The organism is Salmonella sp. SAL04214 (assembly GCF_046550615.1).
Lineage (GTDB): Bacteria > Pseudomonadota > Gammaproteobacteria > Enterobacterales > Enterobacteriaceae > Salmonella > Salmonella enterica.
This window is the reverse complement of record NZ_JBGDXT010000004.1, coordinates 57,672-391,808: the sequence shown is the minus strand read 5'-3', so window position 1 is coordinate 391,808 and position 334,137 is coordinate 57,672. Positions and strand designations below refer to the sequence as shown.

Here is a 334,137-nt window from a genome sequence, read left to right as displayed (position 1 = left end):
GCCGGAGGAATATCGGCAACACAATCATTTGGCCGGGATCTCAAAAAATGCCTGGAACTAAAACGGGTCTATTTACACATCCGCCGGCACTTCCGCGTGAATCCTCGCCGCCAACGACAGCGCATTGACCATCACGCCTTTCGCCGTACCGGGATGCACGTTATTGCCGACGATTTTGATATTCACCGAGGCGGCATTGAAGTTTTCAAACTCCAGTTCGCCCACGCCGCCGCCGTCGACCGTATAGGCCCACTGCGCGCCAAACTCCTCAACATCGAAGTGCTTCGCGCCTTTCCCTACCTCTTCGTCAGGCGTAAACGCCACTTTAATATCGCCGTGGGGAATAGGATTACCTTTCAGCACCGCCAGCGCGGTCATGATCTCCGCAACACCGGCTTTATCGTCCGCGCCCAGCAATGTCTTACCATCGGTAGTAATCAGCGTCTGTCCCAGTAATTGATGCAGTACCGGGAACATCACGGGTGACAACACCTCATCGCCAATCCCTAATGCTATATCGCCGCCGCGATAATTCTCGACAATCTGCGGGTTAACGTTTTTACCGCTGAAATCCGGAGAGGTATCCACATGGGAGATAAAACCAATGGCGGGAATATCCCCCTCAACATTGGCCGGGAGCGTCGCCATCAACGTCCCTTTTTCACTTAATGTAATGTTAACCAGCCCCATCTCTTCGAGCTGCTGTTTGAGCAAACGTAGTAACTTCCACTGCCCCTCAGTGCTGGGAACCTGCCGAACACCCGACTTTGATTGGGTATCCAGCGATACGTAGTGTAAAAAACGCTCAAGTAGTTTATCCATGCAGTCACCCTCACTTTTCGTGACAACATTATTAATAAGCAAGAAAAGACAAATATTGCGTCAGGTCACTTTTATCCCTGCAAACAAGAATATTTCACTTTGACACGCTTTCTGACTATAAAGCTAAGTCAGTAATTCGCAACAAGGATTGGCGATCACAGTGGTTTGCCGTAGAATGACCGCCCTCATTAAGAGTGATTAAGGTGGTTAACCACAAACCCCGCAGCGGTCAGCCATCCGTTGCGTTTACATGGGACAGAGTAAGAAATTGAATAATCAACCGCGTTCGCTTTCACCGCTGGTGCTTTTGTCTGGAATTAGCAAAAGTTTCGATGGCAAAGAGGTCATTTCACAGCTGGATTTGACCATTAACAATGGCGAATTCCTCACGCTGCTTGGCCCTTCCGGCTGCGGTAAAACAACCGTTCTTCGCCTGATTGCCGGCCTGGAAACCGTTGATGCCGGGCATATCATGTTGGATAACCAGGATATCACCCACGTTCCCGCCGAAAATCGTTATGTAAATACCGTATTTCAAAGCTACGCTTTATTTCCGCATATGACGGTGTTTGAAAATGTCGCGTTTGGCTTACGGATGCAAAAAACGCCAGCCGCCGAGATAGCGCCTCGCGTGACCGATGCGCTGCGTATGGTGCAGCTTGAAGAGTTTGCACAACGTAAACCGCACCAGCTTTCCGGCGGACAGCAGCAGCGTGTGGCTATCGCTCGCGCGGTGGTGAATAAACCTCGCCTGTTATTACTGGATGAATCGCTCTCCGCGCTGGACTATAAATTGCGCAAACAAATGCAGAACGAGCTTAAAGCATTACAGCGTAAACTCGGTATCACGTTTGTTTTTGTCACTCACGATCAGGAAGAAGCGCTCACCATGTCCGATCGTATCGTGGTAATGCGTAATGGCGTGATTGAGCAAGACGGCACGCCGCGTGAAATCTATGAAGAGCCAAAAAACCTGTTTGTCGCCGGTTTTATCGGCGAAATTAACCGCTTTGACGCAACCGTCATTGAACGGCTTGATGAACAGCGCGTCCGCGCCAGCGTAGAAGGTCGGGAGTGCAATATATACGTCAATTTCGCTGTCGAACCAGGCCAAAAACTGAACGTCCTGCTGCGACCGGAAGATCTACGCGTCGAAGAGATCAACGATGATAACCACATCGAAGGGCTTATCGGCTACGTGCGCGAGCGCAATTATAAAGGTATGACGCTGGAGTCGGTGGTTGAACTGGAAAATGGCAAAATGGTGATGGTCAGCGAATTCTTCAACGAAGACGATCCTGACTTCGACCATTCACTTGACCAAAAAATGGCCATTAGTTGGGTAGAAAGCTGGGAGGTCGTACTGGCTGATGAAGAACACAAGTAAATTCCAGAATGTAGTGATTGTCACTATCGTCGGTTGGCTTGTGTTATTTGTTTTTCTGCCCAACCTGATGATCATTGGCACCAGCTTTCTGACCCGTGACGACGCCAGTTTCGTCAAGATGGTCTTTACGCTGGATAATTACGCACGCCTGCTCGATCCGCTCTATTTTGAAGTGCTCCTGCACTCTCTGAATATGGCGCTGATCGCCACCCTCTCCTGCCTGGTGCTGGGCTATCCTTTTGCCTGGTTCCTGGCGAAGTTACCGGAAAAGATACGTCCGTTATTGCTGTTTTTGCTGATCGTTCCTTTCTGGACCAACTCACTGATCCGCATCTATGGGCTGAAAATATTCCTGAGCACTAAAGGTTATCTCAATGAATTCCTGCTGTGGCTGGGCGTGATTGATACGCCGATTCGCATCATGTTCACCCCGAGCGCCGTTATTATCGGCCTGGTTTACATTTTGCTGCCGTTTATGGTCATGCCGCTCTACTCCAGCATTGAGAAGCTCGACAAACCGCTACTGGAGGCCGCACGCGATCTCGGCGCCAGTAAAATACAAACGTTCATCCGCATCATTATTCCATTAACCATGCCGGGCATTGTCGCCGGTTGCCTGCTCGTGATGCTACCGGCAATGGGCCTGTTCTACGTCTCCGATTTAATGGGTGGCGCGAAAAACCTGCTGATTGGTAACGTCATTAAGGTACAGTTCCTGAATATTCGCGACTGGCCGTTTGGCGCGGCGACCAGCATTACGCTGACCATTGTGATGGGACTCATGCTGTTGATTTACTGGCGGGCTTCCCGCTTGTTGAATAAAAAGGTGAGTGATATAAGCGATTAATTGCGCAACGCTAACAAATCCACGCGCATTCAGGCATGAAGTTTATTCAAGGGTAAACTTCATGCCTCCGGCATAAAAAACGCATGAAAGCAGTTGCCGCCAGTATTGCAAATCTACAACATCATCCGCGCCAGGCCTTCTTTTATTTTTACCTGTAGCGACGCTATCACAGACAGTAATGCGTTTATACGCGAAGCTCTCAGGTTTTATACTGATTGCCAGTCTCTTTTAAATATTATATTACATCTGATGCGCCCGCAGTTGAGATAAAAAGGGTCGATTTAATCAATTATGTAGTCATTTTTACTCCAGTTTAAGTGAGATTATTATGCCGATTACAATAGGGAATGGTTTTTTAAAAAGCGAAATACTTATCAATCCCCCAGGGAATACGAAAGAAACATGTTGCAAAGTTTTATGGGAAAAAATTAAAGACCTCTTTTTTTCTACTGGCAAAGCAAAAGCGGACCGTTGTCTACATGAGATGTTGTTTGCCGATTGCACCCCCACACGAGAGCGGCTTACAGAGATTTTTTTTGAGTTGAAGGCATTAGCCTGCGCATCGCAAAGAGATAGATTTCAGGTTCATAATCCTCATGAAAATGATGCCATCATGATTCTTCGTATCATGGATCAAAACGAAGAGAACGAATTGTTACGTATCACTCAAAATACCGATACCTTTAGCTGTGAAGTCATGGGGAAGGTCTATTTTTTAATGAAAGATCGCCCGGATATTTTAAAATCGCATCCACAAATGACGGCCATGATTAATAGAAGATATAGCGACATCGCAGATTACCCCCTCCCTTCGACATTATGTCTCAATCTTGCTGGCGCGCCGACATTATCGGTTTCATTAGACAACATAGAGGGGTATTTATATTCTGAATTGAGAAAAGGACATTTAGATGAGTGGAAAACGCAAGAAAAGGTAACCTACCTGGCAGCGAAAATTCAGTCTGGGATTGAAAAGACAACGCGCATTTTACAGCATGCGAATATATCCGAAAGTACTCAGCAAAACGCATTTTTAGAAACAATGGCGATGTGTGGATTAAAACAGCTTGAAATACCACCACCGCATACCCACATACCTATTGAAAAAATGGTAAAAGAGGTTTTACTGGCGGATAAGACGTTTCAGGCGTTCCTCGTAACGGATCCCAGCACCAGCCAAAGTATGTTAGCTGAGATAATCGAAGCCATCTCTGATAAGGTTTTTCACGCCATTTTTAGAATAGACCCCCAGGCTATACAAAAAATGGCGGAAGAACAGTTAACCACGCTACACGTTCGCTCAGAACAACAAAGCGGCTGCTTATGTTGTTTTTTATAAAATCAGACGACGCTTTCTCAGACGTCACGTTCAGGGTTTACTCACGTACTTCCTGTTTGCCTACAGAGTAACCTCTTGCCTGGCGCAATAATGCCGCATATGACCGGATCGGATGAGAATAGTCATTTAAATGGCCTTTTTTTCCCGCTCGTCTGGCAATTTGTTGTAAAATTCGCGGCTTCAAGCGGCAGCTTGCTTCTTCCTTGCTGCTGATAACCGCGAGACGTTTTGGAGAGATTTTGGAGAAGAGAAAAAATTGATCATTTTCAATACTCTAAAAGCACCCCATCCTCTGAATAAGAAGGTGGAACTTGAATGATCGGTCGGCTGCTCCGTGGCGGTTTCATGACTGCCATCTATGCGTATCTGTATATTCCCATCATTATTCTGATCGTGAACTCCTTCAACAGTTCGCGGTTCGGCATTAACTGGCAGGGCTTTACCACTAAATGGTACGAACTCCTGGTCAATAACGACAGTCTGTTGCAGGCCGCTCAACATTCACTGACGATGGCGATTTTTTCAGCGACCTTTGCCACGTTGATTGGCTCGTTAACCGCGGTGGCGCTTTATCGCTACCGCTTTCGCGGGAAGCCATTCGTCAGCGGGATGCTGTTTGTAGTAATGATGTCGCCGGATATCGTGATGGCGATCTCCCTGCTGGTGCTGTTTATGTTACTCGGCATTCAACTGGGCTTTTGGTCGTTGCTGTTCTCGCACATCACCTTTAGCCTGCCGTTTGTGGTCGTCACGGTCTATTCGCGCCTGAAAGGCTTTGATGTCAGAATGCTGGAAGCCGCAAAAGACCTGGGGGCCAGTGAGGTAACGATTTTACGCAAAATCATTCTGCCGCTGGCGATGCCGGCGGTGGCGGCGGGCTGGTTGCTGAGCTTTACGTTGTCGATGGACGATGTAGTAGTCTCGTCGTTTGTCACCGGGCCGGGCTATGAAATTTTACCCTTAAAGATTTATTCCATGGTAAAAGTCGGCGTTTCACCAGAAGTGAACGCGCTGGCGACCGTTTTATTGGTGCTGTCTCTGGTAATGGTCATTGCCAGCCAGCTTATTGCTCGTGATAAAACCAAGGGCCGATAAGGCCCGTAATTCAGGGGACGTTAAATGAAAAAATGGTCACGCCACCTGCTCGCGGCGGGCGCCCTGGCGCTGGGTATGAGTGCCGCTCATGCCTCCGACAACGACACGCTCTATTTCTATAACTGGACTGAGTATGTACCGCCGGGCCTGCTGGAACAGTTCACTAAAGAGACAGGCATTAAGGTGATTTATTCGACCTACGAGTCGAACGAAACCATGTATGCCAAACTCAAAACCTATAAAGATGGCGCGTATGACCTGGTTGTTCCTTCTACATACTATGTCGACAAAATGCGCAAAGAAGGCATGATCCAGAAGATCGATAAGTCGAAATTAACCAATTTCCACAACCTCGATCCGGAAATGCTCAACAAACCGTTTGACCCCAACAACGATTATTCTGTCCCGTATATCTGGGGCGCAACGGCGATTGGCGTGAACAGCGATGCTATCGATCCCAAAACCATTACCAGCTGGGCTGACTTGTGGAAACCGGAATATAAAAACAGCCTGCTTTTAACCGACGATGCGCGAGAAGTCTTCCAGATGGCGCTGCGCAAGCTAGGTTATTCCGGTAACACTACCGATCCGAAAGAGATTGAAGCGGCATATGAAGAGTTGAAAAAACTGATGCCGAACGTAGCGGCCTTCAACTCCGATAATCCGGCGAATCCGTATATGGAAGGGGAAGTCAACCTGGGGATGGTGTGGAACGGTTCGGCCTTCGTTGCTCGTCAGGCTGGCACGCCGCTGGAGGTCGTCTGGCCGAAGGAAGGCGGTATTTTCTGGATGGACAGCCTGGCTATTCCGGCGAACGCGAAAAATAAAGAGGGCGCGCTGAAGCTAATCAACTTCCTGCTGCGTCCTGACGTCGCGAAAGAGGTGGCAGAAACCATCGGCTACCCTACCCCCAACCTGGCGGCGCGTAAGCTGTTAAGCCCGGAGGTCGCCAATGATAAGTCGCTCTATCCGGATGCGCAAACCATCAGCAAAGGCGAGTGGCAAAACGATGTCGGCGACGCCAGCGCCATTTATGAAGAGTATTATCAGAAGCTAAAAGCAGGACGCTAATTCAGCCAAAGCGCCTGTCGGGCCTACAGATGAACGTAACGTGAAATGTAGGCCGGATAAGGCGTTACCGGGCAAACAGCACTACAGCCCTTTCAGGAATTTATCAACAAATTCCGGCACAACCTGGCTTGCCGGGCCGTAGTGCTTCTCTTCAAACTCGCTGCCGACCTGGCTTGGCTCAAGATTTAGTTCCACCGTATGTGCGCCGTGCAGTTTTGCTTCATGCACAAAACCCGCAGCCGGATAGACATGACCGGATGTGCCAATGGCGATAAAAATATCCGCCATCGACAGCGCCATATAAATTTCATCCATGCCAAGCGGCATCTCGCCAAACCACACCACGTGCGGACGTAGCGGCGCCGGGAACTGACAGCAGTGACATTTATCTTCCGGCATCACATCGCCGTTCCATTCCAGAATCTGGCCGCTTTGCGAACAGCGCACCTTCAACAGCTCGCCATGCATATGAATGATGTTGCGATTGCCCGCGCGTTCATGCAAATTGTCGATGTTTTGCGTCACCAGCAAAAAGCGATCGCCAAGCGCTTCTTCAAGCTTCGCTAACGCCAGATGCGCCGCATTGGGTTGTATTTCCGGCTGTTGAAGCTGCTGACGGCGGGCATTATAAAATGTCTGCACCAGCCCCGGATTACGGGCGAATCCTTCCGGCGTTGCCACGTCTTCAACCCGATGCTCTTCCCAAAGGCCATCCGCCGCGCGAAACGTACGAATACCAGACTCTGCAGAAATTCCTGCACCTGTAAGGACTAATACTCTTGGGTTTTCCATCATTTCCGGCACCACTCTGTCTCTGAAAAAGATCCGCTGGCGCAGACGTTCACGCAACAGACGTTTATTTTTACGAAAGCGGCTTAATCGATGAAACCGACGCGACTGCATAACAACCTCTTTTTTTGATTAGTCGGTAAGATGTAAAAAAGCAGCACCGCGCATCCCACCTGCATCCCCATGCCGCGCACGCTCAATGCGCGGCGCGCGGGCAACAGGGAGTAGATGGCGCGGCAGTCTTTCCGCCAGTTGCGTTGTTATTGCCGTAAAGTTCGATAGTCCGCCGCCGATCACCAATAAATCGGGATCGACAATCGTCAGTATATTCCCCAGACAAACCGCCAGTAAATCCAGATAGCGCTCAACATGCGCGTGTGCCCGCTCATCGCCCTGCTCCCACAACGCGATAATCTCCGGCGCCTGCAGCGATTGATCATAATAATGCTGATATAGCCACGCAAACCCGCGCCCGGACAGATAATTCTCAATGCAGCCCATCTGACCGCATCCACAACGGCGGAGAGGAAAATCAAACCCCATCAACGTTAGCGCGTCAACCGGCAAACGCATATGACCAAACTCGCCGGTGATATAGCTCTGACCGGTAATCGGCTTCCCATTTAGCACCAGGCCTCCGCCGACGCCGGTGCCGAGGATAAGCCCCATAACCAAAGGATATTGCGTGAATTCATCATCCCAGGCTTCGGACAAGGCAAAACAGTTAGCGTCATTGTCCAGACGCACATCGCGATCCAGTCGGGCGCTGAGATCGGCGCGCAACGGCTTACCGCTGGCTGCCGGGACATTCGCGGCGTACAGCGTGCCGTCTTCGGTTTCCGGCATACCGGGTATGCCAATCCCTACCGACCCTTTTACGTCAAATCGCTGGTCGGCTTCCGCGACCAGTTCGCACACGGCGTCTAAAAAGGCGCTATAGCTGGTATGGGGCGTGGGAACCCGTTTTTCCCACTGCAGCCGCCGCGTTGAGTCAAATACGCCTAACGCAATCTTTGTTCCGCCAATGTCAAACCCGTAATACATCACCGCTCCTTGTTTTTATATTCCGCGATTACTGGCCGCTCAATACTCGCGCAGGGTCAATGTTGCTCGCCCGCCGCGCCGGATACCAGCTCGCCAGTAAGCTTAACAACAACGCCGTGACCAGTACGTAAACAACGTCCAGCCAATGTAATTCGGATGGCAGGAAGTCGATAAAATAGATATCGCCGGACAAAAACTGATGCCCGATCGCCTTTTCAATCCCATTAATAATGGCGGTAAGCTGAAGCGAAACGACAACGCCGATCGCCACGCCAATCAAACTGCCCAGCAAGCCCGCCAGTAGCCCGTACCAGACGAAAATGGCACGAATCAAACCATCTTTCGCCCCCAGCGTTCTTAATACCGCAATGTCGCCGCTTTTGTCTTTTACCGCCATCACTAAGGTGGAAACGATATTAAAACAGGCCACGCCGATCACCAGAATCATCGCCAGATACATAATGGCGCGAATCATCTGGATATCGCGATACATATAGCCGTAGGTGCCGATCCAGCTCTTAATGTAGACATAGCTGTTAGTCACTTCACCCGCGTCACGCACCAGTTTGTTCGCATTAAACACGTCGTGGACTTTAAGCGCGATACCGGAAACGCTGGACCCCATATCCAGATACTGCTGCGCATCCTCAAGCGGGATCATGGCGAAGCTGTGATCGAGCTGGCCGCTCAGTTGCAGAATCCCGATGACATGCAAACGCACGCGTTTGGGCTGGAGCAGCTTATGGTCGGCATTCGCATTGGGGATCATGATGGACACCCAGTCGCCCTGTTTCACGTTCAGCGCATCGGCGACGCCTTTACCGATAATGATCTGCTGCTCGCCCGCTTTGAAATGATCCCAGGCGTGATTTTGCACAAATGACGGTAACGCGCTAAGCTGCTGCTCTTGCTTAGGGTCGACGCCTTTAACCTGAATGGCGCGCAAATTCGCCCCGCTCTCTACCAGGCCGGTAAAATTGATATACGGCGCGGCGGCGGCAATGCCCGGCACCTTCTGCACTTTTGCCAGCGCTTCACGCCAGTTGGTCCACGGCTGATTGACCGCTTCAATCTCCCCGTGCGGAACCACCGCCAGAATACGGTTATTCAACTCGCGTTCGAAACCGTTCATCGCGCTTAAACCGACAATCAACACCGCCACGCCCAGCGCGATACCGATGGTAGAAATGACGGAAATGAGCGAAACCATACCGCCGCGCCGCCGTCCACGGCTGAAACGCAAGCCAATTAACAATGATAAAGGCGACGCCATTACTCCGCCCCCATCAGGCTCAGTTCCGCCGTCAGGCGGCCATCGCGCATCTCAAGCTGGCGGCTCATACGTTTCGCCAGTTGCAAATCGTGAGTCACCACCAGAAACGCGGTTCCCTGCAGACGATTTAACTCGCCCAGAAGCTCAAAAATACTGTCGGCATTACGCGCATCCAGATTACCGGTCGGCTCATCCGCCAGTACCAGACGCGGGTTATTCACCAACGCGCGCGCTATCGCGACACGCTGGCGCTCACCGCCGGAAAGTTCCGAAGGTCGATGGGTTGCGCGATGCTCCAGCCCTACAGCATGCAACATTTCTCGCGCCCGAGCGTCAATCTCCGCCGGTTTCTTTTTGCCAATCAATAATGGCATCGCCACGTTTTCCAGCGCCGTAAAATCCGGCAGGAGATGATGAAACTGATAGATAAACCCCAGTTTCTGGTTACGTAATTCCGCTTTTGCCGCAGAAGAGAGTTTGCTCATCGGCTGGCCGCTAAAAATCACATCGCCAGAGGTAGGCGTATCCAGCCCGCCTAACAGATGCAGCAACGTACTTTTACCCGAACCGGAACTGCCGACGATCGCCATCATTTCGCCTTCGCCGATACTGAAGCTGACATCGTGCAACACGTCGGTTTGTACGGTGCCTTCCTGATAGCGTTTGCACAGGTTGTCGCATTGCAACAGGATCTTATTCATAACGTAAAGCCTCAGCGGGTTGAGTGGCGGCAGCGCGCCAGGAAGGATAAAGCGTAGAAAGCAGCGCGATGGCCATTGCCACCAGCGCGATAACGATCACCTGTAACGGCTCTATCGCCACGGGCAACGCAGCGCCATCCAGAAACGCGCCGATGATCGGCATCAGGTTATTCAGTTGGCTGGCAAGCAATGCGCCCAGCGCGGCGCCCAACAGCGCGCCGATAATCCCGGCGCTGGCCCCCTGCACCATAAAGACCATCATAATTTGTCGCGGCGTCAGCCCTTGAGTTTGTAAAATCGCCACTTCGCCCTGCTTCTCCATGACCATCAGGCCCAACGAAGTAATAATGTTAAAAGCCGCGACCGCCACGATGAGACTCAGCAACAATCCCATCATGTTCTTTTCCATGCGCACAGCCTGGAACAACTCGCCTTTGCGTTCGCGCCAGTCCTGCCACTTCGTGCCTTGCGGCAGCGTCTGTTGGCTGAGGGTATCGACTTGCAGCGGTTCATCCAGCCACAGACGCCAGCCGGTAATATTGCCTGCCGGATAGCGCATTAAACGCGACGCGTCCTGAATATTGACCAGCATTTCATAGCCATCGACCTCGCTATTGGCGGCAAATGTGCCAATCACCGTAAACAGACGCTGGCTGGGCAGACGTCCCATTGGCGTAAACTGGCTGGCAGATGGCACCATTAGCCGAATCTGATCGCCGCGGTTGACCCCTAACTGTCCGGCGAGCTGCTCGCCGAGGATGACATTATACTTACCCGGCTGTAATTCGCTTTGCTTCACATTGACCAGATACGGCGTTAACGGATCTTTTTGCGCCGGATCGATACCCAACATCACGCCAACCGCAACGCTACGCGCGCTTTGCAGTACGACATCGCCCGTCGTCAGCGGCGCAATACGGTTAACGCCTTGCAGATTCACCGCTTTTTCCGGCATCTGATTCGGGTTAAGAGAGCCATGTTCAGCAGAGAGGATGGCCTGAGGCATCAAACCAAGAATGTTATTTTGCAGTTCGCGCTCAAAACCGTTCATCACCGACAATACCGTGACCAGCGCCATCACCCCCAGGGTAATGCCGATAGTGGAAAGCCAGGAAACGAAGCGACCGAAGCGATCTGCTGCACGCCCGCGCATGTAACGCAGGCCAATGAATAGAGCGACAGGTTGATACATGTAATCCGTCTGGTTGCTGTTAGCAAAGTCCCGAGTATATAAGCGAAAGCGGAATGCGTAAATGTCTGAACCGTAAGAGTTCGTCAGCGTTATTCTGAAAAAGGCCGACAAATCAAGTCACTTACATGTTCATACTTTACCTGTTCGGCGTGTTATCCGGCGGATTCAATTTGCTAATAAACAACGATCGCGGATAATAAAGAACATTGCTTATCAGTCATATGCCCCTGAATACCTGAGTCCTTCATGCTGTCCTGGCGTGCAGCCAACCATGAAGCAGCCTGAAGGGTGACGCGTAGAGTGCGGCGTAAAACAAAAAGAGATACTGACAACCGTTATGCCTGAAAAACAACGTTACACGCTGCCGACAAAAGCGGGCGATCAGCGCCAGTTGGGCGAACTTACCGGTGCCGCCTGCGCTACGCTGGTGGCGGAGATAGCTGAACGCCATGCCGGTCCGGTGGTACTCATAGCGCCTGACATGCAAAATGCTCTGCGATTGCATGATGAAATCCGCCAGTTTACCGATCAGATGGTGATGAACCTGGCGGACTGGGAAACGCTACCGTATGACAGCTTCTCCCCGCATCAGGAAATTATCTCTTCGCGCCTGTCCACGCTCTACCAGTTGCCGTCAATGCAGCGCGGCGTCTTGATTGTACCGGTAAACACCCTGATGCAGCGCGTTTGTCCGCATAGCTATCTGCATGGTCATGCGCTGGTGATGAAAAAAGGCCAGCGGCTGTCCCGCGACGCTCTGCGCGCGCAGCTTGACAGCGCCGGTTATCGGCATGTCGATCAGGTGATGGAGCATGGCGAATACGCGACGCGCGGCGCGCTGTTGGATCTCTTTCCGATGGGCAGCGAACAGCCTTATCGCCTCGACTTTTTTGATGATGAAATCGACAGCCTGCGTCTGTTTGACGCGGATACCCAGCGTACGCTGGAGGAGGTCGAGGCCATCAATTTGTTGCCCGCGCACGAATTTCCTACCGACAAAGCCGCTATTGAGCTTTTCCGTAGCCAGTGGCGCGATACCTTTGAGGTAAAACGCGACGCCGAGCACATCTATCAGCAGGTCAGCAAAGGCACCCTGCCCGCCGGGATCGAATACTGGCAGCCGCTCTTTTTCAGCGAACCGTTACCGCCATTATTTAGCTACTTCCCCGCCAATACTCTGGTGGTGAATACCGGCTCGCTGGAAACCAGCGCCGAACGCTTTCAGGCCGATACGCTGGCGCGTTTTGAAAATCGCGGCGTCGATCCTATGCGCCCGCTTTTGCCGCCGGAAGCCCTCTGGCTACGGGTAGATGAGCTCTTTTCCGAGCTTAAACGCTGGCCTCGCCTCCAGCTTAAAACCGACCATCTGCCGGAAAAAGCCGCCAATACCAATCTCGGTTTCCAGAAATTACCGGATTTGGCTATCCAGGCACAGCAGAAAGCGCCGCTGGACGCGCTGCGTAAATTCCTCGAATCTTTCAGCGGTCCGGTGATTTTTTCGGTGGAAAGCGAAGGACGCCGCGAAGCGCTGGGAGAGCTCCTGGCTCGCATAAAAATCGCGCCGAAGCGAATATTACGCCTGGACGAGGCGCAGGATGCGGGACGCTATCTGATGATTGGCGCCGCAGAACATGGCTTTATCGACACCCAACGCAATCTGGCGCTGATTTGTGAAAGCGATCTCCTGGGTGAGCGGGTGGCGCGTCGCCGCCTGGATTCCCGTCGTACGATCAACCCGGATACGTTGATTCGTAACCTGGCGGAGCTCCACATCGGTCAACCGGTAGTGCATCTGGAGCACGGCGTCGGACGCTATGCCGGCATGACCACTCTGGAGGCTGGCGGCATCAAGGGTGAGTATCTGATGCTCACCTACGCCAATGACGCCAAACTGTATGTGCCGGTCTCCTCATTGCATCTGATTAGCCGCTATGCCGGCGGCGCGGAAGAAAGTGCGCCGCTGCATAAACTGGGCGGCGACGCCTGGTCGCGCGCCCGGCAGAAAGCGGCGGAAAAAGTGCGCGATGTCGCAGCGGAACTGTTGGATATTTATGCGCAACGGGCGGCAAAAGAGGGTTTTGCCTTTAAGCATGATCGTGAGCAGTATCAGTTATTCTGCGACAGCTTCCCGTTTGAAACGACGCCCGATCAGGCACAGGCGATTAACGCCGTATTGAGCGATATGTGCCAACCGCTGGCGATGGACAGGCTGGTGTGCGGCGACGTCGGCTTCGGCAAAACCGAAGTGGCGATGCGCGCCGCGTTCCTGGCGGTGGAAAACCATAAACAGGTGGCGGTACTGGTGCCGACTACGCTGCTGGCGCAGCAACACTATGACAACTTCCGCGACCGTTTCGCCAACTGGCCGGTACGCATTGAGATGCTGTCCCGCTTTCGCAGCGCCAAAGAGCAGACGCAAATCCTGGCGGAAGCCGCCGAGGGTAAGATCGATATTCTGATCGGTACGCATAAACTGCTACAAAGCGATGTGAAGCTGCGCGACCTCGGCCTGCTGATTGTCGATGAAGAGCACCGTTTCGGCGTGCGCCACAAAGAGCGAATTAAGGCGATGCGCGCCGATGTCGATATTCTGACGCTCACGGCGACGCCGATCCCGCGGACGCTGAATATGGCGATGAGCGGTATGCGCGATCTCTCCATTATCGCCACCCCCCCTGCCCGTCGTCTGGCGGTAAAAACCTTTGTCCGCGAGTATGATAGCCTGGTAGTAAGGGAAGCGATTCTGCGTGAAATCCTGCGCGGCGGTCAGGTTTACTATTTGTACAATGACGTCGAAAATATTCAGAAAGCCGCAGAGCGGCTGGCGGAACTGGTGCCGGAAGCGCGAATCGCTATAGGCCACGGGCAGATGCGCGAACGTGAGCTGGAACGGGTCATGAACGATTTCCACCATCAACGTTTTAACGTGCTGGTGTGTACTACCATTATCGAAACGGGGATTGATATCCCTACCGCTAACACGATCATCATTGAACGCGCGGATCATTTCGGCCTCGCGCAGTTGCACCAGCTGCGTGGCCGCGTTGGGCGCTCGCACCACCAGGCCTACGCCTGGCTGTTGACGCCACATCCTAAGGCCATGACCACCGATGCGCAAAAACGGCTGGAGGCGATTGCGTCGCTGGAGGATTTAGGCGCCGGGTTTGCGCTGGCGACCCACGATCTGGAGATCCGCGGCGCGGGCGAACTGCTTGGCGAAGAGCAAAGCGGCTCAATGGAAACCATTGGCTTCTCACTCTACATGGAACTGCTGGAAAACGCCGTTGATGCGCTGAAAGCAGGCCGCGAACCCTCGCTGGAAGATCTCACCAGTCAGCAAACGGAAGTCGAGCTGCGAATGCCGTCGTTACTGCCGGATGATTTTATTCCGGATGTTAATACCCGGCTGTCATTCTATAAACGCATTGCCAGCGCGAAGAACGAAAACGAGCTGGAGGAGATCAAAGTGGAATTGATCGACCGCTTCGGCCTGCTGCCCGATCCGGCGCGTAATCTGCTGGATATCGCCCGCCTGCGCCAACAGGCGCAAAAGCTCGGCATCCGAAAACTGGAGGGTAACGAGAAAGGCGGAACGATTGAGTTCGCCGACAAAAACCACGTTGACCCCGCCTGGCTTATCGGGTTGCTGCAAAAACAGCCGCAGCATTTCCGTCTGGATGGTCCGACGCGCCTCAAGTTTATTCAGGATTTAAGCGAACGTAAAACGCGTATAGACTGGGTACGCCAGTTTATGCAGCAACTGGAAGAAAACGCTATTGCATAAGCGTCAGGCCGGGCGTCATTACTCTGCGTCCGGCCTAATCTTTACAAATTCTTTGCACTTCCCTGCAGTTCCAGACACAGCCAGCCGCCATAATTCTTATTTCCTCTTTTATAAAAATAACCACATAATAATCATGGGTTTATTATAATGTTCAACAATACGCGACTCTCTCGCTGGTGGGCGTTGTTTGCGCTTACCGCGACCATCATGCTTGCCCTTCCCGCGCAGGCGAATACGTGGCCTCTTCCACCCCCCGGCAGTAGACTGGTGGGAGAAAATAAATTCCATGTCGTTGAAGACGACGGCGGCTCGCTGGAGGCGATCGCCAAAAAATATAACGTGGGCTTTTTAGCCCTGTTACAGGCCAACCCCGGCATTGATCCTTACGTGCCACGCGCAGGCAGCGTGCTGACGATTCCGCTGCAAACGCTGCTACCGGACGCGCCACGTGAAGGTATCGTCATTAACCTCGCGGAATTACGGCTTTACTATTATCAACCGGGGAAAAATACGGTCACGGTCTACCCTATCGGGATTGGCCAACTGGGCGGCGATACCCTGACGCCAACGATGGTGACGACCATTTCTGATAAACGCGCCAATCCAACCTGGACGCCGACCGCCAATATTCGCGCCCGTTATAAAGCGCAAGGCATCGATCTCCCCGCCGTGGTGCCTGCCGGTCCCGATAACCCAATGGGGCATCACGCGATTCGTTTAGCGGCCTACGGCGGCGTCTATCTGTTACATGGCACGAATGCCGATTTTGGCATTGGTATGCGCGTCAGTTCCGGCTGTATCCGTCTGCGCGACGGTGATATAGAGACATTGTTCCGTCAGGTCACGCCGGGAACCAAAGTGAATATTATCAATACGCCGATTAAAGCCTCGGTGGAGCCAGGCGGCGTGCGACTGGTGGAAGTTCATCAGCCGCTGTCTAAAAATATAGGCGACGATCCGCAGGTGCTGCCGATTGTTCTGAATGGCCCGATGCAGACCTTTAAGGACGCACCGCAGACCGATGCCGCGGTGATGGAACATGTTATGGAAGTGCGTTCCGGAATGCCGGTGGATGTAACCCGTCAATCAGAGGCGAAACCGCAGTCGCTGTAAGCGTGAATAGCTGACTGACAAAAAAGCCTCGCGATGCATCGCGAGGCTTTCTCTTTTTATTGTGGCAATCGCAGCGGCATTAATGAGGGTTAATGCTTACTTATAGATTACCGCCGTACCGTGGAGGGTATTCGGGCCGGTAACAGAGGTAATACGGAAAGACTTCGCCCCCATCTCCTGCGCTTTTTGCGCCAGCTGATCTTCCAGCGAGCCCAGATTCGTGCCGCCATTCGCGGAAATGGTGCCGAACTTCTGTTGACCTTCTGGCGTTGCCTGAACTTCAACGGCGGCGAAGCTGGCGAATGAGAGCGAACTCAGTACGGCAGCAGCGATGAGGGTTTTTACGTTTTTCATAGTGATGACCTTTAGCAGATGAATGGGTGTCGTAAGCATTAACTTAACGATCGATAAGTTAATCATAGATGTGATCTACATCACACGTCAACTTCTTTTTATAATGATCGTTATATAATTTATAAAGATGTTATTTTTCATGTGAATAGAATTGATTTATTTTTCTAATGAATACTCTGGAGCCAGAAGTGGTTTGTTTTTATAATAGAGAGACCGCTCTTTAAACAGGTACAACGGCATCATGACAACGGATACCACGAGTTGCGCGAAGAAAAGCCGTGGCCGACCAAAAGTGTTCGACAGGGAAGCCGCGCTTGATAAGGCCATGACTCTCTTCTGGCAGCACGGCTATGAAGCAACTTCGCTTGCCGATCTCGTAGAGGCTACCGGGGCGAAAGCGCCTACTCTCTATGCGGAATTCACTAACAAAGAAGGATTATTTCGCGCTGTCCTGGATCGCTACATCACTCGCTTTGCCTCAAAACACGAAGCCCAGCTCTTTTGTGAAGAGAAAAGCGTAGAATCGGCGCTGGAAGATTACTTCACAGAAATTGCCGCCTGCTTTACCAGTACAGACACGCCGGCTGGCTGCTTTATGATTAATACGTCCGCCACCCTGGCCGCCTCCTCGCGCGATATCGCCCGCACGGTAAAATCACGCCACGCCATGCAGGAACAGACGCTCATCCAGTTTCTGCGCCAACGTCAGGAGCGCGGTGAAATTCCGGCGCACTGTAACCCGCAGGCGCTCGCAGAATATATAAACTGTATTTTACAGGGAATGTCGATCAGCGCCCGTGAAGGTGCCACCTTCGAACAACTGATGCAAATTACGCGTACGACTCTGCGCATCTGGCCTGAACTGCTCAAGTCCTGAACGACGCGGCTTCGGATAAAAAAAAGCCCCTCAGCCTGAGCGAATGAGGGGCTAACTTGCAGAGTACAGCTTTTTTATGCTTTGTTATTCAGAACCAGTTGGCCATTGCCGTCGAGGGGAATTTGCGTTCCGGGGTCTTTATCCATGCGGATTTTGCCCTGCTGATCGCCAATTTTGTAGGTCACGTCGTAGCCAAGCATCTTTTCAGATTTGTCATACACCGTCTTACAGCGTTGCTGCGTGGTAGTGTAGGTATCACTTTCTTGCATTGATCCCTGGATTTGATTGCCAGCATAACCGCCGCCCAGCGCCCCGACGACCGTCGCCACATCTTTACCACGACCGCCGCCAAATTGATGTCCAATCACGCCGCCTGCTACTGCGCCAAGCACCGAGCCGGCAATACGGTTTTCGTCCTGAACCGGTCTGCGATGCGTGACCGTGACATTACGGCACTCCTGACGCGGCGTTTTTACCGTCTCTTTAATCGGTTTAGCCGATATCACCTGCGCATACTGCGGACCACGATCAAATACGTTGAGACTGGCCACTGCCGCCACACCCAGCGCAGCCGCTACGCCAATCCCTATACCCGCCAACATTGATTTATTCACGGGAGTTCCTCCTTCGTTGCTATTGGTAACAATTTTGCAACCAGTATGCGAACAAAGCCAATCGGAATGAGGATGAAAAATGCGGGATGAGGCGGTAAAGCTGAAGGATTCGGACAACTCCGAAGCGAGTGATGGAGAAGCGCTCACCGGCGCGAGCAGCCGGTGAGACGCAGAGAAATTAATGCAGTTTCAGGCGCGGACGAATGACGCGGTTAATACTGCCCACCAGCATCATCAGGCCGGTTTTAAAGTATCCATGCAGCGCTATCTGGTGCATACGGTATAGCGAGATATACACGAAGCGGGCGATACGTCCTTCAATCATCATTGAACCGCGGGTCAGGTTCCCCATCAGACTACCCACGGTAGAGAAGTTGGACAGAGAGACCAGCGAACCATGATCTTTATACTGGTAAGCTTTCAGCGGTTTGCCATTCATCTGCGCCAGAATGTTATTCATCGCGCAGGTAGCCATCTGATGCGCCGCCTGAGCGCGAGGCGGCACAAAACCTCCCTCCGGACGTGCGCAGGAAGCGCAGTCGCCAATCGCATAAATATCAGGATCGCGCGTGGTTTGCAGCGTCGGTTCCACCACCAGTTGGTTAATGCGGTTCGTTTCCAGACCACCAATCTCTTTCATAAAATCTGGCGCTTTGATACCCGCCGCCCACACCATCAGATCGGCCTGAATATATTCACCTTCTTTCGTATGCAGACCGCCTTCGTCGGCGCTGGTGACCATAGTTTGCGTCAGTACGCGAACGCCCAGTTTGGTCAGTTCATTATGCGCGGCGCTGGAGATACGCGGCGGCAACGCAGGCAGAATACGCTCGCCAGCCTCAACCAACGTCACGTTCAGCGCGTCGTTGGTCAGCCCCTTATAACCATAGCTATGCAGCTGTTTTACCGCGTTATGCAGTTCAGCCGACAGCTCAACCCCCGTCGCACCGCCGCCAACGATGGCGATATTGACCTTACCGTTCGCGCCCAGATTAGCCGAATACTTGAGGAACAGGTTCAGCATCTCCTGGTGAAAACGGCGCGCCTGATGCGGGTTATCGAGGAAGATACAGTGCTCTTTCACGCCCGGCGTGTTGAAATCATTAGAGGTGCTGCCCAGCGCCATCACCAGCGTGTCATACGCGATTTTGCGCTCCGGCACCAGCAGTTCGCCCTTTTCATCACGCAACTCGGCAATAGTGATGGTTTTCGCTTCGCGATCGATATCCATCACCGACCCCAGCTGGAACTGGAAACCATGATTGCGCGCATGGGCCAGATAGCTCAGCGCATCCACGCCTTCGTCCAGAGAGCCAGTCGCCACTTCGTGCAGCAATGGTTTCCACAGATGGCTGTGATTTCTGTCTACCAGCGTGATTTTCGCTTTTTTCTTGCGCCCCAGTTTATGGCCTAACTGCGTTGCCATTTCCAGCCCGCCAGCGCCGCCGCCGACAATCACGATCTTTTTTAATGGTGTAGTCAACGTGACCCCCTTAAATTTATTAACCAATTGTTAATTAAAAGTTATTAGTATAGCCTTTAATTAACAACAAGTTACGTTAATGAGAATAAGCTTCTGATATGAGAATAGCATGAACGGTGCATTGGTCATACCAAAATTGATGTGCATCAAGTTTTCATGCTGAAAAGATAGACAGTTTGCGAGAATTGAGCATAAAAAAACCAGCCGCAAGGCTGGTTATCCGGTCACTGATAACGCCATATTGCCGGGGGCGTTACCCCAGCGTTTTAAACGCTTTGATACGTTGCAAGTGCGGCGAAATATTTTTGAATTTGTGAGTCTGTTCCTCATCCCACACAATTTCATAATACGGGTGAAGCGCTTGCGCTGAGCGTTGGCTGTCCAGCGCTTCGTCATGACGCGAGAGGATCACCAGACAACGATCGCGATTTTTTTCGCGAAAGTTGGTCACGCACTTTGTAGCGATGTCCGCATATTCTTCCGGGCGATCGATTTTCCCCTCCATGTTTTCATAGGGGAACAGGTTCGGGTTAAAAACCACCTGACGGATATCGCACAAAAAGCCAATCCGCTCCGCCCAGTAACCGCCCAGCCCCACGCCACAGATTAAAGGGCGCTCGTCCACATTCAACTGCAACATTTTGTCCACTTCTTTCAGCAGATGCTGCATATCGTGCTTAGGATGCCGCGTACTGTAGCTTACCAGCCGAACATCCGGGTCGATAAACTGTAATTGCAACACTTTTTCATGGTTGCCCGGACTATTTGAATCAAAACCGTGTAAATAAATAATCATCTGGCACCCTCACGAAAACTCGAGTTAATGACCTGCTTTTTCTTCCTGCCAGCGTTCATGTAACTGGTTGAGCTGGGCGCTGGCTGTTTTCCAGCGTGCTGAGTCCATGAGCTCCCGGCGTGAAAATGAACCTTTATGATACAAACGTGTAACACGTTCTGCTTTGATCGGCGACAGATTATCCAGCACGCTGACTGCGCCTTTACGATTATTGCAGACCAGAATCATATCGCAACCCGCATCCAGCGACGCCTGAGCGCGCTCAGCATAGCTGCCCATAATCGCCGCGCCCTCCATAGACAGATCGTCGGAGAAAATGACGCCGTCAAAGCCTAGCTCCTGACGCAGCACCGTTTTCAGCCAGTACGGCGAACCGCTTGCCGGACGCGGATCGATAGCGCGGTAGATCACGTGGGCAGGCATAATCGCATCCAGTTTATTCTCGCTAATCAGCGTGCGGAACACCGACATATCTTTGCCACGGATGTCCGTTTCAGGACGTGGATCGCACGGCGTCTCTTTGTGGGAGTCCGCCGTGACCGCGCCGTGGCCGGGGAAATGCTTACCGGTCGTTTTCATCCCGGCGTCATGCATGCCGTCAATAAAGCGCGTTGCCATTGCCAACGCTTTTGCGGGATCGGCATGATAGGAGCGCTCGCCAATTGCCGCGCTGATATGCCCGACGTCCAGCACTGGCGCAAAACTGATATCAATATCCATCGCGATCATTTCGCTGGCCATCAGCCACCCTGCCTCCTGCGCCAGTCGCCCCCCCTCTTCCAGCCCATGCAGCGCAAAAAAAGATTGCGCCGCGGGCAGGCGGGTAAACCCTTCACGGAAACGCTGTACGCGCCCGCCTTCCTGATCGACGGCCACCACCAGATGGTTACGCGATGCCGCCCGAATCTGGCGCACTAATTCGCGCAGCTGTTCCGGGTCATGGTAATTACGCGTGAACAGAATAAGCCCGCCAACCAGCGGATGCGCCAGTATCTCGCGCTCCTCCGCATCCAGCTCACATCCTTCGACATTCAACATTACTGGGCCCACACTGCTCTCCTTATCCTTTCATACGTAGCTGGCGCCAGGTTTCATCGGCCAGCCTGATAAATTGTTGCTCGCCGGTTTGTCGCCAGCGGTATTCGAACCACCCTGCTTTTAGCATAATGACCCAGGGGTGCCATAATCGTATCTGTCGCCATAGCTGCCGGGCGTCGATTCGCGCGCGCGCTGCATAAGCGTCTGCCAGTTGTCGGTGCTGGCGTTCATCCTCAACCCATACTGCCGCCAGCTCCAACGCAATATCGCCGTCGCCGGCATACTCCCAGTCAATCAGTCTCAACCCGGCGGACGTTAATACTATATTGTCGCCATGGACATCCATATGCAAAGGCGCGAGCCGCAGCGGGCGAGGTTCACCGTTTTTTTGCAACTGTTTGAGCCGCCGCAACCAAAACGGCGTACGCCTTGCCGGATCGCAACACGACCAGTACTGCGCCAATAGTGGCGATAGCGCGATACGCCAGCCAAAACGCGGCTGTTGATGCAAATGATACAGTAAGGCCGCCAGTTCGTCGGCATCTGGCAGAGCGGAATTTACCACACCATGCAGATATTCTACCGCCATCCAGCCCGGCGTATAAAAAAGCGCTCGCGGCGCAAGACTGGCCGGCAATTGGGATAAGGCGCGGTAATGACGTAAAAAATGGGCTGGTGGAGCGTCAGGGTCGTGATGACGGCGCAGCACGATACGGTGAGTATCGTGGGCAATAATACAGCTCCCGCCGCTTAGCCCCTGCGATGCGGCGACGGCGGGACGATACTGGGGAAAATAGCGCGACAGGATCTCGTCGCGCGTTAAGGGATTATTGTTGTTGGACCGCACCTTTACCTGACCAGATTATCTCGCCAGTTTGCACCAGCATTAACTGCATCTGTAATGCAGGCGCGTTAACGTTACCGGATGCGCTGGAGTAAAGTACATATTGCGCCCCGACATTGCGCGCAATGCCAATAGCTTTACTGCGCGTTCCCAGACTATCCTGCGGAGACAACCCTAACTGCTGTTTTGCCATCGAGAGTTGCTGTACAGAGACCAGCGTAAATTTACCGTTGTTCGCCAGCGCATTACGTAACGTTTCCGTTGCCTCGTTCGCATTTAACGACCCATTCGTCCGGTTATTCACGCTGTCGACAAGCAATACGCTTCCGGCCGTCACGCCATCAGCCTGCAACATTTTGCTGACCAGCGGTTGCATCGCGCCGTTCCAGTCATAGTGGCGCACCTTAGGCGCTGGCTGGCCCGTTTGATCTTCATGTTCGATCGGCCCCGGTTGCTGTGGAATGGTTGGCACAGACGGCACAACAGGAGGCTGCGGCGGCTGCGCGGGTTGTTCTGGCGCTGGTTTTACCTCTTCAACTGGCGCAGGTTGACGTTGCGCCATACACCCGGAGAGAAATATCGCCAGCGCAGCAATGGCAGCGTAGCGATGCATTTTTGTCATCAAAATTCACTCCTCACAAATAAAGATAAAGCCTGACCTTATGCGCCCCCAGATAATTGGCGCTGCCAAATAGCGTTACCGACGAACGCGCGGGTATGGTTACGCTACGCGGCGCCTCCAGCGGATGCATCTCCAGCCCCCGCGCGTCATACCAGTAAAACCGATAATGAACGGTTATGGGCTCTTGCCTTTCGTTATAGACGCGGGAAGAGGCTGATGGCTGGATATCAGACGCCGTCAGCTCAGGCGGCTCTGCGGTGACGCCCGCCGCCAGAACCGTGGACTCCATCACCAGCGACTGCGCGTCGCTTACCGGAATTTCAGGATGTGACCGGCAGCCGGTAAGCAGCAGCAAGCCCAGAGAAACCGCGATGCATCCTTTGATCATACTTACAAGCCTTTATGCGCCAGCATCGGGCCTAGCGGGCGGCCGCCCAGTAGGTGCATATGGATATGATAAACCTCCTGGCCCCCATGACGGTTGGTATTCATGATTAAACGATACCCATCTTCGGCAATGCCTTCCTGTTCGGCGATTTTCGCCGCCACGGTGATCATCCGACCTAACGCCTGTTCATGTTCCGCCGTCACGTCATTGACGGTTGGGATCAGGATATTGGGAATAATCAAGATATGCGTCGGCGCCTGCGGTGAAATATCACGAAAGGCGGTGACCAGCTCATCCTGATAAACGATATCCGAAGGGATTTCACGACGAATAATTTTGCTGAATATAGTTTCTTCTGCCACGACGTTTTCCTTTTTCATAATAGCCCTTGCAGCGCACATGCTACGCCGAGCCATACTGCGAGTATAGAGTATGAGCGAGTTACCGACGCTCTTTCAACTTTAACCCACGATTTATTAAGCGAAAAATGACTACATGCTGGACTTACCGCCATATCCCCCTGCCATAACGCCTTTGTACGCTTAAAAAATATTTCTAGTTTCCCTGGTTATACCGTTTTACACATTTAATACAAATGCGTATATTTCTCATTTGCATTTTTATGCGCATTAACTAGCAAAGAATGAAAAGGTTCAACGTCATACGTCCTGAACTTACCCCAATAACAAGCAAGGATTTTCAGATGTCTTTCATTCAATACCGCCGGGACAAACACCTTCCGTCCACCGCCGCACCGTCGCTGTTAGCTATGGGTATGGCGATGGCATTTATGCCTGCCGCCTTCGCGGCTGAGGATACCGTTATTGTCGAAGGCGCGACGACCGCTGACGCCGTAAACCGCGAAGAACAGGATTACAGCGTGAAAACGACCGCAGCGGGCACCAAAATGCCGATGACTCAGCGCGATATCCCGCAGTCGGTCAGTATTGTCAGCCAACAGCGTATGGAAGACCAGCAGTTGCAAACCCTGGGCGAGGTGATGACCAATACGCTGGGAATCAGTGGAAGCCAGGCTGACTCCGATCGCATCAGCTATTACTCGCGCGGGTTTGAAATTGACAACTATATGGTTGACGGTATTCCAACGTATTTTGAGTCCCGCTGGAATCTGGGCGATGCGCTAACGGATACCGCGCTGTATGAGCGCGTGGAGGTGGTTCGCGGCGCGAATGGGCTGATGACCGGAACCGGCAATCCTTCTGCCTCAATTAATATGATCCGTAAACACGCCACCAGTCGGGAGTTCAAAGGTAACGTCTCCACAGAATACGGTAGCTGGAATAAGCAGCGTTACGTCATGGATCTGCAAAGTCCGCTCACCGCAGACGGTAATGTCCGTGGGCGCATCGTGGCGGGTTATCAGAATAATGATTCCTGGCTGGACCGCTATAACAGTGAGAAAGCGTTCTTTTCCGGAATTATCGATGCCGATCTGGGTGCAACTACCAGCCTTTCAGCCGGTTATGAATATCAAAAAATTGATGTCAACAGCCCGACCTGGGGCGGTCTGCCGCGCTGGAACACCGATGGCAGCAAAAATAGCTATGACCGCGCGCGTAGTACCGCCCCGGACTGGGCTTATAACAACAAAGAGATAAATAAATTCTTCGTCACGCTTAAGCAGCGTTTTGCCGAAAGCTGGCAGGCGACCCTGAATGCGACCCATACTGAGGTCAAATTCGACAGTAAAATGATGTATATCGATGCTTTAGTCGATAAAGAGACAGGTACGCTGGTGAGTCCTTATGGCGCAAGCTACCCCGTGGTCGGCGGTACGGGCTGGAACAGCGGCAAGCGCAAAGTAGATGCCATAGATCTCTTTGCCGATGGCGCTTATGAGCTGTTTGGCCGTCAGCACAATATGATGTTTGGCGGCAGTTATAGTAAACAGAATAACCGCTATTTTAGCGCCTGGGCGAACGTCTTTCCGAACGACATTGGCAACTTCAGCGCCTTTAACGGTAATTTCCCCCAAACCCACTGGGCGCCACAAAATCTGGCGCAGGACGATACCACGCATATGAAATCGCTGTATGCCGCTACGCGCATTTCGCTGGCCGACCCGCTGCATCTGATTCTTGGCGCTCGTTATACCAACTGGCGTGTTGATACACTGACCTACAGCATGGAGAAAAACCATACCACGCCGTATGCCGGGCTGATTTATGATATCAACGACAACTGGTCCGCTTATGCCAGTTATACCTCTATCTTTCAGCCGCAGAATAAACGCGACAAAGCGGGTCAATATCTGGCTCCGATTACCGGTAATAACTATGAAGCGGGCCTGAAGTCCGACTGGATGAACAGCCGCCTCACCACCACGTTGTCCGTGTTCCGCATTGAGCAGAATAACGTCGCTCAGGCAACCACTATTCCCATCCCTGGCAGTAATGGGGAGTTTGCCTGGAAGTCTACTGACGGAACGGTGAGCAAAGGCGTCGAATTTGAAGTAAACGGCGCAATTACCGATAACTGGCAGATGACTTTCGGGGCTACCCGGTATGTTGCCGAGGACAATGAAGGTAACGCCGTGAACCCTAATCTTCCGCGCACCAGCGTGAAGTTATTCACCCGCTATCGTCTGCCGGCGATACCGGAGCTGACGGTCGGCGGCGGCGTGAACTGGCAGAATCGGGTTTACAAAGATACCACGACGCCGTACGGCACTTTCCGCGCCGAACAGGGCAGCTATGCGCTGGTCGATCTGTTTACCCGCTATCAGGTGACGAAAAATTTCTCCGTACAGGGAAACATCAACAACCTGTTTGATAAAACCTACGACACCAATATTGATGGTTCCATTGTTTACGGCGCGCCGCGTAACGTCAGCCTCACCGCCAATTATCAGTTCTGACAGACTGTCGGAGAGCGGCATGTAAAGCGCCATTAAAAAAGGCAGCCGAATGGCTGCCTTAATTCTCCCCAACATCATTACTGCTTAGCTGTTACGGATGTACTCATCCATTTCCGTTTTCAGGTTATCGGATTTCGTACCGAAAATAGCCTGAACGCCGGAACCCGCGACGACAACGCCTGCCGCACCCAGTTTCTTCAGGCCAGCCTGATCCACTTTCGCTACATCGGCTACGCTCACGCGCAGACGCGTGATACAGGCATCCAGGTTAGTGATGTTCTCTTTACCGCCAAACGCCGCAACCAAAGCCGGCGCCATTTCGCTGGTCGCGCCCGCTTTTGCGTCATCAGTAGTGTCTTCACGACCCGGCGTTTTCAGATCCAGCGCTTTGATCAGCACGCGGAACACGGTGTAGTACACAATCGCATAACCGGCGCCAACAATCGGGAACAGCCACAATTTGCTGCTGTTACCGGACAGCACGATAAAGTCGATCAGACCGTGGGAGAACGACGTACCGTCACGCATCCCCAGCAGGATACAGATCGGGAATGCCAGACCTGCCAGAATTGCGTGAATAATGTACAGGATCGGCGCCACGAACATGAAGGAGAACTCGATAGGCTCGGTAATACCCGTCAAAAACGAGGTCAGCGCGGCGGAAATCATGATACCGCCCACTTTTGCGCGGTTTTCCGGTTTAGCAGAGTGCCAGATAGCAATGGCCGCAGCCGGCAGACCGTACATTTTGAACAGGAAGCCGCCAGACAACATACCCGCCGTCGGGTCGCCCGCCATATAGCGCGGAATGTCGCCGTGGAATACCTGACCCGCTGCGTTGGTGTATTCGCCGATCTGCATCTGGAAAGGAACGTTCCAGATATGATGCAGACCAAACGGCACCAGGCAACGCTCGATAAAACCGTAAATACCAAACGCGACAACCGGATTCTGATAAGCCGCCCACTGCGAGAACGCCTGGATAGCCGTACCGATTGGCGGCCATACGAAAGACAGCACCACACCGGTAAAAATAGCGGCCAGACCCGAAATGATCGGCACGAAGCGTTTGCCCGCAAAGAAGCCCAGATACTCAGGCAGTTTGATACGGTAGAAGCGGTTAAACATATACGCTGCGATCGCACCGGAGATAATCCCCCCGAGAACACCCGTATCAGCAAGGTGTTTAGCGGCGATCTCTTCAGCAGGTAAATGCAGAACCAGCGGCGCAACCACAGCCATGGTTTTCACCATGATGCCATACGCTACTACCGCCGCCAGAGCCGAAACGCCGTCGTTGTTGGTGAAGCCCAACGCCACGCCGATAGCGAAAATCAGCGGCATATTGGCAAAAACAGATCCGCCCGCTTCTGCCATAACGTGCGATACAACGGCTGGCAGCCAGCTGAAGTTAGCGGAACCGACACCCAGCAGGATACCTGCGATAGGGAGTACGGATACCGGCAGCATCAGCGATTTACCGACCTTTTGCAGGTTAGCAAATGCATTCTTAAACATAATTGAGAGTGCTCCTGAGTATTTGTGCTTTTCTACGTTCTCACGCATTGGCGAGGGGGGAGAACCCCGCCGTGGACAGGACATCTAAGTGCCCTTTTATTTATTACACAGAGTAAAATAAATACGTCTGATTTTGTTTGACGGCTATCACGTTTCAGCGCCAGATAGCCTAAAAAGTATCATATTCTGCCAAAATGAGTTTCCGAATGTTTCCATAAGCTCGCTCACCGCCCCTTTTGTGGCGGTGAACTTTACGCGCTTTGCTTATTAATTACGAGCTTTAAAAAAACTCGTTTAACGGATTGATGACAGGCGAGACGCGTCAATATGGAACAGGCGAGCAAAGTTATCGGTGGTGATCTGCGCCAGTTCTTCAACGGCAACCCCTTTCAATACCGCCATATATTCTGCGACGTCGCGTACCATCGCAGGCTGGTTCTCTTTACCGCGATGCGGCACCGGCGCCAGATAAGGAGAATCGGTCTCGACTAACAACCGATCCAGCGGCACATAGCGCGCCGCATCACGCAACTGTTCAGCGTTACGGAACGTTACGATGCCGGAAAAAGAGATATAAAACCCCAGATCCAGCAATTTGCCGGCCGTTTCTCTGTCTTCTGTAAAACAGTGTAGTACGCCGCCGCAATCCGTCACTTTTTCTTCGCGCAGAATAGCCAGCGTATCGGCACGCGCGTCGCGAGTATGGACAATCACCGGTTTATGCAATTCGCGGCCAATCTGGATATGATGAATAAAAGACGCCTGCTGGCGGATTTTGGTCTCAGGCGTGTAAAAGTAATCAAGCCCGGTCTCGCCCATCGCCACCACATCGTCTTCTGCAGCAAGGAGGCGCAGTTCTTCTACGTCATATGCTTCATCCTGATTTAACGGATGCACGCCGCAGGAAAAGACCACATTATCGCGCTTGCCTACCAGCTCGCGCATATGGCGATACCCCGGCAGCGTCGTCGCCACCGCTAAACAGAACTTCACATCGCGCGCGGCGGCTTTTGCCAGCACATCGTCCACGTCCTTATGCAAAGATTGATAATCCAGACCATCAAGATGGCAGTGTGAGTCGACTAAAAACATAATGTCTCTCTCAAAGATGAGGAACAGGCAACAAGGTGCCTGGTTGCAGGTAATGCTCGATGCGGAGAATGAGATCGGTTAATACCAGTTCGCGGTTTAATCCGGTCACATGAAGTAATTGATCACGACAATGGCAAACATCGTTCAGGATTGCCTGAATACGCGCCGGGGATAGCGGCCCCGCCAGCGCGGCAACAACCGCGTCCGCATCAACGTTTGTCAGGTACGACGCGCCGTGCTGACGTTTCAGCGCGTCTACCAGCAGCGTCGCCAGCCAGTGCAGGCGCGCCGGGGCTTGCTCATGATTGAGCGCCGTTAATAACGCATACCAGTCGCCCGTATGCAAACTGTCCATTAACGCCTGACACAGCGCCTCACGCTGCGCCCAGCGTTCAGACTGCAACAGCGCCAGCGCGGCGCCGGGCGACCCCGCGTTCAGGCGTAGCGCCGTGAGCAATGCTTCTTGTGACGCCGTCACTTCTCGCGATAGCCATGACATCGCATACGATTCGGACGGCGGCGCCAGATGATGCAGCCGGCAGCGGCTGCGTAATGTCGCCAACAGACGAGCAGGCTCCGGGCTGGCAAGGAAAAACCAGGTTTGCTCCGGCGGCTCTTCCAGCGTTTTGAGCAACGCATTGGCGGCGGCGTCGGTTAATAGCGCCGCATCCGCAATCCACACCACCTTCGCGCCGCCCAGACGGGAGTGCTCGTACAATTTCTCGCTGACCTCGCGTACCGCATCTACGCCGAGGCTACTTTTGCCTTTATCCGGCGTCAGCGTGTAATAGTCCGGATGCGTGCCAGCCTGCATAAGCTGACAGCCACGGCAATGCCCACAGCTTTTGTGGCCCTCAGGCTGCTGGCATAACAGATAACGGCTCAGCGCATAGCACAGCGCCTCGTCGCCCATGCCAGGTAAGGCCTGAATCAGTAGCGCATGGTGCCCACGTCCCGCCTGGTAACTTTCTACCAGTTTTTCATAGGCGGGCCGTAACCATGGATACCATTTCATGCCGCTTGCTCCTGCACCCACTTCGTCACCGTGGCGCGAATGTCGCGCATGACGGCATCCAGCGGCTGGGTCGCGTCAATGGTGCGGATACGCGAGTCTTGCGCCGCCAGTTCCAGATAGCGCGCGCGAGTCCGGTTAAAGAAATCAAAAGATTCCTGCTCAATGCGATCCAAATCGCCGCGCGCTCTGGCGCGTTTTAGCCCGACTTCCGGCGTGACATCCAGATACAGCGTCAGGTCAGGGCGAAAATCGCCCAGCACGGCATCGCGTAGTGTCGCCAGCATGGTTTGATCAATGCCGCGCCCTCCCCCCTGATACGCCTGGGTCGAGAGATCGTGGCGATCGCCGATCACCCATATACCTTGCGCCAGCGCGGGTTTGATTACCGTTTCGACGAGCTGTACGCGAGCGGCATAAAACATCAGCACTTCCGCTTTATCGGTAATCACTTCGTCGCCTACCGATCGGATATCCAGCACCAGACTTCGTAGTTTTTCGGCAAGTTGCGTACCGCCCGGCTCACGGGTAAAAATCATGTTACGAATACCCAGTTGCTCAAGGGTCTCCACCACCACGTCGCGCGCAGTGGTTTTTCCGGCGCCTTCCAGGCCCTCGATGACGATATAATTACTGCCCATTTTTTTCCTTAAGCACTTTCAGGTACTCCTGCACTGACCGATTATGGCTGGCAAGATTGGTGTTAAATGTGTGACCGCCTTTACCGTCGGCCACAAAATAGAGATACGGCGTTTTCGCCGGATGCGCCGCCGCCTGCAATGACGCTTCGCTGGGCGATGCGATCGGTCCTGGCGGCAGCCCGGTTATGGTATACGTGTTATAAGCCGTCGGCTTTTCCAGATCCGCACGCGACAAGTTACCATTATAACTCGTCCCCATCCCGTAAATCACGGTGGGATCGGTCTGAAGGCGCATACCGATTCTCAGGCGATTAATAAAGACTGAGGCCACCTGATCGCGTTCGCTGGCGACAGCCGTCTCTTTTTCAATAATCGAGGCCATTGTCACCAGTTGGTTCTGATCTTTATAAGGCAGCCCCTCGGCCCGGCCTTTCCAGACAGTATCGACAGCTTTCACCATCTTTTGGTGCGCTCGCTTGAGAATAGCGACATCGCTGGTGTTGGCGGTATACATCCAGGTATCGGGCCAGAACCACCCTTCTACCCATTCCGGGTGCGCAAGCTTTAATGCCTGAGCGACAGTGGCGTAGTCATCATCCGGCAATGTATGGCGAATATACGGCGCCTCTCGTAGCTGTTTCAGGTAATCGCTAAGGCGCATCCCTTCCACAAACCGCAACGGGAATTGCGCTTCTTTGCCGCTCTCCAGCAACTCAAGCATCTCCCGTACGGTCATCCCCGGCGTAAAACGGTAAGTTCCCGCTTTAAAGTGCGATAACTCAGGCTCCACGCGCAGCAGCCACTGAAATACCCGGGGGCGATTAATGATTTTTTCATCATAAAGCTGGTCGCCAAGCGCCAGCCGCCCCGTTCCCGCCTTGAGCGTAAAGATAGTCTCGTTTTTAATAAGTAATGTACTGTTCGCCAGATGGCGAACTTTCCACATCCCCACGCCCGCGGCAATACCCAGCACAACCAACAGCAGAAGGAAAACGCCTGACAATTTTTTCATAACTAATTCGGATGCTCACAAAATGGGGCTAAAAATTGAAACAGTGTTCGCGAAGAATACGACGTCCCGTGATAGGCGCGTATGGGAATAATCGGCATTAGCGCGTTGCAAATGATAATCTCATCCGCCTGCCTGACTGCCTCCTCTCTCGCCTGTACTTCAAGAACCTGGAAAGGAGATTGCGCCAGTTGGCGTAAACAAAATTGTCGCATAATGCCGTTCACCCCAGCCTGATCCAGACGCGGCGTAAAAACAATGTCGCCTGTACGCCAGAACAAATTAGCCGCACAGCATTCCGTAACCCATCCCTCGCTGTCAAGAACCAGCGCCTCATCGGCGTCCGTCTGCTCAAGATGAGAGCGAATCAACACCTGTTCGAGGCGGTTCAGATGTTTTAATCCGGCAAGATAAGGATTGCGCCCAAGCGGTATGGGACTAAGGGTAAGAGTGATGCCTTGCTTACGCCACTGAGAATAATAAGCGGGATAAGCAGAAACGGAGAGGATTCGGGTAGCTGCCTGACAATTCATGGCGCTGTATCCCCGGCCGCCGCTACCACGGCTAATGATCACTTTCAACACGCCTGAATCATGCCCTGTGGCCAACATTGTCATCTCTTGCCGAAGGGTCGACCAATGGCTAAAAGCGATCCGTAATTTTTCACAGGCAACCTGCAAGCGCTGAAGATGCGCTTCCAGATGGCAAATGTTGCCATCAACAATACGTGCGGTCGTAAAACTGCCATCGCCGAACTGCGTCGCCCGGTCGCTTGCAGCAAGTTGATCCTGCGCATGGCCATTAATTAAAAACATAGTGGCTCCTTATCCGTCGCCTGCTAGTGTGGCAGGATGAATAACGCAGAACAAGAGGTGATATGCCTGATAAAAAAGGCCCGACAAGCGGACCTTTTTATTAATGTTTGTCTCTGGCTTAACTTAGATCTTTTTAAAAATCAAGGAACCGTTAGTTCCGCCAAAGCCAAAGGAGTTACACAGAGCGTACTCCAGATCGCTGACCTGGCGCGCTTCATGCGGCACGAAGTCCAGATCGCAACCTTCATCCGGGTTATCCAGATTAATGGTTGGCGGAATGGCCTGATCGCGTAGCGCCAGAATAGAGAAAATAGACTCTACTGCGCCTGCGGCGCCCAACAGATGGCCGGTCATCGATTTGGTCGAGCTCACCATCACTCGGCTTGCGGCATCGCCAAAGACTGACTTAACCGCCTGCGTCTCAGCTTTGTCGCCGGCAGGCGTCGACGTGCCGTGCGCGTTGACGTAGCCAATCTGAGCAGGCTCAATCGCGGCATCACGCAACGCGTTAACCATCGCCAGCGCAGCGCCTGCGCCATTTTCCGGCGGCGACGTCATATGGTAAGCATCGCTGCTCATACCAAAGCCGACGATTTCAGCATAGATTTTCGCACCACGCGCTTTTGCATGTTCGTACTCTTCAAGCACCAACATACCGGCACCGTCGCCCAGTACAAAACCATCGCGTTCTTTATCCCACGGACGGCTCGCCGCCTGTGGGTTATCGTTGCGGGTCGACAGCGCGCGCGCTGCGCCAAAACCACCTACGCCCAGCGGCGTACTGGCTTTTTCTGCGCCACCTGCCACCATCGCGTCCGCATCGCCATAGGCGATGATACGCGCGGCATGGCCGATGTTATGCACGCCTGAAGTACAGGCAGTCGCAATAGAGATGCTTGGCCCACGCAGGCCATACATGATAGTCAGATGGCCTGCTACCATGTTAACAATCGTCGACGGGACAAAGAACGGGCTAATCTTACGCGGTCCGCCTTTTACCAGCGAACTGTGGTTTTCTTCGATCAGACCGAGACCACCGATACCGGAGCCGATAGCGGCGCCAATACGGCTTGCGTTCTCTTCCGTCACTTCAAGGCCAGAATCCTGCATGGCCTGTACGCCAGCGACAATTCCATATTGAATGAAGGCATCCATCTTGCGCTGTTCTTTGCGCGAGATAATGTCATCACAGTTAAAATCCTTTACTAAGCCAGCAAATTTCGTTGCATAGGCGCTAGTATCGAAATGGTCGATCAGGCTGATGCCACTCTGACCGGCAAGGAGAGCTTTCCAGGTAGACTCTACGGTATTGCCGACAGGAGACAACATGCCCAGTCCGGTCACAACTACACGACGCTTAGACACGGTTGTCCTCCAGGGAGGGAAAATGATTCTAGTGGGACAAAAAGATAAAACTCAGGCGGTCGAACGACCGCCTGGAGATGTTCACTTACGCCTGGTGGCCGTTGATGTAATCAATGGCAGCCTGAACGGTGGTGATTTTCTCAGCTTCTTCGTCCGGAATCTCAGTATCAAACTCTTCTTCCAGAGCCATTACCAGCTCAACGGTGTCAAGAGAATCTGCGCCCAGGTCTTCAACGAAAGAAGCATTGTTGGTTACTTCTTCCTGCTTAACGCCCAGCTGTTCGCCGATAATTTTCTTAACGCGTTCTTCGATAGTGCTCATACTCTTAAATTTCCTATCAAAACTCGCTTTCGCGATGGTTTTCGTAGTGTATAAAATGTTGAAAAATTTGCAACTAAATCCCGGCAGGTCTTACCACGATTTTACGTTATTTTGCGGCCTTTCGCCCTAATAACGCAAATATTTTTCAATCGTGATTAAACCATGTACATTCCGCCGTTGACGTGCAGAGTCTCACCAGTGATGTAACTCGCTTCGTCAGAGGCTAAAAATGCAACCGCACTGGCGATTTCCTGAGCGCCGCCGAGGCGACCCGCAGGCACCTGCGCCAGGATACCCGCACGCTGATCGTCAGACAGCGCACGCGTCATGTCCGTTTCAATAAAACCCGGAGCCACAACATTGACAGTAATACCACGGGACGCAACTTCACGCGCCAGTGATTTACTGAAACCGATCAGGCCCGCTTTCGCCGCAGCGTAGTTTGCCTGACCTGCATTTCCCATGGTACCAACCACAGAACCAATAGTGATAATGCGACCACAACGCTTTTTCATCATAGCGCGCATTACCGCTTTTGACAGGCGGAAAACGGATGATAAGTTGGTTTCGATAATATCGTTCCACTCATCATCTTTCATTCGCATCAACAGATTATCACGAGTGATACCGGCATTATTAACCAGGATATCCACTTCACCAAATTCTGCGCGAATATTTTCCAGAACAGATTCAATAGATGCAGGATCGGTCACATTCAACATCAAACCTTTCCCGTTAGCACCTAAATAGTCGCTAATGTTCTTCGCACCATTTTCACTGGTCGCAGTCCCGATAACTTTCGCGCCGCGGGCAACGAGAGTCTCTGCAATTGCGCGGCCTATGCCACGGCTTGCACCAGTCACCAGCGCAATCTTTCCTTCAAAGCTCATGGTTTTCCTCTTTTATTGCGTAAGTGCCGCAGACAGCGCCGCCGGCTCGTTCAGCGCCGACGCTGTCAGGGTGTCGACAATACGTTTCGTCAGACCAGTGAGGACTTTACCTGGACCCACTTCATAAAGATGTTCAACGCCCTGCGCCGCGATAAATTCCACGCTCTTCGTCCACTGTACCGGATTGTACAACTGGCGAACCAGCGCATCGCGGATAGCGGCGGCATCGGTTTCACATTTCACGTCAACGTTGTTTACTACCGGCACCGTTGGCGCGCTAAAGGTAATTTTGGCTAATTCAACCGCCAGCTTATCTGCCGCTGGTTTCATCAGCGCGCAGTGCGACGGTACGCTCACCGGCAGCGGCAGCGCGCGTTTCGCGCCAGCGGCTTTACAGGCTGCGCCCGCGCGTTCTACCGCCTCTTTATGCCCGGCGATAACCACCTGTCCCGGCGAGTTAAAGTTAACCGGCGAAACAACCTGCCCTTCGGCAGATTCTTCACAGGCTTTAGCAATAGAGGCATCATCCAGCCCGATGATCGCAGACATGCCGCCAGTGCCTTCCGGAACCGCTTCCTGCATGAATTTACCACGCATTTCCACCAGACGAACGGCATCAGCAAAGTTGATGACGCCAGCGCAAACCAGCGCGGAGTATTCGCCCAGGCTGTGACCCGCCATTAACGCAGGCATTTTACCGCCCTGCTGCTGCCAAACGCGCCAAAGCGCGACGGAAGCGGTTAATAACGCCGGCTGCGTCTGCCAGGTTTTATTCAATTCTTCCGCTGGACCTTGCTGGGTGAGCGCCCACAGATCATATCCCAGAGCCGCAGAAGCTTCAGCAAACGTTTCTTCTACGATAGGGTAATTTGCCGCCATTTCGGCCAACATCCCAACGCTCTGAGAACCCTGACCGGGGAACACAAATGCAAATTGCGTCATGTTTAAATCCTTATACTAGAAACGAATCAGCGCGGAGCCCCAGGTGAATCCACCCCCGAAGGCTTCAAGCAATACCAGCTGACCGGCTTTAATTCGCCCGTCACGCACGGCTTCATCCAGCGCGCACGGCACAGAAGCCGCGGAGGTATTACCGTGCCTGTCCAGCGTGACGACGACATTGTCCATCGACATGCCGAGTTTTTTCGCTGTCGCGCTAATGATACGCAGGTTAGCCTGATGCGGCACCAGCCAATCGAGTTCTGAGCGATCCAGGTTATTAGCCGCCAGCGTCTCATCGACAATATGCGCCAGTTCAGTGACCGCCACTTTAAAGACTTCATTGCCCGCCATTGTCAGGTAAATCGGGTTATCCGGATTTACGCGATCGGCATTCGGCAGGGTCAGTAATTCACCGTAACGGCCATCGGCATGAAGATGAGTGGAGATAATACCCGGTTCTTCAGAAGCGCTCAGTACGGCCGCGCCTGCGCCATCGCCGAAAATAATGATCGTACCGCGATCGCCAGGATCGCAAGTGCGGGCTAATACATCGGAACCGACCACCAGCGCGTGTTTAACCGCGCCGGATTTAACGTACTGGTCGGCGATGCTTAACGCGTAGGTGAAACCTGCGCACGCTGCAGCGACATCAAACGCCGGGCAACCTTTAATACCGAGCATACTTTGAATCTGACATGCCGCGCTTGGAAATGCATGCGTTGCTGATGTGGTAGCCACCACAATCAAGCCAATTTGGTCTTTATCGATCCCCGCCATCTCAATCGCGCGATTCGCAGCGGTAAAGCCCATCGTCGCGACAGTTTCATTCGGCGCGGCGATATGGCGTTCACGAATACCTGTACGAGTGACAATCCACTCGTCAGAGGTCTCAACCATTTTTTCCAGATCGGCGTTAGTCCGCACTTGTTCAGGCAGATAGCTGCCAGTACCAATAATCTTCGTATACATGTACGCTCAGTCACTTTTCGGTTATATACCGTTACCTGTAAACGTCTGGCACGCTGGCGGCGCCGGGGAGACAGCGATATTATCTGTGCGCCCGCAGGTTTACGCCTTTGCCATCGTCCAGCGGTTCAAATCCGGCTGGGTATACAGATTCCAGGCGAGCGGCAATTCGCTGAGGAACTTGTCGCTGCACCGCCTGCACTGCCTGTTCAATCGCGACTGCAAATGCTCGCTGATTGGCCGCACCATGACTTTTTATCACCGTGCCGCGCAATCCTAACAGACAGGCGCCATTATACTGGTCGGGGTTGAGGTGACTGAATCGCCTCGTCAGGCTTTTTTGTAACCAACGTTTTAATAACAGCAGCCACCACGACCGTTTTTTCCCCTCGCCCTGTGATTTCAGCAGTGAAAGGAACATTCTGACAACCCCCTCCATCGTTTTAAGTGTGACATTGCCTGTAAAGCCGTCACACACCAGTACATCGGTTTTTCCCGTCAGTAACTCATTCGCCTCAAGGTAGCCGATGTAATTGATGGTTGGGACTGTTTTTAACATTAAAGAGGCTTCGCGAATACTGTCGAGGCCTTTGGTTTCTTCTTCCCCGATATTGAGTAGCGCCACGCGGGGATTTTTGATCCCGACGACCTCTTCCGCCAAAACGGCGCCCATCACGGCAAACTGCACCAGCATGGTACTGTCGCAATCGACGTTGGCACCCAAATCAAGCACTACCGTTTTGCCCTTTTGCTGGTGCGGTAATACCGTCACCAACGCCGGACGCTCAATCCCCTCAAGAGGCTTGAGCAATAATTTCGCCAGCCCCATCAACGCCCCGGTATTACCGGCGCTAACGCAAGCTTCGGCTCGGCCTTCTTTCACAAGCTCCAGGGCCACACGCATGGATGTCCCGCGACTGGCGCGGATCGCCTGCGAAGGCCGGGCATCACTGGCAATAACTGACTGTGCAGGGATAATCTGCAGACGCGAACGTTGTTCAAAGTCAGCTTTGGCAAGTAATGGCGTGATAATATCGGGATTCCCGACTAAAAGAAGAGTGAGCTGCGAATTAGCGTTCAGTGCCTGCAATGCTGCAGGCACCGTCACGGAAGGACCAAAATCGCCCCCCATGACATCTAACGCCAGGGTTAGACGTGTCAAGGTATCGTCGCTGCCTGGTTCGGTGTTCTCCGCTTACGCGGAGAAATCCTCACTAAGCTTTATCACGCTTGTACTCTTCGGCTTTTACACCACAGGCACGCCTGTGATGCAAAAGGCATCGAGTATCGCGCGATTACTTAGCGATGACCTTACGGCCGCGGTAGTAACCGTCGGCAGTGATGTGGTGACGCAGGTGTTTTTCACCAGAAGTTTTGTCTACAGACAGGCTGGTGACTGCGGTCAGAGCGTCATGGGAACGACGCATGCCACGTTTGGAACGGGTTGGTTTATTCTGTTGTACGGCCATGGACCTTACTCCTCAATTACGGTTTATCCCTGCGTCCGCGGGGAAGACCTATTACTTACGCTTTAAGCTGGCTAATACGGCAAATGGGTTTGGCTTTTGCGCTTCATCAGGCAGTTCGCCAAAGACCATGTCCGCCTCGGACACTTCACAGTGTTCAGAATCATGCACCGGAACTACCGGCAAGGCGAGGATGATTTCATCTTCAACCGTCGCCAGCAGATCGATTTCGCCGAATTCGTTTACCTCAATCGGCTCATACGCTTCCGGCAGTGCTTCAGCCTGCTCGTCGGAACGGACAGGGCTAAAACAATACGTTGTGTGAACCTGATGGGTAAACGGTTTCCCGCAACGCTGGCATTCGAGCGACACCGTAACGACCGCATCGCCAGTCAAAACGGCGAGACGCTGGTTATCGATAGCGAACGACATGGAGCATTCCACATCACTGTCCACACTGACTACAGATTCGGCAACGCGCTCAACCTGATCGGGGGTATAGATACCCTGGTAATCAAGGCGTTTTTGAGCGGTACGAACCGGATCAAGAGTCAGGGGTAATTTTACCTTTTGCATAGGGCGCGCATATTAACTTCGTAACGTCATATAGTCAAAGAAAAAGGCAGCCTGCGGTTGCCTTTTGCCAATAATTCGCACACATTGCGGGTTACAGACTTATTTTCGCTCAAGACGAGTCAGTATGACAGGCTTGAAGACCGAAGAGCATAGTTTAAGATGGCTCTCATCATTACGCTATATCTGAGGGAAAAAATATGCCCCGTCTCATCCTTGCGTCTACCTCTCCCTGGCGTCGCGCGCTGCTGGAAAAGCTGACGATTCCTTTCGAATGCGCCGCGCCGGATGTTGATGAAACCCCCATGCCGGGCGAAGCGCCGCGTCAGTTGGTGCTGCGGCTGGCGCAGGCGAAGGCGCAATCGCTCGCCGCGCGTTTCCCGAATCATTTGATTATTGGCTCCGACCAAATTTGTGTTCTGGACGGCGAAATCACCGGCAAACCGCTGACGGAAGAAAAAGCGCGTCAGCAATTAGCCAAAGCCAGCGGAAATATTGTGACGTTTTATACCGGACTGGCACTGTATAACTCCGCCTCCGGGCACTTACAAACCGAAGTGGAGCCTTTTGACGTTCATTTTCGCCATTTAAGCGAAGCGGAAATAGACGACTATGTCCGTAAAGAGCATCCGCTGCACTGCGCGGGAAGTTTTAAAAGCGAAGGTTTAGGCATTGCATTATTTGAGCGCCTGGAGGGGCGCGATCCGAACACGCTGATCGGCTTGCCGCTTATTGCTCTGTGCCAGATGCTGCGACGGGAAGGCTTCAACCCGCTACTGCAGTAAACGGATATTCTGTAGGTTTTTCAAATACCGCTAAAAGCCGTTTCTGCACGTGTTGGTAGTTATCTCCCGTTTATTGGGGAGCAGTTTCGACCGCTTCCAGTTCTAACCAACTGGAAAGCGCTTGTTGTGAACAATTTAGCGCCTGCCGATCTTCACTCTCTTCGTGCGGGCCCGTTTCCTGGTCAATCCATTCACCGACCAGAAAAAAAGCATTGGTATTACGAACCGATGTACGGTGCGTTTTATCCCATAGGGTATCAACAGCGGTATACGTGCGCGTTAATGAATTCCCCATCTCAGTTCAGTTTTGTAAAAACACATGTTCTCAATACTCGCCTGACGCGCTCTACGGCGTCAAAAGCGGCTTACGAACTTCTTCTCGCGAGCAACTCTCAGGACGTTTACTGTCCTGAAACCTTCCCCTTGCGACTCGTTAAATTCCATCTCGCGATGAGTTTACGCCCCCCTAACATTGCTTCACCTCACGACACATTCCTTTAATTAACGCCGCCAGCATCAGCCGCATCTTGTTGACTATTTATAAATTCAACCATCTGCTGAGTAAGATGGTTTATATCATTCTGCGTAATGAAAAAATTAAATTGTTGATCCTGAAAGTGTTCTTTTGCTGCCAGGTCGGCAAAAACCGCTTTTCCATTCGTTTCAAAGCGGACTTTATTTCCCTGTTTTTGCAGAAACTCGCCCATTGCGACCAGTTGGTCGAGCCGCTTTCCGCGCAGAAAATAATAGCGAGTCATCGTCTCATCCAGCGGTGTTACGGTTTTATTCCACGCAGCGTCAAAGACAGGCTTCACATCAGAGGGGAGCTTTAAAGCAGAATATTTTTTTCTGTTTTCACTACTCACATTTTTCAACCGAAGGATAAATCGATTGTTTACGTCACGAGCCACACGTAGCTCGTTCAGGAAAACCAGATTATCACGCTCAGACTGGATAACACCAGTGATCTTATCCTCCTGGCCGGTCTCATACACCACAGCAAAGATTTGCCCGTAGGCAGTTAATAGTACATCGTAGTCATCGGCGTAATGACCAAAAGCCTGACGTTGGGCTGGCGTCAACTCACAGACGCCCACCACGGGAGACGTAATGATTTGCGTATTCAAATACTCAACGAAAGCCCGTCGTGAACTATCGCCCTTCCCTTCGCAACCGGCCAACATCGCGATAACAAACGGCACGATAACGTATTTTCCCCAACGCTGAGTAAATGAGCGCATCCAGCTAGTATTGGCCATCTGTTCGTCCTTAAACACGCCGAAATCCGGATCGCAAGAATAAACAGTACACAACGGTAAAAATGCGTCGGATACAGCAAAACAAAAATATTATGAGAAAAGTGAGATTCGGGCAGATAACCTGCCCGAGAGAGGAACTATTTTGCGTTACGCAGCACCTGCAGACAGCGCTTCAGGGCGTTATCCATTGGCGCTTCAATGCGCATGACTTCGCCCGTTCCCGGATGCGTGAACTTCAACGCCGCGGCGTGCAGAAAGAGACGTTTAAGACCGGTTCCCGCTTCGGTAAGCTGTTGATCAAACTCACGGTCGCCGTAGCGATCGTCGAACGCAATAGGGTGACCGGCATATTGGGTATGGACGCGAATCTGATGCGTACGGCCCGTGACCGGGCTACAGCGCACCAGCGTGGCGAAGGCATAGCGCTCTTCCACCTTGAAGCGCGTTTCTGACGGTTTACCTTCCTGGCTCACGCGGACAATGCGTTCGCCGCTTTGCAGAATGTTCTTTAATAATGGCGCCTGTACGGTTTTAACGTGCGATTGCCACTGGCCTCGCACCAGCGCCAGATAATCTTTCTGCATTCCCTTTTCGCGCAGTTGCTCATGCAGCGAACGCAGCGCGGAGCGTTTTTTCGCCACCAACAGCACGCCGGAGGTATCGCGGTCAAGACGATGCACCAGTTCCAGGAATCGCGCTTCCGGGCGCAATGCCCGCAGCCCTTCGATGACGCCGAAACTTAACCCGCTCCCGCCGTGTACGGCGGTGCCGGAAGGCTTATTCAGCACCAGAATATGGTCGTCTTCATACAAAATGACGTCCGCCAACGCCGCCACTTTTTGCAAATGCGGCGACACGGCCTCTTCTTCGCGTTCAGCAACGCGAACCGGCGGAATGCGGACTTCATCGCCCGCTTCCAGTTTGTATTCCGGTTTAATGCGTTTTTTGTTCACCCGCACCTCGCCTTTACGCAAGATGCGATAAATCATACTTTTTGGCACCCCTTTCAATTGAGTGCGCAAAAAGTTATCAATGCGTTGCCCCGCTTCGTCAGCGGCGATAGCAACAATTTTTACGGATGGCGTTTCTGTTTTCATGGGGGGCGATTCTAAATAGCCTGTGAGATTCGCGCCACACATTTTTCTATGCTTATAGAGACGTCTACGCCAGCGGATGAACATTTTTCACTACGGTTTTGCTGGTTATTAAAGCGATTGGCTCACGCTGGTGAAAAAACTGTGAGTAAGCGGGTGATAAATGGTAAAAGTCATCTTGCTATAACAAGGTTAGCAGTGGAATAATGATGCGGTTTCCGCACCGAAACTTGTTAAAACAAAAAGTTTAGCGGAATAACCCATTTTGTCTGACCGATCATCAACGCAGCAATGGCGTAAGACGTATTGATTTTTCAGACAGTTAGCGGGCTGCGGGTTGCAGTCCTTACCGGTAGATAGGATCTTCTCTGGAGAGTAATGCCCAGGCTGCTTCCCTGATAATTGCGCTGTGTTTCCGTATGAAATACAGGCAACCGACACTCTGCGCCTCTTTGAGCTGACGATAACCGTGAGGTTGGCGACGCGAAATAGTCACGAGGCCATCGGTTCATGCCCGGTAAGGCGTCACCATGCCCGCAGCTTAGTCGTCAACGTAAGAATAATGAGTAAGTTACGATGAAAAGAATGTTAATCAACGCGACTCAGCAGGAAGAGTTGCGCGTCGCCCTTGTAGATGGGCAGCGTCTGTACGATCTGGATATAGAAAGCCCCGGACACGAGCAGAAAAAAGCGAACATCTATAAAGGCAAAATTACCCGTATTGAACCGAGCCTGGAAGCGGCTTTTGTTGATTACGGCGCAGAACGCCATGGTTTCCTCCCGTTAAAAGAAATTGCCCGCGAATATTTCCCCGCTAACTACAGCGCTCATGGTCGCCCGAACATTAAAGACGTGTTACGCGAAGGCCAGGAAGTCATTGTTCAAATCGATAAAGAAGAGCGCGGCAACAAAGGCGCGGCGTTAACCACCTTTATCAGTCTGGCGGGCAGCTACCTGGTGCTGATGCCGAATAACCCGCGCGCGGGTGGTATTTCCCGTCGCATTGAAGGCGACGATCGTACCGAGTTAAAAGAAGCGTTGGCCAGCCTGGAACTTCCTGAAGGGATGGGGCTTATCGTGCGTACCGCAGGCGTGGGTAAATCCGCCGAAGCGTTGCAGTGGGATTTAAGCTTCCGCCTGAAACACTGGGAGGCCATTCAGAAAGCCGCTGAAAGCCGTCCCGCGCCGTTCCTGATCCATCAGGAAAGCAACGTCATCGTACGCGCGTTTCGCGACTATCTGCGTCAGGATATCGGTGAAATCCTGATCGACAATCCAAAAGTGATGGAAATGGCGCGTCAGCATATCGCCGCGTTGGGCCGCCCGGATTTTAGCAGCAAAATTAAGCTGTACACCGGTGAAATCCCGTTGTTCAGCCATTACCAGATCGAATCGCAGATCGAGTCAGCGTTCCAGCGTGAAGTGCGCCTGCCCTCCGGCGGTTCCATCGTCATTGACAGTACCGAAGCGTTAACCGCCATCGATATCAACTCCGCCCGCGCGACTCGCGGCGGCGATATCGAAGAAACGGCGTTTAATACCAACCTGGAAGCGGCCGATGAGATTGCCCGCCAGTTGCGTCTGCGCGACCTGGGCGGCCTGATCGTTATCGACTTTATCGATATGACGCCGGTACGTCACCAGCGCGCGGTAGAAAACCGTCTGCGTGAAGCGGTGCGTCAGGACCGGGCGCGTATTCAGATTAGCCATATTTCCCGCTTCGGCCTGCTCGAAATGTCGCGTCAGCGCCTGAGCCCGTCGCTGGGCGAATCCAGCCATCACGTGTGTCCGCGCTGTAGCGGTACCGGCACCGTGCGCGATAACGAATCTCTGTCGCTGTCCATTCTGCGCCTGATTGAAGAAGAAGCGCTGAAAGAGAATACGCAGGAAGTCCATGCCATTGTTCCGGTGCCGATCGCCTCTTATCTGCTTAACGAAAAACGGACGGCAGTTAACGCTATTGAGACGCGTCAGGATGGCGTCCGCTGTGTCATCGTCCCGAACGATCAGATGGAAACGCCGCACTATTCCGTGCTGCGCGTACGCAAAGGGGAAGAAACGCCGACCCTGAGCTACATGCTGCCGAAGCTGCACGAAGAAGCGATGGCGCTGCCTTCTGAAGAAGAGTACGCCGAGCGTAAACGCCCGGAACAGCCTGCGCTGGCGACATTCGCTATGCCAGATGTGCCTCCGGCGCCGACGCCTGTCGAACCGGCGGTTAGCGTCGCCACGGCGAAAAAGGATAATGTTGCCGCCGCGCAGCCTGCCCAGCCGGGTCTGTTTAGCCGCTTCCTTAACGCGCTGAAACAACTGTTCAGCGGTGAAGAAACGAAAACCGTCGAAACAGCCGCGCCGAAAGCGGAAGAAAAAGCGGAGCGTCAGCAGGATCGTCGCAAGCCACGGCAGAACAACCGTCGCGATCGTAACGAACGCCGCGACACCCGTGATAACCGTGCCGGACGTGACGGCGGCGAGAGCCGCGACGATAATCGTCGTAACCGTCGCCAGGCGCAGCAGCAAAATGCGGAAACGCGCGATACCCGCCAGCAGGAAACGGCGGAAAAAGTGAAAACCGGCGATGAGCAGCAACAGACGCCGCGTCGCGAACGCAGCCGCCGTCGCAATGATGACAAGCGCCAGGCGCAGCAGGAAGTAAAAGCGCTTAACCGCGAAGAACAGCCTGTCCAGGAGACCGAGCAGGAAGAACGCGTTCAGCAGGTTCAGCCGCGCCGCAAGCAGCGTCAGCTTAATCAGAAAGTCCGCTTTACCAACAGCGCAGTGGTTGAAACGGTTGATACGCCGGTCGTCGTCGACGAACCACGCCCGGTTGAAAACGTTGAACAGCCCGTTCCTGCGCCGCGTACCGAGCTGGCGAAAGTTGATTTACCTGTCGTTGCCGATATCACGCCGGAGCAGGATGATAGCGTAGAACCTCGCGATAATACCGGTATGCCGCGTCGCTCCCGCCGTTCTCCGCGCCACCTGCGCGTAAGCGGTCAGCGTCGCCGTCGCTATCGTGACGAGCGCTACCCGACACAATCGCCGATGCCGTTAACCGTCGCCTGCGCGTCGCCGGAAATGGCGTCCGGTAAAGTCTGGATCCGCTACCCGATTGTCCGTCCTCAGGAAACGCAGGTTGTTGACGAGCAGCGTGAAGCAGATCTGGCGCTGCCACAACCGGTTGTCGCTGAACCGCAGGTTATCGCTGCGACCGTAGCGCTCGAACCACAAGCGTCGGTACAGGCGGTAGAAAACGTTGCCGTTGAGCCGCAGACCGTCGCCGAACCACAGGCGCCGGAAGTCGTCAAGGTCGAGACAACGCATCCGGAAGTGATTGCCGCGCCGGTTGATGAACAGCCGCAACTGATTGCCGAAAGCGATACGCCGGTGGCGCAAGAGGTTATTGCTGACGCCGAACCGGTAGCAGAAACCGCCGACGCGTCCATTACGGTGGCTGAAAACGTGGCTGATGTTGTCGTTGTCGAGCCAGAAGAAGAGACAAAAGCGGAAGCGGCTGTTGTGGAGCACACGGCAGAAGAAACCGTTATCGCACCGGCCCAGGTGGTGGAAAAGCCGCAGGACGTTGTCTGCGTTGACGACGATCATAACCACGCCAGCGCGCCGATGACGCGTGCGCCAGCGCCGGAATATGTGCCGGAACCCCCGCACCATAGCGACTGGCAGCGCCCTTCCTTCCACTTTGAAGGTAAAGGCGCAGCAGGCGGACACAGCGCCACACGTCACGCCAGCGCCCCGGCGACACGCCCACAGCCGGTAGAATGATGTAAATACCGATACAAAGCCGACCGCCAGGTCGGCTTTTTTATGCCCCTTACAGGGCGATGCCTCACCCCATGGCGTCTTTTAGTCACTCCAGGCGTTTATGAGATTGGGCGGGATAATACGTACGGATGGCGTCGCTACGGGCGCGACAATATGACCACTAACTCAATGACGACTAAAAAAATGCCCGCGCCGGGGTGGATGGCGCGGGCAGACAAAACATATCCAGTTTCGTGATATGTTTCAAAAAGAGGCGTTACCGGTTCAACTGGAAAAGCGACATTCCCTGCATGTCGGTAAACGTTTTATAGGACGCCTGTAATGCCGCCTGTTGCATGACGTAGGAGGAAATGACCGAGTTCCAGTCCACATCTACCAGGTTGCTCATCTGCAGCTTCTGTCCCAGCGCACGGTCGCTTCCCAGTGAATCCAGCGTACTGAGTTCGCTCAGTTGCGTTCCCAGTTCCGCACGAACGGTCAGGACGTTATTAAGCGAATTTTTTAAGCCGCGATTGGTTTTATCAATGGCGGCAGCGGCCTTTTCTTTTTCCACGTCATTGCCTTCCACCGGGGTCTTGAGCGCGGCAATTGCCGTATCGAGCATGACAAACAGATTCTTTTCGGAGTCCGAGCCATCCGGTTCCGGCACCGCATTGCTGGTGATGCTATTAAAAATTTGCGCTCCCGTATGGCCAATTACCATCGTGCGTGCGGAATCCACCTGCTGGGTAACACTTTTCTCGCCGCCATGATAACCACCTGTCGCCTGGTCGAATGGCGCCGCTTCCGTTTTATACCCGGCAAAGATATAGCGACCATTGCCGTCAGTGCTGTTTGCCAGGTTCATCAGCTGATCGCGGATCCCCTGTAAATCCGTCGCCAGCGACGCGCGGTCATCGTCGCTTAACGTGCCGTTTCCGGCATAGACGATTTTTTCCTGCGCGGTTTGAATCGCCGTCGTCACCTGACTGAGTACGCTTTCTTCCAGCGACACTTTTTGGGTGGCAAACGTACGCGCCAGGGCGTACTGGCTATTCTGCGCCTGCGCCTGAGAGAGTACTACCGCCTGCGACGCGGCGATCGGATCGTCAGATGGGTTGGTAACGCGCTTACCGGTAGACATCTGCTCGCCCAGCTTCATCCATTCGGCCTGAGAATTAGTGATGCCGCTCATATTTTGTTCGTACATCATCTGGGTACTGATACGCATGTCATCCTTCTCCTTTAGCGAATATTCAGTAACGCATCAAACAGCGCATTCGCGGTCTGCAATACTTGCGCATTCGCCAGATAATACTGCTGATAACGCTGCAAATTGCCGTACTCTTCGTCGAGGTTAACGCCGGAAACCGACTGTTGCTGTTTATAAAGCTGTTTAACCACATTCGCTTGCGTGGTGCTGCTGGTTTTCAGCGTTGACGTTTTGTTACCCACATCGCTGACCAACGTGGCGTAAGCATCGTTAAAGGTTTTGTTGCCGCCCACTACATTGCTGTTTTGTAAGTCCAGCAATGCCTGACCATTGCGGTTATCGCTGTCGCCGGTATCCACATCAGGATCGAGTTTTGACTCAGACGCCATCGCAATCTCGGCTTCATTTGTCACTTTAACGTTCATGTCGACGATAGCATTGCTGACCGGCTTGAGAAGAAAACTGTCGTTTTTCTGTGCGCCGGTCCCTACCGTCACTTTCAAACCGTCAATCTCCAGTTTTCCGTCAGCATCTTTTGTCGCCGTGAAGGTGGTGTTATCCGCAGTGCGAGTAACCTGCCAGTCTGTACCGTCAAAAACAATCTTATAATCCGTTGCCTGAACCTTCGTGCTGTCGACCACCTTAGCGGTTAGCGATACCGTTTTATCGGCATTATTACTGTTGCTATATACCACCGGCGAGCCAATGCTAAAGAAGTCTTTCCCTTTATTGCCGTCGGCGTCATAACCTTTGGTATGCTGCGCGTTAAACGCATCGGCAAACGCCAACGCCAACTGGCCCAGCGTATTACGAGTCTGATCCAGATCCTGAGAACGGAACGTCAGTAATCCACCGAGCGAACCGGTGTTCAGCAACTTTTCCGGAATTTCGATGTTACCGGCGGCCTCATCGACATAAGCGACAGTCGTTCGCGTCGGGTCGGCGCTGGAGGGAACCGCCGCCAACTGACGCGCCGTCGACCCCTGCACCAGCGTATAGCCATTGGCCATCGTCAGGTTATAGGTGCCGCCGTCCTGTACACTCACCTCGACGCCAACGATCTTGTTAAGCTCGCTGACCAACTGATCACGCTGATCGAGCAGGTCGTTCGGCGATGCGCCCGCGCCTACGCCCGTCATACGGGAGATTTGATCGTTCAGGTTAGCTATCTGCTTCGCGTAATTGTTGATTTGCGCCACGCTGGAGCCAATCGCGATATTGACCTGTTTATCCTGATCGCGCAGATACTGATCGGTGGTTTTGAACTGGTTTACCAGCCCTTCCGCTTTACCAATCAGCGCCTGACGCGCCGCAGGATCTTCCGCATTACTGACTAACGTTTGCAGGCTGGTAAAAAAACTCTGCAGCGAGCCAGACAGTGAGCTGGATTTATCGGCCAGCAGGTTGTCGATTTTCGACATTTGTTCATAGCGCGTGGTCAAGCCGCTGCTCTGGTTTTGCGCGCCGCGTAGCTGATTAGTGATAAACGCATCATATTCGCGCTGTACGCCTGAAACGTAAACGCCATTACCTATCCAGCCGCCAGCCCCTAACGTACTGTTTGCCTGCGCCAGAATAGTTGTCTGCCGGGTATAACCCGCAACGTTATAATTGTTGATGTTATTACTGACCGTATTTAACGCGGCCTGCGCGGCGTTAAGTCCGCTCATGGCGTGATTAATCAAGCTGGACATGATGGTTCCTTTTAATCCTTCAATACTCGTTGTTATCGGCAGCGACTACGTGGACTTGAGCAATTTAAAAGAGATTGTCGAGATTCGCGCTGTAGGTTTTGCTGACCTTTTCACTCATCGCTTTCAACTGCTGAATCATGCTGGTCAATTTACGCGCGTAATTCGGGTCAGTGGCGTATCCGGCGTTTTGCAGAGCCACTGCGCCCTGCTCTGCCGTGGCGGCAGTGGTCACGGCAGCGTAGCGTGGGTTACGCGTTAACAGCGCGACATAATCCGATAACGCCTCCAGATACGAGCTATAGACGCGGAATTTCGCTTTCACTTTTTTCGCTTCGCCATTTTCGTATTCAGTGGTGGTGATTTCCGTCACCGGCCCTTTCCAACTGGCGGTCGCTTTCACGCCAAATACGTTATAGCTGGGTTCGCCATTCTCCCGCAGGATTTGCCGCTGCCCCCAGCCGGACTCCAGCGCCGCCTGCGCCAGAATCAGATGATGCGGCACCCCGCTTTGTTCGCTGGCCAGTCTCGCCGGGAGCGAAAGCCGGGCCAGAAAGTCTTTACTGTCGCCGGAGAGCGGCGCATCGCTGCTGTCCGGCGTTTTCGGTATCGCTTTGCGCACCAGTTGGGTCAGCGCCTGATTTTGATAGCTGTTTACCGTCTCCAGGGAGAATTTAAGCGGTACTTGCGGCGCATCATCTGCAGGCATCGTCTGCCCGCCCGTCATCTGTTTAACCATCATATCCGCCAGCCCCAGTCCCTTACCGGCGGTCATCTGCTGGGCGATCTGCTGGTCATACATGCTGGTATACAGACGCGTCTGATCGCTGCTGAATAAACCATCTTTGGGTAAAGCCTCGCGCATACTTTTCAGCATCATCTGCACAAACATCCCTTCCACCTGACGGGCCACAGGACGGATATTCGCCGCCGGGTCCTGGCCCGCTTTCGCTTTCAGTTCGTTCAGAGATTGCGCATCCCAGGCCGCGCTGGCCAGCAATTTACCGTCTCCGATCATCAGATGATTTCCAGTTTGGCGCGTAGACAGCCCGCGCTCTGCATGGACTGCAAAATCGACATCAGGTCCATCGGCGTCGCGCCAAGCGCATTCAGCGCACGCACTACGCTGTTCAGATTGGCGCTGGAACGCACGCTCTGTAGCGATCCGCCGCTCTGACGCAAATCTATTTGAGTTTGTGGCGTCACCACGGTCTGCCCGCCGCCAAATGGCGTATTCGGCTGGTTGACGTTGAGCTGGCGATTGACTGTCACTGACAAATTGCCCTGCGCCACAGCGCAGCTATCCAGCGTGACTTCCCGATTCATGACCACCGAACCGGTACGCGAGTTGATCACGACTTTTGCATCCTGCGGCGTCACGTTGACTTCCATATTTTGAATGTCCGCCAGAAAACGCACCTGCGAGCTGTTGCCGCTGGGCACGCGTACCTGTACCGTTCGCGCATCAAGCGCAGTGGCGCTGCCGTAACCGCGGGCGCGGTTAATGGCGTCGGTAATTTGCTGCGCCATCGTAAAATCTTCGTCGTTCAATTGCAGATTAATGGTGTTGCCAGCGCCGAACTGAGTCGGCAACTCGCGTTCGATAATCGCGCCGTTAGTGATGCGCCCGCCATTAAGCTGGTTAACCTGCACGCTACTGCCGCCTGCGGAAGCGCCCGCGCCGCCGACCAGAATATTGCCCTGCGCCAGAGCATACACCTGGCTGTCCACCCCTTTTAACGGCGTCATTAATAACGTCCCGCCACGCAGACTTTTAGCGTTCCCCATTGAGGAAACGACGACATCGATCGTTTGTCCCTGTCGCGCAAAAGGCGGATACGACGCCGTCACCATCACCGCCGCCACGTTTTTCAACTGCATGTTGGTGCCGGTGGGGACCGTAATCCCCAGTTGTGACAGCATGTTATTCAGCGTCTGGGTGGTAAATGGCGTCTGGGTCGTCTGGTCGCCCGTACCGTCCAGCCCGACCACCAGCCCGTAGCCGATCAGCGAGTTTTCCCGTACTCCCTGGACACTGGTCAGATCCCGGATACGCTCGGCGTGCGCCAGAGTGGCAACCAGTGCCAGAACGATTCCTGCAAGAGCTTTAAACACATACACCTCGCTTACATCGGCGACAAATTAAGGAAGAAACGTTGCAGCCAGCCCATATTTTGCGCTTCGTTAATATAGCCGTTCCCGACATATTCAATCCGCGCATCCGCCACCTGTGTCGAGGGAACAGAGTTGCTGCCGCTGATGGTGCGTGGATTTACCACGCCGGAGAAGCGGATGAATTCCGTTCCCTGATTAATCGCGATCTGTTTTTCCCCCACGACGTGTAAATTGCCATTGGCCAGAACCTGATCGACGGTCACGGTCAGCGTGCCGCTAAAGGTATTGCTGGCATTCGCGCCGCCTTTGCCGTTAAAAGAGTTGCCGCCGGAGGCCTCCATATCCGCGCGGGAATTACCGAATAATCCCTGCAGATAACGCGGTACCGTATCAAAACCAAAACTGGTTTTGCCGTCGCGACTGGCATTTGCCGACGAGCTTTTACTGGCGCTGACGTTTTCCTGTAACACAATCGTGAGCGTATCGCCGATATTACGCGGTCGACGATCTTCAAAAAGCGGCTGATAGCCATAATTAATCGGCTGCGCAGACTGAAATATGGAGCCATTCGCCACCGGTACCGGGCCAGGTATCGGCTGCGCCGTGGTCGCCCCCTGCACGAGCGGTTTAGCGGGTATCCAGGCGCATCCTGTCAGCGTCGCGACCATCAGGGCCATAACTGGGTAAGCGTGAAGCGCGTATTTTTGCATTACCTTCATCTTCAAAATCAGGGAGCCGGTGGCGTATCCCCACCGGCGGCCCCTTAGAGTTGCGTCAGTTTCTGCAGCATCTGATCGGTCGTCGATACTGCTTTACTGTTAATTTCATAGGCGCGTTGAACCTGAATCATGTTCACCAGCTCTTCCGCCACGTTAACGTTCGACGTTTCGACATACCCTTGATACAACAACCCCGCGCCGTTGAGCCCCGGCGTGCTTTCGTTCGGCGCGCCGGACGATTGCGTTTCGATATAGAGGTTCTCGCCAATGCTTTCCAGCCCGGTGTCGTTCATAAAGGTGGTCAGGTTAAGCTGCCCGACCTGAACCGGCGCGGCCTGCCCCTGCTGGGTAACGCTGACCACGCCGTCGCGGCCAATCGTGATGCTTAACGCGTTGGCCGGAATAGTGATTGCCGGCTGCACCTGAAAACCGCCCGCCGTCACCAGTTGACCATTCTGATCCACCTGGAAAGAGCCGTCGCGGGTATAGGCAGACGTACCGTCCGGCAGCATGACCTGGAAAAAGCCCTGCCCTTTAATCGCCACATCTTTACTGTTGTTGGTCTGCGACAGGTTCCCCTGACTGTGCAGGCGCTCCGTGGCGACCGGACGCACGCCGGTACCGATTTGCAGCCCGGAAGGCAGCGTCGTCTGCTCGGACGACTGCGCGCCCGGCTGGCGGATGGTCTGATACAACAGATCTTCAAATACCGCGCGCTGACGCTTAAAACCATTGGTGCTGACGTTTGCCAGGTTATTGGCAATCACATCCATATTGGTTTGCTGCGCGTCCAGACCGGTTTTGGCGATCCATAATGAACTGATCATAAAATGTCCTGTATTAACTCATCGATAGCAGTTGGTTAGCTCGCCCTTCGTTCTCATCTACGCTGGTGATAACCTTCATCTGCATTTCAAAACGACGTGCGTTGGCGATCATGTCGGTCATCGCTTCAACCGGCTTGACGTTACTGCCCTCCAGCACGCCCGACATAATGCGAATTGACGGGTCGGCGGCCAGTACCGCCCCGCGTTCAGCCTGTGCCTCGGCGGTAAGGCGGAATAAACCGTCATCGCTCCGCTGCACCTCATTGCCTTCCGCTTTGACCAGCTTCAGTCGCCCAACGGGCGCCACCGTGTTTGGCGGGTCGCCGGGATTGAGCGCGGAGATCGTGCCGTCTGCCGCAATGGTGATTTCCGACCCTTCAGGAACGGTGATCGGGCCGCCTTCGCCGATAACCGGATGTCCCTGAATGGTTAACTGCCCGGTCGGGCCCACCTGGATATTCCCGTTACGGGTATATCCTTCAGCGCCATCCGCCGCTTGCACCACCAGCCAGCCGTCCTGCTGCAACGCAACATCCAGCGGGCGGGAAGTGTAGTCCAACTGACCCGGGGTCATATCCGCCCCGGGCGTCGACGCCGTAACCAGCGTGCGCGTTGCTAAAGAGAGGCCATCAACAGGCACCGCGCGTAACGCGTTAAGCTGTGCGCGAAAGCCCGGCGTCGAGGCATTAGCCAGGTTGCTGGCCGTTACCGCCTGCTGGTTAAGCGTCTGGCTGGCCGCCCCCATAGCGGTATAAATTGCGTGATCCATTAAGCTATCCCGTCAGGCGCTTAGCGCAGGTTAACCAGCGTATTGAGGATCTGGTCCTGGGTTTTGATGGTCTGCGCATTCGACTGGTAGTTACGCTGCGCGACGATCATATTCACCAGCTCTTTACTCAAATCCACGTTAGAGGCTTCCAGCGCGCCGTTCGTCAGCTTACCGAAGTTGCCGGAACCGGCAGTCCCCAGCAGCGCTACCCCAGAAGCCTGCGTTGCCGCCCAGACGTTATCGCCCTGAGATGCCAGACCTTCGTTGTTGGCGAAGTTAGCCAGCACTATCTGCCCCAGCACCTGCTCCTGCTCGTTGGAGTAGTTGCCAACTACGGTGCCGTCGTTGTTAATCTGGTAGCTCACCAGGTCGCCAGGCTTATAGCCGTTCTGATTGGTGGCGACGATGTTGTTAGCCCCGGTGTTCTGCTGCATGGAGTTAAGGAAGCTGAGGGAGAAGTTCGCAGGCGTGGCGCCATTAATCTCACCGGTGGTGATCCTAACCGTACCACCAGATTGCAGTATTCCGCTTTTATCGAACTCCAGCGTTGTAGATGGCGTCGTTGGCGCAGTGGCTGCAGGATCGCTACTGTCATGGGTGTACACGGCCCATTCATTATCTTTGGTAGAGCTTTTAACGAAATAGACGTTCATGTCATGGGCATTACCCTGGCTGTCATAAACGGTGACGGTGCCTTTTTTGTTATACGAGTCCGCATCACTCACGCTAAAGGGCGTTTTAGACGGCGCAGGGTCCGTTGAGTTCAGATTCACCTGCATTGACGCGGTGGTGGTCGATTTCGCCGCCATCAGCGTGTTCGGAATGGTGATCGGTGCAGGATTCGCCCCCTGCTGAATGGTCGGCGGCGTACCGGTGGCCGGATAGCCGGTCAACTGCATCCCCTGCATATTGACCAGGTTACGGTTCTCGTCCAGTTTGAACTGGCCGTTGCGGCTATAGAACACGGAACCGTTGCTGTCTACCAGGCGGAAAAAACCGTTCTGGCTAATCGCGACATCCAGCCCGCGCCCGGTGTTCGTTGTCGTACCGTCGGTAAAATCCTGGGTAATCCCCGCCACTTTTACGCCCAGCCCCACTTTGGAACCGGCGAACATATCGGCAAATGATGCCGTACCGGACTTAAAGCCATAGGTGGCGGAGTTGGCGATGTTATTACCGATAACATCAAGGTTGGTGGCCGCAGCGTTCAGGCCGCTAACCGCTTGAGAAAAAGACATGACTGACTCCTGATAAGTGTAAGGGCTTAGATTATTTGCCGAACTTCGTCGAGTGTGGTGGTGCCGTAGGTACCCAGATCCAACAGGTTGCCGTTACTGCCCTTCGTCACGCCCTGTACCAGAGCGAATTGCAGCGGCTGCGCCACCAGTTGCGTCCCGCCATTGCTGGCGGTAATCGCAATGTTGTAAGAACCATTCGGTACCGTTGTTCCGTCCGTTTGCTTACCATCCCAGGTAAAGGTGTGTACCCCGGCTCGCAACTCACCGATCTCCAGCGTCCGTACCACCCGGCCATCTTTATCGGTAATGGTTGCCGTCACTTTGTCCGCAGGCTGTTGCAATTCCACGCCAAACGGCGTCGTGGACGTCACGGCCCCTTCTTCCGCGCCTTTACCCGCCAGAATTGTGGTGCCAGGTACCATAACGCCATGTCCAATCAGCGTGGTCGCCTGTAGGGACTGACTATTATCGATTTGCCCGGAAATAGCCCCCAGCGTCGTATTCAGTTTTTCAATGCCGCTCACGGTACTGATTTGCGCCAACTGCGTCGTTAACTCATTATTTTGTAATGGGTTAGTCGGGTCCTGGTTCTTCAATTGCGCGACCAGTAAGGTCAGGAAACTGCTTTGCAGATCGGCAGCGTTGCTTCCGGTCATCGACCCGCTGCCGGTCGTCGTTTTGACGCCCGTGTTGGTCGGGTCATTCATATTTACGGCAATAGACATACGCGCCTCCTTTACTGGCCTAATGTCAGCGTTTTAAGCATCATGCTTTTTACGGTATTCAGGACTTCGATATTTGCCTGATAGCTGCGCGAGGCTGACATCGTGTTAACCATTTCGCCGACCACATCGACGTTGGGCATTTTGACGTAACCATTAGCGTCCGCCAGCGGATTGCCTGGCTCATAAACCAGCTTTTCCGGTGCCTGACTTTCAATCACGCTGGCGACCTTTACCCCGCCAGTGGCTTGACCCGGCGCGGCATCCACCTGAAAAACCACTTGTTTGGCGCGATAAGGCTGTCCGTCCGGGCCGGTGACGCTATCCGCATTCGCCAGGTTACTGGCCGCAACGTTCAACCGCTTGGACTGTGCGGCAAGCGCCGATCCGGCAATATCAAAAATGTTTAACAGCGCCACGAATTAATTTCCTCCCTGTAGCACATTCATCATGCCTTTGAGTTGGCTACCCAGAACGGTAAGCCCCATCTGATATTTGAGACTGTTATCCGCAAACTGCGTACGTTCCCTGTCCATATCTACGGTGTTGCCATCCAAAGAAGGCTGATCGGGTACGCGGTAAAGCAGATCCACTGCGGGAGAAGAGACCGCCTGGGCGGGAATATGGTGAGAGGAAGTCAACGTTAACGCGACGCCGCCGGTTTCTTCCCGTCCACGCACCATCACCTTTTTTAACTCACTGGCAAAATCAATATCGCGCGCCTGATACCCCGGCGTATCGGCATTGGCGATATTCGCCGCTAATATTTCCTGACGTTGCGCGCGCAGATTTAGCGCTTCCTGCTGAAATCGTAAGGCGGCATCGAGCCTGTCGAGCATATCTCCTCCGCAAATGGCAAAATTCAGCCGACAGCTTAAATGCCTTCACGCGCGCGTTATCGCCGGAATAAACGCAAAATGCGTCGCTATTTATTGCGTTGATGCTTGCTTCACACGGGTAGAATCCTGTCATGACATCAACCAGGGGGAAGTACCATGCAAACGTTAAAACGAGGATTCGCCGTGGCGGCTTTGCTGTTCAGCCCCCTGACAATGGCGCAGGACATCAACGCCCAGCTGACCACGTGGTTTTCCCAGCGTCTGGCTGGCTTCAGCGACGAGGTGGTAGTCACGCTCCGTTCACCGCCCAATCTGCTGCCGAGCTGCGAGCAGCCAGCCTTCAGCATGACGGGCAGCGCGAAGCTGTGGGGCAACGTCAATGTGGTGGCGCGCTGCGCCAATGAAAAACGTTATTTGCAGGTGAATGTGCAAGCGACCGGCAATTATGTCGCCGTTGCCGCGCCCGTCGCGCGCGGCGGAAAATTGACGCTGGCCAACGTCACGTTAAAACGTGGCAGGCTGGATCAGTTACCGCCGCGAACGGTACTGGATATCCGTCAGATTCAGGATGCCGTCAGTTTGCGCGATCTCGCTCCCGGGCAGCCGGTACAGCTTACGATGATACGTCAGGCCTGGCGCGTCAAAGCGGGTCAACGAGTACAGGTCATCGCCAATGGCGAGGGGTTTAGCGTCAATGCGGAAGGTCAGGCGATGAATAATGCCGCCGTCGCGCAAAATGCGCGCGTGCGCATGACATCGGGTCAAATCGTGAGTGGAACCGTCGATTCTGATGGGAATATTCTTATTAACCTATAATTGTGTAAAGATTTTGTCGCGGCTGCCGATGAGATATTCAACCATGATGGTAGCTGGCCGCTACAACGTAACCCTCGATGAGGATAAATAAATGAGCATTGACCGTACCTCACCTTTGAAACCCGTTAGCACTGTCCAGACGCGCGAAACCAGCGACACGCCGGTACAAAAAACGCGTCAGGAAAAAACGTCCGCCGCGACGAGCGCCAGCGTAACGTTAAGCGACGCGCAAGCGAAGCTCATGCAGCCAGGCGTCAGCGACATTAATATGGAACGCGTCGAAGCATTAAAAACGGCTATCCGTAACGGTGAGTTAAAAATGGATACGGGAAAAATAGCAGACTCGCTCATTCGCGAGGCGCAGAGCTACTTACAGAGTAAATAAGCGTATGACTCGTTTGTCAGAAATACTTGACCAGATGACCACCGTCCTGAATGACCTGAAGACGGTGATGGACGCCGAGCAACAACAGCTTTCCGTAGGCCAGATTAACGGCAGCCAGCTACAGCGTATTACAGAAGAAAAAAGCTCGTTGCTGGCGACGCTGGATTATCTGGAACAACAGCGCCGTCTGGAGCAGAACGCGCAGCGTAGCGCAAACGATGACATTGCAGAGCGCTGGCAGGCGATTACCGAAAAAACGCAGCATCTTCGCGACCTCAACCAGCACAACGGCTGGCTGCTGGAAGGGCAAATCGAGCGTAATCAACAGGCGCTGGAGGTGCTGAAACCTCACCAGGAGCCGACCTTGTACGGGGCTGACGGTCAGACTTCCGTCTCTCACCGCGGCGGTAAAAAAATTTCTATCTAATCATTGCCGGATGGCGACGTTGCGCCTTTCCGGCCTGAATGCCTTGTAGGCCTGATAGCACAGCGCTATCAGGCACTGAATTTACGCCGTCCGGCGAACAAACTCTTTCACTTTAAAGCCCAGCACGGCAAGCGCGGCGAAATAGGCCGCGATACCCGCGATCACTACCGCCATCAAACGTAGCAAACGCCATAACATCGACCCTTGCGACCACTCCGGCATAATATGCAACACGCCGAACAATACGGCAGCCATCACCAGTACGGAAATGATCAGACGCATCAGGAACCACATCCAACCCGGTTGTGGCGTAAAGATATTCTGTTTGCGCAGTTGCCAGTACAGCAGCGACGCATTGAGACATGCCGCCAGACCAATAGAGAGCGACAGCCCGGCGTGTTTCAGCGGTCCAATAAACGCCAGGTTCATTAACTGCGTCATGATTAACGTCACTATGGCGATTTTCACCGGCGTTTTAATATCCTGGCGAGAATAGAAGCCCGGGGCCAACACTTTTACGACGATCAAGCCAATCAGCCCCACCGAATAGGCGATTAACGCCCGCTGCGTCATCGCCGCATCAAAGGCGGTGAATTTACCATACTGAAACAGCGAGACCGTCAGCGGCTTCGCCAGAATGCCTAACGCTACCGCGCTCGGCAACGCCAGTAAAAAGCACAAACGCAGCCCCCAGTCCATCAGGCGGCAGTACTCATCATGATTGCCGCTGGCAAAACTTTTCGACAATGACGGCAACAGGATGGTCCCCAACGCCACGCCCAGCACGCCGGACGGGAACTCCATCAACCGATCGGCATAGTACATCCATGAGACCGAGCCGGAGGCCAGAAACGAGGCGAAAATGGTATTGATGATAAGGGAGATCTGACTGACGGAAACGCCCAAAATCGCCGGCCCCATCTGTTTGACCACCCGCATCGCCCCGGTGTCGCGAAAGTTAATGCGCGGCAGCACCAGCATACCGATCTTTTTCAAATACGGAAGTTGATACACCAGTTGCAGCACGCCGCCGACGGTGACTGCCCAGGCTAACGCCAGCACCGGCGGATTAAAGTATGGCGCGGCGAATAATGCAAAACCGATCATGCTGATATTAAGAAATGTCGGCGCAAAAGCGGGAATAGAGAAGCGATTCCAGGTGTTGAGAATGGCGCCAACCAGTGAAGCCAGCGAGATCAGCAGAATATAGGGAAACGTAATCCGCAGCAGTTGCGTCGTCAGCGCGAATTTATCCGCAGTATCGGCAAAACCCGGCGCGGTTACCATAATCACCCACGGGGCGGCCAGCATACCGGCCACCGTCACGACGGCCAATGCCAGCGTCAACAGGCCGGAAACGTAAGCGACAAAGATCCGCGTCGCTTCTTCACCCTGCTTGCTCTTATATTCCGCCAGGATAGGCACAAAGGCCTGAGAAAAAGCGCCTTCGGCAAAGATCCGGCGTAGTAGATTGGGGAGTTTAAACGCCACAAAAAAGGCGTCGGTCGCCATCCCTGCGCCAAAAATTCTGGCGACAATCGCATCACGGGCAAAGCCCAACACGCGTGAAAACATAGTCATCGAGCTGACGGCAGCCAGCGATTTCAATAAATTCATTTCTTTTGTATTCCAGACCCTGGCGTAAAACTCCTGCATGGCTGATCCATCGACCGGATAACGCAACTTCTGCCGTATCCGGCTGTATCACCGCGCCTGACGGCGACGTTAAAACGTCTTATCAGGCCTTACAGACTCCCCACGGTTTGCCATTATTCACTGTGAAAAGAGGTATTATGTAGAGTGGGCATATATACCCGCCATACTTCGAGCTGCATGTGCGTTAGCTTTTCTGCAACTCGAATTATTGAGGGTATAGTACCTGGATTACGATGAATTACTACCGCCAGATGTTACAGAGGGTTATTCGCTGATGGCGTCCCGCCACAGTGCCTCCACGACGCGCTGGGCCAAAATCGCCTGCTCCCCCGCCGTTTCCGGAACCGTCTGATTTTGTACGCAGTCAATGAAATGCCGCGCGCATCCGACAAAACCACGCTGTTCAAGCGTCGTTTGCCAACCCGGAATGGGTTTGATGAGAATACCCTGCCCGCGCTCTTCGCGCCATTCACGCATATCCGTCACGTCATACAGCCCGCCGTCGGTGACGGCCTGGACCGATTCACGCTGACTTCCGGCGCGCCGGTGCATACTGGTGGTAATTTGTAGTTTGTCGGCGGAAAAATGATGTTCCGCATAGCACATTTCGCCGGACTCGCTGGTGAGCAACGTGCCGCTGGCAAGGCGCGCCTCGCCGCCCGCCAGCCACAGAGCGGTATCCACGACATGCAGATAGTCATCGAGCAAAGTAAAACGTAAGTCGTGCGGCCCGATGCTATCGGTACGATGTTTATCCATACGCAGTGACGCCGCAGTGCCGAGGCGCGTCTTCAGCTCGCGGTACAGCGGCGCGAAACGGCGATTAAAGCCAACCATCAGCGTCAATTTTTTTTGCGCCGCCAGCGCCACCAGCCGTTCGGCATCACGTAGATTTTCCGCCAGCGGTTTATCCACGCAGACATGGACGCCGGCATTGAGAAGTTCGCTGACCACGGCATAATGGCTTGCGGTACTGGAGTGGACAAAGACCGCATCGCAGCCGGACGCTAAATTCGCCAGCGAATCCACATACGGTATGCGCCAGCTTTCGCAAATACGTAAGGCTTTATCCCGCGAAGGAGACCAGGCGCCCTGTAACGTCCATCCGGCGGTGTTGGTTAATACCGGCAGCCAGGCCTTCTGCGCAATACCGCCTAACCCGACAATGCCAATCCGTAATGTTCTCACATTACTCTCCCAGGTGAGCTAACAAAGAATCCAGCCGCTGCTTTAACTCCGCCACTTCGCTTTCCAGCGCTTCGACGCGCGACTGAAGATCGCCCGACGCACTTTCCGGCGCAGACGTCTGGAGAGACAGTTCATCGACGTCGCCGCAAAAAAGATGCATATAACGGCTTTCGCGCTTACCCGGTTCACGCGCCAGACGGACGACATACGGGCCGTCCTCACGACTGGCAAGCCGTTCCAGCGTGGATTCAACTTCCGCCATATCGCTGAATTCATGCATCCGCGACGCCCGACTACGCAACTCGCCGGGCGTTTGCGCGCCGCGCAGCAGCAGCGTAGTGACGAGCGCCACTTCCGCCGCGCTAAGTTTCAGATCGCCAAATTCGGAATTACAGAAACGCTGTTCATATTTGGTGACGCGGTTGCCAAACCCGCTGACCGTACGCAAAAAGTGGCGTTTCACCAGGTTATCGAGCTGTTCTTGTACCTCTTGTTCCGTCAGGTTCATCACCGGTTCACGGTTGGTTTTCTGATTACAGGCTGTCACCACCCCGTTGACGGAAAGCGGATACTGTTCCGGCGTTGTCACCTGCTTTTCCAGCAGACAGCCAATCACTCGCGCTTCAGTGGCGGTTAATTCATATTTCATCGTTTTCTCCCTTTGCCTCTCATTCCGTAAGCCGCTCAACGCCCCGGCGTCCATAACGGCGTGGTTAACGCCGTCAGGACATGGTCGCGCCATTGTCCATCAATCAACAGGTAATCTTTCGCATAGCCTTCTTTCTCAAAGCCAAGCCGCGCCAGCAACGCGCCGCTACGTTTGTTGTGCGGCATATAGTTCGCCATGATGCGGTGGATATGCTGAGTGCGCTGCATATAGCGAATCGCAGCGGTTAAGGCTTCAAACATCAGCCCCTGCCCCTGCCACTTCTGCGCAATGGAATAGCCCAGATAACAGGCATGAAAAGAACCGCGCACCACATTGGAAAAATTCGCCACGCCGATAATTTCTTTTTCTTCCTGATCAAGTAGCGCGAAATAGAAGGCGGAGCCCTGTTTGTGAAATTCACCGATCATTCCCAGACGCGCTTGCCATCCTGAAGGATAACAATGACTTTCATCACGGACCGGTTCCCAGGGTTTTAAAAAATGACGATTTTCCGCGTAATAATCGGCCAGACGCCAGGCATCACGCTCATGCACTAAACGTACCACCAGACGATCGGTGGTTAAGCGCACTTTTGGCACGTTACTACGATAGCCAAACATTCTATACCTACTCCTTCCTGTAACGTCTTCAGCACGCCAGTAACATTACTATACCTGCGCAACCAGGCTCTGTGAAAAGCGCAAATCGTCATTTTTTGAATTGCTGCCACATTTTGATGAAAACTCTCGATTAAAAAGGACTTTTGATAAAAAAATATTGTCCCGCTAACGGTAGGAAAAAACGAAACGCCGCCGCAGAATAGAAGACGCTCATCTTTTATTTCCCGGGAGGGGAAATGTCGCGCGTCTCGCAGGCGAGGAACCTGGGTAAATATTTTCTTCTCATCGATAACATGTTGGTGGTGCTGGGTTTTTTCGTCGTCTTCCCGCTCATCTCTATTCGCTTTGTCGATCAAATGGGGTGGGCTGCCGTAATGGTAGGGATCGCGCTCGGTCTGCGCCAGTTTATTCAACAAGGTCTGGGCATTTTTGGCGGCGCCATCGCCGATCGCTTTGGCGCGAAACCGATGATTGTCACCGGTATGCTGATGCGCGCCGCAGGCTTTGCCACCATGGGTATCGCGCATGACCCCTGGCTCTTGTGGTTTTCCTGCTTTCTTTCCGGTCTCGGCGGTACGCTTTTTGACCCGCCGCGTTCAGCGCTGGTGGTCAAATTAATTCGTCCGGAGCAACGGGGCCGCTTCTTCTCTCTGTTGATGATGCAGGACAGCGCGGGCGCGGTGATTGGCGCGCTGCTGGGAAGCTGGTTGCTACAATACGATTTTCGCCTGGTCTGCGCGACGGGCGCTATTTTGTTCATATTATGCGCCCTTTTCAACGCATGGCTGCTTCCGGCCTGGAAGCTATCAACGGTCAGAACGCCGGTGCGTGAAGGAATGCGCCGCGTCATGAGCGATAAAAGGTTTGTCACCTACGTGCTGACGCTGGCGGGCTACTATATGCTGGCGGTACAGGTCATGTTAATGCTGCCGATTATGGTAAACGATATCGCCGGTTCGCCTGCTGCCGTGAAATGGATGTACGCTATTGAGGCGTGTCTCTCGCTGACGTTGCTCTACCCGATTGCCCGCTGGAGCGAAAAGCGTTTTCGGCTGGAGCATCGGCTGATGGCCGGTTTGCTCGTCATGTCGCTGAGCATGCTCCCCATCGGGATGGTGGGCAATTTACAGCAGCTTTTTACGCTTATTTGCGCTTTCTACATCGGCTCGGTTATCGCCGAACCGGCGCGCGAAACGCTCAGCGCGTCGCTCGCGGACGCGAGGGCGCGGGGAAGCTATATGGGCTTTAGCCGTCTGGGATTAGCCATTGGCGGCGCGATTGGTTATATCGGCGGCGGCTGGTTGTTTGATATGGGTAAAGCGCTTGCGCAGCCTGAACTACCGTGGATGATGCTCGGTATTATCGGCTTCATCACCTTTTTGGCTTTAGGCTGGCAATTTAGTCATAAGCGCACGCCGCGCCGGATGCTGGAACCCGGCGCCTGATTTGATACCTGTCGCTATCTCCTCCATACTGGTCAGATACCGACAGTCAAATGGAGGAGAAACGTGAAGCTTTATATTTACGATCATTGCCCTTTCTGCGTTAAAGCCCGCATGATTTTCGGCCTGAAGAACATCCCCGTTGAACTTAACGTGTTACAAAATGACGACGAGGCGACGCCCACCCGGATGATTGGTCAAAAGATGGTGCCCATCCTGCAAAAAGATGATAGTCGCTACCTTCCTGAAAGTATGGATATTGTACATTATGTCGACAACCTCGACGGCAAACCGCTGTTAACCGGGAAACGCAATCCAGCCATTGAAGAGTGGTTGCGCAAAGTTAACGGTTACGTTAATCAGCTACTGCTGCCGCGATTTGCAAAATCCGCTTTCGATGAATTTTCTACCCCTGCGGCGCGCCAGTATTTTATCCGCAAAAAAGAAGCCTCATCTGGCAGTTTTGACAACCATCTTGCGCACTCTGCCGGACTGATTAAAAAGATCGGCGATGATTTACGTTTGCTGGATAAACTCATCGTACAGCCTAACGCCGTTAACGGTGAATTATCGGAAGATGATATTCATCTGTTTCCGCTTCTGCGTAATCTGACGCTGGTCGCCGGTATCCACTGGCCGACAAAAGTCGCGGACTATCGCGATAATATGGCGAAGCAGACGCAAATTAATTTACTCTCCTCAATGGCTATCTAACTCCCGCCAGGCGGCAACCCTTTCTTGCCGCCTTTTTCAGCTTTTTCTAGTGGCGCCATGTCCGCTGGCGCGACATGCTGCTTTGTGTCAAGATTAGGGCACAGGCAACATGCTAAGGAACGCCATGAAAAAGTTTTTTTTTGCCGCTGCGCTGGTAGTTAGCGGCCTGTTAGTGGGTTGTAATCAACTTACGCAATACACCATTAGCGAACAAGAAATCAATCAAGCGCTTGAAAAACGGAATAATTTCTCAAAAGATATTGGTCTGCCCGGCATTGCCGACGCGCATATCGTATTGACTAACCTTGCCAGCCAGATTGGTCGGGAAGAGCCTAATAAAGTCACCCTTACTGGCGATGCCAGGCTGGATATGAATTCCCTGTTTGGCAGTCAAAAAGCGACGATGAAACTCAAGCTAAAAGCCCTGCCGGTCTTTGATAAAGAAAAAGGCGCCATCTATCTTCAGGAGATGGAAGTAGTAGACGCCACCGTGACGCCGGAGAAAATGCAATCGGTGCTACAAACGCTCCTGCCCTATTTAAATCAGTCTTTACGTAGCTACTTTAACCAGCGGCCCGCTTACGTGTTGCGTGAGGACAGCAGTAAAGGCGAAGCGTTAGCGAAGAAACTCGCGAAAGGCATTGAAGTTAAACCTGGTGAAATCGTTATTCCTTTCACCAATTGATATCGGAGGGCGCGCTCGCGCCCTTTTTTTACGTGCAAACGAAAACGTTTCCGCTTATCCTTTGTTTCCGGCAAAAAGACTATTCCTCAGCCGGAGCTTATTAATGACTGCACCATCCCAGGTTTTAAAGATCCGCCGCCCGGACGACTGGCACGTTCACCTTCGCGATGGCGACATGTTAAAAACGGTCGTACCCTATACCAGCGAAATTTATGGTCGCGCTATCGTGATGCCGAACCTGGCGTCCCCCATCACGACCGTTGATGCAGCGATCGCCTACCGCCAGCGTATTCTCGATGCGGTGCCCGCCGGGCATGATTTCACGCCGTTAATGACCTGCTATTTAACGGATTCGCTCGATGCCGATGAACTGGAGCGTGGTTTCCATGAAGGCGTGTTTACTGCGGCTAAGCTTTACCCGGCCAATGCCACCACTAACTCCAGTCATGGCGTAACGTCAGTCGACGCTATCATGCCGGTACTGGAGCGGATGGAAAAACTCGGAATGCCATTGCTGGTCCACGGTGAGGTGACCCATGCGGAGGTTGATATCTTCGATCGCGAAGCGCGTTTTATCGACACCGTAATGGAACCGCTACGCCAGCGTCTGACCGCGCTTAAAGTGGTCTTTGAGCACATCACGACCAAAGATGCCGCGCAGTATGTACGTGATGGCAACGACTACCTGGCGGCTACCATTACGCCTCAACATTTAATGTTTAACCGTAATGATATGCTGGTCGGCGGCATTCGTCCTCACCTGTACTGTCTGCCGATTCTGAAACGCAATATTCACCAACAGGCGTTACGCGAACTGGTTGCCAGTGGTTTTACGCGCGCCTTCCTGGGGACGGATTCAGCGCCGCATTCACGTCATCGTAAAGAGACCTGTTGCGGCTGCGCCGGTTGTTTCAACGCCCCCTCCGCCCTTGGCAGTTATGCCGCCGTGTTTGAGGAAATGAACGCGCTGGCGCACTTTGAAGCGTTCTGTTCACTGAATGGCCCGCAATTCTATGGCCTGCCGGTGAATACGGGGTGGGTGGAACTGGTTCGCGATGAACAACAGGTACCGGAAAATATCGCGCTGGCTGATGATTCGCTGGTGCCTTTTTTAGCGGGTGAAACAGTACGCTGGTCAGTAAAAAAATAAAAAATGCGCTTACCTGTTGCTATATATTGGATTTAACTGTATATATATCCAGTATATTAAACAGGGGGCCATTATGCGTATTGAAGTCACTATAGCCAAAACGTCACCTCTGCCTGCCGGTGCGATTGATGCGCTGGCGGGCGAACTCTCCCGCCGTATTAGCCATCATTTTCCTGAGAATTTGGGTAACGTCACCGTGCGTTACGCTACCGCCAACAACTTGTCCGTCATTGGCGCATCAAAAGAGGACAAAGAACGCATTAGCGAGATTCTCCAGGAGACCTGGGAGAGCGCTGATGACTGGTTCATCAATGAATAAAAAATGATATGCAGTGATGTATGTTTGCCGGGTCGCCCCGGCTTTTTTATTTGCGCAACTGATGAATATTTCGCCTGACCGTCAAAATAATTGCACAACATCCTAAAAAAATATGAATAAACTGCCGCTTTATTGTTCATATAATTCTTAAAAAGAGAAATTTATCCTCCGGTCTCTTTAAAAACGCAGTGAATAGCCTTATTAATTGGTATACTGAAGTTGCTTCAGAAGAAAAACACGCATTGAACCTCGAGAACCGTTGTCTTATAACACGTACCAGGGGGGCATGATGGAAAAGAATAATGAAGTCATTCAGACCCATCCGCTTGTAGGATGGGACATCAGCACCGTCGATAGCTATGATGCGCTGATGCTGCGTTTACACTACCAGACCCCAAATCGTCCGGAACCGGAAGGGACTGAAGTTGGTCAAACGCTCTGGTTAACGACAGATGTAGCCAGGCAATTTATTTCAATATTAGAAGCCGGCATCGCCAAAATAGAATCAGGTGATTACCAGGAAAACGAGTATCGTCGCCATTAGCGTGACGCGCTCCCCCTCTCTCAGGCACCGTAAGGTGCCTCACTTATTTCTGGCTTGTATATCTCAGCGCAGTTATTTACCCTGAAATCATCGCGATAGCAGAGAGAAGCTGATGAAATACGACCTTATTATTATCGGCAGCGGTTCGGTTGGCGCCGCCGCTGGTTATTACGCCACCCGCGCCGGGCTAAAGGTCCTGATGACCGATGCGCATATGCCGCCTCATCAACAGGGCAGCCACCACGGCGATACCCGACTTATCCGCCACGCTTATGGTGAAGGCGAAAAATATGTCCCGCTGGTGCTTCGCGCCCAGACGCTTTGGGATGAACTCTCCACACACAATGAAGAGCCTATTTTTGTCCGCTCCGGCGTCGTTAACCTCGGCCCGGCCGATTCCGCTTTCTTAGCCAACGTCGCACGAAGCGCGCAACAGTGGCAATTGAACGTCGAGCGCCTGGACGCGACGGCCCTCATGACGCGCTGGCCGGAAATTCGCGTGCCCGAAAATTATATCGGGCTGTTTGAAGCTGACTCCGGTTTCCTGCGCAGCGAATTAGCCATTACCACATGGCTTCGTCTGGCCCGAGAAGCAGGCTGCGCACAGCTATTTAACAGCCCGGTAAGCCATATTCACCATGATGATAACGGTGTGACGATAGAGACGAGTGAAGGCTGCTACCACGCCAGCAAGGCGCTGATTAGCGCGGGCACCTGGGTCAAAACGCTGGTACCGGAGCTGCCCGTTCAGCCCGTACGTAAAGTTTTTGCCTGGTTTAAGGCGGATGGACGTTACAGCACTAAAAACCGCTTTCCGGCCTTTACCGGCGAAATGCCCAATGGCGATCAATATTACGGCTTCCCGGCGGAGAACGACGAGTTAAAAATCGGCAAACACAATGGCGGACAGCGAATACAGGCTCAGGAAGAGCGCAAGCCCTTTGCCGCCGTTGCCAGCGATGGCGCGGAAGCATTTCCTTTCCTGCGTAACGTACTGCCGGGTATCGGCGGTTGTTTACATGGGGCGGCATGTACCTATGATAATTCGCCGGACGAGGATTTTATTATCGATACGCTGCCTGGCCATGAGAACACGCTTGTCATCACTGGACTCAGCGGACATGGTTTTAAATTCGCCCCGGTGTTAGGAGAAATCGCTACGGATTTTACGTTAGGAAAAACGCCCTCCTTTGATCTGACGCCGTTCCGGCTTTCCCGTTTTAGCCAATAATTTGTCGGCCCCGTAAAGGGGCTGTTTATTAAGGTAAGCTATGCGTCGTCTCTTTCATTTTCTGATGAATAATATTCGCGAACATTTCATGCTTTACGTTATTCTTTGGTCGCTGCTGGCGGTGATGGATATTGTTTATCTCCTTTTCTTCTGATTGCTTTTCATTGACGTTAACTGACACTTCCTGAAAGTTCCTCACTTTTTATTTCATAACGTTGAAGCACGGCAATAATGCCAGTTCCTGCCGTTGCGCGGTTATCAGGGGGAAATATCTCGAAACTTCTGAAGCTGAACCGCAAACAACATCAAAATTATTGAAATAAAAATAAATATCATTCAAATTCTTATTTATAAGTTGCATTCGGCGCTTTTCCACGCCATTTTCATTCTCTCGTGAAATATTCGTTGGTGTGTTTATGCAATTTAAAAATACTCCACAACTTTATGGCGTGGTTTCCGCCTCGCTCCACTGGCTGACCGCCCTGGTGGTCTATGGCATGTTTGCGTTGGGCTTATGGATGGTCACGCTCAGTTATTACGACGGCTGGTATCACCAGGCACCGGAAATACATAAAAGTATTGGCATATTACTGATGATGGCGCTGATCGTGCGTATTATCTGGCGGCTTTATTCTCCGCCGCCCGTTGCGTTGACCAGCTATTCCCGTTTAACGCGCGCTGGCGCCGCCGCGGGTCATCTCCTCCTGTATCTCCTGCTCTTTGCGATAATCATTAGCGGCTACCTGATTTCCACCGCCGATGGTAAACCGATTAGCGTCTTTGGCTGGTTTGAGATTCCGGCCACGCTTACGGACGCGGGCGCGCAGGCTGACATCGCCGGAACGCTGCATCTGTGGTTTGCCTGGTCGCTGGTCATTATCTCGCTCTCGCATGGGGTTATGGCGCTAAAACACCATTTCATCGATAAAGACGACACACTGAAACGTATGACAGGAATGTCGTCATCTGACTATGGAGCTCAAAAATGAAAAAAAACCTGCTGGGATTCACCCTCGCATCTTTGTTATTCACGACCGGTTCCGCCGTGGCGGCGGAGTATAAAATTGATAAAGAAGGCCAACATGCGTTCGTCAATTTCCGTATCCAGCATCTGGGCTACAGCTGGCTATACGGCACCTTTAAAGATTTCGACGGCACGTTTACTTTTGACGAAAAAAATCCGTCGGCAGACAAAGTGAACGTGACCATTAACACCAATAGCGTCGACACTAACCATGCCGAACGTGACAAACACCTGCGTAGCGCGGAATTTCTTAATGTTGCGAAATTCCCGCAGGCAACCTTCACCTCTACCAGCGTGAAAAAAGAGGGCGATGAACTGGATATTACCGGCAATCTGACGCTCAATGGCGTGACTAAACCGGTGACGCTGGAAGCGAAGCTGATGGGCCAGGGCGACGATCCGTGGGGCGGTAAGCGCGCGGGCTTTGAGGCCGAAGGAAAAATTAAGCTGAAGGATTTCAATATAACTACCGATCTCGGCCCGGCCTCACAAGAGGTTGAGCTTATCATCTCAGTAGAAGGCGTTCAGCAGAAGTAACGCCTGGCGAAATGCCGGATAGCGGCCTTTACGCCGCTATCCGGCAAAATATTACTCAGCCGGATCGGGAATGCTCAGTTTGCTATTAAGCCGACCACGCGATTTATTAAAAATTTTGTTGCCGTTCTCGCGACCCGCACGACGTCGGCGCTGTTCTTCCTCCGGCAAGGCCAACTCTTCACAGCATTGTTCACTACAGCAGCCGTTAAATTTACTGGCGCACTGCGGACACTGGATAAACAGCAGATGGCAACCGTCATTTTTGCAGTTGGTATGGCTATCGCAGGGCGCGCCGCACTGATGGCAATGCGCGATAACCTCATCCGAGATTCGTTCACCCATTCGCTCATCAAATACAAAGTTTTTGCCGATAAAGCGAACGGGAAGCCCCTGCTCGCGCGCGCGACGGGCGTACTCAATGATGCCACCCTCAATATGCCAGACTTTATTGAAACCGTTGTGTTTCATCCAGGCGCTGGCTTTCTCACAACGAATACCGCCGGTACAGTACATCACTATCTTTTTATCTGCATGTTCCCACAGCATTTCAACCGCTTTTGGCAACTGTTCACGAAACGTATCCGCCGGGATTTCCAGAGCATTTTCGAAATGGCCAACTTCATACTCATAGTGGTTGCGCATATCAATAAAGACCGCGTCAGGATCGTCCAGCATCACATTCACATCTGCCGCCTTCAGATAATCGCCGACATTACTGGCGTCAAAACTCGGATCGCCAATTCCGTCAGCGACGATACGGTCGCGAACTTTCATACGCAGCACCCAAAATGACTTTCCGTCATCCTCCAGCGCGATATTTAAACGCAGCCCGTCCAGCGCGGGATCGAACGTATAAAGCTGTTGACGAAACGTCTCGAGCTTGCTTTGCGGCACGCTGATTTGCGCATTGATGCCTTCATGCGCCAGGTAAACGCGACCAAAAACGTCCAACGCCGTAAACACCTGATACAACGCGTCCCGCGTCTGTTGCGGCGAGGCGATAGTGAAATATTTATAAAAAGAAATTGTCGTACGCGGCTCACTTTCCGCCAGCATTTTGGCTTTCAGCTCGTCATTAGAGATGCGGTTGTGTAACACTGGCATGGTGTACGTATCCTGCAATCAGCAAAAAATAAAGTGGGCAGGCATGATAAGGCAAGTCTCGCCAATTTACATCCACACATTTTGCGCTACATTTCCTGCTTTACACTAAATAATTAACAACAATTGTCGATTTAATCGCCACTCTCCTGCTACATATTTTTGCTCAACGCAAAAAGATGCGAGAATACGGGGAATTGTTCGTTGAAAGACAGGATAGAAATGACGAAGTTGCCTAAGTTCTCCGTGGCCTTACTGCACCCGCGCTATTGGTTAACCTGGTTGGGTATAGGCGCGCTTTGGTTGGTCGTGCAACTCCCCTACCCGGTCATCTATAAATTGGGTTGCGCATTGGGCCACCTGGCGCGACGCGTAATGAAACGCCGCGCGAAAATCGCCTATCGCAACCTTGAATTATGCTTTCCGGAAATGAGCGCGCAGGAACGCCACACCATGGTGGTCAAAAACTTTGAATCCGTCGGTATGGGCGTGATGGAAACCGGCATGGCCTGGTTCTGGCCCGATCGGCGAGTGAACCGCTGGATGGAAGCGAGCGGTCTGGAGCATATCCGTGAAGTTAAGGCGCAGGGGCTGGGGTTCATTCTGGTAGGAATACATTTTCTTACCCTTGAGTTTGGCGCCCGCATGTTTGGTATGCATAACCCGGGTATCGGAGTTTATCGCCCGAATGATAATCCGTTGCTCGACTGGTTACAGACCTGGGGACGCTTACGCTCCAATAAATCGATGTTGGATCGCAAAGATCTGAAAGGCATGATTAAGGCATTGAAAAGCGGCGAATTGATCTGGTATGCGCCGGATCACGATTATGGCCCGCGCGCCAGCGTTTTTGTACCATTATTTGCCGTCGACCAGGCCGCCACGACCTCCGGTACCTGGATGCTGGCGCGCATGTCTAAAGCCTGTATTATCCCCTTCGTGCCTCGCCGTAAACCCGATGGAAAAGGCTACGAACTGATCATTCTTCCTGCGGAATATTCGCCTCCGCTGGAGAGCGCAGAAGCGACTGCCGCGTGGATGAATAAGATTGTCGAGCAGTGCATTATGATGGCGCCAGAGCAGTATATGTGGTTGCATCGCCGCTTTAAAACTCGCCCTGAAGGCGTACCGTCGCGCTATTGACAGGATTGCAGCCGTCAGGCTGCAATTTTTCCCCTCTTTTAGCTTTAAAAGCTCCCCACATTGCGAGGCTGGTAAGGTCGGCGCATAATTATAATTAGTACGCTCATAATTAAATTGATGATAGCGCAAACCGCGCATCATACTGTGGAACGCTATGTCACCCTCTGATGTCCCCATAAACTGGAAACGCAATCTAACCGTTACCTGGCTGGGCTGTTTTTTAACCGGCGCGGCATTCAGCCTGGTCATGCCTTTTCTCCCTCTCTACGTTGAGCAACTCGGCGTAACAGGCCATAGCGCGCTCAACATGTGGTCCGGGCTGGTCTTTAGTATTACGTTCCTCTTTTCAGCTATCGCTTCCCCTTTTTGGGGCGGTCTGGCGGATCGTAAAGGGCGTAAGATCATGCTGTTGCGTTCCGCTCTCGGCATGGCCATTGTGATGCTGTTAATGGGCATGGCGCAAAATATCTGGCAATTTATGATCCTCCGCGCGTTATTAGGCCTGTTGGGCGGATTTATTCCCAACGCCAATGCGCTCATCGCCACTCAGGTGCCGCGCCACAAAAGCGGCTGGGCGCTAGGGACGCTCTCTACTGGCGGCGTCAGCGGCGCTCTGCTTGGCCCACTTGCGGGTGGTCTGCTCGCCGACCATTACGGCCTTCGCCCGGTCTTTTTTATTACCGCCAGCGTTTTGTTTATCTGTTTTCTGCTCACCTTCTTTTTTATTCGCGAGAATTTCCTGCCGGTGAGCAAAAAAGAGATGCTTCACGTTCGGGAAGTGGTCGCCTCGTTAAAAAATCCCCGCCTGGTGTTAAGCCTGTTTGTCACCACGCTGATTATTCAGGTGGCGACGGGGTCTATTGCGCCCATCCTGACGCTCTATGTGCGCGAACTCGCGGGAAATGTCAGTAATATTGCGTTCATTAGCGGGATGATAGCGTCCGTTCCCGGCGTGGCGGCATTACTTAGCGCCCCCCGGCTCGGCAAGCTCGGCGACAGAATTGGCCCGGAAAAGATCCTTATCGTCGCGCTGATTATTTCCGTACTGCTGCTGATTCCAATGTCTTTTGTGCAAACGCCGTGGCAACTCGCGCTATTGCGGTTTCTGCTTGGCGCGGCGGATGGCGCGCTGCTGCCAGCCGTTCAAACTCTGCTGGTTTACAACTCTACCAACCAGATAGCCGGGCGCATATTCAGTTACAACCAATCTTTCCGCGATATCGGCAACGTCACCGGCCCTCTCATGGGCGCCGCAATTTCCGCGAGCTATGGCTTCCGCGCCGTATTCTGCGTCACGGCAGGCGTGGTGTTGTTCAATGCTATTTATTCATGGAACAGCTTACGACGGCGCAGACTGGCAATAGAATGATTTTTGCGCTTTCATACTTGCAATATCACAGAATCAGCTATTCTTTCCCTAAATACCTCGTCAAATCAAAGGGAGACACTGATGACCATGTATGCCACGCTGGAAGAAGCTATCGATGCAGCCCGGGAAGAATTTCTGGCTGACCATCCAGGCCTCGAACAAGATGAAGCGAATGTGCAGCAGTTCAACGTTCAGAAATATGTACTGCAGGATGGGGACATCATGTGGCAGGTCGAATTTTTCGCCGATGAAGGTGAAGATGGCGAATGTCTGCCGATGCTGAGTGGTGAAGCCGCGCAGAGCGTGTTTGACGGCGATTATGATGAGATAGAGATCCGCCAGGAATGGCAGGAAGAGAATACTTTGCATGAATGGGATGAAGGGGAATTCCAGCTTGAACCCCCGCTTGATACCGAGGAAGGCCGTACTGCGGCAGACGAATGGGATGAGCGTTAATTACTCATAAGGCCCGTGGTGAATATCGAGCGGCAGTAGCAGTGTATCGAAGATCAGTGAGAATGGCAGATCGAGGATAGTGATATAGCGCCATGCGGAATCACGCATATCCCACTGCACGCCAGGGTAATACTGGTTGCCGTGTCCTTGTCCTGGGATCGTTCTGCTGATAATACTACCGCAGCCGCTCAGGGTAATCACCATTATGCTCACCGCGAATATACGCACCTGATACCTCACTTCACTATAAAAATACCGGCATCACGCCGGTATTTTTCACCTCACTCCAGACCTGAAGACCTTATCCCGCTGACGATGCTCGTCCCTGCAACGCCTGCGGATTCAGGACGAGAGACTGATAATGGTTTACCCAGGAAGAGTATCTCTCTGGCGCATTCCAGACCCGATAGTGTAAACGCGCCATCGTCACCGGATCGCTGAGCAAAACCAGACGCCGATCGCGGTTCAGTTTCTCCGGCGTTTCGTTTAGCGCCTGCTCCACATGACGATCGCGGGCTATTTCCAGCACCTTACTGGCGCGGTGACGCGCGGTGGCCATCGCGGTCGCCAGCGCATTAAGCGACGGGTTAAATACCGCATGCATAAAGCCATCGTCCAGAATACGGCGGCGATTCATCTCCAGATATTTATCGGTATCGACCAACACCTGAGGCGGCGAATACTCTTCCGGGATCAGGAACAGCTTCCAGCGTTTGGTGCGTAATCCTACCGTTGAACGACTGGAGATCACCGAAACAAATGGCGACAGAATCAGCGAAAAGACAATCGGCGCCAGCCAGAACAGAAAGCGTAAATCCAGCCACGCCATACCCACCGCCCAGACCAGCCCCAGCAGCAGTTGAGAACCGTGACGCATAAAGGCTTCTCCCCACGGCGTAGAATCATCGTCGCGTTGCGGTGAGTTCCAGACCACTTCCCAGCCGAGGAACGCGCTGACCACAAACACGGTATGAAACAGCATACGCACCGGCGCCAGCAACACGGAGAACAGCACTTCCAGCAACAGCGACAGCGTAACGCGCCAGAAACCGCCATACTCTTTGGTGCCTTTACACCAGATCAGCATAATACTGAGCAGCTTCGGCAGGAACAGCAGCACCATCGTTGATGCAAACAGCGCGATTGCCAGTTCCGGACGCCACTGCGGCCAGACCGGAAAAAGCTGGCGCGGCTGAAGGAAATATTGCGGCTCCGTTAACGCATGAACGACCTGCAGCGCGGTAGAAAGCGCGAGGAACATGAACCATAACGGCGCGGACAGATATGACATTACCCCGGTCAGGAACACGGCGCGATGCACCGGGTGCATTCCTTTCACCAGGAACAGACGAAAGTTCATCAGGTTGCCGTGACACCAGCGGCGGTCGCGTTTAAGCTCATCCAGCAGGTTTGGCGGCAGCTCTTCATAGGAGCCGGGGAGATCGTAGGCAATCCAGACGCCCCACCCTGCCCGACGCATTAGCGCCGCCTCCACAAAGTCGTGGGAAAGAATCGATCCGGCGAACGAACCTTCTCCCGGCAGCGGCGCCAGAGCGCAGTGCTCGATAAACGGCTTCACGCGGATAATGGCATTGTGCCCCCAGTAGTGCGACTCCCCCAACTGCCAGAAGTGCAGCCCGGCGGTAAACAGCGGCCCATAAACACGGGTCGCGAACTGTTGGCAGCGGGCATACAGAGTATCCATCCCCGACGCTTTCGGCGAAGACTGGATAATCCCGGCGTTTGGATTCGCTTCCATCAGGCGCACCAGCCCGCTCAGACACTCGCCGCTCATCACTGAGTCCGCGTCCAGCACCACCATATAGCTGTACTGATTGCCCCAGCGGCGGCAAAAATCGTCAATATTGCCGCTTTTGCGTTTCATACGGCGGCGGCGGCGACGGTAAAAAATTTGGCCTTCGCCCTGCACTTCCGCGATAAGCTCCATCCACGCCTTTTGCTCCGCCACGCAGATATCCGGGTTATAACTGTCGCTAAGGATATAGACGTCGAAATGCGCGGCGTTGCCTGTGGCTTTAACGGACTCCCAGGTCGCGCGCAGACCGGCGAAAACGCGGCTAACGTCTTCATTACAGATAGGCATGATCAGCGCCGTCCGGTGTTCCGGATTGAGGGGCTCATCGCCAACCGTAGACGCGGAGATGCTGTACTTATCGCGCCCGATAAGCAGTTGCAGGAAGCCCATCAGCGCCGTCCAGAATCCGGCTGACACCCAGCAGAACAGCACGGCAAACAGAATCAGGATACCGGTTTGCAGCATGTAGGGCAGGAGCTGCATAAAGGAGACCCAAATATCCTGCCCCACCATATCCATAGGATTGATGAGCGCCCATCCCTGATAAGGCAGAATGGTCTTCATATACCAGGTCGCGACGACGGTTTGCGCCAGAGTCAAAATTAACAAAATATAGCGGCGTATAGTGCCGACGGTACGCCATTTTTGCTCGCTCGCCTGCTCTTCTTTTGTCAGACGAGAAACATAGCGCGGCGTCACATCCCGCCCACGCAGACGATCCCAGAAACGGCCAACCGGGTTGGTTCGCCAGGGATCGGGAAACATCGAAGAGCGCGTCGCTTTTGGCATAGCCTGCAACTGATCGCGCCCTTCATCATCTTTAATTAACTGCCCCTTCGCCAATGAATCCGGCCAGGCGTGTTCAAGGCGGGCTTTTACGGAACCCTGCGGTGAATCGTCTTCTCGCGAGTAAGTCCGATGCTCGGCATCCAGCGCCTGATGCACGGCGCGGATGTCAGTTTTCGGCAATGCCGCTTTCTCACGTTCAGAAAGCAGCAGTGCGTCAATATACTCAGTTGTTTTATTCATTGGCAGGTAACTGGTAGCTCCAGGTTTCACTTAGCGTCTGATCGGCATTCACCAATGCGGCACGCATTTCCGTGGTTTTCTTCGCGTCTTTGACTTTCACGCGCAGCATTAAACGCCAGCCTTTAGTGACTGGGTTATAGCGTACATTACTGTCAACGATTTCACCGTTATCGCCAATGCTGGTTTGCGCAGCGACAGGCGTTTCCGGCGGCAGTTTTTTCATGTCGGCGCCAACGAAATCCACCACAAAGGCAATAGTGCCGTCGGGCTGGCGAATCAGATTCGACTGTTTAACGTCGCCCGTTGAGCGGCGTGTTTGCAGCACCCAGGCATTATCCGGCGCATGAAGTTTATCTTCATCGCGGCTGAAGGTCAGAGTGTACTTGAAGTTCATCTCTTTACCCGGTTCCGGCAGTTGATCCGGAGTCCAGTAAGCGACGATGTTATCGTTGGTTTCATCATTGGTCGGAATTTCAACCAGTTCAACCTTACCTTTGCCCCAGTCGCCTTTCGGGGTAATCCAGGCGCTTGGACGCAGGTCGTAGCGATCGTCTAAATCTTCAAAGCGCGAGAACTCGCGGCCACGCTGTAACAGGCCGAATCCCTGAGGGTTTTCCATTGCATAGCTGCTCACAGCGAGGTGTTTTGGATTGTTCAGCGGACGCCAAATCCACTCGCCATTACCCGCATGAATGGATAAGCCGTTCGAGTCATGCAGTTCCGGACGATAGTTGGTCGTCGGCGACGGCTGGTTTGGCCCAAACAGGAACATACTGGTTAATGGCGCAACGCCCAGCTTGCCCACTTTATCGCGCAGATAGACTTTTGACTGCACGTCCACCACGGTATCGCGGCCAGGAATGATCACAAAACGGTAAGCGCCGGTCGCGCGCGGAGAATCGAGTAATGCATAGACGGTCAAACGCTTATCGGTGGGTTTTGGACGCTCAATCCAGAACTCGCGAAAGCGGGGAAACTCTTCACCAGATGGTAAGGCGGTATCAATCGCCAGGCCGCGCGCAGATAAACCATATACCTGGCCTGCGCCGATAACGCGGAAATAGCTGGCGCCAAGCATACTGACGATTTCGTCGTTCTTATCTTTACTGTTAATGGGGTACAGGACTTTGAACCCGGCGAAGCCTAAATCTTTTACCGTGTCTTTATCGTGCTGAACATTGCCAAAATTGAAGTAATCCGGGCTGTATTTGATTCTTTTGACCGTCGTCGCCGTCACTTCGTTAATCTTGACCGGCGTATCGAAGTACATCCCCTGATGGTAAAATTCGAGCTTAAAAGGGGTCTTTAAGTTGTTCCAGTAGGCTTTATCGCTGTTAAACTGGATCTGCTGATAATCCGCATATTTCATGTCGCGGAAAACGGAGGGCAAGTTGCTTTTAGGCGCCTCATAGCCTTTCCCGGCTAAAGATTGAGCTTGTTTTGCCACGTCATCAATACTGAACGCCCAGCTCGATGATGCGTAAAGCGTTAACATAATAGCTGCGCCCAACCAACGCATTTTCATCATTTGTCGTTTATGTTTCATAATAAGTAAGCACTTCCCCCTTTGTGTGCTTATATCGATCCGATCCATTTTAATGGATAATCAGGCATTACGACAACTGAATCCAGGCTTTGTTCAGCGCGCTGGCTCATGGATTAAGCACCTCCCGCGCCTGTTTTCACTTTGCGTGCTTATCCTGGAGACAGGTTGTCGGAGTTGGTGTAGGGTTGCTACCGAATGTAACTATAATTCGCCTTATGGATAAGGTGAAAAATCTGAGAATACGTGACCTTATATGAGCTCTGTACCCGCGCCGCGTGAATATTTTCTTGACTCTATCCGCGCATGGTTGATGTTGTTAGGGATTCCCTTTCATATCTCGTTGATCTATTCCACTCACAGTTGGCATGTCAATAGCGCCACGCCATCGTGGTGGCTAACCCTGTTTAACGATTTTATCCACGCTTTTCGTATGCAGGTATTTTTTGTTATTTCTGGTTATTTTTCGTACATGTTGTTTTTACGTTATCCGTTAAAACGCTGGTGGAAAGTACGGGTAGAACGTGTGGGTATTCCCATGCTTACCGCAATCCCTTTGCTTACCTTGCCGCAATTTATCCTGTTGCAATATGTCAAAGAGAAAACAGAGAACTGGCCTACACTCTCTGCCTATGAAAAATATAATACGTTAGCGTGGGAACTCATTTCACATCTGTGGTTTTTACTGGTGCTGGTGATATTGACCACAGTCAGCATCGGGATTTTTACCTGGTTCCAAAAAAGGCAGGAAACAAGCAAGCCTCGTCCCGCCGCTATTTCACTGGCCAGGCTTTCGCTTATTTTTTTCCTGCTGGGGATGGCTTACGCCGCTATCAGGCGCATTATTTTCATCGTATATCCAGCAATCCTCAGTGACGGCATGTTCAATTTTATTGTGATGCAAACGCTATTTTATGTGCCGTTTTTTATTCTCGGCGCGTTGGCCTTCATTCACCCCGAGCTGAAAGCGCGCTTCACCACACCCTCACGCGGATGCACTTTAGGCGCTGCCGTTGCTTTTATCGCGTATCTGCTGAATCAACGTTATGGGAGCGGCGACGCCTGGATGTACGAAACCGAATCCGTGATTACGATGGTAATGGGGCTATGGATGGTGAACGTGGTATTTTCACTGGGGCATCGCTTGTTAAACTTCCAGTCCACGCGTGTCACCTATTTCGTGAATGCTTCGCTGTTTATCTATCTGGTGCATCATCCCTTAACGCTTTTCTTTGGCGCGTATATTACGCCGCATATCTCCTCCAACCTGATCGGGTTCTTGTGCGGGCTGATATTTGTTATGGGTATTGCGTTAATTCTGTATGAAATTCATTTACGCATCCCGCTCCTGAAATTTCTCTTTTCAGGTAAACCGCCGGTAAAACAAGAAAGCCGCGCCGCGATCGGGTAGTTTTCCGCGCGCGGGTTCACAGCAACCATTCCACAGGTAAAATTGCCGCCAACCGTACCAGAACTCGCTGCCAGAAACGCGTAGCGGGTTCCTTCTTTAACACCTTTTCCTCTTCTTGCTGACGATCGATCCAGTTAATTCGTCCCCAGCGATCCAGCCGCAGTTGCCAGGCCGCATCGCGTTGGCTCTGCGTAAAACGCTTATGAATAAGCGTCGCCAGCGTTTCACTTTCAATGACAAAGCCCATTTCGGTATTTAAAAGCGTTGAACGGGGATCAAAATTAAGCGACCCGATAAACACCTTACTACCATCAATACTGAACGTTTTAGCATGTAAGCTGGAACCTGAGTTCCCGGTGAGTCCGCGATCATGTACGGCGGTTTCATGTTCGCGGGTCGGTTTCAGTTCGTAGAGCTCCACGCCATAGCGCAGTAATTTCTTGCGCCAGCGCGCGTACCCTGCGTGAACGACCGCCACATCGTTGGCCGCCAGAGAGTTAGTTAAGATGGCGATCTTCACGCCTTTCCTGACCAGATTAAGCAACTGCGCCACGCCTGCGCGCGTAGGGACAAAGTAAGCGGAAATAATGTCGATACGCTCCGTCGGCGACCCCATCACGTCAAATAATCGCTGCGGAAGAAGCGAATGGCGCTGCGCCTTCCCCTCGCCTTTAGAAGGGTCATCGCTAAGCAAGCGTGTTTTTGCCCAAATCAGCGGCAACGTTCCGCGATCGAGATCCGCCATAAACTGGCTGGTTTCCAGCTTATGCAGATAACGGCGGGTGATCTCATCGTTATACCAGGATTCGGGAAGTTCGATACGCTGCGTCAGTTCCTGCTCAGAAAGGGATAATACTTGCTGCAATGTCGACACTGAACTACAGCGCCAGTAACGTTCAAAATCATTGGCGACATCATTGACCACCGGGCCAATGGCCATCACGTCCAGATCGGAAAATAGCGGCTCCTCGCCAGCGCCGAAATAGGCATCGCCGATGTTGCGCCCACCGACCAGCGTCACTACGCCGTCGGCAGTGTAACTTTTATTGTGCATCCGCCGATTCAGCCGCGCAAAATCCGTCAAATATCCCAGCGCGCGTAGCGTACGAAAAGAGAAAGGATTAAACAGACGAACTTCGATATTAGGATGGCTATCCAGCAAGCGCAACGTATCATCCAGACCAGGCGTATTGTTATCATCCAGCAGCAGACGAACATGAACGCCGCGCTTCGCCGCCGACAGCAGAACCGAAAAGAGCAGCCGCCCGGACATATCGTCTTCCCAAATATAATACTGCACATCCAGCGTCCGCGCCGCCATTTCGGTCAGGCGGTAGCGGGCGGCAAAAGCGTCCAGACTGTTATCCAGCGCGAGAATGCCGCACTCTCCGGGATGGCGCGCGCATAGCGGTTCAACGGCACGCTCCAGGCGTGTTTTATCAGGCAGGGTCGTCGCCTTGCTGAGTAAGTAATCTTGCGTAAAGCCGGGCAGTTTCTTCATCATAACAGACAAAGTATACCTGTTCAGGCAGAGCGTAACGGGTAATAAAATCTGAAACCGTCCTGACGGCGATCTCAGCGGCCTGGGCGCGTGGATAGCCATAAACGCCGGTACTGATTGCCGGAAAAGCGATGGAACGAAAGTGATTCGCCTCGGCAAGCAGCAAACAATTCCGGTATGCCTCTTCGAGTAGCTCAGCTTCCTGGTGTTCGCCGCCTCGCCAGACGGGCCCCACTGTGTGAATAACCGCCTTTGCCGAAAGCTTGCCAGCAGGCGTGATAACCGCATGTCCCGTCTGACATTCGCCCTGTTGCTGACGGATGAGTTTACAGGCGTCCAGCAATGCCGGCCCCGCCGCGCGATGAATCGCGCCGTCTACGCCACCGCCGCCCATTAATGATGCGTTAGCGGCATTCACAATCGCATCGACGCTAAGTTGAGTGATATCACCCTGTATGACCTGAAGACGTGATGTCATAACCCCCCCCCTTTGTCTCACCTTATCTGCAAAGTGTACAGCAGGGCTTTCAACAGAGTCGCTCTTTTTATATCTATGACACCGCCGTTAACGGTACTCAATATTCATCACCGCCAGGCTTTTTTGCGCATCGAGATAATGCAGCCGTACCGTCGCAATGGACTGAATATCCTGCGGTAATCCAGATGCCTGCCGAAGGTCAATCCGGTGCATTTGCTTTTTACCTTCGCGTAGGCAGGTTAAATCAATATTTTCGGCATGAGTAGAAATATCGCACAGTGGCTCAACAATCGCGCCGCGAAAATGGATAACGCCGCCCTGTACCGTTTGTTGCCCTACCGCAGAATGGATAAAAAAAGCGCAGATACACAGGCCTATGGCAGGGATATTTTTCTTGATTACGGACATGTTAACTCCTCAATGATTAGTCATCCTCGAGGGTTCGGCGTTACCTTATAGCGACATGCCGAGACGATGAGACGCTTTTATCGCCTCTTTATACCCAGGTCAGCCAATCCATTTCCGCCACCATCAAAAACTACTGTGCAGAAGGCGGCCATTGTTGTGATAAATGCAGTGATTGTCCGTCCGAAACAGTAACAATAATTTTAACCGAGTCCTCTGAAGATATATTTACACTAAGACGAGACAACTCAATCGGTTGATTAGCAGGTAAAGATAGCGTTTGTTTTTGCTGTGTATGGCTTTGTCCCCCGACGCCGTCGCGCACAGAGAGAATTTGCACCTGACAGACGCAGGGTTCGTTTAATGTGACCTGAGGGATCACCGTGTAAATATCGCCTTGCTGAGTCGTGGTAAACGTAATCTGATTTGAAAGTGCGGCAAGGAGCAATAAAGTATGCATAATTTCCTCCCGAAAAAAAACAGGGCTTATGCCCTGTTTTTTTATTAGCGCAGACGCTAAATTAATACTGGTTAGCCGTGGCGTTGTTGCCAAAACCAACCTGACGCACCATTACGCTGGAATCAGATGCGGTCTGATTAACCAGCGCGGCGTTATTACCGCCGTATTGGCCGACAGTAATATCGGAGTTTTTAGCGTTCCACTGGTCGATGGTGGCATTGTTTCTGAAACCATTCTGAGTCAGTTCAATAGTACTATTATCCGCACCCTGGCCTACATCGGCGCCGTTACCATAACCGCTCTGGGTAATGGTCGTTTCAGATTTACGGGCATCGCTTTGCAGAGCAAGCGCAGCGTTAGCGGAACCGTACTGATAAATGCTCAACGTGGAATCCGGGCCGGAACTATTGCCGCCGCCGTTATGATTACCGCCGCCGCCCCATTGTGGAACAACGCCTGCCAGAGCACTGCCAGAAACTACGATTGCTGCGAATGCTGCCACTTTTAAAAGTTTCATGGTAAAACCCCCATCGGATTGATTTAAAAGTCGTAACGGTATTAGCGTTGGGTGACGCGAATAGCCATCTGCGACTGTTTCTGCACTACAACTGCTGTTTTCTGCGTACCGTACTGGGTAATATTGGCCTTATTTCCAGAACCTTTCTGGATAATAGCCGCACTATTACCGTAAGCGCTTTGCGATATACTGGCATCGTTGGCATTGCCCGTTTGCTCAATATACGCAAAGTTATAATTCCCTGCCTGGTCGACTTTCGCCCGATTATTTCCTCCTTCTTGTGAAATAACGGACAATAGTTTTGATCCTTCCTGGCGTACTCTGGCACTATTATCCGTGCCGACTTGACCAATAATGGCCGCCTGATTAAATGAAGACTTGCTTAATTCATTTACCGCAAAATTATACTCTGAACGAGCCAGATCATAATTTGTCGCGGTTGCAATCCCAGGCGCACCCAGTATTGTCAACATCATAAATAACAATTTGTTTTTCATGCTGTCACCCTGGACCTGGTCGTACATAGCGAAAATTATCTATTACTTTGTTAGCGACATGCGTTTTTTGTTAACGCGTCGTTACGATGAAGAGTATGTCCGTGGAAACATTTTTAATAACTCACCCACGCGTGGTATTTTGTTATTTAAGCTCATACCAAAGTACTAATAAAACGATAGCCATGTGATTTTTTATAATTGATTTTTGGCCACAGAAGAGAGTGTATCGCGAACCCAAAAAATGAAGTGTTGGTGTGTGTTATGCCTCCATGGGGATGTTCTTATGCTTCCCATGGGGGGGCAATACGCACAAGACGTGACACACTTCGTTTTTTTTGTCTTTGTGCTGTCCAGGTTAATGCCACGTCTCAAATTTCAAGAAAAAATAAAATCAAAACATGACATACAATAATTAAAATGATTAAAAATCAATTAATTATTATAATTTGTATGATTTTTTAAATCTATGCAATAACAGCGAAATGTACAACTTTACTATCAAATCTAAACTTCAAAAAAACCCAAAAACAACATTTTAATATATATTTTTACATCTTGTTACAAGTTTAACACTTGCTTTAAGATTTGTAATGGCTAGATTGAAAACAGTTAAAAGTATTTTCGTAAATATTTTTCTCTTTCTGGATAATGGGCTATTTCAACCCACAGCAGTGCAACATCTGTCAGTACTTCTGGTGCCTTTATTTTATGGGGGCAGCTGTCAGATGTGCGATTAAAAAAAGTGGAGTTTCATCATGTTTAATGAAGTCCATAGTAGTCATGGTCACACACTATTGTTGATCACAAAGCCATCTCTGCAAGCTACGGCATTATTGCAACATTTAAAGCAATCGCTGGCCATAACCGGAAAACTGCATAATATTCAACGTTCTCTGGAAGATATCTCAGCCGGTTGCATTGTTTTAATGGATATGATGGAAGCGGATAAGAAGCTTATCCACTATTGGCAGGATAATTTAAGCCGCAAAAACAATAATATAAAAACATTATTGTTAAATACCCCTGACGATTATCCCTACCGTGAAATTGAAAACTGGCCTCATATTAACGGCGTGTTTTACGCCACTGAAGACCAGGAACACGTGGTCAGCGGATTACAGGGTATTCTGCGGGGCGAATGCTATTTTTCACAAAAATTAGCCAGTTACCTGATTACACACTCAGGAAATTACCGCTACAACAGCACCGAGTCCGCATTACTCACTCATCGCGAAAAAGAGATCCTCAATAAGTTACGTATTGGTGCCTCTAATAATGAAATCGCCAGGTCGCTATTTATCAGCGAGAATACGGTTAAGACACATCTTTATAATCTTTTCAAAAAGATAGCTGTCAAAAATCGCACCCAGGCAGTTTCATGGGCAAACGATAATCTCAGGCGGTAAGGCCATGAAACGCTATCTGACCTGGATTGTAGCAGCAGAGTTACTGTTCGCTACCGGAAACCTGCATGCCAATGAAGTTGAAGTCGAGGTTCCCGGATTGTTAACCGACCATACCGTCTCTTCGATAGGACATGAATTCTATCGTGCATTCAGCGACAAATGGGAAAGCGAATACACCGGCAATCTGACCATTAATGAAAGACCCAGTGCGCGTTGGGGAAGCTGGATCACCATAACGGTAAATCAGGACGTTATTTTCCAGACCTTTTTATTTCCAATGAAAAGAGACTTCGAGAAAACCGTCGTCTTCGCATTAGCGCAAACAGAGGAAGCATTAAATCGCCGACAAATAGATCAAACGCTATTAAGTACGAGTGATTTAGCGCGTGATGAATTCTAAAACATGATTTTTATCCGGAGGCTGTCATGCGTGTTAAACATGCAGTAGTGCTGCTCATGCTTTTTTCGCCATTAACCTGGGCTGGAAATATGACGTTCCAGTTCCGTAATCCTAACTTTGGTGGAAACCCCAATAACGGTTCCTTTTTATTGAATAGCGCCCAGGCGCAAAATTCATATAAAGACCCCGCTTATGATAACGATTTTGGTATCGAAACCCCCTCAGCGTTGGATAACTTTACACAGGCTATTCAATCGCAAATTCTGGGCGGCTTGTTGACCAATATTAATACCGGGAAACCAGGACGTATGGTGACCAACGATTTTATTATCGATATCGCTAATCGCGACGGACAGCTCCAGCTCAACGTCACGGACAGAAAAACGGGAAGAACCTCGACCATCGAAGTGTCAGGTTTACAAACTCAGTCAACCGATTTTTAAGCTACAGTCACTAAAGGATATAAATCATGCCGCGCTTACTTATTTTGGTTGCCGTTTTATTGTTGAGCGGATGCTTAACTGCCCCGCCGAAACAAGCTGCGAAACCGACATTAATGCCCCGCGCACAAAGTTACAAAGATTTGACGCACTTACCTGCTCCCACCGGTAAGATCTTTGTTTCGGTATATAACATTCAGGATGAAACGGGCCAATTTAAACCTTACCCGGCAAGTAACTTTTCTACGGCTGTGCCGCAGAGCGCCACCGCTATGTTGGTCACTGCGCTGAAAGATTCGCGCTGGTTTATCCCGCTGGAACGACAAGGCTTACAGAATCTTTTGAATGAACGGAAAATTATTCGCGCAGCCCAGGAAAACGGCACCGTGGCGATGAATAACCGTATCCCGCTTCAGTCGCTGACGGCGGCAAATATTATGGTGGAAGGTTCTATTATTGGTTATGAAAGTAACGTCAAATCCGGCGGGGTCGGCGCAAGATATTTCGGTATTGGCGCCGATACGCAGTATCAGCTGGATCAGATTGCTGTCAACCTGCGCGTGGTTAACGTCAGTACGGGCGAGATCCTTTCTTCGGTGAACACCAGTAAAACAATCCTTTCCTATGAAGTACAGGCAGGCGTGTTCCGTTTTATTGATTACCAGCGTTTACTGGAAGGCGAAATCGGCTATACCTCGAACGAACCGGTGATGCTGTGTCTGATGTCAGCCATTGAAACCGGCGTTATCTTCCTCATTAATGATGGTATCGATCGCGGCCTGTGGGATTTGCAGAATAAAGCGGACAGGCAAAATGATATTCTGGTGAAATACCGTGAGCTGTCAGTACCGCCAGAATCCTGATGAATACGACAAAGCGTGGGGAAGAACCCCACGCTTTTTTATTTTGTGACCGCCGTATTCGCTGAATGTTGCTCGCGGCGTGATGCCAGCCATAGCCCACTATTTTTCATGGCATAGCCAAAGATTAGCCCCAGCGCCAGCGACGGTAATACCAACCGCCAGTCACCCTGCCCTGCAAATGTCGCACAGGCGCCGATAAATGTTCCCGGGACAAAAGAAAGCAATAGCTGCTTTGCCTGGATACACATCAGGAATGCCACGATCCCCGTCAACACGTAACTGACAATTTCCAGATGCGGCGCCAACGCGCTACCGTGAATAATGACCAGCGCCCACACCATACCGCTTAACAGCGTACAGGCGGAAATCAACAATCCCTTAAAGCCGCCCTGCGGACAGGCGAAATAAGCCGTACAACCTAAAAAACCGGCCCAGCTTAGTAACCCCAGGGAGACGGCCACCCATCCCCATATTCCAGAAAGGATGCCCGTCGTGATAGCAATAGAAAGAAGTATGTTCATGGCGCGCATCATAACAGAAAAGCGGCACATTAATGAGATCACGCACACATTTTATGCAATGATGTAAAACCAGTTGCAGTTAAGGGTGATTTACATCACATTATTCTTCATCTTCTTCCTGAAGTTCATCCCACATGGCCCCTATCGCATCACGCGTTAGCGGCGCCAGAGTGCGCCAGAATGGCGTAACGGCATGGGCTTCAACTTTACCGAGGAAGGTATTGCACCAGGGAAGCAGATAATCGGCAAATAAGGTTTCCAGCGCTTCACTTTCATCTTCGGCAGACTGATCTTCCAGCCAGGAGGCCGCGAGCAATAAAGTGCCAATGTGATCGGCAGGCGTATCGGCCAGCGGCATCCCTCGCGACGTTAAAAAAGCGCGCACCTCAGACTCTTCCGCGCCTTCGACCCACGCACTGCGGTATGGCGCTACCGCGCACTCTTCCCCAACAAATAACGCATTGTAATCAGTGGAAATCTGCGTGATATCGCAGCTTTTCTGTAAACGCGCCAGCATGTCATCCTGCTCCAGCGGCCAGTTTGCCGCCAGTTTACCTTCACGGATTAACGTAAACAGCGGAACCAGTAAAGGATCTTGCGGTTGGCGGTAAAACAACGATCCCAGCACACGGCACAGGATTGAAAACTCATTCATTGATATCTTCCCGTAAATAACGATTATAGTTCGGCAAATTCCGGTACAGGCGCCATACCGCGTGATTCGAGGAAGGCCAGTAAGCGCTGCGGCGAGACGTTCAGGATTCGATCTTCCGGAAAATTCACCGCATCCAGAATTTTCCGGCATTCGGTGAAATCGCCAAGCGTAAAGGCCGTATGGGAATCAGATCCTAACGCTACCCAGCCTCCCGCATCGCGTACGGCGGCAGCGACCGCGCGGCAATTATCTTCGCTTCCTTTACGCGAATGCAGAAAAGAAGAGTTGTTGATTTCCAGCGCTACATGGTGTTTCGCCGCCGCCTGCGCGATGGCTTTAACCTCCACTGGATACTTTGGATTTCCGGGGTGACTAATTATATGCACCTTGCCGCTGGCGATGGTCGCGATCATCGCCTGGGTATTGGTTTCTTTATCATGCGGCGCAAAAACGGGCTCATGAAAGCCTGCGATAATCAGATCCAGCGAGTCGAACATCTTTCCGGAACAATCAATTTCACCGTTAATGTTCTTGATATTCGCCTCAATGCCACGCAGTATCCCCACGCCGTCAACCAGACGCGGCCAGATGCGCATGTTAATAAAATGCCAGTGATGCGGCGCATCTTCCATGTCCGGACCATGATCGGTAATCGCAAAAAGTTTAATGCCTTTGCGTTTGGCTTCCGCGATATAATCGCTCAGAGTACTGTAGGCATGAGTGCTGGCGACGGTATGCATATGCAGGTCAACGGGATACATTGCTCTCTCCTGTAGTCATTTCCGACAAGGATAGCAGGTATCGCCAGCGTTTTTTAGCGAAACCCGGCCCGCGCCGGGTTGATGTCAATATCCTCTCGCCCGATCCACCTGCCCCGTCACCGGCTCTCCCTTCTCCAGTTGGGTAATGGTGCGGCTAATATAATCGATGGCTTCCGCCGGACGGGTGACTGCCGCAATGTGCGGCGTCATGGCAACTCGCGGATGGCGCCATAATGGACTTTCCTGCGGTAACGGTTCCTGGCTAAAGACATCCAACATCGCGCCTTTCAGCTTACCGCTATCAAGCGCAGCCAGCAGATCCGCCTCCTGAACATGCACGCCGCGCGCGAGATTCAACACGTAAGCGCCATCCGGCAATTGATCCAACAATTCGCTATTAATAATTCCTACCGTTTGGGCCGTATTCGGCAGCAGATTAATCAGCACCCGCGTCTGGTTCAGGAAAGCGCGCAGCTCTTCACGCCCTACATAACTTTCCACGCCAGGCCAGGATTTGCGGCTACGACTCCAGCAACGTAACGGGAACCCCCACGCCTGTAGACTTTCTGCCACTTTTGCGCCCAGTACCCCTGCGCCCATGATACCGACGCTAAACTCTTCGCGGGTATATTCCGGCAACGGTTTCCATAGCGCCTGATTTTTCAGCGCCTGATAATCATCGAAACGACGGAACCAGTGTAATACCTGGCTGACGGCATACTCCTGCATTTGCAGGCCCATTCCGGTATCTTCCAGACGGAATAGAGGAATGGAGGCGTCCAGCATTTCCGGATGCGCATTTAATTTACTCAGAATTGCATCCACCCCCGCGCCCAGAGCAAAGACGGCTTTTAAGCGTCTTCCGGCCAGCATTTCAACCGGGGGCTGCCATACAAGCGCATAGTCTGCGGGGTTGTTATCACCGACCTTCCATTCACGAACGCGCGCATGTGGGAGAGCCTTCTCCAGCGCATTTACCCACCAGGCGGCGTTAAATGTCGGGTGATAAAAAATTATCTCCATGTTATCTCCTGAGCAGTATTGTGCGGAATGTGATTGCGCCTGTTATCAGCGTTTTCAACGGGATGTGCAGCATAGCAAATTTCCCGGCGCGGGCAAAAAAAGCAGTTTTCGCCTATTAAAGCCACAGATTGGTGGAAGTTTGTATAAACGCGCTTTTTTTTAAAAAAGTTGATTGACGTAGAAAAGATATTTCCCTACATTAGCGCCCGTTCCAGTAATGCTGGGGCGACAATTTGGTGAGGTGTCCGAGTGGCTGAAGGAGCACGCCTGGAAAGTGTGTATACGGCAACGTATCGGGGGTTCGAATCCCCCCCTCACCGCCATATTTAAGTTGAGAGCCTGTACAGAAGTACGGGCTTTTTTCATATATTTGACCCGTCCATTGCCGGATGGCGGCACAGTTCACAGGCGCCTTATCCGGTCTACATAAGCGCAGCGCCACCGGGTAATAACACCACCATCCGGCTTTCAATTTTAGCCAAGAATTTCAGTGAGTTTTACTTTGCGCCCCTCGTTTGAGGAAAGCGTCGCAGCATCAGCGGTAGCAATGGCATTTGTCGCCGCTTCTCCCGTTAGCAATTTAGCAAACTCCTCGCCTGGCTCCAGACCGTTTATCACATCATGCAAGTACTGCATCTCCAGTTTCATAATTGATGAGAGCCACATCGGCGTACGTTTACCGGGTTTACCATAAGCGATTGCGCCATCCATCTCGCTGGATATGTTACCGTTGCGACGATCATCATCCTCCGCCTGGCTTTCATGCACAAGAAAGTGTGTTTTTTTGCCCGCTTTTATTAGATAACCCGCCGTGTTTTGCATATCAATGAGAATTGCACCTGTCGTGCCCTCAATTAATACATAGTGCTCAGGGTAGTGGAACGATGATCCCCACTGAAGTGTCGCGAAACGACCGCTTTCAAACTCAAGGGTGATTAGGACAACATCATCTTCATCACCAAATTTTTCACCTTTGTGCGCAACATTCCCCGCCGCCATTGAAACCAGGGATGGGGTTTCATCCATGATGAACAGTGTACAATCTAGCTCGTGAATGTGATGGTACAGATGCCCACCTGACTTTGCGCGAATCTTCTTCCATGAGATCTCATCCTGCACGTCTTCAAAACCATTACGTTTAGTGTGAACTTGTGTAACTTCACCAATTTCACCAGCTTTGATGAGCGCTTTAGCGTGGCGAACCCCGTGAAAAAAGTTCATAACGTGACCCGCCATAAAGGTAACACCAGCTTCTTTGCAGGCATCAACCATATCCTTACAATCCTGGTAATTTAAGGCGATAGGTTTTTCACAAAACACGTGTTTTCCCGCTTTAGCCGCCGCAATGACTGGCGCTTTATGTAAGTAATTTGGTGAAGCAATAATTACGCAATCCACATCAGGATGGGTACAAAGCGCCTCCATCGTTGCAGTGGCGACACAGTTCAACTCTTTCGCTATCGGAGCCGCATTTACCGGATCGTAAATCGCAGTGATTTTCGCCCCTTCAACCTTAGACATAAATCGCGCCAGTTCAGCGCCAAAATAACCTGTACCTACAACACCGTATTTCGTCATCATTTATCCTCTATTAAAATTCTTTTGTTGATTGAAAACTTTCACGACGTGCTTTTAGTCTATCCGGAATGGATAGGCCAATAATGAGTAGAATTGTTGCGGTCCAGAAAGCAACAATGAACGTTAGCGCAGCGCCTAGCCCCATTGTTATTCCAAGCCAGGTCGCCGCCATTGAATTGAATGTGCCTGATGTCGCAGCAAGATTATAAATCAGCCCGGTACCCAAACCACGAACCTCAAGAGGAAAGTAGTCGTAGAGAAATTTGGGAACCAACCCGCCAACACCTACGTTAGTCGCCATTAAACCGAATAAACATGCGCCCAGCAGTAAATAATTATCTTGCGGAATTCTGAATAACGGGAAAATGAATAAAAAGGACATGAGAAGACCAATGCTGAACGTTTTCTTCAAACCAATTCTATCTGCGAACAGACCCCAAACGATATTTCCCAATACAGTGCCGAATGCCGCCGCCGTCATTAAATTAGAGACCACGCCCGTATCAAAGCCCTCTCCCGCCAAATATGTAGGCAGTAGACCAAAGATCGGCCAGTTTGCGCCGAAAATAGAGAACAGAACAATAAATACACATAATGTCAGTGGAAATTGAGCTCGATTAAATAGCCCTTTCATTGACAAAGAGAAAACTGACCAGGCACTTTGTGAATGCTTTCCGGGACCACTGAGTTTGGCTTCTTCCCACTCTTTAGATTCAGGAGCCCTGGCCCGGATGTAGATTACTAAAAGAACGGGTAGCAAACCGACAAAAAAAGCAGCACGCCAACCATACGCTTCGGCAAATGACGGCATAAAATAGGCTGCTATGATGTTACCAATACCGAAACCTGAAACCAGAAATGCGCTCGCTTTAGATTTTAAATGCTTTGGCCAACTTTCCACGGCATAAGTAGAAGCGCAAGCATACTCCCCCGCCATCCCCATACCGACAATGAAGCGACTAAGCGTCAGCATAATTACACCGGAAGCCAGGCCACTTAACCCTGTACCTACAGAATAGGCAACTATCGACCACATCATCAACGGCTTACGGCCAAATTTGTCTGCCAGCAGACCAAATAGCGCCCCGCCAAATGGTCGCCCAATAAAGGCCGCTGTGGCAAGGAATGCGCCCTCCATATCTGTCAATCCTAAGTCAGCCTTGATCAGATACATAATGTAGAAAATCAGCATAAAGTCGAAGCCATCAAAAACGTAACCCAGCCATGCTGAAAATAAAGCATTTTTTTGTGGACGAGTTATCTCGCTATACCACGGGAAGAATTTTGCTATCACAATAAAACCCTTATTTGCTGTTACCGTCTGAAATGCTTACGGAATTAATTTTTAAGTTATATCAATTGCCGAATAAGACACAATCAACCGGCACTTTCCGACAACCGCCTGAGATCGTAGCTATGTAAGACGTATATTCATTGTTTATCATCCTTATTCGTAGCTACGTTAAGGACGTGAATACTCAAGACAAAGTCTAACGTTCTGTAACGTAGCCACGGGCTATAAGATTATCGATATGAATACTAAGCAAAGATTAGTACAGTAACTCTTTAACCTTTCTCAAAAGTGGTATTGTAATCCAACGCGATAACGGGTCTGTCTCTCATCGGTATTATTTCTCACCGCTACATTTCCGACCTCAACGTATGGTGTAAATGACTTATTCAGTTTCCAGGCTAAAGCCACATTATGTTCATAGTTTGTTTTTTTGTTATCAAATTTAATTTGATCGCTATCCATCCAGGTAAAGTTATATTCTAATTTCAACTCATCAAAAACATAACCTATATAAGTATCAAATCTATTCGTTTTCTCATCATCACTATAGTTAGCTGTCTTCCTTGCATAGTCATAACGGTAACGACCAGCCATATAAACACCAGAATCAAAATTATATTGCCCCCTTAAATAAGGCTTATAAATTGAAGTGTCTGGACCGCTTTCAAATATAAATCCAGGCTGCAAAACAAAATTGTCCGTAACTTTATAATTATAACTTACGCCCAGTTCTATAGCGTTTGCGACGAGATCGCTTAAATGCTTATCCTGCTCACCATCTACTCCTCCCGATTTAACGCTGGCATCGACATAAAAACCAATGCCGTTAGGAAGCTTTTCAATTATAGCAATACGATCTTTATTAATTCTGGTTCTATCAGCATATTCATGCCGGTAATCAAGGGTTGCCGCTTGTAGATATGATGAAAAAGCTATAAACGAAACCATACCCAGAAGATATTTGTTGATTTTCATAAAATACTCCGCTCATCAATTAACTTTATTTTTGTATTTAAAAAATTATTTTATTAATAAATTACCATCACGCATGGTAAAGGAGGTTACAGACGAAACAGGTTTCCCTTTAGAATTTTCACCACCAATAAGGAAAACTTCATCACCATAACTTACTGATACACCATAGCCGAGAGGTTGTTTCATTTTACCCATATATTGCCAATGGCCATTAACCAAACCATAGACTTCATCTCGCCATTTTTTATTTATTCCTTCGTGGGAATAAAACTTTCCATTGGTATAATTTTGTTTTGCTCCCGGAAAATTCGCGCCACCACCGACAAGCAGGACACCGTGACTATAGCCCGAAAATGCTCCGGCCAACCCTTCTTGCTGTTGTTCTCCAGGCGATGGCGGTAACTGGCTGTTCTTCAACCATGTTAGCTTGTCGTTATCCCACATGGCGCGGTAAATCACATCGGTACGTAAACCCGGTTTGAGCTCACCATTAATCAGCATCAGGAAATTATTTTCCATTACCGATGACGATCCTGCCGTCCCCGCGTCTGGCAGCTCACCGGCATTCTTCCATGTGTTCTCTTTAGCATTGTAGATAAATACGATTTTATTAAAAAAATAATCTTTGGCAGGTTTATTAAAATAATTATAGATGACTTTATTTTTTTCACTTTCATCCGCAGCCGCAGCCGCTATATCAATAAAATACTTATCAAAGATATGCTCATTAACCCCTCCGGTAATAAGTACCATCGTTTCGTTTAATTTTACTCCCGTATGCCCTGTTAATCCAACTGGAGATATAGTGTCAACTTTTTGCCATGTATTTTTCACCGGTGAGTATTTGTACACATCGCTATAAACCTGCAACGGTGATTCACTGTTTTTTTTCCCTACGCCACCAAAAACATAAAGCTCATCATTTAAAAATACCGACACGGATTGCTCACGAGCTCCACCAGGAAACGACTTTATACGCTCCCAGTCTTTATGTTGCTTTTTAAGATCAATTTTATACCAGGATGTCCCTGCGGTACCTAAGCCGACATAAATCACGCCATTATTATCAATAGCGCCAGTACCATTTTTCAGTGGTTCTGGTATATCAGGAAACGTCGTTGCATATCCTGATGTGGTGATAGCGACTGATAAACATAGCGCCATTAGCGTCATCATTTTCTTAAAATTTTTCATCTGCATCCCCATGCGAAGAAATACAATTGGAGTAAAGCTTCATCATTAGTGATCTTATGGTGCACAATTTCAACAATGATAATGACAAAATGTGACCAAGCGCTAAAAATAATTACATGGGGTTATCATGTGCGAGGTAAAAGCACACCATGGTGATGTTAGAAGTGATTATGGGTGACCTGTTATGGTCAAACTCATTAGTGATAGCATTCGAATAAATACAACAAGAATTATGTGATGCATTTCATACTGGCTATCCAGTGGCGTATAAGCTCCTTCTGAGCATTTTATCTTTATGCCGGAAGCAGTTAATAAAATACAGCATGCTGCCGTCAGAGTGAATTGTATTTGTCTTGTAGCTTCAGGTTATAGCCTCAAATCCGCTGGCGCAGTAATTGAATAACAAACATACCTTATGACTGTGTTCACATTTTTCTATCTTTTTGCTTGATGCAGCAACACTCCACAACATAACATAAAACGGAGCAAAACTTCAAAATATATAAGGCGGAACTGGATGTCACTATTAGCCAGGCTGGAACAAAGTGTACACGAAAACGGTGGGCTGATTGTCTCATGCCAACCGGTACCAGGCAGCCCTATGGATAAACCTGAAATTGTGGCTGCAATGGCACAGGCAGCGGCTTCGGCGGGTGCGGTCGCTGTGCGCATTGAAGGCATTGAGAATCTGCGGACTGTTCGTCCCCATCTTTCTGTTCCTATTATTGGGATAATTAAACGTGACCTTACAGGGTCGCCAGTCCGTATCACTCCCTATTTACAGGATGTTGACGCCCTGGCGCAGGCAGGTGCCGATATTATCGCTTTTGATGCCTCATTCCGCTCTCGCCCGGTTGATATTGATAGTTTACTGACACGTATTCGCCTGCATGGATTACTGGCGATGGCAGACTGTTCAACCGTGAATGAAGGCATAAGTTGCCATCAGAAAGGAATCGAATTCATTGGTACAACACTGTCTGGCTATACCGGCCCCATCACGCCGGTTGAGCCAGATTTGGCAATGGTGACACAACTGAGCCATGCAGGTTGTCGTGTTATTGCCGAGGGGCGCTATAACACGCCTGCACTGGCGGCCAATGCTATTGAGCATGGTGCCTGGGCAGTTACCGTTGGTTCCGCTATCACCCGTATCGAGCATATCTGTCAGTGGTTCAGTCACGCAGTAAAACGCTGAACAGGAAAAGAAAATGAACACGCTTACTATTGATATGTATGTCTCAGAGAATAATCCGACGTTAATAATGCTATCGGCAAATACGATACCCAGGCCTGAAGCCTGTTTGAACGCAATATCGGATAGCTGCTATTTCAGGTATCCGGCAGGACATACGTCCTGGCATCAGGAGCATAAATGCTCTGCCTTTTACATCTCATGATTAGCGTCATTGAGATTAACAAAAACTATTACTTGATCTGAATATCGTATCGTCTGAATGATGGGAAGATAAAAATACACAGACGATGACCGCAACTCTACTCAAAACCATAAGCAGGAAAGAACTATGATTACACATTCTTTCGGCATCGTTAATTATCTTGTATTATTTGGCTACCTCCTGGCCATGATGTTAGTCGGTGTCTATTTTTCCAGACGGCAAAAAACAGCAGACGATTATTTTCGCGGTGGTGGCCGGGTTCCTGGTTGGGCGGCTGGGGTCAGTGTATTTGCTACTACGTTAAGCTCAATTACATTTATGTCAATTCCTGCCAAAGCGTTTACTTCCGACTGGACGTTTATCATTGGTCAGTATCTGGCTATCGCAATTTTACCGCTGGTTTTTTATTTCTATATTCCGTTTTTTCGGAAATTGAAAGTCACATCAGCCTATGAATATCTCGAAGCACGGTTCGATGTGCGCTGCCGTCTATTCGCCAGCATGTCATTTATGTTGTTTCATATCGGACGTATCGCCATTATCACTTTCCTCACCGTGCTGGCCTTGCGCCCCTTCATCGCTATAGACCCGGTGATTTTGGTACTGTTGATTAGCGTGATGTGTATCATTTATACCTGGATGGGGGGAATTGAAGGAGTAATATGGACTGATGTTATTCAAGGTCTCTTACTTTCTGGCAGCGCGATACTGATTTTTATAGTGATATGTCTCAAAGTCCAGGGCGGCATTGGTGAAATTTTTACGGTGACGCAGCAGGCGGATAAATTCTTTCCGGCTACGCAGTTCCACTGGAGCTGGACGGAAAGCACAGTACCTGTATTGATGATTGGTTTTCTGTTTGCCAATATTCAGCAATTTACTGCCAGTCAGGATGTGGTCCAACGCTATATCGTGACTGACTCCATAGAGGAAACGAAGAAAACATTACTTACAAATGCCAAACTGGTTGCTGTGATCCCTGTTTTCTTTTTTGCTATCGGCTCGGCATTGTTTGTCTACTATCAGCAACATCCACAATTATTACCGGCGGGATTCAACACTGGCGGCATTTTACCCTTATTCGTGGTCACCGAAATGCCAGTCGGCATTGCAGGGTTGATAATCGCCGCTATTTTCGCTGCCGCGCAGTCCAGCATCTCCAGCAGCTTAAACAGCATTTCCAGTTGTTTTAATTCCGATATCTATCAGCGTTTGAGTCATAAAAAAAGAACGCCAGAAAACCGTATGAAAATAGCTAAGTTAGTTATTCTGGTCGCGGGCCTGATAAGTAGCGCGGCCTCGGTATGGCTGGTCATGGCCGATGAATCAGAAATCTGGGATGCATTTAATAGTCTGATAGGTCTGATGGGAGGGCCAATGACCGGTCTGTTCATGCTGGGCATTTTCTTTAAACGAGCAAATGCCGGGAGTGCGGTTTTAGGAATTATTATCAGCGTCATTACCGTGCTGGGCGCACGCTATGCCACTGACCTTAACTTCTTCTTTTATGGGGTCATTGGCTCGCTAAGCGTGGTGATCAGCGGCGTTATTTTCGCCCCGTTATTTGCCCCGGCACCGCCATTGACGCTGGATGAAAAACCTGAACCAAAGGTGACATTATGATTTCATGATACCACGCTATACCGACACAGCACACGGTGACGCCAACGCCCGGGGCGACAATACCGGGCCAGATATAAACCATCCGTCAGATGGCGCGCTATAAACACCGTAAGAGCAAACAGATTACTCTCCAGTGATGTTCTGTCATAAGTTGGCAACGCGATGTAAATATTCCCCCTCCTTTACTTACATCGCGCTTTTTTTCATGCCGCAGACTTGATAGGCTCTGCTCTGTTCAATATTGCAGGCTTTGTGCCGCAATCAGCCCTCAAGAGCAGGAACTATATGGAGCCTCAACCCCCACGTCTTAAACCCGGAAAAATCCTTGACACTCTGGGTGCTATGCAAAAAAGCCTGACACGTGCCTCCCAGCGTATTGCGCAATATATTTTAGCCTTCCCCAGACAGGTGACACAGTCATCTATTGCCGATTTGTCGCGCGACACACAGGCCGGAGAAGCCACGGTTATTCGCTTTTGTCGCACCCTGGGCTATAAAGGTTTTCAGGATTTTAAAATGGACCTGGCCATTGAACTTGCCACTACCGAGTCTGATGACAGTAGTCCTCTACTGGATGCCGAAGTTAGCGAATCCGACGATGCCCACGCCATTGGTTTAAAATTGCAGAACACCATTAGTAATGTATTATCTGAAACGCTAAATCTGCTTGATATGCAACAGGTTCTCGGTGTCGTGGACGCCCTACGTCACTGTCACTCAGTTTATATCTTTGGTGTGGGCTCATCGGGGATCACGGCGCTGGATATGAAACACAAGCTAATGCGTATTGGTTTACGGGGCGATGCGGTAAGCAATAACCATTTTATGTACATGCAGGCTACGCTATTAAAAGCAGGCGATGTCGCGATGGGTGTCAGTCACTCGGGCACATCGCCAGAAACAGTGCATTCACTCCGATTGGCCCGACAGGCTGGCGCCACCACAGTCGCCATTACCCATAATCTGGGTTCTCCATTATGTGAAGAGGCCGATTTTTGCCTGATCAATGGTAATCGGCAAGGAATGTTGCAGGGTGACTCGATCGGTACGAAAGCCGCGCAGCTTTTCGTCTTTGACCTGCTCTATACCCTTCTTGTACAGTCCTCGCCGGAACAGGCCCGAGAAAGCAAATTACGGACAATGAATGCCCTGGACATGACAAAATAATTCCCTTCACGTACAGGCGTCATTTTCCTTTTTTGTTCATGAGTCTGCTGGACGCTTTATAGACAACAAAGCCCGGTCTCCCGGGCTCTGAAAGTCAATGCTATATTAGCTGTATGCGTGAAGCGTTCGCTGACAAAGCGCCGAGCGCACGCAGTCGTCTTTGTTGAAATGCACAATCCCTACCATTTCATCTTCTTCAAAGCGTTCCAACGCATCGCTCAACCCGGAACGCACGCCGCGCGGCAGGTCGCATTGCGTAATATCGCCATTGACAATGACCGTGACATTTTCGCCTAGTCGCGTCAAAAACATTTTCATTTGCGCCGCAGTCACATTTTGCGCCTCGTCGAGGATCACGACCGCATTTTCAAAAGTACGCCCACGCATATAGGCGAACGGGGCAATTTCTACCTTACCGATTTCCGGGCGCAAACAATATTGCATAAAGGACGCGCCCAACCGTTTAAGCAGGACATCGTAGACGGGCCGAAAATAAGGCGCGAATTTTTCAGCGATATCACCGGGCAAAAAACCAAGATCTTCATCAGCCTGCAATACCGGACGCGTCACAATGATCCTCTCGACGTCCTTATGAATCAATGCTTCTGCCGCCTTTGCCGCACTGATCCATGTTTTTCCGCAGCCGGCTTCGCCGGTCGCAAAAATAAGCTGTTTACTGTCGATAGCGTTCAGATAATGCGCCTGTGCTTCATTTCGCGCCTTAACAGGAGAGGTATCGCGACTATCGCGCGCCATGCCAATGGCTTCTACTCCGCCCATCTGTACCAGTGACGTGACCGATTCTTCTTCACGTTGCTTATGACTACGCGAATCTCGTCTCAACACACGCTTTGCTTCACGACGAGCTTTGATCACTGCTTTTTGTCTTCCCATGGATAGCACCTTGAGTTGTAGGTATACATCACCCGCGTTCTCTTGAACGCGATTATGCGCACACACATCTGAGGGTTGGCTTCCTTGTAAGCCTTAGCTTGCTTTTTGAAACGACGCCACACACGGCTACGCGCACCACATATGACGTCATGGGTATGGACAGTAAGAGAAATGATGAGAGCTTTTAAGGTGACAAGACCACCACCGGAGAGAGAATGTCCGTACAGGGTGTTGTAACTACTGTAAACAATGTGTCCTGGTGCGGACATTACCATTCGCGATCTCCATAGTGAGTGACCATCACTGCCGGGGAACTACCGCTATTACTACTAAGTACAACACAAAACACCAATAATGCAACAATATATTCACCAAGTATTAACCAAACATTATTGCGTCATTGTCAGTCTCTTACAGAAAGATTACACGATTATTTCATCGGCAGGAGACTAAAAAAGATAATCATTAGCTACTGCGGGAATTAATGGTGAAACTACCCATAAGTCATTGAATATTCAACATATAAAAGGTTAAAATGGAGTAATTAACGTATCCTCTCTCCCATCACTAAAACGGCATTATTTATGCAAAATTTTGTGCGGCATACTTACGCGAGTAACGCTGACTCGTTTTAATTTTTGTCATTACCCTATTGCGTCAAGGCTATTGGTACCATTAACAGGCGATTTCATATATGGCCAGTTAGTGATTACTAGAGACGTATTACGCCCGCGTTAACGGCGCTCAAGGGCTAAAAATAGTTTGAGAGTGCGTCCTCATTTACCTGAACATCTTCAGTCAATCGGTCCGGGACTTATCAGAGAACCAGGCGGGCGTATAACGCCGCCTGGTAAAATATGTCCGATGGCAATAATGCTATCGGACATGTCGGTTATTCCGCCTGTAGCTTCGACGGCGGCGCGGAATGATAATGCGCGTCCGCTTTTGCAAAGCGTTCCTGCATCGCTGCTGTCGGCGCTTTGCCAAGCAGGCTAAAGATTACGATCCCCAGGCTGCCGAAAATGAAGCCAGGGATGATCTCATACAGATCCAGCCAGCCATATTGTTTCCAGACGATAACCGTCACCGCGCCAATAATCATTCCCGCCAGCGCGCCGTTACGTGTCATACGCGACCACATCACAGAAAACAGGACAACAGGTCCAAATGCCGCGCCGAATCCAGCCCAGGCGTAGCTCACCAGCCCCAGCACACGGTTATCGGGGTTCGCCGCCAGCGCAATGGCGATCAGCGCTACCACCAGCACCATCACTCGCCCTACCCATACCAGCTCTTGCTGGCTGGCGCTTTTACGCAGAAAAGCCTTATATAAATCTTCCGTAATCGCGCTGGAGCATACCAGCAACTGACAGCTCAACGTCGACATCACCGCCGCCAGGATAGCAGACAGCAGAACACCGGCAATCCACGGGTTAAACAGGATCTGCGCCAGTTCTATAAATACGCGTTCTGAGTTTTGGTTCACCGCCCCGGCCAGCGCGGGGTTATTGTTAAAGTACGCAATGCCAAAGAAGCCCACCGCCACCGCGCCCGCCAGACACAGAATCATCCAGGTCATACTGATACGACGCGCATGAACAATACTGTGATGGGAATCCGCCGCCATAAAGCGCGCCAGGATATGCGGCTGACCGAAGTAACCCAGTCCCCAGCCCATCAGAGAAATAATAGCGACAAAATTCAGCCCCTTGAGCATGTCGACATTCTCGATGCTCTTTTGCTTGATCACCTCCAGCGACTCGCTAAAACCGCCTACGCCGACAATAACCATCACCGGCGTCAGGATTAACGCAAAAATCATCAGGCTGGCCTGAACGGTATCCGTCCAGCTAACGGCAAGAAACCCGCCTATAAACGTATAAATAATGGTTGCCGCGGCCCCCGCCCACAGTGCGGTTTCATAGCTCATACCGAAGGTGCTTTCGAACAGTCGTGCCCCAGCGACAATACCTGACGCGCAATAGATAGTGAAAAACAGCAGAATGACCAGCGCGGAAATAATACGCAGGACTCGGCTCTTATCTTCAAACCGACCGGTAAAATAGTCCGGCAGCGTGAGCGCGTTATTGTTAAATTCGGTATGCACGCGCAGGCGCCCGGCCACCAGCTTCCAGTTAATCCATGCGCCTAACGTCAGACCAATGGCGATCCAGCTTTCAGAGATCCCCGACAGAAAGATAGCGCCAGGCAGCCCCATTAACAGCCAGCCGCTCATATCCGACGCGCCGGCTGATAAAGCCGTAACAAACGGCCCCAGACTGCGACCGCCAAGAATATAGTCATCAAAGTTTTTGGTTGAGCGCCAGGCGATAAACCCAATCAATATCATGCCAAAAATATAGACACAGAATGTCACCAACATCGGTGTGCTAATAGCCATCAAGGTTCTCCAAATTTATTTATTGGCACTACCGTAGCGTGCCGTTTTGTACCCTGCCGGAACGTGGCAAGGGTGTTATGTTTACCAGGGCGACCGTATCCTGCCGGAAGCGGTGGTTATTCACAATCGATTTAACACACCATTTACATCAAATTTGATTGCAGAGGGATACTATTTTTCTCCAGGTTGCACTCTCTCACATTTTTTACGGTTGCACCTTTTAAAAGTGTTAACTACCGCAGAGAAAATAAATCCAGATGGTTTTCCCCGTCAGACTCCCTCTTTCTTTTTTTAACAATTTATTCATTTTTAAGCTTGCAACGCAGGTCACATTTAACGCGGTTGCACAAAGTTGCAACATAGTGGATATTTTCCGCTAACTATTGGTTAGCAGATAGAGCGAATAACAGGAGTAGAGGGTATGGGAACCACCACGATGGGGGTTAAGCTGGACGACGCCACGCGCGAACGGATCAAAATGGCCGCGTCGCGTATCGATCGCACGCCGCACTGGTTAATAAAACAGGCAATCTTTAGCTATCTGGACAAGCTGGAAAATAGCGATACGCTACCGGAGCTACCTGCGCTGTTTGCCGGCGCGGCAAATGAAAGCGAGGAGCCGGTCGCGCCGCAGGATGAGCCGCATCAGCCCTTTCTGGAGTTTGCCGAACAAATTCTTCCCCAATCCGTCTCTCGCGCCGCCATCACCGCCGCCTGGCGCCGCCCGGAAACCGATGCAGTGTCAATGCTAATGGAACAGGCGCGCCTGTCGCCGCCTGTCGCTGAGCAGGCGCATAAACTGGCGTATCAACTGGCGGAGAAATTGCGCAATCAAAAATCCGCCAGCGGTCGCGCGGGTATGGTGCAAGGCCTGTTGCAGGAGTTTTCCCTCTCTTCGCAAGAAGGCGTTGCGCTGATGTGTCTGGCGGAAGCGCTGCTGCGTATTCCCGACAAAGCTACGCGCGATGCGTTAATTCGCGACAAAATCAGTAATGGCAACTGGCAGTCGCATATTGGCCGTAGCCCGTCGCTGTTTGTAAACGCCGCCACCTGGGGGCTGCTCTTTACCGGCCGACTGGTCTCAACGCATAACGAAGCCAATCTTTCGCGCTCGCTGAACCGCATTATCGGCAAGAGCGGCGAGCCGTTAATCCGCAAAGGCGTCGACATGGCGATGCGTTTAATGGGCGAGCAGTTCGTGACTGGCGAAACCATTGCTCAGGCGCTGGCGAATGCCCGAAAACTGGAAGAGAAAGGGTTCCGCTATTCTTACGATATGCTGGGCGAAGCCGCGTTAACCGCCGCCGATGCGCAGGCCTATATGGTCTCTTACCAGCAAGCGATTCATGCCATCGGCAAAGCGTCTAACGGTCGCGGTATTTACGAAGGGCCAGGCATCTCGATTAAGCTGTCCGCCCTGCATCCACGCTATAGTCGTGCACAATACGATCGGGTAATGGAGGAGCTTTATCCGCGCCTGAAATCACTGACGCTGCTGGCGCGCCAGTACGACATTGGTCTCAATATCGACGCCGAAGAGGCGGATCGTCTGGAGATCTCGCTCGATCTGCTGGAAAAACTCTGCTTCGAACCCGAACTCGCAGGCTGGAACGGCATTGGCTTTGTGATCCAGGCTTACCAAAAACGCTGCCCGCTGGTCATTGATTATTTAGTCGATCTGGCCTCCCGTAGCCGCCGTCGGCTGATGATTCGTCTGGTGAAAGGCGCCTACTGGGATAGCGAGATCAAACGCGCGCAAATGGAAGGGCTGGAGGGTTATCCGGTTTATACCCGCAAAGTGTATACCGATGTCTCTTATCTGGCCTGCGCGAAAAAACTGCTCGCCGTTCCTAATCTGATCTACCCGCAGTTCGCGACCCATAACGCTCACACACTGGCGGCGATTTATCATCTGGCCGGGCAAAATTACTATCCGGGTCAGTACGAATTCCAGTGCCTGCACGGCATGGGCGAACCGCTGTATGAACAGGTCACCGGTAAAGTAGCGGACGGAAAACTTAACCGTCCCTGCCGTATTTACGCGCCGGTGGGAACACACGAAACCCTGCTGGCCTATCTGGTACGACGCCTGCTGGAAAACGGCGCCAACACCTCTTTTGTCAACCGCATCGCCGATGCCACCCTACCGCTCGATGAACTGGTGGCCGACCCGGTCGAGGCCGTGGAAAAACTGGCGCAGCAGGAAGGTCAGGCTGGCATACCGCATCCGAAAATTCCGCTGCCGCGCGATCTGTACGGCGAAGGTCGGATAAACTCCGCCGGACTTGATTTAGCGAATGAACATCGCCTCGCCTCGCTTTCTTCTGCCCTGTTAAGCAACGCCATGCAGAAATGGCAGACAAAACCTGTGCTGGAACAACCGGTGGCCGACGGTGAGATGACGCCGGTTATCAACCCGGCGGAACCGAAAGATATTGTCGGCTGGGGACGCGAAGCGACAGAAAGCGAGGTTGAACAGGCATTGCAAAACGCGGTCAATCAGGCGCCGGTTTGGTTTGCGACGCCGCCGCAAGAACGCGCCGCCATTTTGCAGCGGGCGGCGGTATTAATGGAAGACCAAATGCAGCAGTTGATTGGCCTGTTGGTGCGCGAAGCGGGGAAAACGTTCAGCAACGCCATTGCCGAAGTGCGCGAAGCGGTAGACTTCCTCCATTATTATGCCGGTCAAGTGCGTGACGATTTCGATAACGAAACGCATCGCCCGTTAGGGCCGGTAGTCTGCATCAGTCCGTGGAACTTCCCGCTGGCCATTTTCACCGGCCAAATCGCCGCCGCGCTGGCGGCAGGTAACAGCGTTCTGGCGAAACCGGCAGAGCAGACATCGCTGATTGCCGCCCAGGGCATTGCTATTTTGCTGGAAGCGGGCGTACCACCGGGCGTCGTGCAACTGTTACCAGGACGGGGAGAAACCGTCGGCGCCCAGCTTACCGCCGATGCGCGTGTACGCGGCGTGATGTTTACCGGTTCCACGGGGGTCGCGACGTTGTTGCAGCGCAACATCGCCACGCGTCTTGACGCCCAGGGCCGCCCTATTCCGTTGATTGCGGAAACCGGCGGTATGAACGCTATGATTGTCGACTCTTCCGCGCTCACCGAGCAGGTGGTCGTGGATGTGCTGGCTTCCGCTTTCGACAGCGCCGGACAACGCTGTTCCGCGCTCCGCGTACTGTGTTTGCAGGACGATATCGCCGAACATACGCTGAAAATGTTACGCGGCGCGATGGCGGAGTGTCGGATGGGGAATCCAGGCCGTCTGACGACCGATATCGGGCCGGTGATCGATAGCGAGGCCAAAGCCAACATTGAACGTCACATCCAGACAATGCGCGCCAAAGGCCGCCCGGTTTTCCAGGCCGCGCGTGAAAACAGCGATGACGCGCAGGAATGGCAGACCGGTACGTTTGTTATGCCCACGCTTATTGAGCTGGAAAACTTCGCAGAACTGGAAAAAGAGGTCTTCGGGCCCGTGCTGCACGTCGTGCGTTATAACCGTAACCAACTGGCGGAGCTTATCGAACAGATTAACGCTTCCGGCTACGGGCTAACGCTGGGCGTACATACCCGTATTGATGAAACCATTGCGCAAGTCACCGGTTCCGCCCATGTCGGCAACCTGTACGTTAACCGTAATATGGTGGGCGCGGTCGTCGGCGTCCAGCCGTTTGGCGGCGAAGGACTGTCCGGCACCGGGCCAAAAGCGGGAGGGCCGCTCTATCTCTACCGCCTGCTGGCACACCGCCCGCCCAATGCGCTCAATACGACGCTGACTCGTCAGGATGCGCGTTACCCGGTAGATGCGCAGCTTAAAACCACGCTACTCGCGCCGTTGACCGCCCTGACGCAATGGGCGGCGGATCGTCCGGCGCTACAGACGCTCTGCCGACAATTCGCCGATCTGGCGCAGGCCGGCACGCAGCGCCTGCTACCGGGGCCGACCGGCGAGCGCAATACCTGGACGCTGTTGCCGCGTGAACGGGTATTATGCCTGGCTGATGACGAACAGGACGCGTTGACGCAGCTTGCCGCCGTTCTCGCCGTCGGCAGTCAGGCGCTATGGTCAGACGACGCCTTCCACCGCGATCTGGCGAAACGTCTCCCCGCCGCCGTTGCGGCGCGTGTCCAGTTTGCGAAAGCGGAAACGCTGATGGCGCAGCCGTTTGACGCGGTGATTTTCCACGGCGACTCCGACAAGCTGCGAACCGTTTGCGAAGCCGTCGCCGCCCGCGAAGGCGCGATAGTGTCGGTGCAGGGTTTCGCCCGCGGCGAAAGCAATATACTGCTGGAACGGCTCTATATTGAACGTTCGCTGAGCGTAAACACTGCCGCCGCTGGCGGTAATGCCAGCCTGATGACAATTGGCTAATACTGTGGTTAATTAAGGCTCCGTCAATGGAGCCTTTTTACTCGCGTCAGAGGACCGTATGAAACGAATTTTCCTTACCTGCGCGGCGTTGTTGTTCAGCAGTCAGGCGTTGGCCGATGAGTGTGCCAGCGCCAGTACGCAGCTGGAAATGAATCGCTGCGCCGCCGCGCAATACCAGGCGGCAGATAAAAAGCTGAACGAAACCTATCAAAGCGCGATTAAGCGTGCGCAACCGCCGCAGCGCGAGCTGTTACAAAAAGCGCAGGTGGCCTGGATTGCCCTGCGCGACGCCGATTGCGCTCTGATTCGTTCAGGTACGGAGGGCGGCAGCGTGCAACCCATGATCGCCAGCCAGTGCCTGACCGATAAAACGAACGAACGCGAAGCGTTTTTAGCCTCGCTGCTGCAATGTGAAGAGGGTGATTTGAGCTGCCCACTGCCGCCAGCCGGTTAACGCACGCGAATCCCTTCAATAATAATGCGCTGAACGCTTTCGACCGTTTGGTTAAAAAAGGCTTCATCGCGAAGCGTCGCGCCGGTTACCGCCTCAACCTGAGGGGCAAAATCGGCGTAATGTTGCGTGGCGGCCCAAATCATGAAGATCAAATGGTGCGGGGAAATGGGCGCCAGTTTCCCGCTGTGCACCCATCCGGCAATCAGCGCGGATTTTTCATCTATCAACGCTTTTAGATCGCCGGTCAGTTCCTTCATTAAGAGCGGCGCGCCCGCCAGCATCTCCATGCAGAAGAGCCGCGACGCCTGCGGATAATCACGCGAAACCTCCAGCTTGAGACGGATATACTCTTTGATGGCCTCCAGAGGGGAAAATTCTGCGCGAAACGCCTTGAGCGGCGCCAGCCAGACATCTAGGATCTGTCGCATTACCGCGACATACAGCGCCTCTTTCGAGGGATAATAATAAAGCAGATTGGTTTTGGAGACGCCTGCCCGCTCGGCGACCTGCTCAAGACGCGCGCCATGGATGCCATACTGGGAAAAAACGGCAAGCGCGGCGGTTAAGATAAGCTGCCGTTTTGCACCGGTGGCCTGCGAGCGTTTCCCGATTTTTTTCTCTGTGCGTTGCGACATGCGCCCTCTCCTTTTCGTCAGGACGCAAGCATACCAAATCCGGCTTATAAACAAAAAAACCGCCGGAAATCCGGCGGCGGTGGCGCATGACGCTTTTTAGCGTGAAACGCTCAGCGTCTTGCTGTTGTGACGCAGGCTAGCTATTACGGTTACTGCTTTTGCCCCCTTTTTTGCCTGCTTCGGATGCACGCTGCGGGTCATTCTTAAAATTGCCCCCGCTGTGCTGACCACCTTTACGACCTGCTTCTGATGCTCTTTCGCGGTCTTCCGCAAAATTACCGGAACCGCCACGATGGTTTGCCATTACTGACCTCCGTCATAGATTAGACATCATATTGCATAGGTAATGAGGAGTATCTTCTCGCGCAGCGTATGAACGATATCATCAGTAACGCCGCGTAACATTAAGCATAGTGAAAAACGCCGTGGTAGGCCGCTTACCGAAATATTCTGCAACATCAGAAGCCGAATACGCAGAATAATAACCATAAGAAATAAATAAGTTATTCTTATATTTAGAAAAATCAAAGCGCTTAAAAATGTATCATTTTGCAACAAAGGTCGCCAAATTAATTATTGTTATAAATCAAAGAAATGGCGCTGAAATTTGCACTCTTCACAGGAGGGCATATCTTTAAATAGACGTAGCGAATCGCTACACACCTGATTAATCTGAGGAGTAGTACAAATGGCAAAGATTCTGGTGCTCTATTATTCCATGTACGGACACATTGAAACCATGGCGCATGCGGTGGCGGAAGGGGCAAAGAAAGTCGACGGCGCAGAGGTCATTATAAAGCGTGTGCCAGAAACAATGCCGCCTGAAATCTTCGCAAAAGCTGGCGGTAAAACACAAAACGCACCGGTTGCCACCCCACAGGAGCTGGCGGATTACGATGCCATTATTTTTGGTACGCCAACCCGGTTTGGCAATATGTCAGGCCAGATGCGTACCTTCCTGGACCAAACCGGCGGACTGTGGGCATCCGGCGCGCTATACGGCAAGCTCGGCAGCGTGTTCAGTTCTACCGGAACGGGCGGCGGCCAGGAGCAGACCATCACCTCGACCTGGACTACGCTTGCCCATCATGGGATGGTGATTGTCCCGATAGGCTATGCCGCACAGGAACTGTTTGACGTCTCCCAGGTTCGCGGCGGCACGCCTTACGGCGCAACGACTATCGCCGGAGGCGACGGTTCACGTCAACCAAGCCAGGAGGAACTCTCTATCGCTCGCTATCAGGGGGAATACGTCGCCGGTCTGGCAGTCAAACTCAACGGCTAATCTTCAACAGGAGGATTCGAATGCCAACTCAAGAAGCAAAAGCGCACCGCGTCGGCGAATGGGCAAGCCTGCGTAATACGTCGCCGGAAATTGCCGAAGCCATTTTTGAAGTCGCTCACTATGACGAGAAACTGGCAGAAAAAATATGGGAAGAAGGTAGCGATGAGGTGCTGATCAAAGCCTTTGAGAAAACGGACAAAGACTCGCTCTTCTGGGGCGAACAAATCATCGAACGTAAGAACGTATAACACAAACGCCCCCGCCTGCGCGGGGGCATACGGCTATTTTGCAGCAGTGTTCATGACGTTATCGAACTTATCCAGCGGACAGAAGCCGTTCGCATCCACCGGACATCCTTTCAGTTCCAGGGTTACCCTTTGCGCGGGCGATTTGAGCGTTAACGCTTCCGCATTGCGTAACTGCCGGGCGCTCTGGTAGACATACTCGATTTTCATCAAATCCCGGTTAGCGTTGCCGTCATGCCAGCGTTGGAAGACAAGCTGACCGCCAATCGGCGTTCTCTCATACTGGTCATGGAGCTGATAGGGTTTAAAATCCAGGGCCGTCAGCAGCGACGCGATATTGGAATCATGCCCCACCAGCACGGTAACCTTCGGCGCGCTAACGCGATCGGCAACCAGCACCTTATCGATATATTTCACCAGCGGCGCAGCGACATTGCGCGCCACCGTGGGTGAGGTAAACAGGCTGTCCTGATAGCCGTTTTTCAGTTTTGACAGCACCTTCCACTGCCGATCGGTGTGGATCCCGCCCCAGGCGACCTGATCCATCGGAAACCCTTCGTAATATTGCAGGGTAAACGCATCCACCAGCGAGTTCCCTACTTTAAGCGGCCCCTGCACGCCAGGCTCTTGCTGATAGTTCGCGCTGAAGGTATCTTTCGCGTCGATTAGCGAACACTGATGCTTCTCTTTGCAGGACGGCGAGTCCTGATAATGCGTTATCTGCTCAAGCAGTTTATAACTCTCATCAAGATGTAGCTGACTACGCGCCTTTTCCATCGCCTGTACGGCCTGTTGCCGGAACGCGGCGGAATCATCGGTAATTACCGGATTGAAGGTAGGGTCCATAGTGCCCATTTTTTCCTGATGATGAACAGGAATATCACAGCCGGGGAAAGCGCCAGTAATGAAAAATTGCGCGGTGGCGACGGTGCGCTGCAAACTATTCGCATAGGCATATACCGTGTCGGGCGCCGGACATTCTCCCGACGGTATCAGCCGCTGCGCGACCAGCCATTCACGTGTGTAGTGTCCCATATAGACTTCCAGCACGCCGCCTTTCGTCGTCAGTTGCCCGCCGGGAACGTCCCACGCCGGCCAGGCGTTCGGCGTCGACTGCGCCAGTACGCTGCCATTATTCGCCAGCGGCGCCCGCAGATTATGGCGGCTCATCATCAGCACCTGTTGTAATTGATAACCCTCCGGCGTTGTCTGCGCCTGTACGGCGGATGACAACAAAACAGCCCCTGCCACAGCAACAGCGAGTAATGATTTTTTCATCCCTATGACCTCTTGTTGTTATCAAATCGTTCTGAGTGTGACAGAAATGGATCATTTTTCCGGGAACGATTTCGCAAAACGGGGGTTTTTCTTACAGTAAACGCGTTAGCGCCGGGAAACCCCGGCGCATATTCAGAACGTTTTTGCCCACCACAGCCGAAGCTTCATGCCCCAATAGCTGGTCCAGCCGCTGGTGGTGAACACAACCCGACCTTGTGAAACCACCACCAGCGTTGGCGTCACGCTGATTTCCCAGCCAGCGGATAAGGCGCCGTTAGCATCATTGACGACCGGGAAGTCAACGCCCTTGCGCGCCAGCCAGCGGGCAACCTCAGCGTCATCGCCGGAGCGGAGCGCAACGGTCATGACGTTTTCCCCTTCCGCCGCCAGGCGAGCGACCGCAGGCGTAGTAAAGCGGCATACCCCGCACCAGCTGGCCCAAAAATAGAGCAGTACGGGGCGTTCCTCGCTCAAGGCCGCCAGAGTTGTCGACTCTCCCGTCAGCGTACGTAATGGTGTCGCGGCAAACGCCGGAGGTGCCTGCGGCGCGCGCCAGACGTCCATGACCACCATTATCGCGATGAGGAGCGCCAGAAAAACCGCGGCTTCACGCAGCCAACGCCGCAGTTTACCCGGCATTGGCAGCCGCCAGTTTTTCTTTCACCACCGCTTCCAGCGTATCCCAGGGCACTGCGCCCGGAATCAGCTCGTCGCCAATGATCGTCGCTGGCGTTCCTTGCACGCCGACCAGCCTTGCCAACTGCAAATTAGTGCGTATCGTTTCCATGCTTTTTTCATCCAGCGTCACTGGCGTAGCCCCTGCTTTCTGCTGGGCCTGTTTAATACTGTCATCCGTATGGTAACCGCGCTTTTGCATGAGTTTTTCATGTAGCGCGAGGAACTGTTGCGGATGCTCGCGCCAGGTGGTCAGCGCAATACGCGCCGCCAGTATGGAACTCTCTCCTTTGAATGGCAGCGGTTTAATAATGACCGCAACGTCAGGATATTTCTGCACAATCTTTTCCAGCATCGGATCGAGCTGTTTGCAGTACGGGCAGTTGTAATCCGTAAAGTTCACCAGCGTCAGCTTAGGGTGTTTAGCTCCTATCCGCGGGCTGGCAGGATCGTTAAACAACGCCGCATGGATCAGATTTTCAATCTGCTTTTCCTGATCCGGCGTAAAAGGAGCGGTTTCTTGCGCGATGCTCAGCGTCGAAAACAGCGCCAGCAGCAAAACAATCATGTATTTCATTGGGTTATTCCTTTCGCTTTTTTCAACGTTTGTAATACCGCATCGCGGGTCAGCAAAGTGGGCAATGCCTCCCCTTCCGGCAAGCCGGGGCCATATACCTGATTAAACGGCACGGCGACCTGGCCACGCGTTTTCAGAAAATCTGTAATGGCATCGGACGGCAGCGTCCAGTCTCCCCGCAGCGCCACAACATCCGGCTGTTGCAAGGCGGCCTGCACATCCTCTTTTTGCAGGACGTTGTATTTATTCACTTTACAGGTAATACACCAGTCCGCAGTGACATCGACAAATACCCGCTTATGCTGCGCCAGCGCCGACTGGATTGCCTGTTCACTCAAGGGTTGCCACTGAACCGTGTCTTGCGCGCTCTTTGACGCAGTGAAGCCGAAATGCGGCAGGAGTAACGTCGCCAGCCAGATAGCCGATCCCAGCATCATCAGACCGAGGATCCTGCGCAGGACATTCATCCAACGCCCGGGGCGCGGTAAACGTAGCGCAAGCCCTGGTCGTAGCGCGACCAGTAGCCACGGCGCGCTCATTCCCAGGCCTAGCGCAAGGAACAGCCCCCACAGCGTCGGCAACGACGCCGTGAGCGCCACGGCGACCGCCGTGCCCAGAAACGGCGCGCTACAAGGCGTCGCCAGCAGCGTGGCGAATGCCCCCTGCCAGAAATGTCCCGACATACCGTTACCGCCGTAAGTGGCCAGTTTCGTGGTCATAGATGAGGGAAGCCTGAACTCAAAAAGCCCGAACAGGCTGGCGCTAAACAACAACATCACCAGCGCCATAAAACCAATAAACCATGCATTCTGGAACTGGACTCCCCAGGCCAGCGCATGGTTTGACAGGCGAAGGAGGGTCATAAACGCCGCCAGCGCCATAAATGACGCAATGATACCGGCGACCGAAGCCAAAAATTGTCGCCTGATGTGAGAGCGGCTTTTTTCCTCTACCAATAAAATAGAGCCAAGTTTCATGCCCAGAACCGGCAGTACGCAGGGCATTAAATTAAGAATCAGTCCGCCGATCAGCGCCATCATTACAACTTGCCAGAAAGGTAGCGCCGCATTGTCCGGCGTTTGCGCTGGCGCAGCGCCAATGGTTTGCGTGCTCTCCTGGGCGATAGCGCCATCGGCTAACACGAGGGTCAGCGATTTGTTGCGCAAATCGGGCGCCTTTTCGCCCCAACTGTCCGTCACCGGCACCGTCGCCTGTAACCTGTCGCCCTCTACGCGCAGGCGAGGCTTCGCAAAATCGACGTCATCTATGGTGTCAAGATAGAGCCCGGGCGATGACCAGCCCGCCGCTCGCGTAGCAGTGACCACCAGTTCTCCCGGGCGATAGCCGACGTCAAGCGAGTCCGTTAGTCCACTGCGGAGCGGAATTTTACCCATCGCCCGCGCATAGTCATGGGCAAAATCGGCATTCTGCACAGTGGGCGTCACGGAAAAGGGGTAATCGGTCAACAGACAAACATTGCTGCAGGTTGATAACGTCAACACGCCGCTCAAGGTCGCGGGCGGCGTACCGCGCACGATCATCGGAAAGGTCACCTCGTCGTGATATCCCTGGGTGGTGATATTCGCCACATCAAAGCGCGAGGGGGTTGGCCAGAACCAACTTACCTCAGGCATGTCGCCTTTCCAGGCGATAGAGGGCGCCACGCCCCCTTCCCCCGGAGCACGCCAGTAGGTTTTCCAGCCGTTTTCCAGTTTGACATCCAGCAACAGCCGGGTCTCACCATTAGCGGACGTATCGGCACGTAGCCGTATGCTGGCATGGTCGTTATCGGGCGAACGCAGCCAGCCGCTTTCCGCCGCCCAGGAGACGGGCAGCCAAAGCCATAACAGGCAGAACAGTATCCGCCTGAACAAAATCATCATATTTTTTCTCCGTGAATGAGTAATTAACCGTTAGCAATAACCGGTCTGTCATTCACGGAAGACACAAAATCGTAGATGTACCCGTAATGTGGGCGGCGAAATAGCCCGGGGAGGCGAAAACGGCAGGCGCATGACCCGGACAGGCGCCAGTAAGGAAAGCAGTAGACAAAGCGCAAGGATAGCGCCTTCAAAGAGTACCGGAGGCGCCGCCAGCAGCGACTTGGCGCTTAATTCGCAGGGAGTGACCGGCGAGCCGTCATCTGTCGAGGAGGGAGCGCTGACCACCGCAGCAGAGGCCGTCGCCTGCATCTGCAAGGCGTGCAGGCCCGCCATGCGTTGCGCGGTACAAACCATTACCACGACACATGCAAGGCAAAGAAACCACCAGCCCATCCGTTGTTGTTTCGCCATTGCGCCCTCACTGTTTAACGCGAGTTATCTTAGCCACTGGCGCGGTTTTGGCAACCTTTCCCCTGTAAAGTTATGTCGGCGCGCTGCGCAACCTTCTGATAGTCGAACAACGTAATTTATTCTTACTAATGATATAACTGGTGTTTTCATACGCACTTTTCAGGTTTACCCTACACTTAGTGGAGAAACCTTTTTGGGGTCCCTTCTGTATGTATTGATTTAGCGAGATGATGCTATGGAACTTAAGGATTATTACGCCATTATGGGCGTGAAACCGACGGACGATCTCAAGACGATTAAGACCGCCTATCGCCGACTGGCCCGCAAGTACCATCCAGATGTCAGCAAAGAACCCGATGCCGAAGCCCGTTTCAAAGAGGTTGCTGAAGCATGGGAAGTGCTGAGTGATGAGCAACGGCGCGCCGAGTATGACCAGTTATGGCAACACCGTAACGATCCACAATTTAATCGCCAGTTCCAGCAACACGAAGGCCAGCCGTATAACGCCGAAGATTTTGATGATATTTTCTCGTCTATTTTTGGTCAGCACGGTCGCCATTCGCACCACCGCCACGCCGCACGCGGTCATGATATCGAAATTGAAGTGGCGGTATTCCTGGAAGAAACGCTGGAAGAGCACCAGCGTACGATTAGCTATTCCGTCCCCGTTTATAACGCGTTCGGCCTGGTGGAGCGGGAAATTCCCAAAACATTGAATGTGAAAATCCCGGCTGGCGTCAGCAACGGGCAACGAATCAGACTGAAAGGCCAGGGCACGCCGGGGGAAAACGGCGGACCTAATGGCGATTTATGGCTCGTTATCCATATTGCCCCGCATCCGCTCTTTGATATCGTCAATCAGGATCTGGAAGTCGTCCTTCCGCTTGCCCCATGGGAGGCGGCGCTCGGCGCTAAGGTGTCTGTGCCAACGCTTAAAGAGCGTATTTTGCTGACCATTCCCCCCGGCAGCCAGGCTGGTCAGCGGCTGCGTATCAAAGGAAAAGGATTAGCCAGTAAAAAGCACACTGGCGATCTCTATGCCATCATCAAAATCGTTATGCCGCCGAAACCTGACGAGAAAACAGCTGCCCTGTGGCAACAACTGGCGGACGCGCAGTCGTCCTTTGACCCACGCCAGCAATGGGGGAAAGCATAATGGCTAACATCACTGTCACCTTTACCATCACCGAATTTTGTTTGCACACCGGCGTGACGGAAGAGGAGCTAAACGAAATCGTCGGACTTGGCGTAATTGAGCCTTACGAAGACGATAACGCCGACTGGCAATTCGACGATCGCGCAGCGAGCGTGGTACAACGCGCGCTACGCTTACGCGAGGAGCTGGCGCTCGACTGGCCTGGGATCGCGGTCGCGTTAACGCTGCTGGAAGAGAATTCACGGCTGCGCGAAGAAAACCGGTTACTGCTGCAACGCCTTTCTCGCTTTATCTCGCATCCCTAATCCACGATAAAGGCAATAAACCGAGGGTGGGCTTTCTGCCCACCCCGGATTTACATGCACCCGGTATAATACCAGAATGCCTCTGACATACTTCCCCCAACGGAAGAAATATAGCCTTTCACCGCGCACAACCCGATCAACGAACCGCCAATGTCAGCCATTAATGCGCCATTGCGAAGATCATCGTTTAAATAAAGACCAGCCACACGTTCACATTTTTTAGATACGTCGGTTATTTTTACACGTTAGCGATCATTTATTGCCTGAAGAATATATTCTTTCACTGTTTTGTACTCTCTGGTTGATACGTACCTTCTCCCTGTCAATGCCGGGTAAAATGTACCGCTGCGCTTACAGGTTGCGGTATTTATAAATAAGAAATACAACAGTCACTTACAGTTTAATAATTGAGCGTTATAACATCCACTACCGCCCAATATTTACACCACGCCTAAAATACAAAAATGTAATAGAATGTAAACAAAATAAGAGCATAAAATAAATAACTTATTAAAAAATCAATATAAATAGAGTGGTCAATAAAAAACGATCGTTTTCAACGAGTTATGTTTCTCAGATTTTCATCTATCCTGAATAGGCTTGCGGAAAATGTAATTTACACCATTGACTATTTCACTTAAAAGGTTTCTGTAATGGAATGGAAGGTCGTTGATACAGTTATAAGTCCCTCTACCGGAGTGTCGTTCTCATGCATACATAGCCTAAAAAATCTTAGATTGACCTTATGGTATCAGGCAGATGTTTACATGCCTCCAGGTAGCATTATCATCCCCTTTAATAAGGGGGTCTTAATAAACGATAAACTTTATCCCGTTACTGTTTACAACGTTACCAGGTTTAATCCTGTTCTATGGAAATCGCTTAAAGAAAATAGCCACTGTCCTGGTAACTGCAATCCTAAACCAGAAGCCTGCAGTTATCCTTTCGAGTGTCTGGTATCCGTTTGTCCATTTGGTTTAACCAGAAATATTCAAATAGATAATAAGAAAGTTTAGGAAATAAAGTATGCATTAGCCATACTACTGATTAAGTGTATTCGCGCACGTTTGCAGTATTTTGCAGTTAAATATGTTTGATATAAAAATTGTACAGTTCGGATATTTTTTGATTCGTTTAATCTAACCTTCACTTTGGCAACGAGGAGCCGGTACAGAGGATATTACTGATGGCCGGCAGACAAAGAAACGCATTGCTTTTAACACTGTATAAATTCCATCCGTGACATTCTTATTTAGTGATATTTCACCAGAGCAATCATCTTACCTTTATTGTGCATAAAAATCAGCAAGTAGTGTTTAGAAAAAATAATGTTTTAGACAAAAGCTCTGCGCGTCATGCTGATTGCCAAAAGCATAACGGGCTGACATGATGTCAGCCCGTGGGTTTACCCCTGCCCTGATACTTACGGTACGCTTATCGTCATATTGTCATGACCGACAATGACAGGGCCCGGGTAATTTTTCATGGCTTCCTGTTGCCAGACGTCATCCGCAACCGTCGCAGGCACCAGATGACTTAACACCAGTTTTTTCACGTGGGCCTCGCGAGCAATCTTACCGACATCTTCAATCGTGGTGTGATGCGACGCAATCGCTTCAGCCAGCGTTTTTCCGTTGCCAATACTATTAGCCAGTTTTGCTACCGAAGGGACATGTACCGCCTCATGTACCAGGATATCCGCCCCTTGGGCAAACGTTGCAAGCGGCGGAAACCAGGACGTATCGCCAGAGAAGACGATTCGCTTACCCTGGGTATCAAAACGGTAAGCAAACGCTTCACCGTCCGGGAAAGGGGAATGAGGCACTTTTAGCGCGCTTATTGTGACCAGTTCATCTTTATAGATGACGCCCTGGCCAATATCGGTCGCCTTAACCAGGTTGCGCGGATCGGGTTTCCCCTCTTCTTCCATGCGTAACGTGATATCCCTGTCAAAGACCTTCCAGCTAGCCTTCGTCATCGCCTGGGTTCCCGGCGGGCCATAAACCTGTATGGTATGGTCTTTCAGACCACTTGCCCAGGCATTCATCAGCAAGGAAGGATAATCCAGTATGTGGTCGCTGTGCAGATGGGTGAGCAAAATAGTATTGATGTTGCGCAGTGGAATGCCGTTTTTCACCAGTTGCAGACTGGCGCCGTAGCCGGCATCTATCAGCCATATTTTATCGCCGATAGTGAGCGCCGTCGCTTGCGGTAGTCTGGCTGTATTGAGCAAAGAAGGCCCGCCTTTGGTGCCCAGTAAAACAATGTTGATCTCTTGAGGCGCAGGAGTACCGGCAGCAATGGCAAGGTGGCTTTGCGCCAGCATACAAACCGCCAGCATAGCGACGCTTTTTTTCATCATGTTTTTACTCTTCTTAGTTGAGAAAAGAGGGAACTTCACGTTGGCGAAACTGCGAAGGAGAACAGCCAGCAAGGCGATTAAAGAAACGGGCGAAATAAGCCGGATCTTTAAAACCTAATTGCCAGGCGATCTCGTTGACAGCATTGTCGGAAAAAAGCAGCAGTCGTTTCGCCTCGCGTAATTGCCGATCAAAAATCAGGCGTTTAGGCGGGCGATTAGCAAAACGTCGGCAAATATCGGTCAAACGAGATTCGGTAATATGCAGCTCGCAGGCATAATCGGGCACCGTCCAGTGCTGATGGAAGTGGTTGTCAATTAACAGGGTAAAGCGCTGAAAAAGTTTCAGTTCACCGCGCATCCCGGTTGCGGCGTGATCGTCCAGCTTCGCATTACGCAACAGCAAGGTAAATACCGCCTGCGCCAGTAGCACCAGGGTATGTTCGCAGCCAGCCAGTTGTTCCGTGGACTCCCGCTCAATTAGCTGCCAGTAATGTTTGAGCGCCGCCAGCTCGTTGGGTTTATCCGCCAGCGACAGACAGATTCCCGGCAGGCCGAAGGCCTCTCTGGTGCCGGGATAAAGCACCTCCAGCAGCGGCCAAACCAGCTCTTCGCGTACCGTCAGAACATGACCATCGCTATCCGATTCGGTAATAAAAGCATGTGGCACCGAGGGCGGCGTAAGCACAAATAGCGGCGCCTGCACCGAATAGCGATGATCGTCGAGCTGTAGCTCAATCTGCCCGGTATCAAGAAAGTGCATTTGAAAAAACTGGTCGTGGCGATGCGCCTGCATATCACGGCCAAAGAAATCCGCCATACGAGCAAACGACTGATAATGCACATCGTTACTGCCCATGCTTTCGTCATACTCTTTGCTGATATCAATATTGGCGATCGCACGTTGGCACATAGTTTCTCCTCAAGGGGTGGCGCGCGGACGCGATGCTTTCATGGGAATGAGCCAGATAATGGCGGCGCCGACGACTAACAGAGAAGCGACAAACCAGAGTCCGCTATTGAAGCTACCGGTGATATCTTTTAGCCAGCCAATCATAAACGGGCTAAGCGCGGAGCCAATATTGCCGGTGGCATTGATGACCGCAATGCCTATCGCCCTGGCGCGTAAACTGATCGACTGATCCGGCGTGGTCCAGAAGATCGCCATCGCGCTAAAGGAACCCGTGGATGCCATCACGATCCCCAGGAGCTGGATCAGGTTATGGTCGGTCGCCGACGCCAGCAGCCAGCCCGCGGCGGCAAACAGGAACGGCAACGCCGTGTGATGTTTACGTTCCTGATGTTTATCCGAATGGCGGCTCCAGTAAATCATGCCCAGAATAGTACAAATCTGCGGGATCGCCGCCAGCAGGCCGATGGTGATATTGCTGCTGCCTTCATTAAAACTTTTCAGGATTTGCGGCGTCCAGATACTAATGGCGCTAAGCGTATTGGTAAGGCAAAAATAGGCCAGCGTATACATCAGTACAATTGGCGTGAATACTTCGCGCCACAGACTACGCTGCTGCATGGCGTTATGGCTGATGGCCCCCTCCGGCTGAACCAGCGTCAGGCGGTCATTATCCATCATCTCCTGCAAACATTTTTTATCCTCTGCCGTCAGCCATTTGGCTTTTGCCGGGGTATCATCCAGGTAAAACCAGACCATAATGCCTAACAAAACTGACGGAAATCCTTCCAGCAGGAATAACCACTGCCATCCATGCAGATTGAATATGCCGTCCAGCGATAAAATATAGCCGGAGACAATCGACCCCAACGCGGTAGTGGCCGGCATGGCAATCATAAATAATGCGTTGGCGCGGGCGCGGAAAAATGCCGGGAACCAGTAGGTTAAATAGAGCAATATTCCTGGCAAAAAGCCCGCTTCGGTAATGCCCACCAGCATTCGCAGCACATACAGGCTTTTCGGTCCCACCGCGAACATCGTGGCGGTAGATGCAATGCCCCATAGCACCATAATGGTCGCAATCCAGCGGCGGGCGCCGACGATGCTCAACATCACGTTGCTGGGAATGCCGAAAATGACGTAGGTGGCGTAAAACAGCGTCGTGGCAAGGCCAAACATGGTGGCGCTTAACCCCAGATCCTGCCCCATCGTCAACCCGGCAAAACCGATGTTGATACGGTCTAAAAACGAGAAGATAAACAACACGAATAAAAATACGATCAGTCGGCGGAACAGTTTATTTATGACGGTTTGTTGACCCGTGCTGAGCGCGTTGTGCGAACCGACAGACTCGGGGCTTTCCGGAAGTGCAGATGATGTGTCGCTCATTTTTTTTCCTCTGATGGGAATTTTGTAGGGTACTACGGTTGCCCGGTAGCGCTGCGCTTACCGGGCCAGGCTTAATAGACGCCGGACGCACCGGACAGCTTTTTTTCTGCGCCAAAGCGCGCCGCCAGCGCCTCCGCTCCGCGCGCCAGCAGCGTGGTGTCAACGCCGACGGCGACAAATAGCGCCCCCAGTTCCAGATAACGTTTCGCCAGTGCTTCATTGGCCATCAGAATCCCCGGCGCTTTCCCCGCCGCGCGTATCTGCACGATGGCGTTCTCAATCGCCGCCTGCACTTCCGGGTGCTGCGGATTGCCGGCAAAGCCCATATCGGCGCTGAGGTCCGCCGGGCCGATAAACACGCCGTCAATGCCATCCACGTCGAGAATTGACGCCAGATTGCTCATCGCCTCACGCGTTTCAATCTGCACCAGTACGCACATGGCGTCGTTGGCCTGGTGGAGATAGTCCGGAATGCGATTCCAGCGCGATGCCCGCGCCAGCGCGCTGCCCACGCCGCGAATACCAGCAGGCGGATAACGCGTAGCCGCCACGGCGTTTCGCGCTTCATCGGCATTCTGCACCATCGGTATCAGCAGCGTTTGCGCGCCGACGTCGAGCAGTTGCTTAATCTGTACCGGATCGTTCCATGACGGACGCACCACCGGCTGGCTGGGATAAGGCGCAATCGCCTGCAACTGGGTCAACACCGTCTGCACGTTGTTTGGCGCGTGTTCACCGTCGATCAGTAGCCAGTCGAAGCCGGCGCCCGCTAACAGTTCAGCGCTGTAACTGTTGGCAAGCCCCAGCCACAAACCGATTTGCGGACGCCCCGCTTTTAACGCGTCTTTGAAAGCATTTTTCATCGTTTTTTCCTTACACAAACCGGCAACTGATCGCGCCCATGTTGCCGTAGTCGACATGGAAAGTGTCGCCCTTGCGCGCCGGCACCGGGCGGGTGAACGAGCCGCCGAGGATGATCTGCCCGGCTTCAAGCTGGACATCGTAGGGGGCAAGCTTGTTCGCCAGCCACGCCACGCCGTTGGCCGGATGATTCAGCACGCCTGCGGCGACGCCGGTTTCTTCGATCACGCCGTTGCGATAGAGCAGCGCGGAGATCCAGCGCAGATCCAGCTCGTCTGGTTTGATGGGACGACCACCGAGGATCACCCCGGCGTTGGCGGCGTTGTCGGAAATGGTGTCGAACACTTTGCGCGGGCGCTGGGTTTCCGGGTCGATGTTGTGGCTGCGGGCGTCAATCAGTTCCAGCGCCGGAATCACATAATCCGTGGCGTTGTAGACGTCGAACAGCGTGCAGTGAGGGCCGCGCAGCGGTTTCGCCAGCACAAACGCCAGCTCCACTTCAATACGCGGGACGATAAAACGGTCGGTGGGGATATCGCCGCCGTCATGGAAGAACATATCGTCAAGCAGCGCGCCGTAATCCGGTTCGCTGATTTGCGAGCTGGCCTGCATCGCTTTTGAGGTCAGGCCGATTTTGTGGCCTTTGAGCGTGCGCCCTTCGGCAATTTTGATATTGACCCATTCGCGCTGTACGGCATAGGCATCTTCAATAGTGATGTTGGGATAATCCAGCGACACTGCGCGAATCTGTTCACGCTGTTTTTCAGCCTGATTAAGTCGCTGGGCGATCAGGGTATGGGTCTGTTTATCGAGCATAGTTGCTTCCTGTTACCTCATTCGGTGCTGCTGTGCCGGGTGGCGACGCGGGTGCGTCTTACCCGGCCTACGGTTCGGTATTGCTTCGTGCATCGTTTTTTTGTAGGCCCGGTCAGCGCAACGCCACCGGGCGAAAGAGTGTGCTATTTAAATAACGCGTGTACGTTGTTTTGTTTGTAATTGAGCGTTGGATGTAACTCGGCAATCTCAAACGACAGCGCCAGATAGCGGTTCTCCATCAGGTCGGCGAAGTGGGCTTTAATCAGCCCAAACAGCATTTCGCCGACTTCCTGACGGCTCTCCAGGCTGCGCCCGGCGCCGATTTTCAGCGTCATATGCACAAACGCGTAATCATGCTTACCGTCAGCCATCTGCCAGGTATCCAGCCAGTGGGCGCGACTGCGGATACCGCCAATGGGGAAAATCCCGCTGGCGGCCAGCGCCTCGTTTACCTTGCTGAACAGGCCGGGTAAATCAGCCTGCTCGCGAATATTTTCAGTACATTCAGCAATAAAGTGCGGCATAAACACCCCTTACGCAGGCAGCGGGAAAACAGCGTTCACCTGGCCGGTACCGGAGCTGGCGAACAGGTCGGTGATGAACTCCACCTTGCCGTCGTATTTGTCCCAACCCAGCATTCCCAGCAGCATGACCGTGTCGTGCATGTTGCCTTCGCCGTAGCAGTAGTCGGCGTACTCCGGCAACATGGTGCAAAACTCCTTGAATTTGCCTTCGCGCCACAGCTTGACCACGCGCTCGTCCATCTGGTGATCGAACTCGCGGGTGTAGCTGTTCATCCCCTCTTCCGCCCGTTGGTCGTCAATAAAACGGTGCGACAGAGAACCACTGGCGAATACCGCTACGGTACCGTCATATTTCTCAATCGCCTTGAGAATGGCTTCGCCCAGTCTGCGGCTGTCGGCAAAATCATGCACAGTGCAGAACGCCGAGATGGAGACCACTTTGAAGTGCTTGTCGCTGTTCATGTAGCGCATCGGCACCAGCGTGCCATACTCCAGCTTCAGGCTCGGGATGTTATGCGCTTTGGCGCGCACGCCCAGTTTGACCGCCTCGTCGGCGATCAGATGGCCGAGCGCCGGATTACCGTCATAGTCATAGGTCATGTCGCGAATAAAGTGCGGCAATTCGTTGCTGGTATAGACGCCCTGGAAATGGTCGGCACAATTAATGTGGTAAGCGCTATTCACCAGCCAGTGGGTGTCGAATACGATAATGGTGTCAACGCCCATTTCGCGGCAACGCTTGCCAATTTCAATATGCCCATCAATGGCTGCCTGACGACAACCGTGATTTTTTCCTGGCAGTTCAGAAAGATACATCGACGGCACGTGGGTAATTTTTGCTGCTAACGCTAACTTGCCCATATCAAACTCCCCATTTTGGGATAGGATGGTCGCCCATTGAGATGCAGACGTTTTTCATTTCCGCAAACACTTCGAAGCTATATTCGCCGCCTTCGCGCCCGGTACCGGAGGCTTTCACGCCGCCGAACGGCTGGCGCAGGTCACGGACGTTCTGGGTGTTGACGAAGACCATGCCGGCTTCAATCCCACGCGCCAGGCGCAACACTTTGCTCACGTCCTGGGTCCAGATATAAGAGGCCAGACCGTATTCCACGTCGTTCGCCAAACGTAACCCTTCCGCCTCGTCTTTGAATGGCAGCAGGCAGGCGACCGGCCCAAAGATCTCTTCCTGCGCAACGCGCATACGGTTGTCGACATCGGCCAGCACGGTTGGGCGCAGGAAGTTACCGCCTTTCAGATGCGCAGGCAGGTCAGTGGGTTTTTCCGCACCGCCCGCCAGCAGCGTTGCGCCCTCTTCAATGCCGAGGCGGATATAACCGGAGACTTTTTCCCAGTGCTGTTGGCTAATCAGCGCGCCGACCTGGGTGTTCGGGTCGGTCGGATCGCCGACACGCAGGCGATTCGCGCGTTCGGCAAAGCGCTTCACGAACTCAGGGTAAATGCTCTGCTGGATAAAGATGCGCGACCCGGCGGTGCAGCGTTCGCCGTTGATCGAGAAGATGGTGAACAGCGCGGCGTCCAGCGCGCGCTCAATGTCGGCATCTTCAAAAATCAGCACCGGCGATTTACCGCCCAGCTCCATCGAGTATTTTTTCAGGCCGGCATTTTTCATGATATTGCGACCGGTGGCGGTACCGCCGGTAAACGACACCGCACGCACGTCATGGTGGCGTACCAGCGCATCGCCCGCCGTCGCGCCATAGCCCTGCACCACGTTCAGCACGCCTGCCGGAATTCCTGCCTCCAGCGCCAGCTCGCCCAGCCTGTCGGCAGTCAACGGCGACAGCTCGGACATTTTGAGCACCGCGGTGTTGCCCAGCGCCAGGCACGGCGCGACTTTCCAGGTCGCGGTCATAAACGGCACGTTCCACGGCGACACCAGCGCGCAGACGCCGACGGGCTGCACCAGCGTATAATTGAGCATTTTATCGTCAACCGGATAGGTCTTGCCGTTCATCTGCTGGCACACTTCGGCGAAGAATTCGAAGTTATGCGAGGCGCGCGGGATCAGCACGTTTTTAGTCTGGTGAATAGGCAGGCCGGTGTCGGCGGTTTCCATCGCCGCGATTTCCGGCACATGCTGGTCAATCAGGTCGCCAAGGCGGCGCATCAGGCGCGCGCGCTCTTTCATCGGCAGGTTGGCCCATTTCGGGAACGCCTCTTTTGCCGCCGCGACAGCCTGGTTCACCTCTGCTTCACCGCCGGAGGCCACTTCCGCCAGCACGTCACCGGTCGCCGGGTTAGTGGTCTGGAAGTAGTCGTTACCTGCAACATTTTTGCCGTTAATCCAATGATTTATTTTCTTCATTTTGCACTCTCCTCACTGACGATTCGGTTAACCAGGCGACCCACGCCTTCTACTTCCACGACAACTTCATCCCCCGGCACCACATCGGACAACCCTTTCGGCGTACCGGTGGCAATCATGTCGCCCGGTTGCAACGTCATAAATTCGCTCAGATAAGAAATCAGGAACGGGATGCTGAAGATCAGATCGGCGGTCGTCCCTTCCTGGCGCAGCTCACCGTTGACAAAGGTGCGTAACGTCAGGTTGTGCGGATCAGAAACCGCCTCTTTATCCACAATCCACGGGCCTATCGGCGTCAGGCCGTCGCGGCTTTTTACCCGCAGATTCGGACGGTAGTAGTTTTCCAGATAGTCGCGGATCGCGTAGTCGTTACAGACGGTGTAACCGGCCACATACTCCATGGCTTCGGCTTCGCTCACCTTACGCGCCGTTTTGCCAATCACCACGACCAGTTCGGCTTCATAGTGCATATATTCGACGTTGTTCGGGCGCACCGACGTTTGGTGATGTTCGGTAAAGGTGTTTGGCGCTTTGATAAATACCAGCGGCTCTTTCGGCGGCGTAAATGCCAGCTCGCTGGCGTGATCGGCGTAGTTCAACCCCAGCGCAAATAACGTTCCCGTCGCTGACAGCGGCCACGTAAACGTCTGGTGGCGGGCGAATTCATCTTCTGCGACAACCGGATTTTCCAGAGCGGGTAAACCTTTCGCCAGAATACGCACCCGATCGCCGGGACGCAGCGCAACGCGATTCTGCGGTGTACCGAGTAAGATCGCATCGCCAGGGTTAAGCGTAGCGAACTCACTTAACGCGCTAAGCAGCTGTGCGGCGCTACGCTGTAAATCGGCAGTATTCCAGTGGTCCGCTTCTCGTCCGTTGATTTCCGTGATAATGGTGAGGTTATCCACATCACTCAGCGGTGCCATTTCACCCAGCGGGCAAAAGCCATCGCGACATTTCGCTTTAATCGCCGGGCGATAAAAGCTCTCTTCCGGCAGGCTGACCTCGTTAGCCAGCGCATACCCGGCGATATAGTCCGCCGCCGCTTCAGGGCGTATCCGGCTGGCGGTTTTCCCCACAATGAGCGCCACTGTCGCGCCGCTCAGTACCTTTTCTCCCTGCGGATAAGGAATGGGTTCGCCGTGACGAATCACCGTATTACTCGGCTTGATGAACCACACTGCGGTTTTAGGCGGCGCATTATAGGGAGGCTGAGAGAAAGCCTCTTGCCAGGCATCAAGCTGGCTGCGATGGTTTAACGCAACGGCGAAAACAGTACCCTTCATACATAAACTCCTCAGGCCGATTTAACGGGCTGTGATTTCATTAATATATTAATGATTAGATTTATGCTTTCGCTGTACATTTAGCAAGCTGAAGTAAAGTATTTGTGATGTGATTAACAATATTTTCACAAAATAATAATTAAATACATATATATCAAATAGTTAAATAAAACACCTTGTTTCTGTTAAACTTTGGACATAAAACAGATGTCATAGCTCACATCGGTAAACACGATTATTCAGGTATTAATAATTCTGCAAAAGAGAAACGCTTATGCATGATTCATTAACCATCGCATTGCTTCAGGCGCGCGAAGCGGCAATGGCCTATTTCCGCCCCATCGTTAAAAGCCACAATCTGACCGACCAGCAATGGCGCATTGTGCGAATCCTGGCCGATAGCCCCTCTATGGATTTTCACGAGCTGGCCTTTCGTACCTGCATTTTGCGTCCAAGTCTGACCGGAATATTGACGCGCATGGAGCGAGACGGACTGGTGTTGCGACTCAAGCCGGTTAACGATCAGCGTAAGTTATATGTCATGTTGACGGAGCAGGGACAAACGCTGTACGCCCGTGCCCGGAGCCAGGTAGAAGAGGCTTATCGAAAAATTGAGGCCGATTTCACGCCCGAAAAAACACAGCAATTGATGCTGCTGCTGGACGATCTTATTGCTCTGGGGCGCCAGCATCCTGATAGCGAAGCGGAAGCATAGTATTCTTTCCTTCCCTCGCCGCCGACACGGGAATCCCCTCCCGCTTACAACGTTGACGGCGATCGCATTTTACTCTTCTTCTTCGACGTTCATCTGAAAAGTACCCGCCGTTGTCCTGAAAGTCTCTTCACAGTTTACGCTTCTGCCTATTCAATTAAACAACAAATAAGAAACATATTATTAACAAAACATTCCGATTAACGAGGAAGAAGCCGCAATGAAACCTGAAGATTTTCGTACTGATAACAAGCGTCCGTTAACGGGCGAAGAGTATTTAAAAAGCCTGCAGGACGGGCGGGAAATTTATATTTACGGTGAACGCGTTAAAGATGTTACGACACATCCGGCATTCCGCAATGCCGCAGCCTCTGTCGCACAACTGTATGACGCATTACATAAACCGTCGATGCAAGATACCCTGTGCTGGAATACCGATACCGGCAGCGGCGGTTATACGCATAAATTTTTCCGCGTGGCGAAAAGCGCAGATGATCTGCGCCAACAGCGTGATGCTATCGCCGAGTGGTCACGCCTGAGTTACGGCTGGATGGGACGCACACCGGATTACAAAGCCGCCTTTGGCTGCGCTCTGGGCGCTAACCCAGCTTTCTACGGCCAGTTTGAGCAGAACGCCCGTAACTGGTACACCCGTATTCAGGAGACCGGCCTGTACTTTAACCATGCTATCGTCAACCCGCCCATTGACCGCCACAAACCTGCCGACGAAGTGAAAGACGTCTATATCAAGCTGGAGAAAGAGACGGACGCCGGGATTATTGTCAGCGGGGCGAAAGTTGTCGCCACTAACTCCGCCCTGACTCACTACAACATGATTGGTTTCGGCTCAGCCCAGGTGATGGGCGAAAACCCGGATTTTGCTCTGATGTTTGTCGCGCCAATGGATGCCGAAGGCGTAAAACTTATTTCGCGCGCCTCGTATGAAATGGTCGCGGGCGCGACGGGCTCGCCGTTTGATTATCCACTCTCCAGCCGCTTTGATGAAAACGATGCCATTCTGGTGATGGACAAGGTGCTGATCCCGTGGGAAAACGTGTTGATTTACCGTGATTTCGATCGTTGCCGTCGCTGGACGATGGAAGGCGGCTTTGCCCGTATGTATCCACTGCAAGCCTGTGTTCGTCTGGCGGTTAAACTTGATTTCATTACCGCGCTGCTGAAAAAATCGCTCGAATGTACGGGTACCGTAGAGTTCCGTGGCGTGCAGGCCGATCTCGGCGAAGTCGTGGCCTGGCGCAATATGTTCTGGGCATTGAGCGATTCTATGTGTTCTGAAGCAACCCCGTGGGTAAACGGCGCCTGGCTACCGGACCACGCCGCGCTGCAAACCTATCGTGTGATGGCCCCAATGGCCTACGCGAAAATTAAAAATATTATTGAACGTAACGTTACCAGCGGCCTGATTTACCTGCCTTCCAGCGTCCGCGATCTGAATAATCCGCAAATCGACCAGTACCTGGCGAAATACGTACGCGGCTCTAACGGAATGGACCATGTTGAACGTATCAAAATTCTTAAATTGATGTGGGATGCCATCGGCAGCGAGTTCGGCGGTCGCCATGAGCTGTACGAGATTAACTACTCGGGCAGCCAGGATGAAATTCGTCTGCAGTGCCTGCGTCAGGCCCAGAGCTCCGGCAATATGGATAAGATGATGGCAATGGTCGATCGCTGCCTCTCCGAATACGATCAGAATGGCTGGACGGTTTCGCATTTGCACAATAACGACGACATCAATCAACTGGATAAGCTGCTGAAATAACGCGGCAGGAGGTTCTCATGCAAGTAGATGAACAACGTCTGCGTTTTCGCGATGCGATGGCAAGTCTGGCGGCAGCGGTCAACATCGTAACCACGGCGGGTCACGCCGGACGCTGCGGTATCACCGCAACAGCGGTCTGTTCCGTCACCGATACGCCGCCCTCCGTAATGGTATGTATTAATGCCAATAGCGCCATGAACCCCGTTTTTCAGGGCAACGGCAGGCTGTGCATTAATGTACTTAACCATGAGCAGGAGCTGATGGCGCGCCACTTTGCCGGTATGACGGGGATGGCGATGGAGGAGCGTTTTCACCAGCCATGTTGGCAAAACGGACCGCTGGGCCAGCCGGTACTTAACGGCGCGCTGGCCGGTCTTGAAGGCGAGATCAGCGAGGTACAAACCATTGGCACGCATCTGGTGTATCTGGTGGCGATCAAAAATATTATTCTTAGCCAGGATGGGCATGGCCTGATTTATTTCAAACGCCGTTTTCATCCGGTCAGACTTGAGATGGAAGCGCCTGTTTAACCGTCACTCATGCCCACAAGCGGGATAACCACCGCTTGTGGGAGAAGAGTCGATACGCTGAAGATTTTTATTCCCGCCGCGATGTTTGCTCGCCATAAATCGCGGCGATTAATACAATCTAAGAGCCTATCCCACCTGGCGTTATTGGCGCAGCCAGTTTGGACACGGACAGCGCGCAAAAACCGGAGCGTACACGTAGTACGTGAGGTTTGACTCGCTACGCTCGCCCTTCGGGCCGCCGCTAGCGGCGTTCAAAACGCTAACGCGTTTTGGCGAGCACTGCCCAGGTCCAAAATGGCAAGTAAAATAGCCCTAATGGGATAGGCTCTAAATTAGCTCCCGCGATAGGTTGAATAACCATACTGACTTAATAACAGCGGCACATGATAGTGCTCATTCGTTTTGCTGATATGAAACTCGACGGGAATCTCCGGGAAAAACGTATCCAGTTTTTTACTTTCAAAATACTGGCCGGTTTTAAAAATAACGCGATAATCCCCCGGCGCGGCAGCTTTTTCGGGCCACAGTGCTTTAATACGTCCATCCTGGTCGGTATGCCCGGTGTTTAATTGCGTCCATCCGTTATCCTTTTTCTGCTCCAGTACCACCTCCACGCCGGGCGCCGGTTTGCCTGTTTGCTGATCGAGAATATGTACGCTGAGAATATTGTTGCCAGCGGCCAGCGCCATTGCCGGGGCTGCAACAAAAGATGCTATCACGGTAGCCAGTATATATCGTTTCATGCTTCACTCCTTTACGGTATTGATGCAGGAAAATATATCTGGCGCGTCCAGGATTAACCTTACACGGACATGACAATTATGTCATCTTGTTGGAGATTTACGGATTCGCTAACAAGCCTATGGCATACTGCGTCGATGAAGATTTTATTGATTGAAGATAACCAGAAAACCATTGAGTGGGTACGTCAGGGACTCACGGAAGCAGGCTATGTGGTTGATTATGCCTGTGATGGACGAGACGGATTGCACCTGGCGCTTCAGGAACATTATTCATTGATTATTCTTGATATTATGCTGCCGGGGCTTGATGGATGGCAGGTTTTACGCGCGTTACGCACTGCGCATCAGTCCCCTGTCATTTGCCTGACGGCGCGCGACTCGGTTGAGGATCGCGTCAAAGGTCTTGAGGCGGGCGCTAATGATTACCTTGTTAAGCCTTTTTCCTTCGCCGAACTGCTGGCCCGGGTGAGAGCTCAACTCAGACAGCATGTCCCGGTCTTTACCCGACTGACGATCAATGGTCTGGACATGGATGCCACAAAGCAATCGGTGTCACGAAATGGCAAACCGATTTCCCTGACCCGCAAAGAATTCCTGCTCCTCTGGTTACTGGCGTCCCGGGCAGGAGAAATCGTGCCCCGAACCGCGATCGCCAGCGAAGTTTGGGGAATTAACTTTGATAGTGAAACCAACACCGTTGATGTCGCGATTCGTCGGCTGCGCGCCAAAGTAGACGATCCATTTGAAAAGAAGCTCATTATGACCGTCCGGGGGATGGGTTATCGATTACAGGCGGAAGCGTCGCAGAATGGTTAAGTTATCAATGACGCTGCGCCTGACAATTTCTTTTATCGCCATCCTTATCCTCGCCTGTACCGGCATTAGCTGGACGCTCTATAACGCGCTGAGCAAAGAATTAACGTATCGTGATGATATGACGCTAATAAATCGGGCGGCGCAAATGCAGCAACTGTTACTGGATGGCGCCAGGCCGGAAAATCTGCCGCTCTATTTCAATCGGATGGTGGATACGAAGCAGGATATCTTATTGATCCATTCAGCAACAGGCCACAATGTTGCGATTAATCATAGCGGCATCCCCGACCAACGCTTTAACGAGATTCCGCTGGCTAAAAACATCACCCGCGAAACCTTATTTCGCCAGGCGGTACAAGGCACAGAACTTACCGCGGTACGAGTAAACGCCAGAAGCGGCGATGACCCGCTGACCCTTACTATTGCCAGGCTGGCGACGGAAAGGCGGCAAATGCTGGCGCAATATCGCCGTAACAGTTTGCTGATTAGCCTTATCGCGATCCTCGTCTGTTCGGCACTCAGTCCATTAGTCATCAGAAACGGGCTGCGGGCCATTACGTCGCTCAGCCGACTCACCGCGGCGACAGATAGCGGCACACTTCGCCAGCCGCTGGCGGAACAGGCGTTACCCGTCGAGCTCAGGCCGCTTGGACAAGCGCTAAATACCATGCGCCAGAAGCTTTCCGACGATTTTGAACGCCTGAACCAATTTGCCGACGATCTGGCGCATGAGCTGCGCACGCCGGTTAATATTTTACTGGGGAAAAACCAGGTGATGCTGAGTCAGGAACGCTGCGTCGAAGAGTATCAACAAGCCCTTGTCGATAATATTGAAGAGCTGGAGGGACTGTCGCGACTGACAGAAAATATTCTCTTTCTGGCACGCGCGGAGCACCAGAATATAGCGGTAAAAAAACAGCCTGTTTCGCTCAATGCGCTGGTCGAAAATATGCTGGATTATCTTAGCCCCCTTGCCGAGGAAAAGCGCATCTGTTTTATAAATCAATGTCAGGGAACGGTATGGGCTGACGAAATATTATTACAAAGAGTGCTCTCAAACCTGCTGACGAATGCCATCCGTTATTCTGATGAAAACGCCGTGATACGTATTGAAAGCGCTTATGATGATAACGTTGCAGAAATTCGGGTCGCTAATCCGGGCAGCCACCCCGCCGATGCGGATAAGCTTTTCCGGCGTTTTTGGCGAGGAGATAATGCCCGCCATACTGCCGGTTTCGGCCTGGGGTTATCGTTAGTTAACGCGATTGCTCTATTACACGATGGTTCGGCATCTTACCGCTATGCCGATGAACATAATATCTTTTCGGTTCGTCTGCCTGATAGCGCTGATAGCTAAGGTCAGTACAGGTTCTGTTCCCCTTCCCTGCCACAGGGCTGTGGTTATCAATACAACCTCAATAAAGAGAAAATAAAGGATGCCGGCAAAGAATATTGCTGGCTCGATCACTTTCTCGGTTTCCAATCCAGGGTCAATTCATCCCATAACGCGTTATTCAGTGGGAACCTTTATGAAAAAGTATCTTGCATTCGCCGTTACGCTGCTGGGTATGGGTAAAGTCATCGCCTGTACTACCCTTTTGGTAGGCAATCAGGCTTCGGCTGACGGCTCCTTCATTATCGCGCGCAACGAAGATGGCTCGGCAAATAACGCCAAGCATAAGGTTATTCACCCCGTCGCGTTTCATCAACAAGGCGAGTATAAAGCACATCGGAACAATTTTAGCTGGCCGCTTCCGGAGACAGCGATGCGCTATACGGCGATTCATGACTTTGATACTAACGATAACGCCATGGGTGAAGCCGGTTTCAATTCGGCGGGCGTCGGAATGAGCGCAACGGAAACCATTTATAACGGCAGAGCGGCGCTGGCTGCCGATCCTTACGTGACAAAAACGGGAATCACGGAAGACGCCATTGAGTCCGTGATCCTGCCAGTGGCGCAATCGGCGCGTCAGGGCGCCAAATTACTGGGAGACATTATTGAACAAAAAGGCGCTGGCGAAGGTTTCGGCGTCGCGTTTATTGATAGCAAAGAGATATGGTATCTGGAGACGGGAAGCGGTCATCAATGGCTGGCAGTACGACTTCCGGCAGATAGCTATTTCGTTTCCGCCAATCAGGGACGTTTACGCCATTACGATCCGAATGATAACGCGAATTATATGGCGTCACCAACGTTAGTAAGCTTTGCGAAAAAGCAGGAATTATATGATCCGGCCCGCGGCGAATTCGACTTTCATCAAGCCTATTCGCAGGATAACAAAAACGATACCACCTATAATTATCCGCGCGTCTGGACGCTACAACATCAGTTTAATCCGCATCTGGATACGGTCGTTAGCGAAGGGGAAACATTTCCTGTTTTTTTAACGCCAATAACAAAAATTAGCGTGGCGGCAGTAAAAAACGCGTTACGCAATCACTATCAGGGAACGTCGCACGACCCTTATGCCAGTCATAATCCACAAGAACCATGGCGACCTATATCCGTTTTTCGTACCCAGGAGTCGCATATTTTACAGGTCAGACCGAAATTACCGCAGGCTATCGGTAACGTAGAATACATCGCCTATGGAATGCCATCTCTTAGCGTCTATCTCCCCTATTATCAGGGAATGCGTCATTATCAACCCGGAGATGATAAAGGAACCGATCGGGCGAGCAACGACTCTACCTACTGGACATTCCGCACGCTGCAAACGCTGGTTATGCAGGACTACAATGCGTTTGCGCCAGATGTGCAACACGCCTGGAAAACATTTGAACAGCAAACAGCTAAGCAGCAGTATAAGATGGAACAGAGCTATCTGAGATTATATGCATCGCATCCGAAAGAAGCGCAACGCTTACTGCAAAATTTTGAAGATAAAACGATGCAAAATGCGCAGACGCTCGCCCGTCGCCTGACCAATAATATTATTACGACAATGACTTACCGCACAGATATGAAATATCACTTTTCAAGTACGCAACCATAAATTTAATGACAATCTATTAGCCACTCATACACAATAAGATAAAGCGGCACCAGAATTAGCCAGATATAAAAGACAATAATTATTATGGATTCATAGAGAGGATAGTTTATGACACTCCAGACAAATATCAGCAGAGAGACAAAAGCGGCAAAGACCCAGGAGGTATATAAGCACGTTGTTCTTTTCAAAATGGCCGCCTCCTCTCACATAAAACGACAACTACAGCTTATGTCCCGTGTTACATAACTTTTCCCGACAGGCCTCTTTTACCCATGCTGAAAAATTCCGCGTCTTTTCAGATTTCAACGCGAATTCTATCTGTTCAAGCATGGAATAGGAAAAACGAATATTCTTCGTCACGGTCTTACTTGTTCGGGGCTTTGCTGGCATACACACACCTGTATAACATTTGATGTAACGCCGTTACTTTACGCAGGAGTAAATCGGTGAATTTGATCTGAGTCAAGAAGGTGGGTTTTCAATAAAAGTTGTGCCATAAATTGTGAAGTTTGTAGATTTTATGAACATTTGATGTACCGATCTCCCCCATGATCGCCACTACGTATGGACGTCAGGATGCCTTCCCGCCTGATCAGAAGCGTTTCCTCATTAAAAAGGACATTTTTTTAAAGTTCCTGGCGCATAAAAGTCACATCCTTTTAAAGGGTTGTTAACCCTGTTGAATGTTCCCACTCCCCTATTCAGGAATATTAAAAACGCTATGCAAATACAGAGCTTCTATCACTCAGCTTCACTAAAAACCCAGGAGGCTTTTAAAAGCCTACAAAAAACCTTATACAATGGAATGCAGATTCTATCAGGCCAGGGCAAAGCGCCGGCTAAAGCACCCGACGCTCGCCCGGAAATTATTGTCCTGCGAGAACCTGGCGCGACATGGGGGAATTATCTACAGCATCAGAAGACGTCTAACCACTCTCTGCATGACCTCTATAACTTACAGCGCGATCTTCTCAACGTCGCGGCAACCGTTCTGGGTAAACAAGACCCAGTCCTGGCGTCAATGGCAAACCAAATGGAGTTAGCCAAAGTTAAAGCGGACCGGCCAGCAACAAAACAAGAAGAAGCCGCGGCAAAAGCATTGAAGAAAAATCTTATCGAACTTATTGCAGCACGCACTCAGCAGCAGGATGGCTTACCTGCAAAAGAAGCTCATCGCTTTGCGGCAGTAGCGTTTAGAGACGCTCAGGTCAAGCAGCTTAATAACCAGCCCTGGCAAACCATAAAACATACACTCACGCATAACGGGCATCACTATACCAACACGCAGCTCCCTGCCGCAGAGATGAAAATCGGCGCAAAAGATATCTTTCCCAGTGCTTATCAGGGAAAGGGCGTATGCAGTTGGGATACCAAGAATATTCATCACGCCAATAATTTGTGGATGTCCACGGTGAGTGTGCATGAGGACGGTAAAGATAAAACGCTTTTTTGCGGGATACGTCATGGCGTGCTTTCCCCCTATCATGAAAAAGATCCGCTTCTGCGTCAGGTCGGCGCTGAAAACAAAGCCAAAGAAGTATTAACTGCGGCACTTTTTAGTAAACCTGAGTTGCTTAACAGAGCCTTAGCGGGCGAAGCGGTAAGCCTGAAACTGGTATCCGTCGGGTTACTCACCGCGTCGAATATTTTCGGCAAAGAGGGAACGATGGTCGAGGATCAAATGCGCGCATGGCAATCGTTGACCCAGCCGGGAAAAATGATTCATTTAAAAATCCGCAATAAAGATGGCGATCTACAGACGGTAAAAATAAAACCGGACGTCGCCGCATTTAATATGGGTGTTAATGAGCTGACGCTCAAGCTCGGCTTTGGCCTTAAGGCATCTGATAGATATAATGCCGAAGCGCTACATCAGTTATTAGGCAATGATTTACGCCCTGAAGCCAGACCAGGTGGCTGGGTTGGCGAATGGCTGGCGCAATACCCGGATAATTATGAGGTCGTCAATACATTAGCACGCCAGATTAAGGATATCTGGAAAAATAACCAACATCATAAAGATGGCGGCGAACCCTATAAACTCGCACAACGCCTTGCCATGTTAGCCCATGAAATTGACGCGGTGCCCGCCTGGAATTGTAAAAGCGGCAAAGATCGTACAGGGATGATGGATTCAGAAATCAAGCGAGAGATCATTTCTTTCCATCAGACCCATATGTTAAATGCGCCTGGCAGTCTTCCGGATAGCGGTGGACAGAAAATTTTCCAAAAAGTATTACTGAATAGTGGCAACCTGGAGATTCAGAAACAAAATACGGGCGGGGCGGGAAACAAAGTACTGAAAAATTTATCGCCAGAGGTGCTCAATCTTTCCTATCAAAAACGAATTGGGGATGAAAATATTTGGCAGTCAGTAAAAGGCATTTCTTCATTAATCACATCTTGAGTCTTGAGGTAACTATATGGAAAGTCTATTAAATCGTTTATATGCCGCGTTAGGCCTGGATGCGCCAGAAGATGAGCCACTGCTCATCATTGATGATGGGATACAGGTTTATTTTAATGAATCCGATCATACACTGGAAATGTGCTGTCCCTTTATGCCATTGCCTGACGACACTCTGACTTTGCAGCATTTTTTACGTCTTAACTACGCCAGCGCCGTCACTATCGGCGCTGACGCAGACAATACTGCTTTAGTGGCGCTTTATCGCTTGCCGCAAACCAGTACCGAAGAAGAGGCGCTCACTGGTTTTGAATTATTCATTTCTAACGTGAAGCAATTGAAAGAGCGTTATGCATAATTTAATACATCAACATGCTTTCTTAATGAGATAAAGCGCGATACGTATGCCCTTTACAAGAGACAAGACCAGAATCTTTGGTGGAAATGTAAGGGGCAAACGTTCCTCTCTCTCATTTCGCTCTGTTTGCGGGAGCATTTTTAGTGTGTAAGTATTCCTGATCATCAGGTTTTTACGCCATCTACGCGCATTTATTCTGCTATAAGTTGAAATACTGCAAAAAATATTAGTGCTTATTATTTTTTCTTTAAGTAAATTTTCGCTCAACAAACTTAATTGTTTATTCAATGATGATGAAGCGTGAGTTATGCTGGAAATGAAGGAAGTCAATAGCAAGGATAATCTGATTATTCATGGGTGATATTATGAGACATCGTATATTTTTACCATTGCTTCTGGTGTTGTCGGCTACAGCCTTTTCGGCATCGGCGATGGCTGCCAGTGATTCCCCTCCACCACCAGATAATACAAAACACGCCTCCCGTGACTGGCCACCAGACCCCGAAGCATTGATTCGCCCACGCTGGTGTGACAACTGGCCATCAGATATAGAGATACCAGATTTTTGGTGTCAAGTATGTGGTTGTTAATTTTTTACAGAAAACTATAACAACCATATCAGAACTGAGGGTATATCTGGTCATGTATGTTTCATCAGTTCCTGGTGAACTGAATATGACTTCAGGCTGGCGTGTTTTATTAACGTCAGCCTGATTTTTTACAACATCATATTACTGACTTACAGGCGCAGCCAGCGCGTTCTATATCTAAGCTGGTGATTGTAACGACCCCAACAGTACTTCTGCTTCACCGTTATGGCAGATATCATCGCCTCTTGTCAGATGCCAGACACCTACTCATCCCCAACTAAAGCTCTAAATACAAAAATCACCTTATATCTTTTTTTATTATTCCTTGTATAAATGTGACTTGTCTCACACCTATAAGGAATCGACTCACTTCCATAAGAAGGAATCAAAATGCCAATAACTAACGCGTCCCCAGAAAATATATTAAGATATTTGCATGCGGCCGGTGCCGGTACGAAAGAAGCAATGAAAAGTGCAACTTCACCACGCGGTATACTGGAGTGGCTTGTCAATTTTTTTACCTGTGGTGGAATAAGAAGAAGCAATGAAAGATGCTTTCGGGAGGTAATTGGAAAACTGACCACATCATTATTATATGTAAATAAAGATGCTTTCTTCGATGGTAATAAAATATTTCTGGAGGATGTCAACGGGTGTACTATATGTCTGTCATGTGGAGCAGCATCCGAAAATACGGATCCCATGGTCATTATTGAAGTGAACAAAAATGGAAAAACTGTAATGGATAAAGTTGATAGCGAGAGATTTTGGAATGTATGTCGAATGTTAAAGCTGATGAGTAAACATAATATACAACAGCCTGATTCACTTATAACCGAGGATGGTTTTCTGAACCTGCGCGGAGTAAACCTGGCTTATAAAGATTTCCAGGGGGAAGATTTGTCAGAAATAGATGCTTCTGATGCAGATTTCCGTGAAACAAATCTTTCTAATGTAAATTTAGTCGGTGCAATTTTGTGTTGTGCAAATCTACACGCTGTAAATCTAATGGGTTCAAACATGACTAAAGCAAACCTGACTCACGCAGACCTGACTTGCGCTAACATGTCCGGTGTAAACTTAACCGCTGCAATTCTATTCGGCTCAGACTTAACTGACACCAAACTAAATGGTGCAAAATTAGATAAGATAGCTCTAACTTTAGCGAAAGCATTAACAGGAGCCGATCTGACAGGTAGTCAACATACCCCTACTCCACTCCCGGATTACAATGATAGAACTCTTTTCCCCCATCCGATATTTTAGTCGAGATAAAGGGATTTTATAAACAAGAAGTATTCAAACAGAGGCCCCCTTGTTTTATTAAATAAACCCCGCCCCTAAGTTTCATTATAAATAACATTTTCAGCGTATTACTTGTTGGCTTTGTCTGAATCATAGCGTTATCTGTATGTGGCACATTAACTAAAAACACTATTATTGCTTAATTTAAATAATTCATAATTGTAGTCAGGAAATAAGAAGTTATGCTTCCGGTCACCTACAGATTAATACCTCAAAGCGGAGTATCCACATATGGATTAAATACCGCAGATACACCTGTTTTCCCCGATATTCCCGAACATGCACCAAACCCCTCACGGCTACGCCTTGCTCATGACAGCCTTGCCATAAACAGTGAATTCCGTCTGGAGCCAGAGTGTGTGGTGGAGTACCTTATCTCAGGCGCGGGTGGAATAGACCCTGATACAGAAATTGATGACGACACTTATGACGAATGCTACGATGAACTATCCTCCGTACTTCAAAATGCGTATACCCAAAGCGAAACATTCCGCAGACTGATGAATTACGCATATGAAAAAGAACTACATGATGTGGAGCAGCGCTGGCTACTGGGGGCAGGCGAAGCCTTTGAAACTACCGTGGCTCAGGAACACTTCAAACTTTCAGAAGGCAGGAAAGTTATTTGTCTCAATCTGGACGATTCTGATGGTTCATATACCGAACATTATGAAAGTAACGAAGGACCACAACTTTTTGACACAAAACGTTCATTTATTCATGAAGTTGTACATGCACTGACCCATCTTCAGGATAAAGAAGAAAATCATCCAAGAGGCCCTGTTGTCGAATATACCAACATTATTCTGAAAGAGATGGGGCATCCTTCACCTCCCAGAGTGGTCTACATCTTCAATAAATAGACACATCGGGAAACGAAAAGAAACTAAAAACCCACGTAGTCCGTTTTTTCGGGAAATATTCTAACAGTATTTTCTAACTATATTCTAAGCGCCTAAAAAACAAAGGGGCTACCTTTCGGTAACCCCTTGTTTAATCTGGCGGAAGCGCAGAGATTCGAACTCTGGAACCCTTTCGGGTCGCCGGTTTTCAAGACCGGTGCCTTCAACCGCTCGGCCACACTTCCGGAATGAGGCGCACTATAAACATCCCGGTGCGTCATGTAAAGACCGAATGTGTTCGTTTGCGTGAAAAACAGGCAAATTTTCGTTAATTGCCTGAAATAGCGGCACATTGACCATTTCTTCAACACAAAAACGGGCTTAATACGTGTTGATCGTCCCCACTGTTTTACCGCTGTGATTATCAATTTTTTATCGGTAACGCGTGGTTGGCGCTGTCGCCTGTTTTATGGCGTAGCGCCAGGCATGAGAAGACCGTTTTAACGACGGTAATCACCTGAAATCTCTTAAGGAAACTAAACGTAAACGAATGCGTAAAGATGGGTAAAACCACTGGGTGACAGTGACTGTTTTTATTATTCTCCTTTATTAATTACATCTGTCATAAGAGAGTGACTAATGGATCGTATCATTACATCATCGCGTGATCGTAGCTCGCTACTGAGTACGCACAAAGTACTGCGCAACACCTATTTTCTGTTGAGCCTGACGCTGGCTTTCTCCGCAATTACCGCGACAGCCAGTACGGTACTGATGCTGCCCTCCCCCGGCCTGATTCTGACGCTGGTTGGTATGTATGGGCTGATGTTCCTGACCTATAAAACCGCCAATAAGCCGGTCGGTATCCTGTCTGCTTTTGCGTTTACCGGCTTCCTCGGCTATATCCTGGGCCCGATTCTTAACGCCTATCTGTCAGCAGGCATGGGCGATGTCATTGGCCTGGCGCTGGGTGGGACCGCGTTAGTATTTTTCTGCTGCTCCGCTTACGTTCTGACCACCCGTAAGGATATGTCTTTCCTGGGCGGTATGTTAATGGCCGGGATCGTCGTCGTGCTGATTGGTATGGTGGCGAATATTTTCCTGCAACTGCCTGCATTGCACCTGGCGATTAGCGCGGTGTTTATCCTGATTTCCTCGGGCGCTATCCTGTATGAAACCAGTAACATCATTCACGGCGGTGAAACCAACTATATTCGTGCGACCGTCAGCCTGTACGTTTCGCTGTACAACATCTTTGTCAGCCTGCTCAGCATTCTGGGCTTCGCCAGCCGCGACTAATCGACATTCCCCTCTTCCAGCCCTGCTTATGCAGGGCTTTATTTTTTGCTACACTGCCGTCCGTGTTGATTACGCAGTGAAACGTTATGTTGATCTTTGAAGGTAAAGAAATCAGTACTGATAGCGAAGGCTATCTGAAAGAGACGGCGCAGTGGAGTGAAACGCTGGCAGTCGCTATCGCCGCCAATGAAGGCATTGAGCTCTCTGCGGAACACTGGGAAGTCGTGCGCTTCGTGCGCGAATTTTACCTGGAGTTTAATACCTCTCCCGCCATCCGAATGCTGGTAAAAGCGATGGCGAATAAGTTCGGCGAAGAAAAAGGCAACAGCCGCTATCTGTATCGTCTGTTCCCGAAAGGCCCGGCAAAGCAAGCGACCAAAATCGCCGGTCTGCCCAAGCCGGTAAAGTGTATTTAATACCGAATACTGAAGCCTGTTAACGTCTCGCGAGGGCTGTGCGGTTCAGTGAGGATTTTGTCCACACGAGCAGAGCGCGGCCCGCCCTCTTTCAGCCACTTGATGAGTTTTTCCACCTGCGCCGCGTCGCCACAGGCCACCACCTCTACGCTTCCGTCATCCATATTCTTCGCATAGCCGGTTAACCCCAGCCGCTGCGCCTCATGCTGCGTGGTATAGCGAAACCCGACTCCCTGAACTCGACCATAAACCCAGGCGATAATGCAGACGTTCGACATGATGGTTCTCCTTTCATAATCAGTGGTGGAGGCTCATACAGGACATACTTAACGTACCTGACTGGGCAGACACCCATAATGTTGGCGGAATCTGGCCGTAAATCTCGACCCCGACAGGTAGCCGCACCGTAGCGCTATTTCGCCGATCGGCAGCGTCGTCGATTGCAGTTGAGAAAGCGCGCAGGACATGCGCACCTCTTCAACAATTTGTCGATAACTCTGCGATTCACGCTGCAAACGCCGACGCAGCGTCGATGTTCCTATAGCAAGACGGCGGGCTATCTCCTGGGCTGTCCATAGCTTAGCAGGCGAGAGCATAATCAGTTGCCGCACCTGCTCCGTGAGGGTGTAACGCCGTTCAATAAGCAGCGGTCCCGCCGCGCCATCATGTAAAAGCGCTAACAGTAACCCCATCGCCTGATGTTCCTGTAGCCCAACGGGTAAACCCTGGCGCACAGCATCCAACACGTTCTCCCACATAAATGTCAGGCTACGGCTCATCGGCGTACACAGCGATGTCAGGTTTGCCGGTGGATAATCCTGAACGTACATCGTTTTAAAGCGAGCAATAATCTCCGGTGAAAGTAACAACAGGTCGGAGCGAAAACCGTTCTGCGCAGGCTGATTAATAATCTCCAGCGGCGTGTTCGCCGGAATAATAATCAACTCGCCCGGCCCGGCGACAAGGCGGCTATCATCCTGAATGATGACTTTACTGCCCTGCGTAATATGGCAGATAGCGGCGGAAAAAAGCGTAACACGATGCAAACGGTGCAGATGACTGGAACGCACCTCTGCCGTCGTAAGATCCTGATGTCGAATATGCATCTCCTGCACCGTGCCGTCCTCTGTTTTATCTTCCGTATGTGGCCGTGAATTGTGCTTTCGCAATCACATGCGCGTTAAGCATAAACCCTACCAACGCGCCACTCGACTCACTGTCGAGCGGCAGTGTTGCCGTATTCAGCGCCCACACAGTAAACTGATAGCGATGAGGCTTATCGCCCGGCGGCGGACAGGCGCCGCCAAAGCCAGCATAACCGAAATCATTACGTCCCTGCACCACTCCAGCGGGTAACGTTTTTTTATCAGCCCCCGTCGGCAGGTCGTGAATCTGCGCAGGAATATTCACCATCGTCCAGTGCCACCAGCCGCTTCCGGTGGGCGCATCAGGATCGAAGACGGTAATAGCGTAGCTTTTGGTTCCGGCAGGCGGATTGCGCCAGCTCAGCTGCGGCGAAATATTTTCTCCGCTACAACCAAATCCTTTAAAGACGTGCTGTTGCGTTAAACGAAAATCCGCCGGAATATCCGCGCTACTGAGGCTAAACGCCGACGCGGCAGATACGCCGCCACTCAATGCCATCATTGCGGCTGCGGTCAAAGAGAAGACTGTTTTCATTGTATTTCCTTCTTCATATAAAGAAATAACACTATAAAAAGCGTCCGCTGAAGAAACTGTGCCTTTACGATTCTATTTTGTGCAGAAACGCTCACCGCCATACGCTGGTGATTGCCTCTCTCATCTGTGCTACCCTACGCGCCATTTCGTTTTCACGGTCCCTGGCTGGAGCTATTATCCGGCTCGCGTCACTGTTTGTGAGAGGTTACTCCGCATGACTGAATCTACATTTCCGCAATATCCCCGTTTAGTCCTCAGCAAAGGGCGAGAAAAATCTTTACTCCGCCGCCACCCATGGGTCTTTTCCGGCGCCGTCTCCCGCCTGGAAGGCAAAGCCAACCTCGGTGAAACTATCGATATCGTCGACCATCAGGGAAGGTGGTTAGCACGCGGCGCCTGGTCGCCAGCATCCCAGATCCGCGCGCGCGTCTGGACATTTGATAAAGCAGAATCCATTGATATTGCGTTTTTCACCCGCCGCCTGCGCCAGGCGCAGCAGTGGCGCGACTGGCTGGCGAAAAAAGACGGCCTGGATAGCTATCGTCTGATCGCCGGTGAATCCGATGGCCTGCCTGGCGTCACTATCGATCGTTTTGGTCATTTTTTGGTGCTGCAACTGCTCAGCGCCGGGGCCGAATATCAACGCGCCGCATTAATTAGCGCTCTGCAAACATGCTATCCGGATTGCGCTATTTACGATCGCAGCGACGTCGCCGTGCGGAAAAAAGAAGGGATGGCGCTGACGCAAGGTCCGGTCACTGGCGAACTGCCGCCTGCGCTTCTGCCAATTGAAGAACACGGTATGAAATTACTGGTCGATATCCAGGGCGGCCACAAAACCGGTTATTATCTTGATCAGCGCGACAGTCGTCTGGCGACGCGCCGCTACGTGGAAAATCAGCGGGTACTGAACTGCTTCTCTTATACCGGCGGTTTTGCCGTGTCGGCGTTAATGGGCGGTTGTCGCCAGGTTGTCAGCGTGGATACCTCACAGGATGCGCTGGATATCGCCAGGCAAAACGTTGAACTGAACCAACTGGACTTGAGCAAAGCCGAATTCGTGCGCGATGACGTGTTTAAGTTGCTGCGCGCTTACCGTGAACACGGCGAAAAATTCGACGTCATCATCATGGACCCGCCCAAATTCGTCGAAAATAAAAGCCAGTTAATGGGTGCCTGCCGGGGCTATAAAGACATTAACATGTTAGCGATTCAACTGCTCAATCCGGGCGGCATACTGCTGACATTCTCTTGCTCCGGACTGATGACCAGCGATTTATTTCAGAAAATCATTGCCGATGCCGCAATAGATGCCGGTCGTGATGTACAATTTATAGAGCAGTTCCGTCAGGCCGCCGATCACCCGGTGATCGCCACCTACCCGGAAGGGCTGTATCTGAAAGGGTTTGCCTGTCGCGTCATGTAACTTGAAAAGTGGAATAGTATCCTCATATAAAGGGTATCTATTTCCCGGGAGGTGACTATGATAGCCAGCAAATTCGGTATCGGCCAACAGGTCCGCCATTCCCTGTTAGGTTACCTCGGAGTGGTCGTCGATATCGACCCGGAATATTCGCTTGATGAACCGTCGCCTGATGAACTGGCGGTTAACGACGAACTTCGCGCCGCTCCGTGGTACCACGTGGTAATGGAAGATGATGATGGTCAGCCAGTGCATACTTATCTGGCCGAGGCCCAGTTGCGAAGCGAAATGCGGGACGAGCATCCAGAACAGCCATCGATGGATGAACTGGCGCGTACCATTCGCAAGCAGCTTCAGGCGCCGCGACTACGTAACTGATTGTATGTAAAAGGCCGGAGAGCGATATCCGGCCATTTTAAACTTTTATTTCGCCAGCCCCAGGCGAGGGATCTCAATCGCCGGGCAGCGATCCATCACCACGGTCATGCCTGCATCCCGCGCCAGTACCGCCGCCTGCTCGTTGATCACGCCAAGCTGTAGCCACAGCGTTTTTGCGCCGATGGCGATAGCTTCCTGTGCGACGCCCCATGCAGCTTCAGAGTTGCGAAAAACATCCACCATATCGACTTTTTCGGGAATGTCCGCCAGCGTGGCATACCCCTGTTGCCCCAGCAATGACTTACCCGCGACTTTTGGCGCAACCGGAATCACATGGTAGCCCTGTTCAAGCAGGTATTTCATTACCCGATAACTTGGACGATCGGGTTTATCGCTCGCACCTACCAGCGCGATAGTGCGAGTGGACGTCAATACATCAGCAATATCGGTCTCTTTCATCATCTTTCTCCTGGCTGTTTTGCAAAGTGTACGACAAACCTGACATAGCAACCATTCATCCCATACCGATGTATGAGAGCAAAACGCCAAAATATGTCTATATGTTAGTAAACATGATCTAAGAAAAATTTCGATACATTATTAGCCAGACGGCCTTTGGACAGGAGAACCTTATGAAAACCGGCGCGCTAACCACCTTCCTTGCTCTCTGTTTGCCGGTGACTGTTTTTGCCACAACGCTCCGTCTGTCGAATGAGGTTGATCTGCTGGTGCTGGACGGCAAAAAGGTGTCCAGCTCTTTATTACGCGGCGCAGAGAGCATCGAACTGGAAAACGGGCCGCATCAACTCGTTTTCCGGGTGGAAAAAACCATCCGCCTGCCCGGTAATGAAGAGCGGCTTTATATTTCTCCGCCGCTGGTGATAAGTTTCGATACCCAACTGATAAATCAGGTCAATTTCCAGCTCCCACGGCTGGAAAACGAGCGCGAAGCCTCGCATTTTAACGCGGCGCCGCGTCTGGCGCTTTTGGACGGCGACGCCATGCCCATTCCGGTAAAACTCGATATTCTGGCCATTACTTCTACGGCTAAAGTGGTCGATTATGAAATAGAGACCGAGCGTTATAATAAATCGGCGAAACGCGCCTCGCTTCCTCAGTTCGCCACGATGATGGCAGACGACAGCACATTACTTTCCGACGTCTCAGAGCTTGATACCGTACCGCCGCAATCACAAACTCTGACAGAACAGCGGCTGAAATATTGGTTCCGACTGGCCGACCCGCAGACACGCCATCATTTTCTGCAATGGGCGGAAAAACAGCCGCCCTCTTGATATGAGTTGTCCCAGCGCGCAATTTTTTTGTCTTTCTCTTGCAGCATCAAGCGCTTCCAGTAATCTGTAGACAGGTTAACTACGGAATCGAATTATGGAACTGACGACTCGCACCTTGCCGACGCGCAAACATATCGCGTTGGTTGCTCACGACCACTGCAAACAGATGTTAATGAACTGGGTGGAACGCCATCAGCCGTTGCTGGAAAAACACGTTCTTTATGCAACCGGCACCACGGGGAATCTGATCCAGCGCGCAACCGGTATGGACGTTAATGCGATGCTGAGCGGCCCGATGGGCGGCGACCAGCAGGTTGGCGCGCTCATTTCAGAAGGGAAAATCGACGTGTTGATTTTCTTCTGGGACCCGCTTAACGCGGTACCGCACGACCCCGATGTCAAAGCGCTACTGCGTCTGGCCACCGTATGGAATATCCCTGTCGCCACTAACGTCTCAACGGCGGACTTTATCATCCAGTCCCCGCATTTTAATGACGCTGTAGATATTCTTATTCCGGATTATGCGCGTTATCTGGCCGAGCGCCTGAAATAACCGCTACGCGGGCGGGATGCTGTACCGCCCGCGCTTTAGGGCTTCCTCGCCACCGGCACATCCAGCTGTTTAAGCGCCTCCACAAAGCGCGAGGGATTATCTTTATTGAAAAGCAGCCAGACCCGCGCGCGCGCGCGCGTCAACGCCACATATAACAAACGCCGCTCTTCAGCGTCCGGAAAATCCTCAACCTGAGGAAGAAGCGCACTTTCCATAATGGATTCTCGCGCCGGGGCGGGGAAACCGTCGTTACCCTCCTGCAATCCGACAAGAATCACGTAATCGGCCTGTTGGCCTTTGCTGGCATGGATAGTCATGAAGTCTATCTGTAACTTCGGCCAGCGAGTCGCCGCTTTTTGTAGACTCGCGGGTTTCAGATGGTGATAGCGCGCCAGCACCAGGATACGTTCATCTACCTTCGCATAGCCGGATAATTTATCCAGTAACGCGTCCAACTGGCTTTCATCCAATAACGTCACCGCTTTTTTATCGCCTGGGGTCAGACTATTTAACGGTTTTTTAAGTTGGTGCGGATTCTGCTGTACAAAGCGATTGGCAATATCGCCAATCCGACTGTTAAAACGGTACGTGGTGTCCAGGTGGCAATGCTCGCCCTCGCCGAACGTCTGATGAAACGCCGTCGTTAAGGAGAGCTGCGCCCCGCTAAAACGGTAAATCGCCTGCCAGTCATCGCCAACGGCAAACAGCGTAGTCTGGCTATTCTGCTTGCGCAGCGCCTCTAACAGCGCCGCCCGTTGCGGGGAAATATCCTGAAATTCATCGACCAGAATATGCTTCCACGGGCTGATAAAACGCCCTTTTTCGAGGATCACCATTGCCTGATGGATCAGCCCGGAGAAATCAACGGCATTTTCCGCTTTCAACGCGCTTTTCCAGGCCTTTAGCAGCGGCGCCATCAGCTTAATGCGTTTGCCAAACAGCTCGCGGCACTCCTCTGGCGCGCCAGCGATCATTTCTGCCTGCGCGCCGCCGTGCATACGCATCAAACTGACCCAACGATCCAGGCGAGGGGCCAGACGCCGCTGCAATGTCTCATCGTCCCAGAAATTACCTTCCGGCACTACCCACTGCATCTCCTCTTCCAGCCACTGACGCCAGCCTTTGGCCTGCGCTTTTTTCTCGCTACACTGCTGACGCCAGGTGCGCAGAAATAGCTGATGCCGCGCGGTGGCGTCACTTTCCAGCTTACTGACAACCGGCGCTTTTTTACTGCCTTGCTGAATAATATACAGCGCCAGCGAATGGAACGTACGAGCAGTAATCTCTTCCGTATGTAAGCGCTCGCGGATACGCTCATCCATCTCTTCTGCCGCCTTGCGACCAAACGCCAGTAAAAGAATTTGCCCCGCATCGGCTTGTCCGCGCGCCAACAGCCAACCCGCGCGCGCCACCAGCACCGAGGTCTTACCGCTTCCCGCGCCCGCCAGTACCAGTAACGATGATTCGCCGTTAACCACCGCCCTGGCCTGGGAAGGATTAAGCGGAGAAGATTCTATCTGCGTAAAAAAGTCGGCATGCGCTTCCAGCATGGCATCAGCATACGCCTGATTATGCTGCTGCCGACTTCCCTTGCTATCCTGTAACCAGGCCAGACACTTACGCCATATCTCGCGACAGTGAGCAAACTCCTCCAGACGTGAGACCGGCAGCGGCAAGGCGGCAAACGTCTGGCGAATTTCCTGTTCCAGCCCCCGAACGCGTTCACGGGTAAGCCATTGGTTTTCGCCCGTTCGCTCACTAATACGCGCCCATTGCTCCTGTAATGCCTGCGCGGCGACATCACTCATCTCCTGGCTCCAGCGACGCCAGTGCGCGTCCAGATAGCGATGGAATTGCTGGGTTTCCGACCACTCGGTACCGTGCAAACGCACGACTTTATCCTCCGGGAGGACAAACTCCAGCTCGCCCCATACCAGCCCACGCTTACAGTGAATCGCCAATAACTGATTGAATGGAATAAGATATTCATGCCTGTCGCCAGACACTTTCACCCCAGCGTTGAGGATCACGGCACGATCATACGGGTGTTGCGCCAGACGTTTTCCAAGAGAAGTTGCTTTCAGTTCCATGACTCAGCGAATCCAGACGTAAAGATGTGCTTATCAGTGTAACCGCCAGAGAAAACGTGCTCCAGTCTAAAAAAACGTTACAATTGCCCGCAGTGATAGAAAACCGGAATGAACTGAGGGTTTATGCGTACCGTTCTGAATATTTTAAACTTTGTACTGGGCGGCTTTGCCACTACGCTGGCCTGGCTGCTGTCGACGCTTGTCAGTATTGTGCTTATTTTTACCCTGCCGTTGACCCGCTCCTGCTGGGAGATAACCAAACTGTCCCTGTTCCCTTACGGTAATGAAGCCATTCACGTTGACGAACTTAATCCGGCGGCGAAAAGCGTATTAATGAATACTGGCGGTACCTTGCTGAATATTTTCTGGTTACTTTTTTTCGGCTGGTGGCTATGCCTGATGCACATTGCCTCCGGTATCGCGCAGTGTGTCACTATCATCGGGATACCTGTCGGTATTGCGAACTTTAAAATTGCCGCGATTGCGCTTTGGCCTGTCGGTCGCCGCGTCGTCTCTGTAGAAACCGCTCGCGCCGCGCGAGAAGCTAACGCGCGCCGCCGTTTTGAATGATCGGGACAAATAGCCTTTATGTTAAGTCCGTTGATTCGCCGTTATACCTGGAACAGTACCTGGCTGTATTACATCCGCATTTTTATCGCTCTGTGCGGCACCACCGCCCTGCCCTGGTGGCTGGGCGACGTCAAACTGACCATCCCGCTCACGCTCGGTATGGTTGCCGCGGCGCTAACCGATCTCGACGATCGCCTTGCCGGACGCTTGCGTAATTTAATCATTACCTTAATTTGCTTTTTTATCGCGTCGGCTTCTGTGGAGCTGCTCTTTCCCTGGCCGTGGCTATTTGCGTTGGGCTTAACGTTATCCACCAGCGGGTTTATTCTGTTGGGAGGACTGGGGCAACGCTATGCCACCATCGCGTTCGGCGCGTTACTCATTGCCATCTATACGATGCTGGGTACCTCTTTATACGATCACTGGTATCAGCAACCACTGCTCCTGCTGGCAGGCGCAGTATGGTATAACCTACTGACGCTAACCGGGCATCTGCTATTTCCGATCCGTCCGTTGCAGGATAATCTGGCACGCAGTTACGAACAGTTAGCGCACTATCTGGAACTGAAATCACGTCTGTTTGATCCTGATATTGAAGATGAAAGCCAGGCGCCGCTCTATGATTTAGCGTTAGCGAACGGGCAGTTAATGGCGACGCTGAACCAAACGAAAGTGTCGTTATTGACTCGCCTGCGCGGCGATCGCGGTCAACGCGGTACGCGCCGCACCCTCCATTACTATTTTGTGGCACAGGATATTCATGAACGCGCCAGTTCTTCGCATATTCAATATCAGACGCTGCGCGATTATTTTCGCCATAGCGACGTCATGTTCCGCTTTCAACGTCTGATGTCGATGCAGGCGCAGGCCTGTACGCAGCTGGCGCGCTGTATCTTACTGCGTACGCCGTACCAGCATGATCCGCGCTTTGAACGCGTCTTTACCCACATTGACGCCGCGCTTGAACGTATGCGCGCCAGCGGCGCTTCTTTAGAGCTGCTGAATACGCTTGGATTCTTATTAACCAACCTACGCGCCATTGATGCGCAACTGGCGACGATCGAGTCGGAGCAGGCCCAGGCAATGCCGCGCAATGAGTCAGAAAACCAGTTGGCTGATGATAGCCTGCACGGGTTTAGCGACATCTGGCTGCGTCTGAGCCGTAATTTTACCCCGGAGTCCGCTCTCTTTCGCCATGCGGTACGCATGTCACTGGTATTGTGCATCGGTTATGCTCTCATCCAAATTACCGGGATGCGCCACGGGTACTGGATATTGCTCACCAGCCTGTTCGTTTGTCAGCCTAACTATAACGCAACCCGCCATCGCCTTGCGCTCAGGATTATCGGTACGTTGGTAGGCGTTGCGATCGGCCTGCCGATTTTATGGTTTGTCCCTTCGCTTGAAGGACAGTTAGTTCTGCTGGTGATTACCGGCGTGCTTTTCTTCGCATTCCGTAATGTGCAGTATGCCCATGCGACGATGTTCATCACCCTGCTGGTATTACTCTGCTTTAACCTCCTGGGCGAAGGCTTTGAGGTAGCGTTACCGCGCGTCGTCGACACGTTAATTGGCTGCGCTATCGCCTGGGCTGCGGTCAGCTTTATTTGGCCGGACTGGCGCTTTCGCAACCTTCCCCGGGTACTCCAGCGCGCCACCGATGCTAATTGCCGCTACCTTGATGCGATCCTTGAGCAATATCACCAGGGACGGGATAACCGCCTGGCCTATCGCATTGCCAGACGCGACGCGCACAACCGCGATGCAGAACTGGCATCCGTGGTTTCTAATATGTCGAGCGAACCCGACGTCACGGCTGAAACCCGGGAGGCGGCGTTCAGGCTGCTTTGCCTCAATCACACTTTTACCAGCTATATCTCCGCCCTCGGCGCGCACCGCGAAAAGCTCAGTAATCCGGACGTGTTGGGGCTTCTGGATGACGCGGTCTGCTACGTTGATGATGCGCTTCATCATCAACCTGAAGACGAACAGCGCGTACACCAGGCGCTGGAGGGTTTAAAGCAGCGAGTTCAGTCACTGGAAACACGTCCGGACAGCAAAGAACCTCTGGTTGTTCAACAAATTGGTTTGCTCATTGCCTTACTGCCCGAGATTGGACGCTTGCAACGGCAAATTTCACCGCCGACTTCTACATTAATTACCCAGCCGTAAGCGAATGAGCCCAGTCGGCAAGCTCCTGGCGACGACTCGCCGGGAGCGCCGCTTCATGTACGCCGACAATTGCGCCTTCCAGGGCATACAAAACTTTCACCGTCAGCAAGGGATTGCTTTGTCGCAACCTTAGCCAGCACATTTTCGCGCCCAGTATGCGTAACATATTTTCGTCCTTTATCCCTGACTCATTGAGCAATGTTTCCAGATGGAAGGTCATATTGGGGAGATCTTTGAGTCTGTGCTGTAAAATACGGCTGTGTTTTTCCTTCATTGCCGCGTCAAGAGAATACTTCGATAAACGCACCAGCTGCTGCTGATCGCGCCACAGGCTTTCATCCACCCGGTAATAGTTGAGCATAACGGGACGTCCACATTTCATAAACATGAGCCAGGCGGGAGGATGCTTCACACAGTAGGGTACGCTTTCTTCACAGGCGCGGAGATAAAGCTCGCCATTAGCCACCATCGCAAAGACGGTATCCTCCACGGTCAGACTATAGCTACCGAATAAAGATCGATACTGGATCGTCCCCAAAGAGGCCAAATATTCTTGCGATTTATAGATCCTGTCATAAGAGAGTGCTCTCATAAAATTCCTTTTAAATCATAAAGTAAAAGAATGATTAGCAGTAACGGATCCGTTAATGACGAAAATAGGCAACTTATACTCCGCGAGCAAGATGATTTTTATTTTTGACGCCACTAAGAATAAAAATTGCGAGACAGTTTCCGAAAATAGAGTTGATCTTTCATCGCCACAGGGGTACTGTATGAATATACAGTAACTCACAGGGCTGGATTGATTATGTACACTTCAGGTTATGCAAATCGTTCTTCGTCATTTCCTACCACTACCCACAACGCTGCGCGCACCGCTACGGAAAATGCCGCGGCAGGACTGGTCAGTGAAGTTGTCTACCACGAAGACCAGCCCATGATGGCGCAACTCCTGCTTTTGCCTTTACTCCGTCAGTTAGGCCAACAATCACGCTGGCAGCTCTGGCTCACGCCGCAGCAAAAGCTCAGCCGTGAATGGGTACAGTCTTCAGGTTTGCCATTAACGAAAGTGATGCAAATTAGCCAGCTTGCGCCTCGTCATACGCTGGAGTCGATGATCCGCGCTTTGCGTACAGGAAATTACAGCGTGGTAATTGGTTGGATGACTGAAGAACTGACAGAAGAAGAACATGCCAGCCTGGTTGAAGCAGCGAAGGTAGGTAATGCGGTAGGGTTTATCATGCGCCCTGTACGTGCGCACGCTTTACCCAGGAGACAGCATTCCGGGCTAAAAATTCACTCTAATTTGTATCATTAAGTAAAATTAGGATTTATCCTGGACTTTTTTTTACGCGAACGTATCTCCTTTGAGTGCTAACGTTTTTTTTGCGAGAACGCTTGCCAGAAGCGGTTTCCGCAATTTTTGCTGTACGATTTATCATCTGAAACTGTTAAATGATGTGTATATCCGTCATGTTTTTTTCACATGTCTGACGGAGTTCACACTTGTAAGTTTCCAACTACGTTGTAGACTTTACATCGCCAGGGGTGCTCAGCATAAGCCGTAGATATCGGTAGAGTAACTATTGAGCAGATCCCCCGGTGAAGGATTTAACCGTGTTATCTCGTTGGAGATATTCATGGCGTATTTTGGATGATAACGAGGCGCAAAAAATGAAAAAGACAGCTATCGCGATTGCAGTGGCACTGGCTGGTTTCGCTACCGTAGCGCAGGCCGCTCCGAAAGATAACACCTGGTACGCTGGTGCTAAACTGGGCTGGTCTCAGTACCATGACACCGGCTTCATTAACAATGATGGCCCGACTCATGAAAACCAACTGGGCGCAGGTGCTTTTGGTGGTTACCAGGTTAACCCGTACGTTGGCTTTGAAATGGGCTACGACTGGTTAGGCCGTATGCCGTACAAAGGCGACAACATCAATGGCGCTTATAAAGCTCAGGGCGTTCAGTTGACCGCTAAACTGGGTTATCCAATCACTGACGATCTGGACGTTTATACCCGTCTGGGTGGTATGGTATGGCGTGCAGACACCAAGTCTAACGTCCCTGGCGGCCCGTCTACTAAAGACCACGACACCGGCGTTTCCCCGGTATTCGCGGGCGGTATCGAGTATGCTATCACCCCTGAAATCGCAACCCGTCTGGAATACCAGTGGACTAACAACATCGGTGATGCCAACACCATCGGCACCCGTCCGGACAACGGCCTGCTGAGCGTAGGTGTTTCCTACCGTTTCGGCCAGCAAGAAGCTGCTCCGGTAGTCGCTCCGGCACCAGCTCCGGCTCCGGAAGTACAGACCAAGCACTTCACTCTGAAGTCTGACGTACTGTTCAACTTCAACAAATCTACCCTGAAGCCGGAAGGCCAGCAGGCTCTGGATCAGCTGTACAGCCAGCTGAGCAACCTGGATCCGAAAGACGGTTCCGTTGTCGTTCTGGGCTTCACTGACCGTATCGGTTCTGACGCTTACAACCAGGGTCTGTCCGAGAAACGTGCTCAGTCTGTTGTTGATTACCTGATCTCCAAAGGTATTCCGTCTGACAAAATCTCCGCACGTGGTATGGGCGAATCTAACCCGGTTACCGGCAACACCTGTGACAACGTGAAACCTCGCGCTGCCCTGATCGATTGCCTGGCTCCGGATCGCCGCGTAGAGATCGAAGTTAAAGGCGTTAAAGACGTGGTAACTCAGCCGCAGGCTTAAGTTTCCGTCTGATAAAAAACCCCGCGTCGCGGGGTTTTTTGCTCTGGTCTGGGTGACAACGCCTTTCAGCGTTACTTCTTGCCTAATAACGCCTGTAAATCCTGCTTTAACGTGGTCATTTGCGTGGCATATTTCTCTTTATGCTCCGCGTCTTCTATCAGTTGCACTATCGTTTCGGATAATGTTTTACCGCGTCGCTGCGCAAGGCCCGCCAGACGCTGCCAGACCATAAACTCTAAATCGATAGATTTTTTGCGCGTATGCTGATGTTCCGCATTGAAGTGTCGTTTGCGTCTTGCCCGAATGGTTTGTTTCATCCGATTAAGCAAGGCAGGATTCATATGCCTGTCTATCCAGACATTTACCCGCACCGGTTCATTTTCGAGGGCCAACAACAAATTGACGGCTTCCTGGGCAGCACTGGCTTCCACGTAGCGGGTGATCAACTCCCCTTCGCGGTGCTTTTTCACCAGATATTTCCATTTCCAACCGCTTTCAAGATTTTCAAGTTGTTGATATTTCATTGTGATCCCAATGTTACCGTGTAACTGTTATCAGAATATCAGTTTTTTAGCCATCTGAAGAAAAGAATCTCGAACCTGTGAATGGTTACACGTCTTCATATTACTTTGCATTCGCTTTCCGCGTGTGCAGCGTGACGGGTTAGGCTATAATCCCCCCTTTTACAACAGACTAAAAAACCTCAACTTTGACCATTACGAAACTTGCATGGCGTGATCTGGTTCCGGATAGCGAAAGCTATCAGGAGATATTTGCACAGCCACACGCGACTGACGAAAACGACACCTTACTCAGTGATACTCAGCCACGACTGCAATTTGCGCTTGAGCAACTTATACAGCCGTGGGCATCATCCTCTTTTATGCTGACTAAAGCGCCTGAAGAGCAAGAGTATCTCACTTTACTTTCAGATGCCGTCCGCGCTCTGCAAACCGATGCCGGACAATTAACCGGCGGACATTATGACGTTTCCGGGCATACTGTTCATTACCGCGCCGCGCAGAATGCGCAAGACAACTTTGCCACCGTCACACAAGTCGTCAGCGCGGACTGGGTCGAAGCCGAACAGCTCTTTGGTTGCCTGCGGCAGTATAACGGCGACATTATCCTGCAGCCGGGACTGGTTCATCAGGCGAACGGCGGCGTGCTGATTATTTCCTTACGAACCCTTCTGGCGCAGCCGTTACTGTGGATGCGTCTGAAAGCCATCGTTAGCCGCGAGCGTTTTGACTGGGTGGCCTTTGACGAGTCGCGTCCATTACCGGTCTCCGTGCCATCCATGCCGCTCAAACTGAAGGTGATTCTGGTTGGCGAACGTGAATCACTGGCTGATTTTCAGGAGATGGAACCGGAGCTCGCGGAACAGGCTATCTATAGTGAATTTGAAGACAATTTACAGATAGCGGACGCAGAAGCTATGACCCTGTGGTGTCAATGGGTGACGCGTATCGCTTTACGCGATAATTTGCCCCCTCCGGCACCGGACGCCTGGCCCGTCCTGATACGCGAGGCTGTGCGCTATACCGGCGAACAGGATACGCTGCCTCTTTGCCCACTGTGGATAGCCCGCCAGTTTAAGGAGGCTTCGCCTTTATGCGAAGGCGATACCTGCGGCGCAGAAGCGCTCAGCCTGATGCTTGCCCGACGCGAATGGCGAGAAGGCTTTCTGGCGGAGCGGATGCAGGATGAGATTCTGCAAGAGCAGATCCTGATTGAAACCGAAGGCGAACGCGTTGGACAAATCAATGCGCTTTCCGTCATTGAGTTTCCCGGGCATCCGCGCGCCTTTGGCGAACCGTCGCGAATTAGCTGTGTTGTGCATATCGGCGATGGCGAATTTAACGATATTGAGCGCAAGGCCGAACTTGGCGGGAATATCCACGCCAAGGGAATGATGATTATGCAGGCCTTCCTGATGTCGGAGTTGCAGCTGGAGCAACAAATTCCCTTCTCTGCCTCGTTAACCTTTGAGCAGTCCTACAGCGAAGTGGATGGCGATAGCGCCTCAATGGCGGAATTATGTGCGCTCATCAGCGCGCTGGCCAATGTGCCAGTGAATCAAAACATTGCGATTACCGGCTCGGTCGATCAGTTTGGTCGCGCGCAACCGGTGGGCGGGCTAAACGAAAAAATTGAAGGTTTCTTCGCCATCTGCGAGCAGCGGGAATTAAACGGTAAACAGGGCGTGATTATCCCTGCCGCCAATGTCCGCCATCTCAGTCTTAAATCTGAACTGCTGCAAGCGGTTAAAGAAGAGAAGTTCACTATCTGGGCGGTAGACGACGTGACCGACGCCTTACCGCTACTGTTAAATCTGGTGTGGGATGGCGAAGGTCAAACGACGTTGATGCAGACTATCCAGGAGCGTATCGCGCAGGCGACGCAACAGGAAGGCCGTCATCGTTTCCCGTGGCCATTACGTTGGCTGAACGCTTTTATTCCGAACTGATCGGACTTGTTCAGCGTACACGTGTTAGCTATCCTGCGTGCTTCAATAAAATAAGGTTTACATAAAACATGGTAGATAAACGCGAATCCTATACAAAAGAAGACCTTCTTGCCTCTGGTCGTGGTGAACTGTTTGGCGCTAAAGGGCCGCAACTCCCTGCGCCGAACATGCTGATGATGGACCGCGTCGTTAAGATGACCGAAACGGGCGGCAATTTCGACAAAGGCTATGTCGAAGCCGAGCTGGATATCAATCCGGATCTATGGTTCTTCGGATGCCACTTTATCGGCGATCCGGTGATGCCCGGTTGTCTGGGTCTGGATGCTATGTGGCAATTGGTGGGATTCTACCTGGGCTGGTTGGGCGGCGAAGGCAAAGGCCGCGCTCTGGGCGTGGGCGAAGTGAAATTTACCGGCCAGGTTCTGCCGACAGCCAGGAAAGTCACCTATCGTATTCATTTCAAACGTATCGTAAACCGTCGCCTGATCATGGGCCTGGCGGACGGTGAGGTTCTGGTGGATGGTCGTCTGATCTATACCGCACACGATTTGAAAGTCGGTTTGTTCCAGGATACTTCCGCGTTCTAAGTGTTGAATTGATATTCCGCGCTATCGGTATCATGCTTGCAAAGCCCATAAAGGCGAAACCTCCGCACTGCGGAGGTTTCTTTTTCTAAAGAGACAGAATCAGGCCATTACCGCCCTGTCCTCCATGGCTTGTCGCCAACCTCCCAACCAGTATGACCGTTGATTCAGCGTCTGATAGGGACACATTTCTTTTGATCGTCCGGCGATGCCGGCCTGATATCCACGTTGATGTGCCCGTTCCAGGCGATCTCGTTTTTGTCTCTTCATGCCTCGTTTCCCTCATATTTGTATCTGGTGGAAAAGAAAACAATGATTACAAAATGTGCAATCACACTACACGAATACCTCTAAATGGATCGCCCGTCAATGCGCAAAATTCACACCAATGTCATATTTGTGAGCTATACGGTAAATCATTTGTACAAAAAATGTGAGCCATAACAACTATTTTTCCGGCGTCAAAAATAAAAAAACCGCCTCAGGCGCACGACCTGAAGCGGTTAAATTTACATTACTTTTATCTCAGGGAAGGCGCTTTATCTCATCTGCGATAGCGGCTGCTTCCTGACTCCATGCGCTTGCCAGTACTTTGACCATCTCATCATAGCCATCTTTCTGCTGACTGGCTTCGATATGGAAAGGCCGCTTAATCAGCTGTCCATTGTGGTTTAATAACCACTCCCCGCTGACGATAACCTTACCATCGTAGCGTCCATGGAATCCGGTTACGGTAACGTTTAACGTATCCTGGGTGGTTCCCAACGGCTGGGAAGCGACGACCCAGCCAGGAAGCCGGGCGCTAAGATTCGCCACCAGCGTGTTACGTAATTGCTGGTCCAGCGGGCTGGCCCACAGATTGTTATTGGCAATCACATACTGAACATCACTGGTTTGATACACCACGCCGTTACCTGCCAGATAGTCAGGTACGGAAACCTGCTCTACCCATAAGAGACGGTTGCCCTGGCTTGCGGTGCTTTGCACACCGCTTTGCGCTATCGGGAGCTGATAATAGCTTTTATTCTCTCCGCCGGAGCTACATGACGCTAGCCAGAACGCCATTATCACGACTAGCCATTTTTTCATTGTTTCGCCCTCTTAGGCTCAGGATCTTTTTTATCCTTCGCTTCAAATACCAGCGCGTTGCTCTTCTCGTTCAGAGTTTTCAACACCGGTTGTAACTCACGAAGCACCTGATCGAGACGCTGCATATCCGCCACCATTTTGTTATACGCCGCCGATCCAGGCTGGAAGCCCTGCATACTGCGGTTAAGTTCGCGTAACGTCGTTTGCATATCCGCCGGAAGCTGCTGCATCGACTGACTGGAGGTAATCTTGTTCATATTATCCAGCGTGGTTTGCAGCCGACGCATAGTACGCTGGCTTTCAGACAGCGTATTGGTCGCTTGTTCAATCATCGGATTCAGCGGCAGGTTGTTGATCTTATCCAACGTTTCCACCAGTCGCTGTTGAATTTGCGCCAGGCCGCTGCTGACGGTGGGAATAATTTCATAACCATCAAATTCGCGTAGCCCGGTAATCGGCGGCTCCTTAGGATAAAAGTCCAGATCGACATACAGCGCCCCGGTCACCAGGTTACCGGTTTTAAGCGAAGCGCGTAAACCGCGCTTAAGCAGTTCCGTCAAATGCGCGCCAACATCCGCATTTTCTCCCAATTGCGCTTTCAGACGCTCCGGTTCAATGCGCACCAGCACAGGAATACGGTAATCGTCGTTAAATACCTGGCGCATTTTAGACGCAAAGAAAGGCACTTTGCTTACCGTCCCCAGACGAATACCGCGGAACTCCAGCGGCGCGCCGGGTTGTAATCCGCGCACCGAATCTTTAAAGAACATCAGGTAATCGATATGATCGGTATACAGCGAATCCTGAATACTTTTTTGATCGTCGTAGAGATTAAACGCCGTTTTTTCGGCGACGGGTTGCCCCTGCTCAAGTCCTTCCGGCACATCAAAACTCACGCCGCCGCCAAACAACGTCGTCAACGATCCCATTTCCACGCGCATTCCCGCCGATGTCAGATCCACAGCGATACCGCTATCTTTCCAGAATCGGACATTACTGGTGACCAATCGATCGTTTGGCGCCTTAATGAACAACTGATAACTCATTGTCCGTTTTTGCGGATCGAAAGAGCTGGTTTCAACGGATCCTACCCGATAGCCCCGGAACAGAACGGGATCGCCAGGACTGAGCTGACCGGCCTTTTTGCTGTCCAGAATCACACGAATACCTTTGGCATCGGGCGGCGCCAACGGCGGTGAGTCAAGAAGCTGATAGCTTTCCGGCTGGCTGCCCTTACTTCCTGGTTGTAGTTCAATATACGCGCCTGATAGCAGCGTCCCAAGCCCGCTGATGCCTTCACGCCCCACCTGCGGTTTTACGACCCAAAATACCGAGTCTTTATGCAGCAACTTTTCCATACCGGAATGAAGCCGCGCTTTGATTTGTACATGGGTCAGATCGTCAGTCAGCGTCGCGCTTTCAACCACGCCGACATCCACGCTGCGACTTTTGATCGTCGTTTTTCCGCCTTCAATGCCTTCCGCATTGGTGGTAATTAAGGTAACTTCCGGTCCCTGGTGGCTGTAGTGATAAAACAGAATCCAGGCTCCGATAAGCGCAGTAACAATCGGGAATATCCAGACAGGCGACCAATTTTTCACCTTTTGTACTTTGGCTTCCCCTTTTTTAGGTTCCATGCTATCAGGACTCCTCATGGCCTGGTTCGTATTCACGATCCCACGACAGACGCGGATCAAAGGTCATCGCAGAAAACATTGTCATTATGACGACTAAAGCAAACATCAACGCACCCATCGCAGGATAAATATTCATTAACCCTCCCATACGCACCAGCGCAGAGAGTACGGCAATGACAAAGACATCAATCATTGACCAGCGCCCCACAAACTCCACTACTTCATAAATAAAATGCATCCGTTCACTGTCGCGCTTACCGTGGCCTTTCGCATCCCAACAAAGCCAGGCAATGGCGATCATTTTTAGAGTCGGCACCATAATACTGGCGAGAAAGATAACCGCCGCCACCGGATAAGACCCCTCGCTCCACAGCAAAATCACGCCAGCCAGAATGGTCGACGGCATTTTCGAGCCCAGTAAGTCGGTAATCATAATCGGCAAAATATTGGCGGGCAGATAAAGCATGATCGAGGTAAATAATAACGCCAGCGTCCACTGCAAACTGTTTTTACGCCGGACATAGCCTTTCGTATGGCAACGCGGACAGACGAGACTCTCCGCAGGCAGGATCGCCGTGCAGCAGGCGCAAGAACGCAAAGACTGCCGGATACCGGTAATCCCCGGCGTTAACGGCTGCGCCAGTGCAGGCTGCGGGGCGATATCATCCCACAACCAGTGGCGATCGACACACTGGAACGCCCGCAGTTGAACGAGACAAAATAAGCACCAGGGAATAAAACTGCTGCCGATGCCGATATCGCCGTAGGCCATCAGCTTAACAAAACTGACCAACACCCCGGCGAGAAATATTTCCGCCATTCCCCACGATTTGAGGAGGAAAAAGATCCTTGCCAGCGTTTTTTTTACCGACAACGGCAGACTGGCGCGGTTGACAAGTAATAGAATGGTCACCAGGCAAAATGCCGGCACCAGTTGGACAAATAACAAAAAGAACGTGCCGAGGCTGGCGTAATCTTCAGAAAACATGACGCCGGGGATTTCCAGAAGCGTGACTTCGCTGGTGACGCCCGCGACATTCATATTCACGAAGGGAAAAAGGTTAGAAAGCAGCAACATAAATAGTGCCGCTAACGCATAGGCGGTAGGACGCTGCCGGGGCGCGTCCCACTCGGTCGTTAACGTTGCGCCGCATCGTGGACATGCTGCTTTTTGCCCATGCGAGAGGCGGGGTAAAGCCACCAGCATGTCGCATTGCGGGCACAATATGTGCTTCGCAGCATGGTGATGTTCACACATAGGCGCTCCTTTCGTTATGCCCCGTTTTTCAGGCCTTCAAGATACTCCCAACGTTCGAAGGCTTGCTCAAGTTCTTGCTCCGCCTGACTTAAATCGGCCAGAACTTTTTGCGTTTGCTCATGGGGTTGGCTAAAAAAGGCCGCATCCGCAACCTGCGCCTGTAGCGCTTCCAGCTTCGCTTCCAGGTCTTCAAGCTGACCGGGTAACTGCTCCAGCTCGCGCTGCAGTTTATAGCTTAGTTTGCTACTGCCACGTTTTACAATTTCTGCTTTAGGGGCAATAACTTCCTCATTTTTTTTCGCCATCGGCTGTTTCGTCGCCAGATGCTGCTCTTGCTGCGCACGCGCATCATGGTAGCCGCCGATATAACGTCCGATTTTGCCGCCGCCCTCGAAAATCCAGCATTCCGTCACGGTATTATCGACAAATTGCCGATCGTGGCTGACCAGTAGTACCGTGCCCTGATAGCCATCAATTAATTCTTCTAATAGTTCCAGCGTTTCGACGTCAAGATCGTTCGTTGGTTCATCGAGAATTAAAAGATTGCTCGGCTTGAGGAACAGTCGTGCCAGCAGCAGACGGTTACGTTCGCCGCCGGAAAGCGCGCGGACGGGCGTCATCGCCCGTTTGGGGTGAAACAGGAAGTCCTGCAAATAACCCAGTACATGGCGCGGCTTACCGTTTACCATCACCTCTTGCTTGCCTTCCGCAAGGTTATCCATCACGGTTTTTTCCGGATCCAGTTCGGCGCGATGCTGATCGAAGTAGGCGACTTCCAGCTTCGTTCCTACGTGGATGCGCCCGCTGTCAGCCTGAAGCTGTCCCAGCATCAGTTTCAGTAGCGTGGTTTTACCGCAGCCGTTCGGGCCAATTAACGCAATCTTGTCGCCGCGCTGTACCTGAGCGGAGAAATCTTTTACCAGTTGTTTTCCTTCTACCTGGTAATCGACGTTTTCCATCTCAAAAACGATTTTACCGGAGCGCGTCGCCTCCTCGACCTGCATCTTCGCCGTGCCCATCACTTCCCGACGCTCGCTGCGTTCACGACGCATCGCTTTTAACGCCCGCACGCGCCCTTCATTACGGGTGCGGCGCGCCTTGATACCCTGGCGAATCCAGACTTCTTCCTGCGCCAGTTTGCGATCAAATTCCGCGTTTTGTAATTCTTCTACGCGCAGCGCTTCTTCTTTCTCCAGCAGGTATTGATCGTAATTTCCCGGATAGGTGACCAGTTTGCCACGATCGAGATCGACAATGCGGGTTGCCATATTGCGAATAAACGAACGATCGTGAGAGATAAAAATAATCGTTCCGTTAAAGGTTTTCAGAAACCCTTCCAGCCAGTCGATAGTTTCGATATCCAGATGGTTAGTCGGTTCATCCAGTAACAATACGCGCGGATTGCTGACCAGCGCCCGACCCAGCGCGGCTTTACGCAGCCAGCCGCCGGAGAGCGACGACAGCGCGGCGTTAGGATCGAGTCCAAGCTGCTCCAGCACTTCATTAATACGGTTTTCCAGCTGCCACAGATTATGATGATCGAGCTGTTCCTGTACGCGCGCCATTTCATTGAGGTTTTTCTCGCTGGGATCGGTCATCACCAGACGGGAAATCTCATGATAGCGCTTGAGGTATTCCGCTTGTTCTTCGATACCTTCGGCGACAAAGTCATAGACGCTGCCCGCAATATTACGGGGCGGATCCTGTTGCAGACGCGCGACGATCAGATCCTGCTCATAAATAATACGCCCATCGTCCAGACCCTGTTCGCGGTTGAGGATCTTCATCAAGGTGGATTTCCCGGCGCCGTTACGCCCCACCAGACAGACGCGTTCGTTATCTTCGATATGCAACTCTGCGTTATCGAGAAGCGGCGCGTCGCTGAACGACAGCCATGCGCCATGCATACTGATTAATGACATTTACTTTTCCTTTCAGGCGGCGCGGATCAGCCAGCAGTTATGAATCTGACGGTTACGGGCAAAATCCGGGGAGAGCGTTTTTTGCGTAATTTCTTGTGCGGTAAGCCCCAGTTCCGCCAGCCCTTCCAGATCCATACGGAATCCGCGCTTATTATTTGAGAACATGATGGTGCCGCCTTTACGCAGCAGGCGTTTTAAATCTTTCATTAACGCGACATGATCGCGCTGAACATCAAACGACTCTTCCATACGTTTTGAGTTAGAGAACGTCGGCGGATCGATAAAGATCAAATCGAACTGTTCATTCGCCTCGCGCAGCCAGCCCAGGCAGTCGGCCTGAATCAGGCGATGCGCGCGGCCGCTCAGTCCGTTCAGACGCAAATTACGTTCGGCCCACTCCAGATAGGTGCGGGACATATCCACCGTTGTGGTGCTGCGCGCGCCGCCCAGACCCGCATGTACGCTGGCGCTGCCGGTATAAGAAAAGAGATTCAGGAAATCTTTGCCTTTGCTCATTTCTCCCAGCATTCTGCGGGCAATACGGTGATCGAGGAACAGACCGGTGTCGAGATAATCCGTCAGATTTACCCATAAGCGCGCATTATATTCGCTGACCTCAAGGAACTCGCCCTTCTCGCTCATTTTCTGATACTGGTTTTTTCCTTTTTGCCGTTCACGGGTTTTTAACACCAGTTTATTCGGCGGAATACCGAGCACTGACAAGGTTGCCGCAATAATATCGAACAGACGTTGCCGCGCTTTTTGCGCATCCACCGTTTTCGGCGGCGCATATTCCTGAATCACCGCCCAGTCGCCGTAACGGTCTACCGCCACGTTATATTCCGGCAGGTCGGCATCATACAAGCGATAGCATTCAATCCCTTCCTGGCGCGCCCATTTCTCCAGCTTTTTAAGATTTTTACGCAGGCGATTAGCGTAATCTTCCGCCACCGTCGCCGGTTTACTGTCCGCCGTGGTTTCCGCAATATGATAGTTTTTCTGCACACAGTCCAGCGGGCCATTCTTGGCTTTAAACTGTTTGTCGGCACGTAATTGCAGGCTGCCCAGCAGATCGGGCGAAGCGCTGAACAGCGACAGGTTCCAGCCGCCAAACTGATTTTTCATGGTACGACCTAGCAGGCTGTGCAACGCAATCAGCGCCGGTTCGCTGTCCAGACGTTCGCCGTAAGGCGGGTTACTGATCACCGTACCATACGGGCCTTTCGGCAATGGATTACTCAGTTGCGCCACATCTTTCACTTCAAAGGTGATAAGCTCGCCGATACCGGCGCGACGGGCGTTGCTGCGCGCCCGCTCAATGACGCGCGCATCGCTGTCGGAACCGTAGAAATGAGAGGAATACTCCGCCAGTCCCTTACGCGCCCGGGTCTGCGCTTCGGCTTTCACTTCCTGCCAGATAGTTTCGTCATGCTGCGCCCAGCCGCTAAATCCCCAGTGACCACGGTGCAGTCCCGGCGCGCGATCGGTCGCCCACATCGCGGCCTCAATCAACAGTGTCCCCGAACCACACATAGGGTCGAGCAGCGGCGTACCTGGTTGCCAGCCGGAACGCATAACAATCGCTGCCGCCAGCGTCTCTTTAATTGGCGCCAGCCCGGTGCGATCGCGATAACCGCGCAGGTGCAGGCCATCACCACTGAGATCCAGCGCAATGCTGGCAGTTTCTTTATTCAGCCAGACATTAATACGGAGGTCCGGCGATTCGCGGTCCACATTTGGACGCGGAAGATTTTTCCGCGTAAACGCATCGACAATCGCGTCTTTAACTTTCATCGCGCCATACTGACTATTACGGATGGTGTCGTTCAGGCCGCTGAAATGCACCGCAAACGTCGCGCTAGGATTAAAAATCTCTGTCCAGTTTATCGCCTGAACGCCGAGGTAAAGATCGAGATCGCTGTAGACCTTGCACTCACCCATCGGCAGGATAATACGCGAGGCCAGGCGGCTCCACATCAGGCTCTGGTAAATAAGCCGCGTGTCGCCCTGAAAATGGACCCCACCCTGAACAACCTGACACCCTACGGCGCCCAGTTTTTCCAGTTCAGTTTTTAACAGCTCTTCCAGCCCGCGGGCCGTACTGGCAAACAGAGAATTCATATTGTCACTTTTACGCTAAGAAAATTGTTGCGCATTATAGCTAATCTCACGCCCATGTCATAAAGTTGAAGGCTTATTTTCATTTGAGGGACTGTACGGTGGCGACGTTATCACGGCTCTTTATTCATCCGGTCAAATCCATGCGCGGCATTGGCCTGACTCATGCGCTGGCAGATATCAGCGGTCTGGCTTTTGATCGCATCTTCATGATAACCGAGCCTGACGGCACATTTATTACCGCCCGCCAGTTTCCACAAATGGTACGTTTTACCCCTTCTCCCTTACACGACGGCCTCCATTTGACCGCGCCAGACGGCAGTAGCGCGCTGGTTCGCTTTACGGATTTCACCCCGCAGGATGCGCCGACCGAGGTCTGGGGAAACCATTTTACCGCTCGCGTCGCCCCGACGGCGATTAATCAATGGTTGAGCGGCTTTTTCTCCCGCGATGTCCAGTTGCGCTGGGTTGGGCCGCAGTTGACGCGCCGGGTTAAACGGCATAACGCGGTGCCGCTGGGATTTGCCGATGGCTACCCGTATTTATTGACCAACGAAGCCTCGCTGCGCGATCTGCAACAGCGTTGTCCGGCAGGCGTACAAATGGAACAATTTCGCCCAAACTTAGTGGTTTCCGGCGTAGCGGCCTGGGAGGAAGATAGCTGGAAAGTGCTTCGCATTGGCGATGTGATTTTTGACGTCGTGAAGCCCTGTAGCCGCTGTATTTTTACGACCGTCAGCCCTGAAAAGGGGCAAAAACATCCTTCCGGAGAACCGCTGGCGACACTGCAAGCTTTTCGTACCGCTCAGGACAATGGCGATGTGGATTTCGGTCAGAATCTGATTGCCCGCAATAGCGGCGTTATTCGCGTCGGCGATGAAGTGGAGATTCTGGCGACAGCCCCGGCAAAAGCTTATGGCGCCACAACGGTCGACGACAGCGTTACGCCAGAGAAACACCCGGACGCGAGTGTAACCATCGACTGGCAGGGGCAAACCTTCTGCGGGAATAATCAACAGGTACTACTGGAACAGTTGGAGAATCAGGGAATTCGTATTCCGTATTCTTGCCGGGCTGGTATCTGTGGTTGCTGCCGGATACGTTTGCTGGAAGGCGAAGTAAGTCCGCTGAAAAAATCGGCTATGGGTGACGATGGTACGATTCTGAGCTGTAGCTGCGTGCCTAAGACCGCGTTACGACTGGAAAATTAAACCGCTTGTTCAAGGCTGAAACTGTGACAGTGAACCTGCGGTTTCAGCCTGTCGTTCATAATTTTAATCGCATCGCCAAGCTGCATGGTTCGGCCTGCTATCACCACGCCCGGCTGTGCCAGCAGACACAACGCGGCATTTTCTCCCGGCTCAACGACCAGCAAATTAACCTGTTCCGCCGTATCGCTTAACCAGACGCTTGCGGCATCGCCCGTTCCCGGGGTCCACATTTCGCCATGCGCTACAAAATGCCAGCTTTTTGGCATCTGCGGTTTGAGATAGCGAATCGCCACCAGCGCATTCAACACCAGCTCCGCGCGTTGCTCTTTGGTTAATTCGAAATCCCGGCATTTTTCTTCAAAGGAAAAATAGAGCGCGGCATCATCCACACAAAAACCGGTCGGGCAAAACGCGTCCGGCGTAAGCATTTTACGAGAGAAGCGCGAGCGAAAAAGCATACCATTGGCGAGATCGAGCATCATACGATCGTGCTCTTCATCATAATACCAGCGCCAGTTATCGTCAGGTTTAATTCGCATTACCTCTCTCCCGCTTTTAAGCAACTCGTAACAGCATTGTCCTTTTGCCGCTTCGTTTATTACCCCAATAATAAAAGCCTAAAATGTCTAAATAAGCAACAGTGGAGAAATATAAAACAACCAGCGCCGGAAATAAAGCCCTGGTTGTCTGATAAAGGCTAAAGTTTAGATGTGCGTTACGATTTCTTTAATCAATGGCGGGCCTTTAAAAATAAAGCCGGAATAAATTTGTACCAGCGTAGCTCCTGCCGCTATCTTCTCGCGCGCGGCGATAACTGAGTCAATGCCGCCGACGCCGATAATAGGCAATTGTCCCTTTAACTCCTGGGATAAACGGCGAATAATTTCTGTGCTTTTTAATTGTAATGGCCGGCCACTTAATCCCCCCGTTTGCTGGCAATTTTTCATTCCTTGTACCAGAGAACGATCGAGGGTGGTATTTGTCGCAATCACCCCATCAATATTATGACGAAGCAGGCTATCGGCAACCTGGATCAATTCCTCTTCACAAAGATCCGGCGCGATCTTTACTGCTACCGGCACATATTTATGATGGATCGCCTGAAGATCGTTTTGCTTATTTTTAATGGCAGTTAACAGATCGTCCAGCGCATCGCCATACTGGAGCGTACGTAGCCCTGGCGTATTCGGCGAAGAAATATTAATGGCGATATAACCCGCATAAGCATAGACTTTTTCCATACAAATCAGGTAGTCATCTTTGCCATTTTCGACAGGTGTATCTTTATTTTTACCGATGTTAATTCCCAGAATACCATCAAAATGGGCTTTTTTAACATTCTCGACCAGGTTATCGACGCCCAGATTATTAAAGCCCATCCGATTGATCAGACCTTCAGCATCCACCAGACGAAAAAGACGCGGCTTATCGTTACCCGGCTGTGGGCGCGGCGTCACGGTGCCGATTTCCAGGGAGCCAAACCCCATCGCGCCTAACGCGTCGATGCACTCCCCGTCTTTATCCAGACCGGCAGCCAACCCCAGTGGATTTTTAAAGGTAAGTCCCATGCAGGTAACCGGCTTTGTCGGTACTTTCTGGCGCACCAGCGCTTCCAGCGGCGTACCTGTAATGCGGCGTAATTGTTGAAATGTAAATTCATGAGCGCGCTCTGGATCGAGCTGGAAAAGGGCTTTACGAACGAAGGGATAGTACATGAACTCTCCTGGATTCCCGGTGTGCAAACCGGGGGCGTATTATGGGCGATAACAAAGCAAAAGGGAATTGACCTACGGCAATAAATAGCAATCGTTTTCCTTCATTCTCACTTCACGTTTCGCCAGCGAGCGTCATCGTCCGGCAAAAAAATGCCCGGCAGCGCTAACGCTTACCGGGCATGTCTTACCTCTTTATAACGGATACTGTCAGGCTAACGCTTTAGTTATCTTCTCGTACAGATCGCCGGAAAGATTCTCTAGTCCTTTTAACTGCTCCAGCGCCGAGCGCATTTTCTCCTGACGCTTATCATCATAACGTTTCAGACGAATCAGCGGTTCAATGAGGCGAGATGCTACCTGCGGGTTACGGCTATTCAGATCGGTCAGCATCTCGACCAGGAACTGGTATCCGCTACCGTCTTGCGCATGGAACGCCGCCGGGTTGCTGCCAGCAAACGCGCCAATTAATGAACGGATGCGGTTCGGGTTGCTCATACTGAAAGAACGGTGTTTGAGCAGGCCGCGTACGGTTTCCAGTACATTTTCCGCCGGACTTGTGGATTGCAGGATAAACCATTTATCCATCACCAGGCCGTCCTGATGCCACTTATCGTCATACTCCTGCATCAGCGTATCGCGGCACGGCAACTGCGCCGCCACCGCAGCAGACAGGGCCGCCAGCGCATCGGTCATATTATTGGCGTCGCGATACTGTTTGCTGACCAGCGTATTAGCCAGCTCCGTCTCGCCAAACGCCAGGAAGCGCAGGCAAGCATTGCGCAGCGTGCGCTTACCGATATCGCCGTGATCAACACGATACTCATCCAGATGATTGGCGTTATAGATAGCCAGGAACTCATCCGCCAGTTCTGCCGCCAGCGTACGCGTTAGCGCTTCACGAACTTGCGCAATGGCGATCGGGTCAATGACCTCAAACAGCTCCGCAATTTCATTGGCCGAAGGCAGCGTTAAAATTTCTGCGGCCAACGCCGGATCGATTTTCTCATCCAACAGTACTGCGCGGAACGCATCAGCGACATGCACCGGAAGCGATAGCGGTTGCCCCTGCTGATGACGCGCCACATTCAGTTTAATGTATGTGGCCAGCAGGCTTTGTGCCGCATCCCAACGGGAGAAATCATTGCGCGCATGGCGCATCAGGAACGTCAACTGCTGATCGCTCCATTTATATTCCAGCTTCACCGGCGCTGAAAACTCGCACAGCAAGGCCGGAACAGGCTGGAAGTAGACATTATCGAAGGTAAATGTCTGCTCCGCCTGCGTGACGTTCAGCACGGCATTGACCGGATGACCACCTTTTTGCAACGGAATGACGTTGCCTTCGTTATCGTACAGTTCGATGGCGAATGGAATATGCAGCGGCTGCTTCTCCGCCTGATCCGCCGTCGCCGGAGTGCGCTGGCTGATGGTCAACGTGTACTGCTCGGTTTCCGGATTATAATCATCTTTTACCGTTACAATCGGCGTGCCGGACTGACTGTACCAGCGGCGGAAATGGGACAAATCGACATTAGAAGCATCTTCCATCGCCTGTACGAAGTCATCACACGTCGCGGCGCTGCCGTCATGGCGCTCAAAATAAAGCTGCATCCCCTTCTGGAAATTTTCCTCACCCAGCAACGTGTGGATCATGCGAATGACTTCCGCACCCTTTTCATAAACGGTGAGGGTGTAGAAGTTATTCATTTCGATTACTTTATCCGGGCGGATAGGATGCGCCATCGGGCTGGCGTCTTCCGCGAATTGTAAACCGCGCATGGTACGCACGTTACTGATGCGGTTCACCGCGCGTGACCCCAAATCAGAGCTAAACTCCTGATCGCGGAACACGGTTAGCCCCTCTTTCAGGCTCAACTGGAACCAGTCGCGGCAGGTGACGCGGTTGCCGGTCCAGTTGTGGAAATACTCATGGCCTATCACGCGCTCAATATCGAGATAATCTTTATCCGTCGCGGTATCGGTTCGCGCCAGCACGTATTTGGAGTTAAAGATATTGAGACCTTTATTCTCCATCGCGCCCATATTAAAGAAATCCACCGCGACAATCATATAGATGTCGAGGTCATATTCGAGCCCAAAACGCGTTTCATCCCATTTCATGGAATTTTTCAGCGAGGTCATTGCCCACGGCGCGCGATCCAGATTGCCGCGGTCAACGTACAGTTCTAATGCGACTTCACGCCCGGAGCGGGTGGTAAAGGTATCGCGCAGCACGTCAAAATCACCGGCCACCAGCGCAAACAGATAACACGGTTTCGGGAACGGATCTTGCCACTGAACCCAGTGACGGCCATTCTCCAGTTCACCCTGCGCAACACGGTTGCCATTGGAAAGCAGGAACGGATATTTGCTTTTATCGGCAATAATTTTGGTGGTAAATCGCGCCAGTACGTCCGGGCGGTCAAGATACCAGGTAATATGGCGGAAGCCCTCCGCTTCACACTGGGTACAGAGCGCATCGCCGGACTGGTACAATCCTTCCAGCGCCGTATTCGCCGCCGGACTTATCTCGTTGACAATGCGTAACGTAAAACGCTCTGGCAGGTCGCTGATGATAAGCGCGCCCTCTTCTTCCTTATATGCTGTCCACGGCGCATCGTTGACGTGGATAGATACCAGCGTTAAATCTTCCCCATCAAGGCGAAGAGGCGCATCAGGCGCGCCATGACGAACAGCCTGGCTTATTGCGGTGACCACGGTTTTTTCGGCATCGAGGTCAAAGGTCAAGTCAATATCAGTAATCTGGTAATCCGGCGCGCGATAGTCATGGCGGTATTTGGCTTGTGGCTGTTGTGTCATAAAAAACCTTTCGCATCTTTGTGTAGAGTGTCGACTCCAGTCTATTCCTGTTGCGCAAATCGCGCTACGCAGAATGTTCATCTTTTCAGGCACAAACGACCTATTTGCTACATTTTTATAACATGGGGCACGAAATGCGCTCGACCCTAAAGACAGCTTATGGTGTGATCGGGGTTCAATAAATCGCTAAACAAGGTATACTCCAGCGGTTTTCTTAGTTGTTTATTGTACTAAACGCTCCCGTGAGAGGACGCAACAGCGCACCTATGACACAATTCGCTTCTCCTGTTCTGCACTCGTTGCTGGATACAGATGCTTATAAGTTGCATATGCAGCAAGCCGTTTTTCACCACTACTATGATGTGCAGGTAGCGGCTGAGTTTCGTTGCCGTGGCGACGACCTGCTGGGTATTTATGCCGATGCTATTCGCGAGCAGGTGGACGCGATGCAGCACCTGCGCCTCCAGGAGGACGAGTTCCAGTGGCTCTCCGGCCTGCCCTTTTTTAAACCGGATTATCTGAACTGGTTACGCGAGTTTCGCTATAACCCGGCTCAAGTCTGTGTCACCAACGATAACGGCAAGCTGAATATTCGCTTAACCGGCCCGTGGCGTGAAGTCATTATGTGGGAAGTGCCGCTGCTGGCCGTGATCAGTGAGCTGGTTCATCACTACCGCTCGCCAAACGCAGGCGTTGATCAGGCGCTCGACGAGCTGGAAAGTAAGCTGGTTGATTTCACTGCGTTAACCGCCAATCTCGATATGTCCCGCTTCCACCTGATGGACTTCGGTACCCGCCGCCGTTTCTCTCGTGAAGTGCAGCAGGCGATAGTTAAACGTCTCCAGCAGGAGTCATGGTTCGTCGGCACCAGCAACTATGATCTCGCGCGTCGCCTGGCGCTGACGCCGATGGGCACTCAGGCGCACGAATGGTTCCAGGCGCATCAACAAATCAGTCCGGACCTGGCGACCAGTCAGCGTGCCGCGTTGGCCGCCTGGCTTAACGAATATCCGGACCAGCTTGGTATCGCATTGACAGATTGCATTACAATGGATGCGTTTTTACGCGATTTCGGCATTGAATTCGCCAGCCGTTATCAGGGGTTACGCCACGACTCAGGAGACCCTGTCGCATGGGGCGAAAAGGCGATTGCCCATTATGAAAAGCTGGGGATTGATCCGCTGACAAAAACGCTGGTCTTTTCAGATAACCTTGATCTGCCAAAGGCGGTCGAGCTCTATCGCCATTTCGCCTCTCGCGTGCAGTTAAGCTTCGGCATCGGTACCCGCCTGACCTGCGATATCCCTCAGGTAAAACCGCTCAATATCGTGATTAAGCTCGTGGAATGTAACGGAAAGCCGGTGGCTAAACTTTCCGACAGCCCCGGTAAAACGATCTGTCATGATAAAGCGTTTGTGCGCGCGCTGCGTAAAGCGTTCGATCTCCCGCAGGTGCGTAAAGCAAGTTAACCATGCCTGTGCGAAGCGCCCGGAAAGTGGGCGCTTTGTTACTCTCCTGACCATCTTACCTGTTCCGGCCGCGATGTTGACTATTCTTTCCCTTCACTCTTCGACATATTTACGTGCGTAATTTGCGTTGTTTTTTCAGAATTAGTGTCCCGCTGTGTACGCGTTCTGAATAAATTGAATTCGCTAATAAATTCTTTACGCAGCAAGAACAGAGCAATTACGTTGGGGATAACCAGAAAACCGACAGCAATATCAGCCATTAACCAGATTACCGGGATTTCCATATTAACGGCAATCAGTGGCGGTAAAAAATATAGCCATTTAATGATGCGTTCTAGCTTATCGCCAAAGATATAGTTTATCGAAGTGCGAAATTTAATATATGAACCAAGATAAGAAGTAAACAGAATCAACGCCACACCGAGACAGAGAACCTGAACAATAATCGGATGCCATGTTTCTTTTAAGGCGGCAAAGATAATCTGAATACCTTGATAACTGGCGTCTGTCCACATACCAGAAGCAAGTACAGCAAATGCGGTAAAGTTACAGGTAATCATTGAGACAAAAAATACTTCCACTGCCCCCCACATTCCCTGACGGAAAGCGTAATCCACATTGGCAGTAGCATGTACTGTGGCCGAGGTACCCATGCCGGCTTCGTTAGTGAATATTCCGCGACTGGCTCCTTTACTGATGGCCATCATGATGGTTGACCCGACAAAGCCACCGGCTGCTGGCGCAGGGGCAAAGGCATAATAGAAAATACTTTTTATAACCTGTGGGATAGCCTCGATATTCAATACCACTACACCAGCGGCACCAATGAAATAGGCAATGGTGATCGGTGGAAGTGCAATCGTACAGAATTTACCAAGACTGGCGAGTCCTTTTAAAATAACCAACGCGCCTACGATGACAATAAATCCCCCAATGACGCTTGTTGGGATGTCAAACGTATAGTGAATGACCGCCGCCATCGTATTAGTTTGCACAAAACAGGCATCCGTAATAACCAGAATCATTAATGCAAACGCATACAATCCTGCCAGGGGATGCCATTTTTTATTGAGCCCTTTCTTAATATAATGCATTGGGCCGCCATAATATTCGCCATTCTCACCTTTACTTCGGTATTTCACCGCCAGCGTCACTTCAACCATTTTGGTCATCATACCCACGACCGCAATGATCCACATCCAGAAAATTGCCCCAGGTCCGCCAACCGCAATAGCCGCAGCAACACCTGCGATCGTTCCCGCACCTAATGAGCCGGATAGCACAGTGGCAGCCACCTCTATTGATTTTAGGGATTTTTTAGACGCTGCCTCGCCAGTAGTGTTTTGTTTATTTTTTCCGGCAAGTGTACCAATTGTATTACGGTAAATTTCTTTTAAATTGATAATCTGGAAAAATTTGAGGCGTACTGTAAAATAAAAACCAATGCCGATGACACACAAAAATAATGGGCAACCCCATAGAAATTCAAAGAGTTGTGAAAGTTGCTCTAACATAATGACCTCGGATTTAAATTAATTCGTTCAGTCTCAGAAATAATCTTTCCAGTTCAGCGTAATCCTGAATTTTGCCAACAACACTAAACTGGAAAGTCAGCAGGTAGTAGCATCCCTTACTCACTAAATGCCGTTTTAATGGTATATTGTTATGAAGTTTTGCTTCCTGCATTAGGTTTATTATGCGTATAAAAAACGCGTTTTTTACATGCTGCCTTTGTTATCTAATTTTTTAGTCGTAATGTTTAAGCACTGCGTCCGTTCCAGACTATATCTTCATAAATATCTGGGGACGTATCGCCTTCGGTGCTAATAAGCAGAACATGAGCATTGGCATCAAGCTGTAAGCGATTAGCAAGATCCTGATAATGCATATTGTTCATCAACTCATAAAGTAACCCTACGCCAATAGCTCCGGACTCGCCGGAAATAAAAGGCGTATCCGTACCTGGACGTGGCGCGGCAGAAATGCGCATACCTTTAGCCGCCAGACAGTCATCAGCGGAAATAAAACAACTGGTGTTGTCCCGAATAATAGGCCAACTGATAATATTCGGCTCCCCACACGCAAGCCCGGCCATTATCGTCGCCATATCGCCAGTGACGCAGTGAGGTTGACCATCATCCATAACTGCGGATTGATAAAGACAGTTGGCCTGATGCGGCTCAACCACAATAATATTAGGGATATTTTCCTGCATTTTTTCAACAAAATAACCCATAACACTGCCAGCAAACGATCCCACCCCCGCTTGCAAAATAAGATGGGTTGGCAACGGACTGTTTGTTTCTGCGAGCTGCTCATAAGCTTCAACCGCTAGTGTCATATAGCCTTGCATAATCCACGTTGGGATCTCTTCATACCCTGTCCAGGCTGTATCCTGCAAAAGCACCCAGCCTTTTGTTTGCGCCATTCTATGGGCCAGTCGCACTGCATCATCGTAGTTCAGATCGGTGATGGTGCATTCAGCTCCATGATGGCGAATATTCTCTGCCCGGATTAACGATGATCCTTTAGGCATATAAACGACGGCTTTTAGACCTAATTGCTCCGCTGCCCACGCCACACCACGGCCATGATTGCCATCCGTCGCGGTAACAAAAACACAATCTTTAATTTTTTCTTTAATCTCAGGAGTGTTAAGGGCAGCAAAACTTAACGAGTTAATATCACATTGCAATTTATCAGCGAGATATTTTCCTACAGCATAAGAGCCGCCCAGACCTTTAAAAGCATTCAGGCCAAAACGCCAGGACTCATCTTTAATATGGATGGACCCTAGTCCAAGCCGCCGGCTTAGATGCGCCAGATTATGTAACGGCGTAACGGCATAATTGGGTAATTTTTTATGAAATGCTAACACCTCACGCCCAACATTTCCGTTAAGCAAACTTAAGGCCGCTCCTGTACCATATTTTTTCCGACGTGTATTAAACTGGTATTTAATAAGCTCATGCATAATGATACCTTTTGTTAAAGTTTATTTATTGAAATAATATGTTTTTGGCAATTATTGAGTAGAAACAAGTAAAGAACTCGCGTTTTGTGGCTGTAGTAGTGGTTATCCTCACTTTAATAAACCGTACTGATAAAAGAGTCGCACAATATCTATTACGTCCTTTTCTTTATTCCGCTGATTATGATAGTACTATGCTTATTGCTGTTAAATGGCGCGAAAATGCCCATCGTCGTGCAATTTTCACCTTTTTTTAACGGCCTTGACGCGGCAAAATTGCGCACAGTGATAGTCATCACATTAAAGAGGTTATTTGCGATATGAAGCTTGACGCCTGGGATAAAAACATTCTGACATTATTGCAGCGCGATAATCGTCTTTCTCAGCGGGAAATCGCCGAACAGGTCAATCTTTCCCCTTCGGCAGTGAATCGTCGTATCGCGGCACTGGAGGAGGCGGGCATAATTAAAGGCAATGTCAGCCTTATTGATGCTGGCAAAGTGGGACGCCCGGTCACGATTGTGGTGCAGGTGGTGATCGAAAACGAGCGATTCAATTTACTGGAAGAGGCTCGTCAACGGTTTGTCAGTTGCCCGCAGGTGCAGCAGGTCTACTACGTAACGGGCGATTTCGACTTTTTACTGGTGCTCAATGTTCGTGACATGGCGGAATATGAAGCGCTTACCCGTGAGCTTTTCTTTTCCTCAGGCAATATTAAGTCTTTTAAAACGATTGTCGTGATGCAAAACGCCAAGCAAGAGATGCGCGTCCTGATCGAGTAACGTGCGCAAAGCTTGCAAAACCAGCCTAAATTCTCAATGGTTCGCGAGCAGGTGCGAACTTTTTACAGGTTTCTTTCTGAAAACCTGCTTCCAGATGCGATTTCTGCTTGTCTGATTGCAGATGCCAGGTAACATAGGAATACCCCCATTTCGGGTGGACAAGTGTTTATTTTTTCCGACTATTAACTAGAGAGAATATTATGAGCGTTGTGCCTGTAGCCGACGTACTCCAGGGCCGCGTAGCCGTTGACCAAGAAGTCACCGTGCGCGGATGGGTGCGTACCCGCCGAGATTCAAAAGCTGGCATCTCCTTCCTCGCCGTTTATGACGGCTCCTGCTTTGATCCTGTACAGGCTGTCATTAATAATTCTCTGCCCAATTATAATGAAGAAGTATTACACCTGACGACAGGCTGCTCCGTAGTAGTAACAGGTAAGGTTGTCGCGTCGCCGGGACAGGGGCAAAGTTTCGAAATCCAGGCCACGAAAGTAGAAGTCGCAGGCTGGGTGGAAGATCCGGATACCTACCCGATGGCGGCAAAACGCCATAGCATTGAGTATCTGCGTGAGGTCGCGCATCTGCGCCCGCGCACCAACCTGATTGGCGCGGTAGCGCGCGTCCGCCATACTCTGGCGCAGGCGCTGCATCGCTTCTTCGATGAGCAGGGTTTCTTTTGGGTCTCTACCCCGCTGATTACCGCTTCCGATACCGAAGGCGCTGGCGAAATGTTCCGCGTCTCAACGTTGGATCTGGAAAACCTGCCGCGTAACGACCAGGGCAGAGTAGATTTTGACAAAGACTTTTTTGGCAAAGAATCATTCCTGACCGTCTCCGGCCAGCTCAACGGTGAAACGTATGCCTGCGCGCTGTCCAAAATCTATACTTTTGGGCCGACCTTCCGCGCGGAAAATTCCAACACCAGCCGCCACCTGGCGGAGTTCTGGATGCTGGAGCCGGAAGTGGCGTTCGCCGATCTGGAAGACAACGCCCGTCTGGCGGAAGCCATGCTGAAATATGTCTTCAAGGCGGTTCTGGAAGAGCGTGCGGATGATATGAAGTTCTTTGCCGAACGCGTAGATAAAGACGCTATCGCTCGTCTGGAGCGTTTTGTCTCTACCGACTTCGCTCAGGTGGATTACACCGATGCGGTCGCCATTCTGGAACGCTGTGGTAAGACATTTGAAAACCCGGTGTTCTGGGGCGTCGACCTCTCTTCCGAACACGAACGCTATCTGGCGGAAGAGCATTTCAAAGCGCCGGTAGTGGTGAAAAACTATCCGAAGGAAATTAAAGCGTTTTACATGCGCCTTAACGAAGATGGCAAAACCGTGGCGGCTATGGATGTGCTGGCACCGGGAATCGGCGAAATCATCGGTGGTTCCCAGCGTGAAGAGCGTCTGGATGTGCTGGATGCCCGTATGGCCGAAATGGGGCTGAATAAAGAGGATTACTGGTGGTATCGCGACTTGCGTCGCTACGGTACTGTACCGCATTCCGGCTTTGGCCTGGGCTTTGAACGCCTTATCGCTTACGTCACGGGTGTGCAAAACGTGCGCGACGTTATTCCGTTCCCACGGACCCCACGCAACGCCAGCTTCTGATTTTTACGTCACACTCAAGGCCAGCTATGCTGGCCTTTTTTTCGCCTGAATGTCAGTTTTATTATCAATAAGTAAATAAATTTAATTACAACCCTCTGAATTACCACATCTTGTTACTGTATATTTCACGAAAATATTTACACATAAAAATTAATCCTTAATTTTATTGCGGATTAGATTTTTCTGCTCTAATAGCACAATTTTTCACCACAATTTCGGACATCAAGACTTCTAAATGGCTATTTTTATGAAATAGCTCGTCTGCTGCTTTTTCAGGCACAACGGTTCTACAAGCCAATAATTACAATAAAATCATAGTGATAAAAGAAAAGCGATCAAATCAAAGCGAGAACTCAGGGGAAGTTTGACGTTGTTCACAAAGTTCCTCAAAAATAACATTTGTTTACATATTTTTTCCTTTTGAAACAAAATCTTTATATTTGTAGCACTTTCACGGTAGCGAAACGTTAGTTTGAATGGAAAGATGCCTGTCAGACACATAAAGACACCAAACTCTCATCAATATTTCTGTAAAGTTTTATTGACGGAATTTATTGACGGCAGTGGCAGGTGTCATATAAAAAAACCAATGAGGGTAATAAATAATGATGAAGCGCAAAATCCTGGCAGCGGTGATCCCTGCCCTGCTGGCTGCTGCAACCGCAAACGCAGCAGAAATTTATAATAAAGATGGTAATAAGCTGGATCTGTACGGTAAAGCCGTGGGTCGTCACGTATGGACAACGACCGGCGATAGCAAAAATGCCGACCAGACTTATGCCCAGATTGGTTTTAAAGGGGAAACGCAGATTAACACCGATCTGACCGGTTTCGGTCAGTGGGAATACCGTACTAAAGCAGACCGCGCTGAAGGCGAACAGCAGAACTCGAATCTGGTCCGTCTGGCTTTCGCGGGTTTGAAATACGCGGAAGTGGGTTCAATCGATTATGGTCGTAACTACGGTATCGTTTACGATGTTGAATCCTATACCGATATGGCCCCCTACTTCTCCGGCGAAACCTGGGGCGGCGCCTATACCGATAACTACATGACCAGCCGTGCTGGCGGTTTGTTGACCTACCGTAACTCTGACTTCTTTGGTCTGGTGGACGGTCTCTCTTTCGGTATCCAGTATCAGGGTAAAAATCAGGACAACCACAGCATTAACTCTCAGAATGGCGATGGCGTAGGTTACACCATGGCATATGAGTTCGACGGCTTTGGCGTCACCGCAGCGTACAGCAACAGCAAGCGTACTAACGATCAGCAGGATCGCGATGGTAATGGCGATCGCGCAGAGTCATGGGCCGTTGGCGCGAAATATGATGCAAACAACGTCTACCTGGCTGCCGTATATGCTGAAACCCGCAATATGAGCATTGTTGAAAATACGGTTACCGATACCGTGGAAATGGCAAACAAAACGCAGAACCTGGAAGTGGTCGCTCAGTACCAGTTTGACTTCGGCCTGCGTCCGGCAATCTCGTATGTGCAGAGTAAAGGTAAGCAGTTGAACGGCGCCGACGGCTCGGCCGATCTGGCGAAATATATTCAGGCGGGCGCGACTTACTACTTCAACAAAAACATGAACGTATGGGTTGACTACCGTTTCAACCTGCTGGACGAAAACGACTACAGCTCCAGCTACGTTGGCACCGACGATCAGGCGGCTGTCGGTATTACTTACCAGTTCTGATCAGCAGACCCCTTTGTTTTATGCCTCAAAAACAGGACTTCGGTCCTGTTTTTTTATCTCTCTTAGAGAAAATGTGCGTCTTTCAAAAACAGGCGGGCTTTTTAGCGCTAACGGTTGGCATTTTGTAAATCTGCCGTTAACCTGATAGCGGATTTCCCTTCTGTAACTATAATGGAACCTCGTCATGTTTGAGAACATAACCGCCGCTCCTGCCGACCCGATTTTGGGCCTGGCCGATCTGTTTCGCGCCGATGACCGTCCAGGGAAAATTAACCTTGGCATTGGCGTATATAAAGATGAAACCGGCAAAACACCGGTGCTCACCAGCGTTAAAAAAGCCGAGCAGTATTTACTGGAAAATGAAACGACGAAAAACTATCTCGGCATTGACGGGATTCCGGAATTTGCTCGCTGCACTCAGGAACTGCTGTTCGGCAAAGGCAGCGCGCTGATTAACGATAAGCGCGCACGCACGGCGCAAACGCCGGGCGGTACCGGCGCGTTACGCATTGCCGCCGACTTTTTGGCAAAAAATACTCCGGTAAAACGGGTGTGGGTGAGCAACCCCAGCTGGCCGAACCACAAAAGCGTGTTTAACGCTGCCGGTCTGGAAGTTCGGGAGTACGCTTACTACGATGCGGAAAATCACACGCTGGATTTTGAAGCGCTACAAGCCAGCCTGAGCGAAGCACAGGCCGGCGATGTGGTTCTGTTCCACGGTTGCTGTCATAACCCAACCGGCATTGACCCTACTCTGGAACAGTGGCAGGTTCTGGCTGAGCTTTCCGTTGAAAAAGGGTGGCTGCCGCTATTCGATTTCGCTTACCAGGGCTTTGCCCGCGGCCTGGAAGAAGATGCGGAAGGTCTGCGCGCCTTTGCCGCGCTGCATAAAGAGCTCATTGTCGCCAGCTCCTACTCCAAAAACTTCGGCTTATATAATGAGCGCGTCGGCGCCTGCACCCTCGTGGCTGCCGATGCGGAAACCGTGGATCGCGCTTTTAGCCAGATGAAATCCGCCATTCGCGCTAACTACTCCAACCCGCCAGCGCACGGCGCGTCCATCGTCGCGACTATCCTGAGTAATGACGCCCTGCGCGCTATCTGGGAACAGGAACTGACGGACATGCGCCAGCGTATTCAGCGTATGCGTCAACTGTTCGTGAATACCTTGCAGGAAAAAGGCGCGAACCGTGACTTCAGCTTTATTATCAAGCAGAACGGGATGTTCTCATTCAGCGGTCTGACCAAAGATCAGGTGCTGCGTCTGCGTGAAGAGTTTGGCGTTTATGCCGTGGCTTCTGGTCGCGTGAACGTGGCGGGCATGACCCCGGATAATATGGCGCCGCTATGCGAAGCCATTGTTGCGGTACTGTAAAAAACTGTCGACTGGCGTGACCGATAAAAAAGCCTGCACATTGCAGGCTTTTTCATTCTGCTTACCAGACCGGCATCTCATCTTGCAGGAAGGGATTATGCAGACGCTCGTACCCGAGCGTAGAGAGCGGGCCGTGGCCAGGAATAAAGGTCACATCATCGCCAAGCGGCAATAATTTACGCTTAATAGCGTCAATCAACTGGGTGTGATCGCCGCGAGGAAAATCGCTGCGCCCGACGCCACCTTTGAAAATCACATCGCCGGAGATCAGCAGTTGCGACTGTTCATCAAAGAAAACCACGTGTCCCGGCGTGTGTCCCGGACAATGTAACACCTGTAACGTCACATTCCCTACGCTGACGCGATCGCCGTCGTTCAGCCAGCGATCAGGCGTCAGCGGCTGACACTCATCCAGACCGAACATGCGGCTTTGCGCCGGCAGTCCTTGCAGCCAGAACTCATCTTCTTTTTCCGGACCGATAACAGGAACGCCGTAATGCTGCGCCAGTTCACTCGCCGCGCCGACATGATCGAGATGCCCATGCGTGAGTAAAATTTGCATCAACGTCACGCCGCTGGCGTCCACTTCCTGTTTAATTTTTTCCGCGTCGCCGCCCGGATCGACCAGCGCCGCCAGCCGGGTTTGTTCGCACCAGATTAATGAACAGTTCTGGGAGAACGCGGTGACCGGAATAATACGATAGTTCATACTGCTCCTTTGATTAAGCCTCGCTGATTACCAGTGCCGCGCCGGCCCGGTATCAATATGCACAAAGTTACTACGTGGGTAATATCCTACACCACCTGCGCGCATAGATAACGCCGCTTTGCGAATATTGCTCAGCGCCACGCCTTCAATATGAAAATCCATCGCCTGCCCTTTTGTATGGTAGCTTTTTTTCGCTACGCCGCTGCTACGGGCGCGTAATTCATTATTGGTATCAAGAGAACGGTAGCCTGAGATGAGCTGCACAGGTTTACGCGTCCCTAACAGCCCCTGAAGTCGGTAAAGTTGGTCAAACAGGCGGGGATCGATTGATCGGACTTTATTCGCGCGATAGTCACGGAAAAAATGGTTTAACTTTGCTAATTCATCCTGAATGTAGGCTCTTCCATCGAAAAACTCCGCCTTGATTGACTCTCCGGTATGGAGATTGTTTAACGTCAAAATGCGCGGGCGTGGGGTCGAGAGTGTGGCAAACGCTGGCGCGGGCAGGATGGCGGCACCGAGAGCGACACCACCAAGCGCCAGCAGCTTGCGGCGATTAGCGTCAAATTTGTCCATGATAATCAGGTCTACAGGTCAATGTTATCGTTAATACACTTCTACCTTTAAGCAGACATGATCGGCTGGCACAGACTTCTGAACGGCCCGGTCGACTTAAAGGTTGTTGTATATGCACTTCTGGCGCACGAAAGGCACCTTAACTGCCGATAAAGCCCGCGTCAAGATGGCCCTCCCCCAGCCACAACGGGGGTCTACAGCGAAACGCCCCGTTGAAGCCAAACATTAGGACAACATATTTACCAGAACTTCTTCATTTACCTGATTAATTGTTCAACCTTTGGCACAATTTGTGCGCTGGATCGCGCTGTGAGATCGTAATTGTAAATATCTGTACGATATTGCATACGTCCATCTGCGCCGACAAACGCGGTCAGATAGTAAAGATTTACTGGAATGTTCTGCCGGATATTGACATACCGCGTGTCGCCTTGCTTCAGGGCGCCAGAGATCCGCGCATCGTTCCAGCCAGCATCCTGCAAGAGCATATTCGCCAGTTCAGAGGCCTTATTGACCCGCACGCAGCCGGAACTTAACGCCCTGGCGTCACGCTGAAAGAGAGTATGGTTAGGCGTATCGTGCAGATAGATCGCATCTGAACTCGGCATATTAAATTTATAACGCCCCAGCGAATTGTGCGCGCCTGGCGCCTGCTGGAAACGGAACGGAAGATTCGATGGCGTAATGGTGGCCCAGTCAACCTGCCACGGATCGATCGCTTCTTTGCTGTTCCAGCCGCGCATCACGGTGTAGCCATGGCGCTCCAGATAGCCTGGGTCATTCCACACCTTAGGTAAAATGTCTTTACGCGCAAGCGTGGGCGGAACGTTCCACGGCGGGTTCACCACCACATTATTCAGCGCGCTGCTCATCATCGGCGTTTTACGATCGGGACGCCCGACGATCACCCTCGAAGCCAGCACCTGGTTGCCATTCTGATAGTAGACCAGCGAATAAGCGGGAATGTTTACCATAATACCGGTAGAGAGTTCCGCCGGCAGCAGGCGTAAACGTTGGATATTCAGTGCCAGTACGCCTGCGCGTTGCGCGGGGGTCATATTAAGCCAGTTACGCGTCGCCGGGCCAATGACGCCATCCGCCCCCAGCCCTTGCCATGCCTGAAAACGCTTTACCGCCTCGACCAGTTCACGATCGTAGGCGCGTGCCGCCGGAGCCGGCTTACTACGGCGGGCCGTTGGTTCGTCGACCGGCTGCGCCACCGATGTTTCGTCGACCACGGCGGAGGGGCTGACGACGGCGCTATCAGCAGTGTTATCGCCGGGTAAGGCTATCTTTGGACCGCCATCCAGCATCCCCGTACGCTGTAATATTTCGCGCAGCGCAGGCACATCGTTACTCCATTGCCCCGGGCGCAGCGTCGCGGTATTGGTCAACTGCGGCCACGGGCGAGAGTCCGCCACCAGCTTCAGCAACGCGTCATGCATGGGCGCATACTGTGGATGCTGCGGCGCCAGGCTGGCGACAAACATCGGCAACTGGCCCTCTTCCAGCGCGATTTGCCACTGGTTAATCACCGAGACTGGCGGCGTCGCCAATGCGTAAGGTTTGTTGCTATATAACCAGCGCTGGCCTTTGACGGGGATATTCGCAATGAAATGGAGATAGCCCATCATGGCGTCTGACAACACAACATCGCGCGCCATACCGTTTACGGCGGGATCGGTCAACAATGCCACCCAGGCGGTAAACTGCGGCTGGAATCCGGCAATCGCCACCTCCGCCAACTGTTGCTGGAAGGCTTTCACCGCATCGCGATTATCCCACATGGGCTTCATGTCGCGCGCGGCATACAGCAATGTCAGCTGGCTCATATAGACCGGCGTATAGCCGGAAGGAAGCTGCGACTGTAAATCAGCCCGGACTTTCTCGGCTGAAACGCCCTCCGGCAGCGGCTGAATCCCGGCCATAATCGCCGTCGCGGCGGATTGCTTCTGCGGCCCAGCCTGATCCGTCGCGGCAACGGCGCTATCGCCAGGTATCATTTCAGGCTCATCGGCCTGCGCATTGAACAGTGGAGCGAATGTTACGGCCAGGCATAAACTGATTGCCGACAGACAACGACCACACATCTTGTTAAGCAACATCCCTTGCCCCCTGTTTTCGTTATCATACTCCGCATGACTGTGCTGCCCGCAGCGCGGGTCAACCGCAACCAATGCTTTTGTTTAGTATGACGAGTCAGCCTGCTCACTCGTCAGGCTTAACTCCAGTATATAAAGTTCGTTACGTTTTTGCCTAACCTAATGTAAAGAAGTTTAAAGAAAATGCACTACCCGGAGAGATTTTTCAGATAAAGAAAAAGGCGGCTTTCGCCGCCCCAGGCTAATGATAAAACAGAACTTGTTGTGCCGGATGGCGGCGTAACCGACTTATCCGGCCTTGCCTGATAAGCGAGGCGCCATCAGGCACGTCATCGTTTCTGCCGTGTTTAACTCGCTTCTGAAGGCGTATCTTCCGTTTGCGTACCGGGAAGCGTTTCCGGAAGCTGCGGCGCAAAGCCACGCAGCCCGACAACATGAACATGCTCAGTATTCTGAAACACTTTACGCACCAGTTTATAGGTCGTGCCCTTCTCCGGACTGATGTTTTCCGGCGCGGCGATGATGAGCTGCATCTGCAAACGTTCGCATAGTTCAAACAGCGTGGCGATAGAGCGCGCATCCAGACGCGCCGCTTCATCGAGGAACAGCAGGCGACATGGCGAAATATCTTTCCCGCGCAGTCTGCGCGCTTCGTCTTCCCAGCTTTGCACCACCATCACCAGAATTGACATCCCGGTCCCGATAGCTTCCCCCGTTGATAGCGCGCCGGATTCCGCACGCAGCCAGCCGTCGGACCCACGGTTAACTTCAACTTCCATTTCCAGATAGTTACGGTAGTCCAGCAGCTCCTCGCCAATGGTCTGCGGCGTGCGTTGCCCCATATCGATCTGCGGATTCAGACGCTGGTACAGTTTCGCCAGCGCTTCGGAGAAGGTCAGACGATTGCTGTTAAACAGATCCTGATGCTGCTCCTGCTGTTCTGAAAGCACATCCAGCAAGGTGGCATGCGTTTCACGCACGTTGACGTTTAACCGCACGCTATTCACCTGGCCAAACGAGACGCTTTGCAACCCCTGGTTCAGCATGCGAATACGGTTCTGCTCACGCTGGATAGTCTTGCGGATAATGTTTGCCACGCTGCGGGAACTGATCGCCAGCTTTTGCTCACGCGATGTCAGCTCTTCCGTCAGACGGCTCAGCTCAATCTCCATTTGTTCAATGGCTTCAACCGGATCGTCGGTACGAATAATATCCTGACGAATACGTTCGCGCAGATGCTGGTAAACGGCCACAAAGAACTGGATTTTACGTTCCGGGCGTTTCGGATCTTCCGACAGACGCAATACGTCGCGCAGATGTTCGTTATCCGCGACGGCCAGGCGCAGCGCGCCCAACGCCTTATCCGACATGGAGCGCAGTTCATCCGCCGACAGATAAGCCAGCTCACGACGGTGCAGACGGCGTTCCACGCCATTGTCTTTCACCATCCGCATGACTGCGCACCAGCCGGCTTTCGCGGTCACGACCTGCTCGCGCATTTCATGATAATCACGCTCCAGCTTGCGCAGCTTACGGGTCAGGTTCTCCATCTCCGCTTCGCAGAAGGTGAGCGCTTTCTCAAGCTGATTACGACGCGAACGGTTATTGCTCAACTGAGCGTGCAGTTCATCGCGACGCTGGCGGGCGCGTTCTTCCGCCCCGCTGTCGGCGCGAACGCCAATATCCTGTAATTCGCGCTGCAAATCGTTAAGCAGCTCTTTTTTCGTGTCGTAAGAGCTTTTTAGCGAGGCCAGGACCTGGCTGTACTGACTTAACTGCGCGGCATGGCTGCGCAGCGCTTCGCGGGCGCGGGTACGCTCGGCTTCCGCCTGCTCCAGCCGCTGGCGCAGCTTTTCGTTGAGATCGCTGTTGCCGCTCAGCATTTCCGCCGAGTCGGAATAGCTGAAATGCGCCCGACGTTCGACGACTTCAGCCAGCGCAAAAGCCTGCTGGCGCGCGTCGCGCTGCATTTGCTGCGACCAGGCATAGTCTTCTTTTAACTGCTCAAACTGTTCCGGATCGCTTTGCAGAACGGAAACCACCGGCTCCAGTTTGGCTAACTGGTTGCCATATTGCTGCACAAATCGCGCCGCTTCCTGCGCCTCATCCAACCGTTCCTGAATTTCATCGACCCGATCGGCCAGCGTTTCATCGGCCAATAAATTCAGCCGCGGCAGCAAACGGTTAAGCGCGGAAACGCCCTCTTTCGCCTGCTCAAACTGAAGGCGCTGCTGCTGGTTGTCGTTTTCATGCGTCGCCAGCGCGCGCTCCAGCTCGACGCGACGCCCGTTCAGTCGGCGAATTTCCGCTTCCGGATCGTCCTCAAAGGCAACGGAAAGGTGGCTGCCGATAAAACGGCTGAACGCCTGGTGCAAACGCTGGGTTTTCTGCACGTCAAACGAGAGCGTGGCAAAACGCTCGGAAAGCACTTCCCGTTCCGCATGGAGACTTTCAATACGGTTCTCGCGCGCCGCACGGCCAAAAATAGGCAGCGACGGGAAACGCGAATAACGCCACTGACGGTCGGCAATTTTCACGACCACCGCCTTTTCCAGCTCGTCAACGCTGAATACGCTGTCATCAAAAGACTGCGGATCGCCTTCGATCAGGTACAGATCTTCCGGGCAGTCGGTCAGACCTTCAAGCTGTTCGGCTATTTGCGATAAATCCGGTACGACGATCGCATGGCGCGACGGGCCATACAGTGCGGAAAAGTACGGCGCATCTTCAAGGCTGACATCATCGTAGATTTCCGACAGCAGTACCCCGCCAAAACGCTCCGCCAGCGCATTCAAACGCTGGTCTTCCGCGCCGCCCGGCTGGCTTAAACGTTCGATCTCTTCATCAACCGCATTTTTACGCGCGCCCACTTCGTCGCGTTCGACAATGGCTTCGCGCTCACGCTCCAGTAGCTGTTGCAGGTATTCGGTCACTTCCTGGCTGGACGTAAACTCCTCGCCGCACTGTTCGCTAAGCTGGTTCAGGCTATTCTGCGCCGCCAGCCAGACAGGAGCGCGTTGCATCAGATGCTGGATACGGGATTGCAGCTGTTCCTGTTCCTGACGCAAGGCCATACGCTGTTCGCTGGCTGACGACACGCTCTCAGACAAGGACGCGATGCGGGCTTCCAGCTCCTGATGCAGCGCTTCCAGTTCGTCAATATCAAAATTTTTGCCCTGTCGCTTACAGAACTCAGCCAGCAGACGTTCCGCCTCTTGCTGCTCACGCAGCCGCTGTTCCAGTTCGCTCAGGCGCATCCGCAGCGGCTGTACCTGTTCCGCCAGATGACGCTGGTTCACGCCGTCCCGTAACAGCTCGCGCGCCACGTCCCAGGCTTCGCTACGCGCCAGCGGGCCGTTGATCGCCGCTACTAGCTGGTAAGCCTGCTCAAACTGGCTGTGCGCGGTTTGCGCCACGCTCATTTTTTGTTCCAACGACAGCAGTTTTTCCGTAGCTTCCTGCTCTTTTGCCTGGAAAGTATCCAGCCATTCGGCGGCGCTTTCCGGCGTTAGATCCGGCAGATGGCAAAGTTCTTTAGCGCGGGCGAGCGCTGATATCGCCTGGTTATACTGAATCGCGCGCGTTTGCTGTACATCCAGCGCCTGCTGGTAATCCGCAAGCTGGCTTTTGAGTTCATCGACTTCCAGCTCGGCGGCTTCGGCACGCGCTTCATTTTCGTCCTGCATTTCGGCGGCTTCCGCCACCACTTCGTTTTGCTCTTCGAGTCGAATCTGCAGCTCTTCAAGATCCGCTTCGTAGCGTTCAATTTTTTCCTGCTGACGCAGCGCGGTTTGCACCAGATTCAGGTGATCGCTCGCCGCCTGGTAATCCGCCTCAAGAGAACCTTCGGCACCGTTATGTTCGCCCAACTCACGGGCCATATCGACGTGCTTGTACTGCTCCGCCGCCAGCTGCTTGCGCGATGTGTACAGTTCGCGTCGAAACGCCAACGCCTGATCAAGGTGAACCCGACGCTCATTGGCGTGGCGCATATAATCCGCCGCCACATAATCGGTGGCTTCGCTGATCAAATGCTTAAACAGATCGCGATCGGATTGGGTAACACGAATCGCTTCCAGCGTGAGTCGGTTCTCGCGCAGCGCCGCTTCCATATCCTGGAACGCCTTGCGCACGCCGCTGTTTTCCGGCAATAAATAATCGCGTAGCGATCGGGTAATGGCGCTGGAGATCCCGCCGTACAGCGAGGCCTCTATCAAACGATAGAATTTACTACGATCGGAAGCGGAACGCAGACGACGGGCGATAATCCCTAAGTCAAACATCAGCGAATGATAATCGGTGATGGAGTTAAACTGCTTAAACTGCACGCCTTCCATCTCGTCAAGCTTGTCTTTCAGCTCAGCAAGCGACAGTACGCGCGCCTGACGTTCGTTTAATGTCTCCGTCACCAGTTGTGTCGGCTGTACCGACATCGGCAGCCCCTGGATAGCGAACGGTTTGATGTCCACTTTGCGATCGCGCCCAGCGACCTGCTGCAGACGCACGCCGACCACCACCCGCTGATGGCGGGAATTAATGGTGTCGAGCATGGAGTAACAGACGCCCGCCTTCAGCTTACCGTGCAGACCTTTATCGCGCGAACCGCTGGTGGCGCCGGCTTCCGTGGTGTTACGGAAGTGCAGTAATGTAAGATCCGGGATCAGCGCCGTGACGAACGCCGCCATCGTCGTGGACTTCCCGGCTCCGTTGCCCCCGGATAACGTCGTGACCAGTTCATCCAGGTCAAAAGTGCGAGCAAAAAAACCGTTCCAGTTAATCAGCGTTAGCGAGCGAAATTTACCGCGTTCAATCATTATTCTTCCTCTCCACTGTCCGGCTGACTCTCTTCGGTCTCATCATTAAGTTGCAGATGGTTTTCAATGGGCATCGCTTCCCCGTCGCGGATGAGACGACGCTGCGCCTCGCGAGGATCGTCGCCAGCGCGGACATCCGCGCCAAAGCGGAAGACCGATTCGGTAATGCGGAATTTGCTGCTGTCGTGGCCCATAAACCATACCATGCCCAAACGACGCAGGCGGTTTAAAGAAGAACGCACCTTTTCCTGCAGTTTCTGACGATCAACGTCAGATCCCGTCGAGCGGTTATTCACCAGCTTTAGCAGTTTGGCTTCGTCCGCAAGGGTAAGCAGCTCGTCGTACAACTCTTGCTGAGTAAAGATCCCTTCGTTGGCCAGACGCTCCGGGCTAAGATAGAGGTAGCAGAGAATTTTACCGACCATCATATCCAGTTCGGATAACACCGAGCGCGGGATAAGCGTGGTAGAACGCGGACGCAGGTAGAAGAATCCCTCCGGCGCGCGGATCAGTTCCACGTTATAACGCGCGTAAAACTCTTCCAGGTATTCCTGAAAATCCATCAGAAAGGCATGATTATCCAGTTCGTCCAGCCCGATGTGGCGGCCCGAACGTAATGCGCTATCCAGCGCCGGAAATAACGGATTCGCCAGCGCCTGCGCCAGCTTAACCGGCATCACTTGTTCAATATTTGTCAATGACATGCGCCTGTACCTTGGCTCCGTAATCATTAATCGGCTGCCATTTGGCTGGCAGTCCGGTGAAATCTGCTTGCGCTACGCCAAGACGTACCGCTTGATCGATAACAATACGCGCCACGTCGAAATGACGCGCGCGCGGGTATTGCGCCAGATACTCGCGCACCACCAGCCCAAGATCCAGTGGCGTTTGTCTGGTTTTATAGATAGCCAGCTGTTCTTCAATGATGGCCGCTAACTGCTCGCGGATCTCGTTAAACTCTTCATATTCCAGATCCGGCGGCAACTCCCCGGTGACTTCATCGTCACGCAACGCCATCTCTTCATCGCGCATATCCAGCAGACGATCGGCATTCGCGTAGGTTAGCGCCCACGGATCGTCAAAATAAGTCTGCACGGACTGGCGCAACCGCTGGGCGAAGACACGGTTTTTATCCATATCGATCGCGGTACGGATAAATTTATGCACGTGACGATCGTAACCGATCCATAAATCAATAGACTGCTGACCCCAACTGATAATGCGGTCGAGTTTACTTTGTAAGTCAAACACCAGCCTGTCGACAAAATGCAGATCGTCGTGCGTCATCGTGGCATCCTGAATGCGCAGCAGGTTAGCCTGCAGCTTATCGCCCGCCGCCTCCAGCGTATCCTGCAACTCGCGCAGCGTACCGGACGTTTCGGAAAGCAGCAGTTCACAGCTGGAAATCGCCGCCCGCCAGTCTTTATTCAGCAGTTGTGCGATATCGTCTTTCACCTGCTGCTGCTGTTCATCCATGATGCGCTGGGTGAGATCGATACTGTCGAAAATCTCCGCCACCGAATATTTCAATGGCGCGTAAACGTTGCGATGCCAGTGGAACTCATCGCCACCCTCCGCTGCCGCATCCGCCGCGCGCTTCAATTCACCGGCCACAATCGACAACTGCATAGAAAGACGCAGCGTAGAGAATTCGCGTTGACGAATGTAGTAATCGGTGATGCCAATCCCGAGCGGGGTTAATCGGTAAATCGCATTGCCTTCCGCCTGCTCGCTGGTAAAGCGGTTCAGCAGACGTTGACGCACCATATCGTTAATCGCGTTGTTCGCGCGCACGCCGATGGTTTCGCTGGTTTGCTCAAACGCATCACTCACATGGCGGAATGCATCCACCAGCTCGCCTTCACTCATCTCGCCGTCAAGGCGTTCGCCGTTCAACGTGGCGACCGCCAGCAGAAAGGAAAGTCTGTCTACCGGCAGCGAGATGGAAAAGTCGTTTTTTCTGGCCCAGGCAACCAGTTCGGGGACTGTCTGGGAAAATTCACTCATAGGTTATCCTTGCATCTGCGGCTAGCGCCGGGCTTTTAATCGCGGTGACATGAATGTAGCGCCCAAGGCTAATATACGGCTCCTGGCGGCAATAACGCGTTTCCAGTTCGACCAGGGTCTCATAACAGTCACGCTGCTGGTGTTTTTCACGCAGATAATCATGAAACACACGCACGCCGGTTTTACCGGTAATCTGCCAGCCAATCGCCTCCAGCCACTGGTACACCTGCGCGGGGTCGCGCGGGTAGTCAGGCGACAGCGTGCGCTTCTTGCGTTTAGGCATCCCCGCCTGCACGTAGTCAAAATTACCCGCCACCATATTGTGCATCAGCAAACCGTTAGCGTTATAGAACATCAACGACAGCGCGCCGCCAGGGCGCAATACTGACCAGAGCGTTTCTAATACGCCGACAGGATCGGCTACCCACTCCAGCACAGCATGAAACAATATCAGATCAACCGGGCTTTCCAAATGCGAAGCGACGTCCTGAGCCGGGCATTGTATAAAATGCATGTCTTTGCTCACACCTTTTGCCTCGGCCGCCTGCCGCGCGCGGGCGATCATTTCGCCAGACAGATCGCATAACGTCACCTGATGGCCGCGTTCCGCCATCTTAATCGCCGTTTGCCCTTCGCCGCCGCCGGCATCCAGTACCCGCAGTTTTCGCCCGCCAATCTCCTCCAGCACACGGTCCAGGTCTTGCCACAGAATGGCTTGCCGCAGTTGTCCTTTGGTCGTGCCGTAAATGTTACGGGAAAACTTTTCAGCAATGTCATCAAAATTGCGATCCTGCATCGGACTCTCCACAGGCTGGCTCAGGCGTTATCTGATAAAACCGCTATTTTGTCACAGCCGCGGCGAGAATGAACCTGTCTGGTGTAATATCACCGTTAATCCTCCGCTATATGGTTAAAAAAGGAACCAAAAGGGATGCTTTTTACGCTAAAGAAAGTGATTGGCGGTATGTTATTGCCGCTTCCGCTGATGTTGCTGATCATTGGCGTCGGCCTGGCGCTGCTCTGGTTTAGCCGCTTTCAGAAAACCGGAAAAGTATTTATCAGCGTAGGTTGGCTGGCGCTATTGCTATTAAGCCTGCAACCCGTCTCCGACCATCTGCTGCGTCCGATAGAAAACCGCTACCCTACCTGGCAGGGTCCGCAAAAGGTGGAATATATTGTGGTTCTCGGCGGCGGCTATACCTGGAACCCGCAGTGGGCGCCGAGCTCTAATTTAATTAACAACAGCTTGCCGCGGCTGGCGGAAGGCATCCGGCTGTGGCGCGCGAATCCGGGAGCCAGGCTGATTTTTACCGGCGGCGTAGCAAAAACCAATACGGTAAGCACGGCGGAAGTCGGTGCGCGGGTGGCGCAGTCGCTGGGCGTACCGCGTAGCGATATTATTACGCTGGATAAACCAAAAGATACGGAAGAAGAAGCCGCCGCCGTTAAGCAGGCCATCGGCGACGCGCCTTTCCTGCTGGTAACCTCCGCCTCGCATTTGCCGCGCGCGATGATTTTCTTTCAGCATGCCGGGCTGAATCCGCTTCCCGCGCCGGCGAATCAGTTGGCGATCGATTCGCCGCTCAATCCCTGGGAGCGGGCAATTCCGTCCCCGGTCTGGCTGATGCACAGCGATCGCGCTGGGTATGAAACATTAGGGCGACTTTGGCAATGGCTGAAAGGCATATCAGGCAAGCCAGGGGAGTAATGATTTCGCCGCCAGATCAAAATTGGTACGGTTAAAACGTCCGGTATTGACCAATTGCGCAACCTCGTCCCACAGCACATAGAGCCAACGCCGCCAGATGAAGGACTCCGCCACTGGCGCGCGTTGCAGATAATGCCAAAGCAATCCCTCCGCCAATGGATTATCCATCAGGCGAAACAGTTCGAACTCTCTCGGCGCCCACAGCATCAGCCCGGGGCCGACCATCGCCAGAAGCTGATCGCTACGGGCGTCTTTAAGCATACTGCGCAGGCAGAAGTTGCCATGCACCAGTACGCAGTTGTCGTTAAACCCTTCAAATAACGAAGGAAGACATTCTCTGGTACGAAACAGAATGCGTCTGTCCTGCATCGTCAGACCGGTATTGCTGAACTGATTTAGCGTCGTCCACAGTACCTCCACCCGCTGACGATACCAGGAAGGCCAGATATTCTCCTGAGTATGGTCTACGGCGCCAACGCAACCGCGGCTATCCTGCCGATGCCAGGCTAACAATCCTTCGACAATCTGATCTTTTAGCTGTTCCCAGCGTTCCGGAGTGCGCGCCGGCGCCTCGACCGGCACACCGCGCAGTCGTTCCAGCAGTAGCACATCCGGACCAGGATGCTCTTCATGCGTCAATACGCCATAGATTACCGGCATCCTCACCGTACCGCTACGCGCCAGCATTGAGGTTTTCCATGCCAGTTGCTGCGCAACGCCGGGAGTGGTAAAGCTTCGCGCCATCAGCGGCATCGGATTTCCCTGGCTGTCATATAATGACCACAATGCGGAATCCGCTTTCTCATTCACGCACTCTATACGGCTAAGTTTTTCACCCAACAAATGACTGAGTTCGGCCCGCAACTGTTCCATTCCAGATTACCCCCATTAGTGCTACTGCTTTAATAATGAGCGTCGTATGGACAGATGTCACCCGTATCAGATCAAGGGAAGAAAAGAAAAATGAGGAAAATCGTAACGGTACGAGAAAGCCGCCACTGATGAGCAGACGTGAGTATTCATCTTTGCGCTATCATACCGCGCTGTTCATGACCGTCTAAGACGATCATGAACAGGATCATGTTAACGCATTTCAGCGCGTACGCGCTCCAGGTCGTCGGCGGTGTCTACGCCCGTGCCGGGCACCGCTTTGGCGACGGCGACATGAATTTTTTCGCCGTACCACAGCACACGGAGTTGCTCCAGCATTTCAATATGTTCCAGCGGGCTGGGTTGCCAGCTCACGTAACGGCGGATAAATCCCGCGCGATAGCCATAAATGCCCAGGTGACGAAGGCAAGTATCCCCTACCGTTTCCAGACTTTTTGCAAAGCGGTCGCGATCCCAGGGAATCGTCGCCCGGGAAAAGTAAAGCGCATAGCCTTCAGCATCCAGCACGACTTTTACCGCATTCGGGTTAAACGCTTCTTCGGCGCTGTGAATCGGCACCGCCAGCGTCGCCATGCCAACCTGGCGCTGCGCCAGATTTTCCGCGACCTGGCGAATAATAACCGTCGGGATCATCGGCTCATCGCCCTGAACGTTCACAATAACGGTATCGTCGCTGAATCCGCACTTCTCTACCACTTCCGCCAACCGTTCGGTGCCGGACTGGTGATCGGCGCGCGTCATGCACACTTCGCCGCCAGCCGCTTCTACCGCACGAGCCACGTCTTCATGATCGGTGGCAACAATAATGCGTTCCGCGCCAGATTCGCGCGCCCGCTCCAGGACATGAACAATCATGGGCTTACCATTAATATCCACTAATGGTTTTCCTGGCAGTCGGGTAGATGAAAAACGGGCCGGAATGATGACGACGAAACTCATGATTTACTCTCATCAGATGTCAGGGCGCGAGCTTCATTTTCCAGCAATACAGGAATGCCGTCGCGTAACGGGAAAGCGAGATTATCCAGTTTGCAAATTAATTCTTGCTGTTCCTGGTTATACCAGAGTTTGCCGTTACATACCGGGCAGGCGATGATTTCAAGCAGACGATGATCCATAGTTCCTCCAGATGGACCGGATTGTGAATCCTTCAATATTAACATAATCGGTTAGGGTGCAGGGTCTATTTCCCAGCCATGACGCATGGCGCTAAACAGGCCTGGCGGACATTGTCCCAGCGTCACGCGCGATGCCCGTTGCCAGGCAGCAAACGCGCTAATGGCCTGCCAGATTCCTTTTTGCAGACTAACGCCAGGGCGAATATCGTCCTCCAGATACAGCGAGATAACCTCAAGCACCCCCGTTTTACGGTGCATTTTGGCATCCATTCGCCCGACTAAACGGCCCTGGTATAATAGCGGCAGCACAAAATAACCGTACTGGCGCTTCGCTGCGGGCGTGTAACACTCCAGCCGATAGTTAAATCCGAAAAGCTGCGCTGCCCGCTTGCGATCCCATACCACAGGATCGAAAGGCGACAGTACTGCGCTATGGGTCGCCTTTAAGGCGTTATTCAGCGCCGGTTCCAGCTGCGAAAGAAGATCGACATGAAGCCACATCCGCCCCAACGTTTCCACCTCGACCGGAATAATCTGCTGCTGTTCCGCCCGGCTCTCCCGCCATCCCTTCAGGTCAGGACGTTTCAGGCGGTAGTAATCCGCCAGCCACTGTTCACGGAAAATCCCCAGACTGCGCGCGCTATTATCCAGCATCAGGTTTTCCGCCTGCGACTGTGACAGTCCATCGCGTTCATCATCCCAGTGCGGCATCACACGGGGCGTTAAATCATATACACGTTGAAAATTACGCCGCTCAACAACCATGACTTTTCCGGCGGTAAATAAACCCTCAAGGTGGCGTTTATGTGGTTTCCATTCCCACCAGCCGCTGACGCCTTTCTGCGCATGTTCAAAATCGGCAGAACGCACCGGACCGTGCTCCTGAATATGCCGCACTAGCTGTTCTATTTCTTCCGCGTGCTCATGCATCCATGCCGCGCGATATTTCCAGCCCATCTTTTCCGGCGACAGCATACGATGGCGGATAAGTTTAAAGTCGCGGCGTGGCAAGAAACAGGCCTCATGCGCCCAATATTCCATTAACTCGCCGCGTCGCAGCGCCTCATCCAGCCAGGCCTGCGGGTACGAACCGAGACGGCTAAACAGCACCAGATAGGGGCTACGTGCGACAACATTGATGGTATCAATTTGCAGCAACGCCATGCGTGAGATGGCGGCAAGAACATCGCCAGGCATCGCGTTACGGCGCGGCTTTTTCAATAGCCCCTGCGCAGCAAGGTGAAGACAACGGGCCTGGGAAAGAGAAAGGTACGGCAATGACATTCATGACTCCATAAATTCATCACTGCCGCTGCATTGGGGGACGCTAGCGAACCAGCGAGGTGATATGTTCAAGCAACTTATCAGGCTGCTCACCGGACAAACGCGCATCAACCGGTAAGAACCACCAGTTATCTTCGGCAAAAGCACGGCATTTCACCGCGTCTTTTTCCGTCATTACCAGGGTCTGCCCTTCACCGACCAACGCCTGAACGTCAGCAGGGGCGAGCGTTTGATGATCGGCCAGCGGAACGCACTTTTGCGGATGCGCGCCACAGGCTTCCAGCGTGGCGAAAAAGCGCGGCGGATGACCGATGCCCGCCATCGCCACAATATTGCTCAGTTGCGCCACATCGCAACGCGCTCCCGTACGTAAGTTCACCGCCAGTCCAGGCGCTAGCTGCATGGGTATTTCGCCTGCCCGGGCGACGCCGCCATTCACGATAGCGGCGTCTACGGTTTTCAGGCGACTGGCGCGTTCACGCATAGGACCGGCAGGAAGCCACCAGCCGTTGCCAAAACGGCGCACGCCGTCAATCACCACAATTTCAATATCTCGCGCGAGCCGGTAATGCTGCAACCCATCGTCGGTGATAATAATCTGCACATTATGCGCCGCCAGAATCGCTTTCACCGCCGCGGCGCGTTCAGGCGCTACCGCGACAGGCGCGCCGGTCCGTTGATAAATCAATACCGGTTCATCTCCCGCTTCTGCGGTTGTCGTCTCCGGCGTCAGAAGTAGCGGATAAGCGGCAGCTTTCCCGCCGTAGCCGCGGGAAACGACCCCCACGCGCACGCCACGCTGTTGCAGCTTTTCCACCAGCCAAATGACTACGGGGGTTTTACCGTTACCGCCAGCCGTAAGATTCCCTACCACAACCACCGGTACCGGCGCTCGCCAGGCGCGTTTCAAACCAAGCTTATAGCTCAGACGAATCGCCCCGCTCACCAGGCCATACAGCCAGGAGAGCGGCAGCAGTAACCGCCATAGCGGGGATTCACCCGACCAGATACGCGCAATCATTGGCCAAATTGCATCTTATGTAGCTGGGCGTAAACGCCGTGTTGCGCCAGCAGCTCGCTATGAGTGCCGCGCTCAACGATAATGCCGTCTTCGACTACAACGATCTCATCCGCCTGTTCGATGGTGGAGAGACGGTGCGCAATCACCAGAGAGGTACGGTTTTTCTGCAGCTCATCCAACGCTGCCTGAATCGCACGTTCAGATTCGGTATCCAGCGCGGACGTAGCTTCATCAAGGATCAGAATCGGGCTGTCGCGCAGTAAGGCGCGGGCGATCGCGATACGCTGGCGTTGACCGCCGGAAAGCAGTACGCCGTTTTCGCCGATGATGGTATCCAGGCCATTATCCATCTTGTTGATAAAGTCCATGGCATAGGCCATGCGCGCCGCCTCTTCAATCTGCTCGCGGCTATATTCTTCCGTCCGGGCATAAGCAATGTTATTGGCGACCGTGTCGTTAAACAGATGCACGTTTTGCGAAACGAGCGCCACCTGATTACGTAGAGAGGCCAGAGTGTATTCGCGTAGATCGTGACCATCCATCAGGATGTGTCCTTCATCAATATCGTAGAAACGGGTGATCAGACTGGCGATAGTTGATTTACCCGATCCGGAACGCCCCACCAGCGCCACGGTTTTCCCGGCAGGAATTTTCAAATTGATGTTACGCAATGCCGGCACTTCACGGCCCGGGTAAGTAAACGTCACATTGCGGAATTCGAGATCGCCGGTCGCGCGGTCAATGACACGTTTACCTTCATCTTTCTCCTGTTCGCTGTCCAGAATCGCAAACAACGTCTGACAAGCCGCCATCCCACGCTGGAACTGCGCGTTAACGTTTGTCAGCGATTTTAATGGACGCATCAGCGCGATCATGGAGGAGAACACCACGGTGATGGTCCCAGCCGTCAGGCTATCCATTACGCTTGGGAAGCTCGCAGCATAGAGGACAAACGCCAGCGCCAACGAGGCAATGAGCTGAATGATAGGATCGGAAATTGACGAGGCAGAGACCATTTTCATGCCTTGCAGTCGCATCTTATTGCTGACTTTATCAAAGCGTTTAGTTTCGACTTCCTGACCGCCAAAAATCAGTACCTCTTTGTGTCCTTTCAGCATTTGTTCAGCGCTGGTAGTCACTTGTCCCATCGTGTTCTGCATATTTTTACTGATGCTGCGGAACCGCTTTGAGACAACGCGAATCGCAATCGACACAATCGGCGCTAAAACAACCAGGATGATCGACAGCTGCCAGCTGTAATAGAACATCATGATAAACAATCCGATGATCGATGCCCCTTCACGCACCACGGTAATCAGCGCGCCAGATGAAGAAGAGGCAACCTGTTCTGAATCGTAAGTAATACGCGACAGCAGCGTACCGGTAGACTGTTTATCAAAGAAGGCGACGGGCATTCCCATCATATGGCCAAACAGGCGACGGCGCATGGTCATTACCACCTTGCCTGACACCCATGAAATACAGTAGCTGGAGATATAGCTAGTGATGCCTCGTAATATCATCAGCCCAATAACCACCAGCGGCATCCACAGCAACACTGAGCGATCCGTTTTACCGAAACCATCATCCAGTAATGGCTTGAGGAGCGATAGCATGAAGGTATCGCTGGCTGCGTTGAGAATTAACGCTATGCCCGCCACGATCAGACCTGCTTTAAAAGGCGCTATGGTTGGCCACAGTCGGCGGAAGGTCTGCCACGTAGAGAGATCTTTATCGTTATGCATTCAAAAAACCAGCATTTGTTGAAATAGCCGCATATTCTACCCGTTATCCTCGGACACGCCAAACCACTGATGATACCAGCGAGGTAAAATTTGATCCCGTAAGCCTTGTATGCGCCAGCCCTGCGGAGAAAACAGCAGCGAAATTTGCCCCTGGTGGGGTGTATCAAACCACTGATACGCCTGCTGTCGGTAGCGCTGTTTTACCTTGCGGGACGGCAGCCGCCATGCGTTATAGCGCGATGCGGACGCCAGCGCCGCTTCACCATGTACGCGCTGAATAAATGGTAACGACGACGACGTATTACTACCATGATGCGGCACCTGGATAAACGTCGCCGCAAGATGTCGCCAGTAACGACTTAGCATTTTTTGTTCAGCGCCCGCTTCGATATCGCCCGTGAGCAGGATGCTATGTACACCGTCATCCACTTTGACCACACAAGAACGGTTATTTCCTCGATCGGCACTTTCGCGTAACGGCCAGTGTGCCTGAAACGTTAGCCCCTGCCATTGCCACTGCTCGCCGCGAAAACAGGGCAAATGTCCCTGCCAGCCTAACGGGCTGCGAATCCACATTGACGGCCAGACCTGCTGTAGCGAACGCAGCCCGCCCCGATGATCCAGATGCTCATGACTCAAAATAACGCCCTCCGGCGTCAGATTATGCCAGCGCAACCAGGGAATAATAACCTGTTGCCCGCTGTCGCCCTCCGGCCATGCCCGACCGGTATCGTAGAGTATTACTTTATCGCCCCTGACGATCGCTATCGCCAGCCCCTGACCGACATCCAGCATATGCACCTGCCATCCGCTGGCGTTTATCGGCCGCCAGAGTGGCCAGCTCATCAACAATAACCCGCATAAACAGACCGCCGGCCAGGTACGCCAGACGTTTAATCGCCACGCGATAAGCGTTAGCCAGGGTAAAAGCGTCAGCCACTGCCAACGGTTATCAATATTCACCCAGCCCTGCGGTAAAGCATTCAACAGGTAAAATAGCGCGGCTAACGCGCGATCGGTCAGGTACCATACCCACTCTTCAAGAAAAAACGGCCCGGTTAAATGCAGAATCATTCCCGCCAGGATGAGTGGAACCGTCACAAATGTGACCCAGGGTACGGCAAAAAGATTCGCCAGCATTGCGGTAACGCTTATGCCATGAAAAAGCGCCACCTGGAGAGGCAAAAGCAGAAGTGTAATGCCTGCCTGTAGGTGAAGCAGGTTAAGCAACCAACGTAAGCCCCGTGGAAAATTTCCGTTTGGCGCAGGAAACCACTGATACCAGAATAACAGGCCGGCAACCGCAAATGCTGACAGCCAAAGACTTTGTGATATAACCGCCACAGGATCGGCGAAAATAATCGCGGCCAGACAGCAGCACCAGACTTGCCAGCCGCTCCACTGTCGTCCGCTTAATTTTAATCCTCCCCAGACGCTCAGTGCCGCCACCGTGCGCAGCGCAGGCGGTTGTAAGCCGGTAAGCCAGGCATAACATATCGCGCAAAGAATGCCGCCCAGCAATGGCGTCTGCCAACGAATCCATCTGACCGGCAAAAAGAATTGTCCGCCACGGATTAATCCGGCAGCCAATAACGCGGCAAAAGCGATATGCAGGCCGGAAATCGCCATCAAATGGGCAGTCCCCGTATCGCGCATAACGGCCTTCACCTCCTGCGACACCGCTCCCCGCTCCCCCATTCCCAACGCCAGAATAACCTGCTGCCACGGATAAGGCGCAAGCGTAGCGCGAAGCGAAGCAAGATAGCGCCCTCGCAAGCTACACTCAGGGTTAATCGCTTTAGCCTGTAGAAAACGCCCGGTCAACGGTTGATGCTGCGCCAGCGCGTAACGTTGGCTATCAAAACCGCCTTCGTTAAGCTGTCCGTGTACCGCTCTGACCTTCAGCGTCATCGCCCACTGTTGTCCGGCACACACTTCCGTGGGTAAGTACTGGCCATGCAGGACAATCCCTACAGCAGGAAAGAGCGGCTTTCCGCGCAAATGGGTGATTCGCCCATAATGAGTGGTCATATGATCGGTGGCAGTAATGACGACTGTCGCCTCCTGCGTCGCGGCGGGCAGGACGTTTCCCGCCCAGATGGCCTGCCTGGCGGCAAATATCCCCCACATGAAAAAGAGCAAAGTTAACGCCGCGTAGCGCGCATAGTGATGGGGTATGAGGCAAAGCAAACATGCCAGACAAAACAGCACCGCGAGAATCCACGTGTCAGGTAATACTGGCAATATCATGAGCGGAAGTATTCCGCATACTACGCATACGCTGACCGTCGTTATCTTCATAGACACCTCCCTGTGCGGGAAAGTGTGCAGGTTCAGGACGCCATTGTCTGGAGGGGATTTTGTGCTATACGGCGCGGATTCCAGGTTTTTTACCTGATAAATGTAAGACGCAGCAAAAAATGCGAAACGTTTTCCAGTTTTCGGTCGAATAGCGTTTGCGCCTGACGGCGTATAAATGAAAAAAGCACCCTGACGGTGCTTTTTTCGGGTTCAAGTTTTGCGTTAAAACTTAACCGTAAATATTGGCGCGATCGCGCAGTTCTTTACCCGGTTTAAAGTGAGGAACGTATTTTCCTTCCAGTTCCACTTTATCGCCGGTCTTGGGGTTACGTCCGGTACGAGGCGCGCGGTAATGCAAAGAAAAACTGCCGAAACCGCGGATTTCAATACGCTCGCCCTGCGCAAGAGTCGAGGCCATATGCTCCAGCATCTCTTTTACCGCGTCTTCAACCGCCTTAGCGGGAATGTGAGATTGCTGGGTTGCAAGTCTTTCAATCAATTCTGACTTGGTCATGATTCCTCCGGTTCCTTAAAGGCAAATTGGCTGCAGCCGTGAGATTGATTAAGGGCGGCCGTAGCCGCCCTTAGTGCTTGATTACAGGCCGAAACCTGCAATCTGTCAAGTAATCTCGTTATACTTCGGACTAAAAGGCCCGAAGTTTCAGAGGATTACTCGCCTTTAGCTGCTTTGAATGCTTCAGCCATTGCGTTGTTAGAGAAGTTTGCATCTTCCTGTTTGTTAACAGTTGCGATGGCATCTTTCTCATCAGCTTCGTCTTTCGCACGAACAGACAGGCTGATTGCGCGGTTTTTACGATCAACGCCGGTGAATTTAGCTTCAACTTCGTCGCCAACGCTCAGAACCAGAGTCGCATCTTCAACGCGGTCACGGGATGCTTCAGAAGCACGCAGGTAACCTTCAACGCCGTCAGCCAGTTCTACGGTTGCGCCTTTCGCGTCAACTGCAGTGACTTTACCGGTTACGATAGCGCCTTTCTTGTTCAGAGCAACCCAGTTGTTGAACGGATCTTCGGCGAGCTGTTTAACGCCCAGGGAGATACGTTCACGTTCTGCGTCAACCTGCAGAACAACTGCAGCGATTTCGTCGCCTTTTTTGTATTCACGAACTGCTTCTTCGCCTGCAACGTTCCAGGAGATGTCAGACAGGTGAACCAGGCCGTCGATGCCGCCGTCCAGGCCGATGAAGATACCGAAGTCAGTGATAGACTTGATTTTACCTTCAACGCGGTCGCCCTTGTTGTGGGTTTCTGCGAACTGCTGCCACGGGTTAGATTTGCACTGCTTCAACCCTAAGGAGATACGACGACGTTCTTCGTCGATATCCAGAACCATCACTTCCACTACGTCACCAACGTTAACCACTTTGGACGGGTGGATGTTTTTGTTGGTCCAGTCCATTTCGGAAACGTGAACCAGGCCTTCAACGCCTTCTTCGATTTCAACGAAGCAGCCGTAGTCGGTCAGGTTGGTCACGCGACCGGTCAGTTTGGTACCTTCCGGATAACGTTTAGCGATAGCAACCCACGGATCTTCGCCCAGCTGTTTCAGGCCCAGGGATACACGGGTACGCTCGCGGTCGAATTTCAGCACTTTCACGTTGATTTCGTCGCCAACGTTCACGATTTCGCTCGGATGCTTAACGCGTTTCCAGGCCATATCAGTGATGTGCAGCAGGCCGTCAACGCCGCCCAGATCAACGAATGCACCGTAGTCAGTGAGGTTCTTAACGATACCTTTAACTTCCATGCCTTCCTGCAGGTTTTCCAGCAGCTGATCGCGTTCTGCGCTGTTTTCGGATTCGATAACGGCACGACGAGAAACCACAACGTTGTTACGTTTCTGGTCCAGCTTGATTACTTTGAATTCAAGCTCTTTGCCTTCCAGGTGCAGAGTGTCACGCACCGGACGAACGTCTACCAGAGAACCCGGCAGGAACGCGCGAATACCGTTCAGCTCAACAGTGAAGCCACCCTTAACTTTGCCGTTGATAACACCGGTAACAGTTTCAGCATCTTCGTAAGCTTTTTCCAGCGTGATCCATGCTTCGTGACGTTTAGCTTTCTCACGAGAGAGCAGAGTTTCACCGAAGCCGTCTTCTACTGCATCCAGAGCAACGTCAACTTCGTCACCAACCTGGATTTCCAGTTCGCCCTGGGCGTTTTTGAACTGCTCAGCCGGAATGGCAGACTCAGATTTCAGACCGGCGTCAACCAGTACTACGTCTTTGTCGATAGCAACAACAACACCACGAACGATGGAACCCGGGCGGGTTTCGATTTCTTTTAAGGATTCTTCAAAGAGTTGAGCAAAAGATTCAGTCATGTTTAATCTTCAGGTTTCATATTTAACGTCCACCTGGCTCCGTGCCGGATGGGGTTGTTTAACATACCCGCTGTCAATCCTTTGCAACGGGGGTACTACAAATTCGGTCGCATTTAAGCGAGAGCCAATTTTTGGCGCGCATATTGTAACGCTTTTTCAATCACTTGCTCAATGCTTAATCGGGTAGAATCCAAAACTAATGCATCAGCAGCAGGAACTAACGGCGCTACAGCGCGATTACGATCGCGATCGTCGCGTTCCTTGATCTCGGCCAAAAGGCGTTCAAAGTTAACACTAAAGCCATTCTCCTGCAACTGTAGCATACGTCGATGCGCACGTTCCTCCGAGGAGGCGTCAAGGAAAATTTTTACCGGCGCATCCGGGAAGACCACGGTCCCCATATCGCGTCCATCGGCGATTAAACCAGGCGCTTCGCGGAATGCGCGTTGGCGGCGAAGAAGCGCTTCACGCACGCGTGGGAATGCCGCCACCTGGGATGCCGCGTTCGCGACTTCCTGCGTACGGATTTCGCCGCTAACGTCCTCGCCTTCCAGGATAACTTCCAGGTTGCCGTCCGTTGAGACGAAACGCACGTCCAGATGGGACGCCAGCGGCACCAGCGCATCTTCAGAGGCGAGATCGACATGGTGATGCAATGCCGCCAGCGCCAGTACGCGGTATATCGCGCCGGAATCCAGCAGATGCCATTGCAATGCTTCCGCCATTGCTTTGCACAAGGTGCCTTTACCTGCACCGCTTGGGCCATCAATGGTTATTACCGGGGCAATTGCCGTCATCTTTATCTCCTTAAACAGGCGTACCGTTAACGTAAACGCCGCGCATTATACGCGCCAACGCTCGCGACCGTTAACGTTGCGTGCAAAAACCAGTTTTGTCTGTAATCAGATGCGGAATAATTGCGCAATTATAGCGGGCCGGCGAGAAACCAGCCCGAAAGATGACAATGATTTACTTTTTATCTTCGGCAATTCTGTCGCGCATATGCTGCGCGCGATCGGCTGAGGCCGGGTGGGAGTCCATCAATGATTTTGCATGACCTGCGTCCATTGTGGCGAATTTATCGAATGCCGTGACTAAGCCCTGGGTGTTAATCCCGCGTTTTTTCAGCAGATCGTAAGAGAAGTCATCCGCATCCGACTCCTGACTGCGAGAAAACGCCGAATTGATGACGCCTTCCGCCAGATCGCCCAATTGAGACTGGGAAAGCTGCGCTGCGACGCCGCTGGTGGCGGAAATCGCATCGCGAGCCGCCAGTGTGGCATAGGCGGTCTGCATTGCCTTGCGGGAGTGCCCTAAAGAGACATGGCCCAGTTCATGGCCCAGTACGCCTTCAATTTCATTATCGGTCATCAGATCCATCAGGCCAGAGTATACGCGAACGCAACCGTTCGCCATCGCCCATGCGTTGATATCGCTGGTCATATAGACTTTATAGCTAACCGGCGTACCGTCAATGTTGTTACCCAGCGCTTTGGCGATTTTGCTCAGACGTTTGGTGTATTTGCTTTTCGAACCTGCCAGTTGATTCTCGCTGTCCATTTGTTTACAGGCATTATTAGATAATGCCTTAACATCCGCATCGGACAGTGTGGCGGCTTTGTAGGCTGACATGCCGGAACTGGCGATTAAATTGCCATTCACGCCATTTTTACATCCTGCCAGTAGCGTAGCGGAAATCGCCACCGCCAGTAATAATGATTTATTTTTCATACTAATCTTCCGTTGATAACTATTATAAAAAACACATAAATCAATGTGTTAAATCATCAACAAATTAGCATTAGTCATAATTATAAAAATAGTGCGAATACGGACTCGGCGCGCCAGCCCGTCGACTGGCGCAACAGAAGAATTAGGCAGGCGTACTCATCCGCGCCAGTTGTTCGAAATAATCAGGGAACGTTTTTGCGGTACATTTCGGGTCCAGGATCGTGACTGGCGTATCGGACAGTGCGACCAGTGAGAAGCACATCGCCATACGGTGGTCGTTGTACGTGCCAATATCCGCGTGTTGGAGCTTCGCCGGCGGCGTGATACGAATATAGTCGTGCCCTTCTTCGACTTCAGCGCCCACTTTACGTAGCTCGGTCGCCATCGCGAACAGGCGATCGGTTTCTTTCACTCGCCAGTTATAAATATTGCGCAACGTCGTGGTTCCTTTCGCAAACAGCGCCGTGGTGGCAATCGTCATCGCCGCATCCGGAATATGGTTCATATCCATATCTATGGCGTGCAATTCGCCGCGCGTGCAGGCAATAAAATCATCGCCCCAGATAATGGTCGCGCCCATTTTCTCCAGCACATCGGCAAAACGAATATCGCCCTGCATACTTTTGCGGCCAATCCCGGTCACTTTTACCGTGCCGCCTTTTATCGCCCCGGCGGCGAGAAAATAGGACGCTGACGAGGCATCGCCCTCGACCAGATAGCGACCCGGAGAGTGATACTGTTGACCGCCCTTCACGACAAATTGTTGGTAGTGATGGTTCGCTATCTCCACGCCAAAGCTTTTCATTAAATTTAGCGTGATATCGATGTAAGGTTTTGATACCAGTTCGCCTTTAACGCGAATAGTTGTGTCTTCAGGCGCCAGCGGCGCCGTCATCAGCAGAGCGGTCAGGAACTGGCTGGAAACGCTACCATCAACCTCAATCTCGCCGCCGGTAAAACCGCCGCGCAGACGCAGGGGCGGATAGTTTTCCTGCTCCAGGTAATCAATATTCGCCCCGCCCTGACGCAGCGAATCAACCAGATGGCCTATCGGACGCTCTTTCATACGCGGTTCGCCGGTTAACACTATCTCATTTTGCCCCAGACATAGCGCTGCCGCTAACGGACGCATCGCGGTTCCGGCATTACCGAGAAACAGTTCCAGAGCGCCTGGCGCACGTAATGCGCCGCCATTACCCGTGATATCACAGCGGGTGCGATCGGCAGAAAGGGTGTAATTGATCCCCAACGCGCTCAGGGCATTGAGCATATGGCGGACGTCATCGCTATCCAGCAGATTCGTCAGAACGGTTTTACCACAAGCTAAAGCCGCCAGGAGCAAAGCACGGTTTGAAACACTTTTGGAGCCAGGTAAATTAATGGCGCCATCGACCCGCGCGATGGGTTGTAACGTCAGGGATTCCATGAAACTCAACTCTCAAAAAACAGAAATAAAAACCCCACAGACTGGCCGTGGGGATGAAAAAAGAAACGTATTAGCCGTGGCGACGCTCAAAATCGATCATGAAATCGGTCAGCGCTTTCACCCCTTCAATCGGCATGGCGTTATAGATAGAGGCGCGCATACCGCCAACAACACGGTGCCCTTTTAAGGCGTGCAGACCGGCGGCGAAAGACTCTTCCAGAAAGACCTTGTCCAGCGCATTGTCCGCTAACTGGAACGGAACGTTCATCCGCGAACGGTTGGCCTGTGCGACATCGTTACGGTAGAAATCGCTGTTATCAATCACACCGTACAGCAACTCCGCTTTTTGCTGATTGATTTTGTGCATCGCCGCCACGCCGCCCTGCGCTTTCAACCATTTGAACACCAGGCCGGAAAGATACCAGGCGAAAGTCGGCGGCGTATTAAACATCGAGTCGTTATCATTCAGGACGGTGTAGTCGAGAATGGACGGGCAGCTCTCATGCGCCTTGCCTAACAGATCTTCCCGGACGATAACCAGCGTCAGCCCTGCCGGACCGATATTCTTCTGCGCGCCAGCATAAATTACGCCATAGCGAGAGACGTCCAGCGGCGCAGACAGGATGGTAGAAGAAAAGTCCGCCGTGACGACCACCTCCGGGCCAAAATCCGGCGTTTCATCGATGGCGATGCCGTCAATGGTCTCATTCGGGCAATAGTGTAAATAAGCGGCGTTATCGGAAAGCTGCCACTCGCGCATCGGTTTTACGGCACGTTTGCCATCAACGGTGATTTTGGCGTCGATAATCTGCGGCGCACAGTATTTTTTGGCTTCTTTGATGGCGCTCGCCGCCCAGTAACCGGCATCGACATAATCCGCCGTGGTTTTATCGCCCAGCAGATTGAGCGGCACGCCAGCAAACTGCCCGCGACCGCCGCCGTGACAAAATAAAACTTTATAGTTGGAGGGGATATTAAGGAGATCGCGAAAATCCTGCTCCGCCTCTTCAGCGACCTGGATAAACTCTTTGCCTCGATGGCTAATTTCCATTACCGACGTACCAAGACCGTGCCAGTCACGCAGTTCCTGTTGCGCCAGTTTAAGTACTTCCGCCGGTAGCATCGCCGGACCTGAACTAAAATTAAAGACCTGAGCCATTTCCCCTCACCACGCTGCATTGTTCCCTGCCTGACAGACATCAGGCAAACGTTATTCATGTGAATATCGGTTTTATCATTCAGTGACACGCGCCGCAATGGGTAAAACAATGCGAGGAGAAAATGCGGCATGCGTCACACAACACAATCTTCCGGATTAACCGTATAAATCCGATATTTTCGCTGTTAAACAACGCGTTTAGCCCGGCTTGCCTTCGTCCATTCTGGATTTGCGCAGCGCGGACATAATTGCTTTTCCCCGACGTTCATGCGTATCACTTCACTGCAACGTACGCAGGCATAGTCGCCAGCCTCCGGCACCACGATAAAGCGTGGCGTACAGTGCTCAGGAAGAATGCTTAACCCCGGCTTAACGTCTTTATTTTCAAAGAAATAGACGCTGATTTGTCCGTTTGTCTCCAGGATGGCCAGTCTGACCTGCCCCAGTTGCTCAACGCCATTCAAGCGAAGCTCCATAAAAAACTCAAACTCCGTCATGTTCGAGCGCTGCAGTTTTTCCCACGCCAGTTCGCCGTCTTCAACAATGACCACCGACTTGCCTTCCAGCAGATCTTCCAACTTTTCACTATGCGCCATCAGCCACATGACCAGGCGATAGAGCAGCGCCAGGGTGATGAATACCACCAGAACAGGGAGCATCGGAACGTCATCATAAAACGCGACGTCGCCTGCCGCCGACCCCAATGTCAAAATGATCAGCACTTCAAAAAGCGACATTTGCCGTACGCCGCGTCGTCCTGTCACCTTTAAGAAAAGAAACACCAGAACAAAGGTGTAAAAGCTACGTAGCGCCACTTCCCCCAAAAACGCTACCGGCACGTTATCCAGCGCCATTCGTTGCAAATCAAATGCTTTCATTTTTTATGCTCTTCCTGTGAATTCCAGTGTAAAAGCATAGCCAATACTTTTATTTCCGCCGATGTCCCGGCGAGATAGCGCCCGTCACATAAAACCCGTATCATTGCGCGCTTTCCGTACGACAAAAGTGATTTTCATGACGCAAACATTCATTCCCGGCAAAGACGCCGCGCTGGAAGACTCCATCGCCCGCTTCCAGCAAAAGTTACTCGACCTCGGCTTTCACATCGAAGAGGCCTCCTGGCTGAACCCGGTGCCAAACGTCTGGTCAGTGCATATTCGCGATAAAGAGTGCGCGTTATGCTTTACCAACGGAAAAGGCGCGACCAAAAAAGCGGCGCTGGCCTCGGCGCTGGGCGAATACTTCGAGCGTCTGTCAACCAACTACTTTTTTGCTGATTTCTGGCTTGGCGAAACAGTCGCCAACGGGCCATTCGTGCATTATCCGAATGAAAAGTGGTTTCCGCTGACTGAAAATGACGACGTACCGGAAGGCTTGCTTGATGCCCGTCTGCGCGCGTTTTACGATCCGGAAAATGAACTCACCGGAAGCCAGTTAATTGATCTTCAGTCCGGCAATGAAGCTCGCGGCATCTGTGGTCTGCCATTTACCCGTCAGTCCGATAACCAGACCGTGTATATTCCGATGAATATCATCGGCAACCTGTACGTCTCTAACGGAATGTCCGCCGGCAATACGCGTAATGAAGCCCGCGTTCAGGGACTGTCGGAAGTCTTCGAGCGTTATGTGAAAAATCGCATCATTGCGGAAAGTATCAGTCTGCCGGAGATTCCCGCAGAGGTGATGGCGCGTTATCCGGCGGTAATGGAGTCAATCGCCACGCTGGAAGCCGAGGGTTTCCCGATTTTCGCCTATGACGGCTCGCTGGGCGGTAAGTATCCGGTTATCTGCGTCGTGCTGTTCAACCCGGCTAACGGTACCTGCTTTGCTTCTTTTGGCGCGCATCCTGACTTTGGCGTTGCGCTGGAACGTACAGTGACCGAGCTACTCCAGGGACGCGGTCTGAAAGATCTTGATGTCTTCACCCCGCCAACGTTCGATGATGAAGAAGTCGCGGAGCACACTAATCTGGAGACCCACTTCATCGACTCCAGCGGCCTGATTTCCTGGGATCTGTTCAAACAGGACGCCGATTACCCGTTCACGGACTGGAGTTTTTCCGGCACTACCGAAGAAGAATTCGCCACGCTGATGGCCATCTTTGCTGCTGAAGATAAAGAAGTTTACATTGCCGATTACGAGCATCTCGGCGTATACGCCTGTCGTATTATCGTACCGGGAATGTCTGATATTTATCCTGCCGAAGATCTGTGGCTGGCCAACAACAATATGGGTAGCCATCTTCGTGAGACTCTGCTTTCGCTGCCCGGTAGCGCCTGGAATAAAGAAGACTATCTCAATCTGATTGAACAATTGGATGAAGAAGGTTTTGACGATTTCACCCGCGTGCGTGAACTGCTGGGTCTGGCGACCGGAGCGGACAATGGTTGGTATACACTGCGCGTCGGCGAATTAAAAGCAATGCTAGCGTTAGCGGGCGGCGATTTGGAGCAGGCGCTAATCTGGACAGAATGGACGATGGAGTTCAATTCGTCGGTCTTTAGTCCGGCACGCGCAAACTATTACCGTTGCCTGCAAACGCTGCTGCTCCTGTCGCAAGAAGATGCGCGTCAGCCACTGCAATATCTCAATGCTTTTATAAAAATGTATGGCGCAGAGGCTGTAGAAGCCGCCAGCGCCGCGCTTAGCGGTGAAGCGGCTTTTTATGGACTACCGGCTGTCGACCACGATCTACAAGCGTTCCCGGCGCATCAGTCCTTGTTAAAAGCGTATGATAAATTACAGCGCGCGAAAGCGGCATACTGGTCAAAATAAGGCCATATGAGTGACTTAGGGTAGGTTTACCCTCTCGGCTGCGTTATATTACGGGGCGCCTTTGCGGCCCCGTTTTATTTATTTTCACTAAACGGCGAAAAATGTAATAACAAAGTTAAACATTGGTTGTTGATATTAAATTAATTGACATAGTGATGTTACTTTATTTGTTGATTACTCCATATTAATTAACCGTGCAGCAGGAGGAGTCAGGAAAAAATTCAACTCTATTTATAATTTTTAAAATTTATTTTTATTAGTATAATCAAAAAGTTACACCATAATTGCATAAAAGCCATGCGACTTACGGGCCTATAAGCCAGGCGAGATATGATCTATATCAAATTCTCATCTATAATGCTTTGTTAGTATCTCGTCGCCGACTTAATAAAGAGAGAGTTAGTGTGAAAGCTGACAACCCTTTTGACCTTTTACTCCCTGCAGCAATGGCCAAAGTGGCTGAAGAAGCAGGCGTCTATAAAGCAACGAAACATCCGCTTAAGACTTTCTATCTGGCGATTACCGCCGGCGTATTCATTTCAATTGCCTTTGTTTTTTATATTACTGCGACAACTGGTACTGGCGCGATGCCTTATGGCATGGCGAAACTTATCGGGGGTATCTGTTTCTCTTTGGGACTGATTCTCTGTGTTATTTGCGGCGCTGATCTTTTCACCTCTACTGTTCTGATCGTTGTAGCTAAAGCTAGCGGTCGCATCACCTGGGGGCAACTGGCTAAAAACTGGTTAAACGTCTATTTTGGTAACCTGATTGGCGCTCTGCTTTTCGTGTTACTGATGTGGCTTTCCGGCGAGTATATGACTGCCAACGGTCAATGGGGACTTAACGTCCTGCAAACCGCCGACCACAAAATGCACCACACTTTTGTTGAAGCTGTCTGCCTCGGTATTCTGGCGAACCTGATGGTTTGTCTGGCCGTGTGGATGAGCTACTCAGGTCGTAGCCTGATGGACAAAGCGTTCATCATGGTACTGCCCGTCGCCATGTTTGTCGCCAGCGGTTTTGAGCACAGTATCGCAAACATGTTTATGATTCCTATGGGTATTGTAATACGCGATTTCGCTACACCGGAGTTTTGGACCGCGGTCGGTTCGTCTCCGGAAAGTTTTTCTCACCTGACCGTGATGAGCTTCATCACTGATAACCTGATTCCGGTCACGATCGGTAATATTATCGGCGGCGGTTTGTTGGTCGGGTTGACATACTGGGTCATTTACCTGCGTGGTAACGAGCATCATTAATCTGTTGATGCCCATTACACGCAGTAAATAAAAAATCCACTTAAGAAGGTAGGTGTTACATGTCCGAGCTTAATGAAAAGTTAGCCACAGCCTGGGAAGGTTTTACCAAAGGTGACTGGCAGAATGAAGTAAACGTCCGTGACTTCATTCAGAAAAACTACACTCCATATGAGGGTGACGAGTCCTTCCTGGCTGGCGCTACTGACGCGACCACCAAGCTGTGGGACAGCGTAATGGAAGGCGTTAAACAGGAAAACCGCACTCACGCGCCTGTTGACTTTGACACCTCCGTTGCTTCCACCATCACTTCTCACGACGCTGGCTACATCAACAAAGCGCTTGAGAAAATTGTTGGTCTGCAGACTGAAGCTCCGCTGAAGCGTGCGATTATCCCGTTCGGCGGCATCAAAATGGTTGAAGGTTCCTGCAAAGCGTACAATCGCGAGCTGGACCCAATGATCAAAAAAATCTTCACCGAATACCGTAAGACCCACAACCAGGGCGTGTTCGACGTTTATACTCCGGACATCCTGCGTTGCCGTAAATCCGGCGTTCTGACCGGTCTGCCGGATGCGTATGGCCGTGGCCGTATCATCGGTGACTACCGTCGCGTAGCGCTGTACGGTATCGACTACCTGATGAAAGACAAATTCGCGCAGTTTACGTCTCTGCAATCCGATCTGGAAAACGGCGTAAATCTGGAAGCGACTATCCGTCTGCGTGAAGAAATCGCTGAACAGCACCGCGCTCTGGGTCAGATCAAAGAAATGGCGGCTAAATACGGCTGCGATATCTCTGGTCCGGCGACTAACGCTCAGGAAGCAATCCAGTGGACTTACTTCGGTTACCTGGCTGCGGTTAAATCTCAGAACGGCGCAGCAATGTCCTTCGGTCGTGTATCCACCTTCCTGGATGCGTACATCGAACGTGACCTGAAAGCAGGCAAAATCACCGAGCAAGACGCACAGGAAATGATTGACCACCTGGTCATGAAACTGCGTATGGTTCGCTTCCTGCGTACTCCTGAATATGATGAACTGTTCTCCGGCGACCCGATTTGGGCAACTGAATCTATCGGTGGTATGGGCGTTGATGGCCGTACTCTGGTTACCAAAAACAGCTTCCGCTTCCTGAACACCCTGTACACCATGGGGCCGTCTCCGGAACCGAACATCACCGTTCTGTGGTCTGAAAAACTGCCGCTGAACTTCAAGAAATTCGCCGCTAAAGTCTCCATCGACACCTCTTCTCTGCAGTACGAGAACGATGACCTGATGCGTCCGGACTTCAACAACGATGACTACGCTATCGCATGCTGCGTAAGCCCGATGATCGTTGGTAAACAAATGCAGTTCTTCGGCGCGCGTGCAAACCTGGCGAAAACCATGCTGTACGCAATCAACGGCGGCGTTGATGAAAAACTGAAAATGCAGGTTGGTCCGAAATCCGAACCGATCAAAGGCGATGTTCTGAACTTCGACGAAGTGATGGATCGCATGGATCACTTCATGGACTGGCTGGCTAAACAGTATGTCACCGCGCTGAACGTTATCCACTACATGCACGACAAGTACAGCTACGAAGCCTCTCTGATGGCGCTGCACGACCGTGACGTTATCCGCACCATGGCGTGTGGTATCGCAGGTCTGTCCGTTGCGGCTGACTCCCTGTCTGCCATCAAATATGCGAAAGTTAAACCGATTCGTGACGAAGATGGTCTGGCTATCGACTTCGAAATCGAAGGCGAATACCCGCAGTTTGGTAACAACGACGCTCGTGTAGATGACATGGCGGTTGACCTGGTAGAACGTTTCATGAAGAAAATTCAGAAACTGACCACCTACCGTGGCGCTATCCCGACGCAGTCTGTTCTGACCATCACTTCTAACGTTGTGTATGGTAAGAAAACCGGTAACACCCCGGATGGTCGTCGCGCTGGCGCGCCGTTCGGACCAGGTGCTAACCCGATGCACGGTCGTGACCAGAAAGGCGCTGTCGCTTCTCTGACCTCCGTTGCTAAACTGCCGTTTGCTTACGCGAAAGATGGTATTTCTTATACCTTCTCTATCGTTCCGAACGCACTGGGTAAAGACGACGAAGTTCGTAAGACTAACCTGGCAGGTCTGATGGATGGTTACTTCCACCACGAAGCGTCCATCGAAGGCGGTCAGCACCTGAACGTCAACGTCATGAACCGTGAAATGCTGCTGGACGCGATGGAACATCCGGAAAAATATCCGCAGCTGACCATCCGTGTATCTGGTTACGCAGTACGTTTTAACTCCCTGACGAAAGAACAGCAGCAGGACGTTATTACTCGTACCTTCACGCAGACCATGTAATGGGTTTGACTGAAATTACGCCATAAAAAGCGTACAAAAAAGGCTCCATATCAGTGGGGCCTTTTTAATTTTTATAAAAGCATATTTCGACAACCAGAATTTTTACTTATAAATAAAGTGTTATTATGTGATCTATATATTTTTTCCAGAATAGAATCAATTTCCCTTTTATTATTCCGATAATCATCATCATCCTTATTTAATGCATCAGATAACAGCATGGTGTTAGCTTCTGTAAAATCACATGACAATGACGGTGTATATCCTTGTAGCAGATAGATAAGTGTTGGATGAAACATATCAAACAGAACTTCCCCCTCTAATTCCCAGTAACCCATTTTAAAAAATTGGGTAGAAATCTCAAAAGACCCCATTTGAAGACAGCGTAGTTTATCCATCTCACTATCAGTAAGCGTACCATTCCATTCAACACATGCCATTTTTCGATCTTCTCCAGAGCGCATAAGCTTATAAACTTCATCCTTAATTTCATCATCTTCATTAACTGCCTGTCTAAGTTTAAAAGCAAAGTTTTTTAATAATTCTGGATAGCGAGAAATTTTTTCTCCATACTTAATACATATTTTAAGAAACAACTCTTCTTCATCTTCTTCCATCACTTTAAAAATACAGTTTTCTGAAACGTTGAGGATACGATGCAAATTACATTTATCAATAACCCTGCCATCAAATTCAAATAAAACTTGTGTCTGATTCATATCAAAACGCATAATAAAGCGGTCTTGTTGGGATGGATCAGCATATTGTTTTAATTGTGCAAAGGCATGTATCTTCTCCATGCCGACTGTATCAACATTAAGTTCAGCTTGATTTTCACGTTCACATCCATGGATGAGTATATATAATACCTCCAGCACTTCTTTTTTTTTGTGTGTTCTGAAGCAGTCCTTAAATCTATCCCATACCCCCATGTATAGCGCTTCTTCTTTATCAGGATTCATCAAACGGACTAGCCGCGAACGATTAATGTCATAGTGATGATGATTACCAAAACTTAACGTAACTGGCATAATAACTCCCTTGATTATTTACCACGAAAGCAAAATCCAATCCGTTGCTCTCATTTTTTTGATTAAAACCACACTCTATTTAAGAGATTGAATCAGTCCGGGTTTAGAAATAACATCAGATTTACACCTGATTGCGCGTTGAATGCGACGCCAGGCGCTGGACAGCGCATAACGTTCTTTGGACACATCTGAATTATGTTGAGAATTATTTTCGTTCTGACCACAACAAAACGGCGCCAATCATTTGAAAAAAGAGGCGGATCATAAACAGCAAAACCAGGGCGCTATGAATGATACACTTACAGTATGTATTGCGGTTCGGGCGTTAAACAGAGGTACCGGGCTGATGAATGAGCCAGAATTTCTGGCGGTGCAAGCTATGCAGCATAGATTTGCCGTATATTTTATACTGAATAGAGGTAAAATAGCTCCATTGCAGCACATTCTGGAACAGCCACACATTCTGTAGTCCAAAATTTACGCTCGCAGTACCGCTTTTTTACAGGATGCAACCCCCTTACCAGGGTGCCCAACATGCCCGGAATGTGTCCATAAACCCCATGTTATTTAGAGCTAGCCGAAGCGATATGAGTAACTTAACCGATTGTATTACAAATGAAAGTGTTGCAGTAACTGCTGATAAAAAGCCGGTTATTGGTCGCATTCACTCCTTTGAATCCTGTGGCACCGTTGATGGCCCAGGCATCCGCTTTATTACCTTTTTCCAGGGCTGCCTGATGCGCTGCCTGTATTGCCATAACCGCGACACATGGGATACGCATGGCGGTAAAGAAATCACCGTTGAAGACTTAATGAAAGAGGTCGTGACCTATCGGCATTTTATGAATGCTTCTGGCGGCGGCGTGACGGCATCCGGCGGCGAGGCCATTTTGCAGGCAGAATTTGTACGCGACTGGTTTCGCGCCTGTAAAAAAGAAGGTATCCACACCTGTCTCGACACCAACGGCTTTGTGCGCCGTTATGACCCGGTGATTGATGAACTGTTGGACGTTACCGATCTGGTGATGCTCGATCTCAAGCAGATGAATGATGAGATCCACCAGAATCTGGTCGGTGTCTCTAATCACCGGACGCTGGAATTCGCGCAGTATTTATCAAAGAAAAATGTGAAGGTCTGGATCCGTTACGTTGTCGTTCCCGGCTGGTCTGACGACGATGATTCCGCGCATCGCCTGGGCGAGTTTACCCGCGATATGGGTAATGTCGAAAAAATCGAACTGTTGCCCTATCATGAGCTGGGCAAACATAAATGGGTGGCAATGGGCGAAGAATATAAACTGGATGGCGTGAAGCCGCCTAAAAAAGAGACCATGGAGCGTGTAAAGGATATTCTTGAGCAGTATGGTCATAAAGTGATGTATTAATCGCCTGCTATCTTACCCGCTTTTAAACGGCTACCCATGGCGGTAGCCGTTTTGCTGTCTGGATAACGCTCTTACCGCTAAAATACCCGACCCCGCCATCAGACAGGCCTGGTTAACAATATTGCGCTTACCAGGTATTAAATACAGAGTCGCTTATCTGCTGCTGGGTTGAAGGTCTGACAACTATTGCTGCCCCCGGCGCCTGTTAATACCGTGGTCTCCGCCTGGAACCCAGGCACCTGTAATCTTAAAAGGCGCTCGCCTGGCAGGAGCGCCGTGGAAAAGAACGTCGTTATGTGTTTCTACGCGCCAGCAGTGGGAAAATTAATCCCAACCCGACCAGGACAAAAGGCGTCACGATGTTCAACGTCAGCTGGAATGTCCACTCCGGCGTGAACGCCTCCATTTTGGGGAAAATACCGGTAAGGCAGGCAAACGCGGTGAAGGCAAAACACCATATCCCCACAGTTAACGCCAACGCCCGGTTGCGAATAAACACATATTCGGGTTTGTACTTTTGCGCCAGTCGAATGACGGCAATAAAGGCGACGAATACCCACAGATAGCGCAGCGGCATAACGACTGAGTTGAGATTAAGCAGCCATTTGTACAGGTTGTTCATATCGCCGATGCCAAGCGTTGGCAACATAATCAAGATAGCGACCAACACTAATGTCAGTAAATAACCATTAACTGGCGTACCTGAAGCGTTAGTACGACATAAGCGCTGCGGGATATATTTACTGTCTGCATCACCCAGTAAGACTTTCAGTGGCGCATCAATAGAAAACACCAGCGCGGCGATTTGTCCCAGAGTATTGGCAATGGCATAAATCACCATTAATGAATTACCCATATGGTAATACTCACCCAATTTCTGGAATGCATAATATTGCCCATTGGTCATTAAATCGTCAGGTATATGCCGGGAATCAAACATCATTCCCATCGCCAACGAACCGAGGATAGCGCAGACCGCAACCATGACGGCTAAAAAGAGCATCCCCTTCGGAAATTCTTTTCCTGGATTCCGCGTCTGGTTGACATAAGGCGAGATCTTCTCTGCCCCACCAACCGCAAAGACCAACATAGAGATGGTGGTGATATAGGTAAAATCGATATGAGGAATAAATGACTGCCAGGTGATGTTAGTGGTCGCAATTTCAACGTTTGTAATTGCCGGCGCGGTCACTGCCATCACAACATATAAAATTGACATGATAAACATGGCAATTCCGGCCACAGACCCAACAACCTTTAGCGATTTCATCCCCCTGGAAGCAACCCACATAAAGAAAACAAACAATGCCAGCGTCAGCCCCTGCAAGGCAACGACGGTATATTCTTTTATCAACGAGCCGTCGCCTTTTAAAGCCCATCCCAATGCAATGAGTATCGCCTGCGGCTTTTGCGCCAGGTAGGGAATATGCACGACCCAATAGGTCCATGCCGCAAGGTAAGCCAACCCCGGCCCCATCGTATGCTTAATCCAGGTACTGACGCCCCCTTTTCCCTCTTTGAAGGTTGAGCCCAGTTGCCCCACGATTAAGGCATAAGGAATAAAATAGAGCGCAAAAATAAACACCCAGGAGAAGACAACCACTAACCCCTGGTTAGCATAGTTATTGACAACATTGCCGAATCCCCAAACGGTAATAAACGACATCAGGGCGATGTTGTACCATCGCAACTGTTTTTCCTGCACATTCGGCATAACGCGATCCTTCGTGAACACAATGCTATTACTATAAATGAAGCGGGGGATTATGCGCGGTAAAGACGAAGAGAGAAAATAGAGGAGCGCAAAATTATAACCTTCGGCACATTTTATTTTTCAGTAAAGCAAGAAAATTATGCAGGTCAATTATTTTACGTAAAACATAAACAAAGAGTATGCAAGACTCACGTCCTGCATACGATTCAGAGAACAGTCAGATGTGGGCGACAGGATTAGGCGTCTGGCCGGCGTTACGTAACAGCATCAGCAGATAAATAAACGATACGCTGGCGATCATAATAAACAGCAGATTATCTGAATAATTCTGCATTAACATCGCAGCAAAAGACGGCCCCAACAGGCTCCCTACCGTATAACTTAACAACAGCGCCTGGTTCATTGCCACAAGCTGGTGGTGTTCGACTTTTTCACAGGCCCAGGCCATTGCAACGGGATAAAGCGTAAAACCCGCCGCCCCCAGAATAAACAGAGCTGGCGCCATCGCCGCCTGGGTTAACATGGCAATACTACCGAGTATGACAACGAATACCTGTACGCGTAACACCAGCAAGCGACCAAATTTGTCCGCCAGACGTCCCATTGGCCATTGCCCCAAAATACCGGCGCTCACCAGCACCGCCATCCAGAAACCGATGCTGGCGTTAGCCATCCCCTGATGATTCAGATATAACGGCATCAGACCATATAATGAACCAAGAACAATGCCGGAAATAATACAACCATTCACGCCAAGACGCGCCTGGCGTAGCTTCAGCATGGCGCTAATAGAAGAGGAATGACGTGTCTGCGTTTGCTGATTTACAATTCGGGTAAAGAGTAGCGGCAGAATTCCCGCCAGAATCATTCCGGTCACCCAGGGAAGGACGTGCAGCAATTCACCAGATACTTTACTGACCAATAATTGTCCAAGGAAGGTCCCCATGTAATAGACCATCATATAGGCAGCAAGCAGGCGCCCGCGATTATGCGAGGTTCCGCTGCACATCAACGCGCTTTCGACAACCACCCAAATCATAGCGCAGCCGATACCGGCAATAAAACGCCAGCTCATCCAGCTCCAGAACCCCACCATCCCCCCCAATCCGACACAACCCGCGGCGAAGATCAGCGAGGCAAGATAATAGCTACGGTTAAACCCAATGCGTTTAATTAAATACCCGGTAAATAACGTCCCGACCAGATTGCCGGTAAAATAAGACGAGCTGACCATCCCCACCTGCCAGGTAGGAAGGTTTGCCTGAGCAAGCCACAGCGGCACAAGCGTATTCAGTACCGCAATGGCCAGGGTCAACAAAAGTAGCCCGCACAGCAAAAGCATGACGGGACGGGTATAGGTGGACATGAATAAAAACCGTGAGGAAGTTCAAATTTCATGCGCATCATGCCATCGCCAAAAACATTGTCAATCGGCTCCGCATGGGCGATCCGCAAGTTTTGAGACTATCGATTTGATTTACTTATTCTGCACGTGAATATATTGAAAGGCTAAAAATTCATCCCCTTGTTTTTATTGATCTAACCCGCAAAATCGGCGTTTTGTTCAGTCGAAAAATTTCATGGTTCCTTTAGCTTCGTTTTCTTCTCTATGGATTTATATGCGCCTTCTCCGCCCCGGTTATATTCCTTAGATTGATGGCGGCTAAAGGCGTATTCGGCCTGCACGTTCTGCAGGCCGAATGCGCGTCAACGCGTTAGCTGGCTACCGCCATGCCCACGGTCATATGCAGCCCATAGAATACGCCGCGGCCAATCAATTCCCCCGCCAGCATCAGAATGAAGGCGACAGAGAGCAACGGTACCGCAGGTTGATACCCTTTTAACTGTGGCACAATCCAGCAGCACAACGCCGCCGCAAGCAGCACCATACGCCAGGCCATCAGCGAACCATAATCCGGTACCAGAGCAGACGCCTGCTGAATGGAACTGTGAATCGTCGCCAGTTCCGCGCCCTGCATGGCCACCATAATGGCAATAACCACCAGCGCCAGCACCGAAACCGCAGGTAACAGACGCATCGCCCAACCGTTCACGCCCGCGATGCGCAGCAGCAGATAACCCAGTAGCGGGCCCCCCATAAAGAGCGTCAGGAAGAAGCCCAGCGGCGTCCAGACGCTATACCAGGTCGGTACTGTATCGATGCTGTTATAGACGCGTACCATCATCCAGACGAAGACGACGCCCAGTACCATCGTGATAATCAGCCAGAGTGTGCGCAGTGCCGGCGGCAGCTTTTTCAGTACCGCCAGCAGCCAGCCAATCCCGCCGACCGCAAAAAACACCGAGCCGCTGGCAATTTCATTGCTCAGTGCGGAAGCACCCACGCGGTTAAGCGAGTTAAACGCGCGCATCGGCGAGCCCAGATGCAGCATCGAGGCGATAAAGCCAATCCCCATCAGCACCCACAGACCAAACATACAGGCGATCACCCGCTGCTGCGTTTCCGCGCGCAGGTCGCCCTTCATCAGCGCCAGAGCCAGAACAATAAAACCACCGGCCACGCACTGACCAAAGACCGTGAAGATCATCAACGGCCATTCATGCCATCCACTTCCCATCTTATACCTCCTTCGGATTGGCCAGATAACCGGTAGTGTCCCCGGTCGGGCGGCTGTTGGCGTTGGGTTTAATCACAATATTCGGCTTCGTGAAATGCGCGCGCGGCAGCGGCGCGACGGCAGCCAGCTCACCGTGTTTTTTACGCAGTTCGTCTATCGGGCCAAAATCCAGCGCCCGCAGCGGGCAGGATTCCACGCAAATCGGTTTCTTGCCTTCCGCCACCCGGTCATAACAGCCGTCGCACTTGGTCATATGACCTTTAGCCGCGTTGTACTGCGGCGCGCCATACGGGCAGGCCATGTGGCAGTAGCGGCAGCCGATACAGACCTCTTCGTTCACCACCACAAAACCGTCATCGCGCTTGTGCATCGCGCCGCTCGGGCAGACTTTGGTACAGGCCGGGTCTTCGCAGTGGTTGCACGAAATGGAGAGATAGTAGGCAAAGACGTTCTGGTGCCAGACGCCGTTATCTTCCTGCCAGTCGCCGCCTGCGTATTCATATATCCGCCGGAAACTGACGTCGGGAGTGAGATCTTTGTAGTCCTTGCAGGCCAGTTCGCAGGTTTTGCAACCGGTGCAACGACTGGAATCAATAAAAAATCCATACTGGGTTGTCATCGGTTACTCCTTACGCCTTTTCAACCTGAACGAGGTTCGTATGTGACGGGTTCCCCTTCGCCAGCGGAGAAGGACGTTGGGTCGTCAGTACGTTAATACATCCGCCCTGATCCACGCGTTTTGCATCCGGGTCATACCACGCGCCTTCTCCCAGGGCGACCACGCCCGGCATCATGCGCGGCGTCACTTTAGCCTCGATGTGTACTTCGCCGCGATCGTTGAAGATGCGGACTTTATCGCCATTGTTGATACCGCGTTTCTGCGCATCCATTGGGTTAATCCACATTTCCTGGCGACAGGCGGCTTTCAGTACGTCTACGTTGCCATAAGTGGAATGCACACGCGCTTTATAGTGGAAACCCGTCAACTGCAGCGGGAATTTATCCGTTAGCGGATCGTTATAGTTTTCAAAACCTGGCGTGTAGATCGGTAATGGATCGATCACGTCGCCTTCCGGCAGCTCCCAGGTGGCGGCGATATCCGCCAACGCCTGTGAATAGATTTCAATCTTGCCCGATGGCGTTGTAAGTGGATTCGCTTGCGGATCTTCGCGGAAGTCTTTATAGGCGACATGGTGGCCTTCGGGGTCACGCTGTTTGAAGATGCCTTGCTTACGGAACTCCTCAAAGGTGGGCAGGTTCGGAATGGATTTACGCGACTGTTCGTACAGATGACGCATCCACTCTTCTTGCGTCCGTCCTTCGGTAAACTGTTGTTCCACGCCAAGACGTTTCGCCAGTTCGCTGGTCATCTCATAAATCGTCTTACACTCGAAGCGCGGTTTAATCGCCTGGTCAGTGAAGATAACGTAAGACATGTTCCCGCAGGAGGCATCCAGCGCAAAGTCCATCTGCTCAGAAGCAGTGCAATCAGGCAACAGAATATCGGCGTATTTTGCCGACGAGGTCATATGACAGTCGATAACGACGATCATTTCGCATTTCTTGTCATCCTGCAGGATTTCGTGGGTGCGGTTAATCTCAGAGTGCTGGTTAATCAAACAGTTGCCCGCATAGTTCCAGATCATTTTGATCGGCACGTCCAGCTTATCTTTCCCCCGCACGCCATCACGCAACGCCGTCATTTCCGGGCCGCGTTCAATGGCATCGGTCCACATAAACATGGAGATGCTGGTTTCAACCGGATTTTCCAACGTGGGCATACGTTCAAATGGCAGGGCATAAGACCCTTCGCGCGCGCCGCTGTTACCGCCGTTAATCCCAACATTACCCGTCAGGATCGCCAGCATCGAGATGGCGCGCGTGGCGATTTCTCCATTAGCATGACGTTGTGGTCCCCACCCCTGGCAAATATAGGCGGGTTTAGCGCTGCCGATTTCTCGCGCCAGCTTAATAATGCGATCTGCCGGAATACCGGTAATTTGCGCCGCCCACTCCGGCGTCTTCGCAATACCGTCTTTACCCTGGCCCAGAATATAGGCTTTGTAGTGACCGTTTTTCGGCGCGCTGGCAGGCAAGGTTTTTTCGTCATAACCGACGCAATATTTATCCAGGAACGGCTGATCGACCATGTTCTCGGTGATTAAGACATATGCCAGACCATTGACCAACGCCGCATCGGTACCTGGACGAATCGGAATCCACTCATCTTCGCGACCGGCGCCGGTGTCGGTGTAACGAGGATCGATAATGATCATCCGCGCGTTTGATTTCTGCCGCGCCTGTTCAAGGTAATAGGTTACACCGCCCCCGCTCATGCGGGTTTCGCCAGGGTTATTACCAAACAACACCACCAGCTTACTGTTTTCAATGTCGGATGGACTATTGCCATCCGCCCAGCCGCCATAGGTGTAGTTCAGACCCGCTGCGATTTGCGCGGAAGAGTAATCACCGTAGTGGTTAAGATAACCGCCGCAGCAGTTCATCAGACGAGCGACCAGCGTTTTTCCTGGCGGCCATGAACGTGTCAAAGTGCCGCCCAGCGTTCCCGTGCCATAGTTCAGATAAATGGACTCGTTGCCATACTCTTTGATAAGACGCTGCATATTGGTGGCAATGATATCGTAGGCTTCGTCCCAGCTAATACGCTCAAATTTACCTTCGCCGCGCGCGCCGACGCGCTTCATCGGATACTTGAGCCGATCCGGGTTATAGACGCGACGACGCATAGAACGACCGCGCAGGCAGGCGCGAACCTGATGCAGGCCATCGTAATCATCGTTTCCGGTATTATCCGTTTCTACATATTTGATTTCGCCATCCACAACATGCATACGTAGCGGACAACGGCTGCCACAGTTTACCGTACAGGCGCTCCAGACGACTTTCTCGCCGGTTTTCGCCGGGCTTATCGCCTCTGCGGCGTTAGCGATGCGGGTAAATGGCAGGGTAAATGCGCTACTGACCATCGCCAGGCCGCCTATCGCGGTGGTTTTGACTAAACCACGACGGCTCACCTCGGCTGCCAGCACGGCATCAGGGATCTTAGTTTTCATAAGGGCTCACTCTGCTGCTCACAATAAAAAAACAATAAAACGATGTATAGAATTTTATATAGCGATAACGTCGCTATAAAGTCTGATATATATCGAAAAAGTAGAAAAATAGTGTTAAAAACTGACCTTCATTCGAAATCAGTATTACCCCTAATAGGGTAGGGATTATTGTCCGGTATCAAACTGGCATAAAAAAAGCGCCCGAAGGCGCTTTTTAGAAGAGGAGAAAGCGAGGATTAGCCGATATATTCCAGTCCGTTCATGTACGGACGTAATACTTCCGGCACTTCAATGCGGCCATCAGCCTGCTGATAGTTTTCCATCACGGCCACCAGGGTACGACCTACCGCCAGACCAGAACCATTCAGGGTATGGACCAGACGGGTCTTTTTGTCGGACTTGCTGCGACAGCGTGCCTGCATACGACGCGCCTGGAAGTCCCAGACGTTAGAGCAGGAAGAGATCTCGCGGTAGGTATTCTGCGCCGGAACCCAGACTTCGAGGTCATAGGTTTTGCAGGCGCCGAAGCCCATATCGCCAGTGCACAGAATGATTTTACGGTACGGCAGTCCCAGTAGCTGGAGCACTTTTTCCGCGTGGCCGGTCATCTCTTCCAACGCAGCCATAGAATCTTCCGGGCGAACGATCTGCACCATTTCCACTTTGTCAAACTGATGCATACGAATCAGGCCACGGGTATCACGACCATAAGAACCTGCTTCAGAACGGAAACAAGGCGTATGCGCCGTCATTTTAATCGGCAGCTGATCTTCGTCGATGATTTCATCGCGTACCAGATTGGTCAGCGGAACCTCCGCCGTCGGGATCAAAGCATAGTTGCTGCTGTCTGCTTCTTCTTCCAGCGGACGGGTATGGAACAAGTCGCCTGCGAATTTCGGCAGTTGACCGGTGCCATACAGCGTGTCGTGGTTAACCAGATACGGCACGTAGTTTTCGCTATAGCCGTGCTGTTCCGTATGCAGATCCAACATGAACTGCGACAATGCGCGATGCATACGCGCAATCTGTCCTTTCATCACCACAAAACGGGAGCCGGTCAGCTTAACCGCGGCGGCAAAGTCGAGGCCGGAGTGCATTTCCCCTAAGGTGACGTGATCGCGGATTTCAAAATCAAACTCACGCGGGGTACCCCAGCGGCTGACTTCAACGTTGTCGTTTTCATCTTTACCTACCGGCACTTCATCCGCAGGCAGGTTTGGGATGGTCAGCGCGATATCGCGGATCTCCGCCAGCAAGGTATCCAGCTCGGCTTTCGCCGCATCCAGCTCTTCGCCCAGTTTATTCACTTCCAGGCGTAAAGGCTCAATATCTTCCCCGCGCGCTTTCGCCTGGCCGATGGATTTCGATCGAGAATTACGCTCCGCCTGCAGGTTTTCCGTGTTGACCTGCAAAACTTTACGACGCTCTTCAAGAGCGCGCAGCTTATCTACATCCAGCTTAAAGCCCCGGCGTGCCAGTTTTTCAGCGACTGCGTCTGGCTCATTACGCAGCAGATTGGGATCGAGCATGCTTATCCTGTGCTTATCGAATAATAAAAGGAAACGCGATCAATTGATGATCGCCTCTGATTGTATTGATGAACGTAAACCGCGTTTACGTAATAGCGACGTTTTCGCCTTACCAGACCGACGACAGCAACAACGCATCCATTGCGCTATACCCGCGGACCTCATAAGCAACGTGCTATCAGGCATAACGAGATTCATCATCAACGCCATGATACCTGGAGCATCATATTTAGAGATAACCTTACCGCAACGTTTACACTAGCGGTAGCGTTTTGTGGGGCTATTTTGATCCTGTTCAGCCAGCCAGGCGAGCTTTTCGCCAATCTTGCCTTCCAGACCACGATTTGTCGGATGATAATAGCGCGTTTGCGCGATTTCCGGCGGGAAGTACACTTCACCCGCAGCATAGGCATTGGGCTCATCGTGGGCATAGCGGTACTCCTGGCCATAGCCCATCTCTTTCATCAGTTTGGTTGGCGCATTACGCAGATGGACAGGAACGTCATAATCAGGACGTTCGCGCGCGTCGGCCAGCGCAGCCTTAAAGGCGGTATAGACGGCGTTGCTCTTCGGCGCGCAGGCGAGATAAACGATAGCCTGCGCGATCGCCCTTTCGCCTTCAGCCGGGCCAACGCGGGTGAAACAATCCCATGCGGCAATGGCGACCTGCATCGCGCGCGGATCGGCATTACCCACATCTTCCGAGGCAATCGCCAGGCAGCGACGCGCCACGTACAGCGGATCGCCTCCCGCGGTAATGATACGGGCATACCAATAGAGGGCGGCATCCGGCGCGCTGCCGCGCACTGATTTATGTAAGGCGGAAATAAGATCGTAGAAGCGATCGCCTTTGTTATCAAAACGCGCGCTGCGCTCGCCGGCGATCTCGGTCAACAAGGCGGGCAATAAAACGCGTTTGCCGCTGTCATCCGCCTCCGCCATATCAGCCATCATTTCCAGCGTATTTAAGGCGCGCCGCGCGTCGCCATTGACCAGCTCAGCAATCGCTCGCCGTGTCTCATCCGGTAACACGATATCCTGATCGCCGTAACCACGCGTTTTGTCCTGCATCGCCTGGTCCAGTACTTGCTCAATATCGTCAGTGGTCAACGATTTCAGCAGATAGACCCGCGCTCGCGACAATAGCGCCGAGTTCAGCTCAAAAGAGGGATTTTCCGTGGTCGCGCCGATAAAGGTGATAGTGCCATCTTCGATATGCGGTAAAAAGGCGTCCTGCTGGCTTTTGTTAAAGCGATGCACTTCATCGACAAACAGGATGGTACGGCGACCGGCATTACGATTCTGGCGGGCGCGCTCGATAGCTTCACGAATCTCTTTTACCCCAGAAGTGACGGCGGAAATACGCTCGACATCGGCGCTGGCGTAGCGGGCGATCACTTCAGCGAGCGTGGTTTTCCCCGTCCCTGGCGGCCCCCATAAAATCATGGAGTGCAGATGCCCGGCCTCAATAGCGCGAGGCAACGGCTTACCTGCGGCCAGCAAATGCTGCTGGCCGATATACTGCGCTAAATTTTCCGGCCGCATTCGCGCGGCCAGCGGTTGAAACGTATTATCAGAAAAATCGAGCGACAGATTGCTCACTCATCGCCTCTACTTACGTTGGTCGTCTATCGTTACCCCTTGCGGCGGAGTAAACGTAAATTTTGACGGATCAACAGCGCCGTTTTGCTGGGATTTTAGCTGATAGGCGCTACGCTGATCGTCTTGTTCTACGGCGCTAAACTGGTGGATAGTCCCGTCGCGTCCCACATTGATGGTGAACTGTTTCAGATTGCCGTTGCTGGCTTTCGGCGTCAGCACAAAATTATCGCCATCCTGCTTAATATTATACTGCTGCCAGTCGCTGGCCTGGTTGCGGGCAATCAGCATAAACGGTGTATTTCCGGTGGCATCTTTCAACCACGTGGCGGTAGCCTGTTCTACAAACGGGTTATAGAACCATAACGTTTTGCCGTCAGAAACCAGAATACTCTCGTCAGGTTGCGTCATATGCCAGTTGAATAGATTTGGCCGCTTAACCCATAAATCACCCTGTCCCTCCTGCACCGCGGCACCGCTGCCATCGGTGACTTTTTGAGTAAAGGTGGCATGAAAGCTGCTCACTTTATCCAGACGGCTTTTCAGAGAGCTGGCGGCGTCAGCCCATACGCTGCTGGCTACAACGCTTGAAAGTAATGCACAGGCGATTGCCATTTTTTTCATCATTATTCCTCAGGTTTCGACACTCCCGACCAGGAGCTCCTTTTGCTTTCTATTCCAGGCCAAAAATCAGCATGAGGAAAGAAGAAAATACTGAATTTTGTTGCCGGATGGCAGCCTGCACAGCGCCATCCGGCTTACAAGTTTACTCAAAAGGCGGCGGAGCCAGCACTTCACGATTACCGTTATGCCCCTGAGCGCTGACAATACCCTGCGCTTCCATCTGTTCGATAATACGCGCCGCACGGTTATAGCCGATGCGGAACTGACGCTGAACGCCGGAAATGGACGCTTTACGCTTCTGGGTGACGAAATTAACGGCCTGATCGAATAGCGCATCTAATTCTTCGCCGCCGTCAAAACCGCCACCGCCACCTTCGCTTTCGCTGTCGGAGGTAATGCCATCCACATATTGCGGACGACCGCGCGCTTTCCAGTCCTGCACCACCGCATGGACTTCCTGGTCACGCACAAACGCCCCATGGACACGTACCGGCATGGTGGAGTTTGGTCCGGAATAGAGCATGTCCCCCATTCCCAATAACGACTCAGCGCCACCCTGATCAAGAATGGTGCGGGAGTCGATCTTGCTGGATACGGTAAAAGCGATACGGGTTGGAATGTTGGCTTTAATTAAACCAGTAATCACATCGACCGACGGACGCTGCGTCGCCAGTACCAGATGAATCCCCGCGGCGCGCGCTTTCTGCGCCAGACGCGCGATCAGCTCTTCAACTTTTTTACCGACGGTCATCATCAGGTCGGCAAATTCATCAACCAGTACCACGATATACGGCAGTTTTTCCAGAACCGGATGCTGAACATCCATACTGTCGCCCGGCTTCCAGTACGGGTCCGGAATCGGACGCCCCATGCGGGCCGCTTCGGCGATTTTCTCGTTATACCCAGCCAGATTACGCACGCCGAGCGCGGACATCAGCTTATAGCGACGCTCCATTTCATTGACGCTCCAGCGTAACGCGTTAGCCGCGTCTTTCATGTCGGTAACAACTTCCGTCAGCAGATGCGGTATACCTTCATAGACCGAAAGTTCTAACATTTTCGGGTCGATCATGATAAAGCGAACGTCTTCCGGCTGCGCTTTATACAGCATACTGAGGATCATGGCGTTAACCCCGACCGACTTACCGGAACCGGTCGTACCGGCCACCAGCAGGTGAGGCATTTTCGCCAGATCCGCCACTACTGGATCGCCCGCGATATCCTTACCTAACACCACGGTAAGCGGCGACGGATTCTCGCGGAATTTGGCGTTATCCAACACTTCGCGCAGATAAACGGTTTGCCGTTTCTTGTTCGGCAATTCCAACCCTACGTAAGGTTTGCCTGGAATGACTTCCACAACGCGTACGGCTACCGTTGACAATGAGCGCGCCAGATCCCGGGAAAGGTTGGAGATACGCGCCGCTTTAACGCCCGGGGCCAGATTGAGTTCAAAGCGAGTAATGACCGGGCCTGGCGAATAGTTCACCACATCAGCTTTAATGCGGAAATCCGCCAGACGCGCTTCAACCAGACGCGCCATTTGTTCCAGCGCAAAGGTATCTACCGGTTCAACTTCGCTCGGCGGCGGCGTCAGAAGATCTAACGAAGGCAGCGGCGTCGTCGGACGCTGTAATGGACGACTGTCGCCATTACGCATCAACAGCGGGTGGATCAGGTTGTCTTGCGGCGCTGTCGGCTGTTGCGGCTGCTGATACTGCGGTTGCGGCGCTACCGGCTGTTGCGGCTGCTGATACTGCGGCTGCGGCGCTACCGGCTGTTGCGGCTGCTGATACTGCGGTTGCGGCGCTACCGGCTGTTGCGGCTGCTGATACTGCGGCTGAGGCGCTACCGGTTGCTGCGGCTGCTGATACTGCGGCTGCGGCGCTACCGGCTGTTGCGGCTGCTGATACTGCGGTTGCGGCGCTACCGGCTGCTGGTACTGTGGCTGAGGCTGCGGCGCTACCGGTTGCTGGTACTGTGGCTGCGGCTGCGGCGCTATCGGTTGCTGAACAGGCGTTGATTCGGGCATGACACCCGGCGTGAACAGCGGTTCGTGCGGACCTTCATCAACCAATACTTTCATTGGCGAGAAATCCAGATCGTCCAGTGAGAACGGCTGCGCGCCAGCGGGTTGCTCGCCGGAATAGCGCTGCTGTTGCGAAGCGGCAAATTGGCGGGCTAATTCAGCTTCCGCAGCGGTATCGTCATCTTCTGCCTGTTGCGTATCATGCTGATACGTCTCACCATAACGATGCTGCTGCGACTGCGCAAACTGACGGGCTAACTCGTCCTGATGCATTGCATCTATTTCTTCATCGGTTAGCTGCGCGCCCGTCTCGTACTGATTGCGCTCCGCCTCGCGGGCTTTTTCTTCTGCAATCCTCTGTGACGGCAGCTTAATACCGTACGATGCCAGTTCCCGTCGGGTCGGCACGCGAACGCGGTTCGGACGCGGCAGTTGTGGACCAATCCCCTCTTTCACCTGCGGACGCGGCGCGCCGCCGGTAGCCAGACTAAATGCAGGCGCAGCGGCCGCGGCGCCTGCTGCCAGGGCGCCACTCTTAATACCTGCGTCAAGCGACGCGGCGGCTACCGCTTCCACTGGCGGTATGGACGGCGCGACAGATACCGTAGGTTTGACCGGCACGTTCTCTTTTACCGGCTCCGGAATCGGTTGATACCATGCCGCCAGTTGTTCGCGCTCACGGGCGCGTTTCTCTTCCACCTCTTCAAAATAGTAAAGCGGAGGACGGGCGGGTCTGGTCTCTTCTGTGTCAGGTTCAGGCTCGGTGGTAACCGGCTGTTCGATAGCCGGCGGCGGCATGTGAGAAGGTTCAGCCGCTATCGGCTCCGGCTGATAAACCGGCGTCGGCTGATGGGTCGGCTCCGGCTGCCAGTGTTGTTCGGCATCCGGCGCCTGCCATTGCGGCTGTGTTTCCTGCGGCGCAAGAGAGTCATATTCTGCTGCGGTCGCTGGCGTCGCGGCATATTGCGGCGCGGAAGCGACAGGCACAGGTTGCTGCCACGGCGCACTTTGCGCCTCTTGCGGTTGAGCATATTGCGGATGCGGCTGATACCCCTCCGGCGCAGGCGCGATAACCGGTTCGCCGGTTTGCGGCCCCGGTACGGGCTGCCACTCCACGGTCGGTTGCGCGACAACCGGCTCAGCCCCCGGCATGGGCGGCGTTTGCATTATGGGATCGGCGGACGCTGCCCACATCTGGGTGACGGCGGTTGCAGCCGCAGCGGCGGCGACCGGTTCGGTGACAGAATGGCCGTTTAACAGCGGATCATATTCATCATATTCCGGCTGCGTCGCACGGTTGCCCGAAAACAGAACGTCGTCGGGATCGGCAGCGACGCCGCGCGCGCTATACTGAATGTCCTCGTCATCATCCATCCGTTTGCCGGAAAAGAGCGCGGCATCGGTCTGACGGCCCCGTGGATTGCTGAATTTTTCAGCCAGTCGCTTACGACGCGCCAACGCGCCGCGCAAAATACGCGCCCGGCGAGATTCACGCTGCACGCCGTCGGTTTCTTCATCGTATTCGTCATCATACTCTTCGTCGTCAACCCACGTATCATCACGCCGGGTACGGTTGCTGGCGAAGGTCAGTATATTAAGCAGCCAGCCGCCTAATTTTTCGGCGATACTGACCCAGGACCAGCCGGTAAAGAGCGTCAGCCCGGCAGCCCAAATACAGAGAAGCATTATCGTTCCGCCGCTACTATGCAACAACGGCTGCAGCGTGGTGCTTAACAGGCTGCCAATTACGCCGCCGGAGGCGAAATACCAGATATCGTCGGCATTAATGGCCGCCAGACCGCAGGAAGTGAGAATCAGCGCCAGCACGCCGATAAGGCGTAGCGACACAGCAAAATAGTCGATGTAATCATCCGTAGACTGATGACGCCACGCAAACCAGCACCCGCCGACAATAATGACAGGGATAGTGTAGGCCATTACGCCAAAAATAAAGAACAGTGTATCGGCCAGCCACGCGCCCGGCGCGCCGCCTAAATTATGGATGGGTTCATGCCAGGCGGTTTGCGACCAACTGGGGTCCGAAGGGTTAAAGCTCAACAAGGCCGCCATCAACCAGACGGCAAAAAGGGCAATAAGTATCAACAACGCTTCCAGAAGTCGGCGCCCGCTGCTTAACTTCGTCAATGTGACGTCTTTGTCTTCAGTATATTCCTGGCTCAAAAAAGGCTCTCCAGGTTCCAGGCTTTTCCCGCCCGATGCTAAAACGGACAACAGCACCGGGTTGCCCCGGCACTGTTGCTGTATGGATTAACAGGAGTGTAATCAAACTACGGCGATTTTGCACCTGTTCCGTGTTAGCGTGTCTTAATAACCAGACGATTACTCTGTTTTACCTCTTCCATCACTACGTAAGTTCGGGTGTCGTTCACACCAGGCAAGCGCAGCAACGTCTCTCCCAATAGTTTTCGATACGCTGACATATCCGGTACACGGGTTTTCAACAGGTAGTCGAAATCGCCGGAAACCAAATGACACTCCTGAATCTCTTCAAGCTTTTGCACGGCGGCATTAAACTGTTCAAACACATCCGGCGCGCCGCGATTTAAGGTAATCTCAACGAACACCAGAAGTGACGCATCCAGATAATGCGGGTTCAACAGCGCCGTATAGCCCTGGATAAACCCCTGTCGCTCCAGCCGACGCACACGCTCAAGGCAAGGTGTCGGCGAAAGTCCTACTCGTTTAGAAAGCTCGACGTTGGAAATACGCCCATCCTTTTGCAGTTCATTAAGAATGTTACGATCGATACGGTCGAGATCTTTGCCAGGGCGCTTCTTGCTATCTACCATTATTATTGTCTCTCTGTATTCCTTCCCTACTCCTGCCTGACTCTACTCACATCACTGTTCAGAGTCGCTGCCCATCACAATAGACCGAAACCCAGAGGGATTAACGGCGCGCAATGCCTGGTCTATGGTGAGAAGACCGTTGCCTCGCGGCAGCTATCGACATCACGAATGGCGTCTGTCCACGCCATGCGTAGATTTCACTAGCCCGGTAAACATGGTATTTACATGCATGATTATGCAGCACATACATAACACAGTTTTTTTCTTCCTCGAATGTTTTCGCAAAACAGCAGGTGATTGTCAAAGCAAAACATCGATTTTTAGTACAACATGCCAGTTATTCATTAGAGAGGACGGTAAACTGTCATTTCGTCACCTTATAAGTTACCGATTTTAATTAAAGTTTGTGATGATAACGTCGCTGTCGCGGTCGTTCATCGGTTCATGCTATTACACATATTGTTAACAAAATCGTTATGCTCTTTTTTTACGTCTGTAAATTCCCTACAATTCTGCTCATTGTCTGCCAACAACTATGGGGATCTCATGGGCACGACCAAACACAGTAAGCTGCTTATTCTGGGCTCAGGACCGGCGGGATATACCGCGGCGGTATATGCCGCGCGCGCAAATTTACAGCCGGTACTTATTACCGGTATGGAAAAAGGCGGTCAACTGACTACCACGACGGAAGTGGAAAACTGGCCCGGCGATCCAAACGATTTGACCGGCCCGCTGCTGATGGAACGCATGCATGAACATGCGGCAAAATTTGAAACCGAGATAATCTTTGATCACATCAACAAAGTGGATCTGCAAAATCGTCCGTTCCGTCTGACAGGTGACAGCGCAGAGTACACTTGTGATGCGTTGATCATTGCGACCGGCGCTTCCGCGCGCTATCTGGGGCTGCCATCGGAAGAAGCCTTTAAAGGGCGCGGCGTTTCCGCCTGCGCAACCTGCGACGGTTTCTTCTACCGCAATCAGAAAGTGGCGGTGATCGGCGGCGGCAACACCGCGGTTGAAGAAGCGCTTTATCTGTCCAACATCGCTTCGGAAGTGCACCTTATCCATCGCCGTGACGGTTTCCGCGCTGAAAAAATCCTCATTAAGCGCCTGATGGATAAAGTCGAAAATGGCAATATCATTCTGCACACCAACCGGACGCTGGAAGAAGTGACCGGCGATCAGATGGGCGTCACCGGTCTGCGTCTTCGCGACACGCAGCAGAGCGATAATATCGAGACGCTGGACATCGCCGGACTTTTCGTAGCCATCGGTCATAGCCCAAACACGGCGCTCTTCGAAGGCCAGCTTGAGCTGGAAAATGGTTATATCAAAGTTCAGTCCGGCACCCATGGCAACGCCACACAAACCAGCATCCCTGGCGTATTCGCGGCGGGTGACGTTATGGATCATATTTACCGTCAGGCGATCACCTCTGCAGGTACGGGCTGTATGGCGGCGCTGGATGCTGAACGCTATCTCGATGGTCTGGCCGACGCGAGCAAATAGTTTTTACAAATCAGTAACAAAAGTAAAAAAGGCGACTATAAGTCGCCTTTATTTTTGCGTCGTTGTAACATTGCCCTGCCTGAAATTCCAATAACTCACCTGCTAAGCGTGCAATGAATAAAACCCGTCAAAAAGAGCTGACCCGCTGGTTAAAACAGCAAAGCGTAATCTCCCAACGGTGGTTGAATATTTCCCGCCTGTTGGGATTCATGAGTGGCGTATTAATTGTCGCTCAGGCCTGGATCATGGCGCGTATCCTGCAACATATGATCATGGAGAACATTCCACGGGAAGCGCTGTTGCTCCCTTTTATCCTGCTGATACTGGTCTTTGTCCTCCGCGCCTGGGTGGTGTGGTTGCGCGAGCGCGTCGGTTTTCATGCCGGACAGCATATTCGCTTTGAGATCCGCCGTCAGGTGTTGGATCGTCTGCAGCAAGCCGGCCCAGCCTGGATTCAGGGCAAGCCCGCCGGTAGCTGGGCGACGCTGGTGTTGGAGCAGATTGACGATATGCATGACTATTATGCGCGCTATCTGCCGCAAATGGCGCTTGCCGTTTGCGTACCGCTCTTAATCGTGGCGGCGATTTTCCCGTCAAATTGGGCGGCGGCGCTGATTCTGCTGGGCACTGCCCCGCTCATTCCCCTATTTATGGCGATGGTGGGGATGGGCGCGGCTGACGCCAACCGCCGCAATTTCCTGGCGCTTGCCCGGCTAAGCGGCCATTTTCTTGACCGTCTGCGCGGGATGGAAACGCTGCGAATTTTCGGTCGTGGAGAAGCGGAAACCGAGAGCATTCGCGCAGCATCGCAGGATTTTCGTCAGCGCACGATGGAAGTTCTGCGCCTCGCCTTTTTATCTTCCGGCGTACTGGAGTTTTTCACCTCGCTTTCTATTGCGCTGGTCGCCGTTTATTTTGGCTTCTCTTACCTGGGCGAGCTGAACTTTGGTCATTACGGTACCGGTGTGACGCTCGCCGCCGGGTTCCTCGCCTTGATCCTCGCGCCGGAGTTTTTCCAGCCATTACGCGACCTCGGCACGTTTTATCATGCTAAGGCGCAGGCGGTTGGCGCGGCGGATAGTCTGAAGACGTTTCTGGAAACACCCCTCGCCCACCCGGCGCGCGGCGAAGTTGAGCTGGCGGAAAACGAACCTGTAACCATTGACGCAGTCAATCTTATTATCACCTCGCCAGAAGGCAAAACGCTTGCCGGGCCGCTGAATTTCTCATTAGCGGCAGGAGAACGCGCCGTCCTGGTAGGACGCAGCGGTTCCGGTAAAAGCTCTCTGTTGAATGTATTATCCGGTTTTCTCTCCTATCAGGGATCTTTGCGTATTAACGGTGTCGAGCTTCGCGATCTCTCGCCGGAATCCTGGCGCCAGCATCTCTCCTGGGTTGGGCAAAACCCGCAATTACCTGCGGCGACGCTACGCGAAAATGTATTACTGGCGCGCCCGGACGCCAGCGAGCAGGAACTTTATGCCGCGCTTGACGCCGCATGGGTAAGCGAGTTTTTACCGCTGCTGCCGCAGGGAGTAGACACCCCGCTCGGCAATCATGCCAGCAGACTTTCCGTCGGCCAGGCACAGCGTGTAGCGGTCGCCCGTGCGCTACTTAATCCCTGTCAACTGCTACTGCTGGATGAACCGGCGGCAAGCCTGGACGCTCACAGCGAGCAACGCGTCATGCAGGCGTTAAAAGCGGCGTCAAAACGCCAGACCACATTAATGGTGACGCATCAGTTGGAAGATCTCGCCGACTGGGACGCTATCTGGGTTATGCAAGATGGCGCGATTGTCGAACAAGGCAGTTATGCCGAACTCAGCGCCGCCAACGGCGCTTTTGCGACGTTATTGGCTCACCGTCAGGAGGATATTTAAATGCGCGCGCTACTCCCTTATCTGACGCTTTATAAACGCCATAAATGGATGCTAACGCTGGGAATTGCGCTGGCAATCCTGACCCTGCTTGCCAGTATCGGGCTGCTGACGCTTTCCGGCTGGTTCCTGTCCGCGTCCGCTATCGCAGGCTTCGCGGGAATTTACAGTTTTAACTATATGCTCCCGGCGGCCGGCGTGCGCGGCGCGGCCATTACCCGTACCGCCGGTCGTTATTTTGAACGTCTGGTAAGTCATGACGCCACGTTCCGCGTGCTGCAACATCTGCGTATTTATACCTTCAGCAAACTTCTACCGCTCTCCCCCGCGGGTCTGGCGCGTTATCAGCAAGGTGAACTGCTGAACCGCATCGTTGCCGACGTCGACACGCTGGACCATCTCTATTTGCGCGTCATCTCCCCGCTGGTCGGCGCTTTTGTAGTGATTATGATTGTCACCCTGGGGCTTAGCGTTCTCGACGTGACGCTGGCGATCACGCTGGGCGGCATTATGCTGTTGACGCTGTTTATTATGCCGCCGGTGTTTTATCGCGCCGGCAAAAATACCGGCCAAAATCTGACGCATCTACGCGGTCAGTATCGCCAACAGCTCACGTCATGGTTACAGGGCCAGGCGGAACTCACCATTTTTGGCGCCAGCAAACGCTATCGGGCGCAAATGGAAGCCACCGAATTACAATGGCATGAGGCCCAACGCCGACAGTCTGAACTGACCGCCTTATCGCAGGCGTTAATGCTGCTGATTGGCGCGCTGGCGGTGATGTTAATGTTGTGGATGGCCTCCGGCGGCGTTGGCGGCAATACGCAGCCCGGCGCGCTCATCGCGCTGTTTGTCTTCTGCGCGCTGGCGGCTTTCGAGGCGCTTGCGCCCGTTACCGGCGCATTCCAGCATCTGGGGCAGGTTATCGCCTCTGCGCTTCGTATCACTGAATTAACGGAGCAAAAACCGGAGGTGACCTTTCCGCAGGCAGAAACTCCCGCGCCGGAAAAGGTCACACTCACCCTGCGGGACGTTTCGTTTCGTTATCCCGACCAGCCGATTAATGCGCTCAATGCCCTCTCATTACAGGCTAATCCTGGCGAGCATGTCGCTATTCTGGGGCGTACCGGCTGCGGAAAATCAACGCTGTTGCAGCTACTCACCCGCGCCTGGGACCCGCAACAAGGCGAAATTCTGCTCAACGATCTTCCGCTATCCTCGCTGAGCGAATCCGCCTTACGCCGGACTATCAGCGTGGTGCCGCAGCGTGTCCACCTGTTCAGCGCCACACTGCGTGATAATTTATTACTGGCGGCGCCCAATGCCAGCGACGAAGCCCTTTCCGACATGCTGCGTCGCGTCGGCCTCGAAAATCTGCTCGAAGATAGTGGGCTTAATAGCTGGCTCGGCGAAGGCGGTCGCCTGCTATCCGGCGGCGAACTTCGTCGTCTGGCCATCGCCCGCGCGCTGTTGCATGATGCTCCGTTAATGCTGTTGGATGAGCCCACTGAGGGGCTGGATGCGACCACCGAGAGCGAAATGCTGGAATTACTTGCCGATGTGATGCGCGAGAAAACCGTCCTGATGGTGACTCACCGTTTGCGCGGCCTGGCCCGTTTTGATCAAATCATCGTAATGGACGACGGGCGCATCATTGAGCGAGGCACTCATGCAGAATTGTTAGCCGGACAAGGGCGCTATTATCAGTTTAAACAACGTCTGTAAGCTATTATTGAACGATCCGACTTGCGTACTGGAGTTTCGCCGTCATGCGTCTGGTTCAGCTTTCCCGACATTCTATCGCCTTCCCTTCGCCGGAAGGCGCTTTACGCGAGCCTAACGGTTTACTGGCACTGGGCGGCGATCTCAGCCCTGCCCGGTTGTTAATGGCCTACCAGCACGGGATTTTCCCGTGGTTTTCGCCGGGCGACCCGATTCTGTGGTGGTCGCCCGATCCGCGCGCCGTGCTGTGGCCTGAAAAGTTTCACCTTAGTCGCAGCATGAAGCGCTTTCACAACGCATCCCCTTACCGCGTGACGCTCAATTACGCTTTCGACCGGGTCATTGATGGATGCGCCAATCACCGTGACGAAGGCACCTGGATAACGCGTGGTATTGAGGAAGCCTATCGCCGATTACATGAATTGGGCCACGCGCACTCCATTGAAGTGTGGCGCGATCGGGAACTGGTCGGCGGGATGTATGGCGTCTCGCAGGGGGCGCTGTTTTGCGGCGAATCGATGTTTAGCCGCCAGGAGAATGCCTCTAAAACCGCACTGCTGGTTTTTTGCGCTGAATTTACCCGCCACGGCGGTAAACTTATTGATTGTCAGGTACTTAATAGTCATACCGCCTCGCTCGGTGCCATTGAAATTCCACGTCGTGACTACCTCGATCACCTCGCGGCCTTACGCCAACAGCCGCTGGCCTCCCGTTTTTGGGTGCCGCGGACATTATTTTTGCCCCGGAAGTGAATGTTTTCGGCACATTTTTTATTGGGGTGTTATAATTGCTGCCGCAGAATTGGTTTAGCTCATTATCCCGCAGCCCGTTGTCAGGTAACGCCCATCGTTTATTTCACCGTTCCCTTATATGTTGCGCTTATGTCGATACATCAGGCGATAGTATCAGGGAAAAGGTGTATAACGCGGCGTTGTCGTGTGTCGCGGAATCATGTGCTAAACCTGGTTTGCTGTGTTTTAAACGCACAAATCTTTACTTATCAAAAGAAGTTCGGCATTATCTTGCCGGTTCAAATTATGGTAGTGATACCCCAGAGGATTAGATGGCCAAAGAAGACAATATTGAAATGCAAGGTACCGTTCTCGAAACGTTACCTAATACCATGTTCCGCGTAGAGTTAGAAAACGGTCACGTGGTTACTGCACACATCTCCGGTAAAATGCGTAAGAACTACATCCGCATCCTGACGGGCGACAAAGTGACCGTTGAGCTGACCCCGTACGACCTGAGCAAAGGCCGCATTGTCTTCCGTAGTCGCTAATTGTCTCCTCACGCCCTGAAGGGCGGCTGGATAAAAGGTCGGTTTAACCGGCCTTTTTTGCGTCCATTAAGTCGATGAATGACGAGTAGGTTACTCTTCCACCATCCGCGCATACTCTTCCGTCAAAAAATCGACCAACGCACGTACGGAAGGTAATAGCCCTCGCCGGGATGGGAACACAGCATGAATAACCTCCCGCCGGGGCTCCCACTCTTCCAGCACCGCGACCAGTTCACCGGCGGCCAGTTGTTCTTTCACCATTAAGACAGGTAACTGCACAAGCCCCACGCCCGCCATCGCCGCCTCGCGTAGCGCCAACATGTCGGTGGTAATCATACGCGGGGTAAAATGGACTTCCGCACGCGCGCCCTGCGGGCCGTAAAGTTCCCAGCGGTGGATATGCTTGCCGGATGCGAGACTTAGCCCTGGCCAATGGCTCAACTCCGCCGGCGCGGAAGGGATTCCCATCCGTGCGATAAGATCCGGGCTGGCAAACAGGCGATGCCCTCTGTCAGCCAGGACGCGCATCACCAGGTCGCTATCCTCAAACGGGCGCGGCCTGACGCGAATCGCCACATCCACCCCCTCCCCTACGACGTCCACCCGACGATTGGTTGCTTCAAGCTGTAGCGAAACATCAGGATAACGCGCCATAAATTTCGCCAGCATTGGGCCGATGTGTACATGCAGCAGCGTCACCGGGCAGGTCAGCTTCACGATACCGCGAGGCTCTACCTGCAATGCGGCAATGGCATCCTGCGCCGCCTGAGCTTCCACCAGCATCGCTTTACAGTGCTCATAGAATGTTTGTCCCACTTCGGTAACGTTAAACTGCCGGGTAGTTCGCTGAATCAATCGCACGCCCAGCCGTTCCTCCAGTTGCGCAATACGCCGGCTCAGTTTTGATTTTGGTTCATCAAGCGCACGCCCCGCCGCGGCAAACCCACCCTCTTCGACCACATGCACAAACCACGCAAAATCATTGAGATCCGTTTTTATCATTACATTGTCCTATTAATGGAACGGTATGAGCCATTTTAGCCACTACCGAACCTTTTGTCATGAATATAAGCTTATTCACATCAAGACAACGCCACTGAGGAGAACACCATGAAACAGATTACAGGCGTCTATACCGCACCTCGCCCGCACTGGGTTGGCGATGGATTTCCGGTTCGTTCACTCTTTTCTTATCAGTCACATGCGCAGCAGTTGAGTCCATTCCTGCTGCTGGATTATGCCGGGCCGCACACATTTACGCCGGGTAATGAAAAACGCGGTGTTGGGGAGCATCCACACCGCGGTTTCGAGACCGTGACGATTGTTTATAGTGGCGAAGTCGAGCATCGGGACTCTACCGGTCGCGGCGGCGTTATCGGCCCGGGCGACGTTCAGTGGATGACCGCAGGCGCAGGCATTTTGCATGAAGAGTTCCATTCCGACGCGTTTACCCGTCGGGGCGGCGAACTGGAAATGGTGCAGTTGTGGGTTAACCTTCCAATGAAGGACAAAATGACCACCCCGGGTTATCAAAGCATTACCCACGATGTTATCCCGACCGTTACGTTGCCGGATGACGCCGGAGTCGTGCGGGTCATCGCAGGGCGTTATGAAGAGACAAAAGGCCCGGCGCACACTTTCTCGCCGCTCAATGTCTGGGATATGCGCCTGCAACGCAATCGCCAGCTTACATTGGCACAGCCGGAAGGATGGAGCACCGCGCTGGTGGTACTGAAAGGCAATATCACGGTGAACGGCACGACGCCGGTCAACGAAGCGCAACTGGTGGTATTGAGCCAGCAAGGGAAAACGCTGCACCTTGAGGCCAGCAGCGACGCCAGCGTATTGCTGTTATCAGGCGAGCCGCTGAATGAACCGATTGTGGGTTACGGCCCATTTGTTATGAACACGAAACAAGAGATCGCAGAAGCAGTCCGCGATTTCAACTCCGGCCGTTTTGGCCAAATCTGAAAACATGAAGGAGAACACGATGTCAAGTCCTGCTAATTTTAATGGTTTGCGCCCGGTAATTGATGTTAACGATTCCGTGATGCTTTTAATCGATCATCAAAGCGGTCTTTTCCAGACCGTAGGCGATATGCCAATGCCGGAATTACGCGCTCGCGCCGCGGCGTTGGCGAAGATGGCGACGTTAGCGAAAATGCCGGTCATTACCACGGCATCCGTACCGCAAGGTCCGAACGGCCCGCTGATCCCGGAGATCCACGCTAATGCGCCACATGCGCAGTACATTGCGCGCAAAGGTGAAATTAACGCCTGGGATAACGAAGATTTCGTTAAGGCGGTAAAAGCGACGGGTCGTAAGACGCTGATCATTGCCGGGACGATTACCAGCGTGTGCATGGCATTCCCGGCCATTAGCGCGGTAGCGGAAGGTTATAAGGTATTTGCCGTGATCGACGCATCCGGTACCTACAGTAAGATGGCGCAGGAGATCACCCTGGCGCGTATCGTACAGGCTGGCGTCGTACCGATGGATACTGCCGCAGTCGCCTCTGAGCTGCAAGGCACCTGGAACCGTGAAGACGCCGCCGCGTGGGCCGACGTTTATACTCAGGTATTCCCGGCCTATCAACTGCTGATCGAAAGCTACAGCAAAGCGCAGGATGTGGTGAAAAACAACGAAATGTTGGATTCACAGCGCTAATTTGCCTCCCCGCGCCAGTTTGGGCGGGGATTGTGTCTATTGCATGAGCAAACGACAGTGAATATGTAAATTCTGCTTGACCGTTTTAGCGCAACTCCCTATAGTAGCGCCCCGTTGCCCCCCAAGTGGTCAGGCAGCAATACAATATGGTGAGGTGTCCGAGTGGCTGAAGGAGCACGCCTGGAAAGTGTGTATACGGCAACGTATCGGGGGTTCGAATCCCCCCCTCACCGCCATATTTAAGCTGAGAGCCTGTACAGAAGTACGGGCTTTTTGCTTATATGTATCCCCCAAACCAAGGGGGGATGAGAACCACCGACCGGGGTTCGACAACTGGCGCAGCCAGTTGGACAGACCGGGCGCGCAGCGAACGGGCTGCCCGAAGGGCGAGCGCAACGAGTCAATCCCCCCCTCACCGCCATATTCAAGTTGAGAGCCTGTACAGAAGTACGGGCTTTTTGCTTATATGTATCCCCCAAACTAAGGGGGGATGAGAACCACCGACCGGGGTTCGACACAAAAACGCCGGGAGCGTTTTTGAACAGAGCTTGCTCTGGCCCCGAAGGGGCGAGGCCCAGGGATGGGCTGAGTAGCGGCGCAGCCAGTTGGACAGACGACGAGCCTGCGAGAAGACTGCCCGAAGGGGCGAGCAAAGCGAGTCAATCCCCCCTCACCGCCATATTCAAGAAAGAGCTCGTACGAAAGTACGGGCTTTTGTATCTAAACTTCTTGTTTTTACTGTGATTTTCCTGATGAAGGTTCGTTTTTTGACCTTTGGTTGCTACACTAAACTTACTATAGATTGTGTAAAACAGCCCCAGTCCCCTACCTGAAACGCTTTAGAAAAGTTTGCATAAGTATCTCTCGGTAGTAAAAAAGCACCGAGTTCCTCTGTCTGATTCTGCCGTTGCTTTATTAGAAGGCTTACCGCGTTTGAAAAATAACAATCATGTATTCCCTGCCCCTCGCGCTGAAACACTTTCTGATATGTCGTTATTGGCTGCATTGAAACGAATGGAATATACCAACTTAACGCAGCATGGCTTCCGTTCTACTTTCCATGAGTGGGCTGGTGAAACAACGGACTATCAACGTGAGGTTATTGAACATGCGTTGGCGCACCAGTTGGCAGATAAGGCTGAAGCAGCGTATCAGCGTGGGACGTTATGGCCTAAACGGGTGGCGTTGATGGATGATTGGACGGGGTATAGCACTGCCAACAGCTAAGCTACCTGTACGAAAGCATTATCGTTGATAACAATGTAGAAAGTGTGATGCTAATAGCATTCGCTTTCGAAAATGTGATAAGCAATAATTTCATAATGAACTATTTCTTATACAATTATTATCATGGTTTGCAAATTACATAAACCACTCAAGGAGAGGTTATGCCCGGACTGATAGGCTACTGGAAGCAACTTCCAACCAAAGATGAATATATTAAAAAACACAATATGAGTAAAATATCCTGCTACAGTTGTGGTCACGAGAAATTCAGCGATGTTGGTTTGATACAGGTATGGGATAATCACAGAAGAATTCTTTGTGCTAAGTGTAAGACTACTCTTTTCAGAGAAGAGGATTAGTTTTTTGGCATTGGTAACAGCGGCTTCAGCATCCCTTTTCACACAGCGGGGCGGGCTTTTTTTCGCATTAAACCCCCCGTCGATTACCGGATGATGACGCAATTTACAAGCGCCTTGTCCGCCTACCGCGAGCACAACGCCATCAGGCTAACTATTAGCCAGCATAAAAAAACCGGGCGCTAAGGCCCGGTTTGTACGGCAGTGAAACGAAGATTAATGCGCGGCTTCCGGCTTGTGCTTTTGCGCACTCTGGAAGCCATACGTCAACGCATTTTTCTCTTTATCCAGCGCGACGGTGACCTGTCCGCCATCAACCAGCGATCCAAACAGCAACTCATTGGCCAGCGGTTTTTTCAGGTTGTCCTGAATCACACGCGCCATTGGTCGTGCGCCCATCGCCCGGTCATAGCCCTTTTCCGCCAGCCAGTCGCGAGCTTCCTGACTGACTTCCAGAGAGACGCCTTTCTGATCCAACTGAGCCTGCAACTCGACGATAAACTTATCGACAACCTGATGAATCACCTCGCCAGACAGATGATCGAACCAAATAATGTTGTCGAGACGGTTACGGAACTCCGGCGTAAACACTTTCTTGATCTCGCCCATCGCATCGGTACTGTTGTCCTGATGAATAAGACCAATAGATTTACGTTCGGTTTCTCGCACGCCGGCGTTGGTGGTCATCACCAGCACCACGTTGCGGAAATCCGCCTTACGGCCGTTGTTATCGGTCAGCGTACCGTTATCCATCACCTGCAGCAGCAGGTTAAAGACATCCGGGTGCGCTTTTTCGATCTCATCCAGCAACAGCACCGCATGAGGATGCTTAATCACCGCATCCGTCAGCAGCCCGCCCTGGTCGAAACCGACGTATCCCGGAGGCGCGCCGATCAAACGGCTCACCGTATGACGCTCCATATATTCGGACATATCGAAGCGCAACAGCTCAATACCCAGCGCTTTTGAAAGCTGTACCGTAACTTCAGTTTTCCCTACGCCAGTTGGCCCGGCGAACAAGAATGAGCCGACAGGTTTATGCTCATGGCCCAACCCCGCACGACTCATCTTAATAGCTTCGGTCAGCGCCTCAATCGCGTTATCCTGGCCGAAGACCAGCATTTTCAGACGATCGCCCAGGTTCTTCAGCGTATCGCGATCGCTCTGCGAGACGCTCTTTTCAGGAATTCGCGCAATTCGCGCCACTACGGACTCAATATCCGCCACGTTGACCGTTTTCTTACGTTTGCTCACCGGCATCAGACGCGCCCGAGCGCCCGCTTCGTCAATCACGTCAATGGCTTTATCCGGCAGATGGCGGTCATTGATATATTTTACCGCCAGCTCGACCGCCGCACGCACCGCTTTCGCGGTATAACGCACGTCGTGGTGCGCTTCGTACTTAGGTTTCAAGCCGTTGATAATTTGCACCGTCTCTTCTACCGAAGGCTCGGTAATATCAATTTTCTGGAAACGGCGTGCTAATGCACGGTCTTTCTCAAAAATATTGCTGAATTCCTGATAAGTCGTTGAGCCGATCACCCGGATCTTACCGCTGGAAAGCAGCGGTTTAATCAGATTTGCCGCATCCACCTGTCCGCCCGACGCCGCGCCAGCGCCGATAATGGTATGGATTTCATCGATAAACAGGATGCTGTTGGTATCCTGCTCAAGCTGTTTCAGCAACGCCTTAAACCGTTTTTCAAAATCGCCGCGGTATTTGGTGCCCGCCAGCAGCGAACCGATATCCAGCGAGTAAATGGTGCAATCGGCCATCACTTCCGGCACATCGCCCTGCACGATACGCCAGGCCAGCCCTTCGGCAATCGCCGTTTTGCCGACGCCGGATTCCCCTACCAGCAACGGGTTATTTTTACGGCGACGACACAAGACCTGGATCGCGCGCTCCAGTTCTTTTTCACGACCAATCAGCGGATCGATGCCGCCCACGCGAGCAAGTTGGTTAAGATTCGTCGTGAAGTTTTCCATACGTTCCTCCCCGCCAGCTTGTTCGTCGCCAGTTGGCTGATTGCCGAGATCGGAAGATTGGCTCGGTTCGTCTTTTCGCGTCCCGTGAGAAATAAAGTTCACGATATCCAGACGGCTCACTTCATGCTTGCGCAGCAGATAAGCCGCCTGTGATTCCTGTTCGCTAAAGATAGCCACCAGCACATTCGCGCCAGTCACTTCACTACGCCCGGAAGACTGAACGTGGAAGACGGCACGTTGCAGGACACGCTGGAAACTTAACGTCGGCTGCGTATCGCGCTCTTCTTCACTGGCAGGCAGTACGGGTGTGGTTTGTTCAATGAAGGCTTCGAGTTCCTGACGGAGCGCCACCAGATCCACGGAGCATGCTTCCAGCGCTTCGCGAGCCGATGGGTTGCTGAGCAGCGCCAGCAACAGATGCTCGACGGTCATAAACTCATGACGGTGCTCGCGCGCTCTGGCGAAAGCCATGTTTAAACTGAGTTCCAGTTCTTGATTGAGCATAGGCACCTCCCCCAATTTTTATACCTGCATTCAGGCTTTTTCCAGCGTACACAGCAACGGATGCTCGTTCTCCCTTGCATACTTGTTCACCATCGCCACTTTGGTTTCCGCCACCTCGGCGGTGAACACGCCGCAGATGGCTTTGCCTTGATAGTGAACCGCAAGCATCAATTGCGTTGCACGTTCTACATCATAAGAAAAGAATTTTTGTAACACGTCAATAACAAACTCCATCGGAGTGTAGTCATCATTGACTAATATCACTTTATACATAGATGGCGGTTTTAGCGCCTCGCGCACGCTATCTTCCACCAACTGGTCAAAATCCAGCCAATCGTTCGTCTTACCCATTGTCAGTCGTCATTATCGGTTACGGTTGTCGGCAGGAAAATCTGCCGCTGACCAGAGTCTATGCACACAATCAATCTACCTCAATTGATAGATAACTAACATCTATCAGTACCATCCGCGACATCTGTCACATTCCCGGCAATAGCGTTAACTGCTTCAAATTTTTGATTCATTTTTACCCGATCCCCCCTGCCTGATGCTTGACGCCTCGCCTGATTTCTCTAAATTGTAATGTCGAGAGTTGGTGAGGTTTTGAACAGCCCCCACTCCGTCACCGGTTCATTCCATCTTACTTATATAAGATTTACGAAGGATGTCGAAGCATGGAAACGGGTACTGTAAAGTGGTTCAACAATGCCAAAGGGTTTGGTTTCATCTGCCCTGAAGGCGGCGGCGAGGATATTTTCGCCCATTATTCCACCATTCAAATGGATGGTTACAGAACGCTTAAAGCCGGACAGTCTGTCCGGTTTGATGTCCACCAGGGGCCAAAAGGCAATCACGCCAGCGTCATCGTGCCCATCGAAGCAGAGGCCGTTGCATAGCTCCTCTGTCTCATTGTGTACATCCAGGAGGCAAAATGCCAGCCCGATCGGCTGGCATTTTTATTTAACGCCAGTTCCTGATAGCAACACCGTTGCATCTTATCAGGCCGACAAATGACGTCAGCAAGATTACTCCCTTGCCAGCGCATCCACCGGGTCCAGTCGCGCCGCGTTTCTCGCCGGTAGCCAGCCAAACAGTATCCCAGTAAATGTCGAACATAAAAACGCGCTCGCCAGCGCAGTCAGTGAAAAACCGATCTCCCAGCCGGGCAGGAAAAGCTGTAGCATAAATGCGATGAACATCGACAAGCTAATCCCCAGCGCTCCACCAACCAGGCAAACCAGCACCGCTTCAATAAGAAACTGCTGTAGCACATCGCTGGCGCGCGCGCCTACCGCCATACGGATGCCGATTTCACGCGTTCGCTCGGTGACGGAAACCAGCATAATATTCATAACGCCGATGCCGCCGACAACCAGCGAAATGACAGCCACCAGCGTCAGAAATAACTGAAGAGTATAGGTGGTTTTTTCAGCCGTTTTCAGGACGCTGTCCATATTCCAGGTGAAGAAGTCTTTTTTACCGTGGCGTAAGGTGAGCAGGCGAGTAAGCTGCTGTTCAGCCTGATCGCTATCAACGCCATCTTTCACACGAACGGTGATCGAGTTAAGCCATGACTGACCCATTATGCGATCTGACATCGTGCTATAGGGCAACCAAACTTGCAACAGATTGCTATTGCCGTACATGGACGGTTTCTCTTCCGCCACGCCAATAACAATAACCGGCATATTACCCACCAGCACCACTTCCCCTACGACATTCGCTTTATTTGGAAATAGCTGGCGTCGCGTGTTGGCATCCAGCACCACCACCTGCGCGCGATCCTGTTGCTGTACAGCATTGAAGGTGTTCCCCTCCCTAAAGGACATGCCGTAAACGTTAAAATAATCGCCACTGACGCCATTAGCATTTACGGCAATATCAATATTGCCATAGCGAAGACGTAAGCTCTTTGAAACGCTGGGCGTCGCAGAGTTAACCCACGGCTGTTTCTGAATAGCGACCAGATCGTCATATTTCAGCGCCTGTCGATACTGCGGGTTGTCGTCGCCGAAATCTTTGCCTGGATGAATATCAATCGTATTAGTGCCCATAGCGCGGATATCCGCCAGTACCATCTGTTTTGCGGCGTCGCCGACCACCACAATCGACACCACCGACGCAATACCGATAATAATTCCCAGCATGGTCAGTAAAGTACGCATTTTGTTAGCGGCCATCGCTAACCACGCCATTGACAGCGCTTCGCGAAAGCTGCTGGCGAATTGCCGCCAGCCGGGAGCCGTATTAACTACGGCAGCGTCAACTCCCTGTTCGCGTTTCTTTTCCTGCGCGGGCGGATTATGGACAATCTTGCCATCGTGAATTTCAATAATCCGCTCCGCCTGGGCGGCAATCAGCGGATCGTGCGTCACAATGATCACCGTATGTCCGCGATCGCGCAGTTGGCGCAAAATCGCCATCACCTCTTCGCCGGAATGACTATCCAGCGCGCCGGTCGGCTCATCCGCCAGAATCACCTGTCCGCCGTTCATCAGCGCGCGGGCAATACTGACACGCTGCTGCTGTCCGCCAGAAAGCTGTGAAGGTGGGTAATCGACGCGATCGCTTAATCCCAGCCGCAAAAGCAACTCTCTGGCGCGCGCCTGGCGTTTTTTGCGTTCAATACCGGCGTAGACGGCGGGGATTTCAACATTTTGCGCTGCCGTTAAATGCGACAACAGATGGTAGCGCTGAAAGATAAAGCCAAAATGCTCACGCCGCAGCTGCGCCAGCGCGTCCGGGTCCAGCGTCGAGACGTCCCGCCCCGCCACCCGATAAGTGCCGCTGGTCGGTTTATCCAGGCACCCGAGGATATTCATCAGCGTTGATTTTCCAGAACCGGAAACGCCGACGATCGCCACCATCTCCCCGGCGTGGATTTGCAGGGAGATATCTTTCAACACCGCCACCTGCTCTTCTCCGGAGGGGTAGCTGCGACTCACATTGCGCAGTTCAAGCAATGCCGTCATGGCGTCGCTCCTGGCCTGCTCTCGCCGATGATCACCTCATCGCCCGCTTCCAGACCTTTAACCACTTCCACGTCTGTATCGTTACGCTCGCCAATGATCACTTCGCGCTCACGTTTTTCGCCGTTACGCAACAGCGCCACTTTATAACGATTGCCGCCCACCGGTTCGCCAAGCGCGGCGAGAGGAATAATCAGCACATTTTTGACATCCATGAGTTGAATATAAACCTGTGCGGTCATATCAAGACGCAAGATTCTTTTGGGATTCGGCACTTCAAACCGGGCGTAATAAAAAATAGCGTCGTTGATCTTTTCCGGCGTCGGCAGAATATCTTTTAAAACGCCTTCATAGCGCGTTTGCGGATCGCCTGCAATGGTGAACCATGCTTTCTGCCCCGCCCGAAGATGGATCACGTCCGCTTCCGAGACCTGCGCTTTTACCAGCATGGTGCTCATATCCGCCAGCGTCAGAATATTGGGCGCCTGCTGAGCTGCAATCACCGTTTGTCCTTGCAGGGTAGTGATTTGCGTCACTTCCCCCGCCATGGGGGCAACAATACGGGTATATTCCAGGTTGGTTTTCGCGGTGTCCAACGAGGCCCGATTACGTTTGATCTGGGCATCTATGGTGCCAATACGCGCCTGTTTAACCGCCATCTCCGTCGCCGCGGTATCCAGATCCTGTTGCGATACCGCCTGAGTCTTAGCTAACTGCTGCTGGCGCGCCAGCGTAACCCGCGCCAGCTTTAACTCAGCGGCTGCCTGTTGACGCTCCGCGTTCAGCTCCATCAGGGTGGCCTCGACCTCTTTTATCTGGTTCTCCGCCTGATCTGGGTCAATCACGCCGAGTAGCTGATCTTTTTTAACGTTATCGCCAATGGAGACCAGCAGCGTTTTCAACTGGCCGCTCACCTGCGCGCCGACATCCACTTTACGCAACGCGTCCAGTTTTCCAGTCGCCAGTACACTCTGTTCAAGATCGCCTGGCCGCACGATTAATGTCTGATAAGTTGGCAGCGGGGCATTTATCATTCGCCAGCCAGCCATCCCCCCCACTAAAAGAATTAAAATAATGACCAGATAACGCTTTTTAAATTTCTTTCCCTTAGCACGCATAGAAACCCTGACGGCAAAATTTCAACCAGAAAGTAAACCGTATCTAAACAAACCTGACGCAATAAAGATAGCGTCGGCTGTATTGACGATTGGTTAATGTTTCCTGTGGTTCAATCTCGACAATCTTATGTCGCGGATTACGATCATGACACAGCTTACAGATAATACCTGGTACACTTCAGATTACATCTCTCCTTTACAATTATTTATTCGTCTGACGCGCGGGCAATTACAGCCAGGAAAATTCTGGCGTAAAGCCAGCTTTCGTCGCAAGTTTTTAATCCGCTCATTAGTCATGCCGCGTGCGACCAGCCAATTACTGACCAATCTCACCCAATGGCCGGAGTTAAATACGTTACTTGCTCGTCAGCCGCGTTTGCCTATTCGGCTACATCGTCCTTATATGGCTGTAAATATTAAACGCGATTTCGCCTTAGACGCTCTGTGTTTTCATTATCAACAGATGCGCCAACTTTTATCGCGGGAACAACAAGTTAGCTATTTAAGTCAGTATGGCCTGAATCTTGCTAAATTTGAAACTAAAACCGGCGAGTTGTTTCAACTTGATTTAGTCAGTCTGGTCTCACTGGATAAAGAAGGTGAAAGCACTATTGTTGTTCGCGACGCACAGTTACGTATTCTGGCAGAGATCACATTTACTCTGTGTCGCTTTAACCAACAACGCACACTATTTATCGGCGGATTACAGGGCGCGGCAAACGACGTCCCTCACGAAATTATCCAGCAGGCGACCAAAGCCTGCCATGGTCTTTTTCCCAAACGCATCGTGATGGAGGCTCTCTGTCAGTTTGCGCAAGTCTTTCAGGCAGAAAAGATTATAGCTGTGAGTAACGATGCGCACGTTTACCGTAGCTGGCGATACATGGATAAAAAGACGCAAATGCATGCCGACTATGACGCGTTTTGGGAATCGTTAGGCGGTGAAAGAATTAAAGGGAATTACTATACGCTACCGCTGGCGATCGCCCGAAAAAGCGAAGCGGAGATCGCCAGTAAAAAACGGGCCGAGTATCGCCGCCGCTATGCGTTACTCGATAGCGTCGTCGAACAGGTTCCGGCCACATTCAAACGTTAATCCGCCCGGCCCCGCGCCAGCCAAACCACACGCGAGAACATCTTTCTGAACAGCGGCGGCACGGCGTCAATTCCCCGCCGCCCGGCTTCCATCGCGACTTCAATCGCCAAATCCGGCTTTGACGAGCGGTGGATAGCTTTAGTGATAATTTTCCGGGTATTCATCGGCACATTAGGCGGAAGCTGCGCAACCCGGTGAAAAACATCGGCAAAGCCCTGACGATACATAAAATGTTCCATATCCAGCGCAGGCAGCGCCGTGAGATGTTCGCGTTCTTCTTCCCGATCGTTATTAAGCAGACTGCGGACCGTCGCGGCATATTTTTTCCCCGCTTCGTCGCCATCCACCAGGACATGCCACTCGATTCCCATACGGCGGGCGAACTTCACCAGCGGTTTCAGGCCAGACTGAGCAAACTCAATGACTTTAATGCCCTCCGCATCAAAATGATGTCCACACTGACGCGCCAGCTCATTAATAACCCAGGTTTCCGTCTCGCCTTCCACCAGTAGCCAGCAACGCGCAAACAGCGACGACGCGCGATTAAAGCGGATATGAAAGGCGATGCGCCGTCCATCTTCCGCGCTTAACCCGCCCGGGCCCAGACGCCAGGCGGCGACGCGGGAAGATTCGCGCACCAACCGTACGACATGCTCCACCGGCGTTAGCGAGAGCAATTCGCCTGAGTTGGTTGTCGCTATCCGCTGTAGCGGTAACAGATTGAGCAATTGCCAGGCAACTGAAAGCATAATGGGATGTAAACGGGTTTCCGGATCTTCCACCAGCAGTAATGGTCGTGCGTCTTTATGTAACCGCAGCGTCCCTTTCGCCTGTAACAGCGTGGAGAAAAGCCCCAGCAGGATCACCCGATGCGACCGGCTGCCCGGTTTGTCGATCATCCGATTAATAATATCCAGATAGCGCCAGCTACGCTGCTCATTTTGCGAACGCCGGCGCATGAGTCGGTGACGCGCCTGTCCTGCGCCCTGCTCTGAGAAATAGTGTTCAAGCAGTTGCACCATCGCGGACAGTCCCTGACGAATCTGCCCGTCGGTTAAATTTTGCGGCCGGGTCGCCAGCTCACGCGCCAGAAAATCCAGCTGTCGGGCCGTGACTTCAACATCCGGCACATTGGGCACCGTACCGTTGCGAATACGTCGCATAAAGCGCGCATCGCGCAAACGTAGCACTGGCATCAGACGAACCAGGTGGCGCACCTGATCGTTAATATTTTCCACCAGTAATGGCTGCCCATCGCTATTGAGAAAACTGCGCAGCGTCATCACGCTGCCATCGGCGCCGCATTCGCCCTCTAGCCGATAAAAAATACGGTGAAAATCATCCTCGCAAGGCGACCAGCATGCTTCCAGCGCTCGATAACGACGTACCCGATGCCGCCCTGGCTGCGTTTCGCGAAAAGTCAGAATAATATGCAGGTGATGCTCGCGTCCTTTTATGTCGCCAGGCGGAAACCAGAAATCCTCACGGACAAAATGGTAGAGATCGAGTTCCGGCGACAATAACAGAGTCAGCGCATCCAGCAGGCTGGATTTTCCCCAGGCGTTTTCCCCAATCAGCACGTTGTTTTGCTCCAGCATCAACGACAGTCGGTTGATACCGCGAAATCCTACTATTTCAACGCGTTCGAGAATCATGCTTCCTCCAGAAAAACGTCATCACTCCATAAAATTCACCGCAGTATAACGGCAAATGCGTCCGCCTGGCGTGATATTCCCCCCCTTTGCCTGGGGCAAATGTCTGATAAATGTACGGCTGACGGTGTCGCTTTACTGATAGTCTGGAATTCGGTAGTGTCATGTACGCTATTCAAACAATAAAAAAGGGCCCGGCTGTTCATGTTTTCAGGACTTTTAATCATTCTGGTTCCACTGATTGTGGGCTATCTCATTCCACTGCGACATAAAGCCGCATTACAACTCATTAACCGGCTACTGAGCTGGATCGTGTATCTTATTCTCTTTTTTATGGGAATAAGCTTGGCGTTTTTGGATAACCTCGCCAGTAATCTGGTGGCGATTTTTCATTATTCCGCCGTCAGTATTACGATTATTTTATTGTGTAATATCGCTGCCTTACTGTGGCTGGAACGTATCCTCCCGTGGCGTCACCATCATCAGCAGGAAAAACTGCCTTCGCGTATTGCCATGGCGCTGGAGTCGCTGCAACTGTGCGGCGTAGTGGTATTGGGGTTTGTTATCGGCCTGAGCGGACTCTCTGTTTTACAGCACGCCACCGAAGCCAGTGAATATACGCTGATCTTTTTATTGTTCCTGGTGGGGATTCAGCTACGAAATAGCGGCATGACCTTAAAGCAAATTGTGCTTAACCGCCGGGGAATGATGGTCGCGGTCGTTGTCGTGGCAAGCTCATTACTGGGCGGCGTGATTAATGCGTTTATCCTGGACTTACCGCTAAAAACCGCCCTGGCGATGGCGTCAGGTTTCGGCTGGTACTCTCTTTCCGGTATTTTGCTGACGGAGTCGTTTGGACCGGTTATCGGCAGCGCGGCATTTTTTAACGATCTGGCCCGCGAACTCTTAGCCATTATGCTTATTCCCGGCCTGGTTCGCCGCAGCCGTTCAACGGCGTTGGGCCTGTGCGGAGCGACCTCAATGGACTTTACGTTGCCGGTATTACAGCGCTCCGGCGGCGTAGAGATTGTTCCGGCGGCTATCGTACATGGCTTTATCCTCAGCCTGCTGGTCCCCCTCTTAATGGCGTTCTTCTCGGCCTGATACCTCTTTGGCGGTAGGCATCTGCCGCCAAAATTGCGCTAAATCAATCTCCTTGCACATTATGGCAGAAATCCCTTTTATCCCTTTGTTCACAGGCATAACCTTAAACATGTATATTAAATATAACTTTAAAAGGTGTGACCATGTTTTGTGTGCAATGTGAACAAACCATCCGTACACCAGCCGGAAACGGCTGCTCCTACGCGCAGGGAATGTGCGGTAAAACAGCTGAAACGTCCGATCTGCAGGATCTGCTGATTGCGGCTTTGCAAGGTTTGTCTGCCTGGGCGGTGAAGGCCCGTGAATATGGCATCATTAATCACGACGTTGATAACTTTGCGCCGCGCGCGTTTTTCTCCACGCTGACCAATGTTAACTTCGACTCTCCGCGTATCGTCGGCTACGCCCGTGAAGCGATTGCCTTGCGTGAAGCGTTGAAAGCGCAGTGCCTGAGCGTAGATGCCAATGCGCATTGCGACAATCCGATGGCCGATCTGCAACTGGTTAGCGACGATCTGGGCGAACTGCAACGTCAGGCGGCGGAATTTACCCCGAATAAAGACAAAGCCGCCATTGGCGAGAACATCCTCGGCCTGCGTCTGCTGTGCCTGTACGGTCTGAAAGGCGCGGCGGCGTATATGGAGCACGCGCACGTTCTCGGTCAATACGACAACGACATTTACGCGCAGTACCACAAAATCATGGCCTGGCTGGGCACCTGGCCTGCTGACATGAACGCGCTGCTGGAGTGCGCAATGGAAATCGGCCAGATGAACTTCAAAGTGATGAGCATTCTGGATGCCGGTGAAACCACCAAATACGGTCACCCAACGCCGACTCAGGTCAACGTCAAAGCGACTGAAGGCAAGTGCATTCTGATCTCCGGTCATGATCTGAAAGATCTCTACAACCTGCTGGAGCAGACCGAAGGCACCGGCGTTAACGTCTACACTCACGGTGAAATGCTGCCCGCACATGGCTATCCGGAACTGCGTAAATTCAAGCATCTGGTCGGTAACTACGGCAGCGGCTGGCAGAATCAGCAGGTCGAGTTCGCCCGCTTCCCGGGCCCAATCGTGATGACTTCTAACTGCATTATCGACCCGACCGTGGGCAGCTATGACGACCGTATCTGGACCCGTAGCATCGTCGGCTGGCCGGGCGTTAGCCATCTTGAAGGTGATGACTTCGGGCCGGTCATTGCCCAGGCGCAGCAGATGGCGGGCTTCCCGTATAGCGAAATTCCGCATCTCATCACCGTCGGTTTTGGCCGTCAGACCCTGCTCGGCGCTGCCGATACGCTCATCGATCTGGTCAGCCGTGAAAAACTGCGCCACATCTTCCTGGTCGGCGGCTGTGACGGCGCGCGCGGCGAGCGTAACTACTTTACCGATTTCGCCACCAGCGTACCGGATGACTGCCTGATCCTGACCCTGGCGTGCGGTAAATACCGTTTCAACAAACTGGAGTTCGGCGACATCGAAGGGCTGCCGCGTCTGGTCGATGCCGGTCAGTGTAACGATGCTTACTCCGCGATTATCCTGGCGGTGACGCTGGCGGAAAAACTGGGCTGCGGCGTCAACGATCTGCCGCTATCGCTGGTGCTCTCCTGGTTTGAGCAGAAAGCGATCGTGATTCTGCTGACGCTGCTGTCATTAGGCGTGAAAAATATTATCACCGGGCCGACCGCGCCGGGCTTCTTCACGCCGGATTTGCTGGCTATCCTCAACGAGAAGTTCGGTCTGCGCTCCGTGACCACTGTTGAAGAAGACATGAAGCAATTGCTGAGCGCGTAAGGAGGTCAATGATGACGATGCCAACCTCACAGTGTCCCTGGCGAATGCAGGTGCATCACATCCGTCAGGAGACACCGGATGTATGGACAATTGCGCTATTATGCCATGATTACTACCCTTACCGCGCCGGGCAGTATGCGCTGGTGAGCGTGCGTAATTCAGCGGAAACGCTGCGCGCCTACACCCTTTCGTCTACGCCGGGCGTCAGTGAATATATCACGCTGACCGTTCGTCGGATTGAAGATGGCACGGGTTCACAGTGGTTGACCCATGACATCAAGCGCGGCGATTACATCTGGCTGTCTGATGCAATGGGCGATTTTACCTGTGACGATAAAACAGAAGATAAGTTTCTGCTGCTCGCCGCCGGTTGTGGCGTAACGCCAATCATGTCGATGCGTCGCTGGCTGGCAAAATACCGCCCGCAGGCCGATGTGCAGGTCATCTTTAACGTCCGTTCGCCGGATGATGTGATTTTTGCCGACGAGTGGCGACAGTATCCGGTCACGCTAGTGGCGGAAAATCATGCCACGGAAGGTTTTGTCGCGGGCCGTCTGACCACGGAATTGTTACAGCGCGTACCGGATTTGGCATCGCGCACCATCATGACCTGCGGCCCGGCGCCCTATATGGATTTCGTCGAACAGGGAGTGAAAGCGCTTGGCGTAACGCGCTTCTTTAAAGAGAAGTTCTTCACGCCGGTGGCGGAAACGGCAACCAGCGGCCTGAAATTCACCAAGCTACAGCCAGCGCAGGAATTCTATGCTCCGATCGGTACGACGCTGTTGGAGGCGCTGGAGAGTAACAAAGTACCGGTTGCCGCTGCCTGTCGGGCAGGTGTTTGCGGCTGCTGTAAAACCAAAGTCGTTTCCGGCGACTATACGGTGAGCAGCACCATGACGCTGAGCGAGGCGGAGATTGCCGAAGGTTACGTACTGGCCTGCTCCTGCCATCCGCAGGGCGATCTTGTTCTCGCATAATCGGTAAACGTTCCATCGTAGGCCCGGTAAGCGTTAGCGCCACCGGGCGATTTACCACTCGCTTCATCCTTTCGCCCCTCTCTTCGCCAAAGAAAAACGTCATCGTCATCTTCAACTAAACTTGTAACCGTTATCACATTTAAGGAGATGGAGAACCATGAAACAAACCGTTGCTGCTTTTATCGCCAAAACGCTGGAACAGGCTGGCGTAAAACGAATCTGGGGCGTCACTGGCGATTCCCTGAACGGCCTGAGCGATAGCCTTAATCGTATGGGAACCATTGAATGGATGCCAACCCGCCACGAAGAGGTCGCCGCTTTCGCCGCCGGCGCACAAGCGCAGCTTACCGGCGAGCTGGCAGTGTGCGCCGGTTCATGTGGACCGGGCAACCTGCACCTGATCAATGGCCTGTTTGATTGCCACCGTAACCACGTCCCTGTTCTGGCGATCGCCGCCCATATTCCGTCCAGTGAAATCGGCAGCGGTTATTTCCAGGAGACCCACCCGCAGGAGTTGTTCCGTGAATGCAGCCACTATTGCGAGTTGGTTTCCAGCCCGGAGCAGATCCCGCAGGTACTCGCCATCGCCATGCGCAAAGCGGTGTTAAATCGCGGCGTCTCCGTGGTCGTACTGCCGGGTGACGTGGCGCTGAAACCCGCGCCTGAAAACGCCGTCACCCATTGGTACCATGCCCCGCTCCCCGTCGTCACGCCGGCGGAGGAAGAGCTGAAAAAACTGGCGCAACTGCTGCGCTACTCCAGCAATATCGCATTGATGTGCGGTAGCGGCTGCGCGGGCGCGCATGAGGAGTTGGTCGCGTTGGCGGCAAAACTAAAAGCGCCAATCGTTCATGCCCTGCGCGGCAAAGAGCACGTTGAGTACGATAACCCTTATGATGTGGGAATGACCGGCCTGATTGGCTTCTCTTCTGGCTTCCACACCATGATGAACGCCGATACGCTGATCCTGCTCGGCACCCAGTTCCCCTACCGCGCCTTTTATCCGAGCGATGCCAAAATCATTCAGATTGACATCAACCCGGGCAGTATTGGCGCGCACAGCAAAGTCGACATGGCGCTGGTGGGCGATATTAAAGCCACGCTTCGCGCCCTGCTGCCGCTGGTGGAAGAAAAAAGCAATCGTAAATTCCTCGATAAAGCTCTGGAGCACTATCGGGACGCCCGTAAGGGACTTGATGACTTAGCCAAACTCAGCGACAAAGCCATCCATCCGCAATATCTGGCGCAACAAATTAGCCATTTCGCCGCTGACGACGCTATTTTTACCTGCGATGTCGGCACGCCGACCGTCTGGGCGGCCCGCTATCTAAAAATGAACGGCAAGCGCCGCCTGCTGGGCTCGTTTAACCACGGGTCAATGGCCAACGCCATGCCGCAGGCGCTCGGCGCTCAGGCCACCGCGCCGGGTCGGCAGGTTATCGCGATGTGCGGTGATGGCGGCTTCAGTATGCTGATGGGCGATTTTCTCTCGGTGGTACAGATGAAGCTGCCGATAAAAATCGTCGTCTTTAATAACAGCGTGCTGGGCTTTGTGGCGATGGAAATGAAAGCCGGCGGCTACCTTACCGACGGTACCGAACTGCACGACACCAATTTCGCGCGTATCGCCGAAGCCTGCGGCATTACCGGTATTCGCGTGGAAAAAGCCGCAGACGTGGACGGTGCGCTACAGCGCGCGTTTTCCATTGACGGCCCGGTACTGGTTGACGTGGTCGTGGCAAAAGAAGAGCTGGCGATCCCGCCGCAGATCAAACTGGAACAAGCGAAAGGCTTTAGCCTGTACATGCTACGCGCCATTATTAGCGGCCGCGGCGATGAAGTGATCGAACTGGCGAAAACGAACTGGCTAAGGTAAAACAGTGCACATCACCTTTTAAAATCCAGGGATGTGCCATGATTGATTTACGCAGTGATACCGTTACCCGACCGGGCCGCGCCATGCTCGAGGCGATGATGACCGCCCCGGTCGGGGACGACGTATACGGCGATGACCCTACTGTTAACGCCCTTCAGCGCTACGCCGCCGACCTTTCCGGTAAAGAAGCGGCGCTTTTTTTACCCACCGGCACCCAGGCCAATCTGGTCGCGCTGCTTAGCCATTGTGAACGCGGCGAAGAGTATATCGTCGGTCAGGGCGCGCATAATTATCTCTATGAAGCTGGCGGCGCGGCGGTGCTCGGCAGCATTCAGCCGCAGCCTATCGACGCCGCCGCGGACGGTACGCTGCCGCTGGAGAACGTGGCGGCGAAGATTAAAGCGGATGACATCCACTTCGCGCGCACGCGCTTGCTCAGTCTGGAAAATACGCATAACGGGAAAGTGCTGCCGCGCGCGTATCTGAAAGACGCCTGGACGTTTACCCGCGAACGTGGGCTGGCGCTGCACGTTGACGGCGCCCGAATTTTTAACGCGGTGGTTGCCTACGGCTGTGAGTTAAAAGAAATTTCGCAGTATTGCGACTCTTTTACCATCTGCCTGTCAAAAGGTCTCGGGACGCCGGTCGGTTCGCTGCTGGTCGGCAACCGCGACTACATTAAACGCGCGACGCGCTGGCGTAAAATGGTCGGCGGCGGAATGCGTCAGGCCGGGATTCTGGCAGCGGCCGGACTGTATGCGCTGAAGCATAACGTGGCGCGTCTGCAAGAGGATCATGATAACGCCGCCTGGCTGGCGCAGCAGCTTCGGGAAGCGGGCGCGGAGGTCATGCGCCACGAAACGAATATGCTGTTTGTTCGCGTTGGCGAAGCACAGGCCGCCGCGCTTGGCGACTATTTGCGGGAACGGAATATCCTGATTAACGCCGCGCCGATTGTGCGTCTGGTGACGCATCTGGATGTCTCTCGCGAACAGCTTGCCGACGTCGTCGCCCACTGGCGCGCCTTTTTAGCCCGCTAAGGAGAGCAATGTGGCGCAACGCATTCTGGTTCTCGGCGCCAGCGGCTATATCGGCCAGCACCTGGTCTTTGCGCTAAGTCAGCAAGGGCATCAGGTGCGGGCGGCGGCGCGACGCGTCGAACGTCTGGAAAAACAGCGCCTCGCCAACGTCAGTTGTCATAAGGTCGATCTGCACTGGCCGGAAAATTTACCCGCGCTGCTTCGCGACATTGATACCGTTTACTATCTGGTACACGGCATGGGCGAAGGCGGCGATTTTATCGCCCATGAGCGTCAGGCGGCGCTCAACGTGCGCGACGCGCTGCGCCAGACGCCGGTTAAACAACTTATTTTCCTCAGTTCATTGCAGGCGCCGACGCATGAGCAATCCGATCACCTGCGCGCCCGCCAGCTTACGGCTGACACGCTGCGCGACGCAGGCGTACCGGTGACGGAATTACGCGCCGGGATCATCGTCGGCGCAGGCTCCGCCGCCTTCGAAGTCATGCGTGACATGGTTTACAACCTGCCAATACTCACGCCGCCGCGCTGGGTGCGTTCGCGCACCACGCCCATCGCTCTGGAAAATTTACTCTACTACCTGGTCGGCTTGCTGGACCACCCTGCGCACGAGCATCGTATTCTGGAAGCCGCCGGGCCGCAGGTATTAAGCTATCAGCAGCAGTTTGAACGTTTTATGGCCGTCAGCGGTAAACGGCGTCCGCTGATCCCGGTGCCTTTTCCGACCCGCTGGATTTCGGTCTGGTTTTTAAACGTCATTACCTCCGTGCCGCCGACTACCGCAAAAGCCTTAATTCAGGGGTTAAGGCACGATTTGCTGGCCGATGACGCCGCGTTAAAAAAGTTGATCCCCCAAACGCTTATCACCTTTGACGACGCCGTTCGCCGCACGCTGAAAGAAGAAGAAAAACTGGTGAACTCCAGCGACTGGGGCTACGACGCGCTGGCCTTCGCCCGCTGGCGTCCCGAATACGGCTATTTTCCAAAGCAGGCGGGCTTTACCGCGCAGACCCCGGCCAGCCTATCGGCGCTATGGCAGGTCGTAAATCGGCTGGGTGGCAAAGAGGGCTATTTTTTCGGCAATATTTTGTGGCAGACGCGCGCCGCGATGGACCGTCTGGTGGGGCATAAACTGGCGAAAGGCCGCCCGTCGCATACCTTGCTCAAGCCTGGCGATACGGTAGATAGCTGGAAAGTGATCATTGTCGAACCAGAAAAACAGCTCACGCTCTTGTTTGGCATGAAAGCGCCGGGTCTGGGGCGGCTTAGCTTCACGCTGCACGATAAAGGCCGCTACCGCGAAATTGACGTGCGCGCCTGGTGGCATCCACACGGAATGCCGGGCCTGATTTACTGGCTACTGATGATCCCGGCGCACCTGTTTATTTTCCGGGGAATGGCAAGGCGTATTGCCCGACTTGCAGAACAAATCACAGAAAAATGAGAAAAAGTTGCTGTATTCTTTCGTGTTTCCCATTGCATACCGACGTAATTCACGGAAGAATGCGCACGACGGTTTATTAAACACAGTGGATTGATATGAAGGTACTGGTTACCGGCGCCACCAGCGGCTTAGGTCGAAACGCGGTTGAATTTTTGCGCAATAAAGGCATCAGCGTCAGAGCGACGGGTCGCAATGAAGCGATGGGCAAGCTGCTTGAAAAAATGGGCGCGGAATTCGTCCATGCGGATTTAACCGAACTGGTCTCCTCGCAGGCTAAAGTGATGCTCGCCGGGATCGACACGTTGTGGCACTGCTCCAGCTTTACCTCGCCCTGGGGAACCCAACAAGCTTTCGATCTGGCGAATGTTCGCGCCACCCGCCGCCTGGGAGAATGGGCGGTCGCCTGGGGCGTGCGCAATTTTATTCATATCTCCTCTCCCTCACTCTATTTTGATTACCACCATCACCGTGATATCAAAGAGGATTTCCGTCCGCATCGGTTTGCCAATGAGTTCGCCCGCAGTAAAGCCGCCGGTGAAGAGGTGATTAATCTGCTGGCGCAGGCCAATCCGCAAACACGTTTTACGGTGTTGCGTCCGCAAAGCCTGTTTGGCCCACACGATAAAGTATTTATCCCACGTCTGGCGCATATGATGCACCATTACGGTAGCGTCTTATTACCGCACGGGGGCAGCGCGCTGGTCGATATGACCTACTATGAAAATGCGATCCACGCCATGTGGCTGGCCAGCCAGCCGGACTGCGATCATCTGCCTTCTGGCCGCGCTTATAACATCACTAACGGCGAAAACCGCACCTTACGCAGCATCGTACAAAAGTTAATTGATGAACTGACTATCGACTGCCGCATTCGCTCTGTGCCTTACCCGATGCTGGATATGATCGCCCGCAGTATGGAACGCTTCGGCAAAAAATCCGCCAAAGAGCCCCCGCTAACGCATTACGGCGTGTCAAAACTGAATTTTGATTTTACGCTCGATACGACTCGCGCGCAGGACGAGCTGGGCTACCAGCCCATCGTCACGCTGGACGAAGGCATTGAGCGCACCGCCGCCTGGCTGCGCGATCACGGAAATTTACCGCGTTAATCCTGGCCGTACTTCTCCAGTAATGCTTCGGCAATCGCCTGCGTTTCGGCATCTGCGATACCGTTCCATTGCGCCGGACGGAAGTGCATCTGGAACGCCATAATCACCCGCTGTTGCTCGCGCGCCGTCATATCGGCTTTGACTTCATAGCCATAGCGCGAGAGTAACGCAAGCACCGTTGCGGTATCGACTGGCGTATACGGCGCGCGTCCAGCCAGATAAAACGCCACACGCTGGGCGTCAGGCCAGGCGCCAATCCCCTGCGCCGCCAGCTCGCGCCACGGGAAGCGCGGGCCGGGATCGTCTTTACGCTGCGGCGCGATATCCGCATGGGCCACCACATTCTGTGGTTTGATGTCATAGCGCGCGATAATGTCCTTCGCTAACGGAATCAATGCCTGAATTTGCGCGGATTCAAACGGCGCGAAAGATTTCACCCCGCCGGACATTCGCCAGCCGCGATTTTCCAGCTCAATGCCAATAGACGTATCATTGAGACGCGTGGCGCCTCGCCAGAAACTGACGCCCGCATGCCAGGCCTGATCCTGTTCCGGCACCAGTTGCCAGATGCGCGGTTTACCGCCATATAATGGCGGGGTTGCGGGAATCAGGTAATGCGAACTGACGTTGCGGCCCGTTAACGTCGCCAGCGAAACGTCAAAGTTTTCCGCCGTATAGTGAATCACCAGGACTTTAATGCGCGGATAGGCCGCCTGCGCCCGATGTCGGGTATCAAGCTGATATCCCTCTTTATCGATAATTCCTTTTTCGCTCGCGCAGCCTGTTAACAGCAACGCGAGACCCACCAGCCACAGTAGCGCTCTCATCGGCGCGTTTTCACCGCCGTTCCGCTGACGCTGACCATCAGCATACTGCCATCCTTGCCGACAGTTTCGTAATCAATATCGATGCCTACCACCGCATCGGCGCCCAACGCTTTAGCCTGCTCGCCAAGTTCCTGAAAAGCGATTTCACGCGCTTTACGCAGCTCTTTCTCATACGCGCCGGAACGTCCGCCGACGATATCCCGAATGCCGGCGAAAAAATCGCGGAAAATATTGGCGCCTAAAATGGCTTCGCCCGTTACCACACCGCAATACTCCACGATGCTTTGTCCTTCCAGCGTTGGGGTTGTTGAAAACTGCATAGTGAATCTCCCGGGTTAGCTAAGCACACGATCTCAAACGCATTATCAAGCTGATACGCTATCATTGAAAGGATATAATTGATTATCGTAGATCGGTTTTTGCTCGATCGCCTATAAGGAAATCATCATGCGCTATTCTAAACTCTCTTTGCTCATCCCGTGCGCGCTTCTGCTTAGCGCCTGTACGACCGTCACTCCCGCCTACAAAGATAATGGCCCGCGTATCGGCGCGTGTGTGGAAGGCGGCCCGGACAGCGTGGCTCAACAATTTTACGACTACCGTATTCAACACCACAGCAATGATATCGCCGCGCTTCGCCCCTACTTGAGTGATAACCTGGCGAAATTGTTGACCGACGCCAGCCGCGATACGGAGCACCGCCAGTTGATGAGCGGCGATCTGTTCTCCAGCCGCGCTACGCTGCCGGATAGCGCCAACGTCGCCAGCGCATCAACCATTCCGAACCGAGATGCGCGCAATATTCCTCTGCGGGTGGCGTTAAAACAGGGCGATCAAAGCTGGCAGGATGAAGTGCTTATGATTCACGAAGGCTCATGCTGGGTGATTGACGACGTTCGCTATCTGGGCGGAGATGTCCATGCCCCTGCCGGTACGCTGCGCCAGTCGATAGAAAACCGTTAACAGCCAGTATTCCCCCGCTTTTGCACCCATAACCCCGTAAATTGTCTGGCATTCTGCCCGGGATGCCGACAATTCTTCTTACCTACTATTCCTCCTGCTATTTTGTGCTATGTTTAGGGAAGAATGTGGGATATATTTAACTTTTAACGCATAAATATTGCATAACTATTCTGCGAAAGGTACTATCTGCGGCTTCAATAGCTATCAGACTGCCTGTATACGAGTGTCAATGAGTATTCAATTAAACGGCATTAATTGCTTTTACGGCGCGCATCAGGCGCTGTTCGATATCACGCTGGATTGCCCCGAAGGCGAAACGCTGGTGTTGCTTGGCCCAAGCGGGGCGGGTAAAAGTTCGCTGCTGCGTGTACTCAATCTGCTTGAGATGCCGCGTTCCGGCACTCTGACTATCGCCGGGAACCATTTTGACTTTACGAAAACGCCGTCCGATAAGGCGATTCGTGAGCTACGTCAAAATGTCGGAATGGTCTTTCAGCAATATAATCTTTGGCCACATCTCACCGTTGTGCAGAATCTGATTGAAGCGCCCTGCCGCGTACTGGGTCTGACAAAAGATCAGGCGCTGGCGCGCGCAGAAAAGCTGCTGGAGCGTTTACGTCTGAAGCCCTATAGCGATCGTTATCCGTTGCATCTTTCCGGCGGTCAGCAGCAGCGCGTCGCGATTGCCCGCGCGCTGATGATGGAGCCGCAGGTGCTGCTGTTTGATGAACCGACCGCCGCGCTGGACCCGGAAATTACCGCTCAAATCGTCAGCATTATTCATGAGCTGGCGGAAACGAACATTACTCAGGTGATCGTTACGCATGAAGTCGAAGTGGCGCGTAAGACCGCCAGTCGTGTGATTTATATGGAAAATGGTCACATCGTCGAGCACGGTGATGCGGGTTGCTTTGCCCACCCTCAGACCGAAGCGTTCAAAAACTATCTCTCTCACTAAGATTCGGGACAATGACAATGAAAAAAGTTCTGATTGCCGCGCTAATTGCAGGCTTTAGCCTTTCCGCTACAGCAGCCCAGACCATTCGTTTTGCGACCGAAGCGTCCTATCCGCCGTTCGAATCGATGGATGCTAATAACAAGATTGTCGGCTTTGACGTCGACCTGGCCAACGCGCTATGTAAAGAGATCGACGCCTCCTGTACCTTTACCAATCAGGCGTTCGACAGCCTGATCCCCAGCCTGAAATTCCGCCGCTTCGACGCTGTAATGGCGGGAATGGATATCACGCCGGAACGTGAAAAGCAGGTGCTGTTTACCACGCCATATTACGACAACTCCGCGCTGTTCGTGGGTCAGCAGGGCAAATACACCAGCGTCGATCAACTGAAAGGCAAGAAAGTCGGCGTACAGAACGGTACGACGCACCAGAAATTCATCATGGATAAGCATCCGGAAATCACCACCGTACCGTATGACAGCTATCAGAACGCGAAGCTGGATCTACAAAATGGCCGTATCGACGCTGTTTTCGGCGACACGGCGGTCGTGACCGAATGGCTGAAAGCCAATCCTAAGCTGGCGCCGGTCGGCGATAAAGTCACCGATAAAGATTATTTCGGCACCGGCCTGGGTATCGCGGTACGTCAGGGCAACACCGAGCTGCAGCAGAAATTCAATACTGCGCTGGAAAAAGTGAAGAAAGATGGGACTTACGAGACCATCTATAACAAATGGTTCCAGAAGTAATCTTTGATGAACGAATTTTTTCCTTTAGCAAGCGCCGCCGGGATGACCGTCGGCCTTGCCGTCTGTGCGCTGATCATTGGCCTCGCGTTAGCCATGTTCTTTGCCGTCTGGGAGTCCGTAAAATGGCGCCCGATTGCCTGGATAGGCTCCGCGCTGGTCACTATTTTGCGCGGCCTGCCGGAAATTCTGGTGGTGCTGTTTATCTATTTCGGCTCCTCGCAACTCCTGCTTACGCTGTCTGACGGGTTTACCCTCCATCTCGGCTTTACGCAGATCCCGGTGCAAATGGAGATTGAGAACTTTGACGTCAGTCCGTTCCTGTGCGGCGTGATTGCGTTGTCCCTGCTGTATGCGGCCTATGCGTCGCAGACGCTACGCGGCGCGCTGAAAGCCGTTCCGTCTGGTCAGTGGGAGTCGGGTCAGGCACTGGGATTATCAAAGACGGCGATTTTTTTCCGTCTGGTGATGCCGCAGATGTGGCGTCACGCCCTGCCAGGGCTGGGTAATCAGTGGCTGGTGTTGCTAAAAGATACGGCTCTGGTCAGCCTTATCAGCGTTAACGATCTGATGTTGCAGACCAAAAGTATTGCCACACGCACCCAGGAACCGTTTAACTGGTACATTATTGCGGCGGCTATTTACCTGGTCATTACGCTGATCAGTCAGTACATTCTCAAACGCATAGACCTGCGCGCGACACGTTTTGAGCGGAGGCCGGACTAATGCTTGAGTACTTACCTGAACTGCTAAAAGGGCTACACACCAGCCTGACGCTGACCGTGGCTTCTATTGCCGTCGCTTTGGTGCTGGCGTTAGTTTTTACCATTATCCTGACGCTAAAAACGCCGTTCGTGGTGTGGCTGGTGCGCGGCTATATCACGTTGTTTACCGGTACGCCGTTGTTGGTGCAAATTTTCCTGATCTACTACGGACCCGGTCAATTCCCGACACTGCAAGAGTATCCGCTACTCTGGCATCTACTGTCTGAACCGTGGCTGTGCGCACTGATCGCGTTGTCGCTAAACAGCGCCGCTTACACAACGCAGCTATTTTATGGTGCGATTCGCGCGATTCCGGAAGGTCAGTGGCAGTCCTGTGGCGCGCTGGGGATGAGTAAGAAAGATACGCTGGCGATTTTGTTGCCCTATGCGTTTAAACGCGCCCTCTCCTCCTATTCTAATGAGGTGGTACTGGTCTTCAAAAGTACCTCGCTGGCCTATACCATCACCTTGATGGAAGTCATGGGGTACAGTCAGTTGCTCTATGGTCGTACCTACGATGTGGTGGTATTTGGCGCGGCAGGCGTAATTTACCTGGTCGTCAACGGTCTATTGACGCTGATGATGCGTTTGATTGAGCGTAAAGCCCTGGCGTTTGAGCGGCGCAATTAACCCGGCAGGATAAGGCATTCTCGCCGCCGTTCGACAATGGTCAGATGGCGCTGCGCTTATCAAACCTACGATGCATAATATTGAATAAACCCGACGGACAAGTGGTTAACCTGTCCGTCTTTTTTTATCCATTTCAAAATATTTAATCATTTTTATTGCATATAAATTCAATTGATGGCATTGTAAATCTATGCCGCAGACACGGCGCATAATCATAAGATTACGGGAGTGACATCATGAAAAAGTTAGTTCTGGCTGCATTACTCGCCTCTTTCGCCACTGGCAGCATCGCCGCTGAAAAAATCAATTTCGGGGTTTCCGCCACCTATCCCCCGTTTGAATCCCTGGATGCGAGTAATAAAATTGTGGGCTTCGATATCGATCTGGCAACCGCATTATGCAAGCAAATGCAGGCAGAATGTACTTTTACCAATCATGCTTTCGATAGTCTTATCCCGGCGCTGAAATTCAGAAAATATGATGCCGTCATTTCCGGAATGGACATTACCCCGGAGCGCAGTAAGCAGGTCGCCTTTAGCAATCCCTATTATGCGAACTCCGCGCTGGTGATTGCCAAAAAAGACACCTATAAAACCTTTACCGATCTAAAAGGTAAGCGTATCGGTATGGAAAATGGCACCACGCATCAAAAATATCTCCAGGATAAACATCCGGAGGTCAAAACCGTGGCCTACGACAGCTACCAGAATGCGATTATCGACCTGAAAAATGGCCGTATTGACGGCGTCTTTGGCGATACCGCAGTGGTCAATGAGTGGCTGAAAACGAATCCGCAACTGGGTCCGGCAACAGAGAAAGTGACCGATCCGCAATACTTCGGTACCGGACTTGGCATCGCGGTGCGCCCGGACAATAAGGCGTTGCTGGAAAAACTGAATAATGCGCTGGCCGCCATTAAAGCGGACGGCACTTATCAGAAAATCAGCGATCAGTGGTTCCCGCAGTAAGACGTATGTGATTAGCCCACCGTGTTGCGAAATGGCAGTATAAATACCTTATTCAGCCCACGGGCCGCCATCGGAAACTATCCTGGCCTGATAAGCGCAGCGCCATTGAGCATTCTACAGTTTGTCATCAGTCTCAAACGCCTGCATCAACAGGCGATTCGGACTAATACTTGCCGGGTGACGCTAACGCGCACCCGGCTTACAACATTGTTACGTTTTTAGACAACATCCAGACCCAGACGGCGATACTGCTCCGCCGGAGCATCATTTTCTTTCATCAAACGGATAAGTAAGTTGATCATCCTTGCTTCGATGGCCTCATCATGAATAGGATGTTGCTGCTGCGGATCGTCTCTGAGATCAAACAAAAGATGACCAAAGCTATTCACACCTTTATATTTTTCCCTGGCCGGAATACGTAATACCTGAAGCCCTTTAGTAAAGTTAAACGGAGGTGCCAGAGATAATTTTCCCAGTTCATCCACATCATAACGCGCATTCATCTTGATCGGCATTAACGTGTAGTTCGCAATGTCATGCTCACGCCCCGGCTGCGCGGCCCGCATATAAACATAGCGTCCGTCGGTAACATTAACATGTCCGCTAAACACGCCAAACAGCGCGCCTTCCCTGACGGGTTCATCACTGGCAATGACTTTCGCCAGCGGTTGGCCCTGCATATCTGCGGGAATAGGTTGCTGAAAATAATCCAGTAGCGTTGGCGCCCAGTCAATCATCTGCACCAGCGACTGCCGTCGCGCTCCGCATACCGCGCTGCGCGGGTCCCAGATAAACAGCGGGTTATTCGCCACCTCGTTATAATAGGGCATTTGATTTTTAGCCCACCAACCGTGCTCCCCCAGCAAGAAGCCGTGATCGGTACCGACAATCAGCATCGTATCGCGCCAGAGATCGTGTTCATCCATCAGATCAAGGATACGTCCCAGATTGCGGTCGCACATGGAAACCAGGGCCCGATAACGACAGCGAATATGCGCTATCGCCTCCTCGCTTTCACTGACTTTGCCGCGCGGCCAGTCATAATGCGGGCCTTGCCACTCATCGTCATAGAGCGATAAATATTCCTCGGTGGTATAAAACGGCTCATGCGGATCAAACGTCTCAACCTGCAATAACCAGTTATCTTCGGCATGATTTTTATGGATAAAATCGCACCCGGCGTCAAAAACTTTCGTCTGGGGAAAATCGGCTTCCTGCTGGATGTATTCGCGGTTCGCCCAGTCATGACGCCATAGCCCGGAAACGCCGCCTCCGGTTTGTTTTTGTGGAACGCGCAGTACTTCCGGAATGGGCGGCTCGCCAACACTTGCCTTCCAGTGATCGCCCTCCTGACCGCGTACTACGTCCCAGGAGCTATAGCGGTTATGGTAGTTACCGCCGCCGTCTTCCCAGTAATGCAGATGATCGCTGATAAGATGGGTGTAGATCCCCGCTTTTTTCAATAATTCCGGCATGGAATCATCAAAGGGTTCCAGCGGCCCCCACTCACGATGCAGGAAATTATAGCGCCCGGTGTGCAGTTCCCGACGGGCTGGCATACAGGGCATACTGCCGACATAACTATTGTCAAAGGTGGCGGCATGTGCCGCCAGGCGTTGAAAGTTAGGCGCTTTCGTTAGCAAATCACCATAGGGCGGCAAATAGTTTTTATTCAGACTGTCAAACAGCAGAATAATCGCTTTCATGACTCACCCTCATTTGTTGAGCAGGTGCGGAAAATTTTTCTCTACCACATCGTAAATCTGTTTACCTATTGATTCGCCATCCATGATATTTTCAATGGGAATGAGATATTGTCCGTGTTTAGGATCGAGGCTAACAACATCAAGCAATTTTTTCGAAATCGCATAAATATCTGCCCAGTCGGTAAATCCACCGACCTCTCCCGCTGCCGTATGCTCCATATCAAAAGAGAAGTCATATTTTGCTAACGCTTTTTTAACAACAGTCTGTAACATTACGCTACTGCCTACACCATAACCGCATACGAATAAAATATTTACAGAATCTTTCATAATAAAATCCTTTATATAAACCGAATCAATTAAATGGAATAAGGACCAAGATGGAACGTTGAAGCAATAAATTTCAGTAATTCACAAATCGCAGGCCACAGAGTCGCCCAGTCAAATATTCCCGTCCAGCCCACACCTTCTTTTGCCAGCCCGGTTAAAGGAATGGCCCATACCGTACCGAAAGTCTGAATAATCCCTAACAGGAAAGTACAAATAATAACGGAACGATATCCCCCCATTCGGTTGGCTAATACGCCGATGGGACCGCCGGAAAAGAAGAGCGGAACAAAACCAGGCAATACCATAATAGGGCTATGGATGAGCAGCAGGATGCCCATGGAAAAAATCGTGCCGAAAGTACAAAAGACGAATCCCAGCGTGGCCGCGTTAGGCGAAAAAGGTAATAAAGCAGCAACATCCACAGCCGGTATGGCGTTAGGAATAAAGCGATCCTGCCATCCTTTAAACGAACCGTTAATTTCACCAACCATCATCCGCACGCCCTGCAGCAAGATGACCATATACATAGAGAATTGCAGGCCCAGATTGATGATATAGATATACCAGGGTTTGCCTTTCGCCATTAACTGTACGTTATCGATCCCTGTCGCCAATAGAAAACCGCCAACGAAGAGCGTCATCACAATGGCGATTGCCGTCACGTTGTGGTTAAAAATGGCTAACCAACCGGGAAGTTTCAGGTTTTCGGCGTCATGCTTTTCCGGATCGCCGAATTTATGCGCGAATTTCGAGAAAAACCACAGTCCCAGCATCTGGTTATGCGCAATGGTAAAACCGGCGTTATTGGTCACTTTGGCGATGGGTTTAACAATAAGCGTAGTTGAAAACGCCCAAAAGACCCCGGTCAATACCCCGGCAATTACAATGGATTGTACCCAACCGAACCCCAGCCAGAAGACGATTAACCACAGTACCGCCTGTGAATGAGAGACCCCGGTATTACCGGTAAGAAATATACCTTTTGCGCCGGTATAACGGCCAAATAAAACTAATAACAGGTTAGTAAAAAACGCCAATACAAAAACGTATCCTACATAGCCGAAATTATCGCCCAGCGCTATTTGCGTCGCGGCTTTCATGGCGTATGAATCCATTAAGTATCCATGCACGCCATAAGCCTTGCTGACTGCCTCTGCAACCGGTTTAAAAGTGGCTGAAAATTGAAAGCCGCCAAATAACACCATCATCAAACCGACCATCGCGCTGATCATACCGGTGATAATTTTTATAGGCGTCTTTTTATCCAGCGCATAGCCAACACCGACTAATATCCCAATTAATATTGCCGGTTCAGTTAAAAACGTTTGAATAACATCTATAAATTTGGCAAACATCGTCTGAACGCCCTCCATAAGCGTGCCTATTCGTTGTCATGATTGACCCCTTTACTGACGTTACGTATTGCTTCGCTGATGCTATTGAAAGTTACCCGATAAACCACCTTGTCTAATTTTGCCTTACACGCACTGTAATAATCAAAATTAGTCATTAAAAGATTTAAAGTGATTATTTGTGATTTGATTTGCAAAAATAGGGTAATATATAACCACGATCGATCGGAGTTTTTTATCGATCGATCATGGTTATTATTATTTATGGATAATTAGATAGTTAATATAGATATTTTGTATGTCTGGCTTTTGGCGCTACAGCCTGCAAAGCAGTGTTAACACTTCATAATGCGCGGTATGCGGGAACATATCGAAAAGCTGAACACGTTGAATACGGTAGTTCGGCAGATGACGAATATCCTGCGCCATCGTCTGCGCGTTACAGCTTGAATAAATAATAAAACGCGGCGCCATTTGTGCAAGGTAATCGCACAACGGCTTGCCAATGCCGCGGCGGGGAGGATTCACCAACACCAGGTCGGGCGTTTCACCTTGTGCGGTGGCGAATTGGGTGGAATCCAACGCCTGGAAATGAAGGCGGGTCAATCCCAGCTCGGCAGCGGATTGCTTCGCGCAGGCAATCGCCTCCGGCGCGATCTCAATACCGGTTAATTGCATCTGCGGCGTCGCGCAGTGCAGGCCGAATCCGCCCACTCCGCAAAAAAGATCCCACATATGGCGTACCGGCAGTTGCCCTACCCAGTCGCGCGCCGTCGCATATAATCGGCTGGCGACCGTAGGGTTGGTCTGAAAGAAACTTTGCGGGCGAATCCACAGCGGCACATCGTTAAAACGTTCCGCCAGCGCCTGCTGATCCGTCAGGTAGATTTCCGTCTCCCCTTCCATAATCGCCATATGTACCGGCTGGATATTTGCGGTGATCACTCTGAGCTGCGGCAGTTGCGCGCGCAGCCACGGTAACGCCGCGCGCAGTTGCGTAAGTTTGGTTTCTGAACGCAACACGAAGCGTAGCATCATACCGCCATCGAACTGGCTTTCCGTCAGCAACAGGTATTTCAGTTCGCCGCGTTTTCGCGCCACGTTATAAGGCGTGAGTCCGGCACGGGCAATAAAAGGTTTTAGCGCGCTGAATACGGGGGCAAAGGAGGCGGGATACAGCGGGCAACCGCAAAGATCGACCGGCGTACCGTCGCGATGCAGCATCCCGAAGAGCGGTTTTTCTACACTACCGCTCACGACCATTTTCGCTTTGTTGCGGAAATGCTGTTCCGGGCCTCCAGTCGGCGCGCACCACTGTTCAACAGGCAGCCCGGCGAGCAAACGATGTAAATCGGCTGTTTTTGCGGAAAGTTGTTCGTTAACCGACTGCGTAATCCATTGACAGGAACGGCAGCGACCCGCGTCATAGAGTGCGCACTGCATACCAAAAAACCTTCATATTATCCGGGGCGACGATTATACACATTATTGCAGCCGGAAGAACCGACGGCTGGGAGCGGGAATAAACAGCAGAAACAGAATTAAAAGATCGGGGAGTTTTTGCATGACCAGGGAATGCAGGATATCACGCTTCGATTCTCCCGCGATGCTAAACAACTCCGGATACCCGTAGCCTAACGACGCCGCCCACAGATATCCGCTCACAATAATTTGTGTCGCCAGGTACACCCAGCGCGCCCAGCTACGGCCTTTCACCAGCGAAAACGCACAATAAATTTCAACAAAGACCAGCACTAAGCTGGCCAGAAAGACCAGGGTTAAGCTCCACGTCTGCACGCTGCGATGAATAAACTCGCCCATCCCGCGTATGCCGAGGGTATTCATAATCATCAGCACATCGAGACCGCGAATCAAAATAATCGCCATAGCCGCAACCTGCACCAGCGTAGGCACATTTAAACGGGCATGTGATGAGGTTGATTGCTTTATAAATCCCAATGAATGTCTTCCCTGAAAATGATGCCGCGACCCGCGCGGCAACGCATTGCCATAGTGGAAGATTTTAGTGGCTTCAGCCGCGTCTTGCACGCTGGATATCGCGAATCCGCTGTTTTTCCGCTCGCGCCATCAGGTACCAGGCAATAAATCCGACGATTCCTACCACGCCGAGGATTAACGTCGCCAGCGCGTTGATTTCCGGGTTCACGCCCATGCGCACGCTGGAGAAAACCAGCATCGGTAGCGTGGTGGCGCCGGGACCGGAAACGAAGCTGGCAATCACCAGATCGTCAAGGGAGAGCGTAAAGGCCAACAGCCAGCCCGAGATCACCGCTGGCATGATCATCGGTAACGTAATGACAAAAAAGACCTTTAACGGCGCCGCGCCAAGATCCATCGCAGCCTCTTCAATCGAACGATCCAGTTCGCGTAATCGCGAAGCGATCACCACTGCCACGTAGGCGGTACAGAAAGTGACGTGCGCCAACCAGATGGTCAGCATCCCGCGATCGGAGGGCCAGCCGATAGCATGACCGAGCGCGACAAACAGCAGCAGCAGCGACAGCCCGGTAATCACATCCGGCATCACCAGCGGCGCGGTGATCATAAACGCAAAGCCGTTTGCGCCGCGAAACCGTCCAAATCGCACCATCACCACCGCAGCAATGGTACCGAGCACCACCGCCATCGTCGCCGCACAGGCGGCAATTGTCAGGCTTAGTCCCACTGCGCTCATCATGGCGGTATCCCGAAAGAGCTCGCCATACCAGCGCGTCGACCATCCCGCCCACACCGTCACCAGCTTCGAACTGTTAAACGAGTAAATCACCAACATTAACATCGGCGCATAGAGAAAAGTAAACCCCAGCACCAGAATCAGAATGCGCCAGGGCGAGCGAACGACCGGTAAGTTATTCATCCGTGCTCCCCCACACTTTTTTGCTGATGTTTATGGAACCACATGATCGGCACGATCAGCAGCAGCAACATAATAATGGCGACCGCAGAAGCCACCGGCCAGTCGCGGTTATTGAAAAACTCCTGCCACAGGACGCGACCAATCATGATACTGTCCGGCCCGCCAAGCAGTTCCGGGATCACGAACTCGCCCACCGCCGGGATAAAAACCAGCATCGAGCCGGCGATGATTCCGCCTTTGGTGAGCGGGACAATGATGCTAAAAAATGTTTTCAGCGGTCGGGCGCCGAGATCCAGCGACGCTTCCACCAGCGAATAATCAATACGCGTTAATGCGGTATAAATGGGCAGAACCATAAACGGCAGATACGCATAAACAATGCCGATATAGACGGCCAGGTTAGTGTGCAGGATCGTCAGCGGCTGATCGATAACCCCTAGCCACAGCAACACATTGTTCAGCACACCGTTGTTTTTCAAAATGCCCATCCAGGCATAGACGCGTATTAAAAAAGACGTCCACGAGGGCAGGATCACCAACAGCAGCAGGATATTACGCGTGGAGGGCTTGCTGTGCGCCACCGCCCACGCCAGCGGGTAGCCCAGCAGCAGGCAGCAGATTGTGGAAATACCAGCAATTTGTAACGATTGCAGATAGGCTTCGAAATAAAGCGGATCGTCGGTCAGTTGCAAAAAATTACCGAGATTGAGCGTAATCGACAACTGACCGTCAGCCCATTCCAGCAGATCGGTATACGGCGGGATCGCCCGCGCCATTTCCGCCAGGCTTATCTTAAAGACGATAAGAAACGGCAGTAAAAACAGCAGAATGAGCCAGATATAAGGCAAAGCAATAACCAGCTTACGCCCATGTTTCATTTGCATTCGCGCCAACCATAGCGCCGCGCCGCCAGGTTTACTGATGCGTGCCGGAGGTTCAAGTGTGCTCATGTTTCCCCCTTATACCGTCAGGACCACGCAGCTATCCGCTTCCCAGCACAAACGCACTTCATCGCCCCAGGTCGGTAACCCTTTCCGGTAACGGTGCGCATTCTGCAGTTGAGCGCTGATCATCTGCCCGCTTTTTAGCCGCACATGATAAATAGACAGATCGCCGAGATACGCAATATGCGCCACTTCGCCGACGGCGAAATTATAGCCATCGGCAGGCGGCGACTCACACAGCATGATTTTTTCCGGACGTAGCGCCACATATACCGGCACATTATCAACGACAGAGGCATCTGCATCGACTTTTAACGGATGAACCAAACCGGGCGCGTCAATGACCAGACCGTCCTCTTCACGCGCTTTCAGTAAGCCCTCAAAAACATTTACCGATCCGATAAATTCGGCGCTATAGCGGGTCGTCGGATGCTCGTAAATCTCCTCCGGTTCGCCAATTTGCACAAATTTTCCACGGTTCATGATGGCAATGCGCCCCGCCATCGTCATCGCTTCTTCCTGATCGTGCGTCACCATGACGCAGGTCACGCCGACGCGCTCAAGGATATCCACCACTTCAAGCTGCATCCGGTCGCGTAATTTTTTATCCAGCGCGCCCATCGGTTCATCCAACAAGAGCAGCTTAGGACGTTTCGCCAGGCTGCGCGCCAGGGCCACGCGCTGGCGCTGACCGCCGGAAAGCTGATGCGGCTTACGTTTTGCAAACTCCTGCATGTGCACCAGACCCAGCATCTCATTGACGCGGCTGGTAATCTCCGCCTTCGGCAGTTTGTCCTGCTTCAGACCAAAAGCGATGTTCTGCTCTACCGTCATATGCGGAAACAACGCATAGGACTGAAACATCATATTAATCGGACGCTGATACGGCGGAACATGCGCCAGATCGACGCCGTCGAGCATAATTTGCCCGCTGCTCGGCGGTTCAAAACCTGCCAGCATCCGTAGCAGAGTCGATTTTCCACAACCTGACGCGCCCAGCAGGGCAAAAATCTCGCCTTTATAGATAGTCAGACTGACATCATCGACAGCATGTTGCCCGTCGAATGACTTCGTCAGGTTGCGAATTTCCAGAAGCGGCGTCAGCGCTTTACGGGTTTTCACCTGCGGGCGGTGGGGGACATCATTCACAAGGCGCTCTCCGGCATAACACAATCAAACGATACAAACGGTGGAATGCCCGATAGCGCACGCTTATCAGGCCATACCGTTAATAAATTACTTACCGCTTTTCACCTTCGTCCATGCGCGGGTGCGGACGCGATCAATCTTCGGCTCCTGCACTTTCAGGGTAAACAACTTGGCCCGCACATCCGCCGGCGGATAAATTCCCGGGTTATCGTGCACCTGCTGGCTGACCAGCGCCGTCGCCTCTTTATTCGCATTGGCGTAGAAAACGTGATCGGAAATATGGGCAATCACATCAGGGCGCAGCAGATAATTAAGGAACTGGTAGGCCTCGTCTTTATTTTTGGCGTCAGCCGGCATGGCAAACACATCAAAAAACGCCATTGCCCCCTCTTTGGGGATCGAGAAAGAGATATTGACGCCATTTTTCGCCTCTTTCGCCCGGTTAGCGGCCTGCCAGACATCGCCCGCCCAGCCAATGGCTACACAGGTATCGCCATTAGCCAGATCGTTAATGTATTGCGAGGAGTGGAAATAGCGAATGTTTGGCCGTAGCTTCAACAACAGATCGGTTGCCGGGCCGGTGTAGTCATCCGCTTTGCTGCTATTCGGATCTTTACCCAGATAGTTCAGCACGGTGGCAAAAACTTCTTCAGGCGCATCAAGGAAAGAGACACCGCAGCTTTTTAGCTTCTCCAGATTTTCCGGCTTGAGGACTAAATCCCAGCTATTCACTGGCGCATCATCCCCCAGCACCGCTTTCACTTTATCAACGTTATAGCCAATGCCCGTCGTGGCCCACATATAGGGCATGGCGTATTTGTTGTCAGGATCGTGCTTCGCTACCAGTTTCAGCAGTTCAGGATCGAGGTTTTTCCAGCCGGGAAGTTTGCTTTTATCCAGCGGCTGAAAAACGCCCGCGGTGAGCTGGCGCTCAAGAAAACTGGCCGATGGCACCACCAGATCGAACCCGGTGCTGCCTGCCATTAACTTGCCTTCCAGCACTTCGTTAGAGTCAAAGACATCATAGATAACGTTAATCCCGGTCTCTTTTTCAAAGTTCGCCACCGTGTCCGGCGCGATATAATCTGACCAGTTATAAATGTGCAGCGTTTTTTGTTCGGCAGCGAGCGTGCCGACAGAGACGACCATCAGAGCACCCGCAACCAGACCCGATAGCCATTTTTTCTTTAAGGCGGTCATCATCGCTTTCCTTCTAAAATCCGTTAACAAATGAACCCATTAGGCGTGGTTTAAAACATGCCTGAAATGTGCATACCTTTTCATTTGATACAAATGAAGAAGAGAGGTCGCCCTCCCTGCCATCAAGCTCGCTATAGAAGCTTCGCAAGAATAACTTTAGCTAAGGTTTGAGGCTATAGCCCAGATTAAAAAACGCCTTTTATCAATTTTTTATGCAGGTTTTGTCTATGTGATAAAGCGAAATGGTCAGAAAGGAGGTGAATAATTCTTTAAATAAAGGTTAACAGCAGCATAAAAAAACGTAAACAGCAGCCGCGCTGGCAGCGACTGCCTGATTATCGGGAGGGATCAGTGAAGAAAATGGTCAACCGCGCTGGTTTTTTGCGCGTCTTCTTCCGCGTTAAACAGAAGCTGATGCGCCCCGGCCTCAAGGATCACCATAGAAATCTGCTCTTCACTTTGGCGAACAAACCATTCGAACTGTTCGTAGGTGACGCCTTGCATAACGGATAAAGACTGGCACACAACCAGTTTTGGCAGATTATCATCCTGCATATCGAGAAAGGCTTTTACCGTCAACGAACTGGCGTTGATAGCAGAGAGATCGGCCGCCAGCGGCAGCAACGCGGAAGGCCTGACCTCCGCCATCGCGGAAAAAAGAACGGTGTTGTCCACCAAATCGATTTTAGCATCGTAGACGCCGTCAAAATTCTGCATATGCGGCAAATGCAGCGCCTGGCAGGTATCACATTCGAAGAAATTCATGCCCAGGTCGTCGAGCCATTGACGCAACGTATCCAGAGTGGGAACGACCAGTGATATCATAATAATGTGCTACCTCTTACGATGACGATGAAAAAATTACCGGCACAGCTTACGCAAAAAGCGTGCTTCGTACTACGGCGGAATCCACGATTGCGATTAGCCGCCGATTTTAAGGCAAAATTCAGGCGTAGCGTGACGTTCTATCCACTGAATCATTCGCCCCGCGATATCCACGCCCGTAGTCTTTTCGATACCTTCCAGTCCCGGCGAGGCATTCACCTCCATCACCAGCGGCCCGCGCGCGGCGCGTAAAATATCGACGCCCGCCACATCCAGCCCCAGCGTTTGTGCGGCTTTGATGGCGATATCCCGTTCACGGGGCGTGATCGTCGCGATGCTGGCCACCCCGCCGCGATGAAGATTGGAGCGAAAATCACCGGCTTTCGCGCACCGCTCAATCGCCGCCACAACCTCATTGCCGACGACCAGACAACGAATATCGCATCCTTTAGCTTCGGCAATGTATTCCTGAACCAGGATATGGGCATTCAGCCCCCGAAACGCATCAATAACGCTTTCAGCAGCCTGACGCGTCTCCGCCAATACCACGCCGATCCCTTGCGTGCCTTCTACCAGCTTCACGACCAGCGGCGCCCCGCCAACCATCTTAATAAGATCGCTGGTATCATCCGGCGAATGGGCGATCCCGGTAATGGGGAGATCGATCCCCTGGCGCGCCAGAAGTTGTAGCGATCGCAGCTTATCGCGCGCGCGGGTAATGGCGACGGATTCATTCAGCGGATAGCTACCCAGTAGCTCAAACTGACGTAGCGCAGCGGTACCATAAAAGGTAATGGCCGAACCAATACGGGGAATAACGGCGTCAAAATGGGGCAGACGACGCCCCTTGTAATGGATCGACGACGCAGCCGGATTAATATTCATATAGCAGGAAAGAGGATCGAGTATCTCGACCAGATGGCCGCGCCGCATCGCCGCTTCGCGCAGACGTTTGCAAGAATAGAGCGTTCCATCCCTGGACAATATGGCAATTTTCACCCTGCACCTCGCTGAAAACCCTGAAAAGCCCGCGTATCATACACTGGCCCGCAGGTTTTAGCGCGTCGCCCAGCCCTGTTTATGCAAATATTCAAGGATAAATGGGCGATTTTCTTTAATCAGGGTGCGACGGATATGATCGCTCCAGGTATCGCGTCGCGTATTACTGCCGCGGGTCAGATAATACTCAGCCAACTGCTCGTCATAGCGCGCCAGCAGCTTTTCATCAAGCGGTTGGTACTGGTTCTCATGAACCACAAGCTCGGCAGGCAGGCGCGGTTTCAGATCCGGATTATCCGCAGGCCATCCCAAACACAGGCCAAAGAGCGGCAATACATGCTTCGGCAATTTTAATAGTTCGGTAACAGACTCAATATTGTTACGGATGCCGCCGATATATACGCCGCCTAACCCCAGTGATTCCGCCGCCGTCAGCGCATTTTGCCCCATCATCGCCGTATCGACGACACCGAGCAGCAGTTGTTCGGCAAGCCCCAACTGCGCGTCAGGACAGATCTGCAAATGACGATTAAAATCGGCGCAAAATACCCAGAACTCAGCGGCCTGCGCCACATGCTTTTGCCCGCCCGTCAGGGGCACTAACGCCTCACGCAGCGCCCGATCGGTAATACGGATAATAGAGCTGCACTGTAAAAAACTGGAACTGGACGTACTGCGCGCGGCGGCAATAATGGCCTCTCGCTGCGCGTCAGTCACGGGTTCATCGGTGAAATGGCGAATAGAACGATGGCCACAAAGAAGTTCAATGGTCGGACTCATTATGCTTTTCTCTATCTGAACGGGAAGAAATGTCGGGTGGACGTTTCATCAACTGCGGCGCCAGTAACTGCGCAATACGCCACATCATCGCCACCGCGGCGGGGAGGATCAACACGACGCCCAGGAAAACCATCAATACGCCAGCCAGCGGCGTATTGAACGGCGCGGGCAGCGTAAGGTAATGATTAAGCGATAGCAGAGCAAGCGCCAGCAAAATCATACCGAGGCATTCCAGTATCAGTATGCTTTTGGGTAACACGCCAATCGTGCGCATATCAAGCCTCCCGGTTAACTGACGCACAGTGTAGAACGTTCTGGTCCGGCGTGCTTAACAGATATAGCCCTGGGTTATCAAAGGAACAGGCGTAACCTGCTTTTCATCTGCCGTAAATCGCGGCATGATAACACCTGTTCGCCGTCTGGCTTTATGTTCGAGGAGAGATATGTTTACTGTTATTTTTGGCCGCCCAGGGTGCCCTTATTGCGTGCGTGCAAAAGAGTTGGCGGAAAAACTGAGCAAAGAACGCGACGATTTCAACTACCGCTATATTGATATCCATGCTGAAGGCATTACTAAAGCGGATTTGGAAAAAACCGTAGGTAAACCTGTAGAAACCGTACCGCAGATTTTTGTCGATCAAAAACATATCGGCGGCTGTACGGATTTTGAAGCATGGGCAAAAGAAAATCTGAATCTTTTCGCCTGATTGCTCTGGCAACGCCCTCTACCGGAGGGCGCTATCGGCGTTTTTTTCGCCGGTGGCTAAACAGGCTGCTAATAAACAAATAGCAGAGCGCGCCTAACGCACACCAGAATACGGCGCTAAATAACCACGCCAGTTCTTGCCAAAACGATCGGGTAGGCATAAATACCACGCGCATTAACACCAGGCAAAACGGCGCCGCCAGCATCGCCCCGATCAGCGGTCGGATCACCTCGCGTCGGTGAGAACAAAAACTGGCCACCGCACCAGGCAACGTAAAAAATAACAGTCCAATCTCAGGATGCCCTGCCGCGCGAAAAGCGCCTTGTACATGCATAGTTAATGAAAGACACACCACAATAAAGAGTACAAAGCAGCAGACAACGCTTGCCCACCCGTGTTTATGTTTCAATCGTTCCTCCTGACACTCTCTATCGAACACGCTTTCCGCCGTGAGGCATCCAGTCAGATAAAGTCATGTGGCATTCCATGCCAAAAACACACCTGCACGATTCTTATAGCCGTTAGTACGCAATAAGATTAAACTAGCAGGATATATTGTTGTGTTGTTTTTATTTGGATGCTGTATGCAATACGATTGCACCCTTAATTCATGATAAAAACAGTAGCGTAAATTACCATTTCTTTCAACAGCTTACTCGTAAACAAGAAGTTAGTCTCCGTGAATATAAACGTCGCAGATTTGTTAAATGGGAATTACATCCTGTTATTATTTGTGGTCCTGGCTCTTGGCCTGTGTCTTGGCAAGTTACGTCTGGGTTCAGTCCAACTTGGTAATTCCATTGGCGTTTTAGTGGTCTCTCTATTATTAGGGCAGCAACACTTCAGTATTAACACCGACGCGCTAAATCTGGGATTTATGCTGTTTATTTTTTGTGTCGGCGTCGAGGCTGGCCCCAACTTTTTTTCGATTTTTTTTCGCGACGGTAAAAACTATCTGATGCTTGCCCTGGTCATGGTCGGTAGCGCTCTGCTAATCGCCTTAGGCCTTGGTAAGCTATTCGGCTGGGATATCGGCCTGACGGCCGGTATGCTGGCCGGCTCAATGACATCCACGCCCGTGCTGGTTGGCGCAGGCGATACCCTGCGACATTCCGGCATCGCCAGCACGCAACTCTCCTCCGCTCTTGATAATCTGAGCCTGGGCTATGCCCTGACCTATCTGATTGGGTTGGTCAGTCTGATCGTGGGCGCGCGCTACTTGCCTAAACTGCAGCATCAGGATTTGCAAACCAGCGCCCAGCAAATTGCTCGCGAGCGCGGTCTGGATACCGATGCTAATCGCAAAGTTTATTTGCCGGTTATCCGCGCCTATCGGGTTGGTCCGGAACTGGTGGCCTGGACTGACGGCAAAAACCTGCGCGAGCTGGGTATTTACCGCCAGACAGGTTGCTATATCGAACGTATTCGTCGTAACGGTATTCTGGCGAACCCGGATGGCGATGCGGTGCTGCAAATGGGCGATGAGATTGCGCTGGTCGGCTATCCGGACGCGCACGCCAGGCTCGATCCCAGCTTCCGTAATGGTAAGGAAGTGTTTGATCGCGATCTGCTTGATATGCGCATCGTAACGGAAGAAATTGTGGTGAAAAACCACAATGCGGTCGGTCGCCGCCTCGCTCAGCTCAAGCTGACCGATCATGGCTGCTTCCTTAACCGCGTCATCCGCAGCCAGATCGAAATGCCTATCGACGATAACGTCGTGCTGAATAAAGGCGACGTGTTACAGGTGAGCGGCGACGCCAGACGCGTAAAAACCATCGCCGATCGCATTGGTTTTATTTCGATCCATAGCCAGGTGACGGACCTGCTCGCCTTCTGCGCTTTTTTTATCATCGGGTTAATGATCGGGATGATTACCTTCCAGTTCAGCAATTTTAGTTTCGGCATCGGCAACGCGGCCGGATTGCTGTTCGCCGGGATCATGCTCGGTTTCCTGCGCGCTAACCATCCTACCTTTGGTTATATTCCGCAGGGCGCGCTTAACATGGTGAAAGAATTCGGCTTGATGGTATTTATGGCAGGCGTTGGTTTAAGCGCCGGCAGCGGTATCAACAACGGTCTGGGCGCGGTCGGCGGACAAATGCTGATCGCCGGGCTTGTCGTCAGCCTGGTACCGGTGGTGATCTGCTTCTTGTTTGGCGCTTATGTGCTGCGCATGAACCGGGCGCTGCTGTTCGGCGCCATGATGGGCGCGCGTACCTGCGCCCCGGCGATGGAAATCATTAGCGATACGGCGCGCAGCAATATTCCAGCGCTGGGTTATGCGGGGACTTACGCCATCGCCAACGTCCTGCTAACGCTGGCGGGGACGCTTATTGTCATCATCTGGCCGGGGTTAGGATAAAACTGAAGTTTGCCTTTAAGTGAAAAAATTTTGCCAATAGGTCGAACTTTTCGTTAAAGCATCAGTCATACCTATTGCCACTGCTTTTCTTTGATGTCCCCATTTTGTGGAGCCCATCAACCCCGCCATTTCGGTTCAAGGTTGGTGGGTTTTTTGTTGCCTGACGCAGAGTGACACTACATTGACTCTCCGGCGATTCGCTTTACCATCTGTAAAATCGCTTCACGCGCCAGCGGCGTTCGATCCGTTACAAAATGCAGCGTCATCCCCTCGATAAACGCATCCAGCGCGCGGGCGGTCTGCGCGTCAAACCACTGCGCCAGCGTATTCTGGCTACGCTGCATCCAGTTTTGCATGACTATTTTTAACGCTGGCTTATCGCTGGCATAGGCATATAACTGATACATTAACGCCATATTATCCGGCGTCGTAACCTGCGAGCCGTAAATCATTTCCGTTATCGCCTGGCACGCCCCCTCCGCATCCGTCACCTGCGCAAAAAAGTCCTGGTATTGACGCGACATGTTCTCGGTGAAAAGTGTAAAAGCTTCACTCAATAACGCATCCATACCGGCAAAATAGTAGGTCATCGAGCCAAGCGGCACCTGAGCGATAGCGGCGATTTTCCGGTGCGTCACGGCATGAACGCCATAGGTCTTTACCGCTTCCAGTGTGGCCTGAATTATTTTTTCCCGTCGCTTAGGATCATTGGCGCGTCTTACGGCATTTTCTTTCATGATGAGTTCCACATCTCATTCAGGATGCAGGCGATAGTAGCCTGCCGCTTACGCTGAAAAAACAGACAGTAAAAACTGTCTGCACAACGAAGTATGACGACGATATGTACAAATGTACACAAGCTTGCTAATGTTTACCTCTCGCTTCTATTTTCTGGCCTGACGCTATGACCGTCCTCTCCTCACGTAACGCCTTAAAACGCCGTACCTGGGCGCTGTTTATGTTCTTCTTTTTACCCGGACTGCTGATGGCCTCCTGGGCAACCCGAACGCCTGCTATTCGGGATATTCTTTCCGTCTCTACCGCGGAAATGGGGGCGGTCTTATTCGGGCTTTCTATCGGTTCAATGAGCGGTATTCTTTGTTCCGCCTGGCTGGTGAAACGATTTGGCACCCGGAAGGTTATTCGCACGACGATGACCTGCGCAGTAACCGGGATGGTTATTCTTAGCGTCGCGCTGTGGTGCGCCTCGCCGCTGATTTTTGCCCTTGGATTAGCCGTTTTCGGCGCCAGTTTTGGTGCCGCCGAAGTGGCGATTAATGTCGAAGGTGCGGCGGTCGAACGCGAGCTGAATAAAACCGTTCTGCCGATGATGCATGGTTTTTACAGTTTCGGCACGCTGGCGGGCGCTGGTGTCGGCATGGCGTTAACCGCATTAAGCGTCCCGGCTAACATCCATATCATCCTCGCGGCTGCCGTGGCGATCGCGCCCATTTTTATCGCCATTCGGGCGATCCCTGACGGTACGGGTAAAAACGCATCGGAAGATGCTCACCTTCAGGAAAAAGGATTACCTTTTTATCGGGACATCCAGCTTTTGCTTATTGGCGTGGTGGTGCTGGCAATGGCATTCGCCGAAGGCTCTGCGAATGACTGGCTGCCGCTACTGATGGTAGACGGACACGGTTTTAGCCCAACCTCCGGCTCTCTGATCTACGCCGGTTTCACGCTTGGTATGACCGTTGGCCGCTTTACCGGCGGCTGGTTTATTGACCGCTATAGCCGGGTGACGGTTGTTCGCGCCAGCGCGTTGATGGGAGCGCTGGGCATTGGCCTGATTATTTTTGTCGATAGCGACTGGGTCGCCGGCGTCTCGGTCATTCTTTGGGGCTTAGGCGCTTCGCTCGGCTTCCCGCTGACCATTTCCGCCGCCAGCGATACCGGTCCCGACGCGCCGACGCGCGTGAGCGTTGTCGCCACGACCGGCTATCTGGCGTTTTTGGTCGGGCCGCCGCTGTTGGGCTATCTGGGAGAGCATTATGGATTACGCAGCGCCATGATGGTTGTGCTGGCGCTGGTTATTCTGGCGGCGCTGGTGGCGAAGGCCGTCGCCAAACCTGTATCGACTCCGCAACCGGTGATGGAGCATAACGCATGAGTATCAAATTAATCGCCGTCGACATGGACGGCACTTTTCTGAGCGATCAAAAAACCTATAACCGTGACCGGTTTATGGCGCAGTACCAACAAATGAAGCGGCAAGGCATTCGCTTTGTCGTGGCCAGCGGCAACCAGTATTACCAGTTAATCTCGTTCTTTCCGGAAATTGCGCACGAAATCGCTTTTGTCGCGGAAAACGGCGGTTGGGTGGTCAGCGAAGGAGAGGATATTTTTAACGGCGAGCTGACAAAAGCCGACTTCCAGACGGTTGTCGAACACCTGCTCACACGCGCCGATGTGGAGATTATCGCCTGTGGAAAAAACAGCGCCTATACGCTGAAACGGTACAACGATGCGTTAAAAGCCGTTGCGGCAATGTATTATCATCGTCTGGAGTTTGTGGATAATTTTAACAACATCAACGATGTTTTTTTCAAATTCGGCCTTAATATTACCGATGAACGGATACCGGAAGTACAGGCGGCGCTGCACGACGCCATTGGCGATATCATGGTCCCCGTTCATACCGGCTATGGCAGTATTGATTTAATTATTCCCGGCGTGCATAAAGCCAACGGCCTGCGTCTGTTACAGCAGCGCTGGGGCATTCATGATAGTGAAGTGGTGGTATTCGGCGACGGCGGCAACGATATTGAGATGCTGCGTCAGGCCGGGTTTAGTTTTGCCATGTCGCACGCCAGCGAAGCGGTCGCGGCGGCGGCGAAATACCGCGCCGGATCGAACAACCAGGAAGGCGTGCTGGATATTATCGACAGCGTATTAAACAACGAGCCGCCGTTCAACGTCTAGCGGATGCCTCTCTATGCCTGATAACAGAAAGCTTATCAGGCGTAGCCGCTCTCTCAGACTGTTTGCAAATTCCCCGTCCGCTTATCTTTTAAGAAGACCAGCATCAGCAGTAGCCAAAGAATACCGTTTGCCAGATTAAACAGGCTAAATAACCCATTGCCGCCGCTTAACCAGGCGTGTTTACTGACTTCAATGCCAACGGTAAAAATCAGCATTTGTAGCATTCCCATCGCCGCCGAGACCGTTCCTTTACTCATATCGCTGGAAAAGAGCGTCAGACGCACCAGTCCGGCATTCGCCAGCCCAATGCCAAAAGCGTATACGCTTAATCCCGCCGTCATCCATAAATAAGCATGGGATGAAACCACCGTCGCCGCCGCGGCGATGATCAGCCCCGCGACGATAGGCCAGCCGCCCATCACGATCAGCGAGCGAACCGTACGTCGGGAGGTTAAACGCGCTAACACCAGATTACCGGCAATGAGCGCGCCAAAAACGGGCACCTGCAGCAGACCATATTCATAGCTGCTGAGCTGTTCGCCGCTAATGATGATAATCGGCGACTGCGCAATCCAGGCCAACAGCGGCAGGCTGACAAATCCCAGCGCTAACGCCCCTGCGACGAACCGCCGATTTTTTATCACCAACCGATAATCCCGGCCCAGCGCCTTAAATGACAACGTTTCGCCCCGCCGCGTGGCGGTCTCCGGCATTGCGCGCTGTAGCCCGAAAAAGGCGATAGCGGCCAGTGCGGCAAATAAAATAAACATCCCCTCCCACGGCAGAACATGCACCCATGCCGCCCCAACCAGTGGTCCCAGTAGCGGCGCGATTAACGCCACGTTCGCCATCAGCGCAGTAATTTTTATACACACCGCTTCCTCAAAGGATTCCTGAATCGCGGCATACCCTACAGCGCTGATAAAACACAGGCTAATCCCTTGCAAAAAACGCAGGAATGTAAATTGTTCGATGTTTTTCGCCAGTAACGTCGCCAGGCAGGTGACAATAAACCACACGACGCCCGCCAGCATCACGGGACGACGGCCAATCCGGTCAGACAACGGGCCAAGCAGCCACTGTAAGAACATACCGCCCGCCAGATAAGCGGTCATGGACGTCGGAACCCAGTCCAGGCCCGCCTGATACTGCTCAACCACCGCCAGCATACCCGGCTGGATCATGTCGTTGCCAATATAAGTAGAAAATTCGTACAGCACCAGACAGAGAGGAAAAAGTAGCGCCTGACGTCCCAGCCTGCCGCCTGATTGTAAACGATTCTGCATACCATCTCTTCGCCAATAAAAACCGCGCAGAGTGTAATGAAAGTCGGGGAACTGAGATAGCGAATTATGAGGCTGCAAGGGAAATAGCGCACATTTTTACAGAAAGCCGCTTAGCGCTTGCGTACTTTAAGGTTAATTTAAGTTTGCGCCGTTATCATCAACGTTATTTTATGCCATTGTCTTAAATCTCTTCATGTTGCCGCCAAATAAGACAATACTGCTTTTCCTCTCTGTTACGCTGCATTTATGCTCAGTTTGCACGGGGATGAGCTGGCTATCCCTTTTGATTTCATTGCTCCGAGCCTGGATGTTATGCTGGAAAACCTTAACAACTCGCTGTTTTATTTTATTAACGCCACGCCTGATTCCGCGCAGTGGACGATTTCGCTCGCTATCTTTATCGCCAAAGATGTCATCAACATCGTCCCGCTCTTAGCCGTGGTACTCTGGCTGTGGGGGCCCCGCGATCGGGTCTGCGCCCAGCGTCAGCTGATCGTTAAAATCGGCATCGCGCTGATTATCAGTCTGGCGGTATCCTGGACAATGGGACACCTTTTCCCGCACGACCGTCCGTTTGTCGATCATATCGGCTATAACTTCCTGCATCATGCCGCCGATGACTCGTTCCCCAGCGATCACGGTACGGTGATTTTTACCTTTGCGCTGGCGTTTTTGTTCTGGCACCGCCTCTGGTCAGGCATCGTGATGATGGCGATAGCCATGACCATCGCCTGGTCGCGCGTCTATCTCGGCGTACACTGGCCGTTAGATATGATTGGCGCGCTGCTGGTAGCGATGCTTGGCTGCCTGAGCGCACAGCTGATCTGGCAATGGTACGGCGCGCCGCTCTACCAGGCGCTGCAACGTTGTTACCGTTTCTGTTTCGCATTGCCCATTCGAAAAGGCTGGGTACGTGACTAAATAGCGAAAAAAAGAGTAATATTAAGCGCTCTGTATGGTGCGGAGCGCTTATTTAACTCTCCAGGGGAACTATGGAAACGCGACGCGACGAGCGTATTGGTCAATTGCTGCAGGCCTTAAAACGCAGCGATAAACTTCATCTAAAAGAAGCCGCGACCCTGTTGGGCGTCTCTGAAATGACCATTCGTCGCGACCTGAACCATAAAAGCGCGCCTGTCGTGTTGCTGGGCGGCTATATCGTACTGGAGCCCCGCAGCGCCAGTCATTATCTGTTAAGCGATCAAAAATCTCGTCTGGTGGAAGAAAAACGCCGAGCCGCTCAGTTGGCTGCGGGCCTGGTACAAGCGCATCAGACGGTATTTATTGACTGTGGCACCACCACGCCGTGGATCATCGAAGCCATTGATAATGACCTTCCCTTTACGGCGGTGTGCTATTCACTTAATACCTTCCTGGCGCTGCAGGACAAACCCCATTGCCGCGCCATCCTCAGCGGCGGGGAGTTTCACGCCAGCAACGCCATTTTCAAGCCGCTTGATTTCCATGAAACGTTAAACAATATTTGTCCGGATATCGCGTTTTATTCCGCCGCCGGAGTTCATACCAGTAAAGGCGCTACCTGCTTTAATCTGGAAGAGCTGCCGGTAAAACATTGGGCAATGACAATGGCACAGAGCCATGTACTGGTGGTGGATCACAGTAAATTCGGCAAGGTACGTCCGGCGCGGATGGGGGAATTATCACGCTTTGATACGATTATCAGCGACCGCCGTCCCGATGAGGCCTTTGTGGCCTACGCTAAAGCGCAACAAATTACTCTGATGTATTAACTGCCCGTTGCCGGATGCGACGCGCACCCGGCAACGGAGTTATTTTACGAGAACCAACTGCCAAACCACTGATGGAGTTTCATCAGCACAAAATCCCACATCCGGCTGAAAAATCCCCCCTCCTCGACGTTTTCCATCACCATTAACGGGCGTTGCTCAATGGATTTTCCGTTAAGCTGGAAATCGATGGTGCCGACAACCTGCCCTTTCTTCAACGGCGCCGTGAGCTGTGGTTCGTTCAACGTAAAGCTGGCCTTCAGGTTTTTAAGCTGCCCACGCGGAATCGTCACAGACCCCGCATCGCCCGCCCCCAAATTGACCTCACGCTTATCGCCAAACCAGACCCGTTGCGTCACGAATGTCGCGTCAGGTTTAATCGGCGTGACCGTTTCAAAGAAGCGGAAACCCCAGGTCAGCAGTTTTTCTGACTCATTAAAACGAATACGGTCCGTTTTCGCCCCCAGCACGACAGAGATCAGGCGCATATCGCCCTGGGTGGCGGAGGCGACAAGGTTATACCCAGCCCCTGCCGTTGTCCCCGTTTTCATGCCGTCGACATGCAGATTGGTGCTCCACAACAGGCGGTTGCGGTTCGGTTGACGAATATTATTAAAAGTAAATTCTTTCTCTTTATGAATGGCGTATTCGTCAGGCACATCGTGAATCAAGGCCTTGCCGAGCAACGCCATATCGCGAGCGGTACTGAACTGCCCTGGAGCATCAAGACCGTGTACCGTCTGGAAGGTTGTATTCGTTAACCCCAGTCGTTTCGCATAGGCGTTCATCAGGCCGATAAAGGACTCCTGGCTTCCGGCGACGTAGTCGGCAAGCGCGATACAGGCATCATTACCTGACTGAATGATGATGCCTTTATTAAGATCCGCAACCGACACCTGATCGCCTGGCTTCAGAAACATCACCGACGACCCACGTAGCGCCGGGTTCCCCGTCGCCCAGGCATCTTTGCCCACCGTCACCATATCGGTCAGCTTGATTTTCCCTGCCTTCAGCGCCTGGCCCACCACGTAGCTGGTCATAATTTTTGTCAAACTGGCAGGGTCGAGTTTCTCATCGGCGTTGCCTTCCGCCAGTACTTTACCGCTGGCGTAATCCATTAAGATCCAGGCTCGCGCATCAACGCCCGGCGGCGCGATCGTTTGTTCCTCTGCCTTTACAGGCGAAGCGAAAAGGAATAAGAGAACCGAACCTGCCGCGAGGCTACGAAGGGAAGAAGCGTATTGCGTCATAGTACCACCCGAGTATCCATTCCAAAAACACACGTCACACCACCGTGTAATAAGTGCGGTGAGTAATAACGCACTCACGACGTTAAAGAAACCGTAACTTGGTAAAGTTTTTAAAGTTTATGCAATAACATCCCGTTACGCTTCCTTCATAACGATTTTTTTACAGACCATTGTGTAAATGTTAGGTTTATCTCACGGTAGGCCGATTACTGTCATCATCCTGATAAAACAGAAGGGGTTAATATGATTACGCTGTGGGGCCGGAACAACTCGACTAATGTTAAAAAAGTGTTGTGGACGCTTGAAGAGCTGGAACTGCCATACGATCAAATTCTGGCAGGCGGAAAATACGGCGTTAACCAGGATGCCGACTATCTGGCGATGAATCCTAATGGGCTGGTGCCGCTGCTTAAAGATGATGAAACCGACCTGTTATTGTGGGAATCCAATGCCATTGTCCGCTATCTGGCGGCGCAATACGGCCAGAACCGGCTATGGGTTGATAATCCGGCGCGGCGTGCGGAGGGCGAAAAATGGATGGACTGGGCGAATCAAACGTTGAGCCCGGCGCACCGCGTGATCCTGATGGGACTGGTCAGAACCCCGCCGGAAAAACGCGACCAGGCGGCAATTGAAGCCGGTATCGAAAAGTGTGACAGCCTTTTTGCGCTTCTTGATGATGCTCTGGCCCACCAGCCGTGGTTCTCCGGGGATAACTTTGGCACCGGCGATATCGCTATTGCGCCTTTCGTCTATAACCTGTTGAACGTGGGTCTGAAATGGACGCCGCGCCCGAATCTGGAACGCTGGTATCAACAGCTTACCGAGCGCCCTGCTTTTCGCAAAGTGGTGATGATCCCGGTGACCTAACGCGTGGCTGCAGGACTTACCTTGAGTAACTGCCCGTCGGACTCATCGGTTAACACATATAAGTAGCCGTCAGGTCCGACACGCACATCCCGAATACGCTGCTTTCTGTCACCCAGAATACGGCCTTCTTCCGTCACCGTATTGCCATCGACGCGCATCACAATGACCTCTTTATCTTTTAGCGCGCCGATAAACAGTTTGTGCCGCCACGGCGCAAAAACGTCGCTGGCATAAAAAGCCATCCCGCTGATCGCCGGAGAATCCTTCCAGTAGTAAACCGGTTGCTCCGTTCCCTCGACAATTTCACCTTTGGCTTCCGGCACTTTCAGACCACTATAGTTGACGCCCCATGTGGCCAGCGGCCAGCCATAATTTTTGCCTTTTTCCGGGATGTTAATTTCATCGCCGCCGCGCGGACCGTGTTCATGCAGCCATAGCGCGCCGCTCCAGGGATTGATGGCCAGCCCCTGCGGATTACGAATACCGTAAGACCAGATTTCCGGACGCGCGCCCGCCTGATGCACAAACGGATTATCCGGCGGAATTTCGCCCTGTCCGGTCAGGCGCACCAGCTTACCCTGTAATTTATCCAAATCCTGCGCGGTAGCGCGCTGGTTATTTTCACCCAGGGCAATAAAAAGAAACCCTTGCGCATCGAATACCATACGTCCGCCGAAATGGTTGCCGGTAGACAGCTTAGGCATCTGGCGAAACACGGTACGAAAATGCTCCAGACGCTGAAGATCGTCGCTCAGCCGTCCAAAACCGACTGCCGTACCGGCGTTTCCTTCGCGGTCAGCTTCAGCATAGCTCAGCCAGACGCGGCGCGACTGGGCAAAGTCAGGCGCCAGCACGACGTCCAGCAAACCTCCCTGCCCGTTTGCCCACACTTTCGGTACGCCAGCCAGCGGATCGGAAAGTCCCTTCCCCGTCTGCCAGTGGCGCAGTTGTCCCCCTTTCAGGGTAATGAGCATCCCACGGTTATCCGGCAAAAAAGCCAGCGACCACGGGTGATCGAGTCGGGTTTGCAGCACCTCAACGTTCACCGGCGCAAGATTGGCGTTCGCCCATGAAGAGAAAAGAGAGAATGAAACTATCGCGAGAAGTATTCGACGCATACCGCCTCCTTCAGGGCTCTGCGTTAAAGCGTAGTCAGCATCGCAAGAGGTCGGGTTTATTTTTACAAAACATTAAGCGGCGCGGTCCGGTAAAAAGGGGGAGTCGCCTCCCCCTTATTCAGACCTGTGTAAGCGGTGAATGTGCTTTCAGACTCTGAATACTCAGCGTCAAAGTTGTCAGACAGTTTTCAAGTTTATCTGCGTTGACGGCAATAAAGGTCGGACAATCATGGTGTCCGCTCATTAAACAAACGGCGGCGGCCGCAAGCGCGCCTTCGGCACGGCGCAGCGCGTTCCACTCTTCCTGATCGAGATGCAGTCCCTGCCGTAAAGCGTGATCGTGGAGCTCGCGATTCAGTTCAAAAAAATTGTCACGCAGAGTGTCACTTTCGCTGACTGACATATACCCCTTCGCTTTTCGCAATTGCAGATAAGCGGCAAGATCGATACGCGCGTTTATCAGCTTGTTGAGAAGATCGGTTCTCAGTCTGTCAACGACCATACCTTTTTTCCTCCTCTTTTCTACCAGGGTTCAACTTAATAGTATGGTCGTTTTTTAGACAAAGGGGTGTCAGAGATCAAGAATTTTCTTAGAATTGCCCTTTTTCACCTTTTGCTGATAACCACAACGGTTGATGCCGCCGCTCCTGATGAGATTGCGATACAATTTTTGTTCGGATATCTGTAGAATCCCTGCCCTGACCATTCCAATAAATGAACACTTTTTAAGCTATGAGTAATGTAACCCACCAGCCAAAGATCGGCTTCGTTTCCCTGGGCTGTCCGAAAAACCTCGTTGATTCGGAACGCATCCTGACTGAGCTGCGTACCGAAGGCTATGACGTTGTGCCACGCTATGACGATGCGGATATGGTTATCGTTAATACCTGTGGCTTTATTGACAGCGCGGTACAAGAGTCGCTGGAAGCCATTGGCGAAGCGCTGAACGAAAACGGTAAGGTAATCGTCACCGGCTGCCTGGGCGCAAAAGAAGATCAGATCCGCGAAGTGCATCCGAAAGTACTGGAAATCACCGGGCCGCATAGCTATGAGCAAGTTCTGCAGCACGTACATCATTACGTACCGAAGCCGAAGCACAATCCATTTTTAAGCCTCGTACCGGAACAGGGTGTAAAACTGACGCCGCGCCATTATGCGTATCTGAAAATTTCTGAAGGCTGTAATCACCGCTGCACGTTCTGCATCATCCCGTCGATGCGCGGGGATCTGGTCAGCCGTCCGATTGGCGACGTATTAAGCGAAGCGAAACGTCTGGTTGATGCCGGGGTCAAAGAGATTCTGGTGATTTCGCAAGATACCTCCGCCTACGGCGTAGATGTGAAGCACCGCACCGGATTCCATAATGGCGAACCGGTGAAAACCAGTATGGTGAGCCTGTGCGAGCAGTTATCAAAACTGGGCGTCTGGACACGTCTGCACTACGTCTACCCCTACCCACACGTTGATGATGTGATTCCGCTAATGGCGGAAGGCAAAATCCTGCCTTATCTGGACATTCCGCTGCAACATGCCAGCCCGCGGATTCTTAAACTGATGAAACGTCCTGGTTCCGTTGACCGCCAGCTGGCGCGCATTAAGCAGTGGCGCGAAATCTGCCCGGAACTGACCCTACGCTCCACCTTTATTGTCGGCTTCCCCGGCGAAACGGAAGAAGACTTCCAGATGCTGCTCGACTTCCTGAAAGAGGCGCGCCTCGATCGTGTAGGCTGCTTCAAGTACAGCCCGGTGGAAGGCGCAGGCGCGAATGAGCTGCCGGATCAGGTGCCGGAAGAGGTGAAAGAAGAGCGCTGGAACCGCTTTATGCAACTGCAACAGCAAATCTCCGCTGAGCGCTTGCAGGAAAAAGTGGGCCGCGAAATTCTGGTGATCGTCGATGAGGTTGACGAAGAAGGCGCTATCGGGCGTAGCATGGCGGATGCGCCGGAAATTGACGGCGCGGTCTATTTGAACGGCGAAACCAACGTCAAGCCGGGCGATATCGTGCGCGTGAAAGTGGAAAACGCCGACGAATATGATTTGTGGGGCAGTCGGGTTTAACGCCACCTCCCCCGGCGCGGGTGCCGGATGTGTTATCCCGCCTGACGAGGCCGTTCCAGGCCCGCCAGGCGTCAACGCCACCGGGCTGGCTTACCCCTTAATCTTCGGGTCCAGCGCATCGCGCAACCCGTCGCCTAACAGGTTAAACGCCAGCACAGTCAGGAAAATCGCCACCGCTGGGAAGAGCGCTACGTGCGGCGCGATGACCATATCCGCCCGCGCTTCATTGAGCATCGCTCCCCACTCCGGCGTTGGCGGCTGCGCGCCTAATCCGAGAAATGACAGGCTTGCCGCGGAAATAATTGACGTACCGATACGCATCGTAAAGAAAACCACAATTGACGAGACCGTTCCCGGCAAGATATGGCTAAACAAAATCGTCGTGTCGCTGGCGCCGATACTGCGGGCAGACTCAATAAACGTCTGCTGTTTTAAGACCAAAGTATTTCCGCGCACCAGACGAGCAAACGCCGGAATAGAGAAAATCGCCACCGCAACAATCACGTTAGCAATACCGCTGCCTAACACCGCCACAACGGCAATCGCCAGCAAAATGCCGGGGAAGGCGAACAGCACATCGCAAATGCGCATAATGAAACGATCCCACCAGCCTTCATAATATCCCGCCAGCAATCCCAACACCGTACCGATTATCGCGCCGATAAATACCGCGAACACGCCCGCCGCCAGTGAGATCTGCGCCCCAACGAGAACCCGGCTAAAGATGTCTCTTCCCAGCGAGTCAACGCCAAACCAGTGCTGCAAAGAGGGGCCATTGTTCAGGCTATCGTAGTCAAAATAGTTTTCCGCATCGTAGGGCGTCAGCCAACGGGCAAAAATCGCCACCAGAATTAACACCAGTACGAATCCCCCGGCGACCAACGCGACATGCTGGCGGCGAAAACGACGCCAGAACTCCCGCCACGGCGTGCGTATCTGGTCGGGTTTTACCACCGGCATAGCATGTAAAATCGCCTGACGGCGCCAGTTAAATAATCGCATCCTTACTTATACCTGATAGCCGGATTAATGGCGGCATAGAGGACATCCACCACTAAGTTGATAAGAATAAATTCCAGAGAAAACAGCAGCACTTCTGCCTGAATCACGGGGTAGTCGCGCATGTCGACGGAGTCGACCAGTAATCGCCCAAGCCCCGGCCAGTTAAACACTTTTTCAACGACGATCGAGCCGCCAAGCAGAAAGCCAAATTGCAGTCCCATCATGGTGACGACCGGGATCATTGCATTGCGCAGGCCATGTTTTAACACCACCCACGTTTCACTGACGCCTTTCGCCCGCGCGGTCCTCATGTAATCCTCGCTCAGGACATCGACAAACGAGGAGCGCGTAAAACGCGCCATGACGGATGCCACCGCCGCGCCAAGCGTCAGGGAGGGTAAAATATAATGTTGCCAGCTATCCGCCCCCACGGTCGGTAGCCAGCCCAGATCCACGGAAAAAATCTGCATTAACAACATTCCCAGCGCAAAAGCCGGAAAAGAAATGCCGGTCACGGCAAGCGTCATTCCTAACCGGTCAGGCCAGCGATTACGCCACACGGCGGCGGCGATGCCGATCGCCATGCCAAACAGCACCGCCCATATCATACTGGTTATCGTCAGCCACAGCGTCGGCAAAAAGCGGCTGGCGATCTCCTCAGAAACCGGGCGGCGGGAAACCATTGACGTACCGAAATCGCCTTGTAAAACATGGGTGATGTAACGCCAAAACTGGACATGAAGCGGCTGATCAAGCCCCAGCTGCTGACGAACCAGCGCGATCACCTGCGCGTCGGCTTCCGGTCCGGCTATCAGCCGCGCCGGGTCGCCGGGCAACAAATGAACAAATAAAAACACCAGCACTGCCACAATCAACAGCGTAGGAATTAATCCCAGCAGGCGCTTGAGAACATAGTTAAGCATTACACGAACCTTTTACCGGATGGCGGACAACGCGCGCGCCATCCAGCCCCATCGCATTACTTACTTCAAATCCGCATCGTCAAAGCTGAAACCGGTATCCGGCATAATCCAGAAACCGGTCAAATTTTTACTGTGCGCAGAAACCAATTTCTCCACCACCAACGGTATCCAGGGCGACTCTTTCCAGATAATATCCTGCGCCTCTTTGTACAATCGTGTTTTCTCCTGCGGATCGTTGGTCTTTAAGGCCGCCGCCAAATCGCTGTCGACCTGCTTGTTGCTGTAAAAAGCGGTATTAAACTGCGTCGGCGGCCAGTTTTGTGATGTGAAGAGCGGCGATAACGCCCAGTCAGCTTCGCCCGTCGACGCCGACCAGCCGGTATAGAACATTCGCACGCCGCTCTCTTTTTGCCCTTTGCCCTCAACTTCCGCGGCGCGCTGGCCGGCGTCCATCGCGGTTATCCGGGCTTTAATGCCAATCTGCGCCAGTTGCTGTTGGGTAAACTGCAACACTTTTTGCGCGGTGCTATGGTTGTGCGATGACCACAGTGTGGTACTGAAACCGTCTGGATACCCCGCCTCTTTCAACAGTTCGCGCGCTTTAGCCGGATCATAGGGCCACGGCTGATAGCTTTGCGCATAGGCTATCGACGGCGGCACCACGCCCGTCGCCGGCGTGGCGTATCCGGCAAACGCCACTTTAACCAGCGCCTGACGATTGATAGCGTAATTCAACGCCTCACGCACCTTAGGATTATCAAACGGTTTCTGCGTCACATTCATACTGATATAACGCTGCATAATGGACGGGCTGGCGACCAGTTCGAGGTTTTTATTTTTCGCCAGTAACGCGGCCTGCTCATAAGGGATAGGAAAAGCAAATTGCGCTTCGCCGGTTTGCAGCATCGCCGCGCGGGTATTGTTGTCAGTAACCGGACGCCAGGTAATAGAATCCAGCTTGGGTAAGCCCTGCTGCCAGTAACCGGCGAACTTTTTCACTTTGACAAAGTCGGTCTGATTCCAGGTTTCAAGCTGGTATGGACCGGTACCGACCGGATGAAAACCAATATCCTTGCCATATTTTTCCAGCGCTTGCGGCGAGATCATCGCCGTCGCCGGGTGCGCCAGAATATTAATGAAAGCGGAGAACGGCTGTTTCAGGGTAATTTTTACCGTTGCCGGGTCGACAACCTCCGTTTTTGCGATATTTTTATACAGGTTATAACGCTTGAGGTGGTTATCCGGATTGCTGGCGCGATCGAGATTCGCTTTCACCGCCGCCGCATCAAAATCCGCGCCGTCCTGAAATTTCACCCCCTGTCGTAGGGTAATGGTGTAGGTCAGACCGTCATCAGAAACGGTATAGCCTTTCGCCAGGACGTTTTTTACCTTCATGTCTTTATCCAGGCCAAACAGCCCCTGATAAAATGACTTCGCCACCGCCTGCGAGAGCGTATCGTTGGCGTCATACGGATCGAGCGTGGTGAAATTAGACCCTACCGCCACCACCACATCTTTGGCCGCCAGGGCCGGAAAAGCCGCAATGGATGAGGCCAGTCCCAGCGCCGCCAGCCATTTATGCGTAATAAATTGCGTCATGTTGTTCTCCTGAAACCCTGCCAGTCTGAATGTTATAAGCGCGAGAGCGCATTATCCTGCAGCGGCCGCGCAACATAATGTCCCGGCCCGACCAACTGTAATGAAACGGCGGGCGTCTCTTCGCCACGTTTATGAATATTGCTGGGTATATCATCTGATAGCAGAACGCGCCGCGGCCGGTGTCTGGAGGGATCAGCAACCGGCACCGCCGCCATCAATTTACGCGTATAAGGATGCTGCGGATTTTCAAAAACGGCGCGCCGCGGCCCCATTTCAACAATTTGACCAAGATACATCACCGCCACGCGATGGCTAATTCGCTCCACGACCGCCATATCATGCGAAATAAACAGGTAGGCGATCCCCATTTCCCGTTGTAAATCGAGCAGTAAATTAATGATCTGTCCGCGAACGGAAACATCCAGCGCGGAGACCGCCTCATCAGCAATAATCACTTTAGGATTCAATGCCAGCGCGCGAGCAATGCAGATGCGCTGACGTTGACCGCCGGAAAACTCGTGCGGATAACGCCAGGCATGTTCAGGACGTAATCCGACACGCTCAAGCAGCCAGGCCACGCGCTTTGCCGCAGCGTCCCCCTGCCCCAGACCATGAATCCGTAAAGGTTCCATAATGGAATACCCCACGGTCTGGCGCGGGTCGAGCGAGGCGTAAGGGTCCTGGAAAATACACTGAATATCGCGGCGCAACGGCTGGAGTTTACCCGCAGACAGCGTGTCAATGCGCTGGCCGTTAAAGATAATCTCCCCCTGCCGGGATTCAACCAACCGCAACAGCGCGCGTCCGGTCGTCGATTTTCCGCTACCGGACTCGCCCACCAGCGATAGCGTTTCGCCGGGCCAGAGATCGAAACTGATATTCTCGACGGCATGAACTTCACGCGTAATACGGTTAAAGAGACCGCTACGCAGCGGGAATCGCGCCACCAGCCCCCGAACCTGGAGAATAGGTTCGCCTTCCACCACCGTGTCTTGCTCAATCTGCGATTCATAAAGGGCCGGTTCGTCAGCGGAAATCAACGGGAAACGGCGTGGCAGCGAGTGGCCGCGCATCGCGCCAAGCTGAGGGACGGCCGCCAGTAACGTTTGGGTATAAGGATGCGTCGGCGCATGGAAAATCTGCTCTACGCTGCCGGTTTCCACGGCCTCGCCCTGATACATCACCAGCACGCGATCGGCGATATCCGCCACGACGCCCATGTCGTGGGTGATAAAAATCACGCCCATCGACATCTCTTGCTGCAACACTTTGATAAGTTGCAGAATTTGCGCCTGGATAGTGACATCCAGCGCCGTGGTGGGTTCATCGGCAATCAATACCGCCGGACGACAGGATAGCGCCATCGCGATCATGACTCGCTGGCGCATCCCGCCGGAAAGCTGATGCGGATAACGCGATAAAAACGCCTGCGACTCCGGGATCCGTACCTGATCGAGCATACGTTTCGCTTCCGCCAGCGCCTCTTCGTGGCTGGCGCCCTGATGCAAACGAATAGATTCGGCAATTTGCTCGCCAACGGTAAATACCGGGTTGAGCGAGGTCATTGGCTCCTGGAAAATCATGGCGATATCCGCGCCGCGCACACGCCGCATCTGCGCGTCACTCTGCTCAGACAGCTCAATCACCTGGCGATTACGCCGACGCAACAGCATTTCGCCGCAGCGCACGTTCGCGCCCGACTGCTCAATCAGCCGCATTAACGCCAGCGCCGTCACCGATTTTCCCGATCCCGACTCGCCGACAATCGCCAGAGTCTCTCCACGCTTCAGGCGTAATGACACATTACGCACGGCGTCTACCTGTTGCCCTTCGTGGTGAAACGCGATATTCAGGCCACTGACGGACAGAACATCGCGGCTATCCAGTTCATCGCTGTGCGGCACCTGCGGCTCCTTATTCCCGGTAAATTCCTGTGGTAGGCGTATCCCCGGCATATCCCCAGGCGCGATACATCCCTTCGCTGTTAAACGGCAACGCGACATTACCTTCGTGATCAACGGCGATTAATCCACCGCTGCCGCCCAGCGCCGGTAATTTTTCCATCACCACGCGCTCACAGGCGTCGGCAAGGCTGAGTCCGCCATATTCCATCAATGCGGCGATATCGTAAGCCGCGAGCGTGCGAATAAAGACCTCTCCCGTTCCGGTACAGGAAACGGCGACGCTGGCGTTGTTGGCATAACACCCGGCGCCGACCAGCGGGCTGTCACCGACGCGCCCGGGCAATTTATTGGTCATCCCGCCGGTAGACGTTGCCGCCGCCAGATTGCCGAATTTATCCCGCGCCACCGCGCCGACTGTACCCATTTTTTTCGTTTCGTCCAGCGGCGCGCCGCTGTGATCGAGCGCCATTTCGCCCGCCGCACGCGCCGCCAGCAATTGCTCGTAACGCGCCGGGGTGGAAAAGATATCCGGCGAAACGCGCGCCATCCCCTGTGAAAAGGCAAAGTTTTCCGCCCCTTCCCCCACCATGAGTACATGCGGGCTGCGCTCCATCACCAGTCTGGCGGCGAGCACAGGATGGCGAACATGACTCACGCCCGCGACGGCTCCGGCTTTCAGGGTATTGCCGTCCATCACGCAGGCATCCAGTTCATGAGTCCCGTCTCGGGTATAGACCGCGCCGATACCCGCATTGAAGAGCGGACACGCTTCCAGCAGGCGCACCGCTTCCGTCACTACATCAAGCGCGCTGTCACCCGCTTCCAGCATCTTTTGCCCGCTTTCAACAATCTCTGACAACGCCTGGATATAGCGTAGCTCCTGCTCATGGCTCATTTGCGCGCGAGCAATCGCGCCTGCGCCGCCGTGAATCGCAATCACTGCTTTATTCATTTTTAGGGTCCATTACGGTGGCACACAACTTTTACTATAACTATCAGAATTGTTGTGAGTTATTCATTCGATTTTTGAATATAGAAAGATGCGTAAGGTATGTAAAGGCGCAAGGCTGTCTCTAAGACCGAGGTAGCATACTGCCCGCCACTGTTTTCTGACATAATAGCCGGATTCGATTTTGCCTCGCAGGAGTATGTTCATGGAATTTTCCGCCGGATTGATGCCGCTTGAAACGGCGCTGACCCAGATGCTTTCACGTATTACCCCGCTCACCGCCGTAGAAACGTTGCCGCTGGTGAACTGCTTTGGCCGCATCCTGGCGACCGATATCGTATCTCCCCTTGATGTCCCCGGCTTTGATAATTCAGCTATGGATGGTTATGCGGTACGCGTGGCGGATTTGTCTGCCGATAAGCCGCTGCCCGTCGCCGGCAAAGCATTTGCCGGTCAGCCTTACCAGGGAGAGTGGCCTGCGGGCACCTGCATTCGCATTATGACCGGCGCCCCGGTGCCGACAGGTTGCGAGGCGGTAGTTATGCAAGAGCAGACGGAACAAACCGATGACGGCGTGCGTTTTACCGCCGATGTTCGTTGCGGACAAAACATCCGCCGCCGCGGCGAGGATATTCGCCAGGATGCGGTGGTCTTTCCGGCCGGTACGCGCCTGACTACTGCCGAACTGCCGGTGCTGGCGTCGCTGGGAATTGCCGATGCGCAGGTTGTACGTAAAGTGCGCGTAGCGCTGTTCTCGACCGGCGACGAGCTCCAGCTTCCGGGCCAGCCGCTGGAGGCGGGACAAATTTATGACACTAACCGTTTAACCATACATTTGATGCTGCAACAGCTTGGCTGCGAAGTGATCAATTTAGGCATTATTCCTGACGATCCTGGTAAGCTCCGCGCCGCGTTTATCGACGCCGACAGCCAGGCCGATGTAGTGATAAGCTCCGGCGGCGTCTCGGTTGGTGAAGCGGACTATACCAAAACCATCCTTGAGGAGTTGGGCGAAATCGCCTTCTGGAAGCTGGCTATCAAGCCAGGCAAACCGTTTGCCTTCGGCAAACTCAGTAATAGCTGGTTCTGTGGCCTGCCGGGGAATCCAGTCTCTGCGGCGCTCACTTTTTATCAACTGGTTCAGCCTTTACTGGCGAAGCTTGGCGGCAACACGGCAAGCGCTGTACCGCCGCGCCAGCGTGTACGCACAGCATCTCGCCTGAAGAAAACGCCGGGACGTCTCGATTTCCAGCGCGGCATCCTGCAACGTAGCGCCAACGGCGAACTGGAGGTCACGACCACCGGGCACCAGGGTTCACATATTTTCAGCTCGTTTAGTCTGGGCAACTGCTTTATTGTGCTGGAGCGTGAACGCGGCAATGTTGAGCCGGGAGAATGGGTGGAAGTCGAGCCGTTTAATGCTCTGTTCGGAGGCCTGTAATGGCGGAACTTAGCGACCAGGAGATGCTGCGCTATAACCGACAAATTATTCTGCGCGGCTTCGATTTTGAAGGGCAGGAAGCGTTAAAAGATGCGCGGGTATTAGTGGTCGGGCTGGGCGGACTCGGCTGCGCGGCAACGCAGTATCTGGCCGGCGCTGGCGTCGGGCAACTGACGCTACTCGATTTTGATACCGTTTCCGTTTCCAATCTCCAGCGTCAAACCTTGCACAGCGACGCCACGGTCGGGCAGCCAAAGGTAGAGTCCGCCCGCGACGCGCTGGCGCGAATCAACCCGCATATTACCATTACGCCCGTTAACGCGCGGCTGGACGACGACGCCATGACCAGCCTGATTGCCGGGCATTCGCTGGTACTGGACTGTACCGATAACGTTAGCGTACGTAATCAACTTAACGCCGGGTGCTATACCGCGAAAGTGCCGCTAATCTCCGGCGCGGCAATTCGTATGGAAGGACAAGTTACCGTCTTTACGTATCGGGAAAACGAACCCTGTTACCGCTGCCTGAGCCGTCTGTTTGGCGAAAACGCTCTGACCTGCGTAGAGGCAGGGGTGATGGCGCCGCTGATTGGCGTGATCGGTTCGCTACAGGCAATGGAGGCCATTAAGCTGCTGGCGCATTACGGTCAGCCCGCTAGCGGAAAAATCGTCATGTACGATGCGATGACCTGTCAGTTCCGCGAAATGAAGTTAATGCGCAACCCCGGCTGTGAAGTCTGCGGACAGTAGCCACTTTACGGATAAACATACCGAAGCACGGTTTATGGCCGTGCTGTATCAACAGATAATTACTGTCATCAGACGCAAAGCCAGCTTACCCAAGCTCCGACTGACGATCGGCTCAAGCAGCGCGGCATCATCTTAAACGCCATACCACAACCTCAAACCGTGATGTTGTACCTCATTTAACGCCTCTTTGTCAGAACCTCTCCATTCGTTGACGCACATCAAGATAACTTTCATTCGAAAGTAATTTAATCTTTATATGAAATAAGAGGGGCCGTTTATGATCTTCAATATTCAGCGCTATTCTACCCACGATGGCCCCGGTATCCGTACCGTAGTATTTCTCAAAGGCTGTTCGTTGGGCTGTCGCTGGTGCCAGAACCCGGAAAGCCGCGCCCGCGCTCAGGATCTGTTATACGACGCGCGGCTGTGTCTCGAAGGATGCGACCTGTGCGCGCAAGCCGCGCCGGACGTCATTGAGCGCGCGCTAAACGGCCTGCTCATCCATCGCGAAAAACTGACCGACGCCCATTTTTCCGTCCTGGCGCATTGCTGCCCCACACAGGCGTTAACCGTGTGCGGCGAAATAAAAAGCGTAGATGAGATCATGGCGACGGTACTGCGCGATAAACCTTTTTACGATCGCAGCGGCGGCGGTCTTACGCTTTCCGGCGGCGAACCGTTTATGCAGCCGGAACTGGCGGCAGAGCTGTTTAAAGCCAGCCATGACGCCGGTATTCATACTGCGGTTGAGACCTGTCTGCATGTCCCATGGAAATACATTGCGCCCTCACTGCCTTATATCGATCTGTTTCTGGCTGATTTGAAACATGTCGCCGACGGGCCGTTTAAGCAGTGGACCGATGGCAGCGCCTCGCGGGTGCTGGAAAATCTCAGGAAACTCGCCGCCGCGGGCAAAAAAATGGTGATTCGCGTCCCGCTGATTCAGGGATTTAATGCCGATGAGGAGACCATTAAAGCCATTACCGACTTTGCCGCCGACGAACTGCACGTCGGGGAAATTCATTTTCTGCCCTACCACACGCTGGGCATCAATAAATACCACTTACTCAGTCAGCCCTATCATGCCCCGGATAAACCACTGGATGCGCCGGCGTTACTTGATTTTGCCCAGAAGTACGCCTGCCAAAAAGGTTTAACCGCGACCCTACGAGGATAATTATCATGACCCAACTGAAACTGGACACGCTCAGTGACCGCATTAAGGCGCACAAAACCGCGCTGGTACATATCGTGAAACCGCCGGTCTGTACCGAACGCGCGCAGCATTATACCGAAATGTACCAGCAGCATCTGGATAAACCGATTCCGGTACGCCGCGCGCTGGCGCTGGCCCATCACCTGGCGGAACGCACTATCTGGATAAAACACGATGAACTGATCGTCGGCAACCAGGCAAGTGAAGTCCGCGCCGCGCCGATTTTCCCGGAATATACCGTCTCGTGGATTGAAAAAGAGATCGACGACCTGGCGGACCGGCCCGGCGCAGGTTTTTCCGTAAGTGAAGAAAACAAACGTATTCTGCACGACGTCTGTCCGTGGTGGCGCGGTCAAACCGTCCAGGATCGCTGCTACGGCATGTTTACCGATGAACAAAAAGGGCTTCTGGCGACTGGCATTATCAAAGCCGAAGGCAATATGACTTCCGGTGACGCGCACCTGGCGGTGAACTTCCCGCTGCTGCTGGAAAAAGGGCTTGATGGCCTGCGCGATAAAGTCGCCGAGCGCCGCTCACGCATCAACCTGACCGTGCTGGAAGATCTGCATGGCGAGCAGTTCCTGAAGGCGATTGATATTGTGCTGGACGCGGTAAGCCAGCACATCACGCGCTTTGCCGCGCTGGCGCGCCAGATGGCAGGCGAAGAGTCCCGTGAAAGCCGTCGTAAAGAGCTACTTACCATCGCCGAAAACTGCGAGGTGATCGCCCACCAACCGCCGCAGACCTTCTGGCAAGCACTGCAATTGTGCTACTTCATCCAACTGATTCTACAAATTGAGTCTAACGGGCACTCGGTGTCATTTGGTCGTATGGACCAGTATCTTTACCCCTATTATCGTCGCGATGTCGAACTAAACCAGACGCTGGATCGTGAGCACGCCATTGAACTGCTGCACAGCTGCTGGCTGAAACTGCTGGAAGTCAACAAGATCCGCTCCGGTTCGCACTCTAAAGCTTCCGCAGGCAGCCCGCTGTATCAAAACGTCACCATTGGCGGTCAGAATCTCATCAACGGTCAGCCAGTGGACGCAGTGAATCCGCTGTCTTACGCCATTCTGGAGTCCTGCGGACGTTTGCGTTCTACCCAGCCCAACCTCAGTGTGCGTTATCACGCCGGAATGAGTAACGATTTCCTTGACGCCTGCGTCCAGGTCATCCGCTGCGGCTTTGGGATGCCGGCGTTTAACAATGATGAAATCGTCATCCCGGAATTTATCAAGTTGGGGATCGAACCGCAGGACGCTTACGATTATGCGGCGATCGGCTGTATCGAAACCGCCGTCGGCGGGAAATGGGGTTATCGCTGCACCGGCATGAGCTTTATTAACTTCGCCCGCGTCATGCTGGCGGCGCTGGAAGGCGGTCGCGACGCCACCAGCGGCAAGGTATTTCTGCCGCAGGAAAAGGCGCTCTCCGCAGGCAACTTTAACAATTTTGACGAAGTGATGGCCGCCTGGGATACCCAAATTCGCTACTACACGCGCAAATCGATCGAAATTGAGTATGTGGTCGACACCATGTTGGAAGAGAACGTCCACGATATTCTCTGCTCAGCGCTGGTAGACGACTGTATTGAACGCGCGAAGAGTATCAAGCAAGGCGGCGCTAAATATGACTGGGTATCCGGTCTTCAGGTCGGTATCGCCAACCTGGGCAACAGCCTCGCCGCCGTGAAAAAACTGGTCTTCGAACAGGGCGTTATCGGTCAACAGCAGCTTGCCGCCGCGCTGGCCGATGACTTTGACGGGCTGACTCACGAGCAGTTGCGCCAGCGTCTGATTAACGGCGCGCCGAAGTACGGTAACGACGATGACAGTGTCGATACCCTGCTGGCTCGCGCTTATCAGACCTATATTGATGAGCTGAAGCAGTACCATAACCCGCGCTACGGTCGTGGCCCTGTGGGCGGCAACTATTACGCCGGTACGTCCTCTATCTCAGCAAACGTGCCATTTGGCGCCGCGACTATGGCAACCCCGGATGGCCGCAAAGCGCATACGCCGCTGGCGGAAGGCGCAAGCCCTGCATCAGGTACGGATCATCTCGGCCCGACGGCGGTGATTGGTTCCGTAGGCAAATTACCTACCGGTTCCATTCTCGGCGGCGTGCTGCTCAACCAGAAACTGAACCCAACGACGCTGGAAAACGAATCCGACAAACAGAAACTGATGGTTCTGCTACGGACGTTCTTTGAGGTGCATAAAGGCTGGCATATTCAGTACAACATCGTGTCACGCGAAACGCTGCTGGATGCGAAAAAACATCCGGACCAGTACCGCGATCTGGTCGTGCGTGTGGCAGGCTACTCCGCCTTCTTCACCGCGCTGTCGCCGGATGCGCAGGACGATATCATCGCCCGTACCGAACATATGCTGTAATTTTCCCTGGCGCCATCGGCAATATGTCCGAACTGCCTGATGGCGCTACGTTTAACAGGCCTACGCAGGCCTGTTAATCAGAAGGGATCGGTGCCGTCAAGCACGGCCTGAATGACGTTGAGCGCGCCTTGATGGTTATTATCATCAGTGTGATAACGTGAAAGCGCTTTGATATTGTCTGCGGCATTGCCCATGGCAAAAGAGTAATGCGCCATTTTCAACATTTCCGCATCATTACCGCTGTCGCCAATGGCGACGACATTCTGTGGCGACCTGTTCCAGCGCTTTAACAGACGACTGATGCCATTCGCTTTATGCAGTCCCGGGATAATCAGGTCGATAAAACCGAAGCCGCTGGTGACGGGCTTCATGATGCCATCCAGAGATACATGCAGTTTGTCGATAACCAGCGGAATTTGTTCATCGGGCAAATTCAGGGAGAACTTAAACAGGATATCGTCAATGTCGTGATAATCATTTACCGGCTGCAGGCGATGATAATGTTTGGCCATCAGCGCCACGAAAGTCTCGGGAGCGTTTTTGCTGACATAAGCGCTTTTCAGACCGCAGGCGACGAAGTTAAGCTGCTTATCCTTCAGCAGTTCGCCAATCACAATCCGCGATTCATGCCGGGTTAGCTCCCCGTGAAACAACTGCTTGCCATGTTCATACACCAGCGCGCCATTTTCTGCGACAAAGGAAATTTCGTCTTTCAGCTCGGGGAAGAAGGAGATCAACTGGTAGTACTGATTACCGCTGGCGACCACAAATTCGATATTACGTTTTTTCAGTTCCTGGTATTGCGCCATGAAGCGTACACGATCGTACTGCTTGGCATCGTCGAGAAAAGTGCCGTCCATATCGGTAACGACAACGTTAACGGTCATACTTAAGCTCCTGGCTGTAACTGCGACCAGAAACATTTTAATAACAATGTGAGCAGAACCACAAATTTATTTCGAATGAAAAGTAGCTGAACGAAAGGAATAGCCGCATAAGACATTAAGGCGTCCTGGCCACCTTACGTTTTCCTCTCGCTTCCCTCTTTGTGCGCCCCTGCAATATTTTAAACTTGCATTAACCTTATTTTAACTTAAAGTATCACATGTAACTAATTTTACTTTCGAACGAAAGATGATGAGGTTGATATGACAACTCCTTTTACCCACGAAACGCTGCCCGCCGACCCAAAAGCGGCCATTCGTCAGATGAAGCAGGCGCTACGCGCGCAAATCGGCGACGTACAGGCGGTGTTCGACCGTTTGAGCGCCACCATAGCAGCCCGGGTGGCGGAAATTAACGATCTGAAGGCGCAGGGACAGCCGGTATGGCCAATTATCCCTTTTAGCGAACTGGCGATGGGCAACATTAGCGATGCCACCCGCGCCGAGGTTAAGCGCCGCGGGTGCGCGGTGATTAAAGGTCATTTTCCACGCGAACAGGCGCTGGCATGGGACCAGTCGATGCTCGACTATCTGGACAAGAACCATTTTGACGAGGTGTATAAAGGACCGGGGGATAATTTTTTCGGTACGCTGAGCGCCTCCCGGCCTGAAATCTATCCTGTCTACTGGTCGCAGGCGCAAATGCAGGCCCGCCAAAGTGAAGAGATGGCGCTGGCGCAGTCGTTCCTCAACCGTCTGTGGCAGGTAGAGCACGACGGCAAGCGATGGTTTAATCCGGAGATCAGCATCATTTACCCGGATCGCATCCGTCGCCGCCCGCCGGGCACCACATCCAAAGGACTGGGAGCGCATACCGACTCCGGCGCGCTGGAACGCTGGCTGCTGCCAGCCTATCAGCAGGTATTCGCCAGCGTGTTTAACGGCAACGTCGAGCAGTACGATCCGTGGAATGCGGCGCACCGTACCGAAGTTGAAGAGTATACGGTGGATAACACCACCAAATGCTCGGTATTTCGCACCTTCCAGGGCTGGACCGCGCTCTCCGATATGCTGCCCGGTCAGGGGTTGCTTCATGTCGTCCCTATCCCGGAGGCGATGGCGTATATTCTGCTGCGCCCGCTGCTGGATGATGTCCCGGAAGATGAATTATGCGGCGTCGCGCCGGGCCGGGTGCTACCGATTTCTGAACAGTGGCATCCTTTACTGATGGCGGCGTTAACCAGCATTCCGCCACTGGAAGCCGGGGATTCCGTGTGGTGGCATTGCGATGTCATCCACTCCGTCGCCCCCGTAGAAAATCAGCAGGGCTGGGGCAATGTGATGTACATTCCTGCCGCGCCAATGTGTGAGAAAAACCTGGCCTATGCGCGTAAGGTGAAAGCGGCGCTGGAGACAGGCGCATCACCGGGCGATTTCCCGCGCGAGGACTATGAAACCACCTGGGAAGGGCGCTTCACGCTGCGCGATCTGAATATTCACGGCAAGCGGGCATTAGGTATGGACATTTGACGGTCGTACCGCCCTGCCCGCTTAACTGCGGTGTGCCCTTTGTCTGGGCGCACCCGTCTTACCGGACCTACGCGCCAGGATACGTAGGCCCAGTAAACACAACGCCACCGGGCGTCAGTGTTTAGCTTTCAATCCCTTTACTACGCAAATAATCGTCGTAGCTGCCGCTGAAGTCCACCACGCGCTCCGGCGTAATTTCATGAACTGAAAAAGCGCGGCATTGAGTTCGTTGTCACCAGCGGTAATCAGTATTACCAGCTTATTTCGCTCTTTCCTGAGCTAAAGGATGAGATCTCTTTTGTCGCGGAAAACGGCGCACTGGTTTACGAACATGGCAAGCAACTGTTCCACGGCGAACTGACCTGACATGAATCGCGGATTGTTATTGGCGAGTTGCTGAAAGATAAGCAACTTAATTTTGTCGCCTGCGGTCTGCAAAGTGCATATGTCAGCGAAAATGCGCCAGAAGCATTCGTTACCCTGATGGCAAAACACTACCATCGCCTGAAACCTGTAAAAGATTATCAGGAGATTGATGACGTACTGTTCAAGTTTTCGCTCAACCTACCGGATGAACAAATCCCGTTAGTGATCGACAAACTACACGTTACGCTCGATGGCATTATGAAGCCCGTCACAAGTGGTTTTGGCTTTATCGATCTGATTATTCCCGGCCTGCATAAAGCAAACGGTATTTCGCGGTTACTGAAACGCAGGGATCTGTCGCCACAAAATATGGTAGCGATTGGCGACAGCGGCAATGACGCAGAGATGCTTAAAATGGCGCGTTATTCCTTTGCGATGGACAATGCCGCAGAAAACATTAAACAAATCGCCCGTTACGCTACCGATAATAATAAGCATGAAGGCGCACTGAATGTGATTCAGGCGGTGCTGGAAAATAAGGTGCCGTTTACACTTTAACGAGAGTCGGGGCAATTGCCCCGATTTCTCAATGAGCATTACACTCATCTTCTTCAATCAGTTCAACCACTAATGTGGTTCCAGGCCCCTGTAAGTAATATTCATCGTCAAGGGGATCGCGCAGTTTCATAAATGTCGTTTTACCGACTTGCATGGTATGCCCGGCAGCCATTTCTGCTCCACTTTCAAGCAGGTAACGCAGAACATTATTGAAAATATCAGAATATTTTTGCCCTTCGTGATGGCCTTGTGCGTGTGCTGCGAAATCTGGTAGCCCAAAGCAATCAGCACCATAGGTACGCATCCATACGCCTTCGATATCCTCAACTTCATATTTCACAAATCCACAAAATAGAGAGGTCAGCGGGAAACCTTCACGCAACATCTCCAGACTATGCTTACCCAACTCCTGAGATTTAAATACCCCCGCAGGTAATGAAGTGTGAGCCGATTCATTTAATACAGCGACAGCCCCCATGTTACTTAATGCACCTGCAACCACAGCCAACGCAACATATTGCTCTAAAGGTGAAGTATCATACCCCTTATAATATAAAATAATATTTGCACTGGTTGCCCGTACTTGCTCTTTTACTTCCTGGGGATAATGAGCTGGCGCGACGCATTGTTCGATTGATTCCTGAGGGTAAGGCGTTTTAAATCCAACCATCGATATTACATGCTTACCCCATCCTGCTAAACCAAAAAAATCCAGTTCAGGGACAAGTTCACACGTTGCCTGTTTCATACTGGAATGATAATTACGCAACAAGCGGGTGAGTTCTTTTGAATTATTTTCCGGGAGAGTATCAAATACAACAACTAAACTTAGTGGGTTATCAATTTCAGCATTCGCTACTAAAACACCTTGTATATTAGATGAGTTTTTTTCTTTACGGCCAAAAAAGCGTTCCAAAATGCTCATATTCATTCCTTTTGTTGAACAATAAAGGAATATAAAATAGCACTTGAATTCTTATAAAGAAAATAACATTACAATATGTTTACCACAAAATATATTCGCAATTTTTATGATAGTTCCTCTTCTTTCATTTAATTTTAAAATAGAATATTAAGAGCCTATCCCACCAGGCGTTATTGGCGCAGCCAGTTTGGACACGGACAGCGCGCAAAAACCGGAGCGTACACGTAGTACGTGAGGATTTTGAGCACTGCCCAGGTCCAAAATGGCAAGTAAAATAGCCCTAATGGGATAGGCTCTAAGAGTATATATAATTTTCACATTGCATTCGGAAAAAATAAAAATTACCTTGTTAACATTCTGTAACCCCGACACTATCGGGGTTACAGACAATAACTTACTCGATCCCTTTACTACGCAAATAATCGTCGTAGTTGCCGCTGAAGTCCACCACGCGCTCCGGCGTAATTTCAATGACGCGGGTTGCCAGCGAGCTGACGAACTCACGGTCGTGCGAAACAAAGATCAGCGTGCCCTGATACAGCTCCAGCGCCATATTCAGCGATTCGATCGACTCCATATCCAGGTGGTTAGTCGGTTCGTCCATGATCAGGATATTCGGCTTTTGCATCATCAGTTTGCCGAACAGCATACGGCCCTTCTCGCCACCGGAGAGGACTTTCGCAGGCTTTTTGATATCATCCTGGCTAAATAGCAGGCGGCCCAGAATACTGCGCACTGCCTGCTCGTCGTCGCCTTCCTGCTTCCACTGACTCATCCATTCAAACACCGTCAGGTCATTTTCGAATTCATATTCGTGGTCCTGCGCGTAGTAACCAATACGCGCGTTTTCCGACCATTTAACGGTGCCGTGATCGGCGTCCAGATCGCCAACCAGCGTCTTCAGCAGCGTAGATTTACCCACGCCATTGGTGCCGAGTACCGCCAGCTTCTCGCCGACTTCGAGCAGCAAATTGACATTTTTAAACAGCGGACCGTTATCAAAACCTTTCGTCAACGCTTCCACTTCCAGAGCGTTACGGAACAGTTTTTTATCCTGCTCAAAACGGATGAACGGGTTCTGACGGCTGGAGGCTTTCACCTCTTCCAGCTTGATTTTATCAATCTGCCGCGCGCGCGACGTTGCCTGACGCGATTTAGAGGCATTGGCGCTAAAACGGCTAACAAAAGATTGCAGCTCGGCAATTTGCGCTTTTTTCTTCGCATTATCGGCCAACAGACGTTCACGCGCCTGGGTCGCCGCCGTCATATACTCATCATAGTTACCCGGATAGACGCGCAAGTCGCCGTAATCCAGATCCGCCATATGCGTACAAACCATGTTCAGGAAGTGACGGTCGTGCGAAATGATGATCATCGTGCTATCGCGCTCGTTCAGCACCTGCTCCAGCCAACGGATAGTATCAATATCCAGGTTGTTGGTCGGTTCGTCGAGCAACAGGATGTCCGGATTAGAGAATAACGCCTGCGCCAGCAGCACACGCAATTTCCAGCCTGGCGCGACTTCACTCATCAGACCGTAATGCTGCTCCAGCGGGATACCCACCCCCAACAGCAGTTCGCCCGCGCGCGCCTCAGCGGAATAACCGTCCATCTCGCCGTATTTTACTTCCAGATCGGCGACTTTATAGCCGTCTTCTTCGCTCATTTCCGGCAAGGCGTAGATACGGTCGCGCTCCTGCTTGACTTCCCACAGTTCGCCATGCCCCATAATGACAGTATCAAGTACGGTGAATGTTTCAAAAGCGAACTGGTCCTGACGCAGCTTACCGATGCGCTCATTCGGATCGAGGGAAACATTGCCCAGCGTCGGCTCCAGGTCGCCGCCGAGGATTTTCATAAAAGTGGACTTTCCGCTACCGTTGGCGCCGATCAGGCCGTAACGGTTGCCGCCGCCAAATTTGACGGAAATGTTTTCGAACAGCGGCTTACTGCCGAACTGCATGGTAACGTTGCTGGAAACTAACACAGGCTTATCCTGAAAAAAGATGTGACAAACCGCTTATTATGCCACAAGTCTGAAATAAGATCGCGCCCTGTACAAAGGGCTACACTGAACCGTAAGGGAAAAAAACGTGATTTCGTACACATCTGAATTCCCTGTTTACTGGAATGCACCTATAATGCGCTCCCAACATGACAGAATTCTCAACCTACTAGCCTGCTTGGCACAGAATCTCGCATAACATGAATATGAAATTAACAACGCTTTTCGCGGCGGCTTTCGCTGTAGTTGGTTTTTGTAAAACAGCCTCAGCAGTCACTTACCCGCTGCCTACCGATGGTAGCCGTTTAATTGGGCAAAATCAGGTCATCACCGTTCCGGAGGGCAATACCCAGCCGCTGGAGTATTTTGCCGCGGAGTATCAGATGGGGCTCTCCAACATGCTGGAAGCCAACCCGGGCGTGGATACCTTCCTGCCGAAGGGCGGTACCGTGCTGAATATTCCGCAGCAGCTGATCCTGCCGGATACCGTACACGAAGGCATTATCATCAATAGCGCGGAAATGCGCCTCTATTACTACCCGAAAGGCACAAACACCGTTATCGTCCTGCCGATTGGGATCGGTCAGTTAGGTAAAGACACGCCTATCAACTGGACGACCAAAGTTGAACGTAAAAAAGCCGGTCCGACCTGGACGCCTACGGCAAAAATGCACGCTGAATATCGCGCCGCCGGCGAGCCGCTGCCTGCCGTCGTGCCTGCGGGCCCGGATAACCCGATGGGCCTGTACGCGCTGTACATTGGTCGCCTGTATGCTATTCACGGCACCAACGCCAACTTCGGCATCGGGCTTCGTGTGAGCCACGGCTGCGTGCGTCTGCGCAACGACGATATCAAATTCCTGTTTGAAAATGTGCCGGTCGGTACCCGCGTGCAGTTTATCGATGAACCGGTAAAAGCCACCACCGAGCCGGACGGTAGCCGTTACATTGAGGTGCATAACCCGCTGTCAACGACGGAAGCGCAGTTTGAAGGTAAGGAAGCGGTGCCGATCACGCTTAATAAGAGTATCCTGGCCGTCACCAACGAGCCTGACGTTGATCAGACCGTCGTACAACAGGCAGTTCAGGATCGTTCCGGGATGCCGGTTCGTCTGAACTGACAGACTCTGCCTGCGAAGCCCGATAGATACTATCGGGCTTCTCTTACGGCATCAGTTGCAATAATCCATATCCCACCAGCGCCGCCCATGCCAGCATCGGCAGCGAATAGAAATGAAATCGCCACCAGATTCGGCGATCGTTCGCCATCCGTAAAGCAATAAGATTTGCCAGCGACCCCGGCAGCAGACCAAACCCGCCGATATTCACCGCCCACGCCAGCAGCGTCGAGGCCGGTACATAGTTCAGCAGGAGAATGGTACTGGGCACATTACTGATAACCTGCGACAGGCCGATAGCGGTTAGCCAAAGTCCCAGGTGAGACAGTGCGCCAACCTGGTTGAAAACACCCTGCAACGCCGGCAATTGCGTTAGCAGATGGACATCAATAAACATCGCCATAAATACCAGCAGCAGCGTCCAGTCCACGCTGACTATCACCCTGCGCGCCAGCACAATAAACCCAGCCGCCACCAACACCAGTCCCCATAACTCTTGCCTGAGCTCCAGCGCGGTAAGAAAAACGACATATAATGCCAGGCAACTCCACACCAGACGAGGCTGCCACTGCGGCGAACGCGTACCGGTATGATACTGTAACGCCCTACCCGGAAAACAAAACCAGCACAGGAGCAGTAACGTCAGCATCATCATGACGGCAAGCGGCGCCATTTGCCCGCTAAATTCAGCAAAGCTTAAGCCGGAGCGTCCCCACAACAGAATATTTTGCGGATTACCGACAGGCGTCAGCAGCGAACCGGCGTTCACCGCCAACGCTTCAAAAATAATCAATCGGTTGACCGGAATCGCGCACAGTTTTTTTAACGTTATCGTCAGCGGCACAACGATAAACAGCGCGACATCGTTTGTCAGAAAGGTCGACAGCGCCGCCGCAGCCAGCACCAGGAACATCGCCAGTTGCCGCTCGGTATGAAATCGGCGCGTCATCTTGCGTCCCAGCACATCAAAATAGCCGCTCAGCTCAACGCCTTTAGTGAGCAACATTAACCCACTGAGGGTAATAATGGTGTGCCAGTCAATCGCGCCAGGCCAGGCGTGAGGCGCAAAAGGAACAAACAGGCTTAACGCCATCCCCACAATGATCAACAACTGAAAAAAACGGTCACGCCGCAGCGCCCGTAAAAAGGCCAGATTCATTCTGCAGATGTTCCATGCTGTTGCGTGAAGGCCAAAAAGGCATCCAATGTCTCCTGGCTGACATGGTGTTCCATCCCTTCCGCATCACGACGCGCGATCTCCGGGCTTACGCCTAACACCAGTAAAAAATTTTCGACAATTTGATGCCGCTCGCGGCTTTCCTGCGCCAGCTTCTCCCCTTCCGGCGTCAGAAAAACGCCGCGCCAGGGGATCATTTGAATAAATCCTAACGATGCCAGGCGCTTAAGCATTTTGGCCACAGTTGGCTGGGAGACGCCGAGCCGCGCCGCCATATCCACCTGACGCGCTTCCCCTACCTCAATAATTAAATCGGAAATCAGCTCAACGTAGTCGTCTATCAACTCACGGCGATGCGCCTCTCTGACCTGACGAAATCCTTCAACGTGTTCTTCTACGTTCACCAATTGCGTCACTTTTTTTGTTGTTGGCGTACCTGCGCGACGACCCATTTTGCTTCCTCGTTTCTGTGACGCGTTAACGCGTCAGCTGACAGAGCGCTCATTGTAAACCAGAGTTGTCCGGGCACAAAAAATTAACGTTTTAGCAATAGCTATAAAACATAGCCTGTGCTATATCTGTATGTAATGCAGACATCCCTCACGGATCGATGGGATAGAAACATCAGGAGGTTTATATGAACGAATTTAAGAGGTGTATACGCGTGTTCAGTCACTCTCCCTTTAAAGTCCGGTTAATGCTGCTCTCTATGTTGTGCGATATGATCAACGGCAAACCGGAGCAGGATAACCCTTCCACGAAATAACGCGGCGGTGCGGTACGCCGCTTTATTTTGCATCATCAACGGAAATGGCGCCCATTCCCCCTGTTTTTTTGTGGTTTTGCTATTCTCTTCGCAAAACATTTTCTTTCCGGCGGTTGACCTTCTTACCCGCACGCTCTATCTTCTGGCAGCCCTGAATATTTTGCGACTCGCCGTTGCGAACCCAATACCTTTTTTACGCATAATCAGGCAGGTAATGACCCTTCGCGCCAGGGTTAGCACATGGCGTTTTTGCAATAGTGGCATATGAATTCAACCCTTATCGATTCACTTCTGGCCCGTCGTCGGGCTGTAAGCCCATGGGCGGGCCTCTACTTTTTACAGTCGCTGCTGATTAACCTCGCGCTCGGCTACCCCTTTAGCCTGCTTTATACCGCGGCGTTTACCTGCCTGCTGCTGCTGCTCTGGCGCTACCTGCCCCGCGGACAAAAAGCGCTGCTCGGCATCTGTTCGCTGGTAGCTGCTTGCTATTTTCCCTTTGGCCAGGCTTACGGGGCGCCGAACTTTAATACGCTGCTGGCGCTGCACTCCACCAATATGGAAGAGTCGAGTGAAATCCTGACCATCTTCCCGTGGTATAGCTACCTGACCGGACTTTTTATTTTTGCGCTGGGTATTATTGCGCTTCGCCGCCGAAAAGAAGAGGTCAGGCCGCGCTGGAATAGCCTCGACAGCCTGTGCCTGCTGATTAGCGTCGCGGCATTTTTCGTCGCGCCGGTACAAAATCTGGCGTGGGGCGGCGTTTTTAAGGTTATTGATACTGGCTATCCGGTTTTTCGCTTCGCTAAAGACGTTATCGTCAATAACAACGAAGTCATTGAAGAGCAGCATCGTATGGCGCAGCTATCCGGCATAAAAGATAGCTGGACGGTTACTGCGGTGAAACCCAGATATCACATCTATGTCGTGGTGATAGGTGAAAGCGCGCGACGGGATGCCATGGGCGCTTTCGGCGGCCACTGGGATAATACCCCCTTCGCCAGCCATGTGAATGGCGACTTCTTTATGGATTACATCGCCGCCAGCGGCTCAACGCAAAAATCGCTCGGTTTAACGCTCAATCGCGTGGTGGATAACAAACCGCAGTATCAGGATAACTTCGTCACGCTGGCTAACCGCGCCGGTTTTCAGACATGGTGGTTTTCCAATCAGGGGCAAATCGGCGAATACGACACGGCCATCGCCAGTATCGCCAAACGCGCCGATGAAGCGCATTTCCTGAAAAACGGCGATTTTGAAGCGGATAAAAATACTCGCGACGACGCGCTGTTAACCATGACGGCACAGGTATTGGCGACAGAACGCACGCAACCGCAGTTGATTGTGTTGCATTTAATGGGATCGCATCCCCAGGCCTGCGACCGTACTCAGGGAAAATACGCGACGTTTGTCCAGTCGAAAGAGACGTCTTGTTATTTATACACCATGACGCAAACCGACGATTTGCTCCGTCAGCTCTATACTCAGCTTCGTCATAGCGGCGACAGCTTTTCGCTCGTCTATTTCTCCGATCACGGGCTGGCGTTTAAAGAGCGCGGCAAAGCGGTACAGTACCTGGCGCATGACGACAAATTCCAGCAAAACTTCCAGGTGCCGTTTATGGTGCTATCCAGCGACAGTAAAGCGCATCGGATCATTAAAGCTCGCCGTTCTGCGAACGATTTCCTGAGTTTTTTCTCGCAATGGACAGGAATTAGCGCTAAAGAGATCAAAAATCGCTATCGATTTATTTCGGAACAGAAAGCCGGGCCCGTTTATATCACCAATTTCAAATTACAGAAAGTGGACTATAACCATCTGGGCAGCGATATTTTTTCACTAAAATAATGCACGTTTCAGGCAAAAAAAAATCCGCCCCGAAAGGCGGATTTTTCATTTTCACCGACGTGATTAGAAGCGGTAACCTACGCCAGCAATCCAGGTGCCAACGTCAACGCTACGAATACGGCTCTGCTCGTAAGAGAAGTCCAGAGCAACATTTTCCATCGGGTTGAATTGCAGACCAGCGCCATAGGAGAAGCCATAATCGCTGGTGTCATGTTTGTAGGTTGGGTAATCGGTCGTCTGGAATTTACCGTAACCCACACCGACTACACCGTAGATGCTCGCCCAATCGTTCAGACGGTAAGCCGGGCCGGCAGTGATGCCGTAGTACTGACCTTTGTTGTAATCGCCCGCACCGTTAGTACGATCTTTTTCGGTGTAGGTGAAGGAACCGATTACGCCCAGCGGGTTGTCGTCCTGCTCATAACGATACTTCAGGTTAAAACCGCTCATTTTATTCGCTACGCCCTGCGCGTCGCTCTGAGCGTAACCACCGGTAACGGTAGAAGTAGCAGCTACTGCAGTACCTGCGGAAAAAGCCAGAACAGCGGCCAGTGCTGAAAGACATGCAATTTTTTTCATAACCACCTCAAATGTGCTTCAAGTAAGTCCTAAGTTTTAAATATATCAAAAATTAATGGGAAACTCTTTGCGATTCACGGTGTCTAAGGGCGCCTTTCATGTAACAGAACGTTTCCATATCGCGCTATCTTATTCAATTAACATCACTTTTCCGGCTGATTGCACCAATAATGCGCGTGCGGCGCGATACATTCATCCAGATTATTCCTAAACTAACAGTCTATTTATCCATCAATTTAAGTTCATTTTATGGAATCCTGGAAATTTTTTTTCAACGAATCCTCAACCGCCGCGGGGAATTTCCATTACACTGCCACCTTTACTCGTACTGACATTTTTTGACAGGAGAAAGGATGCCGGGGTCAACACGTAAACTACCAGTCTGGTTGCCCATTTTGGTTTTGCTCATTGCCATGTCCTCTATTCAGAGTGGCGCTTCACTGGCGAAATCGTTATTTCCTCTTGTCGGCGCGCCGGGCGTAACGGCGCTTCGTCTGGCGTTGGGAACGCTTATCCTTATCGCCTTTTTCAAACCCTGGCGTTTGCGTTTTGCCAAAGAGCAGCGGCTGCCTTTACTGTTTTATGGTCTGTCGCTGGGCGGGATGAACTATCTATTCTATCTGTCGATTCAGACGGTGCCGTTGGGTATTGCGGTCGCGCTGGAATTTACCGGTCCTCTGGCGGTCGCGCTGTTTTCATCCCGGCGGCCGGTAGATTTTATTTGGGTCGTACTGGCTGTGCTTGGGCTCTGGTTCCTGCTGCCATTAGGGCAAGATATGTCTCACGTCGATCTTACCGGGGCCGCGTTAGCGCTCGGCGCTGGCGCCTGTTGGGCTGTCTATATTCTTACCGGCCAGCGAGCAGGCGCGGAACATGGTCCGGCCACGGTGGCGGTAGGCTCGCTGATTGCCGCCATCATTTTCGTGCCGATTGGCGCAGTTCAGGCTGGCGACGCGCTATGGCACTGGTCGATTCTTCCCTTAGGGTTAGCGGTCGCTGTGCTTTCTACGGCGCTGCCTTATTCACTGGAAATGATTGCGCTGACGCGCCTGCCAACCCGCACCTTCGGTACGCTGATGAGCATGGAACCCGCGCTGGCCGCCGTTTCCGGGATGATTTTTCTGGGCGAAACGCTTACGGGCATACAAATCATGGCCCTGTGCGCCATCATTGCCGCTTCAATGGGATCTACCCTAACGATTCGCCGCGAACCGCAAATTAAACAAGTTGACGTAAAATAGTTTCTTATTCTGCATGATGTGCATAATCATGCAGAATATCACCTCGTTATTCACCTTTTATTATTGCGCTATTACTTCGTCATTTTTTGTCATATTTTTTCTCATTTTTTACATTAAAATGAGAATTATTACCCACCCAACAGCAAACTCGTCTAACTAATTGATTTTTAATCATAATAAATATTAAATCTTGTCTGTACTATTAAAGTGATAGGTAAATTCAAAAAAGCAAAGTTAAAAACCGGTGCTATACTTATTTTCGTTAATTACCTGGGACACAAACATCAAGAGGATATGAGATTATGAGTACCGCTAAACTGGTAAAAACAAAAGCGTCTAATCTGCTTTATACCCGTAACGATGTATCAGAGAGCGATAAAAAAGCGACGGTTGAGTTGCTTAATCGTCAGGTGATCCAGTTCATTGACCTGTCGCTGATCACGAAACAGGCCCACTGGAACATGCGCGGTGCTAACTTTATTGCCGTTCATGAGATGCTGGATGGCTTCCGTACCGCACTGACCGATCATCTGGATACTATGGCCGAGCGCGCCGTACAGCTTGGCGGTGTGGCGTTAGGCACCACGCAAGTTATCAACAGCAAAACACCGCTGAAAAGCTATCCGCTCGACATCCATAACGTGCAGGATCACTTAAAAGAACTGGCCGATCGCTACGCTGTTGTCGCTAATGATGTTCGCAAAGCTATCGGTGAAGCCAAAGATGAAGACACTGCCGATATCTTTACCGCCGCATCACGCGACCTCGATAAATTCCTGTGGTTTATCGAATCCAACATCGAATAAATCTATCTCTACCCTGAATACTTCGAGTTGCAGGAAGGTACAAACGCAGCGAATCCGCAGAAGCCTGACTTCCGTCGGTCACTGAAGCGAACGCACCTGCAACTTGATGTACACAGGTATATAAGTCATCCCTATACCCCTGCCTGGCACAGGGGTTTTGCACTTAAATAGTGCACACGTCTTGTACTCCCCTCCGACAAAAGTGAATTATTTGTAATAATTACATCACACAATCGTTAATTAAAGATTGTTTTAACAACGATTTTTACGCTAAATAGACCCTGTATCTCTACTTTGTTATTCATGCACTAAATCAGTGCCCCAAAACGGTGCGGCATACTGGTTTTGCCCGACTTATTGTGCACAGGAATGATTGACGCTTCTGTTAAAACAATGAGTTACATAATTGGCATGATTTTTTCATTACGCTACATGTTCTCGCAGGGGATCGCCCCGTGGATAGAAAAGGAAATGCTATGAAGTCTCTATTAAAAGTTTCACTGGCTGCACTTACCCTGGCTTTTGCGGTGTCTTCGCACGCTGCGGATAAGAAACTCGTGGTGGCAACCGATACGGCGTTCGTTCCGTTTGAATTTAAACAGGGCGACAAATACGTCGGTTTTGATGTTGATCTGTGGGACGCTATCGCGAAAGAACTGAAGCTGGACTACACCCTGAAACCGATGGATTTCAGCGGCATTATTCCGGCATTACAAACCAAAAATATCGATCTGGCGCTGGCGGGTATTACGATTACGGACGAGCGTAAAAAAGCGATCGACTTTTCCGATGGCTATTACAAAAGCGGTCTGCTCGTGATGGTTAAAGCCAACAATAACGATATTAAAAGCGTTAAAGACCTCGATGGCAAAGTCGTTGCCGTGAAGAGCGGAACCGGGTCGGTGGATTACGCGAAAGCGAATATCAAAACCAAAGACCTGCGTCAGTTCCCGAACATTGATAACGCGTACATGGAATTAGGCACCAACCGCGCAGACGCTGTTCTGCACGATACGCCGAACATCCTGTACTTTATCAAAACCGCAGGCAACGGCCAGTTCAAGGCGGTAGGCGAATCGCTGGAAGCACAGCAATACGGAGTTGCCTTCCCGAAAGGCAGCGATGAACTGCGCGAGAAAGTCAACGGCGCGCTGAAAACGCTGCGTGAGAATGGCACCTATAACGAAATCTACAAAAAATGGTTCGGTACAGAACCTAAATAAAACAACCTGATGTTGGCTTGTGGCCCGGTAGTGAGGACGCTCACCGGGCCTACAGCTCTTTTCCGTGACGGATAAGACACTTTCACGCCATTTCCGCGCCGGATAGAGCATTTGACTATTTACACCACGGTAACAGGAACGACATATGCAGTTTGACTGGAGCGCCATCTGGCCCGCCATTCCGCTTTTGCTTGAGGGCGCTAAAATGACCCTGTGGATCTCGGTCCTCGGTCTGGCTGGCGGCCTGGTTATTGGACTGGCGGCAGGTTTTGCCCGTACGTTTGGCGGCTGGTTCGCCAACCACATCGCCCTGGTTTTCATTGAAATTATTCGCGGCACGCCCATCGTTGTCCAGGTCATGTTTATCTACTTTGCCCTGCCGATGGCATTTAATGATTTGCGTATTGATCCGTTCAGCGCAGCGGTCGTGACAATTATGATTAACTCCGGCGCTTATATCGCGGAAATTACTCGTGGCGCAGTACTATCCATTCACAAAGGTTTTCGCGAAGCGGGTCTGGCGCTGGGCCTTTCTCGCCGGGAAACCATCCGCCATGTTATTTTACCGCTTGCTCTGCGCCGTATGCTGCCGCCGCTGGGCAACCAGTGGATCATTAGCATCAAAGACACCTCGTTGTTTATTGTTATCGGCGTAGCCGAGCTGACCCGTCAGGGCCAGGAAATTATTGCCGGTAACTTTCGCGCCCTGGAAATCTGGAGCGCCGTGGCCGTCTTCTATTTGATCATTACGCTGGTGCTGAGCTTTATTTTGCGTCGTCTTGAAAGAAGGATGAAAATCCTGTGATTGAATTTAAAAACGTCTCCAAGCACTTTGGCCCCACCCAGGTGCTACATAACATTGATTTAAACATCCGTCAGGGCGAAGTGGTTGTGATTATCGGCCCTTCCGGTTCGGGTAAATCCACGTTATTACGCTGTATCAATAAACTGGAAGAGATCACCTCCGGCGATCTGATTGTCGATGGTCTGAAAGTCAACGATCCTAAAGTAGACGAACGGCTGATTCGCCAGGAAGCCGGCATGGTGTTTCAACAGTTTTATCTGTTCCCGCATCTGACCGCGCTCGAAAACGTGATGTTCGGTCCTCTGCGCGTGCGCGGCGTAAAGAAAGAAGAAGCGGAAAAACAGGCGAAAGCACTATTAGCGAAAGTTGGACTGGCGGAACGGGCGCACCACTACCCCTCCGAGCTTTCCGGCGGTCAACAACAGCGCGTCGCCATTGCCCGAGCGCTGGCAGTGAAGCCGAAAATGATGCTCTTTGACGAGCCAACCTCCGCTCTGGACCCTGAACTGCGCCATGAAGTGCTGAAAGTCATGCAGGATCTCGCGGAAGAAGGCATGACCATGGTCATTGTCACTCACGAAATCGGCTTTGCCGAAAAAGTCGCCTCACGGCTGATTTTCATCGATAAAGGCCGTATTGCCGAAGATGGCAGTCCGCAGGCGTTGATCGAAAATCCGCCAAGCCCACGTTTACAGGAATTTTTACAGCACGTCTCCTGAGATATCGCCCTTCCTGCCCTGCGGCAGGGAGGGCATCATGGAATAGTCCCATTTCATTTTCCCTCCCCTGCGCCATCTATACTTAGTGTTTTGCGTCTCTTTTCTCACTGGAGGAGTCATGCGGTGGACCCTGTTCATCCTTTTTTGTCTACTGGGCACGCCTGCCCATGCGGTCGCCATACCCGGCGTGACCACGGGGACATCAACCAGCCAGCAAGCAGCGCCAGAGCCCAGTCCTGAACAAAAAAAAGCGGCCTATGCGGCCCTGGCTGACGTACTGGAGAACGAGGCTTCACGTAACGAATTAATAGCGCAACTCCGCGAAGCCTCAACCACGCCGCCGACCGAGCCGGCGCCAGCGCTTGCGCCGCCTGCGGCCAAAGATGAGAAAACGGTACTGGAGAACGTCACCACCGTTACCCGTCAGTACGGCGATGCTTTCGCTACCCGTTTCGCCCAGCTTTATCGCAACATCACCGATGCGCCGCACAAGCCGTTTAACTCGCAAACCTTCACCAACGCGTTAACCCACTTTTTATTTCTGGCCGTCGCGGTATTTGGTTTTTATAGCGTGATACGGCTTTGCGCCCTGCCGTTATATCGAAAAATGGGCCTGTGGGCGCGCAAGAAAAACCGTGAACGCAGCAACTGGTTACAGCTCCCGGCGATGATCGTCGGCGCGTTTATTATCGACCTGCTGCTACTGGCGCTCACCTTATTTATCGGTCAGATGCTCAGTGATAATTTCCATGCGGGAAGTCGAACTATCGCTTTTCAGCAAAGCCTGTTCCTGAATGCCTTCGCGCTGATAGAGTTCTTTAAAGCGATTCTGCGGCTTATTTTTTGCCCTAATGTACCGGAGTTACGCCCATTCGCGATTCAGGATGCGACAGCGCGTTACTGGAATCGCCGTATGAGTTCGCTTAGCAGTTTGATTGGCTACGGGCTGATTGTTGCCGTTCCGATTATTTCCAACCAGGTGAATGTTCAGGTTGGCGCGATGGCTAATGTGGCGATCATGCTCTGCATCACCATCTGGGCGCTGTACCTGATCTTTAAAAACAAAGCGGAGATTACGCAACATTTATTAAGTCTGGCGGAACGATCATTAGCCTTTTTTAGCCTGTTTATCCGCGCCTTTGCGCTGGTGTGGCACTGGCTGGCCAGCGCTTACTTTATCGTGCTGTTTTTCTTCTCGTTATTCGACCCAGGCAATAGCCTGAAGTTTATGATGGGCGCGACCGTGCGCAGTCTGGCGATTATTGGCATCGCGGCGTTTATCTCCGGTATGTTTACCCGCTGGATAGCGAAAACCATCACCCTGTCGCCCCATACGCAGCGCAATTACCCGGAATTACAAAAGCGGCTTAACGGCTGGCTCTCCTCGGCGCTAAAAGTCGCACGCTTTTTGACCGTCTGCGTCGCCGTTATGCTGTTGCTCAACGCCTGGGGATTATTCGATTTCTGGCACTGGCTACATTATGGCGCGGGGGAAAAGATGGTCGATATCCTCATCCGTATCGCGTTAATCTTATTCTTCTCCGCCGTGGGATGGACGATTCTCGCCAGTCTGATTGAGAATCGCCTGGCCTCCGATATTCATGGTCGCCCGCTACCCAGCGCCCGCACGCGCACGCTGCTGACGCTGTTCCGCAATGCGCTGGCAGTGATTATCAGTACCATAACCATCATGATCGTGTTATCGGAAATCGGCGTCAATATCGCGCCATTGCTGGCTGGCGCGGGGGCGTTAGGTCTGGCTATCTCTTTCGGTTCGCAAACCCTGGTGAAAGATATTATTACCGGCGTCTTTATTCAGTTTGAAAACGGGATGAATACCGGCGACTTAGTCACCATAGGCCCGCTGACGGGGACGGTCGAAAGAATGTCGATTCGCTCCGTCGGCGTGCGGCAGGATACCGGGGCATACCATATTATCCCGTGGTCCTCGATCACCACTTTCGCCAACTTTGTGCGCGGTATCGGCTCTGTTGTCGCCAACTATGACGTGGATCGCCATGAGGATGCGGATAAAGCGAATCAGGCGCTGAAAGACGCGGTAACGGCGCTGATGGAGACGGAGGATATTCGCGGGCTGATTATCGGCGAACCCACGTTCGCCGGTATTGTCGGTTTAACGAACACGGCGTTTACTTTACGCGTGTCGTTCACCACGCTACCGCTCAAGCAGTGGACGGTGCGTTTTGCCCTTGATAGCCAGGTGAAAAAGCATTTTGATCTGGCCAATGTGCGCGCGCCGGTGCAAACGTATCAGGTTCTACCCGCCCCCGCTGGCGGCCCGTCGCCTGATTCACTGCCGCCGCGCGAACCGACGATTTAGCGTTTACGGGTGATAAAACGGCGACGCTGGTCGTCATCCATAAAGGTCCAGGCAATAAAGCGGCTTTGCTTTTGCCCCTGGGCCATCTCTTTTTTCACCACTTTCACCGCGCCAGCCTCCGTCAACGCCCGGTAAAGCGGCGGTAAATTCTCGCCGCGCGACACCAACGTCGTAAACCACAACACCTGACGGCGGAAGGTTTGGCTTTCAGCAATCATTTTTTTAATAAAGGCGACTTCGCCGCCTTCGCACCATAGCTCCTGCTGTTGACCGCCAAAGTTCAGCGCATCATCTTTATTCTGCCCCAAATTGCGGCGCTTACGCTCGCTGCCCGCGCGGGCTGCGGCGGCGGAGTCGTGAAAAGGCGGGTTACAAAGCGTTGCGTCATAAAATTCATTTTTATGAATGATACCGGTAAAAATGGCCGCCGGATCTTTTTGCCGACGCAGACGAATGGCGCGGCTTAACCCCGTATTAGCCTGAATGATAGCCTGCGCGCTGGACATCGCTGCGTCGCTGACTTCACTACCGGTAAATCGCCAGCCATATTCATGGACGCCGATAAGCGGATAAATACAATTGGCGCCCACGCCCACGTCCAGAATAGTTCCCTGCGCCGGAATACTCCCTGTCGTTTCGCCAAGCAGATCCGCCAGATGATGGATATAATCCGCACGACCAGGCACTGGCGGACATAAAAACCCTGGCGGAATGTCCCAGTGTGTGACGGCATAAAAATGCGCCAGCAACGCCTTATTGAGCGCTTTTACCGCTTGCGGATTAGCAAAATCAACGCTCTGTTCACCGGCGGGCGTGCGGATAAGAAAGGACGTCAATTCCGGCGTGGTCTGACACAGTGCGGCGAGATCATAACGGTGTTGATGGCGGTTGCGCGGGTGTAACCCCGGTTTCTGGGCGGACATGGCATTCTCCTTTTAGCAGCGGCGTAAGATACCCGTATAACGCCACGGGGTAAATATACCACCGCGAATTCCCTGCCTCGCTCGTTTGATCGGATATCTGAATGACATTGGTTCTGCTCATGGTCTGAAAAGATCGCGCGATGCGATTTTTTCACCTGACGGCGCTACACTTAACCTCAGGTACCCTAAAATCAGGAGAGCGTGATGGCATCCGGCTGGGCAAATGACGACGCAGTGAATGAACAAATCAACAATACCATTGAAGATGCCGTTGCCCGCGCTCGCGGCGAACTTCCTCACGGCGAAAGTCGCGATGAATGCGAATCTTGCGGCGACCCTATCCCTGAAGCGCGGCGTAAAGCCGTACCGGGCGTTCGGTTATGCATATCCTGCCAACAGGAGAAAGATTTACATAACGCAACATTTTCAGGATATAATCGCAGAGGTTCAAAAGACAGCCAGTTACGCTGACTTTTCTTTACCGAAACCGCCAGTATCATCCATGCCTTTACGCTCATGCTTTTTAGCGTTCTGCGTCGCAGAATGTGCCGTTAACCTCGACTCTGTAAAGCCAGATGACAAGAACGGTAAATTCCACTGTTGAATTAATTAATAATCAATAGGTTATTTGTCATTCAAAAATTTTGAGCAAGGCCGTCAATTCTATTCGATTTTATCTTTCGCAAAAAACCGTGATACTCATCACATCGACGGAACATCGTCCCATAAACAGAATAACCTGCGAGAGATTAATCATGAAAACCATTAAATATGCTGTTGCAGCCATCGCGCTTTCCACCCTTTCTTTTGGCACTTTTGCCGCAGAACCGGTTAGCGCGTCTCAGACGCAAAACCTGCATAAAATCGGCGTAGTGTCTGCCGATGGCGCCACCACGCTGGATGGCCTGGAAGCTAAACTGGCTGAAAAAGCCGCCGCTGCTGGCGCAAGCGCTTATAACATCACCTCCGCCGTGGGTAATGACAAAATGAGCGGCACTGCGGTGATTTATAAATAATTTACCTGCCCGCCAGATTTCAGAATGTAACATCGCTGTTGTTTGAATTCTGACGGGTATTACCCTCGTCTGTTTGCCAACAGACCCACTGCTCCAACCCTCATTAACCCTGTTTGTTACCCTTATTTGCCCGTCCGTCACTGGACGGGCTTTTTTTATTCGCTAAAAGCCTGTTCGACGCGCGCAAGCCCGTCTTCTAACGTCGCTGCCTCTCCCGTCGCAACCAGACAACAGGCCATTTGCGTTTTTAATGATTGCGGCACCGGCTCGTGGCCGGCAAGGCAGCGCTCAATCCAGCGCGCGGTGATTTCAGGATCTTTAGTCGCAGGCAGTGAAAGCGGCTCGTCGTGCGTGTCGCTCTGACGCTCATGCAGTACCTGCACGCCACGGCTATCAATCAGGCTGATTTGCGGACAGCGTTGCGGGTTGGCATAGACTTCGCCTTCGGTACCATGCATCAGCAAAGCCCGCCCGCCAATGCGGCTAAAAAAGGTCGCCACACGCGGGACATATTCAGGGTGAGAAACGCTTGATAAACGCAGCGCGGCATCCTCAGCAAATGGTGTTGCCAGCTTGGCCAGTGAATGCGCGCTGTTGCGCACGCCCATCCGCCAGCGCATCGCCAGCTGTTTTTCCAGCGGCGGGCAGAGCGCGCTCACCGGGATAAACACCGGCTGGCGCCCGTCCAGTTTGGCCTGCGCTTGTCCGCCGTGTAGGGTGGGCACAATCCCCATCAGCTCAAATATTGTTTCCGTCAGTACGCGGGTCGGATCTTCACTGACGCCGTGTACTACAACTGGAAAGCCCAATTTATGCAGCAGGATAGCCAACAACGGCGTTAAATTCGCCTGTTTACGCGCGCCGTTATAGCTGGGAATAACGACCGGCAACGGCCTATCTGCGGGCGGTGTCAGTTTGATGGTATGATTCTGCATGGCCTCATAAAAGCCCAGCATTTCGGCTTCGCCTTCGCCTTTAATACGCAGCGCCATCAATATACTGCCCATTTCCAGGTCGGGGATGTCGCCATTCAGCATTCGGGTATACAAACCGCGCGCGGTATCCAGATCCAGATCGCGGGCGTGATTTTTACCTCGCCCGATCTCTTTGATGATCTTGCGATAATCCATTGAAAGCTCCTTGAAGTGTGCTCACAGCATTAACGCCGTCGGCGGTGTGCAGGTTTTGCTTTTGGTTTTACTATAACGTCTGGCACGGCAGGCTGCTCTATCGGAAAAACAGGTAAGGCATTCAGTAAACGCTGTCCGTAGTTTTTGGTCAACAAACGCTTATCATAAATGACCACTTCTCCCCGACAGGCGTGGCTACGGATCAATCGCCCTACCTGCTGAATTAAATTAAAAGACGCGCTTGGTAAGCTTTGTACCTCAAACGGATAACGATTCAGGCTTTTTAGCCATTCGCCTTCGGTGATCACGACCGGGCTGTCGATCGGCGGGAAGGCAATTTTATGGATATGGACCTGCGTCAGCAGCTCGCCTTTAAGATCCAGCCCTTCGGCAAAAGACTGAAGCCCAACCAGCACGCTGCGTTCGCCGCTCTCCACCCGTTTACGGTGTAGCTCCACCAGCCGGTAACGCGGCTGGTCGCCCTGGACCAGGAGGAGTAAGCGCACATCAGCGACATGCTCCAGAAAACGCTGCATCGCCCGCCCGCTGGCGAACAGTACCAGCATACCATGATGTTTTTTGCTCTCCAGTTGCTCACGAAAATAGGCCGCCATTTCGGCAATATGCTGCTCTTCGTTATCAATGGTGGGTTCGTAGCGCATTTGAGGAATCACCAGTTTCCCCTGTTCCACATGATTAAACGGCGAATCCAGCGCCACAAAGCGGTCGCCGGCTTTTTCTTTTAAGCCGCTCATTTCCTGCAGACGCGAAAAGCTATTGAGCGAGCGCAGTGTCGCCGAGGTGACAATAATGTGCGGTACGCTGCGCCATAACAATCTTTCCAGCTGATCGCTGACGCGGATACCGACACAATGGAACCAGACGTGGAGTTGCCCTTCGCGTATTTCACGCGTCGCCCATTTGGACACCGGCGCGCCTGAAGACTGCGCCATCGAAGCCAGCCGCCATAATTTACTTTGCGCCTCGAACATTCCCAGCGCCCGGTTCATCTGTAAAATCACCCGATGCAAACGCACAATATCGTGCGACCCGGTTTTTTCGCTGAGATCGTTGAGAAAGGATTCCGCCAGCCCACGCAGCGTCTCGGTCAGCTTCGCCAGTCGCTGACAGATTTCCATGACCTCATCAGGCAACTCGCCCATTGCAAAACGGTGCTCCGCCTCCTGCGCTGCGGGCATATACAGATTAAGAATGGCATTGAGCGAGGCGATCAGTTCGTATACCTCCTCGCAATGGGCGTTAAGTCGCTCAGGGTTCGCTAACGGCGGCGTGGTTTTAGGGCGAAACTGCTCCATGCAGGTCGCCACCAGTTTGCTGAACAGATCCAGTTGCAAGCGATACCAGGAGGCGGTAATTTCCGCGCTCATCTCCAGCGCATCGCGAGCGACATCGGGCAGATGATGACCTTCATCCAGTACCAACAGCAGATGCTTTGGTTCCGGCAGTACGGCTTCACTTTCCATCGCCGCCATTACCAGCGCGTGATTCGCCACCACGACTTCCGCTTCCTGTATTTCACGTCGGGCGACAAAGAATGGACATTCGCGGTAATAGTGACAGTTGCGGTTCAGACAACTGGCTTTATCGGTACTTAATCGCCGCCACAGATCGTCGTCAATAGCAATGTCGGTATGATCCCGCAGACCATCCCATTTGTAACCGTCAAGATCCCCTTTCAGCCTGGCGCAACGCTTTTGCTCTTCCTGGTTGTTAGGCGTCAGTTCGTCATCAAGAAAGGCGAGCAGATCCTGCTGCGTAGGCTCGCTACTGGCGAGCGCCGCCAGGTTTCGCGGACACACGTAACGCCCGCGGCCAAAGGCGGCGGTAAAGCGCAGATCGGGGATGATTTTTCGTAGCAGCGGCAAATCTTTGCTAAAGATCTGATCCTGTAACGCCACGTTAGCGGTACTGACCACCAGTGTTTTTTGCTCTTCCCGGGCAATGGCGATACCGGGAATAAGATAGGAGAGGGTTTTCCCGACGCCGGTCGGCGCTTCAATAGCCAGATGTCTCCCTTCTTCCCCGGCCAGCGTTCTGGCGACGTCAGCAATCATCTGCCGCTGCGGCGCACGGGGAATAAAGTCGGGGATCTGGTCCTGAAGCGCCTTATACCAGGCGGCGATTTGCGCTTTCAGCGCAGCGGTCAATGCCATGAGAAAACCTGAAGTACTGTATAAACAGCCACTATTGTGTCACATTTCAGGGGCGGGAAGTACCTTTTTTACCGGTTCTGGAAGGCGGCTCGCAACGCGATGTGTATTTTGCCGGATGGCGGTGCAAGCACCTTATCCGGCCTACGTATTTGCATAGTCCGTAGGCCCGGTAAGCGTCGCGCTACCGGGCATGTTGCCGGATAAAATTTACTGGGCAGGCGTGATTCTGCGCGGGCGACGCGGCGGACGTGCTTTGTCGCCAGCGGGTTTCCCCTCGCCTGTGCGCGGTTTTGGTTTCGCCTTCGCCGCCCCGCTATCCTGACGTCGCGGCTGCTGACTGCGCCCCGCTCCCCCCTGATTTTGTCCGCGTCCACGACCGCCGCCGCCGCGCTGCTGACGACCGTTCTGAATCGGCTCCGCTTTAATCGACGGGTCCGGCTCATAGCCCGGCGTCGTAATGCGTGGGATCTCTTTTTTCAGCAACTTTTCGATATCACGCAACAATTTATGTTCGTCAACACAGACCAGCGACAGCGCCTCGCCAGTTGCCGCCGCGCGACCGGTACGGCCAATACGGTGTACATAATCTTCCGGCACGTTCGGCAGCTCATAGTTGACCACGTGCGGCAGCTCTTCAATATCCAGACCACGCGCCGCAATATCCGTCGCCACCAGCACGCGAATATCGCCGGATTTAAAATCGGCCAGCGCGCGGGTACGTGCGCCCTGCGATTTATTACCGTGGATCGCCGCGCTGCGAATACCGTCTTTATTAAGCTGTTCCGCCAGATGGTTCGCGCCATGCTTGGTGCGGGTGAAGACCAACACCTGCTGCCAGTTGCCCTGGCCAATCATTTGTGACAGCAGTTCGCGCTTACGTTTTTTATCGACAAAGTGCACGTGCTGCGTCACCTGCTCTGAGGCCGTGTTGCGGCGCGCCACTTCGATTTCCAGCGGGTTGCGCAACAGCTTTTCGGCGAGCGCTTTGATGTCGTCGGAGAACGTGGCGGAGAACAGCAGATTCTGACGCTTCGCCGGCAGTTTCGCCAGCACGCGACGGATGTCGTGAATAAAGCCCATATCCAGCATACGGTCGGCTTCATCCAGTACCAGAATCTCAATCTGATCCAGCTTCACGGCATTTTGATGTTCCAGGTCGAGCAGACGTCCCGGCGTCGCCACCAGCACATCCACGCCGCCGCGCAGTTTCATCATCTGCGGATTGATGCTTACGCCGCCAAACACCACCAGCGAGCGAATGTTGAGGTATTTACTGTAATCTCTGACGTTTTCGCCAATTTGCGCCGCCAGCTCGCGGGTTGGCGTGAGGATCAACGCGCGCACCGGGCGACGACCTTTAGCGTGCGGCTGATGGGTAATCAGATGCTGCAACAATGGCAGGGTAAAACCTGCCGTTTTACCGGTTCCGGTCTGGGCGCTGGCCATCAGATCGCGGCCTTCCAGCACGGCGGGAATCGCCTGTTGCTGAATAGGGGTAGGTTCACGGTAACCCTGCTCGGCAATGGCGCGCAGGATATCAGGGTTTAATCCCAGGGAATCAAAAGACATAACTACTCCGGACCGCCCCGACCGTTGCCGGTGTAGTTTTCAGGGAGATGCTCAAATTTGGAATGACAAAAACCACAATGTCATGAAGGGGCGGAGTGTAGCAGTTTTTGTGATGCGGCGCATAAATTATCCTTACGGTGAGCCGCGGGGAAAATGACGCCCCGCGACGGAGATCCATGCGTTATTGTTCAGCAAACGCCTCGCCGTAGAAACTTGCCAGCAGCAGTTGGCGCAGTTCCGATACCAGCGGATAACGCGGGTTAGCGCCGGTACACTGGTCATCGAAGGCATCTTCAGACAGTTTGTCAACGTGTGCCAGGAAGTCAGCTTCCTGCACGCCAGCTTCACGGATAGACTTAGGAATGCCCAGCTCAGCTTTAATGCTTTCCAGCCATGCCAGCAGTTTTTCAATCTTAGCGGCGGTACGGTCGCCCGGCGCGCTCAGGCCCAGGTGGTCAGCAATTTCAGCGTAACGACGGCGTGCCTGCGGACGATCGTACTGGCTGAAAGCGGTCTGCTTGGTCGGGTTGTCATTCGCGTTGTAGCGGATAACGTTACAAATCAGCAGGGCGTTCGCCAGACCGTGCGGAATGTGGAACTGAGAGCCCAGTTTGTGCGCCATGGAGTGACATACACCGAGGAAGGCGTTGGCAAACGCGATACCGGCGATAGTCGCTGCACTGTGAACACGTTCACGCGCAACCGGGTTTTTAGACCCTTCGTGGTAAGACGCCGGCAGGTTTTCTTTCAGCAGTTTCAGAGCCTGCAGAGCCTGACCGTCAGAGAACTCAGAAGCCAGTACGGAAACGTAAGCTTCCAGGGCGTGAGTTACCGCATCCAGACCACCGAACGCACACAGGGACTTCGGCATATCCATCACCAGGTTGGCGTCGACAATCGCCATATCCGGGGTCAGGGCATAGTCAGCCAGCGGATATTTCTGACCGGTTGCATCGTCGGTCACAACCGCAAACGGTGTGACTTCAGAACCGGTACCGGAAGTGGTGGTGACGGCGATCATTTTCGCTTTCACGCCCATTTTCGGGAACTTGTAGATACGTTTACGGATGTCCATAAAGCGCAGCGCCAGCTCTTCGAAGTGAGTTTCCGGGTGTTCGTACATGACCCACATGATTTTCGCGGCGTCCATCGGGGAACCACCGCCCAGCGCGATAATCACGTCCGGTTTGAAAGAGTTAGCCAGCTCAGCGCCTTTGCGCACAACGGAAAGCGTCGGGTCGGCTTCAACTTCGAAGAAGACTTCGGTTTCAACGCCAGCCGCTTTCAGCACAGAGGTGATCTGGTCTGCATAGCCGTTGTTGAACAGGAAGCGGTCAGTCACGATGAGCGCACGTTTGTGGCCATCAGTAATCACTTCATCCAGCGCGATGGGCAGAGAGCCACGGCGGAAGTAGATAGATTTCGGAAGTTTGTGCCACAACATGTTTTCAGCTCGCTTAGCAACGGTTTTCTTGTTGATCAGGTGTTTCGGACCAACGTTTTCAGAGATGGAGTTACCACCCCAGGAACCACAACCCAACGTCAGGGAAGGTGCGAGTTTGAAGTTGTACAGGTCACCGATACCACCCTGAGAGGCCGGGGTGTTGATCAGGATACGCGCGGTTTTCATCATCTGACCGAAGTAAGCAACGCGTTCTGGCTGGTTATCCTGGTCAGTGTACAGGCAGGAAGTGTGACCGATACCGCCCATAGCGACCAGTTGCTCCGCTTTATCTACCGCATCGGCAAAATCTTTTGCTCGGTACATGGCGAGCGTCGGAGAGAGTTTTTCGTGAGCGAAAGGCTCAGAGACGTCCGTTGCACTCACCTCCCCTATCAGAACCTTGCTGTTTTCAGGCACAAAAATGCCGGCAATCTCTGCGATTGTAGCCGCTGACTGGCCGACAATTGCCGCGTTCAGCGCCCCATTTTTGAGCAATACTCCGCCTACAGCTTTCCTCTCTTTTTTATTCAGAATCACCGCGCCGCATTTCGCAAAACGCTCGCGAACGGCATCATAGACGGAATCAACAACGACAACAGACTGTTCAGAAGCACAGATTACGCCGTTATCGAAGGTTTTAGACATCAGGATTGACGCCACAGCGCGTTTGATATCCGCGGTTTCATCAATCACTACCGGAGTGTTACCTGCGCCTACGCCGATAGCCGGTTTGCCGGAGCTGTATGCTGCTTTAACCATGCCTGGACCACCCGTCGCAAGGATCAGGTTAATATCCGGGTGGTGCATCAGCGCGTTAGACAGTTCTATGGAAGGTTGATCGATCCAGCCAATCAGATCTTTCGGCGCGCCGGCAGCGATAGCCGCTTGCAGAACGATATCTGCCGCTTTGTTGGTTGCCTCTTTAGCGCGCGGATGCGGAGAAAAGATGATGGCGTTACGGGTCTTCAGGCTAATCAGCGACTTGAAAATCGCGGTAGAGGTCGGGTTGGTTGTCGGAACGATGCCGCAAATAATACCGACAGGTTCAGCAATCGTAATGGTCCCGAAAGTGTCGTCTTCTGACAGCACGCCGCAGGTCTTTTCATCTTTATAGGCGTTATAGATATATTCGGAAGCGAAGTGGTTTTTAATCACTTTGTCTTCCACGATGCCCATACCAGACTCGGCGACCGCCATTTTGGCCAGCGGAATGCGGGCATCAGCGGCGGCCAGAGCGGCGGCGCGGAAGATTTTGTCTACCTGTTGTTGCGTGAAACTCGCGTACTGACGCTGGGCTTTTTTGACGCGCGCAACCAGCGCGTTTAATTCTTCAATGGAATTAATCGACATGGAAACCTCGAACGGAAACAGAGAAGCGCCGCCGCAGAACGCGGCGGCGAAAGTCATTAACGCAGACGATGCTTAATTTTTTCTACCATCATCGCGGTGGAGATGCCGTAGCGATCGTGCAGCGTCGGCAGCGCGCCGGCCAGCAGGAATTCGTCAGGCAAACCAACGGTATCCAGCTCACAGCGTACGCCTTTGCGCATCAGCAGCGCGGCAACCGCCTCCCCTAAC

304 protein-coding genes, 3 tRNA genes, 1 other RNA gene and 5 pseudogenes (1 of these 313 cut by a window edge) are annotated in these 334,137 nt (G+C 52.3%); 130 read left to right on the top strand and 183 right to left on the bottom strand.

Going from position 1 to position 334,137, the window contains the following annotated elements:
• Positions 1–78: 78 nt before the first annotated feature.
• Positions 79–822, bottom strand: a pseudogene (gene pepT / locus ACLJQD_RS10060) (peptidase T); the annotation flags it as partial.
• Positions 823–1,072: 250 nt separating this feature from the next.
• Between pepT and potA the strand changes: the two are divergent.
• The 5 genes from potA to potD all read left to right on the top strand — a co-directional run bounded on the left by potA (position 1,073) and on the right by potD (position 6,561).
• Complete coding sequence (potA, locus tag ACLJQD_RS10055; RefSeq protein ID WP_000531607.1) at positions 1,073–2,209, top strand: spermidine/putrescine ABC transporter ATP-binding protein PotA; 1,137 nt, start codon at positions 1,073–1,075, stop codon at positions 2,207–2,209.
• Complete coding sequence (gene potB, locus ACLJQD_RS10050) at positions 2,193–3,056, top strand: spermidine/putrescine ABC transporter permease PotB (protein ID WP_000799390.1); 864 nt, start codon at positions 2,193–2,195, stop codon at positions 3,054–3,056. The genes potA and potB overlap by 17 nt, the downstream gene beginning before the upstream one ends.
• Before the next feature lie 328 nt (positions 3,057–3,384).
• Entirely contained in the window at positions 3,385–4,395 is a 1,011-nt protein-coding gene (sifA, locus tag ACLJQD_RS10045; RefSeq protein WP_017440972.1) for an SPI-2 type III secretion system effector SifA, read from the top strand.
• Between the two features lie 315 nt (positions 4,396–4,710).
• Positions 4,711–5,490, top strand: coding sequence for a spermidine/putrescine ABC transporter permease PotC (potC, locus tag ACLJQD_RS10040; RefSeq protein ID WP_000580299.1), 780 nt, complete (start codon positions 4,711–4,713; stop codon positions 5,488–5,490).
• Positions 5,491–5,514: 24 nt separating this feature from the next.
• Positions 5,515–6,561, top strand: coding sequence for a spermidine/putrescine ABC transporter substrate-binding protein PotD (gene potD / locus ACLJQD_RS10035; protein ID WP_000759329.1), 1,047 nt, complete (start codon positions 5,515–5,517; stop codon positions 6,559–6,561).
• An 81-nt stretch (positions 6,562–6,642) separates the two neighbouring features.
• On the opposite strand, the gene cobB is transcribed toward potD, so the two are convergent.
• Genes cobB through lolC form a run of 5 tightly spaced genes read right to left on the bottom strand, consistent with a single transcriptional unit; the run spans position 6,643 to position 11,560 of the window.
• Positions 6,643–7,464 carry a Sir2 family NAD+-dependent deacetylase gene (gene cobB, locus ACLJQD_RS10030; RefSeq protein WP_001191856.1) on the bottom strand — a complete coding sequence of 274 codons (822 nt, stop codon included), beginning with the start codon at positions 7,462–7,464 and terminating at the stop codon, positions 6,643–6,645.
• A gap of 18 nt (positions 7,465–7,482) precedes the next feature.
• The gene (gene nagK / locus ACLJQD_RS10025) at positions 7,483–8,394 is read right to left on the bottom strand and encodes an N-acetylglucosamine kinase (RefSeq protein WP_017440971.1); all 912 of its coding nucleotides are present in this window, start codon (positions 8,392–8,394) and stop codon (positions 7,483–7,485) included.
• 28 nt (positions 8,395–8,422) lie between these two features.
• A complete protein-coding gene (lolE, locus tag ACLJQD_RS10020; protein ID WP_000168091.1) occupies positions 8,423–9,667 on the bottom strand; it encodes a lipoprotein-releasing ABC transporter permease subunit LolE in 1,245 nt (414 codons plus the stop codon).
• Complete coding sequence (gene lolD / locus ACLJQD_RS10015; RefSeq protein ID WP_001033714.1) at positions 9,667–10,368, bottom strand: lipoprotein-releasing ABC transporter ATP-binding protein LolD; 702 nt, start codon at positions 10,366–10,368, stop codon at positions 9,667–9,669. The genes lolE and lolD overlap by 1 nt, the downstream gene beginning before the upstream one ends.
• Entirely contained in the window at positions 10,361–11,560 is a 1,200-nt protein-coding gene (gene lolC / locus ACLJQD_RS10010; protein ID WP_001518787.1) for a lipoprotein-releasing ABC transporter permease subunit LolC, read from the bottom strand. The genes lolD and lolC overlap by 8 nt, the downstream gene beginning before the upstream one ends.
• A 337-nt stretch (positions 11,561–11,897) precedes the next feature.
• Between lolC and mfd the strand changes: the two genes are divergently transcribed.
• Together mfd and ACLJQD_RS10000 are read left to right on the top strand one after the other, a co-directional pair.
• The gene (mfd, locus tag ACLJQD_RS10005; protein WP_017440969.1) at positions 11,898–15,344 is read left to right on the top strand and encodes a transcription-repair coupling factor; all 3,447 of its coding nucleotides are present in this window, start codon (positions 11,898–11,900) and stop codon (positions 15,342–15,344) included.
• Positions 15,345–15,491: 147 nt separating this feature from the next.
• Positions 15,492–16,457 carry a L,D-transpeptidase family protein gene (locus ACLJQD_RS10000; protein ID WP_000482962.1) on the top strand — a complete coding sequence of 322 codons (966 nt, stop codon included), beginning with the start codon at positions 15,492–15,494 and terminating at the stop codon, positions 16,455–16,457.
• Positions 16,458–16,553: 96 nt separating this feature from the next.
• Here the strand turns inward: ACLJQD_RS10000 and bhsA are convergent, their stop codons facing one another.
• Complete coding sequence (bhsA, locus tag ACLJQD_RS09995; RefSeq protein WP_000800159.1) at positions 16,554–16,811, bottom strand: multiple stress resistance protein BhsA; 258 nt, start codon at positions 16,809–16,811, stop codon at positions 16,554–16,556.
• A 241-nt stretch (positions 16,812–17,052) separates the two neighbouring features.
• Between bhsA and comR the strand changes: the two genes are divergently transcribed.
• Positions 17,053–17,688 carry a TetR family copper-responsive transcriptional repressor ComR gene (gene comR / locus ACLJQD_RS09990; protein WP_000205986.1) on the top strand — a complete coding sequence of 212 codons (636 nt, stop codon included), beginning with the start codon at positions 17,053–17,055 and terminating at the stop codon, positions 17,686–17,688.
• Positions 17,689–17,762: 74 nt separating this feature from the next.
• Here comR and ACLJQD_RS09985 read toward each other — a convergent pair whose 3' ends face one another.
• The 8 genes from ACLJQD_RS09985 to hinT form a co-directional block, all read right to left on the bottom strand.
• Positions 17,763–18,302 (bottom strand): glycine zipper 2TM domain-containing protein, encoded by a 540-nt coding sequence (locus ACLJQD_RS09985; protein WP_001043449.1) that lies wholly within the window; start codon positions 18,300–18,302, stop codon positions 17,763–17,765.
• Between the two features lie 178 nt (positions 18,303–18,480).
• Positions 18,481–19,785, bottom strand: coding sequence for an NADH-quinone dehydrogenase (ndh, locus tag ACLJQD_RS09980; protein ID WP_000211053.1), 1,305 nt, complete (start codon positions 19,783–19,785; stop codon positions 18,481–18,483).
• Between the two features lie 253 nt (positions 19,786–20,038).
• Positions 20,039–20,581, bottom strand: a complete 543-nt coding sequence (ycfP, locus tag ACLJQD_RS09975) for an alpha/beta hydrolase YcfP (RefSeq protein WP_000587945.1) — start codon at positions 20,579–20,581, stop codon at positions 20,039–20,041.
• A 24-nt stretch (positions 20,582–20,605) separates the two neighbouring features.
• Positions 20,606–21,631: a beta-N-acetylhexosaminidase gene (nagZ, locus tag ACLJQD_RS09970; protein WP_000529340.1), complete on the bottom strand. Its 1,026-nt coding sequence runs from the start codon at positions 21,629–21,631 to the stop codon at positions 20,606–20,608.
• 10 nt (positions 21,632–21,641) lie between these two features.
• Entirely contained in the window at positions 21,642–22,466 is an 825-nt protein-coding gene (gene thiK, locus ACLJQD_RS09965) for a thiamine kinase (RefSeq protein WP_001257327.1), read from the bottom strand.
• Positions 22,447–23,085 carry a penicillin-binding protein activator LpoB gene (lpoB, locus tag ACLJQD_RS09960; RefSeq protein ID WP_000164359.1) on the bottom strand — a complete coding sequence of 213 codons (639 nt, stop codon included), beginning with the start codon at positions 23,083–23,085 and terminating at the stop codon, positions 22,447–22,449. Before lpoB ends, thiK begins: the two co-directional genes overlap by 20 nt.
• Before the next feature lie 13 nt (positions 23,086–23,098).
• Positions 23,099–23,473, bottom strand: coding sequence for a YcfL family protein (locus ACLJQD_RS09955; RefSeq protein WP_000589563.1), 375 nt, complete (start codon positions 23,471–23,473; stop codon positions 23,099–23,101).
• Between the two features lie 2 nt (positions 23,474–23,475).
• Complete coding sequence (hinT, locus tag ACLJQD_RS09950; RefSeq protein WP_001532068.1) at positions 23,476–23,835, bottom strand: purine nucleoside phosphoramidase; 360 nt, start codon at positions 23,833–23,835, stop codon at positions 23,476–23,478.
• 341 nt (positions 23,836–24,176) lie between these two features.
• On the opposite strand from hinT, the gene fhuE reads away from it, so the two are divergent.
• Entirely contained in the window at positions 24,177–26,351 is a 2,175-nt protein-coding gene (gene fhuE / locus ACLJQD_RS09945) for a ferric-rhodotorulic acid/ferric-coprogen receptor FhuE (RefSeq protein ID WP_017440968.1), read from the top strand.
• 84 nt (positions 26,352–26,435) lie between these two features.
• On the opposite strand, the gene ptsG is transcribed toward fhuE, so the two are convergent.
• From ptsG to yceD, 14 genes are all read right to left on the bottom strand, one after another.
• Positions 26,436–27,869 carry a PTS glucose transporter subunit IIBC gene (ptsG, locus tag ACLJQD_RS09940; RefSeq protein WP_000475705.1) on the bottom strand — a complete coding sequence of 478 codons (1,434 nt, stop codon included), beginning with the start codon at positions 27,867–27,869 and terminating at the stop codon, positions 26,436–26,438.
• 294 nt (positions 27,870–28,163) lie between these two features.
• Positions 28,164–28,961: a metal-dependent hydrolase gene (locus ACLJQD_RS09935; protein ID WP_000480268.1), complete on the bottom strand. Its 798-nt coding sequence runs from the start codon at positions 28,959–28,961 to the stop codon at positions 28,164–28,166.
• Between the two features lie 10 nt (positions 28,962–28,971).
• Entirely contained in the window at positions 28,972–29,976 is a 1,005-nt protein-coding gene (holB, locus tag ACLJQD_RS09930) for a DNA polymerase III subunit delta' (RefSeq protein ID WP_000872450.1), read from the bottom strand.
• Positions 29,973–30,614 carry a dTMP kinase gene (gene tmk, locus ACLJQD_RS09925; RefSeq protein WP_000535396.1) on the bottom strand — a complete coding sequence of 214 codons (642 nt, stop codon included), beginning with the start codon at positions 30,612–30,614 and terminating at the stop codon, positions 29,973–29,975. Before tmk ends, holB begins: the two co-directional genes overlap by 4 nt.
• Entirely contained in the window at positions 30,604–31,626 is a 1,023-nt protein-coding gene (gene yceG, locus ACLJQD_RS09920) for a cell division protein YceG (protein WP_000736459.1), read from the bottom strand. The genes tmk and yceG overlap by 11 nt, the downstream gene beginning before the upstream one ends.
• A gap of 2 nt (positions 31,627–31,628) precedes the next feature.
• Positions 31,629–32,438, bottom strand: coding sequence for an aminodeoxychorismate lyase (gene pabC, locus ACLJQD_RS09915; RefSeq protein WP_000478649.1), 810 nt, complete (start codon positions 32,436–32,438; stop codon positions 31,629–31,631).
• 123 nt (positions 32,439–32,561) lie between these two features.
• Positions 32,562–33,803, bottom strand: a complete 1,242-nt coding sequence (fabF, locus tag ACLJQD_RS09910) for a beta-ketoacyl-ACP synthase II (protein ID WP_000044664.1) — start codon at positions 33,801–33,803, stop codon at positions 32,562–32,564.
• Positions 33,804–33,888: 85 nt separating this feature from the next.
• The gene (acpP, locus tag ACLJQD_RS09905; RefSeq protein WP_000103754.1) at positions 33,889–34,125 is read right to left on the bottom strand and encodes an acyl carrier protein; all 237 of its coding nucleotides are present in this window, start codon (positions 34,123–34,125) and stop codon (positions 33,889–33,891) included.
• Between the two features lie 155 nt (positions 34,126–34,280).
• Positions 34,281–35,015 (bottom strand): 3-oxoacyl-ACP reductase FabG, encoded by a 735-nt coding sequence (fabG, locus tag ACLJQD_RS09900; RefSeq protein WP_000007236.1) that lies wholly within the window; start codon positions 35,013–35,015, stop codon positions 34,281–34,283.
• Between the two features lie 12 nt (positions 35,016–35,027).
• Positions 35,028–35,957 (bottom strand): ACP S-malonyltransferase, encoded by a 930-nt coding sequence (gene fabD / locus ACLJQD_RS09895; RefSeq protein ID WP_000191343.1) that lies wholly within the window; start codon positions 35,955–35,957, stop codon positions 35,028–35,030.
• Between the two features lie 15 nt (positions 35,958–35,972).
• Positions 35,973–36,926 carry a beta-ketoacyl-ACP synthase III gene (gene fabH / locus ACLJQD_RS09890; RefSeq protein WP_000288148.1) on the bottom strand — a complete coding sequence of 318 codons (954 nt, stop codon included), beginning with the start codon at positions 36,924–36,926 and terminating at the stop codon, positions 35,973–35,975.
• 79 nt (positions 36,927–37,005) lie between these two features.
• The gene (plsX, locus tag ACLJQD_RS09885; RefSeq protein WP_001518286.1) at positions 37,006–38,085 is read right to left on the bottom strand and encodes a phosphate acyltransferase PlsX; all 1,080 of its coding nucleotides are present in this window, start codon (positions 38,083–38,085) and stop codon (positions 37,006–37,008) included.
• A 133-nt stretch (positions 38,086–38,218) separates the two neighbouring features.
• Positions 38,219–38,392: a 50S ribosomal protein L32 gene (gene rpmF / locus ACLJQD_RS09880; RefSeq protein WP_000290727.1), complete on the bottom strand. Its 174-nt coding sequence runs from the start codon at positions 38,390–38,392 to the stop codon at positions 38,219–38,221.
• Between the two features lie 51 nt (positions 38,393–38,443).
• Positions 38,444–38,965: a 23S rRNA accumulation protein YceD gene (gene yceD / locus ACLJQD_RS09875; RefSeq protein ID WP_001174492.1), complete on the bottom strand. Its 522-nt coding sequence runs from the start codon at positions 38,963–38,965 to the stop codon at positions 38,444–38,446.
• Positions 38,966–39,162: 197 nt separating this feature from the next.
• Here yceD and ACLJQD_RS09870 point away from each other — a divergent pair, with 197 nt between their 5' ends.
• Entirely contained in the window at positions 39,163–39,747 is a 585-nt protein-coding gene (locus ACLJQD_RS09870) for a Maf family protein (protein WP_001137604.1), read from the top strand.
• Between the two features lie 70 nt (positions 39,748–39,817).
• Here the strand turns inward: ACLJQD_RS09870 and ACLJQD_RS09865 are convergent, their stop codons facing one another.
• The 3 genes from ACLJQD_RS09865 to rluC all read right to left on the bottom strand — a co-directional run bounded on the left by ACLJQD_RS09865 (position 39,818) and on the right by rluC (position 42,103).
• Positions 39,818–40,042: a hypothetical protein gene (locus tag ACLJQD_RS09865; RefSeq protein WP_000528430.1), complete on the bottom strand. Its 225-nt coding sequence runs from the start codon at positions 40,040–40,042 to the stop codon at positions 39,818–39,820.
• Between the two features lie 202 nt (positions 40,043–40,244).
• The gene (locus tag ACLJQD_RS09860; RefSeq protein ID WP_077907215.1) at positions 40,245–40,988 is read right to left on the bottom strand and encodes a DUF3053 domain-containing protein; all 744 of its coding nucleotides are present in this window, start codon (positions 40,986–40,988) and stop codon (positions 40,245–40,247) included.
• Between the two features lie 155 nt (positions 40,989–41,143).
• A complete protein-coding gene (gene rluC / locus ACLJQD_RS09855) occupies positions 41,144–42,103 on the bottom strand; it encodes a 23S rRNA pseudouridine(955/2504/2580) synthase RluC (RefSeq protein WP_000846319.1) in 960 nt (319 codons plus the stop codon).
• Positions 42,104–42,676: 573 nt separating this feature from the next.
• Here rluC and rne point away from each other — a divergent pair.
• A complete protein-coding gene (gene rne, locus ACLJQD_RS09850) occupies positions 42,677–45,883 on the top strand; it encodes a ribonuclease E (RefSeq protein ID WP_017440966.1) in 3,207 nt (1,068 codons plus the stop codon).
• Positions 45,884–46,139: 256 nt separating this feature from the next.
• Here rne and flgL read toward each other — a convergent pair whose 3' ends face one another.
• From flgL to flgB, 11 genes are all read right to left on the bottom strand, one after another.
• Positions 46,140–47,093, bottom strand: a complete 954-nt coding sequence (flgL, locus tag ACLJQD_RS09845; RefSeq protein WP_001223032.1) for a flagellar hook-associated protein FlgL — start codon at positions 47,091–47,093, stop codon at positions 46,140–46,142.
• Between the two features lie 14 nt (positions 47,094–47,107).
• Positions 47,108–48,769, bottom strand: a complete 1,662-nt coding sequence (gene flgK / locus ACLJQD_RS09840) for a flagellar hook-associated protein FlgK (protein WP_000096425.1) — start codon at positions 48,767–48,769, stop codon at positions 47,108–47,110.
• Positions 48,770–48,833: 64 nt separating this feature from the next.
• On the bottom strand, positions 48,834–49,784 hold the full coding sequence (gene flgJ, locus ACLJQD_RS09835) for a flagellar assembly peptidoglycan hydrolase FlgJ (RefSeq protein WP_000578685.1): 951 nt from the start codon (positions 49,782–49,784) through the stop codon (positions 48,834–48,836).
• Positions 49,784–50,881 (bottom strand): flagellar basal body P-ring protein FlgI, encoded by a 1,098-nt coding sequence (locus ACLJQD_RS09830; RefSeq protein WP_001518955.1) that lies wholly within the window; start codon positions 50,879–50,881, stop codon positions 49,784–49,786. The genes flgJ and ACLJQD_RS09830 overlap by 1 nt, the downstream gene beginning before the upstream one ends.
• A gap of 11 nt (positions 50,882–50,892) precedes the next feature.
• Positions 50,893–51,591 carry a flagellar basal body L-ring protein FlgH gene (flgH, locus tag ACLJQD_RS09825; protein WP_001174897.1) on the bottom strand — a complete coding sequence of 233 codons (699 nt, stop codon included), beginning with the start codon at positions 51,589–51,591 and terminating at the stop codon, positions 50,893–50,895.
• 53 nt (positions 51,592–51,644) lie between these two features.
• Positions 51,645–52,427, bottom strand: coding sequence for a flagellar basal-body rod protein FlgG (gene flgG, locus ACLJQD_RS09820; RefSeq protein ID WP_000625851.1), 783 nt, complete (start codon positions 52,425–52,427; stop codon positions 51,645–51,647).
• Between the two features lie 13 nt (positions 52,428–52,440).
• On the bottom strand, positions 52,441–53,196 hold the full coding sequence (locus tag ACLJQD_RS09815; protein WP_000349278.1) for a flagellar basal body rod protein FlgF: 756 nt from the start codon (positions 53,194–53,196) through the stop codon (positions 52,441–52,443).
• Between the two features lie 20 nt (positions 53,197–53,216).
• Positions 53,217–54,434 (bottom strand): flagellar hook protein FlgE, encoded by a 1,218-nt coding sequence (gene flgE / locus ACLJQD_RS09810; protein WP_017440965.1) that lies wholly within the window; start codon positions 54,432–54,434, stop codon positions 53,217–53,219.
• A gap of 26 nt (positions 54,435–54,460) precedes the next feature.
• Positions 54,461–55,159: a flagellar hook assembly protein FlgD gene (flgD, locus tag ACLJQD_RS09805; protein WP_000020450.1), complete on the bottom strand. Its 699-nt coding sequence runs from the start codon at positions 55,157–55,159 to the stop codon at positions 54,461–54,463.
• Between the two features lie 11 nt (positions 55,160–55,170).
• Positions 55,171–55,575, bottom strand: coding sequence for a flagellar basal body rod protein FlgC (flgC, locus tag ACLJQD_RS09800; protein ID WP_001196448.1), 405 nt, complete (start codon positions 55,573–55,575; stop codon positions 55,171–55,173).
• Between the two features lie 3 nt (positions 55,576–55,578).
• Positions 55,579–55,995 (bottom strand): flagellar basal body rod protein FlgB, encoded by a 417-nt coding sequence (flgB, locus tag ACLJQD_RS09795; protein ID WP_000887043.1) that lies wholly within the window; start codon positions 55,993–55,995, stop codon positions 55,579–55,581.
• Positions 55,996–56,151: 156 nt separating this feature from the next.
• On the opposite strand from flgB, the gene flgA reads away from it, so the two are divergent.
• The 3 genes from flgA to flgN all read left to right on the top strand — a co-directional run bounded on the left by flgA (position 56,152) and on the right by flgN (position 57,623).
• Positions 56,152–56,811: a flagellar basal body P-ring formation chaperone FlgA gene (gene flgA, locus ACLJQD_RS09790; protein WP_017440964.1), complete on the top strand. Its 660-nt coding sequence runs from the start codon at positions 56,152–56,154 to the stop codon at positions 56,809–56,811.
• Between the two features lie 91 nt (positions 56,812–56,902).
• Positions 56,903–57,196, top strand: a complete 294-nt coding sequence (flgM, locus tag ACLJQD_RS09785) for a flagellar biosynthesis anti-sigma factor FlgM (RefSeq protein WP_000020893.1) — start codon at positions 56,903–56,905, stop codon at positions 57,194–57,196.
• Between the two features lie 4 nt (positions 57,197–57,200).
• Entirely contained in the window at positions 57,201–57,623 is a 423-nt protein-coding gene (gene flgN, locus ACLJQD_RS09780) for a flagella biosynthesis chaperone FlgN (RefSeq protein ID WP_000197547.1), read from the top strand.
• 81 nt (positions 57,624–57,704) lie between these two features.
• Here the strand turns inward: flgN and murJ are convergent, their stop codons facing one another.
• From murJ to rimJ, 4 genes are all read right to left on the bottom strand, one after another.
• A complete protein-coding gene (gene murJ, locus ACLJQD_RS09775; protein ID WP_001537775.1) occupies positions 57,705–59,240 on the bottom strand; it encodes a murein biosynthesis integral membrane protein MurJ in 1,536 nt (511 codons plus the stop codon).
• A 303-nt stretch (positions 59,241–59,543) separates the two neighbouring features.
• Positions 59,544–60,467, bottom strand: coding sequence for a Gfo/Idh/MocA family protein (locus ACLJQD_RS09770; RefSeq protein WP_001259725.1), 924 nt, complete (start codon positions 60,465–60,467; stop codon positions 59,544–59,546).
• Position 60,468: 1 nt separating this feature from the next.
• On the bottom strand, positions 60,469–61,116 hold the full coding sequence (locus tag ACLJQD_RS09765; protein ID WP_000873047.1) for a YceH family protein: 648 nt from the start codon (positions 61,114–61,116) through the stop codon (positions 60,469–60,471).
• 35 nt (positions 61,117–61,151) lie between these two features.
• Positions 61,152–61,736, bottom strand: coding sequence for a ribosomal protein S5-alanine N-acetyltransferase (gene rimJ, locus ACLJQD_RS09760; protein WP_017440963.1), 585 nt, complete (start codon positions 61,734–61,736; stop codon positions 61,152–61,154).
• A gap of 236 nt (positions 61,737–61,972) precedes the next feature.
• Between rimJ and mdtH the strand changes: the two genes are divergently transcribed.
• The 10 genes from mdtH to ACLJQD_RS09710 all read left to right on the top strand — a co-directional run bounded on the left by mdtH (position 61,973) and on the right by ACLJQD_RS09710 (position 69,382).
• Positions 61,973–63,181 (top strand): multidrug efflux MFS transporter MdtH, encoded by a 1,209-nt coding sequence (gene mdtH / locus ACLJQD_RS09755; RefSeq protein WP_017440962.1) that lies wholly within the window; start codon positions 61,973–61,975, stop codon positions 63,179–63,181.
• A gap of 63 nt (positions 63,182–63,244) precedes the next feature.
• Positions 63,245–63,892, top strand: a complete 648-nt coding sequence (grxB, locus tag ACLJQD_RS09750; RefSeq protein WP_000780893.1) for a glutaredoxin 2 — start codon at positions 63,245–63,247, stop codon at positions 63,890–63,892.
• 124 nt (positions 63,893–64,016) lie between these two features.
• Positions 64,017–64,577, top strand: coding sequence for a lipoprotein (locus ACLJQD_RS09745; protein ID WP_000713054.1), 561 nt, complete (start codon positions 64,017–64,019; stop codon positions 64,575–64,577).
• Between the two features lie 103 nt (positions 64,578–64,680).
• The gene (pyrC, locus tag ACLJQD_RS09740; RefSeq protein ID WP_017440961.1) at positions 64,681–65,727 is read left to right on the top strand and encodes a dihydroorotase; all 1,047 of its coding nucleotides are present in this window, start codon (positions 64,681–64,683) and stop codon (positions 65,725–65,727) included.
• A 73-nt stretch (positions 65,728–65,800) separates the two neighbouring features.
• Positions 65,801–66,046, top strand: coding sequence for a DNA damage-inducible protein I (gene dinI, locus ACLJQD_RS09735; RefSeq protein WP_001217763.1), 246 nt, complete (start codon positions 65,801–65,803; stop codon positions 66,044–66,046).
• Positions 66,047–66,335: 289 nt separating this feature from the next.
• Positions 66,336–66,590 (top strand): biofilm formation regulator BssS, encoded by a 255-nt coding sequence (bssS, locus tag ACLJQD_RS09730; RefSeq protein ID WP_000414441.1) that lies wholly within the window; start codon positions 66,336–66,338, stop codon positions 66,588–66,590.
• 112 nt (positions 66,591–66,702) lie between these two features.
• Positions 66,703–67,821 carry an N-methyl-L-tryptophan oxidase gene (gene solA / locus ACLJQD_RS09725; RefSeq protein WP_017440960.1) on the top strand — a complete coding sequence of 373 codons (1,119 nt, stop codon included), beginning with the start codon at positions 66,703–66,705 and terminating at the stop codon, positions 67,819–67,821.
• A gap of 40 nt (positions 67,822–67,861) precedes the next feature.
• Positions 67,862–67,975: a YceO family protein gene (locus ACLJQD_RS09720; RefSeq protein ID WP_001253282.1), complete on the top strand. Its 114-nt coding sequence runs from the start codon at positions 67,862–67,864 to the stop codon at positions 67,973–67,975.
• A 262-nt stretch (positions 67,976–68,237) separates the two neighbouring features.
• The gene (locus ACLJQD_RS09715) at positions 68,238–68,810 is read left to right on the top strand and encodes a cytochrome b (RefSeq protein WP_017440959.1); all 573 of its coding nucleotides are present in this window, start codon (positions 68,238–68,240) and stop codon (positions 68,808–68,810) included.
• A complete protein-coding gene (locus tag ACLJQD_RS09710; protein ID WP_000739886.1) occupies positions 68,807–69,382 on the top strand; it encodes a YceI family protein in 576 nt (191 codons plus the stop codon). Before ACLJQD_RS09715 ends, ACLJQD_RS09710 begins: the two co-directional genes overlap by 4 nt.
• 51 nt (positions 69,383–69,433) lie before the next feature.
• Here the strand turns inward: ACLJQD_RS09710 and ACLJQD_RS09705 are convergent, their stop codons facing one another.
• On the bottom strand, positions 69,434–70,486 hold the full coding sequence (locus tag ACLJQD_RS09705) for a rhodanese-related sulfurtransferase (RefSeq protein ID WP_017440958.1): 1,053 nt from the start codon (positions 70,484–70,486) through the stop codon (positions 69,434–69,436).
• A 219-nt stretch (positions 70,487–70,705) separates the two neighbouring features.
• Here ACLJQD_RS09705 and ACLJQD_RS09700 point away from each other — a divergent pair, with 219 nt between their 5' ends.
• From ACLJQD_RS09700 to ACLJQD_RS09690, 3 genes are all read left to right on the top strand, one after another.
• Positions 70,706–71,626 (top strand): Kdo(2)-lipid IV(A) acyltransferase, encoded by a 921-nt coding sequence (locus ACLJQD_RS09700; RefSeq protein WP_017440957.1) that lies wholly within the window; start codon positions 70,706–70,708, stop codon positions 71,624–71,626.
• 154 nt (positions 71,627–71,780) lie between these two features.
• Positions 71,781–72,995, top strand: coding sequence for a multidrug efflux MFS transporter MdtG (gene mdtG, locus ACLJQD_RS09695; RefSeq protein ID WP_017440956.1), 1,215 nt, complete (start codon positions 71,781–71,783; stop codon positions 72,993–72,995).
• 81 nt (positions 72,996–73,076) lie between these two features.
• The gene (locus ACLJQD_RS09690; protein ID WP_000180050.1) at positions 73,077–73,451 is read left to right on the top strand and encodes a MysB family protein; all 375 of its coding nucleotides are present in this window, start codon (positions 73,077–73,079) and stop codon (positions 73,449–73,451) included.
• Here the strand turns inward: ACLJQD_RS09690 and ACLJQD_RS09685 are convergent, their stop codons facing one another.
• The 3 genes from ACLJQD_RS09685 to mdoG form a co-directional block, all read right to left on the bottom strand.
• Entirely contained in the window at positions 73,452–73,679 is a 228-nt protein-coding gene (locus tag ACLJQD_RS09685; protein ID WP_001217832.1) for a YceK/YidQ family lipoprotein, read from the bottom strand. It abuts the gene before it with no gap.
• A 73-nt stretch (positions 73,680–73,752) separates the two neighbouring features.
• Positions 73,753–76,296: a glucans biosynthesis glucosyltransferase MdoH gene (mdoH, locus tag ACLJQD_RS09680; RefSeq protein WP_001044607.1), complete on the bottom strand. Its 2,544-nt coding sequence runs from the start codon at positions 76,294–76,296 to the stop codon at positions 73,753–73,755.
• Entirely contained in the window at positions 76,289–77,824 is a 1,536-nt protein-coding gene (mdoG, locus tag ACLJQD_RS09675) for a glucans biosynthesis protein MdoG (RefSeq protein ID WP_023242780.1), read from the bottom strand. The genes mdoH and mdoG overlap by 8 nt, the downstream gene beginning before the upstream one ends.
• A 271-nt stretch (positions 77,825–78,095) precedes the next feature.
• Between mdoG and mdoC the strand changes: the two genes are divergently transcribed.
• The gene (gene mdoC, locus ACLJQD_RS09670; protein WP_017440954.1) at positions 78,096–79,250 is read left to right on the top strand and encodes a glucans biosynthesis protein MdoC; all 1,155 of its coding nucleotides are present in this window, start codon (positions 78,096–78,098) and stop codon (positions 79,248–79,250) included.
• Between the two features lie 16 nt (positions 79,251–79,266).
• Here the strand turns inward: mdoC and ACLJQD_RS09665 are convergent, their stop codons facing one another.
• From ACLJQD_RS09665 to csgB, 6 genes are all read right to left on the bottom strand, one after another.
• Positions 79,267–80,754, bottom strand: coding sequence for a phospholipase D family protein (locus tag ACLJQD_RS09665; protein ID WP_000976323.1), 1,488 nt, complete (start codon positions 80,752–80,754; stop codon positions 79,267–79,269).
• Positions 80,690–81,229 (bottom strand): O-acetyl-ADP-ribose deacetylase, encoded by a 540-nt coding sequence (gene ymdB, locus ACLJQD_RS09660; protein WP_000203941.1) that lies wholly within the window; start codon positions 81,227–81,229, stop codon positions 80,690–80,692. The genes ACLJQD_RS09665 and ymdB overlap by 65 nt, the downstream gene beginning before the upstream one ends.
• Before the next feature lie 87 nt (positions 81,230–81,316).
• The gene (locus tag ACLJQD_RS09655) at positions 81,317–81,637 is read right to left on the bottom strand and encodes a type 1 fimbrial protein (protein ID WP_000111254.1); all 321 of its coding nucleotides are present in this window, start codon (positions 81,635–81,637) and stop codon (positions 81,317–81,319) included.
• A gap of 130 nt (positions 81,638–81,767) precedes the next feature.
• Positions 81,768–82,094, bottom strand: a complete 327-nt coding sequence (gene csgC, locus ACLJQD_RS09650; protein ID WP_000557256.1) for a curli assembly chaperone CsgC — start codon at positions 82,092–82,094, stop codon at positions 81,768–81,770.
• A gap of 61 nt (positions 82,095–82,155) precedes the next feature.
• Positions 82,156–82,611: a curli major subunit CsgA gene (gene csgA / locus ACLJQD_RS09645; RefSeq protein WP_000771416.1), complete on the bottom strand. Its 456-nt coding sequence runs from the start codon at positions 82,609–82,611 to the stop codon at positions 82,156–82,158.
• 41 nt (positions 82,612–82,652) lie between these two features.
• A complete protein-coding gene (gene csgB, locus ACLJQD_RS09640; protein ID WP_000791656.1) occupies positions 82,653–83,108 on the bottom strand; it encodes a curli minor subunit CsgB in 456 nt (151 codons plus the stop codon).
• Positions 83,109–83,863: 755 nt separating this feature from the next.
• On the opposite strand from csgB, the gene csgD reads away from it, so the two are divergent.
• The 4 genes from csgD to csgG are packed head-to-tail and all read left to right on the top strand — an operon-like array spanning position 83,864 to position 86,217.
• A complete protein-coding gene (gene csgD / locus ACLJQD_RS09635; RefSeq protein ID WP_000481517.1) occupies positions 83,864–84,514 on the top strand; it encodes a biofilm master transcriptional regulator CsgD in 651 nt (216 codons plus the stop codon).
• 4 nt (positions 84,515–84,518) lie between these two features.
• The gene (gene csgE / locus ACLJQD_RS09630; RefSeq protein ID WP_000833307.1) at positions 84,519–84,914 is read left to right on the top strand and encodes a curli production assembly/transport protein CsgE; all 396 of its coding nucleotides are present in this window, start codon (positions 84,519–84,521) and stop codon (positions 84,912–84,914) included.
• Positions 84,915–84,940: 26 nt separating this feature from the next.
• On the top strand, positions 84,941–85,357 hold the full coding sequence (gene csgF, locus ACLJQD_RS09625) for a curli production assembly/transport protein CsgF (RefSeq protein ID WP_001264073.1): 417 nt from the start codon (positions 84,941–84,943) through the stop codon (positions 85,355–85,357).
• 26 nt (positions 85,358–85,383) lie between these two features.
• Positions 85,384–86,217 carry a curli production assembly/transport protein CsgG gene (csgG, locus tag ACLJQD_RS09620; protein WP_001137620.1) on the top strand — a complete coding sequence of 278 codons (834 nt, stop codon included), beginning with the start codon at positions 85,384–85,386 and terminating at the stop codon, positions 86,215–86,217.
• A 38-nt stretch (positions 86,218–86,255) separates the two neighbouring features.
• On the opposite strand, the gene ACLJQD_RS09615 is transcribed toward csgG, so the two are convergent.
• The 4 genes from ACLJQD_RS09615 to ghrA all read right to left on the bottom strand — a co-directional run bounded on the left by ACLJQD_RS09615 (position 86,256) and on the right by ghrA (position 89,177).
• Positions 86,256–86,738 (bottom strand): DUF1097 domain-containing protein, encoded by a 483-nt coding sequence (locus ACLJQD_RS09615; protein ID WP_001546652.1) that lies wholly within the window; start codon positions 86,736–86,738, stop codon positions 86,256–86,258.
• Between the two features lie 100 nt (positions 86,739–86,838).
• Positions 86,839–87,393 carry a molecular chaperone gene (locus ACLJQD_RS09610; protein ID WP_001001883.1) on the bottom strand — a complete coding sequence of 185 codons (555 nt, stop codon included), beginning with the start codon at positions 87,391–87,393 and terminating at the stop codon, positions 86,839–86,841.
• Between the two features lie 23 nt (positions 87,394–87,416).
• Positions 87,417–88,154 (bottom strand): phosphatase, encoded by a 738-nt coding sequence (locus tag ACLJQD_RS09605; RefSeq protein WP_000283643.1) that lies wholly within the window; start codon positions 88,152–88,154, stop codon positions 87,417–87,419.
• 84 nt (positions 88,155–88,238) lie between these two features.
• Positions 88,239–89,177 carry a glyoxylate/hydroxypyruvate reductase GhrA gene (gene ghrA / locus ACLJQD_RS09600; protein ID WP_000402552.1) on the bottom strand — a complete coding sequence of 313 codons (939 nt, stop codon included), beginning with the start codon at positions 89,175–89,177 and terminating at the stop codon, positions 88,239–88,241.
• A gap of 235 nt (positions 89,178–89,412) precedes the next feature.
• On the opposite strand from ghrA, the gene ACLJQD_RS09595 reads away from it, so the two are divergent.
• Positions 89,413–89,500, top strand: a tRNA-Ser gene (locus ACLJQD_RS09595).
• A 151-nt stretch (positions 89,501–89,651) separates the two neighbouring features.
• Here the strand turns inward: ACLJQD_RS09595 and ACLJQD_RS09590 are convergent.
• The 4 genes from ACLJQD_RS09590 to ACLJQD_RS09575 form a co-directional block, all read right to left on the bottom strand.
• Positions 89,652–90,758, bottom strand: a complete 1,107-nt coding sequence (locus ACLJQD_RS09590) for a Gfo/Idh/MocA family protein (protein ID WP_000988589.1) — start codon at positions 90,756–90,758, stop codon at positions 89,652–89,654.
• 10 nt (positions 90,759–90,768) lie between these two features.
• Entirely contained in the window at positions 90,769–92,049 is a 1,281-nt protein-coding gene (locus tag ACLJQD_RS09585; RefSeq protein ID WP_017440952.1) for an MFS transporter, read from the bottom strand.
• Between the two features lie 282 nt (positions 92,050–92,331).
• A complete protein-coding gene (locus tag ACLJQD_RS09580; RefSeq protein WP_000700610.1) occupies positions 92,332–93,024 on the bottom strand; it encodes an oligogalacturonate-specific porin KdgM family protein in 693 nt (230 codons plus the stop codon).
• A gap of 45 nt (positions 93,025–93,069) precedes the next feature.
• Positions 93,070–94,230 carry an N-acetylneuraminate epimerase gene (locus ACLJQD_RS09575; RefSeq protein ID WP_017440951.1) on the bottom strand — a complete coding sequence of 387 codons (1,161 nt, stop codon included), beginning with the start codon at positions 94,228–94,230 and terminating at the stop codon, positions 93,070–93,072.
• A gap of 505 nt (positions 94,231–94,735) precedes the next feature.
• Between ACLJQD_RS09575 and ACLJQD_RS09570 the strand changes: the two genes are divergently transcribed.
• From ACLJQD_RS09570 to ACLJQD_RS09560, 3 genes are all read left to right on the top strand, one after another.
• Positions 94,736–95,416, top strand: a complete 681-nt coding sequence (locus tag ACLJQD_RS09570) for an N-acetylmannosamine-6-phosphate 2-epimerase (protein WP_000054243.1) — start codon at positions 94,736–94,738, stop codon at positions 95,414–95,416.
• A 328-nt stretch (positions 95,417–95,744) separates the two neighbouring features.
• A complete protein-coding gene (locus ACLJQD_RS09565; protein ID WP_000628085.1) occupies positions 95,745–97,241 on the top strand; it encodes a sodium:solute symporter in 1,497 nt (498 codons plus the stop codon).
• 285 nt (positions 97,242–97,526) lie between these two features.
• Positions 97,527–98,408: a MurR/RpiR family transcriptional regulator gene (locus ACLJQD_RS09560; protein WP_000433673.1), complete on the top strand. Its 882-nt coding sequence runs from the start codon at positions 97,527–97,529 to the stop codon at positions 98,406–98,408.
• A gap of 105 nt (positions 98,409–98,513) precedes the next feature.
• On the opposite strand, the gene phoH is transcribed toward ACLJQD_RS09560, so the two are convergent.
• Positions 98,514–99,302, bottom strand: a complete 789-nt coding sequence (phoH, locus tag ACLJQD_RS09555) for a phosphate starvation-inducible protein PhoH (protein ID WP_000533527.1) — start codon at positions 99,300–99,302, stop codon at positions 98,514–98,516.
• Between the two features lie 892 nt (positions 99,303–100,194).
• Positions 100,195–101,703: a sodium/proline symporter PutP gene (gene putP / locus ACLJQD_RS09550; RefSeq protein WP_001018467.1), complete on the bottom strand. Its 1,509-nt coding sequence runs from the start codon at positions 101,701–101,703 to the stop codon at positions 100,195–100,197.
• 421 nt (positions 101,704–102,124) lie between these two features.
• On the opposite strand from putP, the gene putA reads away from it, so the two are divergent.
• Together putA and ACLJQD_RS09540 are read left to right on the top strand one after the other, a co-directional pair.
• A complete protein-coding gene (gene putA / locus ACLJQD_RS09545) occupies positions 102,125–106,087 on the top strand; it encodes a trifunctional transcriptional regulator/proline dehydrogenase/L-glutamate gamma-semialdehyde dehydrogenase (protein ID WP_017440950.1) in 3,963 nt (1,320 codons plus the stop codon).
• A 58-nt stretch (positions 106,088–106,145) separates the two neighbouring features.
• Positions 106,146–106,541 (top strand): lysozyme inhibitor LprI family protein, encoded by a 396-nt coding sequence (locus ACLJQD_RS09540; protein ID WP_000821059.1) that lies wholly within the window; start codon positions 106,146–106,148, stop codon positions 106,539–106,541.
• Here the strand turns inward: ACLJQD_RS09540 and rutR are convergent.
• Both rutR and ACLJQD_RS09530 read right to left on the bottom strand, forming a co-directional pair.
• On the bottom strand, positions 106,538–107,176 hold the full coding sequence (gene rutR / locus ACLJQD_RS09535) for an HTH-type transcriptional regulator RutR (protein ID WP_017440949.1): 639 nt from the start codon (positions 107,174–107,176) through the stop codon (positions 106,538–106,540). The genes ACLJQD_RS09540 and rutR overlap by 4 nt on opposite strands.
• 136 nt (positions 107,177–107,312) lie before the next feature.
• Positions 107,313–107,480: a general stress protein gene (locus ACLJQD_RS09530; protein WP_001273663.1), complete on the bottom strand. Its 168-nt coding sequence runs from the start codon at positions 107,478–107,480 to the stop codon at positions 107,313–107,315.
• A gap of 384 nt (positions 107,481–107,864) precedes the next feature.
• On the opposite strand from ACLJQD_RS09530, the gene wrbA reads away from it, so the two are divergent.
• A complete protein-coding gene (gene wrbA / locus ACLJQD_RS09525; protein WP_001062898.1) occupies positions 107,865–108,461 on the top strand; it encodes an NAD(P)H:quinone oxidoreductase in 597 nt (198 codons plus the stop codon).
• A gap of 20 nt (positions 108,462–108,481) precedes the next feature.
• Positions 108,482–108,709: a YccJ family protein gene (locus ACLJQD_RS09520; protein WP_001143125.1), complete on the top strand. Its 228-nt coding sequence runs from the start codon at positions 108,482–108,484 to the stop codon at positions 108,707–108,709.
• Between the two features lie 33 nt (positions 108,710–108,742).
• On the opposite strand, the gene agp is transcribed toward ACLJQD_RS09520, so the two are convergent.
• From agp to ACLJQD_RS09495, 5 genes are all read right to left on the bottom strand, one after another.
• The gene (gene agp / locus ACLJQD_RS09515; RefSeq protein WP_017440948.1) at positions 108,743–109,984 is read right to left on the bottom strand and encodes a bifunctional glucose-1-phosphatase/inositol phosphatase; all 1,242 of its coding nucleotides are present in this window, start codon (positions 109,982–109,984) and stop codon (positions 108,743–108,745) included.
• Between the two features lie 132 nt (positions 109,985–110,116).
• Positions 110,117–110,623, bottom strand: coding sequence for a protein disulfide oxidoreductase (locus ACLJQD_RS09510; RefSeq protein ID WP_017440947.1), 507 nt, complete (start codon positions 110,621–110,623; stop codon positions 110,117–110,119).
• On the bottom strand, positions 110,613–111,236 hold the full coding sequence (locus ACLJQD_RS09505) for a DsbA family protein (RefSeq protein WP_017440946.1): 624 nt from the start codon (positions 111,234–111,236) through the stop codon (positions 110,613–110,615). Before ACLJQD_RS09505 ends, ACLJQD_RS09510 begins: the two co-directional genes overlap by 11 nt.
• Complete coding sequence (locus tag ACLJQD_RS09500; RefSeq protein ID WP_017440945.1) at positions 111,233–113,119, bottom strand: protein-disulfide reductase DsbD family protein; 1,887 nt, start codon at positions 113,117–113,119, stop codon at positions 111,233–111,235. Before ACLJQD_RS09500 ends, ACLJQD_RS09505 begins: the two co-directional genes overlap by 4 nt.
• A gap of 48 nt (positions 113,120–113,167) precedes the next feature.
• Complete coding sequence (locus ACLJQD_RS09495; protein WP_001118902.1) at positions 113,168–113,530, bottom strand: copper resistance protein; 363 nt, start codon at positions 113,528–113,530, stop codon at positions 113,168–113,170.
• Positions 113,531–113,765: 235 nt separating this feature from the next.
• Between ACLJQD_RS09495 and cbpA the strand changes: the two genes are divergently transcribed.
• The 3 genes from cbpA to ACLJQD_RS09480 all read left to right on the top strand — a co-directional run bounded on the left by cbpA (position 113,766) and on the right by ACLJQD_RS09480 (position 116,007).
• On the top strand, positions 113,766–114,686 hold the full coding sequence (gene cbpA / locus ACLJQD_RS09490) for a curved DNA-binding protein (RefSeq protein WP_000420603.1): 921 nt from the start codon (positions 113,766–113,768) through the stop codon (positions 114,684–114,686).
• Entirely contained in the window at positions 114,686–114,991 is a 306-nt protein-coding gene (gene cbpM / locus ACLJQD_RS09485) for a chaperone modulator CbpM (RefSeq protein WP_001284251.1), read from the top strand. The genes cbpA and cbpM overlap by 1 nt, the downstream gene beginning before the upstream one ends.
• Before the next feature lie 653 nt (positions 114,992–115,644).
• Entirely contained in the window at positions 115,645–116,007 is a 363-nt protein-coding gene (locus ACLJQD_RS09480) for an anti-adapter protein IraM (protein WP_001537781.1), read from the top strand.
• Between the two features lie 407 nt (positions 116,008–116,414).
• On the opposite strand, the gene ACLJQD_RS09475 is transcribed toward ACLJQD_RS09480, so the two are convergent.
• The 9 genes from ACLJQD_RS09475 to hpaG all read right to left on the bottom strand — a co-directional run bounded on the left by ACLJQD_RS09475 (position 116,415) and on the right by hpaG (position 125,465).
• The gene (locus ACLJQD_RS09475) at positions 116,415–117,353 is read right to left on the bottom strand and encodes an MBL fold metallo-hydrolase (protein ID WP_000976561.1); all 939 of its coding nucleotides are present in this window, start codon (positions 117,351–117,353) and stop codon (positions 116,415–116,417) included.
• A gap of 13 nt (positions 117,354–117,366) precedes the next feature.
• On the bottom strand, positions 117,367–118,263 hold the full coding sequence (gene hpaA / locus ACLJQD_RS09470; protein WP_000336602.1) for a 4-hydroxyphenylacetate catabolism regulatory protein HpaA: 897 nt from the start codon (positions 118,261–118,263) through the stop codon (positions 117,367–117,369).
• 9 nt (positions 118,264–118,272) lie between these two features.
• Positions 118,273–119,649 carry a 4-hydroxyphenylacetate permease gene (gene hpaX / locus ACLJQD_RS09465; protein WP_017440944.1) on the bottom strand — a complete coding sequence of 459 codons (1,377 nt, stop codon included), beginning with the start codon at positions 119,647–119,649 and terminating at the stop codon, positions 118,273–118,275.
• 71 nt (positions 119,650–119,720) lie between these two features.
• A complete protein-coding gene (hpaI, locus tag ACLJQD_RS09460; protein ID WP_000785061.1) occupies positions 119,721–120,512 on the bottom strand; it encodes a 4-hydroxy-2-oxoheptanedioate aldolase in 792 nt (263 codons plus the stop codon).
• Positions 120,513–120,522: 10 nt separating this feature from the next.
• Positions 120,523–121,326, bottom strand: a complete 804-nt coding sequence (gene hpaH, locus ACLJQD_RS09455) for a 2-oxo-hept-4-ene-1,7-dioate hydratase (RefSeq protein WP_000884795.1) — start codon at positions 121,324–121,326, stop codon at positions 120,523–120,525.
• 143 nt (positions 121,327–121,469) lie between these two features.
• Entirely contained in the window at positions 121,470–121,850 is a 381-nt protein-coding gene (locus tag ACLJQD_RS09450; protein ID WP_001119849.1) for a 5-carboxymethyl-2-hydroxymuconate Delta-isomerase, read from the bottom strand.
• A 9-nt stretch (positions 121,851–121,859) separates the two neighbouring features.
• The gene (hpaD, locus tag ACLJQD_RS09445; RefSeq protein WP_000516974.1) at positions 121,860–122,711 is read right to left on the bottom strand and encodes a 3,4-dihydroxyphenylacetate 2,3-dioxygenase; all 852 of its coding nucleotides are present in this window, start codon (positions 122,709–122,711) and stop codon (positions 121,860–121,862) included.
• A 1-nt stretch (position 122,712) separates the two neighbouring features.
• On the bottom strand, positions 122,713–124,179 hold the full coding sequence (hpaE, locus tag ACLJQD_RS09440) for a 5-carboxymethyl-2-hydroxymuconate semialdehyde dehydrogenase (protein WP_000723524.1): 1,467 nt from the start codon (positions 124,177–124,179) through the stop codon (positions 122,713–122,715).
• Positions 124,176–125,465 carry a 4-hydroxyphenylacetate degradation bifunctional isomerase/decarboxylase gene (gene hpaG / locus ACLJQD_RS09435; protein WP_017440943.1) on the bottom strand — a complete coding sequence of 430 codons (1,290 nt, stop codon included), beginning with the start codon at positions 125,463–125,465 and terminating at the stop codon, positions 124,176–124,178. Before hpaG ends, hpaE begins: the two co-directional genes overlap by 4 nt.
• 274 nt (positions 125,466–125,739) lie before the next feature.
• On the opposite strand from hpaG, the gene hpaR reads away from it, so the two are divergent.
• From hpaR to ACLJQD_RS09420, 3 genes are all read left to right on the top strand, one after another.
• Entirely contained in the window at positions 125,740–126,180 is a 441-nt protein-coding gene (gene hpaR, locus ACLJQD_RS09430) for a homoprotocatechuate degradation operon regulator HpaR (protein ID WP_017440942.1), read from the top strand.
• Positions 126,181–126,397: 217 nt separating this feature from the next.
• On the top strand, positions 126,398–127,960 hold the full coding sequence (gene hpaB / locus ACLJQD_RS09425) for a 4-hydroxyphenylacetate 3-monooxygenase, oxygenase component (protein ID WP_017440941.1): 1,563 nt from the start codon (positions 126,398–126,400) through the stop codon (positions 127,958–127,960).
• A gap of 17 nt (positions 127,961–127,977) precedes the next feature.
• Positions 127,978–128,490 carry a 4-hydroxyphenylacetate 3-monooxygenase reductase subunit gene (locus ACLJQD_RS09420; protein WP_001195556.1) on the top strand — a complete coding sequence of 171 codons (513 nt, stop codon included), beginning with the start codon at positions 127,978–127,980 and terminating at the stop codon, positions 128,488–128,490.
• A gap of 332 nt (positions 128,491–128,822) precedes the next feature.
• Here the strand turns inward: ACLJQD_RS09420 and hiuH are convergent, their stop codons facing one another.
• Positions 128,823–129,233 carry a hydroxyisourate hydrolase gene (hiuH, locus tag ACLJQD_RS09415; protein ID WP_017440940.1) on the bottom strand — a complete coding sequence of 137 codons (411 nt, stop codon included), beginning with the start codon at positions 129,231–129,233 and terminating at the stop codon, positions 128,823–128,825.
• Between the two features lie 135 nt (positions 129,234–129,368).
• Between hiuH and hprR the strand changes: the two genes are divergently transcribed.
• The 4 genes from hprR to ACLJQD_RS09395 all read left to right on the top strand — a co-directional run bounded on the left by hprR (position 129,369) and on the right by ACLJQD_RS09395 (position 133,294).
• A complete protein-coding gene (gene hprR / locus ACLJQD_RS09410) occupies positions 129,369–130,049 on the top strand; it encodes a response regulator transcription factor HprR (protein ID WP_017440939.1) in 681 nt (226 codons plus the stop codon).
• Positions 130,042–131,406, top strand: a complete 1,365-nt coding sequence (locus ACLJQD_RS09405; protein WP_017440938.1) for a heavy metal sensor histidine kinase — start codon at positions 130,042–130,044, stop codon at positions 131,404–131,406. Before hprR ends, ACLJQD_RS09405 begins: the two co-directional genes overlap by 8 nt.
• A 172-nt stretch (positions 131,407–131,578) precedes the next feature.
• A complete protein-coding gene (locus ACLJQD_RS09400) occupies positions 131,579–133,048 on the top strand; it encodes a C69 family dipeptidase (RefSeq protein WP_017440937.1) in 1,470 nt (489 codons plus the stop codon).
• Between the two features lie 108 nt (positions 133,049–133,156).
• Positions 133,157–133,294 (top strand): hypothetical protein, encoded by a 138-nt coding sequence (locus ACLJQD_RS09395; RefSeq protein ID WP_017440936.1) that lies wholly within the window; start codon positions 133,157–133,159, stop codon positions 133,292–133,294.
• Here ACLJQD_RS09395 and ACLJQD_RS09390 read toward each other — a convergent pair.
• Positions 133,268–133,438 (bottom strand): YlcI/YnfO family protein, encoded by a 171-nt coding sequence (locus tag ACLJQD_RS09390; protein WP_001111006.1) that lies wholly within the window; start codon positions 133,436–133,438, stop codon positions 133,268–133,270. The two genes, ACLJQD_RS09395 and ACLJQD_RS09390, sit on opposite strands and share 27 nt — an antisense overlap.
• A 331-nt stretch (positions 133,439–133,769) precedes the next feature.
• On the opposite strand from ACLJQD_RS09390, the gene sopB reads away from it, so the two are divergent.
• Together sopB and sigE are read left to right on the top strand one after the other, a co-directional pair.
• A complete protein-coding gene (gene sopB, locus ACLJQD_RS09385; protein WP_017440935.1) occupies positions 133,770–135,455 on the top strand; it encodes an SPI-1 type III secretion system effector inositol phosphate phosphatase SopB in 1,686 nt (561 codons plus the stop codon).
• Positions 135,456–135,471: 16 nt separating this feature from the next.
• The gene (gene sigE, locus ACLJQD_RS09380) at positions 135,472–135,813 is read left to right on the top strand and encodes a type III secretion system chaperone SigE (protein ID WP_000444723.1); all 342 of its coding nucleotides are present in this window, start codon (positions 135,472–135,474) and stop codon (positions 135,811–135,813) included.
• A 9-nt stretch (positions 135,814–135,822) separates the two neighbouring features.
• On the opposite strand, the gene ACLJQD_RS09375 is transcribed toward sigE, so the two are convergent.
• Positions 135,823–136,143, bottom strand: a complete 321-nt coding sequence (locus ACLJQD_RS09375; protein WP_077907214.1) for a hypothetical protein — start codon at positions 136,141–136,143, stop codon at positions 135,823–135,825.
• Positions 136,144–136,166: 23 nt separating this feature from the next.
• On the opposite strand from ACLJQD_RS09375, the gene ACLJQD_RS09370 reads away from it, so the two are divergent.
• The 3 genes from ACLJQD_RS09370 to pipA all read left to right on the top strand — a co-directional run bounded on the left by ACLJQD_RS09370 (position 136,167) and on the right by pipA (position 138,571).
• Complete coding sequence (locus ACLJQD_RS09370) at positions 136,167–136,403, top strand: PagK family vesicle-borne virulence factor (RefSeq protein WP_071527456.1); 237 nt, start codon at positions 136,167–136,169, stop codon at positions 136,401–136,403.
• Positions 136,404–136,793: 390 nt separating this feature from the next.
• Positions 136,794–137,669, top strand: a complete 876-nt coding sequence (pipB, locus tag ACLJQD_RS09365) for an SPI-2 type III secretion system effector PipB (protein WP_017440934.1) — start codon at positions 136,794–136,796, stop codon at positions 137,667–137,669.
• A 221-nt stretch (positions 137,670–137,890) separates the two neighbouring features.
• The gene (gene pipA, locus ACLJQD_RS09360; protein WP_017440933.1) at positions 137,891–138,571 is read left to right on the top strand and encodes a type III secretion system effector protease PipA; all 681 of its coding nucleotides are present in this window, start codon (positions 137,891–137,893) and stop codon (positions 138,569–138,571) included.
• A 136-nt stretch (positions 138,572–138,707) separates the two neighbouring features.
• Here the strand turns inward: pipA and ACLJQD_RS09355 are convergent.
• Positions 138,708–138,795, bottom strand: a tRNA-Ser gene (locus ACLJQD_RS09355).
• 394 nt (positions 138,796–139,189) lie between these two features.
• Here ACLJQD_RS09355 and yccA point away from each other — a divergent pair.
• Positions 139,190–139,849, top strand: a complete 660-nt coding sequence (gene yccA / locus ACLJQD_RS09350) for an FtsH protease modulator YccA (RefSeq protein WP_000374046.1) — start codon at positions 139,190–139,192, stop codon at positions 139,847–139,849.
• Between the two features lie 86 nt (positions 139,850–139,935).
• Positions 139,936–140,265, top strand: coding sequence for a sulfurtransferase TusE (gene tusE / locus ACLJQD_RS09345; protein ID WP_017440931.1), 330 nt, complete (start codon positions 139,936–139,938; stop codon positions 140,263–140,265).
• Here tusE and yccX read toward each other — a convergent pair.
• From yccX to ACLJQD_RS09330, 3 genes are read right to left on the bottom strand one after another with little or no spacing between them, the layout of a single operon-like run.
• Positions 140,262–140,543, bottom strand: a complete 282-nt coding sequence (gene yccX / locus ACLJQD_RS09340) for an acylphosphatase (protein WP_000072884.1) — start codon at positions 140,541–140,543, stop codon at positions 140,262–140,264. The genes tusE and yccX overlap by 4 nt on opposite strands.
• Positions 140,544–140,591: 48 nt before the next feature.
• Positions 140,592–141,371 (bottom strand): helix-turn-helix transcriptional regulator, encoded by a 780-nt coding sequence (locus tag ACLJQD_RS09335; RefSeq protein WP_017440930.1) that lies wholly within the window; start codon positions 141,369–141,371, stop codon positions 140,592–140,594.
• A 25-nt stretch (positions 141,372–141,396) separates the two neighbouring features.
• Positions 141,397–141,945: a YbhB/YbcL family Raf kinase inhibitor-like protein gene (locus ACLJQD_RS09330; RefSeq protein ID WP_000859417.1), complete on the bottom strand. Its 549-nt coding sequence runs from the start codon at positions 141,943–141,945 to the stop codon at positions 141,397–141,399.
• Positions 141,946–142,159: 214 nt separating this feature from the next.
• On the opposite strand from ACLJQD_RS09330, the gene rlmI reads away from it, so the two are divergent.
• Together rlmI and hspQ are read left to right on the top strand one after the other, a co-directional pair.
• Positions 142,160–143,371: a 23S rRNA (cytosine(1962)-C(5))-methyltransferase RlmI gene (rlmI, locus tag ACLJQD_RS09325; RefSeq protein WP_017440929.1), complete on the top strand. Its 1,212-nt coding sequence runs from the start codon at positions 142,160–142,162 to the stop codon at positions 143,369–143,371.
• 57 nt (positions 143,372–143,428) lie between these two features.
• Positions 143,429–143,746, top strand: a complete 318-nt coding sequence (hspQ, locus tag ACLJQD_RS09320; protein ID WP_000561983.1) for a heat shock protein HspQ — start codon at positions 143,429–143,431, stop codon at positions 143,744–143,746.
• Between the two features lie 45 nt (positions 143,747–143,791).
• On the opposite strand, the gene ACLJQD_RS09315 is transcribed toward hspQ, so the two are convergent.
• Positions 143,792–144,205 (bottom strand): CoA-binding protein, encoded by a 414-nt coding sequence (locus tag ACLJQD_RS09315; RefSeq protein ID WP_023203512.1) that lies wholly within the window; start codon positions 144,203–144,205, stop codon positions 143,792–143,794.
• Positions 144,206–144,378: 173 nt separating this feature from the next.
• Here ACLJQD_RS09315 and ACLJQD_RS09310 point away from each other — a divergent pair, with 173 nt between their 5' ends.
• Positions 144,379–145,041 carry a DUF2057 family protein gene (locus ACLJQD_RS09310; RefSeq protein ID WP_000847729.1) on the top strand — a complete coding sequence of 221 codons (663 nt, stop codon included), beginning with the start codon at positions 144,379–144,381 and terminating at the stop codon, positions 145,039–145,041.
• Between the two features lie 94 nt (positions 145,042–145,135).
• A complete protein-coding gene (mgsA, locus tag ACLJQD_RS09305; protein WP_000424187.1) occupies positions 145,136–145,594 on the top strand; it encodes a methylglyoxal synthase in 459 nt (152 codons plus the stop codon).
• Positions 145,595–145,629: 35 nt separating this feature from the next.
• On the opposite strand, the gene helD is transcribed toward mgsA, so the two are convergent.
• Positions 145,630–147,684 (bottom strand): DNA helicase IV, encoded by a 2,055-nt coding sequence (gene helD / locus ACLJQD_RS09300; RefSeq protein WP_017440928.1) that lies wholly within the window; start codon positions 147,682–147,684, stop codon positions 145,630–145,632.
• 123 nt (positions 147,685–147,807) lie between these two features.
• Here helD and ACLJQD_RS09295 point away from each other — a divergent pair, with 123 nt between their 5' ends.
• A complete protein-coding gene (locus ACLJQD_RS09295; RefSeq protein WP_017440927.1) occupies positions 147,808–148,254 on the top strand; it encodes a YccF domain-containing protein in 447 nt (148 codons plus the stop codon).
• Between the two features lie 18 nt (positions 148,255–148,272).
• Positions 148,273–150,426, top strand: coding sequence for a YccS family putative transporter (gene yccS, locus ACLJQD_RS09290; protein ID WP_000950881.1), 2,154 nt, complete (start codon positions 148,273–148,275; stop codon positions 150,424–150,426).
• Here yccS and ACLJQD_RS09285 read toward each other — a convergent pair.
• On the bottom strand, positions 150,413–151,018 hold the full coding sequence (locus ACLJQD_RS09285) for a TfoX/Sxy family DNA transformation protein (protein ID WP_001202375.1): 606 nt from the start codon (positions 151,016–151,018) through the stop codon (positions 150,413–150,415). The two genes, yccS and ACLJQD_RS09285, sit on opposite strands and share 14 nt — an antisense overlap.
• A 216-nt stretch (positions 151,019–151,234) precedes the next feature.
• Here ACLJQD_RS09285 and sulA point away from each other — a divergent pair, with 216 nt between their 5' ends.
• The gene (sulA, locus tag ACLJQD_RS09280) at positions 151,235–151,744 is read left to right on the top strand and encodes an SOS-induced cell division inhibitor SulA (RefSeq protein ID WP_000288732.1); all 510 of its coding nucleotides are present in this window, start codon (positions 151,235–151,237) and stop codon (positions 151,742–151,744) included.
• A gap of 356 nt (positions 151,745–152,100) precedes the next feature.
• Entirely contained in the window at positions 152,101–153,153 is a 1,053-nt protein-coding gene (gene ompA, locus ACLJQD_RS09275; RefSeq protein WP_001670727.1) for a porin OmpA, read from the top strand.
• 71 nt (positions 153,154–153,224) lie between these two features.
• On the opposite strand, the gene matP is transcribed toward ompA, so the two are convergent.
• Complete coding sequence (gene matP, locus ACLJQD_RS09270) at positions 153,225–153,677, bottom strand: macrodomain Ter protein MatP (protein WP_000877172.1); 453 nt, start codon at positions 153,675–153,677, stop codon at positions 153,225–153,227.
• A gap of 185 nt (positions 153,678–153,862) precedes the next feature.
• On the opposite strand from matP, the gene ACLJQD_RS09265 reads away from it, so the two are divergent.
• The gene (locus tag ACLJQD_RS09265) at positions 153,863–155,623 is read left to right on the top strand and encodes a Lon protease family protein (RefSeq protein ID WP_000156448.1); all 1,761 of its coding nucleotides are present in this window, start codon (positions 153,863–153,865) and stop codon (positions 155,621–155,623) included.
• A 68-nt stretch (positions 155,624–155,691) separates the two neighbouring features.
• Complete coding sequence (fabA, locus tag ACLJQD_RS09260; RefSeq protein WP_000227928.1) at positions 155,692–156,210, top strand: bifunctional 3-hydroxydecanoyl-ACP dehydratase/trans-2-decenoyl-ACP isomerase; 519 nt, start codon at positions 155,692–155,694, stop codon at positions 156,208–156,210.
• Positions 156,211–156,309: 99 nt separating this feature from the next.
• Here fabA and rmf read toward each other — a convergent pair whose 3' ends face one another.
• The 6 genes from rmf to rlmKL all read right to left on the bottom strand — a co-directional run bounded on the left by rmf (position 156,310) and on the right by rlmKL (position 164,234).
• The gene (gene rmf, locus ACLJQD_RS09255) at positions 156,310–156,477 is read right to left on the bottom strand and encodes a ribosome modulation factor (protein ID WP_001537784.1); all 168 of its coding nucleotides are present in this window, start codon (positions 156,475–156,477) and stop codon (positions 156,310–156,312) included.
• A 255-nt stretch (positions 156,478–156,732) separates the two neighbouring features.
• Positions 156,733–157,296: a membrane integrity-associated transporter subunit PqiC gene (pqiC, locus tag ACLJQD_RS09250; protein WP_000759136.1), complete on the bottom strand. Its 564-nt coding sequence runs from the start codon at positions 157,294–157,296 to the stop codon at positions 156,733–156,735.
• The gene (pqiB, locus tag ACLJQD_RS09245) at positions 157,293–158,933 is read right to left on the bottom strand and encodes an intermembrane transport protein PqiB (protein WP_000433414.1); all 1,641 of its coding nucleotides are present in this window, start codon (positions 158,931–158,933) and stop codon (positions 157,293–157,295) included. Before pqiB ends, pqiC begins: the two co-directional genes overlap by 4 nt.
• Positions 158,934–158,937: 4 nt before the next feature.
• Complete coding sequence (gene pqiA, locus ACLJQD_RS09240; RefSeq protein ID WP_017440926.1) at positions 158,938–160,191, bottom strand: membrane integrity-associated transporter subunit PqiA; 1,254 nt, start codon at positions 160,189–160,191, stop codon at positions 158,938–158,940.
• A 14-nt stretch (positions 160,192–160,205) separates the two neighbouring features.
• The gene (locus tag ACLJQD_RS09235) at positions 160,206–162,113 is read right to left on the bottom strand and encodes an ABC transporter ATP-binding protein (RefSeq protein WP_000053051.1); all 1,908 of its coding nucleotides are present in this window, start codon (positions 162,111–162,113) and stop codon (positions 160,206–160,208) included.
• 12 nt (positions 162,114–162,125) lie between these two features.
• On the bottom strand, positions 162,126–164,234 hold the full coding sequence (gene rlmKL / locus ACLJQD_RS09230) for a bifunctional 23S rRNA (guanine(2069)-N(7))-methyltransferase RlmK/23S rRNA (guanine(2445)-N(2))-methyltransferase RlmL (protein ID WP_017440925.1): 2,109 nt from the start codon (positions 164,232–164,234) through the stop codon (positions 162,126–162,128).
• Between the two features lie 98 nt (positions 164,235–164,332).
• On the opposite strand from rlmKL, the gene ACLJQD_RS09225 reads away from it, so the two are divergent.
• A complete protein-coding gene (locus tag ACLJQD_RS09225) occupies positions 164,333–165,442 on the top strand; it encodes a YcbX family protein (protein ID WP_000224063.1) in 1,110 nt (369 codons plus the stop codon).
• Here the strand turns inward: ACLJQD_RS09225 and zapC are convergent.
• From zapC to pepN, 3 genes are all read right to left on the bottom strand, one after another.
• On the bottom strand, positions 165,439–165,981 hold the full coding sequence (gene zapC / locus ACLJQD_RS09220; protein WP_001220671.1) for a cell division protein ZapC: 543 nt from the start codon (positions 165,979–165,981) through the stop codon (positions 165,439–165,441). The genes ACLJQD_RS09225 and zapC overlap by 4 nt on opposite strands.
• 165 nt (positions 165,982–166,146) lie before the next feature.
• Positions 166,147–167,157 (bottom strand): quinone-dependent dihydroorotate dehydrogenase, encoded by a 1,011-nt coding sequence (gene pyrD / locus ACLJQD_RS09215; RefSeq protein WP_000291723.1) that lies wholly within the window; start codon positions 167,155–167,157, stop codon positions 166,147–166,149.
• A gap of 207 nt (positions 167,158–167,364) precedes the next feature.
• The gene (pepN, locus tag ACLJQD_RS09210) at positions 167,365–169,977 is read right to left on the bottom strand and encodes an aminopeptidase N (protein ID WP_017440924.1); all 2,613 of its coding nucleotides are present in this window, start codon (positions 169,975–169,977) and stop codon (positions 167,365–167,367) included.
• A 266-nt stretch (positions 169,978–170,243) separates the two neighbouring features.
• Here pepN and pncB point away from each other — a divergent pair, with 266 nt between their 5' ends.
• Positions 170,244–171,446, top strand: a complete 1,203-nt coding sequence (gene pncB / locus ACLJQD_RS09205) for a nicotinate phosphoribosyltransferase (protein ID WP_000191408.1) — start codon at positions 170,244–170,246, stop codon at positions 171,444–171,446.
• Between the two features lie 80 nt (positions 171,447–171,526).
• Here pncB and ACLJQD_RS09200 read toward each other — a convergent pair whose 3' ends face one another.
• A complete protein-coding gene (locus tag ACLJQD_RS09200; RefSeq protein WP_023242778.1) occupies positions 171,527–172,960 on the bottom strand; it encodes an alanine/glycine:cation symporter family protein in 1,434 nt (477 codons plus the stop codon).
• Between the two features lie 245 nt (positions 172,961–173,205).
• A complete protein-coding gene (gene dpaL, locus ACLJQD_RS09195) occupies positions 173,206–174,420 on the bottom strand; it encodes a diaminopropionate ammonia-lyase (protein WP_017440922.1) in 1,215 nt (404 codons plus the stop codon).
• A gap of 317 nt (positions 174,421–174,737) precedes the next feature.
• On the opposite strand from dpaL, the gene ACLJQD_RS09190 reads away from it, so the two are divergent.
• The 4 genes from ACLJQD_RS09190 to aspC all read left to right on the top strand — a co-directional run bounded on the left by ACLJQD_RS09190 (position 174,738) and on the right by aspC (position 179,872).
• A complete protein-coding gene (locus ACLJQD_RS09190) occupies positions 174,738–175,199 on the top strand; it encodes an Lrp/AsnC family transcriptional regulator (RefSeq protein ID WP_000762342.1) in 462 nt (153 codons plus the stop codon).
• 200 nt (positions 175,200–175,399) lie between these two features.
• A complete protein-coding gene (asnS, locus tag ACLJQD_RS09185) occupies positions 175,400–176,800 on the top strand; it encodes an asparagine--tRNA ligase (protein WP_000117867.1) in 1,401 nt (466 codons plus the stop codon).
• A 605-nt stretch (positions 176,801–177,405) separates the two neighbouring features.
• The gene (gene ompF / locus ACLJQD_RS09180) at positions 177,406–178,497 is read left to right on the top strand and encodes a porin OmpF (RefSeq protein WP_000977709.1); all 1,092 of its coding nucleotides are present in this window, start codon (positions 177,406–177,408) and stop codon (positions 178,495–178,497) included.
• A gap of 184 nt (positions 178,498–178,681) precedes the next feature.
• Positions 178,682–179,872: an aspartate transaminase gene (gene aspC / locus ACLJQD_RS09175; protein WP_000462653.1), complete on the top strand. Its 1,191-nt coding sequence runs from the start codon at positions 178,682–178,684 to the stop codon at positions 179,870–179,872.
• 61 nt (positions 179,873–179,933) lie between these two features.
• Here the strand turns inward: aspC and ACLJQD_RS09170 are convergent, their stop codons facing one another.
• The 7 genes from ACLJQD_RS09170 to cmoM all read right to left on the bottom strand — a co-directional run bounded on the left by ACLJQD_RS09170 (position 179,934) and on the right by cmoM (position 190,876).
• Positions 179,934–180,581 (bottom strand): MBL fold metallo-hydrolase, encoded by a 648-nt coding sequence (locus ACLJQD_RS09170; RefSeq protein ID WP_001109471.1) that lies wholly within the window; start codon positions 180,579–180,581, stop codon positions 179,934–179,936.
• A gap of 27 nt (positions 180,582–180,608) precedes the next feature.
• Positions 180,609–181,157 (bottom strand): YcbK family protein, encoded by a 549-nt coding sequence (locus ACLJQD_RS09165; protein WP_000357052.1) that lies wholly within the window; start codon positions 181,155–181,157, stop codon positions 180,609–180,611.
• A gap of 257 nt (positions 181,158–181,414) precedes the next feature.
• Positions 181,415–183,262 carry a L,D-transpeptidase gene (gene ldtD, locus ACLJQD_RS09160; RefSeq protein WP_017440921.1) on the bottom strand — a complete coding sequence of 616 codons (1,848 nt, stop codon included), beginning with the start codon at positions 183,260–183,262 and terminating at the stop codon, positions 181,415–181,417.
• A gap of 344 nt (positions 183,263–183,606) precedes the next feature.
• Positions 183,607–188,073 carry a chromosome partition protein MukB gene (gene mukB, locus ACLJQD_RS09155; protein ID WP_017440920.1) on the bottom strand — a complete coding sequence of 1,489 codons (4,467 nt, stop codon included), beginning with the start codon at positions 188,071–188,073 and terminating at the stop codon, positions 183,607–183,609.
• Positions 188,073–188,777 carry a chromosome partition protein MukE gene (gene mukE, locus ACLJQD_RS09150; protein WP_000060025.1) on the bottom strand — a complete coding sequence of 235 codons (705 nt, stop codon included), beginning with the start codon at positions 188,775–188,777 and terminating at the stop codon, positions 188,073–188,075. The genes mukB and mukE overlap by 1 nt, the downstream gene beginning before the upstream one ends.
• Positions 188,758–190,080 (bottom strand): chromosome partition protein MukF, encoded by a 1,323-nt coding sequence (mukF, locus tag ACLJQD_RS09145; RefSeq protein WP_001288828.1) that lies wholly within the window; start codon positions 190,078–190,080, stop codon positions 188,758–188,760. Before mukF ends, mukE begins: the two co-directional genes overlap by 20 nt.
• Entirely contained in the window at positions 190,073–190,876 is an 804-nt protein-coding gene (gene cmoM, locus ACLJQD_RS09140; protein WP_001154025.1) for a tRNA uridine 5-oxyacetic acid(34) methyltransferase CmoM, read from the bottom strand. Before cmoM ends, mukF begins: the two co-directional genes overlap by 8 nt.
• 135 nt (positions 190,877–191,011) lie before the next feature.
• Here cmoM and elyC point away from each other — a divergent pair, with 135 nt between their 5' ends.
• The gene (gene elyC / locus ACLJQD_RS09135; RefSeq protein ID WP_000899554.1) at positions 191,012–191,788 is read left to right on the top strand and encodes an envelope biogenesis factor ElyC; all 777 of its coding nucleotides are present in this window, start codon (positions 191,012–191,014) and stop codon (positions 191,786–191,788) included.
• On the opposite strand, the gene ACLJQD_RS09130 is transcribed toward elyC, so the two are convergent.
• The 14 genes from ACLJQD_RS09130 to ACLJQD_RS09065 form a co-directional block, all read right to left on the bottom strand.
• The gene (locus ACLJQD_RS09130; RefSeq protein WP_000436894.1) at positions 191,768–192,661 is read right to left on the bottom strand and encodes a YcbJ family phosphotransferase; all 894 of its coding nucleotides are present in this window, start codon (positions 192,659–192,661) and stop codon (positions 191,768–191,770) included. The two genes, elyC and ACLJQD_RS09130, sit on opposite strands and share 21 nt — an antisense overlap.
• A 210-nt stretch (positions 192,662–192,871) precedes the next feature.
• Entirely contained in the window at positions 192,872–193,618 is a 747-nt protein-coding gene (gene kdsB, locus ACLJQD_RS09125; protein ID WP_017440919.1) for a 3-deoxy-manno-octulosonate cytidylyltransferase, read from the bottom strand.
• A complete protein-coding gene (gene ycaR / locus ACLJQD_RS09120; protein ID WP_000350061.1) occupies positions 193,615–193,797 on the bottom strand; it encodes a protein YcaR in 183 nt (60 codons plus the stop codon). The genes kdsB and ycaR overlap by 4 nt, the downstream gene beginning before the upstream one ends.
• A 51-nt stretch (positions 193,798–193,848) precedes the next feature.
• Positions 193,849–195,081 (bottom strand): winged helix-turn-helix domain-containing protein, encoded by a 1,233-nt coding sequence (locus tag ACLJQD_RS09115; RefSeq protein WP_017440918.1) that lies wholly within the window; start codon positions 195,079–195,081, stop codon positions 193,849–193,851.
• A 43-nt stretch (positions 195,082–195,124) separates the two neighbouring features.
• The gene (gene lpxK / locus ACLJQD_RS09110; protein ID WP_000561698.1) at positions 195,125–196,102 is read right to left on the bottom strand and encodes a tetraacyldisaccharide 4'-kinase; all 978 of its coding nucleotides are present in this window, start codon (positions 196,100–196,102) and stop codon (positions 195,125–195,127) included.
• Positions 196,099–197,847 carry a lipid A ABC transporter ATP-binding protein/permease MsbA gene (gene msbA, locus ACLJQD_RS09105; RefSeq protein ID WP_000551246.1) on the bottom strand — a complete coding sequence of 583 codons (1,749 nt, stop codon included), beginning with the start codon at positions 197,845–197,847 and terminating at the stop codon, positions 196,099–196,101. Before msbA ends, lpxK begins: the two co-directional genes overlap by 4 nt.
• A 36-nt stretch (positions 197,848–197,883) precedes the next feature.
• Positions 197,884–200,148 carry a ComEC family protein gene (locus ACLJQD_RS09100; RefSeq protein WP_017440917.1) on the bottom strand — a complete coding sequence of 755 codons (2,265 nt, stop codon included), beginning with the start codon at positions 200,146–200,148 and terminating at the stop codon, positions 197,884–197,886.
• Positions 200,149–200,377: 229 nt separating this feature from the next.
• Complete coding sequence (ihfB, locus tag ACLJQD_RS09095; protein WP_000167332.1) at positions 200,378–200,662, bottom strand: integration host factor subunit beta; 285 nt, start codon at positions 200,660–200,662, stop codon at positions 200,378–200,380.
• Positions 200,663–200,817: 155 nt separating this feature from the next.
• Positions 200,818–202,491, bottom strand: coding sequence for a 30S ribosomal protein S1 (gene rpsA / locus ACLJQD_RS09090; protein ID WP_000140325.1), 1,674 nt, complete (start codon positions 202,489–202,491; stop codon positions 200,818–200,820).
• Positions 202,492–202,604: 113 nt separating this feature from the next.
• Complete coding sequence (gene cmk / locus ACLJQD_RS09085; protein ID WP_000125007.1) at positions 202,605–203,288, bottom strand: (d)CMP kinase; 684 nt, start codon at positions 203,286–203,288, stop codon at positions 202,605–202,607.
• Positions 203,289–203,460: 172 nt separating this feature from the next.
• The gene (locus ACLJQD_RS09080) at positions 203,461–204,222 is read right to left on the bottom strand and encodes a M48 family metallopeptidase (RefSeq protein ID WP_000792301.1); all 762 of its coding nucleotides are present in this window, start codon (positions 204,220–204,222) and stop codon (positions 203,461–203,463) included.
• A 142-nt stretch (positions 204,223–204,364) separates the two neighbouring features.
• Complete coding sequence (gene aroA / locus ACLJQD_RS09075; protein WP_017440916.1) at positions 204,365–205,648, bottom strand: 3-phosphoshikimate 1-carboxyvinyltransferase; 1,284 nt, start codon at positions 205,646–205,648, stop codon at positions 204,365–204,367.
• Between the two features lie 70 nt (positions 205,649–205,718).
• Positions 205,719–206,807 carry a 3-phosphoserine/phosphohydroxythreonine transaminase gene (gene serC / locus ACLJQD_RS09070; protein WP_000079590.1) on the bottom strand — a complete coding sequence of 363 codons (1,089 nt, stop codon included), beginning with the start codon at positions 206,805–206,807 and terminating at the stop codon, positions 205,719–205,721.
• Between the two features lie 185 nt (positions 206,808–206,992).
• The gene (locus ACLJQD_RS09065; RefSeq protein ID WP_000642870.1) at positions 206,993–207,685 is read right to left on the bottom strand and encodes a DUF421 domain-containing protein; all 693 of its coding nucleotides are present in this window, start codon (positions 207,683–207,685) and stop codon (positions 206,993–206,995) included.
• Positions 207,686–207,821: 136 nt separating this feature from the next.
• Here ACLJQD_RS09065 and ycaO point away from each other — a divergent pair, with 136 nt between their 5' ends.
• The 3 genes from ycaO (at position 207,822) to pflB (ending at position 213,186) form a co-directional block, all read left to right on the top strand.
• On the top strand, positions 207,822–209,582 hold the full coding sequence (gene ycaO / locus ACLJQD_RS09060; RefSeq protein WP_001538156.1) for a 30S ribosomal protein S12 methylthiotransferase accessory factor YcaO: 1,761 nt from the start codon (positions 207,822–207,824) through the stop codon (positions 209,580–209,582).
• 404 nt (positions 209,583–209,986) lie between these two features.
• Positions 209,987–210,844: a formate transporter FocA gene (gene focA / locus ACLJQD_RS09055; RefSeq protein WP_017440915.1), complete on the top strand. Its 858-nt coding sequence runs from the start codon at positions 209,987–209,989 to the stop codon at positions 210,842–210,844.
• A gap of 59 nt (positions 210,845–210,903) precedes the next feature.
• Positions 210,904–213,186, top strand: a complete 2,283-nt coding sequence (pflB, locus tag ACLJQD_RS09050; protein ID WP_001292799.1) for a formate C-acetyltransferase — start codon at positions 210,904–210,906, stop codon at positions 213,184–213,186.
• A 71-nt stretch (positions 213,187–213,257) separates the two neighbouring features.
• Here pflB and sopD2 read toward each other — a convergent pair whose 3' ends face one another.
• Complete coding sequence (sopD2, locus tag ACLJQD_RS09045) at positions 213,258–214,217, bottom strand: type III secretion system effector SopD2 (RefSeq protein WP_017440914.1); 960 nt, start codon at positions 214,215–214,217, stop codon at positions 213,258–213,260.
• 131 nt (positions 214,218–214,348) lie between these two features.
• Between sopD2 and ACLJQD_RS09040 the strand changes: the two are divergent.
• Together ACLJQD_RS09040 and pflA are read left to right on the top strand one after the other, a co-directional pair.
• A pseudogene (locus ACLJQD_RS09040) lies at positions 214,349–214,686 on the top strand (cytoplasmic protein).
• A gap of 118 nt (positions 214,687–214,804) precedes the next feature.
• Entirely contained in the window at positions 214,805–215,602 is a 798-nt protein-coding gene (gene pflA / locus ACLJQD_RS09035; RefSeq protein WP_017440912.1) for a pyruvate formate lyase 1-activating protein, read from the top strand.
• A gap of 292 nt (positions 215,603–215,894) precedes the next feature.
• Here pflA and ACLJQD_RS09030 read toward each other — a convergent pair whose 3' ends face one another.
• The 10 genes from ACLJQD_RS09030 to lrp all read right to left on the bottom strand — a co-directional run bounded on the left by ACLJQD_RS09030 (position 215,895) and on the right by lrp (position 231,560).
• Positions 215,895–217,316: an APC family permease gene (locus ACLJQD_RS09030; RefSeq protein ID WP_001134264.1), complete on the bottom strand. Its 1,422-nt coding sequence runs from the start codon at positions 217,314–217,316 to the stop codon at positions 215,895–215,897.
• 217 nt (positions 217,317–217,533) lie between these two features.
• Positions 217,534–218,682 carry an MFS transporter gene (locus ACLJQD_RS09025; protein ID WP_017440911.1) on the bottom strand — a complete coding sequence of 383 codons (1,149 nt, stop codon included), beginning with the start codon at positions 218,680–218,682 and terminating at the stop codon, positions 217,534–217,536.
• Positions 218,683–219,031: 349 nt separating this feature from the next.
• Positions 219,032–219,895, bottom strand: coding sequence for a dimethyl sulfoxide reductase anchor subunit family protein (locus ACLJQD_RS09020; RefSeq protein WP_000534681.1), 864 nt, complete (start codon positions 219,893–219,895; stop codon positions 219,032–219,034).
• Position 219,896: 1 nt separating this feature from the next.
• Complete coding sequence (dmsB, locus tag ACLJQD_RS09015; RefSeq protein WP_000213069.1) at positions 219,897–220,514, bottom strand: dimethylsulfoxide reductase iron-sulfur subunit DmsB; 618 nt, start codon at positions 220,512–220,514, stop codon at positions 219,897–219,899.
• 10 nt (positions 220,515–220,524) lie between these two features.
• Positions 220,525–222,969 (bottom strand): dimethylsulfoxide reductase subunit A, encoded by a 2,445-nt coding sequence (dmsA, locus tag ACLJQD_RS09010; RefSeq protein WP_023210575.1) that lies wholly within the window; start codon positions 222,967–222,969, stop codon positions 220,525–220,527.
• 236 nt (positions 222,970–223,205) lie between these two features.
• Positions 223,206–224,498, bottom strand: coding sequence for a serine--tRNA ligase (gene serS / locus ACLJQD_RS09005; protein WP_000886697.1), 1,293 nt, complete (start codon positions 224,496–224,498; stop codon positions 223,206–223,208).
• A 258-nt stretch (positions 224,499–224,756) separates the two neighbouring features.
• Entirely contained in the window at positions 224,757–226,100 is a 1,344-nt protein-coding gene (rarA, locus tag ACLJQD_RS09000) for a replication-associated recombination protein RarA (protein WP_000067785.1), read from the bottom strand.
• 9 nt (positions 226,101–226,109) lie between these two features.
• Complete coding sequence (gene lolA, locus ACLJQD_RS08995; protein ID WP_001519746.1) at positions 226,110–226,721, bottom strand: outer membrane lipoprotein chaperone LolA; 612 nt, start codon at positions 226,719–226,721, stop codon at positions 226,110–226,112.
• 142 nt (positions 226,722–226,863) lie between these two features.
• Complete coding sequence (gene ftsK / locus ACLJQD_RS08990) at positions 226,864–230,931, bottom strand: DNA translocase FtsK (protein WP_023242862.1); 4,068 nt, start codon at positions 230,929–230,931, stop codon at positions 226,864–226,866.
• A 134-nt stretch (positions 230,932–231,065) separates the two neighbouring features.
• Positions 231,066–231,560 carry a leucine-responsive transcriptional regulator Lrp gene (gene lrp, locus ACLJQD_RS08985; protein WP_000228469.1) on the bottom strand — a complete coding sequence of 165 codons (495 nt, stop codon included), beginning with the start codon at positions 231,558–231,560 and terminating at the stop codon, positions 231,066–231,068.
• A gap of 546 nt (positions 231,561–232,106) precedes the next feature.
• Here lrp and trxB point away from each other — a divergent pair.
• The 5 genes from trxB to infA all read left to right on the top strand — a co-directional run bounded on the left by trxB (position 232,107) and on the right by infA (position 237,956).
• Positions 232,107–233,075 carry a thioredoxin-disulfide reductase gene (gene trxB / locus ACLJQD_RS08980; protein ID WP_000537406.1) on the top strand — a complete coding sequence of 323 codons (969 nt, stop codon included), beginning with the start codon at positions 232,107–232,109 and terminating at the stop codon, positions 233,073–233,075.
• A gap of 113 nt (positions 233,076–233,188) precedes the next feature.
• Positions 233,189–234,955 carry a heme ABC transporter permease/ATP-binding protein CydD gene (gene cydD, locus ACLJQD_RS08975; protein ID WP_001044541.1) on the top strand — a complete coding sequence of 589 codons (1,767 nt, stop codon included), beginning with the start codon at positions 233,189–233,191 and terminating at the stop codon, positions 234,953–234,955.
• On the top strand, positions 234,956–236,677 hold the full coding sequence (cydC, locus tag ACLJQD_RS08970; protein WP_001202257.1) for a heme ABC transporter ATP-binding protein/permease CydC: 1,722 nt from the start codon (positions 234,956–234,958) through the stop codon (positions 236,675–236,677). It begins immediately after the preceding gene.
• Positions 236,678–236,721: 44 nt separating this feature from the next.
• Positions 236,722–237,426: a leucyl/phenylalanyl-tRNA--protein transferase gene (aat, locus tag ACLJQD_RS08965; RefSeq protein WP_001241650.1), complete on the top strand. Its 705-nt coding sequence runs from the start codon at positions 236,722–236,724 to the stop codon at positions 237,424–237,426.
• 311 nt (positions 237,427–237,737) lie between these two features.
• The gene (infA, locus tag ACLJQD_RS08960) at positions 237,738–237,956 is read left to right on the top strand and encodes a translation initiation factor IF-1 (RefSeq protein WP_001040187.1); all 219 of its coding nucleotides are present in this window, start codon (positions 237,738–237,740) and stop codon (positions 237,954–237,956) included.
• A 90-nt stretch (positions 237,957–238,046) separates the two neighbouring features.
• On the opposite strand, the gene ACLJQD_RS08955 is transcribed toward infA, so the two are convergent.
• A complete protein-coding gene (locus ACLJQD_RS08955) occupies positions 238,047–238,958 on the bottom strand; it encodes a LysR family transcriptional regulator (protein WP_000597928.1) in 912 nt (303 codons plus the stop codon).
• A gap of 108 nt (positions 238,959–239,066) precedes the next feature.
• On the opposite strand from ACLJQD_RS08955, the gene ACLJQD_RS08950 reads away from it, so the two are divergent.
• The 6 genes and pseudogenes from ACLJQD_RS08950 (at position 239,067) to ACLJQD_RS08925 (ending at position 242,210) form a co-directional block, all read left to right on the top strand.
• Positions 239,067–239,927, top strand: a complete 861-nt coding sequence (locus tag ACLJQD_RS08950) for a pirin family protein (protein WP_000809969.1) — start codon at positions 239,067–239,069, stop codon at positions 239,925–239,927.
• A gap of 19 nt (positions 239,928–239,946) precedes the next feature.
• Positions 239,947–240,624, top strand: coding sequence for a hydrolase (locus tag ACLJQD_RS08945; protein ID WP_000097893.1), 678 nt, complete (start codon positions 239,947–239,949; stop codon positions 240,622–240,624).
• Positions 240,625–240,772: 148 nt separating this feature from the next.
• A tRNA-Ser gene (locus ACLJQD_RS08940) sits at positions 240,773–240,860 on the top strand.
• Positions 240,861–240,908: 48 nt separating this feature from the next.
• Positions 240,909–241,045: non-coding RNA, RtT sRNA (locus tag ACLJQD_RS08935), on the top strand.
• A 452-nt stretch (positions 241,046–241,497) separates the two neighbouring features.
• Positions 241,498–241,851: pseudogene (locus ACLJQD_RS08930) on the top strand (tyrosine-type recombinase/integrase); the annotation flags it as partial.
• 161 nt (positions 241,852–242,012) lie between these two features.
• Entirely contained in the window at positions 242,013–242,210 is a 198-nt protein-coding gene (locus ACLJQD_RS08925; protein ID WP_001117984.1) for a hypothetical protein, read from the top strand.
• A 213-nt stretch (positions 242,211–242,423) separates the two neighbouring features.
• Here ACLJQD_RS08925 and clpA read toward each other — a convergent pair whose 3' ends face one another.
• The 3 genes from clpA to ACLJQD_RS08910 all read right to left on the bottom strand — a co-directional run bounded on the left by clpA (position 242,424) and on the right by ACLJQD_RS08910 (position 245,224).
• Entirely contained in the window at positions 242,424–244,700 is a 2,277-nt protein-coding gene (clpA, locus tag ACLJQD_RS08920; protein ID WP_000934064.1) for an ATP-dependent Clp protease ATP-binding subunit ClpA, read from the bottom strand.
• A 30-nt stretch (positions 244,701–244,730) separates the two neighbouring features.
• Positions 244,731–245,051 (bottom strand): ATP-dependent Clp protease adapter ClpS, encoded by a 321-nt coding sequence (gene clpS / locus ACLJQD_RS08915; protein ID WP_017440908.1) that lies wholly within the window; start codon positions 245,049–245,051, stop codon positions 244,731–244,733.
• Between the two features lie 95 nt (positions 245,052–245,146).
• The gene (locus ACLJQD_RS08910; protein ID WP_212742690.1) at positions 245,147–245,224 is read right to left on the bottom strand and encodes a hypothetical protein; all 78 of its coding nucleotides are present in this window, start codon (positions 245,222–245,224) and stop codon (positions 245,147–245,149) included.
• A gap of 150 nt (positions 245,225–245,374) precedes the next feature.
• On the opposite strand from ACLJQD_RS08910, the gene cspD reads away from it, so the two are divergent.
• Positions 245,375–245,596: a cold shock-like protein CspD gene (gene cspD / locus ACLJQD_RS08905; protein WP_000447499.1), complete on the top strand. Its 222-nt coding sequence runs from the start codon at positions 245,375–245,377 to the stop codon at positions 245,594–245,596.
• A gap of 129 nt (positions 245,597–245,725) precedes the next feature.
• Here cspD and macB read toward each other — a convergent pair whose 3' ends face one another.
• Both macB and macA read right to left on the bottom strand, forming a co-directional pair.
• Entirely contained in the window at positions 245,726–247,672 is a 1,947-nt protein-coding gene (macB, locus tag ACLJQD_RS08900) for a macrolide ABC transporter ATP-binding protein/permease MacB (RefSeq protein WP_000125894.1), read from the bottom strand.
• A complete protein-coding gene (gene macA / locus ACLJQD_RS08895; RefSeq protein ID WP_001201750.1) occupies positions 247,669–248,787 on the bottom strand; it encodes a macrolide transporter subunit MacA in 1,119 nt (372 codons plus the stop codon). Before macA ends, macB begins: the two co-directional genes overlap by 4 nt.
• A 145-nt stretch (positions 248,788–248,932) precedes the next feature.
• Here macA and ACLJQD_RS08890 point away from each other — a divergent pair, with 145 nt between their 5' ends.
• Positions 248,933–249,883: a VirK/YbjX family protein gene (locus ACLJQD_RS08890; RefSeq protein ID WP_001519667.1), complete on the top strand. Its 951-nt coding sequence runs from the start codon at positions 248,933–248,935 to the stop codon at positions 249,881–249,883.
• On the opposite strand, the gene ACLJQD_RS08885 is transcribed toward ACLJQD_RS08890, so the two are convergent.
• Complete coding sequence (locus ACLJQD_RS08885) at positions 249,880–251,538, bottom strand: ATP-dependent endonuclease (protein ID WP_000599765.1); 1,659 nt, start codon at positions 251,536–251,538, stop codon at positions 249,880–249,882. The genes ACLJQD_RS08890 and ACLJQD_RS08885 overlap by 4 nt on opposite strands.
• A 201-nt stretch (positions 251,539–251,739) precedes the next feature.
• Between ACLJQD_RS08885 and ACLJQD_RS08880 the strand changes: the two genes are divergently transcribed.
• From ACLJQD_RS08880 to ACLJQD_RS08850, 7 genes are all read left to right on the top strand, one after another.
• A complete protein-coding gene (locus ACLJQD_RS08880; protein ID WP_000491118.1) occupies positions 251,740–252,639 on the top strand; it encodes a lysine exporter LysO family protein in 900 nt (299 codons plus the stop codon).
• Positions 252,640–252,782: 143 nt separating this feature from the next.
• Positions 252,783–254,435 carry a hydroxylamine reductase gene (hcp, locus tag ACLJQD_RS08875; protein WP_000458784.1) on the top strand — a complete coding sequence of 551 codons (1,653 nt, stop codon included), beginning with the start codon at positions 252,783–252,785 and terminating at the stop codon, positions 254,433–254,435.
• Between the two features lie 11 nt (positions 254,436–254,446).
• Entirely contained in the window at positions 254,447–255,415 is a 969-nt protein-coding gene (hcr, locus tag ACLJQD_RS08870; RefSeq protein WP_000178698.1) for an NADH oxidoreductase, read from the top strand.
• A 157-nt stretch (positions 255,416–255,572) separates the two neighbouring features.
• Positions 255,573–257,291, top strand: a complete 1,719-nt coding sequence (poxB, locus tag ACLJQD_RS08865; protein WP_001728981.1) for a ubiquinone-dependent pyruvate dehydrogenase — start codon at positions 255,573–255,575, stop codon at positions 257,289–257,291.
• A gap of 38 nt (positions 257,292–257,329) precedes the next feature.
• Positions 257,330–258,331: a low-specificity L-threonine aldolase gene (gene ltaE, locus ACLJQD_RS08860; RefSeq protein WP_017440907.1), complete on the top strand. Its 1,002-nt coding sequence runs from the start codon at positions 257,330–257,332 to the stop codon at positions 258,329–258,331.
• A gap of 10 nt (positions 258,332–258,341) precedes the next feature.
• Entirely contained in the window at positions 258,342–259,775 is a 1,434-nt protein-coding gene (locus tag ACLJQD_RS08855) for an SDR family oxidoreductase (protein ID WP_000079013.1), read from the top strand.
• Positions 259,776–259,870: 95 nt separating this feature from the next.
• A complete protein-coding gene (locus ACLJQD_RS08850; RefSeq protein WP_017440906.1) occupies positions 259,871–260,884 on the top strand; it encodes an NAD-dependent epimerase/dehydratase family protein in 1,014 nt (337 codons plus the stop codon).
• Here ACLJQD_RS08850 and ACLJQD_RS08845 read toward each other — a convergent pair.
• Positions 260,881–261,711: an N-acetylmuramoyl-L-alanine amidase gene (locus ACLJQD_RS08845; protein WP_001202293.1), complete on the bottom strand. Its 831-nt coding sequence runs from the start codon at positions 261,709–261,711 to the stop codon at positions 260,881–260,883. The genes ACLJQD_RS08850 and ACLJQD_RS08845 overlap by 4 nt on opposite strands.
• Complete coding sequence (locus ACLJQD_RS08840; protein WP_001160725.1) at positions 261,708–262,031, bottom strand: heavy metal-binding domain-containing protein; 324 nt, start codon at positions 262,029–262,031, stop codon at positions 261,708–261,710. Before ACLJQD_RS08840 ends, ACLJQD_RS08845 begins: the two co-directional genes overlap by 4 nt.
• Before the next feature lie 127 nt (positions 262,032–262,158).
• Here ACLJQD_RS08840 and ACLJQD_RS08835 point away from each other — a divergent pair, with 127 nt between their 5' ends.
• From ACLJQD_RS08835 to artJ, 6 genes are all read left to right on the top strand, one after another.
• Positions 262,159–262,674 (top strand): lipoprotein, encoded by a 516-nt coding sequence (locus tag ACLJQD_RS08835; protein ID WP_001270724.1) that lies wholly within the window; start codon positions 262,159–262,161, stop codon positions 262,672–262,674.
• 229 nt (positions 262,675–262,903) lie between these two features.
• A complete protein-coding gene (artP, locus tag ACLJQD_RS08830; RefSeq protein WP_000027186.1) occupies positions 262,904–263,632 on the top strand; it encodes an arginine ABC transporter ATP-binding protein ArtP in 729 nt (242 codons plus the stop codon).
• 17 nt (positions 263,633–263,649) lie between these two features.
• Complete coding sequence (gene artI, locus ACLJQD_RS08825; RefSeq protein ID WP_000756586.1) at positions 263,650–264,381, top strand: arginine ABC transporter substrate-binding protein ArtI; 732 nt, start codon at positions 263,650–263,652, stop codon at positions 264,379–264,381.
• A 6-nt stretch (positions 264,382–264,387) separates the two neighbouring features.
• Positions 264,388–265,104 (top strand): arginine ABC transporter permease ArtQ, encoded by a 717-nt coding sequence (artQ, locus tag ACLJQD_RS08820; RefSeq protein WP_001001677.1) that lies wholly within the window; start codon positions 264,388–264,390, stop codon positions 265,102–265,104.
• Positions 265,104–265,772, top strand: coding sequence for an arginine ABC transporter permease ArtM (gene artM / locus ACLJQD_RS08815; RefSeq protein ID WP_000895396.1), 669 nt, complete (start codon positions 265,104–265,106; stop codon positions 265,770–265,772). Before artQ ends, artM begins: the two co-directional genes overlap by 1 nt.
• A 236-nt stretch (positions 265,773–266,008) precedes the next feature.
• The gene (gene artJ, locus ACLJQD_RS08810) at positions 266,009–266,740 is read left to right on the top strand and encodes an arginine ABC transporter substrate-binding protein ArtJ (RefSeq protein WP_000737538.1); all 732 of its coding nucleotides are present in this window, start codon (positions 266,009–266,011) and stop codon (positions 266,738–266,740) included.
• Between the two features lie 218 nt (positions 266,741–266,958).
• Here artJ and ACLJQD_RS08805 read toward each other — a convergent pair whose 3' ends face one another.
• The 13 genes from ACLJQD_RS08805 to ACLJQD_RS08745 form a co-directional block, all read right to left on the bottom strand.
• Positions 266,959–268,446: a sulfatase gene (locus tag ACLJQD_RS08805; protein ID WP_000644020.1), complete on the bottom strand. Its 1,488-nt coding sequence runs from the start codon at positions 268,444–268,446 to the stop codon at positions 266,959–266,961.
• Between the two features lie 9 nt (positions 268,447–268,455).
• Positions 268,456–268,776, bottom strand: coding sequence for a PTS sugar transporter subunit IIB (locus ACLJQD_RS08800; protein ID WP_000655399.1), 321 nt, complete (start codon positions 268,774–268,776; stop codon positions 268,456–268,458).
• 29 nt (positions 268,777–268,805) lie between these two features.
• On the bottom strand, positions 268,806–270,149 hold the full coding sequence (locus ACLJQD_RS08795; RefSeq protein WP_000399323.1) for a PTS sugar transporter subunit IIC: 1,344 nt from the start codon (positions 270,147–270,149) through the stop codon (positions 268,806–268,808).
• A gap of 294 nt (positions 270,150–270,443) precedes the next feature.
• Complete coding sequence (gene rlmC / locus ACLJQD_RS08790) at positions 270,444–271,571, bottom strand: 23S rRNA (uracil(747)-C(5))-methyltransferase RlmC (protein WP_001149792.1); 1,128 nt, start codon at positions 271,569–271,571, stop codon at positions 270,444–270,446.
• A gap of 42 nt (positions 271,572–271,613) precedes the next feature.
• Positions 271,614–272,087 (bottom strand): YbjO family protein, encoded by a 474-nt coding sequence (locus tag ACLJQD_RS08785; RefSeq protein ID WP_000505788.1) that lies wholly within the window; start codon positions 272,085–272,087, stop codon positions 271,614–271,616.
• Between the two features lie 73 nt (positions 272,088–272,160).
• Complete coding sequence (gene potI / locus ACLJQD_RS08780) at positions 272,161–273,006, bottom strand: putrescine ABC transporter permease PotI (RefSeq protein ID WP_001061629.1); 846 nt, start codon at positions 273,004–273,006, stop codon at positions 272,161–272,163.
• Complete coding sequence (potH, locus tag ACLJQD_RS08775) at positions 273,003–273,956, bottom strand: putrescine ABC transporter permease PotH (protein WP_000105453.1); 954 nt, start codon at positions 273,954–273,956, stop codon at positions 273,003–273,005. Before potH ends, potI begins: the two co-directional genes overlap by 4 nt.
• Positions 273,957–273,965: 9 nt before the next feature.
• On the bottom strand, positions 273,966–275,099 hold the full coding sequence (gene potG / locus ACLJQD_RS08770; protein WP_001000698.1) for a putrescine ABC transporter ATP-binding subunit PotG: 1,134 nt from the start codon (positions 275,097–275,099) through the stop codon (positions 273,966–273,968).
• Between the two features lie 87 nt (positions 275,100–275,186).
• Complete coding sequence (gene potF / locus ACLJQD_RS08765) at positions 275,187–276,299, bottom strand: spermidine/putrescine ABC transporter substrate-binding protein PotF (protein WP_017441947.1); 1,113 nt, start codon at positions 276,297–276,299, stop codon at positions 275,187–275,189.
• A 348-nt stretch (positions 276,300–276,647) separates the two neighbouring features.
• Positions 276,648–277,124, bottom strand: a complete 477-nt coding sequence (locus ACLJQD_RS08760) for a YbjN domain-containing protein (RefSeq protein WP_000624814.1) — start codon at positions 277,122–277,124, stop codon at positions 276,648–276,650.
• A gap of 96 nt (positions 277,125–277,220) precedes the next feature.
• The gene (gene rimK / locus ACLJQD_RS08755) at positions 277,221–278,123 is read right to left on the bottom strand and encodes a 30S ribosomal protein S6--L-glutamate ligase (RefSeq protein ID WP_000684361.1); all 903 of its coding nucleotides are present in this window, start codon (positions 278,121–278,123) and stop codon (positions 277,221–277,223) included.
• Between the two features lie 57 nt (positions 278,124–278,180).
• A complete protein-coding gene (gene nfsA / locus ACLJQD_RS08750) occupies positions 278,181–278,903 on the bottom strand; it encodes a nitroreductase NfsA (RefSeq protein ID WP_000075300.1) in 723 nt (240 codons plus the stop codon).
• Positions 278,887–279,177: a YbjC family protein gene (locus ACLJQD_RS08745; RefSeq protein ID WP_001259128.1), complete on the bottom strand. Its 291-nt coding sequence runs from the start codon at positions 279,175–279,177 to the stop codon at positions 278,887–278,889. Before ACLJQD_RS08745 ends, nfsA begins: the two co-directional genes overlap by 17 nt.
• A gap of 169 nt (positions 279,178–279,346) precedes the next feature.
• Between ACLJQD_RS08745 and ACLJQD_RS08740 the strand changes: the two genes are divergently transcribed.
• Complete coding sequence (locus ACLJQD_RS08740) at positions 279,347–279,610, top strand: GrxA family glutaredoxin (RefSeq protein WP_000495513.1); 264 nt, start codon at positions 279,347–279,349, stop codon at positions 279,608–279,610.
• Positions 279,611–279,641: 31 nt separating this feature from the next.
• Here ACLJQD_RS08740 and ACLJQD_RS08735 read toward each other — a convergent pair whose 3' ends face one another.
• Positions 279,642–280,019: an inner membrane protein YbjM gene (locus tag ACLJQD_RS08735; RefSeq protein ID WP_000680850.1), complete on the bottom strand. Its 378-nt coding sequence runs from the start codon at positions 280,017–280,019 to the stop codon at positions 279,642–279,644.
• Between the two features lie 270 nt (positions 280,020–280,289).
• On the opposite strand from ACLJQD_RS08735, the gene ACLJQD_RS08730 reads away from it, so the two are divergent.
• On the top strand, positions 280,290–281,975 hold the full coding sequence (locus ACLJQD_RS08730; RefSeq protein ID WP_001024852.1) for an aspartate:alanine antiporter: 1,686 nt from the start codon (positions 280,290–280,292) through the stop codon (positions 281,973–281,975).
• 176 nt (positions 281,976–282,151) lie between these two features.
• Here ACLJQD_RS08730 and ACLJQD_RS08725 read toward each other — a convergent pair whose 3' ends face one another.
• Positions 282,152–282,712, bottom strand: coding sequence for a TetR/AcrR family transcriptional regulator (locus ACLJQD_RS08725; RefSeq protein WP_023242863.1), 561 nt, complete (start codon positions 282,710–282,712; stop codon positions 282,152–282,154).
• A gap of 167 nt (positions 282,713–282,879) precedes the next feature.
• Between ACLJQD_RS08725 and ACLJQD_RS08720 the strand changes: the two genes are divergently transcribed.
• Both ACLJQD_RS08720 and ACLJQD_RS08715 read left to right on the top strand, forming a co-directional pair.
• A complete protein-coding gene (locus tag ACLJQD_RS08720) occupies positions 282,880–284,091 on the top strand; it encodes an MFS transporter (protein ID WP_000217430.1) in 1,212 nt (403 codons plus the stop codon).
• Positions 284,088–284,903: a Cof-type HAD-IIB family hydrolase gene (locus tag ACLJQD_RS08715; RefSeq protein ID WP_000023554.1), complete on the top strand. Its 816-nt coding sequence runs from the start codon at positions 284,088–284,090 to the stop codon at positions 284,901–284,903. Before ACLJQD_RS08720 ends, ACLJQD_RS08715 begins: the two co-directional genes overlap by 4 nt.
• 53 nt (positions 284,904–284,956) lie before the next feature.
• Here the strand turns inward: ACLJQD_RS08715 and ACLJQD_RS08710 are convergent, their stop codons facing one another.
• The gene (locus ACLJQD_RS08710; RefSeq protein ID WP_017441946.1) at positions 284,957–286,189 is read right to left on the bottom strand and encodes an MFS transporter; all 1,233 of its coding nucleotides are present in this window, start codon (positions 286,187–286,189) and stop codon (positions 284,957–284,959) included.
• Positions 286,190–286,501: 312 nt separating this feature from the next.
• On the opposite strand from ACLJQD_RS08710, the gene ybjG reads away from it, so the two are divergent.
• Complete coding sequence (gene ybjG, locus ACLJQD_RS08705) at positions 286,502–287,110, top strand: undecaprenyl-diphosphate phosphatase (RefSeq protein WP_023181381.1); 609 nt, start codon at positions 286,502–286,504, stop codon at positions 287,108–287,110.
• A gap of 71 nt (positions 287,111–287,181) precedes the next feature.
• Positions 287,182–287,940: a DNA-binding transcriptional repressor DeoR gene (deoR, locus tag ACLJQD_RS08700; RefSeq protein ID WP_000450106.1), complete on the top strand. Its 759-nt coding sequence runs from the start codon at positions 287,182–287,184 to the stop codon at positions 287,938–287,940.
• 44 nt (positions 287,941–287,984) lie between these two features.
• On the opposite strand, the gene dacC is transcribed toward deoR, so the two are convergent.
• On the bottom strand, positions 287,985–289,187 hold the full coding sequence (dacC, locus tag ACLJQD_RS08695; protein ID WP_000195712.1) for a serine-type D-Ala-D-Ala carboxypeptidase: 1,203 nt from the start codon (positions 289,185–289,187) through the stop codon (positions 287,985–287,987).
• Positions 289,188–289,430: 243 nt separating this feature from the next.
• Here dacC and ACLJQD_RS08690 point away from each other — a divergent pair, with 243 nt between their 5' ends.
• A complete protein-coding gene (locus ACLJQD_RS08690; RefSeq protein ID WP_000631916.1) occupies positions 289,431–290,057 on the top strand; it encodes a glutathione S-transferase family protein in 627 nt (208 codons plus the stop codon).
• Here ACLJQD_RS08690 and ACLJQD_RS08685 read toward each other — a convergent pair.
• Together ACLJQD_RS08685 and bssR are read right to left on the bottom strand one after the other, a co-directional pair.
• On the bottom strand, positions 290,054–291,175 hold the full coding sequence (locus tag ACLJQD_RS08685) for a PQQ-dependent sugar dehydrogenase (protein ID WP_017441945.1): 1,122 nt from the start codon (positions 291,173–291,175) through the stop codon (positions 290,054–290,056). The two genes, ACLJQD_RS08690 and ACLJQD_RS08685, sit on opposite strands and share 4 nt — an antisense overlap.
• Before the next feature lie 118 nt (positions 291,176–291,293).
• Positions 291,294–291,677 carry a biofilm formation regulator BssR gene (gene bssR, locus ACLJQD_RS08680; RefSeq protein ID WP_000259651.1) on the bottom strand — a complete coding sequence of 128 codons (384 nt, stop codon included), beginning with the start codon at positions 291,675–291,677 and terminating at the stop codon, positions 291,294–291,296.
• 230 nt (positions 291,678–291,907) lie between these two features.
• Between bssR and rimO the strand changes: the two genes are divergently transcribed.
• Positions 291,908–293,233 carry a 30S ribosomal protein S12 methylthiotransferase RimO gene (rimO, locus tag ACLJQD_RS08675; protein ID WP_000073317.1) on the top strand — a complete coding sequence of 442 codons (1,326 nt, stop codon included), beginning with the start codon at positions 291,908–291,910 and terminating at the stop codon, positions 293,231–293,233.
• 90 nt (positions 293,234–293,323) lie between these two features.
• Here the strand turns inward: rimO and gsiD are convergent, their stop codons facing one another.
• Genes gsiD through iaaA form a run of 5 tightly spaced genes read right to left on the bottom strand, consistent with a single transcriptional unit; the run spans position 293,324 to position 299,613 of the window.
• Positions 293,324–294,235, bottom strand: coding sequence for a glutathione ABC transporter permease GsiD (gene gsiD / locus ACLJQD_RS08670; protein ID WP_001628718.1), 912 nt, complete (start codon positions 294,233–294,235; stop codon positions 293,324–293,326).
• 2 nt (positions 294,236–294,237) lie between these two features.
• Positions 294,238–295,158 carry a glutathione ABC transporter permease GsiC gene (gsiC, locus tag ACLJQD_RS08665; RefSeq protein ID WP_000936067.1) on the bottom strand — a complete coding sequence of 307 codons (921 nt, stop codon included), beginning with the start codon at positions 295,156–295,158 and terminating at the stop codon, positions 294,238–294,240.
• Positions 295,159–295,218: 60 nt separating this feature from the next.
• Positions 295,219–296,757: a glutathione ABC transporter substrate-binding protein GsiB gene (gene gsiB / locus ACLJQD_RS08660; RefSeq protein WP_017441944.1), complete on the bottom strand. Its 1,539-nt coding sequence runs from the start codon at positions 296,755–296,757 to the stop codon at positions 295,219–295,221.
• Between the two features lie 32 nt (positions 296,758–296,789).
• Positions 296,790–298,661: a glutathione ABC transporter ATP-binding protein GsiA gene (gene gsiA, locus ACLJQD_RS08655; RefSeq protein ID WP_017441943.1), complete on the bottom strand. Its 1,872-nt coding sequence runs from the start codon at positions 298,659–298,661 to the stop codon at positions 296,790–296,792.
• A gap of 10 nt (positions 298,662–298,671) precedes the next feature.
• Positions 298,672–299,613, bottom strand: a complete 942-nt coding sequence (gene iaaA, locus ACLJQD_RS08650; RefSeq protein ID WP_001030503.1) for a beta-aspartyl-peptidase — start codon at positions 299,611–299,613, stop codon at positions 298,672–298,674.
• A 202-nt stretch (positions 299,614–299,815) separates the two neighbouring features.
• Between iaaA and moeA the strand changes: the two genes are divergently transcribed.
• The 4 genes from moeA to ACLJQD_RS08630 all read left to right on the top strand — a co-directional run bounded on the left by moeA (position 299,816) and on the right by ACLJQD_RS08630 (position 305,415).
• Complete coding sequence (gene moeA, locus ACLJQD_RS08645; RefSeq protein ID WP_000395800.1) at positions 299,816–301,051, top strand: molybdopterin molybdotransferase MoeA; 1,236 nt, start codon at positions 299,816–299,818, stop codon at positions 301,049–301,051.
• Positions 301,051–301,800, top strand: coding sequence for a molybdopterin-synthase adenylyltransferase MoeB (moeB, locus tag ACLJQD_RS08640; protein ID WP_000829280.1), 750 nt, complete (start codon positions 301,051–301,053; stop codon positions 301,798–301,800). The genes moeA and moeB overlap by 1 nt, the downstream gene beginning before the upstream one ends.
• 277 nt (positions 301,801–302,077) lie before the next feature.
• Positions 302,078–302,977, top strand: a complete 900-nt coding sequence (locus tag ACLJQD_RS08635) for a glycyl-radical enzyme activating protein (protein ID WP_000576954.1) — start codon at positions 302,078–302,080, stop codon at positions 302,975–302,977.
• A gap of 5 nt (positions 302,978–302,982) precedes the next feature.
• Positions 302,983–305,415, top strand: coding sequence for a glycyl radical protein (locus ACLJQD_RS08630; protein WP_000192667.1), 2,433 nt, complete (start codon positions 302,983–302,985; stop codon positions 305,413–305,415).
• A 77-nt stretch (positions 305,416–305,492) separates the two neighbouring features.
• Here the strand turns inward: ACLJQD_RS08630 and ACLJQD_RS08625 are convergent, their stop codons facing one another.
• Complete coding sequence (locus ACLJQD_RS08625; RefSeq protein WP_000217910.1) at positions 305,493–306,302, bottom strand: Cof-type HAD-IIB family hydrolase; 810 nt, start codon at positions 306,300–306,302, stop codon at positions 305,493–305,495.
• 261 nt (positions 306,303–306,563) lie between these two features.
• Here ACLJQD_RS08625 and ACLJQD_RS08620 point away from each other — a divergent pair, with 261 nt between their 5' ends.
• On the top strand, positions 306,564–307,829 hold the full coding sequence (locus tag ACLJQD_RS08620; RefSeq protein ID WP_017441942.1) for a DUF1479 domain-containing protein: 1,266 nt from the start codon (positions 306,564–306,566) through the stop codon (positions 307,827–307,829).
• Between the two features lie 121 nt (positions 307,830–307,950).
• Here ACLJQD_RS08620 and ACLJQD_RS08615 read toward each other — a convergent pair.
• A pseudogene (locus ACLJQD_RS08615) lies at positions 307,951–308,043 on the bottom strand (hypothetical protein); the annotation flags it as partial.
• Here ACLJQD_RS08615 and ACLJQD_RS08610 point away from each other — a divergent pair.
• Positions 308,025–308,753 (top strand): annotated as a pseudogene (locus ACLJQD_RS08610) (Cof-type HAD-IIB family hydrolase); the annotation flags it as partial. The pseudogenes ACLJQD_RS08615 and ACLJQD_RS08610 sit on opposite strands and share 19 nt — an antisense overlap.
• Before the next feature lie 28 nt (positions 308,754–308,781).
• On the opposite strand, the gene ACLJQD_RS08605 reads toward ACLJQD_RS08610, so the two are convergent.
• Together ACLJQD_RS08605 and ACLJQD_RS08600 are read right to left on the bottom strand one after the other, a co-directional pair.
• Complete coding sequence (locus ACLJQD_RS08605) at positions 308,782–309,525, bottom strand: DUF4261 domain-containing protein (RefSeq protein WP_010988985.1); 744 nt, start codon at positions 309,523–309,525, stop codon at positions 308,782–308,784.
• 547 nt (positions 309,526–310,072) lie between these two features.
• A complete protein-coding gene (locus tag ACLJQD_RS08600; protein WP_000961479.1) occupies positions 310,073–311,665 on the bottom strand; it encodes an ABC-F family ATPase in 1,593 nt (530 codons plus the stop codon).
• A gap of 218 nt (positions 311,666–311,883) precedes the next feature.
• Between ACLJQD_RS08600 and ldtB the strand changes: the two genes are divergently transcribed.
• Positions 311,884–312,804 (top strand): L,D-transpeptidase, encoded by a 921-nt coding sequence (ldtB, locus tag ACLJQD_RS08595; protein WP_001056404.1) that lies wholly within the window; start codon positions 311,884–311,886, stop codon positions 312,802–312,804.
• A 43-nt stretch (positions 312,805–312,847) separates the two neighbouring features.
• Here the strand turns inward: ldtB and ACLJQD_RS08590 are convergent, their stop codons facing one another.
• Together ACLJQD_RS08590 and mntR are read right to left on the bottom strand one after the other, a co-directional pair.
• Positions 312,848–313,960, bottom strand: a complete 1,113-nt coding sequence (locus tag ACLJQD_RS08590; protein ID WP_017441940.1) for an anion transporter — start codon at positions 313,958–313,960, stop codon at positions 312,848–312,850.
• A complete protein-coding gene (gene mntR, locus ACLJQD_RS08585; RefSeq protein ID WP_000533542.1) occupies positions 313,957–314,430 on the bottom strand; it encodes a manganese-binding transcriptional regulator MntR in 474 nt (157 codons plus the stop codon). Before mntR ends, ACLJQD_RS08590 begins: the two co-directional genes overlap by 4 nt.
• A 185-nt stretch (positions 314,431–314,615) precedes the next feature.
• Here mntR and mntS point away from each other — a divergent pair, with 185 nt between their 5' ends.
• Positions 314,616–314,744: a manganase accumulation protein MntS gene (gene mntS / locus ACLJQD_RS08580; RefSeq protein ID WP_001001755.1), complete on the top strand. Its 129-nt coding sequence runs from the start codon at positions 314,616–314,618 to the stop codon at positions 314,742–314,744.
• A gap of 264 nt (positions 314,745–315,008) precedes the next feature.
• Positions 315,009–316,589, top strand: coding sequence for a phosphoethanolamine transferase (locus ACLJQD_RS08575; RefSeq protein WP_001089327.1), 1,581 nt, complete (start codon positions 315,009–315,011; stop codon positions 316,587–316,589).
• Between the two features lie 63 nt (positions 316,590–316,652).
• Here ACLJQD_RS08575 and ompX read toward each other — a convergent pair whose 3' ends face one another.
• Entirely contained in the window at positions 316,653–317,168 is a 516-nt protein-coding gene (ompX, locus tag ACLJQD_RS08570) for an outer membrane protein OmpX (protein WP_000716763.1), read from the bottom strand.
• Between the two features lie 353 nt (positions 317,169–317,521).
• Here ompX and rhtA point away from each other — a divergent pair, with 353 nt between their 5' ends.
• The 6 genes from rhtA to ybiO all read left to right on the top strand — a co-directional run bounded on the left by rhtA (position 317,522) and on the right by ybiO (position 324,303).
• Complete coding sequence (gene rhtA / locus ACLJQD_RS08565; protein ID WP_001119555.1) at positions 317,522–318,409, top strand: threonine/homoserine exporter RhtA; 888 nt, start codon at positions 317,522–317,524, stop codon at positions 318,407–318,409.
• Between the two features lie 302 nt (positions 318,410–318,711).
• Positions 318,712–319,215 (top strand): DNA starvation/stationary phase protection protein Dps, encoded by a 504-nt coding sequence (dps, locus tag ACLJQD_RS08560; RefSeq protein ID WP_000100805.1) that lies wholly within the window; start codon positions 318,712–318,714, stop codon positions 319,213–319,215.
• Positions 319,216–319,691: 476 nt separating this feature from the next.
• Positions 319,692–320,438, top strand: coding sequence for a glutamine ABC transporter substrate-binding protein GlnH (gene glnH / locus ACLJQD_RS08555; RefSeq protein ID WP_000838671.1), 747 nt, complete (start codon positions 319,692–319,694; stop codon positions 320,436–320,438).
• A gap of 145 nt (positions 320,439–320,583) precedes the next feature.
• Positions 320,584–321,243 carry a glutamine ABC transporter permease GlnP gene (glnP, locus tag ACLJQD_RS08550; RefSeq protein WP_001159076.1) on the top strand — a complete coding sequence of 220 codons (660 nt, stop codon included), beginning with the start codon at positions 320,584–320,586 and terminating at the stop codon, positions 321,241–321,243.
• A complete protein-coding gene (glnQ, locus tag ACLJQD_RS08545; protein ID WP_000569093.1) occupies positions 321,240–321,962 on the top strand; it encodes a glutamine ABC transporter ATP-binding protein GlnQ in 723 nt (240 codons plus the stop codon). The genes glnP and glnQ overlap by 4 nt, the downstream gene beginning before the upstream one ends.
• A gap of 118 nt (positions 321,963–322,080) precedes the next feature.
• Entirely contained in the window at positions 322,081–324,303 is a 2,223-nt protein-coding gene (gene ybiO, locus ACLJQD_RS08540) for a mechanosensitive channel protein (RefSeq protein ID WP_017441938.1), read from the top strand.
• On the opposite strand, the gene rlmF is transcribed toward ybiO, so the two are convergent.
• Positions 324,300–325,226 (bottom strand): 23S rRNA (adenine(1618)-N(6))-methyltransferase RlmF, encoded by a 927-nt coding sequence (rlmF, locus tag ACLJQD_RS08535; RefSeq protein WP_017441937.1) that lies wholly within the window; start codon positions 325,224–325,226, stop codon positions 324,300–324,302. The genes ybiO and rlmF overlap by 4 nt on opposite strands.
• Positions 325,227–325,430: 204 nt before the next feature.
• On the opposite strand from rlmF, the gene ACLJQD_RS08530 reads away from it, so the two are divergent.
• On the top strand, positions 325,431–325,697 hold the full coding sequence (locus tag ACLJQD_RS08530; protein ID WP_000146332.1) for a DksA/TraR family C4-type zinc finger protein: 267 nt from the start codon (positions 325,431–325,433) through the stop codon (positions 325,695–325,697).
• Between the two features lie 284 nt (positions 325,698–325,981).
• On the top strand, positions 325,982–326,242 hold the full coding sequence (gene ybiJ, locus ACLJQD_RS08525; RefSeq protein WP_017441936.1) for a DUF1471 family protein YbiJ: 261 nt from the start codon (positions 325,982–325,984) through the stop codon (positions 326,240–326,242).
• Between the two features lie 155 nt (positions 326,243–326,397).
• Here the strand turns inward: ybiJ and ybiB are convergent, their stop codons facing one another.
• From ybiB to ACLJQD_RS08500, 5 genes are all read right to left on the bottom strand, one after another.
• The gene (ybiB, locus tag ACLJQD_RS08520) at positions 326,398–327,372 is read right to left on the bottom strand and encodes a DNA-binding protein YbiB (protein WP_017441935.1); all 975 of its coding nucleotides are present in this window, start codon (positions 327,370–327,372) and stop codon (positions 326,398–326,400) included.
• 29 nt (positions 327,373–327,401) lie between these two features.
• Positions 327,402–329,546: an ATP-dependent DNA helicase DinG gene (gene dinG, locus ACLJQD_RS08515; protein WP_017441934.1), complete on the bottom strand. Its 2,145-nt coding sequence runs from the start codon at positions 329,544–329,546 to the stop codon at positions 327,402–327,404.
• Positions 329,547–329,753: 207 nt separating this feature from the next.
• The gene (rhlE, locus tag ACLJQD_RS08510; RefSeq protein WP_000007065.1) at positions 329,754–331,115 is read right to left on the bottom strand and encodes an ATP-dependent RNA helicase RhlE; all 1,362 of its coding nucleotides are present in this window, start codon (positions 331,113–331,115) and stop codon (positions 329,754–329,756) included.
• A gap of 181 nt (positions 331,116–331,296) precedes the next feature.
• On the bottom strand, positions 331,297–333,909 hold the full coding sequence (gene adhE, locus ACLJQD_RS08505) for a bifunctional acetaldehyde-CoA/alcohol dehydrogenase (protein ID WP_024137344.1): 2,613 nt from the start codon (positions 333,907–333,909) through the stop codon (positions 331,297–331,299).
• Between the two features lie 56 nt (positions 333,910–333,965).
• Positions 333,966–334,137, bottom strand: partial view of a transketolase family protein gene (locus ACLJQD_RS08500; RefSeq protein ID WP_000083414.1) — the final stretch only. It continues 821 nt past the right edge of the window; the window shows 172 of its 993 coding nt (coding positions 822–993); its start codon lies off the right edge, out of view — the gene reads right to left on this strand; the stop codon is at positions 333,966–333,968.

Excerpts from the sequence above, each read along its gene's own strand:
- potA (WP_000531607.1), top strand. The coding sequence starts at position 1,073 with ATGGGACAGAGTAAGAAATTGAATAATCAACCGCGTTCGCTTTCACCG.
- potB (WP_000799390.1), top strand. The coding sequence starts at position 2,193 with ATGAAGAACACAAGTAAATTCCAGAATGTAGTGATTGTCACTATCGTC.
- sifA (WP_017440972.1), top strand. The coding sequence starts at position 3,385 with ATGCCGATTACAATAGGGAATGGTTTTTTAAAAAGCGAAATACTTATC.
- potC (WP_000580299.1), top strand. The coding sequence starts at position 4,711 with ATGATCGGTCGGCTGCTCCGTGGCGGTTTCATGACTGCCATCTATGCG.
- potD (WP_000759329.1), top strand. The coding sequence starts at position 5,515 with ATGAAAAAATGGTCACGCCACCTGCTCGCGGCGGGCGCCCTGGCGCTG.
- cobB (WP_001191856.1), bottom strand. The coding sequence starts at position 7,464 with ATGCAGTCGCGTCGGTTTCATCGATTAAGCCGCTTTCGTAAAAATAAA.
- nagK (WP_017440971.1), bottom strand. The coding sequence starts at position 8,394 with ATGTATTACGGGTTTGACATTGGCGGAACAAAGATTGCGTTAGGCGTA.
- lolE (WP_000168091.1), bottom strand. The coding sequence starts at position 9,667 with ATGGCGTCGCCTTTATCATTGTTAATTGGCTTGCGTTTCAGCCGTGGA.
- lolD (WP_001033714.1), bottom strand. The coding sequence starts at position 10,368 with ATGAATAAGATCCTGTTGCAATGCGACAACCTGTGCAAACGCTATCAG.
- lolC (WP_001518787.1), bottom strand. The coding sequence starts at position 11,560 with ATGTATCAACCTGTCGCTCTATTCATTGGCCTGCGTTACATGCGCGGG.
- mfd (WP_017440969.1), top strand. The coding sequence starts at position 11,898 with ATGCCTGAAAAACAACGTTACACGCTGCCGACAAAAGCGGGCGATCAG.
- ACLJQD_RS10000 (WP_000482962.1), top strand. The coding sequence starts at position 15,492 with ATGTTCAACAATACGCGACTCTCTCGCTGGTGGGCGTTGTTTGCGCTT.
- bhsA (WP_000800159.1), bottom strand. The coding sequence starts at position 16,811 with ATGAAAAACGTAAAAACCCTCATCGCTGCTGCCGTACTGAGTTCGCTC.
- comR (WP_000205986.1), top strand. The coding sequence starts at position 17,053 with ATGACAACGGATACCACGAGTTGCGCGAAGAAAAGCCGTGGCCGACCA.
- ycfP (WP_000587945.1), bottom strand. The coding sequence starts at position 20,581 with ATGATTATTTATTTACACGGTTTTGATTCAAATAGTCCGGGCAACCAT.
- lpoB (WP_000164359.1), bottom strand. The coding sequence starts at position 23,085 with ATGACAAAAATGCATCGCTACGCTGCCATTGCTGCGCTGGCGATATTT.
- ACLJQD_RS09955 (WP_000589563.1), bottom strand. The coding sequence starts at position 23,473 with ATGATCAAAGGATGCATCGCGGTTTCTCTGGGCTTGCTGCTGCTTACC.
- fhuE (WP_017440968.1), top strand. The coding sequence starts at position 24,177 with ATGTCTTTCATTCAATACCGCCGGGACAAACACCTTCCGTCCACCGCC.
- ptsG (WP_000475705.1), bottom strand. The coding sequence starts at position 27,869 with ATGTTTAAGAATGCATTTGCTAACCTGCAAAAGGTCGGTAAATCGCTG.
- ACLJQD_RS09935 (WP_000480268.1), bottom strand. The coding sequence starts at position 28,961 with ATGTTTTTAGTCGACTCACACTGCCATCTTGATGGTCTGGATTATCAA.
- holB (WP_000872450.1), bottom strand. The coding sequence starts at position 29,976 with ATGAAATGGTATCCATGGTTACGGCCCGCCTATGAAAAACTGGTAGAA.
- tmk (WP_000535396.1), bottom strand. The coding sequence starts at position 30,614 with ATGGGCAGTAATTATATCGTCATCGAGGGCCTGGAAGGCGCCGGAAAA.
- yceG (WP_000736459.1), bottom strand. The coding sequence starts at position 31,626 with ATGAAAAAATTGTCAGGCGTTTTCCTTCTGCTGTTGGTTGTGCTGGGT.
- pabC (WP_000478649.1), bottom strand. The coding sequence starts at position 32,438 with ATGTTTTTAATTAATGGCCATGCGCAGGATCAACTTGCTGCAAGCGAC.
- acpP (WP_000103754.1), bottom strand. The coding sequence starts at position 34,125 with ATGAGCACTATCGAAGAACGCGTTAAGAAAATTATCGGCGAACAGCTG.
- fabG (WP_000007236.1), bottom strand. The coding sequence starts at position 35,015 with ATGAGCTTTGAAGGAAAGATTGCGCTGGTGACTGGTGCAAGCCGTGGC.
- fabD (WP_000191343.1), bottom strand. The coding sequence starts at position 35,957 with ATGACGCAATTTGCATTTGTGTTCCCCGGTCAGGGTTCTCAGAGCGTT.
- fabH (WP_000288148.1), bottom strand. The coding sequence starts at position 36,926 with ATGTATACGAAGATTATTGGTACTGGCAGCTATCTGCCTGAACAAGTG.
- rpmF (WP_000290727.1), bottom strand. The coding sequence starts at position 38,392 with ATGGCCGTACAACAGAATAAACCAACCCGTTCCAAACGTGGCATGCGT.
- yceD (WP_001174492.1), bottom strand. The coding sequence starts at position 38,965 with ATGCAAAAGGTAAAATTACCCCTGACTCTTGATCCGGTTCGTACCGCT.
- ACLJQD_RS09870 (WP_001137604.1), top strand. The coding sequence starts at position 39,163 with ATGCCCCGTCTCATCCTTGCGTCTACCTCTCCCTGGCGTCGCGCGCTG.
- ACLJQD_RS09865 (WP_000528430.1), bottom strand. The coding sequence starts at position 40,042 with ATGGGGAATTCATTAACGCGCACGTATACCGCTGTTGATACCCTATGG.
- ACLJQD_RS09860 (WP_077907215.1), bottom strand. The coding sequence starts at position 40,988 with ATGCGCTCATTTACTCAGCGTTGGGGAAAATACGTTATCGTGCCGTTT.
- rluC (WP_000846319.1), bottom strand. The coding sequence starts at position 42,103 with ATGAAAACAGAAACGCCATCCGTAAAAATTGTTGCTATCGCCGCTGAC.
- rne (WP_017440966.1), top strand. The coding sequence starts at position 42,677 with ATGAAAAGAATGTTAATCAACGCGACTCAGCAGGAAGAGTTGCGCGTC.
- flgL (WP_001223032.1), bottom strand. The coding sequence starts at position 47,093 with ATGCGTATCAGTACCCAGATGATGTACGAACAAAATATGAGCGGCATC.
- flgK (WP_000096425.1), bottom strand. The coding sequence starts at position 48,769 with ATGTCCAGCTTGATTAATCACGCCATGAGCGGACTTAACGCCGCGCAG.
- flgJ (WP_000578685.1), bottom strand. The coding sequence starts at position 49,784 with ATGATCGGAGACGGTAAATTGCTGGCCAGCGCGGCCTGGGATGCGCAA.
- flgH (WP_001174897.1), bottom strand. The coding sequence starts at position 51,591 with ATGCAAAAATACGCGCTTCACGCTTACCCAGTTATGGCCCTGATGGTC.
- flgG (WP_000625851.1), bottom strand. The coding sequence starts at position 52,427 with ATGATCAGTTCATTATGGATCGCCAAAACCGGTCTGGACGCGCAGCAA.
- ACLJQD_RS09815 (WP_000349278.1), bottom strand. The coding sequence starts at position 53,196 with ATGGATCACGCAATTTATACCGCTATGGGGGCGGCCAGCCAGACGCTT.
- flgE (WP_017440965.1), bottom strand. The coding sequence starts at position 54,434 with ATGTCTTTTTCTCAAGCGGTTAGCGGCCTGAACGCTGCGGCCACCAAC.
- flgD (WP_000020450.1), bottom strand. The coding sequence starts at position 55,159 with ATGTCTATTGCCGTAAATATGAATGACCCGACCAACACGGGCGTCAAA.
- flgB (WP_000887043.1), bottom strand. The coding sequence starts at position 55,995 with ATGCTCGACAGGCTCGATGCCGCCTTACGATTTCAGCAGGAAGCGCTA.
- flgA (WP_017440964.1), top strand. The coding sequence starts at position 56,152 with ATGCAAACGTTAAAACGAGGATTCGCCGTGGCGGCTTTGCTGTTCAGC.
- flgM (WP_000020893.1), top strand. The coding sequence starts at position 56,903 with ATGAGCATTGACCGTACCTCACCTTTGAAACCCGTTAGCACTGTCCAG.
- flgN (WP_000197547.1), top strand. The coding sequence starts at position 57,201 with ATGACTCGTTTGTCAGAAATACTTGACCAGATGACCACCGTCCTGAAT.
- murJ (WP_001537775.1), bottom strand. The coding sequence starts at position 59,240 with ATGAATTTATTGAAATCGCTGGCTGCCGTCAGCTCGATGACTATGTTT.
- ACLJQD_RS09765 (WP_000873047.1), bottom strand. The coding sequence starts at position 61,116 with ATGAAATATGAATTAACCGCCACTGAAGCGCGAGTGATTGGCTGTCTG.
- rimJ (WP_017440963.1), bottom strand. The coding sequence starts at position 61,736 with ATGTTTGGCTATCGTAGTAACGTGCCAAAAGTGCGCTTAACCACCGAT.
- mdtH (WP_017440962.1), top strand. The coding sequence starts at position 61,973 with ATGTCGCGCGTCTCGCAGGCGAGGAACCTGGGTAAATATTTTCTTCTC.
- ACLJQD_RS09745 (WP_000713054.1), top strand. The coding sequence starts at position 64,017 with ATGAAAAAGTTTTTTTTTGCCGCTGCGCTGGTAGTTAGCGGCCTGTTA.
- pyrC (WP_017440961.1), top strand. The coding sequence starts at position 64,681 with ATGACTGCACCATCCCAGGTTTTAAAGATCCGCCGCCCGGACGACTGG.
- dinI (WP_001217763.1), top strand. The coding sequence starts at position 65,801 with ATGCGTATTGAAGTCACTATAGCCAAAACGTCACCTCTGCCTGCCGGT.
- bssS (WP_000414441.1), top strand. The coding sequence starts at position 66,336 with ATGGAAAAGAATAATGAAGTCATTCAGACCCATCCGCTTGTAGGATGG.
- solA (WP_017440960.1), top strand. The coding sequence starts at position 66,703 with ATGAAATACGACCTTATTATTATCGGCAGCGGTTCGGTTGGCGCCGCC.
- ACLJQD_RS09720 (WP_001253282.1), top strand. The coding sequence starts at position 67,862 with ATGCGTCGTCTCTTTCATTTTCTGATGAATAATATTCGCGAACATTTC.
- ACLJQD_RS09715 (WP_017440959.1), top strand. The coding sequence starts at position 68,238 with ATGCAATTTAAAAATACTCCACAACTTTATGGCGTGGTTTCCGCCTCG.
- ACLJQD_RS09710 (WP_000739886.1), top strand. The coding sequence starts at position 68,807 with ATGAAAAAAAACCTGCTGGGATTCACCCTCGCATCTTTGTTATTCACG.
- ACLJQD_RS09705 (WP_017440958.1), bottom strand. The coding sequence starts at position 70,486 with ATGCCAGTGTTACACAACCGCATCTCTAATGACGAGCTGAAAGCCAAA.
- ACLJQD_RS09700 (WP_017440957.1), top strand. The coding sequence starts at position 70,706 with ATGACGAAGTTGCCTAAGTTCTCCGTGGCCTTACTGCACCCGCGCTAT.
- mdtG (WP_017440956.1), top strand. The coding sequence starts at position 71,781 with ATGTCACCCTCTGATGTCCCCATAAACTGGAAACGCAATCTAACCGTT.
- ACLJQD_RS09690 (WP_000180050.1), top strand. The coding sequence starts at position 73,077 with ATGACCATGTATGCCACGCTGGAAGAAGCTATCGATGCAGCCCGGGAA.
- mdoH (WP_001044607.1), bottom strand. The coding sequence starts at position 76,296 with ATGAATAAAACAACTGAGTATATTGACGCACTGCTGCTTTCTGAACGT.
- mdoG (WP_023242780.1), bottom strand. The coding sequence starts at position 77,824 with ATGATGAAAATGCGTTGGTTGGGCGCAGCTATTATGTTAACGCTTTAC.
- mdoC (WP_017440954.1), top strand. The coding sequence starts at position 78,096 with ATGAGCTCTGTACCCGCGCCGCGTGAATATTTTCTTGACTCTATCCGC.
- ACLJQD_RS09665 (WP_000976323.1), bottom strand. The coding sequence starts at position 80,754 with ATGATGAAGAAACTGCCCGGCTTTACGCAAGATTACTTACTCAGCAAG.
- ymdB (WP_000203941.1), bottom strand. The coding sequence starts at position 81,229 with ATGACATCACGTCTTCAGGTCATACAGGGTGATATCACTCAACTTAGC.
- ACLJQD_RS09655 (WP_000111254.1), bottom strand. The coding sequence starts at position 81,637 with ATGTCCGTAATCAAGAAAAATATCCCTGCCATAGGCCTGTGTATCTGC.
- csgC (WP_000557256.1), bottom strand. The coding sequence starts at position 82,094 with ATGCATACTTTATTGCTCCTTGCCGCACTTTCAAATCAGATTACGTTT.
- csgA (WP_000771416.1), bottom strand. The coding sequence starts at position 82,611 with ATGAAACTTTTAAAAGTGGCAGCATTCGCAGCAATCGTAGTTTCTGGC.
- csgB (WP_000791656.1), bottom strand. The coding sequence starts at position 83,108 with ATGAAAAACAAATTGTTATTTATGATGTTGACAATACTGGGTGCGCCT.
- csgD (WP_000481517.1), top strand. The coding sequence starts at position 83,864 with ATGTTTAATGAAGTCCATAGTAGTCATGGTCACACACTATTGTTGATC.
- csgE (WP_000833307.1), top strand. The coding sequence starts at position 84,519 with ATGAAACGCTATCTGACCTGGATTGTAGCAGCAGAGTTACTGTTCGCT.
- csgF (WP_001264073.1), top strand. The coding sequence starts at position 84,941 with ATGCGTGTTAAACATGCAGTAGTGCTGCTCATGCTTTTTTCGCCATTA.
- csgG (WP_001137620.1), top strand. The coding sequence starts at position 85,384 with ATGCCGCGCTTACTTATTTTGGTTGCCGTTTTATTGTTGAGCGGATGC.
- ACLJQD_RS09615 (WP_001546652.1), bottom strand. The coding sequence starts at position 86,738 with ATGAACATACTTCTTTCTATTGCTATCACGACGGGCATCCTTTCTGGA.
- ACLJQD_RS09610 (WP_001001883.1), bottom strand. The coding sequence starts at position 87,393 with ATGAATGAGTTTTCAATCCTGTGCCGTGTGCTGGGATCGTTGTTTTAC.
- ACLJQD_RS09605 (WP_000283643.1), bottom strand. The coding sequence starts at position 88,154 with ATGTATCCCGTTGACCTGCATATGCATACCGTCGCCAGCACTCATGCC.
- ghrA (WP_000402552.1), bottom strand. The coding sequence starts at position 89,177 with ATGGAGATAATTTTTTATCACCCGACATTTAACGCCGCCTGGTGGGTA.
- ACLJQD_RS09590 (WP_000988589.1), bottom strand. The coding sequence starts at position 90,758 with ATGATGACGAAATACGGTGTTGTAGGTACAGGTTATTTTGGCGCTGAA.
- ACLJQD_RS09580 (WP_000700610.1), bottom strand. The coding sequence starts at position 93,024 with ATGAAAATCAACAAATATCTTCTGGGTATGGTTTCGTTTATAGCTTTT.
- ACLJQD_RS09575 (WP_017440951.1), bottom strand. The coding sequence starts at position 94,230 with ATGGGGATGCAGATGAAAAATTTTAAGAAAATGATGACGCTAATGGCG.
- ACLJQD_RS09570 (WP_000054243.1), top strand. The coding sequence starts at position 94,736 with ATGTCACTATTAGCCAGGCTGGAACAAAGTGTACACGAAAACGGTGGG.
- ACLJQD_RS09565 (WP_000628085.1), top strand. The coding sequence starts at position 95,745 with ATGATTACACATTCTTTCGGCATCGTTAATTATCTTGTATTATTTGGC.
- ACLJQD_RS09560 (WP_000433673.1), top strand. The coding sequence starts at position 97,527 with ATGGAGCCTCAACCCCCACGTCTTAAACCCGGAAAAATCCTTGACACT.
- phoH (WP_000533527.1), bottom strand. The coding sequence starts at position 99,302 with ATGGGAAGACAAAAAGCAGTGATCAAAGCTCGTCGTGAAGCAAAGCGT.
- putP (WP_001018467.1), bottom strand. The coding sequence starts at position 101,703 with ATGGCTATTAGCACACCGATGTTGGTGACATTCTGTGTCTATATTTTT.
- putA (WP_017440950.1), top strand. The coding sequence starts at position 102,125 with ATGGGAACCACCACGATGGGGGTTAAGCTGGACGACGCCACGCGCGAA.
- ACLJQD_RS09540 (WP_000821059.1), top strand. The coding sequence starts at position 106,146 with ATGAAACGAATTTTCCTTACCTGCGCGGCGTTGTTGTTCAGCAGTCAG.
- rutR (WP_017440949.1), bottom strand. The coding sequence starts at position 107,176 with ATGTCGCAACGCACAGAGAAAAAAATCGGGAAACGCTCGCAGGCCACC.
- ACLJQD_RS09530 (WP_001273663.1), bottom strand. The coding sequence starts at position 107,480 with ATGGCAAACCATCGTGGCGGTTCCGGTAATTTTGCGGAAGACCGCGAA.
- wrbA (WP_001062898.1), top strand. The coding sequence starts at position 107,865 with ATGGCAAAGATTCTGGTGCTCTATTATTCCATGTACGGACACATTGAA.
- ACLJQD_RS09520 (WP_001143125.1), top strand. The coding sequence starts at position 108,482 with ATGCCAACTCAAGAAGCAAAAGCGCACCGCGTCGGCGAATGGGCAAGC.
- agp (WP_017440948.1), bottom strand. The coding sequence starts at position 109,984 with ATGAAAAAATCATTACTCGCTGTTGCTGTGGCAGGGGCTGTTTTGTTG.
- ACLJQD_RS09510 (WP_017440947.1), bottom strand. The coding sequence starts at position 110,623 with ATGCCGGGTAAACTGCGGCGTTGGCTGCGTGAAGCCGCGGTTTTTCTG.
- ACLJQD_RS09505 (WP_017440946.1), bottom strand. The coding sequence starts at position 111,236 with ATGAAATACATGATTGTTTTGCTGCTGGCGCTGTTTTCGACGCTGAGC.
- ACLJQD_RS09500 (WP_017440945.1), bottom strand. The coding sequence starts at position 113,119 with ATGATGATTTTGTTCAGGCGGATACTGTTCTGCCTGTTATGGCTTTGG.
- ACLJQD_RS09495 (WP_001118902.1), bottom strand. The coding sequence starts at position 113,530 with ATGGCGAAACAACAACGGATGGGCTGGTGGTTTCTTTGCCTTGCATGT.
- cbpA (WP_000420603.1), top strand. The coding sequence starts at position 113,766 with ATGGAACTTAAGGATTATTACGCCATTATGGGCGTGAAACCGACGGAC.
- cbpM (WP_001284251.1), top strand. The coding sequence starts at position 114,686 with ATGGCTAACATCACTGTCACCTTTACCATCACCGAATTTTGTTTGCAC.
- ACLJQD_RS09480 (WP_001537781.1), top strand. The coding sequence starts at position 115,645 with ATGGAATGGAAGGTCGTTGATACAGTTATAAGTCCCTCTACCGGAGTG.
- ACLJQD_RS09475 (WP_000976561.1), bottom strand. The coding sequence starts at position 117,353 with ATGATGAAAAAAAGCGTCGCTATGCTGGCGGTTTGTATGCTGGCGCAA.
- hpaA (WP_000336602.1), bottom strand. The coding sequence starts at position 118,263 with ATGTGCCAACGTGCGATCGCCAATATTGATATCAGCAAAGAGTATGAC.
- hpaX (WP_017440944.1), bottom strand. The coding sequence starts at position 119,649 with ATGAGCGACACATCATCTGCACTTCCGGAAAGCCCCGAGTCTGTCGGT.
- hpaI (WP_000785061.1), bottom strand. The coding sequence starts at position 120,512 with ATGAAAAATGCTTTCAAAGACGCGTTAAAAGCGGGGCGTCCGCAAATC.
- hpaH (WP_000884795.1), bottom strand. The coding sequence starts at position 121,326 with ATGCTCGATAAACAGACCCATACCCTGATCGCCCAGCGACTTAATCAG.
- ACLJQD_RS09450 (WP_001119849.1), bottom strand. The coding sequence starts at position 121,850 with ATGCCGCACTTTATTGCTGAATGTACTGAAAATATTCGCGAGCAGGCT.
- hpaD (WP_000516974.1), bottom strand. The coding sequence starts at position 122,711 with ATGGGCAAGTTAGCGTTAGCAGCAAAAATTACCCACGTGCCGTCGATG.
- hpaE (WP_000723524.1), bottom strand. The coding sequence starts at position 124,179 with ATGAAGAAAATAAATCATTGGATTAACGGCAAAAATGTTGCAGGTAAC.
- hpaG (WP_017440943.1), bottom strand. The coding sequence starts at position 125,465 with ATGAAGGGTACTGTTTTCGCCGTTGCGTTAAACCATCGCAGCCAGCTT.
- hpaR (WP_017440942.1), top strand. The coding sequence starts at position 125,740 with ATGCATGATTCATTAACCATCGCATTGCTTCAGGCGCGCGAAGCGGCA.
- hpaB (WP_017440941.1), top strand. The coding sequence starts at position 126,398 with ATGAAACCTGAAGATTTTCGTACTGATAACAAGCGTCCGTTAACGGGC.
- ACLJQD_RS09420 (WP_001195556.1), top strand. The coding sequence starts at position 127,978 with ATGCAAGTAGATGAACAACGTCTGCGTTTTCGCGATGCGATGGCAAGT.
- hiuH (WP_017440940.1), bottom strand. The coding sequence starts at position 129,233 with ATGAAACGATATATACTGGCTACCGTGATAGCATCTTTTGTTGCAGCC.
- hprR (WP_017440939.1), top strand. The coding sequence starts at position 129,369 with ATGAAGATTTTATTGATTGAAGATAACCAGAAAACCATTGAGTGGGTA.
- ACLJQD_RS09405 (WP_017440938.1), top strand. The coding sequence starts at position 130,042 with ATGGTTAAGTTATCAATGACGCTGCGCCTGACAATTTCTTTTATCGCC.
- ACLJQD_RS09400 (WP_017440937.1), top strand. The coding sequence starts at position 131,579 with ATGAAAAAGTATCTTGCATTCGCCGTTACGCTGCTGGGTATGGGTAAA.
- ACLJQD_RS09395 (WP_017440936.1), top strand. The coding sequence starts at position 133,157 with ATGACACTCCAGACAAATATCAGCAGAGAGACAAAAGCGGCAAAGACC.
- ACLJQD_RS09390 (WP_001111006.1), bottom strand. The coding sequence starts at position 133,438 with ATGCCAGCAAAGCCCCGAACAAGTAAGACCGTGACGAAGAATATTCGT.
- sopB (WP_017440935.1), top strand. The coding sequence starts at position 133,770 with ATGCAAATACAGAGCTTCTATCACTCAGCTTCACTAAAAACCCAGGAG.
- sigE (WP_000444723.1), top strand. The coding sequence starts at position 135,472 with ATGGAAAGTCTATTAAATCGTTTATATGCCGCGTTAGGCCTGGATGCG.
- ACLJQD_RS09370 (WP_071527456.1), top strand. The coding sequence starts at position 136,167 with ATGGGTGATATTATGAGACATCGTATATTTTTACCATTGCTTCTGGTG.
- pipB (WP_017440934.1), top strand. The coding sequence starts at position 136,794 with ATGCCAATAACTAACGCGTCCCCAGAAAATATATTAAGATATTTGCAT.
- pipA (WP_017440933.1), top strand. The coding sequence starts at position 137,891 with ATGCTTCCGGTCACCTACAGATTAATACCTCAAAGCGGAGTATCCACA.
- yccA (WP_000374046.1), top strand. The coding sequence starts at position 139,190 with ATGGATCGTATCATTACATCATCGCGTGATCGTAGCTCGCTACTGAGT.
- tusE (WP_017440931.1), top strand. The coding sequence starts at position 139,936 with ATGTTGATCTTTGAAGGTAAAGAAATCAGTACTGATAGCGAAGGCTAT.
- yccX (WP_000072884.1), bottom strand. The coding sequence starts at position 140,543 with ATGTCGAACGTCTGCATTATCGCCTGGGTTTATGGTCGAGTTCAGGGA.
- ACLJQD_RS09335 (WP_017440930.1), bottom strand. The coding sequence starts at position 141,371 with ATGCATATTCGACATCAGGATCTTACGACGGCAGAGGTGCGTTCCAGT.
- ACLJQD_RS09330 (WP_000859417.1), bottom strand. The coding sequence starts at position 141,945 with ATGAAAACAGTCTTCTCTTTGACCGCAGCCGCAATGATGGCATTGAGT.
- rlmI (WP_017440929.1), top strand. The coding sequence starts at position 142,160 with ATGACTGAATCTACATTTCCGCAATATCCCCGTTTAGTCCTCAGCAAA.
- hspQ (WP_000561983.1), top strand. The coding sequence starts at position 143,429 with ATGATAGCCAGCAAATTCGGTATCGGCCAACAGGTCCGCCATTCCCTG.
- ACLJQD_RS09315 (WP_023203512.1), bottom strand. The coding sequence starts at position 144,205 with ATGAAAGAGACCGATATTGCTGATGTATTGACGTCCACTCGCACTATC.
- ACLJQD_RS09310 (WP_000847729.1), top strand. The coding sequence starts at position 144,379 with ATGAAAACCGGCGCGCTAACCACCTTCCTTGCTCTCTGTTTGCCGGTG.
- mgsA (WP_000424187.1), top strand. The coding sequence starts at position 145,136 with ATGGAACTGACGACTCGCACCTTGCCGACGCGCAAACATATCGCGTTG.
- helD (WP_017440928.1), bottom strand. The coding sequence starts at position 147,684 with ATGGAACTGAAAGCAACTTCTCTTGGAAAACGTCTGGCGCAACACCCG.
- ACLJQD_RS09295 (WP_017440927.1), top strand. The coding sequence starts at position 147,808 with ATGCGTACCGTTCTGAATATTTTAAACTTTGTACTGGGCGGCTTTGCC.
- yccS (WP_000950881.1), top strand. The coding sequence starts at position 148,273 with ATGTTAAGTCCGTTGATTCGCCGTTATACCTGGAACAGTACCTGGCTG.
- ACLJQD_RS09285 (WP_001202375.1), bottom strand. The coding sequence starts at position 151,018 with ATGAGAGCACTCTCTTATGACAGGATCTATAAATCGCAAGAATATTTG.
- sulA (WP_000288732.1), top strand. The coding sequence starts at position 151,235 with ATGTACACTTCAGGTTATGCAAATCGTTCTTCGTCATTTCCTACCACT.
- ompA (WP_001670727.1), top strand. The coding sequence starts at position 152,101 with ATGAAAAAGACAGCTATCGCGATTGCAGTGGCACTGGCTGGTTTCGCT.
- matP (WP_000877172.1), bottom strand. The coding sequence starts at position 153,677 with ATGAAATATCAACAACTTGAAAATCTTGAAAGCGGTTGGAAATGGAAA.
- fabA (WP_000227928.1), top strand. The coding sequence starts at position 155,692 with ATGGTAGATAAACGCGAATCCTATACAAAAGAAGACCTTCTTGCCTCT.
- rmf (WP_001537784.1), bottom strand. The coding sequence starts at position 156,477 with ATGAAGAGACAAAAACGAGATCGCCTGGAACGGGCACATCAACGTGGA.
- pqiC (WP_000759136.1), bottom strand. The coding sequence starts at position 157,296 with ATGAAAAAATGGCTAGTCGTGATAATGGCGTTCTGGCTAGCGTCATGT.
- pqiB (WP_000433414.1), bottom strand. The coding sequence starts at position 158,933 with ATGGAACCTAAAAAAGGGGAAGCCAAAGTACAAAAGGTGAAAAATTGG.
- pqiA (WP_017440926.1), bottom strand. The coding sequence starts at position 160,191 with ATGTGTGAACATCACCATGCTGCGAAGCACATATTGTGCCCGCAATGC.
- ACLJQD_RS09235 (WP_000053051.1), bottom strand. The coding sequence starts at position 162,113 with ATGTCATTAATCAGTATGCATGGCGCATGGCTGTCGTTCAGCGACGCG.
- rlmKL (WP_017440925.1), bottom strand. The coding sequence starts at position 164,234 with ATGAATTCTCTGTTTGCCAGTACGGCCCGCGGGCTGGAAGAGCTGTTA.
- zapC (WP_001220671.1), bottom strand. The coding sequence starts at position 165,981 with ATGCGAATTAAACCTGACGATAACTGGCGCTGGTATTATGATGAAGAG.
- pyrD (WP_000291723.1), bottom strand. The coding sequence starts at position 167,157 with ATGTACTATCCCTTCGTTCGTAAAGCCCTTTTCCAGCTCGATCCAGAG.
- pepN (WP_017440924.1), bottom strand. The coding sequence starts at position 169,977 with ATGACACAACAGCCACAAGCCAAATACCGCCATGACTATCGCGCGCCG.
- pncB (WP_000191408.1), top strand. The coding sequence starts at position 170,244 with ATGACACAATTCGCTTCTCCTGTTCTGCACTCGTTGCTGGATACAGAT.
- ACLJQD_RS09200 (WP_023242778.1), bottom strand. The coding sequence starts at position 172,960 with ATGTTAGAGCAACTTTCACAACTCTTTGAATTTCTATGGGGTTGCCCA.
- dpaL (WP_017440922.1), bottom strand. The coding sequence starts at position 174,420 with ATGCATGAGCTTATTAAATACCAGTTTAATACACGTCGGAAAAAATAT.
- ACLJQD_RS09190 (WP_000762342.1), top strand. The coding sequence starts at position 174,738 with ATGAAGCTTGACGCCTGGGATAAAAACATTCTGACATTATTGCAGCGC.
- asnS (WP_000117867.1), top strand. The coding sequence starts at position 175,400 with ATGAGCGTTGTGCCTGTAGCCGACGTACTCCAGGGCCGCGTAGCCGTT.
- ompF (WP_000977709.1), top strand. The coding sequence starts at position 177,406 with ATGATGAAGCGCAAAATCCTGGCAGCGGTGATCCCTGCCCTGCTGGCT.
- aspC (WP_000462653.1), top strand. The coding sequence starts at position 178,682 with ATGTTTGAGAACATAACCGCCGCTCCTGCCGACCCGATTTTGGGCCTG.
- ACLJQD_RS09170 (WP_001109471.1), bottom strand. The coding sequence starts at position 180,581 with ATGAACTATCGTATTATTCCGGTCACCGCGTTCTCCCAGAACTGTTCA.
- ACLJQD_RS09165 (WP_000357052.1), bottom strand. The coding sequence starts at position 181,157 with ATGGACAAATTTGACGCTAATCGCCGCAAGCTGCTGGCGCTTGGTGGT.
- ldtD (WP_017440921.1), bottom strand. The coding sequence starts at position 183,262 with ATGTTGCTTAACAAGATGTGTGGTCGTTGTCTGTCGGCAATCAGTTTA.
- mukB (WP_017440920.1), bottom strand. The coding sequence starts at position 188,073 with ATGATTGAACGCGGTAAATTTCGCTCGCTAACGCTGATTAACTGGAAC.
- mukE (WP_000060025.1), bottom strand. The coding sequence starts at position 188,777 with ATGTCATTGACAAATATTGAACAAGTGATGCCGGTTAAGCTGGCGCAG.
- mukF (WP_001288828.1), bottom strand. The coding sequence starts at position 190,080 with ATGAGTGAATTTTCCCAGACAGTCCCCGAACTGGTTGCCTGGGCCAGA.
- cmoM (WP_001154025.1), bottom strand. The coding sequence starts at position 190,876 with ATGCAGGATCGCAATTTTGATGACATTGCTGAAAAGTTTTCCCGTAAC.
- elyC (WP_000899554.1), top strand. The coding sequence starts at position 191,012 with ATGCTTTTTACGCTAAAGAAAGTGATTGGCGGTATGTTATTGCCGCTT.
- ACLJQD_RS09130 (WP_000436894.1), bottom strand. The coding sequence starts at position 192,661 with ATGGAACAGTTGCGGGCCGAACTCAGTCATTTGTTGGGTGAAAAACTT.
- kdsB (WP_017440919.1), bottom strand. The coding sequence starts at position 193,618 with ATGAGTTTCGTCGTCATCATTCCGGCCCGTTTTTCATCTACCCGACTG.
- ycaR (WP_000350061.1), bottom strand. The coding sequence starts at position 193,797 with ATGGATCATCGTCTGCTTGAAATCATCGCCTGCCCGGTATGTAACGGC.
- ACLJQD_RS09115 (WP_017440918.1), bottom strand. The coding sequence starts at position 195,081 with ATGTCATTGCCGTACCTTTCTCTTTCCCAGGCCCGTTGTCTTCACCTT.
- lpxK (WP_000561698.1), bottom strand. The coding sequence starts at position 196,102 with ATGATTGCGCGTATCTGGTCGGGTGAATCCCCGCTATGGCGGTTACTG.
- msbA (WP_000551246.1), bottom strand. The coding sequence starts at position 197,847 with ATGCATAACGATAAAGATCTCTCTACGTGGCAGACCTTCCGCCGACTG.
- ACLJQD_RS09100 (WP_017440917.1), bottom strand. The coding sequence starts at position 200,148 with ATGAAGATAACGACGGTCAGCGTATGCGTAGTATGCGGAATACTTCCG.
- ihfB (WP_000167332.1), bottom strand. The coding sequence starts at position 200,662 with ATGACCAAGTCAGAATTGATTGAAAGACTTGCAACCCAGCAATCTCAC.
- rpsA (WP_000140325.1), bottom strand. The coding sequence starts at position 202,491 with ATGACTGAATCTTTTGCTCAACTCTTTGAAGAATCCTTAAAAGAAATC.
- cmk (WP_000125007.1), bottom strand. The coding sequence starts at position 203,288 with ATGACGGCAATTGCCCCGGTAATAACCATTGATGGCCCAAGCGGTGCA.
- ACLJQD_RS09080 (WP_000792301.1), bottom strand. The coding sequence starts at position 204,222 with ATGAAAAATAAATCATTATTACTGGCGGTGGCGATTTCCGCTACGCTA.
- aroA (WP_017440916.1), bottom strand. The coding sequence starts at position 205,648 with ATGGAATCCCTGACGTTACAACCCATCGCGCGGGTCGATGGCGCCATT.
- serC (WP_000079590.1), bottom strand. The coding sequence starts at position 206,807 with ATGGCTCAGGTCTTTAATTTTAGTTCAGGTCCGGCGATGCTACCGGCG.
- ACLJQD_RS09065 (WP_000642870.1), bottom strand. The coding sequence starts at position 207,685 with ATGAAAGCATTTGATTTGCAACGAATGGCGCTGGATAACGTGCCGGTA.
- ycaO (WP_001538156.1), top strand. The coding sequence starts at position 207,822 with ATGACGCAAACATTCATTCCCGGCAAAGACGCCGCGCTGGAAGACTCC.
- pflB (WP_001292799.1), top strand. The coding sequence starts at position 210,904 with ATGTCCGAGCTTAATGAAAAGTTAGCCACAGCCTGGGAAGGTTTTACC.
- sopD2 (WP_017440914.1), bottom strand. The coding sequence starts at position 214,217 with ATGCCAGTTACGTTAAGTTTTGGTAATCATCATCACTATGACATTAAT.
- pflA (WP_017440912.1), top strand. The coding sequence starts at position 214,805 with ATGAGTAACTTAACCGATTGTATTACAAATGAAAGTGTTGCAGTAACT.
- ACLJQD_RS09030 (WP_001134264.1), bottom strand. The coding sequence starts at position 217,316 with ATGCCGAATGTGCAGGAAAAACAGTTGCGATGGTACAACATCGCCCTG.
- ACLJQD_RS09025 (WP_017440911.1), bottom strand. The coding sequence starts at position 218,682 with ATGTCCACCTATACCCGTCCCGTCATGCTTTTGCTGTGCGGGCTACTT.
- ACLJQD_RS09020 (WP_000534681.1), bottom strand. The coding sequence starts at position 219,895 with ATGGGAAGTGGATGGCATGAATGGCCGTTGATGATCTTCACGGTCTTT.
- dmsB (WP_000213069.1), bottom strand. The coding sequence starts at position 220,514 with ATGACAACCCAGTATGGATTTTTTATTGATTCCAGTCGTTGCACCGGT.
- dmsA (WP_023210575.1), bottom strand. The coding sequence starts at position 222,969 with ATGAAAACTAAGATCCCTGATGCCGTGCTGGCAGCCGAGGTGAGCCGT.
- serS (WP_000886697.1), bottom strand. The coding sequence starts at position 224,498 with ATGCTCGATCCCAATCTGCTGCGTAATGAGCCAGACGCAGTCGCTGAA.
- lolA (WP_001519746.1), bottom strand. The coding sequence starts at position 226,721 with ATGAAAAAAATGGCAATCGCCTGTGCATTACTTTCAAGCGTTGTAGCC.
- lrp (WP_000228469.1), bottom strand. The coding sequence starts at position 231,560 with ATGGTAGATAGCAAGAAGCGCCCTGGCAAAGATCTCGACCGTATCGAT.
- trxB (WP_000537406.1), top strand. The coding sequence starts at position 232,107 with ATGGGCACGACCAAACACAGTAAGCTGCTTATTCTGGGCTCAGGACCG.
- cydD (WP_001044541.1), top strand. The coding sequence starts at position 233,189 with ATGAATAAAACCCGTCAAAAAGAGCTGACCCGCTGGTTAAAACAGCAA.
- cydC (WP_001202257.1), top strand. The coding sequence starts at position 234,956 with ATGCGCGCGCTACTCCCTTATCTGACGCTTTATAAACGCCATAAATGG.
- aat (WP_001241650.1), top strand. The coding sequence starts at position 236,722 with ATGCGTCTGGTTCAGCTTTCCCGACATTCTATCGCCTTCCCTTCGCCG.
- infA (WP_001040187.1), top strand. The coding sequence starts at position 237,738 with ATGGCCAAAGAAGACAATATTGAAATGCAAGGTACCGTTCTCGAAACG.
- ACLJQD_RS08955 (WP_000597928.1), bottom strand. The coding sequence starts at position 238,958 with ATGATAAAAACGGATCTCAATGATTTTGCGTGGTTTGTGCATGTGGTC.
- ACLJQD_RS08950 (WP_000809969.1), top strand. The coding sequence starts at position 239,067 with ATGAAACAGATTACAGGCGTCTATACCGCACCTCGCCCGCACTGGGTT.
- ACLJQD_RS08945 (WP_000097893.1), top strand. The coding sequence starts at position 239,947 with ATGTCAAGTCCTGCTAATTTTAATGGTTTGCGCCCGGTAATTGATGTT.
- ACLJQD_RS08925 (WP_001117984.1), top strand. The coding sequence starts at position 242,013 with ATGCCCGGACTGATAGGCTACTGGAAGCAACTTCCAACCAAAGATGAA.
- clpA (WP_000934064.1), bottom strand. The coding sequence starts at position 244,700 with ATGCTCAATCAAGAACTGGAACTCAGTTTAAACATGGCTTTCGCCAGA.
- clpS (WP_017440908.1), bottom strand. The coding sequence starts at position 245,051 with ATGGGTAAGACGAACGATTGGCTGGATTTTGACCAGTTGGTGGAAGAT.
- ACLJQD_RS08910 (WP_212742690.1), bottom strand. The coding sequence starts at position 245,224 with ATGAATCAAAAATTTGAAGCAGTTAACGCTATTGCCGGGAATGTGACA.
- cspD (WP_000447499.1), top strand. The coding sequence starts at position 245,375 with ATGGAAACGGGTACTGTAAAGTGGTTCAACAATGCCAAAGGGTTTGGT.
- macB (WP_000125894.1), bottom strand. The coding sequence starts at position 247,672 with ATGACGGCATTGCTTGAACTGCGCAATGTGAGTCGCAGCTACCCCTCC.
- macA (WP_001201750.1), bottom strand. The coding sequence starts at position 248,787 with ATGCGTGCTAAGGGAAAGAAATTTAAAAAGCGTTATCTGGTCATTATT.
- ACLJQD_RS08890 (WP_001519667.1), top strand. The coding sequence starts at position 248,933 with ATGACACAGCTTACAGATAATACCTGGTACACTTCAGATTACATCTCT.
- ACLJQD_RS08885 (WP_000599765.1), bottom strand. The coding sequence starts at position 251,538 with ATGATTCTCGAACGCGTTGAAATAGTAGGATTTCGCGGTATCAACCGA.
- ACLJQD_RS08880 (WP_000491118.1), top strand. The coding sequence starts at position 251,740 with ATGTTTTCAGGACTTTTAATCATTCTGGTTCCACTGATTGTGGGCTAT.
- hcp (WP_000458784.1), top strand. The coding sequence starts at position 252,783 with ATGTTTTGTGTGCAATGTGAACAAACCATCCGTACACCAGCCGGAAAC.
- hcr (WP_000178698.1), top strand. The coding sequence starts at position 254,447 with ATGACGATGCCAACCTCACAGTGTCCCTGGCGAATGCAGGTGCATCAC.
- poxB (WP_001728981.1), top strand. The coding sequence starts at position 255,573 with ATGAAACAAACCGTTGCTGCTTTTATCGCCAAAACGCTGGAACAGGCT.
- ltaE (WP_017440907.1), top strand. The coding sequence starts at position 257,330 with ATGATTGATTTACGCAGTGATACCGTTACCCGACCGGGCCGCGCCATG.
- ACLJQD_RS08850 (WP_017440906.1), top strand. The coding sequence starts at position 259,871 with ATGAAGGTACTGGTTACCGGCGCCACCAGCGGCTTAGGTCGAAACGCG.
- ACLJQD_RS08845 (WP_001202293.1), bottom strand. The coding sequence starts at position 261,711 with ATGAGAGCGCTACTGTGGCTGGTGGGTCTCGCGTTGCTGTTAACAGGC.
- ACLJQD_RS08840 (WP_001160725.1), bottom strand. The coding sequence starts at position 262,031 with ATGCAGTTTTCAACAACCCCAACGCTGGAAGGACAAAGCATCGTGGAG.
- ACLJQD_RS08835 (WP_001270724.1), top strand. The coding sequence starts at position 262,159 with ATGCGCTATTCTAAACTCTCTTTGCTCATCCCGTGCGCGCTTCTGCTT.
- artP (WP_000027186.1), top strand. The coding sequence starts at position 262,904 with ATGAGTATTCAATTAAACGGCATTAATTGCTTTTACGGCGCGCATCAG.
- artI (WP_000756586.1), top strand. The coding sequence starts at position 263,650 with ATGAAAAAAGTTCTGATTGCCGCGCTAATTGCAGGCTTTAGCCTTTCC.
- artQ (WP_001001677.1), top strand. The coding sequence starts at position 264,388 with ATGAACGAATTTTTTCCTTTAGCAAGCGCCGCCGGGATGACCGTCGGC.
- artM (WP_000895396.1), top strand. The coding sequence starts at position 265,104 with ATGCTTGAGTACTTACCTGAACTGCTAAAAGGGCTACACACCAGCCTG.
- artJ (WP_000737538.1), top strand. The coding sequence starts at position 266,009 with ATGAAAAAGTTAGTTCTGGCTGCATTACTCGCCTCTTTCGCCACTGGC.
- ACLJQD_RS08805 (WP_000644020.1), bottom strand. The coding sequence starts at position 268,446 with ATGAAAGCGATTATTCTGCTGTTTGACAGTCTGAATAAAAACTATTTG.
- ACLJQD_RS08800 (WP_000655399.1), bottom strand. The coding sequence starts at position 268,776 with ATGAAAGATTCTGTAAATATTTTATTCGTATGCGGTTATGGTGTAGGC.
- ACLJQD_RS08795 (WP_000399323.1), bottom strand. The coding sequence starts at position 270,149 with ATGGAGGGCGTTCAGACGATGTTTGCCAAATTTATAGATGTTATTCAA.
- rlmC (WP_001149792.1), bottom strand. The coding sequence starts at position 271,571 with ATGCAGTGCGCACTCTATGACGCGGGTCGCTGCCGTTCCTGTCAATGG.
- potI (WP_001061629.1), bottom strand. The coding sequence starts at position 273,006 with ATGAATAACTTACCGGTCGTTCGCTCGCCCTGGCGCATTCTGATTCTG.
- potH (WP_000105453.1), bottom strand. The coding sequence starts at position 273,956 with ATGAGCACACTTGAACCTCCGGCACGCATCAGTAAACCTGGCGGCGCG.
- potF (WP_017441947.1), bottom strand. The coding sequence starts at position 276,299 with ATGACCGCCTTAAAGAAAAAATGGCTATCGGGTCTGGTTGCGGGTGCT.
- ACLJQD_RS08760 (WP_000624814.1), bottom strand. The coding sequence starts at position 277,124 with ATGATATCACTGGTCGTTCCCACTCTGGATACGTTGCGTCAATGGCTC.
- nfsA (WP_000075300.1), bottom strand. The coding sequence starts at position 278,903 with ATGAGTCCGACCATTGAACTTCTTTGTGGCCATCGTTCTATTCGCCAT.
- ACLJQD_RS08745 (WP_001259128.1), bottom strand. The coding sequence starts at position 279,177 with ATGCGCACGATTGGCGTGTTACCCAAAAGCATACTGATACTGGAATGC.
- ACLJQD_RS08740 (WP_000495513.1), top strand. The coding sequence starts at position 279,347 with ATGTTTACTGTTATTTTTGGCCGCCCAGGGTGCCCTTATTGCGTGCGT.
- ACLJQD_RS08725 (WP_023242863.1), bottom strand. The coding sequence starts at position 282,712 with ATGAAAGAAAATGCCGTAAGACGCGCCAATGATCCTAAGCGACGGGAA.
- ACLJQD_RS08720 (WP_000217430.1), top strand. The coding sequence starts at position 282,880 with ATGACCGTCCTCTCCTCACGTAACGCCTTAAAACGCCGTACCTGGGCG.
- ACLJQD_RS08715 (WP_000023554.1), top strand. The coding sequence starts at position 284,088 with ATGAGTATCAAATTAATCGCCGTCGACATGGACGGCACTTTTCTGAGC.
- ACLJQD_RS08710 (WP_017441946.1), bottom strand. The coding sequence starts at position 286,189 with ATGCAGAATCGTTTACAATCAGGCGGCAGGCTGGGACGTCAGGCGCTA.
- ybjG (WP_023181381.1), top strand. The coding sequence starts at position 286,502 with ATGCTGGAAAACCTTAACAACTCGCTGTTTTATTTTATTAACGCCACG.
- deoR (WP_000450106.1), top strand. The coding sequence starts at position 287,182 with ATGGAAACGCGACGCGACGAGCGTATTGGTCAATTGCTGCAGGCCTTA.
- dacC (WP_000195712.1), bottom strand. The coding sequence starts at position 289,187 with ATGACGCAATACGCTTCTTCCCTTCGTAGCCTCGCGGCAGGTTCGGTT.
- ACLJQD_RS08690 (WP_000631916.1), top strand. The coding sequence starts at position 289,431 with ATGATTACGCTGTGGGGCCGGAACAACTCGACTAATGTTAAAAAAGTG.
- ACLJQD_RS08685 (WP_017441945.1), bottom strand. The coding sequence starts at position 291,175 with ATGCGTCGAATACTTCTCGCGATAGTTTCATTCTCTCTTTTCTCTTCA.
- bssR (WP_000259651.1), bottom strand. The coding sequence starts at position 291,677 with ATGGTCGTTGACAGACTGAGAACCGATCTTCTCAACAAGCTGATAAAC.
- rimO (WP_000073317.1), top strand. The coding sequence starts at position 291,908 with ATGAGTAATGTAACCCACCAGCCAAAGATCGGCTTCGTTTCCCTGGGC.
- gsiD (WP_001628718.1), bottom strand. The coding sequence starts at position 294,235 with ATGCGATTATTTAACTGGCGCCGTCAGGCGATTTTACATGCTATGCCG.
- gsiC (WP_000936067.1), bottom strand. The coding sequence starts at position 295,158 with ATGCTTAACTATGTTCTCAAGCGCCTGCTGGGATTAATTCCTACGCTG.
- gsiB (WP_017441944.1), bottom strand. The coding sequence starts at position 296,757 with ATGACGCAATTTATTACGCATAAATGGCTGGCGGCGCTGGGACTGGCC.
- iaaA (WP_001030503.1), bottom strand. The coding sequence starts at position 299,613 with ATGAATAAAGCAGTGATTGCGATTCACGGCGGCGCAGGCGCGATTGCT.
- moeA (WP_000395800.1), top strand. The coding sequence starts at position 299,816 with ATGGAATTTTCCGCCGGATTGATGCCGCTTGAAACGGCGCTGACCCAG.
- moeB (WP_000829280.1), top strand. The coding sequence starts at position 301,051 with ATGGCGGAACTTAGCGACCAGGAGATGCTGCGCTATAACCGACAAATT.
- ACLJQD_RS08635 (WP_000576954.1), top strand. The coding sequence starts at position 302,078 with ATGATCTTCAATATTCAGCGCTATTCTACCCACGATGGCCCCGGTATC.
- ACLJQD_RS08630 (WP_000192667.1), top strand. The coding sequence starts at position 302,983 with ATGACCCAACTGAAACTGGACACGCTCAGTGACCGCATTAAGGCGCAC.
- ACLJQD_RS08625 (WP_000217910.1), bottom strand. The coding sequence starts at position 306,302 with ATGACCGTTAACGTTGTCGTTACCGATATGGACGGCACTTTTCTCGAC.
- ACLJQD_RS08620 (WP_017441942.1), top strand. The coding sequence starts at position 306,564 with ATGACAACTCCTTTTACCCACGAAACGCTGCCCGCCGACCCAAAAGCG.
- ldtB (WP_001056404.1), top strand. The coding sequence starts at position 311,884 with ATGAATATGAAATTAACAACGCTTTTCGCGGCGGCTTTCGCTGTAGTT.
- ACLJQD_RS08590 (WP_017441940.1), bottom strand. The coding sequence starts at position 313,960 with ATGAATCTGGCCTTTTTACGGGCGCTGCGGCGTGACCGTTTTTTTCAG.
- mntR (WP_000533542.1), bottom strand. The coding sequence starts at position 314,430 with ATGGGTCGTCGCGCAGGTACGCCAACAACAAAAAAAGTGACGCAATTG.
- mntS (WP_001001755.1), top strand. The coding sequence starts at position 314,616 with ATGAACGAATTTAAGAGGTGTATACGCGTGTTCAGTCACTCTCCCTTT.
- ACLJQD_RS08575 (WP_001089327.1), top strand. The coding sequence starts at position 315,009 with ATGAATTCAACCCTTATCGATTCACTTCTGGCCCGTCGTCGGGCTGTA.
- ompX (WP_000716763.1), bottom strand. The coding sequence starts at position 317,168 with ATGAAAAAAATTGCATGTCTTTCAGCACTGGCCGCTGTTCTGGCTTTT.
- rhtA (WP_001119555.1), top strand. The coding sequence starts at position 317,522 with ATGCCGGGGTCAACACGTAAACTACCAGTCTGGTTGCCCATTTTGGTT.
- dps (WP_000100805.1), top strand. The coding sequence starts at position 318,712 with ATGAGTACCGCTAAACTGGTAAAAACAAAAGCGTCTAATCTGCTTTAT.
- glnH (WP_000838671.1), top strand. The coding sequence starts at position 319,692 with ATGAAGTCTCTATTAAAAGTTTCACTGGCTGCACTTACCCTGGCTTTT.
- glnP (WP_001159076.1), top strand. The coding sequence starts at position 320,584 with ATGCAGTTTGACTGGAGCGCCATCTGGCCCGCCATTCCGCTTTTGCTT.
- ybiO (WP_017441938.1), top strand. The coding sequence starts at position 322,081 with ATGCGGTGGACCCTGTTCATCCTTTTTTGTCTACTGGGCACGCCTGCC.
- rlmF (WP_017441937.1), bottom strand. The coding sequence starts at position 325,226 with ATGTCCGCCCAGAAACCGGGGTTACACCCGCGCAACCGCCATCAACAC.
- ACLJQD_RS08530 (WP_000146332.1), top strand. The coding sequence starts at position 325,431 with ATGGCATCCGGCTGGGCAAATGACGACGCAGTGAATGAACAAATCAAC.
- ybiJ (WP_017441936.1), top strand. The coding sequence starts at position 325,982 with ATGAAAACCATTAAATATGCTGTTGCAGCCATCGCGCTTTCCACCCTT.
- ybiB (WP_017441935.1), bottom strand. The coding sequence starts at position 327,372 with ATGGATTATCGCAAGATCATCAAAGAGATCGGGCGAGGTAAAAATCAC.
- dinG (WP_017441934.1), bottom strand. The coding sequence starts at position 329,546 with ATGGCATTGACCGCTGCGCTGAAAGCGCAAATCGCCGCCTGGTATAAG.
- rhlE (WP_000007065.1), bottom strand. The coding sequence starts at position 331,115 with ATGTCTTTTGATTCCCTGGGATTAAACCCTGATATCCTGCGCGCCATT.
- adhE (WP_024137344.1), bottom strand. The coding sequence starts at position 333,909 with ATGTCGATTAATTCCATTGAAGAATTAAACGCGCTGGTTGCGCGCGTC.